Annotated in this window: 257 protein-coding genes, 3 tRNA genes and 1 pseudogene (2 of these 261 cut by a window edge); 123 read left to right on the forward strand and 138 right to left on the reverse strand. The window is 54.1% G+C overall.

Going from position 1 to position 332,158, the window contains the following annotated elements; all coding sequences use genetic code 11:
• Positions 1-1,605, forward strand: partial view of a hybrid sensor histidine kinase/response regulator transcription factor gene (locus C8275_RS14885; protein ID WP_234395765.1) — the 3' portion only. The gene continues 774 nt to the left of window position 1, outside the view; 1,605 of the gene's 2,379 nt are visible here — the last part of the coding sequence; the start codon falls outside the window, past its left edge; the stop codon is at positions 1,603-1,605.
• Here C8275_RS14885 and C8275_RS11735 read toward each other — a convergent pair.
• The 3 genes from C8275_RS11735 to C8275_RS11745 are packed head-to-tail and all read right to left on the reverse strand — an operon-like array spanning position 1,583 to position 4,107.
• Entirely contained in the window at positions 1,583-2,164 is a 582-nt protein-coding gene (locus tag C8275_RS11735) for a DNA-3-methyladenine glycosylase I (protein ID WP_106625324.1), read from the reverse strand. The two genes, C8275_RS14885 and C8275_RS11735, sit on opposite strands and share 23 nt — an antisense overlap.
• A 5-nt stretch (positions 2,165-2,169) precedes the next feature.
• Positions 2,170-2,469: a glutaredoxin-related protein gene (locus C8275_RS11740; protein WP_106625325.1), complete on the reverse strand. Its 300-nt coding sequence runs from the start codon at positions 2,467-2,469 to the stop codon at positions 2,170-2,172.
• 60 nt (positions 2,470-2,529) lie between these two features.
• Positions 2,530-4,107 carry an ATP-dependent DNA helicase RecQ gene (locus C8275_RS11745; protein ID WP_106625326.1) on the reverse strand — a complete coding sequence of 526 codons (1,578 nt, stop codon included), beginning with the start codon at positions 4,105-4,107 and terminating at the stop codon, positions 2,530-2,532.
• A 195-nt stretch (positions 4,108-4,302) separates the two neighbouring features.
• Here C8275_RS11745 and mltG point away from each other — a divergent pair, with 195 nt between their 5' ends.
• Positions 4,303-5,331, forward strand: a complete 1,029-nt coding sequence (gene mltG / locus C8275_RS11750; RefSeq protein ID WP_106625327.1) for an endolytic transglycosylase MltG — start codon at positions 4,303-4,305, stop codon at positions 5,329-5,331.
• A 22-nt stretch (positions 5,332-5,353) separates the two neighbouring features.
• Positions 5,354-7,186 (forward strand): MutS family DNA mismatch repair protein, encoded by a 1,833-nt coding sequence (locus C8275_RS11755; RefSeq protein ID WP_106625328.1) that lies wholly within the window; start codon positions 5,354-5,356, stop codon positions 7,184-7,186.
• 98 nt (positions 7,187-7,284) lie between these two features.
• On the opposite strand, the gene yidC is transcribed toward C8275_RS11755, so the two are convergent.
• A complete protein-coding gene (gene yidC / locus C8275_RS11760) occupies positions 7,285-9,153 on the reverse strand; it encodes a membrane protein insertase YidC (protein WP_022384231.1) in 1,869 nt (622 codons plus the stop codon).
• A gap of 44 nt (positions 9,154-9,197) precedes the next feature.
• The gene (locus tag C8275_RS11765; RefSeq protein WP_106625329.1) at positions 9,198-10,796 is read right to left on the reverse strand and encodes a CTP synthase; all 1,599 of its coding nucleotides are present in this window, start codon (positions 10,794-10,796) and stop codon (positions 9,198-9,200) included.
• A 302-nt stretch (positions 10,797-11,098) separates the two neighbouring features.
• Between C8275_RS11765 and C8275_RS11770 the strand changes: the two genes are divergently transcribed.
• Positions 11,099-13,990, forward strand: coding sequence for a glycoside hydrolase family 2 TIM barrel-domain containing protein (locus C8275_RS11770; RefSeq protein ID WP_106625330.1), 2,892 nt, complete (start codon positions 11,099-11,101; stop codon positions 13,988-13,990).
• Positions 13,991-14,548: 558 nt separating this feature from the next.
• Here the strand turns inward: C8275_RS11770 and C8275_RS11780 are convergent.
• Entirely contained in the window at positions 14,549-16,084 is a 1,536-nt protein-coding gene (locus C8275_RS11780; RefSeq protein ID WP_106625332.1) for a glycoside hydrolase family 28 protein, read from the reverse strand.
• A 29-nt stretch (positions 16,085-16,113) separates the two neighbouring features.
• Entirely contained in the window at positions 16,114-18,879 is a 2,766-nt protein-coding gene (locus C8275_RS11785; protein ID WP_234395766.1) for a glycosyl hydrolase, read from the reverse strand.
• Between the two features lie 322 nt (positions 18,880-19,201).
• Here C8275_RS11785 and C8275_RS11790 point away from each other — a divergent pair, with 322 nt between their 5' ends.
• The 9 genes from C8275_RS11790 to C8275_RS11830 all read left to right on the forward strand — a co-directional run bounded on the left by C8275_RS11790 (position 19,202) and on the right by C8275_RS11830 (position 33,392).
• Entirely contained in the window at positions 19,202-20,218 is a 1,017-nt protein-coding gene (locus C8275_RS11790; protein ID WP_106625334.1) for an AraC family transcriptional regulator, read from the forward strand.
• Positions 20,219-20,243: 25 nt separating this feature from the next.
• Complete coding sequence (locus C8275_RS11795; protein ID WP_106625335.1) at positions 20,244-21,542, forward strand: glycoside hydrolase family 28 protein; 1,299 nt, start codon at positions 20,244-20,246, stop codon at positions 21,540-21,542.
• 59 nt (positions 21,543-21,601) lie between these two features.
• Entirely contained in the window at positions 21,602-22,834 is a 1,233-nt protein-coding gene (locus C8275_RS11800; protein WP_106625336.1) for a glycoside hydrolase family 105 protein, read from the forward strand.
• 93 nt (positions 22,835-22,927) lie between these two features.
• Positions 22,928-24,067 carry a glycoside hydrolase family 88 protein gene (locus C8275_RS11805; protein ID WP_022384240.1) on the forward strand — a complete coding sequence of 380 codons (1,140 nt, stop codon included), beginning with the start codon at positions 22,928-22,930 and terminating at the stop codon, positions 24,065-24,067.
• 45 nt (positions 24,068-24,112) lie between these two features.
• Positions 24,113-26,230 (forward strand): hypothetical protein, encoded by a 2,118-nt coding sequence (locus C8275_RS11810; protein WP_106625337.1) that lies wholly within the window; start codon positions 24,113-24,115, stop codon positions 26,228-26,230.
• 55 nt (positions 26,231-26,285) lie between these two features.
• Positions 26,286-29,432 carry a DUF4450 domain-containing protein gene (locus C8275_RS11815; RefSeq protein WP_106625338.1) on the forward strand — a complete coding sequence of 1,049 codons (3,147 nt, stop codon included), beginning with the start codon at positions 26,286-26,288 and terminating at the stop codon, positions 29,430-29,432.
• Positions 29,433-29,709: 277 nt separating this feature from the next.
• Positions 29,710-30,069: a MarR family winged helix-turn-helix transcriptional regulator gene (locus C8275_RS11820; RefSeq protein ID WP_106625339.1), complete on the forward strand. Its 360-nt coding sequence runs from the start codon at positions 29,710-29,712 to the stop codon at positions 30,067-30,069.
• Between the two features lie 84 nt (positions 30,070-30,153).
• Positions 30,154-32,616 carry a DsrE/DsrF/DrsH-like family protein gene (locus C8275_RS11825; RefSeq protein ID WP_106625340.1) on the forward strand — a complete coding sequence of 821 codons (2,463 nt, stop codon included), beginning with the start codon at positions 30,154-30,156 and terminating at the stop codon, positions 32,614-32,616.
• A 143-nt stretch (positions 32,617-32,759) separates the two neighbouring features.
• Positions 32,760-33,392 carry an AAA family ATPase gene (locus tag C8275_RS11830; protein WP_022385540.1) on the forward strand — a complete coding sequence of 211 codons (633 nt, stop codon included), beginning with the start codon at positions 32,760-32,762 and terminating at the stop codon, positions 33,390-33,392.
• Positions 33,393-33,477: 85 nt separating this feature from the next.
• Here the strand turns inward: C8275_RS11830 and C8275_RS11835 are convergent, their stop codons facing one another.
• A complete protein-coding gene (locus tag C8275_RS11835) occupies positions 33,478-33,978 on the reverse strand; it encodes a metallophosphoesterase (protein WP_022385541.1) in 501 nt (166 codons plus the stop codon).
• Positions 33,979-34,877: 899 nt separating this feature from the next.
• Here C8275_RS11835 and C8275_RS14725 point away from each other — a divergent pair.
• The 11 genes from C8275_RS14725 to C8275_RS11900 all read left to right on the forward strand — a co-directional run bounded on the left by C8275_RS14725 (position 34,878) and on the right by C8275_RS11900 (position 39,324).
• Complete coding sequence (locus C8275_RS14725; protein WP_032588465.1) at positions 34,878-35,288, forward strand: hypothetical protein; 411 nt, start codon at positions 34,878-34,880, stop codon at positions 35,286-35,288.
• Positions 35,289-35,350: 62 nt separating this feature from the next.
• Positions 35,351-35,686 carry a hypothetical protein gene (locus tag C8275_RS11855; protein ID WP_004310306.1) on the forward strand — a complete coding sequence of 112 codons (336 nt, stop codon included), beginning with the start codon at positions 35,351-35,353 and terminating at the stop codon, positions 35,684-35,686.
• 7 nt (positions 35,687-35,693) lie between these two features.
• The gene (locus C8275_RS11860) at positions 35,694-35,909 is read left to right on the forward strand and encodes a hypothetical protein (protein ID WP_005643957.1); all 216 of its coding nucleotides are present in this window, start codon (positions 35,694-35,696) and stop codon (positions 35,907-35,909) included.
• An 11-nt stretch (positions 35,910-35,920) separates the two neighbouring features.
• Positions 35,921-36,142, forward strand: coding sequence for a hypothetical protein (locus tag C8275_RS11865; RefSeq protein ID WP_008019901.1), 222 nt, complete (start codon positions 35,921-35,923; stop codon positions 36,140-36,142).
• Between the two features lie 23 nt (positions 36,143-36,165).
• On the forward strand, positions 36,166-36,585 hold the full coding sequence (locus tag C8275_RS11870) for a PcfK-like family protein (protein WP_004310304.1): 420 nt from the start codon (positions 36,166-36,168) through the stop codon (positions 36,583-36,585).
• Positions 36,582-37,847, forward strand: a complete 1,266-nt coding sequence (locus tag C8275_RS11875) for a PcfJ domain-containing protein (RefSeq protein ID WP_004310303.1) — start codon at positions 36,582-36,584, stop codon at positions 37,845-37,847. The genes C8275_RS11870 and C8275_RS11875 overlap by 4 nt, the downstream gene beginning before the upstream one ends.
• Before the next feature lie 24 nt (positions 37,848-37,871).
• On the forward strand, positions 37,872-38,129 hold the full coding sequence (locus C8275_RS11880) for a hypothetical protein (protein WP_005827305.1): 258 nt from the start codon (positions 37,872-37,874) through the stop codon (positions 38,127-38,129).
• 31 nt (positions 38,130-38,160) lie between these two features.
• Positions 38,161-38,379, forward strand: coding sequence for a DUF3873 domain-containing protein (locus C8275_RS11885; protein ID WP_008770680.1), 219 nt, complete (start codon positions 38,161-38,163; stop codon positions 38,377-38,379).
• The gene (locus tag C8275_RS11890) at positions 38,319-38,624 is read left to right on the forward strand and encodes a hypothetical protein (RefSeq protein WP_004310302.1); all 306 of its coding nucleotides are present in this window, start codon (positions 38,319-38,321) and stop codon (positions 38,622-38,624) included. The genes C8275_RS11885 and C8275_RS11890 overlap by 61 nt, the downstream gene beginning before the upstream one ends.
• Positions 38,625-38,677: 53 nt before the next feature.
• The gene (locus tag C8275_RS11895) at positions 38,678-38,986 is read left to right on the forward strand and encodes a hypothetical protein (protein ID WP_004310301.1); all 309 of its coding nucleotides are present in this window, start codon (positions 38,678-38,680) and stop codon (positions 38,984-38,986) included.
• A 116-nt stretch (positions 38,987-39,102) separates the two neighbouring features.
• Positions 39,103-39,324 (forward strand): hypothetical protein, encoded by a 222-nt coding sequence (locus C8275_RS11900; RefSeq protein ID WP_004310300.1) that lies wholly within the window; start codon positions 39,103-39,105, stop codon positions 39,322-39,324.
• Positions 39,325-39,386: 62 nt separating this feature from the next.
• On the opposite strand, the gene C8275_RS11905 is transcribed toward C8275_RS11900, so the two are convergent.
• The 18 genes from C8275_RS11905 to C8275_RS11990 form a co-directional block, all read right to left on the reverse strand.
• A complete protein-coding gene (locus C8275_RS11905; protein WP_005827312.1) occupies positions 39,387-39,914 on the reverse strand; it encodes a glycoside hydrolase family protein in 528 nt (175 codons plus the stop codon).
• Entirely contained in the window at positions 39,911-40,417 is a 507-nt protein-coding gene (locus C8275_RS11910) for a DUF3872 domain-containing protein (protein WP_032595742.1), read from the reverse strand. The genes C8275_RS11905 and C8275_RS11910 overlap by 4 nt, the downstream gene beginning before the upstream one ends.
• Positions 40,417-41,316 (reverse strand): toprim domain-containing protein, encoded by a 900-nt coding sequence (locus tag C8275_RS11915; RefSeq protein WP_004310298.1) that lies wholly within the window; start codon positions 41,314-41,316, stop codon positions 40,417-40,419. The genes C8275_RS11910 and C8275_RS11915 overlap by 1 nt, the downstream gene beginning before the upstream one ends.
• An 8-nt stretch (positions 41,317-41,324) precedes the next feature.
• A complete protein-coding gene (locus tag C8275_RS11920; RefSeq protein ID WP_032588474.1) occupies positions 41,325-41,900 on the reverse strand; it encodes a conjugal transfer protein TraO in 576 nt (191 codons plus the stop codon).
• Between the two features lie 2 nt (positions 41,901-41,902).
• On the reverse strand, positions 41,903-42,961 hold the full coding sequence (gene traN / locus C8275_RS11925) for a conjugative transposon protein TraN (RefSeq protein WP_032588475.1): 1,059 nt from the start codon (positions 42,959-42,961) through the stop codon (positions 41,903-41,905).
• A 69-nt stretch (positions 42,962-43,030) separates the two neighbouring features.
• Positions 43,031-44,386 carry a conjugative transposon protein TraM gene (traM, locus tag C8275_RS11930; RefSeq protein WP_032595739.1) on the reverse strand — a complete coding sequence of 452 codons (1,356 nt, stop codon included), beginning with the start codon at positions 44,384-44,386 and terminating at the stop codon, positions 43,031-43,033.
• On the reverse strand, positions 44,367-44,675 hold the full coding sequence (locus tag C8275_RS11935) for a TraL conjugative transposon family protein (RefSeq protein ID WP_004308924.1): 309 nt from the start codon (positions 44,673-44,675) through the stop codon (positions 44,367-44,369). The genes traM and C8275_RS11935 overlap by 20 nt, the downstream gene beginning before the upstream one ends.
• A gap of 6 nt (positions 44,676-44,681) precedes the next feature.
• Entirely contained in the window at positions 44,682-45,305 is a 624-nt protein-coding gene (gene traK / locus C8275_RS11940) for a conjugative transposon protein TraK (protein ID WP_004308925.1), read from the reverse strand.
• Positions 45,306-45,336: 31 nt separating this feature from the next.
• Positions 45,337-46,341, reverse strand: coding sequence for a conjugative transposon protein TraJ (gene traJ / locus C8275_RS11945; protein WP_004308926.1), 1,005 nt, complete (start codon positions 46,339-46,341; stop codon positions 45,337-45,339).
• Between the two features lie 3 nt (positions 46,342-46,344).
• Entirely contained in the window at positions 46,345-46,974 is a 630-nt protein-coding gene (locus C8275_RS11950) for a DUF4141 domain-containing protein (RefSeq protein ID WP_004308927.1), read from the reverse strand.
• 30 nt (positions 46,975-47,004) lie between these two features.
• Positions 47,005-47,388, reverse strand: a complete 384-nt coding sequence (locus tag C8275_RS11955; RefSeq protein ID WP_004308928.1) for a DUF3876 domain-containing protein — start codon at positions 47,386-47,388, stop codon at positions 47,005-47,007.
• A 37-nt stretch (positions 47,389-47,425) separates the two neighbouring features.
• Positions 47,426-49,930, reverse strand: coding sequence for a TraG family conjugative transposon ATPase (locus C8275_RS11960; RefSeq protein ID WP_005827325.1), 2,505 nt, complete (start codon positions 49,928-49,930; stop codon positions 47,426-47,428).
• The gene (locus C8275_RS11965) at positions 49,927-50,259 is read right to left on the reverse strand and encodes a DUF4133 domain-containing protein (RefSeq protein ID WP_004311206.1); all 333 of its coding nucleotides are present in this window, start codon (positions 50,257-50,259) and stop codon (positions 49,927-49,929) included. The genes C8275_RS11960 and C8275_RS11965 overlap by 4 nt, the downstream gene beginning before the upstream one ends.
• Before the next feature lie 10 nt (positions 50,260-50,269).
• Positions 50,270-50,581, reverse strand: a complete 312-nt coding sequence (locus C8275_RS11970; RefSeq protein ID WP_004311205.1) for a DUF4134 domain-containing protein — start codon at positions 50,579-50,581, stop codon at positions 50,270-50,272.
• Between the two features lie 201 nt (positions 50,582-50,782).
• Positions 50,783-51,523, reverse strand: a complete 741-nt coding sequence (locus C8275_RS11975; protein WP_032595736.1) for a hypothetical protein — start codon at positions 51,521-51,523, stop codon at positions 50,783-50,785.
• On the reverse strand, positions 51,520-51,909 hold the full coding sequence (locus tag C8275_RS11980; protein WP_299338276.1) for a DUF3408 domain-containing protein: 390 nt from the start codon (positions 51,907-51,909) through the stop codon (positions 51,520-51,522). The genes C8275_RS11975 and C8275_RS11980 overlap by 4 nt, the downstream gene beginning before the upstream one ends.
• Positions 51,906-52,355, reverse strand: a complete 450-nt coding sequence (locus tag C8275_RS11985) for a DUF3408 domain-containing protein (protein WP_004311202.1) — start codon at positions 52,353-52,355, stop codon at positions 51,906-51,908. The genes C8275_RS11980 and C8275_RS11985 overlap by 4 nt, the downstream gene beginning before the upstream one ends.
• A 5-nt stretch (positions 52,356-52,360) precedes the next feature.
• Complete coding sequence (locus C8275_RS11990) at positions 52,361-53,116, reverse strand: ParA family protein (RefSeq protein ID WP_005643916.1); 756 nt, start codon at positions 53,114-53,116, stop codon at positions 52,361-52,363.
• 232 nt (positions 53,117-53,348) lie between these two features.
• Between C8275_RS11990 and C8275_RS15000 the strand changes: the two genes are divergently transcribed.
• The 4 genes from C8275_RS15000 to mobC all read left to right on the forward strand — a co-directional run bounded on the left by C8275_RS15000 (position 53,349) and on the right by mobC (position 57,492).
• Positions 53,349-53,528 (forward strand): hypothetical protein, encoded by a 180-nt coding sequence (locus tag C8275_RS15000; RefSeq protein WP_074668551.1) that lies wholly within the window; start codon positions 53,349-53,351, stop codon positions 53,526-53,528.
• 269 nt (positions 53,529-53,797) lie between these two features.
• A complete protein-coding gene (mobA, locus tag C8275_RS12005) occupies positions 53,798-54,226 on the forward strand; it encodes a conjugal transfer protein MobA (protein ID WP_004291488.1) in 429 nt (142 codons plus the stop codon).
• A complete protein-coding gene (mobB, locus tag C8275_RS12010; RefSeq protein ID WP_004348454.1) occupies positions 54,205-55,452 on the forward strand; it encodes a conjugal transfer protein MobB in 1,248 nt (415 codons plus the stop codon). The genes mobA and mobB overlap by 22 nt, the downstream gene beginning before the upstream one ends.
• Positions 55,453-55,482: 30 nt before the next feature.
• Positions 55,483-57,492: a conjugal transfer protein MobC gene (mobC, locus tag C8275_RS12015; RefSeq protein ID WP_004348455.1), complete on the forward strand. Its 2,010-nt coding sequence runs from the start codon at positions 55,483-55,485 to the stop codon at positions 57,490-57,492.
• A 52-nt stretch (positions 57,493-57,544) separates the two neighbouring features.
• Here mobC and C8275_RS12020 read toward each other — a convergent pair whose 3' ends face one another.
• The 13 genes from C8275_RS12020 to C8275_RS12080 form a co-directional block, all read right to left on the reverse strand.
• Positions 57,545-58,300, reverse strand: coding sequence for a hypothetical protein (locus C8275_RS12020; RefSeq protein ID WP_004293874.1), 756 nt, complete (start codon positions 58,298-58,300; stop codon positions 57,545-57,547).
• Positions 58,269-58,748 (reverse strand): Panacea domain-containing protein, encoded by a 480-nt coding sequence (locus tag C8275_RS12025; RefSeq protein ID WP_004293873.1) that lies wholly within the window; start codon positions 58,746-58,748, stop codon positions 58,269-58,271. Before C8275_RS12025 ends, C8275_RS12020 begins: the two co-directional genes overlap by 32 nt.
• 103 nt (positions 58,749-58,851) lie before the next feature.
• Positions 58,852-59,457 carry an RteC domain-containing protein gene (locus C8275_RS12030; protein WP_004293872.1) on the reverse strand — a complete coding sequence of 202 codons (606 nt, stop codon included), beginning with the start codon at positions 59,455-59,457 and terminating at the stop codon, positions 58,852-58,854.
• Between the two features lie 238 nt (positions 59,458-59,695).
• The gene (locus tag C8275_RS12035; protein WP_004293871.1) at positions 59,696-60,118 is read right to left on the reverse strand and encodes a dihydrofolate reductase family protein; all 423 of its coding nucleotides are present in this window, start codon (positions 60,116-60,118) and stop codon (positions 59,696-59,698) included.
• Between the two features lie 279 nt (positions 60,119-60,397).
• Entirely contained in the window at positions 60,398-61,720 is a 1,323-nt protein-coding gene (locus C8275_RS12040) for a sigma-54 dependent transcriptional regulator (protein ID WP_004293870.1), read from the reverse strand.
• Positions 61,713-64,031 carry an ATP-binding protein gene (locus tag C8275_RS12045; RefSeq protein WP_004348456.1) on the reverse strand — a complete coding sequence of 773 codons (2,319 nt, stop codon included), beginning with the start codon at positions 64,029-64,031 and terminating at the stop codon, positions 61,713-61,715. Before C8275_RS12045 ends, C8275_RS12040 begins: the two co-directional genes overlap by 8 nt.
• On the reverse strand, positions 64,031-65,956 hold the full coding sequence (gene tet(Q), locus C8275_RS12050) for a tetracycline resistance ribosomal protection protein Tet(Q) (protein ID WP_004293868.1): 1,926 nt from the start codon (positions 65,954-65,956) through the stop codon (positions 64,031-64,033). The genes C8275_RS12045 and tet(Q) overlap by 1 nt, the downstream gene beginning before the upstream one ends.
• Before the next feature lie 656 nt (positions 65,957-66,612).
• Complete coding sequence (locus tag C8275_RS12055) at positions 66,613-72,426, reverse strand: N-6 DNA methylase (RefSeq protein WP_005790817.1); 5,814 nt, start codon at positions 72,424-72,426, stop codon at positions 66,613-66,615.
• Positions 72,416-72,868: a DUF1896 domain-containing protein gene (locus tag C8275_RS12060; RefSeq protein WP_004304266.1), complete on the reverse strand. Its 453-nt coding sequence runs from the start codon at positions 72,866-72,868 to the stop codon at positions 72,416-72,418. Before C8275_RS12060 ends, C8275_RS12055 begins: the two co-directional genes overlap by 11 nt.
• Positions 72,869-73,030: 162 nt before the next feature.
• Positions 73,031-75,118 (reverse strand): type IA DNA topoisomerase, encoded by a 2,088-nt coding sequence (locus C8275_RS12065; protein ID WP_005790822.1) that lies wholly within the window; start codon positions 75,116-75,118, stop codon positions 73,031-73,033.
• 61 nt (positions 75,119-75,179) lie between these two features.
• Positions 75,180-76,748 carry a DUF3945 domain-containing protein gene (locus C8275_RS12070; protein ID WP_004348473.1) on the reverse strand — a complete coding sequence of 523 codons (1,569 nt, stop codon included), beginning with the start codon at positions 76,746-76,748 and terminating at the stop codon, positions 75,180-75,182.
• 20 nt (positions 76,749-76,768) lie between these two features.
• Positions 76,769-77,119: a helix-turn-helix domain-containing protein gene (locus C8275_RS12075; protein WP_004291454.1), complete on the reverse strand. Its 351-nt coding sequence runs from the start codon at positions 77,117-77,119 to the stop codon at positions 76,769-76,771.
• A gap of 3 nt (positions 77,120-77,122) precedes the next feature.
• Positions 77,123-77,479, reverse strand: coding sequence for a helix-turn-helix domain-containing protein (locus C8275_RS12080; protein WP_002561004.1), 357 nt, complete (start codon positions 77,477-77,479; stop codon positions 77,123-77,125).
• A gap of 202 nt (positions 77,480-77,681) precedes the next feature.
• Between C8275_RS12080 and C8275_RS12090 the strand changes: the two genes are divergently transcribed.
• Positions 77,682-77,981 carry a helix-turn-helix domain-containing protein gene (locus C8275_RS12090; RefSeq protein ID WP_004348475.1) on the forward strand — a complete coding sequence of 100 codons (300 nt, stop codon included), beginning with the start codon at positions 77,682-77,684 and terminating at the stop codon, positions 77,979-77,981.
• Between the two features lie 31 nt (positions 77,982-78,012).
• Positions 78,013-78,318 (forward strand): helix-turn-helix domain-containing protein, encoded by a 306-nt coding sequence (locus tag C8275_RS12095; RefSeq protein ID WP_004348476.1) that lies wholly within the window; start codon positions 78,013-78,015, stop codon positions 78,316-78,318.
• A gap of 80 nt (positions 78,319-78,398) precedes the next feature.
• Here C8275_RS12095 and C8275_RS12100 read toward each other — a convergent pair whose 3' ends face one another.
• Entirely contained in the window at positions 78,399-78,761 is a 363-nt protein-coding gene (locus tag C8275_RS12100; protein WP_004348477.1) for a hypothetical protein, read from the reverse strand.
• 12 nt (positions 78,762-78,773) lie between these two features.
• Complete coding sequence (locus C8275_RS12105) at positions 78,774-80,009, reverse strand: site-specific integrase (RefSeq protein WP_004348478.1); 1,236 nt, start codon at positions 80,007-80,009, stop codon at positions 78,774-78,776.
• A gap of 361 nt (positions 80,010-80,370) precedes the next feature.
• On the opposite strand from C8275_RS12105, the gene C8275_RS12115 reads away from it, so the two are divergent.
• Genes C8275_RS12115 through C8275_RS12130 form a run of 4 tightly spaced genes read left to right on the forward strand, consistent with a single transcriptional unit; the run spans position 80,371 to position 85,654 of the window.
• Complete coding sequence (locus tag C8275_RS12115; protein WP_106625341.1) at positions 80,371-82,869, forward strand: AsmA-like C-terminal region-containing protein; 2,499 nt, start codon at positions 80,371-80,373, stop codon at positions 82,867-82,869.
• 14 nt (positions 82,870-82,883) lie between these two features.
• Positions 82,884-84,251, forward strand: coding sequence for a DUF2185 domain-containing protein (locus C8275_RS12120; protein ID WP_106625342.1), 1,368 nt, complete (start codon positions 82,884-82,886; stop codon positions 84,249-84,251).
• Positions 84,252-84,256: 5 nt separating this feature from the next.
• Positions 84,257-84,979 carry a DUF169 domain-containing protein gene (locus C8275_RS12125; protein ID WP_106625343.1) on the forward strand — a complete coding sequence of 241 codons (723 nt, stop codon included), beginning with the start codon at positions 84,257-84,259 and terminating at the stop codon, positions 84,977-84,979.
• Between the two features lie 36 nt (positions 84,980-85,015).
• Positions 85,016-85,654, forward strand: coding sequence for an NAD(P)H-binding protein (locus C8275_RS12130; RefSeq protein WP_106625344.1), 639 nt, complete (start codon positions 85,016-85,018; stop codon positions 85,652-85,654).
• Positions 85,655-85,666: 12 nt separating this feature from the next.
• Here the strand turns inward: C8275_RS12130 and C8275_RS12135 are convergent, their stop codons facing one another.
• Positions 85,667-86,752 carry an HpaII family restriction endonuclease gene (locus C8275_RS12135; protein WP_106625345.1) on the reverse strand — a complete coding sequence of 362 codons (1,086 nt, stop codon included), beginning with the start codon at positions 86,750-86,752 and terminating at the stop codon, positions 85,667-85,669.
• Positions 86,753-86,922: 170 nt separating this feature from the next.
• Positions 86,923-87,303 carry a fluoride efflux transporter CrcB gene (crcB, locus tag C8275_RS12140; RefSeq protein ID WP_022385547.1) on the reverse strand — a complete coding sequence of 127 codons (381 nt, stop codon included), beginning with the start codon at positions 87,301-87,303 and terminating at the stop codon, positions 86,923-86,925.
• A gap of 88 nt (positions 87,304-87,391) precedes the next feature.
• Here crcB and C8275_RS12145 point away from each other — a divergent pair, with 88 nt between their 5' ends.
• Positions 87,392-87,835: a DUF1573 domain-containing protein gene (locus tag C8275_RS12145; protein ID WP_157948265.1), complete on the forward strand. Its 444-nt coding sequence runs from the start codon at positions 87,392-87,394 to the stop codon at positions 87,833-87,835.
• Here the strand turns inward: C8275_RS12145 and C8275_RS12150 are convergent.
• Positions 87,805-88,716, reverse strand: coding sequence for an NAD(P)-dependent oxidoreductase (locus tag C8275_RS12150; protein ID WP_106625347.1), 912 nt, complete (start codon positions 88,714-88,716; stop codon positions 87,805-87,807). The two genes, C8275_RS12145 and C8275_RS12150, sit on opposite strands and share 31 nt — an antisense overlap.
• 97 nt (positions 88,717-88,813) lie before the next feature.
• Between C8275_RS12150 and C8275_RS12155 the strand changes: the two genes are divergently transcribed.
• Both C8275_RS12155 and C8275_RS12160 read left to right on the forward strand, forming a co-directional pair.
• Positions 88,814-89,296: a hypothetical protein gene (locus C8275_RS12155; RefSeq protein ID WP_106625348.1), complete on the forward strand. Its 483-nt coding sequence runs from the start codon at positions 88,814-88,816 to the stop codon at positions 89,294-89,296.
• Positions 89,297-89,986: 690 nt separating this feature from the next.
• Positions 89,987-90,499, forward strand: coding sequence for a hypothetical protein (locus tag C8275_RS12160; protein WP_106625349.1), 513 nt, complete (start codon positions 89,987-89,989; stop codon positions 90,497-90,499).
• Positions 90,500-90,561: 62 nt separating this feature from the next.
• Here C8275_RS12160 and C8275_RS12165 read toward each other — a convergent pair.
• The 4 genes from C8275_RS12165 to C8275_RS12180 form a co-directional block, all read right to left on the reverse strand.
• Positions 90,562-90,635: transfer RNA gene (locus C8275_RS12165), tRNA-Ala, on the reverse strand.
• A 53-nt stretch (positions 90,636-90,688) separates the two neighbouring features.
• On the reverse strand, positions 90,689-91,054 hold the full coding sequence (locus C8275_RS12170) for a hypothetical protein (protein WP_106625350.1): 366 nt from the start codon (positions 91,052-91,054) through the stop codon (positions 90,689-90,691).
• A gap of 10 nt (positions 91,055-91,064) precedes the next feature.
• On the reverse strand, positions 91,065-91,769 hold the full coding sequence (locus C8275_RS12175; RefSeq protein ID WP_022385553.1) for an SAM-dependent methyltransferase: 705 nt from the start codon (positions 91,767-91,769) through the stop codon (positions 91,065-91,067).
• A gap of 105 nt (positions 91,770-91,874) precedes the next feature.
• Positions 91,875-92,732: an enoyl-ACP reductase gene (locus C8275_RS12180; RefSeq protein ID WP_022385554.1), complete on the reverse strand. Its 858-nt coding sequence runs from the start codon at positions 92,730-92,732 to the stop codon at positions 91,875-91,877.
• A gap of 196 nt (positions 92,733-92,928) precedes the next feature.
• Here C8275_RS12180 and C8275_RS12185 point away from each other — a divergent pair, with 196 nt between their 5' ends.
• The 5 genes from C8275_RS12185 (at position 92,929) to C8275_RS12205 (ending at position 100,769) form a co-directional block, all read left to right on the forward strand.
• Positions 92,929-94,530, forward strand: a complete 1,602-nt coding sequence (locus C8275_RS12185) for a glycoside hydrolase family 28 protein (protein WP_106625351.1) — start codon at positions 92,929-92,931, stop codon at positions 94,528-94,530.
• A 64-nt stretch (positions 94,531-94,594) separates the two neighbouring features.
• The gene (locus C8275_RS12190) at positions 94,595-95,842 is read left to right on the forward strand and encodes a DUF4861 domain-containing protein (protein WP_106625352.1); all 1,248 of its coding nucleotides are present in this window, start codon (positions 94,595-94,597) and stop codon (positions 95,840-95,842) included.
• Positions 95,843-95,847: 5 nt separating this feature from the next.
• Positions 95,848-97,524 carry a glycoside hydrolase 43 family protein gene (locus tag C8275_RS12195; RefSeq protein ID WP_106625353.1) on the forward strand — a complete coding sequence of 559 codons (1,677 nt, stop codon included), beginning with the start codon at positions 95,848-95,850 and terminating at the stop codon, positions 97,522-97,524.
• Positions 97,525-97,781: 257 nt separating this feature from the next.
• Positions 97,782-99,557, forward strand: coding sequence for an hMGL-like protein (locus tag C8275_RS12200; protein ID WP_022385558.1), 1,776 nt, complete (start codon positions 97,782-97,784; stop codon positions 99,555-99,557).
• Positions 99,558-99,683: 126 nt separating this feature from the next.
• Positions 99,684-100,769 carry a glycerate kinase gene (locus C8275_RS12205; protein WP_106625354.1) on the forward strand — a complete coding sequence of 362 codons (1,086 nt, stop codon included), beginning with the start codon at positions 99,684-99,686 and terminating at the stop codon, positions 100,767-100,769.
• A gap of 17 nt (positions 100,770-100,786) precedes the next feature.
• Here the strand turns inward: C8275_RS12205 and C8275_RS12210 are convergent, their stop codons facing one another.
• The 3 genes from C8275_RS12210 to radA are packed head-to-tail and all read right to left on the reverse strand — an operon-like array spanning position 100,787 to position 104,397.
• Complete coding sequence (locus C8275_RS12210; RefSeq protein WP_022385560.1) at positions 100,787-101,374, reverse strand: LuxR C-terminal-related transcriptional regulator; 588 nt, start codon at positions 101,372-101,374, stop codon at positions 100,787-100,789.
• A 10-nt stretch (positions 101,375-101,384) separates the two neighbouring features.
• Positions 101,385-102,980 carry an NAD(P)/FAD-dependent oxidoreductase gene (locus tag C8275_RS12215; RefSeq protein WP_106625355.1) on the reverse strand — a complete coding sequence of 532 codons (1,596 nt, stop codon included), beginning with the start codon at positions 102,978-102,980 and terminating at the stop codon, positions 101,385-101,387.
• A 40-nt stretch (positions 102,981-103,020) separates the two neighbouring features.
• The gene (gene radA, locus C8275_RS12220; protein ID WP_106625827.1) at positions 103,021-104,397 is read right to left on the reverse strand and encodes a DNA repair protein RadA; all 1,377 of its coding nucleotides are present in this window, start codon (positions 104,395-104,397) and stop codon (positions 103,021-103,023) included.
• Positions 104,398-104,531: 134 nt separating this feature from the next.
• Between radA and C8275_RS12225 the strand changes: the two genes are divergently transcribed.
• On the forward strand, positions 104,532-105,173 hold the full coding sequence (locus tag C8275_RS12225; protein ID WP_106625356.1) for an HAD-IA family hydrolase: 642 nt from the start codon (positions 104,532-104,534) through the stop codon (positions 105,171-105,173).
• A 5-nt stretch (positions 105,174-105,178) separates the two neighbouring features.
• Here the strand turns inward: C8275_RS12225 and C8275_RS12230 are convergent, their stop codons facing one another.
• A complete protein-coding gene (locus tag C8275_RS12230) occupies positions 105,179-105,985 on the reverse strand; it encodes an RNA methyltransferase (RefSeq protein ID WP_106625357.1) in 807 nt (268 codons plus the stop codon).
• A 121-nt stretch (positions 105,986-106,106) separates the two neighbouring features.
• Between C8275_RS12230 and C8275_RS12235 the strand changes: the two genes are divergently transcribed.
• Together C8275_RS12235 and C8275_RS12240 are read left to right on the forward strand one after the other, a co-directional pair.
• Positions 106,107-107,141 (forward strand): alcohol dehydrogenase, encoded by a 1,035-nt coding sequence (locus tag C8275_RS12235; protein ID WP_022385565.1) that lies wholly within the window; start codon positions 106,107-106,109, stop codon positions 107,139-107,141.
• 251 nt (positions 107,142-107,392) lie between these two features.
• Entirely contained in the window at positions 107,393-107,959 is a 567-nt protein-coding gene (locus C8275_RS12240) for a hypothetical protein (protein ID WP_106625358.1), read from the forward strand.
• Positions 107,960-108,071: 112 nt separating this feature from the next.
• On the opposite strand, the gene C8275_RS12245 is transcribed toward C8275_RS12240, so the two are convergent.
• On the reverse strand, positions 108,072-109,949 hold the full coding sequence (locus tag C8275_RS12245) for a TonB-dependent siderophore receptor (RefSeq protein ID WP_106625359.1): 1,878 nt from the start codon (positions 109,947-109,949) through the stop codon (positions 108,072-108,074).
• Positions 109,950-110,179: 230 nt separating this feature from the next.
• Between C8275_RS12245 and C8275_RS12250 the strand changes: the two genes are divergently transcribed.
• From C8275_RS12250 to C8275_RS12270, 5 genes and pseudogenes are all read left to right on the forward strand, one after another.
• Positions 110,180-111,085: an AraC family transcriptional regulator gene (locus C8275_RS12250; protein ID WP_106625360.1), complete on the forward strand. Its 906-nt coding sequence runs from the start codon at positions 110,180-110,182 to the stop codon at positions 111,083-111,085.
• Between the two features lie 298 nt (positions 111,086-111,383).
• Positions 111,384-111,467 (forward strand): annotated as a pseudogene (locus tag C8275_RS12255) (flavodoxin family protein); the annotation flags it as partial.
• A 73-nt stretch (positions 111,468-111,540) separates the two neighbouring features.
• Complete coding sequence (locus C8275_RS12260) at positions 111,541-112,965, forward strand: MATE family efflux transporter (protein ID WP_106625361.1); 1,425 nt, start codon at positions 111,541-111,543, stop codon at positions 112,963-112,965.
• Positions 112,966-113,151: 186 nt separating this feature from the next.
• Complete coding sequence (locus tag C8275_RS12265) at positions 113,152-114,012, forward strand: DUF3737 family protein (protein ID WP_106625362.1); 861 nt, start codon at positions 113,152-113,154, stop codon at positions 114,010-114,012.
• Positions 114,002-115,177 (forward strand): MalY/PatB family protein, encoded by a 1,176-nt coding sequence (locus C8275_RS12270; protein WP_022385572.1) that lies wholly within the window; start codon positions 114,002-114,004, stop codon positions 115,175-115,177. The genes C8275_RS12265 and C8275_RS12270 overlap by 11 nt, the downstream gene beginning before the upstream one ends.
• A 127-nt stretch (positions 115,178-115,304) precedes the next feature.
• On the opposite strand, the gene fucP is transcribed toward C8275_RS12270, so the two are convergent.
• The 6 genes from fucP to C8275_RS12300 all read right to left on the reverse strand — a co-directional run bounded on the left by fucP (position 115,305) and on the right by C8275_RS12300 (position 122,862).
• Positions 115,305-116,618, reverse strand: a complete 1,314-nt coding sequence (fucP, locus tag C8275_RS12275) for an L-fucose:H+ symporter permease (RefSeq protein ID WP_022385573.1) — start codon at positions 116,616-116,618, stop codon at positions 115,305-115,307.
• Positions 116,619-116,631: 13 nt separating this feature from the next.
• Positions 116,632-118,407, reverse strand: coding sequence for an L-fucose isomerase (fucI, locus tag C8275_RS12280; RefSeq protein ID WP_106625363.1), 1,776 nt, complete (start codon positions 118,405-118,407; stop codon positions 116,632-116,634).
• 126 nt (positions 118,408-118,533) lie between these two features.
• The gene (locus C8275_RS12285; protein ID WP_106625364.1) at positions 118,534-120,087 is read right to left on the reverse strand and encodes a M56 family metallopeptidase; all 1,554 of its coding nucleotides are present in this window, start codon (positions 120,085-120,087) and stop codon (positions 118,534-118,536) included.
• Between the two features lie 5 nt (positions 120,088-120,092).
• The gene (locus C8275_RS12290) at positions 120,093-120,485 is read right to left on the reverse strand and encodes a BlaI/MecI/CopY family transcriptional regulator (RefSeq protein WP_106625365.1); all 393 of its coding nucleotides are present in this window, start codon (positions 120,483-120,485) and stop codon (positions 120,093-120,095) included.
• Between the two features lie 864 nt (positions 120,486-121,349).
• Positions 121,350-121,643: a Dabb family protein gene (locus tag C8275_RS12295; protein ID WP_022385577.1), complete on the reverse strand. Its 294-nt coding sequence runs from the start codon at positions 121,641-121,643 to the stop codon at positions 121,350-121,352.
• A gap of 46 nt (positions 121,644-121,689) precedes the next feature.
• Entirely contained in the window at positions 121,690-122,862 is a 1,173-nt protein-coding gene (locus C8275_RS12300; RefSeq protein ID WP_106625366.1) for a MalY/PatB family protein, read from the reverse strand.
• A 206-nt stretch (positions 122,863-123,068) separates the two neighbouring features.
• Between C8275_RS12300 and C8275_RS12305 the strand changes: the two genes are divergently transcribed.
• A tRNA-Arg gene (locus tag C8275_RS12305) sits at positions 123,069-123,142 on the forward strand.
• A 176-nt stretch (positions 123,143-123,318) separates the two neighbouring features.
• Here the strand turns inward: C8275_RS12305 and C8275_RS12310 are convergent.
• Positions 123,319-123,405: transfer RNA gene (locus C8275_RS12310), tRNA-Ser, on the reverse strand.
• Between the two features lie 259 nt (positions 123,406-123,664).
• Between C8275_RS12310 and pflB the strand changes: the two genes are divergently transcribed.
• Both pflB and pflA read left to right on the forward strand, forming a co-directional pair.
• Positions 123,665-125,893 carry a formate C-acetyltransferase gene (pflB, locus tag C8275_RS12315; RefSeq protein WP_106625367.1) on the forward strand — a complete coding sequence of 743 codons (2,229 nt, stop codon included), beginning with the start codon at positions 123,665-123,667 and terminating at the stop codon, positions 125,891-125,893.
• A 104-nt stretch (positions 125,894-125,997) separates the two neighbouring features.
• Positions 125,998-126,747 (forward strand): pyruvate formate-lyase-activating protein, encoded by a 750-nt coding sequence (gene pflA, locus C8275_RS12320; protein ID WP_106625828.1) that lies wholly within the window; start codon positions 125,998-126,000, stop codon positions 126,745-126,747.
• Between the two features lie 15 nt (positions 126,748-126,762).
• On the opposite strand, the gene C8275_RS12325 is transcribed toward pflA, so the two are convergent.
• From C8275_RS12325 to C8275_RS12385, 13 genes are all read right to left on the reverse strand, one after another.
• Positions 126,763-127,257, reverse strand: a complete 495-nt coding sequence (locus tag C8275_RS12325) for a 3'-5' exonuclease (protein ID WP_106625368.1) — start codon at positions 127,255-127,257, stop codon at positions 126,763-126,765.
• Positions 127,254-128,177 (reverse strand): YafY family protein, encoded by a 924-nt coding sequence (locus C8275_RS12330; protein ID WP_106625369.1) that lies wholly within the window; start codon positions 128,175-128,177, stop codon positions 127,254-127,256. Before C8275_RS12330 ends, C8275_RS12325 begins: the two co-directional genes overlap by 4 nt.
• 40 nt (positions 128,178-128,217) lie before the next feature.
• Positions 128,218-129,918 (reverse strand): ATP-binding protein, encoded by a 1,701-nt coding sequence (locus C8275_RS12335; RefSeq protein WP_157948266.1) that lies wholly within the window; start codon positions 129,916-129,918, stop codon positions 128,218-128,220.
• Between the two features lie 716 nt (positions 129,919-130,634).
• Positions 130,635-131,411, reverse strand: a complete 777-nt coding sequence (locus tag C8275_RS12340; RefSeq protein WP_106625371.1) for a hypothetical protein — start codon at positions 131,409-131,411, stop codon at positions 130,635-130,637.
• A gap of 7 nt (positions 131,412-131,418) precedes the next feature.
• Positions 131,419-131,640, reverse strand: coding sequence for a DUF6140 family protein (locus tag C8275_RS12345; RefSeq protein WP_022385951.1), 222 nt, complete (start codon positions 131,638-131,640; stop codon positions 131,419-131,421).
• Between the two features lie 62 nt (positions 131,641-131,702).
• Positions 131,703-132,299 carry a DUF4112 domain-containing protein gene (locus C8275_RS12350; protein ID WP_106625372.1) on the reverse strand — a complete coding sequence of 199 codons (597 nt, stop codon included), beginning with the start codon at positions 132,297-132,299 and terminating at the stop codon, positions 131,703-131,705.
• A complete protein-coding gene (locus C8275_RS12355; protein ID WP_106625373.1) occupies positions 132,296-134,398 on the reverse strand; it encodes a hypothetical protein in 2,103 nt (700 codons plus the stop codon). Before C8275_RS12355 ends, C8275_RS12350 begins: the two co-directional genes overlap by 4 nt.
• A 78-nt stretch (positions 134,399-134,476) precedes the next feature.
• Positions 134,477-135,142, reverse strand: coding sequence for a hypothetical protein (locus C8275_RS12360; protein ID WP_106625374.1), 666 nt, complete (start codon positions 135,140-135,142; stop codon positions 134,477-134,479).
• Positions 135,139-137,340, reverse strand: a complete 2,202-nt coding sequence (locus tag C8275_RS12365) for a dynamin family protein (RefSeq protein WP_106625375.1) — start codon at positions 137,338-137,340, stop codon at positions 135,139-135,141. The genes C8275_RS12360 and C8275_RS12365 overlap by 4 nt, the downstream gene beginning before the upstream one ends.
• Before the next feature lie 11 nt (positions 137,341-137,351).
• Positions 137,352-139,373: a dynamin family protein gene (locus tag C8275_RS12370; RefSeq protein ID WP_106625376.1), complete on the reverse strand. Its 2,022-nt coding sequence runs from the start codon at positions 139,371-139,373 to the stop codon at positions 137,352-137,354.
• 186 nt (positions 139,374-139,559) lie between these two features.
• Positions 139,560-141,263 (reverse strand): dynamin family protein, encoded by a 1,704-nt coding sequence (locus C8275_RS12375; protein WP_106625377.1) that lies wholly within the window; start codon positions 141,261-141,263, stop codon positions 139,560-139,562.
• 15 nt (positions 141,264-141,278) lie between these two features.
• Positions 141,279-141,509, reverse strand: coding sequence for a hypothetical protein (locus tag C8275_RS12380; RefSeq protein ID WP_106625378.1), 231 nt, complete (start codon positions 141,507-141,509; stop codon positions 141,279-141,281).
• Positions 141,510-141,513: 4 nt separating this feature from the next.
• Complete coding sequence (locus C8275_RS12385) at positions 141,514-141,873, reverse strand: C2H2-type zinc finger protein (RefSeq protein ID WP_234395767.1); 360 nt, start codon at positions 141,871-141,873, stop codon at positions 141,514-141,516.
• Between the two features lie 403 nt (positions 141,874-142,276).
• On the opposite strand from C8275_RS12385, the gene C8275_RS12390 reads away from it, so the two are divergent.
• Positions 142,277-144,781 (forward strand): endonuclease MutS2, encoded by a 2,505-nt coding sequence (locus C8275_RS12390; RefSeq protein ID WP_106625379.1) that lies wholly within the window; start codon positions 142,277-142,279, stop codon positions 144,779-144,781.
• An 87-nt stretch (positions 144,782-144,868) separates the two neighbouring features.
• On the opposite strand, the gene C8275_RS12395 is transcribed toward C8275_RS12390, so the two are convergent.
• From C8275_RS12395 to C8275_RS12420, 5 genes are all read right to left on the reverse strand, one after another.
• Positions 144,869-146,887: an alpha-glucuronidase gene (locus tag C8275_RS12395; protein WP_106625380.1), complete on the reverse strand. Its 2,019-nt coding sequence runs from the start codon at positions 146,885-146,887 to the stop codon at positions 144,869-144,871.
• On the reverse strand, positions 146,884-147,858 hold the full coding sequence (locus C8275_RS12400; protein ID WP_106625381.1) for a glycoside hydrolase family 43 protein: 975 nt from the start codon (positions 147,856-147,858) through the stop codon (positions 146,884-146,886). Before C8275_RS12400 ends, C8275_RS12395 begins: the two co-directional genes overlap by 4 nt.
• 13 nt (positions 147,859-147,871) lie before the next feature.
• Complete coding sequence (locus C8275_RS12405) at positions 147,872-149,011, reverse strand: endo-1,4-beta-xylanase (protein WP_106625382.1); 1,140 nt, start codon at positions 149,009-149,011, stop codon at positions 147,872-147,874.
• A 58-nt stretch (positions 149,012-149,069) separates the two neighbouring features.
• The gene (locus tag C8275_RS12410; RefSeq protein ID WP_106625383.1) at positions 149,070-150,563 is read right to left on the reverse strand and encodes an MFS transporter; all 1,494 of its coding nucleotides are present in this window, start codon (positions 150,561-150,563) and stop codon (positions 149,070-149,072) included.
• 1,152 nt (positions 150,564-151,715) lie between these two features.
• Entirely contained in the window at positions 151,716-155,705 is a 3,990-nt protein-coding gene (locus C8275_RS12420) for a two-component regulator propeller domain-containing protein (RefSeq protein WP_106625385.1), read from the reverse strand.
• Positions 155,706-155,990: 285 nt separating this feature from the next.
• Between C8275_RS12420 and C8275_RS12425 the strand changes: the two genes are divergently transcribed.
• From C8275_RS12425 to C8275_RS12480, 12 genes are all read left to right on the forward strand, one after another.
• On the forward strand, positions 155,991-158,462 hold the full coding sequence (locus C8275_RS12425) for a glycosyl hydrolase 115 family protein (RefSeq protein WP_106625386.1): 2,472 nt from the start codon (positions 155,991-155,993) through the stop codon (positions 158,460-158,462).
• 1,050 nt (positions 158,463-159,512) lie between these two features.
• On the forward strand, positions 159,513-160,379 hold the full coding sequence (locus C8275_RS12430; RefSeq protein ID WP_106625387.1) for an Abi family protein: 867 nt from the start codon (positions 159,513-159,515) through the stop codon (positions 160,377-160,379).
• A 568-nt stretch (positions 160,380-160,947) separates the two neighbouring features.
• Positions 160,948-162,813, forward strand: a complete 1,866-nt coding sequence (gene mutA / locus C8275_RS12435) for a methylmalonyl-CoA mutase small subunit (RefSeq protein WP_106625388.1) — start codon at positions 160,948-160,950, stop codon at positions 162,811-162,813.
• Between the two features lie 17 nt (positions 162,814-162,830).
• Positions 162,831-164,978 (forward strand): methylmalonyl-CoA mutase, encoded by a 2,148-nt coding sequence (gene scpA, locus C8275_RS12440; protein WP_022383842.1) that lies wholly within the window; start codon positions 162,831-162,833, stop codon positions 164,976-164,978.
• A gap of 180 nt (positions 164,979-165,158) precedes the next feature.
• Complete coding sequence (locus C8275_RS12445; protein ID WP_106625389.1) at positions 165,159-165,974, forward strand: energy transducer TonB; 816 nt, start codon at positions 165,159-165,161, stop codon at positions 165,972-165,974.
• Between the two features lie 116 nt (positions 165,975-166,090).
• Positions 166,091-166,651 (forward strand): RNA polymerase sigma-70 factor, encoded by a 561-nt coding sequence (locus C8275_RS12450; RefSeq protein ID WP_106625390.1) that lies wholly within the window; start codon positions 166,091-166,093, stop codon positions 166,649-166,651.
• Positions 166,652-166,867: 216 nt separating this feature from the next.
• Complete coding sequence (locus C8275_RS12455; RefSeq protein ID WP_106625391.1) at positions 166,868-168,034, forward strand: FecR family protein; 1,167 nt, start codon at positions 166,868-166,870, stop codon at positions 168,032-168,034.
• A gap of 18 nt (positions 168,035-168,052) precedes the next feature.
• Complete coding sequence (locus C8275_RS12460) at positions 168,053-171,337, forward strand: SusC/RagA family TonB-linked outer membrane protein (RefSeq protein ID WP_106625392.1); 3,285 nt, start codon at positions 168,053-168,055, stop codon at positions 171,335-171,337.
• A gap of 23 nt (positions 171,338-171,360) precedes the next feature.
• Positions 171,361-172,875: a RagB/SusD family nutrient uptake outer membrane protein gene (locus C8275_RS12465; protein ID WP_199881922.1), complete on the forward strand. Its 1,515-nt coding sequence runs from the start codon at positions 171,361-171,363 to the stop codon at positions 172,873-172,875.
• 20 nt (positions 172,876-172,895) lie between these two features.
• Positions 172,896-173,687, forward strand: coding sequence for a DUF4843 domain-containing protein (locus C8275_RS12470; protein WP_106625394.1), 792 nt, complete (start codon positions 172,896-172,898; stop codon positions 173,685-173,687).
• A 26-nt stretch (positions 173,688-173,713) separates the two neighbouring features.
• On the forward strand, positions 173,714-175,228 hold the full coding sequence (locus tag C8275_RS12475) for a PKD-like family lipoprotein (RefSeq protein WP_106625395.1): 1,515 nt from the start codon (positions 173,714-173,716) through the stop codon (positions 175,226-175,228).
• A gap of 215 nt (positions 175,229-175,443) precedes the next feature.
• A complete protein-coding gene (locus C8275_RS12480) occupies positions 175,444-177,576 on the forward strand; it encodes a DNA topoisomerase 3 (RefSeq protein ID WP_106625396.1) in 2,133 nt (710 codons plus the stop codon).
• Positions 177,577-177,663: 87 nt separating this feature from the next.
• On the opposite strand, the gene C8275_RS12485 is transcribed toward C8275_RS12480, so the two are convergent.
• The 7 genes from C8275_RS12485 to C8275_RS12510 form a co-directional block, all read right to left on the reverse strand.
• Entirely contained in the window at positions 177,664-178,782 is a 1,119-nt protein-coding gene (locus tag C8275_RS12485; protein WP_106625397.1) for an SEL1-like repeat protein, read from the reverse strand.
• Between the two features lie 87 nt (positions 178,783-178,869).
• Positions 178,870-180,273, reverse strand: coding sequence for an rRNA cytosine-C5-methyltransferase (locus C8275_RS12490; protein WP_106625398.1), 1,404 nt, complete (start codon positions 180,271-180,273; stop codon positions 178,870-178,872).
• Complete coding sequence (locus tag C8275_RS12495; RefSeq protein WP_106625399.1) at positions 180,270-180,809, reverse strand: methylated-DNA--[protein]-cysteine S-methyltransferase; 540 nt, start codon at positions 180,807-180,809, stop codon at positions 180,270-180,272. Before C8275_RS12495 ends, C8275_RS12490 begins: the two co-directional genes overlap by 4 nt.
• Positions 180,810-180,881: 72 nt before the next feature.
• The gene (locus C8275_RS12500; protein WP_369861220.1) at positions 180,882-182,087 is read right to left on the reverse strand and encodes an outer membrane beta-barrel family protein; all 1,206 of its coding nucleotides are present in this window, start codon (positions 182,085-182,087) and stop codon (positions 180,882-180,884) included.
• Positions 181,982-182,509: a hypothetical protein gene (locus C8275_RS14890; protein WP_234395768.1), complete on the reverse strand. Its 528-nt coding sequence runs from the start codon at positions 182,507-182,509 to the stop codon at positions 181,982-181,984. The genes C8275_RS12500 and C8275_RS14890 overlap by 106 nt, the downstream gene beginning before the upstream one ends.
• Positions 182,510-183,247: 738 nt before the next feature.
• Positions 183,248-184,519: a type II toxin-antitoxin system HipA family toxin gene (locus C8275_RS12505; protein ID WP_106625401.1), complete on the reverse strand. Its 1,272-nt coding sequence runs from the start codon at positions 184,517-184,519 to the stop codon at positions 183,248-183,250.
• 3 nt (positions 184,520-184,522) lie between these two features.
• On the reverse strand, positions 184,523-184,828 hold the full coding sequence (locus tag C8275_RS12510) for a helix-turn-helix domain-containing protein (RefSeq protein WP_199881924.1): 306 nt from the start codon (positions 184,826-184,828) through the stop codon (positions 184,523-184,525).
• A gap of 812 nt (positions 184,829-185,640) precedes the next feature.
• Between C8275_RS12510 and C8275_RS12520 the strand changes: the two genes are divergently transcribed.
• Positions 185,641-187,011: an ATP-binding protein gene (locus C8275_RS12520; protein ID WP_106625404.1), complete on the forward strand. Its 1,371-nt coding sequence runs from the start codon at positions 185,641-185,643 to the stop codon at positions 187,009-187,011.
• Between the two features lie 233 nt (positions 187,012-187,244).
• Here C8275_RS12520 and C8275_RS14895 read toward each other — a convergent pair whose 3' ends face one another.
• On the reverse strand, positions 187,245-187,631 hold the full coding sequence (locus tag C8275_RS14895; protein WP_106625405.1) for a hypothetical protein: 387 nt from the start codon (positions 187,629-187,631) through the stop codon (positions 187,245-187,247).
• 309 nt (positions 187,632-187,940) lie between these two features.
• On the opposite strand from C8275_RS14895, the gene C8275_RS12530 reads away from it, so the two are divergent.
• The 15 genes from C8275_RS12530 (at position 187,941) to C8275_RS12600 (ending at position 199,103) form a co-directional block, all read left to right on the forward strand.
• The gene (locus C8275_RS12530) at positions 187,941-188,597 is read left to right on the forward strand and encodes a DUF6249 domain-containing protein (RefSeq protein ID WP_106625406.1); all 657 of its coding nucleotides are present in this window, start codon (positions 187,941-187,943) and stop codon (positions 188,595-188,597) included.
• Complete coding sequence (locus tag C8275_RS12535) at positions 188,594-189,139, forward strand: RNA polymerase sigma factor (protein WP_022384812.1); 546 nt, start codon at positions 188,594-188,596, stop codon at positions 189,137-189,139. The genes C8275_RS12530 and C8275_RS12535 overlap by 4 nt, the downstream gene beginning before the upstream one ends.
• The gene (locus C8275_RS12540; protein ID WP_157948267.1) at positions 189,126-189,461 is read left to right on the forward strand and encodes a DUF5056 domain-containing protein; all 336 of its coding nucleotides are present in this window, start codon (positions 189,126-189,128) and stop codon (positions 189,459-189,461) included. Before C8275_RS12535 ends, C8275_RS12540 begins: the two co-directional genes overlap by 14 nt.
• A gap of 76 nt (positions 189,462-189,537) precedes the next feature.
• Complete coding sequence (locus tag C8275_RS12545; protein WP_022384814.1) at positions 189,538-190,332, forward strand: thymidylate synthase; 795 nt, start codon at positions 189,538-189,540, stop codon at positions 190,330-190,332.
• A gap of 5 nt (positions 190,333-190,337) precedes the next feature.
• A complete protein-coding gene (locus C8275_RS12550; RefSeq protein ID WP_106625407.1) occupies positions 190,338-190,829 on the forward strand; it encodes a dihydrofolate reductase in 492 nt (163 codons plus the stop codon).
• Positions 190,830-190,927: 98 nt separating this feature from the next.
• Complete coding sequence (locus C8275_RS12555; protein WP_106625831.1) at positions 190,928-191,533, forward strand: RNA polymerase sigma-70 factor; 606 nt, start codon at positions 190,928-190,930, stop codon at positions 191,531-191,533.
• Positions 191,534-191,684: 151 nt separating this feature from the next.
• Complete coding sequence (locus C8275_RS12560; protein WP_106625408.1) at positions 191,685-192,515, forward strand: ATPase; 831 nt, start codon at positions 191,685-191,687, stop codon at positions 192,513-192,515.
• Between the two features lie 54 nt (positions 192,516-192,569).
• Positions 192,570-193,427 (forward strand): N-acetylmuramic acid 6-phosphate etherase, encoded by an 858-nt coding sequence (gene murQ / locus C8275_RS12565; RefSeq protein WP_106625409.1) that lies wholly within the window; start codon positions 192,570-192,572, stop codon positions 193,425-193,427.
• 11 nt (positions 193,428-193,438) lie between these two features.
• Positions 193,439-194,140 (forward strand): SIMPL domain-containing protein, encoded by a 702-nt coding sequence (locus tag C8275_RS12570; protein ID WP_106625410.1) that lies wholly within the window; start codon positions 193,439-193,441, stop codon positions 194,138-194,140.
• A 152-nt stretch (positions 194,141-194,292) separates the two neighbouring features.
• Complete coding sequence (gene rpsA, locus C8275_RS12575) at positions 194,293-196,083, forward strand: 30S ribosomal protein S1 (protein ID WP_022384819.1); 1,791 nt, start codon at positions 194,293-194,295, stop codon at positions 196,081-196,083.
• A 158-nt stretch (positions 196,084-196,241) separates the two neighbouring features.
• On the forward strand, positions 196,242-197,156 hold the full coding sequence (locus C8275_RS12580) for a ribonuclease Z (RefSeq protein WP_106625411.1): 915 nt from the start codon (positions 196,242-196,244) through the stop codon (positions 197,154-197,156).
• A 31-nt stretch (positions 197,157-197,187) separates the two neighbouring features.
• The gene (locus C8275_RS12585) at positions 197,188-197,739 is read left to right on the forward strand and encodes an RNA polymerase sigma factor (RefSeq protein ID WP_106625412.1); all 552 of its coding nucleotides are present in this window, start codon (positions 197,188-197,190) and stop codon (positions 197,737-197,739) included.
• A gap of 68 nt (positions 197,740-197,807) precedes the next feature.
• Positions 197,808-198,194: a hypothetical protein gene (locus tag C8275_RS12590; RefSeq protein ID WP_106625832.1), complete on the forward strand. Its 387-nt coding sequence runs from the start codon at positions 197,808-197,810 to the stop codon at positions 198,192-198,194.
• Positions 198,195-198,226: 32 nt separating this feature from the next.
• On the forward strand, positions 198,227-198,682 hold the full coding sequence (locus tag C8275_RS12595) for a hypothetical protein (RefSeq protein WP_022384823.1): 456 nt from the start codon (positions 198,227-198,229) through the stop codon (positions 198,680-198,682).
• A gap of 166 nt (positions 198,683-198,848) precedes the next feature.
• Entirely contained in the window at positions 198,849-199,103 is a 255-nt protein-coding gene (locus C8275_RS12600; protein ID WP_022384824.1) for a type B 50S ribosomal protein L31, read from the forward strand.
• A gap of 644 nt (positions 199,104-199,747) precedes the next feature.
• Here C8275_RS12600 and C8275_RS12605 read toward each other — a convergent pair.
• The 3 genes from C8275_RS12605 to uvrA form a co-directional block, all read right to left on the reverse strand.
• On the reverse strand, positions 199,748-201,280 hold the full coding sequence (locus C8275_RS12605; protein ID WP_022384825.1) for a peptide MFS transporter: 1,533 nt from the start codon (positions 201,278-201,280) through the stop codon (positions 199,748-199,750).
• A gap of 70 nt (positions 201,281-201,350) precedes the next feature.
• Positions 201,351-201,833 (reverse strand): Cys-tRNA(Pro) deacylase, encoded by a 483-nt coding sequence (gene ybaK, locus C8275_RS12610; RefSeq protein ID WP_022384826.1) that lies wholly within the window; start codon positions 201,831-201,833, stop codon positions 201,351-201,353.
• 63 nt (positions 201,834-201,896) lie between these two features.
• Positions 201,897-204,728, reverse strand: a complete 2,832-nt coding sequence (gene uvrA / locus C8275_RS12615) for an excinuclease ABC subunit UvrA (protein ID WP_106625413.1) — start codon at positions 204,726-204,728, stop codon at positions 201,897-201,899.
• Between the two features lie 251 nt (positions 204,729-204,979).
• Between uvrA and C8275_RS12620 the strand changes: the two genes are divergently transcribed.
• Complete coding sequence (locus C8275_RS12620) at positions 204,980-206,761, forward strand: LysM peptidoglycan-binding domain-containing protein (protein WP_106625414.1); 1,782 nt, start codon at positions 204,980-204,982, stop codon at positions 206,759-206,761.
• Positions 206,758-207,471, forward strand: coding sequence for a porin family protein (locus C8275_RS12625; protein ID WP_022384829.1), 714 nt, complete (start codon positions 206,758-206,760; stop codon positions 207,469-207,471). Before C8275_RS12620 ends, C8275_RS12625 begins: the two co-directional genes overlap by 4 nt.
• A gap of 67 nt (positions 207,472-207,538) precedes the next feature.
• Here C8275_RS12625 and C8275_RS12630 read toward each other — a convergent pair whose 3' ends face one another.
• Complete coding sequence (locus C8275_RS12630) at positions 207,539-208,318, reverse strand: Cof-type HAD-IIB family hydrolase (protein WP_022384830.1); 780 nt, start codon at positions 208,316-208,318, stop codon at positions 207,539-207,541.
• A 163-nt stretch (positions 208,319-208,481) separates the two neighbouring features.
• Here C8275_RS12630 and C8275_RS12635 point away from each other — a divergent pair, with 163 nt between their 5' ends.
• Positions 208,482-210,686 (forward strand): sodium-translocating pyrophosphatase, encoded by a 2,205-nt coding sequence (locus C8275_RS12635; protein WP_106625415.1) that lies wholly within the window; start codon positions 208,482-208,484, stop codon positions 210,684-210,686.
• 117 nt (positions 210,687-210,803) lie between these two features.
• Positions 210,804-211,778 (forward strand): glycoside hydrolase family 43 protein, encoded by a 975-nt coding sequence (locus C8275_RS12640; protein WP_106625416.1) that lies wholly within the window; start codon positions 210,804-210,806, stop codon positions 211,776-211,778.
• Between the two features lie 183 nt (positions 211,779-211,961).
• Here the strand turns inward: C8275_RS12640 and C8275_RS12645 are convergent, their stop codons facing one another.
• The 4 genes from C8275_RS12645 to metA form a co-directional block, all read right to left on the reverse strand.
• Complete coding sequence (locus tag C8275_RS12645; protein WP_106625417.1) at positions 211,962-212,843, reverse strand: PepSY-like domain-containing protein; 882 nt, start codon at positions 212,841-212,843, stop codon at positions 211,962-211,964.
• A gap of 77 nt (positions 212,844-212,920) precedes the next feature.
• Positions 212,921-213,889, reverse strand: a complete 969-nt coding sequence (locus C8275_RS12650) for a hypothetical protein (protein ID WP_106625418.1) — start codon at positions 213,887-213,889, stop codon at positions 212,921-212,923.
• Entirely contained in the window at positions 213,876-215,708 is a 1,833-nt protein-coding gene (locus C8275_RS12655; RefSeq protein ID WP_106625419.1) for a U32 family peptidase, read from the reverse strand. Before C8275_RS12655 ends, C8275_RS12650 begins: the two co-directional genes overlap by 14 nt.
• Complete coding sequence (gene metA, locus C8275_RS12660) at positions 215,705-216,622, reverse strand: homoserine O-succinyltransferase (protein WP_106625420.1); 918 nt, start codon at positions 216,620-216,622, stop codon at positions 215,705-215,707. Before metA ends, C8275_RS12655 begins: the two co-directional genes overlap by 4 nt.
• Before the next feature lie 1,201 nt (positions 216,623-217,823).
• On the opposite strand from metA, the gene C8275_RS12670 reads away from it, so the two are divergent.
• Positions 217,824-218,132 carry a helix-turn-helix domain-containing protein gene (locus tag C8275_RS12670; RefSeq protein WP_106625422.1) on the forward strand — a complete coding sequence of 103 codons (309 nt, stop codon included), beginning with the start codon at positions 217,824-217,826 and terminating at the stop codon, positions 218,130-218,132.
• Between the two features lie 97 nt (positions 218,133-218,229).
• On the opposite strand, the gene C8275_RS12675 is transcribed toward C8275_RS12670, so the two are convergent.
• From C8275_RS12675 to C8275_RS14665, 6 genes are all read right to left on the reverse strand, one after another.
• Positions 218,230-219,339 carry a thioredoxin family protein gene (locus tag C8275_RS12675; RefSeq protein ID WP_106625423.1) on the reverse strand — a complete coding sequence of 370 codons (1,110 nt, stop codon included), beginning with the start codon at positions 219,337-219,339 and terminating at the stop codon, positions 218,230-218,232.
• Between the two features lie 97 nt (positions 219,340-219,436).
• Positions 219,437-221,023: a PKD-like family lipoprotein gene (locus C8275_RS12680; RefSeq protein WP_106625424.1), complete on the reverse strand. Its 1,587-nt coding sequence runs from the start codon at positions 221,021-221,023 to the stop codon at positions 219,437-219,439.
• A 24-nt stretch (positions 221,024-221,047) separates the two neighbouring features.
• Complete coding sequence (locus tag C8275_RS12685) at positions 221,048-221,869, reverse strand: DUF4843 domain-containing protein (RefSeq protein ID WP_106625425.1); 822 nt, start codon at positions 221,867-221,869, stop codon at positions 221,048-221,050.
• Between the two features lie 19 nt (positions 221,870-221,888).
• Positions 221,889-223,370, reverse strand: a complete 1,482-nt coding sequence (locus C8275_RS12690; protein WP_106625426.1) for a RagB/SusD family nutrient uptake outer membrane protein — start codon at positions 223,368-223,370, stop codon at positions 221,889-221,891.
• Between the two features lie 25 nt (positions 223,371-223,395).
• The gene (locus tag C8275_RS12695) at positions 223,396-226,743 is read right to left on the reverse strand and encodes a SusC/RagA family TonB-linked outer membrane protein (RefSeq protein WP_106625427.1); all 3,348 of its coding nucleotides are present in this window, start codon (positions 226,741-226,743) and stop codon (positions 223,396-223,398) included.
• On the reverse strand, positions 226,733-226,876 hold the full coding sequence (locus C8275_RS14665; RefSeq protein WP_157948268.1) for a hypothetical protein: 144 nt from the start codon (positions 226,874-226,876) through the stop codon (positions 226,733-226,735). Before C8275_RS14665 ends, C8275_RS12695 begins: the two co-directional genes overlap by 11 nt.
• 128 nt (positions 226,877-227,004) lie before the next feature.
• Here C8275_RS14665 and C8275_RS12700 point away from each other — a divergent pair, with 128 nt between their 5' ends.
• Together C8275_RS12700 and C8275_RS12705 are read left to right on the forward strand one after the other, a co-directional pair.
• The gene (locus tag C8275_RS12700; protein ID WP_106625428.1) at positions 227,005-227,559 is read left to right on the forward strand and encodes an RNA polymerase sigma factor; all 555 of its coding nucleotides are present in this window, start codon (positions 227,005-227,007) and stop codon (positions 227,557-227,559) included.
• 153 nt (positions 227,560-227,712) lie between these two features.
• Positions 227,713-228,177, forward strand: coding sequence for a DUF2004 domain-containing protein (locus C8275_RS12705; protein WP_157948269.1), 465 nt, complete (start codon positions 227,713-227,715; stop codon positions 228,175-228,177).
• 102 nt (positions 228,178-228,279) lie between these two features.
• On the opposite strand, the gene C8275_RS12710 is transcribed toward C8275_RS12705, so the two are convergent.
• Positions 228,280-229,653 carry a tryptophanase gene (locus tag C8275_RS12710; protein WP_106625430.1) on the reverse strand — a complete coding sequence of 458 codons (1,374 nt, stop codon included), beginning with the start codon at positions 229,651-229,653 and terminating at the stop codon, positions 228,280-228,282.
• Positions 229,654-229,878: 225 nt separating this feature from the next.
• Here C8275_RS12710 and C8275_RS12715 point away from each other — a divergent pair, with 225 nt between their 5' ends.
• Entirely contained in the window at positions 229,879-232,587 is a 2,709-nt protein-coding gene (locus tag C8275_RS12715) for a TonB-dependent receptor (protein ID WP_106625431.1), read from the forward strand.
• Between the two features lie 56 nt (positions 232,588-232,643).
• Positions 232,644-233,978 carry a hypothetical protein gene (locus C8275_RS12720; RefSeq protein ID WP_106625432.1) on the forward strand — a complete coding sequence of 445 codons (1,335 nt, stop codon included), beginning with the start codon at positions 232,644-232,646 and terminating at the stop codon, positions 233,976-233,978.
• 156 nt (positions 233,979-234,134) lie between these two features.
• Here C8275_RS12720 and C8275_RS12725 read toward each other — a convergent pair whose 3' ends face one another.
• The 3 genes from C8275_RS12725 to C8275_RS12735 all read right to left on the reverse strand — a co-directional run bounded on the left by C8275_RS12725 (position 234,135) and on the right by C8275_RS12735 (position 236,970).
• Complete coding sequence (locus C8275_RS12725; protein ID WP_022384656.1) at positions 234,135-234,698, reverse strand: RNA polymerase sigma-70 factor; 564 nt, start codon at positions 234,696-234,698, stop codon at positions 234,135-234,137.
• Between the two features lie 311 nt (positions 234,699-235,009).
• On the reverse strand, positions 235,010-236,293 hold the full coding sequence (locus tag C8275_RS12730) for a HAMP domain-containing sensor histidine kinase (protein WP_106625434.1): 1,284 nt from the start codon (positions 236,291-236,293) through the stop codon (positions 235,010-235,012).
• Positions 236,290-236,970 carry a response regulator transcription factor gene (locus C8275_RS12735; RefSeq protein WP_106625435.1) on the reverse strand — a complete coding sequence of 227 codons (681 nt, stop codon included), beginning with the start codon at positions 236,968-236,970 and terminating at the stop codon, positions 236,290-236,292. The genes C8275_RS12730 and C8275_RS12735 overlap by 4 nt, the downstream gene beginning before the upstream one ends.
• A 188-nt stretch (positions 236,971-237,158) precedes the next feature.
• Between C8275_RS12735 and C8275_RS12740 the strand changes: the two genes are divergently transcribed.
• From C8275_RS12740 to C8275_RS12750, 3 genes are all read left to right on the forward strand, one after another.
• Complete coding sequence (locus C8275_RS12740; protein ID WP_234395770.1) at positions 237,159-237,701, forward strand: hypothetical protein; 543 nt, start codon at positions 237,159-237,161, stop codon at positions 237,699-237,701.
• Between the two features lie 545 nt (positions 237,702-238,246).
• Entirely contained in the window at positions 238,247-240,196 is a 1,950-nt protein-coding gene (locus C8275_RS12745; protein WP_106625436.1) for an ABC-F family ATP-binding cassette domain-containing protein, read from the forward strand.
• Between the two features lie 7 nt (positions 240,197-240,203).
• On the forward strand, positions 240,204-242,249 hold the full coding sequence (locus C8275_RS12750; protein WP_022384661.1) for a M13 family metallopeptidase: 2,046 nt from the start codon (positions 240,204-240,206) through the stop codon (positions 242,247-242,249).
• A gap of 348 nt (positions 242,250-242,597) precedes the next feature.
• Here C8275_RS12750 and C8275_RS12755 read toward each other — a convergent pair whose 3' ends face one another.
• From C8275_RS12755 to rsmA, 7 genes are all read right to left on the reverse strand, one after another.
• Positions 242,598-243,056 (reverse strand): DUF4293 domain-containing protein, encoded by a 459-nt coding sequence (locus C8275_RS12755; protein ID WP_106625438.1) that lies wholly within the window; start codon positions 243,054-243,056, stop codon positions 242,598-242,600.
• 2 nt (positions 243,057-243,058) lie between these two features.
• Positions 243,059-243,394 (reverse strand): DNA-directed RNA polymerase subunit omega, encoded by a 336-nt coding sequence (locus tag C8275_RS12760; RefSeq protein WP_022384663.1) that lies wholly within the window; start codon positions 243,392-243,394, stop codon positions 243,059-243,061.
• Between the two features lie 30 nt (positions 243,395-243,424).
• Positions 243,425-244,231 carry an outer membrane protein assembly factor BamD gene (locus C8275_RS12765; protein WP_106625834.1) on the reverse strand — a complete coding sequence of 269 codons (807 nt, stop codon included), beginning with the start codon at positions 244,229-244,231 and terminating at the stop codon, positions 243,425-243,427.
• A 105-nt stretch (positions 244,232-244,336) separates the two neighbouring features.
• A complete protein-coding gene (gene uvrB / locus C8275_RS12770) occupies positions 244,337-246,370 on the reverse strand; it encodes an excinuclease ABC subunit UvrB (protein ID WP_106625439.1) in 2,034 nt (677 codons plus the stop codon).
• Between the two features lie 146 nt (positions 246,371-246,516).
• A complete protein-coding gene (locus C8275_RS12775; protein WP_106625440.1) occupies positions 246,517-248,367 on the reverse strand; it encodes a DUF349 domain-containing protein in 1,851 nt (616 codons plus the stop codon).
• Positions 248,368-248,598: 231 nt separating this feature from the next.
• Positions 248,599-249,945 (reverse strand): magnesium transporter, encoded by a 1,347-nt coding sequence (gene mgtE / locus C8275_RS12780; protein ID WP_022384667.1) that lies wholly within the window; start codon positions 249,943-249,945, stop codon positions 248,599-248,601.
• Between the two features lie 5 nt (positions 249,946-249,950).
• Positions 249,951-250,757 (reverse strand): 16S rRNA (adenine(1518)-N(6)/adenine(1519)-N(6))-dimethyltransferase RsmA, encoded by an 807-nt coding sequence (rsmA, locus tag C8275_RS12785; RefSeq protein WP_106625441.1) that lies wholly within the window; start codon positions 250,755-250,757, stop codon positions 249,951-249,953.
• A 111-nt stretch (positions 250,758-250,868) separates the two neighbouring features.
• Here rsmA and C8275_RS12790 point away from each other — a divergent pair, with 111 nt between their 5' ends.
• Both C8275_RS12790 and C8275_RS12795 read left to right on the forward strand, forming a co-directional pair.
• The gene (locus C8275_RS12790; protein ID WP_106625442.1) at positions 250,869-251,846 is read left to right on the forward strand and encodes a lysylphosphatidylglycerol synthase transmembrane domain-containing protein; all 978 of its coding nucleotides are present in this window, start codon (positions 250,869-250,871) and stop codon (positions 251,844-251,846) included.
• Positions 251,847-251,927: 81 nt separating this feature from the next.
• Positions 251,928-253,388, forward strand: coding sequence for an aminoacyl-histidine dipeptidase (locus C8275_RS12795; protein WP_106625443.1), 1,461 nt, complete (start codon positions 251,928-251,930; stop codon positions 253,386-253,388).
• 107 nt (positions 253,389-253,495) lie between these two features.
• Here the strand turns inward: C8275_RS12795 and C8275_RS12800 are convergent, their stop codons facing one another.
• On the reverse strand, positions 253,496-254,179 hold the full coding sequence (locus C8275_RS12800) for a DUF2461 domain-containing protein (protein ID WP_199881926.1): 684 nt from the start codon (positions 254,177-254,179) through the stop codon (positions 253,496-253,498).
• Positions 254,180-254,835: 656 nt separating this feature from the next.
• The gene (locus C8275_RS12805; RefSeq protein ID WP_106625837.1) at positions 254,836-256,134 is read right to left on the reverse strand and encodes an ATP-binding protein; all 1,299 of its coding nucleotides are present in this window, start codon (positions 256,132-256,134) and stop codon (positions 254,836-254,838) included.
• A 530-nt stretch (positions 256,135-256,664) separates the two neighbouring features.
• On the opposite strand from C8275_RS12805, the gene C8275_RS12810 reads away from it, so the two are divergent.
• From C8275_RS12810 to C8275_RS12845, 8 genes are all read left to right on the forward strand, one after another.
• Positions 256,665-257,279 (forward strand): RNA polymerase sigma factor, encoded by a 615-nt coding sequence (locus tag C8275_RS12810; protein ID WP_106625444.1) that lies wholly within the window; start codon positions 256,665-256,667, stop codon positions 257,277-257,279.
• Positions 257,280-257,356: 77 nt separating this feature from the next.
• A complete protein-coding gene (locus C8275_RS12815; protein WP_106625445.1) occupies positions 257,357-258,538 on the forward strand; it encodes a FecR family protein in 1,182 nt (393 codons plus the stop codon).
• Between the two features lie 79 nt (positions 258,539-258,617).
• Positions 258,618-262,256 (forward strand): SusC/RagA family TonB-linked outer membrane protein, encoded by a 3,639-nt coding sequence (locus C8275_RS12820; protein ID WP_106625446.1) that lies wholly within the window; start codon positions 258,618-258,620, stop codon positions 262,254-262,256.
• A gap of 5 nt (positions 262,257-262,261) precedes the next feature.
• On the forward strand, positions 262,262-263,719 hold the full coding sequence (locus C8275_RS12825; protein ID WP_199881928.1) for a RagB/SusD family nutrient uptake outer membrane protein: 1,458 nt from the start codon (positions 262,262-262,264) through the stop codon (positions 263,717-263,719).
• A gap of 27 nt (positions 263,720-263,746) precedes the next feature.
• The gene (locus C8275_RS12830; RefSeq protein ID WP_157948270.1) at positions 263,747-264,670 is read left to right on the forward strand and encodes a hypothetical protein; all 924 of its coding nucleotides are present in this window, start codon (positions 263,747-263,749) and stop codon (positions 264,668-264,670) included.
• Positions 264,667-266,697 (forward strand): TlpA disulfide reductase family protein, encoded by a 2,031-nt coding sequence (locus C8275_RS12835; protein WP_106625449.1) that lies wholly within the window; start codon positions 264,667-264,669, stop codon positions 266,695-266,697. Before C8275_RS12830 ends, C8275_RS12835 begins: the two co-directional genes overlap by 4 nt.
• Before the next feature lie 58 nt (positions 266,698-266,755).
• Positions 266,756-267,922: a TlpA disulfide reductase family protein gene (locus C8275_RS12840; protein ID WP_106625450.1), complete on the forward strand. Its 1,167-nt coding sequence runs from the start codon at positions 266,756-266,758 to the stop codon at positions 267,920-267,922.
• Between the two features lie 659 nt (positions 267,923-268,581).
• Positions 268,582-270,168, forward strand: coding sequence for a Gfo/Idh/MocA family protein (locus C8275_RS12845; RefSeq protein WP_106625451.1), 1,587 nt, complete (start codon positions 268,582-268,584; stop codon positions 270,166-270,168).
• 115 nt (positions 270,169-270,283) lie between these two features.
• Here the strand turns inward: C8275_RS12845 and C8275_RS12850 are convergent, their stop codons facing one another.
• A complete protein-coding gene (locus tag C8275_RS12850; protein WP_106625452.1) occupies positions 270,284-271,753 on the reverse strand; it encodes an MFS transporter in 1,470 nt (489 codons plus the stop codon).
• A gap of 286 nt (positions 271,754-272,039) precedes the next feature.
• On the opposite strand from C8275_RS12850, the gene C8275_RS12855 reads away from it, so the two are divergent.
• From C8275_RS12855 to C8275_RS12865, 3 genes are read left to right on the forward strand one after another with little or no spacing between them, the layout of a single operon-like run.
• Positions 272,040-273,137 (forward strand): glycoside hydrolase family 105 protein, encoded by a 1,098-nt coding sequence (locus C8275_RS12855; protein ID WP_369861221.1) that lies wholly within the window; start codon positions 272,040-272,042, stop codon positions 273,135-273,137.
• A gap of 32 nt (positions 273,138-273,169) precedes the next feature.
• A complete protein-coding gene (locus tag C8275_RS12860) occupies positions 273,170-274,141 on the forward strand; it encodes a pectinesterase family protein (protein ID WP_106625454.1) in 972 nt (323 codons plus the stop codon).
• 26 nt (positions 274,142-274,167) lie between these two features.
• Positions 274,168-276,168: an SUMF1/EgtB/PvdO family nonheme iron enzyme gene (locus C8275_RS12865; protein WP_106625455.1), complete on the forward strand. Its 2,001-nt coding sequence runs from the start codon at positions 274,168-274,170 to the stop codon at positions 276,166-276,168.
• 174 nt (positions 276,169-276,342) lie between these two features.
• On the opposite strand, the gene C8275_RS12870 is transcribed toward C8275_RS12865, so the two are convergent.
• On the reverse strand, positions 276,343-277,251 hold the full coding sequence (locus tag C8275_RS12870; RefSeq protein ID WP_106625456.1) for an AraC family transcriptional regulator: 909 nt from the start codon (positions 277,249-277,251) through the stop codon (positions 276,343-276,345).
• 79 nt (positions 277,252-277,330) lie between these two features.
• Here C8275_RS12870 and C8275_RS12875 point away from each other — a divergent pair, with 79 nt between their 5' ends.
• Positions 277,331-278,326 (forward strand): AI-2E family transporter, encoded by a 996-nt coding sequence (locus C8275_RS12875; RefSeq protein ID WP_022384424.1) that lies wholly within the window; start codon positions 277,331-277,333, stop codon positions 278,324-278,326.
• A gap of 89 nt (positions 278,327-278,415) precedes the next feature.
• On the opposite strand, the gene C8275_RS12880 is transcribed toward C8275_RS12875, so the two are convergent.
• Together C8275_RS12880 and C8275_RS12885 are read right to left on the reverse strand one after the other, a co-directional pair.
• On the reverse strand, positions 278,416-279,063 hold the full coding sequence (locus C8275_RS12880; RefSeq protein WP_106625457.1) for an HAD-IA family hydrolase: 648 nt from the start codon (positions 279,061-279,063) through the stop codon (positions 278,416-278,418).
• Entirely contained in the window at positions 279,060-280,697 is a 1,638-nt protein-coding gene (locus C8275_RS12885) for an ABC-F family ATP-binding cassette domain-containing protein (RefSeq protein WP_022384426.1), read from the reverse strand. Before C8275_RS12885 ends, C8275_RS12880 begins: the two co-directional genes overlap by 4 nt.
• Before the next feature lie 161 nt (positions 280,698-280,858).
• Between C8275_RS12885 and C8275_RS12890 the strand changes: the two genes are divergently transcribed.
• The gene (locus C8275_RS12890; protein ID WP_022384427.1) at positions 280,859-280,999 is read left to right on the forward strand and encodes a hypothetical protein; all 141 of its coding nucleotides are present in this window, start codon (positions 280,859-280,861) and stop codon (positions 280,997-280,999) included.
• Positions 281,000-281,180: 181 nt separating this feature from the next.
• On the opposite strand, the gene C8275_RS12895 is transcribed toward C8275_RS12890, so the two are convergent.
• The 13 genes from C8275_RS12895 to C8275_RS12955 form a co-directional block, all read right to left on the reverse strand.
• Positions 281,181-281,951 carry a phosphate ABC transporter ATP-binding protein gene (locus tag C8275_RS12895; RefSeq protein ID WP_022384428.1) on the reverse strand — a complete coding sequence of 257 codons (771 nt, stop codon included), beginning with the start codon at positions 281,949-281,951 and terminating at the stop codon, positions 281,181-281,183.
• Positions 281,939-282,808, reverse strand: coding sequence for a phosphate ABC transporter permease PstA (gene pstA, locus C8275_RS12900; RefSeq protein WP_022384429.1), 870 nt, complete (start codon positions 282,806-282,808; stop codon positions 281,939-281,941). The genes C8275_RS12895 and pstA overlap by 13 nt, the downstream gene beginning before the upstream one ends.
• A 25-nt stretch (positions 282,809-282,833) precedes the next feature.
• Complete coding sequence (pstC, locus tag C8275_RS12905) at positions 282,834-283,691, reverse strand: phosphate ABC transporter permease subunit PstC (RefSeq protein WP_022384430.1); 858 nt, start codon at positions 283,689-283,691, stop codon at positions 282,834-282,836.
• Between the two features lie 49 nt (positions 283,692-283,740).
• A complete protein-coding gene (gene pstS / locus C8275_RS12910; protein WP_022384431.1) occupies positions 283,741-284,802 on the reverse strand; it encodes a phosphate ABC transporter substrate-binding protein PstS in 1,062 nt (353 codons plus the stop codon).
• A gap of 19 nt (positions 284,803-284,821) precedes the next feature.
• On the reverse strand, positions 284,822-285,808 hold the full coding sequence (locus C8275_RS12915; protein WP_106625458.1) for a hypothetical protein: 987 nt from the start codon (positions 285,806-285,808) through the stop codon (positions 284,822-284,824).
• Positions 285,809-286,501: 693 nt separating this feature from the next.
• Positions 286,502-287,848: an ATP-binding protein gene (locus C8275_RS12920; protein WP_199881930.1), complete on the reverse strand. Its 1,347-nt coding sequence runs from the start codon at positions 287,846-287,848 to the stop codon at positions 286,502-286,504.
• A gap of 372 nt (positions 287,849-288,220) precedes the next feature.
• The gene (locus tag C8275_RS12925; RefSeq protein ID WP_106625459.1) at positions 288,221-292,570 is read right to left on the reverse strand and encodes a DUF4906 domain-containing protein; all 4,350 of its coding nucleotides are present in this window, start codon (positions 292,568-292,570) and stop codon (positions 288,221-288,223) included.
• Between the two features lie 40 nt (positions 292,571-292,610).
• Complete coding sequence (locus tag C8275_RS12930) at positions 292,611-294,551, reverse strand: hypothetical protein (RefSeq protein ID WP_157948271.1); 1,941 nt, start codon at positions 294,549-294,551, stop codon at positions 292,611-292,613.
• An 11-nt stretch (positions 294,552-294,562) separates the two neighbouring features.
• The gene (locus C8275_RS12935; protein ID WP_106625461.1) at positions 294,563-295,930 is read right to left on the reverse strand and encodes a hypothetical protein; all 1,368 of its coding nucleotides are present in this window, start codon (positions 295,928-295,930) and stop codon (positions 294,563-294,565) included.
• Positions 295,931-295,988: 58 nt separating this feature from the next.
• Positions 295,989-297,911, reverse strand: a complete 1,923-nt coding sequence (locus C8275_RS12940) for a hypothetical protein (protein WP_106625462.1) — start codon at positions 297,909-297,911, stop codon at positions 295,989-295,991.
• Positions 297,912-297,944: 33 nt separating this feature from the next.
• Positions 297,945-298,889, reverse strand: coding sequence for a FimB/Mfa2 family fimbrial subunit (locus C8275_RS12945; RefSeq protein ID WP_157948272.1), 945 nt, complete (start codon positions 298,887-298,889; stop codon positions 297,945-297,947).
• A gap of 170 nt (positions 298,890-299,059) precedes the next feature.
• On the reverse strand, positions 299,060-300,697 hold the full coding sequence (locus C8275_RS12950; protein ID WP_157948273.1) for an Mfa1 family fimbria major subunit: 1,638 nt from the start codon (positions 300,695-300,697) through the stop codon (positions 299,060-299,062).
• Between the two features lie 70 nt (positions 300,698-300,767).
• Positions 300,768-302,159, reverse strand: a complete 1,392-nt coding sequence (locus tag C8275_RS12955; protein ID WP_106625465.1) for a DUF3868 domain-containing protein — start codon at positions 302,157-302,159, stop codon at positions 300,768-300,770.
• An 87-nt stretch (positions 302,160-302,246) separates the two neighbouring features.
• On the opposite strand from C8275_RS12955, the gene C8275_RS12960 reads away from it, so the two are divergent.
• Positions 302,247-303,941: an IS1634 family transposase gene (locus tag C8275_RS12960; RefSeq protein WP_369861196.1), complete on the forward strand. Its 1,695-nt coding sequence runs from the start codon at positions 302,247-302,249 to the stop codon at positions 303,939-303,941.
• On the opposite strand, the gene C8275_RS14670 is transcribed toward C8275_RS12960, so the two are convergent.
• Positions 303,909-304,112, reverse strand: coding sequence for a hypothetical protein (locus C8275_RS14670; protein ID WP_157948274.1), 204 nt, complete (start codon positions 304,110-304,112; stop codon positions 303,909-303,911). The genes C8275_RS12960 and C8275_RS14670 overlap by 33 nt on opposite strands.
• A 20-nt stretch (positions 304,113-304,132) precedes the next feature.
• A complete protein-coding gene (locus C8275_RS12965; protein WP_234395773.1) occupies positions 304,133-304,699 on the reverse strand; it encodes a DUF3575 domain-containing protein in 567 nt (188 codons plus the stop codon).
• Positions 304,700-305,423: 724 nt separating this feature from the next.
• On the opposite strand from C8275_RS12965, the gene C8275_RS12970 reads away from it, so the two are divergent.
• Positions 305,424-306,413 (forward strand): DUF5106 domain-containing protein, encoded by a 990-nt coding sequence (locus C8275_RS12970; protein ID WP_199881932.1) that lies wholly within the window; start codon positions 305,424-305,426, stop codon positions 306,411-306,413.
• Between the two features lie 68 nt (positions 306,414-306,481).
• Here C8275_RS12970 and C8275_RS12975 read toward each other — a convergent pair whose 3' ends face one another.
• The 3 genes from C8275_RS12975 to C8275_RS12980 all read right to left on the reverse strand — a co-directional run bounded on the left by C8275_RS12975 (position 306,482) and on the right by C8275_RS12980 (position 308,552).
• Entirely contained in the window at positions 306,482-306,895 is a 414-nt protein-coding gene (locus tag C8275_RS12975) for a DUF5053 domain-containing protein (RefSeq protein ID WP_106625468.1), read from the reverse strand.
• An 81-nt stretch (positions 306,896-306,976) separates the two neighbouring features.
• A complete protein-coding gene (locus tag C8275_RS14730) occupies positions 306,977-307,147 on the reverse strand; it encodes a hypothetical protein (protein WP_199881934.1) in 171 nt (56 codons plus the stop codon).
• Between the two features lie 514 nt (positions 307,148-307,661).
• Complete coding sequence (locus tag C8275_RS12980) at positions 307,662-308,552, reverse strand: Abi family protein (RefSeq protein WP_234395774.1); 891 nt, start codon at positions 308,550-308,552, stop codon at positions 307,662-307,664.
• Positions 308,553-309,912: 1,360 nt separating this feature from the next.
• On the opposite strand from C8275_RS12980, the gene gltB reads away from it, so the two are divergent.
• The 9 genes from gltB to C8275_RS13025 all read left to right on the forward strand — a co-directional run bounded on the left by gltB (position 309,913) and on the right by C8275_RS13025 (position 323,366).
• The gene (gene gltB / locus C8275_RS12985; RefSeq protein WP_106625470.1) at positions 309,913-314,433 is read left to right on the forward strand and encodes a glutamate synthase large subunit; all 4,521 of its coding nucleotides are present in this window, start codon (positions 309,913-309,915) and stop codon (positions 314,431-314,433) included.
• Positions 314,434-314,455: 22 nt separating this feature from the next.
• On the forward strand, positions 314,456-315,808 hold the full coding sequence (locus C8275_RS12990; protein ID WP_106625471.1) for a glutamate synthase subunit beta: 1,353 nt from the start codon (positions 314,456-314,458) through the stop codon (positions 315,806-315,808).
• A 33-nt stretch (positions 315,809-315,841) separates the two neighbouring features.
• On the forward strand, positions 315,842-317,518 hold the full coding sequence (gene asnB / locus C8275_RS12995) for an asparagine synthase B (protein WP_106625472.1): 1,677 nt from the start codon (positions 315,842-315,844) through the stop codon (positions 317,516-317,518).
• Positions 317,519-317,718: 200 nt separating this feature from the next.
• Positions 317,719-317,976, forward strand: coding sequence for a type II toxin-antitoxin system HicA family toxin (locus tag C8275_RS13000; protein ID WP_106625473.1), 258 nt, complete (start codon positions 317,719-317,721; stop codon positions 317,974-317,976).
• Between the two features lie 5 nt (positions 317,977-317,981).
• Positions 317,982-318,332 (forward strand): type II toxin-antitoxin system HicB family antitoxin, encoded by a 351-nt coding sequence (locus tag C8275_RS13005; protein WP_106625474.1) that lies wholly within the window; start codon positions 317,982-317,984, stop codon positions 318,330-318,332.
• Between the two features lie 369 nt (positions 318,333-318,701).
• Positions 318,702-319,415: a hypothetical protein gene (locus tag C8275_RS13010; protein WP_369861197.1), complete on the forward strand. Its 714-nt coding sequence runs from the start codon at positions 318,702-318,704 to the stop codon at positions 319,413-319,415.
• Positions 319,416-319,488: 73 nt separating this feature from the next.
• A complete protein-coding gene (locus C8275_RS13015; protein ID WP_022384372.1) occupies positions 319,489-319,845 on the forward strand; it encodes a P-II family nitrogen regulator in 357 nt (118 codons plus the stop codon).
• 31 nt (positions 319,846-319,876) lie between these two features.
• Positions 319,877-321,139 carry an ammonium transporter gene (locus tag C8275_RS13020; RefSeq protein WP_106625476.1) on the forward strand — a complete coding sequence of 421 codons (1,263 nt, stop codon included), beginning with the start codon at positions 319,877-319,879 and terminating at the stop codon, positions 321,137-321,139.
• Between the two features lie 37 nt (positions 321,140-321,176).
• Positions 321,177-323,366: a glutamine synthetase III gene (locus C8275_RS13025; RefSeq protein WP_106625477.1), complete on the forward strand. Its 2,190-nt coding sequence runs from the start codon at positions 321,177-321,179 to the stop codon at positions 323,364-323,366.
• A gap of 159 nt (positions 323,367-323,525) precedes the next feature.
• Here C8275_RS13025 and C8275_RS13030 read toward each other — a convergent pair whose 3' ends face one another.
• Entirely contained in the window at positions 323,526-323,885 is a 360-nt protein-coding gene (locus tag C8275_RS13030; protein ID WP_106625478.1) for a hypothetical protein, read from the reverse strand.
• A gap of 510 nt (positions 323,886-324,395) precedes the next feature.
• On the opposite strand from C8275_RS13030, the gene C8275_RS13035 reads away from it, so the two are divergent.
• From C8275_RS13035 to C8275_RS13045, 3 genes are read left to right on the forward strand one after another with little or no spacing between them, the layout of a single operon-like run.
• Positions 324,396-325,565, forward strand: a complete 1,170-nt coding sequence (locus tag C8275_RS13035; protein ID WP_199881936.1) for a FecR family protein — start codon at positions 324,396-324,398, stop codon at positions 325,563-325,565.
• Positions 325,566-325,605: 40 nt separating this feature from the next.
• Complete coding sequence (locus tag C8275_RS13040; RefSeq protein ID WP_234395775.1) at positions 325,606-329,130, forward strand: SusC/RagA family TonB-linked outer membrane protein; 3,525 nt, start codon at positions 325,606-325,608, stop codon at positions 329,128-329,130.
• Positions 329,131-329,150: 20 nt separating this feature from the next.
• Positions 329,151-330,611: a RagB/SusD family nutrient uptake outer membrane protein gene (locus C8275_RS13045; protein WP_106625480.1), complete on the forward strand. Its 1,461-nt coding sequence runs from the start codon at positions 329,151-329,153 to the stop codon at positions 330,609-330,611.
• Between the two features lie 71 nt (positions 330,612-330,682).
• On the opposite strand, the gene radC is transcribed toward C8275_RS13045, so the two are convergent.
• Positions 330,683-331,375 carry a DNA repair protein RadC gene (gene radC, locus C8275_RS13050; protein WP_106625840.1) on the reverse strand — a complete coding sequence of 231 codons (693 nt, stop codon included), beginning with the start codon at positions 331,373-331,375 and terminating at the stop codon, positions 330,683-330,685.
• A 30-nt stretch (positions 331,376-331,405) separates the two neighbouring features.
• Positions 331,406-332,158, reverse strand: the 3' portion of a protein-coding gene (locus C8275_RS13055; RefSeq protein WP_106625481.1) for a glycosyltransferase family 2 protein. Its footprint extends 237 nt past the window's final position; 753 of the gene's 990 nt are visible here — the last part of the coding sequence; its start codon lies off the right edge, out of view — the gene reads right to left on this strand; it ends in the stop codon at positions 331,406-331,408.

Raw genomic sequence — 332,158 nt, forward strand, 5'->3', positions numbered from 1 at the left:
GAGAAACAAAGCCGTGCACGCGAACAGGACCTGAACAACGAGCGTCTGCGGTTCTACACGAACATCACCCACGAACTGCGCACACCGCTGACCCTCATCATCGGTCCGCTGGAAGACCTGCAGAAGAACAATTCGCTGGTGCCGGGAGATGCCAGGCGCATCACAATGATTCACCAAAGTGCCCTGCGTCTGCTCGACATCATCAACCAGCTCCTGGAGTTCCGGAAAACAGAGACGCAGAACAAACGGCTGTGTGTGCAGAAAGGCAATCTGGTGGAAACGGTCTACGAAATCGGCATCAAGTACAAGGAGCTGCACTTGAAGCATGCGGTGGACTTTGTCATCGACACGGACGGAAAGGATACGCTGGAGGCATACTATGACAAAGAGGTGGTCAATATCGTATTGGACAACCTCATCTCGAATGCCCTGAAGTATACGGAGAAGGGAGAAGTACGGGTCGGGGTGAAAGAGACGGTACACCTGGGAACGCCTTCCATCGACCTGTGGGTGAGCGACACGGGATATGGCATCAGCCCCGAAGCCCTGCCGCACATCTTCGAACGTTACTATCAGGAGAACGGACAGCACCAGGCTTCCGGCACAGGCATCGGGCTGGCACTGGTCAAGAACCTCGTGACGCTGCATGAGGGAGAAATCACGGTCGAGAGCGAACCGATGCGTGGAAGCACTTTCCACGTCTGGCTGCAGAGAGATGCAACCTATCCGGATGCCTTGCATGCGGAAGCCAACGCTCCCGAGACGCGGGAAGTTACGTCCGATACTCTTCCGGCGACCGATGTCTATGCAGGCATGGCGGACGGGGCAAAGCCCATCCTGCTGATTGTGGAAGACAACATGGACATCCGGCAATACCTCGCCGACTCCCTGTCTGATGAGTTTGACATCCTGACAGCAGCCAATGGAGAAGAAGGGAAGGAGAAAGCCTTCACCTACACCCCCGACATCATCGTCACCGACATCATGATGCCGCTGATGGATGGCATGGAGCTATGCAAGCATCTGCGTCAGGATATCCGCACCAGCCACATCCCCCTCATCGCACTTACAGCCAAAGACTCTCTCAAAGATAAAGAAGAAGGCTACACGGTCGGAGTGGATTCCTACCTGACCAAGCCCTGCAGCGCCAGTCTGCTGCGAAGCCGCATCCACAACCTGCTGCGCATCCGCCGTCAGCTGGCACAACACTTCAGCGACAAGACCGCCACGGTGGACAATCGTCCGGAAGTGCTCGAAGAGTCTCTCAACCGACTGGACAAGGAGTTTATCGATAAAATCAACGAGCTCATCACATCCCGTCTGGCATCCGACAAGCTCGACATCAACTACCTCTCCGAGCAACTCTGCATGAGCAGCTCCACGCTCTACCGCAAAATGAAAGCGATCACCGGGATGTCTGCCAACGAATACATCCGCAAGATACGGATGAAGTCTGCTGAGGAATATCTGTTGCAGGGACGTTACAGCATCTCGGAGGTAGCCTTCAAAGTGGGAATCAACAACATGAATTACTTCCGCCAATGCTTCAAGGAGGAGTTTGGCTGCACCCCGTCGGAGTTCATCAGAAGGTTGAAGAAGAAGTAACGGATGGGGATTCCGCCCGCCAGCAGCCGGCTTCATGGGAATTGATGATGCCGATGGCTTGCAGGTAGGAGTAGATGATGGTGCTGCCTACGAACTTCATTCCCCGGCGGGAAAGGTCCTTGGAGACGGCATCGGACAAGGTGGAAGTGGTCTGACCGGTCTCATGGAGGATGTTCCCTTGTGTGAAGCCCCAGATATACCGGTCAAACGAACCATATTCCCGACGAATCTCATTGAACACGCGGGCATTGGTGACGGCAGCACGAATCTTCAGTCGGTTGCGGACAATCCCCTTGTCCTGTTGCAACGCCTGGAGCTTGTCTTCGCCGTATCCGGCAATCCGTTCCGCATCGAAGCCGTCGAATGCCCGACGGAATGCTTCCCGCTTGTTCAGGATACATTCCCAGGAAAGTCCTGCCTGAAAGGATTCCAGCAACAGCATTTCAAAGAGTCTGCCGTCATCATGCACCGGGACTCCCCATTCCCGGTCATGATAGGCGACATAGGCAGGATTGGCCGTGTTACACCAGCTGCACCGCGGTTTGTCAAGCTCTGCCATACGCCTCAGCATCCTTTTCCATCCAGACTGCAGGATGGTCCTTCCTCCTCCGGACGGGCATGCAATCCGGCGTCTTCGGGGTTCAGGGTAACCGTTCCGTCTTCCAGCACAAAGCAGGGAATACCCACGGCTCCGCTCCGCTTGGCTTCATCAAACACCGGACTCTGGTCACGCAGGTGCATGAACTCCTTCAGGTTCCTTATGTGTTCACCTATATCTATCACTTCATACCGGCTGTCGCCTTTGACCTGCTCCTCCACGAACATGCAGTCCGGGCAGGTGCTCATTCCATAAATTCTAATCATTGTGTTACTGTCTTAATTACGTTGTTTGGTGAGGCAAAATTAGCAGAAATCATCCAATCTCTATGATTTGTCCGTCCGCTTCATGCGGGCGGCATCCTTCAGACGTTGTACACGGGCATCTTCGTGCTCGATGACGGACAGCTCAATCCTCCGGCGACCATACAGAATCTCCTTCCCCGGCTCCGTCACCTTCAGATGCCGTTCTTCCTCATAATCCCTTCTGATCAGTCCCATCTGCATCATCTGCATCAGATAGTTTCTCCAGTCATGGCAAGAGATGTCACGTCCGACCCCGAAGGTTTTCAGATACTGCAAGTTCCGGCTACGGACTTCTTCGGTGCAGTTGCCGTGCAGGATGTCAATCGTCAGCGTAAGCCTGATTTGTTCCTTCGTCCGCATAATGGCAGACAGCGCCTTCTGTACGAGTTCCGTCCCGTCAAAGCGTTGGGGTGGCGCAATGCAGACGTCGCAGTTCCCGCAATCACAAGTTCTCGTTTCACCGAAATAGTTAAGCAGAATCCGCCTGCGGCACACCTGGGCATCGGCATATTCCTGCATCTGCCTCAGCTTCTCCAGGTTCATCTCCTTCTCACCGCTTGACGCCGCAAAGCCACGCAGGGTCATCACATCGTCCATGTTGTAGAAAAGGATGGTCTCCGTAGGCAAGCCGTCGCGTCCGCCACGGCCGATTTCCTGGTAATAGTTCTCGATGCTCTTGGGCAGGTTGTAATGGATGACAAAGCGCACATTCTGCTTGTCGATTCCCATTCCGAAGGCGACAGTCGCCACCATGACGTCGATGCGGTCATGAACGAAGTCCTCCTGCATCCGGTGGCGCTCCTCCATCGACAGTCCGGCATGATAGACACCCGCCGGTATCCCGTTCCGGCGCAGCTCCTCCGCCAGCTTATCAGTCATGTTGCGCGTCAGGCAATAGATGATTCCGCTCTCATGCGGATGCCGCCTGATGACATTCAGAATCACCTGAAGCCGCTCCCTGGCAGTATAGCCGCGCTTCACGTCCAGACTGAGGTTCGGACGGTCGAAAGAACCGACAAACAGTTCCGGATTGCGCAGATGGAGTCCTTCGATAATGTCCCGCCTCGTCACGGAGTCCGCGGTTGCCGTCAAGGCCAGAATCGGTACATCGGGGTACTCCTCCTGCAAAAAGCCCAGCAGGGTATATTCCGGACGGAAGTCGTATCCCCAGTGCGAGATGCAATGTGCCTCATCGACGGCAAACAGGGATATCCTGATCCAGCGTGAAATCTCGGGGACCTCGGTCATCAGGCGTTCGGGGGACATGTACAGCAGCTTCACTTCGCCACGCAGGCATTTCTCACAGACCGCCCTGTTCTCCGCCTCGGTGTTTCCACTGTTGATGGTCTCTGCCCGGATGCCGCGCGCCTGCAGTATTTCCACCTGGTCTTTCATCAGGGATATGAGTGGGGACACGACAATCGCCGTTCCCTCCAGCATCAATGCCGGCAGCTGGTAACAAAGGGATTTTCCGCCGCCCGTAGGCATCAGCACAAGGGCATCTTTCCCTTGCAGGACGTGGTTGATGACTTCTTCCTGTACAGGCCTGAAACTGTCGTAGCCGAAGCAGGCTTTCAATAACTGGCGTGGTGTTTTCATGATTCAACGGACTTGAAACGTAAGAAGCGATGTGCTTCTTGCCGTGAAAGTAGCGATAAAACCATACCTGACAAAAGATTTGCAAGGGAATTTTGTACGGAAGGACCGGATTTTATGAACCGGACTCCCCCGCGTAACGAACTTTTTACATAACTTTGCCACCCGCATCAAAACCTCTGAAAGAATCCCAAACGAATGAAACACAAGCATCTGATACGCAACTGCCTGCTGGCTGCACTGGCAGTGGCTCTCCTCGCCGGAGGAAGCATCTGTTACCTGTTCTTCAGTCCGACATTCTCGCTCAACGAAACGACTTATTTATACATCCGTCCGGGTGACACCCTGGAAAATGTCTGTCACCAACTGGAAGAGAAGGCTAACCCGAAGACGTTGACCGGCTTCCGCTGGCTGGCATCCTTCTACGGCTATGACGGACACATCCGCAGCGGACGTTACGCTGTCAAGCCCGAAGATACGGTGTTCGGACTGATACGGCGGTTGTCTACCGGGCAACAGACGCCGGTCAACCTCATCATTCCGAGTGTACGCACCACAGACAAGCTGGCTGCTGCCGTTGCGGACCGCATCATGCTTGACTCGGCGACAGTGGCTTCGGCTCTTGCCGACTCGACCGTATGCGCCCGACTGGGTTACACGACACAGACGATTGCCTGTCTCTTCATTCCCAACACTTACCAGGTGTACTGGGACATGGACCTCGACGACTTCTTCTCCCGCATGGAGAAGGAGCACAAACGGTTCTGGAACGAAGAACGCCGGAAGAAAGCGGAGGCAATCGGACTGACTCCCGAAGAGGTCATGACCCTGGCTTCCATCGTGGATGAAGAGACTGCAAAGAACGACGAGAAGCCGATGGTGGCAGGACTCTACATGAACCGACTGAAGCGCGGCATGCTGCTGCAGGCCGACCCGACCGTAAAGTTTGCCTACGGCGATTTCAGCCTGAAACGCATCCTGCACAAGCACCTGGCTGTGGACTCACCTTACAATACCTATCTGTATCCGGGACTGCCGCCGGCTCCCATCCGTATCCCTTCGATTGCAGGCATCGAGAGCGTGCTCAACTACACCCGCCACGACTACCTCTACATGTGTGCCAAGGAGGATTTCTCCGGACGCCACAACTTTGCAGCCACACTGGCAGAGCATCAGAACAACGCCCGCCGCTACCAGCAAGAGTTGAACCGACGGAAAATCTATTAACGCCCAAACAGAGAAAGAACCCATGGAACCTCATCGTACCCTGCAGACCGTCCTTGCAGACTACCAACAGCGCAAGGCGAATCACGAACAGCACCTGTCGCGCATCCAGCAACGCATCTACCGCATCGGGACCATCCGCCTGCTGCTCTTTGTGGCAGCCATTGCCGGTGCCATCTATTTCCGACACGAAGGATGGACCGTGGTCGTTCCTGTCATTGTCGTCTGCCTCGTGCCTTTCCTCATCCTGATGAAGGTACACGACCGGCTGTTCTACGACAAGGACTATACCCAGCAGCTGATTGACATCAACGCGAACGAACTGGCGGGCCTCGATTACCGGACCGACTGCTTCGACGGAGGAAAGGATTTCCAGGACCCGGCACACCCCTACTCCTACGACCTGGACCTGTTTGGCGACCGCTCCCTGTTCCAATACATCAACCGTACGTCGACCTACTTCGGACGGCAGCGGCTTGCCGGATGGTTCGCCCGTCCGCTCGACCGCAAGGCAGACATCGAGCAGCGTCAGGATGCCGTGCGCGAACTGACACCTTTGCTTGACTTCCGCCAACAGTTCCAGGCTACCGGCATGGTCTATAAAGGCAAGTTGTCCGACGGTGAGAACCTGCTGCACTGGGCAGAGTCGGTCACGGAGTTCCGCCACAGCCGGCTGCTGACGTTTGCCACTTATCTCTTCCCCGGACTCAACGCCCTGTTCTTCATCCTGGGCATGGCGGGATGGACCTCGTGGCATTGGCTCACCGGCTCGTTCATCCTGAGTGTGGTGACCAGCATTGCCCTGCAGAAGCGCATCTCCCTCTTCCAGATGTCCTATGAAGACAAGCTCGCCATCCTGGGAAGTTACGTCCGGCAGATGAAGCTCATGGAGGCACTGCGTCCGCAGAGCACCGTGCTGGCGACCTGCTGCCGACGGCTGCAAACGGGCGAGACTCCCGCCTCGGAAGCCATCCGTCAGCTGTCGAAAGAGATGAACGCCCTGAATCAGCGCAACAACATCCTTGCCTACATCCTCCTGAACGGCTTCCTGTTCTGGGAGGTGCGTCAGGTGATGCGCATCGAACGCTGGAAGGAGCAGTATGCAGGAAGCCTGCCCGTCTGGCTCGATGCCATCGGTGAAATGGATGCGCTCTGCTCCCTGGCTGCCTTTGCCTACAACCACCCGGACTACACGTTCCCCGTCCCGACGGAAACACCGTTTACCCTGTCTGCCGAACGCATGGGGCACCCGCTCATCCACCGGGACCGCTGCGTACGCAACGACATCCGCATGGAGAAGCGTCCCTACTTCATCATCATCACCGGAGCGAACATGGCGGGCAAGAGTACCTACCTGCGCACTGTCGGCGTGAACTACCTGCTCGCCTGCATGGGTGCACCGGTCTGTGCCGAACGCATGACGTTCTATCCGGCACACCTGGTGACCAGCCTGCGCACGACCGACTCGCTCAACGACAACGAATCGTACTTCTTTGCCGAACTGAAGCGGCTGAAGGGCATCATCGACCGACTCAATGCCGGAGAGGAGCTGTTCATCATCCTGGACGAGATTCTGAAAGGCACCAACTCGGTGGACAAGCAGAAGGGCTCGCTGTCGCTCATCAAGCAGTTCATCCGGCTGCAGGCGAACGGCATCATCGCCACACACGACTTACAGCTGGGGACACTTGCCGAGCTTTATCCCGACCACATACGCAACTACCGCTTTGAGGCAAGCATCAGCAACAACGAACTGACCTTCTCCTACCGCATGCAGGAGGGAGTCGCACAGAACATGAACGCATGCTTCCTGATGCAGAAGATGGGCATCTACATGGAGGAAGAGACAGCCGGATGAGGCGGCCCGACCGGACCTGCAGATACAGTTCGCGGGAGTATGTTCCACTGAAGGACATACTCCCGCGAAGTTTTTTCGGGATGAAGTGGCAGGACTTGTCAGCGACGCTTGCCGCGCTCACGCTCCTCGCGTTCACGCATCATGCGTTCCTGTTCTTTCTGGAGAGCGGCGAGCTTCTCCATCATGCCACTGCGTTTCTTCGGATTGTTCTTGTTCGCCAGCATGCGGGCTTCGAGCTTTGCGAGCAGGGCTGCTTCATCGGTCGTCTTGCGGAGCACCATCATGATGATGATACTGATCAGACCGGAGATGAAGTAGTAGTAGTTCAAACCGGACGAATAGCTGTTGAAGATGAAGATGAACATCACCGGCATCAGGTACATCATCCATTTCATGGCAGCCATCTGCGGATTGGCACCCGTATCCTGCTGCTTCATCATGATATAGGTATTGATGATGTTGCTCACACTGAAGAGCAGACAGAAGAGGCTCAGGTGGTCGCCCAGCAAAGGAATGTGCACGCCCCAGTTGATGACATCGTCATACGTCGAGAGGTCCGGCGCCCACAGGAAGCTCTGCTGACGCAACTCGATGGCGTTCGGCACGAAGTTGAAGAGGGCGATGAACACCGGCATCTGAATCAGGGCAGGCAGACAGCCGCCCATCGGGCTGACACCGTAACGGCTGTAGAGTGCCATCGTCTCCTGCTGCTTCTTCATGGCATCCTCGGGCTTGGGATATTTCTTGTTGATTTCGTCCACGTAAGGCTTCAGCACACGCATCTTGGCAGACGACATGTAGGACTTGTACGTGGCGGGATAGACGATTGCCTTCACGATGATGGTCATCAGCAGAAGCACCATGCCCATGCTCAAGCCCCAGCCGGACAGCCAGTCGAAGAGGTTGATGGTGAACCAACGGTTGATCCAGCGGAACAACGGCCAGCCCAGGTAAACCAGGTCTTCCATCTCCAGGTCCTTGCCGTCGACAGCCAGGTCATTGGTTGCCTGCAAGGTCTTGAAGTGGTTCGGTCCGAAATAGAACTGCATGCGGGTGGGCTGCTTGCCGGTCGGGTCGAAGAAGGTCGTCGTGGTGGCATCGTAGTTCTTCAGGTAGCCACTGCCCTCTGCCTGCGGCACCGACTTCAGGGTCGTGTTGTTGAAGTCCTGTCCGGCAATGAAGACGCAGGAGAAGAACTGGTTCTTGAAGGCAATCCAGTCCATCGGCTCGCCTACTTCGGTGGTCTCTTCCTTCGTCTCGCTCAGGTAGTCACTGCCCTCGCCCTTCACTTTATAGGACAAGGAGGTGTAACGGTTCTCAAAGCTGAAGCCTTTCTCCAGCTGACGGGCACGCTGGTGCCAGTGGATGTCCACGGTCTTGACCGAAGGGGCAAATGCCTGCTCCATGCCCGACGCTTCCATCGTGAAGTCGAGCATGTAGCTGTCGGCATGCAGGACATAGCGGAAGTCCAGGTGTCCGCCACCATTCATGGGCAGACGCATCACGACACTGCTGTCGGTCACCTGTTCGGGGACAAAATAGAGTTCATCGGTCCGGATGTTCTCGTTCTTGCCATTGAAGGCGAAGCTCAGTCCGGCATCCTCGCCGTCAAACAGGACAAGCGGTTGATGGTCCTGACCGTTGTACTCCTTCAACTTGGCAGACTGCACCCGTCCGCCTTTGGTGTTCAGTTTCAGTTCGACCAGATTGTTCTGCAAGGTGACTACGGATTCTTGTCCCTGGCGGGCATAGAAAAGAAGCGAGGTGGAATCTTCCGCGGCGGCCTGCTGCATCGCCAGCTGTTGCTGTGCTGCCTGCTTGGCCTCATGTTGCTCCACAAGTGCCTGGATGGAATCTTGGTAGTGCTGCATCTGTGCCTGTTCCTCACTGCTGGGGCGGTTGAAAAAGCTGAAGCCAATCAACACGGCACCAATCAAGACGAACCCGATAAGCGTGTTTTTTTCCATTCTTGGTAATGTAACTTCTTATGTATTATGGATGATAGATTGTGTTATTTCTCGATAGCTGCCTTGACGAACGACATGAACAACGGATGGGGCTTCAGCACCGTACTGCTGTATTCCGGATGGAACTGCGTGCCGATGTACCACTTCAGGCCGGTGATTTCGACAATCTCCACCAGGTCGGATTCCGGGTTGATGCCGACGCAACGCATGCCTGCCTTCTCGTACTCTGCCTTGTAGGCGTTGTTGAACTCGTAGCGGTGACGGTGACGTTCCTGGATGTGAACCTGTCCGTATGCCTCAAAGGTCTTCGAGTTCTGGTCGAGCACACATTCATAGGCACCCAGACGCATCGTTCCACCCATGTTCGTGATGGATTTCTGCTCTTCCATGATGTCGATGACGTTGTGCGGGGTCTTCTCGTCCATCTCGCGGGAGTTGGCATCGGCGTATCCCAGGACGTTGCGGGCAAACTCGATTGCCATGCACTGCATACCCAGGCAGATGCCGAAGGCGGGAAGGTTATGTGTGCGGGCATACTTGGCAGCGACGAACTTGCCCTCGATGCCACGCTGTCCGAAGCCCGGGCAGATGATGATGCCGTCCATGCCCTTCAGTGCCTCGGCTACATTCTCGTCTGTCAGCTTCTCGCTGTTGATGAAGTGGATGTCCGCCCGACGGTCGTTGTAGGTAGCCGCGTGCGACAGGGCTTCACGGATTGACTTGTAGGCGTCCTGCAGGTCATACTTGCCCACCAGACCGATGTGCACGGCTTCGGTGGCATTGTTCCGGCGATTGAGGAAGTCTTTCCACGGGCCGAGCGTCGGAGTCTCGCCAACGGGCAGCCCGACCTTCTCCAGGATGATGCTGTCCAGTCGCTGTGCCTGCATGCGCAAAGGTACTTCGTAGATTGACGGCATATCTCTCGACTCGATGACAGCCGACTCGTCGACATTGCAGAACAGGGCAACCTTCTTCTTCAGGCTTGTGCTCAGCTCATGCTCGGTGCGGAGCACCAGGATGTCGGGTTGGATTCCCACCGACTGCAGTTCCTTCACGGAGTGCTGGGTAGGCTTGGTCTTCAGCTCACCGGCAGCTGCCAGATAGGGGACGTAGGTCAGGTGCACGCACAGCGCGTTGCGGCCCAGCTCCCACTTCAACTGACGGATGCTCTCCAGATAAGGCAACGACTCGATGTCGCCCACCGTACCGCCGATCTCCGTAATCACGAAGTCGAACTTGTACTTGTTGCCCAACAGCTTCACGTTGCGCTTGATTTCGTCTGTAATGTGGGGGATAATCTGGATGGTCTTGCCTAAATAGTCGCCGCGACGTTCCTTGTCAATGACACTCTTGTAAATACGTCCGGTGGTGATGTTGTTGGCTTTCGTGGTCTGGATGCCCAGGAAACGTTCGTAGTGTCCCAGGTCCAGGTCGGCCTCGTGACCGTCGACAGTCACGTAACATTCTCCGTGTTCGTAAGGATTCAATGTTCCCGGGTCGATGTTGATGTACGGGTCGAATTTCTGGATTGTCACATTGTAACCTCTTGCCTGGAGTAGTTTACCGATAGATGATGAAATGATGCCTTTGCCCAACGAAGAGGCAACACCACCTGTAACGAAGATATACTTTGTTTCTGCCACAGCTATAATATTTTAATGGTTTGTAGTTTCTTTATCTTTAAGCATTTCAAAGTTGCAAAATTACAAAAAAACGGAGAAGACACTAGGTTTTGACAAAAACATTTTAGAAAACAGCCCTTTCCTTCCGCCTGAAAAGCAGGCAACAAACGCACCGGACGCGCACACCGGGAAAGCGGACCGACGGCGTCCGATGAAAAAGATGAAAGGGAAAGGAGCCTGAAGGTGTCGCTTTATCTGAAAAAAGACTAACTTTGCGACATTTGAACAGCCTGCAAAGGCATTTCGCATATCCTGTTATAACTATGAAACAAACACTACTCACGGGACTGATGCTCCTCGGGGCAACACTCGGCCTACGGGCACAGGCTCCGCATCCGGAACGGATTTACTTGTCCGGCACGGGAATCGATGACACGAAAACATGGGAATTCTTCTGTTCGAAGGGGCAGAACAGCGGCAGCTGGAAACCGATTGAGGTGCCTTGCTGCTGGGAGACGCAGGGCTTCGGCGAATACACCTACGGACGCTGGTACACCGTCAAGGGGGCAAAGCCCAGCGACGAGACAGGGACCTACCGACACACGTTCAAGGCGCCACGCACGGAGAACGGACAGCGCGTGAAGCTCTTCTTCGACGGAGTCATGACCGACGCGGAGGTCCGCGTCAACGGACAGCCCGCCGGGGACATTCACCGGGGAGCCTTCTACCGCTTCTCCTACGACATCACCGACCTGCTGCGCCCGGGCAAGAAGAACACCCTCGAAGTGAAGGTGGCGAAACAGTCCGCCGACAAGAGCGTCAACAATGCCGAGCGGCGAGCCGACTGGTGGCTTTTCGGCGGCATCTTCCGTCCTGTCTGGCTGGAAGTCGTGCCCGCGGTGAACATGGCGCACATCATCCTCGATGCCGACCAGCACGGACGGCTCCGCGCACAGGTCCGCATGGAGGGCGACGCGCAGGGCTACGCACTCACGACATCCTTGCGGCGCCTCTCCGACGGGACACCGGTGCGCAACGCGTCGGGCAGTGACAGCCAGACCGTCCGCATCGCCGACAACCGTGCGGAGCAGCTCATCGACAGCCGGTGGGAGGACATCCACGCCTGGACACCGGAATCCCCCACCCTCTACGTCGCGCGGGTGGAACTGAAGTCGCCCGACGGCAAGGTCATCCAGGCGCGCGAGTTCCGCACGGGTTTCCGCACCGTGGAGTTCTTCCCGCAGGACGGACTTTACCTGAACGGCACGCGCCTCGTCCTGAAAGGCATCAACCGGCACTCCTTCTCGACCGACGGCGGACGCACGACGAGCGCAGCCATGAGCAGGGAGGATGCCAAGCTCATCAAGCAGATGAACATGAATGCCGTCCGCTCGCACTACCCGCCCGACGAACATTTCCTCGACATGTGCGACTCGCTCGGACTGGTCTACATCGACGAGCTGGCGGGCTGGCACGGCAAGTATGACACCGAGGTGGGCACGCGCCTCGTCCGGGAGATGGTCGAACGGGACGTCAACCATCCCTGCATCGTCATCTGGAGCAACGGCAACGAGGGGGGATGGAACACGCGCCTCGACACCCTCTTTGCCACACACGACGTCTTCCAGCGGCGACACGTCATCCACCCGTGGGCGGACTTCAACGACCTCGACACCCATCATTATCCGGCTTACCTGACGGGGGTGGCACGCTTCACCAACGGCTACAAGGTGTTCATGCCGACCGAGTTCATGCACGCCATGTACGACCAGGGAGGCGGCGCGGGACTGCGCGACTTCTGGGACCGCTGGTGCACAAACCCGCTGTTTGCCGGAGGCTTCATCTGGGCGTTCTGCGACGAGGCGCCGAAACGCAGCGACCGGGGCGGCGTGCTCGACTCCGACAAGTCGAATGCTCCCGACGGGGTGCTCGGACCGCGGCGCGAGAAGGAGGGCAGCTTCCATGCCGTCCGGGCGCAATGGTCGCCCGTGCAGCTCCGTCCGCTCTTCATCACGGACCACTTCGACGGCTCGTTCCAGGTGACGAACGAATACCTCTACACCCGTCTGTCGGCTTGCCGCATGACATGGAAGGTGCTGCTCTGCGCCACCCCGCTGCTGGAGCGGAATCCGCGTGCGGAGGTGCTGGCCGAGGGCACAGTCACCCTGCCCGACATTGCTCCCGGCGAGACGGGGACGGCACACTTCTCCCTCCCCGATGCCTTCCGCAACGGCGACGTGCTGGAACTGGAAGCCTTCGACCGCGACGGGCACAGCCTCTGCCAGTGGACCTACCCCATCAAGAACGCGCGAACCTACTATGAAGAGAAGCTCGCCTTCACCCCGCAGACCCTCGAATGGACCGAACCTGCCACTGCCGTGCGCCGGGACGGGACGGTGACACTGAAGAGCGACCGGGTGACCGTCGCCTTCGACGACTCGACGGGCATCATCCGGCGTGTGACGGCCGACGGCGTGGAGGTGCCGCTCACCAACGGACCGCTGCCCGTGGGCATGAAGATGCGCTACAACGCCGACCGCAGTTACGTGCGCCGCGCGGCTGACGGAGCGGTGTTCTGTGCACGCTACCAGGGTGGCGCCGACTCCATCGTGTGGAAGCTGACGGACAACGGACTGCTCTACATGGACGCCCTGCTGCTGAACCGCGCCTCGGGTGGCGAAGGCTTTGACGACGCCTTCATGGACACGAAAGTCTACAACCTGGGACTCACGTTCGACTATCCGGAACAGCTCTGCACGGGCATGCAGTGGCTAGGACGCGGACCGTACCGCGTCTGGAAGAACCGCATCCCCGGCACGAACTACAACATCTGGCAGAAGGACTACAACAACACCATCACGGGCGAAAGCTTCGAGAACCTCGTCTACCCGGAGTTCAAGGGCTATCATGCGAACCTTTACTGGGCGGGCATCCGCAGTGACAAGGCTCCGTTCACCGTCTACAGCCGCACGGACGGCATCTTCTTCCGCGTCTTCACACCCGAAGAGCCGAAGGGTGGTGACGGACGCACCATGCCGCGTTTCCCGGACGGCGACCTGTCGTTCCTGCTCGACATTCCTGCCATCCGTTCGTTCAAACCGACGGAACAGCAGGGTCCGAACAGCCAGCCGGGCAACATCCGCATCAAGAGTGGCGACGAGGGCCTGCACATCGACCTGGTGTTCGACTTCCGGCACACCGACAAGGAACATTGACTTCCCGTCGGATTGACTCTCTGCAGGGACGAGCGGTCTGCTCGCCCGGTCCAATCCCGCAACCCATAACCTCTCCGCACGGAGACACGGAGGAATCACAACCCCTTCGTGTCTCCGTGTTTTTTTGTCCGTTGACACACGGACGGGGCGGAAACGGCTTGCAAGCCCTTCTTTTCAACGGAAACGAAACAGGATACGGCGTATCCAGCCCCATTTTAAATCCAGAGAAGCTAGATACGGCTTACAAAGCCTCCAATGAGAATGAAACGAAACAGGATACGGCGTATCCTCTTCCATTTGGAACAAAACGAAACTGGATACGACATTTCCAGCTTCGTTTCGAAAGAAAAGACACTAGATACGCCGTATCTTCTTTCGTTTAAAACAAAACGAAACAAGAAACGCTGTTTCCGGGACCTCTCGCAACGGGGAGGACCTGGAAACAGCGTTTCCGGCTTGACGCAGCAGGAAGGGAAGGCGTTGCCGTCCGTCGAACCACCCGACGGGAACGGCACCAGGCGGTGAACGCCGCACCGCCCTTCCGCTGAACAAAAACGATTAACGGACGGACTGATTGAGGTTCTTGCAGAAGCGCGCCTTCACGCTGTCGCCCTCCTCGGGGAGGATGGTGACGTCGCGCAGGGTGATGTCCTCGGCATAGATGAACTCAGCGCCCAGCTTGGAGGTGATGTGGACGTTCTCCAGCGTGATGTTCTTGATGGGCATCTCGGGAATGCCGTTGAAATAGAGCGCGCGGCGTGCCCCGGCACAGGTGAGGTGGCTGATGTGGATGTTGCGGAAGCAGGGGGTCGTCTCGTCGACAGGCATCGGGTCGATGGCTGCGGGGACGGACTCGCCGCTCTCCAGCACTTCCACGGCAGACTTGCCGCCGTAGTGGAGGTCGAAGGTCACCGGCTCGGTGGGGATGTTGGTCATCGTGACGTGGTCCACCCAGATGTTCTCCACCGTTCCGCCGCGTCCGCGTTTGCTCTTGAAGCGCAGGCCGACGTCCGTGCCCAGGAAGCTGCAACGGCTCACGAAGATGTTCCGCACGCCGCCGCTCATCTCGCTGCCCACCACGAAGCCGCCGTGTCCCTGGAACACCGTGCAGCCGTCGATGAGCACATTCTCGCAGGCGCGTCCGCGTCGGCGTCCGTCTTCATCCTTGCCGCTCTTGAGGCAAATGCCGTCGTCGCCCACGTCGAAGACGGAATTGACGATAAGGGCATTGCGGCACGACTCCAGGTCGAGCCCGTCGCCGTTCTGCGCATAGCTCGGGTTGCGCACGAGGACGTCCTCAATCAGCACGTTCTCGCACATCAGCGGGTGGAGGTTCCACGCCGGGGAGTTCTGGAAGATGACGCCCTGCAGCCAGACGTTCTTGCAGGAGATGAGGCTCACCATGACCGGACGGAGGAAGTGGCGGACGCTCTGCCACTCGGCTTCGGTCTTCAGGTTCTGCGGGACGTTCATGTTGCTGATGGTGTCGCCGTGCAGGGTCTCCGGGTAGGGGAACCAGTAGTCGGGACGCTTGAAGACGCCTCCCCGGGCGATGGTCTTCTTCCATTGGCTCTCGGTGACCTTGCCTTTTTTCAGCGGACGCCAGAAGTGTCCGTTACCGTCGATGGCTCCCTGTCCGGTGATGGCTACATTCTCGAGATTCCGTCCGGAGATGGGCGACTGGCAGCGTCGGGTGTCGAGCCCTTCGAAGACGGTCTCCACGAGGGGATAGAGGTCGACGTCGGGCGAGAAGAGGATGACGGCTCCCTTCTCCAGATGGAGGTCGATGTTGCTCTCCAGCACGATGGGTCCGGTAAACCAGATGCCCGCGGGGACGATGAGGTGGCCGCCGCCCTGGCTGCCCAGCGTGCGGATGGCACGGGCAAAGGCGTCGGTGCAGAGTGTCTTTCCGTCGCCGACGGCTCCGAAGTCGGTGAGCGTCACGTGTCGGTCGGGGAAATCGGGTGCCTGGATGCGCGGCATCTCGAACGGCAGCTTCTCATAGAGGGCTTCATACTTGTAGCCCGTCGGCTGGGCGTTCGTCACGCCCAGTCCGAACAGCAGGGAAAGCACAAGAAAGGTAATGCGTTTCATAGTGTATCGTGTTTTGAGGTTTGTGTATGTCAATTATCCATTGTCAATTGTCCATTGTCCATCGCCTGGAGGGGTGTCAGGCTGACGGGACCGAGGAGTCCGCTCTCCATCGGCTGCCAGTGGGCGTAGGTGCCCTTCTTGTAGTTGATGGTGGCGACGTTGATGTCCTTGAACTTGCGCCAGGGCACTTGGCGTCGGTCCATCTCGGCGATGCGGTTTGCAGGCAGATTGGTGACCTCCACCTCGAGCACGTTCTCGCCGGGCTTCAGATAGCGTCCCACGAGGCAGCTGTAGGGCAATGCCCAGAGGGTGGCGACTTCCTGTCCGTTGATGCGCACCCGTGCACTCTCGCGCACATCGCCCAGGGAGAGCAGCCACTCGTCTGCCTCCGCCGACAGACGGAAGCGGTAGGTGTAGCATGCCGTGCCCATGGTGTTGGCGACGTTCTCGCCGGGCAGGTCGGTCCAGGAGCCCAGCGTCACGTATGCCGGCACGCCGCTCACGGCAGGGTTGCTCTCCACGAAGCGGAAGTCCCACTCGGCTCCGAAGGGGAGGGGCTCCGCTGCCTTCTTATAGGCAGGATAGGCGGCAGCCTCGACCTGCTGCGAGGTGAACGTCTGCAGGAAGGTCGACTCGCCGGATGCGAGCTGGAGGTAGACTTCCGTCTGTCCGTCCCTGATGCGCAGGGGCGCCTTGCCCCAGGTGCTGTCCATGGGGTTGTATCGCACCACCGACGTGGCAGGCACCGTCAGGGGGACCCATCCGTCGGTGTCACGCCCCGTCAGGGCGGAGAGGAAGTAGAGGTAGCCGTCGTCGTGGGCGCGGCGGAGGTAGTTCAGACCGAAGTCGGTGTGCAGGCGTTCGGCGGGGACGTGTGCCTGTGCCAGGGTGGCTGCATAGTCGGTGCCGAAGAGGATGTGCGGATGCGCTTTGCCCGTCAGGTCCTGCAGCACGGTGCGGAACTCCTTCCTGCGTTCGTCCAGCCTGCCCCATCCGGGCACATCCTCGGGATATTGGTCGAGGAAGATGATGGTTGCCCCGGCATCGGCGAGCGCGAGGAGCTTCCGCAGGACCTCCGTCGGCATGAGCTTCGCACCGGGAACGACCAGCGCCTTGTAGGCGGTGCCGCCGGGCGTCAGGAGGGCACCATCCCGGCAGACGGTCTGCTCGACGAAGCGGTCGGAGATGTAGTCCACGTCGTAGCCCGCCGCGCGTATCTTGTTGACCGCCTCGATGAAGCGGGGGGCACGGCGGTCCATCTTGTGGATGTCGAACATCAGCAGGCGTCCGTCCTGCTCCTGCCACATGTCATAGAGCGGCAGGTAGAGCAGGAAGTCATTGTCCGGCGTGCCCTGCTGCAGGAGGCTCTGGCAACGGGTGATGTAGGTGAAGAACGCCGGAGCGTCGCGCCAGATGGAGTTCGTCGGGCTCATGTCGACCGACGCATAGAACTTCCATCCGGGCCAGGGGTCGTCCTGCGGCGAATAGGTGGTGCCGTGGAAGTAGACGTGGTTCACGCCGGAGAGGAACATCAGGTCGAGGTCGGGCTTGCACTGCGAGAGTGACGTACGGAAGTGCTCCGTGAGCCAGGTGAAGGTCTCCGACGAGGTGTAGGGCTTGCCCGTGAGGTGTGCTGCCGACGAGGCGTACTTCAGCATGGAGATGTCGGAGAAGTTGGGGCGTGTGAGGGAGTCCTTGCGCAGTCCCCTGATGCCGAAGTCCGTCAAGCCGAAGCCCTCGCACTCCGGCACGTCGACGGCGGCATAGAGGTCAATCAGATTGCCGGGCGAACCGTGTGCCTGGTTGCGTGTGGAGGAGTTGTGGCTGTGTGCCCATGCCGTCCAGCGGCGGGTGAAGTTCTCCAGCAGCAGGTCGGAGAGTGTCTCGCGGTAGTCGGAGATGATGCGTGCGGTGGCGTCGGTGCGTTCCTCCGACAGGAACTCGGGCAGGTGTTCCTCCAGCTTGTAGCCGCGGCGTTCGTAGAACTTGTCGAAGAGCCCCTGCGTCCAGTCCGCCTTGTAGACTTCGTAGGAGTCGTTGAAGACGTTGTGCGGGAAGGCGGTTCCGGCGAACGCTTCGTCAAACTGTGCCAGGTAGCCGTCCACGGCATGCGCCGAGAAGTGGTCGAGCACGTAGCCCTCCCCTCCGGGAGCCGCCCGCTTCACCTTTTGCCGGGTCTTCCCGCAGAAGGCGGCTATCAGCCTCCATTCACCCTCCGGTGCGTCCCAGGTGAGGGTTCCCTGACGGACGTTGGCAGTCAGGTCGAGGCATTTTCCGCCGTCCGCGAATGCCATCAGGCGTTCCAGCACGGCGTAAGGCTTCTGCTTGGCATCGTCCACACCGACGGGCATCTGCACATGCTTGCCGCCCCGTACCCTGTATTCGGAGACGACGAGCTGACACGCCGCATCCTGCATGGACACTTCCGGTCCGCCGAAGGGCCAGCCTGTCCCGTTGTTCATGTCGACCTGCATGCCCAGCTCCTTCGCCAGCGTCAGGGTATAATCGTACATCCGCATCCATGCGGGAGAGAGATAGGGACGCTCGTTGCGCTCGTTCCCCTGTACGCCGTAGATGGGCGTAATCTCGACCGTCCCGATGCCGGCACGGGCATACTCCCTCAGGTTGTAAGCCAGGTTGACCGAGTCGACGGCGCTTCCCATCCACCACCAGCGGGTGCCGGGCTTCATCTCGGACGACACGGCGGGCCATCCCGGCTGTTGTGCCCACAGCGGTCCGGCGCAGCTAATGCACAGTCCCGCGGCGAGCACATGTCTCATTGCAATTCGTTTCATAGTCTTGTTTTGTTTATGGATTCGGCTTCCGCAAAGTCCGGCACGGCGGCGGGGCATCCTCCCCGGCACGCAGGGGCTTGGCGGAAGGTTAATCAGTTGTTTTTCATCCTTCGCGGGGGCGCCCTTGCGGCGCGTCCGCCTTTGCGGAGATAAAAGTAATCCAAATCGCGCAAAGACTGCCATTTGCAAGAGATTTTCTTAATGTATTCGGTGCTGGAAAAGCCCTTTTTGCAATATATTCCATCTGAACGAACGATTTTCCATGTTGTATATGAACGGATTCCTCTACTTTCGTCAGCGAACTTTAACAACGTAGACAGCCATGATTAACTACAATTTTTTCCAAGGAGACACTCACTCCGTCAGTGTGGCGCCCGACTTCACCACCTTCCGGAGGAACTACATCAAGGACAATGTAGACAAAGGTGAATGGAAAACAGTCCAGACAAGCCCTGCCCGACGGTCCAGCGACGTATCCGGACTGAAAGTAAGCATGGTCGAACAGCAGAGAGTCAGTCCACAGGCATCCGGCTCCGGACAGGAGCTGTCCGCCTCCTACACCATCAGTCCGACCGAAGAAACCGGCAACGACTACCTCCTGGTCTATATCACCGCAGGCTCGGGAAGGCTTTTTCTTAATAATTGTGAACGGGGAGGGGTAAAAATCAAGAATGGCATGCTCTGCTGGCTGTCTCCGAAATACTGGTACGCCCTCAAGCCGGATGCCGAGACGGGATGGACCGTCTGTTACCTCGCGTGCCGGGGGACGATGCTCGACCAGTTCATCCGCCGCTCGATACTGGACGGCAAGAACAACATCCTGGAGCTGGGCATGAACGAAGAGCTCATCCACCTGTTCAAGCGTGCCCGGGAGGTAAAGGACTCCGAGGAGAGCTTCGCGCAGACCTACCTGACCGGCATCGTGCTGCACATGGTGGGACTCATCCTGGCACAGGCACAGCCTCCCTGCGACGAGCCTCGCGAGAACGAACAGAAGATGGAACAAGCCGTCCTGCTGATGAAGGAGAATGTCATGAACGACATCGACATGAACCAGCTGGCAGTCTCGTTGGGATTCAGCTATTCGTGGTTCCGGAAGCTCTTCAAGGACTACAGCGGCATGTCTCCGGCGAAGTTCTTCCTGGAGCTGAAATTAAAAAAGATAAAAGAATTGCTCATTTCCACCGACATGCCCATCAAGGAACTGTTATATTCACTAAATTGCAGCACGCTTGAGAACTTCTATACCACGTTCAAAAAACACACCGGCTACACGCCCTCCGAATACCGGAAGCGGATGGCAGCCGACCACACAAACACGACCGATGAAAAACCCTAAAACAAACATACGTTTCAACCCGATTATGAAAGCTCTTATTGCAGCCTGCATGGCTATCCTTTCCCTCCCCGCCTTCGGAGAGGACAAATTTCCCGATGGTACTCCAATCCCCGAATGGTTCCGCCAGAGTGAACCTACGGCAGTCGAAACACTCGGCAAGCAGTTCGTCATCACGGACTATGGCGTGACCAACGACAGCACCGTCCTGCAGACGGAACAGATACAGGCGGTCATCGACCGTGCCGCCGAAGAGGGTGGCGTCGTCGTCATCCCCAAGGGAACCTTCCTGAGCGGTTCGCTGTTCTTCAAGCCCAAGACCCACCTCCATCTGCAGGAGGGAGCCGTATTGAAGGGCAGCGACGACATCAGCAACTTCCGCATCGTCGACACCCGCATCGAGGGACAGTCACTGAAGTATTTCGCCGCCCTGGTCAACGCCGACCATGTGGACGGCTTCACCATCACCGGCAAAGGCACCATCAACGGCAACGGACTGCGTTACTGGAAATCGTTCTGGCTGCGCCGTGCCGTCATCCCCAAATGCACGAACATGGACGAGCTGCGTCCGCGCCTGGTCTACATCTCCAACAGCAATGATGTGGAGCTCTCCGGCGTGCGGCTGATCAACTCCCCCTTCTGGACAACCCATCTCTACCGCTGCCAGCGCGTGAAACTGCTCGGTCTGCACATCTTCGCACCGTCTGCCCCCGTCAAGGCGCCCAGCTCGGATGCCGTCGATGTGGACGTGTGCCGCGACGTGCTGATGAAGCACTGCTACTTCTCGGTCAACGACGATGCCATCGCCCTCAAGGGTGGCAAAGGTCCGTGGGCGGACCAGGACCCGAACAACGGGGAGAACCGGAACATCATCATCGAGGACTGCACCTATGGCTTCGCACACAGCGCCCTGACCTGCGGCAGCGAGTCCATACACAACTACAACATTGTCCTCCGCCGCTGCACGGTGACGGGACTCTCCCGCCTGCTGTGGCTGAAGATGCGCCCCGACACGCCGCAACACTATGAGTACATCCTCGTGGAGGACATTACCGGCGATGCCAAGAGCTTCCTCGTCGTGAAGCCGTGGACCCAGTTCTTCGACCTGAAGGGACGGACCGACAAGCCGGTGTCGCACGCCAACAACGTCACGATGCGCAACATCCGGCTGGAGTGCAACACGTTCTTCGACGTGAAGGCGTCCGAGCAGTACAACCTCGACCATTTCACCTTCGAGAACCTGCAAATCAAGGCAAAGAACCCCGCGTGTGACAAGAGCATCATCCCCAACTTCATCTGGAAGGACGTCACCGTCACCGGCAAGTGAGCGGAAGCGACGATGCTGACAATCCCCTTACGTCAAGAACCCATTACCTCAGACACGATATGAAAACACACTGTTACCTTTACGCCCTCGCCCTGTGCTGCCTCTCTCCCCTGACGGCACAGGCGAAAGGGAGTCTGACGGCTCCCGTCGCCGGAGTGTACGCTCCGCAAGCAGAGAACAATATATATAAGGTATACGCCCAACGGTTCGCCGACTCGGAGATGAAACGTTTCCCCGAAGCCTGGCAGCTCGACCACGGCAAGCGCCTCTTCTTCGGCTATGCGCAGGGAGTGGGCTGCTGTGCCATGCTCGACATGTGGCGGGCAACCGGCGAACGCCGCTACTTCGACTACGTGGAGCAGTGGGCGGACTCGCTCATCAACGACAAGGGGGAAATCCACCTCTACAACATGAGCGACTACAACCTGGACTTCATCAACTCCGGCAAGGTGCTCTTCGCACTCTACAAGGAGACCGGCAAGGAGAAATACAAGCAGGCAATGGACGTGCTCATCAGGCAACTCTCCCGCCATCCGCGTACCACCGACGGCGGTTTCTGGCACAAGCTGGTCTATCAGCACCAGATGTGGCTCGACGGCATCTACATGGCTTCGCCCTTCATGGCGGAATACGGAGCGACCTTCAACCAGCCGCAATGGATTGACGAGGCGGTCCGCCAGATACGTGTCTGCCACAAGCACACCTTCGATGCCCGTACGGGACTGTACTATCATGCGTGGGACGAGAGCAAGAACCAACGTTGGGCAAACTCCGTCACCGGACAGTCGCCCAACTTCTGGGGACGCAGCATCGGCTGGTGGTTCATGGCGCTGGTCGACGTGCTCGACTTCGTGCCTGCCGACCATGAGGGACGTGCCGACCTCATCGCCTACGTGCAGGGACTCGCCGCCTCCCTCCCCTACTATCAGGACAAGGACGGACTGTGGTATCAGGTCATCGACCAGCCGGAGCGCGAAGGCAACTTCCCCGAAGCGTCGGTCACCACCCAGTGCATGTATGCCATCGCCAAGGCGGTCAACAAGGGATACATCGACCCCAAGTACCGCGCCGTGGCAGAGAAGGCCTTCAACGGACTGAAAGAGAAACTCCTCCGTGAGAACCCCGACGGCACCCTCACGCTGACCCGCTGCTGTCAGGTGGGCGGCTTGGGCGGACGCCCCTATCGGGACGGAAGTTACGGATATTATATAGGTGAAAAGATCCGCGATAACGACGCCAAAGCAACAGGACCCTACATCATGGGGTGCCTGGAGCTTGGGCAAACAAACTGAAATGTAACTTGAATGCTAACTGATGCTCCCCCGTCGGTCCTGCGGAAACAACGGAACCCTGCGGGGAGCTCATACAACGACTAACCAAACATCATGTTCAACAAGAAAACACTTGCACTGCTCTGCCTGGCGTTCCTGCTGCTGGCAGGCAACTCATGGGCACAACCGCTCAAACAGAAGGAAGTATTGGAAACCCTGACCAAGGTCAACGGCTACTTCATGAAGAAGTATGCCGACTACCGCCTGCCCTCGTTCTACAAGAAGATGCGTCCCAGCAACATCTGGACCCGCACGGTGTACTATGAAGGCTTGCTCTCGCTCTATTCCATCTATCCCCTCGACGAGTACTATGACTATGCCTACGGCTGGGCAGACTTCCACGAATGGGGCTTCCACCGTGGGACGACGACCCGCCATGCGGACAACTACAGCCCGGGACAGATTTACCTGGACCTCTACCGCCTCTGCCCGAACGATGCGGAAAAGATACGCAAGACACGCGCCAACATCAACATGCTGGTCAACACGCCCCAGGTGAACGAATGGTGGTGGATTGACGCCATCCAGATGGGTGCCCCCATCTTTGCCAAGCTGGGACGGCTCACCGGCGAACAGAAGTACTTCGACAAGATGTGGGCGATGTATGCCTACACCCGCAACGAGCACGGAGGCAACGGCATGTTCAACCCCAAGGACGGACTGTGGTGGCGCGACCAGGACTTCGACCCACCCTACAAGGAACCGAACGGGGAAGACTGCTACTGGAGCCGCGGCAACGGATGGGTCTACGTGGCACTGACCCGCATCATGGATGAGATTCCTGCCGACGAGAAGCACCGCGCCGACTACCTTGCCGACTTCCTCACCATGAGCGAAGCGCTGAAGAAGTGCCAGCGCGAGGACGGTTTCTGGAACGTCAGCCTGCACGACCCCGACCACTTCGGAGGCAAGGAGCTGACGGGTACCTCCCTCTTCGTCTGCGGCATGGCCTGGGGCATCAATCAGGGACTGCTCGACCGCGCCGAGTACCTCCCCATCGTGGAGAAAGCCTGGAACGCCATGGTCAAGGATGCCGTGCACAAGAACGGATTCCTAGGCTACGTGCAGGGCACCGGTAAAGAGCCGAAAGACGGACAACCCGTGACCTACGACAGCGTACCCGACTTTGAGGACTTCGGCACCGGCTGCTTCCTGCTCGCCGGCAGTGAGGTCTACAAACTGGCGGGAGAATAACCATCCCCCTGCCTGCAAACAAGAAACCTCGTTAACTGTTATACAATGAAAAGACTGATTTATTCCCTGGTAGCCTTGGCACTGGCAGCCTGCCACCCGACGACGGAGCAGGAAGCCATCGACCGTGAAGCCTTGGTGACCCGCAACAATCCCGTGTTGGCAGCAGCCGATACGCTCGCCTCGCTCTCGGTGGGCAACGGCGAGTTCGCCTTCACTGCCGACGTGACCGGACTGCAGACCTTTCCGGAGAGTTACAAGAACGGCGTGCCCCTCGGCACCCAGAGTCAATGGGGATGGCACAGCTTTGCCAACCCCGAAAACTACAAGCCCGCAGATGCCCTGAAGGAGTATGACTTCGGACGCGGACACAAGGAGTTGTACTCCTGCCAGTTCAAAGAGCCGGGACGACAGAAGTCCGCCTCCGACTGGCTGCGCAAGAACCCGCACCGCCTGCACCTGGGCATCATCGGACTGGAAGTGCCCGACGCCTCCCTCGCCGACGTGACCGCCATCGACCAGAAGCTGGACATGTGGAACGGCGAAATCAGCAGCCGCTTCACCCTCGGCGGACAGACCTATGACGTGAAGACCGTCTGCCATCCGGAACGCGACCTCGTGGCTGCCACGGTGACCTCGCCGGCACACACCGGCATCAAGCTGCACTTCCCCTACCCCACGGGTGGACACTGCGACGATGCCTGCAACTGGGATGCGAACGACAAGCACCGGACGGAGATTGTCCGTCAGGACGCCCAGCATGCCTTGCTCAAACGGACGCTCGACGCCACGACCTATTACGTCAACCTGACGTGGGAGGGACAGGCAGAACTGAAAGAGAAAGAACCCAACTACTTCGTGCTCCAACCGGCAGACGACCAACTGGCATTCGCCTGTGAGTTCACCGCCCAGGAGCCTGCCGCCGACGGAGCCGCCCTTCCCTCGTTCGCTGAGAGCGAGGCCGCCGCAGGCAACCACTGGCAGAACTTCTGGAAGAAGGGAGCAGCCGTCGACTTCAGCCACTGCACCGACCCGCGTGCCAAGGAGCTGGAGCGCCGCGTGGTGCTGAGCCAATACCTGCTCGCCATCCAGAGTGCAGGCAGCATGCCTCCGCAGGAAACAGGACTGACCTACAACTCCTGGTTCGGCAAGTTCCACCTGGAGATGATCTGGTGGCACGAGTCCTGGCTCGCCTTGTGGGGACACCCTGAACTGCTGGAACGCACCCTCGCATGGTATGACAAGGCTGAACCGAAGGCACGGGAGATTGCTGCCCGTCAGGGCTTCGACGGCGTACGCTGGATGAAGATGACCGACCCCAGCGGCGAAGAGGCACCGTCGAATGTCGGCTCGTTCCTCATCTGGCAACAGCCGCACTACATCTATCTCGCCGAACTGGCTTACCGCGCCAACCCGACCGACAGCACGCTGGCACGCTACGCCCGTCTGGTGGACGAGACCGCGAAGTTCATGTATTCCTTTGCTACCTACGAACCGGAGAAAGACCGCTACGTGCTGAAGGGTGCCATCCCTGCACAGGAGACCCTGCGTGCCGCCGAGACGGTGAACCCGCCGTTTGAGCTGTCCTACTGGCACTATGCCCTGCAGACGGCACAACAGTGGCGCGAACGTCAGGGACAGGAACGCAACGCCCAATGGGACGAACTGCTTGCCAAGCTCTCCCCGCTGGCTTACAATGCCGACAGCCTCTACCTGGCTGCCGAGACTGCCACCGACACGTACAAGGACATCCGCTTCACCTCCGACCACATGGCCGTCCTTGGCTCGGTGGGCATCCTGCCGATGAACAAGCTCATCCGTGCCGACTACATGCGCAACACCCTGCACTGGATCTGGGACAACTGGAACTGGAACAAGACATGGGGCTGGGACTACCCGATGACTGCCATGAACGCCGCCCGCCTCGGTGAACCGGAGAAAGCGGTGGGCGCCCTGCTGATGGACAAGCGCACCAACACCTACCTGCCCAACGGACACAACTACCAGGACGGACGTCTGCGCTGCTACCTGCCGGGTAACGGCGGTCTGCTGACGGCTGTCGCCCTGATGTGCGCCGGCTGGGACGGATGCACCGAACAGAACCCCGGCTTCCCGAAAGACGGAACCTGGGATGTGCGGTGGGAAGGCTTGAAGCCGATGCCGTAAGACTTGAATAAAACAGGCGGACTTTTGTCCGCCTTTATCCGTTAATTATATACACATGAATCTGCAACAACCTATCACTTTTGTCTGTACGCTCTGCGCCGCGCTGTCACTCTCCGCACAGCCGGCAAGCAAGAAAGCGACACTCGAAGGACGGGACTACACCGAATCGACCTCCTACAACGATGCCTATCGGGGGACGCCCCGGCGGCTGCAATATGTGCCGGACGGGGAAGACTTCGTCTGCGTCAACGGAAAGAACCGCTACACCCGTGCCCTCTATGGCAGCCATACCGCCTACCGGGTAGAGACCAGCGACCGCCCCGTCTTTGCCATCTACAACAAGCCCAAGAGCTGGAACATCGCCTTCCGCCTGTCGGGCAACGGACGGGAAGGGCTTGCCCTGGACTCCACCGCCTACTGCGAGGCACGCTATACGCCCGGACGACGCAGCTACGTGCTTGCCGACCCGGCATGGGGCACGGACAGCCTCCGTGTCTCGGTCCTTCCGCTGCCGGACAGTGAAGAAGCCATCTGGCGCTTTGAAGGGCCGCAGGACTGCCGCTTCGAGGGACGACTCGCCCCCATCCGTGCCAAACGGCTCAGCCGCAACGGCGACATGGGTGCAGACCCTGCCGATAGCTTCGAGGCTTCCCTGACACAGCCTGTCACGACCACGGCTTTCACCACCGACAAGACGGGCATCGCCTACGTGCTCTACACCGACGGGAAGCTGCGCCGCCTCTCCACGGCACGCGGACGGAAGCTCTACCAGCAGGCGGAAGCTGCACGCGAGGCATTGGTATCCCGCTTCCGCATCGAGACGCCCGACCCCTTCATCAACACCCTGGGCGGTGCGCTCGTGGCAGCTGCCGACGGCATCTGGGACGGTCAGGTCTGGCTGCACGGTGCCAACGGATGGCGGATGCCCCTGAGCGGATGGCGGGCTGCCTATACGGGCGACTGCCTGGGATGGTCCGACCGCGCCCGCACACACTTCGACAACTATGCCGCCTCGCAGGTCACTGACGTTCCGCCACGCTATGCCCACCCCACACAGGACAGCACGATGCACCTGGCACGCGCTGCAAAGAAGTGGGGCACGCAGATGTACAGCAACGGCTACATCTGCCGCAACCCGAGACGGAACAACCAGATGCACCACTACGACATGAACCTCTGCTACATGGACGAGCTGTTGTGGCACCTCTGCTGGACGGGCGACCTGGACTATGCCCGACGGATGTGGCCCGTCATCACGGCTCACCTGGCATGGGAGAAGCGCAACTTCGACCCCGACGACGACGCACTCTACGATGCGTACTGCTGCATTTGGGCGAGCGATGCGCTCTATTACAACAGTGGGGCGGTGACACATTCCAGCGCCTATAACTACCGCGCCAACCGGCTGGCAGCCCTCATTGCCGAGAAAATCGGGGAAGACGGCAGCCGCTATGCCCGCGAGGCGGAACGCATCAAGGAGGCTCTGCACCAACGGCTATGGATGAACGACAAGGGCTGCTGGGCAGAGTTCCAGGACTTCATGGGCAAACGCCGCCTGCACACCGCGCCCGGCATCTGGACGGTCTATCATGCCATCGACTCGGACGTGAGCGACCTTTTCGACTATTACCAGGCAGCCGACTACGTCAGCCGGGAGATTCCCCGCATCCCCGTCCGGGGTGCCGGACTGTCGGACGAGGGCTACTACACCATCGCGACCACCAACTGGATGCCCTACTCGTGGAGCATCAACAACGTGGCGTTCGCCGAGGTGTGGCACATGTGCCTGGCTTACTGGCAGGCAGGACGTCCGGAAGAGGCGTTCCGTCTGTTCAAGAGCTCGGTGCTCGACGGCATGTACCTGGGCAACAGTCCGGGCAACTTCGGGCAAATCAGCTTCTACGATGCAGCCCGCGGCGAGTGTTACCGTGACTTCGGCGACCCCGTCGGTGTAGCATCGAGAGTACTGACGCAGGGACTGTTCGGCATCCAACCCGACTTGCTCAACCACCGGGTGACGCTCCGTCCGGGTTTCCCTGCCGCATGGGACTATGCCCGCCTGCATGCCCCCTACCTGGACTTCGACTTCCGTCGGGAGGGAGACACCGACCACTACAGCCTCACACCGCGCTTCGGGCAGGAGGCAACCTTCCGCCTCATCCTCCCGGCACACAGGGAGCGCATCGCACAGGTCACCGTCAACGGAGAGCCTGTGAAAGCTACTCCGGTGGAGAGCATCGACTTCCCCTGCATCTGCATCGACTGTCCGTCGGCTGACGCGCTTCATGTGGAGATTGTCTGGGCGGGAGAAGCCATCAACGAGGCAAAGGCACATTCCGCCCAACAGCCGCTACGGGGCACGAACGACGCCGGGATGCGCTTCGTCTGCCTGCAACAGGGCGACATGCAGTGGTGGAAACCGATCCGCAACGAACAGCCTTCCGCTCCGGTCTTTTACGGGACGGACCTCCCGGTCTATGCCGACGCCGTCTACCGTCCGGTGCCGATGGACGAGGCATGGAATGCGTCCGTGACGGACATCTTCCGCGAACAATACCTCAGTCCGCGTTCCCCTTACACCACGCTGCAAATCCCGGTACAGGGCATCGGCGAGTGGTGCCACCCGAAAGAGACTGCCGATATCGACGACAGCGGACTGCGCCGGTTGTCGAAGGACGGCATCTTCACCACACCGCAAGGCATCCCCTTCCGCACGCCTGCCACGGGACAGAACATTGCCTTCACCTCGTTGTGGGACAATTATCCGGACTCCCTCTCCATCCCCCTGGAAGGAAAGGCTGACGGCATCTACCTGTTGCTCGCCGGAAGCACCAACCACATGCAATGCCGCATCGAGAACGGCAGCATCACGGTGCAGTATGCCGACGGCAGCACGTCGCGTCTGCCGCTCGTCAACCCGGACAACTGGGCACCCATCGAGCAGGACTTCTATTTCGACGGGCTGGCATTCACCAACGATACGCCCCGCCCCTACCGGGTTGCCCTGGCTTCGGGACTTGTCAGCCGCAACCTGGAACGTGACCTGCACCTGAAAGGGTTCAACGACCGCCGCATCCCCGGCGGAGCAGCCACCCTCCTCTATCTTCCGCTTGACAAGCAGAAGACCCTGCGCAGCCTCACGCTGGAGACAGTCTCCAACGAGGTAGTCATCGGACTGATGGGTGCCACGCTGATGGAGTAGACACATCGGTATACTGAAACAGAAAAGCACGGAGTGACCCGCCTTTGGATTCGAAAAGGCATCACCCCGTGCTTTCTTTTTTTGAGAGGGAGACTTGCCAGTGGATGTACAGCAAAGCGTTTCACCGACTAAGTCTCCATCATTCGTCCGCGAACTGCCTGATGGCCGACCTGAGATAAAAAAACAAGGTGGGTGCAAATATTTTCCAGTAAGAACTATTGCCATTCTCAACAAAGGCTCTATCTTTGCCCCCGTGAAATCACCAAAGAACCAGAATATGGAAGATATTTGCACCATCAAAGACATCTACAAGACGCTTTACCAGTTTGAGAAAGCGTTCGCCGAGTGCAACGGGATGACCATCAACGAAGCCATGATTCTCTGTTGCCTCAAGGACGGAGAAGCCAAGACGGCAGGCGCCCTGAGCGAGTTCGTCGGGTTGTCAAACTCCCGTATCTCGAAGGTTATCAATGCCGTGGAAGGGAAACAGCTCATCCGTCGGCTAATCAACCCCAACGACAAACGGCAGATGCTCTTCTCGCTGACGCCGGAAGGACGGGCGTGCATCGCCACCATGCAGGGCAAGGACCTGGGCTTCGACAACTTTTTCACCAACCTGCGGAAGTGCCTGGGCTGACCGGGAACGGGAGTCCCACACTTCCTTTCTTTTCATTCAAATACTTTCCACTAGCAATTATTAACAACCATCAATAGAAGACTTATGAAGTACCTCATCATTGGAGGCGTAGCAGGAGGAGCGACCGTTGCCGCCCGTTTACGCCGGCTTGACGAACAAGCAGAAATCATCCTCGTGGAGCGAGGCAAATACGTTTCGTATGCCAATTGCGGCCTACCTTATTATATAGGTGGAACCATCGACGACCGCCAGAAGCTCTTCGTACAGACCGCACAGGGATTCACCGACCGTTTCCGCATCGACATCCGCACCGAGCAGGAGGTCATCGCCATCGACCGTGCCGAACGTCGGGTGAACATCCGGCGGGTACTGACGGGAGAGACCTACACCGAGAGTTATGACCGACTGGTACTCTCCCCGGGTGCCGAACCGCTGCGTCCGCGCATCGAGGGCATCGACCATCCGCGCATCCTGACCCTGCGCAACGTGCCCGACACGGACGCCATCAAACACCTGGTGGAATACACCGAGGTGCAACATGCCGTCGTCGTGGGCGGAGGCTTCATCGGACTGGAGATGGCGGAAAACCTGCGTCACCTGAACATCGAGACGCACGTCGTGGAGATGGCGGACCAGGTCATGGCTCCGCTCGACTTCTCCATGGCTGCCATCGTGCATCAGCACCTGACGGAACAGGGTGTCACCCTCCACCTGAAGAACGGCGTGCATCACTTCACCGACGAGAACGGACAAGTCGGTGTGCACCTCAACGACGGGCAGGTGCTGAAGACCGACCTGGTGGTGCTGAGCATCGGCGTACGTCCGGAAACCAAGCTGGCACGTGAGGCAGGGCTGGAACTGGGCACGACCGGAGGCATCCGCGTCAATGCCTGCATGCAGACTTCCGATGAGGCCATCTACGCACTGGGCGATGCCGTCGAAGTGACCCATCTCGTCACGGGCAAACCGGCACTGATTCCGCTGGCAGGTCCCGCCAACAAGCAGGGACGCATCGTCGCCGACAACCTCGTGCTGGGCAACCGACGCACCTATGCAGGCTCGCTGGGCACATCCATCGCCAAGGTGTTCTCCCTGACGGTTGCCGCGACGGGAGCGAACGCCAAGCTGCTCCGTCGGGAGAACATCCCCTACATCGCATCCTGGACGCACGGCTCCTCGCATGCCGGTTACTATCCGAACGCCGTCAGCATGAGCCTGAAGATTCTGTTCGCTCCTGCCGACGGACGTCTGTTGGGCGCACAAATCGTGGGCTTCGACGGGGTGGACAAGCGCATCGAGATGCTGGAACAGGTCATCCAACGTCGAGGCACCGTCTACGACCTGATGGAACTGGAACATGCCTATGCCCCTCCCTACTCCTCGGCTAAAGACCCGGTGAACATGGCGGGCTTCGTGGCTGACAACATCCTGAGCGGACGGGTGCAGACCATCACCTGGCGCGACAAGCTCCTGACGGATGCGGACAGCGTGAAGCTGGATGTACGCACGGCGGAAGAGCATGCGCTGGGCAGCATCCCGGGCTTCCGCAACCTGCCCCTCGACGAGCTGCGCGAACACCTGCAGGAGATTCCCCGTGAGAAACCCGTCGTCGTGTCGTGCGCCGTCGGCCTGCGCGGTTACCTGGCTGCCCGCATCCTGATGCAACACGGCTTCCAGCAGGTCTTCAACCTGTCAGGCGGATACAAGACGTGGAGTGCCGCCACCGCTCCGCTCCAGCAGCCGGCAGCTCCGACACCGGAGGGACGTCCGCAAACCGACAGTGCGCCAGCGACAGACACCCCTGCCCTGCAAGTGGATGCCTGCGGACTGATGTGCCCCGGTCCCGTCATGCAGCTGAAAAAGAACTATGCGTCGCTCGCTGAAGGAGAGACGTTGGTCATCAAGGCGACCGACCAGGCATTCGGCAAGGACGTGGCATCGTGGTGCAAGATTACGGGTGCCGAACTGACGAAGCTGGACAACCAGGGCGGCATCGTCACGGCGTGGGTCCGCAAGGTGAAAGAGACCGACGAGCCGCTACCCTCGTGCCCCTCGACCCGTCCCGCTCCGGCAACGGCTGACCACAAGACACTCATCGTGTTCAGCGACGACCTCGACCGCGCCCTCGCCTCGTTCGTCATTGCCAACGGTGCCGTCGCCATGGGCAAGAAGGTCACCATGTTCTTCACCTTCTGGGGACTGAACGTCATCAAGAAGCCCCAAAAGCCTGCGGTGCAGAAAGACATCTTCGGGCGGATGTTCGGCTGGATGTTGCCGAGCGACAGCCGCCACCTGTCCCTCTCCAAGCTCAACATGGCAGGCATCGGCAGCCGGATGATGCGCATGCTGATGCGCCGCAAACGCATCGACAGCCTGGAGAGCCTCATCAAGCAGGCGCAGGAGAACGGGGTGGAGATGATTGCCTGCACCATGAGCATGGATGTCATGGGTGTCAAGCGGGAAGAGCTGATGGACAACGTGACGCTGGGCGGTGTCGCCACTTACCTGGAGCGTGCCGAGGAAGCGAACGTCAATCTGTTCATCTGACCTCCGGCTCCGCAACGGCATCCTCCGACGGCAAGACTTCCGGAAAGGAAAATCAGGAAGTCTTGCCGTTTTTTTTACGTTTCCGCTCTACAAGCTACTCATTTTTTACGTAGCTTTGTGGAAACATTTAAAATCTAAATGCTATGAACGAGAAGTTTATCATAAACATAGGACGGGAATTGGGCAGTGGAGGCAAAGCTATCGGCGAACGCCTCGCCAAGATTTACAACATCCACGTCTATGACAAGAAGCTGATTACGCTGGCAGCCGAAGAGAGCGGCATCTGCCAGAAGTTCTTTGAGAAAGCGGACGAGAGCAACAAGGGGTTCATCTCCTCGCTCATGGGCGGACTGCGCATCCCGTTTATCAGTGACGGGGCTGCCTATGACAACTACCTGAGCAACGATGCCTTGTTCAAAATCCAGAGCGATGTCATCCGCAAGCTGGCAAACGAGGAATCCTGCATCTTCATCGGACGGTGCGCCGACTACATCCTGCGCGACCATCCGCGCTGCGTGAACATCTTCGTGACCGCCGACATGAAGGACCGCATCTGCCGCCTCCGCGAAACCAACCCGAACATCAGCGCAGAGGATGCGGAAATCTACCTGGAGAAGGCTGACAAGAAGCGCTCCAGCTACTACAACTACTACAGCAACAAGACTTGGGGAGCTGCCGCCACGTACCACCTCTGCATCAACTCCTCCGTCTTCGGTCTTGACCGCACGACGGAATACATCAAGGCATTCATTGACGAGAAACTGCAATTGAAATAAGGTCCGACAGGACCTCTAACCTATCATCGCCCCAAAGCCACGGAGTCATATCGCTTCGTGGCCTTGGGGCGATGATTATTAATTATCACTTTCTCCCCTCTTCCGCCAGTTCCACGACCTCCATGTCCTTGAACGTTCCCGCCTCCAGAGTCAGACGCACCAGCGTACGCACCTTGTGGAAACCGTAGATGCCCGCTGCACCGGGATTGATGTGCAACAGACCGAGCGTCTTGTCATACTTGACCTTCAGGATATGGGAATGTCCGCTGATGAAGAGCTTGGGCGGATGCACCAGCAAGGTGCCGCGGATGGACGGGTCGTACTTGCCGGGATAGCCGCCGATGTGCTTCATCAGCACGTCCACCCCCTCCACCGTGAAACGGTTGACCAACGGGTAACGCAGACGCAGGTCCTGTCCGTCGATATTGCCATAGACCGCACGCAACGGACGAAAGGCTGCCAACCGCTCTGCCAGCTCCAGCGAACCGATGTCACCGGCATGCCAGATCTCATCGCAATCGTCAAAATACTTGAGGTAACGCTCATCCCAATGGGCATGGGTGTCTGAAAGGATTCCTACTCTCATGGTCTTTCTTCTTTACTTTTGCGGCAAAAGTACAACAATTCTTTTGCAGAACTCAACAACCGCCCTGCCCTTTTCTTCCTACCTGCCGACGGGAAGCATCGTCCCTCCCGGGGAAGAGCGCAGTAAAACCCCGGCCTGTACAGACCAAAGTATAATACTTAGGGGGTCTAAGTATAATACTTAGGCAGGCTAAGTATTATACTTTGGTCCGTCTATCCCCTGCTTGTATGACGTCCATGCCGTACCTTGACGAGGTCTATCCCCCGCTTGCATCCTTCACAGGCACCGTCGGGACGCGGCAAATGTGAAACATTCTGTAAAAAGAAGGCGGTTCCGAAAGGGTGCCCGGCTTTTTTTCGTACGTTTGTAAATGGAAGTTACGAAAAGAGTGTAATTTATTGGAAATGAGCATTGGGTAATCGCTCATAATAGTAATAGGTTACGAATTAGTTAGTTATCTACTGCATTATTCTTCTGTGCGTTGCGTAACCTTCAAAGAACTCTTCGTATGCAAAAGTAACAATAAAACGGGAGATTTAGAAATGAATCTCCTGATTTTTTCTTCTCACACAAGTTTTTCCGTAAAAGCGATTTTATCCGTCAGCACACCATCGCCCAAAAAGATTTTGAACGAACGTGTGCCGACTGCCGCATAAGCGGAGAAAAGGGCTTTGCCTCACGCCTAAACAATAGTTTAGACTGATGAGACAAGGCCCCTTTCTTTTGTGCTTATGCCAAAGAGGTGCTTTTACGGGGTTTTGACGATTTTTCTTTTTTCGTTGTCCTTTTGAGCCGGAAGCGGAAAGCCGTGTATGACCGCACATTCCATAAATGGAACAAGCCGTCACTCACGGCAGACAAACCGGGAAGAATGATTTTATCCATCCGACCAAACACGTTTGGCCAAACAGATAAAAACATACTTCCTTGCCGATGGTTTGCTCGGTTTCACGCTACCGGCTATGTTCTTTTCTGTTGGGGATGTCTTTTTCACGGATTTCTCTTTTGAAGTTTTCCTGTCTAATCTGCCTCCACTTCCGTTTACCTCCATTTTCGCGCCTTTCAGTGAGCCGCATCAGGCAGTCATTTTCGTGCTGGGTGCAAAGGTAACTCCGGGATTGTACGGGAAAGCAAGGTCAAGCCTCCTGTTTTCTGGAAAAATCTCCAGCCTTTCGGGTAGTATTTTTCCGAAAAACCTTGCATTCCCTAATCCCTACCTTTTTAAGCACCCGAAACGAAAACGACCGATGCGACAGAAAGACGCATTAAAAAAAATGTCGGATAAACGAGAAGCAGATAAGATAGTTTGAAACTCAACTCCCTCAGCTCTTGAATCCGCATTAAAAAACAAAAAATCAAAAACAAAACGGATATGAGAACGGCAATAGCAACAAAATTCGTGGCATGGGAAGTACCAAGTTTGGAGAACCTGCAAGGCAGCAAGGTGTACGGACTTCGCACCAAACTGAACAATGGTGAGAAATTGAGCCGAGAGGAAAAGGATTGGCTTACACGCAACGTGAACAGCAACACCTATTTCAAGAGCGCAGTACCCTTGCAAGGTTGGATGTTTGACTTTTCCGACATTCTCCGAACCTACATTGTAAAGCAGTATGGACATTGGGCGGAATACAAGGCTACCGACAAGACCGCACTCCGCAGTTTCCTATACGGCAGGATAGACAGCATCGTGGAACTTAACAAATGATACGGCTATGACAGCAACGGTAAATTTCAGACAAATGGCGCAATACATAGGGCTTGCGATATGCACCCTAATCATGCGCACCGCCTTTTGGGTGTCCGGCATCCTTTGGTACATCGTCAGAGAGATAATAAACGGAGTGTTCCGAGTGGCAATAGGGGTAATCGTGGCTATTCTTTCCGTTATCCTGTTCTTCGGCTTCATTCTTTGGTTATTCACCCTTTAATCCCTACCGACATGGCAAAGAGAAGAAGCAAGACAGTGGAGCAACAATGCAGATACTACGAGGTGGGCAACATCTTCGAGTACATGGTGGAAACATACCTCAACGGCAATATGTCCGTGTTCCGTGGACTCTACCACGAACTGAACAAGGACGCACGGAAGGACTTTATAGACTTCCTATTGAGCGAGGTTGAGCCGATTTATTGGAGGGAGATTTTGAAACATACTATTTGACAACTCATAAAAACGACAGCGATATGAAAGGAACAGACCATTTCAAGAGAACGATACAGATGTATTTGGAACAACGTGCGGAGGAAGACACGCTCTTTGCGAAGAACTACCGCAATCCAGCCAAGAACATTGACGATTGCGTAACCTACATTCTGAACTATGTGCAGAAAAGCGGTTGTAACGGCTTCACGGACGGAGAGATATACGGACAAGCAGTACACTACTATGACGAGAACGAGATTGAGGTGGGCAAGCCTATCCAATGCCAAGTGGCGGTGAACCACATTGTGGAACTCACGGCAGAGGAAAAAGCAGAAGCACGTCAGCAGGCAGTCCGCAGATACCAAGACGAGGAACTCCGCAAGTTGCAGAACCGCACCAAGCCGACAAAGGCGAAAACAGAAACCCAAGTTCAACCCTCATTATTTGATTTTGGCTTATGAAACCGAGAAACAAATTTGAAAAAGCAGTTCTTGCCCAAAGCAAGAAACTACGCCCGATAACCCCGATACAGATAAATTGGGCATTCCGTAATTGCGTGGAGCATTATGCACACCGCTTGCCGAAAGGTCGTACCACTTGTATGGATTGCGGTCATAGTTGGGTAATGACGGAGCAGACCGAGCATTGTACGTGTCCCGAATGTGGAGCAAGTTTGAAAGTCTGCCTCACCTATCAGCGCAAGGTAAGACAAAAGCAGTATTTCACAACCCTTACCACAAGCGGAGAATACCAAGTGCTACGAATGTTCTTGCTTGTCGTGGGTATGGAGAAAGGGGTTAATGCCAAGTCCTATGCCCTTGAAATCGGGCAGTATTGGTGGAATGAACAAGGGCGTAAGGCTGTTGTTGCCATTCCACGCACATTGGGATGCTACATCGACACGTTCTCATTCGCTTCTCCTTTTGCTATCCGCAATGACAATGAAGCGTACCGCCATATCTCATATTCCCCGATATATCCAAGATATAAGGTGTTGCCGACGCTCCGCAGAAACGGCTTTAACGGCAATTTCCACGACATTGTACCCACCAAACTAATACCGGCATTATTGTCGGACAGCCGTGCGGAAACGCTGTTGAAGGCAGGGCAATATCCCATGTTGCGCTACTATCTGTACCACTCTTTCAATATTGGAGAGTATTGGGCTTCAATCAAGATATGTATCCGCAACGGCTATACTATTGAGGACGGCTCAATGTGGCGTGACACCATAGACCTCCTGCGTCATTTCGGCAAGGACACAAACAGCCCGAAATACGTTTGCCCTGCCGACCTCAAAGTTGAACACGACAAGTTGGTGGCAAAGCGCAACCTGCAAAGGAAACATGAGCGGACTGAACAGCAACGCAGGAAAGCGATTGAGGACGAGAAACAATATCTGAAAGCTAAGGGCATATTCTTCGGACTTGCCTTTACCGACAGCCTTATTTGCGTCAAAGTCATAGAGAGCGTGGAAGAAATGGCAGAGGAAGGAAGGACGATGCACCATTGTGTGGGCGGTTACCACAAACGAAAAGACTCCCTTATCCTATCCGCCACCATTGACGGAAAACGAATTGAAACGATAGAGGTGTCACTAAAAACTTTTGAGGTGGTGCAGTGTCGTGGCGTATGCAACGAGAACTCCGAATACCACGACCGCATCATCGCCCTTGTGAACAAGAACGCCAACCTTATCCGCCAGCGGATGAAAGCGGCATAATATCGACATCTAACAACTAACATTATGGAAGTAAGATTTGAAAGCATGGTTTTCCTATGGGATGATAAAATCCCCACGATGTTCCTTGAATTTATGAACCTCCTCACTCTTTGTCAGAGTGAGGAGCAATTAAGGGCGAGCGTCAAGGACTTTGCCGAGAAACACGAACTTGACAAGTTCTTCCTTTACGGCTTCGGCTCTCATCATTTCTACCTGCACCAACGCTACACGAGCGACCCCGAAATGGTGATGCAACACAGAGTGCTGTCTGTACATTTCTAATCATCTAAATAACAACGACTATGGCAACAAAATGACAATTAACGGAGTAAGCACCTGCCAATCGGCAGGAACGGAGAACTACGAGAAATTCCAAACGGGTATCGACAGACGCAAACGCACCCTTGTGCAATACGACTACCGCCACACGGACGGGGAACTTTTCTCTTGTGTCAAACCCACATTAGACGAATGTCGAGCCGCACGGGACAAGTGGCTAACGGCAAAGGAAAGGAAGGAGGAGAAGCGATGAACGAAGCAGGCTACCAAACGCTGATAGTCAAATTCAGCGAACCCATTACGGCATTGGACGGCATCTTTGACGATGCCGAAGCGTGGGGAGTTGATACCCTAAAGGGGTGGATAGACAGCTATGAAAGCAGCCGTTTCACTGCCATTGACAGCCATACGGCAGTCATCACGAGCGAGTATAGCATGGAATGTCTGAAAGAGTGGCTGGAAAAATGCACACCCATAACCGAGAAAACAGAATTTTGAACATTGGGGCGGTGTCCGCACCGCCCGAACCATAAACCTAAAAGACAACGGATATGATAGCAAAGACAATTTTAGAGCAGATTGGCGGCAGACGCTTTGCCGCCATGACGGGAAGCAAAGACTTCACAGACATGGGCAACGGCTTGCGCATGAGCCTTGCGAGGAACAAGACCAGTGCCAACCGCCTTGACATCATCTATGACGGAGGGGCAGACCTATACAATATGCGTTTCTACCGCAAGACGTTCAGCAAAAAGACATTCGAGAGCAGGACGAAGGACATTGAAACGCACGAGGGGATATATTGCGATATGCTGGAGGAAATGTTCACGATGGTAACGGGACTTTACACCCGCTTTTGAGGGGTGGGCGGCAAAAGCCGCCTACTTTCTTTCATGAGCATGATGGCGGATAAGAAAGTAGGCAAAGAAACCTTTGTACCAATCTACGATAGTATTCACAAAAACAAGTTTTAATCATGGAAACAATCAGACAGAACGGAAAAACCATCTTGTACAGCAACGACGGCATAAGCATAAAGATGGTTTTCAAGAACCTTACGGGCAGGAATTTTCAAGGTCAGGAATATACAGACTATATCCGGCATATCGCAATCGGCAGCATGGGATTTTCACCCGGTATCATAGAGCATTGCAGGGACGGTGAGGTTGCAGGCAAAGGGACAATCCCGAATGTATGAAAACTGAAACTCCGATGAAGTTGGCGGCTTCATCGGAGTTTCTTTCGTCAGACACTTATTCTTTATGGTACATACAGCAGCGCAAACTCAGCCTTCCTTCGTTTGAGCAGCATGGCGTGGCGTTTCCCCTTATAGTTACAGAAAGCGATATACTCCCGGTAGATGTTCCTGTCACCCGCCTCCAGCTTTCGGATTAGCGTGCTTTTGGGTATCTTCCCACTCCCCAAAAGACGGTACGGACCGACATTGTAGGCGAGCGTGGCAAGCAGAAGCGAATCCTTCCCGAACTGCTGGAACATCGCGCAGAACTTCCGCAGGTCTTTTCGCAGAAGCGCGTCCGCCTGCCGCTTCGTCATGGTGCGTGCCGAATACCTTTCCCCCGGCTGCAACCGATGTCCATATCCTACATACGGGTGATGTTTTTCCGAATGCCAGCCCTCAAAATACTTCGTGCATCGCACCGCCCTCTCAAATGGTGGCAGCCGGTAGATAGCCGCCTGCCCGTCCGTTCCCTCATGGCGTCTGTTCCGTGCGGACACGGAACAGACCGCCAGAAGCGAACAGAGGATAGCCATGAATACACGCATCATCGTGTAAAGGGCTTGAAGTTCCCGATGGGGACAACAGTGATAACCCCGTCATCCTTCACGTTTCGGTTGTTGAAGTCAAATTCCAACTCATAGGAGTTGCCGAAATTGTCCTCCACTACCACGATGAAGTTGTGCGCCTCGTCACCTTGCGCCGTGTAGTACAGCCGGAACTTCTCGTTTTCGAGCAGGTAGCGGTCATTGGGCAGGAAAGTGATGCCGTTGTCCATTTTCAGTGTGCCCTCACCCTCGAACTGGAAATACCGGATGGTATAGAGGGTATTGGCGAAATCGCCCGTTTTCTTCAGCTCACAGCGGATTTCCACCGTCTGCCCCTTTGTGACCTTGTTCGGCACGGGCATGGTTTCCACCGTGAAGGGATAGGATTGCTGGATGTCCATATCGTCGTCGCACGATACGAATGTGAATGACACTGCGGCGAACAGGCAGAGTGCCAACGCCTTGAAGATTGATGTTCTCTTGTTCTTGTTGTTCAGTATGTTCATTATTCTTTGATTTTTAGATTGTTGTTCTTTTGTTGTTTTCTTGATACTTGTTGCAGGTACTCGTTCAAGTCCTTGCAGCCTTGATAGATGCCGGAACGGTCTGTCACCTTTCCTCCGTAGCGTGTCCGCAGGGCTTCCATTGCCCTGCGTCCGGCTTCGTCTCGGTCGAGGTAACAGTCGATGCGCTCGTACCCGTCCAGATGTTTCAAAGCCTTTTCCACGTTGGCGACGGAGTTCAGCACAAGGCAGTCACCCGTTGCCAAACCGAGCGTGACGGCGGACAGGAAGTCCATAAAGCCCTCGAACACGCTGCACACGTCCGCCGGGATGTCCCCCGCCTTGACCAGCGACACGTCCTTTGGTGGTACGCAACCCTTGAAACGGCGGCTTCGGGTTTCATAGCCGCCCGACACGTTCGGAAAGCCGACGGCAAAGTACCGCTTACCACGCACGCCGTAGTTCAGGCGGCAGCAGTGGCGGGATGCAACGGCATAAGGGATGCCTCTTTCCTTCAAATACTCCGTCAGCGGAGAGCGGAGCAGCGGGACGGCTTCCACTCCCTCAAAGGCAGGTTCGGACGGTTCCGGCAGGTACAACGGCTTTTCTGCTGCGGCAAGCGGCATACGGGCGGTTTCCGCTATGAATCTCGCCTGCGCCATGAAATCCCCGCTTCGGGTAAACTCCCCGACAAGCGTGAAGATGTCGCCGCCCTTGCCCAAGCCGAAGTCGTACCAGAGCTGTTTCGCCACGTTCACACGGAAGGAGGGCGTGCGTTCACTGCGGTATGGCGCACGATACCACAGCTCGTTTCCGCTCCTTCGGACAGGCTCATGTCCCAGCCGTGCGAGAAAGTCCGCAATGGGTATCTGCCTCATATTCTCAATGTCCGTCCGTTCCATGCGACGTGTCAGTTGATGATTATCTTGACGCCCGCCCCGAACTGCGTATGGAACTTCCGTGTGTCGCCACCCCACAGCAGGCGCTCCCGGAGGTTGGCGAGCAGGGCGATACGGTCAGCCACGTAAAACTCCACATCGAGCGTCAGCGCACCGCCGTAGATGAAGGCGTCCCGGTCATGGAGCGTGGAGCCGTCATGCAGCACTTTCTCGCCCCAATTCACCGACTCATATCCGGCGAGAGCCGAAGCCCCCGCATAGACGAACACTATTTTACGGGCGTCGGAGAGTATCTTGAAATAATAACCGCCCTCCGCCGTGAACTGCGCCACAGGTATGGCGGTATCCTTGTACGGGTTGTTCTTCAAGAGGTATTCGCCACCGAACACCCACTTGTTACCGTTCTTCGTGTAGGTGGAGAGAGCCGCCCCGAAACTGTAACCGCCATTGTTGCCACTTAAACGCATACCGTCCACAAGGTTAGCTCTCAATTCGATGCCCTGCATCTTCGGCAGGCATCGCTGGGCGTGCGCCTGCCCCGTGAACAGGGCAAGCGACACGATGATTATTGCGATGTACTTTCTCATGGTCAGCGCACTTGAAGTTCGTTGATGGTATTGGCACGTACCAAGTCCTCGTTTTCAATCACGAAAGACTGGTGACGCCCCCCGTTCTTCTCGTTGAGTTCCACCACGAGGCATTTGTCGTCGGGAATGGTGAACTTCGCCATCGTGAATACCGTGCGCTCGCTCTTCTTGCCCGGCACGAGTGTGGCGTAATTCTGCGCACGGAGCGGCAGGATAATCTGCTCCTGCACGGCGGTACGCTTCGCCACCTTCTTGTCCACGATTTTCCATGTGATGTAGTCCACATCGAAAGGCACGTTGCTCTGGTTCTTTATCTCCGTGTGGAAATAGAGTAACCCATTATGCGTGTAGATACCTTTCAGCAGGTACTGGATGCCGAATCGCTTGCAGCCGATGTGCTTCACCTCACGCTTGTTCTGCTTGTGGATGGACTTCATGATAAGGCGCACCAGCATCGGGCTTTCGCTGCCCAGTTCCTTCAGGTAGATTTCCTGCGCGTTGTTCGGGCGGTTCACCTTCTCGCCGTCATGGATGAAGTCGCACATCTCCACGTTGAGAAGCAGCGGTTCGGAGGCGTACTTCACGTTAAAAGTATAGAAACTCCCGTCCTCCGTGATTACCGACATATTGGTTTCGTTCGGGAAGTTACGCACGGTAGCTTTCACGCGGATGACGTTCTCCGCTCCGTCGGCTTTACCCGCAATCAGGTCGGGCGAGCCTAAATCGACGTAGCGCACCTCCGAGGGGAAAATGACGTGGACGGTCTTGTCGTAGGTCACTTCCAATCCGTGCGGGGGAACCATGCGGTCGAAGGTCAGCTTCTTTGTCAGCCCGTGATACAGATCGCCGTCCGCCTCCTTCTGCGGATAGACCTCCTTTGTCAAGGTCGGTTGTTGGCTTTGCCTTCCTCCTCCTTGCGAGGCATAGTCAAGCGAGCTTGTCTCTGCTCTCGCTTCGTTCGTCGGTTCACTTCCGTTGTTCTCTCCAACGGTTACGTTCTCCTGCGCGTTGGCAGTTATGATGCCCATAGCGAGGGCAAACATGATGATTACTTTTTTCATTCTACTTTGGATTTTAGTGGTAAATAAAAATTTGGTTGTTGTTTTTTTAGTCGTTGATTGTTATTGTTTTCAATCTCTGTCCTGATATAGCATGACCTTGTATCCGGATTTCAGATGCACCTTGACGGTACGCATCTTCTTGGCGATATACTGGCTCGTGCCTTGTATCAGCCCCTTGCCCAAGTCGGAGGCGAGCTGCGCCCCTGCGTTGGTGGAGATATTAATGCTGCTGCCCAGCGAGCCGCCCATGTTGGCGGCAACCTCCCTGACGGCGTTCATCTCCATCGAGTTTGGAATGAAGATGCCGGGCTGTCCGTCCGTGTCATACACCGCCAGTTCTACCGGGATAATCGTACCTGCGTACTCCAGCGAAGTAATTTCAATATCGAGTCGTTCGCCCTGAATCTTTGCCGTGCCTACCACCACTGCATTGCGGGGTATGATTTTGTCCGCCACTGCCATCGGCTCCAGCAGCCGTAATCTTACCGCCTGCCCGTCAGTCACACTCTGCGCCCCATAGACACACGCCGATATGGTGTTCCTGTCCGATACAGTCGTGACACCCACCGCCGTATTGAAACTGCGGTTGCGCTCCTGCGAGAAGGAGGCGACAAACTCAGCGTTGCTCATCGGCTGTGAGAGCGAAGATACCACCTGATGCGTTACCTGCCTGACAGGTGCAGCCGTGTTCTTTCCGGCTTTCTGCACGGGGTAAGGCTCTGCCGCCTGTCCGACAGGTGGCTGTGTGCCGTTCTGCCCGCCCATGTACTTCGCCGCCAGTTCATAGGACTTCTCCATGAGTGCCACTTGGTCATCCATAGCGGATGCCTTGCCTTTCTCGGTTTCCAGTTCCGATTCCAGCGAGGCGATACGCTCTAACAGTTCGTCCATTTCCGCGTTGTCGTTCTTCGGCTGCTCATAGAAGTTGCCGAGCGTGGTATTGAGGTCGCGGTAGGCAGCTGCGGAGGATTGGATGGTTTTCGGAGCGGATGATTTTGCTGTTGCATCTTCCGCATTTCCGGGATTAGCAAGGTCGAAGTCCCTGCCGCCGTCCGTTTCCGCCACCTCGCGGTCGAACATATCGCCCAGTTCCTGCATGGCGCGGCTGCGGTTCTCCTGCCGTTCCTCCATTGCTCCCTGTTCGTAGGCTTTCGCCTTGTCGCCGATGATCTGGCGGTTCGCCTTGTCAGCGTCGGGCATTTCGATGTTGTAACCACCCGTTCCCGGTTGCTGCTCCTTGTCGGAAGACGGGGCGAATATCAGCCACATAGCACCGATGAATACCAGCACTATAGCGGGCAGCACTATCATTTTCTGACGTTTCAGCCTTTGGGCTTCGGTCAGCGGCTTGCGCTCCTTCTTCGGTTTCCCGTTGTCGGGAGCCGCCTTGTTCTCGTTTTTAGGTTCATTCTTCGTCTGTTCCATATAAATAAGGTATTACATTATGATTGTTGTCCGGCTTTATGGACAGTTCCACCTGTCCGGCATGGTCTGTTACCATCCGGCTGCCGTCATTCCTGCCGATTTCATAGACGGCTTTGCCGAAGGTGTAGAGGGCAAGCACCGCAAAGGCGGCGAGCATCGCCAGCACGATGCGCCTGCGTGTCTTCGGGGGCAAACCGTCCAGATAGCCTTTGAGCCTTGCCACCAGCATTTTCTTTTTGTCGTGGAGCTTCCAGTACGCACGCCAAAATGATTTTTTGATTTTCTTCATGTCCGTTTACCTTTTGATGGTTTGTAAATCCTTGTTCTCGATGATGGTGAATCCCTCGATGGTGAAACCGTTGGGATTGTCGTCCGAACGGGACGAGTTCAAGAGGCGGCACGTAGTCACGAGGCTGCGCTCGGTGACGTTGCTCTGCCGGATGATCTTCTGCGTGGCGTAGGTCACGGCACGGTAGGGATAGCCGTTGAAATCGCACACCACGCTGTCCACCTTCAACACCTGATTGATGTTCCCGGCGATGATGCGGTTGTAGTACCCCTTCTCGGCAAAGTCCGAATAGTAGTTGTACACGCTTTTGTCCGCTAATAGCAGGGCGCGTTTCACGTTATGCTCTATCGCGCTCTTTTCGGGTGAGAGCGTGAAGAACAGCTCGTGGAAACGGCGCACGTGTTCCCTCGCTTCTGCCGGACGGTTCTGCGACAAGTCTTGCGAGAGAGCCAGCATCAGCGACTTGCCGTTGTCCAGCACGTAAATCTTTTCCCGTTGCCGCTCCGCGAAGCGGTAGGAACTCCACACGCTCCATACCGTTATTACGGCACACAACGAGAGGAAGACGATACCGAACAGGCGTATCTGCCTGAACGATGATTCGATGTTTTTAAGTGACTTAAATTCCATTGTTGTTTATTCGTTTTTAATTGTCAGTTGATTATTTCAGCAGCTTCCCGACACGTCCGACCACGTTTCCTGCGGCTGCGCCCGCCACGCTGCCCGCCATACTTCCGGCTCGTCCTGCCGTCTGGTTCACGTTGCGACCGTAGCTTCCCATGCCTCCGGCTTGGATAATCCAGCCTGCTACCGTGGGGATGGTGAAGTAACCAATGATGCCGATTATCATGAAGACGATGTACACCCCGTCGCTCGAATCCAGCGAGAAGTTCGGGTCAGCCTGCATCCGTTCGATGTCGCTTTGCAGCATCAGCACTTGTATCTTCGCCAGTATGGTGCTGAACATATCCGACACGGGCAGCCACAGATAGACCTGTATGTAGCGGCATATCCACTGTGTAAGCGTGCTTTGGAAGCCGTCCCACACCGATATGGCGAAGGCTATCGGACCGAGTATCGCCAGCACCACGAGGAAGAACGTGCGGATGGTGTCTATCACGAGGGCGGCGGCTTGGAACATCAGTTCCAGTATCTCGCGGAAGAAGTCGCGGATGCCCTTCTTCATGTTGTACATCCCGCGCTCGATGTACATCCCCGCCATCGTCACCATGTCGCCGGGCGACCAGCCCAGTTCTTCCAGTTGTTTGTCAAACTCCTCATTTGACACGAGGTAGGCGGTTTCGGGATTGCGCATCATCGCTTCGTACTCCAGTTTGTCCTTCTGCTCACGGTATCGGTTCATGTCCAGCGTTTCCGCCTCCAGCATCTTTGCCGTACCCTGCACGACGGGCGACATGATGCTGTTTATCGTACCCAGTACCACCGTCGGAAAGAACATGATGCACAGACCGATAGCGAACGGGCGGAGCATAGGGAACACGTCTATCGGTTCGGCTCTCGCCAGCGACTGCCATACCCGGTAGGCCACATAAAAGAGTGCGCCCAGCCCGGCGATGCCTTTCGCCACGCCCGCCATGTCCCCGCATAGCGGCATCATCTGTTCGTAGAGCGAGCGCAGAATTTGGTGAAGGTTGTCGAAATTCATAGGCTACCAATATCTTTCGTTCATGTTCCCGTACAGCCCCATGATGCGGTCAAGGTCGTTTTTCTTCTTCGCACGCAGGTAACTCACGCTAATGTTCTTGTTGGTGTAGTAGCTCACGAGGTTGCGGTAACGCTTCATTTTGGAGTAGCAGCGTTCCACCACGTCCATGCGCTCCTTGTCCGTCATGGAGAGCGTGGTGATATTCACCACATTCTTCAGTTCCGTCAGCACATCGTTGGATTCCTCCAATAACTTGGTGTAGCCAAAGGCGATGGCTCCCAGTTCCTCCACCGTGAAGTTGTCGTCACGCATCATCTTCTGGAAACTGGTCACATAGGTGTCGGTGATGTCACCCACCATCAGAATGGTCTGCTGCACCTTCCGGGCGTCCTTTACCAGATTGTTCACGGATTTGAGTGCGTCGTAATACTTCTTGCCCTGTTCGTAAATCTTCACGGTCTCTTGAAAATTTTTTATCATATTCTGGGCGGTCGTGGAAGTGTGTACCACGTTCTTCGAGGTGTTCACGATGCTCTGCGCGATGTTGGACGGGTCTATCACCGCCCACTGTGCGCTTGCCCTGCCGACTGCAAACAGGCACAGGCAGATAATAAGTGTTATTCTTGTTCTCATGTTACTTTGGATTTTAGTGGATTTCATTATTTATTGCTCGCCTATCGGATGGTCCGGTTTCGGGTTCACACGCACGTAGTCCCCGTTCGGCGAGAAGGTCAGGATGTCCGTCGCCTCGTTGTAGGACACGTCGATGCGGAATCCGGTGTTCATGAACAGATTGCCGTTCTCCTCCTGCAAGAGATAGGTTTCCGGCTTCAGCTTGCGGCGGATGCCGCTCCGCTTGAATACCGTCACCTTATAGGCTTCGCCCTCCTTGTAGATAAGCACGTCGGGCTTGCCCTCCACACTCTCCCAGTTTCCGCAAAGCAGGTCGCGTCGGTTGTCCGTTATGTCGCAGGATTGCAGCACCATGACCGCCAGCCCGATTAAACACTTGCTGACTTGCAGCATTTTCGTTCTTGATATACTCATACGCATTTTCTTTTTTAGTTGATGAATCTGTTTCTATTTATTCCTTTTTTCTCCGCCTTTCGGCAAGCTGCCGGATGACGGCTTCAATGTCGCCGCCCAACTGTTCCGCCAGACGGTAAACCTCTACTTTTTCCGTTTCTTCGGTGGTGTACGCCAGATACTCTTCAGCACTAACTTCGGTGGCATAGACTGCCGACTGCGTGCCGCCCAGTCCTATCCACACTTCCTTGTAGAGCCTTGACGGGTTGTTCGCCATGTTGATGGAGAGTATCTGCGACTTCTCTTTCTCCGTCAGACCCAACAGGGACTGTATGGCATCAAACTTGTTCATGTACTTCCGCTGGTCAAGGAGTATCTTGCAGTCGGAGTTGTTGATGATGCTCTCCTTGACGACGGGCGAGGAAATGATGTCGTCCACCTCCTGCGTCACCACGATTGCCTCCCCGTAATACTTGCGCACGGTCTTGTACATATAGCGCAGGTACTCAGCCATGTTCGCCGAAGATAGAGCCTTCCAAGCCTCTTCCACTATCAACTGTTTCCTTACGCCTTTCAATCGGCGCATCTTGTTGATGAAGGCTTCCATGATGATGATGGTCACCACAGGGAAAAGCTCGCGATTTTCCTTTATACTGTCAATCTCGAAGACGATGAACCGCTTGCCGAGCAGGTCGATGTTCTCCGTGGAGTTGAGCAGGAAGTCGTAGCGTCCGTCCCGGTAATACTGCCGCATGGTGGTGAGCATATTGTCGATGTTGAAGTCGGACTTCTCCACCTTTATCTCACGTTCCGCCAGTTCGCGGCGGTAGTCGTCGCGCATATACTCGTAGAAGGTGTTGAACGAGGGGACGATGCTCCGGTCAGCCCTGATACGCTCGATATAGGCGTTCACCGCACTGCCCAGTTCGCCGCTCTCCGTCTTCGTCACTTTGTCGTCCTCCGACTTCCAGAGCGTCAGCAGCAATGTCTTGATGCTGTCCTTTTTCTCCACGTCGAACACGTAATCATCGGTGTAGAACGGGTTGAACGAAATCGGTTTCTCCTCCGTGTAGGTGAAGTACACGCCGTCCGCCCCGTTTGTCTTGCACCGGATCATCTCGCACAAGCCCTGATAGGAGTTTCCCGTGTCCACCAGCACCACGTGCGTACCCTGCTCGTAGTATTGCCTCACGAGGTGGTTCATAAAAAAGGATTTGCCGCTGCCCGAAGGACCCAACACGAACTTGTTGCGGTTGGTCGTGATACCCCGCTTCATCGGCAGGTCGCTGATGTCGAGGTGCAACGGTTTTCCCGTAAGCCTGTCCACCATCTTGATGCCGAAGGGCGAGAGCGAACTGCGGTAGTTGGTTTCCTCCGTGAAGAGGCACACCGCCTGCTCGATGAATGTATGGAAACTCTCTTCCGCCGGGAAGTCCGCCGCGTTGCCGGGCATCGCCGCCCAGTAGAGCGTCGGGCAGTCGATGGTATTGTGGTGCGGCACGCACTCCATGCTTGCCAGCTGGCTGCCCACATCGTTCTTGATATGCTTCAGTTCCTCCGCGTCATCGCTCCACGCCATGACGTTGAAGTGCGCCCGTACCGAGGTCAGCCCGTAGGAATGGGCTTCGTTCAGGTACTGGTCTATCCACTCGCGGTTGATGCTGTTGCTCCGGCTGTATCGGGATAGCGACTGCATATTCCTTGCGGACTTCTCGAACTTCTGCAAATTTTCCTCGCTGTTGTCGATAATCACATACTGGTTATAGATGTGGTTGCAGGAAAGCAGCAGCCCCACGGGGGAGGCGAAGGAGAGGCGACAGTCCGAGCGGTCGGTGGAGAGTTTCTCGTAGCGGATGTCGGTAGCCACCTTTCCTGGCATATCCTCCGCGTCGGAGAGGGTGTGCAGGCACAGGCGGTTGTCACCGATACGCATTTCTTTTGCCGAGAGGTCGATGTCCTGCAAGGTCGTGTCGCCTTCGGGCATGAGCGAGAAGTAACGCTCTATCAGCCCGGCGGACTTCTCCGTCCCGACAATCTCGTCGGTGGAGAGGCGGCGCAGCCTCACAAAGCCGCTGTCGTTCATGATGCGCTCGAACTGTTCGGCGGCCTCCATGAACTTCCCGGCGGTTTCCTTGTCCAGCTCCTTCGGGATGATATGTCCCCGGCACAGCGTACTGAAGTTGCTCTGCATACGGTTACGTTCTTTCGTCGTCTTGGTCAAGTAGAGATAGCAGGAGTGTTTCAGGTACGGACGCTCGTTGAAGTGGCGTTCAAAGGAACGGCTCAAGAAACTCATGTCGTCCTTCTGTAACTCCGGCATATATTTCTCCTTGATGAACCAATCCTGCTTATGCACGACGCAGAAGTACGGCAGCACCTTGATAGCCTTGCACCAGCAGCCGTGTATCGCCTCGTACTCTGCGCCCGTCACGGTGTAAAGCTCCGGCAGTTCCACCTCAAAAGCCACCGTGATGTCGGCGTCTTTGGAGATGATGCAGCCATGCTCCACCGCCAGCAGGGGGAACTTGTTTTCCAGTGTTGTCATTTTGGATGTATTTCTCATGTCGTTTCTTCCTTTCGTTGCCGTTTGAGTAATCGGGTGATCCGCCGTCGGTTGATAAGGTATCGGGGATGGCTCCTTGCCGCTCCCAATTTCATCAGCCCGTGTTCGCCGTACCGGGCGTTCAGCGCGAAGGTCTGCCATACGAGGACGGAAGACGATGCCGCGCCGAAGCCGATACATATCCACTGGTCGATGCCGACCATATAGAGGATGACGAACAGGACGAAGAGAGCCAGCAGACCTCCGCAGAAGATGAAGAGGTACTGAGCCTTCAAACCCTTGAACTCGACCGGACGGCCGATACCCTTGTTTATCGGGTATTCAGCCATACATTGTTTATTAAAGGAAGAATGAGCGCAGGATAGTGGCGGCGACAATCAAGAAGATACAAGCCCCGAACCACGAGGCGGCGGTCTTCGAGGTGTCCGGGTCTCCGGACGAGAATTTTCCGTACACTTTCACGCCACCGATAAGCCCGACTACCGCGCCGATGGCGTAGATTAATTTCGTGCCGGGGTCGAAATACGAACTCACCATAGAGGTGGCTTCGTTGATGCCAGCCAGACCGTTTCCCTGTGCGAAAGCGGAGGCGGTTGCGGCAATCATAAGTGCCGCAGCGATGATTAACTTTTGTCTGATGTTCTTGTTCATAAACTGTTCTTTTTTGTGCCGTCCAAAGGGTGGATAGTCCTTTTTCGGGCGGTTGATACTTGATTACTTTACTTTGGTTTTAGTGGTTGCCCGTTTGTTTCTACGGACTTGGGGCTGTCCGTTGCGGGTTGGCTGTACCTTGTACCGCCGTGCGCGTGGGTGTCGTCATTTTACGTTTTCATTTCCATTCTTTTTTAGTTGTTATACATAGTTTCGGAAGTCGAACTCCTCGATGTTGTCGGGAATCACGAACACCTTTTCCTTTTGTTGTGTCACGGTCATGTTCACCGTGTCCACGAAAACTGCCATCGCCTTTGCAATCCTCTCGCTCATTGCTTCATCGGTCAGGCGTTCCGTTATTCTTGTGAAAAGCTCTGTCCCGTCCAGTTCCGTCATGACCTTTCCGGCGTGTCGCATTTCCTCATCGGATGGTGATTCCTTCCGTATGGTGTGTACTGCCATGTCAATATCCTCGAAGCTACTTCCCGAAGCCTGCTTTTTGTCTGGTTCTTCATCCTCCGGTTCATCTTCTCCGTACTCCAGTTCCGAGGGCGGGATGCTCGTGAAGGTTTCATCGAGTTTGTCCTCCGGTACTTGTGTCGGGCGTGAGACGGTTTCCGTGTTTCCGTCGTCAAAAGTAGCCTCTTCCTCCGACAGCTCAATGCCTTTTTCCGAAGTGGCGGCTTCTTGCGTCGGTATGGCAGCGGTTGTCCGGGTCGATGCCATCTTGAAACGGCTCTTGCCAATGATGTCCGAGGTGTCTGCGTGAGGTATTTCCTTATCCTTTCCTTGCTCTGCCACCGTACTGTCCAATGACCGCCACAGCCCGGCAATATGTCTGAAGAAACGGATGAGCTTCATGTCCATGATGCGGTCATAGAACAGCAGAAACAGAAACCACACGTTGCAAGCAACCGATACGATTAAAAACGCCTTTGTCATAATCTTACTTTTTGGGCGTTTTCAATCTGTTCCATGTACTGCTGCCCGTATTGTCGGAAATGGTCGCGGAGGATGTTATCCACAAACTTGCCGATGCTCAAACCGTTTCCCATCCGACTGGTAACGATAGCGACTTTCTCATGAATTTCTCGGCTGATGTATATACATTGCCGCGTTTTGATTTCCGATGCTTGCAGGAAAGTCGAGAGCGGTTTGTCTCTGCCTTTATCCTTGCGGAAGTCAACGTCGGTATTTTCATGCCCGTAGTCGGTTACACACTTTGCTGCACGGACAGCGGTTCTTTCACTCTTTCCTGTTTGCAGATACTCAGCCTGACGGTTCTTATTTGTTCTTTTCATACTTCTTTGTTGTTTTTGAGTGTTTATAAATTATAGGATTCCATGTGCCGTTTGAACGATTCGGCTATCTCGTCTTGGAACAGCGTGAAATGGTGTGTCAGCACGTTGTCAAGAAATGCCGCGATAGTCACTTCGTTGCCTCCGATTACATGAAGCATCTTCTGTATGCGGTCGTGGTACTCCTTGCGGATATAGACCTGCTTGCCGAGCCTTGCCGTGATATTGGAACCGCATATGAATACTGTGTCATAATCCAATTTTTCCGGCTTGCTGTTCCTGCGCCTGCGTTCCGGCTCCTCTTTGGAGTGCGAGGCGGGTGGAGAAACGGCTTCTTGTATCGCTTCTTTCGGAGGTGGGACAGGAGCGTTCCCGTCCGTGCTTCTCGCTTCCGGCGGAATGCTTGTATCGTCCAGTCGAAATGAGTTGATTACGGCTTCGCTGTCGATGTCCTCGATTCTTGTTTTCTTTGCCATGCCGTTCAGTTTTTGATGATGCCGAGAATCTCATCGACGAGTTTGTCGAGGTTGCTGCCGCGTACCAGTATTTTGTCCGCCGGAAACGCCGTGGAGCGGAATACCGCCTTGCGTTCTGCCGCCGTCTCCTTGCGGAAGCGCTTACTGTCCGGTAGATGTGTTTCCAGAATGGGCAGGGCGAACTCGGCACAGACCTTGTCGTATGCCTTGTAAAGTTCAGTCTTTTCGCGTCCGTCCACCATGTTCCACACGAGGTAAATCCCTTTGATGCCGGACTTGCCCGTGCTTATCATCTGTTCGTTGATGACAGTGGCGAACTTGATGGAACTCTCCATCACCACACGGTCGGCGATGATGGGCGTGAAGATATAGTCCATTTGGGAAATGGTCTGCACCACATCGGCATTGTTGATTGTTCCCGGCAGGTCGAAGAACACGAAATCGAGGTCGGGCTGCGCTGCCACCAGATTTTCGGCGGTCTTTACCGCATCTTCCGCACGGCTGCATCTGATGGTGTACGGGTTCTTCTTCAGTCGTTTGAGCTGCTCATACGCCAGCACCTTGTAATGCCCGTCCTCCATGACGGCTTTCATGTCACGCTTGCGCATGTCATGGATACTGTACTGCGGGAAATCGCAGTCCACCACGGCTACGTTGTAGCCTTTCACATAGTGCAGATAGCTTGCTACAAGCACTGTCAGGGTTGTCTTACCCGCTCCACCTTTCTGCGTGGAGATTGCCACATAAGTTGCTTCTTTCATTTTTTTGATAATTTATTTGGTTATACATCTGTCCGGTGGCGGTAGCGTATTGTCATTAGTACGTACGCACGCACTCCCATTCATTTATTTATTCACTCCTTAATCCGGCTGTGCCTGCGGGTATTCATCGGTTTGTCCAACCGTCCATGCTTTTATCCGTCCGCACGGACGTGTGCTTGGAAAACTATCTGAATACATACACCTGTTTTCAACCGTTTGGATTGATGCCCGGATTGCTGTCCGAACATCCGGCGGAAGGAGTGTATTTTCAGTCCCACATCCGAATCACACTGCAAATAAACAAGGATATTTTGGAACTTGTATCACTTCTCCGGCAAGTGGCAGCACGTTGCGCCGGTTGGCACTGATTGTCCGGGTCAAGCCTCTGTCGGACATCGCCTTAAGGGCGTAACTTTGCACCCGAACGGCAGGGTACGCCGCAGGTAGCGCAGCCCGGAGTTTGAAAGGAATCATCCCCAATCCGTCCCCGACGGATTTTTATGTTCACCTGAACATAGCAAGGTATGTTTTCAGCCGCTCAAAATATTTTGAGCATCCCGGAAAACGCCTTGCCCTTGCAGGGGGCGGGCTTTCCCTCCGAAGTCGGGAAGCCTTTCAAAACTGCGGTGCTGTAATCCGAAGCGGCGGCTTATGCCGTCAATCCGCTAAATCCAAAGTAATATGAAAGAGAAAAGGAAAAGCAAATCAGGGAGAAATCCCAAACTTGATCCGGCGGTGTACCGTTACACCGTCCGTTTCAATGAGGAGGAACACAACCGTTTCCTCGCCATGTTCGGAAAATCGGGTGTCTATGCACGGTCGGTTTTCCTCAAGGCGCACTTCTTCGGACAGCCGTTCAAGGTGCTTAAGGTGGACAAGACGCTGGTGGACTATTACACCAAACTGTCGGATTTTCATGCACAGTTCCGTGCCGTGGGTACGAATTACAACCAAGTCGTGAAGGAACTGAGGCTGCATTTTTCAGAGAAAAAGGCGATGGCGTTGCTCTACAAATTAGAGCAACACACCGTCGAACTCGTGAAACTGAGCCGCCGGATTGTGGAACTTTCAAGGGAAATGGAGGCGAAATGGTCGCAAAAATCAGTGTAGGAAACTCGTTGTACGGCGCGATTGCCTATAACGGGGAGAAGATTAACGAGGCGCAGGGGCGGTTGCTTACGACCAACCGCATCTACAATGACGGTTCGGGAAAGGTGGACATCAACAAGGCGATGGAGGGTTTTCTCACCTTCATGCCGCCACAGATGAAGGTGGAGAAGCCGGTGGTGCATATTTCGCTCAACCCGCATCCGGAGGATGCGTTGACCGATGCGGAATTGCAGGATATAGCCCGCGAGTATCTGGAAAAACTCGGTTTCGGCAACCAGCCTTATCTTGTTTTCAAGCACGAGGACATCGACCGCCACCACCTGCACATCGTGACGGTTCGGGTGGACGAGAACGGGAAATGTATCAGCGACAAGAACAACTACTATCGTAGCAAACAAATCACCCGTGAGCTGGAGAAGAAATACGGGCTGCACGATGCGGAGCGCAGGAACCGCCGTCTTGACACGCCGCTAAGCAAGGTGGACGCATCGGCAGGCGATGTGAAGAAACAGGTAGGCAACACCGTGAAAGCTCTGAACGGGCAGTACCGTTTCCAGACGATGGGCGAATACCGTGCGCTCCTTTCCATCTATAACCTGACGGTGGAGGAAGCGAGGGGTAACGTGCGCGGACGGGAATATCACGGGCTGGTCTATTCCGTCACGGACGGCAGGGGCAACAAGGTGGGCAACCCGTTCAAGTCCTCGCTCTTCGGGAAGTCCGCAGGCTATGAAGCCATGCAGAAGAAGTTTGTACGTTCCAGATCGGAGATTAAGGACAGGAAACTGGCAGACATGACGAAACGTACCGTTCTTTCCGTGCTGCAAGGCACTTATGACAAGGATAGGTTTGTTTCCCAACTTAAAGAGAAGGGCATCGACACCGTACTGCGCTACACGGAGGAAGGGCGCATCTACGGGGCTACCTTCATCGACCACCGCACGGGGAGTGTGCTGAACGGTTCGCGCATGGGCAAGGAGCTTTCGGCGAATGCCTTGCAGGAACACTTCACCCTGCCATACGCCGGACAACCGCCGATACCGTTATCCATCCCTATGGATGCTGCGGACAAGGCACACGGACAGACCGCATACGACCGTGAAGACGTATCGGGCGGAATGGGCTTGCTCACTCCCGAAGGTCCGGCGGTAGATGCCGAGGAAGAGGCTTTCATCCGGGCGATGAAGCGCAAAAAGAAGAAAAAGCGCAAGGGCTTGGGTTTGTAATCGGAGTATCAACAATTAAAAAATCAATGTATGTCACAACAAGAAGACGATTTGAGGGCATTGGCGAAAATCATGGATTTTCTGCGTGCCGTGAGTATCATTTTAGTGGTCATGAACGTGTACTGGTTCTGCTACGAAGCCATCCGGCTATGGGGCGTGAACATCGGTGTGGTGGACAAAATCCTTCTGAACTTCGACCGCACGGCGGGGCTGTTCCATTCCATTCTGTACACGAAACTGTTTGCCGTCCTGCTGCTTGCCCTGTCCTGTCTGGGTACGAAAGGGGTCAAGGGCGAGAAAATCACTTGGGGAAGAATATGGACGGCACTCGCCGCCGGATTCGTGCTGTTTTTCCTCAACTGGTGGATACTGGCTCTGCCGCTGCCGGTTGAAGCGGTGACGGGCTTGTATATCCTTACCATCGGCACGGGCTATGTCTGTCTTTTGATGGGCGGGCTGTGGATGAGCCGCCTGTTGAAACACAATCTGATGGAGGATGTTTTCAACAACGAGAATGAGAGTTTCATGCAGGAAACGAGGCTCATCGAAAGCGAGTATTCGGTCAATCTGCCCACACGCTTCTATTACAAAAAGCGTTGGAACAATGGCTGGATCAATGTGGTGAATCCCTTCCGTGCGTCCATCGTGTTGGGTACGCCGGGCAGCGGCAAGTCATACGCCGTGGTAAACAATTTTATCAAGCAACAGATTGAAAAGGGCTTCTCGATGTATGTATATGACTTCAAATTCAGTGACTTGTCCACCATAGCCTACAACCATTTGCTGAACCACCCGGAGGGCTACAAGGTGAAGCCGAAATTCTATGTGATCAATTTCGACGACCCGCGACGCTCACACCGTTGCAATCCCATACACCCGGATTTCATGGAGGATATTACGGACGCTTACGAGAGTGCCTACACGATAATGCTTAACCTCAATAAAACTTGGGTGCAAAAGCAGGGCGACTTCTTCGTGGAGTCACCTATCATTTTGTTTGCCAGCATTATCTGGTATCTCAAAATCTATCAGAACGGGAAGTATTGCACGTTTCCCCATGCCATCGAGTTTTTGAACCGCCGCTACGAGGATATTTTCCCGATACTGACCTCTTACCCGGAGCTGGAAAACTACCTTTCCCCGTTCATGGATGCTTGGCTCGGAGGGGCTGCGGAGCAGCTCATGGGGCAGATAGCGTCGGCGAAAATCCCGCTTTCGAGGATGATTTCCCCGCAGCTCTATTGGGTGATGTCGGACAGCGAGTTTACGCTGGACATCAACAATCCCGAAGAGCCGAAAATCCTATGCGTGGGCAACAATCCCGACCGTCAGAACATCTACGGGGCGGCTCTCGGATTGTATAACTCCCGTATCGTGAAACTCATCAACAAGAAGGGAATGCTGAAGTCATCGGTCATCATCGACGAGCTGCCCACGATATACTTCAAGGGGTTGGACAACCTTATAGCCACCGCCCGAAGCAACAAGGTTGCCGTGTGTCTGGGATTTCAGGATTTCAGCCAGCTGGTGCGCGACTACGGTGATAAGGAGGCGAAAGTGGTGATGAATACGGTCGGTAACATTTTCTCCGGGCAGGTGGTAGGTGAAACGGCAAAGACACTATCGGAACGGTTCGGTAAGGTGTTGCAGAAACGGCAGTCTATCTCCATCAACCGGCAGGATGTTTCCACCTCCATCAACACGCAGATGGATGCGCTCATTCCGCCGAGCAAGATTTCCGGTCTGACGCAGGGAATGTTTGTCGGTTCGGTGTCCGACAACTTCAACGAACGTATCGAACAGAAAATTTTTCACTGCGAGATTGTGGTGGATGCCGAGAAGGTGAAGCGGGAGGAACGTGCCTACAAGAAAATTCCGGTCATTACCGATTTCACGGACGAGGACGGCAACGACCGCATGAAAGAAACGGTGCAGGCGAACTACCGGCGTATCAAGGAAGAGGTGAAGCAGATTGTGCAGGAGGAACTGGAGCGCATCGCGGGCGATGATAACCTGAAATATCTGTTGCAGCAGAAGTAAATAAAAAAATGAAGAAAGGCTTACCATAAACCTTTCTTCATTTTTTTAGAACTTAAGCATTATCCATACTTACTAAGATTCCGTTTTCCAAAATTTTTTGCAATGGAATTTTCTTTAAGATTTCTTGATAAGTGCTATAGAAGTCATTATCAAGTCCTATATAAACAATATTGTCATGTAATTCTTCTATAACACTAATATGTGAATGCAATTTGCACTTTTTATCAGAACAATCTGATACGATACTTTTAATTCGTTCCAACTTATTTAATAAATCATCATATTGAGATAACCCTTTTGTAGTTGGTTGTATTTGATAATTAGTTTTCTTTGCCGGTTGTATATTATGTTCAGGATCTAATAATACTATGTGAAATATAGAAGAATCCCGATCAAAATAACCTACAATACGCCCCGTACTTTTTGTTATCGAAAATTGCATTATTGGAAAATCTGTCTCATTGTCCAATATTTCTTTTGGTAGCCAATCTAAATCTTTTCGTTGAATAGGAATGTTTTTAGCACTCCAATCTATTGGATGACATCTTAATGCAATACTACCTCTATTTTCTTCTAATACTTCTTGCGGTGTCATAGTACCCAAAGCACCTAATCTTTCAAGAAGCCCAATATGCCATCCCTTAGAACACTCTCCAATCTGAAAATTAGGTATCTGCTTAAAGTAAGAGAAGGAAAAAGTTATCTTCCTTCTCTTTAACTCATTTTCTTGTTCTTTGGTAACTAATGATTTGTTTCCGTATTTAGGAGAATCTGAATTAAGATTTAATAGTTTCCCATTTTTTCCCATAATACTCAATCATTAGTTCTGGAGTAATAACCTTGTCACAACGCTCATTTACATTTAAATCTCCACGTGTTTCAATCCAAGGCATCTCATTGTGGGACAATCGTTCTAATTCAGCACCGCTATATTTAAGATAATTCTCCAATATAAAGTCAATGAATTCAGCGTCTTCTGATGATAAACTCACATTGTGATTCATGCAATCATCAATATTGATTTCTGAATAGAGATATTTTGTAGAATTAAATCGATTGTAGATTTCTCGATTTACCGGACCATGAATCCATGCTTCAAACTCGCCGTCAAACATAGGTTTTTTATTGATACCATAAGACCATGCTTGAACATAATACAATAACTTCTGCAACTTTAAATTTATTAAAGACGCAAATCTATCTTCCGATTTTACTCGTAAGATAATGTAGTCTGTTATATCGTGTATTGAGTTCATCTGAATTATGACTATATCAATTTCAATGCAAAGTTAATATCTTTTTCTAATATAACAAAATAATGAATTGAATTGATGTGATTTATTCTAATGAATTTGTTTTTTATCTCCTCATACGATCCAACTCATCATCGCGCAGCATCCTCTCGTTCAATTTCTCCTGCATTCTGTCAAGGAAGTAGGTGCGGCTTTCGTTCTTCCGGCGTTTGATATCGGTGTAGAAACGGTAGCAGTCCTTCGACTCAACCCCGAATATCTTGTAAAGGAGCGGGGCAAGCTGTTTGAGCGGCATGTTGCCGTTGTTGATGCAGCCCATCTCGTCGATGCCGTAGATAAGTTCCACGAGGTCGATGGCATTGCCCGTCCATTGCAGGAGGCTGGTGGCGGTTTCTGTTGTGTTGTTGGCGGATATCAGTGGCGGCACTTGGGGCGTGGCAAGGAATTTCTGCATCTTCCTCACGAAAGACAGGGCCTTGCTGACATAGGCGGCAATCTCTCTCTTTTCTTCTGACAGGTTGCGCACGGGATGGTGCTGCAACTCGATTTCGATGTAGGCAAGCGCGATGACGGTAAGGTTCGCGTCCATGCTACCGTTACACAGTTCGATCACTTGGGTGGCAAAAGCCGTGTATGCCGTTTCCATATTGCAGTCACCGGCTTCGTTTATCAGGCGGAAAAAGTCGGTTTCCGCCAGCAAGAAATAATTCATGGTTCTGTCAATTTTGAAAATTACACTTTGTTTTCTGCGTGCGCACATGAATATAATTGGCAAAAAACGCGGCAGAAAATAAAAAATCCAACACTCAATTTTACAAAGTACTGGATTTCAGAGGTATAAAATTCAATATTTTTTCACAAGGACAAATTATCTCCGACTTAAATTGTTTGTAATCAGAACATTTATTCTATTCCTGAAAATAGAAATGTATGCTTGCCGCACATTTTGGCTATCTTGCTTTTTTATCAAGGATATAGATAATGCGACATACACCGTTGGAATAGCTTTTCAAGGAGGAAAGCGTCCAGTGTTGCTCTGGCAGAGCCGACTTAAAAAAATGTCGTCCGCTTCCGGATATGAAAGGAACGGTGTATAGTATGATTTCATCCACAGCGTGCATACGCAGTAGTCCGTTTATATAATCTGCCGTATCCAGTGTGGCTTCCGCGAGGTAACGGATGTTTGTGCCGTCTTTTCTCCATTCGTGCAGCATTGAAATGGAATAGTCCGGTGTCACACGGTAAAGGGCTTTCTTCCTGATTTCATCAAGACCGCAACGGTCAAGGCACAAATCCTGATGTGCTTTATCATATAACTCTGAAGAAAGACATCCGTCCATCGTCAGTACGGCGAGAATCTGAACTTTACCCATAATCGTTTCCTTTCGTTAGGCAAGGGTAAAAAAGTAGCGTGCAATTCACACTACCTTCAAGCGATGGCTCTGGTAAAGCCTTTACGGAGAGTACGTGAATGCACGCTATGCGTAAGCATAGCATAAGCATCACGCAATCGTCTCCGTAGTTCCAATTTACCAGATTTTCGCTTGAAACGCCTTGCGGTCTTATCCTATATGTTGGCGGCGAAAAGCTCCTGCCAATCGCCGTTTTTCTCAAATGTTATGCAAAGATAGCCAAATTCAGTGAATTACGGGCTATGATTGCTTGAATTTATATTTAAGTCCATACTCTTCAAGTTTGCTGTATAGTGTTGTCCTGCCTATGCCGAGCAGTTCTGCGGCGACACTCCGGTTGCCGTTTGCCTGTTTCAACGCACGCAATATCCGCTCCTTATCCTCCGCGTCATTGCGCAAGGCGAAGCTGACAGTAGAGGTCGGTTTCGTCACGGCAAGTTCCAGATGCTCTTTCATGACAACACCTTCCTGCGCCTGCAATACAGCACCCATAACTTTCTGCCGAAGTTCCCGCACGTTGCCCGGCCATGCGTGTGTCAGCAACGCTTTACGTGCTTCGGAACTGAACCCGCTCACGCTACACTCCAGCTCTCTGTTTGCCATATCACGGAAGAACTCTGCCAGCGGCATGATGTCTTCCTGACAGTCACGCAACGGAGGAACGGTTATCCCGAAGTCGTGCAGGCGGTACAGAAGATCCTGCCGAAAACGCTTTTCATTCACCGCTACTTCCAAATCTTCATTGGTAGCAGCGATGATGCGGACATTGAAATTCCGGTCTGCCTTGTCTCCGACCGGGCGATACCGCCTCTCCTGTATGGCGCGGAGCAACATCTGTTGGGTTTCCAACGCGAGGTTTCCTACCTCGTCCAGAAAAAGCGTGCCGCCTTCCGCCTCATGGAAATATCCTTTCTTGGCATTGTCCGCACCTGTAAACGCTCCCTTGACGTGTCCGAAGAAAGCCGACGGTGCAAGCTCTTTGGAGAGTGAACCGCAGTCCACCGCCACAAATGGCTTGCCTGCACGTTTGCTCTTGTCATGCAACAGATGGGCAATATGCTCCTTACCCGTGCCGTTCTCACCAAATATCATCACGCTCATGTCGGTGGCGGCTACCAGCCTTATCCGGTGCATGATTTTCTGAAAAGCGGAACCTTCACGGGCGAATACAGGCATACGGCGTTGTCCTGCCTGACGTTCTTTCAGTATGGAACGGATCAGGGGGACAAGTTTATCCTCCACAAGCTGTTTGGGAATATAGTCTATCGAGCCGAGTTTCATGCTTTCCACGGCGGTATTAACTTCGGCGTAGTCGGTCATAATGATGAAGGGCTGCATCTTTCCCTCCTTTCGCATCCAGCACAAAAGGTCTATGCCACTGCCGTCAGGCAGACGCAGGTCGGCAACCACGATATCATTATCTGTTGCCTGTTGCAGATGTTTCTTCGCGGTTGAGAGGTGGTAAGCCTTCATATTGCGGTAGCCCTCCCGTGACAGCATATTGCAGACATATTCGCAATACACGATGTTGTCTTCCACCACAATTATTTTTGTCTTATCCATCTTCGTATTTTCTCCTTTCCTCTTCTGCCAACCGTATTATTTCCACTCCCTTATCCAGCACAGCAGTCACGGCATGGCTTAACGCTTCACCATCCGGGAGAGCATCGCCACGAAGCAATCCGTAAAGTACATTCAGCGGTTGGTCGGCACGGAGCACCTCCCACGAACTGCGCAGGTGGTGGATCAGGGAATCCAGCTTTTGCAGGTCTTTTTCTTTTGCTGCATCCCGTACCGCCTGCATTTCCTTTTCTGTTTCAGTTATCAACTTTTCCAGCATGACGGCTTCATTGCCATAGGACAATAAGGCGGAAAAGTCCGGTTTCCCGTCCGGTGTCGCTTTTATGGCACACCTGTCGGAAACCTCCATCAGTTCCGATATGGAGAACGGCTTGAACAGGCATCCGGCAAAGCCTTTTGCCAATAGTTCCCCTTTGTTACAACTGCCCGAAGCGGTTGCCACAACCACCGGGATTGTTGGTGAATTGCCCACGTTGGACGAACGCAACAGTTCCAGCAATTCGAAACCGTTTATACCAGGCATATTCAAGTCTGTCAGCAACAGGCTGTATTCTTTCTGGCGTATCATTTCCATCAGTGCCGCAGCATCGGTGCAAGTGTCGCAGTGTATTCCTTCTTGGGAATACATCTCTTTCAGCATTAGAAGTAATACCTCATCATTGTCAATGGCGACAACATCATGGAATTTATTGTTATGATAAACAGGTGTATTGCTTGTATATCCAAGCTGTTCTTCAGCTTCCTGCATAGAAATTTCAACTGTGAAACGACTGCCTTTCCCTTTCTTGCTGTCCAAACGGATTGTTCCGCCAAGCATCGACACAATATTACGCATTATGGCAAGCCCAAGCCCGAAACCCTCCTTTGCAGCGGCATTTGATAGACGTTCAAACGCACCGAACGCTTGTTTCTGTTCCTCTTCTGTCATGCCTGTACCTGTATCTTCAATGACCAGTGTCAGAACTCCATTATCATATTCAGTAATCAAAGAAACACCGCCTTCTTCTGTGAACTTGACAGCGTTTGACAGCAGGTTATTCCCGATTTGTATTATTCGCTCTTTGTCGGTCAATACAATGGCATCGTGTCCAGTCTTCACGGACAAGGACAACCCTTTGTTCACGGCAACAGGCATGAACTCCGTTTCAAGTGTGTGCGTGATTGCAGAAATCCGGCAGGGTGACAGACGGGGCTGTTCCTTGCCGTTGTCCAGGCGGAAGAAGTCAAGCAAAGTGTTGAGCATATCCCGCATACGGTCGGAGGATTGCAGTATATTTTGGATATATTGCCCATTATTACCGCTATTGCATTCTTTCCGCAAAAGTTCGGTATAGCCGGTTATTGCCGTCAGTGGTGTACGCAACTCATGGGTAATAGTATATACCGCTTTCTTTCGGGAGGTTATGAGTATCTCATTTTGTTGCACGGACTGTTCCAATTGCTCGATCAAATCCGTTGTCTTGCGTTTGTATCGTTTAATGTTCTTTGCATCACGGTGTATGATGATATAGGAAATGACCAACAGCAAAAGAACAAATCCCATCAAGCCGCCTATCTGCATAAATGATTTTTTACGCATGGCTGTTATCTCGCTTTCTCTATTTTGTAAATCAGATTGCACCTTCTTTTCGATTTGGCAAATCAATCCTTGCAGTTGTCTGTTAAGTTCTGCATTACGGGCAGCAAGACTATCGGCTTGTTCTGACAATCGACGGCTCTGCGCATTCTGTTCGTTGACCATGTTTCTATTGGATGAACGGAGCGTAGTCGTTGTTGTCGTTGGCTTCGTTCCCTCTTTTTTGCCGAAGATGCTCAAGAAACCTTTTCGTTTTGGCTTTTTGGACTGTTCCTGCACACTTTTCTGCACAATAACCGGAATTTGATTGGCTATCTTCTTGTTAATAGATTGTTGTTCATCCATTAACCGGACTATCTGGAACATCTGTCGTTCCTTATCCTCTAAAAGACTGCGCACACTATCGATGCGCTCTGCTGGATAGGTGGCCTTGAAACGGCAAAGCATACTGTCCATTGCCATACGCCGTGCATGGTAATGCTCGATATCTTTATCGTTCCATTCCAGTATTGTTTCACCCAATAGAGAAAATTTTATCATTTGAATATTGATATTGTTTATTTCTTTTCGGAGCTCGTCTATTTTTTTATTGCCAAGTTCTAATGCTTCTATCTCCTGCCATTCATAGAGGCTATTATATGCCATACATCCGATAAGAATGGAGATAAGTATATATCCCAACTGTATTGCCTTATAGAAATTTCCTGACCGCTCCATTATTTTGATGACATTGATTTTTGGAACATGAATAAAAGTTTATCTTTTTCGTTCATGCGGATATTATCAGAATAACCGCCTTTTGTTATTTGATACCCGCATGGCTTAACCATAAAAATGCCTAAGCCCTTAGTGTATGAACTTACTTCTGATGCATAGTCTTTACTTGTATTTAATGGAACTTTCCCTTTAATATGACACCACTCATTATTGCAACTGATGTCTTCAATCTCAGACATCATTTTTTGCAAATCTGTAATAGCTTTGGAACTTGCCGCTTGGGGTATCTGCAACTCAAAATAGAGCATCGGTTCGAGAATGTCCACACCTGACTGTTGCAAGGCCAGCCTGAAGACATAAGGGGTCAGCTGTCTGAAATCAGCAGGTGTACTTACCGGGCTATAATACTCGGCTTGAGTAAAAGTTACTTTCAGATCAGTCACTTCCCATCCATGTAACCCGGATTGGCAAGACATACGAATCCCTTCAAAAACGGCATTTTGAAAAGAATGGTTCAGATAACCATAGGAGATGTCACTTTCGATTTGCAACCCTGTCCCTAACGGTAAGGGTTCAAGAGTCAGCCCTATTGTGGCCCAATAAGGGTTGGGCGGCACTTCGATCTGAATAATCTTATTGACCTTTTTTACAGGTCGTTCTTTGTATATAGTCTTGATCTCATCAAAATGGACCTTTACGGAAAATCGTTCTTCCAGCAATGTCTGTATGATTTCCTTTTGGGTTAAACCATATAACGAGATTTCCAATTCATCACTATATGAGTTTATGGAAAAGGACAAAGACGGGTCTTCAATCCACAATGTATTCAGAGCGGATATCACCTTGCTTCTCTCTTCGGGCCTGTCTGGCCGGACGGAGGATTTGAGAGCGGGATGCTGATGCGATAATCCTTGAATCAAACAAGGTTCAGCACCTAAATAATTTCCGATTCGAAAATCATCCATATCCTCTACAATCGCGATATCATTGGCGCCCACTTCATCAACATTTATCTCTCTGCCCTGATTGATAGTTTTTAGATTTTTAATCTTGATGAATTTTTCCGAATCGTTGATTCTTACAACGTCTCGAAGTCTCAGACTTCCGTCAATTATTTTTAGAAAACTTCTTTTATGTCCTTTGGGGTCATGCTCTATCTTATAAAGATAAGATGAAAGTCTGTTTGAGACCGATGCCGGAGGAAGTATAAAAGAAGTGATGGCGTCCAACAACTCATTGATACCGATATTGAACATTGCTGATCCATGTAGCACCGGATAGACTTTGGCTTTTGCCACAAGAGCGATTATCGTATTCCAATAATCAGCCGGTGAAATTTCGCTATCCGCCAAATATCGTTCTAATATATTGTCGTCATGGTTGCATACAAATTCTTTGTATTCTTCCTTTATATATGTTTGGGAGCAAACCGGATAAACCGATCCATCGACAACATTTTGCATAAACAGGACATCTTGAGACAGATTTGCTTTTATATCCAGATACAAACGCTCCAAATTCACACCGGCTCGGTCAATCTTATTGATAAATATAATTGTCGGGATTTGCAGCTTCTGTAAAGTATTGAACAGCAACTTTGTCTGCGCTTGTATGCCTTCCTTTGCGGATAAGATGAGGACTGCTCCATCAAGCATTTTGAATGTCCGCTCCACTTCCGCAATAAAATCCATGTGTCCCGGAGTGTCAATGATATTGCATTTCACACCATTCCAGATAATAGATGTCGTAGAAGCCCGAACAGTAATTCCTCTACGTTTCTCTATATCCATAGAGTCCGTTATGGTGTCACCATTATCCACACAGCCGCACTTTTCCGTTGCTCCACTGGCAAACAGCAGATTCTCGGTTACGGAAGTTTTTCCTGCATCAATGTGAGCAAGAATTCCTAAATTTATAATATTCATTTGGATTAAGCAATAATATACTACAATAGATGCATTGTCGAAACGCACCTTTTAATACCTCCTCGTAGCATATGAGAACTACAGGATTCCTAACTCGTATTAATATGTATATTATTACTGCCGCATAACGATTACAAAATTACACAAAAAAATATATCTAACAAAAGTAGGAGGATTTTTTAACTTTTTACCATAGACATTTTATTAGGGAAACGTAGGTTCAACTGGTAAGTACAAATAAGTAGAAATGTTTGAACAACACTGTTTTAGGAAGTTGAAAAATCAAGTTTCTCTCTCGGTATAGCGTTTATTTTGGCCAATATCTTCTTTAGTTTGGCATTTGAGTATTTCCCATTCGTGTTCTATTTAGCTCCTTATTATGAGTATGTAGCAAGTTGCTTATCAAATTCAGCCTCTTTGAGGGTCAAATATGGTTTTGCAAATGGTGACTGACAAGACATAAACAAGGTCAGCAGGATTTTTTACATAAATGGACATGAATGTATATAACCTAAAATAAGAATAAATTTTAATAAGGGCTGCCCAAAAAGAAAAAAATGCAGTTGCCATCCTACAGATACTTGCAGAAAGGATAAAATTTACTTTTAGACCTTTTGGGATAGCCCTTATTAATACTTCAGATAAAATTCCTAAGGTTATATTTTCAATCCTTTGAACCGGGTTTCCTCCTTGGCATACAGTCCCGGACGCCCGATTATGACATGGTTGGCAACGATACTATCCGCCGGACTGCGTATCTGCGGCGGTGCATTTTCGGGATATTGCGCCTGCCTGTTCCTCACATCTTCCGCTTCCGGCTTGACCTGTTGCCCTTCTTTCTCCTTTTCGGCGACTTCGGGCGTGGGCGGCGCAAGTTCCAGCTGTATTTTTCGGTCAAGGGCGGCAAGTTCGGATTTCAGCTGCTTCAGCTCGTCCTCCTTCTTCCACACCTTGCCCGCTATCTCCTGCAACTGCGGTATCTCCCTCTCCAGCACCTCGTTCTTCGCCTTGTACTGGTCGATAATGGAGGGTATCCTCTCCATCGCGTTCAGGAAGTTTCGGGCGGCAGCCATCGGATCAGCCATTGCCAGATGTCCGTTGTTATAGGTGTACTTGTAGTTCCCCTCTACCACGAAGCGGTTGTCGGTAAACTCCAATCCCTCTTTGAGTATCCTCTCGCTCACCACCTTTATCGGAAAACCGTACAGTTCTCCGACCTGTGTGTAAAGCCCGCCCGTAGTGGCGTTTTTCGCTATCTCCTGCAAACGCTTTCCGATAACCTTCTCATCGGCGGAATCCACACCGTCCACCTTTATTATATTAAGGCGGTTGCCCTCCCTGTCGGTCTGCGCCACCGAAAGGAAGCGGTTCCAGTCCTCCGTCATGGCATCTATGAAAGCCGTGTTGTTACGCAACTCGCCCGTCTTCGACTCTAACTTGAACTCCGAATCACGCTTGCCCTTGTTAAACGACTTGCGTTCCCCTTCGAGCGAGGCGATGCGCTTTTCAAGTTTCGCCTTGTCCAGCAGGTCGGTGTTGCCGGATAGCAACGCCATATATTCCGAAAAGTTCATGCCCGATTTCTCGTCCACTGCCCCCTCGTCGATGGTACGCGCCCCCATAGCACCGCTTTTGAGCTGGCTGATGAAAGTCTGCTTGCAGTGCAGGAGGTTGAACTTGTAGCTGTCCAGTGACTTCTCCACCGCGTAGATGATTACGTCCACGTTGTTCCCGGCGAAATGCTTGGCAATTTCGTTTCCGGCTCTAACTCCGCGTCCGTCACGCTGTTGCAGGTCGGACGGTCGCCACGGCGTATCGAGATGATGAATTGCCACACACCTTTTCTGTGCGTTCACACCCGTTCCGAGCATGGAGGTGGAGCCGAACAGAACACGCACCGTTCCGGCATTCATGGCGTCTATCACCGCCTTCCGAGCCTTGTCGGTCTTGCACTCCTGAATGAAGCGCACCTCGCTTGGCGGTATGCCGTAATCCTCCGTCAGCTTGCGCTTGATTTCCGAATAGACGTTCCACCCGTCGCCCGGCTGATATGTCCCCAAGTCCGAGAAAACGAACTGCGTGCCTTTCTGCGCGTCGTATTTTTGGTAATACTCCGCGATCATCTTGGCACAGTGGCTCGCCTTGTTATCGGGGTGGTCTTCATAATGCGGGTCTATCATGCGCATGTCGAGTGCCATCTTGCGGGCGTAGTCGGTGGCGATAAGCATCTTCGCCTTTTCCTCCGTTTCCGAAAGCGGCAGCCTGCCCAGAAGTGTGGCATCGCCAGTCTTGGCGAACTGCATCAGCTTCTGTATGAAGTCCTCCTGCTCCGGCGTGGGCGGTATGTGGTGCAGTATCTCATTCTTGTTGGGACGATCTACGCCCACGTCCTCTGCCGTGCGGTAGTCCGTGATTTCATTATAGAAGGCGGCAAGTTCCGGCACCTTGATGAAGTAGCGGAAACGCTCCTTTTGAACCACGTTGTTCGTCACGTTAAATTCAAAATCCGTCGTCTTCTTGGCGAATATCGCCGCCCAAGCGTCGAAACATCGGATGTCCTGCCGTTCCAGCTCCTTCGGACGCAAATACTTGAACAGCAGATACAACTCCGTCAGCGAGTTGCTGATGGTAGTACCCGAAAGGAAGGTCGCTCCCAAGTCTCTGCCCGTGCGCTCCTGTATGGTGCGTATGGCAAAGAGCATGTTCAGTGCCTTCTGGCTTCCCTCGCTGTTGCCCAGTCCCGCCACACGGTCATGGCGCGTGTTGAACGTCAGATTTTTGAACTGGTGGCTCTCATCTATGAAGATGTGGTCGATGCCCATCTGCTTGAAATCCACCACGTCGTCCGTGCGTGACTTTATGGCATGTTCCACCTTCTCCAGCTTCGCTTCAAGGTTGTGTTTGCGCTTCTCCAGACCTTTCAGCATAGCCCGCGACACGTTCTTTCCCTGCTGCCGCAGCACTTCGAGGTTTTCCTCCACCGTGTCAAGCTCCGCTTGCAGGATGCGCTGCTGCAACTCCGGCGACTGCGGTATCTTGCCGAACTGGTCGTGCGACATGATGACACAATCGTAGTCGTTGTTCTTTATATTATTGAAGAAGCGCACACGGTTGGCGGTCGAAAAGTCCTTCTCCGAAGCGTACAGAATACGTGCGTTGGGATATGCCGCCTGATAGGTGGCGGCAATCTCCGCAACGTTGGCTTTCAGCCCGATAATCATCGGCTTATGTGCCAATTTCAGACGCTTCATCTCATGCGCGGCGATGCACATTATCAGCGTCTTGCCGGTTCCCACCTCGTGGTCGCAAATTCCGCCGCCGTTCTGTTTCAGCATCCAGACGCAATCCATCTGCGAGGGATAGACGCTCTTGATACCCCGGCTTGCCAAGCCTTTCAGATTGAGGTCGGGGAAGGTCTGGTGCGAGCCGTCATACTTCGGGCGCACGAAACAGTTGAACTTGCGGTTATACATTGTCGTCAGCCGTTCCTTGAACTGCGGCGACTGTTCTTCGAGCCATTCGGAGAAACCGTTGCGGATTTCATCAATCTTGGCGTTGGCGAGCTGTATGCCCTCGCTGTCGCGCACCTTGATGTCGTTGCCATGCTCGTCCTTGCCGATGGACTTCATCATGTCGGGGCAGGTGTTGTGCAGGGCGTGTTTCAAGAGGTGCATACCGTCATAGTTCCGGTAATACCCCTTTACCAGAAACTCGTCCGTGATTTTCATGGTGCGGTAGCCGCACGCAACCGAAAACTCGTCCATGCTTGCGGAATAGGCGATTTTCACCTCCGTGTCGAACAGCCGGCTCATGTAGGCGGCATAGACACCCGTCGGAATCCAGCGTTCCCCGAAATTGAAGTCCAGATCCTCGAAGGCGATACGCGGCGGTTCGGCATCTTTCAGAGCCTCCAACGCCTGTTTCACTTCCGGCATACGCTCACTTTCGGGGTTTTCGCCCATCCAAGCCTCTATGCGTTCCGCCTTCTCTATCACGTTCCCGGCTATGAAGCGGTCTTTGATTTCGTAACCGGTCACGAGCGGATTGTAATAGATGCGTCCTTGCAGGGCTGTGAGCAACTCCTCCGCCGTGCTGTCGGTTATCTCCCGCATATAGTCGAGATTGACCGTGCCATATTTGTTGAGCGACGCGGACAGGGCTTCTTCGGGAGAGCCTACGTTGGCATGGCTCTCCACGGAGAAGGAAACGGGATGCTCGAAGATGTCCGCCTTGACGAACTTTCCGTTCTCCACCCGTTCCAGCGAAAGGATGTCACGCCCGCCCGCGTCCATCATCACTAACTTCACGTTCTGCTTGGCGTTGAGGTTGCCGTAGCGCATGACAAACTCATCGTAACAGGTATTCAGATGCTCTCGCCACGGAACATTTGCCTCGCGCCGGAGCGATTCATAACGGTACAGACGCTCGTAGGCGTCACGCAGCGACACATACAACAACGCCTTTTCCTTCTGGTATCCTTTCAGGTCGAGCGGCTGGAATGTAGCCCCGTATGGCGTGATGTCCTTCAGATAGCCGATGTTATGACGCCCCCGGTCAGCCACCAGCGAGCCTTCGCGCAGGTGCATCTCCGGCGTGCGATGGTAGGCACGCGGCGTAAGGTCCGCGACTTCCTCCTTCGGCTTTTCCGGTTCGATGTCGGGAAAAAGGGAAGTAGCCACCGTTTCCGGTGGAGCATCGGTAACAGCAGGTGCGGCGACTGCTTCCGGCTGTGTTTCCTCCTGCCGGGGTTGTTCACGTGGTACTTCCGGCGTGATCGTCGCAACCGTTCTGTTTTCATGTTTTTCATTATGCTGCCTTGCCAGCTCCCGAAGTTCCTTCCTGCGCTCCGGCGTGAGTTCCATCATCATCTCGTAGAAGCCGTTGATGGGAGGATTGGTTTCCCAGTCCAGCTTTGCATAGATGTCGTCCGGGTCGGCAGGCTTGGCGGTGTTCTCCGCTTTCACCTCCTTATTCTCCATAGCGGGTTTTGCAGTTGGAGCTGTCGGTGTAACCGTGACTTTCGGTTTGGGCGGAGTGGACTTTGCCGTAACTGCCTTTTTCACCGTCTTTTTCTTTTTGGAGGTTTTCGGTTGGCTGACCTCTTCCGTCATCCCCCAGAGGTTGAGCAAGGAGAGCTGCACCCCGTCAGAATATTTCGGACGTGGCTCTATCTCCGGTTTTTCCTCAACGGGTTGCGGTTTTTCCGTCGGAGTTTCCACCGTCTGCGCCGAAGATACCGTTTCCAATTTTATAGCAGGACGCTCCGCCTCCTTTTGAACGGTAACCTTTTCTTCCGTTCCCGACTGCCAGATTGTTCCCGAATACAGACGCATGGCGAGCCTGTAATGGAAATCCTCGTTGAGCATCCGGCGCAAGTCCCCGGCGATACCTGCGGTCTTGCCCTCGTGCAGATAAACCATAGCGGGCTTCCCGTAGGGGTCAGTGTCAAGTTTCGACGTCGTATGCACGATGCGTTCCGGGTGGTGGATGAAATAGGCGTTGTCGGTCAGGTCGGTTTTCGTGTCCGTCTGTATCACGGTCATCAGCCGCTCGTCCTGCGACATTTCCTTCTTGCTGAGGTTCTTTTGCAGGACAATCAGGTCGCTGCCCACCTCCGTCCCCGCGTTGTCCGTGAACAGGTTGTTGGGCAGGCGTATCGCGGATACCAGATTGGCCTGACTGAACAGCTCGTTACGCACGGAGGTCTTGGTGCTATTCAATACCCCTTGCGAGGTGATGAACGCCACGATACCGCCGTCACGCACGGCATCCAGTCCTTTGAGAAAGAAATAGTTGTGGATGGTTTTCTGGGCGGAGCGTCTGCCGAAAGAGTCGCTCCGCTGAAACTCCGCGTCGAACACGGCAATGTCACCGAACGGAATGTTGGACACCGCCAAGTCGAAATAATTGTTGAACGGTCTTTCGATTTTCTCAAAACCGCAGGTGCGCATTTTCTGGTCGGGATAGAGATGCCTCAAGATTGTACCCGTGAGCAGATCCTTCTCGAAAGCCATCACATCCGCATTGGGGCTGTGCCGTAGCATGGAATCCACGAACACGCCGACACCTGCCGACGGTTCGAGCATACGGGCGGGGCGGACGCTGTAATCTGCCAGCACGTCCGCGATGGTGTCGGTTATCTCTTTGGGGGTGTAGAAAGCGGTCAGCACGGACGCTTTCAGCGAATCCACAAACCGCTTGTACTCTGTTTCGTCCTTGCTGTTCTCACGGATAAGCCTGTGCAGCTCCACCGTCGGGGCGAACAGTTCGAGGTCGGATTTCGCCCACCGGACGGCATCCGTCAGTTCCTTTGCAGGGTTGAGGATACATTTCAGACCGCCGAAACCGCAGTACCTTTGAAGTATGGCACGCTCTTCGGTTGTCGCTGTCCTGTTTTCCCTGTCAAGGATGAATGCCGTCCGTATCGCCTCGATGTTGTCCCGCAGTTTCTGTTTGCGGTTAAACGCCATATTCGTCTAAGTAAAGGACGGTTGCTCCCGTCAGCTCCGTGTAGAGCAGGTCGTAATCGGAAGACAGGGCGAAATTGTCATCCGAGAGGTCATAGACGGAGAACACGTTGCCGACAAGCGGCAGCAGTTTCAGGACAAAGGCTTCACGCTTCTCTTCCGGCACTTCATCGGCAAACTCGTTTTCCACGACTTCGCGGAGGATGGCGTAACGGGAATAATGCAGCCCGCGCAGCAGCGTGTCCATCGCCAGTTCCTGCGCACCATCGGCGGGATAGCCTTCAAGCCGTGCCCTCTCATACGTTTCGGCGGCACGGTCGGCCCGTTCCCGTATGAAAGCGGTGTCGTCAGCCTGTTCAAACTTGTTCGTGCGGAGATAGTCCAGCAGGTACAGACCGTAATAGGAAAAGTCGGTCTGACCCTCGTTTTTCTTCTTGTTGTTCATTACTTTGGATTTAGCGGATTGATAATTAACGGGATAATCGGTTGGAAAAAGGAAGAAAAAGGCACTCGGTATCCCTCCGAGTGCCACCACTAAATCCAAAGTATGAGTGTAATCCGGTATCGAAGAACAATTCATTACTCTGAACAAGTGGCAAAGTTAATACTATTTCTTCCGTCCTGAAAATTTCTTGCCCTTTTTAGCCTCCGGGAACACAAAAGTCGTGTTATATTCCCCGTCAAAGGCGACAACAGCATCGAAACTCTTGCCCTGTTTGCTCTTGAACCCTTTGAGCAGCTTGGTATGCCCTTCGGTGAGCAGGTCTTTGATTTCATCGTCGGACAGGGTGCGTCCCGCTTTCAGCCGGAACACGGGCAGTCCGCACTCCGTGTTGTCGCAGCGTACCACCTTGCCGTAGAACCGCATCCTGCCCGTGCCACACTTGGGACACGCGCAGCCGGAGTCACGGCTGCCGAAGAGCTTGTCGCACGAGAGCAGTTCGGAGGTTATCTCACGTGTGTACGCCTCTATCTCCTTGCGGAAGGTGTCGGCGGACAGTTCCCCGCGCTCGATACGCGCCAGCTCCTTTTCCCATTCGCCCGTCATGGCAACATCGGCGATGCGCATCGTCTTGACGACGGAATTGAGGGCAAGTCCTTTTTCGGTGGGAACAAGCGACTTCTTGCAGCGTTCCATGTAACCGCGCTTGAAAAGCGTTTCGATGATGGAGGCGCGTGTGGCGGGAGTACCGATGCCACAGTCCTTCATCGCCTGCCGCAGTGCGTCGTCCTCAATTTCCTTGCCCGCCGTTTCCATTGCCGAGAGCAGGGTGGCTTCGGTATGCAGCGGCTTGGGTTTGGTCTTTCCTTCGGTAATGGACGAGCCTTTCGGTGTCAGCGTGTCGCCTTCCTGCCAGCCGGGGATGGTAATTTCCTCTTTTTCCTCGCCATAGACGGCACGCCATCCGGTTTGCTTCACGACGCTGCCTTTTACGGTAAACTCCACTCCGGCACATTCCGCCGTGACAGTGGTCACATCCTTGACGCATTTCTCAGAGAATGCCTCGACCATGCGCCCGGCAATCATCTGATAGATGGTATTGTCCTCTTTGGAGAGGAAGAGCGGTTTCTCACCCGTGACGAGCAGGGCATGGTGGTCTGTCACCTTGCCGTCGTCCACGCTGCGGCGTGTCGGGGCGGCTTTTGCCCGCACCTTGTCTTTCCATTCGGGCTGTGTGCCGATGAAAGCGAGCAGTTTGGGAATTTCGGCAAACACGTCTTCGGGGATGTAGCGGCTTCCCGTTCTCGGATAGGTTATCAACTTCTTTTCGTAGAGTTTCTGCGCGATTTCAAGCGTCTGTTCCGCCGTGAAGCCGTGCTTGGCGTTGGCTTCTTTCTGGAGCGTGGTCAGGTCGTAGAGCAAGGGAGTTTCCTCCGTCTTCTCCTTGCGCTCGGCTTTCGTGACAGTGGCGCAACCTGCCGCCTTTACCTTATTATATAGTTCCATCGCCGGTTCTTTCTCTTTCCATTTCTCGGAGGATGAGAATTTCACGACTTCGCCGTCGCAACCGTCCGTTGCGATATGGAGCAGCCAGAATGCTTCGGACGTAAAGCGGCGGTTCTCCCAGTAGCGTTCACATACCATAGCCAACGTTGGTGTCTGCACCCGCCCCACGGAATACGTGCCGTGTCCGGCGGCGATGGATAACGCCTGTGTGCCGTTGATGCCCACGAGCCAGTCGGATTCGCTCCGCGCTTTGGCGGCGAGGTAGAGGTTGTCGTATTTGCTGCCGTCTTCGAGTTTCCGCAGTCCCTCACGGATAGCTTTGTCGGTGAGAGAGCTGATCCACAGGCGCACGAAAGGAGTGGTGCAACCCGTATAGTGGTAGAGGTAGCGGAAGATAAGCTCTCCCTCGCGTCCGGCATCGGTCGCCACGATGATATGTTCGCTTGTGTCGAACAGTCTTTTGATGACTTTTATCTGCGACACCACGCCGCTGTCGGGCTTGTAACCTTTCTCCGTCCTGACCTGACGGGGGACGAGCGTGAATGTGTCGGGAATAATCGGGAGGTTGTCACGGACAAATCCGCGCACGCCGTAGCCGTCGGGCATGGCAAGCTGAACGAGGTGTCCGAATGCCCATGTCACGGCATAGCCGCCTCCCTCGAAATATCCTTCCTCTCTCTTTGTCGCGCCCACGATGCGGGCGATTTCACGTGCCACGGAGGGCTTTTCTGCAATGATTGTCTTCATGTTTTCTTGCTTTTTTGTTGATACTTTGGATTTTATTTTGGATTCAGTGGCGGACACGGGATTACATTTTCATGCCTTTGTTGTTCTTCTTTTTCGGCTTCTCCTGCTGCTGTTGCTGGCGGTCGTCCTTCGGGGCGGTCTGACCTTTCTGCAAAGGCTCTTTCAGGTTCTTTGTCGCCTCGTTGGTTTTGCCCTCGTTGTTCACCGCCACCTGTGTGCGGCTCTCGTTGGACGGGGCGACCTGCTGGGCGTTGTCGGGGTTCGTTTCGTAGCGGTACGGGCGGCCCTTCTCCGGGTTGAACTTGATATACATCGTGGCATGGAAGCCCTGCTTGTCGGTCACGTTCTCCAGTTTCACGGCTTTACCCGCCACGTAGTCGGCTTTCTGCTTGTCGGTGAAGTTCACGCCGCTCCATTTGCTGATGGGGCGGATGCTGCCGTCCTCGTTCATCCACGTGTTGCGGCGTTGCTCCTTCTTGGTCTGTGCGGCATTTTCCCCGCCTTGCGCCTGACTTTTCGAGGTGTCACCTTTGGCTTCCTGCGTCTGTGCGGTACGGGGCGACCTTCCGGTTCCCGGCACGAACTCCACGCCGCGCTGCTCCACGTTCACTTGAAGGGTGGTGACGAACTTCCTGCCGTCGTTGCGCTCGATGAGCTTGTCGCGCACGGGCAGTCCGGCGCGGAGCATGTCCTGCTCCTGTTTGGTGATTTCCGTCTTGCCGATGCGCTCCGGGATGCGCACCTTGTTTGCCGGAATGTCCGTGATTTCATTCGTCTTGCGGTCGATGCTGATGTAGGAGGGGATGATTTCGCCCGTTTCCCTGTCCTCAATGTCCACGACCCTGCCGAGGTTGCCCGTTTCGCGCAGGTTCTTCCGGTCATCGTCGGAGAATTTGTGTTCCTTGTACTCATCTAACTTCTGCTCCTTGCGGATGAAGTGCGGCACGAGGCTGACATTTCCCTCACCGTCCTTCTTGAAGGAGAGGCGGGCGTCCAGCTCGAATGATTCGCCGCCGAAGGTGGGCTTGACCTTTACCAAGTCGGACTTGCCGTAGTGGAGCATCTTCGTAAGGTCTCCGGACTTTTCAAGGTCGTCACGCTTCACGCCCCATCTGTCCTCCAGCTCCTGCCAGTTGATTTTGCTCTCGTTGATGGGTTGGTAGCCCTGTCTGCCCTGCGTCTGTTGCGGGCTTTCCTGCTGTTCTTTCTGTTGTTCCATGTTTTCCTGTTTTTGAGGTTCTTGTTTCTCTGTCTTTTGTGCCGCCATCTCTTCCTGCACCTGCTGTTGATAAGGGAAGGTGTCGATTTTGTGCGGTGCAAGGATTTGTTTGTTCTGGTACGGATGCTGAAGCAGGTCTTTCATCACGCCAAGCATGGAATCCACTTGGTCTGCCGCGATGCGGTAGAAACCGAAGCGGCTGGGTTCCTTGCACTGCCGGAAGAAGTTCTTGAAGAAGTTGTCCAGCACGTCGCCTTGTCGGTCGAATTGCAGGAAACTCTGCGCGTTCTCAGCTTTCGCAGGGGTACGCTTGGGTGTGCCGTCTGCATTCAGCCCGGCTACCACGCTGATCTCGCCCGTCTTCTCATCACGGACTACCAGCACGTCCTTTTCGTCTTTTTTCTTTGCCATTTGAAAAATGTTTTAATGGGTTATTTATGAAAGAAATTATGGATACGAGCCTTGTAGAAGGCTATATCTTCTTTTTTGAAGTCCTTGATATGGTTGGAAAGGAATGTCAGCACATCCTCCTCGCTGTAATAGGTTTTCTTGCCCAGTGTCTTGTAGGGCAATGCGCCGACACTGCGGTAGCGTTGCAGTGTGCGCTTGCTTATCTGGAGCAGCATGCACAAATCCTGATTGTCGAAAAGGCGGATGCTTTCCGTGATAGTAGGCTGTTTCCCCTCAGCCTTCATCGCCAGCAGCAGTTCGTCCTGACGGTCGAGCCGTTCCATCAGCTTCTGCATCCAGCCCTCGAAGTTGTTTCGTGTGAGCAGTTCCATGACCTATGTCCTCCTTCCTTTTGGTTTGCCGCCAGTGCGCAGCGTGTGGTTGCGTTTCAATTCCTGCGGTGTCGCCGCGTCCTCGTTGACGGCACACGCTTCAAGCAGGCGGTCTATTTCCGACTGCCGGTAGCGGCATTTACCGCGAAGCACGACATAACCGATGCGTTGCTCGCTGCGCATACGCTGGAGGGTGCGGGTACTCACGTTAAGCAGGTGCGCCGCCTCGCGTGTGGTGAGCAACCTGTCGGGCGATGCCGCTTTCTTGTCGCCGGAGGCGGCACGGACGTGTGCCGCAATCTCCGCTATCTGTTCCGTCAATGACCGGAAGGCGGAACTTTCCATCGTTATCACTTTCATATTCAGTCCTTTCTTTTTGTTTCTGCAGCAAAAATCGGCAATAAACAAAAGGGGCTTTAACAACTCACTACGTGACTCACGTAAGATTTTTACGGAAGATGGCTCCGTAACCCGGTCAAACGGCGCAACAGGCAGCCTTTCAGCGGAAAACGGCACGTGTTCAGGACCGTACCGTTACCTTTGCGGGCAAACCGATAATTGCATGAATATGGAAATAGTATCTATCGAGAAAAAGACTTTCGAGATGATGGTGGCGGCATTCGGCGCACTCTCGGAGAAGGTCGCCGCCCTGAGGCGCAAAAGCGACACGAGGCGCATGGAAAGATGGCTCACGGGCGAGGAAGTCTGTAGGCAGTTGAGAATAAGTTCGCGCACGTTGCAGACGCTGCGCGACAGGCGGCTTATCGGCTACTCGCAGATAAACCGCAGGTTTTATTACAAGCCGGAGGAGGTGAAGCGGCTGATACCGCTTATCGGCACGCTCTATCCGCACGGCAGATGATTTGATTTATTCACCCACTGAATCCGAAGTTATGATGAACGAGAACAACGATGTTTTTACGATGGAAGACGAGCCGATAGCCTCTGTGGTGCAGGATATGCGCAAAGGCTCGAAATGGCTGTCCGCCTTTCTGGAAAGTTACCGTCCTCTGCTGGACGGGGAACGTTACCTGACGGACGGCGAGGTGGCGGAACTGCTCCGCGTAAGCCGACGCACATTGCAGGAATACCGCAACAACCGCGTGTTGCCCTTCATACTTTTGGGAGGGAAGGTGCTTTACCCGGAAACGGGGCTGCGTGAAGTGCTGGAAGCAAATTACCGCAAGCCGCTGGAGTGAGCGCGGTTGGCAAGAAAAAAGGAAACGGGCGACACTTTTTGTGGTGCTGCCCGTTTCCTTGTCTTATGTGGTATGCGCAATCAGCAGTACCCGGCTTTTCCGTTCTGTATGAACATCACGTATGCCTGCCGTTTCTCTTTGGCGAGAGCTTTTCCCACCAGCCATGTGCGGAACAGGTGGGTGTTGTAGGTGTTCAGCCGGAAGGCGACGGGGATGATGATTTCAAGCGCGTACACATCTGCGTACAGTCCGTTTTCAAGTTGCATGTAGCGGCACACCTCGTAGTCGTTAAGCACGTCCGACTTGCGGATGGCTTTGATGGCGGCGTTCACTGCCGGGACGGTCGTATGGAACAGTCCGGCGATTTCGGTGGCGGTCATCCACACGTCGTTACCGGTTACGCTGACCGCCTTGTCCTCTATGATGATTATGTCACGTTTCATGGCTTCTCTTTTTTAGATGGTGCAACCTGCAAATTCCTCAACACTGTTCAACCTTGCGGCAAGGTTCTTCATGTCCTGATTGAGTTTTTCTTTGGTTATCTTCGCGTAAATCTGCGTCGTCTTTATGCTCTTGTGTCCGAGCATGGAGCTGACGGTTTCGATAGGTACGCCATTAGAGAGAAATACCGTCGTGGCTGCCGTGTGGCGGCTCTGATGCCACGTGATATGCTTGGTGATGCCGCAACGCTTGGCGACGGCACGGATACCGGCAAGGCACGTGTTATAATGCGGGACGGGGAATATCTTGCCGTTCTCGCACAGCCCACGGTATTTGCCGATTATGCGGTTGGCGATGTCAAGCAGGCGGATGTTGGACACCACGCCCGTTTTCTGGCGGTTGATGTTTATCCACTCGTGTTCGTCGAAGTAGGTGCGGATATTCTCTTCCGTGAGGTTGCGCATATCCGAGAACGACAACCCGGTGAAAGCGCAGAACAGGTAGAGGTCACGGTACAGTTCCTGTTTGGCGTTTTTCAGTTTCCCGTCCATCAGCAGGCGTATTTCCTCTTTGGTCAGAAAACTGCGTGTTGTTTCCTCCTTCTTGATTTCATACTCGCGGAACGGGTCGCGTGTCAGCCACTCGTTGTTGATGGCGATGAACACCATCGTCCGTAGCGGGCAGACGTACAGCCACACGGTATTGGTGCAGCAGTGTTTGTCCGTGCGCAGGAACATCTCGAAGTCGGAGATGAAAGCGGGGGTAAGCTCTTTCAGTGCGATGTCCTTCACATGGTAGCGGATGTCGAGGAACTCTTGCAGGTGCTTGTAAACGATACGGTACTTTTCCAGTGTACCTTTTGCTTTCATGCCTGCTTCCACCTGTTTCTCATAGTCCTCATTGTGACGACGGTACACCTGCATCAGCGTGTGGTAGCGGTGTTCCAGTCCGAGAAAAGCGTTCTTCACCTTCTCAGCCGTGACGAAGTTGTCACGTTCCATGATTTCCTGATAGTGCCTATTGATGCGCACCCGCATCTTGTCAAGCATACGGTTCGTTTCGAGTGCCGCCGCGCTTCTGCCTGTGACACGTCCACCTTTGGTGTCCCACAGTTTCGGATCGACTGTCAGCTTGCAGCTGAACTGCGTCTGGCTGCCGTCCACCGTGATGCGTCCCATGACGGGTACTGTCCCGTCCTTTTTCACTACCTGACGCTTGAGGTAATAGATTACTGAAAATGTACTCTTCATCGTCCTTAATTTTTTGGTTTCAAAATTAGTTGGTGAAGAGTCCGGTGTCGGTACGCAAAACGGGGAGGAACAGAGCAATCTTTTTCCGTAACCGAAATTTTTGCGTGAGTTATCGGTAACTCACTATTCCTTAACGTATTGTTTCGCTATCCGTACCCGTTTGTCGCATTTTCGGGCATGGTTACGAACAAGTAACGTTGCGGCGTCAGGATTTGGCTTCGGCAGGGATTGTAATGGCTTCACGAATTATCGCCACTTCAACTAAAACCCTTGTAACTCAATTCTATCACTATAACTTTCCGCATTTCACTTTTTTGTAGTAACTTTGTACTATCAAACAGACCTATTAAAAAGAAAGCGTATGAAGAAAGTTTTTAAGATTGCCGCCATTGTCATAGGCGTACTCATTGTGCTGCTTCTGGCACTGCCCTTCCTGTTCCGCGGCAAGATTGCCGACCTGGTCAAGACCGAAGGCAACAAGATGCTGAATGCCGAGTTCGACTTTGCCTCCCTGGACATCAGCCTCATCCGGCACTTTCCCCAGGCATCCCTGACGTTGGAGGACTTCTGGCTGAAGGGGAAAGGCGACTTTGCCAACGATACTCTCGTACAAGCCGGAGAACTGACCGCCACGGTCAATCTGTTCTCGCTCTTCGGCAACAGCGGATACGATATCTCCCGCATCTACATAGAAGACACCCGGCTCCATGCCATCGTCCTTCCCGACGGACGCGCGAACTGGGACGTGATGAAGTCCGACAGTACCGCCACGGAGGAGACGTCGGCCGGGAGCGATGCCTTCCGTGTCAAACTCCAGCGTGTGGAGCTGGACAACGTGGACCTCATCTACGATGACCGCCAAGGCAAGATGTATGCCGAGGTCGAGGGACTGGACCTGGGCTGCCGGGGCGACCTCTCGGGCGAACGTTCCACCCTTCAGCTGAAGGGAGAGACACAGGGAGTGACCTACCGCATGGACGGTATCCCCTTCCTCAACCGTGCCCGCATCACTGCCAAGCTGGACGTAGATGCCGACTTTGCCAACGGACGATATACACTGAAGGACAACACCCTGACGCTGAATGCCATCGAGGCGAACCTCGACGGATGGTTCCAGATGAAGGGGGCACAGACGGACATGGATGTGAAGCTCCACACGAACGACATGGGCTTCAAGGAGGTGCTGTCACTCATCCCCGCCATCTATGCCAAGGACTTTGACAAGCTGAAGACGGACGGCACCGCCACCCTCTCGGCTTACGCCAAAGGTACTCTGCTGGGCGACACCGTACCGGCATTCAAGGTACTGCTCGACGTGAAGAACGCCATGTTCCGCTATCCGAGCCTCCCCGCCGGTGTGGACCAGATCAACGTACAGGCATGCGTGGAGAACCCCGGCGGTTCGGTGGACAGCACGCTCGTGACCATCAAGCCCCTCTCCTTCCGTCTGGCGGACAACCCCTTCACGCTGAACGCCGTGGTGAAGACTCCCGTCAGCGACCCGGACTTTGCCGTCAGCGCACGGGGCACCATCGACCTGGGGATGCTCAAGCAGGTCTATCCGCTCGAGGACATGGAACTGAACGGTGTGGTCAAGGCGGACGCCAATGTGTCCGGACGCCTGTCCTACATCGAGAAGGAGCAATATGACGCCGTGAAGGCAGGGGGCACCATCGCCCTGAGCAACATGAAGCTGAAGATGAAGGACATGCCGGACGTCGACATCCGGCAGTCGCTACTCACCTTCACGCCCCAATATCTGCAACTGAGCGAAACGACGGTGAACATCGGCAAGAACGACCTCACCGCGGACAGCCGCTTTGAGAACTACATGGGCTATGCACTGAAAGGCTCCACGTTGCGGGGCACCCTCAACCTCCGTTCGAACCACCTCAACCTGAATGACTTCATGTCGTCGGCTACCGACACGACGGCTGTGGCTGCCGACACGACGGCGACCGCAACCAGCGGGGAAGGTTCGCTGCTCATCGTACCCAAGAACATCGACTTCGCCATGCAGGCGGACATGAAACAGGTGCTGTTCGACACGATGACCTTCAACAACGTCAAGGGCAAGCTCACGGTGCGCGGCGGCAAAGTGGACATGCAGAACCTTTCACTCGGGACCATGGGCGGCAACGTGCTGCTCAACGGAAGCTACTCCACCGCCGACCCCAAGACACCGACCTTCAACGCCGGACTGAAGATGACCGACCTGGGCTTTGCACAGACCTACAAGGAGCTGAACATGGTGAAGCAGCTCGCCCCCGTCTTTGAGCACCTGAAGGGAACGTACTCCGGCAGCCTGAACATTGATACACAGCTCGACCAGACCATGAGTCCCGTCCTGCAGACCATGACGGGCAACGGCAGCCTCTCGACCCGCGACCTGAACCTGAGCGGCGTGAAGTCCATCGACCTCATTGCCGACGCCATCAAGAAGCCGGGCATGAAGGACTTGAGTGTGAAAGACATGAACCTCGACTTCACCATCGACAAGGGCCGTGTGTCCACCAAGCCGTTCGACATCAAGCTGGGCGACTACAACCTGAACCTCTCCGGTACGACAGGGCTGGACCAGACCATCGACTACACGGGCAAGATACAGCTCCCGTCATCCGCCGGGAAGATTGCCGAGCTCACCACCTTCGACCTGAAGATTGGCGGCACCTTCACCTCGCCCAAGGTGAAAGTCGACGCCAAGAGCATGGTCAACCAGGCCTTGCAGTCTGCCGGCGAGAAAGCCATCGACAAGCTCACTGACAAGCTGATTGGCAAGAAGGACACGACCGGCGCCGCACAAGACGAGAAGAAGAACGTGGTCAACAAAGTGCTGGACATCTTTAAGAAGAAGAAGTAAACCTACCCTTAGACATGAACAAAGACTTGCTACTCCGTACCCTGGAACGCTGGCACGACGAAGACCAGCATCAGAAAATCATCGATACCATCCACGACCTTCCGGAAGAGGACGTCGACTACACGCTGAAGAGCCTGCTGGCACGCGCCCTCAACAACCTCGACCGCATGGAGGATGCCGTGCAGGTGCTGCTCTCCATCGAGTCGGAAGGCACCGACGACCCGATGTGGTACTACCGGCTGGGGTATGCCTACTACTACCTGCACCGGGAGGAGGAAGCTCTTCCGTTGTTCCAACGTGCCTACGAGCTGGCTCCGAACGAAGACACCCAACGCTTCATCGACCTCTGCGAACAGGGAGCTCCCCAACCGGGAGGACCGGTCATGTACAGCGAGGAGGAGCAGACAGCCATCGAACAGCACATCGCCCGTTACTTCGGTCCCAACGAGAACGTGTTTCACGAACTCATCTCCTACGACATCCATGTGGACATCTACATCGTCGAGCCGACCCCGGAACGCAACTACTACACCCTGGTGACAGGAGGCATGGGGGCACGTCCGATGAACGTCCCCGAGGAACTGGAGGACGAGGAAGTGGACCGTGCCGAACTGCTCATCACCCTTCCGCCAGACTGGAACCTGCAGAGCCGGGACGAGAACGACTACTGGCCCATCTACTGGCTGAAGGTCCTGGCACGTCTGCCCATCAATGAGAACGACTGGCTGGGCTACGGACACACCATCGAAACGGGAGAGGGAGACGAGACCATCGCGCCCGACGCTCCCTTCCAGGGACTGATGCTGGTCACTCCGCAAGAAGTACCCGAGGCGGCACACACCTGCCGTCTGCCCAATGGAGATGCCGTCCGTTTCTACCAGGTCATCCCGCTATTCAAGGAGGAAATGGACTACAAGCTCGACCATGATGCCGACGCACTCATCGACCGCATGGAGCATGTCAGCCACGTGGTGAATATCTATCGCAAGAACACCTGCGCCTCGGTGCAGGACCTGCAACAGACGGAGAAAGACTTCTATCTGAAGGCGGACGAAATCTATCCACTGCTGAACGGATGGGACGAGGCGGACGGCTGCTTTGCCTCCGACCGCATCACGGTGGACGGTTGCAAGGTGGGCTACATGTACCGCGAGACGCCCGATGAAGAATGGACTGCTGACAGCGGGTGGCGCTTCCTTGCCGGCGACGAGGACGAAGCCTACATGGACGACCCCGACAAGGTGGGACTGTACAGCCTCAACACGGTGTGCAACTACGACCGGGACATCATCCCCCTGCTGCATGCGCCCTACAACACGGCTTACGAACGGGGCGACGACGGCAAGTTCCACGAATGTGAGTTTACCCCTTCAACTGAATAAATACCATGGACATTGCAACCTTTATCACCAACTACCGGGAGGCATTCGGAGCACAGGCTCCCCTGCCTCTGCTCTTTGCCTACAGCGACACGCCGCTGGCAACCACCGCGAAGGTCGGCGGATGCTTCTTCAAACAGCTTGACACTGCCCGTCGGGGAACCCCCGTCAGCCTCAACGCCGACAACATCGGCTGCGGCGGAGGACGCTTCTACACGGGCTTCTCACCCATGGGCGAGCACATCCCGACCTTTGTCTCCCTCAAAGAACGCTACAAACAGACGCCGGACATGGTGCTCGACTACACCCGTCAGCTCTCCATCCAGGCAGCCCCGAAGGCTTACCTGAACTTCGTCCGCATCGACCAGGCAGAGAGCTTTGACGGCATGGAAGGGCTGTTCTTCTATGCTACGCCGGACATCCTGTCGGGACTGTGTGCATGGGCCTTCTACGACTGCAACGAGCCGGATGCCGTATGTACCCCCTTCGGCTCGGGATGCGGCACCACGATTGCAACTGCCGTCCGGGAAAACCGCCGGCAAGGCTACCGCACGTTCATCGGACTGTTCGACCCTTCGGTGCGTCCGTATGTGGAAGCCGACGAACTGGGCTTCGTCATTCCCGCCTCACGGTTCCGCACGATGTATGAGACCATGCGTTCCACCTGCCTCTTCGGCACCAACGCCTGGAGCAAGGTGAAGGCACGCATCGAACCGGACACCGCTCAATGATTCTTTTTTACAAACTCTAAACCCTCTGACTGAAATATGAAAGCATTAGTCATCGGTGGCACAGGAGCCACCGGAAAGCACCTGGTGCAGGACCTGCTGCAAGACGACAGCACGACGGAAGTACACATCTTCGTCCGTCGGCAGGTGAACCTGAGCCACCCGAAGCTGCACGTACATGTCGTCGACTTTGAACATCCCGAACAATGGGCAGACCTCGTGCAGGGCGACGCTGCCTTCTCCTGTCTGGGCACTTCCCTGAAAGAGGCAGGCAGCAAGGAAGCCCAACACCGCATCGACGTCGACTACCAGCTGTCATTCGCACGGACGGCACGCCGGAACGGTGTCCATACCTTTGCCCTGATTTCCGCCGTAGGGGCAAACGTACACTCCCGTCTGTTCTACAACCGGCTGAAAGGGGAAGTGGAGGAAGGACTGAAGGCCCTGCAGTTTGGGCGGACGGTCATCCTGCAACCCAGCTTCCTCAACCGGGGTGCCAAGGGACGGTTCCGGGAAGACGTCGGCATGAAAGTCTTCAAGGTCCTCAACCGCATCGGGCTGTTGCGCCGCTTGCGCCCCATCACCACCGAGATGCTGGCTGCCCGGATGCTGAAGCTTGCCAAGACGCTCCCCGACGGACTGCACACGGTGACGGCGGACGCCATCCACCGCGCCTGATGGTCCGGTCCGTTATCGCTTCACAAAGCCAATCTTGGCATTCAGCTTGAAGAAGTAGGCACCGTTCTCACGCTCCAGGTAGCCATACTTGTCCTTCTCCAACGAACCTTTCTCGAAGCGTGTGTTCCGGAAAAGGAAGTCCTCGAACGTCCCCTTGTCCGCCTTCTGGTAGCACACCGGGCATCCCTCGGTGTCGACCATGATGAACCCTTCGACTGCCGAATCGGTTCCGTTGAACAGCTTTGCCGGACGCATGCCCAGAGCCAGTACCAGCAGGAACTGCTTCATCTTGTACTCGTAGAACCGGTGCTTGGTGATCAGTTCCTCCTTTATCTTGAGCGGATTGATTTCGCGGATGCGTTCCGTCAGTTCACTCACACGGGTCATGTCCTCGACATACATCGTGCGTACCATCTCAGCCAGCAGGCGGGGGAAGTGCAAATCAATCATCGAAAGATTGCTGCGGAACACCTTGTCCGCCACATCGCTGTACTTCAGCACGCCACCCAGCCGGTCAATCATCCGCATGCGGTCGATGACCTCGTTGGGAGATTCCAGCGCATTGATTTTGTTCACCGTCGGAGTCGCGAACTTGACACCCGTCTGCTCGAACTTCAGGTTTGCCGTACGTCCGCCATCCAGCAAGGGGTTCATCGGGGCGAGGCGTGAACAGACACGGAAGCCCACCAACGGAGCCTCCACCGTCCAGAAGCCGATGTGGTAATCCGTACGGTCGTCCGTCTTTGCCTCCAGGTCGTAGACGGCAATCTCGTCCAGGAACTCTTCCACCCCATCGGGCGACTCCATCCCGTCGGTGTGCGTCCGCTTCATCGCATCGACTATCAATTCGGCTGCCGCCTTGAAATATTCCCGGGGAACCCGCTTGTCCATCTTCTCACCCACGATGTGGATGTCATCTCCCTCGATGAGGTACCGGCGGGTTCCGTCGTGCTCTTCACGTTGCACGACCGCAATCCGGTAAGGACGTTCCGTACATGCCTCACCCGTCGGTGTGCCTGCACAGACATACCCGTCAGCTAACAGACGCAGGAAGGACTGCACCTCTCCCCACTCTCTTTTGGTTGCTTCAAATGCCATAAATCAGTAGTATATTATTAAAAAAAATGTTATAGCTCACCATTTTCCCCTTCTGCCACTTGGACATTACCGGGGAAGCCTCTATCTTTGCCGTGTGTTTTTCATAGTATTAGATTTAAGGTTAACAAAAGGTTGGGTCAAAGCGTTGACCCTTTTTTCATGCCCGTCGGTCAACCCCATGCCTTCACCAACGCATAGCCAGCCCACACTGCCAGGAGTCCGAGCAACAGGCTGAACGCCGCATAAAGCGCCATCCACAGAAACTGTTCCCCCTTCAACAACTGGAGATTCTCATTCATGAACGTGGAAAACGTGGTGAACCCGCCACATACGCCGACCGTCAGAAACAGACGCAAGTCGGGATGCAGGATGTGTCCCCGCTCAAAACAGCCGTAGAACAATCCGATGGCAAGGCATCCCAGGATATTCACCACGAAAGTCCCGAGCGGAAACGGATGGTGAATGTACTGCTTGGCAAGTCCGGACAACAGGAAGCGCAAGCCTCCACCCACAAAGCTTCCCAGTCCGACAACTATCAAAGAACGTATCATAGATTCCATTTGCTTTTTTACCGGGCGCAAAGGTAGCAAATCCTCCTTTATTTATAACTTTGCCCGAACTCCATTTACCGTCAGCCTTATGAACCTGCGCAAGATTCTCCTGCTCCTGTTCCTTTCTGCCGGCATCTTCCTGCATGCCCAGGTGAGGTTCGACCGGACGACGTATGACCTGGGCAACTGTCCGGAAGACACCGTCCGCCTTCCCCGGTGCGAGTTTACGTTCACCAACCTGAGCAAACGTGCCGTCAGCATTGCGGAAGTGAAGACGAGCTGCGGCTGCCTGAAGGCCTCGTTCGACCGACGCCCCGTGCAGCCGGGAAAGACCGGACGCGTCGTCCTCACTTTTGACCCACAGGGACATCCGGGCAACTTCCTCCGCAAGGTCACCGTCTACTTCAGCCAACAGCCTCTCCCCTGCATCTTACAGATAAAAGGGAACGTCCGCCCGGCGTCCCGACCTCGGAGAAGCATTTTCCCAGCGCCTCCCCTTCCTCATCGCAACTCGCCCGTGCTTCTCAAGTAGGTCTCGATGTTGGCAAGTGCCTTTTGCGACAGCCTGCCGACGCTCTGTATGGACTTCCCTGCCACCACCGGGGTGTACATGACCTGCGGACAGCCCGCCAGCTCATCAGCCAACGTCCCCATCCCTGTCCCGTCGCAGAAATAGAAACTGTTGTCGTTGGACTTCAGCCATGCTTTCAAAGCCGCCACATCGAACGTCGCCCCGATGGAGGTATTCATCAGGATGCGGTTATTCCCCATCAGGCGGAACTCCTCCTCGCCCAGCAAAAAGGTATTCCGCGGAAGGCACGTGCATACGATATCCGACTGCCGCAACAGGTCATGCAACGGATAATAAGTGATGCCGGCAGCTTCAGCATCCGGCTTGCGCGTCCGGCTGTAGTACCCCACTTCAGCCCCCAGAAAACGGAAGGCGTCTGCCAGCATACGTCCGGTACGTCCCAGTCCAATGATGCCCAATCGCTGACGGGTCAGCTCATATTTGTCCGCTTTCCACTGACGGTCTCCGAAGCCATGCAGGAAACGCACCAGTTCGCTGACAGCATATTCCACTACACCCTCATCGCCGTAATCCTTCACACCCACGACCGTTATGCCCTTCCGGCGAGCTTCCACCACATCGACATTGCATGCCTTCTCATCATAGAGGGTGCAGCACATACCGATATACCGGATATTCGGACAGGCATCCAGCACACATTTACGAATCGGACTTTTGAAAGAAACCAACACGGCGTCGGCATCGCCTATCCGACGGATAATCTCGGCGTCATCCACCGGACGCTCGTTGTACAACTCCACCTGCACGGCATAGTCAGAAAGCTTCTTCAAGGCTTCCGCGCTCAGCAAGGTGTCTTCGATAGCTACAAGTTTCTGAAACATATCTTCTCTGAATTACTCTAAAATTAGTTACAAAGATAGCCTTTGGGAAGAAATTAAATGATACATTCGCGAAAGATTTCAAAACAGCAACTACATTATGAACGAACAACCTCAACTCAACGAACACAACAAGCAAGAATTTCCTCCTGCACACACAGCAGAGCATATCCTCAACCAGACCATGGTACGCATGTTCGGCTGCGAACGTTCCCGACATACACACATTGAACGCAAAAAGAGCAAGCTGGATTATCCGCTCCCGACCTGTCCCACCGCCGAACAGGTAGCAGAGATTGAAAGACGGGTTAACGATGTCATCGCCCAACACCTCCCGGTGACCATGGAATACATGCCTCAGGAAGAGGCAGCCCGACGTTATGACCTGGGGAAGTTGCCCGAAGATGCCAGTCCGACGTTGCGCATCGTCCGTGTGGGCGACTACGATGCCTGCCCCTGCATCGGCACGCATGTGACGAACACGGCAGAAATAGGCCGTTTCCGCATCAGCAGCACCCGTTATGCCGACGGCATGTTCCGCATTGTCTTCCGGCTTGACTTACCTGAACAGGGAGAGGCGTAATCCGTCCTCAGCTGCCGGGTTTCATGGCGGTATACCGGAAGACGATAAGAAAGCTATTTCCGGATTTTGCTTGACAGAATCTCCCCAACAGCCGTTTTCTGCTAACTCACCTTTGATAAGATTCCGGTAATCTAGCGGACAATTGCAAAGGAATGCAAACAAAAATACGCAAAAGCACCTTCCATTTTAGAAAACTATACATTTCATTTTCGGAATATGGACAAAACGTGCCCGGAACAATATTGTTTCGCGAGCCAAACAATATAGTTTGAGGCGTCAAACAATATAGTTTCACCCGCCAAACACTATTGTTTCGTGCCCGGAAGTCAAATGTTTGGAAAATGGAAGAGAAGAATTTCGAGTTTCGTTCTCCAGAAGGTGAGCGGTGTCAACAAATCGGAAGGTATCATCAGGCATGTAGAATGGTGCCTCAAGGAATCGTTGTGAAGGAGCACGCATCCATGATGTGTCACAATCATGTGACAGGAAGCCAATCTGCATCAATGTGTATTTTGCGAATCGCCTGAGAAGGGCCTCGGAATCCACCAGACTGTATTTTGGTGCGAGGAAAGGCACTGTGGAGACCTTCGTTTGACATTTTGACAGAAGGAATGGAACGGCAGAAGTAATCCGTGCTTTGTGGGAGGTGTCGCCTTTCCCGAAGAACAAGAAACAAACTAGTATACCCTTATGCTCTCACTGGATATCAGACTTTCAAAGGCACAAGTAATGGCAATAGCCGACCAACTCCATCACGACGAAGGTGGTATTGAGGCCATGCTTATTCAAATGAAACAAACGGACCATCCTCGTGTGGCTTATAATGCAGCGTGGGTGCTGTCCCATTTATCCAAGGAGGACAAAAGGATTTATCTTCTTCCGCACTACGGGGAACTGGTTGCTCTGGCAACCTCCACAGCACTTTGTTTCCGCCGTGGGCTGCTGCTGGCTGTTCTCGCAGACTTCCCGACGGATGAAGTGAACGGTAAATTACTGGATTTTTGTCTTCTACATCTGACTGACCCCAAAGAAAGCGACAGCGCACGTCCTGCCATGATTAAACTTGCCGCCAGGATGTGTAAACCTTATCCTGAATTGTGCAAGGAACTGATGTTGCATTTGGACATGATGCCGCAAGATTCATCTCCCAGCATCGCGGCTGCGAAGAGAAACGCCTTGAAGAGGATTCAAAGAGGGTGGTGAGGTCGCAGAGCCGTATAAAGCAACAGAGGAACTTCATTACTGAAGTTCCTCTGTTGCTTTCGTGGAGCGTACGAGACTCGAACTCGTCACCTCGACACTGCCAGTGTCGCGCTCTAGCCAGATGAGCTAACGCCCCTCCTTTGTTTTTGCGGTGCAAAGATACGTATATTCTTGAAAGGAGCAAATGCTTTATCTTCTTTTTTTGAATTCCTCCATTCTTTTTTTACGTGCCTCCTCACGCTTCTCTTCCCGTTTCTTCCCGATATACCAACCAATGGCTGATGCGATGAAAGAGATTCCGGCATAGCCTATCACGTAATGCCAGTCGGAGGGATGATAGTATATATATAAGGTAGGAACAAACAGGGCTACAAGAATGAGCGGGAACCACCAGCCATACGGACGTACCGCTCCATACGAATAGGAACAGATAAAACAGATGATGGGATTGATGGTCGTCGGGAACCAATCGGCTACGGTCTCCACACTGCAGAACAAGGGGAACACATAAAAGCCGATAACAGCAATAATCAGGTAAGTAATCAGTTCTCTCATGGGGATTGTGTCATTTGTAAAGTAAGAATATGCAAGGGATTTTGTTCAGATCGGGCAACTTGCCCTTCCAGTCCCTGATGCTGCGGGTACGGATATACTCCCCTTCACACGTCAGGTTGGCGGCAATGCACAGCCGGGTCTGCGGACGGCAGGTCTTCAGTATATCTTCCAGCATCTTATGGTTCCGGTAGGGAGTCTCAATGAACAGCTGGGTCTGGTCTTCCGAATAGATACGTTGTTCCAGCTGCTTTAAGGCTTTTGCACGTTCACCCGCCTCTATGGGCAGATAACCATGAAAGGCAAAACTTTGTCCGTTGAATCCTGAACCCATTACGGAAAGGATGATGGACGAAGGTCCTACCAGGGGAACGACTTTCAAGCCCTTCCGCTGGGCAATGGCAACCACGTCGGCACCCGGGTCGGCAACTGCCGGACATCCGGCTTCCGAGATGACCCCCATGGACTGCCCTTCTTCCAACGGCTTCAAATAGCCGGAAAGGGCTTCGGCAGACGTATGCTTGTTCAGCGGATAAAAAGTCAAGCTGTCTATGTCGATGGACGGGTCCACCTTTTTCAGGAAACGACGTGCCGAACGGACGTCTTCCACAATGAAATGCCTGATGTGAGGGATGATGGCACAGTTGCGTGCAGGCAACACCGCATCGACCGGGGTGTCACCCAGCGTAACCGGGAGCAGATAGAGGGCTGTATCCATGATGTTTGAAACAGATGATTGATGGATGTAATAAGAAAAAGAACGCATGCCGCTCCGTCATACGTCGGGAAGCAGGCTCTGCGTTCTCAAAAAGTGGTAGGGGGATTATCCGTAGATAATCTTTCCGTTTTCGTCCTTGTATTCGTCAAGACCCTTCTCGTAGGTAGCCATGGCACGCAAGCTCATGCCGACGCTGGAGAATCCGCCATCGTGATACAGGTTCTGCATGGTCACCTTCTTGGTCAGGTCAGAGAACATCACGATGCAGTAGTCTGCACACTCGGCAGCCGAAGCGTTGCCCAGAGGAGACATACGATTGGCGAAGTCGTAGAGTTTGTCCATTCCCTTCACACCCTGACCGGCCGTTGTCATCGTCGGAGACTGGGAGATGGTGTTCACGCGGACACGGCTCTCGCGTCCGTAGATATAACCGAAGCTGCGAGCGATGGACTCCAACAGCGCCTTGGCGTCTGCCATGTCGTTGTAACCGTAGAAGGTACGTTGGGCTGCCACGTAGCTCAAGGCAACGATGGAGCCTTCTTCAGCAATGGCATCCAACTTCTTTGCCACCTGAATCATCTTATGGAATGAAACGGCTGAAATATCAAGAGTCGTTGACAACATGTTATAGTCCAAGTCATCGTAAGTACGTTTCTTACGGACGTTGGGAGACATACCGATGGAGTGGAGCACGAAGTCAATTTTTCCACCCAACACTTCAACCGAGCGCTTGAACACATTCTCCAGGTCTTCCACACTGGTTGCATCGGCGGGGATCACTTCACAGTTGAGTTTCTCAGACAGAGCTGAAACTTGTCCCATGCGTACAGCTACGGGTGTATTCGATAAGGTAATCGTCGCACCCTCTTCCACGGCTCTTTCAGCTACCTTCCATGCGATGGACTGTTCGTTGAGGGCACCGAATATGATACCTCTTTTTCCTTTCAGTAAGTTATAACTCATAAGTCAAAAATTGATTAATTCGGCGCAAAGATACAATGAATATCTAAGATTTGCCGCAAAATGTATGTTTAAAAGCATAAAATAGAAGCATTTTACCGTCCATTTCCGCCAGACGGATGTCATTTTTATGGAATATATTATTACCTTTGCCTGCACATAGGTTTTGGAAACTATTATTTAACTAACAAATCTCATAATGAACACACATTTTACGAAAGCGCTCGTGGTAGCCTTGGGGCTGGTCGTTCTTTCCTCTTGTCAGCCTGCTACTTCGACAACGTCCCAACAATCACAATCTACTACACTCATTGACGAAGGTGTCTATGCCGGTCTTCCGTTTGAAATGGAACATGTGAAGCAACCTTCTTTCCCCGACTACCAAGTCAACATTCTGGATTTCGGTGCCAAACCCGACGGCATCACCCTGAACACCGAAGCCATCAACAAGGCGATCCGTCAGGTGAACGAGAAAGGCGGAGGCCGCGTGGTCATTCCTGCCGGACTGTGGCTGACCGGACCGATTGAACTGCTGAGCAATGTCGACCTCCACCTGGAGTACAACGCCCTGGTGCTCTTCTCGGCAGACCATACCCTCTACCCCATCATCAGCACCTCCTTCGAGGGACTGGAGACCCGACGTTGCCAGTCGCCCATCTTCGCACGGGGAGCTGAAAACATAGCCATCACCGGTTACGGTACGTTCGACGGGAACGGCGATACGTGGCGTCCGGTGAAAAAAAGCAAGCTGACCGAAGGACAATGGAAAAAGCTCCTGGCTTCGGGAGGTGTGACGAACGAAAAAGGCGACGTGTGGTACCCCAGCGAGGGAGCACGAGACGGAGCCAAGGTCACCTCGGAATTCAACGTGCCTGACAGCGAGATTGTCAAGGCAAAAGGGGACACGCTGTGGGAATCCATCCGCGACTTTCTCCGTCCCGTGCTGTTGAGCTTCTCTGAGTGCAAGCAGGTCCTGCTCGAAGGCGTGACTTTCAAGAACTCACCCAGTTGGTGTCTGCACCCGTTGATGTGCGAGCACCTGACGGTCAACAACATCAGTGTTTCCAACCCATGGTATTCGCAAAACGGCGATGCTCTCGACATCGAGTCATGCACCAATGTGCTGGTGGTCAACTCAACCTTTGATGCCGGCGACGATGCCATCTGCATCAAGTCTGGAAAGAACGAGGAAGGACGCAAGCGCGGCATCCCCACCCAGAATGTCATTGTCTACAACAACACCGTCCTCCACGGACACGGTGGCTTCGTGGTGGGCAGCGAGATGTCCGGTGGCGTGAAAAACATCTATGTGGACAACTGTACCTTCCTGGGCACAGACGTCGGTCTGCGCTTCAAGAGTACCCGCGGACGCGGCGGTATCGTAGAAAACATCCACATCAACCGGGTGAACATGATTAACATCCCCGGTGAACCTGTCCTCTTCGACCTCTTCTACGGAGGTGCGTCCGTCAAAGACGAAGTGCCCCCCGTCAGCGAAGAGACACCGGTCTTCCGCAACATCTATATCAACGACGTGACTTGCAAGGGCGCCGGACGTGCCATCTTCTTCAACGGACTGCCTGAAATGCCTATCGAGAACATCAACCTGAAAGGCATTACCATCTCCGATGCTGCCGAAGGTGCCGTGCTGAGCCGTGCCAAGGGCGTGACCATCGACAACCTGAAGATTCAGACCAAGACTCCTTCACCCACCGTACGCCTGACCAACGTCTCTACCATCAAGGTCAACGGCGAAGAGGTTGCCGAAGTCGGAGACGAAGGCAAGGAGCTGAACTTCTGACCCATCGGTCCGCTACCGGTATTTTACTGATATGCAAGAACACAGATAAACCTAATTTGAATCTATGAAACCTTTTCCTATTCTACTGTTTGCCCTGGCTGCAGGCAATGCGACAGCCCTGGCACAAACCCGTCAGCAGACGCTGGAGGTGACGGTGGAAAACAACTGGACTTCTGCCAAGGAGGACGAACCGGTAGTCATCCGGCTTGCCGACGTGAATCCGGGGTTCGAGGTGCAGTCTGCCACTGTGTTCTGCGGGGAGAAAGAAATCCCTTCGCAGCTCGACGACCTCAACCGTGACACCGAAGCGGACGAACTGGCATTTGTAGCCGACATCCCCGCCCGTTCCAAACAGACGTTCCGGGTCATCCTGTCCGACCAGCCGTCTGAGAAGACCTACCCGGCACGCACCCATGCACAGATGCGTCTGAGCGACAAGAACCAGAAGTGTCCCCACATCAGCTATATCACCTTCGAAGGGACAGTCCCCGTGAAGCAATCCTACAGCGCCATGTATCACCACGGTCCGGCATTCGAGTCGGAACTCGTTGCTTTCCGTGCGTACATGGACAACCGCCAGTCCATCGACCTCTACGGGAAGAAATACCAACGCCTGGAGCTGGCAGAAACCAACTTCTACCCGAAGAAGGAACAGCTGGCAGCCGGCTATGGCGACGATGTGCTGTGGGCGGGTACCAGCATCGGCGTCGGCTCGTTCCGCGGATGGCTGGACAACAAGCTGCAGACCATCGACACGGTGGAGAGCCGCAGTGCCGGCGTACTGGCCTCCGGACCGGTGCGCTCCGTCGTGGAGTTCTTTGACCGCAACTGGCAGTATGGCGGACGGACGCTGAACATGACACAACGTTACACCCTGTACGCCGGACACCGGGACGTGCAGGTCGACATCCGTTTCAAGGAAGCGGACGCAAAGGATGCAACCTTCAGCACCGGCGTACAGAAGCTGGAACGCGACAATGTGGGATTCCTGCAAGCCGACGGACTGGCAGGTTCCTGGGGCAGCAACCTCGCCTACAAGAACGACACGGTCAACCACCCCCGGGAAACCGTCGGGCTGGGCATCTGCGTGCCCAAACGCTACGTGACCGCCCATCAGGAGGATGATGTGAACTACCTCTTCCAGATGGATACCGACGGAGGACGCGAACTGACCTACTACTTTACCTTCAACGCCCTGAAGGAAGACAAGGGATTCAAGGACAGCCCGAGCTGGTTCGCCTACTTGAAGGAGTGGCAGCAAGCACTGGCACAGCCCTGCAAAGTAACCATTCATTCACTCCATAACAACTAAATCTGATGAAACGAAAAACATTATTGGGAACGTTGTTGCTGGCAATCGCCTTACCGCTCGCCGCACAACAAGCCGAGCCTTACCGTTCACAGGTCTGGGTTTCCGACCAGGGGAACGGCACGTATAAGAACCCGGTGCTCTATGCCGACTATTCCGACCCGGATGCCTGCCGGGTGGGCGATGACTTCTACATGACTTCATCGAGCTTCAACTGTGTTCCGGGCCTCCAGATTCTCCATTCGAAGGACCTGGTCAACTGGACCATCATCGGCGCGGCAGTACCCTATGCCGTTCCGCCCGTAACCGACACGAAGCCCGAGCATGGCAACCGCATCTGGGCTCCCTGTATCCGCCACCACGACGGAGAGTTCTATATCTTCTGGGGCGACCCGGACCAAGGTGCCTTCATGGTGAAAGCCAAGGACCCGCGCGGTCCCTGGAGTGAACCTGTGCTGGTCAAACCGGGCATTGGTATCATCGACACGACTCCGCTGTGGGACGACGACGGCCGTGTCTACATGGCTCATGCCTACGCCGGCAGTCGCGCACAGCTCAAGAGTGTCATTGCCGTCTGCGAGCTGAACGCCGACGCGACCAAAGCCATCACCCCCTCACGTATCGTCTTTGACGGACACGAAGGACAAGGCACATGCGAAGGTCCGAAGTTCTACAAACGCAACGGATACTACTACATCTTCCATCCGGCAGGCGGCGTGCCGACAGGTTTCCAGACCGTGCAACGCTCCAAGAATGTCTATGGGCCCTACGAGAACCGCATCGTGCTGGCACAAGGCAAAAGCCCGGTCAACGGTCCTCACCAGGGTGCCTGGGTAGACACACCGACGGGAGAAGACTGGTTCCTCCACTTCCAGGACGTGGGTGCCTACGGACGTCTGGTCCACCTGCAACCGATGAAATGGGTCAACGACTGGCCGGTCATCGGCAACGATGAGGACGGCGATGGCTGTGGCGACCCGGTACTGACCTACCGCAAACCCAACGTCGGTCAGACTTATCCCATCTGTACCCCGCAAGAGAGCGATGAATTCGACGGACTGGTACTGGGTCCCCAATGGCAATGGCAAGCCAACTTCAACGAGAAATGGCTCTATTGCGCCGGTGACAAAGGTTACCTCCGCCTGTATTCCTATCCGGTGGGCGAAGACTACAAGAACCTGTGCGATGTCTCCAACATGCTGATGCAAAAGACCACCGGACCCTCCCAGACTGTCACGACCAAGATGACCTTCAAACCCATCGAGAAGTACAAAGGCGAACGCGTCGGTCTGACCGTGTTCGGCCGTGACTATGCCGCCCTCATCGTGGAGAACACCGACAACGGGCTGGTGCTGTCGCAAGTGGAATGCATGAAAGCCGACAAAGGCTCTGCCGAGAAAGTCAATGGCAAGGTGACACTGAAGGAAAACACCTTCTACCTGCGTGCCAGGATTTATGACACGGAGAAGAAAATCAAGGGCAGCGAGGGTGGACATGACCAGGTGGTGATGTGCGAATTCTCCTACAGCACCAACGGCAAGAAGTACCACTCATTGGGCAAGCCCTTCCAAGTGCGCGAAGGACAATGGATCGGTGCCAAGCACGGCATCTTCTGTGCCCGTCCGCATATCGTGACCAACGACGGCGGCTGGGTGGATGTTGACTGGTATCGCGTGACGAAATAATCAGTTTTGCTCTTTCAGGAGCTTCCCCATCAGGAGGGTACTTGTCGTGTTTCTCTTTGCAGGCAGGGCAAGTACCCTCTTTCCGTTACGAGTTGCTAAATGAACATTGCATTCGGCTACCCTGACGGGAGCAATTCTGACGTTTTTCCAAAATGAAGCCACCCATGCTAAAAATAATCCTCCTTTTTTGTGCTTAGTTTGAGATAATACTTATATTTGTCGAACAAAAAGTTAGAACGTTTAAAATCTATACCTCCATGAAAAAGCAGATAAAATTCAGTCTTGTCTACCGCGACATGTTCCAGTCATCTGGTAAATACCAACCGAGAATCGATCAGTTGGAACGGGTTGCCCCCCACATTGTAGATATGGGTTGCTTCGCCCGTGTTGAAACCAACGGCGGTGCATTCGAACAAGTCAACCTACTCTATGGGGAGAACCCCAACAAGGCCGTACGTGCTTTCACCAAACCGTTCAACGAAGCAGGTATCCAGACCCACATGCTCGACAGAGGTTTGAACGCTCTCCGTATGTATCCGGTTCCCGCCGACGTACGCCGGCTGATGTACAAGGTAAAAAAGGCGCAAGGCGTTGACATCACACGTATCTTCTGCGGATTGAATGAGGTGAGAAACATCATTCCTTCCATCAAATATGCGCTGGATGCCGGCATGATTCCTCAAGCCACCCTGTGTATCACAACCTCTCCGGTCCATACGGTAGACTATTACTGCAACATTGCCGACCAGCTCATTGCTGCCGGTGCTCCTGAAATCTGCTTGAAGGACATGGCAGGTATCGGTCAGCCCGCCATGTTGGGCGAACTGGTCCGCCGCATCAAAGAGAAACATCCCGACATCATCATCCAATATCACGGACACTCGGGTCCGGGCTTGTCGATGGCATCTATCCTGGAAGTGTGCAAGAACGGTGCCGACATCATCGATACTGCCATGGAACCGCTCTCGTGGGGTAAGGTTCACCCGGACATCATCTCCGTACAGTCCATGCTGAAGAATGCCGGATTCGACGTGCCTGAAATCAACATGAATGCCTACATGAAGGTGCGCAGCCTGACACAGGAGTTCATCGACGACTTCTTGGGATACTTCATGGACCCGACCAACAAGCACATGTCTTCCCTGTTGCTGGGTTGTGGATTGCCGGGCGGTATGATGGGCTCCATGATGGCGGACCTGAAAGGTGTTCACTCCGGTATCAACATGATTCTGAAAGGACAAGGCAAAGAACCGCTCAGCCTGGACGATCTGCTGGTCATGCTGTTCGACGAAGTGGCTTATGTATGGCCGAAGCTCGGCTATCCTCCCTTGGTAACACCGTTCAGCCAATATGTGAAGAACGTAGCCTTGATGAACGTCATGCAGCTGGTGAAGGGCGAAGAACGCTTCTCGATGATCGACAACCATACGTGGGACATGATTCTGGGCAAGAGCGGACGTCTGCCTGGAAAACTGGCTCCCGAAATCATCGAGCTGGCAAAAGCCAAAGGCTACGAGTTCACCGAGGAAGACCCGCAGAGCTACTATCCCGATGAACTGGACAAGTACCGCAAGGAAATGGACGAGAACGGATGGGAATATGGCGAAGACGACGAAGAGCTCTTCGAACTTGCCATGCACGACCGTCAGTACCGCGACTACAAGTCGGGTGTTGCCAAACAACGCTTCCTCGACGACCTGCAACGTGCCAAGGATGCAGCCATGGCAAAGAAAGGCTTCGACGAAGAGACCATCCGCAAGATGAAACGTGCCAAGGCAGACCCGATTGTGGCACCGCGCCGTGGACAAATCCTCTACGGAGTGAACTTCAACGGCGAAGTGATGGAACCGTTCGTCGGCAGAAAGTACCAGCATGACGAAGTGTTCTGCTCCATCTCAACTCCGTGGGGCGAGAACGAGGAAATCGTTACCGGCTTTACGGGACGTGTCGTTGAGGTCTGCGCCAAACAGGGACAGACGGTCAATGCCGGTGAGGTGATTGCCTACGTAGAGCGTTCGGAAATCTTCGCTTGATGACAACGGCCAGTCAGTAAGAATTGAACTCAATAAGTCGGAGGGTGTGTCAGAGTGATGAACTCAGAAGGACACACCCTCCTTTGTATAGATACACGCACCATATACCTTCTTTCTTCCCAACAGATGAAAATACTCCTTGCTCTTGATTCCTTCAAAGGCTGTCTCACCTCAGAAGAGGTAGAAGACACCCTCGCACACGCTTTGGCTGCACAAGGTATGGAAACCCGCAGCTTCCCCCTGTCCGATGGAGGAGAAGGGATGCTGGAAGCCTTCGTCGCGGCACTCCACGGACACATCGTCAGCACTTCCGTCCATGACTCTCTGATGCGCAGCATCGAAGCTCCTTACGGCATTACGTCCGACGGAACCACCATCATCGAGACGGCACGGGCATGCGGACTGACACTGCTGTCAGCTGAAGAACGCAATCCGCTGATTGCAACAAGTTATGGGGTGGGCGAACTGATTGCAGACGCACTGCATCGCGGTTGCCGCAAGTTCATCATCGGGCTGGGCGGCAGCGGAACCAGTGACGCCGGAAGGGGGATGCTCCGTGCCCTGGTCGACGCATTTGCCCAAGGTGGAACGATGGAAGAGGTGATTACACGTGACACGGCCGATTGCCGGTTTACCCTGGCATGCGATGTGCGCAATCCGCTGTATGGGAGAAACGGTGCCGCACACGTCTTCGCTCCGCAGAAGGGAGCAACTCCCGACATGGTAGAGGAACTGGACCGCCGGGCACGTCATTTTGCCGAAGAGTCGGCACGCCGGCTGGGGTGGGACATGTCTTCCCGTCCGGGTGCAGGGGCAGCCGGAGGATTGGGCTATGCCTTCATGCAGTATTTTCAGACGGATTCCCGTTCAGGAGCGGACTTGCTGCTCGATTTTATCGGGTTTGATGAGGCATTGCAAGGGGTTGACCTGGTCATTACCGGCGAAGGACATGCCGACCGACAGACACTGATGGGCAAACTTCCGGAACGTGTCCTGCAACGGGCGTTGGCACACGGTGTACCGGTCCGGTTGGTCGCCGGACGGGTGGACGACAAAGACATCCTGACCGCAGCAGGGTTTGCCGGAGTCGATGCCATCACGCCTGACGGCATGGATACAGAGGAAGCGGTCAAGCCCGAAGTCGCCCGGCAAAACATCCGGGAATGGGTACGGCGGGAATTGGACCCGGTCCATCTGTCGTCCCAACGATAAACCGGATGGCAGGGGATTCAGACGCGGTCCGCCTCGATATAGCCGTGCATCACGGCATAGATGGCGAGTCCGGAAACAGACTTGATGCCCAGCTTCTCGGTGATGTTCTTCCGATGGGAGATGACAGTGGTCAGACTGATGTTCAGCTTCTCGGCAATTTCCTTATTTATCAAACCCTTTGTAATCAGGATGAGTACCTCTATCTCACGGGGAGACAATTCCTGAGTCTCTTCTGCCGGTACATGGGAAGGATGCGGACGGGACATCCCGTGATGCCCTCTTTCACGCAACTGCAGGACATCCTGTACCAATTGGTCCTGCGGACGACAGACATTCAGTGTAGGCACGGGAAGGGATAAATCGCCGACTGAGAGCACAATGCTCTTGGGACGCCGTTCCAAGAAGAAAGGCGTATGTTCGAAGTAAATCTGGGAAGAGACGAAATAGTGCGCATACATGTCGGGGGTGTCATCCACCAGCTGGTTGAACGACGAGAACACCCGGATGACAGCCTCGGGCAGCATCTCCTCCAGGATGGTCCGCAAGCCCAGGGCTGCCAGGGTATTTTGTTCGATGATTGCTATTTCCGATATCGGGTGATGCATACGGCTGGAATCATTTGGTTGAATTCTGGTTCAAGTAGGCGGCTACTGCTTCGGCACACCGTTCGCCGTCAATACCTGCCGACACGATGCCGCCGGCATATCCGGCTCCTTCTCCGCAAGGGAACAGTCCCTGCACACGGACATGCTGGAGGGTGTCGTTGTCACGGAGGATGCGCACCGGAGACGACGTACGGGTCTCCATACCTATCATGACTGCCTCATTGGTCAGGAAGCCGTGTGAAGTACGTCCGAATGTCTCAAATCCCTGACGCAGGCGGGAGGTGATGAACTCCGGCATCCAGAAGTGCAGCGGGGAAGATATCAAACCGGGACTGTAGGAGGACCGGGGCAGGTCGTAGCTCAACTTCCGGTTCACAAAGTCCACCATGCGCTGTGCCGGAGCGGTCTGCCGCATGTTGCCCTGCAGCCAACACTGTTCCTCCAGCTGTTCCTGCAGTTCCAGCATGGACAGCGGCGTGTCGTGCAGAGGTCCGTGCACGGGCTTCAGCGTCGGGTCGTCCAAGTCTTCCGGACGGATTTCCACCACCATGCCCGAGTTGCTCCACTGCGAACCGCGGTTGGAAGGCGACATTCCGTTGACCACAATCTGGCGCGGACCGCTGGCTGCCGGCACCACAAAACCACCGGGACACATGCAGAAGCTGTATACGCCGCGACCGTCCGCCTGGGTGACAAAGCTGTACTCGGCAGCAGGCAGGTACTTTCCCCTTCCGTTCTTGTTATGGTATTGAATCTGGTCTATCAGCAGCGAGGGATGTTCCAAACGTACACCGATGGCAAGTCCCTTTGCCTCCACCTCTACCCCGTTGGCATAGAGCCAGCGATAGACGTCGCGTGCCGAATGTCCGGTAGCCAGGATGACAGGTCCCATGTATTCATGACCGTTCTGGGTACGGATGCCACGCACCCGCCCCTCCTCGATGAGCAGCTCGTCCATGCGCGTCTCAAACCACACTTCTCCGCCGCAACGCAGGATGGTGTTGCGCATCGCCTCGATGACGGCGGGCAGCTTGTCCGTTCCGATATGCGGATGTGCATCGGCAAGAATGGATGTGCTGGCTCCATGCTGGCAGAAGACGTTGAGTATCTTCTCCACATTGCCGCGCTTCTTGCTGCGTGTGTAGAGCTTGCCGTCGGAGTAAGCACCCGCCCCTCCTTCACCGAAGCTGTAGTTTGATTCGGGGTCCACCTTATGGTCGCGCGAGATGCGGGCAATGTCCTTCTTCCGTTCACGCACATCCTTGCCACGCTCCACCACGATGGGGCGCAGACCCAGCTCGATGAGACGCAGGGCAGCAAACAGCCCGCCCGGTCCGGCACCGACAACGACGACCTGCGGACATCCCTTCACCTCCGGATAATGTGTCGGCACGTACGCCTCATCCTGAGGCTGTTCGTTGATGTAACAACGCACCTTCAGGTTGACGTAGATGGTCCGCTGGCGGGCATCAATACTCCGCTTCAGGATACGCAATGCCGTGAGGGTACGTATGTCGATTTTCTTCTCACGCGCCACGTAGCGACGGATGTCGGCTTCACTGGTTGCCTGTCCGGGCAATATTCTCAATTGGTATTCTACAATCATAGTTCTTCAATTCTTCTAATTAGACACTTGACTTCTTCCGTCATCCGAAGAGGAAACGGAACGCTTCTTCCACCTTGCGCACCCCCACCAGCTCAATCTTCACCTTCGACGTGTCCAGTCCCTGCAGGTTGTGACGCGGGATGAGGATGGACTTGAAGCCCAGCTTCTCCGCCTCCGAGATGCGTTGCTCGATGCGGTTGACGGGACGGATCTCGCCCGACAGTCCCACTTCGCCTGCCATGCAGACCAGCGGTTCGATGTCGCTGTCCATGTTTGACGAGAGGATGGCACTGATGACTCCCAGGTCGATGGCGGGGTCGTTCACACGCAGTCCGCCGGCGATGTTGAGGAAGACATCCTTCTGCGCCAGCTTGAACCCGACCCGCTTCTCCAACACCGCCAGGAGCATGTTCATGCGACGGATGTCAAACCCGGTGGCTGAACGCTGGGGAGTCCCGTAGGCTGCCGTACTGACCAGCGCCTGGGTCTCGATGAGGAACGGACGTACCCCCTCGATGGCGCATGCGATGGCGACTCCGCTCATCCCTTCATGGTCGGCGGAAAGGAGGAGCTCGGAGGGATTGCTCACGGGGCGCAACCCGTCCTGCCGCATCTCGTAAATGCCCAGTTCGGCGGTACTGCCGAAGCGGTTCTTGATGCTACGCAGGATGCGGTACATGTAGTGCTGGTCGCCCTCAAACTGAAGGACGGCATCGACGATGTGCTCGAGCACCTTCGGACCGGCGATGCTGCCTTCCTTATTAATATGTCCGATGAGGATGACGGGGGTATTGGTCTCTTTGGCAAACTTCAGGATGGAGGCGGCGCACTCGCGGACCTGTGCCACACTGCCGGGCGACGACTCGACCAGTTCGGTGGAGATGGTCTGGATGGAGTCGATAATCACCAGCTCGGGCTGTACGTTCTTGATATGGGTAAAGATGTGTTCCAGCGACGTCTCGCAGACGATGAGACAGTCGGACGAATTATGACGGATGCGGTCGGCACGCAGCTTCAGCTGGCGGGCACTCTCCTCACCCGACACATAGAGGATGCGCCGTTCGGGCATGCGCAGGACGGTCTGCAACACCAGCGTCGACTTTCCGATGCCTGGCTCACCACCCAGCAACACCAGGGAGCCGGGCACCAGTCCGCCGCCCAACACCCGGTTGAGCTCATCGTCGTGCATGTCGATGCGCGGCTCTTCACTGCCGACGATGTCCGACAGGACCACCGGCTTGTTGCGCTTTCCTTCCGCCGATGCCGTGAAGGCTGTGCGGTGTGAAGCGGCAGGCTCCTTGCGCACCACCTCTTCCACAAATGTATTCCATGCACCACAAGAGGGACATTTGCCGACCCACTTGGGAGACTCCTGCCCGCAGTTGCTGCATACATAAACGGTCTTTTCCTTTGCCATATCTTTCTTTTCTCCGTCAGCTGCCTCCCGGTTCATGAGGCGACGCCTGGCGGATGTTTCGGTTCACTTTCTGCAAAGGTACAACATCAGATGCTAAAAAAAGCGATTACTTTTGCCGAAAAATCGAAAACGACATGAACTATTCGGCTTACTTATTCGACTTTGACTATACGCTGGCAGACTCCTCGACCGGCATTGTGAAATGTTTTCGCATCGTACTGGAACGACACGGCTTCCTTTCCGTCAGTGAGGAAGCCATCTGCCGCACCATCGGAAAGACCCTGGAAGAGTCGTTCGCCATCCTCACCGGCGAACACGATGCACAGACGCTGAAGGAGTGGCGGAGCGAATATACCACGGAAGCCAACCGGTACATGAACGCCAACACACGGCTTTACCCGGACACGCTGGACACCTTGAGGCGGCTCAAGGCTGACGGGGCACGCATCGGCATCATCTCCACCAAGTACCGGTACCGCATCCTGGACTTCTTCAGCGACAAGGTGGAACCGGACTTCATCGACCTCGTCGTCGGTGGGGAAGACGTGACACACGCCAAGCCACACCCCGAGGGACTGCTTGCCGCCATGGACCGACTGGGAGTAACCCCTTCCCAAGTGCTCTATGTGGGCGACAGCACGGTCGATGCCCTCACGGCACAAGCCGCAGGCACCGACTTTGCAGGAGTACTGACAGGCGCAACCACCCGTCAGGAGCTGGAAGCATATCCCCACACACGGCTCATGAACTCGCTGGCAGAGCTGGTGGAGCCGTGAGGCGGTCAACGGTCCGTCACCCGCAATTGCCAGAACGCCACGGCTGAGGCTGCCGCGACATTGAGCGAATCGACTCCGTGTGCCATCGGGATGCGCACGACATAGTCGGCTTCGGCAATTGCCTCGCGGGAGAGTCCGTCCCCTTCCGTCCCCATGACAATCGCCAGACGCTGCTCGGCAGCAAGGCATGGGTCATCCAGCGAGATGGAGTTGTCGGTCAGCGCCATCGCCGCCGTACGGAATCCCAACCGGTGAAGTTCGGAGGGGGAACCTTCGAGCCAGGTCCACGGCACCAGGAAGACAGAACCCATCGACACCCGGACTGCCCGTCGGTTGAGAGGGTCGCACGAGGAAGGGGTCAGCAGGACAGCATCCATCCCCAACGCGGCTGCCGAACGGAAAATCGCCCCGATGTTGGTCGTGTCGACTACCCCGTCGATGACCACCACCCGGCGTGCTCCCCGGCAGACTTCGTCCAGGCTGCGCGGTTGCGGACGACGCATGGCGCACAGCACGCCCCGCGTCAGTACATACCCCGTCAGCCGGGCCAGCAGCTCCCGTTCTCCCGTATAGACCGGGATGTCCCCGCAACGCGCCACAATGTCGGCGGCATCACCCGTCAGATGACGGCGCTCACAGAGCAATGCCAGCGGTTCGTAACCAGCCTCCAGCGCCACCCGGATGACTTTCGGGCTCTCAGCGATGAAGATGCCCTTGCCGGGCTCCAGACGGTTGCGCAGCTGCGCTTCGGTCAGTGTGCTGAACACGTCCACTCCGGGATGGTCCAACGTGTTTATCTCCAGTATCGGCATACGTTTCTTTCTTCCTGTTCAACATTCACGGGCGCAAATGTAGCTATTTTTCCTGCCCCTCCCTTCCGCCCGACGCAGGAAAGCACTACTTTTGTTCCATCAACCATCCTTTTACCCGCTCATGAAAGCATACACTTACATCGGACCGGGACGTTTCGGACTGACCGACAAGCCCCGTCCCACCCTGCTCCATCCACGCGACGCCATCGTGCGTGTGACCTGTAGCAGCATCTGTACCAGCGACCTGCACATCAAACATGGCAGCGTTCCCCGTGCCGTGCCCGGTATCACCGTAGGGCATGAGATGGTAGGTGTGGTCGAAGAGACCGGCACCGCCATCCACCACCTCCGCCCCGGCGACCGTGTGGCAGTCAATGTAGAGACATTCTGCGGCGAATGCTTCTTCTGCCGTCACGGCTATGTGAACAATTGTACCGACCCCGACGGGGGCTGGGCACTCGGATGCCGCATCGACGGCGGACAAGCGCCTTACGTCCGTGTCCCCTATGCCGACCAGGGGCTGACACCTATCCCTGACGGCGTGAGCGATGACGCGGCACTGTTTGTGGGCGATGTGCTTGCCACCGGTTTCTGGGCAGCCCGCATCTCGGACATCACGCCTGAAGACACGGTGCTCATTCTGGGTGCCGGACCGACGGGCATCTGCACCTTGCTCTGCGTACGGCTGAAGCATCCCCGGCGCATCATCGTCTGTGAGCCATCGCCCGAGCGGCTCCGCTTCGTCCGCGAACATTACCCCGACGTCCTCCTCACCACGCCCGAGAACTGCCGGGAGTTTGTTGCCGCACACAGCGAGCACGGAGGTGCCGACCGCGTGCTGGAAGTGGCAGGGACCGACACCACCTTCCGGATGGCATGGGAGTGTGCACGCCCCAACGCCATCGTGACCATCGTGGCACTCTATGACACGCCTCAGGTGCTCCCCCTCCCCGACATGTACGGCAAAAACCTTGTCTTCAAGACGGGTGGTGTGGACGGTTGCGACTGTGCGGAAACCTTGCGCCTGATAGCAGCCGGAGAGCTGGACACGACGCCACTCATCACACACCGTTTCCCGTTCAGCCGCATCGAAGAGGCATACCGGCTGTTCGAGAGCAAGGCGGACGGCGTCCTGAAAATAGCCATCGACATGTGAGAAGCCCTGGATAAGGTGTGAACTCAGAGACACGGGAACACAGCGTTTCGGGATGTACCCCGACAGACAATCCGTCTCGCTGTGTCTCTGTGTCCCGGGCTATCCGTATTGTTAATTAATTCAAACGCTCTCTCTTTTCAACGGCACAGAATATCCCCTCGCTCATTATATTACCTACATTTGCCGCCAGGAGAATTAATCATTATTCAGTGAAAGCAAGAGCTTTCAACAGACCATAAACCTAAAGCATCATGAAGAAGTTGTTTATTGCCTTTATCTGCACCCTATTCGCCATGAATATCAGTGCACAAGTAAGTGTAGAAGAACCAGAGTTTGCAGAACAGACCCTACTCTTAACATCAGACAGTCAAGGAGTACTCTTGAGTCGAGAAAATGCAACCATCAAGACAAAGGCCGGTGCCAGCCTTTATCTCACAGGTATTGGTAAAGTAAAATCGCGTCTGACCTTGAAAGGAATCAAATCAACCAGTAAAGTGACGGGGAATACTGGAACAAATAAGATTATCATCAAGGCAAAAGACAACGACACTGACCCCAATTCGTTCATCAGCATCTTCAAATTCGAAATCAAAGGTAAAGAACGTCGTTACCAACTGGCAGAGGCGGGAACACTGTCAAAAACAGAAACCAACAACCTTGCCACCATTGAATACAACGCTTCCAAGTATGGGCAAAGCTCGTACCTCATTGTCCTAAACGATCTTGAACCGGGTGAATATGGCATCATCATGGGAGACCCCAATAATGCCAATACAAAAAATGGTTTAAAAGTAACCACATTTAGCGTAGTAGAATAATTACAGGTCCGGATAATCATCTCATCTCCATCCATCACCATCCGGACCCAATCGGCAAGCTGTGCGACGGAAAACCTCCCTTCCAGTTGCACGGCTTGCTTCGTTTATGCTCTCAGAAGCGGATGTCCACTCCACCCATGAAGGTCGCCCGCGGCATGGGGTAGCCCTGCATGACCTCATAGCGTTGTGCCAGCAGGTTCTCCCCCTTCACATAAAGGGAGGCAAAGCGGCAGAGGCGATAGGAAGCACGCGCATTCCACAGCACGAAGTCTTCCGTCGTGCCTGAACCGGACGTGGAGGTGTACAGGTCCTTGACGTACTGCACACCGGTCGCCACATTCCATCGTCCGTCGCGGAAGGTGATGCCGGCATAGAGCTTATGTTCCGGGGCGGCAAGCACGGGGTGCTCCATGTGCAGCCAGCTGTAGTTGGCATCGACGTCCCAGTGTGCGTCCAGGCGGTAGGCGGACGTCAGCTCCACGCCCCAGTTCTCTATCTCGCCGGAGTTGAAATAGCGGGGGACTGTCGGGTCGAGCAGGATGGTGTTGTCTCCTTTTATATAGTACAGGTTGGCACCGTAGGACAGGCGTCCGCCAGGCAGCCGCTGCGTGAAGGAGAGCTCGTAGTTCATCAGACGCTCGGCCTTCAGGTCCGGATTGCGCGGGTTGAACATGTACATCTCGCGGATGGTCGGGTTGCGGAAGCCCTTGCTCACCATGGCACGCAGTTCCGCCTGCCGCGGCAGGTGGAAGGCCAGTCCGCCCTGTGGCACCAGCTCCGTCCCGACATGCGAATGATGGTCCACACGCAGACCGACGTTGAGCGAAAGCCAATCGCCGAGCGACTGGCGGAAGTCGGCGTAACCGGCAAACTCATCCTGCTTCTTGTCCACACCGGGACGCTTCTCACCCGTGGCAAGTACCTTGTTCCAGGACTCTCCGCCGAAGTGCTGGTAGTCGAAGCCCAGCGTCAGCCGGTTGCCGGCAAAGAGGGTCGCGCTCTGATACCACGACACTCCCATCATGAGGTCCTTGGAGTGGAAACGGTAGTCGCGTGGAGTGCCTCCGGGACTGTATCCGTCGTCGATGCGGTGGTTGCCCCAGTTGTAGAAGAAGCTCAGGGCACCCGACGTCCGGTCGTAGTTGTTCTGCAGGGCTACGGACGTCATGCCGCGCGTGATGTGCGAATCATTGTCCACCAGCGGCGCACTCACCGGACCGGGATTGGAGGCGTTGAAGTGGGTGACGTTCACGTCGGCATACGCTTTCCAGTGCGGGGTGAAGTCGTAGCCCAACTTGGCATAGCCCCCTGCCTGTTCGAAGCCGAGGTCGGCGCGGTGTCCGTCCGTCCGGTTATAGGAAGCCGCAACGATGCCCGAGAAACGTCCCCGACGCAGGAGGTGGGTAGCCTCCGTCTGCAAGGTGCCGTACGAGCCTCCTCCCAGCCGGATGTGCGTGTATCCTCCGTCAGCCTGCTGCTGCCGCGTGACGATGTTGAGCACCCCGCCCATGGCATTGGAACCGTAGAGCACCGACGCGGGACCGCGCAGGACCTCCACCCGCTCGGCAAGCATCGTCTGATAAGCATCGGCGATGGGATGCCCGAAGAGGCCCATGTACTGCGGATGTCCGTCGATGAGCACGAGCATCTGCGACGTACCCCCGATGCCACGCACGGTGATGCTTCCGGCTGCCCCGGTCGAGACGCCATAGCCCATCAGGCTGCGGCTCGTGGTGAAGAGTCCCGGCACCTGCTCGTTGAGTAGCGGCAGGATGGAGGATTCGTAGCGCTCCTCCAGCTGACGGCGGTCGATGACGGAGAGGGTCATGGGCAGATGGTGCACGTCGGTGGCATTGCGTGTCCCGGTGACCACGACCTCGCGGAGGGCACGGTCCCGCAGGATGGAGTCGGCAGGCAGTGTCTGTGCCGACAGTCCTGCCGAAAGGGTCAGCAGGAACGGGGAAAGAAGGCATTTCTGAAGGTTTGTCATGTCTCTGTCTTGGTTTGTCCGGCTGCAAAGGTAACTGCCTGCCGCCACAATCGGGGTAGACGGATTACCGCAGTTACTACCCGAATTACGGAACACCGCGCCCCTCCCCGTCCCTCCGTTCCGTAACCCGGGTTGCAACATCCGTAATAAAGGTTATGCGTGTTCCCGACCTATCCACTACTTTTGCAGACGAAAGAAAACCCTAACGAGTTGACGATTACGCTCCACCTATGGAAGATAAGAACCACACACTGGACCTCAAAAGTGTATACGACTGCAACCGCTGCCTGGGATGCCGGACCCTCCATCCGCAGGCGACGCTCATCAACCTGGAGAACCCGGAGCTGGGGTGCGACGCCGTGAAGTTCGAGTTCTATGCCATCCTGCTCATCGAGGAGTGCCCCGACGGATGCCACTGCTGCGGACGGAAGTACGACGACTTCTCCACCGCCACCATGGTGTTCCTCACACCGGGAGCCATCTTCCGCATGACCACCGACAACACCCTGCCCGACAAAGGGTGGCTGCTGGCGTTCCACCCCGACCTGCTGTTCCGCACGACGCTGGACAACCACATCCGCAACTACACCTTCTTCGGCTACCGCAAGGAGGAGGCGCTCCACCTGTCGCAACGCGAAACCGCCACGGTGACCTGCTGCCTGGAGCACATCGAGGAGGAACTGCACCACCCCATCGACACCCATACGCGCACCATCCTCTCCCGCCACATCGAGCTGCTGCTGGACTACTGCACACGGTTCTACGAACGTCAGTTCATCACCCGCGAGAACAAGAACAAGGCACTCCTCAGCCGGGCGACCAGGCTGCTCGACACCTACCTGACGTCCGGCAGGCTGGAGGACGGCAGGCTGCCCACGACCGCCTCGTTTGCCACGGAACTGGGACTCTCGGCTGCCTACTTCGAGGACCTGCTGAAGTTCGAGACCGGCAAGACGCCCGACGAGTGCTTCCAGCTCAAACGTCTGAAGATGGCGAAGCACCTGCTGCAGGACCCCGCCCACACCCCTGCGTTCGTGGCGCGCCGGCTGGGCTACCCGAGCGTGCAGTCGTTCAGCCTGCTCTTCAAGCGGTTCACGGGTGTGTCGCCCGGCGAGTACCGCCTCGGGGGCAGCTGACACACGGACGGGGACGGATGGGATTCATGTACGGCACAGACGCGACTAACCCCGGGCCTGTACGGACCAAAGTATTATACTTAGACCCCCTAAGTATTATACTTTGGCAGCCTAAGTATAATACTTTGGTCTGTCTATCCCCCACATGTACGACGTCTACCCCCTACAGGCACGACGTTCGTCCGCCGCATGTACCGCGCTCCTCCCCCGTCGGGTGGACGGACTCATTTCACCGTTTGGCGCAATTGATGTATCTTTGCGCCGCCTAAGAATCCTATAACATAAAAAAACAAGTACTATGAAAGTTCTGTTAATCAATGGTAGCCCTCACCGTGAGGGCAATACCTTCATCGCCTTGTCCGAGGTGGCACGCGTCCCGGAGACACCCCCACACGGCTCATCCGGGAGACAGACCCTGAACCTGAAACTGACTTTAAGGAACCCAAAGACTTCTCATGAAACAACAAACAGAAAAGGCTGAAGCCCTGTTGGCCCTCATCCGTGAAGGCAAATCACTGACGTTCGGCCAGCAGCTCAAGCTGACCGCCCAGCTGAGTATCCCTTCCATCGTGGCACAGCTCTCCAGCATCGTCATGCAGTACATCGACGCCTCCATGGTGGGCAGTCTCGGTGCCGACGCCTCGGCATCCATCGGACTGGTATCCACCACGACGTGGCTCTTCGGCGGACTCTGCATGGCAGCCACGGCAGGCTTCTCCGTCCAGGTCGCCCACCGCATCGGGGCGAACGACTTCACCGAGGCACGTGCCGTGCTGCGTCAGGGTCTGGTTGCCATCGGGCTGTTCGGACTGACGCTTGCCCTCATCGGCGTCTCCATCAGCGGCTTCCTGCCCGGGTGGCTGGGCGGCGACGAAGTAATCCGCCGGGATGCCTCGCTCTACTTCTTCATCTATGCCCTCTTCCTGCCCGTGCTCCAGATGAACTTCCTCGCCGGAAGCATGCTGCGTTGCAGCGGGAACATGCACATGCCCAGCCTTGCCGGCGTGCTGATGTGCGTGCTCGACGTCATCTTCAACTTCTTCCTCATCTTCCCCTCGCGGGACATCCGGCTGGGCAGCTTCACGCTCTTCATGCCGGGCGCAGGACTGGGCGTCGAGGGAGCCGCCCTGGGAACGGTCCTTGCCGAGACCATTGCCGCCGGGTTGCTGCTCTGGTTCCTGCTCACCCGCTCTCCCCAGCTCCGGCTGACGAAGGAACACGGACGCTTCCGCCCCACTGCCGCCACCCTCAGGAAGGCTTTGCACATCGGTCTGCCGATGGGCATCGAGCATGCGGTCATCTGCGGCGCCCAAATCATGACCACGGTCATCGTGGCTCCGCTGGGCATCTTCGCCATTGCCGCCAACTCGTTTGCCATCACCGCCGAGAGCCTCTGCTACATGCCCGGCTACGGTATAGCCGACGCTGCGACCACCCTCGTGGGGCAGAGCATGGGAGCAGGCAGACGGGACCTGACCCGCCGGTTCGCCTACATCACGGTCTTCATGGGCATGCTCATCATGGGGCTCATGGGGGTCATCATGTACGTTGCCGCCCCGCAAATCATCGGTGTCATGACTCCCGTCGACGAGATCCGCGAGCTGGGTGTCATGGCGCTCCGCATCGAGGCATTTGCCGAACCGATGTTCGCGGCAGCCATCGTCGCCTACGGTGTGTTCGTGGGTGCGGCAAGCACGCTCATCCCCTGCCTGATGAACTTCTTCAGCATCTGGGCGGTGCGTCTGTCACTCGCAGCCCTGCTCGCCCCGACCCTGGGACTGAAGGGCGTCTGGATAGCCATGTGCGTGGAGCTGTGCTTCCGGGGAATCATCTTCCTCATCCGCCTGTTCCGTGGCAAGTGGCTCAAGACCATCCGGTAGCCTTCGGGTGATGCCCGACGGCATCATCCGTAATCCAGGTTACAACAACCGTAATTTATCTACAAGGAGAATAACAGGCGCTTTGTACTTTTGCATCGTGAACGAAGCCCCGGAAGGGAAGCCCTCCCGGCATCCGTCGGGATGCCCGCAAAGCGCAACGAATCATCAACTAATATATTATTGTGTATGAAAGAGATCAAGAATCAGGAGTTCGGAGGCGAACGTCCCCTGTTTGCCTCGCACGACCTCCATTTGGACAACGTCATCATCCGCGCCGGCGAATCTGCCATCAAAGAGTGTAGCAACATCATAGCCACCAACTGTACGTTTGAAGGGAACTACCCGTTCTGGCATGTGCACGGGTTCACCATCGACCGCTGCTTCTTCGACGTCGGCGGACGTTCGGCACTGTGGTATTCCGACCACCTGAAGATGACCGACACGCGCATCGATGCCCCGAAGATGTTCCGCGAGATGGACGACATCGAGATAGAGAATGTGGTGATGAACGACGCCGACGAAGTGTTCTGGCGTTGCAACCGGCTTCACATCAAGAACCTCAAGCTCCACGACGGCACCTACCCCTTCATGTTCAGCAACGACATCTACGTCGACGGACTGGAGAGTGACAGCAAGTATGTGTTCCAGTATGTGAAGAACGTCGAAATCCACAACGCACGGATTACGACCAAGGATGCGTTCTGGGAGGTGGAGAACGTCACCATCTATGACTCCGAGCTGAACGGCGAGTACCTCGGCTGGCACTCACGCAACCTGCGCCTGGTCAACTGCCACATCACCGGCGAGCAACCGCTCTGCTACGCACAGGACCTCGTGCTGGAGAACTGCACCTTCGGTCCCGACTGCGACCGCGCCTTCGAGTACAGCACCGTGAAGGCCGACATCCGCGGCGCCATCACGAACATCAAGAACCCGACGTCGGGACACATCGTGGCGGACTCCATCGGCTCCATCACCCTCGACGAGAACATCAAGGCGCCCGCCGACTGCGTCATCGAAGAGAGAGGAGGCAGCCATGCGGTATGACTTCGACGAGATAATCCCGCGCCGGAATACCAACTCCTACAAGTGGGACAGTGCGGCGGATGCCGACGTCCTCCCCTTGTGGGTGGCTGACATGGACTTCCGCACGGCAGCCCCCATCGTGGAGGCGCTGCAACGGCGCGTCGCCCACGGCATCTTCGGCTACACACGGGTACCGGACGCCTACTACGATGCCGTCACGGACTGGTTCGCCCGCCGTCACGGCTGGACCATCCGACGCGACTGGATGATTTACACCTCGGGAGTGGTGCCCGCCCTCTCTGCCGTCATCAAGGCACTGACCGTGCCCGGCGACAAGGTGCTGGTGCAGACTCCGGTCTACAACTGCTTCTTCTCCTCCATCCGCAACAACGGATGCGGGATGGTCAGCAGCCCCCTGACATACGAGGACCGGACGTACCGCATGGACTTCGAGGACCTGGAACGGAAGGCAGCCGACGAGCGGGTCAAGGTGATGCTGCTCTGCAATCCCCACAACCCTGCCGGACGTGTCTGGACCCGCGAAGAGCTGACCCGTCTGGGTGACATCTGCCTCCGCCACGGGGTCACGGTCGTCTCGGACGAGATTCACTGCGAGCTGGTCTACCCGGGACATACCTATACGCCGTTCGCCTCCCTGTCGGAGGAGTTCCGGCAGCACTCGGTGACGTGTGTGTCGCCCAGCAAATCGTTCAACATGGCGGGCCTGCAGATTGCCACCATCGTAGCTGCCGACGACGACATGCGCCGACGCATCGACAAGGCAATCAACATCAACGAGGTGTGCGACGTCAATCCCTTCGGCGTACTCGCCACCATCGCCGCCTACAACGAGGGCGAGGAATGGCTCACCCAGCTCCTTGCCTACCTGCATGCCAACTACCGCTACATGCAGGCTTACTGCGAGGAGCATCTGCCCGACTTCCCCCTCACCCGCCTCGAAGGCACCTACCTGGTGTGGATGGACACCCGTGCGCTCCGTCAGCCGTCGGAGGAACTGGAACACCGCCTCACACAGGAGGCGCGGCTCTGGCTCAATGCAGGCACGATGTACGGTGCCGAAGGGGAAGGCTTCATGCGGTGGAACATCGCCTGCCCGAAGTCCGTACTCCATGAGGGACTCGAACGCTTCCGGCAGTATGCAGAGGCACACAGACAGCACACGTAAACAACTCAAGTCATACGCCAAACGGCATTCAAACAGCATTCAAACTGTATTCAAAACAAGCGAGGGCGTGCCGGTCAACAGCCGGACACGCCCTCGCTTCATAGTATCTGTATGAGTTTCTTTCCGCTTACACTTTCCGTCGGAAGGTACGGAACCCGTAGGCTGCCACCACGATGAAGCAAATCAGCGGAAGCACAAAGGACAGGTTGACTGCCGGGAAGCCTCCCACGCTGCCCAAGTCGATGATGGAAGCCTGCACCGGGGGAAGTACCGAACCTCCCAGAATCGCCATAATCAGTCCGGCAGCTCCGAACTTGGCATCATCGCCCAGGCCTTCAAGGGCAATGCCATAGATGGTGGGGAACATCAGCGACATGCAGCCCGACACGCCCACCAGGCAGTAGACCCCGTAACGGTTCTCCAGTCCGATGACTCCCAGCGTGAAGAAGCCGGCACAGATGGCAAGAATCATCAGCAGCTGCCCCGGATTCAGGTAACGCAGGATGAAGGTACAGATGAAGCGGCTGCAGCAGAACAGCACCATGGCATAGATGTTATAACGCTGCGACAGCACTTCCGCCGACCGCTCGTCCATGCCTTCGAGCATGAAGTAATGCGTGCCGTACTGGATGATGAACGTCCAGCACATAATCTGTGCACCCACATAGAAGAACTGGGCTATCACCCCCTCGCGGTAACGGGGCAGGTGGATGAGCCGCTTCATGGTGGCACCGAAACGGATGTCGTGCGACTGGTCGCCGTTCTTCGGCATCTTGGTGAAACGGATGATGAGGAACATCAGCAGGATGACGGCAGCAATGGCGACGTAAGGCGTGATGAGCACCGAGAGGTCCGCCTCCTTCAATGCCTCAAACTCGGCATCGTTGAGTTGGGCACGGGCATCGCTGTCCATCGGGTTCAGCCGCGCCTGGATGAAGTTCATCGCCACATACATACCCAGCAGGGAGCCCATCGGATTGAACGACTGAGCCAGGTTCAGCCGTCGGGTGGCAGTCTCCTCCGTACCCATGGAGAGGATGTAGGGATTGGCACTCGTCTCCAGGAACGACAATCCGCACGTCAGGATGAAATAGGCCAACAGGAAGTAGGCATACTCACCCAGCATCTTGGCAGGCAGGAAGAGGAAGGCGCCGACGGCATACAGCCCCAGCCCCAGCAGGATACCCGCCTTGTAGGAATAACGCCGGATGAAAATGGCGGCAGGGAATGCCATGGCGAAGTAGCCTCCGTAGAACGCCACCTGCACCAACGCACCGTCGGTCACACTCATGCGGAAAATCTTGGAGAAGGCTTTCACCATCGGATTGGTGATGTCGTTGGCAAAGCCCCACAAGGCAAAGCACGACGTGATGAGGATGAAGGGAAGCACGAAGCTCACCCCATCCTTGTGAAGGATAGATGTTTTTTTCGAGGGCTCCATAGCAGTTCAGGTTTTATTTGTACAACGGACCGTAAGCGGCGCAGGCACGGTAGTCGGCACCTTCCTTGTCCATGCCGAATGCGTTCCAGGCTGCCGGACGGAATATCTTGTCCTCTTCCACGTTGTGCATGCATACGGGTATGCGGAGCATGGAAGCCAGCGTAATCAAATCCTGACCGATGTGCCCGTAGCTGATGGCACCGTGGTTGGCGCCCCAGTTGTTCATGACGGAATAGACATCGCGGAAGGCAGGCTTGTCACACAGACGCGGTACGAACCAGGTCGTCGGCCAGGTCGGGTCGGTACGCTTGTCGAGCACCGCGTGGATTTCCGGGTCGATGTCCACGGTCCATCCTTCGGCAATCTGAAGCACGGGACCCAGTCCCTTCACCAGATTCAGACGGCTCATGGTCACCGGCATGCCGCCGCGACTCAGGAAGTTCGACGAGAAGCCTCCGCCACGGAAATAGTCGCGGTTGGCAGGACGCCAGGTCGTGGCAGCCAGACAAGCCTCCACGTCTTTCTCGTTGATGTTCCACGGCTGTTTCATCACGGGGTTGCCTTCCGCGTCACACTGACGGCCGGTGCCGTCGAGCGTAGTGGCTCCGGAGTTGATGAGGTGGATGATGCCTCCGGCAGCCCGTCCGGTCAGCTCCTTGCCGGTGACACGCTTCACGGCTTCGGGGCTCCAGTAGGTGCGCACGTCGGAGAAGATTTGTCCCGTGTTGGTCAGCAGGTGACCGAACAACATGGCGATGCCGTTGCAGCAGTCGTTCTCCGTAGCCACCACGAAGGCTTCGCGGATGCCGTTCCAGTCAAACGAGGAGTTGAGCAGCGACTCCGAGAAGTCACCGTTGGGCTTGAAGTCCGTCCACTGGCGTTGTCCCTGGAATCCGGCAGCGATGGCATTGTGTCCCAGCGCCTCTTCCTTGAAGCCCGCCTCACGCAGCCGCGGATTGCCACGCATCAGGTCGCGCATGATGATGGTCATCTTCACCACGAACTCCCAGTCAGCATCCTTCTCGGCACGGTTCTTCTTCTTCTCGTCGCGGTTGCCGATGTCCTCGCCTTCATTGGGCTTGCAGTATTTCTCGGTCCATGCCATCGCCTTGGCAAACTCTTCCTTGTCATAGATGCCCTCCTCGATGCGGCGGAGAATCTCCGTCAGGTCGACCGACTCGGCACGGATGCCCAAGTACTCCTGCAAGAAGTCCGGGTTGACAATGGAGCCGGCGATACCCATGGCGACACTTCCCATCGACAAGTAGGACTTGCCACGCATCGTCGCCACAGCCTGTGCGGCACGGGCAAAGCGAAGCAACTTCTCGGCTACGTCGGCAGGGATGGTGTTGTCTGCCAGGTCCTGCACGTCATGTCCGTAAATGCCGAATGCCGGCAACCCCTTCTGTGCATGGGCGGCAAGCACGGCAGCCAGGTAGACGGCTCCCGGACGTTCGGTTCCGTTGAATCCCCATACGGCTTTCGGATAATAGGGGTTCATGTCCATCGTCTCCGAACCGTAACACCAGCACGAGGTCACGGTGATGGTGGCACCCACTCCCTCACGCTCGAACTTCTCGGCGCAGGCAGCAGCCTCGGCCACACGTCCGATGGTGCTGTCGGAAATGACGCACTCCACGGGCGAGCCGTCGCCATTCTTCAGATTATTGGTAATCAACTCTGCCACTGCCTTTGCCAGGCACATGGTCTTCTCTTCCAGACTTTCACGGATACCGCCTTGACGACCGTCGATGGTCGGGCGGATTCCAATTTTAGGGTACTTGTTCATTGTATTACATTTAAAGCGTTAACGCTGTAGTCCCCCGCAGGAGGCTACAGCGCAACAAATGTAGACAAATCTTCCGAGAAGCTCAGCACGAATGTCCTGAAAATTGCCTCCCGTTTAAGTATCGTTTTACTTTTTCTTCAACGTCACCAGGATAACACCGCTCCTGCCGACAGCACCGTATTTCGCCTTGGAAGCCTCGTCCTTGAAGACCTCGATGCGCTCGATGGCATTCGGGTCCAGTGCATGCATCATTGCAGGAGTGATTTCCTTGCCGTCGCAGATGACCATCGGATTGTCGCCCGACGTCGGGTTGACATCCAGCTTCTGCCCGGTGTCCGTCCCTGACTGCTTGTTCTCTCCCGACGGAGCGGACTGCTTGTCGTTGCGGAACACGATGGGCACCGTATAACGGACAGCCACCGGCTTACCGCCCTGTCTGCCGGGCACCCAACGAGGCATCAGGTTGATGACCCGCAGCCCTTCGTTATCCAGCAACGGACCGGCGGAACGCACGACCTTCGCATCGCTGACCGTTCCATCCTTCCCGACTATAAACTGGATGATGACACGTCCCTCCAGATTCTGCTTCACGGCTTCCTCCGGATACTTCAGGTTCTTACCGATGAAATTCATCATCTCCATGGTACCACCGGGGAAGTGGGGCATCTGTTCCACCATGTCGAAGACCCCCTCCCCATGCTGCGTCGGTTTGACACTGTCAGCCGGAATTTCCGTCTGTTTTGCTTTCACGACTGCTGCCAAATCTGTAACTTTGGCGCTCGATAACTGCTCCAACGGAGCGGACACTTCGGGGCGTGCAAAAGCCGCCACCGCCACCGTGGCAAGCGGAAGCAGGCAAAGATACTTCACGCGTGCCCATTGACCGGACTTTTTCTTTTTCATCATAGTTATACGTTTTTGAAGTGAACTGTGATTAAAGCTGTTGGCTAGAGAGTAGCGTTTCGTGCCGACAGCTTTTTCTATTAACAGCAATTGATAACATCTGGCATCCAACCCCTTGCCCAAGACTCCTTCGTCCGCCTGGAACTCATGCACGTCGTGCAGTTCGCGCTCCAGCATCCATGCCGACGGGTTGAACCATTGCAGGGCCGTGCACAGTCCTGCCAGCATCAGGTCGGCCGTGTGACGACGGACGATGTGTTCCCGCTCGTGAGTCAGGATGTAATCGCCGTGTGCCGACAAGTCCTCCTCGCTGATGACCACACAGTTCCACCAGCTGAACGGAGCCAGGTTGCGTCGGTGTACCACCAGCCATACGCCATCCTCCAGCCGGGTCCGCCTGCCTGAACGGAGCAGACGCAGCAACTGGAACAGCCCGATTACCCCACGCAGGAAGAAGATTGCCAGCCCTGCCAGATAGAGGGCAACCACTGCCGACTGCCAGCTGACGGGACTCCCGGACGCCACTTCCGCCGGAACAGCTTCCGCCGTCGCAACCAGGACAGCCCCGACATCGATTCCTCCGGACGAAGGCAACCCCACCAGCCTCATCCACGCCCCACCCAAGGCAGGCAGCACGAACGAAGCCACACAAATCCCCAACAGCGTCGCACGGTTCATCCCGTGAAGCGTCTCACTCCTCAACCAGAGCCGGTAGCCGGCAAACAACAGTGCCAGGCAAACGGCGGACTTGACCACATAAACCAAAAGTGCTCCCATAAGCTTCAATTTTCAGGATGATTGGCAGGATTGGCATCGCGTCCGGGCTTCTCGACCTCGTCGATCAGCTGCTTCAGTTCGTCCACTGAAATCTTCTCTTCCTTGACCAGCGATGACACCACGCTCAGATAAGAATTATTGAAATATTTGCTGATGATACCCTTCAGCGTACGACGCTTGAAGTCGTCGGCAGACACCACGGCATAATATTGATAGGTGTTCCCATAAGAGGTATGAGACAGGAAACCCTTCTCCTCCAAGCCGCGGACAATGGTAGACAACGTGTTGAAGTGAGGACGGGGTTCCTTGTAGAACTCCAGCAGTTGTCTGACGAACAGAGGCCCTTTCTCCCAGAAAAAGCCCATGATTTCTTCTTCTTTTGCAGTCAGTTTATTCATGGCATCTCTTGTTTTTCCGCAAATAACTGCATTTTTTAGTTACTCAACTAATCTTTCTAGTTAATAAATACAAATACCCTGCATATTCCCCCTGAAAGAGCGGTCAACCCGTTCCGGACTTGTCGGTTTAAAGAGGCGGAAACAACGATGCCGCTTCCGTCCGTGGACGTCCGACTCCGATTGACAAAATGTCAAACGAAGCGCCCGACAGGGGCTTTCCCTGCACCAAAATACGGCTTGATGGATTTTTTTGCATTCTCAGGCGATTCGCGAAATACAGTTTGTCGCCCGTTCCGTTGTTTCCGTTTCCTCCCGGATGTTTCTGCGGGCGGGACCTGCCATCCTGCACCTCCGCATCGGCTTCTCCCCGTTCTTTTCATAGTTTCCGAAATGTTGACTGCCTCCTTCTTCCAGCGAACGAAACCCGGAATTTTTCACTTCCACTTTCCAAAGATTTGACTTCCGGGCATGAAACAAACGTGTTTGGCGGGTGAAACTATATTGTTTGAGGCGGCAAACAATATTGTTTGGCTCGCGAAACAATATTGTTCCGGGCACGTTTTGTCAGTATTCCGAAAATGAAATGTATAGTTTTCTAAAATCAAAGGCATTTGCCGGGCATTTCGTTTGCATTCCTTTGCAAATCCGTTCCAGTTTGGCGGAATCCTGCAAAGTACGCGTCAGCTGAAAAGAAAGAAAACGGGGAATCTGTCAAGCAAAAGGACGGGAAAGCCGTCTTTCTGTCACTTCCGTCCGTCCGATAAAAAAAGACCCGGCAGGGAGGTGCCACGTCCGTCTGTCATAAAAAAACGGAGCCGGTACACCTTCCTGCCGGGAATCTATCCGGGGATGCCTCCCCTGCACTCAGAAGGTATAGTCCACGCAGGCGCGTGCCTCCTTGTGAGGCGCCACGATGGAGGCTGCTGCCACATGAGCCGGATGGCGGGCATACGTACCCACATCCTCCAGCGTCTCCACGACGGCAGTCAGCACCACGTCCCATGTCTCCGCCGGATTTTCATTGATACCGACTTCGATGCTTTTCAACACGTCGATTTGTGCAGGGAGTGCTTCCAGTGCCGCCTTGAATCGGCGCGACACCTCCAAACGTTCCTCCGGAGTCCCTTTCAACTTGAATGCTACAATGTGTCTGATCATATCTGTCTAGTCATTTTGATGTAAGTTTCACATGTGTACTTGCAGCCTATAACCGGGCGTAAGCTTCCTCCAGCTGCTGCAATGCCTGCTCCACAACGCTGCGGGGTGCCGCCACATTCAGGCGCATGAAACCGGTGCCCTCTTCGCCGAACATGCTTCCGTTGTTCAGCCCCAGCCGTGCCTCGTTGACAAAGAACGATTCCAGCTCTGCCTGCGTGGCAAAGCCCAGTTCGCGGCAATCCAGGAATATCAGGAAGGAGGCTTCCGGAAGCACCGCCTTGATTTTAGGCATGCGTTCCTTCAGACGCTCATCCACGAGACGGATGTTTGCCTGTGCATAGTCCAGCATCTGCGTCAGCCATTCCTCGCCTTCCGTATAGGCAGCCTCGGCTGCAAGGTAGGAGAACACATTGCCCATCGCCAGGTCATTCCGGTCGATGTAACCATAGAAGCGCTCACGCAGTTCCGGGTTGTAGACAATAGCCTGGGACACGATGATGCCGGGCATGTTGAACACCTTCGAAGGTGCCATGAACGTGACTGTATGTTCCCGTACCCACGGAGTGACGGTGGCAAACGGACGGTGGCGATGCGGGGCAAACACCATGTCGGCATGGATTTCATCGCTGATGACGGTCACACCGCAAGCCTCGCAGATACGGGATACCTCCTCCAGCTCTTCCTGTGTCCAGACCACTCCACCCGGATTGTGCGGATTACAAAGGATGAAGAGCTTGCAACCCTCCAAGGCTCTGCGCAAGGCATCAAAATCCATGCAGAACCGTCCGTCACGCAACACCAGGGGTGCACAGACCGGCACGCGTCCCGTCCCTTCGATAATCTGACGGAAGGGATGGTACACCGGCGGTTGGATGGCAATCTTGTCTCCTTTCTCCGTCAGTGCACACACGGCGTGGTGTATGCCCGGCACGATGCCCGGGATGTAGTGCAGGTCGTCTCTTTCCACTTTCATGCCGTAACGTTTGTCCACCCAATGGATGATTGCCTCATAATAGCTGTCTGCCGGGTGTGTGTAGCCGAGCACTTCGTGGTCCAGCCGACGCCGGATGGCCTCCAGGATAAAAGACGGTGTACGGAAATCCATGTCCGCTACCCACATGGGGATGAGGTCTTCCCTGCCCCACAATTCTTTCATGGCATCATATTTAATGGCATTGGTACCTCTGCGCTCAATGAGCTCATCAAAATTGTACTTCATATCTTCTTTTTGTCTTTGTATGGTTAAATAGGGCACAAACATACGTAAAAGTTTCACTTTCTTGCAAGTCTGACTTTGAAAACCTCCCCGTTCTATACTGAATTTAACGAAGTTCACGTCCTCTTCCCGAGATTCTTCGCAAAAAAATGCGTCCGATATTTGTACTTTCCCCCAAAAGCACTACCTTTGCAACCGCAAATAAGGCTGGTTCCGTAGCTCAGCTGGATAGAGCAACGCCCTTCTAAGGCGTGGGTCCTGCGTTCGAATCGCAGCGGAATCACAGGGAAAGGAAGTCATTCACATCGAACGGCTTCCTTTTTTCATGCCCGGAAGCGATGGGTTGCGAGGCTCGGCATGGGAGCCCTTCCTCAAGTTTTATAATGAATAATACCGCCCAAACAAAAAAAATAGGAACTAAGTTTTTACGCCTAATTCCTATAATCTGCTTATTATCAGCGGAAAGACAGGGATTCGAACCCTGGGAACAGTTGCCCGTTCACCGCATTTCGAGTGCGGCCCGATCGACCACTCCGGCATCTTTCCTTCGAAAGCGCTGCAAAGGTAAAGGTTCGTTGGCAGAGCTCCAAATATTCAGGGACTCTTTTTCATCTTTTTCAACTTTAAATCTACGTGCGGACTACCTAAATGTTGCTATTTTATGTTCTACAGCATAAAATTAGGGCTGTTTGTGACGCACATACGGAATTTACAGCTTATCTTTGCGGCTCAAAATTTTGGAGGAGGATACGTACCTCCGTTTATGCACTATTATTAATTCAACTTTCACAAGATTATCGGATTTATGGAATTGAACAGAAACTTCAAAGACGGACTCTGGACGCAAGAGATCAACGTGACTGATTTCGTAAGCAGAAACATTACCCCTTACGAAGGCGACGCATCCTTCCTGCAAGGCCCCACCGAACGAACCCGGAAAGTCTGGGAGTGCTGCCTCAAGGCACTCGAAGAGGAACGGAACAACGGGGGAGTACGCTCGCTCGATCCGAACACGGTGTCAACCATCACGTCACACAAGGCTGGATACATCGACCGGGAGAACGAACTCATCGTGGGACTGCAGACCGACGAACTGCTCCGGCGTGCCATCAAGCCTTTCGGCGGTATCAAGGTGGTCGAGAAGGCTTGCCGTGAAAATGGAGTGGAAGTAGACCCGAAGGTGAAAGACATCTTCACACACTATCGCAAGACACACAACGATGGGGTATTTGACGTATATACGGAGGAGATTCGTTCCTTCCGCTCCCTGGGATTCCTCACCGGACTGCCCGACAACTATGCACGCGGACGGGTCATCGGCGACTACCGACGACTGGCGCTCTACGGACTGGACAACCTGATTGCTGCCAAACAGGAGGACCTGCGCGACCTCACCGGTCCCATGACCGAGGAACGCATCCGCCTGCGCGAAGAGGTTGCCGAACAAATCAAGGCGCTCAAGGACATGAAGGTCATGGGCGAATACTACGGACTGGACCTGAGCCGCCCCGCACACAACGCACAGGAAGCAGTGCAATGGGTCTACATGGCTTACCTGGCTGCCGTCAAGGAACAGGACGGGGCCGCCATGTCGCTGGGCAACACATCCTCCTTCCTCGACATCTACATCGAGTATGACCTGGCGCACGGACTCATCGACGAGACCTTCGCACAGGAGCTCATCGACCAGTTCATCATCAAGCTGCGCATGGTGCGCCACCTGCGCATGCAGAGCTACAACGACATCTTCGCCGGAGACCCGACCTGGGTGACCGAAGCCATCGGCGGACGCTTCAACGACGGACGGACGAAGGTGACGAAGACTTCCTTCCGCTTCCTCCAGACGCTCTACAACCTCGGCCCGTCGCCTGAACCGAACATGACCGTGCTCTGGAGCCCGCAGCTGCCCGAGGGATTCAAGGACTTCTGCGCACAGGTGTCGGTCGACACCTCGTCCATCCAGTACGAGAACGACGAGCTGATGCGTGAAGTGCGTCACTCGGACGACTACGGCATCGCCTGCTGCGTGTCGTACCAGGACATCGGACGGCACATCCAGTTCTTCGGCGCGCGATGCAACCTGGCGAAAGCCCTCCTGCTCGCCATCAACGGCGGACGTTGCGAGAACACCGGCACGCTGATGGTCAAGGACATTCCCGTGCTGACCGGCGACACGCTGAAGTTCGAGGAGGTCATGGCAAACTACAAGAAGGTGCTCAAGGAGATTGCACGCGTCTACAACGAGGCGATGAACATCATCCACTACATGCACGACAAATATTACTACGAGAAGGCACAGATGGCGTTCGTCGACACCAACCCGCGCATCAACCTGGCATACGGCGTGGCGGGCATGTCCATCGCCGTCGACTCGCTGTCAGCCATCAAGTATGCACGGGTGAAAGCCGTACGCAATGAAATCGGACTGACGGAGAGCTTCCAGATTGACGGCGAGTTCCCCTGCTTCGGCAACGACGACGACCGGGTGGACCACCTGGCTGTCGACCTGGTCTACTTCTTCGACGAGGAACTCAAGAAGCTGCCCGTCTACAAGAACGCACGCCCGACGCTCTCCATCCTCACCATCACCTCGAACGTGATGTATGGCAAGAAGACCGGTGCTACCCCCGACGGACGCGCCAAGGGTGTCGCCTTCGCTCCGGGTGCGAACCCCATGCACGGACGGGACAAGAACGGTGCGTTGGCATCACTCAGCTCCGTGGCGAAACTCCGTTACCGGGATGCGCAGGACGGCGTCAGCAACACATTCTCCATCGTACCGAAATCGCTCGGACCGACGCGCGAGGAACGCATCGAGAACCTCGTGACGATGATTGACGGCTACTTCACCAAGGGCGCACACCACCTGAACGTGAACGTGCTCAACCGCGAGATGCTGGAGGACGCCATGGAGCATCCCGAGAAATACCCGCAACTCACCATCCGCGTGTCGGGCTATGCCGTGAACTTCATCAAGCTGAGCCGCGAACATCAGCTGGAGGTCATCTCACGCAGCTTCCACCAGCGCATGTAATCGGCTGAGAACAGAAATCCGGACACACATAACCGCACAGGCACGGAGGAGTTCGACGGCAAAGTCGCCTCCGTGCCTCTGCATTTTTCATACGCATGTATCAAATGGAAAACAACCAAACACAACCTGCACTCAACGTCCACTCCTACGAGAGCATGGGCACCTACGACGGACCGGGACTCCGCCTGGTCGTCTTCCTGCAGGGATGCAACTTCAAGTGCCTCTACTGCGCCAACCCGGACACCATCGACAGCCACGGGGGCAAATCGACGGAAGCGGAAGAAATCGTCCGCATGGCTGTCAGCCAGAAGGCGTTCTTCGGTCGGCGGGGAGGCATCACCTTCTCCGGCGGGGAACCGACGTTCCAGGCGAAGGCACTAATTCCGCTCTGCCGACGGCTGAAGGAGGAGGGCATACACATCTGTCTCGACAGCAACGGCGGACTGTGGAACGACGCCGTGGAGGAACTCCTCAGCCTGGTGGACCTCGTGCTGCTCGACGTGAAGGAGTTTGACAACAGCCGGCACCGCAACCTCACGGGACGCGGCAACGAGCAGACCCTGCGCACCGCCGCATGGCTCGAAGCGCACGCCAAACCCTTCTGGTTGCGCTATGTGCTCGTGCCGGGCTACAGCGACGCGGAGGGGGACATCCGACAGCTGGGAGAGCACTTCCGCGACTACCGGATGCTGCAAAAAGTGGAAATCCTCCCCTACCACACCCTGGGCGTGCACAAGTATGAGGCCCTGGGACAGGAATACCGGCTGAAGGGCGTCCGTGAAAACACAACGGAACAGCTCGAACGGGCGGAAAGGCTCTTCAGGGAATACTTCGACTGCGTGCAGGTGAACTGACGCCGCCTCATCCCCTCACAATATCTCCCGCGCAATCCAGGCACACGCCTCGGCGTCGGCAAGGGCATGATGGTGCTGCGTCAGGTCGAAACCGCAACGGGCGGCGACCGTCTGCAACTGGTGGTTGGGCAGACTCTTGCCGAACACGCGGCGGGAGGCACGGCAGGTGCAGTGGAACGTGTAGCCGGGATATGTCATGCCGTAGTGGCGGAATGCCGCACGCAGGCAGCCCTCGTCAAACGGACTGTTGTGCGCCACCAGCGGAAGTCCCTCGATGTGGGGCGCAAGCTCCGCCCAGACGACGGGAAACGCAGGCGCCCCGGCGGTGTCCGCCCAACGGATGCCGTGGACGCGGATGTTCCAGTACTCGTAGGTGTCCGGGTAGGGACGGATGAGGCGGTAGAGCTTCTCGGTGACGATGCCGCCGCGCACCACCACGATGCCCACGCTGCAGACGCTCGTCGGCTCGCGGTTTGCCGTCTCGAAGTCGATGGCTGCAAAGTCCTTCATCGCGCGCCTCCTTCCCCATCGGCATAGTGTGCCAGCATCGCCTGTACCTTCTCGCGCATCGCCGCGCGCAGCCAGTCGGGAGACAGGACTTCCACCTCGTCGCCGTGGGAGAGCAGCTCCTGCACGAAGTCATACGTCGGGCGTAGCAGGTAGCTGAACACCGCATAGCCTTCGCCCCGCTCCACCTCGACCTGGGTGTCGTGCAACGGGAGGGCACGCAGATACTTGCACTTCGTGCCGTACACCTTCAGGCGCACCGACTCCACATCATACTCCTCGTCGACAATGATACCGAAGCTGAAGCGGAAGAACTCCTCCGGGGCGAACGACTTCGGGTAGTCAAACGCGCGGCTCGTCGCCTCCAGGTCGTGAATGCGGTCGAGCGAGTAAATCATCACCTTGTCATAGTAGGGACTGCGTGCCACCAGGTACCACCGCTGGCGGAACACCTTCACGCAGTAAGGCTCCACCTCGAACGTGTTCGCCTCGTCGCGTCCGAAGCTCTGGTACGTCAGCTCCACCGTCACGCCGTCGCGCATCGCCTCGATGAGCGGCGTCAGGAAGTGCTGCCCCGACGGAATCTGCTCGAAGAGGATGCGCCGCTTCAGGTGGTGGCTCTCGTTGATGAGGTTGTTCACCGCAAAGGTGTTGAGCAGCCACGAACGCACGCCGCCCCGCTCCATGTCCTCCGCGTTCTCGATGAAATAGTAGTATCCCCCACCCTTGCTGCACCCGATGTTGATGTCGAAGATTTCCTCGATTGCCTTGCGGTGGTTGTGGAAGGTGCGCAGGGGGATTTCCTCTCCCCCACTCATCTCGGTACGCACCCACCGTGCATTGATTTCCTCAAAAGTAATCCGGCGCGCCCGATAAATCGTGTCCACGAGCCAGATGTAACGGTTAAACAAGTCTTTTGCCATATCGTTTTCTGTTTAATTGTCCATTGTCAATTATCCATTGTCAATTGACGCCGAATCCGATTTTCCGCCGGCGGTCGGGAGCGGCAATCAGTTCGCTGTCGCAGTACTGCTTCAGCGTGTCGAGCGAAACGTGCTCCTTGCCGCTCAGGATTTTCTCGACCGTGTGCTTGCGGGCGATGTTCTCGATTTGTCCGCCCGTGAAGTCGTAGCACGCAGCCAGCTCGCCCGCCTCGTCCGCCGTCAGGTCGGGCAACAACGTCCGCCAGATGGCCTTCTTGGCACGGAGCGACGGACGGGCGAACTCCACCTTGTAGAGGAAGCGACGCTCGAACGCCTTGTCGAGGTTCTGCGTCAGGTTCGTCGTGGCGATGAGGATGCCGTCGAGCGACTCCATCTCCTGGAGGATGATGTTCTGGATGGTATTCTCCATCTTGTCGACGGCACGCTCGGCTCCCTCCTGACGCTTGCCGATGAGGGCGTCCGCCTCGTTGAAGAGCAGGATGGGCGTGACCTCGGAGTCCCGGACCAGGGCGCGGTAACGGTCGAAGAGCGCCTTGACGTTCTTCTCGCTCTCGCCCACCCAGCAGCTCTTCATCTCGGCGAAGTTCACCGCCATGATGTCGCGCCCCGTGAGGCGTGCCAGCTGATAGGCGGTCTCGGTCTTGCCCGTGCCCGGCGCCCCGTAGAAGAGGCAGGCGAAACCCTGACGCATCCCGTCGGCTGCCAGCCGTTGGCGTATCTCGTCGAAGCGCTCGCGGCTCAGCAACGACGTCAGCTGGGAGATTTGCCGCTCCTCCTGCTCGCCGTAGTAGAGCTGCCTGGGAACGATGTCGGTGCAGCGCAGCAGGTCTTTACCGGACGCCGCCTGCTGGCTGGAGATGCCCACCTCGCCCAGCAGGTCGTTGATGGTGCCGGCGGTGAGCTTGAAGTTGCTGCGGTCGGCGAAACCGTCGTTGTTGACATACTCCACCAGCTTGCGCCTTATCAGGTCGTTGTGTCCACGCTCCAGCGAACGCTCCTGCATGCGGAAGATGGACTTGCCGCCGTACAGACTCTCGTAGTCGCGCGAACAGATGATGTCGTCGTTGCGGTTGACCAGCTCGTGGCAGAAGAGGAGCAGCAGCACCCAGTCCCACTCCCGGAGTCCGTAGGAGTCCATCCGACGGACGAAGTGCAGCTGCGGGTTGGCGTCGAACAGGCGGTGCACCTCCTCGACGAATGCCTCGTAGGTCAGCTCGTTGTCCGAACGTTGTTCGAAGAGGTCGTCCAGCTCGTCGAACAAGGCGTCGCACGTCAGGTTGCCCAGCGGCTTCGGCTCGTAGCAACGGTTCTCCTTGAGCGCCTCGACGACGTACATCGGGACACGGTAGGACTTCGCCCGCCGTTCGCGGCAGCAAATCACCAGCTTGCGTCGCTCCAGCTCATCGACGTCGCTCATGTAGCGGATGATGCGCACGGTGCGGCAACAGAAGTGGCGGGCGAAGTCGCTCAGGCGGATGTTGTTGTCGTCGCTGTTGTCGACAAAGATAGCAAAGAGTACCGCCTGAATGGGTGTCAGGTGCATCTTTTTACCGACGTAACGGATGTAACGCGCCGCGTCGGTGAAGAACTGTTCTTTCAGGCCGGAGCCTTCCGAGAGTTCCACAATCTGTTCGATGGCGTTCAGGAGGTTCAGCCTCTTGGGTTCCGCGATTCCCGGTTTCTGTTCCGGGGTGTCTTGTCTTTTGATGCTTGGTCTCATCTTCGTAACGTTTTTTGTTTCTTTTCTCTGAATCACGATGCAAAGATGAGGCACATCTATGCCAAATCGTGGCAGTGGATGAAAGAAAATAAGATAAAATGAAAAGAAAAGCATCCCGCATCGCCCGGCAATGCCTTCTTTGAATGTAGGGGCGACCGGTCGGGTCGCCCGGTCCAATGACATGTCCAACAGGCGTTCAAACATGTGTCGTCCGGCAATTATATTACGTATTGGTGTGGGGAACAATCCGGATTGGACCGGGCGAGCAGACCGCTCGCCCCTACATTTTCGGGATTGATTGGACCAAACGGTCAACAGGCGTTTAAGAACATTCAAACATGTGTCGTCCGCAGAACTTTTTGGCCCCGGATACGGTGTATCCTGTTTCCCGCAAAACATTTTGGTCGCGGATACGGCGTTTCTTTAACCTTTCGAAATGTTTTGATACTGGATACAACATATCCTTAACCTTTCGAAACGTTTTGATGCTGGACACGACATATCATTAACCTTTCGAAACATTTTGAGACCGAATACGGCATTTCCTGCTTCACGCAAAACGTTTTGGTCCTGGATACGACGTTTCCTGCCTCCCGCAAAACGTTTTGGTCCTGGATACGGCGTTGCCAGGGCCTCGCAGCAGGGCTGGAAGGCGGAGGAACGCGATTCCGGGGGCGCGCAGGCGACTTCCGCTGAAAAAAAACCGACTGACCGCCTCAACGCCCGGGGAAGAAGCCGGGGAAGGCGTACAGGAACTCGCTGTAGTGCTGCATCATCGCATTGTACATCCCCTCGTGGGTGTCGCCGTGGTAGCTGGGGTGCCAACTGTTGACGACCAGCTTGCGGACGGACGGGGAGTACCATATCCAGTCGCTCATCCGGCACAGGTCGGGCAGGTAGTGCGCCTGCACGAAATCCTTTATCAGGTCACTGCCGCCGCAGCACAGCAGGATGTCGGCGTCGTAGAGGCGTATCTGACGCTCCAGCAGGTCGGCGTAGCGGGTGAGGAAGCCTTGCAGGGCGCTGTTCGTCAGCTGACTGCCGCCGGGCTGCTTCTTGCAGTTGACGCGTGCGACGGGTGCCTCGTCGTAAAACGGACGGAAGGTGTCCGGGCGGTCGGCTTCGTCAAACGGACGGGTGTTGCCGTGGCGGTCCACCGTCAGCAGTCCGTAGACCCAGCGCATGAGGTTCTTGTAGAAGGGCGCGGAGACGGTCGCGTCGGCGGGTCCGGAGAAGTTTCGCCTGCCGGTCTCGCAACGGATGTCCCATGCCTCGGTGTCATTGAGGTCCTTCGTCAGGATGAGTACCCGACGGGGAGCCTGTTCCCAGCGTCGGCATTCGTCACCCGGACGCCGGGTCCAATATCCGTCGGCATAAGAGAAAAGCCCCCGATAGAGGAGTCCGTCGGGGGCAATCTCTTCGCCGTCGCCGCACTGACGGGAACGTGTCTTCCATTCCTCGAACAGGCGGTCTTCAAGCGCAGTGTAGTTCATCGGAGGGTCAGTCCAATTTTCTGAATTCAAAATCGTTCACGGAGCAGCCCGCCTTCTTGTAGTCGAAGTTATAGAGCCGCATATAGGCTTCCTGCACTTCCTTCGCTCCGTTGTTGAAGGGCGACGAGGTATGGGTCTGCGTGGTGACGGTCACCACCATTTCGGGGGTGAGCACGGTCCCGTTGACGCGCTTGATGCGCTTGGGGATTACTTGAAATACTCTTGACATGATGTTTTTATTGTTTTATAAGGTTTATATATGGGGTTTCTGTCTGCGCGTGGGTGCGTCCGTCAGCTGAACAAGCTGCTGAAGAAGTGGAAGGTCCAGGCGGTCGCCGCGATGGCAATGGATATCAACCAATAGATGAGGATGCAGCACACGACGATGCCCACCCCCATCCAGAAGGCTTTCCGATTGACCTCCCGGATAATCTCGCGGTCGTCCTCCACGAAGCCGACAATCAAGCGGAAGTTCTGCAGGTAGGCGCGGTTGAAGAAATCGAGGATGTTGCCGACCCAGAACGGTATCAGACCGATTGCCATGTCGCGCAGGACGTTGAAGATGACCGCCAGCGTCAGGGGCAGCGAACGTACCTTGACGGCAGCCACGTAGATGAACGGGAAGACCAGCAACGACGAGAGGGCATCGCCCAAGCCGGGAATCAACCCAATCAGCGGGTCGAGGAAGTACTTGTCCATCCAACGGGCGATGGTCTGTGTCATCTGATAGGAGGTCGACAGCTCGATGTCCATCCGCCGTTCCTCCTTGCGCCGGATGCGCTCCTGTTCTGCCTGCATGGCGCGTGCATCCTGCGCCTGTTCTTTCTCGTCGACGAGTCCCAGTTCCTGCTGGGCCTGCCGGCGGCGGTTGCTTTGCATTTCGCTCATAGCTCTATGGTTTTAGTTCCTTTCAAAAATTGTTCCCAGTCGTCGTCGGTGAACTTCAGGTCTCCCCCGGCGAGCGACAGCAGTGCCGCCTTCAGCTCGTCGGGGCTTTGGGCGGTGTTGATGCGCCGCAGGCTCTCGCGCAGCACGGCGCTGCGGTTGTCGATGTTGGCAAGGCGTGCGCGGAACTCCGTCTGCAGGCGTTCCAGCTCGCGGTCATACTCGCGGTGTGCGAGTGCGCTCGATGCCTTCATTGCCTGCAGGCGTCCCCACTCCTCGAGCAGGGAGACGGTGTTGCGGACGGCTTCGTTGCCGACGTCGGTCAGTTGCACGAGGTCCTCGTCCGTGGGGCGGGCTTCCTCGGCACCGTCTTCACTGACGAGCTGACGCATGGTGTCCGTCCCCAAGTTGACCTGTTCGCGGACGGTGTCGGCAAAGAGGCGGAGGCCCTGCTGGATGTCGGGCGGCAGCGCGGTGTCCTGCTCGCGGACGGTGACGGTGCGCGTGAGCTTCTCATCCAGCCTGCTGTTGGCGATGGAGCGTGCCAGGCGCAGCAGCCGGACGATGTCCTCGAGGTGGGCGAGCATCTTCACGCGCAGCTCCGGCGTGACACGGATGGTGTCCATCAGCTGACGGTTCAGCGTGTGGAGCTGGCGGCGTACCTCCTCGAGCTGACGGCTGTTCTCCCGGTGTTCCGCCTGCTGGCGGTTCAGTTCGTCGCCGTCGACCTTGACGTCGAGCTGCAGCTCCTCGAAGCGGGAGACGACAGGGCTGCAAGCCTGGTTCCACTCATAGAGGCTGCGGTTGTAGCTGCGCGATGCCCCTCCAAGGGTGAACAGGTTGGCGAGGAAGAAGGGTTTCTGCGGCTTGCTTGCCTTCGCCTGGTTGTATTGCGGACGCAGACTGTCGAGCAGCGCACGGCACTCCCCGAGGTGAGAGGTATAGTAGCTGATGTTCAGTTCGGCGTCGCTGACGTCCTTCTCCAGCGCTTTGCACGCTGCCAGCAGGGCGTCACGGCTGTCCTTCAGCTTCCGGACGTCGGCGTCGGCATAGAGCGCGTCGGTCAGCTGCTGCCATTCGCGGGAGAGCACCTGACGGCTGAACCGGCTGAAGGCTTCCGCCTGGGGGATATACAGTTCGTCGAGCGTCCGGTGGATGACCCACAGACGGCTGAGGTCTCCCTTGACGAGTGTGACGTCGCGCTTGACGCTGTTCTTCAGTGTGAGCAGTTCCTGCTGGAGGGCGGCAGTCTTCTGTGCGGCGTCGGTGTAGTGCGACACCATGTTGAGGGCAGCCAGCACGAGTCCAGCCTGCTTGCTGCCTCCGCTGCGGTAGGATGCGCCCGCGCGCCGCACGGACTCCTGGAAGCTGTCGGAGATGTCGCTCATGAGGAGTGCACAGCGTTCGGTCACCTTGTCGTAGTCGAGCTGCACGCGTTGCAGCATGTCGCGCAGGTCGAGCCACTGGACGGAGTCGAAGTCGAAGAGTTCGGGGGCTACCGCCTTGACGGAGTCGCCGAAGGTGTCGGTCAGTGTGAGGGCGTACTCGCGGTAGATGTCGCAGATGTAGGTGCGGAGCCGCACGAAGTCCGCCATGAGGGTCTTGATGTGCTGTTTGGCATCGTCATAGCCGGCGACCATCTGCGTGTATCCGTTGAACACGGCGGTGGCTTCGTTGCGCACCTTGACCACGCCCTGTGTTCCCACCACGGTGTTGAGGAGGCTTCCTCCGCCGGCAATCTGCACGTTCATGGCTTGGGTGACGCGCTGTTCGAGTGCGCGCAGGGCATCGTTTCCTCCGTCGAGCTGCTTGTGCAGGTAGGGGAAGAGTGCGTCGTCCTGTGTCTCGACGAGGTGTTCCACGCCATACTCGTCGACAAGCCCTCGTTTCCCGTCGTTATCGTAGAAGGCTTGCCGTATGGCCTTGTCATCGCGGAAGTTCTTGTATGCTTCCCAGACGAGCATGCCGACTTCGAACCCGTCTTTGGAGATGCCCATTTCCTGAAGGTCGAACGCAAGGTCCGCCCGTGTATAGGTTCCTCCGTTCTGCTCCAGCCGATGGGCGATGTCGCGAATCTTCTGATAAATCTTTTGTTTGTCCATGGGTATGGGTTAAATGTGTTTTGTTTGCTGCGAAGTTAGGGGTGAGGTGTGCTAAAGGGAAGCATAGGGGGAAGAAAATTACCCGCAAATGTCATACATTGCCTGATAACGTTTCAGCTGCTCCTGGTAAGCCTGCTCGATGGCACCCACATATTGATTTTCAAACTGAGCACAATAATCCTTATACGATTGAATGTTATGCTCTTTCTCAATCTGGTTCAAAGCAGACAGCACATCCATCATTGAAAATTGAATCACTGAACGACGGATAGCCAAATCCATCATTTTATCTTTTTCAGATTCCGTCAAGGATGAAGTCTGGATGGCACGCTTCAGCTCCGTACCCTGCGCCATTGAGAACTCATCCCAGGAATTTACGGCAAGCGCATGAATCTCTCCCAGTTGGGCATTCAACTTTCCGGTGAACATTGCATAGTCTATCTGTTCACTTTCCATCTTTCTGGCACCTTTGCCTTTACTCATGCCGTATATCCCAACAGCTGCGACCAATCCTCCTCCGACAGCTACGACATTGGACTTGGTTGCCAAACCAAGAATCAGCAGCAACGCCCCCACTCCAATACAAGATGGATATGCGGCAGATAATTTTGGCTTTTCAGGCACAAGTTCCGACGCCTGTTGCGGATAAGCAATCTGGCCAATCCGTGATTTCACCATGGATTGCAACTCATTCCTTTTAGAAGTCAGGGCTTCCATATAAGATTTAATTAATTCCTTGTTCATAACTTTTCTGCAATCTTTACTAATCCGTTTATTACTTTTTCCATCATGTGCAGCTCCTGTTCCTTATTCATTAACTGCTGCTCCAACTCGCATCTAAGCTGTTCAGTCTTTTTTCTCACAGAATTCATGAATTCATCTTTTTTGGTGGATAATACCGCCAATGTACTCTCACGCGCATTTCTCAGCTCCTGTGGTACCGAAGTTTCCGACATTGTCGACAGGAATTGCCTGATTTTAGTCACAACCCGTTCTTTAGCATAAGCGGCTTCCCTTTGCACAGCAACTTTCGCCTCAGCTTCTTTGCAATCATATTTCTTCGGTATACGCTCTCCTCCTTGTAACAAGGACGGCAACGCCTCGTACCCTTTCTTTATGGCACGGATATCAAGAGTCAACTTATTACTCATGGCATCAAGAGTCTCCTCCAGAATGTAGCTCAGTTCGCGTCCATCCAAATAGCCTTCCTTATCCTTCGTCTCCACCTCAGTAATAGCCTCGCCTATACCTTTTTTTATACGTTCTTTCAGCTCGTCACTTTTACTCTTCCATTCAGATTTAATCTTGTCCAGTTGCTTATCCACCGCATTACGAACGTTGTCAATCGTACCCACAATATCAACCGCATCATATTCCACCTGAATCGTTCGACTTCCCCAAAGTCTCCCTTTGCATGTGACATTGTCACTCACATGACTCATGCTCACTTTTCCAATATTACTCAGGGTAAAGTTATTGAGGCATTCCTTTACATACTGGTCAGCAATCTCATTTGCCCGATTCCGGATTGATTTCAGACTCATTTCTATCCCATTACAAACTTCATCCAAAATCCTCTTCCGTTCTTTTGCTCCATTGATATCACTCTGTTTCAACTGATTCATCCGGTTTTCCAACCGTTCTTTTTTCTCAGACAGAATCTTATGAAGCTCGGCATTTGTGTTATTGAAATAAGCATTGACCTTGTTTTGAATAATCTGCTCCTTATTTCCCTTAAACGAACCTTCCACATACTTTGCACGAATATCCTCAATTTGAGAAAGATTCATAAAGATCTCCTTGATTTCTTTAGAAGAGCTAAAGAAACTGGGATAAAAATACTTCATCTGCTTCACAACATGAGCCTCGATTTCATCCCAACGCTTTTCATCCTTTTGGGCTATTGAAAATCCGATACCGGAACTAAAATCAATGATCGGATCATCTCCTGTGTAATTGGACGTAGCCATATTGTTCCTGAATTGCTTCTTCAAAGAACGCTGGCAATACTCAATCGCACCTCCCAAATCATCCCCAAACTTCATTCCGACATCTTGTAAGACAGAATCAAACTTACTGCCGATCAATACGACAGTCCCGATACCTTGTGAACCGATTCGTTCTGAAAGGAAAGTGACATCCGTACTATCAAAGAAACGCCCGGAGTAACTCAGGAAGAAGACGCCATGACATCCCCTCAAAAAGTCACGCGTTCTCACCTCACGGGAAACAACAGGGTCATTCACTCCCGGGGTATCCACAATCTGTACACCGACCAGACGTTCATCCTTCAGTCTTATGGTCAAGCACTTCACAATGGGGGTGTATGTTCCTTCCGCACCCACATAATCTTCCAGAATGTCTTGAAGATCGGTGATATTGGAAAAGGAACGAGCCTCTATTTTCGATTGTTCTTGAATCTTACCACGCGCCATCCTGCTGCAGGACGATACTAAATCTTTTGCTGCAATCAGCGTATCATCCACCAATCCTGAACGACGAATATCCTCCTCCGTCACAGAAGGATTCTGTTCCTTCTCAGCCTTCAGGATGTCATCATATTCCTTTGCCCTGTCTTCAAAAGAATGCCATTCAGAAGAATTATAATACTCTACCTCAAACTGATTTTCATCGCCATATTGCAGGACAGTAAGACCAGCAGTCATAGGAGTCGAAGCCCGGGGGAGTACATTTTCCCCATCGAAAAAGAGAGAATTCAAAAACGAAGACTTGCCGGCTTTTACCTGACCCACGACTCCGATTTTCAAGATTCCATTCTCACTTTTTACCAGGTCAGCACCTTGACGAACCTCAAGAATTTTATCTTTCAGTTCCTTGATTGGTTTCTTCAAGACATCGCCAATACCGGCATTTTCCAACGCAGACAAGTCATTGTCCAATGAGGCAAAAATCTGCTGATAATTATCAATCGTAACCTTCATAATCGTATCTGTTATTGATATTGTGCAATCCACTTCGTAAACGTGTTCATACCTGCCAATTTGACTAATGGCTGAGACTCATAAACCAAAGATCGGTCTGCCTCGATAAGCATCTCACAGATGTCTTGATAATGGCACATGGCAGCTGTTTCCAGCGCATTATAGCCTCTCTTGTCTTTCATGGACAGGTCTGCATCATGCGTAATGAAGAATTTGACCATCTCATTATTGCCGGAACGTACAGCCCAAGTAAGCGGTGAGAATCCCCCATTATTGCAAACACTTAAATCGACCCCCTGAGAGAAACAAGACAAAAACCGTCCATAATCATCTCCACTAATCGCTGAAAAGATATTCATATCCTGTTCTCTCTCTATCTGCTGCAATTCCTCCTGATGCTGTTTCACAGCCTTTACCGCTCTATTGTATGAATCCTTCAAGGTAGCAACAAGCTGAAACCGGTATTTTCCCAGTAGTTTTACCAACTCTTCCTCTTTCTTGCGACCCTCTATCGAGGTTTGATAAACATCCTCAAATTCTTTCAGCACGTCTTTATATTTATCCAAAGAATCATCATAAAGCGTACAAATCTCATTATAAAGTTCTGTACGGAATTCTTCATCATAATATTGATAGTTAGCCTGGGAGTTACATAGCTTATTAAATTTATCAATCGCAGAACTATATCGTCTACTTAGGTCGGAAGCATCACTGAAAAAGCCAACCTTATCGGCCCATTCAGCCTCCCTGTCCAATGCCTCGCCCCAACCTTCCAGAGCCTTCTGAAAATAATCCATCCGTTTGTCCGCACAGCCCATTATCTCGTTATAATTAGACAAGATAACCTCTTCTACTGCCCCCTTACTCGCCGAGTTCTCATCCTTTTTATCTTGGTAATACTTACGCCACTCTTGTTTGTCATTAACCAGTTCTAGTCTCTTAGCTTCATAATCCTTAATCATTTCATTGGAAGCATTGATCTCATCCATCAAAAGCCTTTCAATTTCTCCGGAGTAACGGCTTAACAGGCTCATAGTACTCCCGGATTTAGTCTTCACTGCTTGGATGATTTGTGAAAAGGTTGTATTGAATGTAGCATAGAGCTGTCTAGTAACACAAGAAAAAGAAAGTATTGCCAACGGAAATTTGTCTTTATTAAATTCCTTTGCGCAAAGTTTTTCAGTATCCTGTATGATTTTCCTGACTGCTCCCACGTCTTTTTTGTCCATCTTAGTATACAAGATAACTATAGGTTTATCCTGTACCTTCTTCAGCATCTCCAAATCATTCTTGGTAATCGTTCCACTTTCCACATCAATGCACCAAAAGATGGCATCACATTTCTCCATTGCTTCAATTGCTTTTTCCCTGTCAGACTCGTTTTGCCCAACAGCATTGTTATAGCCCGGAGTATCAACAAACGTGATACCATCCAGATATTTATCTCTTACAGAAACATCTATAACAATTTTCTTTAGCACATTAGCGATGTATGTCTTTGACTTGGAAGAATGCTGGATGCAAGCTAAAACTTCATCATTCAACAAGACCAATTCATCTTTCAAGTTTTCTCCCCGGATAACCAAGCGCTTATTAGGGGAGAAGACGCAATTCAGGTATGTATTGACCACGGACACCGGCTCCACACCCGTCGGCAACAAGTCTCCGATACCTGTAAGATAATTAAGCAAAGACGACTTTCCGGCGCTATATCCTCCTGCAACTGCAATTTTCAAAGAAGAAGACATTGTACTCACCAATTCATCCTCCAAAGCGATAACCTTCCAAAAGCAATCATCTATCAAATCAGAATTCAACAAATCATAGTTATCCAAATCCGGTTTCATTTGTTTGTTAAGCAAATCATATACCGGTTGAAAGCACGGTGTCAACTCCAAATCAGTGGAAGCGGTACAAATATGAGAAATCAAATTGAGAGCCATTTGTGGATTCTCATATTTGTTCACCTTGATAATCTGAGCCGTTTGCTTTCCCATGGCTGCACCTTTCCGTTTTATTGCATCAAGTCCCATATCTAAAGAAGTTTCAGTTTTCAGTAAATAATATCCTACTAAGATTCAACGTTTTGATAATACGCTCATTGATATGCATGTTCTTTAGCCATCCTGTTCTTTTGCCTGAATCGCTATGCTTCCGAAACAAGATGGCTAAAGATACATGCCTTACCAGACGCACCACAAAGGTGAGTCCATGCACAATCAGCGTTTCAAATTCTCCAATTTATCAATGGCAACCTGCAAAGCCTTAACCTTCAAAGCTGTGCTTTCTTCATCAGCACGCTGCTCCTGTTGAACCATTTTAACACTGTCATTGAACTTTTGAGCTTCTGAATTAATCAGTTGTTCCATACTATTCATAGCCTCCCGCCGTTGTTCATCCAACATAGTGGTAACCGGCTCACGCAAAGACTCAACAATTTTAGGAACAATTTCCGACACTATCTTCTGGCGAATAAGGTCAACCTTACTTTCTCTGCTCTTTCCAAAAATCAAACGAAGCAAATCCGGAATAATGTTCAGAAGAATAGTAACTAATGGGGCGAGAATTTTACCCAAAGTACCCAATAAGGTTGACAGACCCTTATAAGCAATCAGTTTTTCCATTAGCTTATCCAAGCCCTTTTTCAAAAGGCCTTCCAAGACCTCCCTGCCTAACAGATTTCCTATAATCTCGTTGGCAGCATCCAATGCCTGATTCCCCTTATCCTGCAAGATATCATTGACTTTCAAGGAGAAATCTCTAACACTATCACCAATCACATTCTGATATTCAGAAATCTCACGTTTAAAGGAGGAGAACAATACCGGACGAATGATTGACAACAACTCAGCACTGAATGCATCCGTACTATTATTATTGCTGATAAAATGCGCCAGATGAAGGCTATTCTTTACTAAAGCCTCACGAATGTCATTCAAAACGTCATCAGCAGAGTTTTCCAAAGATTGTGCTCCAGCAGCTTTCGCTCTCAGGCTTTCAAGAGTTTTCTCACGTTCTGCTCCCAATGCTGCAATCTTGCTTTGGAAATCCTTCTTATCAGAACATGCAAGTTTAATCTGCAACTGCAAATCTTCGATTATTTCATCAATAAATCCGCAAACCAGTTCTGAATACTTTTGGGTTATGAAGGTCTCGGCATCCAAGTTATCCAATAGTCTCAGCACATCATCATACTGCTTTGTTACAGAAGACACTGTTCCGACAACAGCATCAGGACCAATGATACGTTGAGCTATATCCTCAACATTCTTTACGATAGTGGGTACCTCGGATTCGGGCTTCCCCTCAACTTTTGAAAGGAAGATGGAACATTTCAAACCGTACTTCTTCAATTCATCAATGAATCGAAGCGTAGATCTCGACAACGTACCTTGCTCTATCTCTGACAGAAGAATGAAATAAGAACCTTCCTGAATATAGCTGAGAATAGCATTGTTATGTGCCTCTATTCCGGAATTGATTCCCGGCATGTCAACAAGAACAATTCCCCGGTCGTTCAACCTCTTCAGAAAATCATTCTTCAGATACACATAAACAACATCTCCAGGAACAGCCTTTAAAGCTCCTATTTGTGACAAAGGTGCAGTCCCCTGCTTTTCTCCCTTATGATAAATTTGAAGATATTCCTCTTCTGAATAGTACAATTCATAAGCGACTGCAGTAGTCGGAACGATATCCGTCGGCAGGAGGTTTATTCCCATCATCGTATTCAACAATGAACTTTTACCGGCATTAAAATCTCCGACAAAAGGAACTTTGATGAAACGATTCGAAGCCAAATCATTCAATAGCCCTTTCTGCTCTTCTTCCAAACGGTGCATCAGAGCATCCGACTTGATATACTCCCTAGCTATTTCAGTAGCTTGGCTGATTCTTTCTGTGTAAAATTTAGTTCTTTCCATGGTGAGTTTATTTAATCATTTTATTCCTTTTCTCATTTCCTTTTCTCTTTCTTCCATCCCTTCCCAAATCCCCCGGTACACCCATTCATGGAGTCTGCCCAGCCATCCTGCGGGGCGTGTACGTATGCTGCCGCAATGCGGGCAACGTTGGGGCATGGTGTAGAAGGTAGCGGCATACTCGATGTCCAGACCGGGGAACTTCTTGCCGCAATGGGTACACTTGAATTGGGTTATTCCGCGTAACATAACCTTACAATGCCGGGGAATGATGCCCCTTGTTCTTCCCCTTGGGATGGTGCACACACTGGCCACCGGTCATGACCTGGATGCTGGGGAACTTCTTGCCACAATATTTACACGTGTATTCACTCTTTTCCGTCCCTTCGTAGAGCTTGTGACGTCCCTTGTTCGGTCCGTCGGGGTGACGGACGCAGGTGGCGGAAGTCAACTGACGGACACTGGCGAACTTCTTGCCGCAGTATTCGCAATAACAGGTGGGGGTTGATGAAGACATGGCCACTCCTTTCCCGGGCAGCATGCCCGACGTGAAGAGCAGGTACAGACCGAAGGCTGCAACGCTCATGGATAAGATAGATACTCGGTTTTTCATGCGTTCTTCCGTTTTTTTGGGTTATCATTCGGCATCGGTTTTTCAAAGTTATTTGTCTCGTGTACCACTGCCAAATTATTTTAGGTTCAAGTAGGTTCACAAATGAAAGATTTTTTTAGCCCTCCGACAACGAGGATTTTTAGCCCATTGACTGATGCAAAGAAAAGGGCACCCTGTGCCAAAGCGTTGCACGGCTCGGATTTTTTTTCACACGGGACAAAGGGGCGTGTGGGGCGATTCATTTGACCGTTTGACGAATGACACAGCGGGGCATCCCCCCGGACAGGAATCTGAAAGGAAAATTTGTCCGTCAACGGCAAAGCCGTTAATTTTGCACCGCTTCTCAGGTGACGGGAAGAGGTCCCGTCGGCTGATGCATGCCTCAACTATACCTTATATATATATGATCTATCCACAGAACTTTGAACAGAAGATAGGCTTTGACCAGATACGCGGACTGCTGAAAGGGCAGTGCCTCAGTTCGCTGGGACAGGAACGTGTCGACGCCCTTGCATTCTCCGACCGTCGGGAGGACATCGGACGCCGGCTGGAAGAGACCGCCGAGTTCGTCCGCATCATTCAGGAGGAAGACAGCTTCCCCGACCAATATTTCTTCGACGTGCGTCCCTCGCTGCGCCGCATCCGCGTGGAAGGGCTCTACCTCGACGAGCAGGAGGTGTTCGACCTGCGCCGCTCGCTGGAGACCATCCACGGCATCGTCCGCTTCCTGCACTGGGAAGAGGAGGAGACGGGCGACTACCCCTACCCTGCCCTGCAGGCACTGGCAGGCGACGTGGCGGTGTTCCCCCAGCTCATCGGCGCCATCGACCGCATCCTGGACAACTACGGGAAAATCAAGGACTCTGCGTCCGCTGAGCTGCTGCGCATCCGTCGGGAGATACTCTCCACCACGAGCGGCATCTCGCGCAGCCTCAACGCCATCCTCCGTTCGGCACAGTCGGAAGGTTATGTGGACAAGGACGTGGCACCCACCATGCGCGACGGCCGTCTGGTCATCCCCGTGGCTCCGGGCATGAAACGCAAGATACGCGGCATCGTGCACGATGAGTCCGCCACGGGCAAGACGGTCTTCATCGAACCGGCGGAAGTGGTGGAGGCGAACAACCGCATCCGCGAGCTGGAAGGGGAGGAACGGCGCGAGGTCATCCGCATCCTGACGGAGTTCTCTGCCACGGTGCGTCCGCTGATACCGGACATCCTGCGCTCCTACGAGTTCCTGGCGGAAATAGACTTCATCCGTGCAAAGGCACGCTTTGCCATCCGCACGCACTCCATCAAGCCCCTGCTGGAGGACCGTCCGCTCATCGACTGGGCAACGGCGGTGCACCCCCTGCTGCAACTGTCGCTGGAGAAGCACGGCAAGAAGGTGGTTCCGCTGGACATCGAGCTGGACGAGAAACAGCGCATCCTCATCATCTCGGGTCCGAACGCCGGCGGCAAGTCGGTGTGCCTGAAGACGGTGGGACTGCTGCAATACATGTTGCAATGCGGACTGCTCATCCCGCTGCACGAGCGTAGCCGGACGGGCATCTTCGGTAGCATCTTCATCGACATCGGCGACGAGCAGAGCATCGAGAACGACCTGAGCACCTACTCCTCCCACCTGCTCAACATGAAGCAGACCATGAAGCACTGCGACGGACGGAGCCTCATCCTCATCGACGAGTTCGGCAGCGGCACGGAACCGCAGATAGGCGGCGCCATGGCGGAAGCAGTGCTGAAGCGGTTCAACGACCGGAAGGCGTTCGGCGTCATCACCACGCACTACCAGAACCTGAAGCACTTTGCGGATGCCCACGAAGGGGTGGTCAACGGGGCGATGCTCTATGACCGCCACCACATGCAGGCACTCTTCCAGCTCCAGATAGGCAACCCGGGCAGCTCGTTCGCCGTGGAGATTGCCCGCAAGATAGGCATCCCGGAGGAGGTGATTGCCGACGCGTCCGCCATCGTGGGCAGCGAGTACATCAACGCCGACAAGTATCTGCAGGACATCGTCCGCGACAAACGCTACTGGGAGACCAAGCGACAGAACATCCGCAAGCGGGAGAAGCAGATGGAGGAGACCATCGCCCGCTATGAGGCGCAGCTGAAGGAGCTGGAGGAGAGCCGCAAAGATATCCTGCGCCGGGCGAAGGAGGATGCACAGCACCTGCTGGAGGAGTCGAACGCCCGCATCGAAAACACCATCCGCACCATCAAGGAGTCGCAGGCGGAGAAGGAGAAGACACGGACTGCCCGTCAGGAACTGGACGAGTTCAAGGAGTCGGTGAAAGACATCGAGAAGCAGAAGGCGGAAGAGAAGATTGCCCGCAAGATGGAACAGCTGCTGGAGAAGCAGCGCCGGCGCGAGGAACGGAAGAAGCAACCGAAGGGGGAAACGGCACAGACGGTGGTGAAGCCACGCCCCGTGCAACCGCTGCAACCGGGCGACCCGGTACGCATCAAGGGACAGACGTCCGTGGGTGAGTTGCTGGACATCAGCGGAAAGAATGCGACGGTGGCATTCGGCATGATTAAGACGACGGTGAAGCTCGACCGCCTGGAGCGCACCGATGCTCCGGTGACAAAGACCGGACTGGAGAAGAGTTCATCGTTCGTCAGCACCAGCACGCAGGAGAGTGTATATGAGAAGAAGTTGCAGTTCAAACAGGACATCGACGTGCGCGGCATGCGTGGCGACGAGGCAATCCAGGCAGTGACCTACTTCATCGACGATGCCATCCTGCTGGGAGTAAGCCGTGTGCGTATCCTGCACGGGACGGGTACGGGCATCCTGCGCACGCTCATCCGCGACTACCTGAAGACGGTGCCCGGCGTACGTCACTTCCAGGACGAACATGTGCAGTTCGGCGGTGCCGGGATTACGGTAGTGGATTTGGAGTGAGAGCTGCGGACAGGAAATTAAAAGAATGAAGAGTGAAGAATGAGGACCCCAAACAGGCTCCTGCATTCTTCACTCTTCTTCATTTATCTAGTTTGCATTGTAACGGGGGAGCATCTCTTTGGTGGGACACTCGTAGTTGGAGATGGGGAGCTGCACCTTCCGCAGGTCCTTCAGCTTGAAGTGCGTCTTCTCGATGTCTTTCGGAAGCTTCCGCTTGGAGAAGGTCTGGAAGTAGAGCAGGCAGGCGTCCTTCCACCACACGGCGTCGTGCGCCTGAATGTCAAACTTCTCCGCGATACGGTCGTAACGCTCGGCATCGACGTAAGGCTTCATCCGGGTCCACACGTCGCAGAAGCCGCGGGCAGCCTTCACACCGTCATCGTACTTGTGGCAAAGCTCGTCCCAGAACGTGCGTCCGCTCTTCATCCTGTAGTCCCAGGGAACGTGATGGAACCAGAGGAGGTACTTCTCCGGACAAGTCGACAGGTCGCCGTAGAGACGGCACAGGGAGTCGGGGTATTGCGCTACGGCATTCGAACCGCGGCTCGTGCGGTCGAAACCCAATCCTTCCTTATCCGCACGGTGATAGTACGGCGGCATCCAGTCGCGGCGTGCACCCGGCACATCGTACCACGGTTCGGGACCGTAATGGTGGTTGCCGGCAAAGATATGGTGCAAGCCCAGCGGCATCATGTAGTCAACCACGACCTCACGGCTGTCGAGCATCACCTGCTTCATAGCATCCACGAATGCCGGTTCATCCGTGAACGTCTGCTTCAGCCACTCGTCCGCCATCTGTGCGGGGGTCAGCGAGGGGTTCCACGCCATACGTCCGAAGGCATACCAGTTGGACTGGGCAAGGTCGTGCCCGCACCAGTTGACGTCGTCGCCCACATTGCTCACGGCACATACGGCACGCAGGGAACGCGGACAGACGTCCTCGAAGAACTCCGTCCACATGGGCGGCAGGTAAGCCAGGTGGTTGGAGTGCCCCAGGTACTCCTGCGTGAGCTGGAACTCCACCATCAGGTCGGTGTGCTTCATCGCCGTGAACAGCGGACTGTAGGGTTCGCGCGGCTGGAAGTCCACCGGTCCGTTCTTCACCTGCACGATGACATTGTCCATGAACTGTCCGTCGAGCGGCAGGAATTCATTGTACGCCTGCTTGGCACGGTCATCGCTGGAGGGAGCATAGACGAAGGCACGCCACATGACGATGCCTCCGTAGGGCTTCAGCGCCGTAGCCAGCATGTTGGCTCCTTCGGCATGTGTGCGGTGATAGTCACAGGGACCGGGCTGCCCTTCCGAGTTCGCCTTCACCAGGAAGCCGCCGAAGTCGGGGATGAGGGCATAAATCTCACTCACCTTCTGCTTCCACCATGCCTGTACGCCGGCATCAAGCGGGTCGGCAGTCTCCAGTCCGCCCAGGCCCATCGGCGAAGCGAAGTTCACCGACAGGTAGACCTTCACTCCGTAGGGACGGAAGATGTCGGCGAGCACCTTCACCTTCTTCAGGTAGTCCGTCGCCAGCATCTTGGGCGAAGCATTCACGTTGTTCAGCACGGCTCCGTTGATACCCACCGACGCGTTTGCCCGGGCGTATGCCTCGTAGCGGGGTGAGACGGCGGGCAGTTCCTCCCATTTCCACAGAGAGTGTCCGGCATAACCCCGTTCGATGGTCCCGTCGAGGTTGTCCCAGTGGTCGAGGATGCGGAGGTCGTATGCCGGACGTTCGGTGACATCCAGCTGCGAGCAGTCCGCCCCGGTGGCTTGCAGACGCAGGAGGTGATAAGCTCCGTAGAGCAACCCCTTCTCGCCCGACGCACCGATGACGATGCGTCCGTCGCGGCTGCGGAGGGTGTAGCCTTCCGGTCCCAGGGCGCGGTGGTCGGCATCCGCCATGAGCTGCAACGCCACGGGCACGCCTTTCCAACAGGTCTTCAGTTCACGTACGGCAACCTCAGTTACGGGCGTGTGCAAGAGGCAGTCGACCTGCGCCCCGCTCCCCGCTTCCTGACGAAGCCACAGCCTGCTGCCGTCTTCCGCCCACACCGTGAACGTCAGGCAGCAGCAAGCCAGGAGGGTCAAGAGGCTGCGCAGCTTCATTCGGCACCTCCGTCGATGGTGATAATCTTGCCGTCGGCATCATACTCCAGCTCAACGACCTTCAGGCTGCGGAGCCAGGTCTTCCCGTTGGAAGGTACACAGTCGTGGTGGAACAGATACCACTTGCCCTTGTACTCCACGATGGAGTGGTGGGTGGTCCAGCCTACGACCGGAGTCAGGATGACACCCTGATAGGTGAACGGTCCGTAAGGATTGTCACCGGTGGCATAGCACAGGAAGTGGGTGTCGCCGGTCGAATAGGAGAAGTAATACTTGCCGTTGTACTTGTGCATCCACGATGCCTCGAAGAAACGGTGGGGGTCAGAGGCGGTCAGCGGCTTGCCGTCGGCATCGACCACAACGACCGGTTTGGGTTCCTCGGCAAACTCCAGCATGTCGTCTGCCAGACGCACCACACGTCCGGGCAATGCCGGCTCGTCTCCTTCGGGAAGCGAGGGATGCTCGACAGCCTTGTTGTCGCGGTAGCGTTGGAGCTGTCCGCCCCAGATGCCGCCGAAGTACATATAGTAGGAGCCGTCGTCGTCACGGAACACGGCGGGGTCGATGCTGTAGCTGCCCTTTATGGGGTCCGGCTGCGGAGTGAACGGTCCTTCAGGACGGTCGGAGATTGCCACGCCCATGTGGAAGACATCGTTGCGGTCCTTCATCGGGAAGTACATATAGTACTTGCCATCCTTGAAAGCCACGTCGCAGTCCCACAGCTGGCGTCCTGCCCAGGGCACATCCTCCACACGCAGCACCACGCCGTGGTCGGTCACCTCGCCGTGCATCACGTCGTCGGTCGAGAACACGTGGTAGTCCTTCATGTTGAAGTGGTCGCCGTTGTCATTCTCAGGCACACCGCTCTCCCAGTCATGGGACGGATAGATATAGACTTTGCCATTAAAGACATGTACCGAAGGGTCGGCCATGTAGTCACCCGGAACCAGGTATCTTGCTTCTTTCTTCATAGTGTTATTGGATTTAATGCGTGTTGTTTTGATTCTTCTGTGCTTCGTCAATCAGTTCCAGCACGAAGGGCTTCGGCTGGCCGTCGCGGTCAATCAGCAGCGGGTAGTCCTTACGTCCGGGGACGGGGAAGTTGTTCTTCCAGGAACCGCGGTCGGTCAGTCCCCATGCCGTGACGCGCTGGATGACGTCGGAGTGCTTCTCGAACAGTTCGAAGAATGTCTTCATGCGTGCATTCCACTTCTCCGATACGGAGTCGGGCAATGCCTCGGGATAGGGATTCAGGCGTTGCTTGAACGCGACGGTGTCGCTCACATTGGCACTCCGGCTGACGGTGGGCAGGGCACTCATGTCCCACTCGGTAATCATCACCTTCACGCCTTCGGCAGCAAACGCCTCAATGCTGCGTTCGAACTCTTCGATGTCGGGGTGGTCCATACCCATGTGTCCCTGCATGCCGACAGCATCGATGCGCAAGCCTCTCTCCTTCAGCTGACGGATGAGCTTCACCACACCGTCGCGACGTCCCGGCACGTTCATGCCGTAGTCGTTGTAATACAGCTCTGCATCGGGGTCTGCCTCGTGGGCATACTGGAAAGCCAGGGGAATGAACTCTTCGCCCAATATCTCGTAGAAGGGGCTCTTGCGGTAGGAGCCGTCTTCGAGGATGGCTTCGTTGACCACGTCGTAACCTTTGATTTTGCCTTTATAGTGGGTCAGGATGGTGGTGATGTGGTCCTTCATGCGCTGCTTCAGCACTTCGGGAGTGACGGGCTTGCCGTCCTTGTCCACACAGAACCACTTCGCCAGCTGGCTGTGCCAGATCAGGCAGTGACCGATCATCTCCATGCCGTTCTCGTGGGCAAAGTTGACGATGGTATCGGCGGAAGCAAAGTTGTAGCGGTCTTCGGCAGGATGGATAATCATGCTCTTCATGACGTTCTCCGCCACGATGGAGTTGAAGTGCTGCTTGATCAGCTTGACGGCATTCGTATCCGTGACTTCACGGGGTGTGACTGCCACGCCCATCGTGAATTTGCCTTCTACCACGTCTTTCAACCCCGGAGGTGGAGCGGTCGCCACCGTCTGCTGCTTGCAGGAGCAAGCCAAAGAAGCCACCAGGACGGCTCCCAACATCAGTTTCATCTGTTTCATACTCATTAGTTGTTATAGGAATTCATCACACTTCTGTTTGATTCTGCGGACGAGCCGTTCACTCGTTCTCTTGCCGGCTTCTGCGTTCTGCCAGTTCAGCCTGCATCCGCTCGTTATACTGCTTCGTGATGGGATAGAAGCACAAGGCTACCACACCGACGGCAAAGGTCAATGCCGGAATCAGGCTCGACGACAGCACGATGCCGTCGATGGCGGATTCGCTCTGTACCACGCCGTGACCGGAAACGTAACCGAAGCCCGAGAGCAGGAAGCCCAGGATGGCACCACCCACACCGAGACCGGCTTTCAGGGCGAACACCACACCGGCGAAGACAAAGCCTGTGGCACGACGGTGATGCACGTATTCGGAGTGGTCAGCCACGTCGGCAATCATCGCCCAGAGCAGAGGTACGGTGGGTGCATAGGCAAGGCTCTTCAGGAAGTTCAGGGTGAACATCAGCCCGATGCTGTCGGGAGCAGGCAAGTAGAACATGGCGGTGAAGACGGCTGTGAGTGCCAGGCAGACGATGAAGGTGTTGCGCTTGCCGAAACGGCCTGCCAGGTAGTTCGACAGCAGGATGACGCCGAAGAACTGCACGATGGCTCCCACCATGTTGAACACGCCGAAGCCGACTTCATAGGCATGGTCGGGCGAGTTGAGCACCAGACCGAAGGCATTGAGGATGGCATAGCCCACCGAACCGTCGTCAGCCGGCATCACCAGTCCGAGTGAACCCAGGAAAGAGTAGAGGGCGCCACGGTCCACGTAGTTCTCGAAGTAATAGTTCATGGCACTGCCCCACATCGCCAGCGTGATGAACACGAACAGCGTCAGGATGAACATGGCACGCCAGGGCACACTGCTGAACACGTCCTTCACGTCTTCGCGGATGTTGGTCTTCTGACCGACGGGAGGCGTGATGCGCTCCTTTGCCGAGAAGAACACGACCACCAGGAAGACCAGACCGACAGCTGCAAACAGGCTGATGGTGCACAGCCAGCCGTGAGCCAGGTCTTCGCCTGCCGAGAACTTGTTCACCAACGGAAGGGTCAAGCCCTGTACAACGAACTGTCCGATGGTGGAGAAGACAAAGCGGACGGACGTGATGCTCGTGCGCTCCTTGATGTCAGCCGACATCACTCCACCCAACGAAGAATAGGGCGTGTTGTTGAACGAGTACATCGTCATCAACAAGGTATAGGAGATGGTGGCGTAGAGGGCGACGAGTCCCTTGTCCTCGATGCCGGGATTGTAGAACGCCAATATGTAGAACACCATGAAGGGCAGCGCCGTCCACAGTACCCACGGACGGTATTTGCCCCAACGGGTATTGGTACGGTCGGAAAGGATTCCTACGGTCGGGTCGACAAAGGCATCCACGATGCGGGCAACCAGCATCACCGTTCCGGCAATGGCGCCTTCGAGTCCAAACACGTCGGTGTAGAACTTGGTCTGATAAATCATCATCATCTGGAACACCAGATTAGCGGAGCAGTCGCCAAGTCCGTAACCGACTTTCTCCACCAATGATACTTTTTGGTTCTGTAACATTTTCACAGTATTAAATTGGTTTATGATTAAACGCTTGTTCACTTGCTGCATACTACAAAGGGACACTGCTCCGACCGTTCGGGTCTCTTCAGCGTCCTGTGTCCGGCATCCGGTCCCCGGAGGGAGCCTGACCGTATGCCGCCGGATGCAGGCGACGGCAACCTGATGTTCCTTCCTCCACACCCGGCGAAGGAAGCAGGCAGGACGAAACATCCTGCACGATATGAGGTTTCTAGCATACGCTACGTTTTTAGTCTGTTAAACAAAGCCTGCCGGGAAGTCCGATGTCGGACAAGACCCGGCAAGCTACCTGAAAAACCTATTACCTTTTAATACTATACTAACTATGAAGTCAGACCTCCGGATGCCGGAGAGCGGCACAAGTCCGTCTCCACTCCGACCGGAAGACCCGCCTCACGGCGACAACCAGCCAGCGCAAGCAGCCCGAAGCCTGCTTTATGTCTTTCTCATCAATTTCCATTCATAATGTTATCCTGACAATCTTCCTCCCTCTCACGGTCTACCCACTGAAAGCAATCTCTACATTCATGTAACTCTATCATCTCAGTAAGATAAACGATGAGGCGGATGCCTCGTTCGCCAGGAAGGAACCAAAGCTGTGTCTGATGCGCGGCTCCGGTCCTCCTGATACGAAACAAACACATATTACGAGCGGAAATCATGTCCATTCAGTCTTTCCATAGGGAACATTCATCCTGTTCCTTACGGAGGCAAAAGTACAAAAGGAATGGAATTCGCAAGCATTCTGGCGTTACATATCTTTCCGGGATTGTTTCATCCGCGTTTCTTCTCGTTTCTTTTTCGTTCAATCTCGTTACACCGTTCCGTTAATACTCTCCCATTCAACGACTTGAATAATGTTTACCTTTTTGTCTTCCGGACGGAAAAATGCGGATGACACACCGACGAGAACGCATCGGCGTGCGGGCAGGAAGGGGACATCCCGGGGGTATGCAGGACACAGGCGGCGGTTAGACATGACAAGACCCGGGGATAGACAGACCAAAGTATAATACTTAGCCTGCCTAAGTATTATACTTAGACCCCCTAAGTATTATACTTTGGTCCGTTCATGCCGGGCTTCGTGCACACTGAGCCCCGGCATGGACAGCATCTGTCCCGGGCAGGGACTCACTGGGAGACCTTCTCGATGTAGTCGGTCGGGGAAACGCCCCAATATTTGCGGAAGCAGGTGGAGAAGTACGTCTGGTTGGTATAGCCCACCGCATAAGCCACCTGGGCGATGTTCACCTTGTTCTCCTTGAGCAGGGTGGCGGCGTGCTTCATGCGGACGTTGCGTATCAGGTCGCTCGCGGGCAGTCCCGTCAGCTCCTTCAGCTTGCGGTGCAGCTGCACACGGCTCAGGCCGACCGCCTCGGCAAGGCTCTCCACGGAAAAGTCGGGGTTGGCGATGTTCTCCTGGATGGACCTCATCACACGCTCCATGAGGGCAGAGTCGTTCGACTTGATTTCGGGGAGCTTCACCTCGTCGCTTTCTGTCAGCCCCAGCAACTTGCCGCGCAGCTTCATGCGGTTGGTGAGCGTCGTGTATATCAGGCTCTCCAGCTCCTGCATCACGAAGGGCTTTGCCAGATAGGCATCCACCCCCGACTCCAGCCCCTGCAGGCGGTCGGACAGTTCGCTCTTCGACGAGAGCAGGATGATGGGGATGTGGCTTGTCGCGTCATTGGTCTTCAGCATCTTCACCAGGGCGTAGCCATCCATCTCGGGCATCACGACATCCGACACCACCAGGTCGGGCTGCTCCGACAGGACGAGCTGCATCGCCTCCTTGCCGTTGCCGGCGGTCACTACCTTATAGATAGGCTCCAGTTCGGTCCGGACAAAGGAGCAGACCTCCTCGTCGTCGTCCACCACCAGGACCTTGTAGGAGGTCTTGGCACGGACGGGCTTCCGGTTTTCCTCCTCCTGTCCCGTCCCTATCGCCGACAGTCCTGCCGGCTGCGGAAGCTCGAGCGAGTGGAAGTCCGGCTCCTCGGTGCACAGCTCGTCGGCACGCAGGTGGGCATTGCCCAGCGGGATGTGGATGACAAAGATGCTTCCGTGTGCGTCCTTGCGGTTCATTGCCACGATGGTCCCGTGATGCAGTTCCACCAGCAGACGTGCCAGGTTCAGCCCGATGCCGAAGCCCAGCGAATTGGTGTGCAGGGAGGAGGAAGCCTGATAGAAGCGTTCGAAGATGCGTTCCAGCTTGTTCTCGTCGATGCCCGAGCCGGTGTCCGACACGGCAATCTCGACATAATCCTTCAGGGCGCCGCTGCGCTTGGAGTCATGACCCTCGCGCAGGACAATGCGGATATCTCCGCCGTCGGGCGTGTACTTGAGGGCATTGGAAAGGATGTTGACCAGGACCTTATCAAAGTTGTTGCGGTCAATCCAGGCATAGAGTTCGTCCGCCTCGTGCTCGAAGGAGAAGGTGATGTGCTTCTTCTCCGCCTGGAACGCAAAGAGCTGGTAGAGGTCGTCGATGAAGACCACGAGGTCCGTCCGGCTGAGCGCCATCTTCATCTGCCCCTTGTCGATGCGGCGGATGTCGAGCAGCTGGTTGAGCAGGGATAGGATGCGGTTAGAGTTGCGGTACATCGCCCGGAGTGCCTTGGTGGTCGCGGCATCATGAGGCTTGCCCAGCAGTGACTCCAGCGGACTGATGATGAGGGTCATCGGCGAACGCAGCTCGTGCGCCACATTGATGAAGAAGCGCAACTTCTCCTCGCTCAGCTTCTCCTGCTGCTTGCGTCGGATGAAATAGTAGACCAGATAGAGGATTGCCAACAGCAGCAGGGCATACACCAGATAGGCCCACCCGGACAGGTACCACACCGGACGCACCTCCAGCCAGAGCGTCTTCACCGGCGAATAGGAGCCGTTGAGGCAGGCCCTCACCTCCAGCTGATAGGTCCCGGCAGGCAGGTGCATGAAGGCGATGCGATTCTCGCCCGCCAGCGTACGGCTCCACACGGGCGTCCGGTTGACGAAGCGGTATTCATAGTAAATGTTCCCGGCATTGACAAAGTCCATGGTGGAGAAGACGAGGGAGAAGATGTTGTCCTCGTGTGCCAGCTCGATGTGCTCCACGTCTTCGATGCACCGGTCCACCTTGTATTTCCGTTCGGGAGTCGTCATCTGCTTGTCCACCGGAAGGTTGCCGATGAACACGTGGGTCAGCACCACGGGATGCCGGTATGCCTCCACCGCCATGCTGACGGGCTGGAAGCTGGTCACGCCGACGCTCTGCCCGAAATAGACCCGGTCATGCACGGCGTCGTAACCGTAGAGCCCGCGCATGTACTCGGAGTTGCCCAGTTCGGAGGTGGAGAAATAGTTGATGATGGACGCCTCGCGCCCCTTCTCGCGGTGAATCCGGCTGATGCCCTTGAACGTGCTGCACCAGATGTTGCCCGCCTTGTCTTCCGCCAGTCCGCAGACCACGCCGCCCACCAGGCCTTCTTTTGCCGTATGGGCGGTGAAGGCGGCGCGAACCGGGTCATACATCCACAGCCCCTTGTTCGTCCCAATCCAGATGTTCCCCTGACGGTCCTCCAGCAGTGAGTAGCAGATGCATCCGCCCAGAACCGAATCGCCCGGCAGCGTCACATAGCTGCGGCTGCCCATGTCATAACAGTCTATGCCCTGGTAATGTCCTATCCACAGCTTGTTGCCCCGCCCGCGCATCATCACGTTGACCCAACGGTTCTTCAACGCGGGGTCGATGTCCGCCTGCTGTCCGTCGGCAGGAGTCAGCGAACGGTCGCCGATGGCAAAGCAGTTCACGCCGTAGCCGAAGTCGGCTACATATAAATAGTGTCCCGACTCGTCGGTCACCAGACTCTTGATGCGCCGGAACGACTCCTTGAACACCGGTGTAGCCGTTCCCCGACGGAGGTCCACCTCCAGCAATCCGTGTCCGTAGGTCCCCACCCAGAAGGTATGGTCGTCCTTACGGCACGCCGAGATGACCGTCTCCTTCATCGGGCACCGGAGCGTGAACCGCCCCTGTTCGTCAAACGAGCCGAAGCCTGCGGGGCTGACTCCGCCCCAGACCGTCCCGTCGCGGTCAACATACAGCCCGGACAGCGACTTGCCCTCCGGCACCGCCCAGCTGACGAAGTGGTCCGACTTATGGGGTATCTGGAGCAGACCGCTCTGGAAGCAGCCTATCCAGACGTTCTTGTCACGGTCCTCGCAGAAGCATACGGCATTGGCCTCGGGCAGGTAGAGCCAGGGATTGTCCACGTCGACGGACTCCAGCCTCCCTTCTTCCCGGTTGACCCGGTAGAAGCCCCGTCCGTAGGTCGCCACGTACACCTCGCCGTCAGACAACCTGTCGATGGCATGAATCTGGTAGCCGTCAGACTGACGTCCGCCCAACGGCACAAACTCCTTTCCGCCGGGAGCCAACAGGTAGACCCAGCCTCCGGCAGCCACCAGGATGGTCCCGTCGGCAGCCTCGGTCACGGCAGAAGCATTGTTATGGATGAACAGTCCTTCAGGCAGACGCTTCCACTGACCGTCCGTGTCCTTCTTAAGGGCAATCAGTCCGTTCTTCGACGTGGCAAGCCAGAGCCTGCCCCCAGCATCCTCAAACATGCGGTTGATGCCGGCAGGAGAACCGGCAGCCTGGTTCAGCGCCTCGTAACGTGAAAGCTCCCGGGTGTCTTCATCCAGCACCCCGACACCGTAGCCCGATGTTGCCACCAGCAGTTCGCCCGAACGCAGGGACAAGACATCCTGGATGCTGGGATAGACCACATCGTGGAAGGGGATGCTCTCGAAGCAGTTATACACCGGGTCGTAGCGTTGCAGGCCGACGTTCGTCCCCACCCACAGACGGTGCTGGCGGTCCTCGCAGAGTGACAGTACATTGTCGTCCATCAGCGACGAGGGGTCGGACGCATCGTTGTAATAGCCTTCGAAGGTCATCCCGTCATAACGGTTCAACCCGTATCCGGTAGCTATCCACAGGTATCCCCGGGAGTCTTGAAGCATGTCGGTGAAGAGGCTGCACGACAGTTTGTCGGAGCCGTAGAAGCGGATATCGCCCGCCAACGCGGGGCATAAGGAGAGCAGGATGACAAACAGGAAGGCGAGGAGTTGTTTCATAGTTCGCTTGCAAGGTTTGAATGAGATGCTGCAATATTAAACATTTTTCGCTTATCGCGAAAGAACGGCACGTGCAAATTGCAGCCGGGACACCCGATTTGTACAGCACAAGGGACTGCCGACCGCCCGTGTGAAACAAATTTAGGCGGTTTTTGTAACCTCGACAAAGCAGAATGTAACATCAACAAATAAATGTGTAACGTTTCAGACCTCCCCTACGCCCATAAAGCCGTACCTTTGTAGAGACATGAACGAATCATTAACATCGAACAACCAACCAGCGATATGAACAAACTATTCCTCTCCCTTGCCGCGCTGTCACTGAGCGTGGCTTCCTTCGGCGCCGAGCCTTTCATCACCTTCCGCCCGGACGCGGGTAGCTTGCCTCTCGTCCGTGCAGGCAAACCGCTGCCCATCCTGTCCGACGAACAGGAGGCGGGCATCCGCATGGCACTCGAAAGCCTCAGCGCGGACTTTGCCCGGGTGACCGGCACACGGGCGGCACTGACCGCCACCCCGTCGGACTCCCTGTGTATCCTCGTGGGCAGCCTGGAGTCGCCTCTCATCCGGCAACTCATCAAAGACAAGAAACTCGACGAAAAGATGCTGAAGGGCAAACGCGAGACGTACGTCCTGCAGACGGTCGACCGCCCCACGGAGGGCGTCAGCCGGGCATTGGTCATCGCCGGAAGCGACAAGCGGGGCACCATCTACGGCATCTACGAACTGTCGGAACAGCTGGGTGTGTCGCCCTGGTACTGGTGGGCAGACACGCCGGTGGTGCAACGGACGGACGTGTACGCCCTGCCCGGCAGCTACACCGACGGAGAGCCTGCCGTGAAATACCGCGGCATCTTCATCAACGACGAATGGCCGTGCATGGGCAACTGGGCGCATGACAAGTTCGGCGGCTTCAACAGCAAGATGTACGCCCACGTGTTCGAGCTGCTGCTCCGTCTGAAAGGCAACTTCCTGTGGCCCGCCATGTGGGGGTCCGCCTTCTATGCCGACGATGCGGAGAACAGCGCACTCGCCGACCGCATGGGCATCGTCGTCGGCACGTCGCACCACGAGCCGATGGCACGCAACCACCAGGAGTATGCACGCAACCGCAACAAGTACGGTGCGTGGGACTACCAGACCAACGCCAAAAACCTGAACCGCTTCTTCCGCGAGGGCATGGAGCGTGTCCAGGGGACGGAAGACCTCATCACCATCGGCATGCGGGGTGACGGTGACGAAGCGATGGGCGAGGACACGAACATCAAGCTGCTGGAGCGCATCGTCAAGGAGCAACGCAACATCATAGCCGACGTCACCGGGAAGTCCGCATCAAAGACTCCCCAGGTGTGGGCGCTCTACAAGGAGGTACAGGACTACTACGACCAGGGCATGAAGGTGCCCGACGACGTCACCCTGCTCTTCTGCGACGACAACTGGGGCAACGTCCGCCGTCTGCCTGACCTGGATGCCAAGCCGCGCAAGGGTGGATACGGCATGTATTACCACTTCGACTACGTGGGTGCTCCGCGCAACTCGAAGTGGATAAACATCAGCCCCATCCCCCGCGTATGGGAACAGCTGAACCTGACGTATGAATATGGCATCCGCGAGTTGTGGGTGGTCAATGTGGGCGACCTCAAACCGATGGAGTACCCCATCGACTTCTTCCTCGACATGGCGTGGAACCCGCGCCGCTTCCATGCCGGCAACCTGCGGGAGCACACCGAACAGTTCTGCCGCCAGCAGTTTGGCGACGAGTATGCCAGTGAGGCAGCACGCCTGCTGTGGACCTATCCGAAGTACAACCGCCGCGTCACCCCCGAACTGCTCAATGCCGACACCTACAGCTTCAACTACGGTGAGTGGGAACGGGTGGTCAACGAATACAATGCGCTGGCACAGGACGCCGAGAACCTCCGCTACCGCCTTCCGTCAGCCTACCAGGACACCTACGAGCAACTGGTGAACTACCCCGTGCAGGCGTCCGCCAACCTCTACAACCTGTACTACGCCCAGGCCATGAACCGGCGACTTGCCAAGGAGCACAACACGGAAGCCAACTTCTGGGCGGACCGTGTGGAGAGCTGCTACCTGCGCGACTCGCTCCTGAGCCACCACTATAATAAGGTAATGAGCGACGGCAAGTGGGACCACATGATGGACCAGATACACATCGGCTATACGTCCTGGAACAATCCGGACCATCCCGTCATGCCGAAGGTGACGCGCGTGGCTGTCCCGACGGCTCCCTACGCCTTTGCCGAGACGGACGGTCATGTCTCCATCGAGGCTGCCCACTACACCCGCGCCACAGCCGACGGTCAGACCCGTTGGCAGGTCATCCCCGACCTGGGCAAGACCCTGTCGGGCGTCACGACGCTGCCGGTGACGGAAAGTCCCGAACAGATGCAGCTGGAGTATGACATCGACTTCGCCAAAGGTGACACCGTGGAAGTAACCCTCCTCCTCGCCCCCACGCTCAACTTCAACCACAACAAGGGCATGCGCTACGCCGTCAGCTTCGACGGAGGTGAAGAGCAGGTAGTCAACTTCAACGGACACTACCGTGGCGAGCTGGGACGCTGGCAGGCGAACCCCATCATCGAGTCGAAGACGAAGCACACGGTGGGTGCCGGCAAGCACACGCTGCGCATCCGTCCGCTGGATGCCGGCATCGTCTTCGAGAAGATACTCATCGACTGCGGCGGACTGAAGCCCAGCTACCTGGGTGCGCCGGAAACCTTGAAAGACTGAGAAATCGCAAAACATCCAATACGAGCAGACTCTCCCGACGTGAGTCGTGAGGTCCGCGCCATCAAAACCGGACACAGGGACCGCCCTCCGTAAGCGTGCCCCTGTGCCCGGTTTCTGTTGTGCCTGCCGGAAGGGGAACGGTCTCTACTGACAAAATGTCAAACGAAGGCCTCCACAGTGCCCTTCCTCGCACCAAAATACGGTTTGGTGGATTCCGAGGCCCTTCTCAGGCGATTCGCAAAATACACTTTGTCACCATATTCAACCGAACACAATCCCTTTGGGAGGTTTACCACCGTTCTCGCTTTCCAACAAACATCCGACCTTCCACATCCCCCACTTTCTGAAACCTTCCGATTTGTTGACGCAGCACACCTTCCAGCGAATGAAACTCCGGATTTTTTGCTTTCACTTTCCAAAGATTTGACTTCTGCGGACGAAACAATCATGTTTGGCAGGTGAAACTATATTGTTTGACGCGGCAAACGATATTGTTTGGCGCGCGAAACAATATTCTTCCGGGCACGTTTTGTCTGTTTTTCGAAAACAGAATGTATAGTTTTCTAAAATAAGAGTCCTTTTCCGTGCCTTTCATTAGCAGAATTTAGCATTTCCTCCCTGGTTTGTCGGAATTACGTTCCATATACGTTAGCACGAAAAGGCGATTTTGCCGATTCCGTCAAGCAAATACGCCCATTCGGTTGCTTTTTGACAGACGTCTCACTAGACAATCAACCGTGCAGCCCAATCAATCCCCCAAAATGTAGGGGCGAGCGGTCTGCTCGCCCGGTCCAATCAGGATTGTTTCCCCACACAACAATACATAATACAATTGCCGGACGATGCATGTTTGAACGTTTTTCAAACGCCTGTCGAACGTTTATTGAATGTTTGTTGGACGTTTGTTGGACGTTTGTTGGACATTGCATTGGACCGGGCGACCAGACCGGTCGCCCCTACATTTATAATCAGAACAAGACCAAACATTATTTGCATTATATACCTCAGTCATAATAGAAAACACTACCTTCACACAATAAAAGAAAATATATGAAGAAAGCATATACAATAGAAGAGCAAATAGCCAGACTTAAATCCAATGGAATGATATTTGACAACGAGGAGAAAGCGAAAGAGATTCTACTCGATGTCGGGTATTATCGGCTTGGTTTTTATTCTTTTCCTTATGAGATTCAGTTCCCTAATCTTGAGCATCGTGACCACCAACTGAAACAAGGAACTACATTCAAAAGTGTCTATGATCTCTATGAGTTTGACACGAAACTCCGCAGGCTGTTGCTTAATGCCCTTGACCGCATAGAAGTCAACATCCGTACCAAACTAATCTATCATATATCCCTCCGATATAAAGAAGATCCGTGTTGGTTTGTAAACCGCAAGTATGTATCTTCTAAATTCGTCAACAATTTTGAAGAACAGGTTTATGCTCCTTTGCGTAAGAATCCCATCATTGAGCATCACCATGCCAATCATGCCGGCATATATGCGCCAGCGTGGAAAGCCATCGAATTTATGACCTTAGGTAATATCATACGATTGTACGATGCACTGAAAGAGACGGATGCAAAGAACTTAATCACCAATGAATACGGCTGTTCAAGAGGTGTGTTCTACAACTATCTTGAAACGATTCGTGTCCTTCGCAACAAATGTGCCCACGGTGGGTGCTTGTATCGTATGGATTTTCCCAAAGGTATCAAACGACTACCAGCGAATGTTTCGGAATACAACAGACACAATATTAAAGGTGGCATAGATGTTGTAAGATATTTGCTGGGGAAAATTTCTCAAAATCGAATGGCAGAGTTAGATAATGAAATACGTATTCTTGTCAATTCCATCCAAACTACCGAGGCTAAAAACGTTATCGCTGAAGTGTCAAACATGAAAAATTAAAATGTTAAAGCCATATTTATCATCGCCATTTAGGGGATAATGCTTACCTTTGCATCAGAATAAGTGCCCATACGAGCTTTGTCGTCGTATCTGCACTATAAAAAGGAAGTATAGAAATCTCAGTCTTTAGGCTGGGATTTCTTGTTTTTGATACTTTTATATCGAGCAAACATCCCCTACATTGGGTTCACATACATTCACGCCATCATCAATGAGATATGCCCAACCTGCCCGGTCCAATCAGGGTTGCTCCTCATACCAATACATAATACATTTGGCGGACGATGTGGGATGGGACGCAACATTGTGCGACAATGACACAAGGCGGAGGTCCAACAAGGGCCACATCGGTTAAAAAAAAAACAGACACAAGAGGGCAGAAAGGAAGCAGACAGTGGGACAGAGGGAAAGAGACAAAATTTGTCCGGAAAAGGGGATGAGAAAGCAAATTGTAAGAAAAAGAGGGGCGAAGAGGCAGAAAAAGTGTACAAAAAGTTTGTTTCTAGTGGGGAATCACTATATTTGCATCATTTAGATACTTATTTTCATAATCTTAATCAGATAAATTATGGCAGATAGCAAAGAGAAGCTCTTTTCAGATTTTGGACCGACCTCTACACAGGAGTGGATGGACAAAATCACAGTCGACCTTAAAGGCGCTGACTTTGAAAAGAAACTCGTTTGGAAAACAAACGAAGGTTTTAAAGTAAAGCCCTTCTATCGCAAGGAAGATTTGGAAGGACTGAAAACCACAGATGCACTACCGGGAACATTCCCTTATCTACGTGGTACCAAGAAAGACAACAACACCTGGTATATCCGACAGGACATCGTGGTGGAAGATGCACAAACAGCTAACGCTAAGGCGCTGGACATCCTGAAACGCGGAGTCGACTCCCTCGGATTCCGACTCAAGGCAAAAGACCTCAGTGCCGACTACATAACCACACTGCTGAATGACATTTGTCCCGAATGCACCGAGCTGAACTTTGCCACCTGCCAACGCCACACCGTGGAACTTGCACACTTGCTGGTGGACTATTTCAAAGGTAAAGGCTACGACCTGAACAAACTGAAAGGCTCCATCAACTATGACCCGATGGAGAAGATGATGACCAAGGGCAAGGACCTCAGCCAATTCGCCGCTACTGCCAAAGAGCTGGTGGAAGTCATGGAGGCGCTGCCCAACTACCGCTGCATCGGCGTGAACGCCCTCTCCCTCAACAATGCGGGCGCCTACATCTCCCAGGAACTGGGCTATGCACTGGCCTGGGGTAATGAATACCTGAACCAGTTGACCGAAGCCGGACTGCCGGTGGACAGCGTAGCGAAGAAAATCAAGTTCAACTTCGGCATCAGCTCAAACTACTTCCTCGAAATTGCCAAGTTCCGTGCCGCCCGCATGCTCTGGGCCGACATCGTGAAACAATATGCTCCGGCTTGCGACTGCGCCTGCATGATGCTGGCACACGCCGAGACATCGACCTTCAACCTCACCCTGTATGATGCCTACGTCAACCTGCTCCGTACGCAGACCGAGACGATGAGTGCCGCCCTCGCCGGTGTGAACTCCATCACGGTGACTCCATTTGACAAGGCATACGAAGCACCCAACGACTTCTCCGAGCGTCTGGCACGCAACCAGCAGCTGATCCTGAAGGAGGAGTGCCACTTCGACAAGGTGGTCGACCCGGCTGCCGGCTCCTATTACATCGAGAACCTGACCGTCTCCATCGCCAAGCAGGCATGGGACATCTTCCTGAAGGTGGAAGAGGAAGGCGGATTCCTGGAGGCTGTCAAGGCAGGACGTGTGCAGAACGACATCAACGAGAGCGGCAAGGCACGCCACATCGCCGTGTCCAGACGCAAAGAGGTGCTCCTGGGTACGAACCAGTATCCGAACTTCACGGAGACGGCTGGCGAGAAACGTCCCATCGAGGCAGGTGCATGCTGCCACCACCATGAAGGTACGTGCGAGCATCCGTTTGCTACCCTCAACACAACCCGTGCAGCGAGCGAGTTCGAAGCCCTGCGTCTGCAGACCGAACAGTCGGGCCGCCGTCCGAAGGCATTCATGCTGACCATCGGCAATCTCGCCATGCGTCAGGCCCGTGCACAATTCTCATGCAACTTCCTGGCTTGTGCCGGCTATGAGGTCATCGACAACCTCGGCTTCAAGACTGTGGAAGAAGGTATCGAGGCTGCCCTGGCTGCCAAGGCTGACATCGTGGTGCTCTGCTCCAGCGATGACGAATATGCAGAATATGCCATCCCGGCATTCAAGGCGCTGGACGGACGTGCGATGTTCGTGGTTGCCGGTGCTCCTGCCTGCATGGATGACCTGAAGGCTGCCGGCATCGAGAACTTCATCCACGTACGTGTCAATGTGCTGGATACCTTGAAAGAATATAACGAGAAGTTGGGTATTAAATAAGAAAGAAACAGTCTACTATGAGAAAAGATTTCAAAAACATCGACATATACGCCGGCTTCCAACCGCAAGACGGCAAAGCTTGGCAAAAGGCTAACGGCATCGAGGCTAACTGGAAGACGCCCGAGCACATCGACGTGAAGCCTGTCTATACGAAAGAGGACCTCGAAGGCATGGAGCACCTGGACTATGCCGCCGGCATCCCGCCCTATCTGCGTGGTCCGTACTCCATGATGTACACCTTCCGCCCCTGGACCATCCGCCAGTATGCAGGATTCTCCACCGCTGAAGAGTCGAACGCCTTCTACCGCCGCAACCTTGCCTCGGGACAGAAGGGTCTGTCCGTAGCCTTCGACCTTCCGACACACCGCGGTTATGACCCGGACAACGAACGTGTGGTAGGTGACGTGGGCAAGGCTGGTGTATCCATCTGCTCGCTGGAGAACATGAAGGTGCTCTTCAACGGAATCCCCTTGAACAAGATGTCCGTCTCCATGACCATGAACGGAGCCGTGCTCCCCATCATGGCATTCTACATCAATGCCGGACTGGAACAGGGTGCCAAGCTGGAAGAGATGGCAGGTACCATCCAGAACGACATCCTGAAGGAATTCATGGTGCGCAACACCTATATCTATCCACCTGCCTTCTCGATGAAGATTATCTCCGACATCTTCGAGTACACCTCGCAGAAGATGCCGAAGTTCAACTCCATCTCCATCTCGGGCTACCACATGCAGGAAGCCGGAGCTACTGCCGACATCGAGCTTGCCTACACGCTTGCCGACGGACTGGAATACCTGCGTGCCGGTGTAGCTGCAGGCATCGACATCGACGCCTTTGCTCCGCGCCTCTCCTTCTTCTGGGCCATCGGCATGAACCACTTCATGGAAATCGCCAAGATGCGTGCCGCCCGTATGTTGTGGGCAAAGATTGTGAAGCAGTTCAACCCGAAGAACCCGAAGTCACTCGCCCTGCGTACCCACTCACAGACGTCCGGATGGTCGCTCACCGAGCAGGACCCGTTCAACAACGTGGGACGTACGTGTATCGAGGCGATGGCTGCTGCCCTGGGTCACACCCAGTCGCTCCACACCAATGCGCTTGACGAGGCCATTGCCCTGCCGACCGACTTCTCGGCACGTATTGCCCGCAACACGCAAATCTACATCCAGGAGGAGACCAACGTCTGCAAGAACGTCGACCCGTGGGGCGGTTCCTACTACGTGGAGGCACTGACCAACGAGATTGCCCACAAGGCTTGGGAACACATCCAGGAAATCGAACAGCTGGGCGGTATGGCAAAGGCCATCGAGACCGGTATCCCCAAGATGCGTATCGAAGAGGCTGCCGCACGCACCCAGGCACGCATCGACTCGGGTACACAGACGATTGTCGGCGTGAACAAGTACCGTCTGGACAAGGAGGCTCCCATCGACATCCTCGAAATCGACAATACTGCCGTACGTATGGAGCAGATCGAGAACCTGCGCATCCTCCGTGAAGGACGCAACCAGGCAGATGTCGACAAGGCACTGGCTGCCATCACTGAATGTGTGAGAACCGGCAAGGGCAACCTGCTCGAACTGGCTGTCGAGGCAGCACGTGTCCGCGCAACCTTGGGCGAGATTTCCGATGCCTGCGAGAAAGTGGTAGGACGTTATAAAGCAATCATCAGAACTATATCAGGCGTGTATTCATCAGAAAGCAAGAAAGACAAAGACTACGATCGTGCGTGTGAGCTCACCGAACGATTTGCAAAAGAAGAGGGTCGCCGTCCGCGTATCATGATCGCCAAGATGGGTCAGGACGGACACGACCGCGGTGCGAAAGTGGTAGCTACGGGCTATGCCGACTGCGGCTTTGACGTCGACATGGGTCCGCTCTTCCAGACTCCGGCGGAAGCTGCCCGCGAGGCAGTGGAGAACGACGTGCATGTGCTCGGTGTGTCTTCCCTGGCAGCAGGTCACAAGACACTCGTCCCGCAAGTCATCGCCGAACTGAAGAAGCTGGGCCGCGAAGACATCATCGTGATTGCCGGCGGTGTCATTCCTCCGCAAGACTATGACTTCCTCTACAAGGCCGGCGTATCCGCCATCTTCGGTCCGGGTACCTCGGTAGCCACTTCAGCTTGTGAAATCATGAAGCTGTTGCTGGATGAAGAATAATCGGGAAACAGGACCTTTCGTTTCCTGAACCGTATACAGAGCAGGGACGCAGCACGCTTATTCCGGTGCTGCGTCCTTCTTTTTTATGTTTGGCAGCAGAAACAGTCTTTTTCCTGACGGGAGAAGGGATGTGCTACGACCAGATTCCTTACCTTTGAGGCAACCATTCCGCTTAGAGTCATGAAAAAGACAGACGTCTCCTCCCGACTGCTCCGTCTCCTGACGGGGATTGTCCTCACACTAGCTTTCCACAGTATCTCTGCCCAAGAGGTTCCGGACTTCCTCCGCCCCTCCTATCCCGGCGGCGACACAGCCTTCTGCCGGCATCTCATGGACAAGTTCCGGATTCCTGCCCGCATGCTCACCAGGGCAGTCACAGGCACGACCCGATTCCGGTTTGTCGTTTCTCCCAAAGGACACCTCAGCCGCATCCACATCATCAACTCCCTGCACCCGAAATGTGACATGGAACTGGGAAAAGCCATCGCCTCGACACAACCCTGGAGCCGTCCGCAGGCACAGACCGACACCCTGAGCTGCATCTTCGAAGGCTCGGCTACCATCGTAGCCTCACCGGACCTCCGCATCAAGTCTGTACACATCCACCCGCTCCGCAGGGCAGCCATCGCCTATACGGAAGCAGGCAGACGGACTGACTCCCTCCGGCTGTACCGTACCCTGATGGTAGAGAAGATGCCACAATTCCCTGTCGGAGGGGAAGAGAGCTTCCTCGCCATGCAACGATACATCGACGAAAGCCTATACTTCCCCCTGACAGCGATTTTCAACTGTGTTTCGGGACGCACCATCGTCAACTTCATCGTCGATGCAGAGGGATTCATCCTGTATCCACACATTGCCAAAGGCTTTGACAAAGTCTGCGATGCCGAAGCCATACGGATTGTACGATTCATGCCACGCTGGATTCCCGGCGAAGAAGACGGAGCGAAGGTTCCGGTCATGTATACCATCCCGGTGAACTTCTGCCTTCCGTGACATCCAAAGAAAGAAATGGACAGACAGTATTATCGTTTATTCCGATTTTTCTATACCTTTGCAACCGTTCCCGACGAATCACCCGCACCGGGAACCGTGTAAAAGTATAGACATTAATGAGTTTGAGAGAGGACATATTCCTGCAAGGCATCAACCGGCAAGAAGTTCCGGCATACCGTGAACTGTACAGTGATTACTACCGTTCGCTGGTGATGTATGCGCTCCATTTTGTGACACGGCAAGATGTGGCGGAGGATATTGTGCAGGAGCTTTTCGTGACAATGTGGAACAAGCAGATGGTGTTCCTCTCCTATCCTTCCTTCAAGACTTATCTTTACACTTCCGTACGCAATGCCGCCTTTGACTACCTGAAGCATCAGGACATCAAGCAACGTTACGCCGAACAATGGGCAGCCCTGCATGAAGAGGAACGGCGTGCCACAGCCGCCTTCGACGAAGAAGTCTACCGCCAACTTTACAAGGCCATCGACCGGCTGGCACCCAAGTGCCGCGAAATCTTCCTCATGGCGATGGACGGCAAGCGCAACGAGGAAATCGCCGAAACGCTCCACATCGCCATCGAGACCGTCAAGACCCAGAAGAAACGTGCCATCAAGCAACTGCGTGAACAGACCGCCCTGTCCGTCTGGATGCTCCTGTTCCTGCTGAAGGGATGAGAGCCGCTCATCTATCCGCCACTTGGATCGCATCTAACCGCCACATAGACCGCATCTATACGGCGGTTAGATACGGTCTGTTCCGGGACCTCTGACGGCGTATCCAGTTCCCCGACTCCCATTTCTTAACTTTTCCATAAAAATATTCAGAAGTGTTGTACCCCTTTTCGGCGTCTGAATCGTCTTAGCTATACCAACCAAGTTAAAAAGCATCCCATGAAACAACCGGACATGGAGAAACTGATAGCCGAAGAGTTACTGGGCAAGGCACTCAATGACGAGGAGCGCCGCCAGCTGGAGGATTGGCTGAATGCCGACCCTGCCAACCGGGAACAGTATGCCCGCATCTGTGCGGGACGTTTCTCCGCCACACGCTATGATACCTACCGGCAGCTCGATGCTGACAAAGCCTTCCGGGGATTCCTGAAGAAGACACGACGCACCTCCCGCCTGAAGACAACCATGTGGGCGGTGGCTGCCTGCCTCATCCCGCTGTTCCTCATCGGGAGCACCATCTGGCTGAGCTTCCGCCAGCAACCTTCCACCCAACCGGTCGCCGCCATTGCTCCAGGAACCACGCATGCCGTCCTGCAAACGGCAGAAGGCGATTCCGTAGTGCTCGACAAAGCCATGCTGGCACAGGCTGTCGTTCCGCTGGGCAACGGTGTCCTGCACACGACCCCGCAAGGCATCGTCATGCCGCAAGCCGACGACACGGACGCATCCCCGGCAGCCAACGGGACAACTCCACAGAACATCCTCCGCACTGCCGACAACGGCGAATTCCTCATCACCCTGGAAGACGGGACGACCGTCCACCTGAACTACAACACCACCTTACGCTATCCGGAGCGCTTCGCTGCAGAAGAGCGCATGGTCTACCTGGAGGGAGAAGCCTACTTCGAAGTGGCACCCGACGCACAACGCCCCTTCAAGGTGATGACGCGCGACGTGACCATCCGCCAGTACGGCACTTCCTTCAATGTGAACACCTTCTCGAAGCGTTACACCGACGTGGTGCTGGTCGAGGGCAGCATCAGCGTACTCACCGGAGACGAGGAATACCGTCTGCGACCCAACGAACGGATGCGGCTGGACAAGACCTCCGCACGGCTATCCATCCGTCCGGTGGACGTGAAGCCCTACATCGCCTGGCACGAGGGACGCTTCATCTTCGACAACGAGAGCCTGGGCGACATCATGGAGACCCTCTCCCACTGGTACGGGGTCGATGTCGTGTTTGACGAACCCACCCTGCGCTACCTCCACTTCACAGGCAACATGAGCCGGTATGACAGCCTCACGCCCTTGCTGCGCTCCATCTGCCAGACCGTGGGACTGCGCATCGTCATCAAGAACCGCACAATCTACATCTATCAATAACTTTAAAGTATCAACATCATGAGAAAGAGAAAAATCATCATGCTCCTGCTCATCGGCTGGCTGGTGCCCTTCCTCGCGTTCGCACAGGCGGACAGCAAGAGGGTGACGCTCCGACTGCAAAATGCAACCGTGAAAGTCTTCTTCGATGCACTGCACGAACAGACGGGCCTGAACTTTGTCTACAACAACGAACAGGCAAAGGAACTTCCGCCCATCACCCTCAACGTGAAAGACGCCAAGGTGAGCGAGGTGCTCGACCAGGTGCTGGGCTCCACCGCCTTCGGCTACAGCATCGAGAACAACACCGTGACTCTCTACAAGGGCAATGCCCGTCAGGGAGAGGTCAAGACGGTCAAGGGACGTGTGGTCGACGGGAACGGCGACCCGCTGCCGGGTGTGAACATCTCCATCGAGGGCACCAAGCAGGGATGCACCACGAACTTCAACGGTGAGTATACGCTGAAGGTGCCTGCACAGTGCCGGCTGGTGGCATCGTTCATCGGTATGGAGACACAGACACTCGCCTACAACGGGCAGTCACAGCTCAACATCACCATGACCGAAGACTCCAACGTCATCAGCGAAGTGGTGGTCGACGGTTACTTCACCCGTAAGACCGAAGGTTTCGCCGGTGCCGTAACGACCATCAAGAAGGAGGACCTGCAGAAAGTACATACGGGCAACATCTTCACCACGCTGAGTGCCCTTGATGCCGGCTTCAAGATTACGGAGAACAACCTCGCCGGTTCGAACCCGAACGCCCTGCCCGACTTCACCATCCGCGGACGCGGCTCGTTCCAGGAGGGCTCGTCGGCTCCGCTCTTCATACTCGACGGTTTCGAGACCACCGCACAGAAGGTCTACGATATGGACGTCAACCGCATCGAGAGCATCACCATCCTGAAGGATGCTTCCGCAACCATCCTCTACGGTTCGCGTGCCGCCAACGGTGTGGTAGTCATCGAGACGGTGAAGCCGAAGCCGGGTCAACTGCGCGTGACCTACGACTTCAAGCCGACAGTCGCCATCGCCGACCTGACGGACTATGACCTGATGAATGCCAGCGAGAAGCTGGAGTACGAACGCCTCGCCGGACTCTATGACCCGGTGGAAGGTGACCTGTTGACGACCTACAACCGTCAGCAGAAGTACTACAACAAGTACAAGAACGTACTCGAAGGTGTCGACACGGACTGGCTTGCCCAACCGGTGACCAACTCCTTCAGCCAGACACACTCCATCCTCGTGGAAGGTGGTGCCGAGAACGTCATCTACAGCATCGACGGATACTTCGACAAGAACAAGGGTGTCATGAAGAAGTCGGGCCGTGACCGCTATGGCCTGGGCTTCAGCCTGCAATACCGCATCAAGGACAAGATTATCATCCGCAACTATGCGAGCTACTCGAACACACACGCTTATGACTCACCCTACGGGGAATTCAGCACGTATGCCCAAGCCAATCCCTACGAACGGCCCTGGGCATCCAACGGCGAACTCGCCCCGACACTGACCGACGGAAGTCCCAACCCACTCTACGAGGCAAACCTGCCCAACCGCAGCAACAACGACACGGAATACTTCGCCGACGAACTGAGCGCCGACTGGATTATCGGTAACGGATGGCGCCTCATCGGACAGTTCCGCATCGAGAAGGGCAACACCGCGTCAGACTACTACCGCTCACCGCTGTCGTCGGAGTTCCTGACGACGGAACGCGACCCGAACGACTCGGAAGGACAGGTATGGGTTCCCGTGGACATCAACGAACGCGGACAGCTCGTCCTGGGCAACGGCGAATACCTGAACTACAGCGGCAAACTCACCGTGAACTACAACAAGCAACTGGACAAGCACATGCTCTTCTTCGGCGGTGGCGCTGAAATCAACCAGCAGGAGTCCAGCTCCCACTCGTTCACTGCCACGGGATTTGCCGACGACCGCTACTCGGACCCCGCCTTTGCCATCCAGTATCTCGACAACGGACGTCCGGGCAGCAGCGAGAGCACCGTCCGCTCCATGGGCTTCCTTGCCAACTTCAACTACATCTATGACGACCGTTACTTCCTCGACCTCTCCGGCCGTTACGACGGTTCATCCCAGTTCGGTGCCGACCGTCGCTGGGCTCCCTTCTGGAGTGTCGGCGGTGGATGGAACGTTCACGAAGAGCACTTCTGGTCGGCCGGCTCCGTGCTCGACCTGCTGAAGATACGTGCTTCCTACGGTGTGACCGGTAACCAGGAGTTCTCCGCCTACCAGGCACAGACGATGTACCAGTATCAGACTGGCCGTCTGTACAACTCTTCCGTTCCCGCCACACTTATGGGCTATGGCAACCCCGACCTGAAATGGCAGAACCAGTACAGCACCAACATCGGTCTTGACCTCGGTCTGTGGAAGAACCGCCTGTCACTGACCTTCAACTACTACTGGAAGCGTACCGACGGCATGCTGACCACCATCACCGTGGCTCCGTCACTGGGCTTCCCCCAGAACTCGTTCACCAGCAACCTGGGCGAAATCTCCAACCGCGGTTGGGAAGTCAACCTGGGTGCGTCCATCCTGCGCGACCCCGCCAACGACCTCGAATGGCGTGTCAACATACAGGCAACACAGAACAAGAACAAGCTGACCAAAATCAACAACCAGTTGCGTGGTCTGAACGACCAGAACAACCAGAACGACAAGATTCCCGGCGCCGTGTATGAGGAAGGCGAGTCGCTGAGCGCCATCAAGGCTGTGCCGTCGCTCGGCATCGACCCCGCCACAGGACAGGAAATCTATGTCAAGAAGGACGGCAGCCTCACCTATGAGTGGGATGCAGCCGACAAGGTGCTCTGCGGCGACACCGAGCCGAAAGTCTATGGCAACATCTCGACCAACCTCTACTGGAAGGGCTGGAACCTGAACGCCATCTTCCAGTACAGCGTGGGAGGCGACACCTACAACTCCACCCTCGCCCAGCGTGTGGAAGGTGCCAACCCGACGTACAATGCCGACCGCCGCGTGCTGAATGACCGCTGGACCACACCGGGACAACACGCCCTCTACCGCAACATCCGGGACTACGAGCAGAACTACATCTCCACCCGCTTCGTTCAGCGCGACAACTACCTGGAGTTCAGTTCACTCTCCTTGTCGTATGACTTCCCGAAGGCATGGATTAATCCCTACAAGATCAGCACCCTGCGTCTGTCCTTCTATGCCAACGACCTGTTCCACCTGTCCACAGTCAAGCAGGAGCGCGGTCTGGACTACCCGTTTGCCCGCAGCTTCGTCTTTGGCTTGAACTTCAGTATTTAACCACGTAACAAGACACAATGAACATGAAAAAGTTATTATCCATACTCTCCATAGCCTGCCTGACACTGTTCCCTTCCTGCAATGATTGGCTGGACGTCACCCCGCAAGGACAGGTCGAAGCAGAAGAACTCTATGAAACGACCCAGGGCTGCAACTCCGTGGTGACCGGCATCTACCACACCCTGTCCAGCTCCAGCCTGTTCGGACAGAACCTTTCCTACGGCCTGATTGACATCATGGCACAGTACTGGGACTTCTCCACCAACACGTCGCACATCTACTATCCGGCAACGCAGTTCGACTACGACGATACCAACGTGGACGGCCAAATCACCACCATGTGGCAGCAGCTCTACTATGCCATCACGCAGTGCAACGCCTTCATCTACTACTCCGACCCGTACAAGGAGAACATCAAGCACTATGACCTCCTGCTGGGCGAAGTCTACGGCTTGCGCGCTCTGGCCCACATGACCCTGTTCGAGCTTTACGGACCGGTCATCCACTCGACAGCAGACCTGCAGAAGTCTGCCATCGCCTACCGCACGGAGTACAACAACGTGAGCAAGAACTTCGACACGGGTGAAGTGGTCCTGCAAAAGGCCGCCGAAGACCTCAACCGCGCCATCGAACTGTTCGCCGAGGACCCCATCCGTGACCCCGAGAACAGCCGCCGGGCAGACCTGAACACCTCCGTACTTGACTATGAAGACGTCCTGAACTTCCGCGGGGCACGCATGAACTACTTCTGCGCCCTCGGACTGATGGCACGTCTGGAGATGCTCCGCAAGAACCCGACTGCTGCCTATACCTACGCCACCCGCGTCATCCAGGAGAGCGAAGGCATCCTCTCGCTCATCGATACCAACAACATCGCCAACAACACCAACATGAGCGACTGGAACTTCAGTACGGAAATCCTCGGCTCGTTCTACACGAACAACCTCTATGACCTGACCGACGACTTCTTCCAGATGGGCGAGAATGCCGGTAATACCAACAACGTCATCTTCATCGACAACAACCGGGTCGAGGCACTCACCAACTATGTCTACGGACGTACCCCCGACGGAAGCGGACAGGACATCCGTCTCTTCTGGTTCCAGGGCAACCAGGAAACCGGCCGTAACGATTTCATGAAGCTCAAGGAGTCGCCCGTGCTGACCACCATCGACCCCTATGCCTATTACCCCGAGGTGCCCATCATGCGGCTTTCGGAGATTTACTACATCGCTTGCGAAGCACAGATTGGCGTCAACAACACCCTCGCGCTGGAATACCTGAACGACCTGCGCAGCACACGCCGTCTGGACGCACTGACCGGACCGTATGACGACGCCACACTGCTGGAATACCTCGTCCGCGAAGCACGCAAGGACTTCATCGGCGAGGGACGCATGTTCTTCATGTACAAACGGCTCTTCTACGACATCTACACCGTGCGTGGCCTGACCGTTCCTGCCACTGACGCCATCTACGTGCTCCCCATCCCCGATGAGGAATATGAATACACCGGGCAACAGAAACCCGCCAACTAACTTCCTAACATGACAAGATTATGAAACTGAAGAATCTCCTATACACCACCCTCCTCTGCCTGACGGGCACCCTTGCCTCATGCAGCAACGAGGAAATCGACGCATTCGACAACGGCAAGAGCTACATCTACTTCGACGTACCCTACCAGCTCGATGCCTTCGGCAATGCGACCACCTTCCGTTCCGACAGCATCTCCTACTCCTTCGCCCTCGACGAACTGAGCATCACCAACACGACCCTCAACGTCGTGGTGAAGGTCATCGGTACACCGGTCGACTATGACCGTCCCTACGACATCGAACTCATCAGCGACCAGACCAACGCCATCTCCACGGCGTGGGACGAGAGCATCCTCAACAACCGTTCCATCAAGGCAGGCGAGCTGACCGACACCATCCGCATGGTCATCTCACGTGAACCTGAACTGCAGGAACGCTGGATGCAGGTCTGCATGCGTATCCTCCCCAACGACAATTTCCGTCTGGGCTACGGCAACCTGGAGACCGTCAAAGTGTCGTTCTCGGACATCCTCAGCGAACCGAGCTGGTGGAGCAGCTGGGCAAACGTCTTCGGACCGTTCTACCGTGAGGTCTACCTGAAGTGGATTGAAATCTACTACGAAGGGGCGGACACGACCACCAGCCTGGAGAACGGAGAACCGCTGTGGTGGGGCAACATGCCCTCGACGTCCACCTACCTCAACTGGTATCCGGTCATGAACATGTATGTGACCCAGCTGAGAGAGTACTTCGAGGTGAACGACATCTATCCCGATGGAGACACGTCGGTACCGCCCATCAAACTACCCTGATTCCATAACCTCAACAATCATCGAATATGAAACGAACAACCTTATTATATTCCACAATCCTCTCCCTCGGACTGCTCATGGGAGCCTGCGCCGAGGATGACGGGAACTACGACTACACGCCCATCAACTCCGTGACCATCGAAGGGCTGGAGGAAGACCTGCTGGTGGAAGCCGGCTCCCGGCTGCAACTCACTCCCGTCCTGAACATCACGGACGAGAGCAGCATCAACCTGAGTTATGAATGGACCATCGGGGAGACCGTCGTCTCGAACGAGCGTAACCTCGACATCGCCCTGCCGCCGCTCGACTATGGCGAGCACCTCTGTGCCCTGACCATCCGCGACCTTGACAACGGCATGCAGTACCGCATGACCTTCAGCCTGACCATCACCAACCCGTTCAACTACGGCTACTACTTCCTGACCCGCATGGACGACGGCTCAACCGAAATGGCATACATCCCCGCCAACTCGGAAGACGCCTCCACGGCGGAAGATGTCATGTACGCTACCGGTGTGGGTGAGTACCCCTTCGGCAAGGAACCCGCACAGATTTATGGCGGCTACACCTACGTCAACGGCACTTCCTGCTGGCAGATGACCTTCCTGACCAATGAGGGAGACAACCCCGTCATCATCACCAACAACAATACCTTCCAGCCGATGTACCTCATCACGGATGCGAACTTCATCAACGAGGACCAGGGCTACCGGTTCCTGCCCGAATGTACGGTGGTCAGCATGCGTCAGGAGCAGTTCTTCATCAGCCAGGGACAGTACATCCGCTACGTCGACGGCAAGCTCTACCGTCCGGCAAGACACCTTCAGGACTACTACTGGAGCCATCCGGTCATGGGTGCCAGCGGTGCCTCGTTCGCATGGGTGTTCGACGAACTGAGCAAGCGCATCTACTCCATCGCCCCGTACAGCAGCGACAATCCCGAGCTGGGCATCGTCGCCGACTCGTATGCGTATGATGAAGTGACCGAACCGGAGAACAACGTCACCATCGACGGTACCCTGCTCTACGCATCGGATGCCTACAGAGGAGGCGGACACCTCTTCAACGCTTATGCTGCCGAGTCGGACGGCATCCACCTCTACACCTTCAAAAAGGCGGTATGGAATGCCAAAGAGTCGACCTTCAGCGGCGAGACTGTCCTGCCGCTGCCCGGCGCCGGTGAGAACACGAAGATTGCAGCCGGAACCACCGGTATCAGCAACGGCATGTTCTACGTCGGAAGTGGAACCGAAATCTATTCTTCACCGACGACCCTGCCGACGCTCAGCTCCTTCTGCACCCTGCCTTCCGACCTGGGAGAAGTGGAGTATCTCGGACTCTCGGCACGGGGCAACCGTCTGGTGGTCGTGATGTATGACAAGAACAGCTCCGAGGAGCGCAAGGGAAGCGTGGTCTACGTAGACCTCTCCTCACACGCCGTCACACACACCTTCCCGCACATCCTGCACCACTGCGCAGGCTACTGGGGTGCCAACGACAGCACCAGCTCGGGATTCGGTGACTTCGGTGACACCCTCTGACGGCTGAATACACCTTCAGACATTCCTTCCCGTTTCCCCTCTCTTTCTTTCGCCCCCGTCCGCCGGTCATCAGCGGACGGGGGCTTTTATCTTCCCGCACTCCGGCGACCGGCATCAGCAGCCCCGGAAGCAAGAAAATCGGGACAAGGGCGAAAGTCCGTGGAAGAAAAGCTGTATCTTTGCGCATCTCATCAGACAGAAAAAAGAACATACGCATGATAGTTTGCATCGCTGAAAAGCCGAGTGTGGCTAAAGACATCGCCGACATCCTGGGAGCACGCACACGCCACGAAGGATATCTGGAAGGCAACGGCTACCAGGTGACCTGGACCTTCGGCCACCTCTGCACATTGAAAGAACCCCACGAATATACCCCCTCATGGAAGACCTGGAGCCTGGGCAGCCTGCCCATGATTCCGCCTCGCTTCGGCATCAAGCTGATTGCCGACCCGGGCATCGAGAAGCAGTTCAAGGTCATCGAACGCCTCATGCAGGCTGCCGACGGCATCATCAACTGCGGCGATGCCGGACAGGAGGGAGAGCTCATCCAACGGTGGGTGATGCAGAAGGCGGGGGCGAAGTGCCCCGTGAAGCGTCTGTGGATTTCCTCGCTCACCGAGGAGTCCATCCGCGAAGGGTTCGCCCACCTGAAGGACCAGAAAGAGTTCCAGCCGCTCTACGAGGCAGGACTCTCCCGTGCCATCGGCGACTGGGTGCTGGGCATGAACGCCACACGCCTCTACACGCTGAAGTACGGGCAGAACCGTCAGGTGCTTTCCATCGGACGGGTGCAGACACCTACGCTGGCACTCATTGTCAACCGTCAGCTGGAAATCGAGAACTTCGTGCCGAAACAATACTGGGAATTGAAGACCACCTATCGCGACACGGTCTTCTCTGCCCTCGTCCGCAAGAGCGACGAAGAGCTGGCTGAAGAGGAAGCCAAGGAGAAAGAGAACCCGCAGCCGAAGAAGAAAGCCCGGAAGGAGGATGCCAACCGGGGCATTCCGCCCATCATGGACGCTGCGACGGGACAGGCCCTGCTCGACCGCATCAAGGACAAGCCGTTCACCGTAACCGAGGTGACCAAGAAGAACGGCACGGAAGCACCGCCCCGCCTCTTCGACCTCACGTCGCTGCAAGTGGAGTGCAACAAGAAGTTCGCCTACTCCGCCGACGATACCCTGCGTACCATCCAGTCGCTCTATGAGAAGAAGGTGACGACCTATCCGCGTGTCGACACGACCTACCTGAGCGACGACATCTACCCCAAGTGCCCCGGCATCCTGAAGGGACTGACGGACTACCAGGTGCTCACCGCCCCGCTCGAAGGACAGAAGCTCAACAAGTCGAAGAAGGTGTTCGACAACTCCAAGGTGACCGACCACCACGCCATCATCCCCACAGGTGTTCCGCCGACGAACCTGACGGACATGGAACGACGTGTGTTCGACCTCGTGGCACGCCGCTTCATCGCGGTGTTCTATCCCGACTGCAAGTTTGCCACCACCACCGTGTTCGGAGAGGCGGACGGCATCGAGTTCAAGGTGACGGGCAAGCAGATTCTTGACCAAGGCTGGCGCGTCGTCTTCAGCAAGGATGCTCTCACGGCCAACACCGACGACAGTGACAAGGGCAACGACAGCGACAGGAACACGGACGAAGAGCGCACGCTGCCTGCCTTCACCCGAGGAGAAAGCGGACCGCACCTCCCCGAACTGAACGAGAAGTGGACGCAACCTCCCCGTCCCTACACCGAAGCGACCCTGCTGCGTGCCATGGAGACTGCCGGCAAGCTGGTGGACAACGATGAGCTGCGCGATGCGCTGAAGGAGAACGGAATCGGCCGCCCGTCTACCCGCGCCGCCATCATCGAGACACTCTTCAAGCGCCGCTACATCCGCAAGGAGAAGAAGAACCTCATCGCCACCTCGACGGGCATCGAGCTCATCGGACTGATCCACGAGGAGCTGTTGAAGTCTGCCGAGCTGACAGGCATCTGGGAAAAGAAGCTGCGCGAAATCGAACGCCGCAGCTACGACCCGCGCCAGTTCCTCGACGAGCTGAAGCAGATGGTGGCAGACATTGTCTACCAGGTGCTGAGCGACAACACCAACCGCCGCGTCTCCACGCAGGAGAACATAGTCGAGGTGGTAGAGAAAGGGGTGAAACGCCGCGCCGCTGCCAAGCGGAAGACCTCACCCAAGCCCCAGCCGCGTCCGGTGTTCGAAGGACAACCCTGCCCCCTCTGCGGCAAAGGCCACATCATCAAGGGCAAGACTGCCTACGGCTGTTCGGAGTGGAAGAACGGCTGCACGTTCCGGCAGGCATTCTCCGTGGAGAGCTGAACGCACCCCCTCCCATACGACGATTCCCCGTGAAGGACGCACAGCGCGTACATCCTTCACGGGGAATCGTTTTAGTATGGGGTCGGGTTAATCCCGCTCCAATGAGAGCAGCTCTGCCTTTGCCGACGAATTGCCCAGCCGGGCTGCAGCACGGAAACACTCGATAGCGTTCGCCTCGCTGGCAGTCACTCCGCGTCCTTCCAGGTAGCAGCGTCCCAAGCGGTAGATACCCGGCGCATAGCCCTGCTCTGCCGCACGGCGGAACCAGAAGTACGCCAGACTGTCGTCCTGCTTCACCCCTTCCCCGTTCTGGTAGAGCACACCCAAGTGATACTGGGCACGTTCATGGCTCTGTGCGGCAGCCTGCGAAAGCCAGTGGAAAGACATCCCGTAATCGGGCTTCGTATCCAGCAACCCGTAATAGTAGCAGCGTCCCAGACGGTACTGGGCATCCATGTCCCCGTTCTCGGCAGCCTTGCGGTACCATTCCTTGGCTTGCGCATAGTCGCGCGTGCAGCCCCTACCGGTCTCGTAGTAGTTGCCCAACTTGTACTGTGCCTTCGCATAGTCCATGTCGGCAGCCTTCCGGAAGTTGTCGAATGCCTTCCGTGCGTCAGGCGTCCATCCCTCACGTTCCGACTCATAGATGGAACCAAGCATGTAGTATGCGGCAGCCAGACTGTCGGCAGCCGCCTTCTCAAAGAGTTCGACCGCCTTCGGATAGTTGACGGGTACTCCGTCGCCGTCCTTGTAGCAACATCCCAGTCCGAAGTTCGCCATACCATAGCCCTTCTCGGCAGCCAGCCGGTACCAAGCAGCCGCCTGCTTCCCGTCGCGGTGCGTGCCACGCCCGTAGTAGTAACAGCGTCCGATGCTGTACTCTGCCACGGTGTTCCCCCGCTCAGCCGCCTTGTAGAACCAGCGGTATGCCTTGTCATAGTCGCACGAGGTGCCGTAACCGAAGTAGTAGCAGTTGCCCAATGCCAGGCAAGCCGACGGCGAGTCGTAGCGCACGGCACGCCGGTACCAGCGGTAGGCAGCTTCGGGGCGCTGCGCCAGCAACGCCTTCTGTGCCTGCTTCATGCAGTAGTTCAGTGAATCTTGTGCTGTGAATGTTCTCTCTTTGTCCTTATCCTGGGCACAAAGCGTCCCTGCACCCACCAGCCAGAGGACGGCGGCAAGGACGATGTTCATCATTTTTCTCATAGTTGTTCCTCCGATAAAAGGTTCCTAATTGTATTTGCTTCCAAATATATGGATTAATCGGCAAAGTCTCAAACGAACGGAGTATGTTTATAAACATCTGACTTCTTCAGGCAGATAACCGCTGCGAATCCTCCACTCCGCCGGATAGAGGTTGTTGGCACGGTTGCCCAGCTGCTTGGCAAAGCCCAGGGGTACCTCCCGATAGGTCAGGAGGACATATCCGCGCGGTGTCTCCGAGGGAAGCTGGAGGGCCTCCTTGCGCAGGTAGGCGATTGCCTGCTCATACGTCAGCGGGCAACGGGGGAAGGCGTCGGCACACCTCACACTCATTGCCAACGCATGGGCTGGCAGACAGTCCTTGCCTTTCACCTCTCCCACCTCCACGCCGGCACACACCACGCGCAGGTGTTGCTTCAGCAGCCCAATCGTCTCCTTATGGGCGAGCGGAAGGGCGGTGATGCGTTCCCCGTCACAGGTCCATTCCCAGTCAGCCGGGTCACGCAGCCAGGTACGGCAGACAGCAGGCACGGCAGGAGCAGCAGCCTTCCGGTCTTTCTTCTTCTCACGCCGCGGCGAAGGGACATCTTCCACTTCTTCGTCCGCCGGTTTGCGCAGGACGGCAAGGAAGAATCCTTCCCCCGACGTGCGATGAGGCAGAAAACGGTAGACCGGCAGTCCGCGTCCGGACAAATCGGAAGTAATGCCCCAGGAGGGTTCCGTGGGCACAGGCAGCGGCTCCGCCCCGTATTCCTCACACAGCCACGCCACGTTGTCCTCATCCTCATGGAGGTTGTAGGTACACGTGCTGTAGACCAGGATGCCGCCGGGCTTGAGGCTGCCCCAGATGTCGGTGAGGATACGGCGTTGGCGTTGCCAGCAGAGCGAGACGTTGTCTTCACTCCACTCGTCCACAGCCACCGGGTCTTTGCGGAACATGCCTTCGCCGGAGCAGGGGACGTCGGTCAGCACCACATCGAAGACGTGTCGCAAGGGACGGAAGTCCGCCGGGTCGTTGTTGGTCACCACCACGTCGGGATGCCCCCACTTCACCAGGTTCTCCGCCAGCACCTGCACCCGGGAGCGCATCACCTCGTTGCTCACCAGCAGACTGCCTTCAGGCAGCAACGAACGGACGTGCGTTGACTTGCCACCCGGGGCGGCACAAAGGTCGAGCACCACGGAGGGGCGGGTCACATAACGGCGTAACGCCTGTTCCAGAAACATCGACGATGCCTCCTGCACGTAGTAGCAGCCGGCATGAAACAACGGGTCGAAAGTGAACGTGGGACGTTCGGCGGCATAATAGCCGTCCGTCGCCCAGGGGACGGGTGTCAGGCGGACGGGAGATGACGCCGCCTCTACAGCAGACTTGCCGGGATTGGTGCGGAGACTGACGACCGGGTCGGTCTGCAAGGCAGCCTCGAAGGCGTCGTAGTCCGTATCGCCCAGGAGCGAACGGGTGTAAGTGGTGAATGCTTCAGGTAACTTCATGAGTGGGATATCGCTTGTTTGGGAATATACAGTTCAGTCATGTCGGCGCCTTCCAGACGGAGGAGTCTCTCTTTCAGGCGGACGCCACCGGCATAGCCCGTCAGGCTTCCGTCACTGCCCACCACCCGATGACAGGGGATGAATAGGCTCAAGGGATTATGCCCGACTGCCCCTCCCACAGCCTGGGCAGAGACATTGCGTCCCGTCCGTCGGGCAAGCTCACGGGCAAGGGCGCCGTAGGTCCGCATCGTCCCATAGGGAATGTCCTTCAGCAGGTCCCACACGGCAAGACGGAAGACGGAACCCTCCGGACGCAGGGGTGGCAGGTCATCGGGGAGCTCTCCACTGAAATAGCGGTCCAGCCATGCCCGGCTCAGGCGAAAGACCGGGAGGTCTGCCGTCACAGGAGAACCGTGCAGGGTCGAGCCGAAATACTTCTGTCCGTCGAACCACGCACCGGTGAGTGCATCGCCGTCGGATGCCAGGGTCATGTCCCCCAAAGGGGAACGGTAATGGCAGGCGTAGTGTTGTATCATGACTTCTAAACGGATTGGGGGGTTGACGCCTGCAAAGGTAATTCATTTTTCAGGAACAGCGGACATTTTCGCTCAATGCCCGAACCGGGACGTGTCCACTTTCTTCACCTCCTTCTGTTTGTAGCCTCCCAGGCGGTAGACCAGCTTCAGGGAGACAGTGCGCAGATAGAAATGGTTGTCCATCGTCATGTACTGACCGGCATAATCGAGCGTGCACCGGGGGAGCGACCTGTTGAAGAGATCCGTGCAATAGAGGCTGCACGACATCCTGCCCTTCGCCAACGTCCAACGCATGCCCGCCGTCACCGACATGATGCTACCCAAATCAAGATTCCCCTGTATCGCCGGGCTCTGCACCCGTGCCGCCAGTTCGAACAACAGGTCCTTGCCCACCAGGAACGAGTTGCTCAAGTTGCCGAATCCCACCCACTTCTTCCGGTCAAAAGACAGGTCGAAAAAGTCGTCACACCGTACATGCTGGTAAAGTCCGCCAACCTCAAGTCTGGATTCCAGCCATTTGGCTACCGGGACAGGCACCACGCACACCACGCCGGCATGACTCTGGTAATTCAAGTTCCGGGTCTGGTAAATCAAGGTCAGCCGTTCCGGCGACTGGTAGGGCAACTGCATGAAACAGTCATCCTGAAAGGAATAAAAGAGGTTGACGATGTAGTTCCGGTTATACACGTACGTCGCGTTCAGGGCATAGTCCGTAAACGGGCGCAACCCTTCCTCCTGCCGCACCTCGGAATAGCCGTCAATGTACCCTACCGACGACTGCATCTGCCAGAAGCTGGGATAGGTCTTGTCGGTAGCAAATGTCAGCTGGAAGACATGCTTCCCGCCCGGGACATAGCTCAATGAGAAACGCGGATAGGCTGTCCACTTCCGGTAATCCGCAATGCGGTAATACTCGCCCTTGAGCGAAGCCTCCATCGCAAGTCCTTTCCCGAACTGCTTCGACACGGACCCGTAGACTTCACCCCGTTGCTCGCGCAGCTTGGAGCGCGTGTCGTATGCCTGCTGCATCCCCTCGTTCTGCTGATAGACCTGCGAGTCCCGGTCGTAAGAATAACTGTAAGCCAAACCATAACCCACATTCCATCCGTTCTTCAGCGGACGGTCACGGTCGGCATACAACGTCAGACGGTCTATGACCTGCCTGCCTACGGCTACGGTCCGGACGGACGTCCCGTCATGGAAAGCGGCGGACAGATGCTGGTCGTCGTCGGAATGAAAGCATGTATAGTCTGCCCCGAGTGAGACGCCCGGTCCCAGCCGTACACTCCAGGCAAGGTTATGCAGACGGGAGTCAGCCCCCTCTCGTTGAGACTCTGCTGGAAACCGCCTTCGCTCCGGCTGGAAGACTTCTTGTCAGGAGAAAACATGCCGGTATAAGTGAAATCCATGTCCCAATGCTCCTTCCACCGGTAATTGAACGACGCACGCAGGTCATGTGCCCAGGCTTTGCCCACGATGTGCTCCTCCTGACGGATGTCATGCCGTTCGTCGTGCAGCCTGTGGAGGGAATAAAGGCGGTAATGCTGTACATGGGGGCGGTTGTTGAGTCCGTACATCAGGTCAAAAGTCGCCTTGGGAGTGGCGTAACGCATACTGGCATTCACGCCCCCTCCGCTGTAATAACGGTTCTGATAGTCCGCCATAAACTCCCCTTCCAATCCTTGTTCCGGGTTCCGCATGACCAGATTGATTACCGCTCCGCTGACATGATACCGGGGCGGAGCATTGTAAATGACCTCCACCTTTGCCACCCGGTCCGCAGACTCCGAGAGCTACAATTACACGAAGAAAGCAACATCCGGCTTTTACTTGACAGATTTCATCAAAGAGCCTTTTTCAGCTAACGCAACTTTTGAAGAAATCGGGCAAAGTAGGTTATTTTAAGAATATTCATTCACTCCCGGCTGCATAAACATTCCATACAGAGGGTAAAGATGAATATTTATGCCACGAAACAATATTGTTTCACTTGCGAAACAATATTGTTTCACTTGCCAAACAATATTGTTTGACGCACCAAACACAAGTATTTCATGTCCCAAACAATATTGTTTCATCCGCCGAAGTCAAGTTTTCCGAAGCCAAAACGCTTGTTTTAAGGTTTGGAGACAATAGTTTAATGTTTTTCACCTCTAGTTTGTACGAGGTAGCGCACGTTTGAGAACTATTATTTTGCTCAGCCTGCACCGCATGCAGTCATCCTTTTTAACGCCTCACCAACCTTTTCCCATCCATTCAGACAGCCTCATCGCCATCTTTGCATCAATGTGTATTTTGCGAATCGCCCGAGAATGCCCGTTTTACTCACCGACTCGTATTTTGGTGCAAGGAAGGCCCTTCTCAGGCGATTCATTTGACACTTTGACAGAATGACAGAAAGGTAAGCTGGCGTTTACAAATAAACCCAAGCTGTTTCTCTAGAGAGACCGACTCGGTTTTAATCTACTATCCAACACACTGGCAAACACATCCATTTCCCTTTTGGAAATACCTAGGCGTAGGGCTTGGCTACGCCAATCCTGTACAGCATCAGTTACCTCCTGTATGATGATTTCAGCTACATTACGCCCTATCATATATTCCTCGCAAGCATCCAGTAAGGTTTGTAAATCAGCCTTATTTGATGTGGAAGTGATGAGCAGGCTTTGATATTCATTCAGCGTTGGATTCATGTCGTATGCTGGAGATAACGTCCAGCCTTTGGGTGTCAAAAGAAAACCATGATTACGGAAATGGTCATCGCTATTGCCGATGCAAACATTGAAAACCACCCGACGATAGAGCTCTTGTAAGTTATCTTCTACATTGGTACAATTTTGAAGGATGAAATCAACGATATTCAGATAGCCATGTCCCGTTGTGGCATTATCCCCGTCAGAAAGTCCCAACAAGGTCATTGCGGAAGCAAAGTGAATCCGACGACCTTCAGTGTTACGGTCGAAACGTCTGGAAAGTAGTGTGTGAAATTTCTCTCCAACTGACAAGACTTCAGTGTGTGCAGCATTGATACCGGCTTTGTGTGCAAGCAGGTGGGTAAAATGCTCCCATAATCCGATGTCATAATCATCCTTACGCGAAGGAAATTTAGCGACATAAAGTGTTTTATTTTCACCGATGACACTGGCTTTCGGTCTTGCTCCCCCCAATGAAGATCCCGGCATTACAAGCTGATTTATCCACTTCTTGGAAGGTAGTTGACTTTCTTCTTCACTTCTCTCTATCTCCATACTGGCTGCTATCAGATTACGGACGTCCGTCAAAGGAGGAATCTGCAAGGATTTCTCCACGTTGATAAATTCTCCATTTTTATCTTTTTTGAAACGGAGTCCTCCCATACGAGAGAAATCATCTATACCCGTTAGGAAATCAAAAGATGACAACCTACGTATCGGTCTACCTTCTTCCGACGCAGCTATTTGCTCACGTCGCAAAAGTAATGTACGTCCCCATCGATCAGGCAAAGCGTCTGAGAAGCACCCAAAAATATCTTTTCCCGGTTCCGTATATTGCATCCCCGGATAGTTATTCAAATCCTCACACAAGAATAAATCGCCATGTTTCCTCAACCATTCATCATGGAATGAAAAACTATAACTATCTGAGCCTCGAAGAGATTCATATCCGAGTTCTCCGATGAGCTCCACTCCCTTGAGCCAATCAAAATCAGCATATACATAAAGTTTCTTCATAGCTTATTCCTTTTTAGACGCTCGCATTCTGGTCTTCAAGCTCAAATCTTGCAAGGCCTTTCCCAACTTATCTTCTTTGGCAAGCCACAAGATGTCATCATCTAATTGTAAAGCATAAAGTACCCGAAGGTAAATGCCTATAGCTACCGTTGAGACACCTTTTTCTATACGCGACACAGTCAGAGGGGAACAAGTAGCTCGTTCTGCCACTTGGGCTACACTCAGATTTCTCCGTAATCGAGCCATCTTGATTTGTTCTCCTACTATCTGCATCTTTTGTTCTAATTTCCGTGGTAACTTTGTGCCCATTGTGCTTTTAGTCATAACTTATCATATAATATGCAAAGATGGCACTTTTTATTTATTCAATGATATGTTGTATGCAAAAAATAACAGTCAGTATAGCTGCCTCTGATTTATAACATCATGAATCTAACCTTTATGATTCCGAAAGACTAGTTAGGGACTGTCGTATTATTCCATCATTATGAGTAATTCGGCTGACAGTCCCTATATAGTACAGATAAACTTGCAGAACCACTAGATTTAGTTCCAGCCAATTATTATAAAAAGATTTAGTGGTATATGCAATGATACGAGGACGAATAGTGACAATTGTTTTACTGTACAGAATAAGAGCATTGGACAAAAACACGCAAACCACATCAATCTCTTGCCCTGCTTGCCTTTGGCAATAAGCGGTACACACTAGAAAAGCTGGTAACAACGACACAGACGGACATGAATGAGGTGCGCAAGGCGGAGGAAATAAAGGACATCGAAGCATTGGATAATTGGGTACACCATTTGATAAGCTCGTGGATGCTGATAAAGGCGGAACAGCCGTTGAAAATGTTGTACGATGCCATCCATAAGGAGAATACATCAAATAAAAGTATCGGCAATGGGGTGCGGATTTAGAGGGGTAGAGTTTGGGTGATGTAAATCGGTGGCGCAATGTATTCGTTTATCAATGTGGCGATATACCAATGCCAAACGACAGATTAGAATAAAAAACATCCTAAAGTTCTTTTTAATCCAAGAAAAAGTGTACGTTTGCAAACGTAATAATCTTGAATATGTGAAATATCAATAACAAAATAAAGGCGAATACGTGAATTATGAGAAGAAAGATATACGATAAACTGCTGGAATGGAAGAAGAACCATAAAGGTGATACCGCCCTTCTGATAGAAGGAGCCAGACGTATAGGGAAAAGCTATATCGTGGAAGAATTCGCCCGCAAGGAATATACATCTTACATACTGGTGGACTTCAGCAAGGTAAATCCGCAAGTGATGGAGTTTTTCAACCTTTATCTGGACGACCTCGACATGCTTTTCATGAACCTGGAGCTTTATTTCAGACGAAAACTTACCCCACGTCAGACAAAAGACGAAGAAGCCCGTTCCCTGGTCATATTCGATGAAGTGCAGTTTTGCCCCCGTGCCCGTGCAGCCATCAAGCATTTGGTGGCAGACCGTCGCTATGATTACATTGAGACAGGCTCGCTCATTTCCATCAAGAAGAATGTCAAGGACATCATGCTGCCTTCCGAAGAACACGCCATCGAAATGTTTCCGATGGACTTTGAGGAATTTTTGTGGGCTATGGGAGACGAGATGCTGATGCCTTACATACGGATGCGGTTTGACAAACGTCTTCCTATGGAGACTTTTCATCGTCGGGCAATGGATTATTTCCGGCAATACCTGATTGTCGGAGGTATGCCGCAGGCTGTCGCCAAATATGTGGAAACGCGGGATTTTGAAAAGGTGGATGAGGTGAAGCGTGACATATTGGCCCTTTATCGCAATGACATTCACAAATATGCCGACAATCAGGAAACCAAAGTTGCCGCTATTTTTGAGGAAATACCGGGTCAATTGCAGAAACATGAAAAGAAGTTTGTCTTGTCCGCCTTGCAGAGCGAAGCCCGTATGCGTGACTATTCGCAGGCTTTCTTTTGGTTGAGTGACGCCAAAATCATTAACTGCTGCTATAACTCAACAGAGCCGAGTATCGGACTGAAACTGAATGAAGAACGCACCACGCTGAAATGCTACATGGGCGATACCGGACTGCTCATCAGTCATGCTTTCGACGAACGGGGAATAGTAAGCGCAGACCTTTATCGGAAGCTGATGTTTGACAAGCTGGAAGTGAACGAGGGGATGTTGGTAGAGAACATCGTGGCGCAGATGCTTCGTGCGGCAGGACACAGACTTTATTTCTTCAGCAACAGTTCCCGGACATCGGCTGACGACCGTATGGAGATAGATTTCCTGATAGCCAAACCTGTAACGACCAGCAGGCATAATATTTCCCCCATAGAGGTGAAGTCCGGGCAACGTTACACACTGAATTCATTGAGAAAGTGCATAGCCAAGTATGGCTCCCAGTTATCCACACCCTACGTGCTTCATGACAAGGATGTGAAAACAGAAGATGGCATTGTGTACCTGCCTTTATATATGACACCGTTGCTTTGAATGATATGGGAAAACAGCCTACATAGGGATTGTCGTATAACGACTGAAATTTTATAATAGGGATTGTCGTTTAATTCCATCATTATGAGTAATTCGGCAGACAGTCCCTATTTAAACCTTTGCAAACAAATAAAAATGAGAAGTATAACACAAAAGCCCAAATTATCCTCAACATATACAGGATACATTGGAACGCCACCTAAACCGACTGGTAAAGAACTGGTGTGAGACTCTTACAATTTACTACTCAGCTGGTTCTTCAGCTCTTGCATGTATGATGCATCCAATGTCCCTATATAGAATCTTTTCATATCTCCATTTTTCAGGTAAACATTGATTCCTAAAGTCTTCCCATAAAAAAAGGCATCTTTAAATAGTTCGAATTTACGAACATCCTTCCAATAGAATACATCTGTTTTGTACAATCCCCGGACCGAAAGACGGTCTTTGTCGAAATCTATTTTCTTTGCACGTTTCACTAGAATAACCCCACTTAGTATACAAGGAATTATATATGCATACCAAACATGCTCATTAGCTGATATGGCAGACAGCAATGATGTGCAAATAAACAGGAGGATTATTGCAATGCTTATGTATTTATAGGTAAAGCGTATCATCAGAAGTAGTGTTGTAAAAAAACAAATAGAGTCTTTTCATAATTGACTTCTCAAATATAGACACTATTCTAATATATTGTATTATTGTCATCTGTTTTACATTATTTTAACCCATCCATTATACAGTTTCATAACTACAAAACTACCGTATGCTTTTGCTGACCCTACACAAGAAGAAATAAACAATAGCTCTTGTGACTTAGCTTGCCAAACACGTCGTAGCATAAAATCAAAAAATTCCCCACCTTTGCAACCATCCGGTCCTCTCGCCGCGTCTAATGTACAGAACAAACATAAAGCACAAACGATATGAAAAAGACATTAGCCATCCTCGCTGCCTGCCTCACACTGGGAGTGGGCACACCTTCCGCTTCCGCAACAGCACAAGACACAACCGCCGTCACCACCGCAATGAAGGCGGATTCCACCGTAACAAATCAGCGAGAACCGACAGAGCTCGAACTGGCACAAGCCGAAATAGCCGAACTGCGAAACAAAGTAAGGCAACTCAGCCAGAAAAACGATATCGGCGACAACCTCGTAGACCTGACAGCCATCATCCTGACTTTTACCTTCCCCTTCGTTATGGTATTCTGCTGGTTCTACTTCCGTTCGAAAAACCGACGTGCCAAATATGCGCTCATCGACCGGATGGTCACATCGGGACAAGCGGGCTCGGTAGAGCTGCTACAGAAGCTGCTACAAGAGGATGAGAAGAAACAGAAAGACCTCCGCATGCACGGCATCCGCATGATTTGCATGGGCATCGGAATGACCATCTTCCTTGCGATACTGGCTGGAGAGGAACTGGCTGCCATCGGTATCCTGGTCGCCTGTATCGGGCTCGGAGAACTCCTTGCAGGCGAGCTGCAACGCCGCGAACAGAGACAGCTCCATCAGGAACAGCAACCTCGTGAGACTCCTCAGGACACGTCTGCCAAAGATTCCTCCACCGACGAACAATGAAGACGCTGACCGACCTATCGCTCATCGCACAGGCTGTCATAGGGCACAACCGCCGGGCGTTCGACACGCTGGTCAGGAAGTACCAGTCACAGGTCCGACGGTTCTTCCTGCACCAGACGCTGGGCAACGAATTTCTCAGCGACGACCTGGCACAGGAGACTTTCATACGTGCATGGCTCGGGCTGGGGTCGTTTCGCGGACTGTCGGACTTCTCCACCTGGCTGCTGCGCATTGCATACAACGTGCATTATGACTATCTTCGCAACCGGAAGGAGACGACAGGGCTGGACTCACTGCCTCCGGGCGGCGAAGGAATGTGCGAACAGCCTCCGCTGGATGCACATGTCGACCTCTATCAGGCACTCGCCCTCCTGCGCCCTGACGAGCGGACGTGCATGACACTCTTCTACATGGAAGACCTGACCATCGCGAAGATTGCCTCCGTGACCGGACTGCCCGAGGGGACGGTGAAGTCGCACCTCTCCCGTGGAAAAGCCAAATTGTCGAACTACTTAAAACAGCATGGCTATGAATCAGCATAACGAACCCGACTCCGTGGCACGCTTCCTGCGGGAAAACCGCCGTGAAGTGGCGGACAACGGATTTACCGAAAAGGTGATGGAACGTCTTCCGCGCCGCTACGAGCAACTGGCAACCCTCATCCGATGGATTGGCGGGGCGGCAGCCGTAATTCTCTTCATCATTTTGGGAGGAATGGAATGGCTCGTCGCCTCGGGCGAGCACATCTGGCACAGCTTCTGTGCACAGCAATGGGGTGACCCCCAACTGCATGCCTTTCTCACACTCCTTGCCGGACTGGCCATCGTGGGGCTCAGCAACCTCCTGCTGCACGATGACTGCTGACAAGCGACAAGGCTCTCGCTGTGCCCTATTCCAAAAATAATGCGTACTTTTGCAGCCGACTATCAAGCAAACAGCAATGAAACAATACCTCGACCTACTCAACCGTATCCTCACCGAGGGGGAACGCAAGGAGGACCGCACGGGGACGGGCACCATCAGCGTGTTCGGCCATCAGATGCGGTTCAACCTCGACGACGGTTTCCCCTGCCTGACGACAAAGAAGCTCCATCTGAAATCCATCATCTACGAACTGCTGTGGTTCCTGCGCGGCGACACCAACGTGCACTTCCTTCAGGAGCATGGCGTCCGCATCTGGAACGAATGGGCAGACCCTGACGGAGACCTGGGACATATCTACGGCTACCAGTGGCGTTCGTGGCCTGACTATGACGGGGGCTTCATCGACCAGATACAGGAGGCGGTCGAGACCATCAAGCATAACCCGGACTCGCGCCGCATCATCGTGAGCGCCTGGAACGTGGCTGACCTGAAACGCATGAACCTGCCTCCCTGCCACCTGCTCTTCCAGTTCTATGTTGCCAACGGACGGCTCAGCCTGCAACTCTACCAGCGCAGCGCCGACACGTTTCTGGGAGTACCGTTCAACATCGCGTCGTATGCCCTGTTGCTGATGATGATGGCTCAGGTGACGGGACTGAAGGCGGGCGACTTCATCCATACACTGGGCGACGCACACATCTACCTGAACCACCTCGACCAGGTACATCTGCAACTGACGCGCGAACCGCGCCCCCTGCCGAAGATGCACATCAATCCCGACGTGAAGGACATCTTCAGCTTCCGCTACGAGGACTTCGAACTGACAGACTACAACCCCTATCCGCACATTGCGGGCAAAGTATCCGTATAACCTCCATGAGAATCTCCATCATTGCCGCCGTGGCTGCCAACCGCGCCATCGGCTACCGGAACCGGCTGCTCTACTGGCTGCCCAACGACCTGAAGCGTTTCAAGGCACTCACCACGGGACACACCATCATCATGGGACGCCGTACCTTCGAGTCGCTCCCCAAAGGGGCACTCCCCAACCGACGCAACATCGTGCTTACCCGACAACCGGACCTTGTCTGTCCGGGAGCGGAGTGCTTCGCTTCCATCGAGGAGGCTTTGGAGCATTGCAGTCCGACGGAGGATGTCTACATCATCGGCGGTGCAAGTGTCTATGCCGACACCCTGCGTCTTGCCGACCGTCTCTGCCTGACCCACATCGCAGACACACCGGCAGAGGCTGATGCCTTCTTCCCGGAAGTGGACCCTTCCGTGTGGCAGGAGGTGGCACGCGAATGCCATGAGCCGGACGAGAGACATGCCTGTGCCTACAGCTTCGTGGACTACGAACGGCGCTAAGCCTGCTTTTTCCGCCCGTGCGCTGTCAGAGGTATTTATTTTTCTCCGTATCTTTGCAGTGACCTTAGCAGGAAGAGCAACAAACACTTATGACAGCCATGACACACGACAGGGAAGACGAACGCACGCTGGTTCTCCGTCTGATTGACGGAGACGAGGATGCCTTTTGCGAACTGTATGCCCGTTACAAGAACCAGCTCGTCTATTTTGCCCTGCGCTACCTGAAGTCGCAAGCGTATGCCGAGGACATCTTTCAGGATACTTTTGCTGCCGTCTGGCAAAGCCGGCGTTTCATCGACCCCGACACGTCTTTCTCCTCCTATCTTTATACGATTGTGCGCAACCGCGTGCTCAACCAGTTACGCAGCCTGGAGCAGGAAAGTTCCCTGAAAGAAGCCATCCTCTCCCAGGCTGTCGACTACAGCAACAGCACCTCACAGGCCATTGCCGTCGCCGAACTGGAGGCTGTCGTCAACGAAGCCCTCGGCAAGCTGACGCCCCGCCAACGGGAAGTGTTCGAGCTGAGCCGGCGGCAACGTCTGTCGCACAAAGAGATTGCTCAGGCGTTGGGCATCTCGGTCAACACGGTGCAGGAATACATATCCGCCTCGCTCCACACCATCCGTCACTACCTCTCCCACAAATACTCCAAGGAGGTCGACTTGCTCCTTATCTTCCTACTTTCCTGCGAATTCTGCCGGTAAAAGAGAGGCTTCCGGCAAAAAAACAACTCGAATTAAGACACCGAAAACAACTGGTACCGGGTAGGGAACACGGTGCAAAAGCAATAAAAGCCACCCGACGCACCACACATCTGAAGGGAATTACGTACTTTTGCCAAAAGTTCTGAACATTATGATACTGATAGCTGACAGTGGCTCGACCAAGACCGATTGGTGTGCATGGCGAGGGGATGCTCCCCTGTTTGTCCATACGCAGGGCATCAATCCCTTTCACCAGAAAGCCGATGAAATCCTGAAGATTCTCCACAAGGAACTCTACCCGCAGCTTCCCGTGGAACCCATCGAAAGCATTTTCTTCTACGGCGCCGGAAACACGACGCTAGGTAGCCGCATCCTGCGCGGATGCTTGCGCAAGGTATTCGGCGAGCAGGTGCACCGTGAGGTGGAAAGCGACCTGTTGGGAGCTGCCCGTGCCCTCTGCGGACACCAGCCCGGCATCGCCTGCATCCTGGGGACAGGCTCGAACTCCTGCTTCTACGACGGGGAGAAAATCGCCGCCCACACTCCTGCCCTAGGCTATATCCTGGGCGATGAAGGCAGTGGCGCCTACCTGGGCCGACGCCTCGTGGGGGATGTCCTGAAAGAGCAGCTGCCCGAACACATCTGCCTGGCTTTTGCCAACCGCACCCAGCTGACACAGGAGGAAATCATCCACCATGTCTACCGGCGTCCGCTGGCGCACCGTTTCCTGGCAAGCTTCGCACCTTTCCTGGCGGAACAGCGGGAGGACCCTGCCATCCACCGCCTGCTGACCGACTCGTTCGATGCCTTCATCGAGCGGAACCTGAAGACGTATCCCAAGGAATATCCCGTCAGCGCGGTTGGCTCCATTGCTTACCATTTCCGTCCGGAACTGACCGAAAGCCTGGAGAGACGGGGCTACACCGTGGGCGTCATTGCCCAAAGTCCGATGGAAGGGCTCATCCGCTATCACCGGATGTAAACGCCGGCAACCAGTCATCGTACATCCTTTCACACAGGAAAAAAACATTCCATCATGAGTTTCATCAAAATCACCGAACAACCCTCTCTGCACGACGGACTCGACCGTCAGTCGGTGCACGAACTGCTGGAGGGCATCAACGAAGAAGACTGCAAGGTGGCTCTGGCAGTCCATCAGTGCATCCCCCAAATCGAACGTCTGGTCACTGCCATCGTCGAACGGATGCAACGGGGCGGACGCCTCTTCTATATGGGAGCAGGCACCAGCGGACGGTTGGGCGTGCTCGACGCCTCCGAGATTCCACCCACCTTCGGCATGCCTCCGGGCAGGGTCATCGGACTGATTGCCGGCGGCGACCGTGCACTCCGTCATCCGGTAGAGAACGCCGAGGACAATCCGATGCGCGGATGGGAGGAACTGCAGGAGCACGGCATCAATACCGACGACACCGTGGTAGGCATCGCCGCCTCGGGCACGACCCCCTATGTGGTCCATGCCCTCCATGAGGCACGTGCACACGGCATCCTGACGGCATCCATCTGCAGCAACCCCGACGCCCCCATCTCCCGGGAAGCCGACATCCCCATCGAGATGATTGTCGGTCCGGAGTTTGTCACCGGCAGCTCCCGCATGAAAAGCGGCACGGGACAGAAGATGATCCTCAACATGATCAGCACCGCCACCATGATACGGCTGGGACGTGTGAAAGGCAACCGCATGGTCAACATGCAGCTCAGCAACCGGAAACTGGTCGACCGCGGCACACGGATGCTGGTCGATGAACTGGGATTGCCCTACGAGGAGGCACAAGCCCTGCTCCTGCGCCACGGTTCAGTCCGCAAGGTCCTCGATGCGGCAAGGACGGACCGTCCGCTCACCTCCTCCCCCGAAACACGCAACCATAATTATTAAGGTATAAGCCTATGAAAAATCTAAGAATTGAAGCCGTCATCCTCGCCATCGGACTGGCACTGACGGGCTATTTTGTCAAAGCGGGCATCGACACACTGGCAACCCGCGACCGTGTGGTCACCGTGAAAGGTCTGGCAGAGATGGAAGTCCCCGCCGACAAAGTGACGTGGCCGCTGATGTACAAGAGCATCGGCAACGACCTGCCTGCCCTCTACAGCCAGATTGAAGCCACCAACCAGAAGATTCAGGCCTTCCTGACCTCCAAAGGCATCGACGCCGGCGAAATCAGCATCAATGCCCCCGAGATTGTGGACCTGCAAGCCGAACGATACAGCAACAACGACAAGCCTTACCGCTACAACATCACGACCGTCATCACCGTCACATCCGGCAAGGTCGACCTGGTACGCGGACTCATCGCCTCACAGGGCGAGCTGCTGAAACAAGGCATTGCCATCAGCGGAGGCGACTACCGCTACAACGTGTCCTACGACTACACCAGCCTGAACTCCATCAAGCCCAAGATGATCGAAGAAGCGACCAAGAACGCCCGCGCCGCTGCCGAAAAGTTCGCCAAGGACTCCGACAGCAAACTGGGTAAAATCAAGAAAGCCTATCAGGGCCAGTTCTCCATCGACGACCGCGACGCCAACACGCCTTACATTAAAAAAATACGTGTGGTGACCACCATCGACTACTCGTTGGAAGACTAAGCCTCACAAAAAAGCTAAAATAATCGGCGCAACTATCACAAAATTGAGTGAATAGGTGCGCCGATTCATTTTTTTGCAGTATCTTCGCGGCCGATTATTATAGCGATATAATGTCTAACCCATTTAATTACTAAAAACAACTTTATCTATTAATGGAAAATCTGAAGAACGTAGCTCCCTTGGAAGACTTCAACTGGGATGCGTATGAAAATGGCGAGGCTACTACCAGCATGAGCCATGACGAGCTTGAAAAAGCTTATGACAACACCCTGAACAAAGTCAATGACCACGAAGTTGTTGACGGAACCGTAATCTCAATCGACAAACGCAACGTCGTTGTCAACATCGGTTACAAATCAGACGGTATCATTCCTTTGAATGAGTTCCGTTACAACCCCGACCTGAAGGTAGGTGACACCGTAGAAGTGTACATCGAGAATCAGGAAGACAAGAAGGGACAACTCATCCTCTCTCACAAGAAAGCACGCGCAGCCCGCTCTTGGGACCGCATCAACGCTGCTCTCGAAAACGACGAAATCATCAAGGGTTACATCAAGTGCCGCACGAAGGGCGGTATGATTGTCGACGTATTCGGCATCGAAGCCTTCCTGCCGGGTTCTCAAATCGACGTGAAGCCCATCCGCGACTACGATGTATTCGTCGGCAAGACCATGGAATTCAAGGTTGTCAAGATCAACCAGGAATTCAAGAATGTCGTTGTTTCGCACAAGGCTCTCATCGAGGCTGAACTGGAACAGCAGAAGAAAGAAATCATCAGCAAACTTGAAAAAGGTCAGGTTCTCGAAGGAACCGTTAAAAATATCACCTCTTACGGTGTATTCATCGACTTGGGTGGCGTAGACGGTCTGATCCACATCACCGACTTGTCTTGGGGCCGCGTAAGCGATCCGAAGGAAGTGGTTCAGCTCGACCAGAAGTTGAATGTCGTTATCCTCGACTTCGACGACGAGAAGAAGCGCATCGCCCTCGGTTTGAAACAACTCACCCCGCATCCTTGGGATGCTCTCGACCCGAACTTGAAGGTCGGCGACCACGTGAAGGGCAAAGTTGTCGTGATGGCAGACTACGGTGCATTCATCGAAATCGCTCCGGGCGTAGAAGGTCTGATCCACGTATCGGAAATGTCCTGGTCACAACACCTGCGTTCTGCTCAGGACTTCATGAAGGTGGGCGACGAGGTAGAGGCTGTCATCCTGACTCTCGACCGCGAAGAGCGCAAGATGTCCTTGGGTATCAAACAGCTCAAGGCAGACCCCTGGGAGACTATCGAAGAGAAATATCCGGTTGGTTCCAAGCACACTGCCAAAGTGCGCAACTTCACCAACTTCGGTGTATTTGTTGAAATCGAGGAAGGCGTTGACGGCCTGATCCACATCTCCGACCTTTCTTGGACCAAGAAGATCAAACACCCGTCAGAGTTCACTCAGATCGGTGCGGACATCGACGTGATGGTGCTCGAAATCGACAAGGAAAACCGTCGCTTGAGCCTCGGCCACAAGCAACTCGAAGAGAATCCCTGGGATGTATTCGAGACTGTCTTCACCGTTGGTTCCATCCACGAAGGTACCATCATCGAAATGCTCGACAAGGGTGCTGTCATCGCTTTGCCTTACGGCGTAGAAGGTTTCGCTACTCCGAAACACCTGGTGAAGGAAGATGGCTCGCAAGCTCAGCTCGACGAGAAGTTGCCGTTCAAGGTCATCGAGTTCAACAAGGACGCAAAACGCATCATCCTCTCTCACAGCCGTATCTTCGAAGATGCTGCAAAGGCTGAAGAAAGAGCAGAGAAGAGAGCTTCCAAGAAGGCTTCCAAGAAGGAAGAGACTCCGATGATTCAGAACCAGGCTGCTTCTACAACCCTGGGCGACATCGACGCTCTGGCTGCATTGAAAGAGCAGATGGAAGCTGACAGCAAGAAGTAATAGCAAGACGCATTACATTCATTACAATCTGATAAAGGCAGGTTCACTCCCACAAGGTTTGAACCTGCCTTCTTTTTATAGCGGAGTGCAAGCCAAACCCAATTTTCTCCCCTTCGACGGACTGAAAACACAAAAATCTTGTGTATTTTTGCCACACTATGGAAAAGTTCGAGGTCAACATATTGGGATGTGGTTCTGCACTGCCCACCACCAAGCATTATCCAAGCTCGCAAGTGGTGAACATCCGCGAAAAGCTGTTCATGATCGACTGCGGTGAAGGCACACAGACACAACTGCGCCGTTCACGGCTGAAATTCACCCGGCTGAACCACATCTTCATCTCCCACCTCCACGGCGACCACTGCTTCGGACTCATCGGACTGCTCTCCACCTTCGGACTGCTGGGACGCACCGCCACCATGCACATCTATGCCCCCGCCGAACTGGAAAGGCTCATGCAACCCCAACTGGACTTCTTCTGCAAAGGGATGGACTACAAGGTGGAGTTCCACTCCCACGACACCCGTACCCCGGCAGTCATCTATGAAGACCGTTCGGTGACCGTGAGCACCCTTCCGCTGAAGCACCGCATCGACTGCTGCGGCTTCCTCTTCCGCGAGAAACCGACTCCCAACCACATCCTCCGCGACATGATCGACTTCTATGAAGTCCCCACGTATGCCATCAACCGCATCAAGAACGGTGAAGACTACGTCCTGCCCGACGGCACGGTTGTCCCCAACGGAAGACTGACCCGACCCTCCGACCCTCCACGCAGCTATGCCTACTGTTCCGACACCATCTACCTGCCGGAACTTGCCGGACTGGTGCACGGCGTCGACCTGCTCTACCACGAAGCGACCTTTGCCAACAGCGAGTCGGCACGAGCCAAAGAGACGTTCCACACCACCGCCGCCCAGGCAGCCCGGCTTGCCAAGGATGCCGAAGTCAAGCAGCTCGTGATCGGGCACTATTCCGCGCGCTATGAAGATGAGAACATCCTCCTGCAGGAAGCACGCGAAGTGTTCCCCTCGACCCTTGCCGCCAAGGAGAACCTGTGCATTGCCTTATAACCTCTGTCTAATCTGACGCAACCCCGACTGCATGAAGAACTACGATGAACATATAATCATAGAGCAACTCCGAGACCCCGCCACACAACGCGCTGCCTTCGAGACCATCGTAAAACAGTACAGCGAACAGCTCTACTGGCAGATACGCCGCATGGTCCTGTCGCACGACGACGCCAACGACCTCCTGCAAAACACCTTCATCAAGGCATGGATACACATCGACTACTTCCGGGGTGACGCCAAGATTGCCACCTGGCTCTATCGCATCGCACTCAACGAGTGTCTCACGTTCCTCAGCCGTCAGCAGAACAACCCCTCCATTCCGCTGGATGACCCGCAAGCGGGCGTGGTCAACCGACTGGAAAGCGACCCGTTCTTCAACGGAGACGAGACACAGCTCCTCCTGCAAAAAGCCCTGCAGACCCTGCCCGAGAAACAACGCATCGTGTTCAACCTGAAATATTTTCAGGACATGAAGTACGAACAGATATCGGAAATCCTGGGCACGACAGTGGGCGCACTGAAAGCTTCCTATCACTATGCGGTCAAAAAAATCGAGCGCATTTTGAAAGACTCTCTTTAAACCATCCCCCCTGCCGACGGTCTAACCAATGAAAACAAGACAACAACACGCACATAATGGATAACAACATGGAAGATAAGAAACTGAAAGATATTTGTGGTACCGGCAACCCCTTCAGCGTGCCTGAAGGCTATTTTGACCGGGTCACCGAGGAAATCATGGACAGGCTTCCGGAGAAAGAGAAGGTCATCCTTCCTCCCACTCCCACCACCTGGCAACGCATCAAGCCGTGGCTTTACCTGGCTGCCATGTTCTGTGTCATCATGGGTGGAGCACGTTATTTTGTCGGTCCGTCCCTTCAGCAAAAGATAGACAAGTCGCCGATGGCAACCACGTCCGCCGAAGCACAGAGCATCTCCTACGACGAAGAATATCTGGAAAACGAACTGATGAACTCGCGCATGGACGACTATTCCGTCTATTGCTACCTCACCGACACTGACAGTGAAAGTTAACATTGTTTTAACCTAAACTAAAAGCATATCCCATGAAGACGTACTTACTCACCCTCATGCTGGTCCTGACCAGCTGTCTTGCCTGTCAACCGACGGCATCCGCACAGACCAAACACAACGAAAGCATATCCAAGGAACAATTCCGCAAGAAACAGAGAGACTTCATCATCCGCGAGGCACGTCTGAGCCCGAAGGAAGCCTCCTATTTCTTCCCCCTCTTCTTTGAGTTGCAGGACAAGAAGAAGCTCCTCACCGACGATGCCGATGCCAAGCGCAAAAAGGCACTGGAGGAAAAGCTGGACGAGAAGCAATACAAGTCGGCTGTCGACCAGATTCTCAATGCCCACGTGAATCTCGAGCAGCTGGAGCGCGAATACGTGGACAAGTACCGGCAATACCTGAGCAACAAAAAGATATTCAGCATCATGATGGCGGAGATGAAGTTCCGCAAACAGCTCATCAAGAACACCCGGCAGGAACAACGATGACTCCGGAGAAAAGCTGCGGAAGCCGTCCGTCTGTCAGTAAAAACTCCTAAAAATCTTTTGTTACTAATGAAGGATTGCTTACCTTTGCAGCCTGAATAAAGACCATTACACAATATTTTTGTTACCAGCAAAATATTAACCAACCAACAAAAAGACAGACACTGATATGAAAAAAGGTATTCATCCCGAGAACTACCGTCCGGTAGTATTCAAAGATATGTCAAACGGCGACATGTTCCTTTCACGTTCGACTTGCGCAACCAAAGATACCGTTGAATTTGAAGGTGAAACTTATCCGTGTGTAAAGCTCGAAATCTCCAGCTCTTCACACCCGTTCTACACCGGTAAGTCCAAATTGGTCGACACCGCCGGTCGCGTAGACAAGTTCATGAGCCGCTACGGCAATGCCAGAAAGAAATAAGAAATACTCCTTATAGAGCATACGAGACAAGAAAGCTTCCCGATACGATTTCGGGGAGCTTTTTTTGTATCTGCACCTTCACAAGCAAGAGCATGACAGTTCCACGCCGTGGAACTCATATTCCCACGCCGTGGGACTCACAGTCCCAGGCTGTGGAACTCGAAGTCCCAGGCCGTGGAACTCGAAGTCCCAAGCCGTGGAACTCGAAGTCCCAAGCCGTGGAACTCGAAGTCCCAAGCCGTGGAACTCGGAGTCCCAAGCTGTGGGCATTCTGTTGGGAACCTCATCCGAGGGCAAATGTTCAACTCATACCGTTACACCAACAGGTTGTCGGTGTTGCCCGATTTCGTCCAGTCCAATCATGATTGCTTGCCCATATCTACATATATAATACTGGGCAATTCACCGTGCGAAATGCGTTTGAACGGTTGTTGAACATTGTTTGAACGGTTGTTGAATATTGCATTGAACATTTATTAGACGTTGCGTTGGACATTCATTGGACGTTGTATTGGATCGGGCGACCGGTCGGATCGCCCCTACATTGGGATTGCAACCATTAAACAAAAAAAACATGGCGTGTAAAGCGGAAAACAAACTTCCGGCTTTACACGCCATGACTTTATAGGAAAGAATGGGCAGGCTTACTTAGCCACGCGCTCCAGACGTTTCATGATTGAGAAGATGAACAATGCCGAGAGCAGACAGAGTGCCACGAGAACACCCCATACCACCAAGAGAGGCAGGTCGCCCCACAGCCAGGCGGCTACGGCAGTCAGGTAGTTACCGATGGCAGTAGCCACGAACCAACCACCCATCATCATTCCTTTATATTTGGGAGGTGCAACCTTCGACACGAACGAAATACCCATCGGAGAGAGCAACAGCTCACCGAAAGTCAATACCAGGTAAGTCGATACCAACCAGTTGGGAGACACGAACGATGCCGTTCCAGCTTCCAAGGCAGCTCCTTGCTCATTCGGAGTCAGCAGACCGAACGAAGCGAACATCATCAGGATGTAACCGCAGGCTGCTACCAACATACCCAAACCAATCTTGCGCGGAGCGGAAGGCTCTTTTCCCTTACGTGCCAACGAACCGAAGATTGCCATGGATACCGGAGTCAGAGCCACCACAAAGAAGGGGTTGAACTGCTGGAAGATGGGAGCATCTACCGGAGTAGCTCCTTCAATGGCCGAGTAACGATAACCCAGGAAGGCGAGTGCAGCGACAATGACCAGGGCTGAGATACCCTTGCCTTTGCCGGTCTTCGACTGGAAGAGGGAGAACAACGCATAGACGATGAAGATGACAGCCACAAGGTTCCATACACTGAACATCATGCTTTCCAGCCCTTCGGAACTCTTAGCCGTAAATTCGTCGGCGAAGTAAGTCAATGTCAGACCGTTCTGGTGGAATGCCATCCAGAAGAAGATGACCACGATGAACACGAGGCAGAGGGCGACAATGCGCTCCTTGGTCTCACGCGGAGAAATCTCTTCGACTTCGGCCTTCGCACCCTTGCTGTCCTTCGCCTGCTTGGTGCTGCCTTCCACGTGCTTGAACGTGCTGCGGAAGCCATAATAGATGGCCATGGAGACAATCAGCGAAACACAGGCCACTGCAAATGCGAAGTGATAAGAATCATTGACACTCACGCCCCACGTCTTCTGCGCATATTCCATGATGGACACGGCAGCCGTCGGTGCAAACAGGGCGCCGATATTGATTGCCATGTAGAAAATGCTGAATGCGGAGTCGCGCTTGGAGGCATACTCGGGAGCATCGTAGAGGTTACCCACCATCACTTGCAGATTGCCCTTGAACAGGCCTGTTCCGCTACTGATGACTATCAGGGCGGCAAACATGCCAATCATGCCCAGTGTACCGGTGCCCAACGGCAAAGCCAGGAGCACGTAACCGGCAAACATCGCAATGATACCGATGGTTACCATCTTCCCATAACCGAATTTATCAGCCAGGATACCTCCGATAAATGGTAAGAAATAAACTAACGCTAAGAATGTGGAATAAATCGTTCCGGCTACGCCAGGCGATAATCCGAAGTTGGCTTTCAGGAATAACACGAAAATAGCCAACATGGTGTAATACCCGAAGCGTTCGCCGGTATTGGCAAGCGCCAAGGCATACAGTCCTTTTGGTTGTCCTTCAAACATAAGTTAAGATATTAGATAATTAATAGTAGGTTTTTTAATGGTCACAAATATAGACATATTTTTCAACTCTCTACACAAATAGCGCACAAACTTCAGCGCGTGCCTCACGAATTAGGTCCTGCGGTGCCAATTTTATCTGCAAACCGCGCACGCCGGCGCTTACATAGATGTAGGGGAAGGACAAACAGGTGTCATGGATATAGGTCGGGAAGTGCTTCTTCATCCCGATGGGGGAACAGCCGCCACGGATGTATCCGGTGGTGGGAAGCAGTTCTTTCAGGGGGAGCATCTCGCACTTCTTGTTGCCGGACGCCTTGGCTGCCATTTTCAGGTCCACCTCGTGCTCGCCGGGAATGACACAGACGAAGTGCCCGGTCTTGTCGCCCCGGAGCACCAGCGTCTTGAACACTTGCTCGATGTCTTCTCCCAGACTTGCCGCCACATGGACGGCACTCAGGTCGTTTTCATCCACTTCATAGGGAATCAGTTCGTAGGGCACTTTTGCCTTGTCCAGCAGACGTGCCACATTGGTCTTGTTTATCTTGTTGCTCATAAGTCAGCGATTCTGTTTTTTCTGTGATTGGTCTGTTCCGCAAGCTCCGCCTGCGTCAGTTGCTCATTGTCGTGCCAGCTCTTCGCGGAGGAACCTGGCGGTGTATCCTTCCGGGCATTGTGCCACTTCTTCGGGCGTGCCGCTGCACAGCAGACGTCCGCCTCCCCGTCCGCCCTCAGGACCCATGTCGATGAGGTAGTCGGCAGCCTTGATGACGTCCATGTTGTGCTCGATGACGATGACCGTGTTGCCTTTGTCCACCAGTCGGTTGAGGACGGTGAGGAGGACACGGATGTCCTCGAAGTGCAGTCCGGTCGTCGGCTCGTCGAGGATGTACAGGGTCTTGCCGGTATCCCGCTTGGAGAGCTCGGTGGCGAGCTTCACACGCTGACTCTCCCCGCCCGACAAGGTGGTGGAGGGCTGCCCCAGCTTGATGTATCCCAGGCCGACTTCCTGCAGGACCTTGATTTTATTCAGTATCTGCGGCACATTCTCGAAGAACTCCACTGCCCGGTTGATGGTCATGTCGAGCACGTCGGCAATGGACTTGCCCTTGAAACGCACTTCGAGCGTCTCGCGGTTGTAACGCTTGCCGTGGCACACTTCGCAAGGGACGAGTACGTCGGGGAGGAAGTTCATCTCGATGGTCTTGTAACCGTTGCCTCCGCATGCCTCGCAGCGTCCGCCGCTCACATTGAAGGAGAAGCGGCCCGCCTTGTAGCCGCGAATCTTCGACTCGGGCAGCTCCACGAAGAGCGAACGGATGTCGGAGAAGACGCCCGTATAGGTTGCAGGGTTCGAACGCGGCGTGCGTCCCAAAGGCGACTGGTCGACATCGACCACCTTATCTATATACTCCAGCCCCTCAATGACGGTGTAGGGCAAGGGGTCACGCAGCGAACGGTAGAAATGTTGCGAGAGGATGGGTTGCAGGGTATCGTTGATCAGGGTGGACTTGCCGCTGCCCGAGACGCCGGTGACACAGATGAACCGTCCCAGGGGGAACTCCACGTCAACGCCTTTCAGGTTGTTGCCCGAGGCACCGCGCAGCCACAACGACTTGCCGTTGCCCTGACGGCGCACCGCCGGTATCTCTATCTTCATTTCCCCGTTGAGGTATTGCGAGGTGAGGGTATGGGTCTTCAGCATCTCCCCGGGGGTACCGGCGAACACCACTTCACCGCCCAGTCGTCCTGCCTTCGGTCCCATGTCGACCACATAGTCGGCATTGAGCATCATGTCGCGGTCATGCTCGACCACAATCACGGTGTTGCCCATGTCCCGCAGTTCCTTGAGCGAGTTAATCAGGCGGATGTTGTCACGCTGGTGCAGACCGATGCTCGGTTCATCGAGGATGTAGAGCACGTTGACGAGCTGCGAACCAATCTGTGTGGCAAGGCGGATGCGCTGGCTCTCACCGCCCGACAGGGTGACCGACGAACGGTTGAGCGACAGGTAGTCCAGTCCCACATCGAGGAGGAACTTCAGACGGGTACGTATCTCCTTCAGGATTTCTTCGGCGATGCGGAGCTGCTTGCCGTCGAGGTGTTCTTCCACATGGAGCATCCAGTCATAGAGTTCGCTGATGTCCATGGTCGCCAGTTCATAGATGTTCTTGTCGTGGATGCGGAAGCTCAGCGCCTCGCGATTCAGGCGTGCCCCTCCGCAATCGGGGCAGACCGCCGTCTTGGCAAACTGTTCCGCCCACTTCTGTTGGGTCGCGGACGCATCGCTCTCCTGAAGCATCTGGATGTACTTGACCAGTCCTTCAAACGTCGTGAAATAGTCGGACGAGGAATGGAGCAGCGTGCTCTTGATTTTGATGCGCTCATCCGAACCGTGGAGTATCTCGTCGATGGCTTCGTCGGGCAACTCGCTCACGGGTGTCTTCAGCGTTGCCTCATACTTCTCCAGCAAGGCGGCAATCTGCCAGAATATCATGGCATTCTTGTATTTTCCCAGGGGGACGATGGCACCCTCGTAGATGGAGAGGCTGCGGTCGGGAATCACCTTGTCCACATCAATCAGGTTGACAAAGCCCAGTCCCTTGCAACGCGGGCAGGCTCCCTGCGGAGAGTTGAACGAGAAGTTGTGCGGTGCCGGCTCCCGGTAGGACAGTCCCGTGACCGGGCACATGAGCCGTTTGCTGTAATGACGGACGGTATTCGTGGCGACATCGAGCACCATGAGCAGTCCCTCGCCCTGGGTCATTGCCGTCGCCACGCTCTGCGTCAGTCGTTTGTCGTCCTTGTCACTGACGGCAAGCTTGTCGACCACCACCTCAATGTCGTGGTTCTTATAGCGGTCCAGCTTCATCCCGTGCATCACTTCGCGCACCTCTCCGTCAACCCGTACGTAGAGGTAGCCTTTCTTCCGCACTTGCTCGAACAGCTCCTTGTAGTGTCCCTTCCGGGTACGTACCAGCGGGGCTAGCAGCATGATGCGCTTGCCGGCATAGTCGCGCAGGATGAGGTCAATAATCTGTTCTTCGGTATATTTCACCATCTTCTCCCCCGACAGGTAGGAATACGCCGTACCGGCTCGGGCAAAGAGAAGTCTCAGGTAGTCATATATTTCAGTGGTTGTCCCCACGGTAGAGCGCGGGTTCTTGTTGGTTGTCTTCTGTTCGATGGAGATGACGGGGCTCAGTCCCGTGATCTTATCCACATCGGGACGCTCCATGCCTCCCAGGAAGTTGCGTGCATACGCCGAGAAGGTCTCGATGTAGCGGCGTTGCCCTTCGGCGAAAATCGTGTCGAAAGCCAGCGACGACTTGCCGCTTCCGCTCAAACCCGTAATGACCGTCAGGCTGTTGCGTGGAATCTCCACGTCAATGTCCTTCAGGTTGTGTACGCGGGCACCGTACACGTTTATCTTTTCCGTTTCGTCTGTCATAGTGTTGTCTTGCTTCTGAATGAAAGTGTCTGGCGAACCATATCCCTGCAAAAATAATGCTTCAAGGTGAATTTATGGACATGAGACCGAAGAATATTTAAGCGGAAGCACTCGATGCCGGGAGTTTTTTTATACTTTTGCGGACAAATCGTGGCTCACTCAAGTTTCGCATACGCTCAACTTATCAGTTGTCAATCCGTCAACTACCTCTTGGGTCTGCGAGAGTTGAACGGCTCCTAAAACAAGTAAGAATGAAACTCCTACGACGTTGGTTATGCATCGGTCTGTTTGCCGGCCTCTCCTTCGGTCTTTCGGCACAGACAAACACCTATTTCCTCCATACAATCGCACGGGGCGAGAGTCTGACCTCCATCGCCGCCACTTACAATGTATCGGTTTCCGACATCATCCGCCTCAACCCGGGCAGCGACAAGCTGATCAAGGCGGGTGAGCAGCTACGCATCCCCCAGTCAGCCAGCCAGAGTGCCACCCGCTACCACACCATCCAGCCGGGCGAAACGCTCTACCGCCTCATGCAGCAATATGGGGTGACGGTAAAGGCTATCTGTGACGCCAACCCGGGACTGAGCGCCAGCAACTTCCGCAGCGGACAGGTCATCATCATCCCTCCGTCGGACGCGTCCGCGCCCCCCGCACAACCACAACCGGAGAGCAAGCCGGTCCAGGTGCCCCGGCAGCAGGAGGTCCAGGACATCCACAAGGTGAAGCGTCGGGAGACCATCTACAGCATCTGCCGCGAATATGGCATCACGGAGGAAGAACTGATTGCCGCCAACCCGGAACTGCGCAGCGCCAGCCTGAAGAAAGGCACCTACCTCCGCATCCCTTACCACAAGGAGAGTCCGGTGACGCCCGTAGCCCCCACCACCATCCCGACGGACAACGAACTGTTTGCCAGCGTACGCCCGGACACACAGAGCAAGAGCCGGCTGCGTGTGGCAGTGATGCTGCCCTTCATGCTCGACGGCTCGGGACAGGGGGAACAGGCACGCATGGTGGAGTATTACCAGGGATTCCTGATGGCAATCAACGAGCTGAAGCAGAAGGGGACGTCATTCGACATCTACACCTACGATACCCGAGACGATGCCTCTACCATCCGCAGCATCCTCGCCAAGAACGAGATGAAGCAGATGGACCTCATCATCGGTCCGGGACACTCGACCTACATCCCTGCCATCTCCGACTTCTCGAAGGAGAACAAAATCCGTCTGGTGGTACCCTTCACGTCAAAGTGTGACGAGGTGTTCACCAACCCTTACCTCTATCAGGTCAATACGCCGCAATCCTACCTCTACTCCGAGGTGTACGAACACTTCCTGCGCAAGTTCCGCGGGCAAAACATCATCTTTGTGAATGCAGCCGATGGCGGAACGGACAAGCGTGACTTCATCGCAGGCTTCAAGCAGGAACTGAAGAATCAGGGAGTATCCTACAAGGAGATTCTTGCCAACAGCAAGGAGAGCATCGAGAGTGCCTTGAGTGCCGGCACGGAAAACATCCTCATCCCCACCTCGGGCAGCAACATTGCCCTCATCAAGCTCCTCCCCTACCTGAAAGCCCTGAAGCTGTCGTGGGAGGCTGACGGCACGCCCGACAAGTACAGCCTGCACCTCTTCGGCTATCCGGAGTGGCAGACCTACACCGCCGACCACCTGAACGACTTCTACACGTTTGACACCTACTTCTACACGTCGTTCTATGCCAACAACCTGTCGGTGGATGTCGTCAACTTCCAGCAGGAGTTCCGCCGCTGGTATCACAAGGAAATCCTCAACACCTACCCGAAGTATGCCATCCTGGGCTATGAGACGGCTAACTTCCTCCTGCAGGGACTGTCACGCTACGGTAACAACCTGGAGGACAACCTGGACAAGATTTGTGTGACTCCCATCCAGACCAGCTTCCGTTTCGAACGGGTGAACAACTGGGGCGGATTCATCAACAAGAAGGTATTCTTCATCCACTTCACCAAGGACCATGAACTGATTAAAATGGATTTTGACCGATGAAGCAGACACTTAAAAGCACCCTCCTCCTTCTCGCCGTCCTTCTCCTGGGCGGTCTCCTGCCTGCCCGTGCCCAGGTGGGCGAAGCACGCAGCGACCTTGCCATCGGTGTCAACGGCGGTATCAATCTGAGCAGCGTGACGTTCAACCCGACCATCAAGACCACCAACCTCATGGGCATGTGCGGCGGCTTGACCATCCGCTACACGTGTGAGAAATACTTCACCGCCATCTGTGCCCTGCAAATGGAAATCAACTACGCCCAGCGCGGATGGAAGGAAGACATCGAGGACGGCAGCGGCAACACCTACCAGCGCACGACCAACTACCTGGAAGTGCCGTTCATGTTCAACATGGGTTGGGGACGCGAGCAGCGCGGCGTGAAGTTCTTCATCAACGCCGGTCCGCAGATGAACTTCTTCCTGAGCGAGAAAGAAGAGTACGGCGGCGGAACGTGGGACACCTCCAACCGCCCGAACAACGTGGTGGAACAATACGGGAAAGACACCGAGAACTCGTTCGACTACGGAATCTGCGGAGGCGGAGGCATCGACTGGAGCACGAAGGTCGGGCATTTCGTGCTCGAAGGACGCTACTACTACGGCCTGGGAGACATCTTCAAGAACACCAAGAAGGACTATTTCGGTCGCTCGGGCAACTCCTCCATCACCGTCAAGCTCAGCTATCTGTTCGACATCATCAAGACAAAATAAAGTGAACCCATGCAGGGACAGGCGATCTGTACGCCCCTGCATGGGTTCACTGTATCCGGCTTGCTCCTCAACCCAGAAAATGCTGCAAGGCACGAAGGACCCCGTCCTCATCGACCGAGGTCGTGACATAGTCTGCCTGCGACTTCACGGCATCATTCGCGTTGCCCATGGCCACACCGATGCCGGCACGGCGTAACATCGCTACGTCGTTCCCGCCATCTCCGAAAGCCATCGTCTCCTCAATCCCGATACCGAAACGGGCAGCCATGCGTTCGATGCCCTTCCCCTTGTCGGCTCCGTCGGCTGTGATGTCCGTGAAGGCAGGATGCCAACGTCCGGAGATGCAGCCGGGCAGTTGCGGCAGGACGATGCGCTCCGTCGGTTCATCAATGATGGGAGTTATCTGAATGATGCGCTCCTGAAAGATGGTATCCAGCGGCGGATTCTCGGGCAGGTGCTGCACGTTGAGGTACTCGTAGAAAATCTTATAGAGCAGGTCGTTGGGGTTTTGCAGGACGATGTGCTTCTCGCCCACATAGACGCAGGCAAAGTGCATCTCGTCGGACAGGCGTGCCATGATGCGCACATCCTCTGCCGGGATGGGATTGCACGCCACCACCTCTTTGCCCACGAAGCTGAATGCCCCGTTGGTAGTTACGTAGCCGTCAATCAGATGCTCGATGGCACCCAGGTTGTCGATGATGGCAATGGGACGTCCCGTCGCAATGAAAATCTTTACACCCGCTTTCTTGGCCTGTTCAAGCGCCGCTACCGTGGAAGCCGGTATGGCATGTGTACGGAAGCTCACCAGCGTCCCGTCAATATCAAAAAACAATGCTTTTATCATAATCCAAAATCTTTTCCGTCCGCAAAGATAGACAGAAATAAAGACATACCCAACCCTCCTCCCATGAACAAAATGCTACAAAAAAGCAGACAAACATTTGCACACGTACAGGCTTTTGCCTACTTTTGAAGCGAAGAAAAACACCTTATTCAACTTTAATATCATGGAACATTTACTCTTCTGGCTTGTGCCGGTATCGTCGGTACTCGCCTTGTGCTATGCCTATTACTTCTACCGTCAGATGAAGACGGTGAGTGAAGGCACGCCTCAGATGGCGCACATCGCAGCGGCTGTCCGCAAAGGCGCCATGTCGTATCTCAAACAACAGTACAAAGTCGTCGGATGGGTCTTCGTGGGACTCGTCATCCTCTTCTCCATCATGGCTTATGGCTTCGGTGTACAGAACTCCTGGGTGCCTGTCGCCTTCCTGACAGGCGGTTTCTTCTCCGGTCTTTCGGGCTTCCTCGGCATGAAGACTGCCACGTATGCATCGGCACGTACCGCCAATGCAGCCCGTGAATCACTCAACAGCGGTCTGCGTGTCGCCTTCCGCAGCGGTGCGGTCATGGGACTCATCGTGGTCGGACTGGGCCTGCTCGACATCTCGTTCTGGTACCTGTTGCTGAACGCCGTCATCCCCGAAGACGCCCTCTCCCCCACTCAGAAACTCTGTGTCATCACCACCACCATGCTGACCTTCGGTATGGGAGCCAGCACGCAGGCACTGTTTGCCCGTGTGGGCGGTGGTATCTATACGAAAGCTGCCGACGTCGGTGCCGACCTCGTGGGCAAGGTGGAAGCCGGCATCCCGGAAGATGACCCGCGCAACCCCGCCACCATCGCCGACAATGTGGGCGACAACGTGGGCGACGTCGCCGGTATGGGCGCCGACCTCTACGAATCCTACTGCGGCTCCATCCTCTCGACTGCCGCACTCGGTGCTGCCGCCTTCCTGCACTCGGGCGACACCGTGATGCAGTTCAAGGCTGTCATCGCCCCGATGCTGATTGCCGCCGTGGGCATCCTGCTCTCCATCCTGGGCATCTTTGCCGTACGGACGAAGGAGAAGGCCACCATCAAGGACCTGCTGGGTTCGCTCTCCGTGGGCACCAACCTGAGCTCCGGGCTCATCATCGTCGCCACCTTCCTCATCCTGTGGCTGCTCGGACTTGAGAACTGGGCACTCATCAGCTGCTCGGTCGTAGTCGGTCTGCTGATGGGCGTTGTCATCGGACGTTCCACCGAATACTACACTTCGCAATCCTATGCTCCGACCCGCAAGCTGAGCGAAAGCGGCAAGACGGGTCCTGCCACGGTCATCATCTCGGGCATCGGACTGGGCATGCTGTCCACCGCCATCCCGGTCATCTCGGTGGTCATCGGCATCATCCTCTCCTACCTCTTCGCAGCTAACTTCGACCTGAGCAACGTCAGCATGGGTCTCTACGGCATCGGTATCGCCGCCGTGGGCATGCTGTCCACCCTGGGCATCACCCTGGCAACGGACGCTTACGGTCCGATTGCCGACAACGCAGGCGGTAATGCCGAGATGTCCGGTCTGGGCAAGGAGGTACGCCAACGCACGGATGCACTCGACTCCCTGGGCAACACCACAGCCGCCACCGGCAAAGGCTTCGCCATCGGTTCTGCCGCCCTGACGGGACTTGCCCTGCTGGCTTCCTACATCGAGGAAATCCGCATCGGTCTCGACCGCATCGGCACGGATGTACTGACGCTGGCTGACGGACGCACGGTCAACACCGCCGACGCCACCTTCACCGACTTCATGTACTACTACGACGTGACACTCATGAACCCGAACGTGCTGGCAGGCATGTTCATCGGCAGCATGATGGCCTTCCTCTTCTGCGGACTCACCATGAACGCCGTGGGACGTGCCGCCTCACACATGGTGGCTGAGGTACGCCGTCAGTTCCGCGAAATCAAAGGCATCCTCTCGGGAGAAGCCGAACCGGACTACGAACGCTGTGTGGAAATCTCCACCCGAGGTGCACAACGTGAGATGGTACTTCCGTCCCTGCTCGCCATCATCGCTCCGGTAGTGACCGGCTTCATCTTCGGCGTGCCGGGCGTGCTGGGTCTGCTGATTGGCGGACTGGCAAGCGGCTTCGTGCTGGCAGTCTTCATGGCCAATGCCGGCGGCGCCTGGGATAACGCCAAGAAGTACGTCGAGGAAGGCAACTTCGGCGGCAAGGGCAGCGAGGTACACAAGGCAACTGTCGTCGGCGACACCGTGGGCGACCCGTTCAAGGACACCTCCGGTCCGAGCCTCAACATCCTCATCAAGCTGATGAGCATGGTTGCCATCGTCATGGCAGGACTGACCGTCACCTGGAGCCTGCTGTAAGGCAGACGCTCCCGCAGACAGACGACATCCGCGAAGAAGAGCCGGGACAGAAACGCTCTCCTTCGCGGATGTTCCATGAATATCCTTACCTTTGCACCCCGACAAACACGAGACACAATGAAAAGACTACACTCCCTGCTCGCGGGGGCACTCCTGCTCTCCGCCATTTCACTGACGGCAACGGCACAGCCCCCGTCCGCTTCCGCCTCTACTCCCGAAACAGACTACTACCTCTCCACCTCCTTCCACGAACCGGCTGACGAAGGGCTTCGCCTGCTCTACAGCACCGACGGCATCCGCTGGGACAGCATTCCCGGCACGTGGCTTGCCCCGAAGCTGGGTGCCGGCATCCTGCGCGACCCGTCCATCCGACGCGGACCCGACGGAACGTTCCACCTGGTGTGGACCATCGCGTGGAAAGGCGACACGGGCATCGGCTATGCCTCCTCGAAGGACCTGATACACTGGAGCGAGCAACGGCGCATCCCCGTGATGGACCACGTGGCGGACACCTACAGCGTGTGGGCGCCGGAGCTGTTCTACGACGAAGTGAAAGGGCAATTCCTGATTGTCTATACCGCCGTCGTGAACGACGGCACCTGCACCGGACGGCGCAACGAACACGGTGACTACCACCGCCTCTACTACGTCACCACACGCGACTTTACCGAGTTCTCCTCTCCCCGCCTGCTCTATGATGCGGGCTACAGCTGCATCGACGGCTTCATCGTGAAACGGGGCGACGGGGACTATGTGCTCGTGGCGAAGGACAACCGCAAGGCAAACAGCAACCTGCGCGTAGCCTTTGCCCGGAATGCCGAAGGTCCGTACACCAATCCGCTGTCGCGCCCCTTCACGGGCATCTTCGCCGAAGGTCCGTCCGTCAGCCGGGTGGGCGACACCTACTACATCTATTACGACCTCTACCGCCGGCACATCTACGGTGCCAGCACCACGCGCGACTTCATCCACTTCACCGACGTCACCGACCAGGTGTCCTTCCCGCAGGGGCACAAGCACGGCACGACTTTCCGCGCACCGGCTTCCATCGTGGAAGGGCTGCTCCGTGCAGCACAACAACACGGGGATTGACCTCATCAACCCCAGGGACAGACAATGAACAAGCCGGACTTAGATGGACCAAAGTATAATACTTTGGCACCCTAAGTATAATACTTAGGTAGGCTAAGTATCATACTTAGGTCCATCTAAGCCGGCTTCATTGCCTGTCTCTCCCCCAGGATGAGGAGGGAGAAGGCACGTGTATCCGTTCACTCAGTCCCTCACCTCGGAAGTCTGTCCGTCTTCGGTGATGCGGACGTCCATTTCGTAATTGTCCAGGTCAACCAGGTAATAGCTCTCGCCGGACGCCGTCTCCACCCAGTCGCAATCATCGATGCGGTAGCCGGCGTACTTGCCACTGAGCGCATTCGTCACGACAGCAGGGATGTCCCGTCCGCAGTCCGTCTTACTCCACAACCAGCTATAGGAGGAGTCAAAACGCAGCTCGATGCTCTTCCCGTCATAAATCACGTCCACCTCATAGCCGCCCTGTTCCCGGTCGATGTCCACGATGCGGGCACCGGCATAGCGTCCGTTGATGAAGTCCTCGATGGCGGAAGGCTTCTGTGACGGCAGCAGACTCTCGTTGCGGTCGTCGTCCTGGTCGGTCACGTCGCGGAAGAGGGTGCCGTTGGTGTCGAAGTACAGGTCATGGTCCTGCTGACCGCGCTGCTCCACCTCAATCTTGAAGATTGCCTCGTAGTCGGGACGCTGTATCTCGTCGATGTCGTCCACCACCCACTGGGCATACGCGCTGGTATAGAACCCGTCGCGTACGGCCTGCGGCAACGCGTCGATGTTGCGTCCGTGGTCAATCTCGGTCATCATCCAGCTGCCGTCTGCCGTGTACCAGGCATCGTGCTCCTTGTTGTCCTTCCAGAACTCTGCCACGATATAGCCGCTGCGCTCATACTCCCACTCCACCCGTGTGGCACCGGAATACTGCTGGCTGAAGGCTGCCTGGACGGCTTCGGGGGCAGCGAACTTGTCCTCGTCGTCATCACATGCCGTGAATGCGAACATGCCTGCCACACACAGCGTGGCTACTCTCATCCATTGGATACTCTTCACAGTTGTCAGTCTTCTTGTCTTCATAGTCTTGTTGCTTTTGGTATTTCTGAAGGCAAAGCTAGACGGCAATTCTGAAAAGAATTTGAAACGCACGACAATTTTCACTCATTGTCCCAGCCGCAGTGGGGACAGACGCCTTTCCGGGACAGACGGGCGCCGCAGTGACCGCATACATAGGTAGAGAAACTGGTGCGCAGGAGGTAGCGCACGGTGTAGAAGAAGAAGGCTGCCGACAGGGCATAGCCCACGTAGTAGTAGACGCTCCACGTGACAATCATGTAGAGGAACAGGCACAGGGTACCCAGTCCGAGCAGGTAGAGCAACGACGTGGAGAAGTCGAGCTGATGGAACAGGTCGTCGACCAGTGCCAGGGCAGACAGGAGGACCGCCCACACCGACGCGATGAACAGCGCCAGCAGGAGGGGCAGCCCGAAGGGGTTGAGCGTAGGGTTGAAGTAGTAGTGTACCCACGTCTCGGGCACGAAGCGTTGCATGCTGGCATAGAGCGTCGCCGACAGCACGATGCAGATGCACAGCACGGCGGGATAGATGCTGTCCACACGGGAGGCAGTCACCGACGAGCGTGTGGACGACTTGCGGCGCGACCGCCGGACGAGGTAGAACAGGATGAAGGCGCAGCCGATGAACAGGAAGACCCGGTTGCGCAGGCTGGAGAACCAGTGGATGAACTGTGAGATGGGGTCGACCGGGACGACACTCTCGAGCAGATGTTCCTCGGGCACCCACCCCATGGTGTGCTGGTCGCGTGCCACCTTGATCCATACGGCATGGACCGTGTCGGACGTCATGCGGGCAAAGTCCGCCACCACCAGCACGTCACCACGGCGGACCCACAGGGAGTCGGCGCTGAGCATCTCGCGCAGGGGCAGCGAGTCGGCGAGCACCTTGAAGTTGTAGTTCACGCCGTAATGGTGGGTGGAGCGGAACTCCAGCGAGTCGCGCTGCTCACGTGTGAGGTCCCACACCGAGTAGTCCGGCTCCGGATAGTGACACGACACCAGCAGGAAGCCCACGACAAGCAACGTTCCTATCCACTCAATCAGTTTCATGGGACACTTTCATCTGGCAGTTCTTGCAATCGAAGTCGAGGCGGAAACGTCGTTCGTCGGAAGCGACCAGGTAGTAAGGCTCGCGGTAGGGGGAACGCCCCTTCTGACGCACCGGACACCAGCCCATGCTGTAGCGCAGGCAGTGCTTGCAGAACATCAGCACGGCGTCCTTCGGCGGACGTTTCTCAAAGGCGGGAGCGATGCGCAGGACTCCGCGTTCGCGGTAGAACTGCTCCGCCTGTCCGTTCATCACATTGCCCAGGTAGGTCAGCTCCTGCACGGGGAAGGGCACGGGACGGCGGCTGATGCGTGCCGTCTCACGCGGACAGGTCATCCGGCGCACCTGCAACAGCTTGTCGACCACCCGACGACGCCAGTCCGTCAGGACCGATGCCGGGATGAACCATTCACCCGACAGGGACAGGCGGATGGCGGAAGGCTCGAATGGCGTGTTGCCCAGCTTGTCCAGCTGACGGCGCAGGTTGTCCGCCTGCGGGGTGCGGGCAGGCTCCTTCGGGTAGTCAAAGCTCAGGACGGCACGCAGTCCGTCTTCGTCAGTCATGCCCAACATGAAGCCGAAGGGACACTCGCCCAGCTCGATGTCCACCCGGATGCGCCGCTCGGCAGTCTTGTGCGAGAGTGCCTTGTCGAACGCCTGGTCGTAGTTGCGGAAGAGCACGGTGCGGGGCTTGATGCGCGGCATCTCCTGCGGATAGAGCCGGTTGCCCTCGGCACGGTTCACACGGAAGCCCTGCAACTTGCCGCGCTCGTCGATGAAGCACAGCCCGTCGCCATTGTTGAACGGCTTCACGCCAGCCACGGTCAGCCAGTTGCCGCGCACCTCCTTCACCGTGCCCATCTCCTCGCCCAGCGACTTGGGCGTATCGAACGAGAAGATATCCATGTTGCGTCCGTCCAGGAAGTAGTGGGTGAAGCCGCGGCTGAAGCTCTTGTCGAGCTGCGGACGGAAGTCCAGCCGGACCTCGCCCGACGAGGCACGCACGTACTCCTTCCGTCGGCTGAACAGCTCGTCGAGCTTGCGGCGATAGGCAGCGGTGACGTTCTTCACATAAGCCACGTCCTTCAGCCGTCCCTCAATCTTGAGCGACGTGGCACCGGCATCGAGCAGCTCCTCCAGGCGGTCGCTCTGGTTGAGGTCCTTGAGCGAGAGGAGGTGCTTGTCGCGCACGATTTTCCGTCCGTCAGCGTCCTCCATGTCGAAGGCAAGGCGGCAGAACTGGGCACACTCACCGCGATTGGCACTGCGCCCAAAGCATGCCTGGGAGACGTAGCACTGTCCGCTGTAGCTCACGCACAGGGCACCGTGCACAAAGACCTCCAACGGCACATCGGGGCACTCCTCATGGATGCGGCGTATCTCGCCCAGTTCCAGCTCGCGTGCCAGGACTACCTGACGGAACCCCGTATCAGCCAGGAAGCGTACCTTCTCGGGCGTCCGGTTGTCCATCTGCGTGCTCGCATGGAGCGGGATGGGCGGAAGGTCGAGCTTCAGGATGCCCATGTCCTGCACGATGAGGGCATCCACCCCGATGCGGTAAAGCTCCCAAATCATCTCCTGCGTCTCCGCCAGCTCCTCGTCGCGCAGGATGGTGTTCACCGTCACGTAGATGCGGACGCGGAAGAGGTGGGCATAGTCCACCAGGGCAGCAATGTCCTCCAGCGTGTTGCCGGCAGCGGCACGTGCCCCGAAACGGGGAGCACCGATGTAGACGGCATCGGCTCCGTGGTCCACGGCTGCCCGTCCGCACTCCAGGTTCCGGGCAGGTGCCAGCAGTTCGATTTTGCGTGGTTTCATCAGCGTATCTCGTTAATGTCGTAGGGAGTTTCCTGATAAACGTAATAGTTCAGCCAGTTGGAGAAGAGCAGGTTGGCATGGGCACGCCAGCGCACCAACGGGGGCTGCGAAGGGTCATCGCCGCGATAATAGTTCCGCGGCATGTCGATGGGCAGCCCTTTCGCCAGGTCGCGCTTGTACTCCCCGTCGAGCGTGTAGGGGGAATACTCGGAATGTCCCGTCACGAAGAACTCCCGTCCGCCTCTTGCCATGACCATGTAGACCCCAGCTTCGGGCGATTCGGAGAGGATGTCCAGCTCGGGGCAACGCTCGATGTCCTCCCGACGTATCTCCGTATGGCGGCTGTGGGGAACATGGAACACGTCGTCGAACCCACGGAAGATGGGCAGCAGCGGACGGTTGACCGTATGCTCGAAGATGCCGAACATCTTGTGCGGCAGGTCATGCTTGGGGACACCGTAGTGGTGATACAGCCCTGCCTGTGCCGCCCAACATATATATAAGGTAGAGGTGACATGCGTCCGTGCCCAGTCGAAGATGGCAGACACCTCGCTCCAGTAGCTCACCTCCTCGAAAGGCATCTGCTCGACAGGCGCCCCCGTGATAATCATCCCGTCGAAACGTTCGTTGCGCATCAGTTCGAAATCCTTGTAAAAGGCTTTCATGTGTTCGACGGGCGTGTTCTTCGGCGTATGGCTGCGCAGCTTCATGAACGACAGCTCAATCTGGAGCGGTGTGTTCGACAGCAGACGCACGAGGTCGGTCTCTGTGGTGATTTTCAGCGGCATCAGGTTGAGCACCACGATGCGCAGCGGACGGATGTCCTGCCGGCTCGCACGCGAATGGTCGAAAACGAAGATGTTCTCTTTCTTCAACAGTTCGATGGCCGGCAGTCTGTCAGGTAAATTTAAAGGCATAGTCAGTATCTTGAATTAAGCGTTGCAAAGATAATGACTTTTTGCATAGGCGGGACCATGAAGCCTTTGCCAAGTAAACAAAAAGGAATGTGTAGGGGCGAGCGGTCTGCTCGCCCGCCGTGTCGTGCAGGAGGCATTTGACAAAATGTCAAACGAAGGCGCTGAGACTGCCCACGCCTGCACCAAAATACGATTTGGTGGATTTCGTGGCATTCTCAGGCGATTTGCAAAATACAGATTGCCGTCGGTTCGACCCGAATACTGCCATGCAGGAAGGTCCCAAGCCCTGTGTCTTTCCCGACTGACATCTTCCGCTTCCTGAAGTACGCTTTATGAAAGCTTCCGATTTATTGACACACCTCCCCTTCCAGCGAATGAAACTTGCACTTTTTGCATTTCCTTCTCCAAAGATTTGACTTTCGCGGACGAAACAATATTGTTTGAGAGATGAAACTATATTGTTTGACGAGTCAAACACAAGTGTTTCGCGGACGAAACAATATTGTTCGGGCATCAAAATGTAAAGATTCCGAAATTCAACTGTATAGTTTTCTAAAATAAGACGCTTTTTCCGGCATTTTCGTTTGCATTCATTTGCAATTGCGAGCTGGTTTGACTGATTTTCGAAAAGTACGCGTTAGCTGAAATGGTGTATTTGGGAAATAAAGGAAGCGAATACGATGTTTGAGGGAGCAAAATGACAGTAGAGTTTACTATTGGCCAAGACGCTCTTGTTCCTCTTTTGCAGCTCCTTTGCCACGATAATCTTTCTTGCTACGAAGCACGTATGAAATGCTGAGTTGTAACAAGTGCGAACCTCCCTTCCTGTCCTCCGTTTGCACAACACCGTTGACCACCAGAACCAGCTACCATACATTTTACGGCAGCGGCACATACACAAACCGTTGGCTAAAATTACGGAGATTTATTATATGACGGATGACTTTTGCAAGGAATTTGCTAAAATCCTGGAAAAATACATGGCTGAGATGTTCCTTGGGATGAATATATTGTGCTATCCTTTATCATAACTATTGGATATTTAACTACTAAAAGTTGTACAATCTATAAGTTGTATACACCTTTGTGGAGAAACTGCAAAAGATGGAACAAGTGCGCAATTTCTTACTCAATGAACATATCATCGATAACGAGAGTTTTATTGACTACATGAGTGAACTGTAATAAAAAGGAGGTCATTATGAACGCTGTACTAGAGAAACTGGAAGCTTATTCCTCGACAACGCCATCGAACTGGAGGAAAGAAGCAGAACAACGGCAGGCTGATAAAGAATGGGTAAGATATTCCCAAATGATAGCCATAAAGATGCTGAACCGTATGGAGGAACTTGGGTTGACCCAAACTAAACTTGCTGAACGCATGGGATGCAGTCAGCAATATGTCTCCAAAGTGCTTCGTGGCAAAGAAAACCTCTCGCTGGAGACACTGTGCAAAATCGAAAATGCCTTAAATCTGCAAATCGTACGGGAACCCGAACCTGCAGTATAGGGAAAGCAAATAAACGAAAAGAGCCGTCATCAAGACTCATCATCTTGACACGGCCCTTCGCTGTGTTATTAAACCCAAACAAAAAAAAAATCGGTTGTTACTTTGAGTCGCGGCCTTCCAGCTCCGTCAGCTGATAGACGGCAAAGAGCATGTCATTGGTGCTCATTCCGCCAATACGGTCGCGGAGGAACCTGGCAGCACGCTGACGGATGGCAGGGTCATCGGTCTTGACCAGCTTGGCAAGGTTGGATGTCAGCAGACTCTGCAACGTCTCGTCCAGCGAAGCATATTCCTTCTCGCACAAGTCCAGGTAGGCATTCAGGTCTCCCTGGGCATGACATTCGATGAAACGGAAGCAGGCGTCGTATTTTTTATCCGTGTTCAGTCCGAGCCGGTTCACATCACCCTTTGTCAACTCATAGGCTGCTGCATCATAAGGAATACTTCCCGAGAAAGAACCGTACACCTGTGATTGATACAAGCGGGAGATAATGCCCTCTATCTCCTGACGCATGTCAGCATCAAATTCATTCCGGTGCTCCACCATGAAACGGGCAGCCTCATCCGTCGGCGACTCGACGAATTGCTGGTACACGAACAGATTCTTCGGCGACAAGCGGTCGGCATCACCCAATCCCTTGTAGTAGTCGCGCACCATATCGGCAGCTTCCTTGGCTTTAGCCTCCCTTTCCGAACGTTGTCTCGACTCGTTTGCCTCCGCCATCTTCAGCGACGCATAGGCAGCAATGAGTTCCGGTGTACGTTCGCCACCATCATAACGTGCCTTCAGCTTCTCCGGACTCTTGTTCGGATCTATCCGACGGTCGATGTCATTGATGAAAGCCTGCCCTTCTTCATAACCGGTCTTGGTCAGAAGGACCTTCTTGTCCGTATTCAGGACAATGAACGTCGGCAGGTACTGCACTTTATAAAGGTCTGCCAGTTCCTTCCCCTCCTTTTCAGAGTTGAGCTTGATGCAGACGAACTTCTCGTTCATGTAGTCGCCCACCGCCTTCTGCGGGAACACATCGCGTGTCATCATCTTGCAGGGACCGCACCAGTCGGTGTAGAAGTCAATGAACACCATCTTGTTTTCAGCCTTGGCGGCTGCCAATGCTTCATCGAACGTGATGGAGCGGAAATTAGTCTGAGCCAAGCCCGGCAGCGCCAGGAGGGCTGCCAGGGCTGTGAGAATTTGTTTTTTCATACAGGTTATTTTAGGTTTTCAACTTTTGCAGGTTACAGTTGGCAAGGAGACAAACGGACGGGTCCACTCCTTGCCAACTGACAGTAGGTTTGGCAGATTAGTCCGAGAAGGGGAACGTGTTCGTATTGCCCAGCATCTCTTCAAATCCCAGGTTACTTCCGGTGATATCCTTTTGCGGAGAGAGATAGCGTACCGACTTCACCTTGCCCGTACCTTCCAGGGTCAGTCCCGGAGCAGCAATGGGCTGTCCGCCGTTCATCTGCTCTTCTTCGTAGAAATACAGCTTGTAATTGTATCCCTCCTGCGTGCCGACAATGAATGTGTCGAAATTGTACGTCGCGCTTATCATCCCCAGGAAACCGAGATACTGGTTGGTCACGAAGGTCACGGTTTCCGACGTCGGAATGCCGGTCAACGGGATTTCCAGTTCCGTACCCTGCGTCAGACTGTAGGCATACAACTTGTTCCCGTCCACACAGTAGATGTAGGAAGCCGTACGTCCGTTAGCCGCCACGATGTCGCTCTTTGCCAGATGGAGAGAGGAGTCGAGGGTGACAATCCGTTCGATGGCATTTCCCAACGAATTGCTCTGTATCAGGTAGCGTTCGCCCTTGGACGGCGACTCGCACAGGAACCATCCGAGATTGGTTCCCCCGGTAGAATTTACACCGGAAGCCAGGCATTCCAAGTCCGTCGGATAATCGCTCTGGATATCCTCCCCGGATGTATCGGTTGCAACGGTGGAAGAGGACACATTGAAGTCGGCAATCATCAACCGATGTTCAGTATTGCTCCAATACATGATTCCGTTTGTCCATCCGATAATCTGGACGAACTTGCTGCCACCAGCACAAGAGGGATATCCCAGTTTTCCGGTACTCTCAGCCTCACCGGAGAAGGTTGCCCCATAGGAACGTATGCCGGTGTTGGAGATGTAGCACTGGTAGAAGTAAGCCATGAAATAACCATAGGGAATCTCATTGTCATCCATCGGACCGCTGAAGAACAGGTTGTCGCGGTTGAACACCTCAGTCAGGTCCTCCGAACGGAATCCCTTGTAATCTCGGCTCTCCGTCGTGACATGAACGAAGTTGTCCACAGCCAGTTCGTTGCTTCCCGGGTCGACATACTCTCCATTATAGAGGATGGACAGGTTACAGGGCTTTCCCTTCATGGGGGCACCCGTGCCGACTTCTATGACATCCGTCAGCAGTTCTTCGTTGTAGCAGTCAAGGTCCGTATTGCCGTCCGGCGTCTCCTTCAGAATGTAAAAACCTTGCGAATAGCTGGTGGAGGTGTGCAACAGGACGGAAGCATACTGCGCAAAATCATTGCTCTGCGCACGCACTTCGAGCACGACCCGATAGTCTCCCGAAGGAAGCTCCACGACATAATCAGGTTCCTTGTCCGTCGATATCAGATAATCCCGGTAATCGATATTAACAGCAGTAGCATCAAACAGATACCAGGTATACGTCAGGTCATCTGCTGCGTAAGCTGTCTGGACCGTCGGTTTGATGACATCCTTCAGGTTGATGCCGACGTATGAACGGACGCTGTACTCCTCTTCCAGGTTTTCAATCACAATGTCGCTGACGTCGAGCGTAGCCAGGGTCGAGTCATCTTCCGTACAGGCGGAAAACGAGAGGAGCATGAACAGTAAGGGGTAGAATATCTTTTTCATGATTCAATGCGTTTTTAGTGATGATTAGTACCAGGGTTCAGGGTCGAAAGATACCGGTTCGCCGTCGGGTTCTCTGTAGATGTCGAGTCCGGCGTCCAGACGTTTTTGATTTTCTTCCTCCAACTTCTCGATGAACCACTGGCTGAGGTAGGTGACGTAGTTCGAATCGCCGGCAAACAGTTCGTCCAGATAATCCTCATCCCAGCTGTTTCCGGTCCATTCGATCATCAACTGGTGTTTCAGCTCGGTATAAGTACCAAAGTTGTTGTCGCCATAATGAGTATCCCAGTTAGCCGGTTTGGCCATGTGACTGCTGATGACCAGCGTGTGGGTGGAGAAGGCTTCGTAACCCGGCTTGAAGTAGCCGTTGTCCTTGAAGGTGAACTGCAAGTTGACATTGCCGTCATCCAATGAAGCATCACGCAGCACCACGATGGGGATGAGCGCCTTGTTCTGATTGGCGGGGATAAAGGATTTCGACAGCAATTGCGGGTCGTCGAAGGGAACAAAATGTACGCCCGGAACGGCATCGGCTTCACCGGTGGATATCTGCTCCAGCTCTACCGGACGGTCGTAGTCAAACAGACGTCCCATGGTCCCCACTTCAAACCATACCGTGTCGGTGGTCAGCTCTTCACCGACGGTGGCACTGCGCAAGGCAAATGAGTAGGCAGTCTCCAGCATATTCTCTTCGATGTCTTCGGCAAGGGTCACCTCTCCGTTGTAATTATAATAGATGAAGTTGAGCCGTGGCTCCTCCAGGACAATCGGGGTGAGGTCCTTCTCACAGGAAGCCGTTGCCAGCAGACAGGCAAGGGCGGACAGTGTATGAATGAGTCTTTTCATAAGTCTTCAAAACAAGGGTTTAACGGTTGGGATTATATTCGGTTGTAGGCAACGGAAGGATGTATTCGCTCTCCCCTACCGGTTCGTCGCGCCACAGCATCGAGGTGCTGTTCAGACGCTTGTAGGTGTAGAACATCTGTCCTTCGGCATAGAACTCGCGCCGGTATTCGTCGACGATGAAGTCCTTCAGGTCATCGGCAGAAGTAAACGACGGCATGTTGGGCACGTTGTGTGCCAGCATGTACGTATTGTACAGACTGTTCGCCTCGTTCAGGTCTGTGGTGCTCTCCATCGCAATGAGGTAGACCTCCGACATGCGGAGCATCGGGATAATCTGGTAGTAAAGCATGGCGTTGGACACATTCGTATTCCAATAATACTTCATGCAGACGGACATCATCTGTCCGCTACTGTTCGGCACATTGTTACGCCAGCAGTTACCGGCACGGTTGTTGGAGTTGGGATTGACGGTGCTGAAAAGCTCGGTATGCATGGCCGAAGTAAGCCCCAGGTTGTTTCGTTCATCGAAACTGGTACTGCTGCCACCCACCAGGAAGTCCTGCGAATAGTCCATCACATCATACTTGCTCAGATAGAACAGGCATTCATTGGGACACAGCTTGTAACCGGATGCAAAGTCCTGCGTGCCGCTCATGGTCATCACGGGATTGCCGTCCAGCGTGGCATCGATGACTTCCCGGGCTGCACGGTAGGCATTGGCATCATCACCGAGGTAGCGGTACATGCGTGCCTCCAACGCTTTCACTGCCCAATAGTTCATGCGCGACTGACGGTAAAGCATGAAGTCGTCCACCGAACTGCTGGAACCACTGTTCAACGCCGTAAAGGAGTATTGGAACACGGGGTCATTGTCCTTCAGCAGGGATTCTGCCTTCTCAATGTCCTGTTTCAACTTGCCGACAAACTCGTCGAAGGTGTAGTATGCCGGCATCTCGTCGATGTTGGTTGTCTCTGAATAAGGGAGTGACACCTGCTCCGTTCCTCCCGGCACCTGACCGAAGAGGCGCAGCACATCCAGGTGACAGTAAGCGCGTATGCCGTACGCCTCACCCTGAATCGTGGCACGGACAGCGGGGTCCAAAATGACGTCGCCCTGCTCGTCCACATGCTTGATGATGACGTTTGCCTGTACGATGGTGTTGAAGAGCTGGGCATAGATGGCTTTGATGGCAGCCTGTGAATAGGTCACATTCTCATAGTCGTGCTTCATCAGGTAGTAGTCTTCATACCGGTACGTGTTGTCCGTCATGTTCCACAGATTCGCCAACGACTCGATGTTGGTCATGCTCAACCGCTCGCCATAGATGTCCTGGCTCCCCATGAGCATGTAGAGACCGGTCACGGCACTGCAAAAACCGTTGTACGTGGAGAATTGGTCGTCTTCCTTCTGTTCGGTCTCGGGACGTACATCCAGCCAGTCGTTGCACGAAGAAGCACCGAACGCTGTCAGGAGGAGGACTAGTATGTATATCTTTCTCATAGTGTTCTGCTGTTTTTAAGTGAGTTTAGAATAAGAATTTGATGCTTCCCTGAATGTTGCGTGCATAGGGATAGCTCGTTCCACGTTCCATCTTGATGGAGCCCCAGTGGAAGAGGTCGGACATGTTCACGCCGAAGGTGATGCTCTGCACACCGGCATAGCGGCGTATCCAGTCACTGTCCCAGCGGTATTGCAGGCTGACGGACGAGAGTTCCAGCACATTGTCATCCATCACGAAGCGGGAGGTAGCCTGCGTCCCATCGTTGCTGAAGCCTTTGAAGAAAGTCACGTCGCCCGGTTGCATCCAACGGTCGGTGTATACACGCTTGTCAACATTGGAAGACTCCAACGTACTGGTGGTCACCTCCACACGGTCTACCAGGGTGCTGTTGTATGCCTTGCCTCCCCAATAGTAGTTGAACGAGACGTTCAGCGTCAGTCCTTTCCACATCAGCATCGTGCCGAAGTTACCACGGTAGGGTTGGTAACCCGGTCCCAGGTAGACCTTGTCTCCCGCCTTCCAGGTCGTCGTCAGGTTTCCATCGCGGTCGAGGAAGATTTCACGTCCCGTACTGGGGTCGACACCCATGGAGCGCACGGCATAAATACCGTTCTGCGGACGTCCCTCATAGAACAGGTTTGCCACCTCATAGTCCTCATCTGCCAACATCGCCTCGTTCTGCTCCTTGATGGCTTCCGAGAGCTTGGACACCCAGTTCTTGTCATACACCAGCTGTCCGCTGACCATCCAGTTCAGTTCGTGTGCCTGGTCCCGGATGATGTAGGCACTCAGCGAAGCCTCAAAACCTCTGTTCTTCACTTCACCCACATTCGCCATGTACGAAGGGAAGCCCATGGAGAGAGGGATATCCATCTGCGAAAGGAGGTTCGAAGTGGTCTTCGTGTAAAAGTCAAATTCACCCTTGATGCGTCCCTGCCACAGGCCGAACTCCAGACCGACGTTGAACTCGTCGGTGGTCTGCCACGTCAGTCGCGGGTTACCCCACTCGCTCAATGTGGCACCGGTCCAGTTCATATACTTGTTACCCGTCTGATAGGCAAAGATGGTGGTCGCTCCCGAACCGGAACCCTGTTGCGAACCGGTCTGTCCGTAGGAAGCCTTCAGACGCAGGATGTTCAGCGTCGGGTTACCGGCAAGGAACTTCTCGTTGTGCAGGTTCCATCCGATACCGGCACTCCAGAAGGGAGCATACTTCTTGTCCGTTCCGAAGGTGGAGCTACCATCAATACGGTACGACATGTCCACATAGTAGCGTCCGTCGTAGGTATAGTTGACGTTGCCCGTGAAGCCCATCATGCGTTGCAGGGTCTTGCTGCCGGTCGGGAGCTCGTTCAGGGCATACTGACGGGCATTGCCCAGGAAGCTCATGTTTTCATCGGAGAATCCCTCGACATTGAATGTATAGGAATAGCCGTCCTGCTGGTTCATGGAGTAGTCCAGACCGACATAGAGCTGGTGCTTGTCCAGGAAGGTCTTCGAGTAGGAAAGCGTCAGGTTGCCGCTGTAGCTGTAGTCCTTCCCGGTGCCGTAGGCATACGAACCACGGCGGAAGAAGCCCTCGTCGGTAGAGTATTCCGGTGAAGTATTCGTGTCGGATGTAAAGTAGGAGTCACGCGGGGAGAGGAACACGTCGCTGTGGTTCGTGGTGCTCGTGATGCCGAACTGTCCGCGCAGAGTCAGCTCCGGCAGAATGTTCCACTCGACGGCAAAGTTGTTGGTCAGCTCCTCGTAACCGCTCTTGTCAAACGAGCCCAACGAAGCATCATAGAGCGGGTTGAAATCTCCACGTCCCCAGCTGGAACCGCGGAATGCCTCGAAGAACTCCACGTAGTCGCCGTTCTCATCGAAGGGGGTGTTGTAGGGTTGCTGTGCCACGTAATCGCTGAACGAACCGTAGTTGCTCTCGGTGCTCCGGCTCATGCCGTAGGAAGTATAGTTCTTGAAGGTGAAGTTCTTCACGGTGTACATCAAGGTGACAGACCCGTTGAACGTGCGACGCGAGGAGTTCTTCATGGCACCCTCCACATCCTTGTAGTTGGCTGTGGCACTCCAACGGAACTCTTCGCTACCACCTTCCAGACGAACGTTGTAGTGCGAACCCACTCCGGTACGGACCGGTTTGCTCAGCCAGTCGGTGTCAACGCCTTGCTGCACCTTGCGCAAGCGGCGGTTATAAATATTCTGGAAAGTAACCGTATTGTCAGGGATAGACGACGTGTAGAGGTCCAGGGAGTTCTCCAGCTCCAGTTTCTCCCGTGCATTCAGCATGTCGTAGGAAGTGAGGTCGGGCACTTCGAAGTCCAGACCGACCTCGGCATTCACGCGGAGCTTGCCCGGCTCGGGTTGTTTGGTCACGACGACGATGACACCGTTCGAACCGCGCGAACCGTAGATGGCAGTGGCAGCAGCATCCTTCAGGATATTGATGGACTCGATTTCCTCGTCGTTGTAGTCCATGAGCTTCTCCAGCGAGATTTCAAAGCCATCCATGATGATGAGCGGCGTGTTCACGGCGTTGGAGGCACTTTCGTTGAACTCCTGGACACTCATCGGCAGCGACGAATTACCACGGATGTTGATTTGCGGGAGGGTATTCGGGTTACTACCCGCTATGTTGTTCACAGCAAAGTTCAGAGAAGCGTCAATGTTTTTCAATGTCTGAAGCAAGTTCTGCCCTTTGAACATGTCCAGTTCCTCGGACGTGACGGTCGAGACGGCACCCGTATAGCTCTCCTTCGCCTTCTTGAAGATACCGGTCACCACGACGTCCTGCAACTTCTGGGCATCGCTCTCCAGGACCACGTGCATGTCGGCATTGGCTGCCAGCACCTGCGTCTTCATGCCGATGTAGGAGATTTGCACCTTATAGTTTGCTCCGAACGTGAAGCCCGTGATTTCAAACCGTCCGTCAATGTCGGTTGCCGTACCGAAGGTCGTCTCCTTGTTGTCCGCTCCCAGCAAGCGTACGGAAGCACCGATGATGGGCAGTCCGTCGTCCTTGGAGATAACCGTACCGTAGATGCGGTGGGTCTGTTGTGCCTTGCGGTTGGTCTCCGCCTTGCGGATAATCACCGTGTTGTCCACAATCTCGTACGTCAGACCCGTGCCTTTCAGCACTTCGTTGAGCACTTCTTCGAGCCGCTTGTCCTTCAGGGTACAGGTCACAGGCTTCACCCCTTGCAGAATCTGCTTCTGATAGACAAACTCGTGGTTTGTTTTCTCCCTCAAGTCAGAAAACACTTGTTCAATGGGTGTATTCTTATACACCGTGTCGATGTCTTGCGCCGAAACCGGGATACCCAAGACACCCAGCAGAATTAAGCTGAAAAGCTTTCGTTTGCTACTGTTCATAGTCAGTCATTTGGTTTATGAATTCATTACATAGTCTTTTCTCTCCATGCACCCGGTGCGGGTGCTCCGTCAGCTTCTCCGCATTCCAAACGGAAGCATCGAAGCCTGCCGGCTGTGTTTGTTCATGGTCCATCTGGTCTTTACTTTTACTCCTAAAACGCAAAGGGTGTAAAAAAGGACAGCTGAAAAGTGCATTTTTTTCAAAGAATCTTCAAAATTCGTTGCTGTTTCCCTATTTTTGTGCACGAAATGTGCTGACCGATGACAGAGGACGAGATTTTCATAGATTTCCAACAAGGCAAGATTGACTCACTATATCATACCCTGTACGGGAGACTGATGTCGTATGCCTCCCGCTGCTTGGGGGAGGACGCCTCGTTCATGTCGGAAGACTGTGTGCAGGACGCCATCTACAAGACTTACCGGATGCGCAGCACCTTTCAGAATGCTGCAGCCTTCAAGTCCTATCTCTACACCTGCATCCACAACCACGCCGTCTCCATCCTCCGCAAACAGATGGCGCAAGAGAACTATCTCGCAAGCCGGGAAGAGGAGGACCTGCAACACTCGTTGCTGGAACAGGAGGTGCTCGACCTGCTGTTCGACGCCATCCGTTCGCTTCCGGAGAAGTACCGTCGGCTGTTTGACATGAGCTTTGAACAGGGATTGAAAAATGCTGAAATAGCCGCCTTACTCCACGTGTCGGAGAGTGCGGTCAAGAAGCAGAAGGCAAGTATGATCCAGCAACTGCGCGATGACCTCCTGCGCAAGACGGGCAAAGACTACATGTCGCTTTTCCTGCTCTGCCTGATGTAATCCGGACCGCAAAGACATCGCCCCGACGGATTCTTCCGCCGTTCCACAAATATTCTTCAACCCAAATTTCGTTTCTTCTCAGGGAATCGCTATATTTGTTACATAAACAACTAATTTATCGTAAGCATGAAAACACAGGTAACACATTTAGGAATGATTGATTCAGAAAACCGCCAACAAAGTTATGGGGCGCGCATCCAGTTGGATGGAAAGGAAGTGTATGTTGACTTGAATTTCTACACGCTTCGTCCGGACGCTTCCGGATGGGCGGAAGTCTATGAGGATTATATCACGCATCTGGCAGAGCACCGACGGACGGTAGAGACTGCCCTGCGCCGTGATTTTGAGAAAGGGGGCATTGTGCGCAAGTACATCGACTGCCACCTGAAGGAACTCCCCTCTTCCATCCTCGAGAAGATGCTGGCTCCGACGCCTCCTTCCCTCTCACCCGAAGAACGGTTGCTGTCCCTCCTCTCCCTGAAACGCATCGGACTTTATCCTGGAGATGATGCCTACGCCGTGTGGGACTACACACCGGGATGGCAATATACAGACCAGCTGATTGTCGGCAACACGGACGAAGCAGGCAAGCTGGAGTATGTGTCGTGGGAGAGCTGAGCGAACTACGTAAGACAACAAGATAACGCGGACCTGTCCCTGCTGTCGGCAGAGGCAAGTCCGCGTTCTTTTTCTCTCTTATATCTTACATCCGGATACGGCTCAGATGCGCTCCAGTTGCACGGTGAAGTGGCGCATCAGCGGAGCTTCCCAGGTGATGCGTACGCCGTGCTGGATTTCCTCGCGACGGTCATAGACATTCTTCAGTGCCACGGCAATCACGTCCATGTGGTTGTTCGTATAGACACGGCGCGGGATGGCAAGGCGCAACAGGTCCAGACCGCCGAAACGGTTCTCACGGGTCACCGGGTCACGGTCGGCAAGGATGTAACCGATCTCGCAACCACGGATACCTGCCTCCAAGTAAAGCTCAATCGTCAACGTCTGAGCAGGGAATTCCTCTTTAGGTACGCGCGTAAGAATCTTCGTTGCATCGACGAAGATGGCGTGTCCGCCGGCAGGACGCTGGTAGGGAATGCCGAACTCGTCGAGACGGGCAGCGAGGTATTGCACCTGCTTGATGCGCGTCTCCAGATTGTCAAACTCCGTGTTCTCGTCCAGACCGATGGCCAATGCGTTCATATCCCGGCCATTCATGCCGCCATACGTCAGGTAGCCTTCAAACTGGATGCAGTAGCCTTTGGCACCGTCGTACCAGTCCTGACGGTGGGTAGCGATGAATCCGCCCATGTTGACGATACCGTCCTTCTTCGCACTCATGGTCATGCCGTCAGCCAGAGAGAACATCTCTCGGGTGATTTCCTTGATGGTCTTCCCGGCATAACCTTCCTCACGGGTCTTGATAAAATATGCGTTCTCGGCAAAACGCGCCGAATCGAACACGACCGGCTTGCCATACTTGTCTGCCAACGCACGCACCTCGCGCAGGTTCTGCATCGACACGGGCTGTCCGCCGGCTGTGTTGTTGGTGATGGTCACAATGATGAACGGGATGCGGTCGCCATGTTCACGCAACGCCTGCTCCAGTTTGCGCGGGTCGACATTCCCCTTGAACGGATGTTCCAGCTGGGTATCCTTTGCCTCGTCGATGGTACAGTCGAGCGCAGTAGCCTTGCGTCCCTCGATGTGTCCCTTTGTCGTGTCGAAGTGCGAGTTGCCCGGGACGATGTCCCCCTCATGCACCAGGTAAGAAAACAGCACATTTTCCGCCGCACGCCCCTGATGGGTCGGGATGACATATTCAAATCCCGTCAGGCGGGTGATGGTCTCTTTCAGTTTGAAGAAAGAAGATGCGCCGGCATAGCTCTCGTCGCCCAGCATCATTCCCGCCCACTGACGGTCGCTCATGGCACCCGTCCCCGAGTCGGTGATGAGGTCTATGTAGACCTGTTCGGCTTTCAACTGGAATACGTTGTAATGCGCTTCCTTGATCCACTGTTCGCGCTCTTCGCGGGTGCTTTTACGGATGGGTTCCACCATCTTGATTTTCCATGATTCAGCAAAAGGTAATTCCATAAGTCTGCTTTTTAAGGTTTATGTCACGAAGTTAGGCGGTATTTGCCGCATGACAAAGCAATCTGCTTTCTTTTTGTTCAAGAGCTGTTGTAAAACAGAAAAAGAAGGACATTCTGTCACGCGAATGTAGCCGTTTCGCCAACGGAACGTAGAACGGGTGTAGCGTCCCTGTCACAAGATAGCCTCATCTTTGCAGCGGAAATCTTAGTGTATAACAGAGACAACATGCGAATCAGAACATTTGCAAGAAGTGTATGTATCTTAGGGATGGGCATCGTGGCTACTGCGCTCCATGCCGAGAACATCAAAGGACAAATTTCAGACAAAACAACCGGTGAACCACTCGTCGGAGCACTCGTGAAAGTGGTAGGCTCTACCCAGGGCGGAGTGACCGATATCGACGGACACTATCAGCTCCGACAACTGCCTGCCGGAACGTATACGCTGGAAGTGACGTATGTGGGATACCGCCCCCTGCAGGTACCCGACGTGCGCCTCGACGGCAAGGACCTTTCGCTGGACATACAGCTCGACCCCGACACACAAGAGTTGGGGGAGGTCATGGTGACAGCACGGAAGAACCTCGAAGGAGAGAAGGCACTGATGATGGAACGTCAGCAGGCCTCCTTCGCCATCGAGAACATGGGCGCCAAGGAGATGAGCCTCAAGGGTGTAGGCAATGTGCAGGAAGGTCTGACCAAAATCACCGGCATATCGGTGGCAGATGCCGGACAGCTGATTGTCCGCGGACTGGGCGACCGCTACAGCACCACCACCCTCAACGGACTTCCCATCGCCTCGCCCAACCCGGACAACAAGCTTATTCCACTCGACATCTTCCCGACTGCCACGGTGCAGAACATCACCGTCAGCAAGGTGTATGAAGTCGGCTCGTTCGCCGACTACTCGGGAGCGCATATAGATATAGGTACGAAGGAGAGTGTGGGACGCGACTTCCTCACGGCAGACTTCAACGTCGGCGGAGCCTTCAACACCCTGGGCAGCGACTTCTACCGGAGTGACCGGCGGGGGACGATGTTCACCACCGACAAGCTTGACGACCGCTACTGGGACATGAGCCGGACGGAATTCAACACGGACGTGCTGCGCACAGACCCCTTCGATACTTCCTTTGCCATCGACCGTCAGACAGCACTGCCCGACTTCGGCGGCTCACTCTCCGGCTCCAAGGAATGGGACTTTGCTGGCGGGGATGCTCTCAGCCTCATGGCATCACTCGGCATCAGCCACTCGTCGCAAATACTCGACGGAGCCAACGTGAAGACCATGAACAAACAGGGCGACATCAAGAACAACTTCGACTACGACAGCTTCACCTCCAGGCTCAATCTCGCAGGACTGCTCAGCCTGGGCTACTCCTTCCGCGAATCGGACAACCTGTCTTACACCTTCCTCTATGCACGGAATGCCGAAGACGAATACCGGAACCGCAGCGGCTTCGACTCTGAAGGCAACGACCTGCTGGGCAGCAACAGTGTCTTCCACGCCTACAGCCTGCTCAACAACCAGCTTGCCGGACATCATGACTTTGCCGGACGATGGACACTCGACTGGGCTGCCTCCTACGGCATGACACGCAGCGACGAACCGGACCGCCGCCAGGTGATGTTCCGCCGTGACCCCGAAACGAATGAACCGACACGCCTCTTCCTGCTCAATCAACAGGAGACCATGCGTTACTTCGGCGAACTGGAAGAAGACGAGCTGGTGGGCGACGTACGAAGCAGCTACCGGTGGAACGACAACGACCTCGTGCGCTTCGGAGCTGCCTGCAAGAACAAGAAACGTGACTTCCGCAGTGCAAACTTCTACTACAACCTCGACAACCTCGATGCCGACATCACCACCATCTACGATACCGACGGCTACCTGAACTATGCCAACGTACAGAACGGCTCCATCGTGGTCGACCGCAACATGCAGGCACGCAACTCCTATCAGGCGGCACACGACATCCTTGCCGGATTTGCCGAAATCGAGTTGCACCCGTGGGCGAACTGGATGGTCAACGTCGGTGTGCGCGTAGAGAACTCGCGCCAGAGTGTGGACTACTACACCGACGGAGGAACGCCGCGCACCGCGGAACTGAACAAAACGGACTTCTTCCCGGCTCTCAACGTCAAGTATGACCTCACCCCGGAACAAAGCTTCCGCTTCTCCGCCTCACGCACCGTGACACGTCCCGCCTTCGTCGAGATGGCACCCTTCCTCTACCGCCCCAGCTATGGGAGCACCTCCCTGCGCGGTAACGAGGAAATACAGAACGGATACAACTACAACGTGGACCTCCGTTACGACTTCTTCCCGAAGAGCTCCAACGACATGTTCTCCGCCACGCTCTATTTCAAATACCTTCAGGACCCCATCGAACGCATCCAGCAGGCTGAAGGCGGCGATGCCGTCCACTCCTTCCGCAATGCAGACAACGGCATAGCTGCGGGTATCGAACTGGAGTTCCGCAAAGAGCTGTTCAAGGACTTCCGGGTGGGACTCAACGGCTCCTACATGTACACCAACGTAAAGCTGCCGGGTAATGACGGCATCTACACCGAGAACCAGCGTTCGTTACAGGGAGCGTCGCCCTATCTGCTCAATGCCGACGTCAGCTACACTCCGCGCTGGAGTGAAGAGAAACAGCTCAGCCTGGCACTGGTCTACAACATGCAGGGCCCGCGCATCCACACCGTCGGTATCTTCGGACTGGGCGACGTGGAACAGGATGCACTCCACACGCTCAACTTCGTAGGCAGCTTCCGCATGAACAACCACTTCACCCTGAAATGGAAAGTCAACGACCTGCTGGGCAGTACCGCCCGCTTCCGTCAGGATGTCCCCGACACGGGCGAGAAAGTCACCGTAGAGTCCTACAAACCGGGCACCCATGCCGAAATAGGCATCAGCTACACATTATAGGAGTCCGCATGGAAATGAACTTAAAAACTTACCAACTTATAAACTAACCAACTACAATGCTTATGAAACTGAATGTTTTTGGAATGAAAGTAAACGTATGGGCCATGGCAGCCTTGATGAGTATGGGCCTCTGCGCCACTGCATGCAGCGACAGCGATGACGACAGCCAGAACCCCGGCGGAGGCGACACAACCACCGTGGAGATGGAGAACGGCGCGACACTGACGGGCGGTGTCAAGAACGGACAGACCGTCATCCTCAAAGAAGGCTACTCCTTCAAGCTCTCCGGTGAATACCTGGTAGAGGCCGGCGGTCTGCTCAAAATCGAACCGGGCGTGACCATCAAGGCTCAGAACGACGACGATACTCCCGACTATATCATGGTCGCCATGGATGGCAAAATCGATGCACAGGGCACTGCCGACAGCCCCATCGTGATGACCGTAGAGAACTATCCTGCCGAAGGTGCTTCGCTGGGAGGCAACGGCTGGTGTGGGGTACACATCTGTGGAAAGGCACATACCAACAAGGGTACCGGCACGAAATCTGAAATCGGCGGCTACCCCTACGGCTCGGGAAGCAGCACGGCAAACGACAACGACAATTCGGGTACGATGCGCTACGTCCGTCTGGAGTGTGCCGGCTATGCATTCTCTGAAGAAACGGAAGCCAACGGACTGACACTCTACGGTGTGGGCAACGGCACGACCATCGACCACATTCAGGTATACCGTGGCGCGGACGACGGTGTGGAGTTCTTCGGAGGCTCCGTCAATGTGAAATACCTCATCGTGACCGACTGTGAGGACGACTCGTTCGACTGGACGGAAGGCTGGAACGGAAAGGCGCAGTTCCTCGTTGCCGACCAACGTGGTACAACAGCTGCCAAGGACAACGGCGACTGCCTGATCGAGGCGGACAACAACGGAGACGACAACGCTGCCACTCCTATCGCCCACCCCATCCTTGCCAACCTGACGCTGATTGGCAACAACAGCACGGAAGGCACCCGCGGCATCCGTCTGCGTGAGGGTACTCAGGCTGAAATCTACAATGCCATCGTGACCGGCAAGCCGAACTGTCTGACTGTGGAGACCGAGGGTACCGAAAGTTCATTGGCAGACGGCACTTCGAAATTACAGTACATCGTGCTGGGACAGAACTTCTCATCGGCTGAAGGCATCTACACGCAGGACATGTTCCTTGCCGAGGGCAACCACAACAGCGTATCTGCCACCAACATTCCCTCGTTTGCATCCAATGACTTCGTCGGAGCCATCGACGGTGGAGCCACCTTGTCCGACTCCTTCTTCACCACAGCTGCTTACTGCGGTGCCGTGAGTGCCGACAACAGCGCATGGGACCTGAACAAGGCTTGGATGCGCAAGTAAAAAACGACATTTCTCATCATGTTTTATATAGATTGCGTATATCCGGACGTTGGGACGACACACCACCCACTCCGGTAAAATAAGGCTCATGAAAAGGCAGAGGCGTGCTCGCGAGGAGTACGCCTCTGATATTTAAGAAGGCAGACAATCCCCCTTTCAATAATAAAACAACAAGTAGAACAACGGCAGATAGTCTTTCAAACTGACGCGAAGCACCTTCAGGGCTTTACCGATGTGATACTCCACACTCTTGACCGACAGGCCTACCGCTTCGGCAATCTCCTTGTTGCTGCGGTTCTCAAAGCGGCTGAGCATGAAGATGTGACGAGTCTGTTCGGGGAGGGAGGACAAGGTCTGACGGATGATGTGGGTCACCTCTTTGGAGAAAATCTCGTCGGGGTTGCAGGCTTCGAGGGTGGACAGACGGATGGACAGCTCCTGCATCCGCCAGGCTTCCAGCTCACTGCACGAACGCAACTCCACCTCCCGGTGCTTCAGATAGTCGAGAGACTTGTGCTTCAGGATGGTCAGCAACAAGGGGAGGACAGCCTCCTGGGCGACCGGGCTCTCCTTCAGCCTCTCCCACAACTTGATCAACGACTCCGAGGTGATGTCTTCCGCCACCAAATCGTCGTGCACGTAAGACTTGGTAAAATAGAAAGACCGTTTATACAGACTCGTATAGATTTGACTGAACGAGTCGGCAGTGTATCCGTTCATGTGTATTCTCCTTAAAAACTTGACACAGCAAAAGTATATCATTTCCCGAGAAACACCAAAAGGGACAGCTCCCTCTTTCGGAGACGGACGCCGGTGAGTTTCCACATTCACACTTTTCAGCACACCAAACAAACTTTCTTCCTTACATCGTTTGTATTTCATCGAAATATCCTATCTTTGTCAGAAGGAAAAACAAGTAAAACTGTTTTTGATAGGTGATTATAGTTTTTTAGATTGTGTTTGTGTTGAGGGAGGGATGTCGTGATGACATTCCTCTCTCTCTTTATGCCCGCATGGATGTTGATTGTTTTCTAGGGCTTCTTCTGCTGACGGATGCTGAAGTGATGCATCTCGTCCCGGTATTCATAGTGCACCTCCAGCCCCGACAGTTTGCAGATACCGGCGACAATGGACAGTCCCAGTCCGGTCGAGCCTTCCTGCTTGCTCCCCTTGTAGAAACGTTCGAAGATTTTTGTATGGTCAAGCGGATACCGGACACCCGTGTTGCTGATGCAGAAGGTGTCCGCCGTCAGGGTGATGACCAGACGGCCGCCGTCGGTGTTGTGGACGAAGGCATTCTTCAGCAGGTTGGTCACGAGGGTCACGGCGAGCGTCTCGTTGAGGACAAACGTCAACCTCGCCTCTTCACGGACGCTGACGGCAATGTCACGGTATTCATAGACCTCGCAGTAGTCATCCAGGTAGCGGCGCACAATGTGGTTGAAGCAGACGGGACGGACGTCGGCAAACTGCTCGTTCTCGATTTTCGACAGCAACAGGAGCGACTTGTTGAGCTTCGTGATGTGCTCCAGGGTCTGGTGTGTCTTTGCCAGCTCCTCCAGCTGTCTCTCCGTGATGTCCTCATCCTCCATCAGCATCTCCAGACGGTTGCGGCAGATGGCAAGCGGCGTCTGCAACTCATGCGAGGCATTGCCGATGAAACGCTTCTGCTGCTCGAACAGCTGTTCGTTGCGGGCGGCATAGAGGTTGGCGGCATCATAGAGGGTACGGAACTCGGTGATGGTGTTCCGGTTGGGGAGCGGCTCGTTCTTCTGCCCGACGCGGTAATGCCTGAACCAGTCGAGCAGGCGGTAGAGCGGCTGCATGCTCCGGTAGAACACATAGATGTTGAGCACGATGATGATGACCAGCAACGTGGCATAGAGCAGGCTCGTCCAAATCAGGATGGAGTGTATCACGTCGCGCTTCTCGATGGTGGGCGTCATCACCACCAGCTGAAAATACTCCCCCGCCTCATTCTCGAAGATGGTCCTCAGGATACGTGCCGGCTCGGTCTCCCGTTTCTCCTCGATGTAGACCATCTCGTCGGCATACTCGATGCTCGGGTGTGTCATGGCATAGTGCCCGTCCACCCGGACGAGGTAGTACTGGTTGTTCGAGCCATTGTCTTTCGACGGAAGCTGCTCGCCGCTCAAGGCACGGATGATGATGGTCTCCGAGTAATCCTCCAGCGAGTCGTCCACCTCGTCGTTGATTTCATCAATCATCGCCACGTAGAAGAGCACCGCCCACACCGACAGTATCAGGGTGACGGCAACAGACAGACGGAGTGTGACGTGCGATATGAGTTTCATGCTTCCCGGGTGAATTTATAGCCGAACCCGTAGACAGCCTTGATTTCGGCAGTGGCTCCTGCCGCCTTCAGCTTCTTGCGCAGGTTCTTGATTTGTGCATAGATGAAGTCATAGTTGTCCACCTGGTCGATGTGGTCTCCCCAGACCGACTCGGCAAGGGTGGACTTGTTGACCAGCCGTTCGGGACGGTTCATGAAGTAGAGCAGGATGTCATACTCCTTGCGGTTCAGCTCCAGTTCCCTTTCACCGACGAACACCTGGTAGGTGTCAGGTGCCACGGTGATGTTGCCGCAGGTGATGCGGTTCTCTCCCCCGTGATGGTTCCGGCGGATGACACTCTTGATGCGTGCACTCAGCTCCGCCAGATGGAACGGCTTCGCCAGGTAATCGTCGGCACCCAGGTCAAGCCCCGTCACCTTGTCCTCGATGGAGTCCTTGGCAGAGATGATGATGACATTCTCCTTCTTCCGCATCTTCTTCAGCTCCTCCAGCACAGCCAGCCCGTTGCCGTCCGGCAACATGATGTCCAGCAGGACACAGTCATAGTCGTACGTGCCGATTTTCATCATGGCAGTCCGGAAGTCGGGAGCACACTCCACGACATATCGTTCTTTCTCCAGCGAACGCTGCATCAGTTCGCGCAAGGAGGCTTCGTCTTCAATGATGAGCAGTTTCATAGATAAATAAGGTATTTCATGTTTCCCGTTCACAGACAGACGCTCGTCCGCCCGTCGTCGCACTGCAAAGAAAGAATTATATTCTGAAATAAAGTTGAAAAAACAGGAAATATTTGCCACCCGAAGCATCGTCGGTCTCTTTACCTGCCTATCTTTGTTACAGTGTAACCCTTAAAACAGAAATGACAATGATGAAGAAATGGATACTCATGGTAGCCTTTGTGCTGGGCACGATTCCCGCCCTGGCTCAATCCGTAGTCTATGACCAGACAAGCAGCAACGGCGTACGTACGCTGATTTGTGAAGGTATCAACCTGGGCGTTGTCGGCGACACCGACGTCAATGTCGGACTTGCCGGCTTCAACTACGACGGCACGGTGCTCTATTCACTGGCAGTGGTCGTGGGTTCAGGCAGCTCGGTGACCATCCCTGCCGGCAGCAAGTGCGTGCTCACCCTCGCCAACGGCAAGCAGTATGAGTTGGAAAGCGTATCAGGCGGCACGGCTGTATTGCAGAACATGGACGTACAGATGGACCGCGTCTACCAGTCCTACCAACGCTTTGCCTACTACAACATCAAGAAGTCGATGCTGAAAAAGCTGAAGAAAGGCATTGCACGCATCGAGTTCCAGATGCAGCCGCGCAGCTATGCCGCATCCTTTGATGCCGACTCGCTGGGCGCACTGCTGCTCAACTCACGCGAGGTCATCGACACGACCTTCGGAAAGTAAGGAAGGCAAGTGCCGCTGCACACGTCCAAGCCGCAGCGGACCACGTTGCAAAGGAATCAGGCAGGAGGAAAATCAGATTGGTTTTCTTCCTGTTTTTGTATTTCCCCGCTCCTCCATACCCATCCTCTGCCAGGCGAAACCCCTCTTTGCCGTAGAAGAAACCTCCTTCAGCGGAAGGGAGAAACAGACGGATATTCCTCTCTTCTCGGATTCCTCACCAAAGCAATCCAAGTCCCACGCCGTGGGAATGTGAGTTCCACGCCGTGGGAATGCGAGTTCCACGCCGTGGGAATGCGAGTTCCACGCCGTGGGAATGCGAGTTCCACGCCGTGGGAATGCGAGTCCCATGCCGTTGGGAATGCGAGTCCCATGCCGTTGGAATGCGAGTCCCATGCCGTTGGGAATGCGAGTCCCACGCCGTGGGAACTCTCATCTCCCCCCGTGGGGTATATGTACTGCTGTTGAAATTTCTTGCAGCGGATGGCAGTCCGTTCATGACAAACTGCTATCTTTGCCCTGCTAATAACTATAGAATCAGCCAAGAAGTGATATCAGTTGAAAATTTAAAGGTGGAGTTTGGCGTCACCCCGCTATTCGACGACGTGTCATTCGTCATCAACAAGAAAGACCGCATCGCCCTGGTCGGGAAGAACGGTGCCGGCAAATCCACCATGTTGAAGATTCTGGCAGGGCTGCAACGACCCACATCGGGCGTGGTTGCCGTGCCGCGTGAAGTAACCATCGGCTATCTGCCGCAGGTCATGGTGCTGAGCGACGAGTGTACCGTCATGGAAGAGGCGGAAAAGGCATTTGAACACATCGCCGAGATGCAGGCAGCCCTGGAACGGATGAACCAGGAACTGGCAGACCGCACCGACTACGAGTCAGAGAGTTACCACGCACTCATCGAACGTTTCACCCGCGAGAACGAACGCTTCCTCATGATGGGTGGAACGAACTATCAGGCAGAAATAGAACGCACCTTGCAGGGACTGGGCTTCAGCCGTGCCGACTTTGACCGTCCGACGTCAGAGTTCAGCGGCGGATGGCGGATGCGCATCGAGCTGGCAAAGCTGTTGCTGCGCCGTCCGGATGTGCTTCTGCTCGACGAGCCGACGAACCACCTCGACATCGAGAGCATCCAGTGGCTGGAGAATTTCCTGGCAACACGGTGCAACGCCGTCGTCCTGGTGAGTCACGACCGCGCATTCATCAACAACGTGACAACGCGCACCATCGAAATCACCTGCGGACGCATCTACGACTACAAAGTGCCTTACGACGAGTTCGTGAAGCTCCGCAAGGAACGCCGCGAGCAGCAGCTCCGTGCCTACGAGAACCAACAGAAGCAGATACAGGACACCGAAGAGTTCATCGAACGCTTCCGCTACAAAGCCACCAAGGCGGTACAGGTGCAGAGCCGCATCAAGCAGCTGGAGAAGATTGTCCCCATCGAAGTGGATGAGGAGGACAACTCTGCCCTGAGACTGAAATTCCCGCCTGCCATGCGCAGCGGCAACTACCCCGTCATCTGCGAGGATGTGCGCAAGGCATACGGCGAGCACGTGGTGTTCGACCATGTCACTCTCACCATCAACCGGGGCGAGAAGGTGGCGTTCGTCGGCAAGAACGGCGAGGGAAAGTCCACGCTCGTGAAGTGCATCATGGGAGAGATTCCTTTCGACGGGAAGCTGACCATCGGACACAACGTACAGATAGGCTACTTTGCCCAGAACCAGGCACAGCTGCTCGATGAGAACCTCACCGTGTTCGACACGATAGACCGCGTGGCGACAGGCGACGTCCGTCTGAAGATACGCGACATCCTGGGAGCCTTCATGTTCGGCGGCGAAGCGTCGGACAAGAAAGTGAAGGTGCTGTCGGGCGGTGAACGCAGCCGCCTCGCCATGATCAAGCTGCTGCTGGAACCGGTGAACTTCCTGATTCTCGACGAACCGACGAACCACCTCGACATGCGCTCGAAGGATGTACTCAAGGATGCCATCCGCGACTTTGACGGCACGGTGATTGTCGTCAGCCACGACCGTGAGTTCCTCGACGGACTGGTCACCAAGGTCTATGAGTTCGGAGGCGGACAGGTGCGCGAACACCTGGGAGGCATCTACGACTTCCTGCAGAAGAAGAAGATTGACTCTCTCCAGCAGTTGGCGGCTCCCACCCTGTCGACTTCACCGACTGCCACCAAGACGGAAGAGGCTCCAGTCTCGGAAGCCAAGCTGAGCTATGAGGCACAGAAGGAGCTGGCGAAGAAAATCCGCAAGGTCGAGAAACAGGTTGCCGACTGCGAAACACGCATCGAAAAGCTGGAAGCGGACATCGCCGCACTCGAAACCCGGATGGCAACTCCGGAAGGGGCGTCGGACATGAGCCTCTACGAACAGCACACAGCCCTGAAGAAGGAACTGGATACCGCCGTGGAGGAATGGGAGAATGCCTCGATGGAACTGGACGAACTGAAAGAACAAACCAATTAGTTACGCTATGAAGATAAAACATTGTTTACCCATTGTCACGCTGGCCATGATGAGCCTGGCCGGTTGCGACAAGAAGCCGGCTCCGCTGACTGCCGGCATCAATCCCGCCGACATGGACACGACCATCGCTCCGGGAACAGACTTCTACCACTATGCCTGCGGTGGCTGGATCAAGAACCATCCGCTCACGGCAGAGTATTCACAGTTCGGCACGTTCAACGAACTGCGCGAGAACAACCGCAAGCAGCTGCACGACATCATCACCGCCCTCGCTGCTCCTGAAGCAGAGAACCAGCCGGGAAGCATCGAGCAGAAAATCGGCGACCTGTACAACATCGTGATGGACTCCGTCCGCCTGAACAACGAGGGCATCGAGCCCGTCCGTTCAGACATGAGCGCCATCCTTGCCATCAAGGAGAAGGACCAGATTCTTCCGGCAATGAACCTGCTGATGATGAAGGGTACACCCGGATACTTCGGGACCTACATCGGTGCTGACATGAAGAACAGCAGCATGAACCTGGTGGGCGTATGCCAGGGAGGCATCACACTGGGCGAGAAGGAATACTACCTCGACAACGACGACAAGACCAAAGAAATCCGGGAGAAATACAAACAGTACATCGTCAACCTCTTCAAGCTTTTCGGCACGGACGAAGCGAATGCGAAGTGGAAGATGGAGGCTGTCATGGAGATTGAGACACGCCTGGCAAAAGCATCGCTCAGCGCAGTCGAGCTCCGCGACCCTGCCAACAGCTATCATAAGATGACGCTCGACGAACTGAAGAAGGAGGTGCCGGGCATCAACTGGGACGTGCACTTCAAGTCACTGGGCATCGAGGGACTGAAAGAGCTGAGCCTCGACCATCCGAAGTTCCTGAAGGAGGTGGCAGACATCCTCAACAACGTAGACCTTGACAAGCAGAAGGCCTACATGACCTGGAAGCTCATCAACAGTGCAGCCGACTGCCTGAGCGACGAAATCAGTGCCGAACAGTTCAACTTCTTCGGACGCACGATGTCCGGACAGCAAGAGCAGTCAGCCCGTTGGAAACGTGCGGTCAACACCGTCGAGGCTTGTCTGGGTGAAGGCTTGGGACAGATGTACGTGAAGAAATACTTCCCCGTGGAAGCCAAAGAGCGGATGCTTGCTCTCGTGAAGAACCTGCAGACCTCCCTCAAGGAGCGCATCCAGGCTCAGGAGTGGATGAGCGACAGCACCAAGGCACGTGCTTTCGAGAAGCTCGATGCCTTCTACGTGAAGATTGGTTATCCCGACAAATGGACGGACTACACCGACCTGACCATCGACAAGTCGTCCAGCTACTGGGTGAACGCACAACGTGCCAGCATGTTCGGATGGCGCAAGATGATTGCCGACAAGTATAACAAACCGGTGGACCGCGATGAATGGCAGATGACTCCGCAGACCATCAATGCCTATTACAACCCGACGACCAACGAAATCTGTTTCCCTGCCGGCATCCTGCAACCGCCGTTCTTTGACATGGCAGCCGACGATGCCTACAACTACGGCGCCATCGGCGTAGTCATCGGACACGAGATGACTCACGGATTCGACGACCAGGGACGTCAGTTCAACAAGGACGGCAACTTCATGGACTGGTGGGCAGAAGGTGATGCCGAGAAGTTCAATGCCCGTGCACAGGTGATGGTGGACTTCTTCAACAACATCAACGTCCTCCCCGACCTGAAGGCAAACGGACAGCTGACATTGGGCGAGAACATTGCCGACCACGGCGGTCTGAACGTCGCCTTCCAGGCTTATAAGAATGCAACGAAGGATGCCCCGTTGGCAGACAAGGAAGGCTTCACGGCTGACCAACGTTTCTTCCTGGCTTATGCCCGTCTGTGGGCGAACAATATCCGCGAAGAGGCCATCCGCAACCTGACGAAGAGCGACCCGCACTCTCTGGGCGAATGGCGTGTGAACGGTGCGCTGCCGCACATCGACGCGTGGTATGATGCGTTCCACATTACCGAGAACGATCCGCTCTACATCCCGAAGGACAAGCGGGTCAACATCTGGTAAGCCCGATACGGTTTACTCTGTGAACGTGTAAGAGACTTGAGCAGGGAAAGAAGCCGACACCCCGGTTTCTTTCCCTGCTTCTTTTATGCCCTGGTCCCGGACAATCACTATCTTTGCGGAAACGACCGATACTATATAAAATCACGGTAGACGACCATTCACCAAGCAAATACAATTGTCCGACGGATTGAAAACAAGTGATTGATTTGCCTGGCACAAGAGCTTGATCGGACAAGGACTTGTGTTTGTCCGATTAAGCGCAAATGTCCAGAGGACGATAACCCAAAAAGGCTGTGCCACAAAAAACGTGACACAGCCTCTATTTGAATACTATCTAATATAATCCGATTACCTCAGACGGTCGGCAGCCCGCACCAGACGCTCGTCCTTGCGGATGCCACGGATGGCGAGCAAGTCAAGAATAATGGCAACCAGTGGAAGAACCGCTCCGGTACCACAATGGAAAGTGGCACCTGCCAACTGCTCATTGTACGCCATCAGGAAGGCAGCAAACGTCGCATACCAGCCCAACGTGACCAAGATGTTGAAGATTGTCAGACGTACCTGCAACTTACGGTTCTTATACAGAAAGATGGTCGCAAAAGTAATGATGGCAGCGAGCAATGCAATGGCAAAGATACCCCAGCATGAACCGTCACGTCCTGCCCCGGCAAGCTCCAGACCGTAAGCATAGAAAGACGACAGACTGCCGTCCTGCCCGACATAAAGCCCCAACGGCATGCTCATGGTCACACCCATCAGTACCACGACCAGCAACAGATAAGCACTTTGTATACGCTGAATCATACTTACTGCAGTTTCTCTTTCTCCTTAGCAGGATTTCTGAAATACACCTTGCCCTCGATATACTCTTGCGTAGCAATCAGCGTCGGCTTCGGCAATTTCTCATAGTAACGCGAAATCTCGATCTGCTCCCTGTTCTCAGACACCTCGTCCATGCTGTCGTTGTAAGAAGCAAACTCCTGAAGCTTCTTCGAAAGGTCGTTCTTGATTTCAACACTAATCTGGTTGGCACGCTTACCGATGATAACCACCGTTTCGTAAATGTTGCCTGTGTCCTCACACAGTTCCATCAAGTCGCGTGTCACCGTAGTGGTGGGCGCATTCGTTTTTCTGTAATCCATAATTCTTCTATTCCTTATTATATACAATGACTAGTCTTTGATATGTTTGTTCGCTTCATTGAACATCTTGTCGACGTCCTTCAGGTACTTGCTTTCAGGGAATTCGTTCTTGAAGGCATAATACTCGTCAACCACGTCGCGATAACGCTCTTCCCGCTTCTCGACGACACTCTCGCTCGCCATTTTGTACTTCGCCAGGAACACCAGGTAAGAAAGGTCCTCGCGACGTTTTGCATACGGGAAGTCCTGCAAGGCATTCTGCGCCGTGATGACACACGAACGGTAGTTGTTGCCCATGTAGTTGCCCAGGTTATAGTACAGACGCGCCGAGAGATATTCTTTCTCCACCAGCTTGTCCTGCAACTCGAACATCATCCGCTGTGCCTCATCCTTGTAAACACTGCTCGGATAATACTCGCAGAACACCTGGATTTCATTGATGGCTTCAAACGTACTGGTCTGGTCCAGACGAGGCTCGGGGGTATCATTATAGAGTGACTTGCAAGTGTAGAAACGTGCCAGCTCGGCAAACTCGCCACGCGGATACGTCGTGTAGTATTTTTTAAACGTTGAAGAAGCCTCCAGCCAGTCGCCTTGCCCGTAGTAACACATGGCAAGCATGTAAAGTGACTCTTCTGCCTTGCCGCTACCTTTCAGGATGGCAATCATGTCATTCAGCACCACAGAGGCTTTGGTATACTGCCCGCTAAAGAAATATTCCTTGGCAGCTTCATAGCGGTATGAATAATCCTGGCTCTTGAGTACCTTGTTATAATCTCCACACGATGTCATCAGACAGGCAGAAACTAAGGCTATTGCAGTTATACTTTTCTTCATCATACTTCAAAATAATGTGCAAATTTATAGAGAAGCGGTGAATAAGCCAACGAAGCCCTTCTTTTTTAAGCTATTTTTTCGAAGCTGACGGAGTTTTCAGGCCTTTCAGTCAGCTTTCTCCTTCAGCAGGTCTTCGAGCTTGAGCAGTTCGTCACGATATTGGGCTGCCTGGATGAACTCCAGCTTCTTGGCGGCATCCTGCATCAGTTTGCGGGTACGCTCGATGCTCTTCTCAAGCTGCGGACGGCTCATGTACTCCACCACAGGGTCGGCAGCCATGCTGGCATAGTCCGGTTCCACGTATGCCTTCGGTTCCCGGGTATCGGCTTGAGTCTCCTCTCCTGCCCCCAACAGGGCTGCCGTGGTACGCGCCTTCTTGATTTGTTGCGGTGTGATGCCGTGTTCCTCATTATATGCCAACTGCTTGGCACGCCGACGATTCGTCTCGTCAATCGTCTGTTGCATGCTGTCGGTGATTTTATCGGCATACATGATTACCTTTCCGTTGACATTGCGGGCTGCACGTCCTGCCGTCTGCGTCAGCGAACGGTGACTGCGCAGGAAACCCTCCTTGTCCGCATCGAGGATGGCAACGAGCGACACTTCCGGCAGGTCCAGTCCTTCACGCAGCAGGTTCACCCCGATGAGTACGTCATAGATGCCTTGGCGCAAGTCGTCCATGATTTTCACCCGTTCCAGTGTGTCGACATCGCTATGGATATAGTTGCAACGCACCTCGTTGCGTGCCAGGTAGTCTGTCAGTTCCTCCGCCATGCGCTTGGTCAGCGTGGTCACCAGCACACGCTCGTTTTTCTCGATGCGCTGCTGGATTTCCTCCATCAGGTCATCGATCTGGTTCAGACTGGGACGTACCTCAATGACCGGGTCAAGCAGGCCCGTGGGACGGATTACCTGCTCCACCACGACTCCCTCGCTCTTCTCCAGTTCATAGTCTGCCGGAGTGGCGCTCACATAGATGACTTGTTTGGCAAGTTCTTCAAACTCTTCGAATTTCAGCGGACGGTTGTCAAGTGCAGCCGGAAGCCGGAAGCCATAGTCCACCAGATTGGTCTTACGGGCACGGTCTCCTCCGTACATGGCACGTATCTGCGGCACACTCACGTGGCTCTCATCGATGACAATGAGGAAGTCTTCGGGAAAGAAATCCAGCAAACAGTAAGGACGGGTACCGGCAGCGCGTCCGTCAAAATAACGGGAGTAGTTCTCAATGCCCGAACAGTGCCCCAGCTCACGAATCATCTCCATGTCATACGTCACACGTTCATACAGGCGTTTGGCCTCGAAGGGTTTGCCTATCTCCTTGAAGTATTCCACCTGTTTTGTCAGGTCGTCCTCTATCTGGTGAATGGCACGCAAGGTACTCTCCTTGGTTGTCATGAAGAGGTTTGCCGGATAGATGCGGAACTCGTCATAGTCCATGATGCGGTGCCCGCTCACGGGGTCTACTTCCTCGATGGCATCAATCTCATCATCCCAGAACACGACCCGCAACAGGTTGTCACTGTATGCCAGGAAAATGTCTACCGTATCTCCTTTCACACGGAAGTTGCCGCGATTCAGGTCCATGTCGTTGCGCACATAGAGGCTGTCGACCAACCGGCGCAGGAAGACGTTCCGGTCGATTTTCTGTCCACGACGTACATCGATGACATTGTCGTAAAAGTCTGCCGGGTTACCCATGCCGTAGATGCATGACACCGACGAGACCACCACCACATCCTTCCGTCCGGAGAGCAGAGCCGACGTGGCAGCCAGACGCAACTTGTCTATCTCGTCATTGATGGCAAGGTCCTTCTCGATATACGTGTCCGTCGAAGGCAGATAAGCCTCCGGCTGGTAATAGTCATAATAGGAAACGTAATATTCCACCGCATTGTGCGGGAAGAAATTCTTGAATTCGCCGTAAAGCTGTGCGGCGAGGGTCTTGTTGTGACTCAGGATAAGCGTCGGCTTGTTGACATTCTTGATGACGTTGGCAATGGTGAACGTCTTGCCCGAGCCGGTCACTCCCAGCAGGGTCTGTGCCGGTGCTCCCTCCAGTACGCCTTCTGTCAGTTGTGCGATAGCCTCCGGCTGGTCACCGGTAGGCTGATAATCAGATACCAATTCAAAGTCCATAACTCATATCCTCCTTCATTGGTTAGGAAGTGCAAAGTTATGGATTTTCACCGATACCACCGCGCATCCCCTCATGAGGAATAGCAAAAAAGCAACACAGCCCCACCTTAACGATGGAGCTGTGCAGAACTATTGCAAATTGGTTCTTATTGGTTCATGGAGTCTTCCAGGGTACGGATTTGCTCTTCCAGTACCTGCAAGTCCGCCTTCAGCTTGTCGACCTTGCGATTGATTTCGTTGACCAGGCTGTTGCCCTTCTTGGACGCTGCCGTGAGGAAGCCCAGGTTGTTCTCATACGTCTGTATTTCACTCTTCTTGGCTTCATACTGACGAATCAGCCGTTCGCGCTCGCGCTGCATGCTGTTGCCCTCCTTGCCTGCCATTTCCTTTACGTTGGAACGGAAGTTGGTCATCCGGCGTTGGGCTGCGGTCAGGTTGAGTCGGTCAAACAGTTCATCGACCAGCTTGTGGAACTCCTTGTAGAGCTTGTCTTTGTCACGGAAGGGCACATGTCCCGTATTGTTCCATTCCTTGATGGCATCGCGGACGGTCTTTTCCGTATTTTCATCATCGGGCTGTTCCACGAGCGCCTTCAGACGTGCCAGGATACCCCGCTTCGTCTCCAGGTTATCCAGTTCGGCAGAATGCTGGGACGAGGTGGCACGCTTCTTCTGCTCAAAGAAATAGTCACAGGCAGAGATGAAGCGCTTCCATACGGCATCCGAATATTTCTTCTGTACGGGACCGATGGTCTTCCACTCTTTTTGCAGACGCGTCAGCTTGTCACCGGTCTCCTTCCAGTCAGTGCTGTCCTTCAAGGCCTCAGCCTGTTCGCAGAGTGCCTTTTTCTTGGCAAGGTTGTTGAGCAACTCCTCTTTGAGCAACTTGAAGTACTCTCCCTTGCGCTTGAAGAAGTCATCACAGGCCCGGCGGAAGCGTTCGAAGATTTTGACGTTCATCTTCTGCGGGGCAAACCCGATGGTCTTCCACTTGGCTTGCAAGGCAAGTATTTCCTGGGTCTTGTTTTCCCAGTCGAGGAAAGTCTTCAGCTTGTCATACTCAGTAGCCTCCACAATCTCACAGATGACCGTCTTCTGGTCCAGGTTGTGTTGTTCTTCGGCCTTCAGCTGTTCGAAGTGCTGCTGATGCCGACGATTGACAGCCGTAGACGCAGCCTTGAAACGTGCCCAGACACTCTCCCGTAGCTCTTTCGCCACAGGTCCCGTGTCGCGGAACTCCTGATGGAGCTTTTGCAACTGGTGGAAGGCAGACACCACGTCCGGTTCGTCAGCCAGCCGTTCGGCAGCCTCACAGAGGTGCGTCTTTATCTCGAGATTCTTTTTGAAGTCATATTCGCGGAACTCATTGTTCAGTTTCAGGATGTCATAGAACTTCTCCACCTGCACCTGGTAGCTCCGCCAGAGTTCATTCACCTTGTTGGCAGGCACCAGCTTGATGTCGTTCCACTCCTGTTGCAGTTGTTTGAAGGTTGCATAACTCTTGTTTGCATCTTCAGGACTCTCTATCAGCTCTTTCAGCTTTTCAATGATGGCAAGCTTCTTCTGAAGGTTCTCTTCCTTCAGCTGTTCCTGCTGTGCCAGCAGCGCATTCCGTTTCTCCTTGATGTCCTTCATCACCTCCTTGTAGGTCTCCTCGTCGGGGTCGGGTGCAGGAACAAAGTCCTCTTCCGTTCCTCCGTTTTCGACGAACGCTTTGCGGGCGGCATCAGTCTCAGCCTTATGCAGTTTGTAGAAGTTCTGTTTCAGGAAGTCCAGTTCAGCCTTGTCGGCATGCTCGATGTCCTGAGCCAGTTCTTTCAAACGTTCAATCACTTCGGCTTTGGATGATTTCAGTTCATAGGTCGCTGCTTTTTCATTTTCCATATCCGCAGTGTCGAGATTCTCGGTTTGGGGAGTTTCTTCGGGAGCTGCTTGTCTTGTGTGTTCTTCCAATTCCTCTGGTTGCAGAGCGGCATTGGTATTAAGAGAGTCCGTCATTGTTGAAAAACATTTTTAGTTATCGGGATCCTTCTTCCCACTGTGGTTAGTTAAGCTTGGCCGGTGCTCAAACCTGTCAGTCAACAAACCTGCACGGACGGCAACTGGAGCGTCCGATGGCTGCTTGTCGACCGACTCTGTCGGGCACAGGCAAAACTTCAGTCGAATAATAACGACAAATTAAAGCAATAATCTTTTTATATCATAACAAAAACTTAGGTTTTTTGCGGTTTAGGCCAATAATTCAGTCACTCCCATGTAAATCATCATGCCAATGATGTCGTTTGTAATGGAAATGAAGGGTCCGGTGGCGATGGCGGGGTCAATCTTCAGCTTCTCCAGGGTCATGGGGACAAGTGTGCCGAAGATGGAGGCGAACATGACCACACAGAACAGGCTGATGGAGACCGAATAGGTCACGGTGCTGGTGGCTCCGAACCGTACGAAGTTGTAGATATAGACCAGCATGGATATGATGGTAGCATTGATCAGTGCCACGACAGCCTCCTTCGCGATTTGCTCAAACGTCCGTCCTGCATCGAGCGAACTGTTCGCCAATCCCTGCACGACGAGCGCCGAGGACTGTGTACCGACGTTTCCGCCCGTACCGCCGATGAGGGGGATGTAAAGTGCCATTTCGGGATGGGCAGCGAACACGCTGTCGAAATTTCCAAGTATCAACGAGTTGCAGATACCTCCAATCATACCGATGAGCAGCCAGGGAAGACGGGCACTGGTCTGACGGAACACGCTGTCATGTGTCTCGACATCCTGCGAGAGACCGGAAGCCAACTGGTAGTCACGTTCCGCCTGTTCGCGCACCTCGTCCATGACGTCATCGACAGTGATGCGCCCCACCAGACGTCCGATGCTGTCGACCACGGGGACAGCCACGAGGTCATACTTCTCGATAATCTGCACCACCTCCTCGACAGGCGTGTCGACATGCACCGACACGGGGTCCTTCTTCATCACGTGCTTCACCTTCGACACCGAAGGACTGGTAATCATCTTCTTCAGTGGGAACACACCGCGCAGGCGTTCATCGTCGTCAATGACATAGACATAATAAATCTCGTCCATCTCCTCGGCCTGCAGCCTCATCTCACGCAGACATTCGGGCATACTCCAGTTCTCGTTGACGGTGACCATCTCCGTACCCATGAGACCGCCGGCAGTGTCCTCGTCATATTTCAACAGGTCGACGATATCCCCTGCCTGCTCGATGTCCTCGATGTGCGAGAGGACCTCTTCCTGCTTGTCTTCGTCCATGTCGCGGATGATGTCGACGGCATCATCAGAGTCCATGTAGTCGACGAAACGCTTGGCAATGGTTTCCGACGGGAGGATGTCCAGGTATTTCTTACGGGCGTCCTCGTCCATCTCGATGAGCACGTCGGCAGCCTTCTCGTTGTCCAGCTGATGGAAGATGAAACGTGCCTCGTCGGTATCCAGCTCACTGCACAGCTCGGCAAGGTCGGCAGGGTGAAGGTCGGCCAGCCGCTCTTTCAGTTGTACCGCATCTTTCTGCTCGATGAGTTCGCTGATTTCGTGAATGAAGTCTTTCTCTATTTCCATGATGGTTATGCTTCTTTCTCCGTCGGAGTTTCAGCCAAAGCCTGCGCCACCCGGTTGGTCAGCCCGATGAAGTCGGCTACGGACAGCTGCTCGGGACGCTTGTTGAACAGCTCGTCGGCACAGAGCGGATGGTCCTTGCCCAGAATCGGCTTGATGGAGTTGCGCAGCGTCTTGCGGCGTTGGTTGAAAGTCGTTTTCACTATCTGTTTGAAGAGTTTCTCGTCGCATCCCAGCGAAGTGGTTTCATTGCGCGTCATGCGAATGACGGCACTCTTCACCTTGGGAGGCGGATTGAACACATGCTCGTGTACGGTGAAAAGATATTCCACCCGGTACCATGCCTGGATGAGCACGCTCAGGATACCATAGGTCTTGCTGCCCGGTCCTGCCGCGATGCGCTCTGCGACCTCTTTCTGTATCATGCCTGTGCAGCAGGGGATGAGGTCCTTGTAGTCGAGCATCTTGAAAAATATCTGACTGGAGATGTTGTAGGGGTAGTTGCCTGTCAGGACGAAAGGACGCCCCTCGAACAGTTCCCGCAAATCCATCTTCAGGAAGTCACACTCAATGATGTTGCCCTCCAGCGCCGGAAAGTTCTCATGCAGGTAAGCCACCGACTCATAATCCAGCTCCACCACCTTGACCGGTCGTTGCTTGGGCAGGAGGAACTGTGTCAGCACGCCCATGCCGGGTCCTACCTCGAGAATGGGAATGTCGGGACAAGCATCGACCGTGTCGGCAATATCTTGTGCGATGGTTAAGTCTTTCAGAAAATGCTGTCCCAGGAATTTTTTAGGTTTCACCAATCTCATAGCCTTATTTTATGGTAGTTTTGTATGTGGTTTGTCTCTATCCTTATATCTTTGCATCAATTTGCAACACGCAAAGGTACATAGATTCACATAAAATTAAGATAACAACTGTTGAAAAAGATACTAAATACCTGCCTGAAGATTGTATTCCCGTTCGTGCTGGGAGGCGCCATCCTCTACCGTACTTACCGCGACTTTGACCTTTCCCGTGTGGGCGATTACCTGTGGAACCTCGACTGGTTCTGGATGACAGTCTCGCTCCTTTTCGGTATCCTGAGCCATGTGTTGCGCGGATGGCGGTGGAGACAGACGCTGGAACCGATGGGGGAACATGCCCGGATGAACAACTGTGTCAACGCCATCTTCGTGTCCTATGCCAGCAACATGATTATCCCCCGACTGGGAGAGATTTCGCGTTGTGGCATCCTCTCGAAGTATGACGGAGTCTCGTTCTCCAAAGCCCTGGGGACAGTGGTCACCGAACGGCTCATCGACTCGCTCTGCGTCCTGCTCATCATCGGGGCTACCCTGCTGCTCAACATACACATCTTCGATGCCTTCTTTGCCAAGACAGGCAGCAACTTCAGCTCCATCAGCGAAGCCCTTTCTTCACCTATATTATATATAGTCGGCGTATCGGTGCTGGCCTTCCTCCTTCTCCTCTATTTCCTGGTGCGCAAGCTGGCTTTCTTCGGACGCATCAAGGGCATCATGTACAACGTCTGGGAGGGAGTGCTCTCACTGCGCAAGGTGAAGAACCTGCCACTGTTCATCTTCTATACGGCAGCCATCTGGCTCTGCTACTTCCTCCACTTCTACCTGGCATTCTACTGTTTCGACTTTTCCGCCCACCTGGGTTGGGTGGCAGGACTTGCCATGTTCGTGGCAGGCAGCATCGCCGTGCTTGTACCTACCCCCAATGGAGCCGGTCCGTGGCACTTTGCCATCATCTCCATGATGAGCCTTTATGGCGTAAGTTGGGAAAATGCAGGAATTTTTGCACTGATTGTGCATGGAATCCAAACTTTATTGATAATTTTGTTAGGCGTTTATGGATTAGCCATACTTGCGTTTACCAACAAGAAGTAATTCGAGCGGAAAGGAGGACCGTCTGCTATCATTTTGACAGTTCTCCAATTCGTCAAGCCATACATTTAAACCTTAAAACACATGAGTACAATTTTGTCATTAGCTCCACAGAATGTGTGGAAACATTTCTACGGACTGACCCGCGTTCCCCGTCCTTCGGGTTTCCTGGCACCGGTTCAGCAGTTCTTACTCGACTTTGCAAAGAGCGCAGGTGTCGAGGCTGTCAAGGATGAAGCCGGCAACATCATCATGCGCAAGCCTGCCACTCCCGGTATGGAAGACTGCAAAGGTGTGATTCTCCAGGCACACATGGACATGGTTCCCCAGAAGAACAACGACACCGTACACGATTTTGAGAAAGACCCGATCGAGACCTACATCGACGGCGAATGGGTGAAAGCCCGTGGCACGACACTGGGTTCGGACAACGGTATGGGTGTTGCAGCCATCATGGCCGTGATGGAAGACAAGACGCTGAAGCACGGTCCGTTGGAAGCTCTCATCACGGCTGATGAGGAAACCGGCATGTTCGGTGCATTCGGTCTGAAACCCGGAAGTCTGAAGGGAGAAATTCTCCTGAACCTGGATTCGGAAGACGAGGGCGAACTCTACATCGGTTGTGCCGGTGGAGTGGATGTGACAGCCACCTTGCAATACAAGGAAGCTGAGGTAGACCCGGAAGACGTGGCCATCAAACTGACCCTCAAAGGGCTGCGTGGCGGACACTCCGGTCTGGAAATCAATCAGGGCCGTGCCAATGCCAACAAGTTGCTGGTACGTTTCGTCCGTGAAGCCATCGCTGAATATGAAGCACGCCTGGCAAGCTGGAAGGGCGGCAACATGCGCAATGCCATTCCCCGCGAAGCAGATGCCGTGCTGACGCTGCCTGCTGAGAACGTCGACGAATTGCTGGAGCTGGTGAAAGAGTATGAAGCACTCTTCAACGAAGAATATCATGCCATCGAGACACCCATCACCTTCAAGGCCGAACGTACAGAATTGCCGAAGGGAGTTGTGCCCGAAGAGATTCAGGACAACCTCGTGGATGCCATCTATGCCTGCCAGAACGGTGTTTGCCGCATGATTCCGACCATCCCCGACACCGTAGAGACATCGTCCAACCTCTCCATCGTGACCATTGACGGAGGTCAGGCACAATTCTGCCTCCTGGTGCGCAGCTCTTCGGAATCCATGAAGGAATACCTTGCCACTTCGCTCGAAAGCTGTTTCTCCATGGCAGGCATGAAAGTCGAGATGAGCGGAAGCTACTCCGGTTGGAATCCTGACGTAGAGTCTCCCATCCTCAAGGCGATGGTAAAATCATACGAAGAGCAGTTCGGAGCAGAGCCTGCCGTGAAGGTCGTGCATGCAGGATTGGAGTGCGGCATCATCGGTGCCATCATCCCTGGTCTGGACATGATTTCATTCGGACCGACACTCCGTTCACCCCACTCACCCGACGAACGTGTATTGATCCCGACCGTGAAGAAGTTCTATGACTTCCTCGTGGCAACCCTGGCAAACACGCCGAAGAAGGTCTGACACTTTCCCATCGGCTCGCCGACTGACGGGCCGTCCCTGTATACCTGACGCAGGATGACATGGAACAGAAATCCATGGCGTCCTGCGTCATTTCTTTTATCCGGTCATCAGACCGCCTCATCAATCGCAGCATTCACAAAATCCAGGAAGGGCTTCATCACCTGAAAGACCTCGGCGGAACGTTCCAGCCAGTCCGCAGAAGTAAAAAAGGACTCGGGGACAGGATGGAAACACGAATAGTCCTTGCAACGGATGTACTCCGGATAAGGGAAATCCTTCGGGAAACCCTTGGGGACTGTTTTCACATGCGTCTCGCCGATGACGGGAAACAACGTGTGGAACGGGTCGGACCCGACGATGGCATGAAATTCCTCGGGCTGCTCACAGACACTCTGACGCACGGCACGCAGCACGTCTGACGGCAGACAGTATGACCCGCCGGCAAGCATGCAGTTTTCAGGCTCCAGGTGGAAATAGTAACCACCCTGGAACGCCTTCTTCCCCTTGGCATTGATATAAGCGCCAAAATGACGTTTATAGGGAGACTTGTCCGGAGAGAAACGGGTGTCACGGTAAAAACGATAGGTACAATCCCCCACACCGAGGTATTGCACAGCCGGGTCAAACACGGTGATGCGGGCAATCAGTTCAGCCACCATACTCTCGAAGGCTGCACGGGCGGCATCATACTCCTCGCGGTGTTCGTGAAACCACTCGCGGTTGTTGTGTACGGCTATATCACGTAAAAATTGCAGGCACAAGGCTGCACGGGAATCATCTGCTTGTTTCATAGAAGGTCGGTATTTGTTTCCGGCAAAAATAGACATTCCCGTTGAATTGACCATACCTGCACCCACCCTGCGAATATCAGAATGACAGCATTTCCTCCTCTTCTCTTGACAGAATCACCCAAAGTGCCTCTTTCAGCTAACGCGCCTTTTTGAGAAACCGACCAAAGTAGGTTATTTTAAGAATATCCATGCAACTCCGGGCGCATATATATTCCAAAGAGACCCCGGACTTGCATATTCATGCACTCAAACAATATTGTTTGAGAAACCAAACACAAGTGTTTGACGCGTGAAACAATATTGTTTGACGACCCAAACAATATTGTTTCGTCAGCCGAACACTTGTGTTTGCCTCTCCAAAGTCCGATTTTATACTTGCAATACATTTGTTTGCAAACTTTCACCTCCAGTTTGTACGACAGATGCATCTTTTGAAAACTATCATTCAGCCAATATCATCCATCTCAGACAAGCAATATCTCATTTCACAAGGCATATTTCAATCATAATTACATTCAAGAAAGTCAATCAGCATCAATCTGTATTTTGCAAATCGCCTGAAAATTCAAAAAAAATCCATCAAGCCGTATTTTGGTGCAAGGAAGGGCACTCTCAAGCGATTCGTTTGACACTTTGACAAATTGACAACGTCTCTCCTACTCATCCAGAAAATAGGAAGTCACCGCATAGAGCGGGACATTGGTCACCCAATCTTGCTCACGATAGTCGGACATCGAAAAACGCAGCCCATGCATATCCGGATGAGAAGCCACAAAAGTAGAAAGTGACTTTGAACGGAGATTTTCTTCCGCTTTCGCTTCTATCGGAACAATTGCATTCCCATGCTGAATCAAGAAGTCAATCTCCAACTTTGCATTGTTGCTATAATAAAAGACCGAAGTATCAGACGTAGCCACCAACTGACTCATCAGGTAGTTTTCAGTAAAAGCTCCCTTGGACTCCTCCATGCCATTTTCCGATACCAACAATAGCTCAGGAGGTGTTTCACTCATGGCGCCCAACAAGCCACAGTCTAAAAGGAAAAGTTTAAAACTGGACATATCTACATAAAACTTCAGAGGCATCTTAGCCTCATTGACTCTTTCGACCTTATAAACCAATCCTGCATCCATCAGCCACTGAATAGCGACTTCAAAGTCTTTTGCACGTCCTCCCGGTTTTGCTACACCGTAAATAAACTTCTTGTTTTCTTTTACCAACTGAGAGGGCATGGATTGCCACACCATATTGATGCGATTGGACTCGGAAACAGGCACATGCTTTGATATATCTTTTTGATACGTATAAAGAATATTATTTTGGATTTCTCTCACAGCAATGGCATCGTTCGTATCCACAAACATATTGACCGCTTCAGGCATTCCCCCTACAAAATAGTATTCGCGCAGGATTCTGATATACTCACTCTTCAGGAGCTTCAACGTCATCCAATCCTTGGAACGGAGAATATCGAACAGCTGCTTCTTGCCTTTAGCCAATAAGAATTCGTCAAACGTCATTGGATAAATATGCAAAACATCTACCTTGCCAACGGGAAATGACTCTCCTTTGTGCATAGTAATTCCCAGCAGGGACCCTGCGACAGCGACATGATACTGAGGTGCATTCTCACAAAAATATTTCAGAACGGACAGTCCACGTGGCGATTCTTGTATTTCGTCAAGGATAATCAGAGTCCTACCGGGTTCTATACTTTGTCCTGTGATGGCACCAATTGCAAGAATTATACGCTGCATATTATAATCCTCCATAAAAAGGTTCTTTGCCAGGACATTATCTTCACAATTGATGTAAGCCACATTCGCAAATTCTTCTTCACCAAATCGCTTCAGAATATAGGTCTTGCCAACCTGACGTGCACCTGCCAGAATAAGAGGTTTGCGGTCCTTTTTATCCTTCCATTTTCTAAGCCGTTCTATAATATTCCTATACATACTAATATACAATGAGTTGATTATACATTTTACGCAAAAATACATTTTTTCGACCGAACTTTCACCCTAAAACAACACTTTTCCTACCGAACTTTTGCCACAAAACCACATTTTTCCTACCGAACTTACACCATAGAACTAATAGTATCCTACATAAGATGAAGGAATGATGCTGCTCACAGCATTGCAGAATCTCCCAAACAGTGATGGCTGAACTCAACGTAGGAAGGCTTCACAAGGTAGTCTGACAACTGACATCAACCTCTAATTCACGCATTCCTAGAAATCGACTCAACGCGTTGAAGCCTTGAGGCATTTTCTCGGGCAGTAAGCGAAGTCATGATTGTAGTAGCGGAATTTATCCAACAGAATCCAATGAGTTGCAAGGCAGATTATTGACAATGACAGGAAGTTGGCTACCCTCAAAGCATATGTTCTGGCTGCCCAATTATTAAATCTATAATTTGAGTATTTAGTCTTATGATATATTTTATAATTTTGTCAGCAGAACTAAGACTCATAACCTATAAATGGAATATACATTGAAATCGAATTCATTGTTTATAGATAAGACAGGTCTATTAAACGGTTTACAAAGAGGTGAAGAACTCGCTTTTGCTTTATTGTATAACCAGTATGCCGATTTGTTGTATTCCTATGGAACTGGATTAGGGTTTGCAAAAGAAGACATTGAAGATTCCATGCAAGAGGTATTCTGTAATCTCTATTTAAATCACTCAAAGATTAATGAAATCAACAATTTGAAGTTTTATTTGCTTCGCGCTTTGAAAAATCGCCTGCTGAATGCTTCTCATGCATCCAAAACACAGAGTTTTATAGATGTGGAGAATGTCGACTTTTATACGGATGTGACAATTCTGGACGATTTAATAGATGCAGAGGATAGGGTTGTAATTCAGAAAAAAATCCAGTCTTATCTTGATGCGTTAACCGGACGACAACGTGAAGCCATTTATCTTCGTTACATTGAGGACTTGGATTATGAAGAAATTGCAGAGTTGATGAATATGACCGTTCCCTCAGTACGTAATCTGGTATTTAAAGCTATTAAACAACTTCGGAATTCCAGCATTCCAAGTTTGATATGGCCAATTCTGTTTTCATTTGTTAAAATTAGATTGTAATTGCATTTTGTCTTCAAAAAGCGATGATATTATTATGATTTCTCTGTCTTTGTAAGAAAAAGACAGAAAATCATAATATGCAGAACAAACATATAAGTGAGAATTATGTAGATTTCCAAGCAAAGGATTTTGTGACGGACATATATTTCCTTCAGTGGTGCTTGCTCCCGGATAAAGAAAATACAGAGTTTTGGGAAGAATTCTGCGAGCAACATCCTGAAAAGGAAGAAGACGTGCAACGGGCTATTCAGCTTGTCCGTTCTGTACGTTTGAATTATAGATTAGCTTCAGAAGCTGATAAAAAGAACAATACCTTGCGCTTGCTCAGCTTTATCCGTCAGCAGAAACGCAAGGAAAAAAAGAAAAGAATATATGCTGTCTGGGGAGTAGCGGCATCAGTACTGATTGCTGTATTGTTTTTAGCTGCACCTAGGTTTGTATCCTCTGATTCATTTGTAGCTTCTTCGAAGTACGTGGTTCCTGATGACCAAAATATCCAACTCACATCTGGTAATAATCAGGTAATATCCATGTCAGATTCTTCCGAAATTGTTTATGACCGCCAAGGCGATATAGAAATCAATGGAGAACACCATGATTTGAATAACCGGGAAGAAGTTACTGAGAGCAATCAGAAACTGGTTGTTCCTAAAGGCAAGAAAGCTTCTATCCGGTTGAGTGATGGCACTCTAGTATGGATAAACTCAAATTCAGCAATAGAATTTCCAGCAGTTTTCACAGGAACAGAACGTCATTTAAAGGTTAATGGCGAAGTATATCTAGAAGTAGCCAAAGATCCAGAAAAACCTTTTATTGTATCAACTCCTCAATTTGATGTAGAAGTGTTGGGAACAAAGTTTGGCGTTTCGTCGTCGATTGATAAGTCCCAATATGTTGTATTGGTCGAAGGTTCAGTGCAGGTTCACACTCCGTCAGGGCAGACTTCCTGTTTAAAGCCGTCTCAAATGTTTGGAATAGACAAGGGTGGCACCTTTATTCAGGAGGTAGATCCCTATAAATATGTTTCATGGAAAGATAATATACTTTATTTCAACGGAGAAAGTCTGCCGGAAGTCCTAGTACGCTTGTCACAACAATATGCAGTCGACCTTATATGCAACATCAATGTATGTCAGGTTCAGTTCTATGGCAAGTTGGTATTAGAAGAACACATCGAGAATGTATTGGATAATATATCCGTTTTGTCACCAATTAAATATGAAACGCGGAATAATAAGATTATTGTAAGTTTAAAGTAAGTAAGAGAAATTCAAATAGATAGGATAATAGATTCGATATACAAACTAATTAATTTATAAATAGAAATCGTACAAGAGTATGAAAAAGACAAATTATTTGAGAGAACTACTTGGAGGACAATTGGAGAGGGACTCCATTTGGCTGCGGATAAGGCTATTGTGCATGTTTTTGATGTGTTTAGGCACATCTACTTCTGTAGTGCAGGCACAAAATACAGAGAGGATAAGTGTTGTAGTGCGTGAAAAGACCATAGCAGAAATACTGAATATCATAGAGAAAGAAACTAAATGTGTATTTTTATATGATGAAGAGGTAAAAGAGCATTTGTTGCAAAAGGTGGTCAGTATAGATATGAAAGAGAAATCAATTGATTATATCATGAAGAAACTGTTACATAATACGGGGCTTTCTTATAAGATTTCTCAGCGTCAGATATTGATATATAATGCCCATCCGGTAAAAGTCAGTCATCCGATTGAAGGACAGGCTATACAGATTTCAAGTTGCGTTGTTGATGAAACAGATGAAGTCTTGATTGGAGCAAATATTCAGATTCTGGAGAACAAGGTAGGAACCACAACCGATATAAACGGTTATTTCTCCTTGCGTGTTCCCTCCGAAAGTTCTCACATTAGAATTTCATATTTAGGTTATGAGCCATTGGTACTGAAAGCATCGCAAATTGGGAAAGAGATTACAATGTATCCTGCGAAAACAGATTTGAGCGAAATCGTTGTCAATGGATATAGCAAAATAGACAAACGTTTGTCAGCCAGTGCAACAACAACCCTAAATGCTGATGACATTATGATTCCGAATGTACCGACTCTTTCGGGTATGTTACAAGGAACCGTTCCGGGATTGACCGTGATGGCTTCATCCGGTTCTCCCAATGAGGCACCGAGAATCCGTATGCGTGGCTCAGCTACAATCCATGGGGATGCTGCTCCGGTATGGGTAATTGATGGTATAATTTGGGAAGAAACTGTCGATATTACCAATGATGAGGTTAATGCTATTTTGAGAGGTAATTCATCCTTAGATCAGGTAAATGAAAATGCAAGCATAAGTTTATTAGGAAATGCCATTACAGGATTAAACCCACACGATATTGAATCAATCACGTTTTTGAAGGATGCTTCAGCAACAGCCATCTACGGGACTCGTGCGGCTAACGGTGTAATTGTAGTAACAACAAAGAAAGGGCGTGAGGGAAAGACTAGTGTGAATTTTTCTTCTTCATGGGGACTCACATCACGTCCTACTTATGAAGATTATAAGATGATGAATTCAAAACAACGTATCGGGGTGTCAAAAGATATGGTTTCCAACGGATATTTATTTGATATAGAGCCTTATGATACTGGATATGAAGGTGCTTTATTTGCTTTATTGAATAAAGAAATCACTGATGATGAATTTGCAGCACGCGTTAGTGAGTTGGAAATGCGAAATACCGATTGGTTTGATTTACTTTGCCAGAACTCATTAAACCAGGATTACAACTTGAATATTTCCGGCGGAACAAGTAGCACCACTTATTATGTATCATTAGGGTATTCAGACAATAAAGGAACTGTGAAAGGTGATAACATGAAACGTTATAACTTCAAAATGAATTTGAATACTCATTTATGGAAATTCCTGAATGTTGGCACACAACTTTCTTATTCAGATCGTAAATCGACCGGATTCTACATGGTCAATCCTTTTGATTATGCTCTATATGCTTCGCGTACATTAGATCCAGATGAATTTTATGAGATGAGTGAAACTCGCGTAGAAGGGACAAAAAACAACTACACACTAAAATATAATATCTTTAATGAAATTAATCACACTTCTAACGTTACCAACGTAAGAGACATGAATGCGCAAATGAATCTTTCGGCAAATATTTTGAAAGGTCTTTCAACCGAGGCTTTGTTTAGCTTCAGATATGTGAATACGAACCAACGTCAATGGGCCGACGAACAGTCTTATTACATTGCCGGTATCCGTGGGTATGATTATGGCTCTGTTCTTCCGGGAAGTGCCGACGAACTAGCTTCCAAATTGCCCAAGGGAGGCATTTTGATTGACAGCAATCAGGACCAGGAATCGTGGACGGCACGTTTCTCTTTGAATTATAATACTGTTTTTAAAGACGATCACGTTATCAATGCCATGTTGGGTTATGAAGCGCGTTCAACCCAGTATGAGGGTTTGAAAGAACAGGAATACGGTTATTCCCCCAATCGTGGGAACAAGGTCAACCACGAATATAACAATCATGTTTCGGGATCAACTGATATCTATACATCGTCGCTCGACAAACACCATGCAACCATTACCAATACTTTAAGTAACACACTTTCTGGATTTGCTACTTTATCATACAGCTATAAGGGTAAATATATTCTGAACGGAAATGTACGTATGGATGCTTCAAACCGTTTCGGGCAGTATACAAATAACCGCTTCTTGCCTATTTGGAGCTTGGCTGGACGTTGGAACATTGCTGAAGAAGATTGGATTCCTCAGTTTGTCAATGATTTGAGTCTTCGTGCTTCATATGGTATGCAAGGAAACATTCCAACTTCAGTCGGTCCGAATCTGGTAGTTAGCTATCCAAGTACCACCATTAACCGATGGTCTGGCGAGTATGTTTTGCAAATAAGCCGTTTACCCTATCCGAATCTTCGCTGGGAAAAGACGCATACCGTAAACCTCGGTCTGGGATTCTCACTGTTAGACAACCGTATAACGGCTTGTTTGGACTACTATTGGAAAAAAAGCACCGATGTATTGTTCCAGCTTCCTGTAGGTCTGGAATATGGTGTAGAGCAGATTTATCGCAATGGTGCTGACCTGACAAACCGTGGCATTGAACTGTCAATGACTTTTATTCCAATCCGTACGAGAGATTGGGAATGGACTATTTCTCCTATTTGGTCAAAGAACGACAACGAAGTAACCAACGCTATCAAGAGTGAATATACGGTAAATGACTACCTGTCAGGAAACGCTTACGAAAACGGCAAGCCGGTAAATGCCATTTATTCATGGAAATTCACCGGTGTCGATTCTGAAACCGGCTATGCGACATTTGCCAATACCTATAAAACATCAGAAGAGGCTAGTGAATCGAAAAACATTGAGGATTTGTTAGTGTATTCAGGTTCAAAAGATCCGAAATTCAGTGGTGGTTTCTCAACAACCTTGCGTTGGAAAAACCTATTACTGAGTACACAATGGGCATTTCAGTTCGGTAATGTAATTCGTATGAATTATTTGTTTGAAGGTGAATCACTCATGCCACAACCTTATCAGAACCTGAATGTTAATCTGGCAAAAGCATGGAAACAGCCCGGTGATGAAAAATTCACAAACATTCCGGCATTCAATGTAAGCGGTGAATATGATTATAATGTTTATTACAACTATAATTCTCAGGTACGTTCGGCTAATACTTATACCATGTATAACTATTCAGACCTACGTGTTGCAAGCGGTGATTTCCTTCGCTGTCGTAATCTGAGCTTGACTTATAGTTTTCCCTATAATCAAATCGAAAAATATGGTCTCACATCCATGTCATTGGGATTGAATGTAACCAATCCGTTCACCTTCTGTAGCAGTAAGCTCGACGGACAAGATCCTGAAATTTCTGCAACAGGAACTACAGCGATGCCTATTACTCAAACCTATACGATATCATTAAACTTAAGTTTCTAATGTTTATGAATAAAATATATACTTTTTTGTTGGGCAGTTGCATGCTCGCCTTACAATCATGTGGTGATTTTCTAGAAGAAGTATCACAGGACGAGTTCGAACCTAAGACAACTGAAGCTTTTCGTGAACTGTTGAATGGAGAAGGATATAGTTTCACGAATTCGGTAAATCCGTTGACCTATATGATGGATGATGACATTGAATGTGTGCCCACGTCCTCTTGGGATGATATTCATCGAATACAGCAGGAACTATATACCTGGCAGCCCGATTTCTATGCGTTTCAGGATGAAGAAGGTACTTATGCGTCTTCAAATAAGGATGTTTACAAGAATCTGTATGAGCTGATTATGGCTTGCAACATTGTCGACGAGCATATTGACGGCTCACAAGGTACCGATGAAGACAAAACAGTTGTTCGAGCCGAAGCCCTGTCCTTGCGCGCATTCTACTACTTGCAGTTGATAAATCTGTATGCTTATCCTTATAATGACGAGGACCATGATCCGAGTACAACATTGGGGATTCCTTTGGTATTGACTTCCGAAGTTTTTGATGAAGGAAAATCACGTAATACAGTGAAGGAGGTTTATGACCAGATCGCAACAGATATTGAACAAGCATGTGACCTGTTTAATCAAGACAAGATTAGCCGTGGCGTGTTCCGTATTTCTTATACAGGCGCTCATCTGCTGGCCTCACGCGTGTACCTGCATATGGAAAACTGGAACAAAGTGATTGAACATGCTACTTGTGCATTGGAAACAGCCCCGGAGCTGGTCGATTTGAATAATTATTCAATCGATAACACCCTGAATCCGACAAACGGTATCATTTCGAGAAACTTCCCAGAAACTATCTTTTTAGGTGGATATCGGGCTATTTCCGGTTCGTATGGCTTAATGGGTACTCCGTTTAACGTGTCTTCCAGCCTGTTCAATTTATATGCAGACAATGACCTTCGAATCGGCACTTATCTGATGAAGGCCGCATCATCTCTTCCATATAATTACATGTTGCTAAAATCTAGTAGCGAGCAGGAATATGCCTGGCGTACTTCCGAGCTTTATCTGAATCGTGCCGAGGCTTATATAGAGCTCTATAAGAAAGGGAACCAAGAGGATGGACAAAACGCTGTAAATGACTTGAATGCATTGCTATCAAAGCGCTATCGTGATTACGAGCCATTGACACTGAAGCCAGTCGACGAGCTACAGAAACTGTATCGTGAAGAGCGCAGAAAAGAGTTGTGCTTTGAAGGGTTCCGCTGGTTTGATTTGCGTAGGTATGGCATGCCACAGCTTGAACATATCCTGATTGACCAGAGTGGAAACAGTACACGTTACATCTTGAAAGAAAAAGACCCTTCCTATGTCCTCCCTTTGCCAGATAATGCAATGGAACATAATGCAAATCTGATTCAAAATGAACTGAGTCCGCGCAGGAAAGGTTCTGCCATGTAATAAATATAAAACCATAAATTGACAAAAATGAAACATATATATTTAACTGTCCTGATCGGACTTTGTTTAGGAGTATCTTTCAGCTCATGCAATGAAGATGATTTGATTCCTTCAGAAAATAATCATATGATGACTTTTCCGCAAGGTGATGCGGATTATGACAAGGAAATCTTGTCCATATACAATGAATATGGAACGCATATGATTTATGACTTCAACGACAATCAGTTTCGTTGGGAAGTAACTTCGCAGTTGCCCTACATGAGCAAAAAAGGCGATACGGACTATGTGTCAGATGCTATTTATTTCATTCTGAGAAACTGTCTGGAATTGTATGACAAAGATTTTGTGAAAGAATTACTCCCTTATCGCATTTTCCTAGCTTCAAATATTTCGAAAATATGGAATTATTCGGGTTATACAGCCGACTGGAGCTGGGTAGAAGAGCATGATACCATTCCGGGAATAGGTGCCATTAATGGATACAAGAGCATTGGTTTCGGTTTTACCAGCAAACGTCTGAACGAATTGGATGATGACAGTTTGGCCATCGTAAAGGCTGAACTGAATGCTTCACTGATAGCATCAGGCATTGACAATGAGTTAATTGAGATCCCGGATGATTTTGATACTTTAGCAGCAGCCAACAAGGATAACCTTTGGTATGCAAATTTCATTGATGCTTATTCCGGATATAACAGTGTGGGGGTGTTGGAATATGTGGATCCGCAAACAATCACTGTGGCCGACGAATTTAATCAGTATGTGAAATATCTGATGATGCTGACGGATGAAGAATTCGACAGTCGTTTTCTGAATTCGACATTTGATACAGGAGGTTATGTGACACAAAAGAAACCAATTGTAAAAAACTGGTTAAAAGAGAAATATAACATTAATATTGAAGACATTGTAAATAAACCAATTTTATTAAAATCTAAATCAGAATGAAAAAGTTTATGTATAGAGCAATCTTATTATTGCTCGTCGCTTGCTTTCAATGGTCTGCTTTCGGACAAGAACAACAGGCCGTAGTGGAGGTTTCTCGCCTCTCTGGAATTCCTAAAGATCTGATAGCAGGTTCTACTATTGACCTAGTTTATTCTCCGAAAGGAGGACCTTTGGAAGGTAAAGATCAGATTGTGGCTCTTGTATACATGTACAATTTCTATAAGTGGGAATTAGGTGATGTAGAGCTGCAAAAAGATGGTGATGTATGGAAGGGACGGTTTGTAGTCCCGTCAAATTGTGCTTTCCTTGCGTTTAAGTTCCAGTCAACATGGAATAAATTTGTTAATGTTTCAGATAATAATGATGATAAAGGTTTCATGTATATGACTGTTGATCTGGATGGTCAGCCGCTCCCGGGTGGATATTTGGCATGGGGTGTCTTCCGTAAGCCATCTGTAAATCTTGTTGGATATGGCTACTTCGGTCCGAATTACCAGGAGATTGATCAAGAGGCACTGTATTTCTGGTATCAGAGAGAGGTGCAGGCTCATTTGCAGAATGTGGGTTATTTCTTTTCTGACATGATGAATATTGTGCAAAAACAGGCTGGTGACCGTTACCCCGAAGCTGTCAAGCTGATTTTTGCAACGTTTTCAAGTCAGGACGACACTCCAAAGAGCGAAGATAACTACATAACAATGGAAAACATTTATCGGTATGTGTTGAAGGATACTGTGAGAGCCGACAGTATGCTGAATCTGATTCTGGAAAAATATCCGAACGGATGGACTATGCGCCGAAAAGCTTTCGACAAGGTTTATATGGGCAATCCGAATCGCTATTTCGATGATATGTGCAAATTCTTAAAAGACTATCCTGTGACTGATCTGAAACAACATCCCGAGTGGCCTTCCTTTATCTATTATAATGGTATGCGCCGGTTGGCTCCTTATTTCTTCTATCCAGACAAGGACAGGAATATCTTGATACAGATGATTCCCGACTATAATTTCCGTACACTGGCCGAGATTTATCGTTCAACAGTATTCCCTTTCCACATGAAGAAAGCTGTGGCAGACAGTGTGAACTATGATGTAGCTAAGGCTTTGATTTCCGAGATGGAGAAGAAACGGACCGACAAATCCTACTGTATTGACGATGATTACTCTCCTCATCAATCGGACGAATGGGCGCTAAGCAACTTGGATCAGTACAGGGGAAGCTATGCAGACATATTATATTGCCTGGGTAAGGTTGACGAAGCGCTAGCTCAGATTACTTTGATTTCCGAATCAAGGCGTTATGTTGAGTCTGCCGTTAATGAAACACACCTGAAATGCCTGTTGGCTAAGGGCGATTTAAAAGGCATCGATGCACTTGCCAAAAATGCATTCAAAAGTAACGCCGTAACACCTACCATGATGAATATTCTGAAACAGCAGTATGTAAAGAACAACGGTAAGGAAGACGGCTTTGAGGCTTACATCGAATCGCTAAAACCAGAAGATGAGAAAGAAGCTTTCAAAAAAGAACTAAAAAAATCATTAATCAAGGAAGCTTACGAACCGTTCCAGATGGAGGCTATGGACAAGTCAATCGTGAAGTCTGCCGATTGGAAAGGTAAAATCGTAGTTCTTGACTTCTGGGCTTCTTGGTGCTTCCCGTGCAGAAGTTCATTTCCGGGCATGCAGATGGCTGTTGATCGCTATGCCAACGATCCAGATGTGAAGTTCTATTTTGTCGACACTATGGAAAATAGCGATAACTACAAAGCTGCGGCTGCAAAAATCATGAAAGAAGGCAAGTATACCTTCAATGTGCTTTTCGATAATGTAAACCCGGAAACAAAAGCACAGAATATGGTATTCTCATCTATGGACAAGATCAACAACTCAATGGCTATTCCTCGCAAGATGATACTGAAAGATGGCTATGTCAGATATACAGTCGAAGGATATGGAGGCAGTCCAAGTAAATTGGTTGATGAAATTGCCTATGTGATTGAAATGCTGAAAGCTGAAAAATAAATATACTCGTACCTGTTTACCCCAATGAGCAGGTACGAGCTTTTTTGAGAAGAAACATATGAAAAGACTACAATTGTTACTGTTTGGATTAATGGCCTTTTGCTTTGCACAGGCACAAAAAGCCACGTTTCGCATCGAGGGATCTTTCCTCGGTAATAATTCTTATGACAATCGTCCAATTCGGTTGGTTGAACACGACGTGATTTATTATGATCAGATAACGGTGCTTGACTCAACCATAGTTCGTAACGGGTACTTCGTGTTCGAAGGAACGACTGATGTTCCGAAGGTTGCGTCGGTTGAGATGTTGGATACAAAACCGACCGATTGGATATCTGCTACTAATCAGGACGTGATTCTCGAAAACGGAACAATCGTAATGAAATATGATTCACTCGGAGTTGTTATTACGGGTACTCCGCTGAACAACCGCTATAGTGAAATACTGTTAAGCGAAAACAGAAATATCCGTCAGAAGACCAATGAGATTCTTGCCGAAAGACAGCTACGCACAGATGCTGAGAACGGCGTACTTTCCACAAAGGAAAATGAAGAGTTCAACAACCTGATTGCTTCTTTGTATACCAATTACAAGAAGAAACAGGAAAACTTTGCAAAAGAAAATATCCAGAATCCGGTAGGTATTTATTTCTTTTTCAAATATCCAGTCACTATGTATGAAAAAGACTATCTGGAATATATGAAGGTACGAATTGATCCGGCCATTTGGAAGAAGAACGAAGAAAAGATAAATCAGCGTGAACAGGCCGAACAGAAAGTGTTACAGTCGAAAAAGGAAATGAACATAGGACATCGCTACCGCGAAATCATCGGACGCGATCCAGCCGGGAATACGGTAAAGCTTTCCGAATTGATCAAGCCGGGACATATTACACTGCTCATTTTTTGGGCTTCTTGGTGTGCTCCTTGCATTCAGGAGATTCCTTATTTCAAAGAACTGTATAAGGATTATCATGCCAAAGGGCTTGACCTGATTAGCATTTCGCTTGACTCAACCGAGAAGGCATGGTTGAATGCCCTACAGAAGCAAGCCATGGAATGGCCACAAATGTCGGAGCTGAAAGGATGGAAAGGTACTGCGCCTAAAGATTATGGCATCAACAGCATACCTTTTGTGCTTTTGCTCGACCAGAATGGTTGTATAGTTATCCGCAACCTTTACGATAAGTTGTTGATTAATGCCATTGAAGAACAGTTGAAATAACATGAAGGTGTGTTAAAAAGTACACCTCAATTTTTATGCACAAAGCCCCGACTTTTACAAGCTGGGGCTTTGCTACATTCCAAAGTTTTTGCTATTCTAGGCATAAAGATTTAGCACTATGGCAAAGAGTACATGAGCATCATTACAGTTCCAACCAAACAACGCATATACCCATCAAAAATCATCCGTTTTCAGGGAATAATCATCAATCTGCTTTTTGCAAATATACGGTTTTGCAGACAACTAACCGCAAAATTTGCGGCTTATCATCCGCACAAAACAGTAAAACCATTATTTATCAGTATTCCTAGATAGAATTTATGAAATGCCTGTCAGCTCGCCCGGAATTTAAATTACATATTTGTACAAAACCACATTTTTTCGACCGAACTTACGCATCAAACGAACAAGCCCCCCACATCAAGAATGACTAAGATTCTCTATTGAAACGCATCAGATGGAAAAAAGACTGCAAATACAAGGCTGGTTTGTTGGAATTATGCCTAAAATCATCCTACATTCGTGGACAATATGCCGGACATCATGGGACACCAATGCCCTGCGCAGCTTGATGGAAGTTTGTCCGGACCGTATGAATGGCAATTCATCTTCGTACCGGTAAAAGAACTTTTTACTTTATGCTATAAAACTACCTTGTTATGAAAAATTGGAAATCAGTACTCTTAGGAGTTGTGATGGGTGCCAGCACCCTGACCCTCGCCGCGCAGGACGACGGGGGTGTGTCGGAATTCGGAACCCCTTATCACTGGGAAAAAGGAACCATCGTCGTAGAATCACCTGAACGTCCTGCGGGTCAGGAATCCGTACTGGGTCTGACTGTCCCCAAGATGGGTGTAGTCAGAGTCGGCTTTATCGGACTCGGCATGAGAGGTCCGGGTGCCGTCGAACGTTTCACCCATATTCCCGGTACACAAATCGTGGCACTTTGCGACTACGAACGTTCACGGGCGGAAGCTTGTCAGTCCTATCTCCGGAAAGCCAATTTCGCTCCCGCTGCCATCTATTCAGGTGAAAAAGGCTACGAGGAACTGTGCAAACGCCCCGACATCGACCTCGTCTACATCGCAGCCGACTGGCTTCACCACTTCCCCATCGCCAAATGTGCGCTGGAGAATGGCAAGAACGTAGCGATTGAAGTGCCTTCCGCGATGAACCTCAAGGAATGCTGGGCACTGGTAAACCTGAGCGAAAAGACGCGCAAACACTGCATGATTCTCGAAAACTGCTGCTATGACTGGTTTGAAATGAACTCTCTCAACATGGCACAACACGGTGTCTTCGGCGAGGTGCTCCGCGTGCAGGGAGCTTACATCCATAACCTGGATGATTTCTGGCCCTACTATTGGAAGACGGATGCCAATGACAAACTCGGCTGGCGTCTGCGTTACAACATGAATCACCGTGGAGATGCCTACCCCACGCACGGCCTGGGACCCGTCGCTCAAGTGCTGAACATCCACCGCGGCGACCGCATGAAGACACTTGTGGCAATGGACACGAAGTCGGTCCACGGCAAGGAACTCGTAGAGAAGTATTCGGGTGAGAAATGTGAGAACTTCCGCAACGGAGACCACACGACCACCATGATCCGCACGGAAAACGGAAAGGTCATCGAAATCCAGCACAACGTGATGACCCCGCAACCCTACAACCGGCTCTACCAGCTGACCGGTACACGGGGATTCGCCAACAAATATCCCATTGAAGGATATGCCCTCGATGCTTCGCAGATGAAGGATGCCGGTGTACAGCCGCAGGTAGACAACCTGAACAGCCACTCCTTCCTGTCGGACAAAGACCGTCAGGCTCTCGAAACCAAATACCAGCATCCCATCTTGAAGAAATATGGTGAAATGGCGAAGGAAGTCGGTGGTCACGGTGGCATGGACTTCATCATGGATGCCCGACTCGTGTACTGCCTCCAGAATGGACTTCCCCTCGACATGGATGTGTATGACCTTGCCGAATGGTGTGCACTGGCAGAACTGGGCAGCATCTCGATGGACAACAACTGTGCCTCTGTCGCCTTCCCCGACTTCACACGTGGTCACTGGAACGATGTGAAAGGTTATCGTCACGCGTATGCCACTCCTGAAGCTGAAGCCGAAGCCTTGCGCATCGCCCAGGAAGCAACGGCACGCCTGAAACAGGGCAACGAAAAGGCATGGGCCAAGTATGACAAGGCACTTGCCAAAGCGAAAAAGCAACAGGCAAAAGAGAAATAATCTGCTGAAGCAGACATCCGTACAACAGGAAAGCACCCGATGGAAGGCTGAGCGTCTCCATCGGGTGCTTTCGTATTATTCAATGAATGTCTGTCAATTCAGCTTGCAGGGAATCTTATTCCACAACAACCGGTCTGTACTTCGGAACGAGTGCCTTCATGATGCACCAGCCGATGAGGTAAGCCACGGCGCAGACGCAGAAGATGATGAAGTAACCTGCCTCCTTGCCCTGGAAGCCCATGAAGACCATCTGGGTGGCATCCGAATAGTCGAACAGGGTACCTGAACACTTGTTGATGAGGAACGAGCCCAGACCACCTGCCATACCACCGATACCGGTAATGGTAGCCACGGCAGTGTTGGGGAACATGTCGCCAACTACCGAGAAGATGTTAGCCGACCAGGACTGGTGGGCAGCACCGGCAATACCGATAATGATGATCGGGAACCAGTAGGAATAGCTTCCCAACGGTTGTGCCAACAGGGCGAGCAAGGGGAAGAGGGCAAAAATGAACATCGCCTGCATACGGGCTGCGTATGGATTCTTGCCGGTACGGTTGATGATGATGGTCGGCAGCTTACCGCCATAGATGGAGAGCATCGTGATGGCATAAAGCACGAAGATGAGCAACTGTGCCGTGGGGCTGTCGGATGAGAATCCGTACACGTCGGAGATGTAAGCCGGTGTCCAGAAGAGGAAGAACCACCACACACCGTCGGTCATGAACTTACCTACGGCAAACGCCCAAGTCTGACGGAACTTCAGGCACTGCCAGAAAGAGAGCTTCTTCTCTTCCTTGCGGTTCTCGGCTGCACTCTTGGCAGCTGCCTCTTCGTCTTCGCGGTCCTGCTCGATGTAAGCCAGCTCGGCCTTGTTGACGAAGCGGTTCTCATGCGGCTTCTTGTAGAGGAACATCCAGAAACCCATCCAGATGAAGCCCAACGCACCGATAACGATGAAAGCCATCTCCCAACCGTTACCGACACCGATTTCCTGGAAGTAACGTGCCAAAGGCGGGATGCTCACCGGAGCGGCAAGGGCACCCACTGTGGCACCTGCATTGAAGATGGAGGTAGAGAAGGCACGGTCTTTTTTCGGGAAATATTCGGCAGTCACCTTGATGGCGGCGGGGAAGTTTCCGGCTTCACCCACACCCAGGATGATACGTGCGGCAATGAAGTAATAAACACTGACAATTGCAATCGTCGAAGCGACAGCGCCGCCAGCGGAAAGCATCTCAGCTGTGGTATGGATGCCTACGGTATGTTCCGTGGCCCATCCGCAGAGGGCGTGTGCACAGGCACCCAGCGACCAGACACCGATCGCCCACAAATATCCTTTTTTTGTTCCCATCCAGTCGATGAAACGGCCGGCGAACAAGTTGGCAATGGCATATACGATGGAGAAGATAGCGGTGATATCACCGTAGTTACTATCCGTCCAGTGAAACTCAGGAGCAATGAAGTCCTTCCACGTTAGAGACAAGACCTGCCGGTCCATGTAATTGACAGTCGTAGCGAAGAAAAGCATGGCACAGATGATCCAACGGTAATTGGTCATCTTGTCATTTCGTAATGTACTCATAATACTAATTTAGGTTTTATTGTTTTAAATTGTTTTTCGAGATTTGCGCCCAAAGGTACATTTTCTTGATGAATAACGGTTACAAAAATGCCGACTTTTTTGTTTTATTAAATACGATTTCTCATAGAAATGAGCCGCAATCCCTAAATTTGCAACTATTATCACATAACTCGTTACTATGAAACACTTAAAATCATTTGCGCTGCTCGGCTGCGCCCTGTTCTTTTCTTTAACATCTTCTGCCCAATCGTCCAAAGTCGACACGGAAGCTCCGTGGTCGGTGCGTATGGCGGAATCGGAGATGATACGTTGCCCGGAAGCCTGGCAACTGGACTTCCAACCCCGCCTCAAATGGGATTACTGCCACGGTGTGGAGCTGGGGGCTTTTCTCAACCTGTATGACGCTTACGGCGACAAGCGGTATTACGACTATGCCCTGCAATACTGCGACACGATGGTACACGACGACGGAAGCATCGAGACCTACCGTCCCTCCGAACTGAGTCTGGACCGCATCAACACTGGTAAAATCTTTTTCCGTATTTACGAACAGACGAAAGACATCAAGTATAAGAAAGCGCTGGACATGCTCCGTGCACAGCTCACCTGCCAGCCACGCACCAAGGAAGGGGGATTCTGGCACAAGCTGGTCTACCCGAACCAGATGTGGCTGGACGGCATCTACATGGGCTCGCCGTTCTATGCCGAATATGCGTTCCGCAACAACCGGCCTGAAGACTATCAGGACGTCATCCGTCAGTTTGTGGTCTGCGCACGACACACCTACGACCCGGCGACGGGACTGTACCGCCATGCCTGGGACGAAGCCCGCAAGCAACCTTGGGCTGACAAGAAGACCGGACAGTCGCCTCACACCTGGGGACGCGCCATGGGCTGGTATGCCATGGCACTGGTCGACGCGCTGGAGTTCATCCCCAAGCATGAACCGGGACGCGAAGAGGTGATGGACATCCTCGACAACGTAGTGACCCAGATAGCCCGCTGGCAGGACAAGGAGAGCGGCTTGTGGTATCAGGTCATCGACCGCAGCGGCGACGAAGGCAACTACCTGGAGTCGTCCGTCTCGACCATGTTCATCTATACGTTATATAAGGGAGTCCGTCTGGGACTGATTGACCCCACCTACCTTGCTGTTGCCGAGAAGGGCTACCAGGGCGTACTGAAACACTTCATCGAGGTCGACGAGAACGGAGTGGTCTCGCTCACACAGACTTGTGCCGTTGCCGGACTGGGAGGCAATCCCTACCGCTCGGGAGACTACGACTACTACATCCACGAGAAGGTACGCGCCAACGACCCCAAGGCAGTAGGTCCGTTCATCAACGCCAGCCTGGAACGTGAAAGACTGAAAGAGAAAAGATAATCAGAAAGACAAACTTAAAACCTCAACCGAAAATGAAACAACTGGGAATGCTATTGCTCGGCCTGCTGCTGGGCGTGACAAGTTATGCCGCCACGGATACCCCCGACACACTGGTCGTGGCACGCGACGGTTCGGGCAAGTTCCGTAACCTGTGGGAAGCCATCGAGGACTGCCGTGCCTTCATGGACTACCACAAAGTGATTTACGTCAAGAAGGGCGTCTACAAGGAGAAAGTCATCATACCGTCCTGGCTCACGAACATCGAGATACTCGGCGAGGACCGCGACGAGACCATCATCACCTATGACGACCACGCCAACATCCGCCTTGCCGGGCACGACACGAACATGGGTACCTTCCGCACCTACACGGTCAAGGTGGAGGGCAGTGACATCACCTTCAGGAACATCACCATCGAGAACAATGCCGCACAGAAGGGACAGGCCGTGGCACTCCACACCGAGGGCGACCGGCTGAAGTTCGTCAACTGCCGCATCCTGGGCAATCAGGACACCATCTACACCGGAGTGGCAGGCACCCGGCTTTACTTCGCCGACTGCTACATCGACGGGACTACCGACTTCATCTTCGGTCCGTCGACCGCCTGGTTCGAACGCTGCACCCTCCACAGCAAGCGCGACTCCTATGTCACGGCAGCCTCCACCCCGAAGGAAATCCGTTACGGCTACGTGTTCAATCATTGCAAGCTGACGGCTGAACCGGAGGTGAAACGTGTCTTCCTCGGACGTCCGTGGCGTCCGTATGCCTACACCCTCTTCATGAACTGCGAACTGGACGAGCACATCGTGACTAAAGGCTGGCACAACTGGGGCAAGGCGTCCAATGAACAGACGGCACGCTATGCCGAATATCACAATACGGGGGCAGGCGCCGCTACCGGAGAACGTGCCCCGTGGAGCCGTCAGCTCACCGACAAGGAGGCTGCCGGAATCACACTGGAACAGGTATTCTCCATTCAGGACACCTGGAACCCACTCGACTGATACGCTGACCAACGAACACAATCATCATGCAAATCAAATATCCTTTACTGGCACTCGTCGTCTGTGCGTCAACCGGACTCCATGCGCAACAGCAGGAGCCGCTCATCCCCACGGTGGAGATTCCCGCCGGAAGCTTCTACATGGGTGGTTCGGGCATCGGTGAGAACTACGACGAGGCGCCGATGCACCGCGTGACCATCTCACGCCCCTTCCGCATGGGCATTACTGAAGTGACCAATGCCCAGTATGAACAGTTCCGCCCGGAGCACAAGGCGTTGCGGGGCAAACGCGGCTTCTCGTCGGGGGACGACGAGGCGGTGGTCTTCGTGAGCTATGACGATGCCGTGGCGTTCTGCCGCTGGCTCTCGGAACGGGAGGGAAAGACTTACCGTCTGCCCACCGAGGCTGAATGGGAATATGCCTGCCGCGCCGGGACGCTCTACAACTTCTACATGGGCGACAAGCTGCTGAAACCCTACATGAAGAACCAGGAAGTGGCGACCACCCTGAAACAGGTGTCGCTGCAAGTGGGTCAGACACCCGCCAACCCCTGGGGACTGTATGACATGAGCGGCAACGTCGAGGAATGGTGCGCCGACTGGTACGGTCCCTACATGCCTTCTGCCCAGACTGACCCCGTGGGCTATGCCGACGGTCTCTACCGGGTGACGCGGGGCGGCAGCCATAACACGCCGACCCAGTATCTGCGTTCGGGCAACCGCTCTGCCATGATACCGGAGGACAAGTTCGTGCACGTGGGCTTCCGCGTGGTACAGGCTGACTATCCGACGACGGAACCGCTGCCCGTCATCCCGGACACGTATGCCTACACCGTGAGCCACGAACCGTGCGACTGGGAAGCCCAACGGGTGGACACCCCGGTGTTCGACCCCTACATCGTCTACGTGAAAGAGCCTGCACCCGGCTCGGGCACCCCGTTCTACAGCCACAACCACCAGCCTGCCATCACCTGGTGCCCGAACGGCGACCTGCTCGCCATCTGGTTCTCCACCAATGATGAGAAGGGACGGGAGCTGACAGTCCTCTCCTCCCGCCTGCGCCGCGGCAGCACGGAGTGGGAACCTGCCCGCCTGTTTTTCAAGGTGCCAGACCGCAACATGACCGGATCCGCCCTGTTCCATGACGGGAACGGCACCCTCTACCACATCAACGGCGTGGAGGCGTTGGGCGGATGGAAGAACCTCGCCATGACCCTGCGCACCAGCACGGACAACGGTGCCACCTGGACACGTCCGCGCATCATCGCTCCCGAACACACGTTGCGCCACCAGGTCATTGCCGGCACGATGATGACCCGCGAAGGCTGGCTCGTGCAAGCCTGTGACGCCGGCTCGGGCGGCAGCGACGGAGCAGCCGTCCACATCAGCAAGGACAAGGGACAGACCTGGACCGACCCGTGGGACGGAAAGCCCCTGCCGACCTTTGCCGAAGGGGCGACGGGAAGTACCATCGCCGGCATCCACGCCGGAGTGGTCCAGCTGAACGACGGACGCCTCATGGCACTGGGACGCAACAACAACATCAAGGACAAGGAAGGCCGCCTGCGCATGCCCATGAGCCTTTCCGACGACATGGGCAAGACATGGACCTACCATGCCTCGGAACTTCCGCCCATCGACGGGGGGCAACGGCTGGTGCTGATGCGCCTCAACGAGGGGCCGCTCCTGCTGGTTTCGTTCACCGGGCACCCCTTCCGCACGTCCGACCGTGACAGCGAGCTGTGGTTCACCGCCCCCGACGGGCACCGTTTCCGCGGACACGGACTGTATGCCGCCGTCTCCTACGACGAAGGCAAGACGTGGGACACCCGCCGTCTGTTGACCGACGGACGCCGCCAGCTCCTGAATGCCGGAGCATGGACCCAGTGGTTCGAGGCAGACGCTACCCATGCCGAGCCACGCGGCTACCTTGCCGCCACCCAGACACCCGACGGCATGATACACCTCGTCAGCAGCCGCTTCTACTACCGCTTCAACCTGGCCTGGCTGGAAGCAGTGAAGAAGTAAGGGACAGACGAGCACAAACCGGCACATAGACAGACCTAAGTATGATACTTAGCCTACCTAAGTATTATACTTAGGCTGCCAAAGTATCATACTTAGGTCTGCATAAGCCCGGCTTAGTCCGGGTACTTCCCGGCTTCATATCCGACTGAAGCCGTATCCTTGCATCGGACAAACTTACTTCATCGCCTGCGCCTTCCGATACTCGTTGGGCGACATGCCTACGTTCCGCTTGAAAAGACGGTTGAAATGCTGGGAATACTGGAAGCCGAGGTCGTCGGCAATCTGGGAGACGGTCTTGTCCGTGCCGAGCAGGAAGTCTTTCGCCGTGTCGATGATTTTCGCCTGGATGTATTCCTGTGGCGTCTTTCCGGTCGACTTCTTGATCAGGTCACCGAAGTAGTTGGGCGACAGGAAGACGCGCTCGGCAAAATATTTCACACTGGGCAGCCCTTCCGTCTGCACCATCCCCGTCCGGAAATAGTCGTCGAGGAGCGCCTCGAAGCGGATCAGCACATCCTGGTTCGACTGGGTGCGGGTGACAAACTGACGGTTGTAGAAACGCATGCAATAGTCCAGCAGCAACTGGATGTTCCGCGCAATCAGCCGCTTGCTCAGCCTGTCTATCGGACGTTCCAGCTCCATCCTTATCTTTGCCAGACAGTCGAGGATGATGCACTTCTCGTCGTCCGAGAGATGCAATGCCTCGGTGGAATTGTAAGAGAAGAACGAGTAGGACTTGATTTCCTGACCGAGGGACGTCCCCTTGATCAGGTCGGGATGGAACACAATGCCGCGTGCCGTCGGGTTGACCCCTTCGGTGAGCGAAACCTCGATGACCTGTCCGGGAGCAAAGCTGACGATGGTCCCGTCTTCGTAGTCATAGACCTGCCGTCCGTAGCGGATGTCCCCGCACTTGGTCTCTTTCAGCAGCAGGGCATACACCCCATAGTTAATGGTAAAGTGGGACGGATGGCAGTGTGCCTGCGACATGTCCACCACGCTCACCAGCGGATGGAGCGTCTCCAGACCGAACAGCTTGTTGTATTGATCGACCGTGTCGAGATGGATAATTTCTTCATTCATAACATAGAGCCATTAGCGTGTGACAAAAATACACATTTTATCGTACCTTTGCCCCATCTAAACCAAAATCCTCCAACGTATGAAAGAGACCTACTGGAAATATTCACTCATCATCCTCATCATCGGACTGGGCATCCTCCTGTTCCGTCAGGCACAACCGTTCATGAACGGCATCCTGGGCGGCTTCACGCTGTACCTGCTGTTGCGCAATCCGACCCACTGGCTGCAACAGAAGATGAACGGTTCGCTTGCCGTCTGGCTGGTGACACTGGGCACGACCCTCTTCATCCTCATCCCGCTGTCACTCTTCAGCTGGGCAGTCATCCGCCAGCTGTCGGGGCTGCACTTCGACACACAGAGCATCATCGAACCGACCAAGCAGGTCATTGCCATCATCAAGGAACGGACGGGCTACGACTTGTTCTCGGAGCAGACCCTGTCGTTCGTCGTGGCACAGGCCTCCTCCATCGGGCAGTCGGTCATGAGCGGCGTGAGTGACTTCGTCATCAACCTCTGCGTCGCCATCATGCTGCTCTTCTTCATGCTTTCCGGCGGACGCGCGATGGAGCACTACATCTCCACGGTCCTCCCCTTCCGCGAGGAAAACAAGCGCGAGGTGCTCGACAAGGTGCAGCTCATCGTCCGTTCCAATGCCATCGGCATCCCTCTGCTCGCCATCATCCAGGGCGTCATCTCGTTGGGCGGTTACCTGCTCAGCGGCGCCCCCAATCCGGTGCTGGCTGCCATGCTGACGGCTTTCGCGTCCATTATCCCCATCATCGGGACGACCATCATCTGGGTCCCCATCTCCATCTATTTCCTGCTGATGGGCGACTGGGTGCATGCCCTGATTCTCCTTGCCTACGGCGGACTGATTGTGGCACAGAGCGACAACCTGATCCGCTTCATCCTGCAGAAGAAGATGGCAAACATCCATCCCCTCATCACCATCTTCGGTGTCGTGGCGGGCTTGCCCATCTTCGGCTTCATGGGCATCATCTTCGGACCGCTCATCGTGTCGCTCTTCCTGCTCTTCGTCGAGATGTTCCGCAAGGAGTATCTGTTGAATGAGTAAACCACAACCTGCATAAAACCCCAATCGGACATCAGACAGCTCAATGTCCAATGACCGATTGGGGTTTAAAGTGTCGGATTTGCTTCCCGTCACAGCAACAGCCGTTGCAGCTCGTCCAAGTCGTTGACGATGTAAGTCGCACCTGCCGCCTCGAACTCCTGGCGACTGCCATAACCGTAGAGCACACCTACGGAGTCGAGACCTACGGCACGGGCACCGAGGATGTCGTGCTTGCGGTCGCCAATCATGACGATTTGCGAAAGGTCGGTCAGGCCGTTGCACTGCATGACATAGCGGATGACCTCTTCCTTGGTGCGGCGCGTGGCATCGTCCCGTCCGCCGACAAAGGCGAAACGGTCGGCAATGCCGAAATGACGCAGCACTAGGTCTGCCATGCGTTGCGGCTTCGAGGTCGCCACCATCAGAGTCTTCCCTGCCCGACGTGCCGCGTCAAGAAAGTCCGTGATGCCGGGATAGAGGGCATTCTCATACACCCCCGTCACCTCATAGCGTTCGCGGTACTTCTTCACCGCCTCATCCGCCTGTTGCGGCGTGAAGTGGTAGAAGTCCTGAAAGGAGTCTTCCAGCGGAGGACCGACGAAGCAGAGCAAATCGTCCGGATTGCTGACCGGGATACCGAACGCCTCCAGGGCGTATTGCGCCGAACGGACAATGCCGGGCGCGGAGTCGGAAATAGTTCCGTCGAGGTCGAGAAACAAGTAAGGATAGGTTTTCATGCTTTCTTTTCCAGTTCTTGCAGGTTTTCCATTTTCTTGGTTTCGAGAAATTCATAGATGCCGCAGAGGTGCTCGCGCACACGCTGATGCCCGAACTCGTAGACCTTCGTCACCAGTCCGTCGAGGAAATCGCGGTCGTGCGAGACGACGATGAGCGTCCCGTCAAAGTCCATCAACGCCTGCTTGAGAATGTCCTTGGTCTTCATGTCGAGGTGATTCGTCGGCTCGTCCAGGATGAGCAGGTTCACCGGCTCCAGCAGGAGCTTGATCATGGCAAGGCGGGTACGCTCGCCGCCGGAGAGGACCTTCACCTTCTTCGTGCTCTCTTCGCCACCGAACATGAACGCACCGAGCAGGTCGCGTATCTTATTGCGTATCTCCCCTTTCGCCACGTCGTCGATGGTCTGGAACACCGTCAGGTTCTCGTCGAGCAAGGATGCCTGGTTCTGCGCGAAGTAGCCAATCTGCACGTTGTGTCCCAGCGTCAGCGTCCCTTCATGCTCCAGTTCGCCCATGATGCACTTGACCAGCGTGGACTTGCCTTCGCCGTTACGTCCCACGAACGCCACCTTGTCTCCCCGTTCCACCGTCAGTGTGGCATTCCGGAAGACGACGTGGTCGCCGTACGCCTTGCCCACCCCTTCCATGATGACCGGGTAGCTGCCGCTGCGTGGCGAGGGCGGGAACTTGAGCCGCAAGGCGGACGTGTCTTCCTCGTCCACCTCCACCAGCTCCAGCTTCTCCAGCATCTTCACGCGGCTCTGCACCTGGAGCGTCTTGCTGTACGTCCCCTTGAAACGCTCGATGAAGTCCTTCGTCTCCTGAATCATCTTCTGCTGCTCCTCGTACTGCTTCATCTGCTGTTCGCGGCGTTCCTTGCGCAGCTCCAGGTAGTGGGAGTAGTTCACCTTGTAGTCATAGATACGTCCCATGGTCACCTCGATGGTGCGCGTGGTGATGTTGTCCACGAACTTACGGTCGTGACTGATGACAATGACCGCCTTCCCGCTGTTGATCAGGAAGTCCTCCAGCCACTGGATGGACTCGATGTCGAGGTGGTTCGTCGGCTCGTCGAGCAAGAGCACGTCCGGGTTCTGCAACAGGAGCTTCGCCAGCTCGATGCGCATGCGCCATCCCCCGCTGAAGTCACTCGTGGGGCGTGCGAAGTCGGTGCGCTCGAACCCCAGTCCGAGCAACGTCTTCTCCACATCCTCCTCGAAGTGCGTGAGGTCGATGGCATAGAACTTCTCGCTCATCGATGCCACTCGCTCAATCAGTGCCATGTAGTCGTCGCTCTCATAGTCGGTGCGGGTGGTGAGTTCCTCATTCAGCCGGTTGATTTCCGCCTCCATCTCGTGCAGGTGGGCAAACGCCTGCGAAGCCTCTTCGAACACCGTCCTCCCATCCTCGGTCATGAGGTGTTGCGGAAGATAGGCCACCGTGCAGTCCTTGGGCACACCGACGTGTCCGCGTGTAGGCTGACGTACGCCTGCCAGAATCTTCAGCAGGGTACTCTTTCCGGCACCATTCTTCCCCATGAGGGCGATGCGGTCTTTCTCGTTAATCTGGAAACTGATGTCACTGAACAGGGTCGTTCCGCCGAACTCTACGGCAAGTCCTTCTACTGATATCATTAAGTTTATGCGTTTTTAGGTTTGTGCGTGCAAAAGTACGAAGAACATTTCAATTGACAATTGACAATGGATAATGGACAACTGAAAACGATTATCAATTGAAATGATTGTAAATACGAAATTCTTTTTATCTTTGCGGCAACCAATTAAACAGAAATCCTATGAAGAAAATTGTGAGAACGTATGTATGCCCCTTGTGTGGCAGAGTGGTAGAGACTGACGGAACCGAACAGAACCCGCCTTATTGCTGTCATGAACCCATGATGCTCGAAAAGGAGGAAGAAGTGGAAGAAGAAGACTGACAGACACCCACCGGTGTCATCGGACATCACTCAAAAGGACAGGACGGTCTGGCATGAGCCATTCCATCCTGTCCTTTCTGTATACATACATGGATTGCCAACCGTCCAACGCCGGACGTCCAACGCCGAACGGCAATTGTCCATTGTCAATTGTCAATTGTCAATTGTCAATTGAAACCGGTTATCCCATCTTTCCCGTCAGGTAGGAACGGGTACGCTCGTCCTTCGGGTTGGAGAACATCACACTGGAGTCGTCATACTCGATGAGTTCGCCCAGATACATGAACATGGAATAGTCAGAGATACGTTTGGCCTGCGACATGTTGTGGGTCACAATCATGATGGTCACCTCGTTCTTCAGCTGCACGAGCAGGTCCTCGATGTACTTGGTTGCGATGGGGTCGAGCGCCGACGTCGGTTCGTCCATCAGCAGGATGTCCGGTTGGAGTGCCAGCGAACGGGCAATGCACAGGCGCTGCTGCTGTCCGCCCGAGAGGAAGGTTCCCCGCTTGGTAAGCGAATCTTTCACTTCGTCCCACAGCATGACGTTGCGCAGGTTGCGCTCCACAATCTCATCCTTCTCCCCCTTCGACAACTTGATGCCGTTGAGGATGTAGCCCGCCAGCACATTGTCGTAGATGTTCATCGTGGGGAAAGGATTCGGACGCTGGAACACCATGCCCACCCGCCGACGTTCCTCCGTGGGGTGCATCAACAGGATATTCTCGCCGTTGAGCAGGATTTCACCGGTCACATGGATGGCCTTGTACAGCTCGTGCATGCGGTTCACGGCACGGAGCAGGGTGCTCTTGCCACACCCCGAAGGTCCCATGATGGCCGTGATGGTGTTCTTTGCCACGTCGGCTGTCACGTGCTTCACGGCAAGTTTGTTCGAGCCGTAAGCGATGGATACGTCTTTTATCTGAAGGATAGGGTCTTTTATACTTTCCATTTCTTTTGAATTCTTTTAGCTAACAAGTTGAGGCATAATACGAAGGTGAGGAGGAAGAGGGAAGCTCCCCAGATGAGGCTCTGCAGGTTGGGGTCGTTGAAGAACTCCCATATCATGAGGGGAACGGCTGACATGGGTCGGCTGATGTTCCAGCTGATGGCTGCTCCACCCAGGGCGGTGAACATCAACGGGGCAGTCTCGCCGATGACGCGCGAGATGGCGAGCAGGATTCCGGTGAAGATACTGCCGAACGCCGAGGGGAGCATCACCTGCAGCATCACGCGCCAGTAGCTTCCGCCCAAGGCAAGACCTGCCTCTTTCAGGGTCTCGGGCAGGATGTTCATGGTCTCTTCGGTGGAACGGATGATGAGCGGCAGCATCATGATGAACAGCGCCACACTGCCGGCAAAGCCCGAATACCCCTTCATCGGCACGACCACCCAGATGTAGACGATGATACCGATGATGATGGAGGGTGTGCCCTGCAACAGGTCGGTGATGTAGCTCACCGTCGTAGCAAACCAGTTTCCCTTGTATTCCGAGAGGCAGATTCCGCAGAAGATGCCCACCGGGATGGCGATGACCGCAGCCACGACGAGCATGAGGAACGTGCCGACAATGCCGTTGGCAATACCGCCCGGCAACGCCTCGCCTGCCGACATCGCCATCATCGCCTCGTAGGCGTTGGGCGTGGCTTCGGTCAGGAAGGTCCAGGAGAGCTGCTTCCAGCCCCGCACCAGCACTTCGCCCAGAATCGCCAGCAACGGGATGGCTGTCAGGGCGGCAAAGAAGCAGACCACGAAGTAGAGCAGGCGGTTCTTGAAGATGCGTACTTGTAGGTTTTTATCTTGTAACATAACTATCTGTGATTAGAGCATACGGTTAGACATGTTGGGCACGCCGGATGAGAATCTTGCCAATGAGGTTGATGATGGCAGTGATGAGGAACAGAATCAGTCCGATGGCAATCAGGGCAGAGAGCTTCAGCCCGTCGGCTTCACCAAACTGGTTGGCGATGATACTCGCCATGGTGTTTCCGGTGGTGGTAAGGCTGGTGGGAATCTGGTTCGTGTTGCCGATGAGCATCGTCACGGTCATGGTCTCGCCCAGGGCACGTCCGATGGCAAGGATGTAGGCGGAAAAGACTCCCGAACCGGCAGTGGGGAACACCACGCGGCGGATGACCTCGGCACGGGTCGCACCCATGGCGTAGGCTCCTTCCTTCAGGTCAGAGGGCACCATCTTGATGAACTCGGCACTCAGCGAGGCGGCGTAGGGTACAATCATGATGGCAAGGACGAAGGAGGCGGTCAGGATGCCGGAGCCTTGCGGCGAGATGTTCAGCTCCATGAAGAGGGGGCGCAGGGTGTAGAAACCCCAGAGTCCGTAGATGATGGAGGGAATACCGGCAAGCAGGTCGGTCACCGTGCTCAGGATGGTGGCAATCTTCTTCCCGCGGAAGTATTCGCCCACGAAGAGGGCGACGGGCAGCGAGAAGGGGATGCAGAAGATGAGTGCCAGCAACGTGGTCAGCAGCGTACCCGTGATGAAGGGCAGTGCACCGTAGCTCTCGTTGCCGGGCGTGTAGTTCCAGTCGTCGGAGCAGATGAACTCCCAGAAGCCGAACTGGCGGAACGCGCTCGCGGCATCATTGGTGAGGGAATAGATGATTCCCCCACCAATGATCGGGATGACCACTGCCGACAAAATGAGGATAAACCTGAATATCTTGTCTTGCATAGTTGTGTCTGCGTTGGTTTGGTTTCGCTTGTGAACGTTGAGCCAGTCCTTATTTCACAAGGGGCTGTCCGTCGTAAGTGACGGTCTTCAGGTTCTGGAGGCTCAGGTCGACAGCCTGTCGGGGCAGCGGTGCATAGTGTACGGTCGTAGTCGTCTGCTGGACACTGTCGCTGAGGACATACTCCAGGAGGTCAACCGTAGCCTGTGCCTGTGCCTTGCTGCGTCCGGAGTAGTTCTGCTCCTGGTAGATGATGAGCCAGGTGAAGCAGCTGATGGGGTAAGCTCCCGGAGCATCGGCGTCCGTGATGGAACAGCGCGTGTCCTGCGGGATGTCTCCTGCGGCAGCCGAGATGCTTTCCGTGGACGGAGTAATCATCTCGCCCTGCTTGTTTTTCACATTGGCGTAAGCCAGCTTCTGTGCGAAGGCATATTCAGAACCGATGTAGCCGATGGTGTTCGGGGTGTTGCCCACGATGCCTGCCACTCCCGGATTTCCCTTGGCAGCCTGTCCGACGGGGAAGTTGACCGACTTGGCAGCTCCGAGCGTATTCTTCCAGTTCTCGCTCACCTTGCTCAGGTAGTCGGTGAAGACAAAGGTCGTACCACTGCCATCCGAACGGTAGACCGGCATGATGTCGGCAGCCGGAAGCTTGGCGTCGGGGTTGAGTTCCTTCAGGCGGGCATCATCCCAGCGTGTGATTTTCCCGGCAAAGATGTCGGCAATCACGTCTCCCGCGAGGTTGAGTTTCTCCACGCCCGGCAGGTTATAAGCCAGCACGACGGCTCCCATGCAGGTCGGCACGTGCACCACGGGCTTCATCTCTTTCATTTCTTCATCGCTCAGGTAAGCATCGCTTCCACAGAAGTCCACGATGCCGTCCTTCAGGTTGCGCACACCGCCACCGCTTCCGATACCTCCGTAAGACACGTTGTCCCCACCCTTCTCATTATAGGTGTTGAAGGTCATCGTATAGAACGGCAAGGGGAAGGTTGCCCCTGCACCGGTCAGCTCCACAGCTTCGCGACCGTCTACCGAGTTTGACTTCTGTCCGCCGCAGGAGCTGATGGTCAGTGCCAGCAAGCCTGCAACTAAAGCATACATTTTCTTCATAACTGCTAGTATTTGGTTTTCAAATCGTAAATGAACAGTTCAGATAGGCGTAATAGCTCTTCTTGGCATCGTCCGCCTTGGGAGACCAGACGCGCATGTTAGGCGTCAGCTTGATATACTTGCCGAGCTTGAACTCCGCGCCCACGACGCCTGCCATGCCGTCGGCAGCCTCGTTCCAGTGGTCTTTTGAGGTGAGGTAGTCCCACCGACCGAAGAGATTAACGTGTTTGCTGACGCCGACGGTGGAGTAGACCGAACAGCCGCTCTGGTCATGGTCCTTGATATTCCGTGCATTGGTCTGGCTGTTGTATTCGGCTGCGAGGCTGAACGCCCCGGTGGCATATCCGGCAAAGAGGTTCCAGTTGGTGATGCCCTCCAGTGTTTTATCGGACGCCTCGTTATAGGAGGCATAAGCCCGGAGGGTCAGTCCACGGAGCGGAGTGAAGGTGAGTCCGGCACCGTATTGCAATCCGTCGTTCACCTGTACCTTTTTATATCCTTCTCCGTTGACGAGGATGACGTCCGCCGAGAACCACGGCGTAAAGTCATAAGCCAGGGAAACACCCATGTCGGCGCTGCTGCCGAACTTATATTCGTCCTGGAACGACTTCATGACATAGCGTTTGCCCCAAAAGGATTCCTGTGTCTTGAACTGGGTGGTCGAGATGAGTCCGCCGCTCAGCGTCAGGTTCTTGTACTTCCACGTGACGAGTGCGTTCTTGATGTAGGCAATGCGTTCGTAGTCATGCACATCGTCAGACTGTCCCACATCCATGACGGCCTTGAACTGCAAGCCGTTTTTCAACGTGTACTGATAGCCCAGGTAGCTGCGGTCGAGTGTAAATCCGCGGTCGTTGTTGTTGCTTCCGAAGCCCGTATGTACATCGCTGAAGATAGCGATGATGGCTTTCCCTTCAGCCTTCGGTTCGTTGTCGTTGGTTTGTGCTCCGGCAAGAAGAGGTGCGCAACAAGCCAAAGCAGCAATCATCCGGTATTTCTTCATCATGTTGTCCTATTGTTGTTTTGACGCTGCAAATGTAGGGAGGGGATGTTACAATGAGATGCAAAACATTTTACATCCGTATTACAATGCAATTGACAATGGACAATTGACAATGGACAATTCGGCTGATGCGCATCAGCTCGGTGACGGGATGAGCTTCTCATTTTGACGGGATGAGCTTCTCATTGTGGCGGGATGAGCTTCTCACTGTGACGAGATGAGCTTCTCACGGGGATCTTTTCCCGAAAAGGCAGTGGGGAGATAAGCAAGGGGAACATATGAAATGGGCAGGGAAAGGCGTCCGATACAGGAGGATCGGGCATTGGAGAGGGTGGAAAGATAGGGATTTTTCTTTCGACTTCCGAAACAGCCATTTCCGAAACAGCCGTTTCGCAACTGCAAATGTAACGTATTTATTTCAATGGACAATGCTTCCATGCAGCATGAGATCCCATGTAGGGGCGACCGGTCGGGTCGCCCGGTCCAATCCATCGATGGTCCAATTCATCAATGTTCCAATATCGCCCAAATGCAGAATGAAAGGCAGCAATGTATAAGGATGTAATATTGAACGTGTATGAGGATGTAATATTGGACGTATGGTGGACTGGGCGACCAGACCGATCGCCCCTACATCGCCGCCTGATGTGCACACCGAACGAGAATTGTCCATTGTCAATTGAATGGATGGATGAATTATAAGAACATCGTCATATACACCGGAATGTAATCCACTCCATTCTCCCGCCTGTAATCCTTGGTGTAAATCAGGTACTTGTTCATGATCCGGTCTGAGAATTTGGAACAGAACTCGTCCAATGATTTATGGGTCTTGTATCCCGAGGACTTCACCTCTATGGGAGAAATCTTATGTCTGTCCGGGATGACAAAATCAATCTCGTAATACTTCTTTCCTTCGGCATAGGGAATGGTATGATAGAACAGGTTCTTGCCGGTTGCCCTCAACATTTGGGCAATGACATTTTCATACACATAGCCCAAGTTGGTACGCAGCTTATCGTTCAACAGCTTATCGTATATGACATTCTCGGTAATATCTCTATCCTTGAAGGCAAGCGTGACAAACAATCCGGTATCAGACGCATACATCTTGAAGTACTCATCATTCTTTGTCAAAGCCAACCCCGCGTTCGGGTCATCGGAATGGTACACGACATTGACCGTCATGGAATCCTCCATCTCTTTCACGATGTTCGCAATCCTTTCCGCCCTCACCTCTCCAATAGCCTTGCTGACCTGATAACGCATTGCGTTTCTGCTGAGCTGGGCGGGAATGGCGTCGTACAATGCCTTGGCCCTTCCTGAATCGTCAATCTTCCCGAAGTCCTCTTCATAAAGAGCTATGATGTCCCGTTTCACCAGATCGACCGCTGTAAAATTGTTCGTTCGGATATAGGCCGAAACAGCCTGCGGCATTCCTCCGACCAGCATATACAGACGGAAGTCCCTCATCAGTTTCCGGTGGACGGCATCGCCTAAAGGCATTTTCCTTTCAAAGGTAGTACGCAGCAACGGGATGGTAGCCGTATCGCCCAGTGCCCATCTGAATTCCTCATAATCCATCGGATACATGTCTACCTTTGTCTCTTCGCTCGGGATAAGGATGTCGCGGCTCTTTGAACGGACGGAAATCAAGGAACCTGTCTCGATATAGTCATAACGATGGTCCTTCACCAGGTGTTTGATTGCCTGTCTTGCAAGGGGCTGAAGCTGTACTTCATCGAAAATAATCACCGACTCCCTTTCATACAATTGTACCTGATAGATGAACTGCAATCGGATAAACAGGTAGTTCAAGTCTGAAATATCATTGAACAAGTCACTGACCTCTTTTGATACGCTTGAAAAGTCAATCAGTATATACGACTTATACTCACGACGTGCGAATTCCTCCGCAATGGTGGACTTCCCGATACGTCTGGCTCCTTGTATCAGCAAGGCAGTGTCACCGTTTCGCTCAGACTTCCACTTGAGCATGGTATTGTAAATCTTGCGTTTGAAATAAATCATAGCGTCTTCCATCGTCTGTAAATTTGATTGCGAATATACGTCTTGCAACGCCCTCCACCAAATTTATTTCCGGGATTTGTCAATATCCACCAAATTTTTTTAGCCGTTTTGTCAATATCCACCAAATCTTGCGGATAAATGGACACTATGAGGTCCCCAAATGTAGGGGCTACCGGTCGGGTCGCCCGGTCCAATCCATCGATGGTCCAATATCACCCCAAATGCAGGATGAAAACAAACGCCGCTGTCCGGAGGCAAGATGCGTCCAAACAGCGGCATTTCATGAGACCGTGTGTCACGGTCGGATAGAAGTTGATTCCCTTATTATCAGATGTACAATGCCGAACGGAAATTGTCAATTGTCCATTATCAATTGTCCATTGCTTAGTACGGCTTGATGAAATCGTCGTGTGACGATGCACCGCCCTGGTTGGTGATGTATTTCCGCAATTCGACATCGCTGACGTCTTTCACACAGCGGACGTCGAACTCGGTGAGCCATATCTTGCCACCGGTCTTGTTCAACAGCTCTGTTTCACTCCATTTCGAGAGGTCCATCGGACGGGCACGGAAACCGTATTGCTGTGCCCAGAAGGGAGCGCCGTAGAAACGGTAACCTTCTTCGGTGTCGGTCTTGGACATGAGGTACGCCACATTGTATTCCGAACCTTTCAGTGTCTCGATGGTCTCTGCCTGATGACCGGGGTCATTGCTGTGCGTACCCCAGTTACGGGGCGAACCGGTTCCTGTTCCGTTGGAACCGATGGTCCACATCGGGTTCCAGTTCTCCCGGCGGAGGTCCAGCTTGTGCTGGGGCGGAACCAGACGCATCATGAGCATCAGCTCGTAGGCGTTCGGCATGCGCCAGCCGCGGATGAGGTGGTTGCCGTCTTCCGTGACCTCCACGTAGGTAGCGCAGGGATTCTCGTCCTTGCTGTCGTCGAGCATGTAGACGGGACGATGGGCATCGGCATCCCAAACGTACAGATTCTGCGTCTTTGTATAATCCTTTGGATAGCCCCATTCCGTGGTGAAACGTATCATGTAGGAATTATGGTCCCAGCCGAGCTTACGCATGGTGGCGATGACCGAGAGACGTGCCACACGGAAGTACTTGTACGGACGTGCCCAGACGGAATTCATCGTGTGCTTGGGCAGCGGACCGTTGGCAATGTAGTTCGGACGCAACGTCTCCTCCGGGAAGCGCGAGCAGTCGATGATGACACCCGAGGTGGGCACTCCTGCCTGGTTCAGACCACCGGAAGGAATCGACGTGTCGTTGGTCCAGTCGTTGCTCTCCGTCAGGTAGCGCTGTGCAGGACGGTAAATCTTGTTCGGGTCATAGATGCCCAGCGTACGGATGGCACGCACACGCAGAGGTTGGTTCCGGTCGGCATACTGGTTCCACTCGGGGTGTTTGCCATACCATCCCTGGTAGCCGTAGTGATAGCGCGTCATCTTCTCCCCCTGGTCCCACGCCCAGGGACGGAGAACACCCGCAGTCGCCTCCACCATGCGCTGACGCATCGTGGCTCCGTATTTTGCCATGAACATCAGCGGCTCGGTTAAGTAGCCGTCGTAGCTGTCCACCATGCGGGAAGAGGTGATGTAGGGAATATCGTTGCGCAGGCGGTAAGCCGGCGACATCATGTTCTGGTTCATCCAGAAGTACTCCAGCTGCGGCAGGGAGGGAAGGAACCACTTCACGTCCTTCTCGTAAATCATCGCATAGGAAAGGCCGCGCGGGTTTGCCGGCTCGTTGCGGCTCAGCACGGAGAGGGCTGCCCAGCTGGACAGTTCCTTATGACCGTTATTAATCATACGAGGATAAATCACCTGCCACTTGTAGACGAATCCCGGCTTGTTCAGCGGACTCTCATCGGGCACGTAGACAACCTCTATATCGTTTGCTTCACCGAAGGTATAGTTGAGCATGTCCTTCCACTTGTGAGAGCCCTGCAACCAAGTGTCGTTCACCAGCGTCAGGTAGAGCAGACGTCCGTCGTAGATGTTCTTCTCGCCCTGAGTCGGCACATAGTCATTGAAATTGGCGACAATCATGTGGTCTTCACGCAGATTGTGCACGCGGGAAAGTCCGTGCGGCTGGTTGGGGATTTCCATCCAGTCCTCCTCTTCCACCATCTCCATACCGAAGCCCACGTAGTCCATGGGGAGGGAACGGAGGTTGTAGGGCGCCATGATGGAGTGCTGCTGCACATTGATTTCCGCATCGTCCCACGAGCTGTGCCCGTCGTGCGAGTACTCCGGCGTCTTGTCGGAGAAGAATACCTTCATCTTGCGGTCGGGACGGTTGACGAAGAGACGCCAGCCATTGTTGTCCCAGTTGGAGGAGCTGATGCTTCTGGGAGCACGGTTCAAGTCCTGAATGGCACCGCTCAGCCAGGAAGGCATCTTGTCGTAGTAAAACTCCCGGGTATGGACCGAGATGACCATGTCGCCGGTCTCCGGGTCAAAGTTGTGGTCGGCGAGTGCCTTGCGCATCCGCTCATCCTGCTTGCCCGTGGATGGGGAAGTGTAGGCACCTCCCTGCTTGTAAATCTCCGCCATCCAGGTACGGATGGTCTTCACGAGCTTCTTCGGATTGTCAATCCACAACTTCGCGTAGCGCGGGTCATTGTCGGGGAACATCGTATATGCCAACGACTTGTTCATGGTGAAACGGGGGATCCGCGGCTCCTTTTTCAGGTTCTTCCTTCCGTTGCTGCTGTAAGTCGTGGTATAGGGATGGACGAAGAACGACACCCAGTCGATATCCGTCTTGTTGCGCTTGTAATCGCCCGTGGTCGAGATGGGTGCGGGGTCAAAAGGCGTAATCACCTCGTAGTGCTTCTCCAACTCCGCATCAGTCAGCGCCTGATTCTCCCAACCGGTGTTCATGCGGTGCAGGAGGTCATAGTAGTTGATGAGCACAGCCTGTGCGTCGTAGTGGCAGTCGAGAATGGCAGTAGATGCCTCCGTCACAAATCCGTCGGTATGCGAGTTGTCCTCGAAATCCTTGTTTTCGGGCGAGATGTTGTTGATGCGCACTTCCGCCTTGATGTCTTCGAGGGAGAGAATCTGCATGTCGTAGGTGTACCACGTGTTGCGGTTGACGTTGTAGTCGTTGATGTCGCTCTCACTCTCGGCACCTCCACCCAGGATGAGGCGGTAAACCACATTCTGGCCGACGCGCTTACGGTTGAGGCTGCCGGTGTTGTCCTTCACATCCTCGTAGACATCCGCCATGATTTCAATCCACACGGCATCCTTCGGCGCGTATTCGAAGGGCAGGAAGTTGCCGCCCTTGTCCACGTTCGTCAGAGCCTGTCCGCCGTGGTAGTACTGTCCGTTCGTCGGGTTCACCGTGACGTAGTCCTTATAGGTCTCCGACTCGGGGGTCTGCTGCTGCTTGGCAAGGCGGGCACGCATGCCGTAGAGGTAGCGCAGGCGGTCTTCAGGCGTGAAGTCGTTGATGGATTGGATATTTCCTGCCTTCAGGACAGACTTGTATTTCGCATCCCATTCGCTGGCATTGATTTGCTTCTGCGGGTCCAGCTTGACTTCGGGCATGTAGAAGACAAAGCCGGACATGTTGTCCGTTCCTCCGGTGTAGGCGTCGAGGACATAGCCTTCCTTCACCACACCGTTTTCGATCATCTTCACGAAGTCGAACAGACGCCAGCGCATGTTGTCGGGATTGTATCGTCTCTGGGGATAAGTGTCTTCCTTGTCCGTCAGCTTGTTGGGATAGCTATGGTTCGCGTCAGCCAGCAGCAGGGAGGCGGTGGGGATGTTGTGCACGCGCCAGCTCTTGGGGAAGACGCGCAGGTTGGGGTTCACACTGCGGAAGTGCACCTCCACCTTGGCATCCAGGCGTTGCAGGTCGACGGGAATCGTCACACCGCGCACGCCGTTGAGGTTGACCGTGACGGGAGTCGCGCTGACACCACTCATCAGCAAGCCCTGCGAACGGTCGGTGATACCCTCATAGGAGTCGATGTCCGGCAGGGAAAATTCAGTGGTCACGATTGTCGCTTTACGCGTAGCCCGGATGGTAACGTCATCGATGTAGGAGCGGTCGCTCGACCGGTTGTTCGCCTCGGGGTCGTCCTCACGGAAGATGGTGGCGAGGTATGCCACCTCCTTTTTTAGGTCATCGAGAGTCAGGAGTGCGCCACTCTGTATCTTCCTCTTCACCCAGGCATTGAGGCGGAACAGCTGGTCCTCCTCTCCTTTCTGGTTGCTGAACCAGTATTCGGGCGAGTTGAGCAGCATGTTGCCGATGGAGACTGCCTGCAAGGGATAGCTGACAGCCGTCTGGTTGTCCAGGTCCGGATAACGTTCCTTCACAGCCGAACGCACCACCCCCAGTGACACCTTATAGCTACCACGGAGGGCGCCGCGCACCTCCCCGTTGTAGGTATTGGCAGTCATGGACGACTCGCCGAGGTACACATGCTCGCCGTTCTCCTTATTGAGTCTCAGAGGAAGTATCTTTCCCTGGTGGTCAAAGAGCATGACGAACACATTCTGGGGGACGTTCTCCTCCACCTCGCTGAGCGAGGCACGTGTGCCGATATTCTTCTTCGGATAGGCATCCATACTGAGGGCGATGTCCAGCAAGTCCGACGAGCTGTCTCCACCGCCTGTCACCAAATCGTCGTCCACACAACTGCTCACGGCGAACAGGAGTGTGAATGCAGACCACAGGGTCAGTAAGGTTCGTTTCTTCATATCGTTGTTTTTCTTATTTTACTTGTTACTTGTCAACTAATCAATATACGAGGTTGGGAGCAGACTGGTCGAAGTCGTACTGGTCCCGGATGGGCTTTGCCACCTCGCCGTACTTCACGATGCGGTCGTGACGGATGAGCTTGCCGCTGTCATAGGTCCGTATTTCCACATCAGCCCCGAAGCCCACGGAGATGTCCAGCTGGTAGGTATGTCCCGGCTCGACGATGGAGGGGAAATACTTCAGGATTTCGTTGCTGACATCTGAAGTGACAGCAGTCGCATTCTTTAAAGCCGGAATCAAGTCATAGTTCAATTTTCCAATGGGGATATCAGTGATTTCCACCCAGTCTTCTCCGCCATTAGAAGTCTTTTTGGGTCTGCGGATGTTCAGACGGATGTGAGGGAAATAATTCACAGACAAGAACTGACACTGATCGGCGTTTGCCCGAAGAATCGTTGCCTCGTCACTCGTAAACTTCTGACCGGTCTGATTGTTTATCTTATTTGCATAGTCAATAGGCGTACCATCCTTCTCCATGTAGCGTACGAAGCCCTGAATGGGTGCTTTCCGTGGGTCGAACGGCGGAATATACACATCGCACACGGTCTTATAATTGGGCGTGTTATATTCTGCCGCATTTCCCTTTGCTGTACGGTCGCGCCCCATGGAGGCACTGCGTCTATCCGCATAGACCGTTACGTCCGCGTTCCGGATTGGATGGAACTTCATCGAGACTTCATAAGCGTGATTCGTGCTTTGGTCTCTATTCATCAAATCGATGAAAGCTCCCTGCGTTCCCATTTGCATGGGCCATCTAATGGCATTATCCAGCGAGAAGTGGTTGCCCTCTCCATCATAGGGTTTGTCTCTCTTCTTCAAATCCTTTCCGGTATCTCCATATTCCTTGATATCCAGCAACGGAAAGAACTTCTGGTCATCCATACGGAAGAATTGGGGGATTTGCATCACGAGCAAGTCTCCCAGCCAGTATTGGTCCGAAGTGGCATTCCATGGCTTGTTCTTGTCATACGAAGACTTCACACGGATAATGAGTCGAGCCATGCGCGCCTTCATGTCAAACGTCTTGTAGAGATAGCCGTCCTTTCCTGCCACATTCTCGCTCGGTGCTTCGGGCTTGTACTGCTTGTTTCCTGAGAAAATCACCCGGTTGTGGGTAATCTGCTTCATCAGGTCCATGTTATACTGGTACACCATGTTGCTACGGACGTACCAGCCGGAGAAATCAGGTTTGTATTGTCTGTTCTGATAGCCCACCGTCTGATTCCACTGATCATACCAAGAGATGAACGAAAGCGTACCGTTCACCCTCCAGCCATCATTAAAATTGGTGAAGTGTGTCCCTGCCACATTGAGAATGTCCGCCGCATAGGAGAAGATACCGTTGGTCGACAAGGCAACATGGTTGACATCATCTATGGTATAGGTCGGAAGCCAATCATAATCACTCGAGGTCAAGGGATGATGAACCCTGGCCGGTTTGAAATCATAGTATTTGATTCCATTCCAGCTGTACCGTTCCTCGTAGTCCCAGCCGCGGGCATTCGCCAGGAAGGATTCATCCCCCTTAATCGGATTTGTCAACCGGTCGATATTCGGGTAACCCAGGTAGTAGAAAGTAGTTGACTGATTGAGCCACGAGGCAAACGGCTCCTTCGTCTTATCCCGTCGCGCAATGAACTGGTGCGTTTCGTCGTCGTACGTACTCAGGTCGCCCTGCTCGTTGGGATCCGGGAATTCCTTACGTTCTGAATCATCCAGGCCTTTGGTCATGGACACCTTCTCAATCCACTGACGGTTGCCGTCGATGATGGGTATCCCGTCGGCACGGGTCTCGGGACGGAAGAGGAAACCGTCAGCAGGACGCTGTGTCGCATCTTCCGGAGCAATCTCCTTATCCGTACAGGCAGGCAGGGCAAGCAACGCCACGCCCAAGCTATAGAGTAAATGGGGCTTCTTCATAAGCTAACTGATTAGATGTCCAAGTTAAAGAACGGCTCGTCGCGCACCACCACTTCGCGCAGGTGATAGTCTCCGCCCAAGGGGGCAAAGAGGATGCGGTAGTAGTCGGGCCTGTCGCCTTTGTACGTCATGCGGTAGTAGTTGAGCCGGTTGGCATAGAAGCTGAACTTATCCGTATCGGCACTGCCGCCCGGCAAGGGAATCACGTAGGTCTTGTCCGAATACTCGGCAGCCGAATGCCCCTCCCTGTACATCAGGCTTTCGTTGTAGCTCGTGTAGATTTTGAGCGAGGGGAGCTTGTCTACGGTCCTGAAAGAGGCAGGCGGGATGTAGTAGGTACGCCGGATGGAGGACTGTGTCTGGAGGCTGAAGTCGTAGACGGTCGTCGTGCCCTTCAGCGTAGTCACCTGCACCTCGTTGGTGTAAGTCTCCGTCGGTGTGGCAGGCAATCCCGTCCAGAAAGGTTCAGGTCGGGTAGCAGCGTCTGCAAAGAGCGGCGAGGCAACCTGAATCTTTGCCGGAGCATTCACCAGCTCGGTTCCAAGGATGTATTGCAGCTCTTCCGCCTTGTTTGTGTCACTGTTCTCATGCACGATGTCCACCACCACCTTTGCCATGTTGCGATAGAGCTTCACCTGCACAGGGTTCTCGTTCCAGCTCTGCAAGTTGCCCGTAAAGTCCACCGAACCGATCATGGTCAGTCCGTAAGGACGTTTGTCCGCCTGCACGGCTTTGCGCAGGTCAGCCTCGGTGCGGATGGGGTTGTCGATGGTTCTTTTGGCATAATCGGAGAAGAGACCTTTCACCTCCTCACCGAAAAGGCTTGTGCTGCCGTCAGCACTGAAAGGTTCGTTGGCTACGAGCACGATGCGCTTCACGAGGTTGTTAATCACCTCGGGAGCAATTTTGTCAGGCATGTCGTAATGCAGCTCATAGTAGAGCACCTCGCCGCTGCTTCCTGACTTGGAGACAGGAATCATCACATCCTCTCCCTCCTTGGGGAGTGACGATACAAAACGCTTGTGCATCAGAATATTGTCGGCATCGTTGAGCAGGAAGACATGGATGTTTCCCACGAAGTCCTCGTAGTAGTTCACGAGGTTGTATTGTGACACATACTGGTCGTAGGCATCGGCGTCGGCATCCACATCAAAATAGTGTGCAGAGTCTACCGGTTCAGGCGCAGGCGTCACCGTCGCCACGCGCGTATTGCCTTCCGCCATCCGTCCCAAGCCTACAATCGAGGCGCGGATGCGGAGCTTGAACGTCTCGCCATCGGGTTCGTTGCCTCCGCCGCCTATCTCATCCTTGCTGCACGCTCCCAGCCCGAGAAGGAGGAAGCACGCCGCCAGGCAGGTCCATAGGGTTGTTCGTTTCATATCTTGTTTCTGTTTGGTTCGTTACACATGTAGTCAGTCATCCTGTCTCGTTCGGACATCAATAGGTGGTCGTATAGTCACCCTGTCCGATGGTGCCGTTGAAGCCCTGCACATTCCACCTCATCACCCGGGCACGGACACGCAGGGTCACGCGCTTGCTGTTGATGGGCGTGTTCTCGTCGATGTTGTCATAGGGCTTGTCGGTGTAGCCGTCGGAAGGCTTCGCCAGATAGAGGTCGTTGCCCCACTTGGTGTCGAACTTCAAATTGGGAACGTCCTGCCAGTTGGCAAGATAGTCTCTAGGCGTACAGAAGTCAGGAGCGTAATCCAGCACTCCCCCATCATCCGCCTGTGATACATACTTGTTGGCTTCGTCGCGGAAGAGGTTCGACGGACGGTCGCTGTTGCCATGCTTCACCATGCCGGAAGCGTTCGTTCCGCCACCCGTACCGGGGTCGACATTATCCCAATTGGATGGCATATCGGAGATGCCCTCTATTTCCACGATATAGAAATGGTTGCGCTCGATGTCGGCATTCTTCACAGGTCTGCCATACTCATTGAAGTCCGCGTCGATGGGGTCTACATGGACCGGAGTACGGTAGAAACCGCGTCCGTTGGTATACTTGTACCAGTTGTACGCCTTCTGTTCAGCAGTCAGGTTGTCAAGCGAATAGCAGAAACCGTTCAGCTCCCTGCAGAAATAGAAGGTGCGGTCCCAGTCGGCAGGACGCTTGCCGGCATTGGTCTCATAAACCTTTGCATCCACGAACTTATCGGGCAGAGGGTCAAAGATACCATAGACCTTGAAGTGCGACGTGTTGAACCACAACAAGGGGGCAGCATCGCTCCGGAAGTTCTCCGGCAGATAGACGCCGTAGAGATGCTCCAGACGAGTCGAAGGACGCTGTACCCCCATCACCTTATAAACAAAAGGATAGCCGTCAAAGAAGTAGTCATCGCCGATAAACCCGTATTGGCGTGCCGCTCCCGTGAGGTAGTCACCGTTGCCGATTTGTGAGGCAATGCCCTTAGGCACATTCTGTTTATTGTTCCGGTCGGTGGCATACGCTCCGTTGTTGAGGAAAATGGCATGCGGCGGATTCTTCTTCGCACCGCCGAGTGCATAGAAACGGTCGGGCATGCGGGAGACCGTATAGTAGTCGAAGTAGAACTCACCCAGGTAGCTGCCCTTGAGCGTCAGTCCCATGGAAATGGGTCCGACAACCGAAGCTTTCGCCACGACACGTTCCAGGTCGAAGTCCACGTTGTTGTTGAGCTGGGGATTGAAGAGGGGGCTTTCCGCCTGTTCCTTCGTCACACCGGGGATGATGGTCTTCTGCACGGCATTCGAAATCATGGCGAAGCGCTGCATGTAGCTGTATTCACCCTGCACGAGCATGGGTTGCATCAGATAGCCGTCATCCACGGGTTCATGGGTTGACTTCAGGACAAATTTCCCGGTAATCGGGTCCAGCGTGACCGCCTCATAGTTGTTGCTATCGCCGGGTTCGATGTCCGGTGTCTTCGTCGCGTCGTCGGGGTAACGGCTGAAGTCTGCCTTATGGTTGGCAACCGCCATGAAGCCGTACTCCATCGGCTTGACCTCCCAGGCATGCTTTGACTTGTAGTAGGGAGTCTCGTAGATGAGCAGGTTCTCTTCCGCCGTACCGTTTGCCGAATTAAACTCACGGGTATCGATGGGCGCATCGTCTCCGGTGGCACGCATCAGGAGGTTGATGTACTCCACCCGCGGCTCCTTGACGTTGTCGTCATTGAGTCCTTCGGTGGTCTCCTCCGTCTCTCCGGCACGGGTACCTCCAAAAGGCAGATCGCCCACATAAACGCTGAGGTTCATGTAAGCTCTCCCATCGGCAGCCCCGTCATTTCCCGGGGTGTCCGTCACGATGCGTTCATCGCTACAGGCAACCAGCGAACCGGCAGCCAGTGTGGTCAGCAGTATGTTCGTTATTCTTCGCATAGAGAATTCGTATTTTAGTTGACGTGGGCTTTATCAATACTCGCCGAGGTTCACGGGGCGGTAGATGACTTGCCAGTCGAGGATGCGTACGGTGACGCGCATATAAGTTTCTTGCGGTTCCACATCGACATGGATGGGGATGTCCGCCAGACAGTTCAGATTCCACTTTATACCTCCGTTCGCCTTGCTGATGTCGTCGAGCAGGGCGGCAAGGCTCTTGTCGAGATAGGTTGTCTCGGGAGAAGCCAGGGTGAGGCGTACACCCTCATAGCTGTTTCCCATGCGGAGGACGGCAACGCGCAGGGCATCGTCCGCACCGCGGGCAGTGGTGGTGGAGGTGTACCGGGTAGGACGTTCGATGTTGCCCTGCCTGAAGTTCACCTGTGGGTTTTCGTCCTTATAGGTAAGGGTCAGCTGTTCGTCCGCTTTCGCACCGGAGAAACCGACGCTGAAGGTCTGGACGTAAGGACGCAAATTCACAGTCGCATTCATCAGGGTAAACTGTTCGTCCTGGTTTACGGGGACGCTGAGTTCCGTCACGCCGTAGAACAGTTGGGGCAGCCTTCCGTTGTTGGCAGCCACCTTCTGCAGGTCCATCTTCCAGGGCACGGCATCGGTCACGGTGTTGTAGTCGTTGGGCGTCTCGGCAGCCCAGACGGTGATGACATAGTCGCCGGCAGGAAGCATGGGGAAAATGGGTTTGTAATTGCTTAGTGCCGTCGCGTTCTTCTCGGACCGGACATCCACGAGCTTTCCGGACTTGCGGTCGAAGACAGCCACCTGCACCTCATGCAGTGCGCTCAGGTCATACTTGTAGTAGTCCCCTTCCCCACCGGCAGTGGCACATTCATCGTCGGCGATGGCGGTAAGCTCCACCTGCAGGTCGGGCTGGCAGACGTCCTGATGGTCGTAGATACAGGACCCGGCAAGCGGTGCGAGGAGAATCAGTGCGAGGTATGTAAGCAATTTCTTTTTCATAATTTTCTCAAAAGTACTGTTTCTAGTTGGGGGATATCCCGTCGAAGGGGATATCAAACATTCTATCAGGCAGGCAGTGCGCCTGCCCGATAGAATGTGCTCCGGGCGTGAGTCAGGCAGGAATGTGCCTGACATTCCGCGCCGGATGATTTAGGTTATTGGATATGTGATTAATATTCACCACCGAAGTTTACAGAACGACGGTAAACAGTCCAAGGAATAACCTTGGCATTTACGCGCATGAACGATTTAGCCTTCGGATTGACGTCAGGATCGGTTCCCGGAGGAGTTGTACCGTTATCATCCGGATCTTGCGGCAAGTTCGGGTCGTTGGGGTCAGCGGGATCCCAAGGCATACCCAGACCGGTGAAGCCGGTGATTTCCAATACATAGATGTTGTTACGATAAGTTCCGGCATCCTTGATGTTCTTGTCAGAACCACTTGTCTCTACACGATTCCAGAGAGAACGGTAAGCCATGCGGCCATCCTTGTAGGTATAGATTTGATCGCGAGTATAACCGGCAAACAAGGCAGCGTCTACAGAACCGAACAAATAACCTTCAGCATAGAAGAAAGTCTTGTCACTAGCGGTAGAGTACTTGTAATCGGTATCCCACATACCCCATTTATCAGCACCAGCATGGTCTTTGAATTTCTTATAACCGTTAGTTTCAGCATCCATCACCTTGATGTTTCGTACATTGGCATCGTTCGGAACGAAAGTCACGTATACTTTGGCATAAGCATAACGGTTGTAGCCTACTTTTGCCATCGTTGCGCTGTAGTCATTGGATGTATTTTCGAAGAAGTAAACGGCATTAGCCTTGCTGCCCAATGCATCTGCTTTTGCACCGGCGAAATCATCTACACCTTCGTTAACAGCCACAGCGGTGTAAGACCCAAAGTTCATTTTTTTTGGATCCGGATCTTGGTCTGTCAAGTTACCCAAACGAACCAAACCTTCTGTTTTAGCCGCAGCAGCAGTACTTGCAGCGTTTGCTTTGTGAATAGCAGATTCAGTCGGTTTATTGTTGAAGAGATAAGACTTCGTAGCACCGTTCACACCGGCGAAAGTCATACCAGTCTTGGATACCTTACCCAGAGCAACATCAGCCTTGTCTTTCACCTCATAGTCGTTAGTCGGTTTATTGTCTACCACAATACCCTTTACCAACAGACGGGTTACATCAAAATCGAAGTTGTTCTTCGGATCCTGCTCAGCAAAAGCCTGTTCTTTTGTCACATCAGCTGCAACAGCATGTTTTGCAGTAGCAGAAGTCATGGTGAAACCATTAGCCATGAAGAGGTTCGTATTCTTCACAACGTCACCAGCATTGTTCGTACCTGCCATATCCACAACAGGATCGATATCACTGGCTTTGGCAGTTTTTGTCAAATCGTTACCATTCAGGATTACGTTCATATCCACCGGAGTAGGTGTTGCATCGGTTTCAAATACACCGGTCTTCCAGTAAGTATAACCACTATCTTCCTTTTTCCAGAAATCCGGATTCTTATTGTCTGCTGTAGCAGCAGTGGAAAGCGGGTTATTGAATTCTACCTGTGCTTCTCCACCCTTCAGGAAGTAAATATTAGCTACCTTCGTCTCAGTGTCAGTACCGGCATACTTGTCCGTCAATTCCTCGCTGGAAGCACGAGTTTGAGTTTGTGTTACACTCACAGCCACGTAGGTGTTCCCCTTAGTCACTTTACCATTGTCCGGAGAAGTGACAGCCACATCGTCAGAGCAAGACGCGAGGGCTAAGCCCACGGCTGCGCTGAAAAGAAAAAACTTGTTCAACTTCATTGTTACAGAGTTTAGATTAATAATATAGTTAATTAAAAAAATCTCTTCCTTAATTATATATAGGGGTGTATCAACGCACCCCGTCCAGTTCTTCAAGGTTCGTCCGTGCATCGGCATTACCGAGTTCAGCCGCCCGGCGGAAGTCCTTGGCTGCCTCTGCATAACGGTTCAGGTTCACCAGGGCAGCTCCGCGCAGGTTGAGCAGGTCGCCCGTTTCGGGTGCTCCCTCCAACGCCTTCAGCGCGTCGGCATGCAAGCCTCTCGACATCAGCTCCACCGCCAGGTTGTGCAGCGTAGCCTCATCGCGATCGAACGTGGCGGCAGCAATCTGCATCGAGCGCAACCGTTCGGGCGAACCCTCGGGATAGCTCATTGCCACCTGGTAAGCCTCGGCAGCGCTCAGGCGGAGCGGTTTCTCCAGGATGATGCGCCGCCCCTCCTCCACGCTGAAATTGCGTACGGTGAAGCTCACCACGTAATCATTATGTCGCAAATAAGGATAATAACGTTCGTAGATGGTGCGGTAGATGCTCTCCGGACGGAGAATCTTGATGAGCCACTCGCGCCGGTCGAGATCCGGCTCGGTGTCGATGATGTGCAGCACGCGGTCGCGTCCCTCCAGGGTACGGTCCGCCTCGATTTGCCGGCGGAGTTCCGTCCAGTCCTCATTGGGCCAGGACACCTTCCACTTGTCGGCAGGAATCTGCGGGAACTGCTGCTTCATGTATTCTTCCAGTGCCGTGGCGCGGTTCCGTGCCAGGCGTTCGTTGTATTCCACGGGAGCCTCGGGCGAGGTGTAACCCTGCACCTCGATGGCGGAGATGGTCACCGTCGGGTCGTTTGCCACCGAGTCGATGCGGGCACGCATCTCGTCGAGCTTCGCGCGGTTCCCCTTGTAGTCCAGCAGGACGTCGTAACGGTCCAGCTCAAACTGGAAACGTCCGCGGAAGGTCACGCTGCGGTGCTTCACCCCTTCCTCACGCGGAGCGACGGTTGCCCGTGCATAGGCAGGCGCCACGAACGGCAGGATGTGAGGGTCGATGGTGGTCACGAAGTCACCCTTCTCACAGCCGGCGCAGCCGGTGACATACTCGCGCAGGTTGAGCGTGGCGTTGCGCATCCAGGGTTCGAAGGGCACAGAAGCCGTGTAGGCAGGCGCCTCCCAGTGTCCGCCCTTCCGACGGACCGTGACGCCGTAGTCCTGAACGTCCGCCTGACGCATCAGCTGACGGTCCAGCTTCACGCCGCGCACCCGTCCGTAGATGACAATCGGTTCCAGGGCACGCTCGTGGCGTCCGTCGGCACTGACCAGCACCGGGACCAGTGAAAGGCGGTCCTGCGTCCGCACACGGAGGTTGCTCAAGTCCGGCAAGAAAGAGAGATTGACCATCTGCCCTTCCCTGCGGACGTTGAGGTCATTGACTTGAATCTGTTCGAGGTAGCTTTTTCCTGACTTCGTCACTCAAAAAAGTCTAATTTTACAAAGCGTTGATAAATAGAATTTTGTAATTTTGCATCACCCATTTTAGGGTGACACGGTTCAAAAAATATGTTTATACGAAGGAAAAAATATCCCTCAGGCAATGTTGGCATAATTGTCACAGAGAAGATTAATGGCAAAATGAATGAACTTGCCACAATCGGCATAGCCAAGGAACCCGAAGATCTTGACTCACTCATATCTAAAGCCCATGAGTGGATTGACAGGGAGCAAGAACGCCGGCATCCCCGTCTGGATCTTTTCGGCGAGGATCGTAAGGGGTGTGAAACGGAACTTCTGAATGCCGAGCAAATGCTTTCATGTATTACCAACATATCGATTAACGGGGCAGACCTGATACTTGACCGTGTGTTTGACAGTGTGGGCTTCAACCGGATCGAGGATCCGGTGTTCCGACAGCTGGTAAAGGCGCGGTTGGCCTATCCGGCAAGCAAGGCGGCTACTGCCGAGTACCTGAAAAACCATTTCGATGAGGATGTCAGTCTGTCGAAGATATACCGTTATTTGGACAAGCTCAGCGACAGTCAGCATGAAATTGTCCAGGATATAAGCGTACTGCATACAAGGCAGGTGTTGAACGGCCGCATCGGTGTTTTGTTCTATGATGTGACCACTCTTTATTTTGAGGCGGATTATGAAGATGAATTGCGAAAGACAGGATTTTCCAAAGAAGGACGGCACAGGAATCCACAGATCATCCTCGGACTGCTCGTCAGCGTCGGAGGCTATCCGCTGGCTTATTGCATACATGAAGGGAACAAGTATGAAGGTCACACGATGCTGCCGGTAGTGACGGAATTTGTACGGAAATATAAATTGGAAGACTTTATTGTCGTAGCCGACTCCGGACTGATGAACAGCGACAATATAGCAGACTTGGAAGCAAACGGTTACAAATATATTATCGGTGCGAAAATCAAGAACGAAAGCAAAAGGATACAGGAATGGATACTCAGTCAGCCCAAAGTTGACAAGCAGATGGTGGAATACGACAAGGGAGGCAGCAGACGTCTGCTTGTGGGATATACAGACGACCGTGCCCGCAAGGATGCCCACAACAGGGAAAAGGGGATACAACGTCTGGAAAAGGCATACCAACGTGGCACCCTGACGAAAGACAACATAAACAAGCGAGGTTATAACAAGTTCTTGAAGATGAAGGGCGACATTAAGGTGACCATCAATTACGACAAACTTGAGGCTGACGCGAAATGGGACGGGCTGAAAGGATATCTTACCAATACAAATATCCCGACCGGTGAAGTATATGCCGCATATCATAACCTATGGCATGTCGAAAGGGCTTTCCGCATCTCAAAATCGAAGATAGAGATACGACCNGACGCGAAATGGGACGGGCTGAAAGGATATCTTACCAATACAAATATCCCGACCGGTGAAGTATATGCCGCATATCATAACCTATGGCATGTCGAAAGGGCTTTCCGCATCTCAAAATCGAAGATAGAGATACGACCTATGTTCCACTTCACCCACCGCAGGATAAAGGCACACGTATGCATCTGTTTTGTGGCATTGAAAGTTTATAAGGAACTAGAGCGGCTGCTGAAACTATCCAATGTCAATATGAGTGTCGACAAGGTTTTAGCACTTGCACAGACGATTGTAACAATACAGCTGACACTGCCCAAGAACAAACAGGTTATCAATCGAACTATGCTGATGAAACGCCATCAACCTATCGCACCATTATTCTCTGATGAGTTTTGGGTGACACGTTGACGAAGTCAGGAGGTTGCTCAAGTCCGGCAAGAAAGAGAGATTGACCATCTGCCCTTCCCTGCGGACGTTGAGGTCATTGACTTGAATCTGTTCGAGGTAGCTTTTTCTGCCGTCGGCATAGAGTGGACCGGCGATCAGCATCGTTGCGAGAATGAACGTATATCTTTTCATGATGGTTCCTCCGTGTCTTTTCATTTAAGGAAATAAATCAGTGAGATGGCAGCCTTGGTGATGCCCCAGTAGTGCCGCGTACCGGAATCGAGGCTCCGCCGGCACTCCAGACATTCGTAGCTGTCGTAGGGGGAATACGCATAGCCCGCTCCGATTTCGGCTTCGAGGTTCCAGCGTTTGCCGAGTACCCAGGAGTAGCCGTAGCCGACACCTGCCCCGACAAACCAGCCTTCGTAGCGGTTGCCGTCATCAAATTTCCGGGTAAAGAAGGGGAAGCGGACGTTTGAGATGTTGTATCCTCCGCCCATCGCGTGCAGGGCGAAGAAGTGGCCGTTGAACACGTCGCAAGTCCAGTAGCGCAGTTCGGGTTGGACCATGAAATGCTTCATCTTCTCGCAGCGGCTTCCGGCGTTCCATCCGTTGTAGTTTCCGCTGACGTCCAGTGTCCATTTCTTGCCCAAGGCGAATTCGGTTCCGATGTTCACGGTCCGGGTTGCATCGTACAGCGCGTTGGTCTTGATGCCCCATGTTTGCGCCGATGCGGTTTGTATGCCCCATATAAAGAGAGTCAGGGCAACAAGAATCATACAACAACTCGTCTTTTTCATTCTATATTTTGTCTCCTAAAGTCACTCATCCAACCGGGCAAGAAAGACAGACGCCCGATTAAAAATGTGTAAACTTTTGTTCAAGTTTCGTTGCAAAGATATTGTATTTATTTCATATCTGCAACACATTGATTCCACATCTGCAACTTCTCCCAAGATAAAAAAGTTAAATAAATGAATTATCAAACCCCTGATTTTCCCTGTTTCTAAAGGCATACGCCTCCCCCTTCGGAGTAAAGGTTCGCAACGTCTCAGTTCCAACCACCCTCCCCCCATTTAACTTAGATTAACTAAGTTAAGGTTATAGAGCCTTCACATTACGATGAAAAATTTAATAGAAGTGTCATTCATACAATTGACAATAACCCTGCGGTGTGTAGACATGACATCAGGCGGGAATGTAGAGGCGACCGGTCTGGTCGCCCGGTCCAATGCAATGAACGGAATAATCGGGAATGGTTCAACAGAATCAAATGCAGGATGACAGGACAACAATGTATATTGGGATGTAATTATTGGATGTGTATGAGGGTGTAATTATTGAACATCCTGTATTGGACCGGGCGACCAGACCGGTCGCCCCTACATTTTGTTTATTGGACATCATGCCGCAAGGATAATTGTCCATTGTCAATTATCAATTGTCAATTGAATAGGATTGTCAATTGAATAATTATCTTTGTCGCGCTTTAACGACATGACTATGAAGAAAATCATTTTTTGCGTATTGGCAGGATGGATGGCATTTGGCGGATATTCATGCAGTTCGTCCGGCAGACAGACCGGGACGGCGGAGGTGCAGGACCGCGATTCCGTCCGTGTGACCAAGGAATTTCCATTTCCGGAGATTCCGCCTCTGTACACCACCCAGGAGGGGAAGGCGAACTACCTGTTCGCCCATCTGTGGGACAACTTCGATTTTGCAGACACAACGCTGACGGGCGACCGGGAACTGTGCGAACGGGGGTTCCTGAACCAGCTGAACCTCTACCTGCAGGTGCCCATCGAGAAGGCGTCCGCTGAAGCAGGCATCCGTGCGCTCTGCGAGAGGATGGAACCGCACGAACAGGCACGGCGGGTGTTCATGGACATGATTGATACCTATCTCTACGATGCCAATTCTCCCTATTACAACGAAGAGCTCTACCTCGTCTACCTCCGGCGGATGCTGGAGAGCCGCATGCTGGATGATGCGCGGAAGAGCACGCTGGCATTCCGCCTGCACCTGGTCGAACGGAACATGCCGGGCACACGGGCGACCGACTTCGTATATTTTTCACCGGACGGACGTCGCCACACCTTGCTGCAGACCGCTGTCAAGGGCGACCGTCTGCTGCTCTTCTTCTACGATGCCGACTGCCCGAACTGCCGCCGTACGCTGGCAAGGATGAAGCAGGACGACCAGTTGTCACAGGCTGTGGCGGATGGCAGGCTGACGGTCCTTGCCATCTATGCGGAGGAGGACCAGGAACGTTGGAAGTCGACCCTTTCGTCGCTCCCAGAGGGATGGCTCGTCGGTTCAGACCGCTACGTCGTCCAGGAACAGGCGCTGTATGACCTGAAGGCGCTGCCCTCCCTCTACCTGCTCGATGCCGACAAGAATGTGTTGGTGAAGGACCGCCCGTATGTGTTGATTGCGGCGAGCCTGTTTGATTCAATGGACAATCCTATTCAATTGACAATTGATAATTGACAATTGACAATGTTCCTTGCGGCATGTATGTTCGTAGGGGCGACCGGTCTGGTCGCCCCTACATTGCCTCAAATATTTGACACTGTTGCCGACAATTTATCCTTGATATCATTGAGTGCAAACTTCACCTTCTCCAACTCTTCCGGAGTAAAACGGCAAGGTTTGCCATGAACGATGTTACCATTCAAACGTTGATAAAACCACGAGGCACTTTTTCCGAAATAATGCTTGGCAAGGGCTGAAATCGACAGGAAAGGCAATACCTGCTCCATTTGTGAACGCAATTTCAAATCCTTTGCTTCCTCTATACACTGATGAATTGCTTCAAAATCGTCATCAACAGCCTCAATAACCTGACGACGCTCTGCCTCATCAAGTGAATCAAAGAAAACATCAAGCTCCTTCTGAACCTGTTCGCGCTCTTCGCCGCGGCTTTCAACCCAACGACGTTTCAGCATCCTGTATTCCTGTATTGTATCCATATTTTTGGAGATTTTGGGGTTTTACACTCATAAGTGATGAAGGAAGGCCTGCCGCTGCTAGCTTTGCGACAGGCCACCTTTCTACTGTTTGCCTGTGAGCTGCTTCAATTCTTCTTTCAGCAACTCAATTTCAGCATCCAATACCGAACGCCTATAACCAATTCCAATTAATCGGTCATAGTTTCGGAGATAGTAGTTGAGATTTTCCATCAACTCTTCTATCCGCGCCTTTAGCGCTCCTTCATCAGTCATTCAAAGAGCTCTTTTTGATGACGGCACAAAGATAACACTTCTATTATCACCGCACAAGTATTTCGATAACTATTTTGTTATCATCCATCATCTGATGCAAATGACAAACGGTAACCTCTTCAATTGACAACGTACAATCATCCTCCCGGCACGATGTCCAATAAACAAAATGTAGGGGCGACCGGTCTGGTCGCCCGGTCCAATCAGGCATGGTACAATTGTGGGGGGGGATTCAATTGGGGAGATTTCAATAGAATCAAAATGCGGAATGAGAGGGTAATAATGTATTGGGGGACGTTTATTGGACGTGCGTTGGACCGGGCGACCAGACCGGTCGCCCCTACATTCTCGCCTGATGGATACGATGGAAACGGCAGAATCATGGGGATTTCAATATGACATCCATAAACCATGATTTTTCATTGTGTCTTTCTGCAAATATAACCGTTCTTTCAATTTCGGGAATCAACTGCAAACAAAAAAATTACGTCTTGAATTCTCAATGTAAGAGTTGCTATATTCTTTGTGCCCATAATGGTTCACCTTCCCATCCCTTCGGAAATCCGAGAGCCGCCAAATCAATCTCTGGATAATTGAAAAATAATTTGTACATCTTTCCTAACATATCATTGTTGGGTGATATAATATCAAGAAAATACTTGATGATGCAAATAGTGAAATACACTCTTTGAGGATTTGTTTGCAAAGTAATCCAAGGATAAGTAATTCTTCTTGGAGAAACAGGTATGATTGAACTAACCTTGTTCCAGACTCTTGAATGGTGACAACAGGCATTCCTCAACAAAGTCAAAGAAGTTATCCAAGATTCCAAAACGATTGGTTGTAAACCAAAATAATGAGAGATGCGCTTACGTATCTTATCCGCTTTCAGATTACGGTAAATCATATTCACATTCCCCATTGTCAACAACTCACCTAAAATCCATGATGGAGGATATGGGTCACAATAGCTGTTCTTGAAATGATTAATGAACTCTTCTGTTGATTTTGCGTATTCTCTATCGATGGTGTTCTTCGTATCTTGAAATGTTCTTTGGTTGGCAAAATGAACGGAACTGGTCAGCCAATAAATATCCCCCGTCATCAGTACAGGAATATTCATAATGGCTCGACGAATGGCTATCTCAATTTTCTCAATCTCGTTGAGAAGAAGCATACGCAACTTTTTGTCGAAGCGATACAGATTCAACACTTGTTGGAAAGTTGTCCCGTCTTTATACAGATGAGATTCCTTAGGAACTTTCAAGAATGGGTACATATAGGCAGAAAGGCGATAGTATCCGATGCTCTCTAAATACTGCACCGCCTTGGCTTCGTCAGAAATGATAAGTCCACGACTTTCCAACAGAGACACCAAGTCTACCTCCGCCATGTAATGTTTCATGAAATGCGGTAATCTTTCCATTAGCGTATCTTTAGAGCGAGGTATATAAACAAAAAAGCCCCACGCATTTGAGCATCGTTGAGAGGCTTGGTGGGGACTGACGTTGCAAAGATACAAATAGTCATTTATAAAGCAAACTTTTAGGCAGGAGAAATCACGCGAAAGTGGATTACTTTGACATATTTATATTATCACCACACAAGTATTTCGATAATCATTTTGTTATCGTCCATCATCTGATGCAAATGACAAACGGTAACCTTCTCAATTGACAATGTACAATTATCCTCCCGGCACGATGTCCAATAAAACAAAATGTAGGGGCGACCGGTCTGGTCGCCCGGTCCAATCAGGAATGGTATAATTGTAGGGTATTCAATTGGGAGATTTCAATAGAATCAAAATGCGGAATGAGAGGTAATAATGTATGGGGGATGTTTATTGGACGTGCATTGGGGACGTTTATTGGACGTGCATTGGACCGGGCGACCAGACCGGTCGCCCCTACATCGCCGCCAGAATTGACAAAATGTCAAACGAAGGGCTCTACAGAGGGCTTGCTCGCACAAAAATACGATTGTGTGGATTCCGAGGGCATTCTCGGGCGATTCGCAAAATACAGATTGATGCGGATTCGGGAGAAGGGGTGTTATTCGGATGTTCATGGAGCGGTAGTGGTTTCTGAATGACAGTGGAAGGGAAATAGGATGGGCGTGGTGATAGCTTCCGATTTGTTGACACGGTACTCCTTCTGGAGAATGAAACCGGGGATTTTTGCATTTCATTCTCCAAACATTTGACTTCCGCGGATGAAACAATATGGTTTGGATGGTGAAACTATATTGTTTGAGGTGCCAAACACAAGTGTTTGACGCGTGGAACAATATTGTTTGGGCGCTAAAATGTAAGTATTTCGAAAATGAGATGTATAGTTTTCTAAAATAAGAGGGCTTTTCGGGGAATTTCGTTTGCATTTGTTTGCAATCGCACGCTGGTTTGATGGAAAATCGCAAAGTACGAGTCAGGCGAAAAGGGGGATTCGGACGGTTTTGTATAGGGAAAGGGAGGGAATGCCGACAAAATGACACAGGGAGTTTGAGCGGTCTAATGAACAATTTGGGTTAAAATATCTTTTTTGACTCGATTTTGATAGATTGAAAGGAAAAAGTCGAAAAGTGGTTACACCATCGTGTTAAATTCCTTCTTTTTAGCACACGATTGTAAGCAAACATCCGAGGGACTTCATTTTCTGTCAGAAGAAGGAACAAAATCATTGTTCAAATGATAGCAAAACAATATATTTGCAGACAATACGAAATATAAATACTTATTTTATTATACAAAAAGAAAGTATTATTCAATGAAGAGCAACACATTTGACAAAGAGAAGAGAAAAGTGCCGCAGCATGCCGGAGAGGGGCTTTACCGCCCGGAGCATGAGCATGATGCCTGCGGCGTAGGCATGATTGTCAACATTCATGGCAACAAGTCGCACGAGCTGGTCGATGCCGCACTGAAGGTGCTGGAGAACATGAAACATCGTGGTGCAGAGGGGGCGGACAACAAGACGGGGGATGGCGCAGGCATCCTGCTCCAGATACCGCACGAGTTCATCCTGCTGCAGGGGATACCGGTCCCCGAGAAGGGTAAATACGGAACGGGACTGGTGTTCCTGCCGAAAGACAAGGAGGCACAGGCGGAAATCCTGCGCATCATGATTGAGGAAATCGAGCGCGAAGGGCTCTCGCTGATGCACCTGAGACAGGTTCCGGTGCGTCCGGAAATACTGGGAGCGAGCGCCGCAGCTACGGAACCGGACATCAAGCAGGTGTTCATCACAGGCACGACGGACCCGGAGAACCTCGAACGTACCTTGTACATCATCCGCAAGAAAATCGAACGGCGCGTCACGGACAAGGAGTTCTACATCGTGTCGCTGTCCAGCAAGACCATTATATATAAAGGTATGCTCTCATCGGTCCAGGTGCGCGAGTATTTCTGCGACCTGACGCAACCTTACTTCACCAGCGGACTTGCCATCGTCCATTCGCGTTTCAGCACGAACACGTTCCCGACCTGGAGCCTGGCGCAGCCCTTCCGTCTGCTGGCACACAACGGGGAAATCAATACCATCCGGGGAAATCGGGGCTGGATGGAGGCGCGCGAGAGTGTCCTGTCGACGCCGCTGCTGGGGGACGTGAAGGAGATACGCCCCATCCTGCAGAGCAACATGAGCGACAGCGCCTCGCTCGACAACGTGCTGGAGTTCTTCGTGATGTCGGGACTGAGCCTGCCGCACGCCATGGCGATGCTGGTCCCGGAGTCATTCAACGACCGGAACCCCATCAGCGAAGACCTGAAGGCGTTCTACGAATATCACTCCATCCTGATGGAGCCGTGGGACGGACCGGCGGCGCTGCTCTTCAGCGACGGACGTTATGCGGGGGGCATGCTCGACCGCAACGGACTGCGTCCGGCACGCTACCTCATCACCCGGAACGACATGATGGTCGTGGCGAGTGAAGCGGGGGTCATCGGCTTCGAACCGGAGAACATCAAGGAGAAGGGACGGCTGCAGCCGGGCAAGCTCCTGATGGTGGACACGCAGGAGGGAGTCATCTTCCGCGACGAGGAACTGAAGGCGAAACTGGCTTCCGCCAGACCGTACCGTCAATGGCTGGCAGCAAACCGCATCGAGCTGGACACGTTGCGCAGCGGACGGAAACCGGACAATGCCGTGCCGGACTACAACCGGCGACTGCGTGCCTTCGGCTTTACGCGGGAGGACATCGAGCGCATCCTCATCCCGATGGCAGTCAACGGGACGGAACCGACCGCCTCGATGGGCAACGACACGCCGCTCGCCGTCCTGTCTGACAAGCCGCAACTGCTGTTCAACTACTTCCGTCAGCAGTTCGCCCAGGTGACGAACCCGCCCATCGACCCCATCCGCGAAGAGCTGGTCATGTCGCTGACGGAATACATCGGCGCCGTGGGCTGCAACATCCTGCTGCCGGACGAGAGCCACTGCAAGATGGTGCGTCTGCCCCACCCGATACTGACCAACACGCAGCTCGACATCCTGTGCAACATACGCTACAAAGGGTTCAAGACCGTGAAGCTGCCGACCCTCTTCCCCGTCGGCGGGGGACGAGACGCCCTGCAGGAGGCACTGACGGAACTGTGCCGCCGGGCAGAGGAAGCGGTGAAGGAAGGGGTCAACTACATCATCCTCTCCGACCGGGGACTGGATGCGGACCATGCCGCCATCCCGTCGCTGCTAGCCGTCAGTGCCGTGCATCACCACCTGATCGGCGTGCAGAAGCGTGTGCAGACGGCGCTGATTGTCGAGAGCGGGGAAATCCGCGAGGTGATGCATGCTGCCCTGCTGCTGGGCTACGGTGCCAGCGCCCTCAACCCGTACATGGCGTTCGCCGTGCTCGATGACCGGGTGAAACGGGGCGAGGTGCAGATGAACTACGAAACGGCGGAGAAAAACTACATCAAGGCGGTCTGCAAGGGACTGTACAAAATCATGAGCAAGATGGGCATCAGCACCATCCGCTCCTACCGGGGAGCGAAGATATTCGAAGCCGTCGGGGTGAGTGCGGAACTGCTGAGGTCCTGCTTCGGGACGGCTTCCTCGACCATCGGAGGCATCCGCCTGGAGGAGATCGCCCGCGACTATACAGCCTTCCACCGGGCAGGATTTGCCGACGGGGAAGGCAGTGACTCCGACCTGCTGCCGCACATCGGTCAGTTCTCCTACCGCAAGGACGGGGAGCGGCATGCCTGGAACCCGGAGACCATCAGCAAGCTCCAGCTGGCAACCCGGCTGGGGAGCTACGCGAAGTTCAAGGAGTTCACCGCGCAGGCAGACCGGAAGGAACAGCCCCTCTTCCTCCGCGACTTCTTCCGCTTCAGGCGCAACCCCATCCCCATTGACGAGGTGGAACCGGTGGAAAGCATCGTGAAGCACTTCGTCACGGGAGCCATCTCGTTCGGCGCCATCAGCCAGGAGGCACACGAGGCGCTGGCACTCGCCATGAACAAGCTGGGGACACGCAGCAACACGGGGGAAGGCGGCGAGGATGAAGCCCGCTTCCGGGGAACACACGACGGCATCTCTCTGTGCAGCAAGACCAAGCAGGTGGCTTCCGGACGCTTCGGCGTGACGACAGCCTACCTGGTGAATGCCGAAGAGATACAAATCAAGGTGGCACAGGGGGCGAAACCCGGAGAAGGCGGACAGCTCCCCGGCTTCAAGGTGGACGAGGTCATCGCCCGCACGCGGCACTCCATCCCCGGCATTTCGCTCATCTCGCCGCCACCGCACCACGACATCTACTCCATCGAGGACCTGGCACAGCTCATCTTCGACCTGAAGAACGTCAATCCACGGGCACGCATCAGCGTCAAGCTGGTGGCAGAGAGCGGCGTGGGGACCATCGCTGCCGGCGTGGCAAAAGCCAAGGCGGACCTCATCGTCATCTCCGGTGCGGAAGGTGGAACGGGTGCATCGCCCGCCTCCTCCATGCGCTATGCCGGCATTCCACCCGAGATAGGACTGAGCGAGACACAGCAGACCCTTGTCCTCAACGGACTGCGCGGACAGGTGCGCCTGCAGACCGACGGCCAGCTGAAGACCGGACGCGACATCATCTGCATGGCGCTGCTGGGAGCGGAAGAGTTCGCCTTCGGCACGGCTGCCCTCATCGTGCTGGGCTGCGTGATGATGCGCAAGTGCCACGCCAACACCTGTCCCGTCGGGGTCGCTACCCAGGACCCGGTGCTGCGCCAACGCTTCCGGGGACACTATGAATACGTGGTCAACTACTTCCGCTTCCTCGCTCAGGAGGTACGCGAATACCTGGCAGAGATGGGCTTCCGGAAGCTCGACGACATCGTGGGACACACCGAGCTCATCGAGCTGGCACCGGCAGCGGCAGGCACGAAGGCTTCGCTGCTCGACTTCAGCCGCATCCTCCACCGGGTGGACAACGGGGCTGCCATCCGTCAGGTGGTCCCGCAACAACATGACATCGACCGGGTGATGGACACCGCCATCCTGTCGGCAGTCAGGGACACGCTGGAGAACCGGAAGGAAATCTCACTGGAATATGCCATCGCCAACACCGACCGCTCGGTGGGCGCCATGCTTTCGGGGGCGGTTGTCTCCCGCTACGGACAGGCAGGACTGCCCGACCACACCATCCAGGTGAAGTTCAAGGGGTCGGCAGGACAGAGCTTCGGCGCCTTCCTCGCCCACGGCATCAGCTTCCGTCTGGAAGGAGAGGCAAACGACTACCTGGGCAAAGGGCTCAGCGGCGGACACATCTCGGTACAGCCGCCCGTGCGCAGCGGTTTTGCTGCGGAAGACAACACCATCGCGGGCAACACCCTCCTCTATGGAGCCACCAGCGGCGAGGTCTACATCAACGGACGGGCAGGCGAACGGTTTGCCGTACGCAACTCCGGCGCCATAGCCGTGGTGGAAGGCGTGGGCGACCACTGCTGCGAGTACATGACCGGCGGACGGGTCGTCGTGCTGGGTGAGACCGGACGCAACTTTGCCGCCGGCATGAGCGGAGGCGTCGCCTACGTGTGGGACAAGAACCACCACTTCGACTACTTCTGCAACATGGACATGGTCGAGCTGTCGCTCCTGGAGGACGCCACCGCCCGCAAGGAGGTGCACGAGCTCATCCGCCAGCACTACCGCTACACCGGCTCGGAGCTGGCACGCCAGATGCTCGACAACTGGAGCCGCTACGTCGACGAGTTCATCCAGGTGACCCCCATCGAATACAAGAAGGTGCTCGCCGAAGAGCAGATGCGCAAGCTCCAGGAGAAGATTGCCGAAGTACAGAGAGATTACTGACCGTGGATAAAACAACAGACTTATGGGAAACCCGAAAGCATTTCTTACCATACCGCGCCAGGAGGCGGAATACCGCCCGGTGCACGACCGCATCACCGACTTCGGTGAAGTGGAACAGACATTGAACACAAGTGAACGCAAACTACAGGCCTCGCGCTGCATGGACTGCGGCGTGCCGTTCTGCCACTGGGCCTGTCCGCTGGGCAACCGCCCGCCGGAGTTCCAGGACGCCCTCTACAAGGGGAAGTGGCGCGAGGCATACGACATCCTGACACAGACGAACGACTTCCCCGAGTTCACCGGACGCATCTGCCCGGCGCTGTGCGAAAAGAGCTGTGTGCTGCAGCTCAGCATCGACGCACCCGTCACCATCCGGGAGGACGAAGCCGCCATCATCGAAGCCGCCTTCCGCGAAGGCTACGTGCAGCCCCGCTCCTACCGACGGAACGGGAAGCGGGTGGCGGTCATCGGTTCGGGACCTGCCGGACTGGCGGCTGCCAACCAGCTCAACCGCCGCGGCTATGAGGTCACCGTCTTCGAGCGGCTGGAGTACATCGGGGGACTGCTGCGCTTCGGCATCCCCAACTTCAAGCTCAACAAGCCCATCATCGACCGGCGCATCCGCGTGATGGAGGCCGAGGGCATCCGCTTTGAGGTCAACGCCGACATCGACCTCACCCACCTCCCCGAGGGCTTCGACGCCTACTGCGTCTGCACCGGGACGCCGCAGGCACGCGACCTCAACATCCCGGGACGGGAACTGAAGGGCATCCACTTTGCCCTGGAGATGCTCGCCCAGCAGAACCGCGTACTCGCCGGACAGACCTTCTCCGACAAGGAGCGTGTCACCGCCAAAGGCAAGGACGTGCTCGTCATCGGCGGCGGAGACACCGGCAGCGACTGCATCGGCACCAGCAACCGGCAGGGAGCGAAGAGCGTGACCCAAATCGAAATCATGCCCCAACCGCCCGTCGGCAAGAACCCGGCAACGCCCTGGCCGCAGTGGCCCGTGATACTGAAGACCAGCAGCAGCCACGAGGAGGGATGCGTGCGCCGCTGGAGCCTCTCGTCCGTCCGCTTCCTCGGAGAAAAGGGACACGTGACGGGCGTCGAGGTGGAGGCGGTGGACTGGCTGCCCAACCCCGACGGCGGACGTCCGCTGATGAAACACACGGGCAAGAAAGAGGTACTGAAAGCCGACCTCGTCCTGCTCGCCATGGGCTTCCTCAAGCCGGAACTCCCGGCATTCGCCCCTCAGGTGTTCGTGGCAGGAGACGCCGCCACCGGCGCCAGCCTCGTGGTGCGCTGCATCGCCTCGGGACGCCGGGCAGCTGCCGACATCGACCGTTTCCTGACCTCCGCACCGGCGGAATGAACCCCATCCATCCATCTCTAAACGACAACAACCATGTGTGGAATCGTAGGCATATTCAACCTCAAGCAACCATCGTCCGCCTTACGGGGCAAAGCCCTGGACATGGCCAAGCGCATCCGTCACCGCGGCCCCGACTGGAGCGGCATCTACTGCGGAAGCTCTGCCATCCTGGCACACGAACGTCTCTCCATCGTCGACCCGCAGAGCGGCGGACAACCCCTCTTCTCGGCTGACGGCAGGCAGGTCCTCGCCGTCAACGGGGAAATCTACAACCACCGCACGCTGCGGCAACAGCTCGACTACCCCTTCCGGACGGGGAGCGACTGCGAAGTCATCCTGCCCCTCTACCGTCGGCGGGGCGTGGACTTCCTGGAAGAGCTGAACGGCATCTTCGCCTTCGCCCTCTACGACGAGGAGCGCGACGAGTTCCTCATCGCACGCGACCCCATCGGCGTGATTCCCCTCTACATCGGCTATGACACCGACGGCACCGTCTACTGTGCCAGCGAGCTGAAGGCGCTCGAAGGGCAGTGCGAGCGCTACGAACCGTTTCCTCCGGGGCACTACTACTGGAGCCGCGAAGGCAAGATGACCCGCTGGTACAAACGCGAATGGACGGACTATGACGCCGTGAAAGACAACCCGGCGTCCGTGAACGAACTGCATGACGCCCTGGAAGCCGCCGTGCAACGCCAGCTGATGAGCGACGTGCCCTACGGGGTGCTGCTGTCGGGCGGACTCGACAGCTCCATCATCTCGGCAGTCGCCAAGAAGTATGCTGCCCGGCGCATCGAGACCGGCGGACGGCAGGAGGCATGGTGGCCTCAGCTCCACTCCTTCGCCATCGGACTGGAAGGGGCGCCCGACCTTGCCAAGGCACGCGAGGTGGCAGACCACATCGGCACCGTCCACCACGAAATACACTACACCCTCCAGGAGGGACTGGACGCCCTGCGCGACGTCATCTACCACATCGAGACCTACGACGTGACGACCGTCCGGGCATCCACCCCGATGTACCTGCTGGCGCGGGTCATCAAGAGCATGGGCATCAAGATGGTGCTCAGCGGCGAAGGCGCCGACGAGGTGTTCGGGGGTTACCTCTACTTCCACAAGGCGCCCGACGCCCGCGCCTTCCACGAAGAGACGGTGCGCAAGCTCTCCAAGCTGCATCTCTACGACTGCCTGCGCGCCAACAAGGCGCTGTCGGCATGGGGCGTGGAGGGGCGCGTCCCCTTCCTCGACAAGGAGTTCCTCGACGTGGCGATGCGCCTCAATCCCCAAGCCAAAATGTGCCCGGGACAGACCATCGAGAAGCGTATCCTGCGCGAGGCGTTTGCCGACCTGCTCCCGCCCTCCATCATCCGACGGCAGAAGGAGCAGTTCAGCGACGGGGTAGGCTACGGCTGGATAGACACCTTGCGCGACACGGCCGCCCGGACAGTCAGCGACGAACAGATGGCACAAGCCGCGGTCCGTTTCCCCATCAACCCGCCGCGCAACAAGGAGGAATACTTCTACCGCAGCATCTTCGAGGAGCATTTCCCGAGCGAGAGCGCCGCCCGCAGTGTGCCCAGCGTCCCCAGCGTGGCTTGCTCCACCGCCGAGGCACTGGCATGGGACGAGGCATTCAGGCACCTGAACGAACCCAGCGGACGCGCCGTCGCCGGCATCCACGAGGAGGCTTACGACCAACCGGCATCCCTGTAGGGGCGACCGGTCTGGTCGCCCGGTCCAATACAGAGACACGAAGACACAAAGAACACTGTGACTTCGTGTCTCTGGCGTATTCTTTCAGCGCAAAGAGCAGGCTGACAGTCCTGTTATCCTGAAAAATCACTGTTTTTTTAAACATAAAACGCTTTGTACTTAGTACTAAATCCGGTACCTTTGCACAAAACAAAACTACGATGGGTTCGAAAGAGAAACTGATAGAACGATTTAAAAAGTTACCCAAAGACTTTACCTTTGAAGAATGTCTGACCCTGCTCAACAGCTTCGGTTACACCAAGCATAATAAAGGAGCAACATCCGGTTCCCGTATTCGCTTCAAGAATGAAGAGACGGGACAGTACATAGACATACATCGTCCACATCCGGGCAGCATCATGAAGGCGTGGATGATGAAAGCGATTCATCAGCATTTGAAGAATAACGGTTTAATATAAGAAATATGGATTATCTGGAATACAAAGGTTACAAGGGTTCCGTGGAATACAGCAAAGAAGACAATTGTCTCTGCGGCAAGGTACAGGGAATGGGCAACAAAGCCCTGATTCTCTATGAAGGAACCACCATTGACGAGCTGCGCAAGGATTTCGAAGAGGGGATTGACAGCTACCTTGAAGGTTGTAAGGCCGATGGCGTCGAACCGGTCAAGCCGTTCAGCGGCAAGCTCAATCTGCGTATGACCTCCGAACTCCATGCCCGCGTGGCAGCATTCTCCGCCAGTGCGGGAATAACCATCAACGACTTTATCAATCGGGCTATTGAAAACGAGCTGGAACATGAATGCCTGATTTGAGACACCATTTGCTTTTTGTTTTCAGCGTGGTCACCGAAGTGACCACGCTTTCTTTTTGCCCCATGCCCACCCCATGAAGACGACCATCAATCCGCTACAACTCTACCGGAAGGCTCCTGCTATCTCTGCAAAAGAATCCTAAAAAACATCCCCGCATCGGACGGAAATGGCAAATTATAAGGCTTTCGGTCGCATCGGCTTACACATTATCACACGAGAGTACGCAAACATTACAATATGAAAGCAAACGAAGAAATACAGCATTATTGTGATTCCTTTATGCGAAATATACTTTCTTTATGTCATAACTTTGCAGCGTAAGCAAAACAAGAAGATAGTATAACAGACTATTCACTAAACAATATGATTATGTTTATAGAGAGAAAAAAGCAAATGAAGGCAACGCTGCTGGCAACTGCGGCGGCGTTGCTGCCCTTCGGGGCAATGGCACAGGACCGTGTGGAAGCTACGGCAGGTGCCGATCTGGTGAGTGGCTATATCTGGCGCGGGCAAGACCTGGGCAACGTGAGCATCCAGCCGTCCGCATCGGTGAGTTTTCGGGGGTTTTCGCTGACGGCATGGGGCTCGGTCGGCATCGACAAGAATGACACCAAGGAACTTGACCTGACGCTGGGATATGCCACCGGAGGCTTCAGCCTCTCCATCACCGACTACTGGTTCAATGGCGGAGCAGGCTACTTCCGCTACGGAGCAAGCACAACGGCACACGTGTTTGAGGTGCAGGCGGGCTATGACTTCGGTCCCCTTGCCGTCAACTGGTACACAAACTTCGCCGGGAATGACGGCGTGAACGACAAGGGCAAACGCGCCTACTCCTCCTACGTCAGCCTCACGGCGCCCTTCCGTCTGGGCGGACTCGACTGGACCGCCTCCATAGGTGCCACCCCGTGGGAGACCTCCTTCTACAACCAGGGAGCAGGAGGCTTCGAAGTCACCGACATCGCCTTCGGGGTAAGCAAGGAGATCCCCCTCACGGAACGCTTCTCCCTCCCGCTGTCCGCCCGTGCCGTATGGAACCCGGCAACAGGAGGCGCCTACCTCGTGGCAGGAATCAGCTTATGACGGTAAAAAGATGTTTTCAGGATAAATTGATTACCATACAATATACAAATACAACAACCAGACAAAGACCATTATGAAAAAGATTGAAGCCATCATCCGACGGAGCCGCTTCGAGAATGTGAAGGAAGCACTCTTGGCTGCCGACATCGAATGGTTCTCTTACTATGACGTGAGAGGAGTGGGAAAAATGAGAGAGGAACGTATCTACCGCGGCGTGATGTACGACACCAGTTCCATCGAACGCATCCTGTTGTCCATCGTCGTCCGTGAAAAGAATGTCGAGAAGACCGTCCGGGCGGTCATGCAAGCCGCACGGACCGGAGACATCGGCGACGGACGCATCTTCATCATTCCCGTGGAAGATGCCATCAGCATCCGCACCGGCGTACGCGGAGATACCTCGCTCTACAACGCAGAGACTGAAAAATGACACAACACAACCCGATAAAAACCCATTGATTATGGACACAACTTACATACTCGACACCGGCAACACCGCATGGATTATCGTTGCCACCATCCTTGTTCTCCTGATGACTATCCCCGGCATCGCCCTGTTCTACGGCGGTCTCGTCCGGCAGAAGAATGTGCTCAGCATCGTGATGCAGAGCCTGCTCATCGTGGCTGCCGTCAGTGTGCTGTGGATTCTGTTCGGCTACAGCTTCGTGTTCGGCACGGGACTGATGGACGCCGGCAGTCCGCTGGGAGCAGTCATCGGCGGCTTTGACAAAGTCTGCCTGTCAGGCATCACCACCGGGACACTGACCACCGGACGCATCCCCGAACTGCTGTTCGTGCTCTTCCAGTGCATGTTCGCCATCATCACGCCGGCACTCATCCTGGGCGCTTTTGCCGAGCGCGTCAAGTTCTCCGGCTTCCTGCTGTTCACCCTCCTGTGGAGCGTCCTGGTCTACATCCCCATGGCACACTGGGTATGGGGCGGCGGCTTCCTGCAGCAGATGGGCGCCATCGACTTTGCCGGAGGCACCGTCGTGCACATCAATGCCGGCATCTCCGCCCTGATGATGGCACTGCTCGTCGGCCGACGCAGCGACTACCGTCCGGGACACCCCATGACACCCCACAACGTGACCTTTGTCTTCATGGGCACCGCCTTCCTCTGGCTGGGATGGTTCGGCTTCAACGCGGGTAGCGGACTGGCAGCCGACGGCATTGCCGCCAACGCCTTCCTCGTGACACACCTTGCCACCTGCGCCGCCGCACTGACCTGGATGGTCATCGACTGGATATGCAACCGCAAGCCGACCACCGTAGGCGTCTGCACGGGTGCCGTCGCCGGACTGGTCGCCATCACTCCCGCAGCGGGAAGCGTGGACATCGCCGGAGCCTTCTGCATCGGCATCATCACCTCCGCCGCCTGCTTCTACATGGTGGCAGTCATCAAGCCGAAGCTGGGCTATGACGACACGCTCGACGCCTTTGGCGTGCACGGCATGGGAGGCATCATCGGCTCCATCCTGACCGGCGTCTTCGCCACACAGAGCATCACCGGCGAAGGAGGAGCGCAGGGCGCGCTCTACGGAGACTGGCACCAGCTGTGGGTACAGATTGCCGCCACCGTCGTCTCCATCGTCTTCAGTGCCGTGATGACCTTCCTGCTGTTCAAGTTCACCGACAAGACCGTGGGCATCCGTGTCGACCGCCGCGTAGAGGAAGAGGGACTGGACATCTACGAGCACGGCGAATCAGCCTACAACCGATAATCTCATCCGCATAACGAACTCACAAACCAAAAGCAATATGTCAACACTAAGATTCAGAGTCGTAGAAAGAGCCTTCCGCGCCAAGCCGAAGGAAGTACCCAACCCCGCAGAACGTCCGTCGGAATATTTCGGCAAGTACGTGTTCAACCGGGAAAAGATGTTCAAATACCTCCCCACGTCGGTCTACAGCCGCCTGGTCGATGCCATGGACCACGGGGCTGCCCTCGACCGGGACATCGCCGACCAGGTAGCCGAAGGCATGAAACGCTGGGCGACCGAACTGGGCGTGACACACTACACCCACTGGTTCCAGCCCCTGACCGAAGGCACGGCTGAGAAGCACGACGCCTTTGTGGAGCACGACGGCAAGGGAGGCATGATGGAGGAGTTCTCAGGCAAGCTGCTCGTACAGCAGGAACCCGACGCCTCGTCCTTCCCCAACGGCGGCATCCGCAACACCTTCGAGGCACGCGGATACTCGGCATGGGACCCCTCCTCACCCGTCTTCGTGGTGGACGACACGCTGTGCATCCCCACGGTATTCATCGCCTACACCGGCGAATCACTGGACTACAAGGCGCCGCTACTGAAAGCCCTGCGCGCCGTCGACCGGGCAGCCACCGACGTCTGCCACTACTTCAACCCCGAAGTCAAGAAGGTCATGGCGTACCTGGGCTGGGAACAGGAATACTTTCTAGTGGACGAAGGGCTGTATGCCGCCCGTCCGGACTTGTTGTTGACAGGCCGCACGCTCATGGGGCATGAAGCGTCGAAGAACCAACAGCTGGAGGACCACTACTTCGGTGCCATCCCCACGCGTGTGGCCGCTTTCATGAAGGACCTGGAAATCCAGGCGCTCGAACTGGGCATCCCCCTGAAGACACGCCACAACGAGGTTGCCCCCAACCAGTTCGAGCTGGCGCCCATCTACGAGGAGTGCAACCTTGCCGTCGACCACAACATGCTCATCATGTCGCTCATGCGGAAGGTGGCACGCAGCCACGGCTTCCGTGTCCTGCTCCACGAGAAGCCCTTCAAGGGCGTGAACGGCTCGGGCAAGCACAACAACTGGTCGCTGGGGACCGACACGGGACTTCCGCTCATGGCACCGGGCAAGACACCGGAAGAGAACCTGCGCTTCATCACCTTCGTGGTCAACACGCTCATGGCCGTCTACCGGCACAACGGACTGCTGAAAGCCTCCATCATGAGTGCCACGAACGCCCACCGTCTGGGAGCCAACGAGGCACCGCCCGCCATCATCTCCTCGTTCCTGGGCACCCAGCTGAGCCGCGTGCTCGACCACATGGAGGAGAGCTCGACCGACGAACTGGTGACGCTCGCGGGCAAGCATGGCATGAAGCTCGACATCCCGCAAATCCCCGAGCTGCTCATCGACAACACCGACCGCAACCGCACCTCGCCCTTCGCCTTCACCGGCAACCGCTTCGAGTTCCGTGCCGTGGGGTCGGAAGCGAACTGCGCCAGCGCGATGATTGCCCTCAACACCGCCGTCGCCGAGCAGCTGAAGCTCTTCAAGCAGGAGGTCGACGCGCTGATGGCAAGCGGTGAAGAGAAGATGTCCGCCCTCATACAGGTCATCCGCAAATACATCCGGGAGAGCAAGCCCATCCGCTTCGACGGCAACGGCTACAGCGAGGAATGGAAAGCGGAAGCGGCACGCCGCGGACTGGACTGCGAGACGAGCTGTCCGCTCATCTTCGACCGTTACCTCGACGAAGGCAGCGTCCGCATGTTCGAGTCGGTGGGTGTGATGACACGGAAGGAGCTGGAGGCACGCAACGAGGTGAAGTGGGAGACCTACACGAAGAAGATACAAATCGAGGCGCGCGTGCTGGGCGACCTGGTGATGAACCACATTGTCCCCGTCGCCACGGAATACCAGACGAAGCTCATCGACAACGTCTACAAGATGAAGGGACTCTTCCCGGCGGAGAAAGCCGACGGCCTGTCGGCAGAGAACCTCGCCATCATCTGCAAGATAGCCGAACACACCTCCTACATCAAGGAGCATGTCGACGCCATGGTCGAAGCGCGTAAGGTCGCCAACCGGATAGCCGACGAGCGCGAGAAGGCCATCGCCTATCACGACACCATCGCCCCGATGCTGGAGCAGATACGCTACCACATCGACAAGCTGGAGCTCATCGTCGACGACCAGATGTGGACGTTGCCCAAATACCGCGAGTTGCTATTCATAAGATAAGAAGGTTTTACTAATGACCAGACTCGCACGTGTCAGGGATACTGACGCATGTCACGGAGAAGAGGTGTACGTGAGGTATGCCTCTCCTCTTTTTTTGCTATCTTCGCTACCCGTTGGTCATCAAACAGTCGCCACTGGATGTGATTTGAATTCTCCCGCTTATCTCCCCTCCAGTTTCGTCGGAGAGGCAAGCTCCATCACGGCAATCGCCAACAGGAAGCACCATACAATGAGGTGGAAAAGGCTTCCGGTCCATATGCCGGCGGCAACACCGATTATCCCGACAAGCAGGAACAGCAGATTTGACTTTCCGGACGCTCCGGCTCCCAACAACATACGCACCACGTCCCGCTTGTTTTTCGGCACGAAAATGAGGTTGGTACCTACCAACAGCAATACCAGCACGGTGTGTGCGTCGTTCAGAAAGTCATAGTTACGGACCAACGGGGACACCGCCCCAAGAAAGAGGACAGCCAGGAATGACCAGCGGGCTATCCGCGTGCGTGCAATTTCTCTCATCTTGATATTTATTTGTTTTTTAAACGTTCTTCGGAAGCTGTGCCACAAAGCTATGCATATTTGAACAGAAAACCTTTGTTTGTTTCGTATAAATTCCCGGAAACTTCAAAATCCTCCTTTCTTTGTTCCGCACGAAGCCGGAATCGGCGTGCAAAGCCCTCTCCTGTGTTCCGCGGACGAAGATTCAGTCATTTCCAGCACCAAAACGTTTTGAAAGGTTAAGGATACGTTGTATCTAACGCCAAAATGTTTTGAAAGGTTAAGGATACGCTATATCTAACGCCGAAATATTTTCAAAGGTTAAGGATATACTGTATCCAGCACCAAAATGTTTTGCAGGGAGCTAGATACGCCGTATCTAACGCCAAAATGTTTGGTGGGAAACTGGAAACGGAGAACAGGAGAGGCAACGTCAGTGAAAAGAAAAAAAGAATCGGCTTTCTAGTACATTTTATCCCGGAGGGGAATATATAGATGAAAGCATTTGCAAACAAAATCATAGCAGACAGAATGGAAAAAGACATTGAAGAACTATTGACCCGATATTCGGAGGGAAAGCTCTCGGCGGAGGAAGCCGAAGAGTTGTACCGCCGTGTGACAACGTCGGACACGGACGCCGAGGCGTTCCGCAACTGGCGGGAGACGGAGACACTGGGACGCGCCCTGCGTCAGCTGGAACTGATGGACGAGGAAAAAGCATGGGAACGGCTGCAAAGGCGGCTGGAACGGCGTCCGCGAAGGTCCCTGCGCTGGCTGCCGCTGGCTGCCGGACTGGCACTGCTGCTGGGCGTCGCGACGTGGCTCTTGTGGAAGCCGACGACGGGCACCGGGCTGCGTGAAGAGGACGCGCTCGTCCGTTTGTTCCCCGACCGGACGGACACGGTTGCCGTACTCACCCTGGCAGACGGACGCGAAATCGGGCTGGACCCGCGCACCGCCCTTCCGACGGGAGACGACGAGGTGTTCTGCCCCGCGGGAAGCGAACCGGGGGTCATCGACTATTCATCGGCGCCCCCGACACCGGTAGACGGGGAGGCGCGTCTCCATTCCATACGCGTACCGCAAGGGGGAAGCTACACGGTGGTCCTTGCCGACGGCACACGGGTACACCTGAATGCCGGGTCGCGGATGAGCTATCCGGTGAGCTTCCACGGCACGCGGCAGGTGACGCTCGAGGGAGAGGCGTTCTTCGAGGTGCGGCACGGACGCACGCCGTTCGAGGTCGTGACGCCGAAGTGCCGCCTGCGGGTGCTGGGGACGGTGTTCAACGTGACGGCATACCGGGGAGAACCCGCCGTGACCACGTTGGTCAGCGGAAGTGTGGAAGTCAGCACCGCCCGTCAGCGTGTCCGCCTGCAACCGGGTGAACAGGCACGGACGGAACCGGCGGACGGACGTCTGGAGGTCTGCCGCGTGAACCCGGAACTGTATACGTCGTGGGTACGGGGCGTCTTCCGCTTCAAGGACACGCGGCTGGAGGACATCACCCGTCTGCTGACCCGCTGGTACGGCGTGGACGTGCGCTGCGCCACCCCGCAGGTGGGCGACATCCGCCTGGCGGGCAGCGTGTACCGGAACCGCGAGCTGGGCTACACGTTCGAACTGCTGCAACGCGTGGCGGGCGTGACCTTTGAGCGGCAGACGGACGGCAGCATCCTCGTCCGTGAATCTGCCGACTGACGCAAGACAACGAATCAACCATCAAAAAAACAGAAGCAATATGAAAAGCCATCCAACCTCAAAGACCTATTCCGGTGCCTGGCTGCGCGTGCAGCGACGCCTGCCTGCCCTGCTGCTGGCATTCGCGTCCGCCACGTGCGCCTGGAGCATCAACCTGGACGACGTGCATCCCGTGACCCTGCGTCAGCATCAGGTCAGCGTACGCACGGCACTGGACGAAATCGCCCGGCAAAGCGGCGTGAACGTGATGTACCGCGAAGACCACATCGACACGTCCCTGCTGATACGCCTGGACCTGAAGGACGCCTCGCTGCAACATGCGCTGGAGGCTGTCTGCCGGCAGGCGGGGCTTACGTTTGAACTGAAGGACGACTATGTGCTCATCACCCGCCGGAGGACGGCGTCGGCTGACGAGACGTCGGTGTATCAAGGAAAGGTGACCGACGGGAACGGCGAGCCGCTCATCGGTGCCACCGTCCGGGTGAAAGGGACGGCGACGGGAGCCGTGACCGACCTCGACGGGCGTTACTCCATCCGTGCGCGGGTGGGCGACGTGCTGCAGGTGTCCTACATCGGCATGAAGACGCGCGACATCGTGGTCAACGCCCGTGCCCGCGAACTGACGGTCGTGCTGGAGGACGACGCGACGATGCTCGACGAGGTGGTGACCACGGGTTTCCAGACCATCTCGCGGGAGCGCAACACCGGTTCGGCGGTCATCGTCAGCCGGGAGGAGCTGGAGAAGGTGCAGGCGCCGACCCTGACGGACAAGCTGGAGGGCATGGTGACGGGTCTCAACTCCTACGGTTCCGCCCTGAGCATCCGCGGCGTGTCCTCGTTCGCCACCGGCACCACCCCGCTCCTGGTGGTCGACGGGCAGGTGGTCAATCAGGACCTCTCGACCCTCAACCCGGACGACATCGCCACCATCACCGTGCTGAAGGATGCGGCGTCGACCTCGCTCTACGGCGTGCGTGCCTCGAACGGTGTCATCGTCGTGACGACACGGACGGCGAAGGACAACAAGACGCGGGTCAACGCGTCGGCGAACTTCTACTTCACCCCGCGCCCGTCGCTGGACTACATGCACTATGCCACGGCGAGCGACGTCATCGACTACGAGCAGGAATGGCTGCTGACGGACCCGACCTACAGCCAGGACCCCGGCACCTACTTTGCCGAGCGTAACGACATCAGCAACGGGAACTTCGGCGCGTTGAGCCGCATCGAACGGCTGTACTACGACCTCTATCAGGGCAACCTCACCCAGGCGGAGCTGGACAGCCGCCTCGATGCCCTGAGAAGCAACAACTATGCGCGCGAATACCGCGACCGGCTGCAACGCCTCCAGTTCAAGCAGGACTACAACCTCTCGGTGAGCAAGGGCGGCGAGCACATCAACACCTATTTCTCCGCCCGTTACGAGGGGACGGACCACACGGAAAAGAACGCCGACACCGACAAGCTCTCGCTCTACCTGAAGAGCGCCATCGACTTCACCGACTGGTTCCGCTTCACCTACGGGTCGAACGTCAGCTACACGAACTACCGCACCGGACAGTCGGACTACGGCATGAACTCGTTCCTCGCCTACGAACGCATCTACGACGATGCCGGAAACCCCGTGTACCAGTACCCGTACAACTATTACCGCTCGCAGGAGCTGGAGCAGACCGACGGACTGAAGTCCATGCGCTACAATGCCGCCGAGGAGAACCGCTACAACCTGACGGACACCCGCGACCTCTACCTGCGCCTCTTCGCCCATGCCGACTTCAAGCTTGCCAAGGGGCTGGACCTGGGCATCAAGTTCCAGTATGAGGACACGCGCCGCGACCAGGAGTTGTACGACGAGGCGGAGTCCTACCGGATGCGTCGGATGATTAACGAGTTTGCCACCGCCGACTCCTACGGACAGTTCACCTATCACATCCCCGACGGCGGGCACCAGCAGACGCTCAACGAACGGTACGGGAACATGAATCTGCGTGCGCAACTGAACTACCAGCGTACGTTCGGCGGACGGCACGACGTGGTAGCGCTCATCGGCGGCGAAATCCGCCAGGACAAGGCAACGGGCACCGCCAGCGAACGCTACGGCTTCGACAGCCGCAAGCTGACCAATGCGCAGGTGGACTGGGCGACGCTGACACAGGACGGAGTCATCGGGCAGCTGTACTCCGGCGTGCGCAAGAAGTCGGAGCTGCTCAGCGTGACGGATGTCACCCACCGCTACGTCTCGGCGTACGCCAATGCGGGCTACACCTACAACAACACGTACTCGGTGAATGCCAGCGTGCGTGTGGAGCAGGCCGACTTGTTCGGCACCGACCCGAAATACCGTTACCGCCCCTTGTGGTCGGTGGGTGCCAGCTGGAATGTGAGCAACGAGGCGTTCATGCAGCCCTACGAATGGGTGGATATGCTGAAAGTGCGCATGACCTACGGCATCACGGGTAACGTGGACCAGAACTCGTCGCCCTACCTCATCGGCAACTACTCCACTTCCTCCGTCACGAACTCGCAAATCACCGGCATCCTCACGCCGCCGAACCGCCTGCTGCGCTGGGAGAAGACGTCGACCTTCAACTTCGGCGTCGACTTTGCGTTCCTGCGCCGGCTGAGCGGTAGCGTGGAGTTCTACCGACGCTACAGTTCCGACCTCCTCGCCAACAAGACACTCGACCCGTCGACAGGCTTTGAGACGGCACGGGTGAACAACGGCGCCATGAAGAACATCGGTTTCGAGGCGAACTTGTCCTACGACTGGGCACTGGCGGGCGACTGGAGGCTGAACACATCGCTCACCGCCTCCTACAACCGGAACACCATCGAAGAGGTGGGCTACACCCCGTCGAGCGCCTCGGAGATGCTCGCCAATCCTTATGACAACTACCTGAAGGGGGATACGTACGGCACGGTGTACGCCTACCGCTATGCCGGACTGGATGCCCAAGGCGACCCGTCGGTGTACAACGAGAACGGCGAGGTGGTGAGCAACGTCAATGTGGACAACATCGCCGCCCTGGTCAACAAGGGACAGCTCACACCGAAGTGGCAGGGCGCCTTCACCCTGGACCTGGGCTGGAGACGGCTGTCGTTCTATACGAAGCTCGTCTATTACACCGGACATGCCCTGCGCAACGACGTCACGCCGCTCTACCGCAACCTCTTCGACCGGGTGGACGGTACGGCAGTCGGTGGCATCCACGAGGACATCGCCCGCCGGTGGACAACCGGAAATCCGAACACCGACATCCCGCGCATGGGAGTACACGACGGCTACGAGAGCTTCCGCAACCAGCAATGGAAGTACGCCGACGCCCACGTGCTGAATGCCTCCTTCCTGAAGGTGCGCAACATCGGGCTGTCCTATGACCTGCCGACAACACTCATCGCTCCCTGGGGGCTGCAGGGTGTCCGTCTTCACGCCCAGGTGGACAACCCGTTCTACTGGGCAGCCTGCGGACACGGCATCGACCCCGAACGGTTCGACGCCAATCAGGGCAGCCGCGCCTACAGCCAACTGACCAGCTACATGCTGGGACTAACCGTCAACTTCTAACCCCTCAACGAAACAGAATCATGAAACGATACAGCTATCTATGCATCGCCGCCTGCCTGCTGCTGACCTTCGCAGGCTGCGACAACTATCTGGACATCACACCGAAGGGCAAGGCTGTGCTCAACACCACCGCCGACTACCTGGGACTGCTCGAAGAGTCCATGCCGACGTACCCGGGAAGCGACTTCGGCTATCTTGCCAATGTGGTGACCCACTACGACCGCAGTCAGCTCGACGGGTACTCCTACCCGCTCATTTCCTCTTCGTATTTCTGGGACGAGAGCATCGACCGCACCCAATACATGGACGACCAGGCGGGCGAGTCGCAGCTCTACAGCGATTGCTATGCCCGCATCAGCCGTTACAATATCCTGATTGACAACATCGGCGATGCCGAGGGTCCGGAGAGCGACAAGGTCCTCGGGACGGCACAGGCAAAGGTCATGCGTGCCTACAACTACTTCTGGCTCATCAATACGTTTGCCGCGCCTTATGACCCGGCGCGTGCGGAGACCGACCGCGGCATCATCCTCCATACGAAGTTCGACCTGGAGGCTGCCGGCACTCAGAGCAGTGTTGCGGATGCCTACCGGCTCATCTGCCAGGACATCGACGAGGCGCTCGACGGACTGCCCGAACATGCGCTGAACAGCTATCGCCCCGACAAGGCATTCGGCTATGCCTTCCGCGCAAAGGTCCTGCTGTACATGCGACGCTACGACGAGGCGCTCCAGTCCGCCCTGGAAGCACTGAAGCATGGCAACCACGAGCTGTGGGACATGCCTGCCTGGCTCCAGCAGACGGCGGACGGCATCTACGGGACCGGCACGGACCTGTCGCAGGACTGGATTTACAGCATGGTGCTGATGTCGGGCAAGCACGACTATGACCACCCGGAGAACCTGCTTTACCAGCCGATGAACGCCGTCTTCAACGCCACGATGCTCAACCAGCGCACCGCGGACCTGTATGACAAGACGAACGATGTGCGCTACCGGGGTGTCTTCTCCTGGAACATGCCGCAGCGTCCGACAGCCGAACCGGGCAGCGTGGCGTTCATGTACGGGACGAACATCAAGCTCAACGAGGCGGGGATGCGTCTGTCGGAAGTCTATCTGATGATTGCGGAGTGCCATGCCCGCCAGGGCAACGTCGCCCAGGCGGTGGAATACCTGAATGCGTTGCGCGAGAAGCGTTTCCTCGACTACACGCCACTGACGGCAGCCGACTTCGGGAATGATGCGTCCCGTGCGTTGTCCTTCGTCCGTGAAGAGCGGCGTCGCGAGCTGGTGACAAGCTATAATGACTTCTTCGACCTGAGGCGTTTCTGCACGGAGTTCCACGAATCGTTGAGCAAGACCTACGTCGACAGCCAAGGCACGACCCACACGTTCACCTTGCCTTCAGACTCCCACCTGCTCACATTCCCCTTCCCCATCCGCGCCATGCAGACCAGCGCCCTGGAGCAGAATTCCAAGTAGGTACAAACGATGAAGAGCTGCACGTCGGGGCAACGGCAGCTCTTCATCGTTTATCTTTTGCGGATGTTCCCTCAAATCCTCCCTTCGTCGGCATAGCTGTAATAGGCTCCGTCGGTCAGCACGAGGTGGTCTATCAGACGGATGTCCATGACGGCGGCGCTCTTTGCCAGGCGTTCCGTCAGGCGGTTGTCCTCGTTGCTCGGACGCGTGTTGCCCGAGGGATGGTTGTGACACAGTGCGATGGCGGGAGCGCGGCGTATCAGTGCCTCACGCAGCACCAGCCGGATGTCGACTGCCGTCCCTGCCAAGCCGCCGGTGCTCACACGGACGCGGTCAATGACTTTCAGTGCCTGGTTGAGCAACAGCACCCAACACTCCTCGACCGACAGGTCACAGAGCAGCGGATGGAAGTAGGCATAGATGTCTTTTGAGGAAGTAATCGTCGTGCGTTCGCGCGACCGTTCGGCGGAAGCCCGGCGCTTGCCCAGTTCCGATGCGGCAAGAATCGTGACCGCCTTTGCGTCTCCAATCCCCTTGAAGGTGCACAGTTCCTCCAGTCCCATCTTCCCCAGTTCGTTGAGGTCATTGTGGCAGGAGGCCAATATGCGGCGCATCAGTTCCACGGCGGTCTCCTCGCGGTTTCCCGACCCGATGAGGATGGCCAGCAGTTCGGCGTCGCTCAGTGCTCCCACCCCGTGCAGCATCATCTTTTCACGCGGACGGTCCTCCACCGCCCATTCGTTGATGTTCAGTTTCTTCTCCATCATTCTACCACATTACACATTCTGACGTCGTCACTTGTAGAAGTTCCTCCTGAAGGCAGAGAACTCGTCCCGTCCCAACACACAGCGTTGCCACCAGGCTCGCAGGAAACCGCTGCCGTAACCAATCAACTGGATGAAGGCAGCCACCACGGACAGCAGTCCGATGGCGAGGCTCCGGTTCCTCCACGTAGCGTCGAGGGCTATCAGGAGCGCAAACACGCCCAGAGGCAGCAAGCTCCACCGGCACCAGCATGCCCCAATCAGCAGCAACGCGGTCCCCAGGGTAAATACCGCCGGAAGCAGGTGGACGAGCTTCAGCGATTCCGGGTATTTCTTGTAAAGATTGATGCGCGCGATGCCGAAGTTGTGTACCTGCTTGAAGAACTTCTTCATGTCGGTACGCCGCTTGTGCCACACCCATGCCTCCGGAAACAGACGGCAACGGTATCCTCCCTTGAATATGCGGATGCTGAAGTCGATGTCTTCGCCGAAGCGCATCTTGGAGAATCCTCCCAAGGCACGGTAGACCTCGGCACGGATGCCCATGTTGAAGCTGCGCGGATAGAACTTGTCCATCTTCTTCTTTCCGCCCCGGATGCCTCCGGTCGTGAAGAAGGACGTCATGGCATAGTTGATGGCTTTCTGCACGTTCGTAAACGAGGCATGCGCATGGTCCGGTCCTCCGAAGGCATCTGCCGGCTCCCGACGCAGCTCATCCTCCACCGCCTGCAGGTAGCCCGGCGGAAGGATGCAGTCGGAGTCCAGCACGATGAAATAATCTCC

This window comes from Bacteroides sp. Marseille-P3684, from assembly GCF_900291465.1.
GTDB lineage: Bacteria > Bacteroidota > Bacteroidia > Bacteroidales > Bacteroidaceae > Phocaeicola_A.

Coding starts and splice junctions, on each gene's coding strand:
- C8275_RS11735 (WP_106625324.1), bottom strand. CDS start 2,164: ATGGCAGAGCTTGACAAACCGCGGTGCAGCTGGTGTAACACGGCCAAT.
- C8275_RS11740 (WP_106625325.1), bottom strand. CDS start 2,469: ATGATTAGAATTTATGGAATGAGCACCTGCCCGGACTGCATGTTCGTG.
- C8275_RS11745 (WP_106625326.1), bottom strand. CDS start 4,107: ATGAAAACACCACGCCAGTTATTGAAAGCCTGCTTCGGCTACGACAGT.
- mltG (WP_106625327.1), top strand. CDS start 4,303: ATGAAACACAAGCATCTGATACGCAACTGCCTGCTGGCTGCACTGGCA.
- C8275_RS11755 (WP_106625328.1), top strand. CDS start 5,354: ATGGAACCTCATCGTACCCTGCAGACCGTCCTTGCAGACTACCAACAG.
- yidC (WP_022384231.1), bottom strand. CDS start 9,153: ATGGAAAAAAACACGCTTATCGGGTTCGTCTTGATTGGTGCCGTGTTG.
- C8275_RS11770 (WP_106625330.1), top strand. CDS start 11,099: ATGAAACAAACACTACTCACGGGACTGATGCTCCTCGGGGCAACACTC.
- C8275_RS11780 (WP_106625332.1), bottom strand. CDS start 16,084: ATGAAACGCATTACCTTTCTTGTGCTTTCCCTGCTGTTCGGACTGGGC.
- C8275_RS11785 (WP_234395766.1), bottom strand. CDS start 18,879: ATGAAACGAATTGCAATGAGACATGTGCTCGCCGCGGGACTGTGCATT.
- C8275_RS11790 (WP_106625334.1), top strand. CDS start 19,202: ATGATTAACTACAATTTTTTCCAAGGAGACACTCACTCCGTCAGTGTG.
- C8275_RS11795 (WP_106625335.1), top strand. CDS start 20,244: ATGAAAGCTCTTATTGCAGCCTGCATGGCTATCCTTTCCCTCCCCGCC.
- C8275_RS11800 (WP_106625336.1), top strand. CDS start 21,602: ATGAAAACACACTGTTACCTTTACGCCCTCGCCCTGTGCTGCCTCTCT.
- C8275_RS11805 (WP_022384240.1), top strand. CDS start 22,928: ATGTTCAACAAGAAAACACTTGCACTGCTCTGCCTGGCGTTCCTGCTG.
- C8275_RS11810 (WP_106625337.1), top strand. CDS start 24,113: ATGAAAAGACTGATTTATTCCCTGGTAGCCTTGGCACTGGCAGCCTGC.
- C8275_RS11815 (WP_106625338.1), top strand. CDS start 26,286: ATGAATCTGCAACAACCTATCACTTTTGTCTGTACGCTCTGCGCCGCG.
- C8275_RS11820 (WP_106625339.1), top strand. CDS start 29,710: ATGGAAGATATTTGCACCATCAAAGACATCTACAAGACGCTTTACCAG.
- C8275_RS11825 (WP_106625340.1), top strand. CDS start 30,154: ATGAAGTACCTCATCATTGGAGGCGTAGCAGGAGGAGCGACCGTTGCC.
- C8275_RS11830 (WP_022385540.1), top strand. CDS start 32,760: ATGAACGAGAAGTTTATCATAAACATAGGACGGGAATTGGGCAGTGGA.
- C8275_RS11835 (WP_022385541.1), bottom strand. CDS start 33,978: ATGAGAGTAGGAATCCTTTCAGACACCCATGCCCATTGGGATGAGCGT.
- C8275_RS11855 (WP_004310306.1), top strand. CDS start 35,351: ATGAGAACGGCAATAGCAACAAAATTCGTGGCATGGGAAGTACCAAGT.
- C8275_RS11860 (WP_005643957.1), top strand. CDS start 35,694: ATGACAGCAACGGTAAATTTCAGACAAATGGCGCAATACATAGGGCTT.
- C8275_RS11865 (WP_008019901.1), top strand. CDS start 35,921: ATGGCAAAGAGAAGAAGCAAGACAGTGGAGCAACAATGCAGATACTAC.
- C8275_RS11870 (WP_004310304.1), top strand. CDS start 36,166: ATGAAAGGAACAGACCATTTCAAGAGAACGATACAGATGTATTTGGAA.
- C8275_RS11875 (WP_004310303.1), top strand. CDS start 36,582: ATGAAACCGAGAAACAAATTTGAAAAAGCAGTTCTTGCCCAAAGCAAG.
- C8275_RS11880 (WP_005827305.1), top strand. CDS start 37,872: ATGGAAGTAAGATTTGAAAGCATGGTTTTCCTATGGGATGATAAAATC.
- C8275_RS11885 (WP_008770680.1), top strand. CDS start 38,161: ATGACAATTAACGGAGTAAGCACCTGCCAATCGGCAGGAACGGAGAAC.
- C8275_RS11890 (WP_004310302.1), top strand. CDS start 38,319: ATGTCGAGCCGCACGGGACAAGTGGCTAACGGCAAAGGAAAGGAAGGA.
- C8275_RS11895 (WP_004310301.1), top strand. CDS start 38,678: ATGATAGCAAAGACAATTTTAGAGCAGATTGGCGGCAGACGCTTTGCC.
- C8275_RS11900 (WP_004310300.1), top strand. CDS start 39,103: ATGGAAACAATCAGACAGAACGGAAAAACCATCTTGTACAGCAACGAC.
- C8275_RS11905 (WP_005827312.1), bottom strand. CDS start 39,914: ATGATGCGTGTATTCATGGCTATCCTCTGTTCGCTTCTGGCGGTCTGT.
- C8275_RS11910 (WP_032595742.1), bottom strand. CDS start 40,417: ATGAACATACTGAACAACAAGAACAAGAGAACATCAATCTTCAAGGCG.
- C8275_RS11915 (WP_004310298.1), bottom strand. CDS start 41,316: ATGGAACGGACGGACATTGAGAATATGAGGCAGATACCCATTGCGGAC.
- C8275_RS11920 (WP_032588474.1), bottom strand. CDS start 41,900: ATGAGAAAGTACATCGCAATAATCATCGTGTCGCTTGCCCTGTTCACG.
- traN (WP_032588475.1), bottom strand. CDS start 42,961: ATGAAAAAAGTAATCATCATGTTTGCCCTCGCTATGGGCATCATAACT.
- traM (WP_032595739.1), bottom strand. CDS start 44,386: ATGGAACAGACGAAGAATGAACCTAAAAACGAGAACAAGGCGGCTCCC.
- C8275_RS11935 (WP_004308924.1), bottom strand. CDS start 44,675: ATGAAGAAAATCAAAAAATCATTTTGGCGTGCGTACTGGAAGCTCCAC.
- traK (WP_004308925.1), bottom strand. CDS start 45,305: ATGGAATTTAAGTCACTTAAAAACATCGAATCATCGTTCAGGCAGATA.
- traJ (WP_004308926.1), bottom strand. CDS start 46,341: ATGAATTTCGACAACCTTCACCAAATTCTGCGCTCGCTCTACGAACAG.
- C8275_RS11950 (WP_004308927.1), bottom strand. CDS start 46,974: ATGAGAACAAGAATAACACTTATTATCTGCCTGTGCCTGTTTGCAGTC.
- C8275_RS11955 (WP_004308928.1), bottom strand. CDS start 47,388: ATGAGTATATCAAGAACGAAAATGCTGCAAGTCAGCAAGTGTTTAATC.
- C8275_RS11960 (WP_005827325.1), bottom strand. CDS start 49,930: ATGAGAAATACATCCAAAATGACAACACTGGAAAACAAGTTCCCCCTG.
- C8275_RS11965 (WP_004311206.1), bottom strand. CDS start 50,259: ATGGCTGAATACCCGATAAACAAGGGTATCGGCCGTCCGGTCGAGTTC.
- C8275_RS11970 (WP_004311205.1), bottom strand. CDS start 50,581: ATGAACAAGAACATCAGACAAAAGTTAATCATCGCTGCGGCACTTATG.
- C8275_RS11975 (WP_032595736.1), bottom strand. CDS start 51,523: ATGACAAAGGCGTTTTTAATCGTATCGGTTGCTTGCAACGTGTGGTTT.
- C8275_RS11985 (WP_004311202.1), bottom strand. CDS start 52,355: ATGGCAAAGAAAACAAGAATCGAGGACATCGACAGCGAAGCCGTAATC.
- C8275_RS11990 (WP_005643916.1), bottom strand. CDS start 53,116: ATGAAAGAAGCAACTTATGTGGCAATCTCCACGCAGAAAGGTGGAGCG.
- mobA (WP_004291488.1), top strand. CDS start 53,798: ATGAAAGAGAAAAGGAAAAGCAAATCAGGGAGAAATCCCAAACTTGAT.
- mobB (WP_004348454.1), top strand. CDS start 54,205: ATGGTCGCAAAAATCAGTGTAGGAAACTCGTTGTACGGCGCGATTGCC.
- mobC (WP_004348455.1), top strand. CDS start 55,483: ATGTCACAACAAGAAGACGATTTGAGGGCATTGGCGAAAATCATGGAT.
- C8275_RS12020 (WP_004293874.1), bottom strand. CDS start 58,300: ATGGGAAAAAATGGGAAACTATTAAATCTTAATTCAGATTCTCCTAAA.
- C8275_RS12025 (WP_004293873.1), bottom strand. CDS start 58,748: ATGAACTCAATACACGATATAACAGACTACATTATCTTACGAGTAAAA.
- C8275_RS12030 (WP_004293872.1), bottom strand. CDS start 59,457: ATGAATTATTTCTTGCTGGCGGAAACCGACTTTTTCCGCCTGATAAAC.
- C8275_RS12035 (WP_004293871.1), bottom strand. CDS start 60,118: ATGGGTAAAGTTCAGATTCTCGCCGTACTGACGATGGACGGATGTCTT.
- C8275_RS12040 (WP_004293870.1), bottom strand. CDS start 61,720: ATGGATAAGACAAAAATAATTGTGGTGGAAGACAACATCGTGTATTGC.
- C8275_RS12045 (WP_004348456.1), bottom strand. CDS start 64,031: ATGGAGCGGTCAGGAAATTTCTATAAGGCAATACAGTTGGGATATATA.
- C8275_RS12055 (WP_005790817.1), bottom strand. CDS start 72,426: ATGGCGTTTAACCGCAAACAGAAACTGCGGGACAACATCGAGGCGATA.
- C8275_RS12060 (WP_004304266.1), bottom strand. CDS start 72,868: ATGAACAACAAGAAGAAAAACGAGGGTCAGACCGACTTTTCCTATTAC.
- C8275_RS12065 (WP_005790822.1), bottom strand. CDS start 75,118: ATGAAGACAATCATTGCAGAAAAGCCCTCCGTGGCACGTGAAATCGCC.
- C8275_RS12070 (WP_004348473.1), bottom strand. CDS start 76,748: ATGGCAAAGAAAAAAGACGAAAAGGACGTGCTGGTAGTCCGTGATGAG.
- C8275_RS12075 (WP_004291454.1), bottom strand. CDS start 77,119: ATGGAACTGCTCACACGAAACAACTTCGAGGGCTGGATGCAGAAGCTG.
- C8275_RS12080 (WP_002561004.1), bottom strand. CDS start 77,479: ATGAAAGTGATAACGATGGAAAGTTCCGCCTTCCGGTCATTGACGGAA.
- C8275_RS12090 (WP_004348475.1), top strand. CDS start 77,682: ATGAATATGGAAATAGTATCTATCGAGAAAAAGACTTTCGAGATGATG.
- C8275_RS12095 (WP_004348476.1), top strand. CDS start 78,013: ATGATGAACGAGAACAACGATGTTTTTACGATGGAAGACGAGCCGATA.
- C8275_RS12100 (WP_004348477.1), bottom strand. CDS start 78,761: ATGAAACGTGACATAATCATCATAGAGGACAAGGCGGTCAGCGTAACC.
- C8275_RS12105 (WP_004348478.1), bottom strand. CDS start 80,009: ATGAAGAGTACATTTTCAGTAATCTATTACCTCAAGCGTCAGGTAGTG.
- C8275_RS12115 (WP_106625341.1), top strand. CDS start 80,371: ATGAAGAAAGTTTTTAAGATTGCCGCCATTGTCATAGGCGTACTCATT.
- C8275_RS12120 (WP_106625342.1), top strand. CDS start 82,884: ATGAACAAAGACTTGCTACTCCGTACCCTGGAACGCTGGCACGACGAA.
- C8275_RS12125 (WP_106625343.1), top strand. CDS start 84,257: ATGGACATTGCAACCTTTATCACCAACTACCGGGAGGCATTCGGAGCA.
- C8275_RS12130 (WP_106625344.1), top strand. CDS start 85,016: ATGAAAGCATTAGTCATCGGTGGCACAGGAGCCACCGGAAAGCACCTG.
- C8275_RS12135 (WP_106625345.1), bottom strand. CDS start 86,752: ATGGCATTTGAAGCAACCAAAAGAGAGTGGGGAGAGGTGCAGTCCTTC.
- crcB (WP_022385547.1), bottom strand. CDS start 87,303: ATGATACGTTCTTTGATAGTTGTCGGACTGGGAAGCTTTGTGGGTGGA.
- C8275_RS12145 (WP_157948265.1), top strand. CDS start 87,392: ATGAACCTGCGCAAGATTCTCCTGCTCCTGTTCCTTTCTGCCGGCATC.
- C8275_RS12150 (WP_106625347.1), bottom strand. CDS start 88,716: ATGTTTCAGAAACTTGTAGCTATCGAAGACACCTTGCTGAGCGCGGAA.
- C8275_RS12155 (WP_106625348.1), top strand. CDS start 88,814: ATGAACGAACAACCTCAACTCAACGAACACAACAAGCAAGAATTTCCT.
- C8275_RS12160 (WP_106625349.1), top strand. CDS start 89,987: ATGCTCTCACTGGATATCAGACTTTCAAAGGCACAAGTAATGGCAATA.
- C8275_RS12170 (WP_106625350.1), bottom strand. CDS start 91,054: ATGAGAGAACTGATTACTTACCTGATTATTGCTGTTATCGGCTTTTAT.
- C8275_RS12175 (WP_022385553.1), bottom strand. CDS start 91,769: ATGGATACAGCCCTCTATCTGCTCCCGGTTACGCTGGGTGACACCCCG.
- C8275_RS12180 (WP_022385554.1), bottom strand. CDS start 92,732: ATGAGTTATAACTTACTGAAAGGAAAAAGAGGTATCATATTCGGTGCC.
- C8275_RS12185 (WP_106625351.1), top strand. CDS start 92,929: ATGAACACACATTTTACGAAAGCGCTCGTGGTAGCCTTGGGGCTGGTC.
- C8275_RS12190 (WP_106625352.1), top strand. CDS start 94,595: ATGAAACCTTTTCCTATTCTACTGTTTGCCCTGGCTGCAGGCAATGCG.
- C8275_RS12195 (WP_106625353.1), top strand. CDS start 95,848: ATGAAACGAAAAACATTATTGGGAACGTTGTTGCTGGCAATCGCCTTA.
- C8275_RS12200 (WP_022385558.1), top strand. CDS start 97,782: ATGAAAAAGCAGATAAAATTCAGTCTTGTCTACCGCGACATGTTCCAG.
- C8275_RS12205 (WP_106625354.1), top strand. CDS start 99,684: ATGAAAATACTCCTTGCTCTTGATTCCTTCAAAGGCTGTCTCACCTCA.
- C8275_RS12210 (WP_022385560.1), bottom strand. CDS start 101,374: ATGCATCACCCGATATCGGAAATAGCAATCATCGAACAAAATACCCTG.
- C8275_RS12215 (WP_106625355.1), bottom strand. CDS start 102,980: ATGATTGTAGAATACCAATTGAGAATATTGCCCGGACAGGCAACCAGT.
- radA (WP_106625827.1), bottom strand. CDS start 104,397: ATGGCAAAGGAAAAGACCGTTTATGTATGCAGCAACTGCGGGCAGGAG.
- C8275_RS12225 (WP_106625356.1), top strand. CDS start 104,532: ATGAACTATTCGGCTTACTTATTCGACTTTGACTATACGCTGGCAGAC.
- C8275_RS12230 (WP_106625357.1), bottom strand. CDS start 105,985: ATGCCGATACTGGAGATAAACACGTTGGACCATCCCGGAGTGGACGTG.
- C8275_RS12235 (WP_022385565.1), top strand. CDS start 106,107: ATGAAAGCATACACTTACATCGGACCGGGACGTTTCGGACTGACCGAC.
- C8275_RS12240 (WP_106625358.1), top strand. CDS start 107,393: ATGAAGAAGTTGTTTATTGCCTTTATCTGCACCCTATTCGCCATGAAT.
- C8275_RS12245 (WP_106625359.1), bottom strand. CDS start 109,949: ATGACAAACCTTCAGAAATGCCTTCTTTCCCCGTTCCTGCTGACCCTT.
- C8275_RS12250 (WP_106625360.1), top strand. CDS start 110,180: ATGGAAGATAAGAACCACACACTGGACCTCAAAAGTGTATACGACTGC.
- C8275_RS12260 (WP_106625361.1), top strand. CDS start 111,541: ATGAAACAACAAACAGAAAAGGCTGAAGCCCTGTTGGCCCTCATCCGT.
- C8275_RS12265 (WP_106625362.1), top strand. CDS start 113,152: ATGAAAGAGATCAAGAATCAGGAGTTCGGAGGCGAACGTCCCCTGTTT.
- C8275_RS12270 (WP_022385572.1), top strand. CDS start 114,002: ATGCGGTATGACTTCGACGAGATAATCCCGCGCCGGAATACCAACTCC.
- fucP (WP_022385573.1), bottom strand. CDS start 116,618: ATGGAGCCCTCGAAAAAAACATCTATCCTTCACAAGGATGGGGTGAGC.
- fucI (WP_106625363.1), bottom strand. CDS start 118,407: ATGAACAAGTACCCTAAAATTGGAATCCGCCCGACCATCGACGGTCGT.
- C8275_RS12285 (WP_106625364.1), bottom strand. CDS start 120,087: ATGGGAGCACTTTTGGTTTATGTGGTCAAGTCCGCCGTTTGCCTGGCA.
- C8275_RS12290 (WP_106625365.1), bottom strand. CDS start 120,485: ATGAATAAACTGACTGCAAAAGAAGAAGAAATCATGGGCTTTTTCTGG.
- C8275_RS12295 (WP_022385577.1), bottom strand. CDS start 121,643: ATGATCAGACACATTGTAGCATTCAAGTTGAAAGGGACTCCGGAGGAA.
- C8275_RS12300 (WP_106625366.1), bottom strand. CDS start 122,862: ATGAAGTACAATTTTGATGAGCTCATTGAGCGCAGAGGTACCAATGCC.
- pflB (WP_106625367.1), top strand. CDS start 123,665: ATGGAATTGAACAGAAACTTCAAAGACGGACTCTGGACGCAAGAGATC.
- pflA (WP_106625828.1), top strand. CDS start 125,998: ATGGAAAACAACCAAACACAACCTGCACTCAACGTCCACTCCTACGAG.
- C8275_RS12325 (WP_106625368.1), bottom strand. CDS start 127,257: ATGAAGGACTTTGCAGCCATCGACTTCGAGACGGCAAACCGCGAGCCG.
- C8275_RS12330 (WP_106625369.1), bottom strand. CDS start 128,177: ATGGCAAAAGACTTGTTTAACCGTTACATCTGGCTCGTGGACACGATT.
- C8275_RS12335 (WP_157948266.1), bottom strand. CDS start 129,918: ATGAGACCAAGCATCAAAAGACAAGACACCCCGGAACAGAAACCGGGA.
- C8275_RS12340 (WP_106625371.1), bottom strand. CDS start 131,411: ATGAACTACACTGCGCTTGAAGACCGCCTGTTCGAGGAATGGAAGACA.
- C8275_RS12345 (WP_022385951.1), bottom strand. CDS start 131,640: ATGTCAAGAGTATTTCAAGTAATCCCCAAGCGCATCAAGCGCGTCAAC.
- C8275_RS12350 (WP_106625372.1), bottom strand. CDS start 132,299: ATGAGCGAAATGCAAAGCAACCGCCGCCGGCAGGCCCAGCAGGAACTG.
- C8275_RS12355 (WP_106625373.1), bottom strand. CDS start 134,398: ATGGACAAACAAAAGATTTATCAGAAGATTCGCGACATCGCCCATCGG.
- C8275_RS12360 (WP_106625374.1), bottom strand. CDS start 135,142: ATGAACAAGGAATTAATTAAATCTTATATGGAAGCCCTGACTTCTAAA.
- C8275_RS12365 (WP_106625375.1), bottom strand. CDS start 137,340: ATGAAGGTTACGATTGATAATTATCAGCAGATTTTTGCCTCATTGGAC.
- C8275_RS12370 (WP_106625376.1), bottom strand. CDS start 139,373: ATGGGACTTGATGCAATAAAACGGAAAGGTGCAGCCATGGGAAAGCAA.
- C8275_RS12375 (WP_106625377.1), bottom strand. CDS start 141,263: ATGGAAAGAACTAAATTTTACACAGAAAGAATCAGCCAAGCTACTGAA.
- C8275_RS12380 (WP_106625378.1), bottom strand. CDS start 141,509: ATGTTACGCGGAATAACCCAATTCAAGTGTACCCATTGCGGCAAGAAG.
- C8275_RS12385 (WP_234395767.1), bottom strand. CDS start 141,873: ATGAAAAACCGAGTATCTATCTTATCCATGAGCGTTGCAGCCTTCGGT.
- C8275_RS12390 (WP_106625379.1), top strand. CDS start 142,277: ATGATCTATCCACAGAACTTTGAACAGAAGATAGGCTTTGACCAGATA.
- C8275_RS12395 (WP_106625380.1), bottom strand. CDS start 146,887: ATGAAGCTGCGCAGCCTCTTGACCCTCCTGGCTTGCTGCTGCCTGACG.
- C8275_RS12400 (WP_106625381.1), bottom strand. CDS start 147,858: ATGAAGAAAGAAGCAAGATACCTGGTTCCGGGTGACTACATGGCCGAC.
- C8275_RS12405 (WP_106625382.1), bottom strand. CDS start 149,011: ATGAAACAGATGAAACTGATGTTGGGAGCCGTCCTGGTGGCTTCTTTG.
- C8275_RS12410 (WP_106625383.1), bottom strand. CDS start 150,563: ATGTTACAGAACCAAAAAGTATCATTGGTGGAGAAAGTCGGTTACGGA.
- C8275_RS12420 (WP_106625385.1), bottom strand. CDS start 155,705: ATGAAACAACTCCTCGCCTTCCTGTTTGTCATCCTGCTCTCCTTATGC.
- C8275_RS12425 (WP_106625386.1), top strand. CDS start 155,991: ATGAACAAACTATTCCTCTCCCTTGCCGCGCTGTCACTGAGCGTGGCT.
- C8275_RS12430 (WP_106625387.1), top strand. CDS start 159,513: ATGAAGAAAGCATATACAATAGAAGAGCAAATAGCCAGACTTAAATCC.
- mutA (WP_106625388.1), top strand. CDS start 160,948: ATGGCAGATAGCAAAGAGAAGCTCTTTTCAGATTTTGGACCGACCTCT.
- scpA (WP_022383842.1), top strand. CDS start 162,831: ATGAGAAAAGATTTCAAAAACATCGACATATACGCCGGCTTCCAACCG.
- C8275_RS12445 (WP_106625389.1), top strand. CDS start 165,159: ATGAAAAAGACAGACGTCTCCTCCCGACTGCTCCGTCTCCTGACGGGG.
- C8275_RS12450 (WP_106625390.1), top strand. CDS start 166,091: ATGAGTTTGAGAGAGGACATATTCCTGCAAGGCATCAACCGGCAAGAA.
- C8275_RS12455 (WP_106625391.1), top strand. CDS start 166,868: ATGAAACAACCGGACATGGAGAAACTGATAGCCGAAGAGTTACTGGGC.
- C8275_RS12460 (WP_106625392.1), top strand. CDS start 168,053: ATGAGAAAGAGAAAAATCATCATGCTCCTGCTCATCGGCTGGCTGGTG.
- C8275_RS12465 (WP_199881922.1), top strand. CDS start 171,361: ATGAAAAAGTTATTATCCATACTCTCCATAGCCTGCCTGACACTGTTC.
- C8275_RS12470 (WP_106625394.1), top strand. CDS start 172,896: ATGAAACTGAAGAATCTCCTATACACCACCCTCCTCTGCCTGACGGGC.
- C8275_RS12475 (WP_106625395.1), top strand. CDS start 173,714: ATGAAACGAACAACCTTATTATATTCCACAATCCTCTCCCTCGGACTG.
- C8275_RS12480 (WP_106625396.1), top strand. CDS start 175,444: ATGATAGTTTGCATCGCTGAAAAGCCGAGTGTGGCTAAAGACATCGCC.
- C8275_RS12485 (WP_106625397.1), bottom strand. CDS start 178,782: ATGAGAAAAATGATGAACATCGTCCTTGCCGCCGTCCTCTGGCTGGTG.
- C8275_RS12490 (WP_106625398.1), bottom strand. CDS start 180,273: ATGAAGTTACCTGAAGCATTCACCACTTACACCCGTTCGCTCCTGGGC.
- C8275_RS12495 (WP_106625399.1), bottom strand. CDS start 180,809: ATGATACAACACTACGCCTGCCATTACCGTTCCCCTTTGGGGGACATG.
- C8275_RS14890 (WP_234395768.1), bottom strand. CDS start 182,509: ATGCGGAACCCGGAACAAGGATTGGAAGGGGAGTTTATGGCGGACTAT.
- C8275_RS12505 (WP_106625401.1), bottom strand. CDS start 184,519: ATGAAGAAACTTTATGTATATGCTGATTTTGATTGGCTCAAGGGAGTG.
- C8275_RS12510 (WP_199881924.1), bottom strand. CDS start 184,828: ATGGGCACAAAGTTACCACGGAAATTAGAACAAAAGATGCAGATAGTA.
- C8275_RS12520 (WP_106625404.1), top strand. CDS start 185,641: ATGAGAAGAAAGATATACGATAAACTGCTGGAATGGAAGAAGAACCAT.
- C8275_RS14895 (WP_106625405.1), bottom strand. CDS start 187,631: ATGATACGCTTTACCTATAAATACATAAGCATTGCAATAATCCTCCTG.
- C8275_RS12530 (WP_106625406.1), top strand. CDS start 187,941: ATGAAAAAGACATTAGCCATCCTCGCTGCCTGCCTCACACTGGGAGTG.
- C8275_RS12535 (WP_022384812.1), top strand. CDS start 188,594: ATGAAGACGCTGACCGACCTATCGCTCATCGCACAGGCTGTCATAGGG.
- C8275_RS12540 (WP_157948267.1), top strand. CDS start 189,126: ATGAATCAGCATAACGAACCCGACTCCGTGGCACGCTTCCTGCGGGAA.
- C8275_RS12545 (WP_022384814.1), top strand. CDS start 189,538: ATGAAACAATACCTCGACCTACTCAACCGTATCCTCACCGAGGGGGAA.
- C8275_RS12550 (WP_106625407.1), top strand. CDS start 190,338: ATGAGAATCTCCATCATTGCCGCCGTGGCTGCCAACCGCGCCATCGGC.
- C8275_RS12555 (WP_106625831.1), top strand. CDS start 190,928: ATGACACACGACAGGGAAGACGAACGCACGCTGGTTCTCCGTCTGATT.
- C8275_RS12560 (WP_106625408.1), top strand. CDS start 191,685: ATGATACTGATAGCTGACAGTGGCTCGACCAAGACCGATTGGTGTGCA.
- murQ (WP_106625409.1), top strand. CDS start 192,570: ATGAGTTTCATCAAAATCACCGAACAACCCTCTCTGCACGACGGACTC.
- C8275_RS12570 (WP_106625410.1), top strand. CDS start 193,439: ATGAAAAATCTAAGAATTGAAGCCGTCATCCTCGCCATCGGACTGGCA.
- rpsA (WP_022384819.1), top strand. CDS start 194,293: ATGGAAAATCTGAAGAACGTAGCTCCCTTGGAAGACTTCAACTGGGAT.
- C8275_RS12580 (WP_106625411.1), top strand. CDS start 196,242: ATGGAAAAGTTCGAGGTCAACATATTGGGATGTGGTTCTGCACTGCCC.
- C8275_RS12585 (WP_106625412.1), top strand. CDS start 197,188: ATGAAGAACTACGATGAACATATAATCATAGAGCAACTCCGAGACCCC.
- C8275_RS12590 (WP_106625832.1), top strand. CDS start 197,808: ATGGAAGATAAGAAACTGAAAGATATTTGTGGTACCGGCAACCCCTTC.
- C8275_RS12595 (WP_022384823.1), top strand. CDS start 198,227: ATGAAGACGTACTTACTCACCCTCATGCTGGTCCTGACCAGCTGTCTT.
- C8275_RS12600 (WP_022384824.1), top strand. CDS start 198,849: ATGAAAAAAGGTATTCATCCCGAGAACTACCGTCCGGTAGTATTCAAA.
- C8275_RS12605 (WP_022384825.1), bottom strand. CDS start 201,280: ATGTTTGAAGGACAACCAAAAGGACTGTATGCCTTGGCGCTTGCCAAT.
- ybaK (WP_022384826.1), bottom strand. CDS start 201,833: ATGAGCAACAAGATAAACAAGACCAATGTGGCACGTCTGCTGGACAAG.
- uvrA (WP_106625413.1), bottom strand. CDS start 204,728: ATGACAGACGAAACGGAAAAGATAAACGTGTACGGTGCCCGCGTACAC.
- C8275_RS12620 (WP_106625414.1), top strand. CDS start 204,980: ATGAAACTCCTACGACGTTGGTTATGCATCGGTCTGTTTGCCGGCCTC.
- C8275_RS12625 (WP_022384829.1), top strand. CDS start 206,758: ATGAAGCAGACACTTAAAAGCACCCTCCTCCTTCTCGCCGTCCTTCTC.
- C8275_RS12630 (WP_022384830.1), bottom strand. CDS start 208,318: ATGATAAAAGCATTGTTTTTTGATATTGACGGGACGCTGGTGAGCTTC.
- C8275_RS12635 (WP_106625415.1), top strand. CDS start 208,482: ATGGAACATTTACTCTTCTGGCTTGTGCCGGTATCGTCGGTACTCGCC.
- C8275_RS12640 (WP_106625416.1), top strand. CDS start 210,804: ATGAAAAGACTACACTCCCTGCTCGCGGGGGCACTCCTGCTCTCCGCC.
- C8275_RS12645 (WP_106625417.1), bottom strand. CDS start 212,843: ATGAAGACAAGAAGACTGACAACTGTGAAGAGTATCCAATGGATGAGA.
- C8275_RS12650 (WP_106625418.1), bottom strand. CDS start 213,889: ATGAAACTGATTGAGTGGATAGGAACGTTGCTTGTCGTGGGCTTCCTG.
- metA (WP_106625420.1), bottom strand. CDS start 216,622: ATGCCTTTAAATTTACCTGACAGACTGCCGGCCATCGAACTGTTGAAG.
- C8275_RS12670 (WP_106625422.1), top strand. CDS start 217,824: ATGAACGCTGTACTAGAGAAACTGGAAGCTTATTCCTCGACAACGCCA.
- C8275_RS12675 (WP_106625423.1), bottom strand. CDS start 219,339: ATGAAAAAACAAATTCTCACAGCCCTGGCAGCCCTCCTGGCGCTGCCG.
- C8275_RS12680 (WP_106625424.1), bottom strand. CDS start 221,023: ATGAAAAAGATATTCTACCCCTTACTGTTCATGCTCCTCTCGTTTTCC.
- C8275_RS12685 (WP_106625425.1), bottom strand. CDS start 221,869: ATGAAAAGACTCATTCATACACTGTCCGCCCTTGCCTGTCTGCTGGCA.
- C8275_RS12690 (WP_106625426.1), bottom strand. CDS start 223,370: ATGAGAAAGATATACATACTAGTCCTCCTCCTGACAGCGTTCGGTGCT.
- C8275_RS12695 (WP_106625427.1), bottom strand. CDS start 226,743: ATGAACAGTAGCAAACGAAAGCTTTTCAGCTTAATTCTGCTGGGTGTC.
- C8275_RS14665 (WP_157948268.1), bottom strand. CDS start 226,876: ATGGACCATGAACAAACACAGCCGGCAGGCTTCGATGCTTCCGTTTGG.
- C8275_RS12700 (WP_106625428.1), top strand. CDS start 227,005: ATGACAGAGGACGAGATTTTCATAGATTTCCAACAAGGCAAGATTGAC.
- C8275_RS12705 (WP_157948269.1), top strand. CDS start 227,713: ATGATTGATTCAGAAAACCGCCAACAAAGTTATGGGGCGCGCATCCAG.
- C8275_RS12710 (WP_106625430.1), bottom strand. CDS start 229,653: ATGGAATTACCTTTTGCTGAATCATGGAAAATCAAGATGGTGGAACCC.
- C8275_RS12715 (WP_106625431.1), top strand. CDS start 229,879: ATGCGAATCAGAACATTTGCAAGAAGTGTATGTATCTTAGGGATGGGC.
- C8275_RS12720 (WP_106625432.1), top strand. CDS start 232,644: ATGCTTATGAAACTGAATGTTTTTGGAATGAAAGTAAACGTATGGGCC.
- C8275_RS12725 (WP_022384656.1), bottom strand. CDS start 234,698: ATGAACGGATACACTGCCGACTCGTTCAGTCAAATCTATACGAGTCTG.
- C8275_RS12730 (WP_106625434.1), bottom strand. CDS start 236,293: ATGAAACTCATATCGCACGTCACACTCCGTCTGTCTGTTGCCGTCACC.
- C8275_RS12735 (WP_106625435.1), bottom strand. CDS start 236,970: ATGAAACTGCTCATCATTGAAGACGAAGCCTCCTTGCGCGAACTGATG.
- C8275_RS12740 (WP_234395770.1), top strand. CDS start 237,159: ATGATGAAGAAATGGATACTCATGGTAGCCTTTGTGCTGGGCACGATT.
- C8275_RS12750 (WP_022384661.1), top strand. CDS start 240,204: ATGAAGATAAAACATTGTTTACCCATTGTCACGCTGGCCATGATGAGC.
- C8275_RS12755 (WP_106625438.1), bottom strand. CDS start 243,056: ATGATTCAGCGTATACAAAGTGCTTATCTGTTGCTGGTCGTGGTACTG.
- C8275_RS12760 (WP_022384663.1), bottom strand. CDS start 243,394: ATGGATTACAGAAAAACGAATGCGCCCACCACTACGGTGACACGCGAC.
- C8275_RS12765 (WP_106625834.1), bottom strand. CDS start 244,231: ATGAAGAAAAGTATAACTGCAATAGCCTTAGTTTCTGCCTGTCTGATG.
- uvrB (WP_106625439.1), bottom strand. CDS start 246,370: ATGGACTTTGAATTGGTATCTGATTATCAGCCTACCGGTGACCAGCCG.
- C8275_RS12775 (WP_106625440.1), bottom strand. CDS start 248,367: ATGACGGACTCTCTTAATACCAATGCCGCTCTGCAACCAGAGGAATTG.
- mgtE (WP_022384667.1), bottom strand. CDS start 249,945: ATGGAAATAGAGAAAGACTTCATTCACGAAATCAGCGAACTCATCGAG.
- rsmA (WP_106625441.1), bottom strand. CDS start 250,757: ATGAGATTGGTGAAACCTAAAAAATTCCTGGGACAGCATTTTCTGAAA.
- C8275_RS12795 (WP_106625443.1), top strand. CDS start 251,928: ATGAGTACAATTTTGTCATTAGCTCCACAGAATGTGTGGAAACATTTC.
- C8275_RS12800 (WP_199881926.1), bottom strand. CDS start 254,179: ATGAAACAAGCAGATGATTCCCGTGCAGCCTTGTGCCTGCAATTTTTA.
- C8275_RS12805 (WP_106625837.1), bottom strand. CDS start 256,134: ATGTATAGGAATATTATAGAACGGCTTAGAAAATGGAAGGATAAAAAG.
- C8275_RS12810 (WP_106625444.1), top strand. CDS start 256,665: ATGGAATATACATTGAAATCGAATTCATTGTTTATAGATAAGACAGGT.
- C8275_RS12815 (WP_106625445.1), top strand. CDS start 257,357: ATGCAGAACAAACATATAAGTGAGAATTATGTAGATTTCCAAGCAAAG.
- C8275_RS12820 (WP_106625446.1), top strand. CDS start 258,618: ATGAAAAAGACAAATTATTTGAGAGAACTACTTGGAGGACAATTGGAG.
- C8275_RS12825 (WP_199881928.1), top strand. CDS start 262,262: ATGAATAAAATATATACTTTTTTGTTGGGCAGTTGCATGCTCGCCTTA.
- C8275_RS12830 (WP_157948270.1), top strand. CDS start 263,747: ATGAAACATATATATTTAACTGTCCTGATCGGACTTTGTTTAGGAGTA.
- C8275_RS12835 (WP_106625449.1), top strand. CDS start 264,667: ATGAAAAAGTTTATGTATAGAGCAATCTTATTATTGCTCGTCGCTTGC.
- C8275_RS12840 (WP_106625450.1), top strand. CDS start 266,756: ATGAAAAGACTACAATTGTTACTGTTTGGATTAATGGCCTTTTGCTTT.
- C8275_RS12845 (WP_106625451.1), top strand. CDS start 268,582: ATGAAAAATTGGAAATCAGTACTCTTAGGAGTTGTGATGGGTGCCAGC.
- C8275_RS12850 (WP_106625452.1), bottom strand. CDS start 271,753: ATGAGTACATTACGAAATGACAAGATGACCAATTACCGTTGGATCATC.
- C8275_RS12855 (WP_369861221.1), top strand. CDS start 272,040: ATGGCGGAATCGGAGATGATACGTTGCCCGGAAGCCTGGCAACTGGAC.
- C8275_RS12860 (WP_106625454.1), top strand. CDS start 273,170: ATGAAACAACTGGGAATGCTATTGCTCGGCCTGCTGCTGGGCGTGACA.
- C8275_RS12865 (WP_106625455.1), top strand. CDS start 274,168: ATGCAAATCAAATATCCTTTACTGGCACTCGTCGTCTGTGCGTCAACC.
- C8275_RS12870 (WP_106625456.1), bottom strand. CDS start 277,251: ATGAATGAAGAAATTATCCATCTCGACACGGTCGATCAATACAACAAG.
- C8275_RS12875 (WP_022384424.1), top strand. CDS start 277,331: ATGAAAGAGACCTACTGGAAATATTCACTCATCATCCTCATCATCGGA.
- C8275_RS12880 (WP_106625457.1), bottom strand. CDS start 279,063: ATGAAAACCTATCCTTACTTGTTTCTCGACCTCGACGGAACTATTTCC.
- C8275_RS12885 (WP_022384426.1), bottom strand. CDS start 280,697: ATGATATCAGTAGAAGGACTTGCCGTAGAGTTCGGCGGAACGACCCTG.
- C8275_RS12890 (WP_022384427.1), top strand. CDS start 280,859: ATGAAGAAAATTGTGAGAACGTATGTATGCCCCTTGTGTGGCAGAGTG.
- C8275_RS12895 (WP_022384428.1), bottom strand. CDS start 281,951: ATGGAAAGTATAAAAGACCCTATCCTTCAGATAAAAGACGTATCCATC.
- pstA (WP_022384429.1), bottom strand. CDS start 282,808: ATGTTACAAGATAAAAACCTACAAGTACGCATCTTCAAGAACCGCCTG.
- pstC (WP_022384430.1), bottom strand. CDS start 283,691: ATGCAAGACAAGATATTCAGGTTTATCCTCATTTTGTCGGCAGTGGTC.
- pstS (WP_022384431.1), bottom strand. CDS start 284,802: ATGAAGAAAATGTATGCTTTAGTTGCAGGCTTGCTGGCACTGACCATC.
- C8275_RS12915 (WP_106625458.1), bottom strand. CDS start 285,808: ATGATGAAGAAATACCGGATGATTGCTGCTTTGGCTTGTTGCGCACCT.
- C8275_RS12920 (WP_199881930.1), bottom strand. CDS start 287,848: ATGGAAGACGCTATGATTTATTTCAAACGCAAGATTTACAATACCATG.
- C8275_RS12925 (WP_106625459.1), bottom strand. CDS start 292,570: ATGAAGAAACGAACCTTACTGACCCTGTGGTCTGCATTCACACTCCTG.
- C8275_RS12930 (WP_157948271.1), bottom strand. CDS start 294,551: ATGAAGAAGCCCCATTTACTCTATAGCTTGGGCGTGGCGTTGCTTGCC.
- C8275_RS12935 (WP_106625461.1), bottom strand. CDS start 295,930: ATGAAACGAACAACCCTATGGACCTGCCTGGCGGCGTGCTTCCTCCTT.
- C8275_RS12940 (WP_106625462.1), bottom strand. CDS start 297,911: ATGCGAAGAATAACGAACATACTGCTGACCACACTGGCTGCCGGTTCG.
- C8275_RS12945 (WP_157948272.1), bottom strand. CDS start 298,889: ATGAAAAAGAAATTGCTTACATACCTCGCACTGATTCTCCTCGCACCG.
- C8275_RS12950 (WP_157948273.1), bottom strand. CDS start 300,697: ATGAAGTTGAACAAGTTTTTTCTTTTCAGCGCAGCCGTGGGCTTAGCC.
- C8275_RS14670 (WP_157948274.1), bottom strand. CDS start 304,112: ATGAAAAGATATACGTTCATTCTCGCAACGATGCTGATCGCCGGTCCA.
- C8275_RS12965 (WP_234395773.1), bottom strand. CDS start 304,699: ATGATTCTTGTTGCCCTGACTCTCTTTATATGGGGCATACAAACCGCA.
- C8275_RS12970 (WP_199881932.1), top strand. CDS start 305,424: ATGAAGAAAATCATTTTTTGCGTATTGGCAGGATGGATGGCATTTGGC.
- C8275_RS12975 (WP_106625468.1), bottom strand. CDS start 306,895: ATGGATACAATACAGGAATACAGGATGCTGAAACGTCGTTGGGTTGAA.
- C8275_RS14730 (WP_199881934.1), bottom strand. CDS start 307,147: ATGACTGATGAAGGAGCGCTAAAGGCGCGGATAGAAGAGTTGATGGAA.
- C8275_RS12980 (WP_234395774.1), bottom strand. CDS start 308,552: ATGAAACATTACATGGCGGAGGTAGACTTGGTGTCTCTGTTGGAAAGT.
- gltB (WP_106625470.1), top strand. CDS start 309,913: ATGAAGAGCAACACATTTGACAAAGAGAAGAGAAAAGTGCCGCAGCAT.
- C8275_RS12990 (WP_106625471.1), top strand. CDS start 314,456: ATGGGAAACCCGAAAGCATTTCTTACCATACCGCGCCAGGAGGCGGAA.
- asnB (WP_106625472.1), top strand. CDS start 315,842: ATGTGTGGAATCGTAGGCATATTCAACCTCAAGCAACCATCGTCCGCC.
- C8275_RS13000 (WP_106625473.1), top strand. CDS start 317,719: ATGGGTTCGAAAGAGAAACTGATAGAACGATTTAAAAAGTTACCCAAA.
- C8275_RS13005 (WP_106625474.1), top strand. CDS start 317,982: ATGGATTATCTGGAATACAAAGGTTACAAGGGTTCCGTGGAATACAGC.
- C8275_RS13010 (WP_369861197.1), top strand. CDS start 318,702: ATGTTTATAGAGAGAAAAAAGCAAATGAAGGCAACGCTGCTGGCAACT.
- C8275_RS13015 (WP_022384372.1), top strand. CDS start 319,489: ATGAAAAAGATTGAAGCCATCATCCGACGGAGCCGCTTCGAGAATGTG.
- C8275_RS13020 (WP_106625476.1), top strand. CDS start 319,877: ATGGACACAACTTACATACTCGACACCGGCAACACCGCATGGATTATC.
- C8275_RS13025 (WP_106625477.1), top strand. CDS start 321,177: ATGTCAACACTAAGATTCAGAGTCGTAGAAAGAGCCTTCCGCGCCAAG.
- C8275_RS13030 (WP_106625478.1), bottom strand. CDS start 323,885: ATGAGAGAAATTGCACGCACGCGGATAGCCCGCTGGTCATTCCTGGCT.
- C8275_RS13035 (WP_199881936.1), top strand. CDS start 324,396: ATGGAAAAAGACATTGAAGAACTATTGACCCGATATTCGGAGGGAAAG.
- C8275_RS13040 (WP_234395775.1), top strand. CDS start 325,606: ATGAAAAGCCATCCAACCTCAAAGACCTATTCCGGTGCCTGGCTGCGC.
- C8275_RS13045 (WP_106625480.1), top strand. CDS start 329,151: ATGAAACGATACAGCTATCTATGCATCGCCGCCTGCCTGCTGCTGACC.
- radC (WP_106625840.1), bottom strand. CDS start 331,375: ATGGAGAAGAAACTGAACATCAACGAATGGGCGGTGGAGGACCGTCCG.